Below are 427,837 nucleotides of genomic sequence, written 5' to 3' on the forward strand. Positions count from 1 at the left end.
ATCACCCATCAATAAGGTTGGAATAGGGTGTCTTTGATATTCCTGCTCCATAAATAACCGTAGCATGACGGCTTCCCAACCACGTTGTTGACTTGAGAGCCAGCGACCTAATAGTGGGTGCTCCAAGTCTTTATCTTTGCCCTCTGCTGCTCTTTGTGATTTTAAATGGCAAACATAAACGGCAACTTCTCCGATGTTTGGAACGTCTATAGTTGCCTTAATCGGTTTGCGACTAAAGCCGGGAAAGGTAGTGTGATAGTTCTCGACTAGCGATACGACTTCGGTTGCGGTTTCACATTGTGTGATAGGGTAGCGGGATGCAATAGCGACGACCGGCTTTGAGAAAATATAATCATCCTCGACATGAGGGGTATCAACAGCGGCAAAATGAGCATAACCGATCTCCGCCATCATCGATTTTGCAGCTTCGATACTAAAGACTTCCTGCAACCCTACAATATCGGCATTGAGCTCAGCGAACTTTTCTTTCGTCCAGCGACACTTTTCTGTCCATGCTTCAGCTTCGTATATGTTTTCAAAATCATAAAAAGCGTCGGGTGGAGCAACAAAGTTAAATAGGTTTGCCGTAGCAAAAGTGAGGGTCTGGTTTGTTTGCAAGGTTAATCCCTGGGTAGGCAGCTATGGGTATAAGTGTATCAAAATCACAAAGATATGCTCAGTTTACGAATGTGGGCAAGTGACGAATCTTGTTTATTGCTACGCTATAGCGTTATGAGATCAATCTTTCCACAAACGATCAGGTAAATGCCTTGAACTCATTGATAGCAGCGATTAGTTTACCGTTAGGCATTTTTTAATGATGAGAATTATGATGAGCACAGAAAACAAACGCACTCTTATCGAGAAAACATGGACAGAACCAATGCCACAAAAGCAGTTCGAGTTTATGTCTAAAGTATTATCTGCACCTTCTCCAATCGGATTCGAAGCGGCGATGAGCTATGGTGTGATAAAGCCAGAGATTGAGTCATTTATGCCACAAAGCTGGGCTATGCACCAATTCAAAGGTAATGCGAGTGTGGTTTTTGATTCTCACCCTGGCCGTGATGATCTAACCAGTGTCATGATTGTTGGTCACGCCGATAAGATTCGTATGCAGGTTCGCAAGATCGACAACGATGGCAAGGTATGGATCAATACGGATTCATTCCTACCAACGACACTAATTGGTCACGAAGTTAAGGTCTTCTGCCAAGATCCTAAAAATCCAGGCTCATACAAATCTATCTCTGGCTGTACGGTAGAAGCATTGGGAGCGATTCACTTCTCAACGCCTTCTCAACGTACAGGTGAGCAGGGCATCAAACCAGAAGCACTGTACCTAGAACTGCACATGCACGGTGAAGAGCGCAAACAACAGGTAGAAGCATTAGGTTTACGTGCGGGTGACCCAATCTTGCTTGATCGCCCGATCAAGCGCGGTGTTGCGGAAGATACCTTCTTCGGTGCTTACTTAGACAACGGCCTTGGTTGTTTCTCAGTTGTAGAGATTGCCCGTCAGCTAGCGAAAGAAAACCTAGACAACATCCGTGTACTTTACACCATTGCGACGCACGAAGAAATTGGTCGCTTTGGTTCGACTCAGGTTGTGGGAGAAATGAAACCTGACATTCTTATCGCAACAGATGTAAACCACGACTACGAAGCAGCACCGGGTATTGGTGCCCGTAATATGAATCCACTGAAGATGGGTGAGGGGTTCACAATTGGACGCGGCTCTGTAGCGTCAGAATTTCTAGTTCAAACACTAGAGATGGTATGTCGTGATCAAGAAATACCTTATCAGCTTGATTTCTCCGGTCGTGACATGGGTACAGATGGCATGGCAGCAGCGCTCGCTGGTGTTGATAGTGCCTCTCTAACGATTGGTTACCCGATCCGTAACATGCATACGTCATCTGAATCTGCGCATACTGGCGATCTTCTGGCATCTATCAATGCAATCAGTGAGCTGGTTCGTTACCTAAATAATTACAATGGTGGTAAAGGTCTAACGACTGATGATTTAAAGAACAGTCACATTCGTTTAGATAACCTGTAAGCCATTAAGAATCTCAATGTAACGCTAAAGCGCTCCCATTTTTGGAGCGCTTTTTAGTTCATTTCACTTGTCAGTTCTTAGACAGTTTGTCCTTCTAGATAAGCACTATACTTGTAGTATCTGCGTACAACGAATAATCGTGTTAAAGCAAAGTACACAGAGAAAGGATACAGACTATGCGATTACTAATACTGACAGTGTTGGCGAGCTTGTTGAGTTTGTCGGCTCAAGCCTACCCATCAATGGCTTCTCATTATGAGGCGCATCGGAGTGTTATCTATTTTGCACCGACTAAGGATGAACATGTTCAACAGTTCTTACTAGAAACCTTGATTAATGACTGTGCACTTAAAGAAAGAGATGTGAGCATCATGGTGGTGACTGCCGACGGTTTCACCTCTCCAAATTGGGTGGAGGACGTGTTTGGTCTTAAGTCGATGTTTAATCGTTATAAAGTGCTTGAAGAAGAGCATACAGCTGTGCTGATTGGCAAAGATGGTGGTGAAAAACTGCGTTGGGGTAAAGAAACCGACTGGAAAGAAGTGAAGCAGACCATTGATGATATGCCTATGCGTCAGCAAGAGATGCTGACTCGAACGTCAGCCTGCTCGGCATGAACCGATCTAGATAACTGGGGCGCTCCGCTTTTAGAGAACTAGATACCTAGATCCTGTAACCTACTGCACTAAAAAGGGTTGACGTCATCACGTCAACCCTCAAACTAGCTCTCTAGCTCTCTAGCTCTCTAGCTCTCTAGCTCTCTAGCTCTCTAGCTCTCTAGCTCTCTAGCTTCATCGCAAGCGCAGAAGCAACATTCTCACTTGTCACTCTTAGGTTGTGATCCGCTTCTTCTAACACTTGCTGCAAAGGTTGAGGAGAGCGCACTGTGGCAAATACTGCGCTGAAGTACTCATCCAATCCAGTTAAGTCTTTACCTAATGAACCAGCAATACCAATTGTTGGTATATCGAGCTTTTTAGCTCGACTCGCCACTCCAAATGGCGCTTTGCCAAATAGGGTTTGGAAGTCCATTTGTCCTTCACCAGTGATTACCAAGTCTGCATCTTTTAGACACTGCTCAAGTTGCGCTGCCTCTAGTACGATATCGATGCCTGGTTTAAGCGTTGGTTCACCACAAACAGTCACTCCCAGTGGAGTCCCACCTGCCGCGCCAAACCCTGCAGAATCTTGATGATTGATACCGGTAATATCAGCGACCTTGTCTGCGAAATGGGTGAGTGCTGAATCAAGCATCTGTACTTGTTCTGCAGATGCGCCTTTTTGCGGACCAAATACCGCACTTGCACCTTGGTCACCGCAGAGTGGGTTCGAAACATCACAAGCTATCAGCCATTCAACCTGCTGTGCTTTTGAGTGCAAGTTAGTGGCATCAATGCTCGCCAGTTGAAGAAGCGCTTTACCTCCTCGGGCTAACTCGTTACCTTGATGATCTTTAAGCTGAACGCCTAAAGCTTGAGCAATTCCAGCCCCAGCATCATTGGTCGCACTTCCACCCAGACAGAGAATAATACGTCTAACGTTGTTATCTAATGCCGCTTTTATCAGCTGACCTGTACCAAAAGTAGAAGCACGTTCTATGTCTCTATCGTCTGGATCATTGAGAGCGATGCCTGAAGCCTCGGCAAGCTCTATAATGGCAGTTGATATTCCTTGGTCAGAGAAATGTCCCCAACGAGCGGTGACATCCTGCCCAAGCGGACCTTCTACGATTTGTGAATGAACCTCACCACCTTTGGCCGCAACTAAGGCGTCTAGGGTACCTTCACCACCATCTGCAATTGGCAAGGTGATGTATTCAGCATCGGCAAACTGAGTCTGAAAACCGGCTTTGATAGTGTCAGCCACTTGCTGGGCTGAGAGTGATTCTTTAAATGAATCTGGAGCAATGACAATCTTCATCCTTGTTACTCTTCAGTTATAACGTTCGCGTCTGATTGACGGGCAACTATCTCAGCGTGATACCAGCTTTGAGTTGGGAAGTTCTTTTTCTCTAGCTTATTTAGCATCAGCTTTGCCATTTCTTCGCCGACACCCAGAGTGTCGTAGGCGAGGGACGTGATGGAAGGTTTGCTGTAGCGGCTGTGCTCGTAATCACCATAACCTGCAATGGCAATATCAATACCTGGCTGATAACCGAGCTCTTCACAGGCTGCGATAGTACCCAGTGCCATTGTATCGTCCGCACAAAGGATAGAGGTTGGGCGTTTTGCCAAAGACATGATCTCTTTAGTCATAGAGATAGCTGCATCCTCGTTCAGCTCGCCATTACGTAACCATCGCTCATTCACCTCTAGGTTGGCTTCTTGCATTGCTCGAAGGTACCCTTGTTTACGCGACTGTGACAATGTGAGCTCGATAGGTGCATCTAGGAAGGCTATGCGTTTATGACCAAGCTCAATTTGACGTTTGGTGAGTTGATAAAAGGCATCCTTGTTATCCACGTCGACAAATAATGCGTCTTCAAACCCTTCAATGTAGCCGTGGCAAACGTATGGGAAATTGCGTTCATTAAGCATGGTAATACGTTCATCATTGTGACGTGTTCGAACGATGAAGAGACCATCGACCATACCGCTAGATATGAAATCGGCATACACCTGTTGCTCATTTTGCCACTCAGAAATGGTGGTTACGATGAGCTGATAATCATGCTTGGCAAGAAAAGCCGATGCGCCTGCCAAAACTTTTGAGAATGCAGGAGAGACGAACATGCGAGTGTTTGCTGGCAGAATGATACCGACGTTGCGTGACTTTCCTGACGCCAAGCGCTTTGCGGTCGGATTGGCTTTGTAGCCGATCTCTTGCGCTGCTTGAAGTACCTTTTTACGCGTATCTGGGTTCACATCGGTGTAGCCATTGAGAGCACGTGAAACCGTGGATTTCGATAAGCCAAGATGTTCTGCTAGTTTCTTAATTGACATAGACTACTCCAGAGTGAGCAAGCATTCGTGCAACACAAATTGGGTTGCTTGGTTCAGCTCTGTATTCATTAACAACTGGTAATACTCATCCCAACCTCGTTGGTTTGAATGAACTTCATCTTGTAACGAATTCTGACAGTAATTGAAACACTTAATTAACCTATTTGCGCCACTCTCCGAGTATTCAGCATCTTTAAAGCTGCCTTCGAGTAAAAAACGTACAAGAGCCAGAGTGACTGGTGTTTGTGACACAAACGTACCGGTAAATGGATAAAGCTTATCCTTGAGTGCTTCTAAGCCCAATGGATGATGTTTTGCATAAGTGCTGAACAACAAAACGCGCTCAATATCACCCAAAACTTTTCCTGCCTCGGCCACTTCCATCACACGCCCGGCAAACGCTTCTTTGTCGTGACGCATGATTAAGCCAGGCTGGTGGCTATAAACCAAATATTGGTCGTCAACTGGATTAGCTAATGCAGAAAGGATGAATGCTTGATCTTCGGCGCGATGAATGAACGTTGGCGTGTATGGGCGGAACTTGTAAAGAGAGTCTAATAAGATACCGTTGGTACCACCCGTCACATGAACTCGTTGTAGATCTTTGCGTTTACTGATGATCTCTTCTTCTGTTGACAAAGCTTGAGGCCAACGCGCACAGAAGAGCTGTTCGAATATCGCATAATCTTTGCCATTTGGCGCTTTTACATCAGCCGTAAATAAGCCTTTGTGTGCATCGGTTTCATTGACCAAACCACCGCCGAGCATGCCAAGATGAACCTTGTTGCCGTCCGCATCAATTCCATTTGCCCCCCAGTTGGATTGCATAATGTGCTCGAAGAAAGACTTCCCTGTTTCTTCAATCAACATCGATTGCTCGAATACTTGGTCTAAGTCGATCTTAAAGGTCGCTTTTAGAGATGGCTTGATGCCCTTTTGCCAAAGCGGTGCAATAGCTTTTAAGAAAGTGTAGTGACGACCGTATGAGCCATTCACGCCAAATACACCTTTTAGATCTTTACTTGCTTGAGGAAAACCCTCAGCCAAGATAGCCAAGCATTCGTCTTCACCAAATACAGCTACCTCAATGTGTTTGAGGTTTAGGTGAGTGCGGATCTCATACTCTACATACTCTTTGGCTATGTGAGCAAGAGAGGGGTGGGTGACTGAGCAAGAGAGGGCGACAGTCAGTTTTTGGTCGGCACGGAGGTTACCACGTTCAACCTCTGTGGCGAGTGCTCGGTCTAAGTGTTTAATCCCATAGAGGATCTCATTCTCTTCAGAAGAAATCCCAACAGGGATCGGGTGATCATACCAATACTCTTGATCTTCAGCCTGCGCTTTGGCCAACGTTTGATGGAATTTCTCACTCAACTTGATATGTTCAACGCTGTCACCTTTCAGTGGAATACCCAGGAGAACATTACTCGTAAGAAGCAGTTGGTCCGCCACATTAGTGATCGCTTGTGACGCATTTTCTAGCTGTGTAATCGTGCGCTTAGCTTGAATCTTTTCGCGAACCTGTTTTGGCTCTGTCTCACACTCAATCGCTTCTGGGCTGAACAGTGCCCAAAGTGCGTGCTCACCTTGAGGGAGAGTACGACCTTTTAGTTCTTCTTCAATCGCCGGAAGACAAAGCGCAGCGAACTCAAGTACTGGGTGTGACTGATGACGGTCGATAAGATCGAGTGCTTGCGCGTGCTCTGTATGAGAAGGATCTTGAGAGATAAACCATGCGTGGCAGAGAGCGCTGGATAGATCAGCGGCCTTATGGATTGAAAATTGATTTTGATTGATGAGCTGCTGACTGATTTGATTGAGTAGAGACATCATAATTCCTTGATATACTCTTCATACTTGAATCTGCAGCGTTGTTAACTGCGCAAGTTTCCCCTAATCACATAGAAGAACTATGTTCATAGGGCTGAACTTTCTTGTTGCCTAGCCGCAAATCCAATTATCTTGAGTATAAATACTAAGTTAGAGACTAATTTAAGAATAAAAGTCCCCTGACGAGCAGGGGACTGGATAGAGTGGCTTAGAGGCGTTGCTCTGTGTCTTTGTCGAAGATAAGCACACGTGATAGGTCAACCAAAAGGTCCATCTTATCGCCTCGCTCCATCTCCGAACGAAGGTCAAGGCGCGCTTTCACAGTATCGTTACCTAGGTTGAATAGAACCTCTTTATCAAAACCCATAGGCTCAATTAGATCGATGGTCACTTGGCTAAAGTTGAACGTGTTGTCGCTCTCTGCAAAGTAGTTTTTGTCATTGAAGAAATCAGGACGAATACCAACTTTCACTGCAATACCCTCTGCGCCAATCTCTTCTTGGTATGCAACACTTGTCAGCTTGTTACGTGGCAGTTTGTAGCCATCAATATCAAGGTGATCATTGTGCAAAGTGGCATCGACAATGTTCATTGACGGTGAACCGATGAACTGTGCAACGAAGATATTAACTGGGTTCAGGTAGATCTCCATTGGCGTACCAGCCTGAGCGATATAACCATTGTGCAGTACCACTACTTTATCGGCGAGTGTCATCGCTTCCACTTGGTCGTGGGTTACATAGACACTTGTGCGGCCAAACTTGTTGTGGATCTTACCAATCTCAGTACGCATGTGACCACGAAGCTTAGCATCAAGGTTGGATAGCGGCTCATCGAATAGGAACACGTCTGCTTCACGGATAATAGCGCGGCCCATTGCGACACGTTGACGTTGACCACCAGATAGATCAGCCGGTTTACGATCGAGCAGTTCATCCAGTTGCAGCATTTCTGATACTTCAACTAGGCGACGCTGGATTTCGTCTTCCGCTACCTTTTGGCGGCGAAGTGCAAATACGATGTTCTCGCGTACTGACTTGTGTGGGTAAAGCGCGTAGTTCTGGAACACCATTGCAATGTTACGATCTTGAGGCTCAATATCGTTTACCACGCGGTCTCCGATAACAATCTCACCAGACGTCGCTTGTTCAAGGCCAGCAATCATACGTAGCGTGGTCGATTTACCACAGCCTGATGGGCCAACCAGTACCACAAACTCGCCATCATTGATTTCTAGATCAATTCCTTTCACAACTTTGGTTTCGTCGTAATTCTTAATAATGTTTTTTAGTTGAATAGAAGCCATGATGATTAACCCTTAACGCCGCCGTCAGTCTTACCGCCTTTCATAAAGCGGGATGCAAATAGGAAACAAACTACAATTGGAGCCAGTGTCAGCATTGATGCTGCCATGATGCGATCCCAGATTGCGTTTTTAGAAACAAATAGCTCTTGTAGAGCAAGTGGTAGAGTATGGAACTCTGTGTGTTGTTTTAGGAATACCGACGCAAATAGATATTCGTTCCAACCGATGATGAAGCAGTAGATAAAAACTGTTGCAAGCATTGGTAGAGAGAGTGGTAATACAACCTTGATGATCGCCTCTTTACGAGAGCAACCATCCATCATTGCAGCCTCTTCAAGTGCAAAAGGAATACCACGGAAGTAGTTGCCTAGCATGTACATACCGACAGGCAGAGTTTGTACTATATAGATGAGGAACAGACAGAATACGCTACCCCATACCGTCGACGCTAAACCTAAGTTCATTGCCATCTGGTACAGTGGGACCATAAGCAATACGCCACCCACCATGTACACGAACAGCACAGAGCGCTGAATGATGACCTGTCCTTTAAACCTTAATCGGCTAATGGAGTAGGCGCCCATCACTGCTAGGATAAGAGACACTGCTGCCGCGCCAACAGAGAACATCACACTGTTCAACATGAACTTACCAAATGGGAATAAGTTACTGTTTGAGGTGTATTTCGCTGCGATGGCGTCTTTCTTCGCTTGAGGCAGTTTTGGGTTATCAAGAACCTTTTGGATTGCTGCTGGGATCTCTACTTTCTTTTCTTCAGTTAAGCCCAGTAGTTCTTTATACGCCTCAAGGTTGATTGCTTGAGGAATGAGTGATGGATTACCCCAGTCAAATTGATGCTTCAACGAGGTAGATAAAATTTGTGCAAATGGAAGTAAGCTGAAGCTCACCAATAAAAAGATGGCAAGTGCGAATCCAATGCGGCCTTTAATCGTTTTTTTACCTAACATGTTCAATTACCACTTCATAATTTTCTTGATGTAGAACCAGATGAATACACACAGTACGCCAAGCTGGATTACAGAGGTTGCTGCCGCAAGACCTTGGTCAATAACACCAGTAAATGCTTGGTAGTAGGTGAAGATCGGTAAGGTTTCAACGTTTGGAGCGAGCAGGTATACGTCTTCAAAACGGTTAAGGTTCCAGATAAGACGTAACAAGATTACAGTTGCTAATACAAAATGTAGCTCTGGCAGTGTCACGTGGAAGAAGCGACCGATAGGGCCGTAGCCATCAATTGACGCGGCTTCGTACTGGTCTTTAGAGATAGAAACCAGCTTAGAAAGAATCAGCATGTAAGCGATAGGGGCGTGTTTCCAGATATCGAAGATAACCACAACCCAAAGAGCAGAGTCAGGATCGCCGATTAGGTTAGTACGTTCAGACCAAAGGTGGAACACATCAACCATTAGATAGTTCACAACACCTGAGATCGGGTCAAATAGGAACTGCCATCCGAATACCACCGAGATAACCGGTGCAACATAAGGGAGCATGATAGCTGCGTTAACTAGACCACGTCCTTTAAAAGGTTCGCGCAGTAGCAATGCCATCGCTAGGCCAAGTAGGGTTGTACCAACAACGGTACCAAAAAGGTAAAGGCCAGTCGTTGCTATTGCTGAGTAGTAATCAGGGTTAGTGAGGAGTTTTGCATAGTTACTAAACCCAACGAATGTTTTGTCACCATTAAGCTGAACATCAAAAAAGCTCAGGTAAACGTTGTACATAAGAGGGTATAGAATTAACAAGCTCAGCACGGCGATGGTTGGCGCTACGAGTTTCCAACCAAATCGAGCTTCTGCTCTTTCTAATGGAGTCATGAGTATCCCTTGTGTATCGAGTTAGGGGGTGAGGACCACCCCCTAATAATGATTACTTGCCAGTAACCACTTGTTGCATTTGCTTTTCAGCCCAGTCAAGAGACTCTTGGGTGTCCTTGCCTTCGATTGTTGCGCTGTAGATCATGCGAGGAATGATCTGCTTAGCGAAAATCTCACCTGATTGTGGGAATGTCTTACCTTCAACCACAGAGAAGTTCTTGATGTTGTCGAAACCAGCAACGATCTCTTTGATAGACTCTCTGCCGTATGCGTTAAAGATGCCTTTTGGATCATTTAGGAACTCATCGGTTTCAGCAATATCGCGGAGCATTGGTAGGTGACCACCGACTGCCATGTGAGAGTAGGCAACAACTTGGTCTTTCTCATTCATGTATTCAACGAATGCTTTGGTTGCTTCTAGGTCTTCTTTGTTGCCGTTCTTCATGATAGAAAACGCGACAAGAGTACCGAATGAAGAAGGTGACTCATTGCTGATAGTTGCCGCTAAACGGGTGTTCTTCGCCAGATTTGGATCGAACGTTGCGCCCTCAAGGTCTTTAAAGTTCTCAGAGCTTAGTGAGCCTGCTGCTGCCTCTGCTAGTGCGATGTCATCCATGATGTACGTTGAGTAGAAGAACATTGCTAGCTTGCCTTGCAGGTAGTAGTCACGTGCACGCCAAGTTTGTGGACCCGGTGGGTTGTATTGCGCCAATGTCTTGTAGTAGTCCAGTACTTCTGCTTGAGCGTCTGAGTTGAAGACTAACTTACCGTCTTTACTGAACTGACCTGCATCGTTTGACATTGCAAACTGAGTGTAGCATTGCTCTGCGTAGCTATCTGCCTTCGTACCAACGAGAATACCGTATTGGTTGTTCTCTGGTTGATAGAAGTATTTTGCCGCTTTCTCGATAGCTTCCCACGTTGTTGGTGGCTCAAGACCCGCTTCCTTAAACCAATCTGCACGGTACCATAGACCTTGGATCCAACCACGGTAAGGAACACCCACATACTCTTTCAACTCTGGGTTTTCAACGAGCGTCAGTGCACCCTTGTAGAAACGATCTTGACCGATCTTTTTGATGGTTTCTGAGTTAGACGCACTATCGATGATGCCTTCTTCTGAGAAAGCCAGAGATAGGTTAGAACCGACTTCAATCAGATCAGGTAGGGTATTTGCTGCTGCTGCCGCTGCAATTTGCTTAGGCATGTCATTCTCGTCAACCGCAACCACTTTTACATCGACACCTGGGTTTAACGCTTCAAATACATCTGCCATTACTTCGATGGTTTGAAGGCGGTCAGATTGAGTTTGGGTTGTCCAGTACTCTACTGTTGCTGCATTCGCAAGGCTAGATATCGTTAAGCCTGCAGCTGCAAGACCGAGGGTAAGAGTTTTAAGTTTCATCGTTATATATCCTTATTTTAGGATTAATTGTTTTAGTTCCATCGGATGGATGTGAATAGACATTCCTGCCACGGGGCTCGCGATAGGAAACTCATATTCTTATTTGCTGATCCACATCACCTGATATGGCTTCAACGTAACTGTTTCAGCTACTTCTTCATTGCTAATTAGGTCACGTTTCGCATCAGCCAGTAGAGCAGAGGTGTTCAGTTCCACTTCTTCTGCACTGATGTTGATTGCGACTAGCACCTTCTCACCACGAACAAAGGTGATAAGACGAGAGTCGGTTTTCTCAATGCGTTGTGACGCACTTGGAGAGAATGCTTCTTCGTTAGTGCGAACACTTAATAGTTGTTTAAAGCGGCCAAGTACTTGGCTACGACGAGACTCTGGGTTCGCTAATTCTGACTCAAGCGTTTGACGGTTTAACTTTTCGCGGTTGATTGCACGGTTGTAACCCAAGCGCTCAAGACCTTCGATGTCGTTCTCAGAACCGAACAAACTATGAACATAGATACCTGGTACGCCTGCCATTGAGACAAGAATCGATTGAGCGGCCATGAAGCGGTTAAGGTTGGTTTGATCATCAGCATTGCCGTTGCGAATCGCATCGAAGTAGTTGATGTTCAGCTCGTAAGGGCTTTGCGTACCGTCGCCATTGTCTTTGTAAGAAACGCGGCCACCGTTGTTCTGCACAACGTCAAGTAGATGATTCACTTGCTCTTTGCTTAAGATGCCTTCAACAGGGCGAACACCAATACCGTCGTGTGATGCTAGGAAGTTAAAGAAAGTGGTTTTGTCTGAGCAAGGCTCAAGGCTTGCCATCCAGTCAACGATCTTACTGCTGTCGCCAGTTTGTAGCGTGTGTAGCGTAAGCGGCGGAAGAGGGAACTGATACACAAGGTGTGCTTCGTTCTCACCGTTACCAAAGTAGCTAATATTGTCTTTATGAGGAACGTTGGTCTCAGTGATCAACTTCACGTGAGGGGCTACCGCATCCATTACTGCCCTCATTGCTTGAACAATCGCGTGAGTTTGCGGCTGGTGGATACATGGCGTATCGAGCTCTTTCCACATAAAGCCAATAGCGTCTAGACGGATGAATGACGCCCCTTGTTCTGCGTAGAACATCAGCAGCTCAACAATCTTCTGAAATACTTCTGGACAACGGAAGTTAAGGTCAATCTGATCTTCACTGAAGGTGGTCCAGATATGTTTAGTACCATGTGCCGTTTCAAATGTTGTAAGCAGTGGCAGGGCACGAGGGCGTGTTACTGAGCTGTAATCACGGCTTGGATCCGCTTCGGTAAAGAAGTCGCGGTATTGCTCTTCACCCTTAAGATAGCCTTGGAACCAATCGCTTGATTGAGAAATATGGTTAATAACACCATCAAACATTAGGTTGTAATCTTGAGACAAATCTTGAACGTTGTTCCAGTCACCTAGATCAGGGTTAATCTTCCAATAGTCAACGACAGAGAAGCCGTCATCAGAGGTATATGGGAAGCAAGGTAGAATGTGAACCGCAGATAATACGTCTTTCGCTTGCTGGTTTAAAAATTCATTCAGGGTTTGAAGTGGCGCTTTACCTTCTTCTTGAATGGAGTCACCGTAAGTGATGAGCATGACATCATTCTGGTCTACCCATTGTTTCTTATTTTCAATCGTTTTGAATTTGCTCACAACCTCAATCAAGCTTGGAATAAGCTTGTGTAACTGAGCTGGAGAATATACACCCGCCAAGATCTGCTGTAGATCTTTGCGTACTGATTTTATTTGTAGGGTATCCAGTGCCATTCCGTTATCCATCATTTCAAATTTCTAGCAACCGATTTCAAAACCGGTTTTGAATGTTTTTCTTAAAAAAGCGAGCTACAAAATCTCGCCTTCCAAATCATTGGTGCGAATTATGATAGGAGTTCATTAATTGATTTGTTGTGCGCTATTTCTCATTTTAAAATAACTCAAAACCGGTTTTGATAACTCGTGAAATAGATCACTAAATTAGTTTTCTATCGATAAATTCAGTAACTGAATCAGTCATGAGTACGCTAAATTGTGACGCAATAACGGAAACAATATTAAAAGGTATAACAATATGAACATCCTACTTGCACACTTTCGTGTTGGTGAAACCGATGGTGTTTCGCTAGAGATGGATAAATGGAAATGGGCGCTTGAATCCTTGGGACATAAGGTTTTCTACCTTGCGGGCAGCGCAGGAAGCTGTGATACTGACTTAGTCCCTGAGCTGCATTATTTGGAGCCATTCAACGATAAAATTATTCATAACGCCTACGTTGAAAGAACAGATTACGAATCGGAAACGGTTTTGTTAGAAGCAATCGATGAGCGTGCTGAAATCATCGCAGAAGGCATTACTGAGGTAATAAAGCGCCGCAATATTGATATTGTTGTTCCTAATAATATGTGGTCTCTCGGTTATCACTTACCTGCAGCATCTGGTTTAATAAAGGCCGTGGAGCGCACTCAGACCAAAGTAATTTGCCATCACCATGATTTCCATTGGGAGCGTGTAAAGTATTCGAAACCAACCTCTGAGGGTATCACTGAACTACTGCAAACTATATTCCCGCCTAAGCATCCCCTAGTACAGCATTGTGTGATTAATCGAATAGCACATTCTGAATTGATGCATCGCCGAGATATAAACTCAACCGTTGTACCCAACGTATTTGATTTCCATGGTGCCGATTGGAAGGTCGATGAATATAACCAAGATCTACGCGAGCGATTTGGTATTCGCCCTCATGATGTGATGTTTTTACAAGGGACTCGTATTGTGGCTCGCAAAGGTATTGAACTTGCGATTGACCTAATTAATAGTATCGCTTCAAAGCGTAGCGAGCTGGAAGGTAAAACACTTTATAACGGCAAAACGTTTACCAGTGATAGTCGTTTGATCCTGACTTTTGCGGGTATGTGTGAAGAAGATAGCTACCTTGAACAACTCAAGGCTAAAGCAGAAAAACTGGGCGTTGAACTGCTGTTCATCAGCGATTGGGTAGGACACTCTCGTGGTGAAAAAGAGGGCAGTAAAGTCTACTCACTTTGGGATGTTTACAGTCATGCAGACATCATTACCTACCCAAGCCTGTTAGAAGGGTGGGGCAACCAATTCCTCGAAGGATTGATCGCTCGACTTCCTATGGTTGTATACCGTTACCCGGTTTACGATTTAGATATCGCAGACTACGGTTTTAGTATTATCGATTTGGGTAACACGCATGGGGTTGATGACAATGGACTCGCTGTCATAGAGCTGGATAAATTGGATACGGCGAGTGACTCGACAATTCAATATTTATTGGATAGCGAAATGCGTCAGGCTCACATGGATAAAAACTACCACATTGGTGAGAAAAACCTCTCTTACCCTGCGTTAAAAGAGATCTTGTCTAAAGTATTTGCGGTTTAGCTTTGATTTCACGTAGACAAATAAAGCAAGATAATAGGTAACGAACAAGCAATAAGGGAGGCATTTGGCCTCCTTTTCAGCAAAAGAACATATAGAGTTAAAAATGGAAAAATTGACCTGTTTTAAGGCCTACGACATTCGAGGCAAACTGGGTGAAGAATTGAATGATGATATCGCGTACCGAATTGGTCGTGCCTATGGTCAATATTTGAAGCCAAAGACCATCGTAGTGGGTGGGGACGTTCGCGAAACCTCAGAGCCTCTGAAGTTAGCTCTTACGAATGGTTTAATGGATGCCGGTGTTGATGTGATAGACATTGGCATGACGGGTACAGAAGAAATCTATTATGCGACGAAAGCGTTGGGCGTTGATGGTGGTATTGAAGTAACCGCTAGTCATAACCCAATCAATTACAACGGCATGAAGCTTGTGCGCGAAGAGGCTAAACCTATCAGTGGTGATACTGGGCTTCGTGATGTTCAAGCACTAGCGGAAAGCGACCAGTTTGAAGGCGTTACTTCAAAAGGTAGCTATAAGAAAGTGAGCCATCTCGACGATTATACTGACCATCTTCTTACCTATATCTCTGCTGAAAATATCAAACCTTTGAAGCTGGTGGTGAATTCGGGTAACGGCGCAGCAGGGCATGTGATTGACGCGCTGGAAGAGAAGTTTGCCAAGCTTCGTGTGCCGATTGAGTTTATCAAGCTTCATCATGAGCCTGACTCTTCATTCCCTAATGGCATTCCAAATCCACTACTTCCAGAAAACAGAAAAGACACTTCTGACGCAGTCTTAAAACACAATGCCGATATGGGCATTGCTTGGGATGGTGACTTCGATCGCTGCTTCTTGTTTGACGAAAAAGGCCAGTTCATAGAAGGGTACTACATCGTTGGTCTGCTTGCGGAAGCATTCTTGCAGAAGAATCCAAACGCTAACATTATCCATGACCCTCGTTTAACTTGGAATACAGTGGATATCGTTGAGCAAAATGGTGGTACACCTATCATGTCGAAGACGGGGCATGCCTTTATCAAAGAGCGCATGCGCTTGGAAGATGCTGTGTATGGTGGTGAGATGAGTGCGCATCACTACTTCCGTGACTTTGCCTACTGTGACAGTGGCATGATCCCTTGGTTGCTAGTCAGCGAGCTTCTCTGCGTCAAAGGCCAAACGCTTTCTAGCTTGGTAGAAGAGCGTATCGCTGCTTACCCATCTTCAGGGGAAATAAACTCTAAGCTGAAAGATCCAAAAGCAGCAATTGAACGAGTCATGCGAGCTTTTCAAGCTCAAGCGGCCTCCGTTGATCATACCGATGGTATAAGTATGGAATTTGGAACCTGGCGTTTTAATTTGCGCAGCTCGAATACCGAGCCAGTCGTTCGCTTGAACGTAGAAAGCAAGCATGACATTCCCCTGATGGAACAAAAGACTCAAGAGATTTTAACGCTACTAAAAGCTTAATTGGCTCTTAAAGCCATCCTCCCTTAAAATGAGCTCCTGAGTTAAAGACGGGAGCTCATTTTAGATCCCCGACGCACTCTTCGACTCGTGCTCGAAGAAGACGTCTTTTATTCAATTTACGCATAACCTTAACGTGTCACCCCCTTCAGTGAGCTCACGAACGAAGATAGGGGAGCTCGTTTTTAAATCAGCGTTTGGTCTTGAGCCTAGCGTTCTAAAACCAAGCGTTCGAAAGTCATGATCACTACGGACAGGTAAACCGCCTTATGGATAAAAAATCAGTTTCACTCATCTCTCCCTCTATTGAGTTTGAATCTCAATTTGCTGATTTTTATTTGGATTTCGTTAAGAACGATCCAGAGAACGCAGACTATTACAAGTTGGGTTTTACTGACTTTGAGCTGTATATCCATCGCTTACAAGAGGAGGAAGCGGGGCAGAATCTAAAAGCCGGTTATGTGCCGTGTAGTCATTTTTGGCTGATCAACCAAGACAAGGCAATTCTAGGGGCGCTTCGTGTTCGTCATAACATCGATACTGACTTTTTAGCTCAAGAAGCTGGGCACATTGGCTATGATGTTGCACCTTCCTGGCGTAGGAAAGGGGCAGGGAGCGTGATGCTGTCACTTTCTTTACCCGAAGCGGCTGAATTAGGCATTGAGGAAGCGCTGATTACTGCTGATGTCGATAATCTAGGATCTCGAGGTGTGATTGAAGCGAATGGTGGTGAGTTGGAGAATATTATCTACGGACCGGTATTTGAATCGGACCTTGCTCGTTACTGGGTGTCAACAGCACCAACTAAATAGGCCAAAGGATTATGCTGACGTTTGAGCAATGGGCGATTATTGCTGATATCTATACACCGTTATTGATATTGGCGAGTGCTTCGATTGTCTGGCGCGAAAGGCAAGGAAGTGGTTGTTGGCTATTGCCTAGTGCGAAGCACTTGATACCCATTGTATTAACTCTGGTTGCTTCATTTGCCTCAAGCCTTGTCGACCTCCTTTTGGGGATCTGGCCAAGTTTCGACTCTGATTACTCCACTCACACCGCCGTTGCTCTCGTATTTGTTGTTCACATTTGTCTCTATCGACCTGGTTGGCGATTTGCTGCTATCTTGTCGTTAGCGGCCTACTTACAACTGATGAACCATCAGGACTATCATACTTACCTCGATATGATCACGACCATAGCTTTTCTTCTACCGCTGTTTTGGCTTATCTGGAAAAGCAAAACCTCGCTTTAAAAAGGGTGCTCATCAAGCCCGATGTCTTCAAAGTGTCATTTCACTGTCATATTTAATTAACTTGGTTAATTAATGTGGGTATTTCACGTGCTGCGGATCACAAAAAATGCGCAATAACACACCTTTTAGGGTTATATACCGTCTCTCGTGAGGCATTTCACAAAATAATTAAATTAACTTGGTTAATATAATTGTCATCAAACAGATCTAGAGTACACATCTAGACGACTTATGACAGAAACAAAAGGCAAGTGAATGTCCCGATTAGAATTAAAAAACATCTGCAAAAACTTCGATGATTTCGTAGCGTCGAAAGACATCAGCTTCGTAGCTGAAGAAGGCGAGATGGTGACACTTCTTGGCCCATCGGGCTGTGGCAAGACAACACTACTTAAAATGATTGGTGGTTTCCATACACCTGACTCAGGTGAAATCATTATCGGTGATGAGGTAGTCAATAAAGTCTCTCCTGAAAAACGTAATACATCGATGTGTTTTCAGTCTTACGCACTATTCCCTCATCTAAGTGTTGAGCACAACATCGCGTTTGGTCTGAACCAAAAAGGTGTCGGCAAATCAGAGCAAATTGCTCGTGTAGCAGAAGCGGTAGGTCAGGTGGACCTAGGCGAACATTCACACAAAATGCCAAGTGAGCTTTCAGGTGGTCAGCAACAGCGTGTTGCTCTTGCCCGCGCGATGGTAACTCGCCCATCGGTTATTCTTTTTGATGAGCCACTATCTAACCTAGATGCAAAGTTGCGCGAATCCGTTCGCTTCGAAATTCGTGAACTGCAAAAGCGCTATAACCTAACGGCTATTTACGTTACTCACGACCAAGCAGAAGCGTTAGCAATGTCTGACAAGATCGTTGTGCTTAACAAAGGCCGTATTGAGCAAATCGGCACACCGGAAGATATCTACTATCGTCCTGCAAACCGCTTTGTCGCTGACTTTATCGGTGCTGCAAACATCCTGCCTGCACAAGTGGCAAAAACAGAGACACCAGATCTATATAAGGTGAAAACAGAAATTGGTGAGTTTGATGTTGAGTCAGCTGAAGCACCTATGTCTGACAAAATCTTCGTTTGCTGGCGACCAGAAGATGCAAAGGTTGCAACGGAAGAAGATGGGAACCGCTTCAACGTTCGCGTAAACCAAATGGCGTTTATGGGTAACGTCACTGACCTGATTGTTGAGTCGGTAGAGGGGGCACAAGGTGAAATGCGCATTCAACTGCCTAAGCGTCCTCAGTTTGATAACGACCTTCTGTCGTTGTCGATTCCTAAAAATGGTATCCGCTTCCTAGAAGAGGTGCCGCATGAATAAGTTTCTGTCTCACTGGAAGACATGGCTACTGCTCCTGCCAGGAGTAGGAACCATTCTTCTGTTGATGGGCTCGACCTTCTATATGGTGATCGCGCAAAGTTTTGGTTACCACAACATGATGGGTGAGAGTGGTTTCTCATTGGAGTTTTGGAATGAGGCTCTAGCTGATGCCAAGCTGCATAAGTCACTGCTTTACTCGATTAAAGTATCAGTTATTGGTGCACTAGGTGCTGTGGCAATGGCTTACCCATTAGTACTTTGGTTACGCAAACCATTCCCAGGCTCTTCAACGATCACAGGTTTGCTGCGTGCACCTATGTTTATTCCTGGTCTGGTTGCGGCGTTCTTACTGGTTAACGTGATTTCTTATCACGGCGTACTAAACCAAATGATGATGGCGATTGGCTTAATTGATAAACCGATTCGCATGCAAAATGATGATTTTGGTTGGGGTGTTATCATCCTTCAAGTATGGAAGCAGCTACCGTTTGCGATGATCTTACTTGCTGGCGCAGTGAACTCTATCCGTAATGATGTGCTCGACGCTGCCGCAGATTTAGGTGCAAATACTTGGCGTAAGTTTACCGGCATCATCTTCCCGTTATCAGTTCCGGCTCTCCAAGTTGCTTTGATCCTTATTTTCATTGGTGCGCTGGGTGACTACTCGTTCTACTCGATTGCCGGTCCAAAGAACACTTACTCACTTTCAATGCTGATGCACATTACGTCTACTGAATTTATGGAGTGGAACAAAGGTGCTGTTGTGGCTGTTGTCATCATGGTAACAGCGGTATTAGCGGCAATCGCTATTTCTCTACTCACCGCGCCTCTGGCTCAGAAAAAAGGGAAACTTAAGTAATGACGACTCTAGCTTCTTCTAAACCTTCAACACTAGGGACGAAACCTAAAGTGAGAACAATTAACGGTCGCCTAATTAACAAGATTGCGATTGGCTTGTTCATAGTCGTGAACTTTGTATGGCTAGGTATTCCTTTCATCATGGCTCTGATTTGGTCATTGGTAGACCCAGAACATCCGTGGAGCTACCCGGACGTATTGCCTCCTGTGATGTCATTTGGTCGCTGGACAGATATGTGGGAAAACTCAGGCCTGGTTGAAGCCCTAACGAACAGTTACTCAATCGCGCCAGCTGTTGCCATTCTTACGGTGCTGCTTGCAATGCCGACGGCGTATGCTTTGGGTCGTAAACAGTTCCCTGGTAAGCGCATGGCAGAAGTAGTAACCCTGCTTCCACTGGTAATGCCTGGTATGATCATTGGTGTATTTTTCAGTTCGATGCTGATTAACCTAAATCTAGATAATGCATACCTAGGTATCGTTATCGGCCATACAGTACTGGCATTGCCTTATGCTATTCGCATTATGTCTGCAAGTTTTAAGAGTGTACCCCAGGACCTAATTGATGCGAGCCGTGACCTTGGTGGTAGTCCGTGGACAACCTTTAAGCATGCATACTTGCCGATGCTGAAACCGGGCTTACTCGCGTCGTTGATCTTCTGTCTAGTGATCAGTATTGAGGAGTTTAACGTGGCGTTTGTATTGGGTTCTCCTGATTACGTAACGGTACCAACAATTCTTTACTCGTACCTTGGTTACTCATTTATTAGACCAAACGCGGCAGTAGTGTCATTGATTCTGGTGATTCCAAACGTGATCCTAATGCTTGTAATTGAACGCTTGTTGAAAGGCAACTATTTAGCTGAATCAACAGGTAAAGCATAGAAAATTTTTACCCCTTATTATCCAAAGAGATAAACCATCCAATAACATAGAGAATGGACTTATGAAAAAACTAGTACTTGCAGCTGCTGTATCAGCTCTAGCTGGCTTATCGACAAACGCTTTAGCATACGACCTAAATGAAATGACTTGGGATCAAATCGTAGAGCAAGCAAAGAAAGAGAAAGTCGTTAACGCATACATCTGGTATCTGCAACCTGAGTTCCGCAAGTTCTTCAAGAGCTTTGAAAAAGAGTACGGCATCAAAGTTCGTGTACCAGAAGGTAACGAATCTGGTAATCGTAACAAGCTATTAGCGGAAGCGAAAAAAGAAAAAGGCAGCATCGATGTGATGGCGCTGGATACTGTGAAGCTTCCAATGATGATTCAAAGTAACGTGGTGTATGGCCCACTGACAGACATTATCCCAGGTAGTGAAAAGCTACGTACAAACCTTGTAGGCGTTGATACTCAAGGCTACGCGTACTCTTTCTGGGGTAACCAAACGGGTCTTGCTTACGATCCAACTCGTGTTGATGAAGCAACCCTTCCACAAAGCTTTGATGACCTATCTGGTTGGATTAAGCAACACCCAGAGCAGTTCGGTGTGAACGATCCTAACAAAGGTGGTGCAGGTAACGCATTCATTCAACGCGCTATCTACCATGTATCAGGTAACACAGACACTTACTTCCAAACTGAAATGGATAAGTCTGTAATGCCGACTTGGTCTAAGACTTGGGAGTGGTTTGAAGGCAATAAGGATGAAATCATCATCACAGCATCAAACGCTGATAGCTTGACGCGTATTAACGATGGCGAGATCTCTATGGCTCCAGCATGGGAAGACCATCTAGCGGGTCTGCAGAAGAAAGGGGCTATTACTAAGCGCATCAAGTTCTACATCCCTGAATTTGGTATGCCAGGTGGCGGTAACGTGATCATGATGCCAGCGAATGCGAAGAACAAAGCAGCAGCGGCACTGTTCATTCAATGGATCACATCGGCTGAAGCTCAAACAGGTCTGAATGCGACATTTGGTTCTGCACCTCAACACCCGGATGCAGATGATTCGAATGCACTGGTTGATAATGATCAGCGTCAATACAGCTCTGATTTCTTTACTTCTGACTACGCGACAGAAGCGAAAAAAGCGTTTGTAGAGAACGTGTTAATGTAATTAAATTTGCCCACCTTAACAGGTGGGCATATTTGGTTTATTGACTCGAAACTGGCCGAGTCGATAAATCAAATATGAATGATGAAATTGAAGAGAGTGTTATTTGGCAGTTCGCCTACTCATCTTCGAGAAGTATCTAAGGACATAGAGTTGATAGATTTCGGTACAGATACCCAACGCCAAGTGCTTGCTTTGATTCACCAGCAAGCACCGACAACCCGAGCAGCAATTGCAGAAGCAAGCGGCTTAACGCCTGCTGCTATCACTAAAATCACCAAAAAGATGATAGATGAAGGGTTGATTGAGGTGACGGGAAAGCAGAAAGGCTCTCGCGGTCAACCGGGTATTGAGTTGGGTGTCAATCCAAGAGCAGCTTACAGTCTAGGAGTGAATATTGAGCTAGAGACAATCTCTGTTGAGCTTGTTGACCTGAAAGGTGAGGCGGTATTCTCTAAGGCGATTCAAGGCATCTATAGTGAGCCGATGTTTGCGATCGATGAGTTGTCTAAGTTACTAGATGTGACACGCGTGGCATTTGAAGAAGAGTTCTCCAAGCTAATTGGGGTAGGTGTGACAACCAGTTGTAACTTCAATCCAGAATCAAGCAAAGTGACAATGCCTCCACACTTGTCTGAGTGGGAGAGTATCGATATTCGACGAACCATTGAAGAAAAGCTTAGTTTACCTTGTTGGATAGAAAACGATGGTAATGCCGCTGCACTGGGTGAGTCAGTACGCTCTCGTCGTAGTCTGAATGCTAACTTTTTTTACCTTTATTTAGGTTATGGTGTTGGTGGTGGTCACTATTACAGCGGTAAGACCTACCGTGGTGCGCGTGGCAATGCTGGTCGTATTGGTAAGCTGTTCCCAGATCGTAATAACCGTCCATCTCTATCGTGTCTTTACGACAAGTTGGGGCTGTCAGAGCCTAGCCCACACCGCGCAGATACATTGTCGACTCTACTCTCGAAGAACCCTGAAAAAGTGGCTGAGTGGAAAGCGAACGCACAGATGCAACTGGTCTCCGCGTTACAAGCTATTCGCGCAATTTGTGACCCGAATGAGATCATTATCGGCGGACTTTTACCTCCGCAACTAGTCGATGAATTGCACACCTCGGCTATTTCTTCCCTTGAGCAATATCTAGAGCCTAATGAGGTGATGCCGACCATCATTCCAGCGAAAACCTCTGGCGGGAAAATTGCCGCAACGGGTGCAGCAATGCTGCCCCTATATAACCTGGCTTACTAACAGTTTCGTTTACTAACAACTTGGCTAACTAATATTTGGTTTTCTGAGGCGTAACGCCTCAGCTTATTTAGATACAACCCTAGAATAACAATTATGACAGAACAACGTGTAGACGCTGTGGCTACTCACGCAGCCCCAATGAAATCAGAATGCTTTGAGACAATGACGATTGTGGCGGGTCGTTACTTTAACCCGCAACCCGTAACAGGGTATCAAATGAAGAGTGGACCATTAGGTAATCCCCTTCATGAGAATCTTGATACTGATTTTGAGCAAAAACTCGCAGAGCGCTTTTCAAAAGTCGTGGGCGAGAAGACAACCTTGGGTGTCAAACGTCTACACATGCAGATGCCTCAAATTGATCCGAGCGCTTTGCCATCGAGTTCTGATTATCAGCCGGTAGAAGCTCCAGAGTCATTGGCTACAACATCGATGTCCTTAGTCTGGCTGAAGCAAGAGGATGTGAAGAGTGCGCGCATTGGCTATCACTTTAAAGACAATACGCTAGCGGACTTGAAAGACCGCCTAGCTGAAGAAATACAGCTTAACGGTATCATAGGTAATCTTGGTTATTTCATGACCAAAGAGCTAAACGTCGGCGATCATATTTGGTCACATAAATTGCGTTATCCAAACCCTGACCATCAATTGCCAGAGATTCTGTCGTACTTAGGTTTTTACTACTTTGCCGATGAGAACGGTGAAGTGGAGACAGCAGGCTTCCCTACGGCGCATGATTCAGCGGTAGCGGTTGATTTGGATGGTAAAGTGCATGTTCTTCCTTCGGTAACGTGTAACCGTTTCGATATTGATATCAACAACAGTCCATTTCATGTGGATTGCTTAAACCCGAGTCTAGAAGATGTAGCTCATCGTGATGTCGCACTGTTTAACGTTAACTTTCCAATGACGCATCAAGGACACCTAGTTGAGTTCGCTCCAATGCTTCAATTGGAAAATCGAATTAATGTGTTTGTGGCAAACCGAGGCAATGGCGTTAAACCAGAGGAAGAAGTGGTGAAGATCTGGCAAGGCGAATGCCCACTCCCATCTTTTGGTTCCCTACTTTCTTTTAAGCGTGAAGCGTTCGATCGTTTGTTCCCTCAAGGTCTTCAAGTTGGTGATCGAGTTAACGTGAAACCTTACGCTAACGAAATTGATCTTTCTAAGTTCAAACAGGTATTGGGGGGATTGGTTCCTTCGGTTATCGACGGTCAACCTATTGTTCCGACGGGCAATGAGGTGACTGCAGAGCAAGCTGAGCACGCACTAGACCGTGTGGCAAATACAGATTCTCCACTGGCTCGTTCTGGTAAAGAAACCAATAATTTTGATGCACTCATTCGCGAGCCGTCAGGACTGTTCATTCAAACCGACAACCACATTGGCTACCTGTTGTTTGATGGTCGCCATGAAATGAGCATTGGTGCCAATATTGTTGATGTTGCTAATCTTCTCAAGCGCGTCACCGAGTCAGATATTGATTTGTTCGAAGGCGAAACCCTACACAATGCGATCGCGATTGATGGTGGTTCTGCAATGAAGGTTTATGCGGCTACTGTCGATGGTGTCAACGAACCGAAAATGGATATTCTTAATCGCGTCGCTGCTGGTGGACGTAACTCCCCAGGGGACGACCCGCAAGGTCTTAACCTGTATTCAACTGTTATTCTGGAAGTATAAAAGGTGTAAAGAGCATCATGAGGATATTATTAGCGCACTATAGAGTAGGGGAGACCGATGGCGTCTCTCTCGAAATGGATAAATGGAAATGGGCTCTTGAACAACAAGGCCATGACGTTTTCTATTTAGCAGGTAGTTCAGGTAGTGTCGATGCAACATGTGTTAATGCATTGAAGTACGAAGACGGGCTCAACGCTAAAATCACTCAGGATGCCTTTATTGCACCCGAGTACTTTGCTAACGAGCAAGCGCTAATGGAAGCCATTGAACGTCAGGCGACAGAAATCGAAACTGAAGTGACCAAGGCCATTCAATCTCAAAAGATTGATTTGATTGTGCCAAACAATATCTTTGCGGTCGGACATAGTTTGGCTGCAGCCATTGGTCTTGAGCGAGCAGTACAAACAACGGGCGTGAAAGTGGTGAATCACCACCATGACTTCCACTGGGAACGCGAAAAGTTTGCCAACCCTGTTTACCCAGCGGTAAAACAGATTTTGGAGGCTTACTTCCCTCCACGTCGAGATAGCGACAAGCATTGCGTGATTAATCAACTTGCCTATCAATCGCTCAGAAACAAGACAGGTTTTGAATCCACAGTGGTACCAAACGTGTTTGATTTTGACGGGTGTGATTGGAAGGTTGATGAGTACAACCAAGATTTCCGTGAGTCGGTTGGCCTGCGTGAAGATGATATTGTTTTTCTTCAGGCAACGCGTATCGTTGCTCGTAAAGGTATTGAGTTGGCGGTCGATCTAATTGAAAAACTTGAGCAAATTAAACCTAACTGGTTAGGAAAAACCCTGTATAACGGCAAGTTGGTGACGGAGCACAGTCGCCTAGTTTTAGTGCTTGCTGGCATGAATGAAGAAGACGAGTACTTTGATAAGTTAAAAACTAAGGCTCAACAAGCCGGCGTTGAACTCCTATTTATCAATCCACACATCAGACATAGCCGCGAAGAAATAGAGCAAACGAAGTTCTATTCACTCTGGGATGCCTATGTTCATGCTGACATTGTGACGTACCCTAGTTGGTTGGAAGGTTGGGGCAACCAGTTCTTAGAAGGCTTGGTCGCGAATGTTCCCCAAGTCGTTTATCGTTATCCTGTTTATGGTACCGACATAGAGCAATTTGGTTTTGATATTATCGACCTGGGTGATTCGCTAAGCTGGGATGACAATGGTCTAGCAGTAATTAGTGACGAACAATTAAATCTTGCTGCAAAACAGACTGAGCAATACCTTTTTGATGCAGAGTATAGAGCTCAATCGATGACAAAGAATTTCGATATTGGCCGTAAAAACCTGTCATACAAGGCTTTAGGCAAAATCCTCGAAACCGTCTTTAGTTAGCTGAGAGCATCTTTGTGCAGATACTAAAAAGCGAGAGTGTGAAAACTCTCGCTTTTGCTTTGTGTGCGTTTCTTTAGGTGTTTATTACACTTGAGCTACGACAATGGAAGGTGCTTCACTGCGCGGAACTCAAACATATCTTTAAATTCACAGAACTCAACGGCGCCGTGAGTCAGTTCGCCAAATGACTCATTCATACGTTGCTCGATACGAGCACAAGTATCAAGAAGCTCTCTCTCTTGTTCTTCATCTAGGTGGATTACCTTGTAGCTTAGTGTGATATGGAAGTGGTAACTATCATGCACAGGGTGGCGAATTCCTGTTAGCTCACTTAGGTTTTCACGACATGCCTTAATTGCGTCTAAAGTTTCTTGGTTAGCAGGCTTGATGCGCAGCACGGTGCCACCGTTTCGGCTGTTATATACATGGTCAAACACCATTTTAAACTTAGGTGTTGCTTGAGCCTCATTTAACCAAGTCATGAACTGCTCTGTTGCATCTTCCAATGAAACGTCTGAAGTTAGCTTACTGCTCCAAACGGATTCATCACGAATTTGATCACATAGGCCTTCAAACACTGTCATATGCATGCTTGATTCTGGTAGGAACGCATAGTTCTTTGCACAATCCATCGCTTTCAGTTGTTGTTGAGCCCAGATTACTTGCTTTAGTACTGGGCTTTCTTTGTCAACATGGCAGAGGAAAGTATTACCAGGAAAGTGACGTACTGAGCCGTCTTCATTGAATTTTACACCGACTGATGGAGCGTAGTTCATTTCATCATTCTCATTATAAGTAGGGTTGTTGGTAGCGATTTTACCAATTTAAATTAACTTGGTTAATTTAATTATATAAAGAGAATGAGCTTGATCACTAATTGAGATGGATTCATCAAAAAGTCACTGAAATGCAAAAGGCTTGGCATCGTTTAACGAAGCCAAGCCCTTATGATAATTGGTGCCCTAGATAGTTTGAAGCAAGGGCGGTATGTTTAGAAGCTGTATGTCATTGCAGCAATAACCTGGTACTCGCTTGCATCGTAGAAGTCGATGTTTGAGTCGCTAGACTCATAGCCAGCAACCCCGATAAACGTCCAATCTTCCCAGCCCATGAATTCTTCGTATTGGTACATCGCTTGAAGCGCGTAACCACTGTCTTCACGCGTTTTACCATCAAATTCTGCAATTGGATTTGCTTCATCGAAATCACGGATGTCATACTCGAAACCTAAGATAAATGCGTGGTTACCTGCTTGACGCATGTACTCGATACCAAATCCGTATTCAGAAAAAGACTCAGCGTCACCATCCGCTGAGTAAGAGCCATAGTTCACCGATGGGATAAGCGCTGATTGACCATCTAGGTAATAGGTGTATGAAACCGCACCGTTGAATCCTGAACCACTGCGTTCGAGTTCTTTAATTGATGCTTCATTGTCCACGTCTTTGCTGTAGTAGATACCGTCGAAACCAAAACCTGTTCCCGCTATTTCTTCCGCCTGGAAACGGAAACCGTTTGCAGATAGGTCAGTTGTTTCACGTTTAGAATTCAACTCATAAGGATTTTCCCATACTTCATCCGCCATTAGTGCATGAACATAGGAAACATCGAGCACTGTACCGTTATCCATCTTGTAGCCATAACCTAGCTCGAATGCGAGTTCACCTTGGATAAGCTCTTCGTTGTGAGTACCACCATAAACGTAGTGTTTTTCGTTAAACGCATATTCTAAATTAACAATAGGTTCAACCGTAAACTCGCTCTCTGATGAAGCAGAGCCATACTGGCTGATAGTTTCATCACCGTCGGTACTTAGGTTATCTTCTTGGGTGAAAATACCCATTCCTAGACCAACCTGACCACTAAAACCAAGTTCGTCGTCTTCTGCCATCGCATAGCTAGATGTTGCAAGTAGAATAGCTGCAGTAAGTGCAGAGAATTTCTTATCCATAGTGGACTCCATTAAAAGACAGTGTTCTGTTTTGTATAAGGAGAACTTAACGAAGTCGGTGTCAAACTTATGTCGAGCTGATGTCGAAAAAAAATCAACGAAGGTGATTTAGTAGCAGGTTCATAAAACAAGGCCACTTACTCCGAAATAATAATGGGAATAAGTGACCTGTTTTGAAAGATTTGGGTCAATAGACTCTAATTACTTGGATTTAAGCGGTAAATGTTACCGTTGTCAGTGGATAGAAAAAGATAACCATCAGGGCTAATTGCAATATCTCGTATTCTCTCGTTAAGCTCGTCTAGAATACGTTTTTCCTCAGTGAGTTTAGGCGTTTTACCGCTGTCATCAATGGAGACCACGTTTATATGGGTAAGCTTTAAAGATCCTGCGAGTAGCTTTCCATCGAGGTTGGGATATTTATCCCCTCTATATAAAACTAAACTTGCCGGAGCGATTGAGGGGACGTAGACAAGCTTGGGTGACTCTATCCCCGATTTTTCTTCTGCTTCACCCACATCAAATGGTCCCCAATACTCTTTGCCGTGAGAGGTGACCGGCCAGCCATAATTTAGCGTAGGTTGAATTAGGTTGATCTCATCACCACCTCGAGGGCCATGCTCGATTTCCCACAAGCGCTGAGTTTTTGAATCGAAGAACAAGCCTTGAGGATTTCTGTGTCCATATGACCAGATTTCATCTCGTATCGAATCATCATTGACGAATGGATTGTTGGTTGGTGTTGAGCCATCAAGCTTGAGTCTGAGAATAGAGGCCGCGTGGTTATTAGTATCTTGCCCATTATCACGATTGCCACGGTCACCAACCCCGAAGTAAAGGTACCCTTCATCGTCAAAGCTGATGCGGCTACCGAAATGACGACCGCTGTCTTCGGATGCGTCAGTGATGAGCAAGTCTTGCCAATCAGTCAGCTTATTTCCATTTAAAGTTGCTGCTGCTAATACGACCGTTGAACCTTCAGATGTGTTCTTGCTGTATGTGAAGTAGTACTGCTCTGGTACGATTGGAGAACGAGCAATATCGAGTAACCCTCCTTGGCCACCTTCATACAGTTCAGAGACAGAGTAGAGCGGTTGTTTACTGCCAGAAGAGATATCGATCTTGGATATCGTGCCGTTCTTCTCATTTATGATAAGAGTATTGTTGTCTACAAATTCTATTCCCCAAGGAATATACAATCCGCTGGCGACGGCAGTCACACTGTAGCTTTCATCGACAGGGACTTCATCCGCTAATAGAGTAGGGGAGGTTATTAGCCCTGATAGCGTCAAAATTGTTGAGTAAAACGTCCTGTTCATAATGCTTCCTTAGCTAACTCTATTTTATTTGGCCGTAGCGATATTGACTGAACTCATCACCTCATCGAGTGCAGAAATGCTCAGTTCGAAGTAAGGGTTGTAGGTGAGTCGAGCATGGTTCTTACCTTCCTCAGTATAGCCCCATGCAGAGAACCAGACCTCAGCGCCTTCTATGCAGGCTTTCTCTAACACTTCCCCCTGTCCGTTACTGCAAATCAAGTTGTTACCATCAATCCCGTAATCTGGGTTGTGTGGTGAGAACATCAAACCCATGTGAGAACCATTGGAGATCCTTTGTTCTGGCAAGTCCATCGAAAGCTGGCTGCTACGTGGATCAGCCAATGGTTTCTCTCCTTGCCAAATCAATCTGTTCGCAGGGTTGGTGAACTGTTGATTGAAGGTTTGATGAGCGTAATCAGTACTGATCACACTGTCGGCTTCACTCATCATCATAAAGACCGGCTTATCATAAAACTGACCGTTAAGTGCTTTCTGCACCTCTTCTGAAGTTTGGTAGTAAACCGCTGCGCCATTCATTGGCAAAGAGTTATAACGCAGTGGGTTATCTTCAGGGTCCTGGTCAGCCCAATCAATAAAGTAGCTCGCTAGCTTTGCCCATTTCACCGCTGGCATCGATGGCTCGAAGGCTGGCGAAAATAGTAGAAGGCCGGATATTTCTGAGTCGTTTAGTGCTTCAGTAGTGACTAAGTTAGCACCTGTCGAATACCCCCCTAACCAAACACTATCGACGTCTTGTTTAAGTAGATTAATATGGTGGTGTACAACACCCTGCCAATCGTCATAGCTAGGTAGAATCAAATCACCTGATTTACTCGCGTGCCCTGGCAGTAACACAGTTCGTACAAGATAACCTTTTGTGGCGAGATGATGCGCAATATCAATATAAGAGTAGGGGGTATCCCCCAAACCATGCACCAACAAGACACCTTGACCATTAGGATGATCTGGAGTGTATTGAGCGGGTAATACTTTTGACAGCTCCGTTTCCCGGTCTTCAGTCATAAAAATACGGTTTTCTCTCAACCAGTCTGCAGTTTCAGCTTGATATTGTTCAAATGATGCTTGGCTATAGACTGGGAGTGAATCCGCATGGGAATATGCAGGGTCATCGGGGTTGTCAGTCTCTGAGTTAAGACTACAACCCGTTGTAATTATGACGGCTAAGCTAAGCGCGGAGAGCGGGAAAAGATGTCTGCTATTGATCATTACTGATGTCGTTCCTATTCATCTCGTTAGTTTTATAGTAATTGATACGCAAGTTATCAAAGTTATGATGAATAGGATGTGAATACTAGAATTGGTAGTTCAAACCAAGTGTCACGATGTATTGCGATTCATCATAGAAGGTGATTGCTGAGTTGCTCTGTCCATAACCCGCAAACGAGATTAGGGATACGTTCTCCCAACCATTAAGTTCTTCCATCTCATAAGCCAAGAATGCACTTAATGCATGGTCGTCGCGTTTTTTGCCGAACACGGGGTTCGTTTCATCATAGTCGCGATACTCGTAACCTCCTGTTAATGCAAATTGGTGACGACCTATGCTCTTGAAATAACTGATGTCTGCACCGAATGCGTTATAAGCCATCGCGTCACCGTCTGCGGTTCTACGGTTATATTTCAGTGCTGGAACGATAAAGGTATCTCTATCGATGAAAAGGCGCATATCCCCTTTCAGGTAATAGTGACTTCCGTCTCGGCGCATTGCTTCTTGAGTGTCTGTCGAAAATTTTGAATCCGAAGCCGATAGTTCATCATCGACGTCAATATGGGCATAAGCGAAATCTAACGAAAACAGTGAACCACCAATCGAGCTCAGTTTTAGACGGTAAGCGTTACCAGATTCGTCGGTTGTCTTGCGCTCAGTACCAACCGCATATGGATCTACCCAGGTTTCATTTTCAATAATCGTAGGGAGAATCGAGACATCAACGACGGTTCCAGACGCTAATTTCTGCTTGTAGCCAATTTCAAAAGCCACATCGCCAACAGCGATGTCGGCGCGAGACGTACCGGCATAAAACTGTTTGCTATTGCCTTCACCGAAGGTATAGGCAATGTTACCTAGTGGCGCCGCAAGAAAGCCGTCATCGCTTTCAGCCTTTGCATTTTGGCTTGATAGTGTTTTATCACCATCAGTATTGAAGTTTGATGTTTGAGAAGCGTAACCGGTGTTGATAGAGATTTCGCCGCTCCAACCTGCTTCACCGAGTGGCCTTGCGTGAGTTGTGAATGAAAAACTAGCTATGAGAACAGCGGTAGAAAGAGCAATCTTTTGCATGTAACAGCCTAATTCCATGTGATTATTTGAAGTTCTTATTAAAGCATTGTAATCATATCTTTGACTATTTGTTTTGTAGATTTTAATCATGAATTATTCTAAAAAGCCTCGTCATTCGACGAGGCTTTGAACATTTTGCATTCTACAAGAAGGCTTATCGCCCGAGCATGCGGCTAATCGTACCGTCTTTATCAATCACCTGATGCTTGATAGCACCAAGCACATGCAGAGCAAATACCGCGATGATAATGTTCACAGATGTACCATGAATCGCGCTACCGATTTGCTGTAGTGTCTCGATCTTTTCGCCTTTAGCAATAAGGTCGAAGCCAAATACAGCAATGCCATGTCCACCACCTACGCTCATTGCGATTCCTGAGATCGGCATTGCAATGGTTGCTAATAATAGAATCCCATGAACTGCGTGGGCGATTTTCTCCTGCCATGCTGGTGGTTCACCAATTGTAGGTAAATTCCCTTCCTTGATGCGCCAAAGCAAGCGAATCGAAGCGACTACAAGAATGATGACACCAAAGGATTTGTGGTACGCAAGCAGTTCAAATTTTTCAGGGCTTCGCTCCATACCGGCTACGATATAACCTGCGATAAAGGTGCCGATGAAAAGCAGTCCGGTAACCCAGTGTAATAATATGGTTTGACGTGTTAGAGGCTGATATGACTTCATTGTTATTCACTAATTACTGTTGAAATTATGTTTCATATTACCCAATAAATGTTACCAATTAAAATTGCAGCCAACGTAAAGCTTTGTAAAGATGAGAAAAGCGCCATCCGGTCTTCCGAATAGCGCTTGATTCTAATTTTTTAAGATTACACCAATGTCGCAGCCGTTTGGTTACCCATTGCGATCAATCTATCTAAGATCTTTTCTCCGTCGGCACGTAGTCCGTTGTGTTCATACTCGTTGGTAATCCATGCTTTAGCATTCGGTATTTTCGCTAACGTCTCACGACTCAAGTCCATTTCTACGAACATGTCATCGGCATAGACGGCGCAACTTACAGGCACCTTGTTTTTGCCAAGTTGCTCTGCGTGGTACAAGTCACTCCAGTCAGCGCGGGCTGCGAGCAATTCAGCGGCCTCTTTCAGTGGTTGTAGGTTTGTGTATTGGTCGAACATCCAAGGGAACACCATCTCACCAGTGAAGTAGAAAGATTGACCGGTTTGGTAATTGAACTCAGTGTAGCTCTGGCGGACTCGATGGGCACTCCACTTAGAGGCAAAGTCCTGGCAGTAAATGGATTCGTGTAGCAAAGCGTAGATAGGGTTAGTCTGAAAACCTTGCTCCATCAGCATGTTATTTAGGAACTCATAACGGAGTTGTTTATCACCGTTAATAGTGACAAATGCGTTTTCTAACGCGTAGTAAGTCGGTAGGAAGGTGTCGCTCATGCCAAAGTTAATACCGATTTGCTGGAATTGCTCGACAGTGAAGCGCTGTCCGTTAGGTAAATACTCTTCATTCTGGCTCAAATGGTCGGCAATCTCCTGACACATTGATTGTGCCTGAGGAAACTGGGCGAAAAACGCTTCGTTCTTTTGTTTGGTGCGCTTGAACGTTGCTTGATACACGTCATCAGGGTGGCGAGATATAGATGGAACACCACCGGTAATAAAGCTGCGTGAAAGGCTTTCTGGAAACATAGAAAGGTACGTCAGCGAACAAAAACCGCCAAAGCTTTGACCCAGAATAGCCCATTGTTTTACGCCAAACTGCTCACGAATTAATTCTGCATCACGAACTATGTTGTCGGCTCTAAAGTGCGATAGGTACTCAGCTTGCTCAGCTGGAGATAATCCTGCCAATGTTTGGTGCGAGATGACGCTGCTGTTTCCAGTGCCCCGTTGGTCAAGGAGTAAGACACGGTATTCTTGAGTTGCGCGCTTAATCCAGCCGCTATTACCATTTTGTCTTGGTGAAGGGAAACCAGGACCACCTTGAAAGAAGACTAACCATGGTTTGTTTGAGTCCGTATCACCAGACAATCGAACTTCACGAGCAAAGACTTCAATAGAGCCTTTCCCTGGATTGGAATAGTCGAGTGGGGCGGTAAAATAATGTGGTTGAAAAAAGAGTCCGTTGTCGGTGAAGGAAGTCGCGTTCAAAGTGGTGTCCTTGTGTTGAGCCGTTCGCTTTTACGATTATTGTTATTAAATCATGTCAGTACTTTACGCGGGTTTGAGCATTTCACCAAGTGATGCTTGAACTGCAAAATAAAGTCGTTAATCCTGATTGACCATATGGAACTCAAAGGCGCATTATAAGTCCAACCCATGTTCATTAATCGTTATATAGGATTACGAGTGAAAAAACTCAAAGCATTAGCCGTTGCGTTATCGTTCGCAGCGTTAAGCACTGCGAGCATTAATGTGTATGCAGAGACACAAGAACAGAAGATTGCCGAGATTCAACAGTTACTAAAAAAACACCCAGAAGTTGTTGATAGTCTCCATCAAAGTCTTACATCTTACTCTGCTCAACAACTTGGCGTTAAAGCGACGCTAGATAACTACAACGAGCACATGATAAGTCCTGCTCACAGTTTTCTTGGCCAGGCTGACAACCCTGAGCTCGTTATCTATAACGTGACCGATTACAACTGCCCATTCTGTAAGAAGCTCGATGTTGCACTCGAAGAGCTCGTTGCAGAGTATCCGAATGTGAAAGTGGTGAATATTTATACGCCCCTTAAAGAACGCACAACCTCTTTGGATTACACCACAGCAAGTTTTGCGCTGAATGTGTGGAAGGAAGCTCCAGAGAAGTTTGCTAGTGTGCATGAGATGTTGCTGAAGAAGCGCGGTAAGCACACTAAAGCATCGTTAGAATCTATTGCTTACGAGACAGACACTAATTATCAATTGGTTCAGTCAAATGATGCTGACCGATTGCTGGCAACGAACTACCAAATGTTCATGGATTTAGGCTTACGAGGCACACCGGCGATGATCATGAATGGTGAGATTATTCCAGGTTACCTACCTTACGACGAGCTTGAGCAGGTAGTTGAGAAGCAGCTCGCGAACTAACGTCACTAGGGTCTGTTGACCTTTCGTGGTTAAATTTTGTTCGAGATAAAATCGTTTTAGGCGCGGCAAGGGGGGTGTAGCCTAGTCATTCTAAGTAAATACCCCTTAACAAAGCATAAAACGATTTTAGCCGAACCCTTCGGGCAGCGTTTGTGCTTCATTTCCACTGCGTTATCGGCTTCTCATGTAGGCTAGCTACACATCAAAGCCTCTGCCTTGTGGAAATTTTCCACAAACTGCTGCAAAAACCAGCTCGAAAGGTCAACAGACCCTAGTTGTCTGGTACAAAGCTCAAACCGTCTCTAACACAGATCGCAGAAAAGCCCTTCAGTAATCATTTACCGAAGGGCTTTTTAGTTGGTGCGGATAGCTACATTCTTTCTGTTGTATTGGTATCAAAGATAGAACAGCGCTTGGCGTCGATGTTCACTTTCACCGTCTCACCAACATTTAACTCATGCTCTGAAGTTGTTCGGTGGGAAAGGGTGTGTTGTGCAGTAAATCGTGTCCAAACCAAGGTGTCTGAGCCCATTGGTTCGACGAGTTCGACAAGACCGTCAATGATGTTTGTGTCGTCGTCGCTCTGCGAAATCGTTAGGTGCTCAGGACGAATACCCAACGTCACTTCTGCACCATGAGTTGGAATTTGACTAAATGGATATTCAGTCACATCGATATCAAGCTCTGCAGATTGGAAGCGGACAACACCATCATTCACGTTCAGTGTACCTTCAATACAGTTCATCGCTGGTGAACCAAGGAATGTGGCAACAAACAGATTTTGGGGTTTGTTGTACACATTGTGCGGCGTATCTAGCTGTTGAATGATGCCATCTTTCATTACCGCAATGCGATCTGCTAACGTTAGCGCTTCAATCTGATCGTGCGTTACGTAAATCATGGTTGAGTTCAGCGTTTTATGGAGCTTTTTGATTTCCAATCGCAGCTCTGCTCGCAGCTTGGCATCCAGATTAGAGAGTGGTTCATCAAATAGGTAGATGTCCGCATCACGCACAAGTGCACGGCCAATGGCGACGCGTTGACGTTGACCACCCGATAAAGCCGAAGGTTTACGTTTTAGTAATGGTTCTAGCTGAAGAAGCTTAGCGGCCCACGCGACTTTTTTATCGATGGTAGCCTTGTCGACACCTGCGATTCTCAATCCAAATGACATATTCTTCTCTACTGTCATCGTTGGATAGAGCGCATAGGATTGGAATACCATGCCTATTCCGCGATCTTTCGGGTCAGCCCAAGTTACGTCTTTGCCATCAAAGTGGATAGAGCCACCACTGGTATCAATTAACCCACCGATAGCGTTGAGTAATGTCGATTTACCGCAGCCAGATGGACCAAGCAATACCAAGAACTCACCGTCGTCGATAGCAAGGTCGAGTTGATTCACAATCTTGGTGGTTTCGTAGCTGATGTCGAGTTTGCTGATATTTACGATACCCATAGAATTATCCTTTTACTGCGCCAGATGCGATACCACGAACAAACCAGCGTCCTGATGCGACGTAAATGATCAGCGGTACAAGTGATGTAAGAATGGTAGCGGCCATATTGACGTTGTAGGCACGCTCACCCGTTGTGGTATTAACAATGTTATTCAGTTGAACGGTCATTGGTAGGTTGTCGTTACCGGCAAACACTAAACCAATTAGGAAGTCATTCCAGATGTTAGTCACCTGCATGATCACCGCTACGATGATAATAGGCACCGACATCGGAAGCATGATGGTGAAGAACACCTTAAAGAAGCCGGCACCATCGATACGTGCCGCGTTGAATAGCTCCATTGGCAGCGTGCTATAGTAGTTGCGGAAAAGCAGTGTCATGATCGGCATGCCGAAGATAACGTGAGAAACTACAACCCCTGTTAGCGTGCCGTAGATCCCGATGTCGGCATAAACGCGAATTAATGGGTAGATGAAGACTTGGTATGGAATAAACGCCCCTAGAAGCAGACAAGCAAATAGGATATTCGCACCCTTGATGCGCCAGAAGGAAAGCGCATAGCCATTGATAGCACCAAACAGCACTGAAATAACTACGCTCGGAATCAAGATGCGAACTGAATTCCAGAAACCAACTTGTAGACCATTACATTCCAATCCTGTACAAGCACTGCTCCATGCCACTTTCCATGCATCCCAGGTGAAGTTTTGTGGCAGTGCAAAGATAGATGAAAGTCGGATCTCTTCGAGCTCTTTAAATGATGTCACCAACATCACATAGAGTGGCAGCAAAAAGAACAGTGCTGTTACGATGAGGAAACCGTAAACACCAACCCGTCCCCAACGAGCCTTAACAGAAACCGGGCGTTTAGTCGCAGCAGCTGACATTGTAGGTGATAGTGTCGTAGACATAAGTTACCTACCTTGCTTCTTGATGTAGTTGGAGTAGATGAACGGTGCAATTAAGCACAGTACGGTAGTGAGCATAACAGTTGATGCTGCGGTTGCTAGACCGATGTTGGCGCGTTCGAACAAGTTATCCATGATGAACTTAGCCGGAACTTCACTTGCGACACCAGGACCACCACCTGTCATTGCTACCACAACGTCATACATCTTAATAATACTGATCGAAAGCAGAACCACAGTGGTGATGATCATTGGTCTAAGCATTGGCAAGATGATGCTAATGTAGACACGCCATGTCGGGATGCCATCGATCTTGGTTGCTTTCCAAAGGTCGTCATCAATGCCACGTAAACCCGCCAGTAGCAAAGCCATGACCAGTCCAGCACCTTGCCATACTGCTGCTATGATTACGGTGTAGAGCACCATATTAGGGTCAACAATCCAATCAAAGGTAAAGGACTCCCAACCGAGTGAGTTGACTGCTTTTTGAATGCCCAGTTGAGGGTTGAAAATCCACTGCCAAACAAGGCCGGTTACGATGAACGACATCGCATAAGGGAAAAGAAATACGGTTCTGAAAAAGCTCTCAGCCTTGATTTTCTGGTCGATAAAGACTGAAAGTAGAAAACCTAAGATGAAACAGATAGCGAGAAATAGGAACGCAATGATCAATAGGTTTTCTAATGATGTTATCCAACGCGAAGTGGTAAACAAGCGTTCATATTGTGCAAAGCCAACGAAGTCACTCTTTGGCAGCATTCGAGAGCTAGAAAAGGATAATCGCACTGACCAAAACATGGTGCCCATGTAGGCAATCATCACGGTCAATGCCATTGGTAAAATGGCCATATAGGCAAGTGCGTTTCGCTTGAGGTGTCTTTGCACTGCGGCGACATTCATGGATGCACTCCTTAGTAATTCAGAGAGGGGAGTCATTCATTGAAGAGGCACTATACTATTCATGCTTGAATTGGCTTGTTACTGGCTGCAAATCCAAGTCCTTTAGTAGAGTATTAGTGCCTCCATGAAGTGGGTTAACGCTTAGTCACGAAGCGCTTGAGCAAAGATCGTTACGGCTCTGTCAGTCGACATATCTTGTGCGTTCCAAACTTCGGTTACTGCGTCTTTCAAAGAACCGTACAGGTACTCTTCCATTAGCATTGAACCATCAGGAACCTGACGTTCTGCTACTTTCAGGATCTCGGCACCTTTCTGTGCACAAATGTCCATGCTTGATACGTCGATATCGGTACGTACTGGGATAGAACCTTTCAGGTTGTTGAACTTCACCTGAGTCTCTGGACTTAGCATGGACTCAACAAGTTTTTGCTGAGCGGCAATTTGTTGGCTGTCATCGGTTTTAGGGAATACGAAAACATCGCCACCAACAATATAGAGAGAGTCATCACCTAGACCAGGGAAACAACCGTAATCTTGGCCCGGTACCTTATTAGCTTGGGTAAATTCACCTTTTGCCCAATCTCCCATAATCTGAATACCCGCCTTGTCGTTAATCACGAGGCTCGTTGTATCATTCCAGTTACGACCCGGAGAGCCAGCATCAACGTATGGTTTCAGTTTCAAGAAGGTATCGACGACTTCTCTGAATTCCGCTGAGTTTAGTGTTTCAGTGTCGCGTTTACCTAGAGCATCTAAGTAGAGTTGCTTGCCGCCTACGTTGCTCAGCACTGTTGCGAACAGTAGATTTTCTTGCCAGTTTTGGCCACCTAATGCGAGTGGGGTATAGCCAGCAGCTTTAACTTTATCTAGCGTCGCAAAGAGCTCTTCAGTCGTTTGTGGCTCTTTATCAACACCTGCTTTCTCAAATACTTCTTTTGAGTACCAGAACCACCCCGGCATGTGAATGTTCACAGGTGCTGCATAGAAGTGGCCATCAACTTTGATAGCATTCAGCGTTGGCGCTGGAAGGATCTCTTCCCAGTTGTTTGCTTTTGCTACTGCATCAATGTTGTTCAACATATCTTCTGCAATCATCTCGTGGTATTGCTGAGAAGTGTTAAACAGTGCAGCTGTTGTCGGGGAGCCACCAATCATACGGTTGATTGCCGCACTTCGAGCGTTTGAACCACCCGCTACAGCGCTATCTTTCCATTTACCACCATCTGCTTCATAGGACTCTGCGAGAACCTGAATCGCTGCTGATTCACCACCTGAAGTCCACCAGTGCATAACTTCGGCTTCTTCCTTAGCAATAACAGGAGAGGTGACAAGGGCAATGGCAGCAGCCAGAGTAAGTTTCTTGATCATGTTGGTACCTATTGTGTTCGTTATTGTGCCTTTTGGGTATGAGTTAACTGGAATCATAATTGTTATATATAATTTGGAATCGATTCCAATTGATTAATTTTATAGCGCTGTAATTCGTTTCGATCTAGCGTTTTTTTGAGCAATATTTAAACATGAGCAGTTGATCACGAATCTATGCTTTCACCAAAAATAGTCAAAAAAAGGCTGTGAATCGTTGTTTTATCGCCCTAATATGAAATAAAGAGATGGAAAATGATTAACTTGGTAATGATTAATGGCAACAATTAAAGATGTGGCGAAACTGGCTGGAGTTGGTGTTGGAACTGTTTCCAGATACTTGTCCGGCAATGCGTCGATATCGGCAAAATCAGGTGAGAAAGTCGCTGCGGCGATGGCGGAGCTAAATTACCGCCCAAACAGCATGGCGCGCTCGTTGTCGTCCAAGCGTTCAAACATCGTCGGTCTATGGGTGCCCTCATTTTCTGGTTCATTCCATCGAAAAATGCTGCAAACCATTGAGCGAGAACTTCGTAAGCGTGATAAGCATATTATTCTCGCTAATGCTGAAGATGCCAAAAATGATGCTGAACGCATAGCGTGTCTTGATTACTTGATTGAGCGCGATTGCGACGGGATTTTAATGTCGTGTCCTGAGCTTTCAGTGATCGAGCTTGCCAAGATTGAAGCTCGCTTTCCAAAGGTTGTGTTCATCAACCGTGATATTGAAGACCTATTAGAGAAGACGTTCTGTGCAAACCACTACCAAGGCGGTCGATTGGCTGCAGAACACTTGATTGAACTAGGCCACAAAGAAATTGCTGTCGTAACTGGGCGAATGACTGCGCAAGATGCGTTAAGTCGTCATCAGGGCTTTATTGAGAGGTTGGCTGAAGAGGGTATCACCGTTCATCCAGATCTCATTGAGTCCGGTGGTTATAGCTTTCAGCAAGGTCGAGACGCAACGCTCCGACTTCTCGATAAAGATCCATCCTTCACCGCGATATTTTGCGGAAATGACAACAGTGCGATGGCGGCGATCTCAACGCTAAACGAGCAAGGGTTGCAGGTCGGTAAACAAGTATCAGTGATAGGGTACGATGATATTGATCTGCCCGAGTACACCTCTCCAGCAATGACCAGTGTACACATTCCACTAGAAGAGATTTCTACCAATGCTTGCCATCAGATTTTGAACATGTGTTATGGCGAGTCTTTACCAGTAAGAACACGTTTTGAGCCAACTCTATCTGTGCGCGGCTCAACGCATTCGATTAAGTAATTGATTTTAAAACTGCAGTATTTCAGAGGGCTATTGAATGACGAAGTATATTGAAGACGGGAAGCGATTTTCGCTAGATGATCCAACGTTAGTACCTAACTCGGCAGGTTACTTGTGGAACAGACATATGATGATACATATGAACTGCCAGGGCTATGCTGTTGCTCAATATATGAATCCCGAACCCAAGAAATACGCCCACGTACCGAACATGGCAGCGACAAGTTTCATGCAGCCAGAACAACCCTACTTTGCACATCACCCTGGGCGTTTTTTCTATCTCCGTGATGATGAAACGGGAGATATGTTCTCTGCACCATTCGCGCCAATGAAGTCACCGTTAGACGAATACCAATTTTTACCAGGATTGAGTGACATCAAGTGGCAAATAAAACATCTTGGTGTTGAGTTAGAGATTACTCTGACGCTCAGTGAAGATAATGCGGCTGAGCTTTGGCATGTGTCGGTGCGCAATGCTGAGCGTGTTACAAGAAAACTCTCGCTCGTACCGTATTTCCCCGTTGGTTATATGTCTTGGATGAACATGGCAGCGCATTATGATGAGGCGCTTAACTCAGTCGTTTGTACGTCAATTACGCCATATCAAAAGTTAGAAGACTACGATAAGAATAAACACCTTAAAGACATGACTTATCTTGCTGCGGATGTACAACCCGATCATTTTGAGACTAGCTTGCTGCGTTTTGAAGGGCAGGGAGGTTTGCATAACCCTGACGCATTACAAAATAATAAGGTCTTGGGTGACCAAAATAACCACTACGAGATGCCAGCTTGCGTTATGCAGTTTGAACTTGAGTTAGCACAAGATGAACGTAAAGAGTTCAACTTTGTCTTTGGTCCAGCATTGAACAAGCAAGAAATCACAGAGATCTTAGAGACGACGCTAGGAGGCGGTAAGCCTTCTACTGTTAGTGCCTACGGTGACTATATCCTGTCTGGGCAGGGCGTTCTAAGTATCGATACACCAGACAATGCGCTCGACCAGTTCGTCAATCATTGGTTACCACGACAAGTTTTCTATCATGGTGATACCCATCGTCTGACGACTGATCCGCAAACCCGCAACTTCCTGCAGGATGGAATGGGGATGGCTTACGTCAATAGTGAGGCGACTCGCAACGTCATTCTAACTTCGCTTGCCCAGCAAAAACGCGATGGTGAGATGCCTGACGGCATTTTGTTAACACCAGAGGCGACATTTAAGTACATCAATCAAATTCCACATACGGATCATTCCGTTTGGCTGACCTTGATCTTGGATGCTTACCTTAACGAAACCAACGATTGGGCATTCTTGCATGAGAAAGTCTCATGGGAAGATTCGGACGAGCAAAGCACTATCTTAGAACATATGAACCTCGCAATGGAGCATATGTGTGGAGCGCGCGACGGACGCGGCTTGCCTTACATTGCCCAAGGAGACTGGTGTGACCCAATGAACATGGTGGGTTATAAAGGCAAAGGTGTATCAGGTTGGCTGACTCAAGCGCTGAGTTTTGCTTTACAAACATGGATTCGCCAATCGAGAGAGTTTAACTCGGAAATTCAAATCGCTAAGTTCCAAACCATTGTTGATGAGTTAGCTGTTATTGCCGATGAATACCTGTGGCAAGGTGACTGGTATGCAAGAGGCATTACTGATGATGGCGTGACGTTTGGTATCCCTTCTGATAAAGAAGGACGAATCTTCCTTAATACCCAAAGCTGGGCATTCTTGGCAAATATGCCGAATGAATTGCAGACAGAACGCATGCTTAAAGCCGTTGATGAGCAATTGGATACACCTTATGGGGTGATGCTGTGCGCGCCTGCGTTTACTGCAATGCGTGAAGATGTAGGGCGAGTGACTCAAAAGTGGCCAGGATCTGGCGAGAATGGTTCTATCTACAATCACGCAGCCGCGTTTTATGCCGCGAGTATGTATAACATCAACCAGCCCGACAGAGCATTTGATACTTTGCGTAAGATGCTTGCGGATCCGCAAAGTGAGTCGTTCGCACAGCGTGGTCAATTGCCAGTCTATATCCCGAACTACTACCGCGGTGCTTATTATCAATACCCAGATACCGCTGGCCGTTCAAGTAACCTGTTTAATACGGGTACAGGATCTTGGTTCTATCGTCTTGTGATCGAAGAGATGTTTGGCTTAAAAGGCTGCAAGGACGGCTTGAAGATAGAGCCTCAGCTGCCAACACATTGGGGTTATGCTTCCGCTGTGCGTGAGTTCCGCGGTGCCACAATCAATGTCCAGTACAATCAAGCAAGCGATGAGAGTTTGGTCAGTTTCTCTGTCAATGGTGAAGTTCGTCGTGGCAATCTGATTAACGATATTGAGCCGGGTCAGATCTATGATGTTGTGGTGAACTACATGGCTATACAATCTAATAAGGTGGAGGCGTTATAGATGAGTCAGTTAATCAATAATGTCTTAGTTATGGGCGTTTCTGGCTGCGGTAAAACAACCGTGGGTCAGCTGGTGGCGGAAAAGTTAGGCATTCCCTTTTTTGATGGTGATGATTTTCACCCTCAAGAGAACATCGACAAAATGACACAGGGGATTCCGCTTGATGATGCTGATCGACATGGCTGGCTACTTAAGCTAAATGAGCAGTTTATAACTCACTCTCCTTGTGTGATTGCTTGTTCAGCATTGAAGCCTGCTTATCGTGATTTATTGAAGATCAATAATGAACGATTGGATGTGCTCTATCTAAAAGGCGATTACCAAACGATTTTGCACAGACTTGAAGCACGCTCTGGCCACTACTTTAAGGGCGAAGCAATGCTCAAGAGTCAGTATGATACCTTAGTCGAACCGAGTGACTGCGAAGCTACCATACTCGATATTCGAGAGGATGCTTGGACATTGGCTGAGCAGGTGGTACTAGCAAAGCGTTCTGCCGCTTAGATTTTTATTAGAGTTGGTTTCAATCACACAAATTGAGCCACACCACTAAACTGTTCCCCATCACTAAATATTGCTAAAAAGGTGATGGGGGTTCCAGATTTCTATTTAACCTTACAGTGTGTTACACTCCGCGCCACGTCATTCGTATTGATAGAAAACAAACTTTCGTTTTCCCCTTGTGAGCACACAGTGCTCTGCTCGTGGTGAGCCAACTCGGCAATACCTACAATTCTTAAATGCTCTCTGCCCATAGGCTTGGTCTATTCAACGTGCAGGAAAAGAGCGCCATCTGCGAACGACAATTAGCAAAGCAAAATCGATCAAATGGAACCTGAACCTAGCGTGCTTATGGTGAATAAGCGTGCAGGGTGCCTTTTTGCTTATTTTTTCCCTTAAATCTTCAAAGGCATGCTTTGGAGTCGATTTAAAGAGGAGTCAATATGACAGCAGCGGTTTCTAAATCCGTCCCACAACCGGCAGAAAAAGAGGTTAACCACCCATTCCTGTCACTCGTAATCATGGTGATTGTTGCAGCTATCGCAACTTACTTCGTCCCTGCAGGGGAGTTTGAACGTGTAATGATGAACGGTCGTACTGTCATCGATCCAGAAAGTTATACACTGTTAGATAGTAATCCAACTACGCTTGCCTCTTTTTTCGAATCATTCTTTAAAGGCTTTAAATCAGCCTCAGGCGTAATGGGTGTTGTTGTTTTTGTCGGTGGTGCTTTCGGTATCATCAAACGTATGGGCATTTTAGATGCTTCTGTTGTTGCTCTAACAACAAAGCTTAAGAAGCAAGGTCTGTATGTTATTGCTCCGGTGATCATGACGGCAATATTCTTCAACGTCACCTTCACTGGTATGCGCGAACTCGATGTGATCTTTATTTCACTCATGATTCCAATCTGTATCAAGCTTGGTTACGACGCAATGACGGCGCTTGGTGTGGTTCTTCTTGCTAGCTGCGCAGGCTTTGCAGCGGCGTTGGCGAATCCATTCTTTACCGGTATTGCACACACGATTGCTGAACTGCCAATGTACTCGGGCATGTGGTACCGCTTTATTGTCGGTATGTTCATGCTGCTAACCGGTGCGTGGTTTGTGTTGAGCTATGCAAAAAAGGTCAAAGCAGATCCAACTAAGAGCTTGCTTTACGGCTCGGGTTACAGTTACGAATCAAACGTTGAGGCTAAAGCACTGACATCTCGCGAAAAAGCTGCGGGTGTGGCGTTCCTAGTGATCTTTGGCTACATGATCTACGGTACGCTAACAATGAACTTCGGTTTCACGGAAATTGCGGGTGCATTCGTTGCTATGGCGATCATCCCTGGCTTGGTTGGTGGTCTATCTCCAAACAAAATCTGTGATTACTGGACGAAAGGTGTTGGCGATGTAATGGTCGCGATTTTGATCATCTTCTTCGCTCGCTCTGTATTGACGATCATGGAAGATGCGAAGATTGTTGATTCTATTATCTATTACCTTGCACAAATCATTTCAGGCTCATCTAAGCTAGTGGCGGCTGCCGGCATTTACTTCTCACAAGCCGTTATTAACCTATTTATCCCTTCGGGCAGTGGTCAGGCTGTGATTACTATGCCAATCATCATTCCATTAGCAGATATTGGTGAGGTAACACGTCAGGTAGCAGCGCTGGCGTCTCAGTTAGGAGATGGTATCTCTAACTATATCTACCCAACCAACGGTGGCTTGTTGGCTGTACTAGCGATTGCAAAAGTCCCTTACGGTAAGTGGGTGAAGTTCTTCTTCCCACTATTCTTATTCTGGTCTGTGGCTGCGCTTATCGCGGTTGTGGTTGCTCAAATGATTGAGCTTGGACCCTTCTAAGAGTTTAACTCTATTGTGTGGATTTAGCCCGAATACCCCTAATAAGGGTTATTCGGGCTTTTTGGTTTTAGGCATATTGAATGTCATATCATTCATCGTTTGAACTCGGTCGTGCTCCAAGGAGTATGAAGCGAGTGTGATACTTCAAGATATCTGTCGCAAAGTACTCTGTACATGATTTTGCTTATGTAGCTTGGCGTTAGTTTGGAAGCTGGATTAACAGCGTATATAGGTGATTTTATGTCTTGGAAGACACGAAAGGAAAAAGGGGTTTTGCAATTTGCATGGGTTCTTTTATTGGCTCTGTTCGCCACTGGGTGTGCGAATCAGGAGTTGCTCAATGCACAACCTCAGATGGTAGAAAACAATACCGCTGAACTAAAAGCATCAGAAACAGATAATCCACATTTTTACTACGTCGGATTTGCGGCAGATTCAACCTTGAGTGTGTTTAGCAACGAAATCATGCTGGCGAAAGGTTTGTTTGATGAACGTTTTGGTAGTGAAGGGCGGAGCGTCGTTATGCTCAATAGCAGCCAAACAATGGATAACATACCCATGGCCACCCCTGAAAATTTAAATGCGACTCTAGAGGATGTGGCTCAGAAAATGGACCTAGAGCAAGATGTGTTGGTGCTCTATATTAGCGGGCATGGTGGCTACAATAAGGGTGTGAAAGTCAATTTTTGGCCTCATCACTCCTCCTGGGTGAAACCTGAAAATCTTAGACAAGAACTTGATGCTTTGGGCTTCAAATGGAAAGTGATTGTAGTTTCTGCGTGTTTTTCAGGTCAGTTTGCTAATCAACTAAATGACATAGATACAATGGTCATTACCGCGAGCAGCCCGGATCGACCATCATTTGGCTGTACGTCTTCTGATACCTACACCTACTTTGGTGATGCTTACTTTAATAATCAGCTTCCTCAATCACTCTCTTTTGAAGAAGCCTACTTTGCGGCAAAGGAAGAAATTACTCTTAAGGAAAATCAGATGGGTTACCCCAACTCATTACCGATGTTAGTCGGGGGAAAAGCTATTCGCGACAAACTCGATAGTATGTTTATCCAACCATAATAAAGAGAAACCCTTACGGCTGAGTAGGCGTAAGGGTTTGAAATAAGTTATTGATAACGTTAGAATATGTCTGAAAACCATGCTTCAAGCTGTTCCACTTCTTTTGGCGCTCCATTAATCACGATTAACCCCGCATCATTTGCTTGTTGCCAAGTAACTCGTTTGGTCGACAGCGCGTCTAAAACATCCAATTCAGTGACCACTAACAGGTCCTCTTTCGTCGGTAGAGTTTTACGTCCAGTTACGTTAACCCCTTCTTCAAAGCTAACTTGGCTGTAATGACCCTTGATCGCTTCGAAAATACTAAACTCGACTTTATTGCTGTTCGGTTTTGCTAGAGCTGCCTTAAGTGCGAACAGACGGAAGTGATCGGGCTTGTTTAAGTTTCCAAGCATATCGATCTGACGAACAGCAACGACGTTCCCGAATACTTCCAGTGAGCCTGGCTCTGTCACTAGGTTGAAACCTGTGCTCTGGTGTAAACCACAAGCCATTGAAAGTGATGAGAATAACGTCAAAGAAAGAATAAAGCGTTTTAACATGATACGACCCAAAAGAGACTATGAATGTTAGGAGCAAAAAAGGGACCAAAATGGTCCCTTTTACTATCGTGTTATCTAATCCTGATAACGTCGAACGCGAATTAGCGAACGATTAGCATGATCTCTTCAGGAGTCATCGCTTTATCAAAGTAGCTCATGAACTGACCGAAGCCTTTGATGTCGCCGTTAGCAAACTTAAAGTCGCCAGATTGTAGGTTTTGACCAATCACTTGCTGAGCGTTAGGGCCCGCCATTAGGATTTGGTTCAATACTGCGCGAGTTGTATCGATTTGAACGTCTGCACCTTCAACCGCTACATCGTGAAGCTGAGCGATACCGTTACGGATTTCGATAGTGAACGCTTCGTTAGTATCAGAGAACTTGTATGTTAGCGCCATGTTCACGTTGATAGTGTTCTCAGCGATTAGCGTTGAAGTCATCATATCGAAGATTTGCTTGCTTGGTAGAGCCGTTAGTACGTCTACTGATGCGAAGCTGATCATGTTAGAGAAGTCACGCTTGTTCTCTAGCTCTGCTGCTGCGTTAAGCGCCCAGTTACGCCAATTGATGTTCACTTGGTCTGCCGCCCATGCTTTGTACGCATCCGCTTTCATTTGACGCGCTTCCATATCTTGCTTGTTTACCGTGATTGGGTAAGACAAGATTTCAGCTGCAAATGTGTAGTTTTCTGCTTTGATAGCTTCTTGAGCTGTCTTCAGAATGTTTTCACGACCGCCCATGATCTCTACGAATGCTTTCGCACGTTGCTCGTATGCCATTGGCTCTAGCTGCCATGGGTCCGCTTCGAAGAAACCGTTGTAACCAACGTAAATCTGACGAACTGCGTGTGCAACTGTACCGTAGTGCTCACCTAACCATGGGTGCTCAGCAAGGTGCTTAGGTAGTTTAACGACTTCAACTAGCTCGTCAGGAGTCATACCCTTGTTCATGTAACGGATTGTTTGGTCATGCGTGTATTGAATCGCATCACGGTAAGCCGTTAGAACGTTTGATACTGCTTCTTTACCTTCAACTGGACGACCGTGAGAGTTAATCATGATCTCAGTGTCGAACTTACGCATCACGTCGATACCTTTGAACCACATTGATGGGTCACGGAATTTAGTACCACGGATTGTGTGAAGGTTAGGGAAGTTTTCACCCTGAAGTACTTCAGCAGCGTGCAGGATTTTCTGCTCTGGGAAGTAAACTACTAGCTCATCTTTTGTTTCAGATGGTACGTTTTCGATGTGCATCTTAACGCCAGCGATTTCAATTTCGATGAAATCTTGGCTAGGAACAAGAACGTTAGGCTCGATGAATGAGATAGCGCCTTGCATGAAGCGTGGACCTAGACCATCGTTCACTGTGCCGTGTTCACCTTCTTCTACGTGCTTAGCACCAGTGTAAGAAGTACGGTGACCGAATAGAGTACCTAGGTTAGAAGACCAGTTAGCAACTGCAGCTGTTAGACCTTCTTCAGCGATGATTTTAACTTCGCCAGATGCTACTTCTTCGTCAGTAACCCATGCACGAACGCCTGAGATGTGGTCGATGTGGTTGTGAGAGTAGATGATTGCTTTTACTGGTTTGTCAGTGATTTTGCGGAACTGCTGCTTAACTACTTCTGCCATTTCAACAGACTCACCTGGGTCAACAACGATGATACCGTCGTCACCTTCAATCATTACAGGCGTATCAAGACCGAAACCGTAACCTAGGTAGATGTTGTCATCAACCTGGATGATCGCTTGGTCCATTTTACGACCATGCTTAGTTAGGATTGGGTGAACATGGTCCGACTCAGCTGTGTAAGCTAGAGATTCGCCAGTTTTAGAAAGAACTTTAATACGTTCGCCTTTACCCCAGAAAAGGTTTGATTCGTTTTCGAATAGCACTTCGCTTTTGTAGCGCTCATCCATTTTGATGTTTTGGTATTGAGCAGCGTTTGCTGTTTGTAGTTCTTGACCTACTTTAGAAGTAGCTTCAACAACTGGAGTAGCGGATGCAAAACCAGAAGCAAGTAGGGCACTTGCGATAGCAACTGGTAAAGCCATTTTCTTAAACGTATTAGCCATGATTACGACCTTAATTTGTTTGGGAACAAAGGAATAATTTATGCTGAGGATAGTAGTAGGGTTAATGCAGTGAATAAACGATGAATATCGATTTTGAACAATCGGTTTTACGATGTATTGAACTGCATACGACCGAGCCAAACGCTTGAGAAGGTTTGGCTTTTAGTTTGTGATGAAGTATCTGAAGGTTTAAAACTTGTAATCGAGACCAACGGTTGCGATGTATTGGTTTAAGTCGTAATAGTCGATGTTCGATTGAAGTGTTTTAGCACCAAGCAGTGAGATGAACGCCCAGTCTTTATAGCCAAGAACATCTTCATATTCATACGCGAGAAACGCTCCGAATTCTTTATCTTCACGAGTTTTGTTGAAAACTGGGTTTTCTGCGTCGTAGTCACGTGCCGTTGCACCTAGTGTTAATACAAAGCCATGACGATCGATCTTTTTCGCATAGCTAACTTCACCACCTAGGCTTTTGAATGCCAAAGCATCGCCTTCAGCGTCTGACGAAATAACGTTGATGGATGGAATGACGATGCCGTTTCCATCTTCAAGCACAAAACGGTAGTCCGACTTTAAGTAAAAGTAATCTCTTTCACGAACCATCAATTTCTGTTCTTCTGGATTCAAATCAAAAGCAGAGTGTTCATCATCGACTTCAGATTCGCCTGCCGCGATATCAAGTCCAAAGTTGCTACCAGCAATGTTGGAGAGCTTAAAGCGAACTACATTGCCGCTTAGGTCGGTTTCTTCTCTTGCTACGCCTTCAGCGTGTGGGTCAGCCCAAACTTCACCAGATATAATCGTAGGGAGTGTCGAGAAATCGGCGATCATGCCGCTTTCAAACTTATAACGATACCCAATTTCAAACACTAGTGAACCCGTTGCGATATCTTCACGAGAGGTACCAGCGTAAACCTGATGATTAAGATATTCACCAAATGTATACTTCACTGTACCCAAAATGCCAGCGATGCCTTTCGCCTCAGAGTCCGCCCCTGAGTTTAGGTCAGTTAGTATTGCATCTTGTTCAACACTTAAGTTGTTCGTATCAGAGCTGACACCGGCTAAAAAAGTGACGTTGCCGCTAAATCCACTTTCTGGTGCTAGACCTGCATAGCTTGGTAAAGAAAGAACTAATGTTGATAAGAGAATTGGTGAGAGTTTGTTCATTTTAAATGGCTCGTGAATTACTTATGTTGTTGTATTGATAAGCTAAATACTAAGTGAGCTGAATTTAAAGAACAATGTTCTAAATGGAAACGTACCTATCGATTATGCGATGATTTGCTGGTTTTATTTATTGATAATGTGATTAATATTGCGGGATGGATGTTAGTATGCCAGCTAGCAAGAAAGGCAAGAGACTAGCTGGCATATAGATAAGTGGTTACTTGAATGGATTCAAGGTAACTGGTGCTACAAACACCTTGAAATTCCAGTCTGGAGTATATGGTGTGTAGCCGGCAGTACCGAAACGATGGTCTGGATCAGCATCCGGCTTGATAGCGTAGTATTGTAGTTCTGCACCCCAACGTACAGGCATCGGTCCAATCTTAAACATACCAATGTAACCTAGGCCTACCGGTACTTTGAATCGGTCACTACCTTCACGCTCCCAGTCAATTTGAATGTTTGGTGTCATGCCTATGAGAGAAGTTGCATTCAGTTTGTAGTTTAAGAAGTACTGAATATCAGCCTGGTTGGTAGATTCAACAACTCTATCACCACCACCAACATCCCACCATTGTTGAGCGAGGAAACCGACGTTCCAACTTTCTATCGACGTAATGTCACCTTGTTCAGCACCCAAGCGTGCGACCATTGCCGCTGGCCCTACTTGCCATTTATCTTGAGTAAAACCATCTGAACCGGTTGGCATGATCACTGTTGGACCCACACCCCAAATCCAACCATCATCACGGTTAGGAGCGGCGAGAGATAAGAAAACAGTATCGCCCATACCGGTTGTGTGATCATCAAAGAAAAGCGCATCAGGAGTCATTACGCTAGAGTCGGCATCACCAGGGTTTGTGTAATGGTTGAGAACTAAACGGTTAACCAAGTTCCATTCACCATCCATGATTGGTACTGGCATAACAGGTTGGAAACTGAAACGGTTTTGTACTTCATGATCGCCGTCTTCCTTTTCAAGGAGTGTGAGATCATTCTGAGTAATTAACATCCATACGTCTGAAACGGGATTGGCCGATTTCTTTGCTGCTTCGGCAACAGAGATCTTTCCATCTTCTGCAAGAGCTGGAGAAGAACAAGCCAATACGACACTGCTAAGGGCAACTGCTAATAAATTCTTATTGTTCATAGATACAACCTAATGTTTGTTTTTATGCTGTTTGGTGAAGCAGGCTAATCAATCCTTTAGATATTCGAGCTTCAGTAAGCAATCCGTTGAGCGAAATATTAGGTGCTAAAATATCGCCAATCCATCCAATAAATTGAAGTTATATATCGATATTACGATAGGAGGGTTAATTCTATAAATGTTGGGCGTGAGCAATTATGAACTTAAGTAATTGATTCTATTTGGTATTTATTTGTCGAAAATAAGGCGAAGAATGAGTGGGAAAACACGTAGAAATTTACCTCTAAACACAGTGTCACGAATATTGAGACAATAAGCTGTTGTTTTGCATCAGGAAGGGCGTAATATAGCGCTCATCGGATAGTTGTTGTCGTGGAATGTGTGCAAACAGGCCTTGATGTTGTTTATGGTGTTATGAATAGCATGACAATAATGATTTGATATGGACAACGAAAAACGCTCAGCCAAGGCTGAGCGTTATTTCGAATCAATTGGGTTTAAGGTTTACTTAAACTTGAAGTTTGCTTGGAAGCCAACAAAGTGCGCAGAGTTGTCGTATGAGCCTTTTACGAGACCACCCTGATAGTTGATATCTGGTGAACCAAGGTCAATGTAGTCGTAGTAGCCTTTCAACTGCCACTGTTCATTGAGCTGATATGTGGTACCAAAGCCGATACGCTTAGTTTCGCCAACAGGGAGATCCATATATTGATTTTCCGGGTTATCTTGAGGTGAAGTTTCGTAGCTGATCCCCGTTTCTAAGCGCCATTGATCACTTAGTTGGTAATGTGTACCAATCGCGAAGTTCCAAACGTCATCAAAATCACGAACAACGATTGCAGGTAGATCTAAATCACCAACATCGAGAGTAAGGTCGGTCCATGTAGATAGGTCATACCAAATAACGCTCCACAGCATATCCCATTTTGGCGCAACGGTATGAACACCACTTACTTGAACATGCTGAGGCATGATGAAGTCGAGCCCTACATCTGTTTTTAGATCACTTGCTGTTTGCTCTAGATCACCTTCACCATAATGGCTGAGTTCAGAGCGGTAAATTACACCTAAGCGATGCTTTTCATTAATTTTGTAAAAAGCACTTAACGAGTAACCAACGGTCAAGTCGTTCGCGTCCGCAGATAAAAGTCCTGGTGAAAGATCTGAAAGTAGGTCGAGTTCGCCATTCGCTGTTAAGTATTCAATGTTGGCAGATACGCCTAAAGCCAGTTTTTCATTTACTTTGTAAGAGACCGATGGCATCAGTTGGACCGTCATAAACTCTACGTTTTCTAGTAGAAAACCACCACTGAAGTTATTACCGTAATCCACGCCAGAACCACCTTGAGAGGCTAATGCAATGCCTGCGTGGAACTGGTCATTGATAGGGGTTACGAAGTACATGCTTGCGACTGGTGCCCAGCCTCCAGCATCAATATTGTCATCTCCTGGTAGAGCAGAACCTTTGTCTGTGAAATCAACTGATGTACCAAGCGCTGCAACGTTAACTGTTAAGTTAGCTTCTTCAAGCTGAGACATACCGGCTGGGTTAGTCCACGCAGTCAGTGCGCTTCCAGCTAGTGCTGCAGAACCAGCGCCAGCGGTGCTTGCATTGACAGAGCCAAGTTCTGGTAGAAGGTGGGCAGCAGAAAAAGCGTTAGTGCTGAATGCAGCAACCGCGATAGCGAGCAGTTTCTTGTTCATCGAATAGACCTTTATTGTCATCGTCTCAAGGCTTTGAAGCCTTTACTAGAGAGTGGAAGTTGTAAATGTGTGCAATATGGGCACTTTATCTTTTCGAAATAGTGATAAAAACAAGCTAAATTGAATTTTTAATATCGGTTTTACGATGAATATGTGTTTTAATCATTAACGTCACAAATTCATTTAGGTGCGCTAATGAGAAATGAAATACCCAACTTTAACCTTCTCGCCGTTTTTGCCGCGGTAATGGAGCAGGGAAGTTTAAGTAAAGCGGCTGAGCATTTGAGTACGAACCAATCGACGATCAGTACTGCTCTAGCGCGTTTGAAAAAAGAGATTGGCCAGGAGTTATTTGTTCGTAGTGGGCGTGGCGTCGTGCCTACTGCCTATTCTCATAGCTTGTATGAGCAAATCCAGAACCCAATTCACGAGTTAAATGGTGTATTCCGTTCATTAGGTACGTTTGATCCTAAAACCACAGAACGTAAGTTTGTTATGACCGCCCCAGAGCACCTTCAATGGTTGCTACTTAATGAGTTCAATAAACGTCATCCAGAAGCATTAAGTCTTGAGGTCTATGACCAACCTGATAACGACGAAAAGATGTACGACGGGCTGTTAACGCAGCGTTACGACGTGATGATTGATATTGTTGTTCCTGACCATCCAAGTATACAGAGTACTCAATTGTTTGAAGGCGACTTTGTTGTCGTATGCCGTAATGATCACCCGAGAATTCAAGGTGGGATCACGGAAGAGCAATATATGAAGGAAACACACGCAGTTTTGGAACGTACGCGTAAGCAGTCTCTTAGCTTGGGGCATTATGCGTCGATAGACCTATCACAACGTAAAGTTGCGTATCATGGCCGCTCGCTTTTCAGTAACTTACTGTTATGCAGTCAAACGGATTTCTTAGCTGTTGTACCACTTTCTATGGCTTTGCAGTTCCAAGAGAAATTGCAGATACAAATCTTTAAGCCGCCATTCGCACATAAACGTATGTCAAATCATCTTATTTGGCTCAAGAAGATGAATAACGATCCCGGCCATACATGGTTGAGAAATGAGTTAATAGAAGGGGGCAAGCAAGTCGTCGCCTCAATGAACGAGCAGTGGAAATAATAATGGGAGGCGATATCGCCTCCCATCTTTTGATTCTAGTTCAATTTAGAACTGGTAGTTGAACTCGATACGGTGATCGCCATCGACGTAGTCAACATGTTCGTTCCAGTTAGCAAAGTAACGAACATTTAGACGAGGGTTGATTTGGTAAGACATTGCCGCCTCGTGAAGAAGGATATCGCCTTTACCAGCAAAGCCATAGTCTACGTATTTGTCTGAACCACCAATGGTGCTCATCCAGATAGGGTTGTAGTTGAACCAAAGCTTGTCGGTTGCTTTGATTACCGAGTACATACCAACCGCGCCGAATACGCCAGGAACAGAGATACCATCGCGAACATCCGACTCTCCAGTTTGTAATTCTTCTGGTGTTGCGTATTGGTAGTTATTAGCGATCGATACACCAAGGCCTGCTAGTGGGAATAGTTGTACTGGTCCAAACTTAGGTAGTGCTTGAATGAAATTGTAAGAACCTGAACCTGAATCAGTGTCAAAGTTGTAATCGAGATCGATCATACGACCACGGCCATTGTCGAAGCTTACTTGGAAATCACGGTATCGAATACTATCGATACTGTTATCGCGACCGTTGTTACCACTCCAGCCTACAGCTTCACCACCAATACCTTTAATTTCAACTAATTGCATACCAGCAGTGTTTTCTTTGCCAGTCGCATAAGTTGCGCCATATTTGATGTTGATGCCTTTGTCAGAGAAACCAAAACCTGCTTGAGTAAAGATTGCAAGAGGGTCTGACATGTCCTGAAGCTCTTCTTCCGTTTGAGCTGCTGTATCTACAGCGGTTGTATTTGCTTCTTCCTCGGCAAATGTGGGTGATGAGAGCGTAGCTGCAATGATTGCTGCATACATACCAGTGCGGATAGGATTTATAGTTAGCATAGGACCACCAAATAAGTGTTTGTTTCGATTTATATATGGACGAGCAAATGCTACTAATGCGTAACCCTATTAAAAACAGCATACCAAGATATCCTAATATCGTAATTACGATACATGTGCGCCTTAAGGTTCGATATTGTGATGCTTTGATGTCGAGAATACGATGAGTCAAATGGAATGCGCTTTTGCTATGAGCGAAGAGAATTAAGCTGAGAGTAGTTGATTATTAAGTGGCTAGCTTAGCGTATAATCCGCCTGTATTTACATTTGGGTTGTTAGTTAGATGGGTAAGTTGATATTGATTCGGGGGTTGCCAGGTAGTGGCAAGAGTACGTTGGCGCAGAAGTTTGTGAAAAACGATGGGTTCACCCATCTTGAAGCAGATATGTACTTTGTGAACAAAAATGGTGAGTACTGTTTTGACCCTCAATTACTTTCTGCGGCTCACGATTGGTGTCAGAAGCAAACGGTACGAGCGCTTCGCAACAAGCAAGATGTGGTGGTTAGCAACACCTTTGTGCAACGTTGGGAAATTAAGCCTTATGCGAAGCTTGCCAAGCAATTCAAAGTGACACTTGAGGTGATGGAGTGCCAAGGTGCTTATGGTTCAATCCACGATGTACCTGAGGAAACCATTGCTAAGATGAAACGACGCTGGCAAATCTGGGAATAGGGCGGGTTCTTACGATTAGCTTCGCATCCGATCCTGCGACTAATTTATGCTCAGCAAGTAGTGTACTCCTGAACCACAGTCCATTTGGATATGCGTTACCATCAACCGATATCTCTCCATCAAACAACAGAAGTTCTTCAATGCCTTGTGATTCCATTGGAAGAATCACCTCATCACCTATCGTTAAACTAACTAACCATACGGTTTCGTCGCTGTGGTTATGAAGTAGAGTCCAACCTGGTTCAATGGCGTTAATCTCAACTGCTCTGTTGATCGTTGTCGTATCTTCAATGGAGAACTGATTGAGTTTGACGAATATCTCACACCCTTCGTGACTAAAAGGAGAATGACGACTGTTGGGTGGGTTTCTTAGATAACTGCCTGCAGGGTAATCACCGTGCTCGTCACTGAATACGCCTGAAAGCACCAGTATTTCCTCACCCATCGGATGACGGTGCTCTGAAAAACGAGACCCTGGCTCATACTTAACAATACTTGTGGTATATCCGTGCTCTTTACCTTCTCGTTCTAAAGGCTTTCTCATGACACCTGCTAATGGGCTTGGGAGCCAGTTCATTGCCTGTGTATCTATTAGTAATTCTTTGGAAAAATCGAGATTAAGCATGGGAAAGCATCCTTTTAGTATCCATGATTAAGTGTTGCTCTAAAAGAGTTTGAGATCAACAGGCTAGGGCACGCATAAAAAAGTAAAAACCTAATATATAAGAAATCTATTCATGTGATGCATATCACATTGTATTTCAATTGCTTAGGTAATCTATGCGTTTGATGCATAGTATTGTTCACTAAATGACACTTGTCTCTCTTCATTCTGCTCTCTAAACTTCGCGCTTTCTAGAAACGAACCAAGTTTTCCGAAACAAACCTAGTTGAGAGAACCCTTTTATGTTTTCACAATCTCTATTCGCTCAACTCATGAGAATGGCGCTGTTACTGACGCTATCGCTCGTTGCTGTGCATAATTCACCTTCTTTATTGAAGTTGTTAGCCGAACAAGCCATCGACAGTGGTTGTCACCAAACCATGGAAGAGCATTCCATGCATTCTCATCATAAACATCACCATCATCATTAAGGCGAACTATGAGCATTTTTCGATTTCCACCTATTGTTTGGATTGGTATTTCAATCCTCATCATGTGTTTAGGTGTACGTCAGTCTTTCGGCATTTTTATGATGCCTATCTCTGAGCACTTCCAAACGGGTCGCGAGTTTTTCAGTTTTGCGATTGCTTTACAAAACCTACTATTTGGTGCATTCCAGCCATTTGTTGGAATGGCGGCGGATAAGTGGGGCGCGAAGCGTATTATTATCCTTGGCTCTATCGCCTATGGCCTCGGCTTGTACCTAACCTCAATTGCTGTCGAGCCGAGCATGCTGTACTTATCTCTAGGAGCGCTTGTTGGTCTTGGTTTGAGTTGTACGAGCTACGTTATCGTGCTTGGTGCTGTCGCTAAGGTAGTGCCTGCAGAACACGCAGCAAAAGCGTTTGGTTTAACTACCGCAGCAGGTTCATTTGGTATGTTTGCCATGATCCCTGGTGCACAAATGCTCTTGGCTGATTTTGGTTGGCAGTCTGCGCTACAAGTGTTTGCGATTCTATGTTGCTTGATGATTGTCTTTGCTCTGTTTATGAAAACAGCGAAGGCTAACACTTCTCAAGTTAATCAAGTGGCAGAGCAAGAGCAAACGTTGAAACAAGCGCTAAAAGAAGCGTTCTCTCACAAAGGTTATTGGTTGATCCATGCTGGTTTCTTTGTGTGTGGCTTCCACGTAATGTTCATTGCGACACACCTACCAAGTTACTTAGCGGATAAGAACTTGCCAGCGTCAAGTGCGGCTATGGCGCTTGCGTACGTTGGTATCTTCAATATCTTCGGCTCGTACTTCTGGGGTGTTATGGGTGACCGTTTTAACAAGCGTCATGTGATGTCTGCGCTTTATCTCATTCGTACAATCGTGATTGCTGGCTTCGTTATGTTGCCAATCACTGAGCATACAGCAGCGTTGTTTGGTGGTGCGATTGGTTTCGTATGGTTAGGTACTGTGCCACTGACCTCTGGCCTTGTTCGACAGATCTTCGGCGCTAAGTATCTATCAACGTTATATGGCTTAGTATTCTTTACTCACCAAGTAGGCAGCTTCTTAGGTGCATGGGCGGGCGGTCGTATTTACGATTACTATGGCTCTTATGAACCGATTTGGTGGTCAACCGTCGTATTAGCGTTTGCTGCTTCTTTGATTCACTTACCGATTAACGACAAGCCAGTTGCGCGTTTGCAACAACAGCCTGCTTAATGGCTGAGATGTGTACTGGTAATACTTTGTTCGTAGACAAAGGTGCCGTTAAGCTCTAATTGAAAGATTCAAAAGGTCAGCAATGTTGCTGACCTTTCTCATTTAAGACATTAATAACCAAACCGCTACACCTAGCATTAAAGTACCAGCGATCTTATTCATTCTTTGCACGTTGCCTGCTTGTCCCAATAGTTTTTTAAGACCTTTACCACCTGTAGCATAAAGCGTCATACAGACGAACTCAGAGATCAGAATGATGGAAATCAATACGATCAGTTGTGGAGGCAAGGATCTAGATTGGTCAATAAAAGGTGGAAGAAGCGAAATCATAAACGCCCAGCCTTTGGGGTTTGCGATGGCTGTTATAAATCCTTGTGCGATTAGGTTCCAGTTACTTCCTGCATCTTGTATCTCATTGTCAGCAGATAGTGCCAATTTGCCTTTAGAACGCCACATCTGAATGCCAATATAGGCTAGATAGCTTGCTCCTAGACCTTTGAACACGACAAACAGAGTAGGGTAGTTGAGCATAACCGCAGCGATACCGATAACGGATGCAATAGAGACTAACGCAACACCTATAAGCTCACCCAGCATCATCCATAATGTACGACGGTAACCGACGCTCATGCCTAGGCTAAGCGCAAGTGTCATACACATACCTGGAGTGATAGAAACGAAAAAGAAAGTGGGGATAAAGACTGACAGAAGCGCAAAATTCACAAAGGCCTACTTAAGCGGTGTAATTCTAGTTAGGTATAAAAGTCTACGCGAATGCGTGGTCTGCTGCTAGCAATAAGATAACCCAGATCTATTCGTTGTTTTAATCAAACCGCACATTAGCTTTTATGGAACAATTGTTTATGTATACAAAACATACAGTACGCTATGGTATTAAAATTGCATAAAGTTAATCAGAGATTTGCTTGAGGAAGTGTTATGTCAGCAATACCGATGGAGCAGCTCGAAGATCGCTATGTCATTATGTACTTTGATGGCAAAGCGATTGTCCCTTTTGAAGTTTATGCAAACAGCCGAGAAGAGGCAATTTCACTCTTTAAGGCAGAAGGGCACCTCGCACTAGATATCTATTCGATTAATCCATAGCGGGCGTAGTAGAGCGGCAACATAGCGCCTATAAACAAAAACGGCAACCCTTAGGGTTGCCGCTTTTGTTTTCCATGACATCTCAGTATCAGTGCAGAATCAATTGGGAAACTTGTGGTTGAGAAGTTTCTTGAGTGATCTTGAATGAGACTGAATGTGAATGGTATGCCTCACCATCATTCCAGATAGTTTCGCCAAAGATTTTACAAAGTTGCAGCTCACTAACTGAACCGAACTTTTCTACGTGTTGCAGAACAGAAGATAACTTGTTTCGGATATCTTCTGAACAATGTGAAACGCTTAAGCCTTTGAAAACCATTTCTTTATGCATAATTACTAGCCAATATATTTTATGTTTTTAAGTAATATGAAAACTTATGATATCAGTGTTTAACCAGTATTGGAATAAAAACGTGATGTGAGTCGCACAAATATTGGTGAAAAGTATAAAGAGTGTACTACTCATTTAGAGGTAATAAAAAAGCCACTCAAAAGAGTGGCTTAGGATAGTTTGCAAACCTGGATTAACTCATTGGTTAGTCGATGTTTTTATCTTTGCCTAGAGATAGCAACCATAGCGAAACTGCAGCTACAGTGGCGAAACCAGACAGGATGATAAAGGGCATAGCACTGTAACCAAGGATATGCCAAATGATGCTTTCTAATTGACTCATTCTACAGCTCCTCTGTTACCAACCTTCAACACCGTGCATGTCAGGTAGCTTATGGGCAATACCTTTATGACAATCTACACAAGTTTTTTCACCAGATGCTAGTGCGGTTGAGTGTTGCTTAGCACTACGCGAACTTTGTTCTGAGAAATCCATGAATTCGAACTCATGACAGTTACGACACTCAAGAGAGTCGTTCTTTTTCAATCGAGCCCACTCACGCTCAGCCAAGTGGTGGCGGCGCTCACGGAATTTTTCAGGAGTATCGATAGTCTTGGTCACAAAGTGCGCCCAAAGCTCTTTTGAAGCCTGAACCTTACGAACAATTTTGTCTGTCCATTCATGTGGAACGTGACAGTCAGAACAGATAGCACGTACACCAGAGCGGTTAGAGTAGTGAATAGTCTCTTGAATTTCCGCTACGATAGGAGCGTGACAGCCAGAACAGAACTCTTCTGTGTTGGTCGCTTCCATACCGGTGTTGAACGCGCCCCAGAAAAGCAGACCACCAGCAAAGCCCATAAACAACAGGATACCTGCTGCTGCTTTACTTGGCGTAGACAGCCTTTTCCAAAACGTTTTAAGTAATTTCATATGTCGCCTCTTATCGATTAACGCTTAAGTGAGTCAACAGCTTCAAAGTTGTTTTCGATTAGCGGTTGTGCATCAGCTTGAGGAACGTGACATTGTAGACAGAAGTAACGACGAGGTGACATATCTGCTAGTACAGCATCTTCACGGTTGATGTAGTGCGTTACACTGATCTTAGTCGCGCCCATATCTTTTGCGTTTTTCCAGCTGTGACAAGCAAGACATTTGTTCGCATTCAAAGATACTTCATAACTACGAATGCTATGAGGGATCAACGGTGGTTGGTAAACGTAGCTGTCTTGAACAGTTTGTTCACGAGGGTATTTCTTAAATGAATCAGCAGGACGAGTATCTTCGAGTTGGCTTCCACCACGAAGTGACTCAACGCCGCCAATACCGCCTGGGTTGTCTAGTTCAGCTTGTGCTGCACCAGCAATCAGCGCACCTACAGACATCAGTGCAATTAGGAATTTTTTCATTCTACATTCTCCGCCAAAAAGGCTTAAATTCTCAATGTAGGCTGCCGTTACCGGCAGCCCAAACACTCTGCTTATGCGATCTTAGTGATCTTAACAGGACACTTCTTAAAGTCCGTCTGCTTAGAAAGCGGATCGGTAGCATCTAGAATCAGTTTGTTGATCAGGATGCGAGCATCAAAGAACGGTACGAATACCAAGCCTTGAGGTGGGCGGTTACGGCCACGAGTTTCAACACGAACACGAACTTCACCACGTTTGTTAGAGATAAGAACCTCTTCACCGCGACGTACATTTTTCGCTTTCGCATCTTCTGGGTGCATGTAAACAACAGCATCAGGAACCGCTTTGTAGAGCTCAGGAACACGACGTGTCATTGTACCTGTGTGCCAGTGCTCAAGAACACGGCCTGTACATAGCCACATGTCGAATTCTGAATCAGGCACTTCTGGTGGCGCTTCGTAAGGAGCAGAGATGATCAATGCTTTACCATCTGGTTTACCGTAGAAGTCCCAACCTGAACCTGCTTTCGCATATGGATCTGAGCCTTCTTTGTAACGCCATAGTGTCTCTTTGCCATCAACAACAGGCCAACGTAGGCCACGTACTGTGTGGTAAACATCGTATGGTGCAAGATCGTGACCGTGGTCGCGACCGAACGCAGCGTATTCTTCGAACAGACCTTTCTGAATGTAGAAACCCGCTGCTTTTGCATCATCGTTAAGCTCACGAGCTTCTTCTAGAGGGAATTTGTTCACTTGACCATTTTCGAAAAGCATTTCGTACATGGTCTTGCCGCGCCATTGTGGCGCTGCCGCTAGCTGTTCTTCAGTCCAAACTTCTTCCATCTTGAAGCGCTTGGAGAACTCCATGATTTGCCATAGGTCAGACTTCGCTTCACCTACCGTTTCAACTTGTTGGTACCATGCTTGAGTACGACGCTCAGCGTTACCGTAAGCACCTTCTTTCTCAATCCACATTGCTGTCGGAAGGATAAGGTCGGCTGCTTGCGCTGTTGCAGTTGGGTATGGGTCTGAACATACAACAAAGTTGTCTGGGTTACGGTAACCTGGTAGACGCTCTTGGTTGATGTTTGGACCAGCTTGCATGTTGTTGTTACACATTACCCAGTAAGCATTCAGCTTACTGTCTTTTAACATGCGGTCTTGAAGAACAGCGTGGTAACCTGGTTTTGGTGGGATAACACCATCAGGGATGTTCCAGATGCCTTCTGCGATCTTACGGTGTTTAGGGTTCATTACCACCATGTCTGCAGGTAGACGGTGAGCAAATGTACCTACCTCACGAGCCGTACCACACGCTGAAGGTTGACCAGTTAGCGAGAATGGGCTGTTACCCGGAGTCGCAATCTTACCCGTTAATAGGTGGATGTTGTAAACAAGGCTGTTCATCCATACACCACGAGTATGTTGGTTCATACCCATAGTCCATAGAGACATTACTTTCGTATCTGGATCTGCGTATTGCTTAGCAAGCTCAATCAGTTTCTCTGGTTCAACACCAGAAAGTTCAGATGCTTTCTCTACTGTGTAAGGTGCAACAGATGCCTTGTACTCTTCGAAGTTGATTGACGTCATATCGCCAGAGTTCGGGTTTGCTGCTGCTTTTTGTAGTGGATCATCGTCACGTAGACCGTAACCGATATCAGTTGTTGCTTGCTTGAAGTTCGTATGCTTGTTAACGAAGTCCCAGTTCACTGCATCGTTTTCAATGATGTAGTTTGCGATGAAGTTAGCGATCGCAAGGTCAGACTGAGGTTCGAAGATGTAGCCTTGGTCAGCAAGTTCAAATGAACGATGGTAGTATGTAGACAGTACGTTTACTTTAACGTGTGGGTGGCTTAGACGACGGTCAGTAATACGAGTCCAAAGAACTGGGTGCATTTCTGCCATGTTTGAACCCCAAAGAACGAAAGAGTCTGCGTTCTCGAAGTCATCGTAACAACCCATTGGTTCATCGATACCAAATGTACGCATAAAGCCAACTACAGCAGAAGCCATACAGTGACGTGCGTTAGGGTCAATGTTGTTTGAACGTAGGCCGGCTTTCATCATTTTCGCAGCAGCATAACCTTCCATTACAGTCCATTGGCCCGAGCCAAACATACCGACAGAAGTTGGACCTTTGTCCTTAAGCGCTGTTTTCCACTTATCTGCCATCGTATCGAAAGCAACGTCCCAAGAAACAGGAGTAAACTCGCCGTCTTTATGGTACTTGCCATCTTTCATACGAAGAAGCGGTGTTTCAAGACGGTCTTTACCGTACATGATCTTAGACAGGAAGTAGCCTTTAATACAGTTAAGGCCTTTGTTTACTGGTGCTTCAGGGTCACCTTGAGTCGCAACCACTTTACCGTTTTGAGTACCTACTAGTACTGAACAGCCTGTACCACAAAAACGACAAGGCGCCTTGTCCCACGTGATTTTAGTTTGGTCTGAGCTCGCAATCAGGTTAGCTGCTGAAGCCGGGAGTGTTACCCCTGCTACCGCCGCCGCTGATGCAGCCGCGTTTGCTTTCACAAACGCACGTCTTGTCATTTTCATACTTCACCCTCAAGTTGAGAATTGTTGGTTCCAGTGTCTTCGTCATCTAAATCCGTTTCGATTTGGTGAAAAACCAAAGCCGTATTCAGTACATTCGGAATGTTATTAATCGCGTCAATCGTGTCTGTTACAAAACCTTGGTTTTCTGTTTCAAGCACAACGATGATCTTGCCTTCTGGGCTATCACCGTAGATCTCTGCGTTGTCATACGTTTCGATTTGCGCTTTCACTTCCGCCATGTGCTCTGGTGTTACATGCACGACTAAACTTGAAATATGCACTTCATTTAGTGCCATACGATACTCTCGTTATTATGTTTAATTTGTTTTTGTATGCGGACCGTATTCATATTCTTGCTAGATTTCTCTACAGATACTATATAGCCCAAAAGCGACATATTAGCCTTGCTAATTGTCGCTTAAACATTGCTTACTTGGATTGCATTGGTTGGACAAGGCGCCACGCAAGCACCGCATCCTGTGCAATCATCCAACTCAATTTTGGGCAGGGCACTGCTGCCTACCCGAAGTTGAAACTTTATCGCCATGGTGTCACACATATCACCACAGCTACGACATTCGACGTTATTCTTGGCTAAGCAAGCATCGGTAATGTTTGCTTTTGCTGACCAAGGTGCTGCATCTTGAGGAAGAAAGAGTGCCTCAGGGCACGCTTCTGCACACTGATAACAAAACGTACATTCGTTTTTAGAGAAGTCGACGGTTGGAAAGCCACCGTCACCATTTTTAATAATTTGAGTCTCACACGCTTCGATACACTTCTGACATCGAGTGCACCCGTCGATGAACTCTTGCGTGCCTTTTAGCCAAGGCAGCCTAAGTGCGGATTCATCAACTTTTTTTCTCGAAAATAGACGGCGTTTAGATACATCAAGCATGGTCATCACTTCTCATAGGTTCTTAATTGATACAACTTTTAAACTTTATTCATATTCTGCAATGAACCTATACGCAAATTGTAGTTTTTGACATTTTTGGTTAAATACCCCCAACGGGGTAATTGGGGTGTGAAATTGTTTTGGATCAATAAATTAAGCTATCGAAGTTCACACTTTGTTGCTCAATTGTGTTCAAATATATCAACTCGAAATTTACCTATAACACACGTAAGAAACTACTTATGAATGATATTAATTATTATTGTTAAGTGTTTGTTGTGTTTTTGTTTATTATAGTTGTAAAAAAGTGTGGTGGCGAGTGTAAATATGTTAACGACAGGGTTGAGTGATTGATTTTGAAGCAGAAAACATCGAGTTCAGTGATTCAGACGGTAGCCAAAGCGCTAGGTCTGATACTCCTATTAGCGATTACGACTTTTAGCTTCGCCGTGATTACTCTTTCATCGAGCCTAAGCGACGCTGAAGCGGTCAATGTTTCTGGTTCAATGAGGATGCAAAGCTACCGTTTAGCGCATGACATAAACAGTAACGATGCTGATTTTTCTCTTCACATAGAGCAATTTGAAGAGTCTCTTTACACACCAGCACTGACAACATTGCAACGTTGGTCTGTACCAGATGATATTATTGAAGATTATCAGGGCATCATTAAGCGCTGGGGAGAGCTGAAAAAGGTTCTTCAAAGCGACGACAATTCCCAATACTTGTTGATGGTTGCAGACTTTGTAAGTCAAATAGACGAGTTTGTATTCAAGCTTCAGCAATACTCAGAGAAGAAAACCATCATCCTTTCTTGGGTTGGGGGTCTTGGTCTGGGAGGCATACTGCTGTGTGCAATATACGTTGTACATTTTGTCAGACGTCAAATTATCAAGCCTCTTAACTCTTTGGTTTTAGCAAGTGAGCAAATCCAAAACCACTCTTTTGATGTTGATTTAAACGTTGAAAGTCATAATGAAATGGGTGTTTTAACCAACACCTTCAATCAGATGGCGAAGGACCTTGGCCAACTATACCGAGGACTTGAATCCGCTGTGAATGAGAAGACAGCGAAGTTGCAGCAAGCGAATAAATCGTTGGAAGTACTCTACAAGTCCTCTCAAGAGCTCTCAGCAACAAGAATGAATGTCGAGAACTTCCAAAATATACTGAACCAGATTGCCAGCTTAGAAGGTATCGTTGCGGTTAAACTTGAAGTCAATGAAGAAGATGATTATCCATTGGTGCTTGCTGCGGGTGATCAATGCTTAGGTAATTGTACATCAGAGTGCAATACTAAGCCGCTGCAGTTAGACGGGGTGGTTCTTGGTAACTTCCATTGGAAAGCGGGTTTACCGTGTCCTGATCCCGCGTTGATCGATAACTTCATTCAAATACTCTCAAGAGCTGTTTACTACAATCAAGCACAGCGACAAACTGAGCAACTTATATTGATGGAAGAACGAGCTACAATTGCAAGAGAATTACATGACTCATTGGCTCAGTCGCTTTCTTATCTGAAAATCCAAGTTTCTCTTCTCAAGCGCTTGATCGCAAAAGAGCCTGATGAGAATAATCGTAAAAAATCTGATGCAATAGTTAAAGACATTGAAGAAGGCTTAGTTGGGGCATACACTCAATTGAGAGAGCTGCTAACTACCTTTCGGTTAACGATAAAAGAGGGCAGCTTCGGTAGTGCTCTCACTGAAATGTTAAAGCAGCTGAATGAACGTACTCAAGCGCGCATTGTGCTTAATAACGAACTTTCATCTGTGGATTTGGATGCACACCAGCAAGTCCACATGTTGCAGCTTATTCGTGAAGCAACGATTAACGCGATTAAGCATTCAGATGCGACAAAAATTGAAATCACTTGTTTGACCAAGGACCATGATATTGAAGTAACAATTCGAGATGATGGTGAAGGGTTTAAATCAGAAACGAGTAAATTAAATCATTATGGCATGTCTATCATGCAAGAGCGTGCAGCAAGGCTCAACGGCCAGTTACTCATCGATTCAGAAGTGGGTAAGGGCTGCACGATAAAGCTATCCTTTACGAATATTAAGGAATATTAATTTTGACGAAATGCAATGTAATGCTGGTGGACGATCATCCACTAATGAGACGTGGAATCAGCCAACTGCTAAGTTTCGAAGAAGAATTTGAAGTCGTTGGTGAAGCAAGTAATGGTGCTGATGCTGTCGCGATGGCTCACGAGCTAGAACCGGATTTGATCTTGCTCGATCTTAATATGAAGGGAATGTCAGGTCTAGATACACTCAAAGCATTAAGAGCGGATGATTGCGAAGCTAATATCGTTATCTTGACTGTATCTGATAGCCCAGCAGATATTGAAGCGCTAGTGAAAGCAGAAGCAGATGGTTATCTACTTAAAGATACAGAGCCTGATGAGCTCATTGAGCTTCTAAAGAAAGCGCAAACAGGTGACAAGACATACAGTTCTGTTGTCGCTAAATACCTCAAGAACCGCGAAGAGAACGAAGACGTGTTTGATTTCCTAACGGAACGTGAAACGCAAATCCTGCAAGAAGTAGCGAAAGGGTTCCGCAATAAGCAGATTGCTGACCGTCTGTTTATTTCAGAGTCGACAGTCAAGGTTCATATGAAGAGTCTGCTCAAGAAGCTTCAAGTATCATCACGTACGGCTGCGACGGTGCTTTACTTAGAACGCTATGGTGAGATTAAGTAAAGCATACCCTGACACCTAGTGTTCTAGAACAATAATAAAACCGCTGCTTTTTGAGCAGCGGTTTTTTATTATAATTCTCTAGCTCTCTAGCTCTCTAGCTCTCTAGCTCTCTAGCTCTCTAGCTCTCTAGCTCTCTAGGTATTTCTCTATCTCAACTTCGTCAATTTGTCTTTCAGGTAGATAGGCCTTCGCATAGCGTAAGTAAGTTCCGCTGGTTAGGAACAAGCGGAACAGATCGATATCGAAATGCTCATCTAGCGCCATCTTGTACATGATGTCTATTGCAATGCTGATAGGCTTAGCTTTTTTGTATGGTCTATCAGACGCGGTTAACGCTTCGAATATATCTGAGATAACGAGAATACGTTCAGGGATGGATAGCTCATCACCAGCTAGTTTCCTTGGATAACCCGTACCTTTGAGTGTTTCATGGTGTGTTGATGCATAACGAGGTACGCGTTTCAACTCACTAGGGAAGGGGAGACTTTCCAGCATTTTGATGGTGCTAATAATATGCTCATTGATCTTGAAGCGGTCTTCATTGGTCAAGGTACCACGACGCACTGTAAGGTTATAAACCTCCCCTTGGTTGTATTGATGCTCTGGCACATCCATTTTGATACCAAAGGTAGGGTCGTAATCCGTATTTCTTTGGCGAGGTATAATATGCTCTGGTTTGTCGGTTAGAAGCTGTTCCACCGCGGGTACCGGAGTGGAAGGAGCCGTTATCGCTAAATCTTCCGCTGGCGATAGACCTAAGCGGTCATCAAAGTGGCGAACCCAGGTCGTTTTCGCGAGCGTTTGAATGCGTTCAATCTTGTCGTCGCTCATGAACTCACCACCGACGTTAGCATTAGCGATAAAAGTAAAATCTTCAACAAGTTGGTTGCGAACAGAGTCAAGCTTGGCTTTTAACTCTTGCTCATTGCCTGAGTTGGCTTGTAGCGCCTTGAGCATATCTATTTCTGCATCGCGCCATAGAACCTCAAATCTCATTCGGACTTCGTTAATGCGGTTATAATTGGCTTCAAGCTTACTGCCTTTGTCTATGATGTGTTCAGGAGTAGTGATCTTGCCACAATCATGCAGCCATGCAGCAATCCTGAACTCACGTCTTTCATCTTGGTTAGCAAATTGAAAGTCTTTAAACTTACCTTCGGTTGAAGCTTCAACTGCTTCTGCGAGCATAATGCCTAACTTTGGAACTCGGTGACAGTGCCCCCCTGTATATGGTGATTTTTCGTCGATTGCTTCCGCAATCAACTTGATAATGGCTTCGATGAACTCTTCTTGAGCAACTTCATGTTCTCGAATTTGAGTAGCCATTTGATTGATTGATGTGGAAAGCTCCCAAAGCTCTTTTATTTGTGTATCAACTGGTTGTAATTCGCTATAGCGTCGCTCTTTTATCTTCAATGTTTCTTGGCGAATTAAGCTAATTGGGTTCACAATCGGCGATCCAAAAATCCAAGCAAGTGGTAGTAAGCAAGCCATCATTACCGTTGTAATGACGATCGAAGTAACGAGCTTGTCATGTACTGCACTTGTTATTAAAGACTCAGGAATGATAACGGCAAAGTATTCTTCGATACTTGATTGGTGACCGACTTTAGTCACAAAAAGATATTGAGATTGTCCATCTATCTTTAGATTGTGTAATACATTATGTTGAGTACTGTCACGAGAAAGCTCTAGTACTTCTTTATATGGTACTGTGGTTGAGAAGGCTGCACTTGGACGTCCTGCCTCTGCTTCGAACCACTTACTTTTCAATGCTGCTTTCTGCTCCTCTGAGATATTAGCTAATGCCAAGTTTATGATTTCAATTAGAGGTGCAGCATCTTGCTTCATCACTAAATGGAAGCTAGGAGGGTAGCGAGATGCAAGGTCATTCAAAGGTACATTAAGCTCAAAGCCATCATAGAAGTTCTGCGCAATTTTGTGCCTTAAGATAGCTGCGCTATCGAGAATCCCGTCAACCTCTCCAGAGTGTATTGCGATGAAGGCTTGATATAACGAATCAAAAGTGACGATCTCAAATTGAGGGTATTCTTGCTTGATGGTTTCTAGAATGGACCATCCTTCCAACATTGCTAACTTTTTACCGTTCCAGTCGTCTAATGATTTAACAGCTGGTTGGCCTTTAGGTGTAAGCAACCCGAAAGGGAGCTGATACATTGGCTCTGAGTAAAGCCCTAATGATGCATAGTTTTGATGTTGTTGAAGAGATTGCAACATATCAATTTTGCCAGCTTCATAATCGGCGAATAATTGGTTCCAAGTGCGTCCATTGATGTATTCAAACTTGAGTCCGGTTGATTGAGAGACAATATTTAGTAAGTCGATAGCGTAACCTTTGGGTAACCCTGACTGGGTAAAATCGATGGGATCCCAATCATTTTGGTTGGATACTTTTAAAGGTTGGGTCTCTGCTATCAGTTGTTTTTGCTCATCGTCTAAGGCAAGAGTCGGTCCGTTAGGAATGTCAACAGAAGCTTCAGTCGTCTGATTGGTTGCAATGATTTCGCCGTTTTTGTCGAAGAGGTATGCTTTAGCAATACGAGAACCTTCGTTGACACGCGTATTATCTCCAATCTTAGACGTAATCGACGATAGAACAATATCTACACCTAAAACTCCATTACTATTTGGAATACGTTGTGAGTACGTTTGACCGTTTACTTTGAGGTTTTGGAATAGGTAAGGTTCTGTTTGATAAATCTCACCGACTTTTGCTTTGGCAAACCACGGACGCTGTGTAGGGAAGTAATTACTAGGTTCACTTCTGCTTGCACGTAAGTTGAGTTCCGCATCATAGTATTCGGTCACTTGCTGGCGTTCACCCTCAAGCTCGATGTGTTTAACAACGACCCAACGATCTGAGCGCAGTGCTCCGATGCGTTCTCTAACCAAATTGGAAGAATGAAGATTGATCAGTTGGTAAAAGTCTTCGTTCTCACCACCAATGTACGCACTATAAAGCTGATTATTTGACGAGAGTGCCTGCGTGAAGATTGGCAACAGCTTTTCTTGAGAACGTTCATCGGAAAATTGATGAGCGACTCTTGTGAGTAATGACGTGGTATATGACGCGTCAAAATCGAGTTTATTGATGTAATCTGTGATAGCGGTTGAAGAGACTTTATATCTAGATAGCACATGCTCTTTTACCATCTGTTTGGTAAAATAATACTGCAAACCGATCGCTATAGCTGCAGTCAGTATTGTCGCGACAATAAACATGCCGCCAACGGTGACCCTAATCGAAACTTTCTGTTTCATCCCTGCTCCAACTGAAAGTGTGCCCACAATCAGTGGGCGTTTATCATTGTTATAAGTACTTGTTGATATCAACTGAGTCTATCTGAGACTCAGGCAAGTATTCTTTGGCATACCTTAGGTGTGTTCCACTGGTTAAGAAAAGTCTAAATAGATCCATGTCAAAGTGTTCATCGAGCGCCATTTTGTACATAATGTCGATTGCGACACTTAATGGCTTCGCCTTTTTGTAAGGTCGATCGGCGGCCGTTAGCGCTTCAAAAATATCAGCAATCACAAGGATACGTTCTGGTATCGAAAGGTCATCCCCTGTTAGCTTACGAGGATAGCCTGTTCCTTTTAAAGTTTCATGGTGGGTGGACGCATAACGCGGCACACGACTCAATTCTTTCGGGAAGGGTAGGCTCTCTAACATCTTGATACCACTGATCATGTGCTCATTGATCTTAAATCGGTCTTCGGTGGTAAGCGTACCTCGAGCAATAGTCAAATTGTAAACTTCACCTTGGTTATACATGTGCTCAGGAACGGTCATTTTGATGTTCAGTTTAGGGTCATAATCGGTGCTGTGTGTTCTTGGGATGATGTGTTCTGGGCGATCAGACAGAAGTTGCTCTTGTGCAGGTAAAGGTGCTGAAGGCACCGTGATAGCTAGGTCTTCTGCAGGAGATAGCCCCAAACGGTCATCGAAATGACGAGTCCATGTTTGAGTAGCAAGCTCTTTGATTCGAGCTACCTTGTCATCACTCATAAACTCACCACCAACGTTTGCTGTGGCAATAAACGCAAAATCTTCGTGAAGTTTAGCTTGTTTGTTTTCGAGTTCTGCTTGAATGCGTGCAGGATCTTCGACTTTCGAGGTGAGTTGTTTCAATGCCTCGATCTCTGCATCTCGCCAAAGCACTTCAAAACGCATACGAACTTCATGGATTCTGTTGTAATTAGCTTCTAACTTACTGCCTTTATCGATGATGTGTTCTGGGATGGTGATCTTTCCGCAATCGTGTAACCAAGCAGCGATGCGGAACTCACGACGTTCATCATTGTTGGCAAATTTAAAGTTTTTAAATTTGCCCTCATTTACTGCTTCTACTGCTTCAGCAAGCATGATGCCGATCTCAGGTACGCGGTTACAGTGACCAGCAGTGTAGGGTGATTTGTCATCGATCGCTTCTGCAATCAATTTAATGATGGCCTCAATGAACTCTTCCTGAGCCTTTTCATGGTTCTTAATATCTAAAGACATGCGATAGATAGAAGAAGAGAGCTCCCATATTTCCTTGATAGGTGTATCAACATATTCTACGTCGTCGTATTGACGGTTTTTGATCTTGAGCGTTTCGTCCTGCAGCCGTGTAATTGGTCTCACGATAGGGGTACCGAATAACCAAGCTATAGGTAACAGAAGGAACATCAAACCAGCAGTGATAAATATAGAGGTGACAACTTTTTCTTTAACACCACTTATTACCACTTCTTCGGAAACTACTACAGCAAAGTACTCTTGGATTCCACCCGCTTTACCCACCATAGAGACATACATGTATTGTGGGATGCCACCTAATTGAACGAGATGCAATTGGTTGTGTTGTTCGGGGTTGCGAGCAATCTGTACTAAGTTTTTATATGGGACCGTCGCAGAAAAGGCCGCACTTGGCTTGCCAAACTCTGCTTCTAACCACTTCTGATGTAAGGCTTGCCTTTGTTCAAGTGTGATGTTGTTGAGAGCAAGGTCAATGATAGACACTATATCTGAATCAACCTCATTCATAACTAAGTAAAATGAGCTAGGGAAGACGTTGTTGATATCATCCAAACGAGGTTGAAGCTTAAACTTTTCATGAAATGTTTGAGCGAGCTTATGCTTTAAGATTGCGTCAGTTTCTAGAACTCCCTCAACTTCACCCTTTTCCAAAGCAGTAAAGGCTAAGTGTAGGCTAGGGTAGGTCTTGAGCTCGATGTCTGGATAGAGTTCAAGTAGTTTAGGAATGATTGACCAACCGTCGAGCATACCGAGTGTTTTACCATCCCAATCACGCAGGTTAGATACCACGTCTGTATTGTTCAGTGTTACTAAGCCAAAAGGCAGTTCATAAATAGGGCGGGAAAAAGCACCAAGATCTTGATTGTGTCCATGCTGTTGAATGGAATGCAGGATATCGATAGTCCCTTCTCTGTAATCCGAAACTAGCTCGCTCCAACTGCGACCGTTGATATATTCAAAATTGAGTCCAGAGGACTCTTGAATGATGTTGAGTAAATCGATGGCATAGCCTTTAGGCTCCCCGGCTAAAGTAAAATCTATCGGCGCCCAATCATTCTGGTTTGAAACCTTTAGGCTACGAGCCTTATCAATAATACCCTGCTGCACTTTAGTTAGGTCTAGAGGTGTCCCTTGAGGGATTTCAACAGAGGCTTCTAAAGTCTGGTTTGAAGCCACGATTTCACCACTTGCTGAGAACAAATAGGCTTCTGCTTTTCCATTGCCATTATTGACCTTCACGTTTTCTGCAAAGTTAGAAGATATGGAAGAGAGCACGATATCAACCCCAATCACTGCTTTGTGCTCAGGGATGGACATTGAGTAGGTTTGTCCCGTTATCTTAAGATTGGCGAACAGGTAAGGTTCGGTTTTGCTTACTTGGCCATCTTCATCGATATCGTACCAAGGGCGCTGCGTTGGGTAATAGTTACTTGGTTCTTGCTCTACTTTTCGTACAGCAAAATCATCGCTCAGGTAGTAGGTCGTTTTCGTCCTTTGTTGTTTGATATCTGTATGAGTAACAAGTGCCCATCTGTCTTCGTGAGTCGCTCCAATTCGGTCTCTCAATAAGATTGAGGCATTTAGGTTGATAAGTTGGAAAAAATCATCATTTTCTTTGCCAACGTACATGCCATACAGGTTGTTGTTGGCACGAAGGGCTTCGGCGAACACTTTGGCAAGAGCTTGGTTATCATCAGATTGGCTATAGTGCTGCTGGGCTATTTTCGCAAACAGCTCCGTTGTGTAACTTGCATCATAATCAAGTTTATTGATGTATTCGGTGATCGTTGTGGAAGCGCCAGCATAGCGAGACAGGATATGCTCCTTTGCTAGCTCTTTAGTGAAGTAATATTGAAGGAAAATCGCGATGGTTGCAGTGAGAATCGTTGCTACAACGAACATGCCGCCCACAGTTACTCGGATAGAGAACTTCGTCTTGTTACCTGCCGTTATCACAAGCAACTCCTTAACTAATAAATAATAGGTATATCGTCCTGAATTTAACCATTATTAAACTTATCAATAGCGAATGCAATATCATAAGTTACAGGCGATCATATCTTAGTCATAAAAAAATAACATTAATTTTACGTGGTGTAGAGTTAAAGCTCCACAGATAATATCCATTAATTTTCATTCATTTAGTGTAGGTAAGGAAGTCAATATTAGCGAGAAACTATAAAAAATGCCCTGCATTCGAAAATGTCAGGGCATTTATAATTTTGGTTTTGTTAAAAATTTGATTAGCGCTTGTTACGCAAGTAGCGCTTGCGACGCTCTTCTTTCTTCTTCGCTTTTTCTTCGGCTTTACGGGTAGCTTCTATCTCAACTTCAACCAACTCTTGAGTGATCATCTCTGGCAGTTCAAGCGTGACCTTACCGAGTGTGCCACTACGAAGTTCGTGTAGTAGGATTTCTGAACATTTATGTAGATCGACATGACCACCAGAACGAAGTGCACCACGCTTACGTCCAATTGCTTCCATCAACTCGATATCGTTGTCTGGGAGCTCTTCGATTTGGTAGCGCGCTTTCAGTAAATCTGGGTATTGTTTTGCGAGATACTCAACCGTGTAGAAAGCAACTTCATCGTATTCCATCGCGGTATCTTTTACCGCACCGGTTGCTGCAAGGCGGAAACCGCTGTGTGGGTTCTCTACTTTAGGCCATAAAATTCCAGGAGTGTCGGATAGAACGACACCATTCTGTAGGTTAATGCGTTGCTGACGTCGTGTTACCGCAGGTTGGTTACCTGTTACGGCGATAGTACGGCCTGCTAGTGAGTTGATAATAGTAGATTTCCCAACGTTTGGGATACCCATGATCATGGTACGAATATTTTTGCCAATCGCTTCGCGGTTTGGTGCCAGCGAGCGAACAGTTTCCATGATCTGCTGAACTTCTTGTGGATTAGAAGTAGTAATTGCAATGGCTTTGACACTTTGCTCTTTCTCAAGGTGTTCAATCCAAAGTTGAGTCAGCTCAGGGTCCGCAAGATCTCGCTTGTTCAGCACCTTAACAACCGGCTTATCACCTTTGAGTTGCGAGATCATTGGGTTCTCACTACTGAAAGGAATACGAGCATCAAGTACTTCGATGATGACATCAATTTGAGGGATTGACTCTGCAATCTCCTTCTGTGCCTTGTGCATGTGGCCTGGGAACCATTGAATAGACATAGGAATAACCTTGAAAAATTTATTTGCGCCAATTGTAAGGTTTACAAAAACATAGTAAAGCTCTGAAATAAAAATAGCCCACATTACGTGGGCTATTTGAATCAGGTATGAATTGTGAGAAGCTTACTTCTTGCGGCAGTACTCAGCGATAACGTACATAGATTGGCCGCCGTTTGCCTTACCTGAAACCAGCTTAGGGTCGTCGCCGATGCTGATGCCACGGATAACAGTGCCTTGTTTGATTACTTGGTTAGTACCTTTAACAGGCAGGTCTTTGATTACAGTTACGTCGTCACCTTTTTTCAGTTCAACACCGTTGCAATCGAATGGTTTGTCGTCAGCAGACATCCCTTTCATTGCCCAGTTTAGTGTTTCTTCTTCCATGTACATCATGTCTAGCGCATCTTGAGCCCATGACTCAGAGTTAAGACGAGTAAGTTGACGCCATGCTGTCACCTGAACACCTGGGACTTGGCTCCACATGCTGTCGTTTAGACAACGCCAGTGGTTGATGTCTTTAGGGTCTTCAATCTCACCTAGACACTTGTCACACACCATAATGCCGTTATCTACAGTTACGTGACCGTGTGGAGGAACCGCATAACCGGTTAGAGGTGCGTCAGCAGCACACAGTTCACATTTAGATTCGCAGCGTTCGAGCATAGTAGCTTCAACAGACATAATGGACTCACATTGTTTAGGGTTTATTTACGCGCGCTATTATCCACTTTATGGTCCGAATTAAAAGGAAGTTTTCAATTTTGGCTATAGAGCGACAAGTCTAGGAACGATTTGATACCAGTCGAGAATGTTTAACCTCAAGTGATCTTTTGCCAACGGTTGAGTCGTGAATGTTTAGACCTTTAACTTATTATGTCACCTAGGCATAATCACGCTAATCGTTATAACGTTTTATGGATAGGGTAAGAGTTGGAACTTCTTTCGATCGAGTTTTTGGGCAAGCCTTTGCGCTTGGAAGGTTCACTAGCTGGCTGGCAGCAATTATTTTGGGACAATCAATTGGTATCCCAACTTGATGCGGATAGCGAGCGAGGTTCGAATCATCAACATGTGTTCACTCTAATGGCGGGAGAACAGACTCTCGAATGTAAGTTACATGCTGAACTCGAGTGGCAACCCTTTGAACTCAGGTACGTCGCGTCTGTCAATGATGAAGTGATCAATGAAGGACGCCGTGGTAGCAAAGACATTGAGCAACAAACACCCTACAAAAAACCAGAACCTGAAAAGCGCTTCAGCCTAATAGGGTTGGTATCACTGGGTATGAAGGCGCTAAAGAGTGCCAAAGTTATCAAGGTTGCTTTGGCTTCTGCCAGTGTCGCTGCATACTCATGGCTTTTCTCTATAGAATTCGCCCTCGCTTTGATTCTGTGTCTTGTCGTACATGAGTATGGTCATGTAAAAGCCATGAAGTACTTTGGTATGAAAACCAAAGGTATCTATCTGGTGCCATTTCTTGGTGGATTAGCGTTAAGTGATGAGAAAATAAACACGCGATGGCAAGATGTGGTGATTTCGATTATGGGGCCAATGTTTGGCTTTATTCTCTCACTCATACTGCTTGGGGTATATGTTGCCACCGATGAAGTATTCTTTGCTGGTCTTGCTGTATTTAACGCATTTTTAAACCTATTCAATTTACTCCCTATATTGCCCCTTGACGGCGGACACGTTCTGAAAAGTATCAGTTTCTCGATGAACAGTATCGCCGGGATCGTTATCTGTACTGCTGCGGCTTTGGGAGGGGTGGTACTAAGTTACTCACTTGGTTTAACGCTGTTTGGATTTTTGCTTGTGATGGGCACATTAGAAATCGTCATGGAGTGGCGTGGTAGACATCATAGTCATTTGCTTCCCCTTGATCGCTATGGACAAGTTATCTCAGCCATTTGGTATGTAGGATTAGTGGTTGGGCTTATTGCGATCATTGCCTTTTTCGCATCAAGTGGGGATGCCTTGTTGTCGCTACCGATGCAGATATTAGGGACCTAAATTAAGCTAGGTCAACAAACCTTAACATAAAAGAAAGGCGAACCAACCGGTTCGCCTTTGTCTATTTAGACTCTACAAACATTAATCTTCGTAGTTATCGATGCTCGGACAAGAGCAGATTAGGTTACGGTCACCGTATACGTTGTCTACACGGTTCACCGTTGGCCAGTATTTCCAAATCTTAGTCGCTTTTGATGGGAAGCAGCCAAGCTCGCGAGAGTAAGGGCGGTTCCATTCATCAGCAGATAGATCCACTTGTGTATGTGGTGCATTCACTAGAGGGTTGTTGTCTAGTGGCCATTCACCTTCTTTCACTGCGGTCATCTCATGACGGATAGCGATCATTGCTTCACAGAAACGATCGAGCTCTTCTAAATCTTCTGATTCAGTTGGTTCAATCATCAGTGTACCTGCAACTGGGAACGACATGGTTGGCGCGTGGAAACCGTAGTCCATTAGGCGCTTAGCGATGTCTTCTTCGCTGATGCCTGTTTCTTCTTTCAGTGGACGAATGTCGATAATACATTCGTGTGCCACGCGGCCGTTTGTACCACGGTAAAGAACAGGGTAGTGCGGCAGTAGTTTTTCCATCACATAGTTTGCGTTTAGGATGGCAACTTCTGTTGCGTTGGTTAGACCTGCTTCACCCATCATTGCGATATACGCCCAAGAGATAGGTAAGATAGAAGCACTACCAAGATCAGCAGCTGAAACTGCGTAATCGTTACCTTGTACGCCATTTTCAATATGGCCAGGTAGGAAAGGTGCTAGGTGAGATTTCACACCGATAGGCCCCATACCTGGGCCACCACCACCGTGTGGGATACAGAACGTTTTGTGTAGGTTAAGGTGCGAAACGTCTGAGCCGATAAAGCCTGGAGACGTTAGACCAACCTGAGCGTTCATGTTTGCGCCGTCTAGGTAGACTTGCCCACCTGCTTCATGAACCATTTCGCACACCTCTTTCACCTGCTCTTCGTACACGCCGTGTGTTGAAGGGTAGGTAATCATGATGCTTGAAAGGTTGTCGCGATGTTTTTCAATCTTCGCAGCAAGGTCTGCCATGTCGATGTTGCCATCTTCATCACACTTCACCACAACAACCTTCATGGAAACCATAGATGCAGTTGCAGGGTTTGTACCGTGCGCAGAGCTTGGGATCAAACAAACGTTACGGTGAGCTTCGCCACGGCTTTCGTGGTAGCGCTGAATTGCAATAAGACCTGCGTATTCGCCCGAAGCACCTGAGTTAGGCTGGAGGGAGAAATCATCATAGCCTGTGATTTCACAAAGCTTCGTTTTTAGATCCTCAGCAAGTGCTGTGTAGCCTGCGGCTTGTTCTAGAGGTGCGAATGGGTGAATCGCACCAAATTCGGGCCAAGTCACTGGAATCATCTCAGCAGCTGCGTTCAACTTCATCGTACAGCTGCCCAGTGGGATCATACCGTGTGTCAGCGAGAAGTCTTTGTTCTCAAGCTGCTTTAGGTAACGCATCATTTGCGTTTCGCTGTGATGAGTATTGAATACTGGGTGAGTTAGGAAATCTGACTCACGACGACAAGTTTCTGGGATCGCCGCAAACTCATTTGTTGCGATATCTGAAGACAGCTCAGTCGCACTCTCTTTAATACCGAATACAGAGAAAAGTACATTAATATCTTCAACCGTTGTGGTTTCATCGAAGCTGACGCCTAGCTGGTTGTCGAACTTACGTAGGTTGATATCAACGGCTTGTGCTTTCTCGTACAGAGAGTTCGTGGCATCGCCCGTGTTAATTGTGATTGTGTCGAAGAAGCTGTTATGAGCCAACTCATAACCCGACTTGTTCAAGCCTGCTGCTAGGATTGCCGTCATGTGATGAGTACGGCGAGCAATAGTACGTAGACCTTCAGAGCCATGGAAGACAGCATAGAAAGCAGCCATGTTTGCTAGCAGTGCTTGAGCAGTACAGATGTTTGACGTCGCTTTCTCGCGGCGAATGTGTTGCTCACGAGTCTGCATTGCCATGCGTAGTGCTTGATTGCCATTGGTATCGATAGAAACACCGATAACACGACCAGGCATCGTGCGCTTATGTTTGTCACGTGTTGCCATGAACGCAGCATGTGGACCGCCATAACCAACAGGAACACCGAAGCGTTGTGCTGAGCCAATCACTACGTCTGCACCCATTTCACCCGCAGGCTTAAGTAGAGCAGAAGCCAGCAGATCAGTTGCAACGGTTACCAGTGTTTTGTTTGCTTGCGCTTTCGCAATGACATCAGTCAGATCGCGAACTTCACCGGTAGTGCCAGGGTATTGAATCAGAGCACCAAATACGTCATGAGTTGGTAGTGATTCTAGTGAGTCGACTAACACTTCAAAACCAATGTATTGGGCACGAGTTTTCACTACTTCTAGTGTTTGTGGGTGAACGTCATCGGCAACGAAGAAGACCTTACTCTTGCTCTTACCTGCGCGTTTACATAGCGTCATCGCTTCTGCCGCTGCAGTTGCTTCATCAAGAAGAGAAGCATTAGCGATTTCCATACCCGTTAGGTCCATGACCATTTGTTGGTAGTTGAGCAGAGCTTCAAGGCGACCTTGCGAGATCTCTGGTTGGTAAGGCGTATAAGCTGTGTACCATCCTGGGTTCTCTAGCACGTTACGTAGAATCACATTCGGCGTAAATGTGTTGTAGTAACCTTGACCGATGAACGTGCGTTTCACTTGGTTCTTCGACGCGAACACTTTCATTGCCTCTAGCATGTCCGCTTCACTCTTTGGAGCATCAAGCGTAAGTGGTGCTTCTAAACGAATCTGTTGTGGTACTGTCTGCTCGATAAGCTCACTCAGAGAGGCAACCCCAAGTGTCTTTAGCATTTTGTCTTGATCCGCTAGGTTAGGACCGTTGTGGCGCGCAACAAACTCGTTTTGAGTTCCTAGTTGCTCCAATAAGCTGGTGTTTGACTTGTTCATAATATTATCTGGCTTTACTTTAATTATTGGGGTGAGTACCCAAACAGCTAAGTTTATGAATTATTTGATTATTCTTAACTGACTCTTAAAACGCAAAACTGCCCCGTAGGGCAGTATTTATCAAGCGTGATGATTAATCTTCCTCAACGCTCGCAAGGTAATCTTCAGCAGACTTGAGGTTATCAAGTTCAGATGCGTCGGCAAGTTTCACTTTAGCAATCCAACCACCTTCATAAGGTTCTTCGTTGATAAGCTCTGGGCTGTCTTCTAGCTCTTCGTTGATTTCTACAATTTCACCAGTGATTGGAGCGTAGATGTCTGATGCAGCTTTAACCGATTCTACTAGAGAGAAGCTTTCGCCAGCTTCGATTTCGTCTTCAACTTCTGGTAGGTCAACAAACACAACATCACCTAGCATCTCTTGTGCGTGCTCAGAAATACCAAGAGTTACAGTGCCGTCACCGTTGTCTTTTACCCACTCATGGCTCTCAGTGAATTTTAGTGTCATATCCATCAATTTATCTCCAATGTACCGAAATTACGCCTGACGTAATCGTTTGCTATTTTTGTTTTTTGACCCCGCTTTTAAGCGAGGGCATGAAATCTATAGTGAATTCAATCAATGAGTTAGGGATGAAAATCGCTGCTGATTTTAATGATTATTACTAACTCGTTGTATTCACGTTATTAACTAACATGGCGCTAACATAACGCTTGTGGTATAAACAATCAAACAAAAATTTCCTATAGGAAACTTGAATCACAGATTGGGAAACTTAATTTTGATTTCTCTGTCAATGTGATTGAGTTTGGGCAGAATAGCCTTCCGTTGCTTTTGAATTGGAAGCTAGAGCGGAAATTTGACCGAGAAATGACAGGATGTTGGAGCAGGCACCATGGCTGAAGATATATTTGACGAGTACCCATCTCTGACTCTCCAAAAGGAGTCACGCGAAGAAAATATCGCGCCACTCAAGCTTGGGCAAAGACTCAAAGAAATACGTCTCTCTCTCAACCTTACTTTAGAAGAAGCAAGTCAACGAACTGGTTTAGCACGTTCAACGCTCTCCAAAATCGAGAACGAACAGATCTCCCCTACATTCCAAGCAATGCAGAAACTCGCGACGGGTCTACAAATAGACATGCCGCAACTCTTTGAACCACCTAGAGAAAACGTAGCAACAGGCCGTCGAGACTTAACTCGCAAAGGCGAAGGTCGACCGCACCCAACGCCAACTTATGAGCATGAGCTGCTAGCATCGCAAATGACTAATAAAAAAATGATGCCATTCAAAAGTAAAGTTCGAGCTCGTTGTTTCGAAGACTACTCGGATTGGGTGAGACACGATGGCGAAGAGTTTCTTTTGATTCTTGAAGGCAGCGTTACCTTGTTTACTGAGTTTTACGAGCCGCTCGATTTAACCGAAGGTGACAGTGTTTATTACGACGCGAGTATGGGGCATATGCTTACCTCAACCAGCGATGATGATGCACTTATCCTGTGGGTAACGGCGAAATAAACTCGATAGCTTTACTTTCGTGAACTCACTCAAATTTTTAACAATAATCAGCGATAGATTTGCTGGCTGAACGGAATACAAACGAAAACCATCTGTTTATTGATACGTTTCCAATAAGAAACTTCCAGCAGTTAACAAATGTAACGTTTCAAAGAACAGTTAGTAGAAGTTTTAAGAATAGAAGTTTAAGAACAACTAGAAATCAGGCCTCAGGAATCTGCTTCACTAGCAATTTCTGTAGGTCACGACCTGAGCTCAACGAAGGTCAGTTAAGTATATTTAAGGAGAAAACCAATGACTCAACCGTTGCTCAAGACGCCGTTATTCGATCTGCATGTAGAAGCGGGCGCAAAGATGGTGCCATTTGCTGGCTATGATATGCCAGTACAATACAAGCTGGGCGTAAAAAAAGAGCACTTACACACACGTGAAGCAGCAGGTCTGTTTGATGTATCGCACATGGGGCAACTACGTTTAATTGGTGAAGGTGCAGCTCAGTTCTTAGAGTCATTGGTACCTGTTGATATTATCGACCTTGGTACTGGTAAGCAGCGTTATGCCTTTTTCACCAATGACGAAGGTGGCATTATGGATGACCTTATGGTTGCAAATCTTGATGACCATCTGTTTGTGGTTGTTAATGCGGCTTGTAAAGATCAGGATATTGCTCACCTGAATGCAAACCTTCCAGCAGGCGTTGAGCTTGAAGTGATTGAAGACAGAGCATTACTTGCGCTTCAAGGTCCTAAAGCAGCAGAAGTCCTAGCTCGTTTCCAGCCACAAGTTTCCGAGTTTGTGTTTATGGATGTGGTAAAAACCGAAATCTTAGGTGTTGAATGTATTGTAAGTCGCAGTGGTTACACTGGTGAAGACGGCTACGAAATTTCAGTGCCATCGGACAAAGCGGCAGAATTAGCTCAAGCGCTGACTTCGGAAGACGAAGTGGAATGGATCGGCCTAGGTGCTCGCGATTCTCTACGTTTGGAGTGTGGCTTGTGCTTATATGGCCATGACCTTGATACGACGACGACGCCAGTGGAGGCAAGCTTGCTGTGGGGTATTCAGAAAGTTCGTCGTGCAGATGGTGAACGTGCTGGTGGCTTCCCAGGTGCTGATATCATTCTTAAACAGATTGAAACAAAAGACGTACAACGCAAACGCGTAGGTTTGGTTGGTCAAACCAAAGCTCCAGTACGTGAAGGCGCAGAACTCTTCGATGCTGAAGATAACAAAGTGGGTGTCGTTACCTCTGGTACTGCAGGACCAAATGCGGGTAAGCCTGTTTCTATGGCTTATGTACGAACCGACTTAGCTGCGATTGGTACAGAGCTATTCGCTGAGGTCCGTGGTAAGAAATTACCTATGACTGTTGAGAAAATGCCATTCGTACCTCAGCGCTACTATCGAGGTTAGTTGATAACGCGGATAACTCGTTAAAGACACTCTTCAAAAAGCTAGGTCGATACTTTGACCTAGCTTTTTTCGTGTCTGTGAACGATGATTATTAAAGATCATTTATTGATGAAATACGTAGTAACCTCTAGATTAAATTACGAGCGGACGTAGATAGTGAAAAAGTGGTTAACTCTGTCTCTAGCCTGTGCTGCTTCTTACTCAATGGCAAACAACGACATATCGGTACAGATAGTCAATGGTAATGATGCCAGTGTGACGACATACCCATCGATTGTCAGTTTGATTATTGACCAGATTGAGTTTGATGGCCGTTATAGTGTTGCTCCATATTGTGGCGCAACGCTCCTTGATGCCCAGCACATTCTCACAGCTGCTCATTGCTTTTATAGTGACAGACGCTCCCAGCTTTTTACTGTGGTCGTTCCTCAACTGCAGAATAAATCCGATTTCCCCGATCGAATCGCTGAAAAAATGAGGGTCGTAGAGCTTTATTACCCGTCCACGTACAATGACGATACTTTAAGAGATGATATTGCTATCTTAAAGTTGGAATCGAGCCTTACTTCAGTCCAAGCTACTGACTATTTAACTCTGCCAGTTGCAGGCCAGGATTTTACTTATCGAAGCGATAGTGAAACCTTTATTGCTGTGGGGCACGGTAACGCCAGAAGTGGCGTCAGTAGCTCTGACTCGCTACAGCAAGCTAATCTCTCATATGTTCTTAACAATGAATGTAACTACAGTGTGACGACTGAGCAAAACCTATGTATGGAAGGAGCAATTAGCTTTGTAACCGGATTGGAGAACGCCACCTGTCAAGGAGATTCTGGTGGGCCTTTATATTGGTTCAATGGTGCGACACAAGTCCAAGTTGGCTTAACGAGTTTCGGCCCTAACACTCAGTGTGGAGACCCAGACTTAGGCATTGGGGCAACGTCTGTGTTTACCGAGATACATGACTATCGTAACTGGATTCAAAGAGTGTTGTCCGGCATCGAACAACCCAAAATAGTGGTCGATGACTTTGATAGGGAAGCGTTCTTAAGCGGTGTTTCCATGACGTCTTCTTCGGATAGTGGCGGAGGCGGTGGTTCTCTTGGTACTAGTATTATTGTGTTATCTCTGCTTTGGATACGTCGATCCCTTATGAAAACTTAGTTTGTTCATAACCTATTCATATACATAGCGTCATACTTGGGTATTATGAATAACTTCAACGTTATTTGATTTGAGTAATAGGTTTTTTGAGGTAAGAGATGAGAACACTAGGCAATATTATCTGGTTCCTGTTTGGCGGTGTCGTGATGGGGCTTATGTGGTGGTTCTTCGGCCTACTTGCATTTATCAGTATTATTGGTATTCCGTGGGGGCGTGCTTGCTTTGTTATGGGCAACTTCTCCTTCTTTCCGTTTGGGCAAGAAGCGATATCCCGTGATGAGCTAAAAGGTGAGATGGATATCGGTACCAGTCCATTCGGCCTGATTGGTAACGTAATCTGGTTTGTATTAGCCGGTGTTTGGTTGGCTATCGGTCATATATTGTCGGCAGTTGCATGTTTCGTAACGATCATTGGTATTCCTTTTGCTCTGCAACACTTAAAGTTGGCGGCGATTTCATTGGCACCAATTGGAAAAACGATCGTGTCGAAGGAAGAGGCGGCGAGAGCTCGTTATTCATAAGAACTTGAATAAGCGAATAAAGGCCGTGAGCATTTACCTTCATGAAGGATGTGCTCACGGCTTTTTTGTTGGGTGCTTATCACGAATCTTTAAACGCACCTTTATTTGAAGGACGGCATGCTTTAAATTTGAATGCTAAATGGAATTAATACTCAATTTGAGTCAATTAGAGGTATTCATGGACGTTCTACAAGCCCTTCATTCACATCGCTCTATTCGTCAATATCACTCAGACCCTATCCCACAAGAAGTTCTCGATGAGATCCTTCAAGCCGGTATCCGAGCTTCTTCTTCGGGTAACATGCAGTCTTACTCAATTATAGTGACCAAAGATCAAGCGCTGCGTGAGAAGCTTTTCAAACCTCATATGGAACAATCTATGGTCGTCGATGCACCAGTCCTATTAACCTTCTGCGCTGATTTTCGTCGCATGAGAAAATGGTTAGAGCTAAGTGATGCGCCAATGAACTTCGACAACTTTATGAGTTTCATGATCGCAGCCATCGACGCGACGCTTGTTTCGCAAAATGTTGCACTTGCAGCAGAAGCGAAAGGGTTAGGCCTTTGTTATATGGGTTCAACGCTAGCTAATTGTGATCAGGTTGGTGAAATTTTAAATTTACCTGAAGGCGTGGTACCTGTTGTTGGCTATTCATTGGGTTACCCTTCAGAAAACCCTGAGATTCGTGATCGACTTCCGATAGAGGGGTTGGTTCACCAAGAAACGTATCAAGATCATAGTGATGAGCAGATTAAGGCGATTTACGCAGACCGTGAGGAAGCAGGTTGGAACCGTTATATGGCGTACCCTGAACTTCGCAAAATGATTGAAGAGTCTGACGTGGAGAACTTGGCGCAGATCTACACTAAGTTGAAATACACTCAGTCATCACACCAAGATTTTTCTCAATCAGTACTGGAGTACCTGAATAAACAAGGGTTTATGAATCAATAAGCACTCTCGTTTGAGCTTGTCATTCGATTGTATGGCGAGCTCACACTCTTGTTACGCTCTAGCTTAAGTATTACGCATCAATCCAATTATTACGCACTAATCCTCGCCTTACATTCGTGCACAATTTGCCAAAGCGTCGAATTTCATCGAAATCTGGAACTATTCCTCGCGATAGCGCTGATTCCCAGTATGTGACCTCTGTATCGACCAACTCTAGCAACTTCTTTGGACAACCAATACAGGTGTTGTCTGGCCCACAGACAAATGTGTCTTCCTCATATAAGGGAAGTTCAAGTTTAACTTGCTCGATGATCATTTTCAGAGCGGAGGAACGATCTGGCTTTCTAGACATAATGTCAATTCAAGGATAAAGAGTAGGTGAGTGAGTATATGCCTATGAAAATTAGATACTCTTACCCTTTGGAGGTGTTTATTCATGGTCAGTTTGTTATTGTGATTTAACTAAAGAAATTACAAAGCGAAAGGGAACCTCGTGGCTTGGATACTATTTACTTTGCTAGCAGCGTTTAGTCAATCGTGGCGAAATGCATTTCAGAGTCGTTTGAGCAAAGACCTCAACGTAACAGGCGTGACTCTTGCACGTTTTCTATGGGCAAGTCCGTTTGCTGTTGTTTACCTGGCTGCACTGTATTGGTATCAGCCGGTATCTATGCCAACCTTTACTGTCTATTCTTACTTCTTCCTGATTGGTGCTTCAATCATGCAGATTGTTGCTACAGCCTTGATGGTGGTCCTCTTCAAGCAAAAAAACTTTGCTGTTGGAGCTGGGCTGGCAAAAAGTGAGGCACCTGTTTCGGCTTTTCTCGGTGTGTTGTTTTTTGGGACGACATTGACTTTTATTGGTTGGACTGGGGTCTTTGTCGGGGCTGTAGCGGTATTTCTCTTAAGTTGCCCAAATGGTGTAAGAAGTGTATCTCTGAAAACGGCCGCGATTGGTTTAGCATGCAGTACTGCATTTGCACTGACTTCATTGTGGATTCGTGAAGCAAGTTTAACACTGGACCTACCATTTCCGCATCGAGCGGCATGGGTGCTGTTGATTGTTATTAGCATGCAGACCGCATTGCTAGTGTCCTATTTGGCGGTGAAAGACCGAGCGACCTTGAAACAGATGTTTGCGAAACCCAAATTGGTTTTTATGACCAGTGTTGCGAGTTTTGTTGGCTCTCTTGGTTGGTTTAGCGCCATGTCACTACAAGCAGTTCCGTATGTTAAAACATTAGGGCAGGTTGAAGTCTTCTTTACCATGTTGATTTCAGTGTTCTGGCTCAAAGAGAAGATCAAAACTAAAGATCTTTTGGCATTGGTTTTAATTGCGATTGCTGCTGTACTCGTTATGTGGCAATAGATTAGATCCCCCCTTCATACTTGAAGCTACAACTCCAATTATTAACTTGGGTAATGAAAAAGAAAAAGCCCGCGGTGATGACTCGCGGGCTTTGTACTTTATAGCGTTTGATTATTGAATTTCTAACAATTCGATATCAAAAATAAGTGTTGCAGATGGTGGGATAGGACCTGTACCACCTTTGCCATAAGCCATTGTACTCGGTACGAATAGACGGATTTTGTCGCCCTCAACCATATATTGAACACCTTCTTGCCAGCCTTTGATTACTTGATTTAGGCCAAATGCAATGGGTTCGTTTCGTTCAACTGAGCTATCGAAAACAGTGCCGTCAATCAGTGTACCGTGATAGTGGACTTTTACGCGGCTTGTTGCTGTTGGGTGAAGCGTACCATTACCACGAGTAAGGTATTCATACTGAAGGCCACTTTCTGTTGTGATCACACCATCGCGCTCACCGTTTTCTTGCAAGAATGCTTGCCCTGCTGCGAAGTTTACATCGGCAGCTTTGTGGTTGTTCCATGTGCGGTAGATGAAAAATGCCGCTAGAGCAAAAATAATGAGTGGAAATAGAAACTTAGACACTTAGTCTTCCTTGTATTGATTGAGTTAGGACAAATTTATTTGTTGAGCAAGAACGTCATAGTCTCAGCCATCGAAGCAACGTCTGTATGGCCTGAAGTAATGATTTCGTATTTGCCATTGATGACAAAAGTTGGCACTGCGTTGATTTGCGCTCGAGTTGAGATCTCTTTTGCTTGGTCGACCATTTTAAATAGTTCTTCCTGCATCTCAGTGTCGATTTTGTAAGGGTTCGTAAGGCCTGCTGCATCAAAGACATTGCTGATCATTTCTTGCTGAGTCGTGATAGAAGTATCGTCCTGTTGCATTTGAATAGCAGCAAAAAGCTCTTCCATCATTTCAGGTGTCGGCTTTCCATCTAGCTGCATAACCGCCGTGTAGTAGATCATTGCCGCGATGTGCGCATTCTTGTTAAAGGTAACGTGGAGCTTATCGATGGACTCACCTGTTAAGGTTTCTAGCTCTGGTATCACTTTTTCCATGCTACGGCAGTGGCCGCAAGTTAAAGAAAATACTTCCGTAATTGGCGACATGTTGTACTCAGATAGGTCGACGGGTACTTTCTTATAATGAGTCCCTTCTTTAGGTGTGTTATCCCCACAACCAGCAAGAACAAGGGCAGTTAAAATCGCCATCAAAGGCGCTAAGATTTTTTTGAACATTGATTGATTACACTTTTGTTTTAACTGCCAGTGAGTTTACTCGTTGCACGCACAAAGCTAAATGCTTATTCATGTTAATTGGAAAAAAAGTGTGAATTTTCGACTAAAGAATTTGCGTTGCGGCCGATACAGTTTTCAAGAAGCGTTCACGATTGGATATTGAGCATGAAAAAACTGATCCCACTAGCATTAGCCGCATTAATGACAGGATGTGCAAGCAGCGATGACTATGCAAAGATGTTGACTCTGGATGGTGATTTACTGGATGTTGCTCCTAAGAGCGAACACGAAGTGATGTATCCTGAGTGGGGTTATGGTCCTGCGAAATCTACAGTTCAAACAACAGCGAACGTTCAAGGTTCTCGTGGTCAATATCGAACTCATTCTTATGATTCACTTGAGTCTTTCTTGCTGAATCGTGGTATCGATTATGAAGTACTACCTGGCAATCACATCATGGTACGTCTAAAGCATCGAATTCAATTCGATACGGGCTCAGCGAGAGTAAAACCGTCTTCTCAACAATGGTTAAATCAAATTAGCAGTTTCTTGGCTTACCAACGATATATTGATGTGGTTATTGAAGGTCACACGGACAACACGGGTTCAAATCGATTAAACGATGGACTTTCAGAGAAGCGTGCAGACCAAGTAAAAACGACCTTGGTGAGCAATAATGTCAGTGCAAATACTATTTACACTCGAGGCTATGGAGCGACCTCACCTTCGTGCTCAAACGCTTCTCCATCGGGTAAAGCGTGTAATCGTCGCGTAGAATTGATGTTCATTGTTGCGAACTAATCGGGATAGTAAAGGAATTGAGGAACAGGAGGCATCACGCCTCCTGTTTTAGTTGATTGCTGTTCACGATCTAGTAAATTACATCGCTATTTGCATAAGAAATGGTTGCTTGGTAGGGCGCTGTCCCATCGTAAAACCAGACCTCAGCAAGGAACACTTCGTGCTGGTCGGATGAAACAACATCCACGCTGCCTGTTCCGCTGTCTAGGCTCAATGATGCCACTTTAGAGCTGGTATCCGCTGCATAACTACCATCGTCATATTGTACGAAGTCGGAATAGATTGATAAGAAAGCCCTCCCAGTGCTTAATCCGCTAATATCGATGTTGACGGTCAGTGGTTTAGTCGGGTCGTAACTAAAGTCATCTTGAACTTGTAAATCGTCCATTGAGCGCTGAGGTAGAGCATAAACATCAACTTCGGGGTCACCAGCCTCGGTACTGAACGTGATAGCCTTAGGTGCTGCCGGTTCGGTATCTGAACTTGAATTTACGCTATCGCTGATTGTAGAAGTCGAACTCCCTGTACCAGTGCTAGAGGCACTAGAACCTGTGCTAGATGAGCCAGAGCTGGAACCTGAGCTTGAGTCGCCATCTCCACCGCCACAGGCAGTAAGCATCAATGATAGGAGAGCGGTAATGCTGATGTGTGTTGTAGTATTCATATCGGATTTCCTACTCGTAGATTTTTTCAATTAGCGCTCGGCTACGTTTGTGCCAGTTGGTTTTTTGTTGTCCGCTCGTTTCAGCGTATTCTGCGAACTCAGGATAAGCGTTCACTAGGTCGACTCGTTCTGTTGGCCAGCGCCATTCATCGGTGACAAGCAGTGCCCAAGGTAGGTTGCTAGGTGTTTTGAAGTAACGACCTGTTGTTGGGTCACTGGTATCGACGCCGAGATTAAACATTGCATCGCCGTTAAACTTCTCGGTCGGTGCATAATCGGCTAAATGAACCTCCCAGCTTCTGCCAGGGTGGAGAGGCAGCCCTTCACCATGGTAGTAGCCCGGTGTAGCAAAAATGAATGGGTCATAAGGCATATCAATTAACGAAGAAGTATCAGCGTCATCGTTCAGTGTAATATGAAGTTCAAATGTGAATGACTCATTTTCTTTACAGTGCATTTGGGTACGGTAGAAACGACAATCTTTGCCTTTCTTGTGGCTCAAATCGTTCGAAACAATAAAGATCGCTTCGTTGCTATCGAGCTCTAAACCGCTATCACCTTGTTCTACTTGATCGTGAAGCTGACGGGTAATGCTTGTATCAATCGAATCGCGGTCTAACCCTTTCAAACGAACCGCAAAACCGTTGTGATAGTCAGCACCGTATGCCGCTAATCGACCTTGAACATAAGACTTCTTCACTGAACCTTGTTTCAGGATTTCAGTGACGCGGTAGTGAATAACAACGTCGTTCATGTCATAGTCAGCGGTGTATGGCCAATTGTCTTCGTAAGCGAGGGTCGCGTAGCCTGTCTCACTCGGGAAATGTCGAACAGTAATGCCACCCCCCGTGACGGTGATTTGGTGATCCTCAACCTCACCATTCAGTGCACCGCCATATGGAGAAAGCCCAGTTTGAGTACTAAAGCGGAAGCGACTCCAAGTCATACCGGTTTGTGCGCCATAGTCGACAGTAAATATGACTTGGTTTTGTCCTGCATTGAGGATGGTATCTTGAATCACATGCTCGCCTTCGTCGTCAAAGTCACCATCTTGGTTCCAGTCAAACCATGCGGTTAGATAACCTTGGGTGGAGGCGTTCACAGTAATGATTGAATCTAGACCAGGCTCGATAGCGGTCACGAAACCAATACCGTCTTCGTCGTTGATACCGGTTGTATTATCACTCAAAGGTGCAATCAAACCATCTTGCTCACCATCGGGCACTAGGTCACCGATGTAAGTGACCCCATCTATCGCATGTCGCGGGCCGTTAGCAGCAAGTGTGGTTTTGTAGGTCTCTGGCGCGTCACCAAAATCGATATTTGAATCTTCATCGATAACGGGAGCATTAGCACAGCGAGCACCATCATTTTTAGAAGAGCTTGGGCCTTCTGCGAACTTAACTGCGGCCACGTTGCCTTCATCAATGTTGGTTTGACTCGACAGGTCAACCCGATAAATAAAGCCGTCTTGGTTACGAGATACGTAATAATAGCCATTTACGTCAAAATAACCCGCGCCGAATGTGCCTTTCTCGCCAGTATCACCAATTTGAGTAACGGCTCCAGTATTGGTGTCGAATTGGTATAGGTAACCACTGCCATTATCAATACCATAAAGGTGTTTCGTTTGTGGATGGAAGGCAAAGTCTGTAAGGCTGATGTTTGCAATGTCACTGACTTTTACAACGTCTAAAACAGCTTCTGGATCATCGTCAAGTGGAGTGAGGTTTATCTTGAACAGCCCCTCTCCTTGGCGGTATAAGTAATAGTGCTTCTCAAAAACATCACCGACGAAGAAGGTATAACCGCTAGGTAAGCCAGATGTGTTGATGTCCTCAACCTTAAAATCTTTACCCAAGCGCACAATTTTTTTGGCGTCCGTGTCATAGCCATAGATATAACGGCTATCGAAGTCGAAACCAACGCCGTTAATATTGTTGTCTGTACCTGTATCGCCTTGAAGGAGCGCTGTTTGACCCGTTACTAGGTTTACACCATAGACTTGAACAGGCTTTGATTGGAACAAATAGGCTTTACTAGGGCATGTATCAAAAGGGGTTGCCTGAGCATTATTACTTTGCATTAACAGTCCAATAGCAAGGCAGCTTAAGGCAAGTGTTGGTTTAACGCGTTTATGTTCAGAATCAGAGAAAACCATTTGAATCTTCCTTGTTCATTGTTGAATATCAGAAGTGTTTCAATTCCTGTGCCATTTTTAAGTGCCTGATTTGATGAAGTTTTGTGTCATTTTGCGATTGTAGGAAAAGCGTTTCTCAAATTGAGAAGGGATTCTTGCTTATTTGAGAATGGAATCTTGGAAGTTGTTAAAAATAATAGATGTGGAAAGGGGATAGTAAGTCTTGTCTTGCTATCCCCCTCTCTTTCAGTTCGCGCAAGGTTTATTGCCCTCGACCGTCCACCATTACCACCAGTGTTTTTACGGTGATCATAAGGTCAGTGGTGAACCAAGCAGCGAAAGAGTGGTGAGACAAAGCATAACTATGATCAAACCCAACTTTACGACGCACATCCTCGATAGATGTGTCATAGCCTTGGTTTACCTGAGCGAGTCCTGTAATCCCAGGAAGTACACCATAAGTGCGATCAGCAAAGAATGGGATTTCTTGTTCTAGCTTTTGATAAAAGTAAGGGCGTTCTGGGCGCGGGCCGATGAGGGACATCTCGCCTTTTAGTACATTAATAAGTTGCGGAAGTTCATCCAAGCGAGTTTTTCTAAGGAAACGGCCAACCGGCGTAATACGAGGGTCGTTTTCCGTTGCCCATGTTGCACCAGAACGAGCTTCAGCATCTTGGTACATGGTCCGAAACTTTATAATCTCGAATAGCATCATTTCTTGCGGTGTAGATTTACCCACACGAAGTTGTTTGTAAAAGATGGGGCCAGGAGAGCTGATTAGGATAGCCAAAATAATGAATGGTAAGATTGGCATCAAAATCATTAACCCGACGATGGCACCTGAAACATCGAAGAAACGCTTGCACTGGCAGATTGCATGGTTTGGTTTAGCTAGTGTATACATAGTGGATTCCTTCTCTATATTTTTAAATTGGTTACTTAAAAGCTCTATTAGGCGTGTCTGGTTAGAAGATACTTAAGTCCCCCAATTAGGTTTGCCGTGTGGCCGATAATTAAGTAGTTGAAAAGTTGGACAGGTTTAAAGGCGATGTGTGTCCCAAGGCTGGTGGTTAGAATCGCGAGGCAATATAAAAAAACTTGTCCATACATTGCGATTTCGAACAGCCAAATATCTCTCAGAAGAAAGCTGCTGATAAATGCTGCGATGAGTAGGTAAGGGGTGAATAGGCGCAGGCCTTTACCTGACGCAAAAGCAAATGCGATGGTTTTGAACCTTGGGCTAAACAATGAAATCAAGATGATCACTTGTTGCATATTGCCTGCTGAGATGCGAAGGCGACGTGCGAAGTCAGCTTTGATTGGTGTAGGCTCTAGCTCAGTTGCAATAACCTTGTCGTCGTAGTCAGAAAGATAGCCTTGCTCCACGATTTTCATCGGCAAGATAAAGTCGTCGTTGATGGTGTTCGTATCTAAAGGTTGAAACAGGTGGGTTCTGAAGATATAGAACGCGCCGTGAGAGCCAATTGTGGTTGCAAGGGATGCTTCAGCTTGTTTGATTTTACTTTGATATTGCCAGTAAGCGTCTTCACCTTCTGTTGCTGCCTCTAGTAGAGAGTACTGACCGTTTACCACGCCTACTTTTTCATTCTCAAAATGCACTGCCGCAATTTTTAGTGCATCCATCGATATCAATGCAGAAACATCGGTAAACACGGTTAACTCGTTAGATGCATCATTCATTGCCGCGTTGATGGTTTGCACTTTACCGCGATTCTCTGAGTGCTCAATAACCTCAAACAGCGTGTCTGCACAAATCGCTTCTTGAATTGTCTCGCGAGCAATTTTCGCTGTGTCGTCAGTACAACCATCGCAATGCAGTTGAACACTGAGCTTATTGCGAGGGTAGTCGAGCATCGCACAATTGCGAAGTTTGTCTGCAATCCAACGCGCTTCATTGTAGGCAGGTATTACGATGGTCACAGATGGATAGTGACGTACCTTGTTCAGTGTAGAAGTCGATGCGCGGCTATCGGATTGACCTTGCTTCATAAAGTGTTTTAGTAGCATTGGGTATCCGACATGATGGTAGATCACTAATACACAGCAGACAGCAAAGACCGAGATAAGTGTGATTTGTAAACTCGTCATAACGATACCCCTCTAGGCAAAAATGGCAGGCTGCGAGCACACCAGTTGTTCGTAAGTAGTGACCATGTCACGGATATCATTGTGAGCGCAGACAAACGTGCGTGGCGAAGGCGTATTCTGTTGAATTTGAGTCATCATTCTCTGTAAGCAGATAGCCATGTCTGGAATATTGTTGGCTTTGATAAGCATTCCTGTATGAGGACACAAGGTTTCGTGTGACGAGCCAACGTTGGTGACGGCCGTTGGAATACCACATGCTTGCGCTTCTAATGCAGTTAATGGATAACCTTCATTGCGTGAAGGGAGGCAGAAGATATCGAGCGCTTGATAGAAACGTTCGACTTGGTCGACACGGCCGACAAAATGTACTCGCTCGCTCAGGTTGAGCTTATCAACTTGCTTTCTCAATGTTAGAAATTGGGAGCCATCTCCGGCGATAGCCAGATGTGTGGTTTTAGGTAGTAGCATGAGCGCTGAGATAAGAACGTCGTGGCCTTTGACGTGCTCTAGTCGACCCGCGCTACCTATGATCGTTGCGTGTTGTGGTAAGCCAAAACAAGCTCTCGCATCCGATTTATGACCTTCAACGAATCGTTGAGTATCGATGCCATTGAGAATGGTTTTGACGTTCTGACTTGGGAAGAACCGCTGTACTTCTCGACCAACTTGTTTGGCATCAGCAACCAGATGAGGGCGTACAAGCTTGAGAGCAGCAGATTCCAAGGCGCGACGTTTCAGACTATGTAAATGCCACGCATCGTGCTCAGTGTGGATGCAATGAGCGACACCAGCGGTTTTTGCTGCAAATCCTGCGTAGAGTAATGGCCCAATGTGATGTGTGTGTACTACATCCGGTTGCAGAGTCTTAAACACCTTGTGCAGGGTCACAAGTAAAGGCAGTTGCACACCCGGTTGCTTGTTTAAAAACGATAACTTGTTTTTGTATTGATTAAGTTTAGGCCATTTCGCTAGGGCCTCGTCTTTGGTGCCTTCTAGGCTGACAATCAGAGTGTTGGACTGAGAGAACTGAACTATGTCTAGTACCAGGCTCTCAAGCCCACCTGGAGAAAGGTGCTGCACAACATGGATGACTCTTTGCTTGTTCATATTGATCTCTCCCTATCTAAGACTATCTATGAAGTAGCATGAGTTGTGCCAGTTTTAAGTTATTGTTTATTAGCGTTTTTGTTATTTTTCCTCGAATTTACTTAATTTGAGAATCAATTTGAGTGGACTCTGTTTGAAATCTAGGCAGTGTCGTCAAAATAGGAATATCAGTGATGTTCGCAATATCTTGCGCATTGCGAATTGTAGAATCAAAGAACTCTAAAATAATCGCCAGGCCAATGCCTAAAGCGCATCCACCAAAAATGCCAGCGATGATAAAAATAATGGTAGGTAGGTTTGAAGGGCGAGTTGGCGTATACGGTAGATCAATCACTTTGACACGTTTACTCTCTTCAAATCTGCCAAGTGACCCGGTCAACTGCGCCATCTCATAACGCTGCAGCAGCTCTTCGTAAAGCTGACGTTTCATCTCTACATTGCGCTGCAGGCGAAAGATCTCTTTCACATGATCACCGAAGCTATGTGCTTTGACCTCTAGCTCCGTGATCATTTTGCCAAGGCGATTCGTTTCTTCCTTGAGTGATTCATATCGTCCACGTTCTTGCTGCAGTGAAGCAAGTTGCGTCATCAACAATGGTTGAATCGCATTGTTGGCGCTCAGTTGCTGGCTACTCGCCATATCCCAAAGTTGATCAGCGTTTAGGTTAGGCTGGTTTGATGCCAGCAGCGTTTCTCGTTCGGCTTCTAGTCTTTTTAGCTCACGTTGTTTTGCTTGTACCGCACTATGATTATTGGTGTATTTTGCTTGCAGTAGTGTTAACTCACTGCGAGTTTCAATAATCTGATCTTCAATGCGACCAACAACTGGGTTGGTTTGTGAAAGCTGTTGGTCTAAAGAACCTAAGCTGCGCTCCACACCCGATAGCTCAGCTTGTTTTTCAGCAAGGCTTTGTTTAAGTGTTGCAAGTCGAGCGTAGGTTTGTGATTGCAGCTCTGGTGTTAACGTGGTGTGTTCATTGGTGTACTTCGCTAAGTTCTCTTCAGACTCTTGAAGTGAAATTAGACGCTTTTCAATGTGTTGGTTAAGGAACTCGCTAGAGTCGGTAATCGATGAACGTTCAGGGGCAAGAATTTGCTCGATAAAATGACGACTCACCGATTCTAGCAACTCTTTCATACCATCCGGGTTTGACGAAGAGTATTCGATCTTGAGCAGATCTTTACCGATTTGCTGAACCTTTAATTGAGAAGCAATCGAAGCGATGACTTTTTCTCTCTCACTGTTAGGGTTTTGATCGTCAATTAGGCCTAACTCTTCGGCAACCATCCCCAAGACGTGGCGACTTTTTAATAAAGTTTGGATCGCATTCAAACGATCGTTGAGCATGGTTGAAACCGCAATATCTTGCAAAAATGGGTTCATTTTCGCGGTTTCTTGAATCAACATGCTGGTGTGAGCTTTGTAAGTCGTAGGTGTGACCTTAGACACAAACAGCGCGATAATAGGTAAAAGCAACATTGGTAATGCGATGATCCAGCGGCGTCTCCAAGCAGCCAAAATGATGCTTACAAAACGCTCTTTCAACTGACGATTATTTTGATTATTCATAGTAACTCCAATAGCCAACTCACAAACTGCGCACGCTGCTGCCAACTTTCATCAGCAACGGTTACAGGCTGAGGATGATTCCATTCAGAAGGATGATTCAGTAGCTGGATCATGTCTTCACTGCTATTTACTAGGTTGATTTGATTTAGGTATGGATTAGCCGCATTGAAAGGCGTTGCCGCGATAGGTGTTCCCGCTGCGATGTATTCCATGAGTTTTAATGGGCTACAAGCTCGTATCTGAGCGTTATCTTTGAACGGTAACCAACTCATGTCCCAATGTTGAGAGTAGCGGGGCAGAAGGTGATGAGGTCTAGGGCCTAACAAGTGTACATTGTGTAAGGATTCGAGCTCTGGGACAGGCTTCTCTTGCGGTCCTATGAACACGAAGTTCCAGTTTTGCATTCTCTGAGCGACCGAAGCGATAAGGTCGATATCTAGCCATTCAGATAAACTGCCGTAAAATCCAACAATGGGCTTACCTTGCGGTAGATCTGTCGCGATATCTGCGGGCGTTGAAAATAGGCGATAATCAACGCCGTGTCTTACCATTTGGGTTTTCAATTTAGGAAACTTGTCTTGCATTTTGTCGCTAGCGACCAAGATAAGATCTGACTTTTCTGTGAGTTTTTCTTCATGCTGAAGAACGGTGTCGTGATCGACACCAGCGAGAGCACCAAAGTCGTCCCCACAGTAATACACAACTTTGCTTTCGCTCAGCTCTCCGCATAAATCTGCTGCCGTAGGTAGCGATGTCCACAATATAGGGTCATTAAGTTCTAATGAGTCAATCAACGGACGAAGTTGGTGAGACATTACCGTTTTCGCCAGTTGTCTTTCCCAAGTGTATTTCGGTGCTGGAAAAGTACGGATGTTGGCGACAGTGATTTGTTCTTCCTGTGATAACGACTCTTTATTGCTGTAGTTCGCAGCGGATCTTCCCGATAGCTTGTTTACTACTCGGAGTAGATCTTTTTTGCAAAGCTTAGGTCGGCGCAATCCTATGGAGTTTACCCATAGCACTTTACGGCTATGGCTTAAATATCTGACGATGTGTTGTGTGCTTGATGGCAGACCGCCAAAATCTTCACCAAATACAATAAGATCACGCATGGTAAGCCTCCTTGCTTTGTAACGAATCGTCTTGGTTTGCCTTGATGCTTTTGATGACTTTTGCAGGGTTGCCTGCAGCGATACTGAAGGGTGGAATGTCACGAGTTACAACGCTCCCCGCTGCAATAATGCTTCCTTCTCCAATCGTGACACCCGACTTGACGATGACGTTGGTTCCTAACCAGCAATCGCGTTTTAGGTGAATAGCACCGATTTGCTCCATATCATCAGGTTCACCGTTTGCACGACGCTGTGCATCTATTGGATGACCAGAATAGCCAAATAGGTTGCTACGTCCCGCGATTCGAACGTTGTCTTCGATGTGGACCTCTGTGCCTACTGCTATCGTGGTTTGCCAACCGATCCCAACGTTGTTACCTATTTTTAGCAGCGGGGTGGGAGTATGGTTGCTTGCTGAGAAAGTCGTATGTCCAGATATTCGGCAGCGGTTTCCAACTGAGATATTCAAAGGTCCGGATATGAAGGGTAGGCCACCATAAAGTAATAACTGTTTGCCTGAGTGAATACACCGGCCTCTAAAGGCGGGAGTGATGAACAACACGCGGGACACAAATTCAAAGCTATCACGGAATAGCGTGAGCGTTCGATACAGCAGCACGTTGATTAGACGAGGAAAGCGAATATCACACACTAAAATCGCTTTCAGTAACTTAAAAAGTGTTTTTGCAAACTGAGAGTCACTTTGCTTCAGCCAAATCTTAAATTGGTGAACGTTAAAACGAGAGGTTTTTGATTTATATGAGAGATTACTTTGCATAGCCCCGCTCCTAAAATGAGGATGTCTAACAGGGTTATTACATGGTTTGTGCCAGATTTTATTTTTATTAAAATCAGATGTTTAGGTTTGTTCTGTTTCTATTTCTCATTTTGAGAATCGTTCTGAGTAATTTTTGCTACGCAAATAATTAGCGCTGCCAGGATATAAATAGGCCATACGAACCCTTGTGTTAGGAAGGTGCCAGAAACAACAGTGCCTAGTAAACCTGCAAGAACTGCTTTTGCCATTGAGAGCAAGTAGCCGTGTGTTTCGTACGGAGCGGATTTTTTTGAGTTATTGGGTGAAGTGCTCTTTATTGTTGGATGAATATCGGTTTGAGTTAAAACCTTAATCGAGCGTTGAGCAGTGCGGAGTAACGACACGATCAACGCAAGAAATAGCATGAGCCCTAAGAACCCCGTCTCAGCTAAGACGCCAAACCAAGTGCTGTGTACCGCATGATTTAGTCCATCCCAGTGTGGGCTATAGAAAAAGTAGTTGAAATAAAAGTTGTTCAGTCCTACGCCAAAGAGAGGATTGTCTAGTGCCATCTTGAAGGCTGCTTCCCATGCGTATAGTCGTCCCATTGCGGATGCATCAATACCTGCTTCGGCAGCTCCGCCTGAAGCGCGATCTGAAATCCCCGCTGCGATATAGAGAACCAACAAACCTATTGCACCAGCCAATGCTAACAGTGATTTTGAGCGAACAACTTGAGAGAGGAAGTATCCGCATACTGCCACCATACCTAACAGCCCACCACGGCTCTGTGTTGCAATGATGGCGGCTATAAGCATAAAGGATATTAATCCGGCGAACAGCCTCTTAACGCCATGAAGGTTAGAACTGAAAAGCAAACTAATGCTAAAGCCCATTGGGAATAGAAGCACCAATGCTAAATCATTTGGGTCACCGAGCATTGAACCAATCGCGCGACCGATAGTGACGCGGCTTCCCTCAACAAGCCCTATGCCCATCGCGGAGTTGTAAAGAGCGACAATACTGACTAATGCCCCTGCTAACACGATGGTCCAACATGTCTTAGCTAAGTATTCCTTTCGATTCACAACCCATATTATTGCAAGTGTCATAATCATGATCTTCCAATAAATGCCTTTAAACGAATGGATCGCTACACCACGGTTAGAAGCAAACACAACGCTTAATATAACGACAAGCCAGAATAGCAATAGCCACTTCATTGCAGGGTGCCAAACAAGCTTCAAGGTACGACTGATCATTAAGTGCCAGCATATTGAAGCAAGCGCGCCTAATGAAAAAAGTAAGGGTAACTTGAAGGGCATCAACTGAGGTATGACTTCGTGGATACGAAAGAATGAGAACACAACGAACAGTAAGATTAGCCAAAAAAGCATCCTGATCGTGGCGATAATAGCAATTGGTAGCAGGGCTATAGCTAACCCAACAACAGGGTGAGGAACAAAGTACCAACCAACAAACACCAGAAAACACACAGCAACGATAATGAACAAACTGGATCTGTTCATTCGATGAGTTGCGGTCATGCTTTGTTGGATGGGACTACTCATTCAATCACCTTTTTACTGTATTGCCCTAGCAGCACCTTGAATGTTGATTCTCAAAATGAGAAACCAATTGGTTCTCTTTAAAAAGATGGTAAATAGCCAATAAAAGTAGCGTGAGTGATACGCTGGTAACTCCGATCATTGCTACTGCGCTATTTGTGTGTGCTTCAAGAACAGATGGAGCAAAATACAGACCACTTAGGCAAACTAATGTGATAGAAATTGAAAAGATAAAAGGCTTAGATGATTTAAAGATAGGAATGCATGCTTGGCTGGTGTGATATACCCAGATGGTTTTTCCAAGTTGGGCACAACCAATAGATATCATGACTCCCCAAATTCCATAGGAAATCAATAACGCACAACAGCATAGCCCTACAATTGTTGTAATTAGATTGATTTTAAACAGTTCTTGAGTGCGTTGCTTAACTAAAAGCCCAAGATTAACCAGTTCAGTGACTTCTTTGCCTAGCACCATAAATAGAGCACCCAGAATAAACAAACTCGTCTGTTGATATTGAGCGTCAAGCAGAATAGGTAATGCAAATTGGCTCAAAGACCCAACGACAATAATGAGTGCACAAACATACATGACGCCGAGAGTTGAGATAAATGCCGCATTGCGTTTGTCCTGTTGCAAAATGGCAAACCGCTTGGGCATCCACCACATACCAAAAGGTTGAACCAATATGCAGGTGGCTAATGCAAACTTAGCCGCGATAGCGTACTGACCTAATGTCTCTAGATCAGAGCTTGATAGAACCAACCATCTTTCTGCTCCGTTAAGTCCAAATGCAACGACTGCCGAAGCTGTCATTGGAATCGCGTAGCGCATAGACTTAATTGAAAAACGAGAAGTGGGAACAACGAGTTTTAGATTTGATAACTTGTATACCCATATCCACTGAACGATGTGAGTAACCAGACCCGCAAGAAGCATGCTTGTCACGCCATAGTTGCACTCTAGTAAAGTGATGACCAGAAGCGCTTGGAACAGTGTGGTAAAGATAGATAACTTGGTAAATGCGGTAACGTGGTCTTGCATTCTCATCCAAGCCATTCCTATCGCGAGTGACCCGCTGATAATGAGTGACAAAAGAACAATCGCGATTTGCTGTGACTCAATATGATAGGGAAGTGAGTTCCCCCACATATCCAGGAGACCAAAAGCGATGATTAACAGAGTGATGAGAGCGGTTGACGTCAACAATGATAAGCTAAATAACTGGTTAGCTTTTTGTTTGGCACAAGTTTTTTTATCTTCACCATCGTTGGCAAAACGATAGAGAGCTTCGTGCAGGGAGCATGAAATAATAAGCGATATGAAGGTACTAGAGACGGTAATGAGCTCTAGTTGTCCATAATCCTCAGGGCTTAAATAGCGAGTGATTATAGGTAGCATTAGCAAGGACGTTCCTTTCATTATGCATATCGCAAACCCGTAAGAGGCAATGTCTTTGAGTGCTGAAAGCTTCATGCAGCACCTCGTTCATCGCTGGTTTCTGTACCTATTGCTTTCGTTTCTGATTCTGATTCTGTTGATTCTTCACTGCCTTCGAGAGCTAATTTTATCTGTTGGTAGCAGCGTTTTGCTGTATACGTTTTCGCAAGCTTATACCCATGACGAGCAATGGATTGATATTGATCTCTGTGTTGCGCTATTTCAACTAAAGCTTTGGCTAATGACTCTACGTCGTTTGGTACATACTTAACGCAGTTCTGATGGTCGGTGAGTGTTTTATCCCAATAGGCACCATCTCGTGGAATGACAACCAAAAGACCTGCTGCCATTGATTCTAAGACAGAAAGCCCAAAAGGTTCTGAATGAGAAGTTGAAACAAAAACATCGCAGTTTGCTCGGATCTCATCCAGGTTTTCCGGCTCTTCGAACCATTTAATGTCTCTCACTAACTGAGGTGCTTCTGATTGCTCAACATAACTATTCTGAGGTTTGATATAACAAACAGAAGTGCTTAACAGCGTTTGCTTTGATGTGAGGTGATGCGCTTGTATCAGCAAGTCTAAACCTTTCCATTTCAATAAAGATGCTGCCCAAAAAAGTTTCAGAGTGCTGAAATTATTGGAGTCTGAGTTTCTAACGGAAGGCCAATGTGACTCAGGGATCCCATTAGTGAATGGAACGAAATACTCTGGCAAGTCCTTATCCTTTTGTTTAGACAAAAGTGTGTTGATACTTGATTTTGAAGAGGGAAGGTAAAAAGTTTGATGTCCCTGTTTTAGACACCAACTGACAACGCGACTGCCGAACACTGGCCCATGAATACACTGAATTATTTTGATGGAGAGAATTTTACGGGTGAGTGCAGAAAACAAATAACCAGCAAGGTCGACACCTGGCCCTGAAATTAATAGTAAGGTGTTTAGTGAAACGATACGTTTTGATGTCGAGTTAAATTGGGACCGACTCGAGAGCTTCAACCATAAGCCAACGATATTAAGCATAAGTACTATCTGTTTTACCCAGTAGCCCCAACCTGACGATTGTTTAATCAGAAATTGTGGGCACAACAAGCTGTGAATCAAAACTACACTTCGCTTGGTTGGCGCTCTATCAAGCCATTTATTCCAACTTTTGGTGTCACTTGTCAGAATATGAAATCTTGTCTCACCGGAAACTTCAAGCATATGTCGAGTTGCAACTTTAGAGCCGCCCTCGAAAGGGATAGGATCGAATACAATACATGCGTTTTTATTCATTAGATAGACTCCTTGCGATGGCCAATCGAGGGGGCTAGATGCTTCTCGATGATATGCTTGTTAATAAACGTCTTTAGTGGTCTTAGTGCAGACGAAAAACAGAGCAAGAGCTGGGTATGTCTAGGCTGGTGGACGGTTAGTTTTGAATTGAGTAACTCAAGATACTCATGTTCCATCGAGTTGCTGTTTGCTTTCAAAGTGAAGCAAGCTAAGGCTTTCTTGTGGGCGTAATAAGCCAGTGTTTTGCTAAAATCAGCGTTATCGAGAAGTTGCTGAATGGAGGTTACAAGCTGTTTGTCATTGTCGAATAGCAATCCGGTTTGGTTATGACAGACAACCTCGGGTATACCTCCAACGGAAGGTGCAACGATGGGTAAGTGAGCCATGGCTGCTTCAACGAGTACCAGTCCAAATGCTTCGCTTCTGGCTCCACTTACAAACATAGTTGCACCTCCTTGTAGCCACTCCGAAACTTTGGATTGTTCGCCTACAAGATGTACATATTTCTCAAGTCTTTCTGATGCTATCTGAGCTTCAAGTTGAGGCCGCTCTGTTCCTTCACCAATGATAACAAGATGAGTAGAGGTACCCTTTTTAGCTAAGACATTGACTGCATTGATGAGTCTATCGAAGCCTTTACGATGAATTAGGGAACCTACACTGATCAAGATAGGATGATCATCTTTAATCTCAAGTTTCTCTCTGATTGAGAGTTTTGATTTGTTTTGGGTTGGAATACCGTTGTAGATTGTTGATAGCTGTTTCGTTGGAAAGCCCTCATTGATAAGACTCTGGCTCACTGCGTTGCTGACACCTACGATCTTAGGGCTCAAGTGAAGAAGTAATGACAAACGATCTCGTAGATTGTAGTGACAGTGTAACTGTGTAAAGTAAGGGATACGTTTTGCATGTGCCGCGATAGAGACCCATTGGTTAGGCGCTGCACTATTCACATGAATGAGGTCGATGCTTTCTGAGTCAATGATTTGTTTGGTACGGCGCACCAGGCGTATTGTCGAATAGCAATCAAACTTGGGAGTATTCCAGCCAAATAGGAGGGAGAACGGCTCATAGTAGCTCTTGATGTTTAGCGATTCGGCTTTCTTGTGTAGAGGTTGATTGTTGGTCCACAAGATAGGGTGAAACTGTGCACTGAGAGAGCTCATAAGGTTGATGAGGCAAACCTCGCTTCCTCTGAGCCATTGGTCGCCATAATGAACAAACAAAATGTTCTTCTTTTCTTGAAGAGTATCTTTGTTCTTATCCCTTTCACTTTGTGTCACAGATCTTGGTGTGCTGTTCATAAACCTAACCTTTAAACTGACTTTGATTTCTTTCTTAATAGATAAGAGCAAACCAAGTGCCAGTTATAAGCTATTGATATATTTAGGTTTAATTTCTTTTGGTGTTTAATTCTCAAATTGAGATTCAAATCTAGAGCCTTGAAGCAGAAGAAAATCGGATTTGATTAGCTGTGGTATAACTTGAGAACTTGAGGAATAACGGCTTCCGTAGAGAAGTTTGAAGACACGGTATTTCGAGCTGAGCGTTGAATGATATTTAGCTCATTCTGAGAAAGGGATAGATAGGACTGTAACTTTGTTGAAAGAGAGCTCATATCCGATGCAATCCACCCGTTTTTTTGATCTTCGATTAGGTTAACAATTGCGCCAACGTTCAAAGAGAGAATGGGAATACCTCGCGCCATCGCTTCAATGGCCGTCATTGGTAACCCTTCAAAGCGAGAGGTAATCACTAGTAGGTCAATCTCACCCCAACACTGTGCCATGTTGGTTTGAAAACCTGCAAAGCGGACATTGTCGCTAGCAAGGCTAGTGAGTTCATCACGCATATCCCCATCGCCATATAGTGTGAATGTGACTTCAAGGTGTTCTTGGGCAAGCTTGATGAATCGGTCAGGTCCTTTTTCATGACTTAGACGTCCAACAAAGGCGACGTGCTGACGAGTGGTGCCAGTTTGACTCTCAGAAACTAAATCAGGCATCGTAATAAAGTTATTTAGTACGTGACTTTTGGCGGGGACTTTACTTTGTATCGTTTGGCTAACACTTAAGCGTTGATCAGATAAAAAAGCAGAGTAGCGGTCAAGACGGTCGTACCATTTCACTCGGCCGACAGGGGTTTCACCGGCATGAAAGGTAGTAAGTTGAGAGAAGCTCGAACCTAACATGAGTTTACACAGCTTACTGAAAATACTCGCCTTATAACCGTGAGCATGCACAACTGACGGTTGGAAAGTGCGAATCGAAATCAGCAGTTGCTTGAGAGGGCTAGGTAATGGCTTGTTGGAATGAACGGTCACTGCATTCACAGATTGGGTGTAGAGGTCTTCGACATAACTATACGGAATGTCTAGAGCTTTGAGTTTGTCGATTATTGCTGAAGGTTTGCCGTACCTAGCTAACAATACGACTCGAACCTGTTGGTTAAATTGCTTAAGGCCGTTAGCAAGCTCGACCACATGGGTCTCTATTCCGCCATAGGTGAGACTATCGATTAAGATCCATAGCTCACCTTTTGTTCGACAAGCGTTCTGGGTTTCGGAAGAACCCAAATTTGCAGAAGAGCTTGGGGCCAGAGCATCAGCCTTGCAACTGCTCATCTTCCGCTTCCCACTGCTGTTTTTTACGGTAAACCGTTGATGGGCTGAGATCGAGTAATACCGCGGCATTCAACACATTGCCATCGCATGCCTTTATTGCGTTTTGAATGGTTTCACGCTCTACTTGCCACATAGGTTTTATCTTTACGGTATCAACCATCTCGTTGTTATCTGGAGAATGTTGCTGTGGTTCCTCTACTTGAGCTACGGAATCCACACTTGAGTTTGGATTCATACCTTGGCCGAAAGGTTGAGCAGTCATAGCCTCAGGCTGCAGATACACAGGTTCTGGGTTGAGTACTGGCTTTGGCGGCGGGTTGTCCACTTTAGGCGTGGTTTTGACTATTGGTCGATTGAGAGGGGCAGGTAAGTGGCTGATCTCTACTTTGGCTCCGTCGTTTAAAACAACGATATTCCTGACAATATTTTGTAGCTGGCGAACGTTACCAGGCCAGTTGTAGCTAGAAATCACTTTTTCAGCATCGGCAGTGATGCCCGTGAATTTCTTACCATCTTGTTTGGCGTACACCTTCACAAAGTGCTTAGCGAGTGTCGCTATATCTTTGCCACGCTCGCGAAGTGGTGGCATATCGATTGGAATCACGTGCACACGATAATACAAGTCTTCTCTGAATCGGCCTTCTTCAACCTCTTTCAAAGGATCACGGTTGGTCGCACATATAATACGCACATCGACTTTCATTTCTCGGCTTCCACCAAGCGGTGTAAATGTCCCCGTCTGTAAGAAACGCAGCAGTTTTTTCTGCATTTCGAGTTCCATTTCACACAACTCATCAAGGAACAAAGTTCCGCCATTGGCTTGCATTGCAGCACCTTTGCGGTCAGTAGTTGCGCCTGTAAACGCACCTTTTACATGACCGAAGATCTCACTTTCCATGAGGTCACGTGGAATAGCACCACAGTTGATTGCAACAAATGGTTTGTTGGCTCTGTTACTCTCGCGATGAATAGCTTCTGCACAAACTTCTTTACCTGTACCGCTTTCGCCATTAATGAAGACGCTAGCAGTTGTTGGTGCTGCCGATTCAATGATTTTGTAGACTGCTTGCATAGGCAAACTTGAACCAATAAAACCATGGAAGTTATTCCGGTCGAATTTGGTTTCTAGGTTATTGACGAGGTTTTCTAGCTTGGCGCGTTTCAGGTGAAGCTGAACCGAAGTCTTTAAGCGATCGGCTTGAATGGGCTTTTCGAGGAAGTCATCCGCACCTTTTTGAATTAGGTTTACTGCAACATCGACAGAGCCATGCGCGGTTGCAACGATAACAGAGGTAGGGAATTGATTTTCAACGATCCAATCCAGAATTTCTTCACCCGTGGTATCCGGCAGTTTTAGATCGAGAATGACAAGCTGCGGTTGTTGACGCTCTATAAACTGCTTGGCATCACGACCTGTTTCTACATGGAACAGGTCATAGGGTTCATCTTTGACGTATTGTTGATACAGAATGGCTAATGAATTTGAGTCTTCAACCAGTAATACTTTCGGCCTCATACTACTTCCTTGTTCTTACGTTCTTTTTATTAGTTGTTTTTTAACCTAGCGTGACGTGTTGCCTAGGGTGGTGAAAGGCTAGCCCTGTTGCAATCGTGTTTGTATCGCGAGTAGAGCCTCTCGTGACGTCTTAGCAAGTTCTTCGAGTTCGTTTCGAAATGGTAATGCTTCTTGAGGTGCACCATTTAAGCATGAAGCTTCCATTTTGCGTGCAAGCAGCCCCAGCGCGGTTGCGCCCATGGCAAGCGATGTGCTGCCTAGAGTATGAGTTTCGAATTCTAAGGTTTGATAGTCATCGGCATCAATCGCGTTGACGATGTTTTGAGTGCGCAGCTCAGATTCCTCAAGATAGCTTTCGATCAGCATCGGAAGTACCTCTAAGCTCGTATCTTTAATAATTTGTTCAATCGTTTCTTGATTGATGAGATTGGCTTCTGAATTCCCTGCCATGGTTCTCTCCTTCGGTGGATCGTTCAACGAATCAAGTTCTTGTTCTAACTGTAGATCACTTGTGTCGTTTGAGTTCCAAATCTTTCTTACCCATGTTTTTATCATCTTTTTAACACCTTAGTCACTCAATTCTTGTCGATAATGCGAATGTCGTATGTCAAATCGCGTGATGGAATAAAGAATTTTGTTGCATAGCGCTTTTTAGCTTGTTTTTAATCCGATTTGGTAACCATCTAGGGAGTGAGTTAGAAGTTAAAATGGCTTCTAAGAAACTTTGCTGCCGGAAGTGGTTCAGAGCCACGCCAACAAAAGGACAACCGCATGATGAGAGTTGTTCAAGAGAATATTGAACGTCTTCCGATGAACTCAGCCCCCCAGCAACAACGAGTGTCGTAGCATCACAACAACTGGCGATGACGGGAGTTGGGATATTGGCTTGATTGCACTGGGTTAGCGGGGTGGTATCAAATACGATGCGATCATAATTATCCTGCCATTTTATAATACTTCCGCTTAACGATACTGGGTCTCGATAGGGCATCTGATCTGGTCGGCGTATCGGCGCCGAAATGCCAGAAAAAACTTGATGACTCTCAATGTGCTCGACTAACTCGATGGCATTTGATTGAGCTGGCGATGTGAACGAGTCAATAGATACTAAGGGAAATGGCTTGAAGCTTGGGTTGAACAGGTTGAAATCCACATATAGCGTTCGATAGCCAGCTAATAGGTAGCGTTCAGTCAGCGCCATTGCAAGGGATGTTGTTCCTGAGCTTGCCTTGTCAGAGGTCATGCAAATTGACTTACATCCCTTAAGTTCTAAATGGATGAATAACTGCTCAACCTCGGCATGGGTGCTTAAAATAGTCATTACAGCGCTCCTATTAGTACAATGGTCGTAGCAATCTTAAGGACATCATCTAGGCCGCTTCTTGCTTTCTCCATAAAGCTGTCGCGTTGGTGGGGAACATAGATGGTGTCGCCAGCGCGTAACACTGGTAGTTTGCGGAAGTTCGCAGTTTTGCTGAACTCAACTAGGTCGAAGGTGACGGCTTGGCTTTGACAACATGACATGTTCACTACGCTGATTTTCTCTAGGTAAGCTTGCTCGTGTGGACCGCCAGCTTCAGCGAGTAGGTCTAGGATGGTCATGTTGTCATCAAACACGTAACGACCTGGTTTGTTTACGGCGCCTAGAACACGCACCGTTGATTCTTTTGAGCGATCTAACCAGTTTTTGTCTTTCTCTGGGATGTAAATGGTATCACCTGTGGTTACTGAAGGTAGCAGCGACTCATCACCTGTTTCGAAGTAAAGCGATAGGTTTAGCTTGCTTACCTTTGAGTAAGATTTATCGCGGTGCGTAATGCGGATATTGTGGATATCGGCATCTTTAGTTGGCCCATCCGCTGCAGATAGTATGTCTAGGAAATGCATCTCTTTGGTAAAGCGGTAACGACCAGGTGCATTGACTTGACCAAAGACATAGATAGAAGCATCTGAACTCTGGCGAACCCACTGAGATTTGTTGTCAGAGGGATCTTGTGGCAGGTCATGTACTCGAACAATTGAGCCGGCAGAAATATGAGGCAGTTGTGATTTCAGGGCGCCATTTTTAATGAATGCATCCAAATCAAAGACCACAGTCTTACCACCGCTAGTGACGACCTCAATTGTCGTCGTATCTGCGCGAAGTGTCGGACCACCCACGTGTGCTAGTAGGTCCATCAAGTCCATTTCATTAGACCACTCGATACGACCAGGACGAACCACTTCACCAATTACGCTAACGGCGCGGTTCGGTGCAACCTTCAGCCAAGACTTCTCGTTCATGTCTGTTTTTTCAGGGACAAAGATAGCGTCACCTGGTTCGATTTGTGGAGGGCGAGCTCCGGCTAGGCCTTCGGTAAACGCGGTTAGGTCAAAGTTTTGTACACGACCATTGGCCTTGATTACGCGAATCTGACGAGACTCAGCAAAACGGGTTGGACCACCAGCATTAGCTAGAATGTCCATGAAAGTAGCCCCTTTATTGCCTTGGAAAGCACCCGGAGCGGCCACTTCACCCATTACATATACTGTGTTTGAGCCTGATTTGATCTCTTCTTCCATCTTCGGAATAAAGACAGTCGCACCTTTTGAAAGGGTTGGTAGAAGTGATTGGTCGCCACTGTCTAAGTATTTTTTAAGGTTAAATAGAGTCGGAGTGTTGTTTGAGATAACACGGATTTGCTCGACGCTTGCGTAACGAGTTACACCACCTGAGCGCATGATGATGTCAACAAGGTCCATGTCTTCTTTGTAGCTGAATGAGCCCGGCGCATTGACCTCACCGAATACCTTCACCGCTGAGCGTGAGTCGGCGCTGTCACCGGCGTTTGCAAGTTTAGCGGCATCAAATTCTTGCTCGATATTACCCACCATAGGTGATGCTGGAATGAACAGGCTGTCTAAAGACTTCAGCTTAGGCAACGAGTCAGAATTACCTGTGTCTAAAAACTGTTTGTAGTTAAAGACCGTTTTGTCTTTACCGCGTTTAAGTTGCATTTTGTCAAGTTGTGCACCAGCGCGAAGCCCACCAGCGGCATACAATGCCATTTGTACTGTAGCCGTCTCTGGAAGTGTGTACTCCCCTGGGGACTGGACATAACCTTGAACAGAAATCAGGATTTGGCGTTCTGACACATAGATCTTTGCATTAGATACATCTCGAAACGCCTGTTTCAAGCTAGACCTGATAACCTTGTCCAGTTGGTCTTCTTCATATCCTGCTACGTAAACCTGACCGATTTCAGGTAGGTTGATTCGGCCGTTTTTATCGACTTGGAAACCGCGGTTAAGCGTTGGTTCGCCGGGTAGATTGACTTGAACAAGGTCACCAATTTGAACAGGCTTTGCGTTAGCGATTGAAAGGCTAGCTACCCAAAGTACAACGAGAACAAGAGCCAAAATCGCGCGTTTAATTGAGTCGTTTCGTTTAGTATTCATTTTGGCCTCCCTGCGCGCTAGTCGAAACGATGTCGATGCTTACACGGCGATTAGTCAGTTTTATTGCGGCGGTCTCCCCTTCAAAAAGGGGTAATGACTCACCGACAGAGTGAGTATGGATACGTGATGGTGCTAGTCCAAATATCGTTAGGTAACGCTCTACTTGTTTGGCGCGTCCCATCGCTAGTTGTTGGTTGTATTCAGCACTACCCGCCATGTCGGCATGGCCGGTAACGTTTAGGTTAAGTTGAGGGTGTTCCTTCAGAATATTCGCTGCTTCAGCTAGATGTCCCATGTATTTGGGGTTGATTTCTGTTGAATCGATAGCGAATTGGTTATCGACGTTCAGTAGAGCGACAAGTTGTTCGATAACCGCAATCTCGCTTTGTAGCTTGTTTTGGTTTGGTGGGTCACAACGAGTTTGGCTAGTTACGTAATCGAGTTGTTGTTCCAGCTTAGTTAGGTTCTTTCTCAAAATGACAAGATCATTAGCAGCGTCTAATAACAGGTTTCCTTCAAGCTCTCGGGCAATACGGTTCTCTTTCGTTTTAGCTTGTACAACTGCGGCAGGAAAACACCATTCTGCTCCCTCACGAATCAGACTATCTAGTTGAAGGCGAGCAAGCTGCCAATCGAAGCGCAAGCCATGTTCAGGACCTAATGGTTCGTCAGGCATGACCGGTGAAAAGTCTGCCATCGCTGTGTACTCACCAAGACCACCTTGCCCTTCATCTGGGTAGCTTGTACAGCCACTTCCAAGAAGAGCTAAGGCAATCGCTAATGTAGATAGTTGAGTTTTGTTTTTTATATTTTTCATAAATCTTTACCTAGCCAAACCGAAACATCTAGTGAGCGTTGATTAGTGAGTCAACTCAGCCATATGTGGCTCGCGAGTTTTGCTCTCAGTCGTTTCTGAAACGCTGTTTAGTGGGATTGCTTGGCCGATACGCAGCAGGTTCATCATTTTTAGCGGTTGCCCGTGGGCATGTTCAATACGCATTGCTCGGTCGGTTTCGACGAGACGTTTGTATAGATAAACAATGGCGCCGATGCCTGAAGAATCGAGAAACTCAACGTGCTCTAGGTCAATCTCAATCTCAGGATGGTGGTCGTTACTCAGAACATCATCGATCGTGATTTGAGCTTGTTTGCTTGATGAAGCGTCAAAGTCGCCAATTACGGTAAGAGTGAGTAGCTGTTCATTTGTATCGATTTTGCGCAGTTCCATAATGTTTACTCCGTTTCTTGGATATGGTTACAACGTGTAGTCATAACTTTCTTTCAAGGTATACAGAGCAGGGAATGTGCCAGAAAATAAATCATTAAAATTCAATTGTTTAAGATGTATTCTCAAATTGAGAATTTGCTATTCTTATTATGAGAAAGGTTTCAATAGGTGGTTTTTCGATTTGAGATTTGAGAAGAAAAAGCGAGATTCCCTATCTTCGTTCGTGAACTCACTGGAGATAATAGGTGGGTAATGACAGTGTCCAGTTTATGGTAGTAAGGGGCAGGGAGTGCTAGGCACTCCACTTTAGCAGGACAGATTTTAGGTCATCTGCTGTATAGGGTTTAGTGAGGATGTCATCCATACCACACTCGATACACTTTTCGCGTTCCGAGAGCGTGGTCCCAGCAGTTAAAGCAATGACGGGGTTGGTAAACTGTCGATTACGTAACTCTACAGTTGCTTCAAACCCATCCATTTCTGGCATACGACAATCCATGAATATTAGGTCGTAATCCCTTGCATCAGCGGCTTGCAGTGCTTCAATACCATTAGCCGCGATGTCTGCGCTAATGTTTAACTTATTGAGCATTTCACGAATGATGACTTGATTCATGCGAATATCATCGACTACCAGAATCGCTAAGTCTTCAGAAAGAGAGAGCACTTTGTTTTTAGCGCTTGAATCAGAAATCTTCTCTGATTGTTTGACCGCTTTAAGTGGAATCGTGCCAGAGAACTCTGTCCCAACCCCCTGTTGACTTTGAAGCTTAATTTCGCCACCCATGAGCTGGATAAGTTGTTGGCAGATTGCTAACCCTAAACCAGTACCTTCATAGTTCCTTTTACTCGAGCGATCAGCCTGTGTGAAAGGTTGGAATAGCTTGCTTTGAGACTCTTCATTAATGCCAATACCAGTGTCTTTGACAGAAAAAGTGAGGTACTCACTCTGCCAATCAAGTGACACCATCACCGATCCTTGGTCAGTAAACTTAATCGCGTTACCAATGAGGTTAACGAATACTTGTGTAATCCTTTCAAGGTCACCTTCGAGAGTAGGTGGTACGGATTCAGTCGTAGATATATTAAATAGCAGTGCTTTCTCTTGAGCCTTATGCTCAAAGATACTATTCAATGTGCTTAATAATGATTTGAACTCAAACTCACTTGGGATTAGCTCAAACATACCCGAGTTAATCTTACTGAAATCGAGTAAGTCGTTGATGATGGTACGAAGCAGCTCGCCTGATTGAGACAGATTGCTGACTAACACTTCTTGTTCGTGAGTAAGTGAGGTTTCCCCGAGTAGTTCTGAACTACCGAGTAAACCATTCAGAGGGGTACGCAGCTCATGGTTGATCATGGCTAGGAAATCTCGGGTTGAACGTTCGGATTCCTCAGCAATCTTTCGTGATTCGATATTTCTTAAGATGATATGTTGTCGGTTGATTGCGCCACACAATAGCTCAGCGACTAGCAAAATAGCGCGTTCTACAAATTGAAGGTCGAGGTCGTGATTGCTTACCTCGATTCTTAAATTACCTAACTTTTCACTGTTGATCGTTAAAGGTATATGTAGTGTTCTGTCTTTCCATCCTGGCTGCGGCTCTTGGTTATCCCAGTTTTCATTACCGAAATACTGATTGCTTAAACCGAGAGCCAAGCTTGGGTGGATGTTTAAGTTACAGCGAGAAATTAGACTGTTCTGCGTGAGCTTTTGGGCAAAGTTATCGAGCAAAATATCATCAAGGTTCTTGTTTAAGAACACGCGGCCAAAGTGGATGAGTAAGGCATCAATTTGCTGCTGAAACTCAAGCTTTATGAGGTTCTCTGCAGAGCTCTTTTCAAGCTGAGCAATAGCAAGTTCAAGTTTCTGATTGGCTTCGAAAAGGGCAAGGCTCTTTTGCTCAAGTAGTTCTTCTGCTTGTTTACGTGACGCGACTTCGCGCGCCATCTTACGAAGTAGCGCCTTGTTTGCGGGAGTATCGTTGCTGCTCATAAGCGTTTGCTAAACTAGGTTGACGATAAACTTCACTTCACTACCACTTTCATTGAGTGATTCCATCTCGATGTCGACTTCTTGGTTAAAGTGCTTAGCACAACCTTTGATCAAGCCAAAACACACATGCGACATACAGCGTGCACTTTTGTAGTTCATTACCAGCTTTGACTCTGTTTCTGAAATGAACTCAAAACGAGGAGGCTCTGCATCAGGGTATAGCTTTTTCACCTCTACATGAATGTATTCTTCAACATGACGAATAAACTGAAAACAGCTATCACTTTTCACTAAACTTGCTTTTTGGGGAATCGTACGTAGTAAATTGAGGAAAACTGTTTCACCAAATACCTCTTGCAGTTTCTCGGCCGGGATATCGGTTGTCTTGCTCAGGTTGACGATGAGTTTGACCAAGGCGTGATGGTCGTAACTACCCACCGAGGTATAGATCCCTTCGTCGTTCGAAGCTTCGAGTACCTGGTCCAAAACTTCGAGACCAAAGTTAGATTCAACCAGCTCCATAAATTCTGTAAAAATGATGCCCTTCATATTTAGCGCTCTCCATGCGGTTTATTGCTACAAAGCTTAACTTACATTGTTAACTTTGTCTTTACATCTCAGTATTGAATAACAAGATAGGGATAGCAATGATTAGATTTAAAATAAACACTCGTTTACAGGATAAATTTATTAGTTATTACATGATGTTAGATTTTTCTCTATACTGATTAGAATTACCTTTCAAATGGACTTCTAGGGGAACTTGATGGGAAAACTCAAGACATTGGCCTTCAGTGTAGGCCTAGTATTCACCTCCAGCTTTTCGCTTTCACTTCAAGCGGCAGATGTAGAAGTTGTCGCTGGCACCACATTGGTTGGATTTGGTGAAGCGAAATACGCCGCTGATTTTGCTCATTTCGACTACGTAAATCCGCAAGCACCTAAGGTAGGGAAAGTAACATACGGGCAAATCGGTACTTACGACAATTTCAACCGTTATGCGTCTCGCGGTGCAGCTGCACAAAGGACGGGTGAGTTGTACGATACATTGATGGCATCACCAAGCGACGAGATCGACTCGTACTATCCACTCATTGCTGAAAAGGTTCGTTACGCATCTGATTACTCTTGGTTAGAAGTGGATATTAACCCGAATGCTAAGTTCCATGATGGTGTGTCAATTACCGCTAAAGATGTCGCGTTTACCTTCGACAAGTTTATGACGCAAGGTGTTCCTCAATACCGTGTTTACTATAAAGATGTTAAGGCTGTAACTGCCGTATCAGAGTTAACTGCTCGCATTGAGATGGAAGTACCGAATAGAGAAAAACTCTTCAGTTTAGCGCAAAATATGCGTGTACTACCTGAGCATTACTGGAAGGATCAAAATCTCGCAGAACCATTAGATACGCCACCCGTTGGTAGTGGTCCTTACAAAGTTTCCACCTATAAACCGGGTCAGAGCGTGACCTATGAGCTAGATGAAAACTACTGGGCGAAAGACCTGCCAGTGAATATTGGTCGCAATAATTTCAAGCAGATCCAATACGACTACTACCGTGATGAAACGGTAATGTTAGAAGCTTTCAAGGCAGGTGAGTTTGATATTCGTATCGAAAGCTCTGCTAAATTTTGGGCGACCTCCTACGTAGGCAAAAACTTCGATAATGGTTTCATTGTTAAGGAAGAGATTGGCCATCAAGAACCTCAATCGACTCAAGGGTTTGTATTTAATACCCAAGCCGAGGTGTTCAAAGATATTCGAGTGCGTGAGGCCTTAACCTACGCAATGGATTTTGAGTGGATGAACAAGAACATGTTCTACGACCAATACACCCGTTCACGCAGTTACTTCCAAAATACGGAATACGAAGCGAAAGGTTTGCCAACAGAAGGTGAGCTTAAGATTCTCACCCCTCTTAAAGAGCAAATCCCTCCACGAGTGTTTACCGATGAATACCAACCACCAGTGACGGATGGGTCGGGTCGAATTCGCTCACAAATGCGTACAGCCTTTAAGCTTCTTAAAGAGGCAGGGTGGGAGCTTAAGAATAAAGTCATGACCAATGTTGAAACCGGTCAGCCTCTCGAGTTCGAAATGCTCATCTACAGCCCAACGACAGAACGTATTGCGATTCCAGTGCAAAAGAATCTAAAGTCGATGGGTATTACGATGAAGATTCGTAGCATAGATACGACACAGTATCTTAAGCGCTTGAGAGATCGTGATTTCGATATGGTGTCGTCATCTTATTCTGCGAACGCATACCCGAGTCCGAACCTGATGATTGTTTGGAACAGTAACTTCATTGATAGTACGTATAACACGGCTGGAGTGATGAGCCCTGCAGTTGATGCGCTGACACAACAAATCACCGAGAACCAGCAAGACCCAGAGATGCTTCTTAACCTAGGGCGATCACTGGATCGTGTGTTGCAGTGGAACTTCTACATTATTCCTCAATGGCACCTGAACAAATATCGTGTTGCGATGTGGGATAAATTTGAACGTCCTGCGGTCCAACCGACGTATGACCTAGGGGTTGATACTTGGTGGATCTCAGAAGAGAAAGCCTCCAAGCTACCTGAGAAGCGTCGCTAACCATTAATAATTTAATCAAAGGCTACAATTAGGTAGCCTTTTAACTCGTTTCAACAATCAAATCACAACTCAAAAGGAATTGGATGGCTGCTTATATTTTCCGCCGACTCTTGCTAGTCATTCCCACATTGTGGGCAATCATTACAATCAATTTCTTCATTATCCAAATTGCCCCTGGTGGGCCAGTCGAACAGGCTGTTGCTCAGATGGAGGGGCTAAACTCTGGCATCATGGAGCGTTTTTCTGGTGGCGGCCAGGAAGTGGAATTGAGTTCCAGTGATGAGGGAGCTGTGAGTGGCTATAAAGGCTCTCGTGGTTTAGATCCTGAAGTGGTTGAAGAGATTAAGAAGCAGTTTGGTTTTGACAAGCCACTCCATGAGCGTTATTTCGATATGTTGAAGAACTACGCCATGTTCAATTTTGGTGAGAGCTTGTTCAAAGGTGGGGATGTTATTGATCTGATTGTCGAGCGATTACCCGTCTCTATTTCACTAGGTTTATGGAGTACTTTGATTATTTATCTGGTTTCCATACCTCTGGGGATTATGAAAGCGATTCATCATGGCTCGCGTTTTGATATCTGGACCAGTGCGTTGGTGATCGTTGGCTACGCAATTCCTGGCTTCTTGTTCGCGATTATCCTGATCATCCTATTTGCCAGTGGTAACTACTTCAGTTGGTTCCCGTTACGTGGCTTGGTCTCCTCTAACTTTGATCAACTCGTATGGTATGAGCAAATCATAGATTACTTTTGGCACCTTGCACTGCCCACTTTTGCGATGGTGATTGGTGGCTTTGCAACTTTGAGTATGCTGACGAAAAATTCATTTCTTGATGAGATTAACAAGCAATATGTGGTGACGGCTCGAGCGAAAGGCTTGGATGAAAAGAGCATTCTCTATAAGCACGTTTTCCGCAATGCGATGCTGATTATTATTGCAGGTTTTCCAAGTGCATTTATCAGTATCTTCTTCACAGGTTCAATGCTTATTGAGGTAATGTTTTCCCTTGAAGGCATTGGCTTATTAGGCTTCGAATCAACGATCCAACGTGATTATCCTGTGGTATTCAGTTCACTTTATATCATGACGCTACTGGGCTTGGTGCTTAGTATTATTTCGGATCTTACCTACACCTGGGTTGATCCTCGCATTGATTTTGAGGCGCGTTAATGGTGTTTAACAAAAATAGAAACAGAAACCCAATTGTAGAAGCGCGCTGGTTACGTTTTAGGGCCAACAAGCGTGGCTTTTGGTCGCTATGGATCTTTTCAATACTGTTCGTTTTGAGCTTGTTCGCAGAATTTATTGCCAACGACAAACCTTTGTTGATTCAATATGAACAAGGTTATTACTTTCCAATTTTCAACCAATACACGGAAACGGAGTTTGGTGGCGAGTTCGAAACCGAGGCTGACTATACCGACCCATATGTGACAGAGTTGATTGAAGAAAAAGGCTACATCATTTGGCCGTTAATTCGTTTCAGTTACGACACCATCAACTACAACATTGGCGGCCCTGTACCTTCTGCGCCGAGCAGTGATAACTGGTTAGGTACTGATGATAAGGGTAGAGATGTAATGGCTCGAGTCATCTACGGTTTCAGGATCTCTGTATTATTTGGATTTATCCTGACCATCATATCTAGTGTTATTGGTGTTGCAGTTGGAGCGAGTCAAGGCTACTACGGCGGTTGGTTAGACTTGATGGGGCAACGCTTCATTGAGGTGTGGTCCGGTATGCCGACGCTTTTCTTGCTCATCATCTTGTCGAGTTTTGTTGAGCCAAACTTCTGGTGGCTGCTGGGTATTATGGTCGCTTTCAGTTGGATGAGTTTAGTTGGGATTGTTCGTGCTGAGTTCTTACGTTGCCGCAATTTTGATTATGTTAAAGCAGCTCATGCGCTAGGTGTAGAAGACAGGCGTATTATGCTACGTCACATGTTGCCCAACGCGATGGTCGCCTCTCTCACTATGATGCCATTTATTCTTTCTGGTTCGGTGACAACTTTAACCTCATTAGATTTCTTAGGCTTTGGTTTGCCTGCGGGTTCACCATCACTAGGTGAGTTGCTTGCACAGGGTAAAGCAAATTTACAGGCACCATGGCTAGGTTTCTCAGCCTTTGCTGTCCTTTCTATTATGCTCACTTTACTGGTATTTATTGGTGAAGCAGTGCGTGATGCCTTTGACCCACATCAGCAGGGGTAAACTTCAATATGACACAAGAAAACCTCATGCAGAATGATTCCCAACAAGTACTTTCGATAGATGGTTTATCCATTGGTTTTAGTCGTAAAGATCTGGCTTTGGGTAAAACGGTAGTGGAACCGGTGACTCATGGTGTGGATCTTTCCATCCACAAGGGAGAAACCTTAGCGCTGGTAGGCGAGAGTGGTTCTGGTAAATCAGTTACCGCCAATGCAATCCTAAAACTACTACCCAAAGGCTCTGCGAATTATCTAGCTGGCTCCATTCACTTCGATGGTATTGATATGCTTAAGTGTTCGGAGCGTAAGCTGCGCGGTATTCGTGGTGGGCGCATCGGGATGATCTTCCAAGAGCCGATGGTATCTCTCAATCCACTGCATAAAATTGGTAAGCAACTAGTAGAGACGCTAGCGATTCATCGGGGAATGAGGCAAAGAAAGGCTGAAGAGTACGCGGTAACTTGGTTGGAGAAAGTGGGCATAAGAAATCCGAAGCAAAAGATTAATGCCTATCCTCACGAACTATCAGGTGGTGAAAGGCAGCGTGTGATGATTGCAATGGCACTGATTAATGAGCCAGAACTGTTGATTGCTGATGAGCCGACCACTGCTTTGGATGTGTCTGTTCAAGCGCAGATATTGGATCTACTTAAATCATTGCAAGCCGAGATGGGAATGGCAATGCTGTTCATTACCCACGACCTTAGTATCGTTAAGCGAATTGCCGATACTGTTGCTGTGATGAAGGATGGAAGACTAGTAGAGAAAGGTGAGTGCCAAGCCCTGTTTAACAATCCACAACATGAATACACCCAAACGCTGATTAACTCTGACCCCAAAGGCGAGCCAGTCCCCGTTGCTCAAGACTCCGAAAAGCTACTCTCGGTTGATGAGCTTAAAGTCTGGTTTCCAATTACAGGTGGTTTGTTTAAACGCACTATCGACCATGTAAAAGCGGTCACCGATATGGCATTTGAGCTCAAGAAAGGCCACTCGATTGGTCTTGTAGGTGAAAGTGGTTCAGGAAAATCGACAACGGGTATGGCGATTCTTCAGTTGGTCAACAGTGAAGGCTCAATCAACTATCAAGGCAACGAGTTACAAGGTCTTGACCGTAAGGCTATGCTGCCATATCGACACAAGATGCAAGTCGTTTTTCAAGACCCTTTCTCAGCATTGAATCCAAGAATGTCAGTTGCACAGGTAATTGGAGAAGGTGTTGTTGTTCACAAGAACTTATCAGATCACGAACTTGACGATTCGATTTGTGAGGTGATGAAAGAAGTTGGGTTAGATCCCGATACACGTCATCGTTATCCGAATGAGTTTTCAGGTGGTCAAAGGCAACGTATTGCGATCGCTAGAGCACTTATCCTAAAGCCTGAGTTCATTTTGCTTGATGAGCCAACCTCTTCTCTGGATAGAACTGTACAAGCTCAAGTGCTAGACCTCTTAAAGTCCCTTCAAAGCAAATACGGTTTGACTTATTTGTTTATTAGCCATGATTTACACGTAGTGAAATCTCTGTGCCACTACACCATAGTAATGAAAGGTGGGGAAATAGTGGAGCAAGGGGAAACAGCAATGCTATTCTCGCAACCAAAAGAGAGTTATACACAAACGCTTGTGTCTTTATCTTAGTGCTGCGACTTCACGATCATTGTGATAAAAAGAAACGGCGATGTACGGATTACATCGCTGTTTCATTAAGCATTCTTATTAGAGGGTGTAGCTACTTGCTGAAGCTTTTGAAAGAGGTTTCGAGAACCAATAGCCTTGTAAGAAGTTAGCACCAAGTTCTTCAAAAATGTGGAACATTTCTGCAGTTTCAATGCCTTCAATTACGACATAGACTCCGCGAGCGTTACACATCTTGATTAGAAATTCGATATATTCACGAGGAGTTTCTTGCTTCTCTGCCTTCCATGCCATGCTCTTATCAATCTTGATTTGATTCAATGGCAGTTCGAAGAAGGTATTAAGTGAGCTATGGCCAGCGCCAAAATCATCAAGTGACAGATTAAAACCGAAGCTTGCGAGTTTCTCTAACTGTTTTTTACCGTGTGGATTGTCGTCCAAAATAACGGTTTCAGTTAACTCTATAACGATTTGGGAAGGGGCAAGTTGCTCGGTATCAGCAATCATCTTTATGTTCCCAGGGAAGTTGGGGTTAAGAAGCTGTAATACCGATACATTGACGTTAACCTTCACCTCAGATTGGTGGAGGTCATTGTATTGTTTTATGAACTTACACGCTTCTTCAAAGATGACATATCCCAAATCGATGATTAATCCTTTTTTTTCAGCAACAGGGATGAACTCATCGGGATAAATCTCTCCGTATTGTTCGCTGCGCCACCGCGCTAATGACTCAAAGCTAGATACAGTATTGGTTTTAGCACAAATAATAGGCTGAAACTTGGCGTGAACCTCACCGGTAGTCAGAGCTTGTTTAAGCTGCTGTTCAATGTAGAAAAAACGGTCGATGCTTTGCTGCACATTAGCGTTAAATACTTCTAGGTTGTTGTCATTCTTTTCTTTAGCGTACTCACACGTACGTGACGCGATATGGATGATATCCGTAGCGCTTGTTGTGTCGTTTGAAAACGGGTACACGCCAATGCTCATCTCATTGCCATACATATGGCCTAGCTCAGCAGAGGATTCGCGATAATAGTTAATCAGTTGGTAACAAATAGCAGCAAGCGATTCGTCAGAATATTCTCCTCGCAAGAGAATCGCGAAGTCGTCGGTGCGTACACGATAGAAGGTTCCATTATCTTGTGAAAGGGCATCAAAACTGTGTATTACTTGATAAAGAACATCGTCGAGTATGCTCGAGCCGAATTGGTTGATATACGATCGAAGATTTTCAATCTGAATATAGATCAACGCGTACTGATTTTGGCTATCTTCTAGAGCGGTATTTATATCAACTTGTAGCTTGTGTCGGTTGCTTAGGCCTGTTGCTGAGTCGCGATAAGCCGCCTCGTTGATATAGTTCTCCATCTTTTTGGTTTCAGTGATGTTCTTATGGCTACCAACCATGTAGCGACCTTTGTCTGAATCGACAATAACACCAGTACCTTCAATCCAAATGTACTCACCAAGTCGGTTACGAATACGGTACTGCTTCACTGCTCGACGCTTATCTACATCGATATGATCTTTGACCTCTTGTTTAAAGGTCGCTTGGTCATCTGGGTGAACAAGCGCGATCCAATGATCAAGAGATGTGTTATCCAAGTCCAGATCAAACATCTTGTAGAACTCGGGATTCTGGAAAGACATTCGGTCTTCAGTATCGAGGTAGAAAAGTCCTTGATTAAATACGTCGAAGATATGATGGAAGTGATCATCAAAGATAGCATCGAATTGTTGCTTGTTCATTAGCTACACTCTCCTTTGTTACCTTGAGAGCGCACTAACGCTGTGCTCATATCGAGTACTAAATCTAACATTCCAAAATGTAGGTTGATGTCTAACTGCATGACATTCCTATAAAGTAGCTTTCAACAATCATAAGCAAGCAAGTGTAAGGAACTAGCGTTCTAAGATCCTAATCATACCCCGGTATAAACGCACAACGGTATGTGTATTATGATTCTAATGCCACTTGTTTTAAACATAATAACTTCTTATAAAAGTGGTTATCTCAATCACATAATGCGTAGCTGAGATGAATAATTATTCGATATCGGTCAGTTTTTGTAAACAACGTTGTCAGTTGCATATTGCAAATTATTTTTCGCTTAAACATGGCACTGCGGAATCTGAAGACATACAATACCGACATCAAAAATAATTACAGCATTACTATGAACGAAGAATATGACGATTTCATTGATGAAGGTGATGAAATCGAGATTGAAGCCATTGGTATCGAAGTTTCTTCCCATCCAATCGAACTCTATAAGGTCTTTAAGATTGCCAACCTAGTGGGCGGTGGTGGTGAAGCCAAACACTTTATTTCTGAAGGCTATGTTGCCGTCAATGGTGAACTCGAAACTCGTAAGCGCCGAAAGATGTACGATGGTGACTTCTTCGAATTTAATCAAGAGTACTATGTTGTCGTTTGTGACCAGCCTGTTAGCGAGCCTGAGGCATCGAAGCCTAAGAAAGAAAAAGAGGCAGCATCAAAGAAAACTGCGAAACAAACAACAAATAACAAGAAAGCAGCGAAAAACCCTTCGAACAAGAGCAAATCTAAGAAGGGCAAAGCATTTAAGCAAGAAGCGAAGAAGTCATCACCAGAACGTGATGCGAAAAGCGGCCGCCAATCGATCGATTTTTTCTAACATCTCTCAATAAATGTAAATAAAGTGTGCTAAATTTGTAAGGTACAACAATACCTTATAAGGATATACGATGAAGCGAATTTGGCACGCTCTGTTTACCTTGCTGTTGCTATTCACTGCAACAGCCCACTCCCAAACTGATGTCGACAAACTGTTGGCAACCCAAAACAAACTCACTGAAAACTTCACCACATTAGAATCGAAAGAGGGCATTGAAAAGCTCTTCGCAGAAGATGTGCTACGTCGTAAAAATGATGCGCTACGTATCGAAATCTCTGCGGCAATTGCTGGTGGAGGAGACTCAGAGAAGCTGAACCAAGTTCTTATTCAGCAAACTGAGCTGCTTAGTAATCTATTAAAAATGGGTGGCGAAGATGCATCAAAAATTGCCAAAGCATCTCGTGAGGCAAGTGGTGATGAACAGAAAGAACTCGAGATAAAGGTTCTTGATCGACTGCGCAATATGGACGTGTACTACCAAGAGCTCGCAGAAACGATTCAATGGTCCGAATCTCGTTCTTTAGATGTTTCAATCATCAAGCAAGAGTTTACATCAGCACTAGAAACACGCTCTGAGCAACTATTGAATGTGTATCTATTTACTGATACACAAATACAGAATGCTTCAAGCCGCCTCAAGAACATCAGTGAAGAAGATAAAGCGGCAGTGATGGCGACGATAACACGCCTCGCTGAACAATCTGCTGTGATGTTGGCGAGCTTAGAAACAACGGTAAACATCATGGAAACATTCTCCCTTGATGTGACCGACTACAAACAGCTTCTGTTGACCTCTACTGGTGACATTAATGCCGATGTTTTGGATTATGAGGTTGCATTGGGGTTGCTTGATGAGTGGATGACGGTCTTCTATGACTGGGCGTTTGAGAACACTCCGTCAATTATCGTTAAACTCATCGTATTTGTGGTCATTATTTATATCACTAGAGTATTGGCTCGCTTGGTGTCTAAAGCTGTGAGAAAGAGCGTGTCTCACTCAAAAATGGATTTTAGCGTCTTGATGCAAGACTTCTTTGTTTCCATGGCTTCAAAAGCGGTGTTCTTTATTGGTCTACTGATTGCACTATCACAAATTGGCATTAACCTAGGCCCTCTGCTCACGGGTTTCGGTGTAGCCGGTGTGGTAATTGGCTTCGCATTGAAAGATACCTTATCTAACTTCGCATCAGGTGTGATGATCCTTATCTATCGTCCGTTCGATGTTGAGGATTTGGTGTCTGTATCTGGTATCACTGGTAAAGTGCGAAATATGAATCTGGTGTCGACGACTATTAAAACCTTTGATAACCAGCGTCTTATCATTCCAAACAACAAGATCTGGGGTGATGTGATCAATAACGTGACAGCAGAGAGTGTTCGCCGTGTCGATATGGTGTTTGGCATTAGCTACAGCGATGATATCGATAAAGCAAAAGCGATTCTTAACTCAATTCTCGATGAACACCCATCAGTGCTTAAGCGTCCTGAGACTACGGTGAAGTTGCACACACTGAACTCATCATCAGTAGACTTTGTTGTGCGACCTTGGGTTAAGACCGACGATTACTGGGATGTTTATTGGGATGTGAATGAAACAGTGAAGAAACGCTTTGATGAAGAGGGCGTATCAATCCCATTCCCTCAACGCGATGTACACATATACAATCACAATGAGAACGCAGTAGAAGATAAATCTTAGTTCTATAAAGATTTCAAGAAGACAAAGCCTACAAATTTATTTTGTGGGCTTTTTTATTAGTTACTTACGCAATGAGAGAAAAATTAATCACTTTAATAACAGTGATTTACAAAGATATTAGGGTAGGAGAGGTACGTAATGTTTGGCTTGGTTTAGCTTTAAGCAAACGTTTAAATTGTGAATTTATGCTTGCGAAAACCAAATCACTGCCTATAATGCTGAAAACCGGAGCGTCTGCCAACGCTCCGGTTTTTTTGTGTCCGAAACTCAGTAAAGCGTCTGCCAACGCTTACCGAAAACGCACGACACGTAATATTGATTACAGGACAAATTATCATGCGTATCGAACAAGAACTTAAGTTAGGTTTTAAAGATGTACTATTCCGCCCAAAGCGTTCTACTCTTAAAAGCCGTTCTCAAGTTGAATTAACCCGCGAGTTTACATTCAAGCACAGCGGCCGTCAATGGTCTGGTGTACCTGTAATTGCCGCGAATATGGATTCGGTTGCAAGCTTCGAAATGGCAGCGGCTCTAGCAGAGCATGACGTAATGACTGCAGTACATAAGCACTACACAGTAGAGCAGTGGGCAGATTTCGTTAAAGGTGCTGACAAAAAGACACTAAACAATGTATTCGTTTCTACTGGTACGTCTGAAGCTGAGTTTGAGAAAACTAAGCAGATCATGGCGCTATCAGAAGAACTGATCTTCATCTGTATCGATATCGCAAATGGCTATTCTGAGCACCTTGTTGAGTACGTACAAAAAGTACGTGCTGAATTCCCTAATAAGGTTATCTCTGCAGGTAACGTAGTTACTGGCGATATGGTTGAAGAGCTAATCCTTGCTGGTGCAGATATCGTTAAAGTTGGTATCGGCCCAGGTTCAGTATGTACAACACGTGTTAAAACTGGTGTTGGTTACCCGCAACTTTCTGCAATCATCGAGTGTGGTGATGCTGCACACGGTCTTGGCGGCATGATCATCGGTGACGGTGGTTGTTCTTGTGCGGGCGACGTTTCGAAAGCGTTCGGTGGCGGTGCTGATTTCGTAATGCTTGGCGGTATGCTAGCAGGTCACGAAGAGTCAGGCGGTGAAGTGGTTGAGCAAGACGGCAAACAATTCATGAAGTTCTACGGCATGTCTTCTCAGTCGGCTATGGACAAGCACTCAGGTGGTGTGGCTAAGTACCGCGCAGCTGAAGGTAAAACTGTACTTCTTCCATACCGTGGCTCTGTTCACGGCACTATCTCTGACATCCTTGGTGGTGTGCGTTCAACGTGTACATACGTAGGTGCAGCAAAGCTTAAAGAGCTAACTAAGCGTACTACTTTCATCCGTGTACAAGAGCAAGAGAATAACGTATTCGGTAAAGAATAATCTGATTATTATCCGGAAATTGTTGAAACAACCATAAATTGGTTGATTCTACAGAAAATGATTTCTGTTAAGAGCCGCTTTTTAGCGGCTCTTTTTTTGCCTGAAAATAATCAAGTGGCGACAGAGTGGCGACGAACTATAGATTATTGATTGGGTTGCGCATGATTTTATCCCAGTATTAAAAGGTAGGTTTGTCGCAGGAATTTCTAATCAAGGTAGGAATTCCTGATACTCATTTTTCTATGGGCCTAGAGCTAGGCTGCATTTAATGAAATAGCCTTTAAGATCGGTTCCATAAAACGTTCACTTGCTAGGTATCCACCAAGACCATCAAACACAAATTGAAATGCAATACAGATAAGAATAAAGCCCATGATTCGAGTAAGAGCATCCAAGCCCGTTACACCCAGTGCCTTGGAAATAAAAGGGGCTCCTTTCATCGCTATCCACGCCACAAATACTACCAACAAAATTCCTGTTGAGATTGCGAAGTAACCCGGTAAATCATCTGAGCCAGCTGCCATACTAATAACAACAGATATTGAACCAGGCCCACTTAAAGAGGGCATGGCTAACGGCGTAAAGGCTATATCAGCTTTACTCTTTGATTCTTTTTTTGCCTCAGCGCTAATTTCCTGACTGTTGTCTTTTGGTGACAACATGCTGAAGCCAACGCGCATAATGATGATGCCGCCCGCGACACGAATTGCAGGGATTGAAATACCGAAGAATTCTATGATGACCGCACCAGACCAAAGAAAAACTAATAGTATGCCCGCCATAAAGAAACAAGCTTTCAAGGCTTGTTGATTGGACCATTCTCTGGTGTGCCCACGTGTTAATGATAAGTACAAAGGAACCGTACTAAATGGATTGGATATGGGGAGTAGTGCAAAGAAGGTGAGCACTACTATTTCAAAAAAATTTAACATGGTTTATCTCTACTCCAGTTAGTTATATAAGCAGCATTGGCTGTCTTGTAATGCACAGATCTGACATCACACGCTGCTGTACTCTATGAGACAGCTTGTCCTCGGTCCGAATAAGTAAAGATGCATTACAGAGAGTCTAGTTATGGCGTAAGCAAGCAAAAAATAAGAGCCATCTAGACCTTAATTACGTCTTCCTCATAACGTTGCAAGGCTAGCTGCTTAACCTGATGACTAAGAAGAAAAAGAAAGCTAAGTAACTTATAAATATCATGCAGGCAGGTAAATATTTCATGCTCAATCCTCACGTTGGTGAGAGGATTATGAACAGGGCCGTTAAGTAGGAAAAGGAATTAGAGAAATTCATAATTGAATGATTAATGGGCAAATTTGAATTGCTGTAATTCATCGTCAATTCAATATTTTGAACGAATAATAGTTGTACTTAACCAACAACGGTTTACATGCTCAAATTGGATTTAAAATGAAAAAGAAACTATTAAACACACTCATCCCTACCTTATCTATTGGCTTATCAATTAGCACAGCATTTGCATCTATCACTATAGATGAGCGAACGATTCCAACTCCGGCAGGGGTTTCATCAGAGTTCGCTCAAATTATAGAGAACAGAACGATTCCAGCGCCATTGCCAGTGCCAGCTAACACCGAAGAATGGTTAACGCTGCAAACCCAGTTTGATGCGCCAGGAATCGAAGTTACGCATAAAGCGCTAGAGCGTTCGGGTGTGACTTATGAAACTAAACAAATTGCAGGAGTTGATACATTCTTGGTCACCCCAAAGAACATAGCACCAGAGTACAAAGGTAAATGGTTAGTTCACATTCATGGTGGGGCATTCGTTTTTGGTGGTGGTGAGGTTGCTTTACGTGAAGCGATTTGGGTCGCAGATGGGTTAGGGGCACAAGTGATTTCCATTGACTACCGCCAACCACCTTTACATCCATTCCCTGCTGCAGTTGATGATGCAGTCTCCGTTTGGAAGGAACTGATCAAAACTCAGTCTCCGGATGCAACAGCTATCTTTGGTACATCGGCTGGCGGCAACTTGACCCTTGCGACCACGCTTAAACTCCAAGAGTTAGGGCTTCCAATGCCAGGTGCTTTGTTTGCAGGAACGCCTGCTGTCGATTTGAAAGAGACATCGGATTCTTGGTTAACGCTCCAAGGTCTTGACCCACTTATCCAGAGAGAAGGTACCATTCAAGGTACATTTGACCTTTATGCTGGTGGTGAGCCTTTAGATAACCCGCTTATTTCGCCGATTTATGCCGAGATTGAAGAGTTTCCACCAACGATATTCATCTCGGGTACTCGTGACCTGTTACTCAGCGACACGGTTCGTATGCATCGTCACCTGCGTGGTGCGAATGTAGATACCGATCTTCATATCTATGACGGCCAATCTCATGGCGATTATATGAATAGTCTTTTATTTGATATGCCCGAGTCAGATGATGCACTTAATGAACTAAGGAACTTCTTTAATAAGTACATTAATTATTAATTAAAGGGATCTCAACCAGGAAACTATTCACAGGGAGGTGGCTTCTTACTATAGGGGGCTATGATGACAAAGGTATTCGCTTCTATATTCAGGTGCGTCGCTACGTTATTGCGAGCGAGCTACCATTATTCTCAATATCAATCCATATCTGATCATTCATATTCAATAGCTCCAATGCTGGAGATACCCGAACAGACTAGCAGGAGAAAAAGGTGATCAGAATTCAATACAAAACACTACTTGGATTGTGCTTACTGATATTCAGCTCATTTGCAATATCAAGCGCAACTCTTGAGTTATCAGACACCTCTAGCCCTAGCAAGACGTTAACCAGTTTTATGCGAAACTCAAACATTGTTATTGAACATTGGCAGCAAGAATCGCTACATTTAAAAGAAGCCCAGTACGCCTACTCCCAAGTTCAACGAACGATGGATCTCTCGATGGTGCCAAATCGCAGCAGAACCGTAGTTGTTATGGAAAAAGTGATTTTACTTAGAGAGTTACTTGACCGAATAGATCCAAAGACTCTCAAGCTTGCTCCCCGTCTTGATCAAGTTGTAGAGCAAGGGATTGATCACTGGCGATTTGGAAATACGGAAATCGTAATATCACGCCAATTGGAGGGAGGCCGTAGTGACCAGTTCTTATTCAGCTCGAGTACCATCCAAAGCTTACCTCGTTGGTATCGCACGATGTCAGTGTCTCCGTATTATGAAGAGCACCGTACCGATTATTATCAAGAGTTTCTAATAAGCCCCGGGCCACTATTTTCTAAGCAGTTCATCTTATCTCTACCTCAATCATTTAATCAGCTTCACGGTCCATTACCACTTTGGCAATGGTTAGCTTTTGGTGGAGTCCTCATCTTGTGCCGGCTGTTGATGAAAATCAGTTTTATTTTAGGAGAACGTTGGAATCAGCGCTGGGAGAGTAGAGGAATAAAATGGCGGACAGGAAGATTGTTCTCATTAGTCGGGGTTGTGAATTTATTGTTTCTGTCCAGATGGGTAATTGACGATGGTATTTGGATTACAGGGAGTGTTTATCAACTGTTTACTACTTTATTTTTACTTGCTCAGTTCTTCTTTGTCTCATGGCTTATCATGGCGATTTTTAACTACTTTGCCAACATCTATGCCTTTAAAAAGCATAACGGAAAGCATGTTGATTCATCATTGATCACTGTGCTCGCTCGTATTTTTGGTGGCCTAACAATTGTCATTCTTGGCGTTTACGTCATTGAGTTCATGGGTTTTTCAATCTCACCTATTCTTGCTGGTCTGGGGGTTGGTGGTCTAGCAGTCGCGTTGGCGGTTCGACCAATCTTGGAAAACGTTATCAACGGACTCACACTCTATGCTGACGGTGGAGTAAAACTTGGTGAGTTTTGCCGCTATGGGGATAAGCTTGGGACCATAGAGAGTATAGGCTTACGGTCAACGCGTGTTCGAACCTTAGAACGCTCGTTAATTACCATCCCAAATTCTGAGTTTGCCAATATGGAGATTGATAACTTAGAGCGACGTGATAAACGACGCATGGATCATATTATTAGGCTCCGTTCAGAAACGACACTTGAGCAGCTTCGGGTTCTCATTGTTAATATTCGCCGTTTGTTATTGCAGCACCCTATGATTGAAGAAGAACCGGTTCGGGTTCGATTGATGGGAGTAGGGGAGTACTCCATTAACATCAACATGATGGCATACATATGTTGCCGCGATCATGAAGAGTTTATGGCGGTGCAAGAAGATATACTTTTTTCAATGCTGACTCAGGTCGATGTTGTTGGTGCGAAGATTGCGCATTCTACGCAATACCAGTTATTCGATAAGGTACCTGAGGAAAATCAAGAACAGAAACGAAAAGCGGAACAAGTGGTTGCTCAATGGCATGAAGAACAAGCCTTCCCGTTCCCTGATTTCAGCTACGAATATAAGTTCGAAATTAAAAATACCATCATGTATCCATCAGCAACCTCTGCGGTACGTCTGCCCTCGGCTTAATATGCACTGGACTGTATATTGATAAAAGGGGGCTAAAGCCCCTTCTCAATGATAGACCTTTTTGTTGATAGTAACCCTTGAGTCTGATGAGTTCGGCAGTGTTAGTCAGATTGAACTACGCTATCAAAGAAACTTTGCATGGTTTGATGAAGTAGTTGATGAAGAGGAAAACCTCTTTTGGATTGGAGGTAGCCCCCTTCAATCCCAATTTGTCGTAACTCTTTGGGCAACTTAGGAAGTGGATAACAACTCAGTTCAGGTTGATTTTCGGTCATAATGCGGCTACCAAAAGAGATGGCATCTGTATTTCTAAGTTTGCTGAGTAGAACGGTTAGGCTGTGCGTAGAAAGTGCCATGTTTGCCTTGTAACCCCTAGAAATGTAAACATCTTCCACAGGGGCTCTTTTGGTGTTTATTCCATCAATCATTATTCTAGTGAGCGGTAAATGATGAATGTCTTCCCATTGACTACTTTTTTGCAATACAGGGTGATCTTTGCGCGCGATTAAACACAACTTTACTTCCTGGAGTTTATGCAAGTAGATATCTTGTGGTAAAGGGATACCCGCAAGCTGTAACAAATAGTCCACTTGACCATTTAACATTTCAGCCAGGTTTTTATCTTGCCAATACACCATTTTGAAGCTTGCACGCGGTAAGGCTTTTTGTAGTGCTTCAAAGATACGATCCCCATACAGTTCGAGCAAAAATATGTTCAAGGCAATGGTGATTTCACCAGTAAACTCTTTTGGATCAAAGTTGTGATAGGACTCAACGACTTTAATTAGCGGAGAATACATTTCATCTGCTGCTTCGGCTAGTTTCTCTGCTAGCTCAGATGGCTCAACGCCGTGAGCTTTACGAATAAAAAGTTGATCGCCAAACGTTTCTCTTAACTTAGCCATCCCTCTACTGACGCTGGTTTGTGATATACCAAGCTTGTCTGCTGCGGCATGAGTATTACGAGTTTCAACAACAGCTTTGAGCAACTTGAGCAGATTTAGGTCTAAGTCTTGAAGTTCTTTCATGGGTTACCTTTCGCAATGAGGTTTGAAAGTTTCCTTTAAGAATAAGGGAAATTGGCGTTTGTTCAATAGTTTAGGGGTGACATATGTTAAAGAATGTTTGACCCAATCCGCAGGGTGAGCAGTGAACACAAATTCGCTTTCAAATAAATGAGTGATATCACGAGGGCAAGTAAAAGGAGGGCTAACAACATCCGTGTTACGAAAAGAATATTATAATTCTAAGTGGAGTACGAGACCCGAGTTAGCGTGCATTGGTTTGTTAGGCACGTATAGGTGATTAATGAACCAAGTATATGGTACGCGATAGATAATCGAATCCATAATTCAGTTAAAACGCGTACGTATAGTTCAAACCAAGTTTATTGTCGGCCTTTTCATAGACGCCATAATAGAGTGAAACGTTTTGATTATCTGCGACTCGATAGGAGAAACTACTTTCCCAGTCTAACGTATTGATTTTAAGCGTTTGGTCGCTCAAAGACATCGTATAAATTGGAGCAATCATTATAGAGGCTTGCTTTGCAATGGTCACCACACTGTATAACTGCGCCATGGCAATAGGCACTTCTTTATCGAGGTAGTTACTGGAAATGGCGCCTGCGCCAATGACTGGTGCGACAATGAGACGTTCATGCAGTGGTAGGACTTGCATCGCGTTCAATACGAAAGTGTGTGTATCGTTACGGTCGTCATATAAGTAATCACCCATTATGCCACTACCATAATTGGTGCTTAAAGCTGCTGCTCGGAATCTGTATGTGTCAAAATTGTTCAGAGATTGCGCAAAAATCAATGCTGCCCAGTTGTCATTGATCGTTCTTGCATAACCAAATCCGGTATCAAAGCCTTCACTACTATAACCCAATTGAAGTGAGCTATAGGCAGCGGTCGGGTCGGTGAAATCAACGGGTGCTGTTTCTATGGTCGCTTCTGTAAATTCTTCTACAGCAGAGTCAAAGTTGTTCGTGTTTTCTTCTGCGATTGAATAGGTGCTAAGAACACAACTAAGAAGTAATAGTTTAGTCTTCAAAGGAACTCACTTATTTAAATGTTGGAAATTAGGTATTAAAAAAGAGCTGCCTGTTGCTGGCAGCTCTAATAACTCAGAATGAGTGTTTAAAAGAAAATAATGACAGGTTATTACCATCATCATATTGGTAGCTATACACGAATGCGCTTGTATTATTAAATTGATAACCAAGTTCTGCTGTGTAATCCCAATCTCTTAGTTTTGACTGATTGCCATTATCCTCTCTTATTTTACCGAGACTGTAAGTGTATTCAGGAGTGAATCCCACCCACAGGCTAGGGTTAAGGTTGTAAGTCATATCAAGTGATGCACTGGTGTAGTAAACACTGCTGCTCATGTCTTGATGTTTTAAATTACCTAGTGCAATTTCAGGAATCAGGCTAAGCTTATCCGTGACGTTGCTTGAATGGTATAATGTGAACTGGTAGTCGTTTGCACGTAAATCTCTAGATTGATAGTCAGTATCATAGTGATAATTAAATGCTCCTCCTAGCCCATCAGTACGTTGGAAGTCAAAGCCAAATTCGTGGTTATCAAAATTGTCTCCGCTACTATATGAACTTAGCAAACTCCAATTATTATTTAATGATTTGGCATATTGCAGGCCAAAATCGAAATCGTTGCTGCCGTAACCAATATTAAATCCCGAATAATGTTCTTTAGAATCCGAAAAATCAATATTGGCATTTGCAAGCACTAAGGGTGAAGAAATAAGTGATGCAATTAATAGAGATGTTTTAGTTAGTTTCATAAATATAAATCCTAGTTGTGTTTGTTTATGGTGCTATTTTATTTATCGACTTAGTTTTTGACTATGAATTACAGCGATTCATATTTGCTAAACGTATAAACAAAAAAAAGCCCCAACCAAAACTGGTTGGGGCTCAAAGCTGGGCTGTTTTGTGATGAAAAAGCAAGTTAGATCACAGTAAAAAAGCGTGTGCTAGATACAGAACACTGAAGAACGAAATTGCGTCGGTTAAGGTTGTCAGCATTGGGCTTGACAGCATGGCTGGGTCGAAGTTGAGCCGTTTTAGTAGCAATGGCAATGTACCTCCAATCACGACAGCAAGAGTGGAAGAAAGTGTGTAAGCAATCGCGACAACCAATGGCAATCCAGAGTGCTCCCCGCCAAGCGTGAACAACGTAAGCAGAGCCAAAACACCACCAATGAGCATTCCATTGATCGCGCCGATTGGAATCTCTTTCGCGACGACATACAGCAGATCTTTGGCAGAGATCTGTCCCATTGATAGTTCACGTATTGATACTGCAACGGATTGATTTCCAGCCGCACCAGAAAGGTTTGCGACAAGCGGCAACACGGCTGCTAAGACGGCGATTTGTTCAATGATGGGTTCGTAAATCGCAATGATTGAAATAGCGGCATAACTTAAGGCAACCGAAGGCAGCAAAAAGGTGAGTCGGCGTAGGTTACGTTTAAGTATTGGCATGGCGCGAGACTCATCACCGCCAAATACTCCAGATTGCTCCAGCATTTGCTGCTTCGAACGTTGATATAGAGCTTCATTAAGATGCTTAAAGCCGACGATGCCCATTTGGAAACCTTGTTCATCAACGATGGGAATAACGGGGTGTAAAGTGGTGTCCAGCGTACTTTTAATTGTATTTAGATCCGTGTCAGGGCTGATAACGGGCACGGTGGTATCTATGTATTCCCATAATGACGTGCCACGTGCTAGCAACAGTACGTCACGGATCTTCAGCCCGCCTAAATAACTACCTTCATTGTCATGCAAATAAACGTAACGCCACTCTAGTCGATCTAAGTTATGTTCTTCTGCGCTTAATATTGCGCTCAAACTGTCGATGGTAGCGTCTGCTGCCAGTTTGAGGACTTCGCTCTTGCAAATACCTCCCGCAGAGTCTTGTGGGTATTTCAGGGCAGCACGCTCTTCGTCTTTCCATGTCGAAGGTAGGGCTTGCCTGAGCTGTTTTTGTAGGTCGCTTGGCAGCTCATTGAGTAGCAGCCGGCGGTCTGCGGAATGCAAATATTGAAATAGCACTATGGTGCTGCTTTCAGATAGTTGACTGATCAGCCATAGAAGCTCGGGATCAGATAAGTGATCAAGTAAGTTGGCAGCAAGGCTTGGGTTTACTTCGCTTAAGAGAGTCCAAGTGGCGATACGTTGCTGGTCAGAGAGTTTCCTTAATACTGATGGCAGTTCGACGGGTTCAGCTTCTAGAAGCGTTTGGTTCAGTCGTTTCGCCTTTCTTAGAGTGAGACACTCCAGTATTTTGAGGTACAGCGTTTCCGCCCCTTCTGATGAAAAAGCTAATGTGATTAATGTCATATGTTAGACCTTTGACAATAAGTGAGAATGCGATTGAAGCGATTTCATTCGGATGTTTGTGGTTGTCGCTTCTTGGTTGCAAGCCGAATAAAGAGGGCGATAAATGCGGTGACCATCAGGATTAAACTGCCCATTAAGAACCACTTTGTAATCAGCTCTTGATATTGAGAGACGAATGGGTGGCGCATGATCCACTTTCCGAGCAGCAATAGACTGAAGACCCATGTAATCGAACTAGTGAAACTGACAACAAGCGTTCGAATTACACTTAGCTGTGCAACGCCCATTAGCATTGGGGTCAATACGCGGACAAATGGAACAAACCGCGAAACGAATAAGGATAAAAAACCGTAGCGGTTTAATAGTCTCTTTGCCTTGGGTAATGATTCATCTGGAAGGGTTTGCTCGGCTTTACGCATGAATTGAGTATTGTGCAGCCAACGCCCTTGTAGATAAGCAATGATGCTTCCAAAAAAAGAGGCACTAGTGAGAAGTACTAAAGCACTTGAAAAATCAATCGCGCCCAAACCAATCATTCCCCCGACAAACAGCACTAGGCCATCACCGGGTAGTGGTAAGAAAACAAAACTCGACTCAAGGAAAAGCACGACGCCAAGCAAAAGCAATAAAATGTGCAGTGAATTCAATTCAAGTAAGGCATCAAAGTCTTGCAGCCAAATTGCGGAAATAATCTCTTGCATGGAAACTCCAAGTTAGCGTGGGCTCTGGCTGTTGAGTGCTGGAGCCCACAATGCGTTTTAATCAAACATTAAGATGATGTAGGCAAAGAACAGGATGAGGTGGGTTGCACCATTGAGCGAGTTGGTTCTTCCGCTGCTAAAGCTTACGCTTGTCATTAATAGCGTTGCACCCAATAACACCATTTCAGCAGGGGCGAGTCCGAGTTGGATGGGTTCGTTCATTACCCCAGAAATCAGCAAAACAGCGGGAACGGTTAGTGCAATTGTGGCGAGAACCGAACCAAAGAAGAGGTTCATCGCGCGCTGTAATTGATTGGTCACGGCAGCTTTAACGGCACCAACCGCTTCTGGGGCGAGAATTATCAAGGCAACAATCAAACCACCTAGAGCCGCAGGTGCGCCCATTTCAGTGATGCCATCGTTAATTGGAATCGCGAGGCTTTTCGCTAATAAAATCACGACGACTAAATAGCTCACCAACATAATGGTATGGAAGATGTTGCTATGCAGTGGTCCGTGGTGTTCATGATGATCTTCGTTATCACCATCAATGAAGTAGTCGGTATGGCTGCGTGTTTGAATGAACAGGAATACGGCATACAAAGCGATTGAAGCGAGTACCAATGTCCAAGTTAGACTGGCCGACATGTTACCCAGCGGATCCATACTGGTGAAATTAGGGAGTACCAAACACAGTAATGCAAGTGGGATAATGGCGACTAAGTACGCTTTTATTCCATCAAGGTTGTAGGTTTGAGTATGGTATTTCATACCACCGATCAACAAGGTGATACCAACAAAGCCATTAAGCACTGCCATCACGACAGCAAACATGGTGTCACGTGCTAAGAAGGGGTTCGATTCGCCTGTTAACATAACTGACGAGACCATGATGACTTCGAGTAAGACAACAGATAGCGTCAATATAAGTGTGCCGTATGGGTCGCCAAGCTTTATCGCCAGAGCATCTGAGTGGCGGACAACAGAAAAAATCGCGCTCATCACTGCGTAAAACAGCACAGCAGTAATCATTATGTAGGCGAACTGAGAGAGTTCTCCTGTGAGTAAATTGTCGCCGATCAGCTTAAAAAATAGAACGGCAACAATGCCAAGTGGCAGTTTGTATTCTTGTTTGAGTACGTTGAGCATGTTGAGCCTTTATTGAGTAACCGAAGGCTCGCTAATGTCCTTTAACGAGAGTAAATCGGGTGAATACTGCAATTTCCTGTGCAGCAAACGGTTCGTTTCAAGTTATGTGTTTAAGCTTTTGCATCTAAAACGAAATCTACAAAGCTATGCGTCTAACCATGTTGTTAACTTAAGATGAACAGGTGGTTCAGACCATGAATTAGAGAAATTCTTTGTTGCTATCAGACGAGCGAACGTCACCCGATAGCGTTCTAAGTAATTAACAGCTAAGGCATGCTTTGAAGGGAGTCAGCTTCTTCTTGCTTATAGTGGATTGGTTTTAGACCCACCCAAGTTGGTAGCAACGTACCTATCGAGATAGAAGACCATGTCCCACTGAAAATACCGACGCAAAGTGCAATGGCAAAGCCTTCTAGTGCACTCCCGCCTAATAGCCAAAGTGATGAGACTGTGACTAAGGTGGTGCCTGATGTGACCAGTGTCCGTGACAATGTTGATACGATTGACTGATCGAGAAGGGCATTAGTTTCACCGTTTGGCTTAGAGCGAAATACCTCGCGGATTCGATCTGAAATGATGATCGAGTCATTGAGGGAGTAGCCCATCACAGCCAATAATGCAGCCAACACGGTTAGGTTGAATTCGATTTGGGTCACTGCAAATAGACCTAGCACAATGACAATGTCGTAAACCAATGCCGCAACAGAACCTAGCGCTAATCGCCACTCAAATCGGTAGCTCAAGTACAGCAAGGTAAGTACGAAACAAGCCAAAATCGCCAAGCCGCCTTGTTCGACCATTTCTAGTCCAACCTGAGGGCCAATCACGCTGCTGTTGGCAATGTGAAAATTGCTGTCTATTGGCAACAGTGCTTGGTTCAGTTCTTCTCGCAAATCGTGGTCTGTATGATTGAAACGCAGTTGCCAATTTCCTTCGCTGCCCGCAGCGGTTACTTGTACGTCTTGGCTCAATGCCGAGTCGAGGTGAGATTTGATCACAACCTGAGATACATTTGGCTTAGTTTGAATATCGGCGACGACACCTCCCGTAAAATCGAGCCCCCAATTGAATCCTCTTGAGACGATAGAAGTAATGGAAAGTGTCAATAGAATCAGAGATATCATCGTCATCAATTGACGTATTTTTGTGACGTGAATTGATTTAGTCATTACAGTTTTACCTCATGTGAGGTGTCTCTTCCCCACAGATAGTTGATAAGAATTCGAGACGCAAATACGCCGGTAAACAAGCTGGTCAATAGCCCTAGTCCAAGTGTGATAGCAAAGCCTTGAATCGGACCGTTACCTATTGCATACAAAGCGATGGCGACGATCATGGTAGTGAGGTTGGCATCAAAAATTGAAGAGAAAGCACTATCGAAGCCTCTGTCTATGGCTTGGGCAAAGTTTCGTCCTTCTCGCATCTTGTCTTTGATGCGCTCAAAGATGAGTACGTTGGTGTCGACAGCCATACCTACAGTTAACACAAGCCCTGCAATACCCGGAAGTGTCAGTACTGCCCCCGGAATGAGTGCCAATAGACCAAACAAACATACTAAATTGATAGTCAGTGCCGCATTCGCTACCCAGCCAAGGCGTCGATACCAACAAGCGATAAACACCAAAGTAAAACCCAGACCTAAAGCGAGTGCGGCAAAGCCATTTTTGACGTTTTCAGCACCAAGCGTTGGGCCAATCGTACGTTCTTCAACAATGGTGACAGGGGCGGTGAGAGAACCTGCTCTCAAAAGAAGAGCTAGATTTTGCGCTTCTGACATGGAACCTACGCCTGTGATGCGAAAGCGGTTGCCAAGTGTAGATTGAATCGTTGCGACGCTGATGACTTTACTTTGTTCAATGGATCGCCCAGTTTCAGACTGACTGTATTCGCTATACACAGTTGCCATCGGGCTGCCGATATTGCGACGCGAATGATTAGTCATAAGACGCCCACCCGTACTATCAAGGGTGATGTTTACTTCGGGTGTCCCCATTTCTCCCAAGCTAGCGCGAGCGTCGATAATATGCTCGCCGCCTAAGATACTATTTCTTTGAAGAATGACAGCTCTACCATCTTGGTCATTGATGGATTTTGTTCGCACGCTGGCATTGGGCTCTATATGGTAAAACGCTAATGATGCAGTGGCACCAATGATGTTTTTTGCCGATGTCGGATCTTGTACTCCTGGCAGTTCGATACGAATTCGGTTTTCACCTTGGCGTTGGACGGATGCTTCTGTGATACCTAACTCTTCTATGCGACCTCGCATTGTTTGAAGGTTTTGCGTCACAGTCAGAGTTTGAATCGCACGCCTTTCTTCCTCATCCAATGACACCACTAAGCGCTCACCAGATTGGCTCAGCGTCCAATCTGGGTACTGTGTTCTTAAATAGGATCGAATATCACTCAGTCTCGAATCATTATATTGAGTAATGGTCACTTCACCGTTTTCTACACGACCACGTACTCGAAACTCTCGACGAAGATCGTCTATGGCAGATTGTGCGTGAGCATTGAAAACGGGGACGAGATCCACTTCTAACAGAAACTGAACGCCTCCACGAAGATCTAAGCCAAACTTAATCGGTTGAAAACCCAGCGAGGTTAGCCAAGAAGGAGCCGATGGTTCGAGTGCGAGTGCAACAGTTTCGAATGATTGTTTGAACTCGGATATTAAAGCTTGTGCGGGAGCTTGTTGTCCGCTGGACGCAAACGTCACAACTAACCTGTCGTTACTTTCACTCACGCTATGAACATCAATATCGTTAGCAATTAGATAGTGATACACCTCATCAGAGTGTGCCGAGTGCGATTGTTTTGAAATATGCAAAGCTTCACGTTCACCAAATGCAGAGGGTAGGGCACTGAGTAGCATCAAAGCTACAGTCACCGCGAGAACGATAACTTTCCATTTGGCTGAGTAATTTATGGTTGCGATTGAGCGCTTTAACTTCATGTCGGTTACATCTTATTGATTAATTCATACGTAAATAGCGTCGGGCCATATTATTTTCTTTATTCAATATCACTATGGTTTTGAGAAATTCATATTTGGGTAATAAGACGCTTCATATATGAATTTCTCTAATTCCTATCGGTTAATCAATTTTGTTTTAATAATGGGACCAAGATAAATAATCAGGGCTAATTCAAGTGGAATACACAATGTATTTAAACGACCGCAAATACAGAGTTTGCGATATTGGAGAAGGGAATTGCACTTTATTACTTAGTTACGCTCAAGAAGTTGAGTCATTACATGAGCACTTTAGCCATCAATTTCTTGAGATTGATAGAATGATAGTTATCGATATATCAACATGTTGGAGTGGGGATATTGACCTTTTAGATGAAAGCGAACGCTGCGAGTTAATGAAAGATATTCGGTTGCTAGCGGATATTTACTGGCTTGAAGACTACGAAATTAAAACAGATAAAGGGCTGGAAATTAATCAAGTCATACCTTTATGAAATTGATGGTCTTAATTCAAAAAAGAACATTTGAAAAATATTGAATTACTCAAAATGATTAGGAACAGGTAATGAAAAAATTGACGACAATCATGACGCTAGCCTCTGGCTTGGCTTTTACTGGGCTGGCGTACTCAACCGAACGTGTAGAGCTGACTGATGAACAGATGGATAATCTGGTCATGCGAACCTATCCCTACGTGGCGATGTTTAATGTGAACAACAAGTTTGCGTTAGACGAAAACAACCCTTTGAATACAGGTGGCTACAACCAATACCGAGCGAATACAGAACTGGCTGATCATACATTGAAAGCCATTGCGCGCCCTAATAACGACACGCTCTACGGAGTTGCCTTGGTCGACGTGACTAAAGAACCGGTTGTAATGGAATTTCCTGCGTTCGATTCTAATTACGTTTCGCTGATGGTTACGGCCTATGATCACTACGTCAATGTGCCGATGTCGGTCTCACAGGGCGACTTTAGCCAACCATCCACTATCCTGTTCTATAGCGAACGCACACCAGGCTACGATGGCACGCCAGTAAAAGGCGTGGGTCAGGTCTTTGAGGTGTCCGGTGACTTTGTCAGCGCAGCATTGCGTGTAATGCCACATGTGGCGGAACCTGAGCGCCTAGAAGCAAACCGCGAAGCCATGAATAGCGTCAATCTTGTCACCTTGCCAGAGTTCCTAAACGAGCAGAATTTAGACTCTGAACCATTGCAGGTCAACAATCCTAAAGTAGCCAATAACACTTTGAATTTTGAAGAAGACTTTGCCCGTTTCCCTGAGTTCGGTTCCGATTTTGAGGTATTTGAAGAGCGTTTTGTTGAAGTCATGCAATTTGTGGTTAACCACACCACCTTTGATGTCAATGATCAGGCAGATCAAGCACTTCTCAAGGCTCTGATCCGTTTGGGTATCAAACCGGGTCAAGCCTTTAACCCACAAGACGCAGCTGACATTGACGGTGTTGCACTACGCAAAGCAGCGCAACGTTTTGCTGCAACGAGCTGGGCGAAAATGGGAGAACCAAATTACCTTGCTGAAAATACAGGCAAAGTCTTCATGCCCAAAGGGGAAATCAGCCCTGAACTACTGTCAGTGCTCTCTGTTGTCGGACCCATTGGCTTGCCGGCCAAGGAAGCGCTCTATCCGCAGTTAATCACCACTGACGGTCAAGCCATGAATGCAATGAATGACTATGAAATTGTTATGACTGCTAGTGAATTGCCACCCGCCAAAGCGTTTTGGTCTTTGACCTTGTATGACTTGGGACACGGTTTCTTTATTCCAAACGAGCGTAAGAAATACAGCGTGGGTGAAAATGCCGGCTACAAGCTTGATGAGGATGGTGGCATTCGTATCGTTGTCTCTGCAGAGCGCCCAGAAGGCGTGCCTGCTGAAAACTGGCTACCTATAGAGCGCAGTGACCTTGATTTGAGTTTACAAATGCGTCTTTACAACCCAGACCTTGAAAAATATGAAAACTGGTCAACGCCAACGGTTAAGAAAATAAACTGACCCGCTCCAGTACGTTATTGAGGGTAACTCTCTTTTACTGCCTCATTTCAAAAATTTAAATAAACAATTGTTCAATATCTGCACAAGGACGTGCCCCTAGATTTAATTAAAGGCACATCTAATGAAAATTAATAAAACGCTTCTATGTATCGGCGCTGCCAGTGCTGTCACTCTTTCTACACATTCAATTGCCAATGAAACAGAAGTTCAAGACATGTCGGATCCACTTGCGGTTTATACCGTCGCAGGATTAGGTTACTCAGATAAAGGCTTAAATCTAAAATTTGGCCAAACGTATGATACGGGTAACGAAACAACAATGGGTATGAATGTTTTCGAAGTGAAAGGTATTGCTGGTGAGGCGCTGGGCTGGAATGGCCGTGGTGCAGACGACAGCATCGACTCGATTCGCTTTCGGAACTACAGTGTTGATTTGCTAAAAGGGCGTGGAACCCAAGTAGATGTCGATTTAGCTTTCACTGATATAGGTACACAAGGCACGGCTTCTTATAGTTTTATTCAGGCGCTTCCAACGATGGGCCCGGTTAACCTTTACCCATTAGCGGGGGTTGGTGTGGCGTTTGGAGCTCCACTGGATGGTTCTGGTGAAGGTGCCGCTCAAGCGCAAGACCGTTGGGACCTACATGGCACATTCTATGTTGCGGGTCTGTACAGCAAGTTAGGCATAACAGACAACATTTGGTTTAACTACAACCCGATGTATACCGGAACCATGTCAGGCTCAGATGCGTTTAAAAACTATGGCATGGAAGGCAAAGATAGTGTCTTTTTACACGAAGCCGCGTTGAGCTATCAAATAAACCCACGTACTAATGTTCGCTATTTTGCAAATTGGACAGAGCGCACCAATTATGCAGATGGTGACCACCGCATAGAAGTGAACTACCAGTTCTAAACAAACTGCCATCCCATCGGGCTAACTGAACAGCCTTAAGTACTTACCGAACCTGTGTACAGAGCGTTGTGCTTATATCAACTAATTAAATAGCCAGTAGTGTCTAACAACGACTGGCTATTTGTGAACTGAATTTAGGTTGGCAGTTTGAACAGTACTCCGCTTTAGTCAGGTTATTAATATTTGTAGTTTCAAAAACGCATTTCTGTAATTCATAGAGTTACATATTCGCATCTTATAAAGTACTTATCAGAGCACAACAGGCGGTAATGGAAGACTAACTGTGAGTGAAATACTTGCTTAATCCGATTACTTAATAGGTGTTAAAAATGATGAAATTGAAAAAACTAAATATCGTTGTTCCCGCGTTAATTCTTGCTAGCTTCAGCACAGCGGCAATAGCGAACTTAAAGATGGACGAAAGAGACATTCCGACGCCTGCAGGCATTTCTACTGAGCTCGCGCACATCATTGAAAATCGAGTGATGCCACCTGCTATGCCAGTACCAAACACTACACAAGAATGGCTAGATGCACGCGTAGTTGCTGACCAACCGTCAATTGACATGGCCAGAGATGCGGTCGAACGCTTGGGTGTTAGCTACGAAGAAAAACGGTTCGCTGGTGTCGACACATTTTTTGTCACGCCTAAAAATGTCGCACCGGAATATGCGGACAAATGGTTGATACATATTCATGGCGGTGCGTTTGTTTTAGGTGGAGGTGATGCAGCTTTGCGTGAAGCAATTTGGTTGGCAGATGGCATCGGAGCAAAAGTGATTTCTGTTGATTATCGCCAACCTCCTTTGCACCCATTCCCGGCAGCAATTGACGATGCTGTGGCGGTTTGGAAAGAGTTGACCAAAACACAGTCGCCGGAATCAACGGCAATATTTGGCACTTCTGCAGGTGGTAATATCACTTTAGCCACCGCGCTCAAGATTCAAGAGCTTGGTTTACCTGAACCTGGAGCCTTATTTGTTGGCACCCCAGCAGTTGATCTAAAAGAGACGTCAGACTCATGGCATGTACTAAGAGGGCTTGATCCTCTAGGGCAGCGAGAAGGCGCGATAGATGCGGCTTTTGAAGTCTATGCTGGAGGAGAACCAATGGATAATCCTTTGATTTCGCCTATCTATGCGGAAATCGAAACGTTCCCGCCAACCATTTTTATCTCGGGTACAAGAGATCTGTTGCTGAGTGACACGGTGAGAATGCATCGCAAGCTTCGAGCACTGGATGTTGAAACGCATTTGCACGTCTACGATGGACAAGCGCATGCTGACTACATGACGAGTTTAATTACTGATGTGCCTGAATCTGAGGATGCGCTAAAAGAGATTGGTCAGTTTTTTAATCAGCACATAAACAGGTAGAACCCCAAAAAGCATATCGTTGATACGCAGCCAGAAAGTGGTGATTCTAGCTGCGTTATAAGGGCGTGATATTATCTGAAAGTCACTTTAGTGGGAGGGTAAGCTTTTAGGTTAGAGGTGTGATAGATATCAAAAGCTATTCATCAAATGTAATTTTAGGGAAGTTGCTAGCAAGGTTATGTTCAAACCCTTCGTAGCGCTGGTTTTAGACAAGGATGAAGAGGGGCGAGTTGTTTGCGTGAGAATACTGAAAGTAACTTTCTTACTACAGTAATTTAGCTGAAGTGCACGATTTACGAAAATATCAACTTATGGTTGTTTTTACAGTCTGACGATACGAAAGCCGCTTCATTAGATGATGAAGCGGCTTTTTCTTTTCTATCAGCTTTGCATTAAGTATTCCGCTAAATTCAACCGATGATGCATAGCTTTTTTATTCGGCTATTCCGCTGAACGACCATACCATTCTTGGAAGTGAGCTCGACTATCACTGCATTCTTGGAGCGTCAGAGTCTTAATTTGATGGTCGGATGTACCATTTCGTCCTCTCTTAGTCGTTAACCCAGACGATAAGCAGAGGTCTGAGTTAGCAATTGGACGAATCAAACCTTCGTTAGTCATTTCAATCTGCTGAAGCTCGGATTGATCGCATGTATTTAGGTTTAACTGAGCGCCAACAGAAAGTTCACTCAGCTCAGCACATACATCAAATTGAGTGATGTACAGCTGGTTTTGTGTGAGCTTTTCAGAGTCGAATGCTTGATCAATGCCTAGACTACCTCGGTAGCTATAGCAGGTGTGTGACTGAAGGGGTTTATCTATAGAAGCCTTCTCACCCTGACCAACCATGTCAAGGCAGTAACCGCTTAAAAATCCGTCGAGTTGATGTTTAAGTGCGATCTCAACATTCTTTGCAATTGCTGGATGGAGAGAAGATACGATAATGAGTGTTAAGGTCAAAATAGGACGATTCATCTTATATCCTTGTCGTGAAACTTTGAACTAGTACTTCTAATGTGCCTTAATCAAAATAGTTGAAATATTTGCTATTTGATAGTTATTCGCAATGAGTAAATCTGTTAACCCTTTCTTAACCGCCTGATGGGATACATTCGAGTTTATTGATGGTGATACAGATTTAATAAAGGTGGTCTCTATGTCTAACGTTCTAAAAGTGTCAGCAGTAGCCGTGATTACTTTCTCGCTGCTAAATCCGGCGTATGCTCAGATTGAAACGCCATTACTACCGGATACAGGGCAAAGCATTCAATACGATACGAAGGGGGAGCCGATGGAAATGTCTGAAAGCTCTCTATATCGTGGTCAAGATGCTTCTATTTCGGGTAACCCTCTTCGATACCAGGATAACGATGATGGAACGATCACAGACTTAAATACTGGTTTAATGTGGCAAAAAAGTCATGATACCGAAAAGAGGAACCTTGCAGACTCCAAAGCTGTTGTAGAAGCGATGAGTTTAGGCGGATATGACGATTGGCGACTTCCAACAATTAAAGAGCTTTATTCACTAGCTAATTTTGATGGGGAGCTAATGAAGCCAGAAAGTGGCAAGGAAAGCAGCCCGTACATTGTCACTGATTACTTTGATTTTGAATATGATAAACGTGTGCCTTTTGCCGGGGCATTCTGGTCGAGTACCGTTTATATCAAAGGTGACGTACAAAACTTTTCAGAGCATGGTGGCCTTGAGGGTGGTTTTGGTTTCAACTTTGCAGATGGTCATATTAAATCTTACGAGACGGGTAGGTTTTTTGACGGCACGTTAATTCAAGAAGAAGACAACATGTTTGTTCCTGGGAACTATGTTCGTGCCGTGCGCAGCACCACAACGCTTTATGATATGGAGTATGTAGATAATCAAGATCAAACGGTGACTGATAAGTCTACAGGCTTAATGTGGGCGAAAAACGATAGTGGTGAGCGGATGGATTGGGTTGAAGCACTAGAGTATGCAAATAACTCAACCCTTGCTAACTACGATGACTGGAGACTGCCGAATGCAAAAGAGCTTCAATCGCTAGTGGATTATGAAAAGACCGAGTTACCTGCAATCAATACTGAGTATTTTGAAGTGACGCCGGCTAAGTTCATAACACAAGAAGATTCTTACTATTTCTGGACGAGTACGACTCAAGGTGACTTTAAGCATACGGCTGTTTATGTCGCTTTTGGTCAGGCATGGAGTAAGAAAAACTCCGATGCCAAAGAGTACTTTGATTGGCATGGTGCTGGAGCGCAACGTAGTGATCCTAAGGCCGGCGATCCTTCTGATTATGAACTGGCTTCTGAAATGGCATCGGACTATATCTCAATTGAAAACTGGGTTCGCCTGGTACGCGATGCGAAGTAACCCATGTCTAATTAATTGCTAAAACTCGCTGTGTAAATAGCGGGTTTTAGCGTTTTACAGTAATAGATTTGCACCGCCAATAGTGTGGACATAACACGTTAACGTGAAGTTACTCTCCATAAAGTTCACATTTACGACTAAGAGGATTTTACTTTCTCTCTCACATATACAATATTCAGTCTTAGTAGTTCACGGTGTTCAGCACTGTTTGAAGCTGCCTACGGATAACTTAATTTGGTATTGCATGGATATGAATACACAAGTGAAAAATAAATATGGATGGCGATCAAGCTCTACAGCTTGGTACACCCACGATTACAAGTTATCTATCCTTTCTAAGCTCGACGTTTAATCCCTTCAATTCGTCTGGACCTTGTGTCTGGTATTTATTCTTTTTTCGATTTATTCCGTTTAGCGAAGTGTCGTGAGCGGAACTGATCGTGATATCCAAAAAAGAGTTAGTCGATCACCCCAACTTTTGTACATCAAAGTACATAAGGATCTGCTAATTGAAATTGATAGGAAATTATCATGGAAAATTTTAAGCACTTACCTGAACCATTCCGTATCCGCGTTGTTGAGCCAGTAAAAAGAACAACGACTGAGTACCGAGAGGAAGCGATACTCAAAGCGGGTATGAACCCATTTTTACTCGATAGCGAAGATGTGTTTATTGACCTTCTGACTGACAGTGGCACAGGTGCCGTTACCCAAGATATGCAAGCGGCCATGCTAAGAGGTGATGAAGCGTATAGTGGAAGCCGCAGTTATCATGCACTTGCGGATGCAGTTAAAGATATCTTTGGGTATGAGTATACGATTCCAACTCACCAAGGACGCGGAGCTGAGCAAATTTACATACCGGTGTTGATCAGCAAGCGCGAAAAAGAAAAAGGTTTAGATCGTAAAAAAATGGTCGCGATCTCCAATTATTTCTTTGATACCACACAGGGGCATACACAGGTTAACTGCTGTAAAGCGAAAAACGCTTATCTTGAAGATGCATTTGATACCAGTGTGAGCGCCGACTTTAAAGGTAACTTTGATTTGGATAAGCTGGAATATGCTATTCAAGAAGCTGGGGCGGAGAATGTACCCTATATTGTGAGCACGATTACTTGTAACTCAGCCGGTGGTCAGCCAGTTTCGATTGCTAATCTAAAAGCGGTATATGACGTTGCACAGCGTTACGATATTCCAGTGATTATGGACTCAGCTCGTTTTGCTGAAAATGCTTACTTTATCCAGCAGCGAGAGCCTGGCTATCAAGATTGGTCGATTGAAGAAATCACGCGCGAAACATACAAATACGCTGATGGTCTTGCTATGTCTGCTAAGAAAGATGCCATGGTGCAAATGGGCGGTTTGTTGTGTTTTAAAGACGAAAAGTTTTTAGATGCTTACAACGAATGCCGAACGCTTTGTGTTGTGCAAGAAGGTTTCCCAACTTATGGTGGTCTAGAGGGTGGGGCAATGGAGCGCCTTGCTGTGGGTCTTTATGATGGCATGCGACAAGAATGGTTGGCGTATCGAATTGCTCAGGTTAAGTACTTGGTTGATGGGCTTGAAGATATCGGTGTTGTTTGTCAACAAGCTGGTGGACATGCAGCGTTTGTCGATGCCGGTAAATTGCTACCTCATATTCCAGCGCACCAGTTCCCTGCACATACACTGGCTTGTGAACTCTATAAAGTAGCAGGTATCCGAGCGGTAGAAATTGGGTCATTGCTACAAGGACGAGATCCCGAAACTGGCGAACAGTACCCTTGTCCAGCCGAGCTACTGCGCTTAACTATTCCTCGCGCTACTTATACGCAAAGCCATATGGACTTCATTATTGAGGCATTTGAGAGAGTCAAAGAGCGGGCGGCGAAAGTGAAAGGTCTTGAGTTTATTTATGAACCTCCTGTATTGCGTCATTTCACAGCGAGATTGAAAGAGGTTTAAGATTAAGGCTAGTCTAGAAGGAGCCACGAACTTTGTGGCTCCTTCTACTTGTTAGTTATTGATAAACTATATCCAATACACCGACTAAGTTTTCAGGCTACTTTACTTCGTACCTAAGCAGGACTTCGTTATCCAGCACAACGTTCGTAGACCAGATGAAACTCGCACCAGCCCCACTGAATTTCTCGATGAAGTTCATGTAAGACTTCTTGTTATTCACACCGATCTCATCTTCAGAATATTCTGTCGCTAGAGGCCATGACGTTGCGTTAAAGTCTTGCGCCATCCAGTTGCTTGGTGTTTCCCAGTGGGCAGCATAAGCATTTTCACCATTGTCTGTTCCTTCTGTGGTACAAGTGTCAGATAGTCGCTTGCCATCTACTTCACTCAAGCATGTTAAATCATAAATTGGCGCGATATAGAACGTTTGTGCTTGCCAGTCAGGCCCCGTTACTGTTCCATCACTGAAGCTTGCGATAAAGCCACCATCTCCAGGGTGGTGCGCCTTGCCTCGATTATTCTCTGTACCTAGACCTAGATTCTCTTCCCAATCGATCACTTTAACGGCAATAGTATATGGCTTATTTACTTTGAATTTTACGATACTTGAGTTGAATGGAGTGAAGGGAACCGTGTCTACAGCAATGAGTTGACCATTGATATAGAGCTCGAAATAGTTGTCAGCAAATATGTAACCAGTGATCTCTTCGCCATCTTCATCAATGATGGTTACGGGAACTGAACTTACATCGACATCTCCAATGCCTTGAGGGGTAATATTGGCACACTCTTCATACAAATCGATGGCTTTTGGTGCGGTCGTGAAGTGGTTTTTAGCAGGAACAGTCCAGACTTTACCGTTAGCATCGGTAATCTCACCAATACCAGCAACGCGGCTTCGGCCGTTTTTACACTCAAACAGATTCTCTTCTACGGTTTTTGCCAGCCCTTGAGTAATGCTTGCTGAACCTTCGTAGTCACTGACATTCTCGCTCGCCGTTAGCTCTGTAGATGGAGTACATCCGGCTAACAATAATGCGATAGATGAAAGAGTGAAAATATTCTTATGCTGAGTAATCATTGATGATAATCCAATAATGTGCAGAAGACTTAAGTCTAGTTGTTAATGTTGGTAGATCAATGTTTTAAGTCATTCAATCAACAATGGATATACGAATCTATTCAGTGCAAATGTCCGGAGTCGGGACGAAATTTTAGGTAAGTTCACTTTTACTAAATGGTGTAAGGCTGGATAATGGGAAACTATAAACAGGCATTGTTTGGTAATTGCTCGAGAGTCATATTAGCCATGATTTTGTAGAGAAGCGCTAACAATTATGATGTATGGTAGCTTAATTGTTATAGACAAGGATGTGCCATGAACCTCAAGCTCGATACACTTGCCCCAACTCAAATTTATCACCTTATGACACAAGCTGTTGTTCCTAGACCAATTGCGTGGGTTCTAACCGAATCCGGTGTTCAAGCGTACAACTTAGCGCCTTTTTCTTACTTCACTGCAGTTTCAAGCAATCCACCTTTGCTGATGTTATCGGTTGGGAAGAAGCCTTCGGGAGAAATAAAAGATACCACTCGTAACGTCCTTGAAAGAGGTAAACTGGTTATCCATATCGCGTCATCTGATTCAGCCGAAGTCATGACCGAAACTGCTGCCACACTAGACCATGGTGATTCTGAAGTAACAGCAAATAATATTGAGTTGATTGAATTTGAGGGTTTTACACTACCAAGAGTGAAAGAATGTGCAGTAGCCTTTGGGTGCACATTATTTGAGGTGAAAGAGGTAGGAGAGGTGCCGCAAAGCCTGATCTTTGCAAAAGTTGAACAGGTATACATATCGGAAGAAGTGATCGATGAAAGTAGTGAACGCCTAAAAATTGATGCGCTTGCACTTGATCCCTTGTCTCGGCTCGGTGGTGGGGAATATGCCACGCTGTCCAATGTATTCTCAGTTACACGACCTAAGTAAAATCGCTAAAGTTGTGAGTCAATGATCTTTTCCTCAAAAATAAGCTTTTAAAACAAACGATTAGATATCATCCTTTTCTATTTTTGGAAGAACTATGCCAACGAAGAACCATACTCCGGATAAACCGGATATCGCACAACTGGGTCATCCAATATTGCGTAAACGAGCCAAGATTGTTGAGAATATTCAATCGAATGAGTGTCAGAGTTTAATTTTGGACATGATGCAGAAGGTTGAAAAAGCGAATGGGGTTGGGATCGCGGCTCCACAAGTTTATGAAAGTTTGCGTATCTTCATCATGTGTTCGAAGCCGAACGCTCGTTATCCAGATGCACCTGTTATGCCCATCACTGCGATCATCAACCCTGAGATTATTGACGCTAGCAGTGAGATGGAAAAGGGGTGGGAAGGGTGTTTGAGTGTTCCGAGCATGCGTGGTTTTGTACCTAGGCATGAAACGATTACGGTTCGTTATTATGATCAAGCTGGCGAGTGTTATCAAACGACCTTTTCAGGCTTTATAGCGCGAATCTTTCAGCACGAACTGGATCACCTTGATGGATTAACTTTTGTGGACAGACTAGATTCAACGCAAGACCTTATTAGTGAGAGTGAGTGGTACGCACAATTCGCACCTACACAATCTTAGTGTTATTGGGAAATGGCTTTGAAAGAAACCCGTTGAGTTATCACACATAAGTGACTGAACTAATAGCACAACTTGAAACCGACAGTACTCTGAGCGCGTAAACTTTCATCGCTCCCTTAATACCAAAAGCGCCGCATATTAAATGCGATTGTGTGGCGCTTTTTACTTTTATTGTGCTTCTTGAATTAAACCCTTTCTCCAACAGAATCGCAGATATTCCTTTACTCCATCACAAAAGTGGATGTGATCGAATTGTTCTCTTAAGTAAGTGGTTGAACAATCGTTCATGTTGTGCTTCAATTAATGATGCCTAATAAATGAGCATAGTAAGGAGAGCTGAATGCTTAAGTTTTATTTCCATCACACGCCAAATCCTATGAAAGTGGCGTTATTCCTCGAAGAAACAGGTCTTGAGTTTCAAGTGGTACCGGTTGACACGTTAAAAGGTGAACAGCACAGTGCTGAATACCGCTTAATTAATCCTAATGGTAAGACACCCGCTATTGAGGATGATGGACAGCGAGTATTTGATTCCAATGCCATTCTTCTCTACTTATCAGAGAAAACAGGTAAGTTAGGAGGGCAGCCGGAAGACCGAGCAGAACTGCTGTCTTGGTTAATGTTCATAGCTTCTGGATTAGGGCCATTCTCAGGTCAGTCAGTTCACTTTCGTAATGTTGCACCCAAAGATCAAGAGTATGCAGCGAATCGTTATTTACGAGAAGCACAGCGTCATTACGAAGTATTAGATAAGCATATGCAAGGTCGAGAGTTTATCGTTGGTGATGAATTTACGCTGGTGGATGTGGCTGCTTGGGGGTGGATAGATAAAGCTCCTGTTGTATTAGGGGAGCAAGGTCTCACGCCATTTCCAAACTTAAGCCGTTGGTTCGAATCGATTAACAGTCGTCCTGCTGTCGCACGAGCAAGAGATATTCCCAAGTCGATTGAGTTTAAGAGTGAATTTGATGAAGAAACAAAACGCGCTTTGTTCCCTTCAAATTATCCAAAAGATTGACTTTTACTTAGTTTGTATTAGTACAACTTAATGTAGCCAGATGCTAGCTGGCGTTATTCATCAATAGCAAAGCTGCTTCATTTGAAGCAGCTTTGCCTTATCTACCGGTACTTTGTTGTGTTAGGTTTTAAAAAACGTAGTTAATGCTCAGGTAAATGTGAAGCAGTAGGTGGCTTATATACTCATGGAACATTCAACCGAATGCGATAGTTCCGTTCTTAGAGCAAATTCTCCAAACCGTGAGTTGAACAAACCATGGGTCAACCGTTGGCTAAATCGCACTTGATTATCTATCGCTTAAAGTCACTGGCCGTCATCGAATTTGACAAGCCCTAAAATGGCGAAGAGCTCACTATAAATCTAAGTAAAAAGGCGGTTAATAAACTCAAGCTCTTCATTAGACAGAGGCTTTTTGAGTTGAGAACCCTCGTTTAGCTTTGTTTCGATTTCTTTTTTTAACGTTTCTAATTGCTCAAGAGATAGTTGTTCTACTTGAACTTTGAGTGTGTTTGGTAATTCCATTGAAATCATAAACGTCACCAGATTCGTTTTTATGAAACAATGATTATATCACCTAAGTATGTTATTCGGATAAAAACTGAACGAAAATCATGTTTTATTAGCACTTAATGAGTAATTTTGTGAGTTAGAACCCAACCCGAAAGGATTTGATTGAGTGGAGTGGAAGTTAGGGATTATTGGTCTAGTCACGAGACATCCGTTGAGTTCTATACACAACCTTCAAAGACTGTGAATGATTAACGGTTGAGAGCTTCTCCTAGAGGTCTGAAGTAGGCTTGTAGCGCTTTGTGAATGAGTTGCCGGTGTTGGGAATCAGGGTATATATCTATATTGTCTTTATTCATGGTGCCTGATACTAAATAGGCGTTGTCGATTCCGCTGCAACTTTCAACGACCGCTTCAAAAGCGCGTGCCATCATTTCTGTGGGTAGAGAGAAGTACTGGGTTCCCATAGCCTTGTCCGCAACAACACTTCTGGACACATAATCATGACTATCCTGACCATCTACTGTCAGTAGTGTAGCATCAAATATCTCTAGAAGACGCTCGTTTAACGGGTGAGGAGAATGTTTGATGTTCTTGAGCCAACAGTCGCTCGCGAAGATGGTTTGAGCTTGTGGACCAGAACGATCACCAATGTTGAATGCCTTCTCCGCAATGTAGTGGTCAAAGGCATGCCAGAATTCATGAGCTAGAGCACCAACGCCAGCATTCTTCGCAAGCGCGAGTTCTCTTTGATTCGGTGCGTAATGTGCTTGTACCCCTTTTTGACCACCACTACCAAATGCCAAATTCAAACTGCCTCGCAGGCCAATAGCATGAGGTGGGATTGCCAGTGTGTAGGCTAAATCAGCTAAGGAGTCGAAGATTAGGTTAGCCGCTAGGTCTTTTTCTTCTTGGTTTACCCATTTTCCAACACGAATGTTGCCAATCCCGAAGGTCTCTCTGATATCGATGAATGAGACTTGGTCCCCATGACGATAGTCAGGGCCTCTACGAGTTTTGTACTTAAAGTTAGTTAGACGCAAGGTGTACCCTAGTTTGCGAGTTGCTCTGGGGGGATAGTTTATTCAAATATGGTCTTATTTTTATTCTTAATATAGAACCACACGCTAATTATTAGGAATAAGAAGGTGAAGTAATAAAAGAACGAAGATAATGACGCCAAGAAGTCGATGTTTTGATCGATTTCTTGTTGGGTATAGTCCTGAGACAGCAATTTATAATAGTAAGCGTAAAGCACACCGATTAAGCCGTATCCTAGGTTAAACATCAACCCCTTGAAACTAAGAACCGTCGCTCGATTATGCGATTCGGTTTTCTTGTTTAGGTGATAACTAATAAAAATGTTCATGGTCATGATGATGAAGATAAGAATCAGCGCTGGAATCACACCGTAAATCGACCAACCTAAACTGATCCAATAGTAAGTTGCTATGCTTGCTACTCCCATGATGCCGATGAAGGTTTTGGGCTCGATACTCTCTGCCAGTCGGCGACTTTGTCCAGCCAAGAGTATTTTAAGCACACTGACACCCGCACCAATAAACCCAAAGTAGATAATCGGGATGTTGATGGCGCTGTAGTATTGGCTGTTCATGGTTAAGAACATACGTGATGTATGCTCGAATAGGCTGTAGTACAGCAAGATAAATAACACATAAGGGGTCGAAAGCACCCATCTGCCGGTATTCATCGTTAACTTCATGCTCGCGATAGTGCTTGCAAGCTTGCTTTCACCTTGAGGAATAGGGCGTTTTTTCTCGCGCATGTCAAACGCTGAATAGATTGCTACCAATGCCACAATTAGGGTCGCATAAACTGGTATACGCATAATATCTTGTGTCGTTTCTGGCGTATCCCAGCCTAAATATTGGTATATCGTCGCCATGAAATTGACGTCATACATGGCAGCACCTAATAAGGTGACAAAGATACCAACACTTGAAGCAATTCGCAGCTGTATCTGAAGCACTCTAGGCCATAAATCTTCTTTACCTTGATCTTTCAATGTGTCGTAAGCCAAGGCTTCATCAGCGCCACTGGCAAGCGCCATGGCTAATCCACTGAGGATGCGGTTGATGAGAAAAACAACAAAGACTAGGTTAGGGTTGCCTGTTGGCACAAAGGCGATCATCGAAATTTCAATAAACATCACTAATGATGAGAGCACGACCAACCTTTTTCGTCCTAGGGTGTCAGCAAATGCGCCTGACGGTACTTCTGCAATGACAATGGTTGCAGCCCAAACCACGTTAAGCATCGCGAACTGAGATAGCGTCAGACCATAATCTAAATAAAGTAGTGTGAAGACAGGGTAATAAAAGCGCGCAAAATAGCTGCTTCTAAAGATTAAGAAGTTACGTACATTCCGTATCTGTAGGATTTCTTTGAGCGTCATATATTTCTTATTATTAAGTTTGTGGAATTAACTTTACGAGTTTACTTGATTGAATGTACTAACCCCAAAGCTACTAGAACTTCACAATTCCTTTGGTCACCAACACTGAGCCGACCAACACCGAGCCTCCATACTCTTTTGCTAATCTCATTAAGGTTTTATGGAAACCGTTGTTTGGAAAAGTGGCTTCAACTTCTTTTATCCATTTCTTATCAACCCCTTTTCTGATGCTGCCCATTGAAGCGTCTATCCAATCCGCTTTACGACACGCGTTGATTACCTTTTCATGGTTTCCTTTGTAAGGGGAAATTTTATGGTGCCAATGAATCGCTCCTGTGAGTTCTTCGGGATCGAGTCCCCATTGGTATTTTTCGTTATCAGCAAGCGCAACAGCCTCAGAAGGCTCTAAATAGGCAAGTTCTTTGTCGGTCCAAAGACCGATATCGTGATAGGCAAATGCCGTCTCAACAATTTGTTCTAAGTCAGGATCATTATCGAGAAAGTTCATGGCATAAGTAACAGTGCGGTATACGTGGTTTTTGTATCCAGCAAAATCGACACCAATAATTTCGCGGTAGGGCTCTAAGAGTGTATCGATTCGAGGGCGATCTTTCTTGATGATGAAATCCTGCATAAGTGCTCCTTTGATTTGTACTTTGTAGAGTATAGAACGCATGAATCTGAGTTGATATGATGATTACACGTAGACATCTGGAACATTAGTTATGCATCCTTGGAATGTATCTATTACTCAAACACTAAGGCCGTTAGCAAACATTGAGAACGCAATTTCGATGAGAGCGTATATGCGTAATCAGTTTGAGTTCTTAGGTATTCAATCTACACCTAGACGCGAAGCTCTTAAGCCTTATTTCATAAACCAACAACTCCCGCATATTGAAGATATTGACACGGTAGTAAGAGAGCTTTGGGAGCAGCCAGAAAGAGAGTATCAACTCGTCGCCGTCGATCTCTTAATAAAACTCAAGAAGAAGCTTCCGGCATCGTTTTTATCGTCTTTAGAATACCTAATTACCACCAAGTCGTGGTGGGATACGATAGATTTCCTTTCTTCTCATATCGCTGGCCAGCTATATATTGAGCACCCTAAGAGCACTGCTGCAGCGCTGAGGCGTTGGCGCCAGTCAGATAATATTTGGTTGAGGCGTACCGCAATCTTGTTTCAACTTAAATACAAACAAAGCACTGATCACAAACTGCTATATACGATTATTGGAGAGAACCTTTACAACAATGAGTTCTTCATTCAAAAGGCCATAGGGTGGTCACTCAGAGAATATTCAAAAACGAACCCGAAGTCGGTCATTGAATTCATTGAGACTAAGAACATTCAGGGGTTAGCGCGTAGAGAGGGATTGAAGTGGTTGAACAACCAAGCGAATAAGTAGCTCGGCTATAGAGTACAGGGCTATTGAAGCGTCACCTTGTGAAGTTGTGCTTTCTTTTTACCACCAAACAGACCCTAGTAATGTAAAAAGTATCTGCTTCTCAGTTGCTCATTTGAATTGCGGTGTTGCCTTCGATTCCATGCACTACCATGACCGATTTTGGTATTTAAGGATTTTATGATGTGAAATCGTTGGGCTTGCAGAGCGGTCAGTAAAAGAGGAAGTGAAGAGAGGGGAGGTTATTCCGGTTATCCTTAATTATTGGTCGACTAAGCTTCCAGTGTATTTTTATTTTTCTTCTCGAGAATACATGCCTCAAAACATCAGGGTTTTTGTCGATTACCTAGTAGAGTCTTCCCTTTCATAGAAAACAGGGCAAGATTAAGGCATTTACATGATGCAGAGCAACTTGTTGAGTATTTAAATTCGTAATATTATCAAACAGCATACGTTAAGTGTGTATGACAATATAAATACTATAACAACGATCAGTTGAAGCTATATGACAATTCAAGTACCAGAGAAAGTCCTCTTTGAAAAATTAGAGAGAATTTCAAATGATTTTTCGATTTTGAAAATCAATCCATCACATCCGGACATACAAGAGCTTGAGATGGATTATCCATTCCAAGCTAGTTGTCTAAAACGCTCCTATGCCGGTACATGGGAGCTCCAAGCTGGCCAGCTTTATCTTGTTGATTTAAAGGGCGCAAAATTTAAGAAGGCCGAAAATAAACCCATATTCGCTTCTTGGATCAATGGCTCTATTGATCTTCTCACTAATGAGAAGTGCGTTTTGAACAATCATGAAGAAGTCTATTATCAAGAGCACTATGTGACGCTTACCTTTGAAAGTGGCTATCTTATGGACATTTCCTACAATCGAGGTTTAATGAGCAAAGAAGACTTTCTCGCTCAACAAAATAAGCGAGTTGAGACCGAGAAATCCTGCACCTACAAAGAAGTTAAGCAGTACCTTAAACAGTTGGTCGTTGCTTAAGCACATTGAAAATCTTGTACTAAGGTTGGTTTTTTCGCAAAGAAGACTTTACTAAACCAAGACTTATAGTCCCAACCTAGTGATAGCAAACGCTTAGCGAGGCTTTTGTTTTCTATAATGGCAACCTCCACACCTTTATAGTGGTGTGGATGTTGCTTTATATATTCGATAAATGCCGTTAATACACCTTGGCCTCTTACTGAGGGAGCAAAGTTAACTGCGACAATTGAAAATCGCTGGCTGCCAACTGAGCAGCGAACAAAGCAATATCCGTATTCACATCTAATGGTCTCAGAAAACTCGGGAAATGAGCGCTTGTCGAGATCTACTGATAACTTGTCGTATTCACTACACAGGTGGTTGAGAAGTTGTTTGGCACCGTTATTCATTGTCGGCCTTGCTTTATAGCTGGAGATGAATGTGACTTGCAGCACATTGTAACCAGGACTAAAAAACGAAATACGGTGAAGCTACTGAGTTTTTTCTTCCTCTTTTTGAAAGTGCAGATGCTTCATATGAAGGTGGTGTGTTGTTCAACTTTATTCAGCTTTTCGCTTTCTGAGCAATCGTCGCTTTAATTTTCAGTAATAAGATGATTGAGGCTAAGGCGAGAGTGATGACATTGGCGACAATGATTGGGAGGTCGTTAACCATAATCCCGTATACCAACCACATACTTACCCCGAATACGAAGAAAGAATACATACCCAGAGAGATCGCTTCGGTATCTTTAGTTCTAACGGTATGAATAACCTGAGGAATGAAAGAACAAGTTGTACAAAATGCAGCGATGTAGCCTAGCGTAACAGGTTCGATAAACATGGATGGTCCTTATGGTGGTATCGTTTACACTGCTAAAATACAGTAGGTTAGACCCGAATGCTGCGTACTAGCTCACAACCACATAACAGACACTAGTGATGTGTATTTGTAATGCTGTAGCTCGCGCATTGATTGAAATGTGTAAAGGCAAGAAGCTCTTTGTTTAGAGAGTGTTGGAATTCATCCAACTTAGATAATCTTGGTTCTAGATAAAGGTTTATAACCTCAAGGTGCTCATCTTTTCTGTGCGCTTTGCAATCAACCCTTGCTACTAATCGTCCATCCCACAGAACGGGCAATACAAAGTAACCATATTTTCTTTTAGGGGCGGGCACATAGCATTCGAGTTGATAGTCAAAGTCGAAAATATCGCGTAGTCGGTTGCGTTGAATTATGAAGTTATCGAATGGCGAAAGAATTTTAGCTTGTTTGCGACTCAGTCGTTGATGAACGAGGTCGAGTGATTCAGGTAAGGCGTAATAGCGCTCTGTACCGACAAATACATCCAATACTAATTTCTCTTCGATTAACTCTTCTAAAGCTAATTGAACGTTAGATTTAACCCCCTTCAGCAGGTAAGTCATTTCAGGGAGCCGGGCTAAGCCGTGTGTTCGCAAGGTGTTTAGAACGAGAAATCGAGCGTAATCATCCTCAGATGGTATGGTTGTATCAACGTGGCTAGGCAGCACTCTTTCTGTTAGATCATAAACTTTATGAAAAGCTCGCCGTTCACTGATCATCAGGTCACCCTGCATGTAGAGGCTTTCTAATGCTTGCTTGGTGGGCTTACTTTCCCATCCTGTTTTCTTAATGACGCTAGACTCAAAATCCTTGGCCATGAGTGGGCCTTCAGAAGCGATACGACTGACTACCTCGTTCATCAGTGCTGGGTTCTTTTTAAACCAATGATTCAGCTTACCGCTTTTAAGGGCATGCTTACGAGGAAGTGAAAAGCGAAAGTCTTTCATCGCCAAGTAGGAAGCCGCATGCGACCAATACTCGAAAGCGACTTTCTCTCTTACCATTCTATCTAAATGTTCAGGGACGTACTGATGGTTGCGACTCCAGAGTGTATGGTGATGCGCTCTTTGAACAACTGAAATGGTATCTATCTGCACATATCCGAGCTTACTCATAACTTGGACAGTCTTGTTGTAAGCACTCCCTTGTAAATTCTGGTTAGGTAACCCTTGAGAATGTAATGCGATTTTTTGGGCTTGGGGCTTTGAGATTGATAATGTCATCTTTCTAACTCAGCGATTTGAATACGTGACCCTGTGACATTGGTAGTCTCTCACTTTTATTGGTAACGCTTTCTAAGGCTTCACAGCGACACAGTTTGGCTTGCCAATGGCGTAGTTCGGTAGTGTATTCGCTTTATTGGTGAGATCAGAGATACGTGTGCTGTGCGATGGGTGAGTGGAAAGCAGCTCAGGTGGTTGGTTACCGCCAGATGCTCTAGCCATGTTCTTCCATAAATTGATGCTTTGATAGGGATCGAACCCCGCTTTTGCCATTAGCTCTAGCCCGACGATGTCTGCCTCAGACTCTTGGGTTCGCCCATAAGGGAGGATTACGCCATACTGGAGCCCGAGTCCCAGGGCCGCCATTGTCACCCCTTGGTACTCTTTATATTCAGAGGCGCCAATTGCTACACTGGTGACAGCCAAACCCGTATTAGCTAACTGGTTTTGAGATAGTCGCTCGTTACTGTGATCAGCAAGAACGTGAGCGATTTCATGTCCAATGACCGTTGCGAGTTGATCTTGGTTTTCTGCAACTTTTAAAAGCCCGGTATAAACACCGATCTTCCCTCCTGGGAGAGCGAATGCATTCACTTGATCACTATCAAACACAACCACTTCCCATTCTTTGAAGCTAGGCTGTGGTGGAACTTGCGCAGTTACTGCATCCGCAACACATTGAACGTACTGGTTTACTTTTTGGTTGGTGCTGACTTTTTGCTGTTGCTTCATTTGCTCAAAGGATTGAAAGCCCAATTGAGCCATATCGTTATCTGAAAACAGAAGCAGTTGGTTGCGGCCAGTAGGGGACGAGCTACACCCGATCATCGTTGCCACGCAAAGACAAGAAACTAGAGATCTTAACAGCGTCATCATAAGATTCCTTTCATTAACACTATCTTATAATGATACCATTAATTCATCTAAGTGGATGAATGTATAAGGCCATTAATGAGCATCTGGAAAAAAGAGATAGACCTTGCGAGATTAAATGCGACGTCGAAAAATACCCTAATGGAACATATTGGGATTGAGTATGTTGAGTTCACCGAAAACTCATTATCTGCAACGATGCCTGTGTGTTCGTTTACTCACCAGCCATTAGGTATGTTACATGGGGGTGCGTCTGTTGTACTTGCTGAATCATTAGGCTCATTAGCCGCTAATTTCTGTGTTGATGAGCAACATTACTGTGTTGGATTAGACATAAACGCTAACCATGTACGTTCGATTCGTGAAGGTCACGTGGTGGGTACGGCTACTCCATTGCACTTAGGGGTATCTACGCAAGTTTGGCAAATCGAAATCAAGGACCCAAGAGGCCGATTACTTTGTACTAGTCGATTAACCATTGCAGTTAAAGAATATAAGGCAGTTAAAGAACATAAGGCGGTTAAAAAGCACAAGCCATTTGAGAAACAGATGAGCAAGGGAGAGTAGTGTGGTTTTAAATACATCTTTTGGGAAAATTATCCTCACACCGTATGAAATTGTGATTCGTATCCAAGGTGAGCAGCATGTCACTCTTCAAGCTCAAGCCGATGCAATTGAATTAATTGGTCAAGGTGCCAACGTCGTAATGGTGAACGGTAGTGAGAGTAAGTGGTCTTTGAAACTTGATAACCCTGAGCAACTGACTGTTATATCGGAACAATTAGGTTGTGATATTCGATAGGGTCTGTTGACCTTTGAACAAAAATAGGGAAACTAACATCTATAGATTGAGTTAGGTGATTTCCCCTTTATGAGTAGTCCACGTCTTCGTACACAATTTGAAAAGCTCTTTGAACACTTTAATGGTGAAGACGTAGGCATTCAGCTTGATGACATTACCGAGATTCTTTTCTGTACGCGACGCAACGCACGGATCGTTCTTAACAAGCTTGCTGAAGAGGGATGGATTGAATGGAAACCCGCTGCCGGGCGAGGCAAACTTTCCGAGCTCTCTTTCAAACGCAATCGTAATGATGTCAGTGAAAATCTTGCACGACGCTACCTAGAGCAAGGAAAGATTGAGCAGGCACTGAATGTGCTTGATAGAGACGCAAGTAAGTTAACCCAAGTCATTCAAGGCTACTTGGGTGTTCAGCATCAAGAAGGTAAGCAGGTTGTTCGTTTACCATATTATCGATCCCTTTCAATGCTTAACCCACGTAAGCCTCACCGACGCTCTGAGCAGCACATTATCAGGCAAATTTTTAGTGGTTTGACTCGTCTCAATGAGTCTGAGCAAGTAGAGCCAGATCTTGCTCATCAGTGGGAACAACTTCGCCCTGATTGCTGGCGCTTCTACATTCGACCAGGCGTCCGTTTCCATAACGGTGTGGCGCTCAAGGTCGAGCACATTATCGAAACGTTAGAACTACTCAAAGACATTAACCAGTTCACTCACTTTAATTGTATTAGCTCACCCTCGCCTTGGGTTGTCGATATAGAGCTCACTAGGCCGGATTATCAGTTGCCAATTTCTTTATGTGAATCACCCGCATTGATTACATTGACAGAAAAAGAACAGGCAGAAGATCACGACAGAGCGCCTATAGGAACAGGTCCATTTTGTGTTGAGGTGAACGATGAAAAAAGCCTAATTCTTGAGGCGTTTGATGGCTACTTTGGCTATCGATCGCTTGTAGACCGAGTCGAAGTGTGGGTGATTGATGAAGTTCACTCATCAATTGTTTTTCCCAGCCTATCACATCCTGTGAAGCCGGAACGCAGCAGTATTGAGGATGTAGCACTCGATCCCGGTTCAACTTTGTTGCTGCTTAATCGACGTAGTGGCTTAGCTCGTGAGCCTAATTGGTCTCTGTATCTAAGTCGTAAGCTTTCCTCATTTAATATTTTTCGTTTGTTACCCGAGCAACAAATTGCTGAGTTGGGTTTGATCATCGCCAATGGTATTAAACCGGGTTGGTATCATCACACACCTAAGCCGATGCTAGAGCCGCCACATAAAGACGAAAAGATAAAGATTGCCTATCACTCAAGACATCCGATATTTCCAAGTATCGCCAAAGCGATTGAGACATTGTTGAAAGAAGACGGCTTGAAAGCGGAGTTTGTCCGCTATGAGCACAGTGTAGAGTCAGTCAAGGAAATAGATATTTGGATTAAACCTATGGGCATTGGTACTCGTAGGGATGATGCGCTTGCTGGGTGGCTGCTAAACTATTCTGATATTGAACTTATGGCACCTGACCGAGATTTCAATCAATGGTTTGCGTTCGTTAAGGAGTGGCAAAGCGAGCCAAACAAAGCCTTCCCTGCGAATGCTCTGGGTCGCTCACTTGTCGAGACCGATCAGATTGTGCCACTTTTCCATTGTTGGCTAGGTGTCAGCAAGGATCATTGTGGCTCGTTACAAAACGCGAAATGCAATGCATTGGGATGGTTCGACTTCAGCCATGTTTGGGTGAAGCCAGAGCTGATAGAACAAAGTTAGATAACATCACCAGTATGACTCCTTTTACTACTCTCGTCGCACTTATTGCTTTTGCAGCTAATTCTGTTCTTTGTCGTTTAGCATTAAGTGAACACGAGTTAGATGCTAATGCCTTTTCGTTGATACGCGTACTTAGCGGCGCAGCTACCTTGCTTTTATTACTTGGTATTAAACAACGGAGCTTTGCCGCATTAAAACACGCTGTTGTCGAATCGCCTAAGCTACTAGGTGTTGTTTCGTTGATGGCGTATATCTGCTTCTTCTCTTTGGCTTACGTTCAGTTGCCAACGGGGATAGGCGCTCTGGTGTTATTTTTTGCCGTACAAATGACCATGCTTGGTTTTCAAATATACAGAGGAAAGCAACTGGAGTTCGCCGAGTGGGGTGGCGTGATTTTAGCCTTTGCTGGTGTGATTGTGCTGGTATCTAGTGACATGCCTCAACCGAGCGATGTCGAAAGTACAAGTTGGTTTTATATTTTAATGATGTTAATGGCTGGTATTGCTTGGGGCATATACAGCATTCTTGGTAAGGGAGTGAAAGACCCATTAGGAACAACCACGCAAAACTTCGTTTTGGGAACGCTTATGGCGCTACCTATAATTGGCTGGTGGATCGATTTCTCTGAGTTGACTGTCGAGGGTGTCGCTTATGCAGTTTTGTCGGGCAGCTTAGCATCTGGTGTTGGTTATGCCGTTTGGTATAGCGCCTTGACTAAACTAAAACCCGTGACTGCCGCTATTAGCCAATTAAGCGTTCCACTTATCGCCAGTGTGGGTGGTCTATTAGTTTTGAGTGAACCGATTACAATGTCATTTTTGATTTCGAGTGTAATGGTGCTAGTTGGGATATGCTTGGTAATCTTATCGGAGCGAAAAAGAGATAATGGCTAAGCCAAACAAAAAACTGCCGAGTAAAACGGTGACCATCATCTGTGCAAAGTGTAAAACAAAATTGTTCAAATATGCCAAAGGCGGAAAGGGCTCGCTTGTTAAGTGCTTTAAAGAACGGATTCTGAAAGATTTTACGCAACAAGATGGGCACTGCCCAAATTGTGGCATTCAATTTGGGCGCGATACTCTAGTTCGGGGTACACCAGCATTTACCATTATTGGAGATAAGGCGGTGATGAAGTAAGCAAACTAGCTATTGCAACTTAGTCTTTTTGTCTCTTTATTGCGGTTAATTAGCCTTGCCACAATTGTGTTCTACGTTTGTGCGCCCTTGAAGCAAGAGAATGGTTAACGCGACTATGGCTCCTGTTGTGTCACACAACATATCTTTTTGCGCGTCCCAAATATCGCCTTGTGAACCCAAGAATGCGATACCCTCATCACCACCAGCAATCGCTGCGTACCACCATTCAATTATCTCATAACCTGCCGCAACACTCATGATTACGGTTAATGCTAATAAACAAGCCAGCTTTGGATGACATAGCCTTTTGCGTATTACGAGCTCAGCAATAGGGTAAGCAAATAACCCGATCGAGAAGTGCGCAACACGATCAAAATTATTTCTCTCTGAACCAATCATATGATTGAACCAATCGAAAGGGACTTCAGCAAAGGTATATTTTGCACCTATAGTATGAAGAATAAGCCAGATAAACATCATGGTATAAGCAGTTTTACTAAACATAAAACAGCGAGAAGTGTAGAACGCACCTGCGTAGATAAGTACCGCAGGGAGAATCTCAGCAAACCACACCGCGCGTGATGCCGGTTCAATAGCAGAAAATAGAGTGACTAATGCATACAGTGCAGATCCACCATAAAAGAAGCCTAGGTTGTTTGTCTCTGTATTCATTGTGTCTACGGTTTTTGGTTGGTTCATAAAGTGTGCGAATATTATTATGTACGGTGTTCGATTGCAAACTTACGGTACATTTGATGTGGGTTAGTATAGTTCTTGTGTTAGATTGAGCGCTACTCGAAGGTTTACTAGTTGTTGAATGAGACGTTTAAAACAGGGAGCTAAAGGTAGATTGACTGAATCGAATACTGTGCAATTTAATGAGTTTGAAAACCCATTGTTGTGGCCGATATTATCCATACTTAAGAACTCAAATGAGTCTTGGAAAGTGCATACCCTTGCCGATCATTTAGTAAAAAAAATGATTCTTCTGACGCTTGATGAGGATTCCACCAAGGATCTTTTTAAGCGTAATTTTCTAATTATGAATGCGCTGTTTCAACTACAAGAGCTTGTTTCCAATGAATACTTCCTGCAAGTCGAGTCGATGGATATCAAGCTAATTCCATTAGAACGTTGTGGCAGTGAATCCGTTATTAGCTCGGATGCTTTAAAGGACTATTACACAGACTGGCGTCACTATGAGGCCTCTGCAGGTGAGGTTAAAAAGCTACTCAATGATTTTTGGGATCGTTACCGACGGAATATTGGTACAGGCCAAAGTATCGGTACGTATACAGATGCGTTAAAGGTGCTTGGATTAGATGAACATGCTTCCAAAAACCAAATACGCAAACGTTGGAGAGAATTAGCCCTGAAGTGGCACCCAGACAGAAAGGGTGGGAATAGCGAGACCTTTACGAGAATGTGTGAGGCTTGGAGCGTGTTGAAAGAGAAAGCTCGCTAAACAACCTCAGCTCGGGATAATTTAAGCCATTCAGCACAGCTTCTTAAGCGCCTAACTTCGTTAAAATCAACACAATAGGCAAGCTATTGACTTATGATTTTGCCTTGTTTTGCATCTTAATTAACTGCACTGATTAATGAGTCAAACTATGCTTATGAAAATATTAGCTTTCTAGACTTTCTTATCCCGAGCTGAGGTTAAATAGCGAGCTTGGCTGATATTAATTGTAACTTCGCGTTCGAACTTTAATTATCGTGTCGGTTTAAACTGGGCTAAACGGAAACGGTTTAGCGAAGCCATCACATCAATCACACGAGGTTTTACCAGATCGCCGTGAATTGGCATGGCTTGGTGCCAATTGTCATTCAACATCTGAGATATTTCTTGCGCTGGGTTTGAAGACCATCCAGGCAGTTGACTTAACTGGAACCATACCCAACCAATTGCGTGCACTTCGCCATGACTTTCTAGCTGCTCCAATGCAGTTAAATCAGTAAACTCTTTACCGAATCGCAAAGCGTCTGTGCCTTTAGCCGTTACGCGGAACTTCCCATCTACCAAAATAGATTGGAGTGCAGCTCGGTTTAGTGAACGTGGCTTAAACGATTCAAGCTCAGTCTCACATTCATTATTGCGTTGTGTTGGGTGCTCAAGGATTACTTGTTTAGCTTTCTCAGTGACATCAATTGCTTGGTAATCGTGCATTTGAATTACAGTATCAGCGACGTCAAGGTAGTCACCAGAACCGCCCATAACAATCATTGTTGAAATATCTAATTTATCTCGTAGTTGACCGATACGATCGACAAGCGGCGTAATTGGCTCTTCGCCTTTCGCTACCAAAGATTGCATGCGCTCATCACGAATCATGAAGTTAGTCGCTGATGTATCTTCATCGATAAACAGCGCTTCAACACCTGACTCAATAGATTCTTGTAACCAAGCGGCTTGAGACGTTGAACCTGAAGCATCTTGGGTCGAGAAATTAGAGGTGTCTCGCCCCATCGGTAAGTGGTTGATGTAGTTTGATAGGTTCAAGTTGTGAACTGAACGACCATCCTCAGCCTTGATTTTCATTGAATTAGCATTTGCAACGATATACTCACGGCCATCTTCAGGGATGTGGTCGTAGATAGAGCGTTCGATTGCGTTGAGCAGGGTAGATTTACCATGGAAACCACCACCAACAATCAGGGTGATTCCTTTTGGCACGCCTAAGCCAGTGATGTAGCCCTTGTTTGGCGCATGTAACGTGACTTGCAATGACTCTGGTGCTTTGAATGGTGTTGCGTCCTTCATTGGAACGTCGACGTTACCAGCAATACGCGGTAGAACACTACCATTCGCAACAAATGCGATGAGGTTATTGGATTCTAGTTGTCCACGCAGTGCATCTTGGTCTTCAATTACTTCACAATGTGTTCTGAGTTGTTCAATACGCATTTCACGTTCTAACGTTGCCTTACGAATCATTTTCGGCAAGTAGAAAGTGATAATGTTGATCGCTTTTTTCGCTAGAATACTTCGACCTTCTGCAGGAAGGTTGATACGGAAACGTAGTTCGATTCCATCGTCATCAAATACAACCGCAGTACTATCAAGTACCGTTTGGCCGGTTGTTGCGATAGAGATGTTGTTGTCTTGCTTCGCGTATTCAGCGAAAGTACGCGCAATAAAATCGCGTGCCGCTCGCTGATAAGCCGAGGACTCTTCTTTAAGCCATTCTAAGCCTGTTACTGACCACGGACGACGCGCACGAAAGCGAGAGGAACTTGCATACGGATCAGCTTGGATATGGTCGATGTAAAGATCGAAGTCGGTAAAGTCATACTGACCTTTGATTTGCTGGTATGCACGATAGTTTTGCTTTTCAAGCTTCTTAAGCTTTGCAATGAGCTGATCCATAGAAAATGCCTGATTCGTAAGAGAAAGGCGGCGATTATAGAAACCACCGCCTTTGTAGTAAAGGTTTGGTTGAAAGATTATTGGTAATGGAACTCTTTCGTACCTAAGTAGGCGTGATTAATGAAGCTTCGCTCAAACTCATCACTTGGCATAGGTTTGCCATAGAAGTAGCCTTGACCAAAATCACAGCCTTCCTGAACAATAAAGTTTTCATGTTCTTTTGATTCAACCCCCTCAATAACAACCTTTAGGTCTAGCTTTTTAGCTATAGAGATAATGGAACGGATTATCTCTCTATCTTGTTTGTTCTCTTTTAAGTTTGTAACGAACAAACGGTCTATCTTAATGCAGTCAAAAGGGTACTTTTTCAAATAACTAAACGATGCGTAGCCAGTTCCGAAGTCATCTAGTGACAATGTCACGCCTAGTTTGTGTAATTTTTCTAGCGTATTGCTTGATGTTGACTCGTCTGAAATCAGACCGCTCTCAGTGACTTCTATTTCAAGGAAACGCGCATCTACCTTGTAATGCTCAAGGAGAGAAGCAACTTGCCCAGCGAAATGTTCGTTTTTGAGCTGAACCGCAGAGACGTTGATGGCAATTTTGAAATCATCGATAACCTTAGACCAGGCGGCTGCTTTCTCTATTGCTGAACGAAGTACAAAGGTGCCGACTTCAAAAATCAGGCCATTTTGTTCTGCCATTCTTATTAAGGTTTCATTCGACACTTCACCAAGTAGAGGGTGAGACCAACGAAGTAGGGCTTCGGCGCCAACCCAACGATTTGTTCCTGGCTCAACCTTCGGTTGAAAGTACAGCATTAGCTCGTCTCTTCGAACTGCTTGGAGTAGCGAGTTTTCGATTTGGTTTATTTGGCTTTGGCAGTGGGTATTACTTTCCGCGTAAAAAGCGAATTTATGCCCCGAGTCTTTACATGCCAGCATGGCTTCGTGAGCAAACTGAAGAAGCTCGTTAGGTAGTTGAGTATCTATCGATGTTGAGATACCGATGTAAGCGTTGAGATGTAGTTTGATTGAATCAATGAAAAATTCAGACTGTGCAACTTCTACCATTCTATTGCATAGAGTGTTAAGTGCACTCGACATGTCTAACGCATCAACAATGAGCACGAGATCTGTACTCGAGCGTCTTGCTGTAACGATAGTGAAATCGCCAAAGTTTCCAACACGTTCTCTAAACATGACGAGCAGTTGGTCAAGTGTCTGGTGACCATATTTTGTTTGGATTCTTTGCCCGTTGTTAAATCCTATATGGATAACGGCAACATTAGATTTGTTGACTGAATTGAGCAGCTTCTCATTCAGCTCATTTTCAAGCGCCATTCTATTTAGGAACCCTGTACCGATATCATGAAACTTTTGAAATGTTAACTGATGTTCGGCCGCCTTTCGTCTATCGATCTCTTGAGTAAGAGAGTAGTTGAGGTTAGCAAGATCTTTGGTGCGCGTATTCACGCGGTATTTAAGCTCTCTATTCAAGTTGATAAGTTTAGCGTGTTGATAAAGTGTCGTGAGCTGTGATTCAACAGCTACACGAAAACTACTCAGAAGATTACGGTAAAGTTCTGAGTAGTGATTCTCTTTGTCATCGAGTATACACATGGTGCCAAAGGGCTCGCCATTTGGCCAATTTAGAGGTATGCCACAGTAAGAGATCATTCCTAACTTGATATCTGGATTACTGTCCCAGTCAGGATCTTTCAGTGCATTGGGTACGATGAGCTCTCTTTGCGTGCTGACAACCGTTTCACAATACAACCCTTGACCTAGTGATTCCTTATCACCGATAGAGTAGGGTGTGACCTTATTGTCGTTAGAACTGAAGACTTCAATTTCGTTGGGGTGAATTCGCATAATCAATGCAGAAGGCACGTTCGTAATCTCAGCTAAGAGGTTTACGATTTTACTCCATCCTTCGCTCATTGAGTCAGGAATTTCAATTTGATGGGGGTCTACTTTTGACATTGACTGTTCTGTCCATAGGTAATACTACCGTTGCTTTCCTAGCAAACTTGTTGTGCCTCTATCATAGAGGTCTATTGTTGGTTCTCAAAAACCTTTTCAGTCTACCTACTAAACATACTACATCCTGAGTGTTTGTGTGCTATAGGCTATAGTTGTTAATTATTAGTAAAAAATAAAAAAGGCTCTTTCCAATAATAGAGCCTTTCCCGTATCTTGTATTGTCTTAATTGTGAGAATTTATAAGTTTATAAATTCATTGATGTTTATCGGTTTTTTGTAATCAACTGTCTCAAAGTTGAAACCATTCAGTTTGAGGAAATCTTGCTTAAAGCCTTGGTAATCACCAAGCTGTTTAAAGTTGTTTTGGTTTATATCCAAGAGCAAAGCGGACACTGCTTGTTGAGTCTCTTCATTAAGCTCTAGATCATCGATACGAATTAGGCGTTCACCATCAACGGGTACCTTATTTTGACCGTACAATTTAGTCGTGAACAGGCGCTGCATTTGCTCAATGCAACCTTCGTGTGTGCCTTTCTCTTTCATCACTTGGTAAAGTGCAAGTAGGTATGGAGTTAACCCAGGTATGAATACACTTGCCTTGGTGACCAACGCTTTACACACGGTCGCGTAAGCACCACCGTTGAAGTTTGCTAATTTTAAGTTTAGTGAATGACTCGTTTGGTGGAGATCGATCTTCGCTCTACCAAGCGTGCCGTCAAGGTAAATAGGATGCGTTGATTCTGGACCTACATAAGAGAAGGCAATGGTTTTACAACCCTCAGCTAGGGATTCCGCATTAATGAGAGTATCAATCCAACTTTCCCAGTCACTGCCGCCCATTACTTTAATGGTATCTTCTGCTTCTTGGTCGGTTGCTGGCTCTAAGGTGGTATCTACCCATTCATCAGTTTCGAGTGAGATAAATGCACCGGTAACTGATTGACCAATCGGTTTAATCGCTGAACGCCACATTTCACCGGTATCGGGATTTGGACGAACACCAGTAGCCAAGCTGTAGATGACCAGATCAACTTCGCCTTCGAAGTAGGTCTCAATCGCTTCAACAACTTTTTCTCTTACGTCAGAGGAGAATGCGTCGCCATCAATGTTGATTGCGGTGTAGCCCTCTTTTTCAGCTTCTTCTTTAAAAAATAGATTGTTGTAATAACCCGCACTGCCAACCCCTTTCTCTGAAGGCCCGCGCTCAAAAGAAACACCGATAGTCTTTGCTTCGGCACCGCCAAAAGTCAACGCAATACGCGCGGCTAACCCAAAGCCGGAAGAAGCGCCCAAAATCAAAACGCGTTTCGGGCCATCTACGATAGCAGTTTGGGTTTCTACATAGCGAATTTGTTCTTCAATCGCTGCCTGGCAACCGTATGGGTGAGCAGAGCGTGCAACGACCCCTTTAATAACTGGTTCGATGATCATAGTCGAAGTTCCTTACTCAATGAATTCATCCAGGCTATCGTAAAAAAGAGTAAATTTTATTGAGCTAGGCCATCAAATTCGCGTATTACGTATTGTTATCTATCTAGTTTTAAAGTGGGTAATGAAACTTCCTCAAGCAACTAGATGTGTTCATTGAGGTGTTTGGCAACAAATTCCGCAATCCAAGGTTGAGCATCAGGTTTTGGGTGTAAGCCATCTGACATCATCCATTCCGGCTTGACGATGACTTGCTCAAGAAAGAATGGCATTACAGGAACACTCATTTGCTCCCCAAGTTCAGAGTAAATGGCGTTAAACGCTGAGTTGTATCGCTTACCATAATTAGGTGGGATACGTATCTGCATTAAAATAACGTCAGCGCCAGATTGCAGAGACTGAGTAATAATGGAACGCAAGTTAGATTGGATGGTCTTAGGTGGAAAGCCTCGTAGCCCGTCGTTTGCTCCTAGCTCAACGAGAACGACATCTGGCGTATTCTCTTGAAGGAGAGCAGGTAGTCTCGCAAGACCGTTACCTGTAGTATCACCAGAGATGGAGCCATTGATAACCTCAACTTGGTGACCATATGGAGACATTGCGTTTGGTAATAATGAGGGCCAACTCTTTTCAATAGACATTTGATAGCCTGCACTTAAGCTGTCACCAAGTACAAGAACAGTCTTCGAAGCAGCACTCGCAGTAAACGAAACAACAATAAGAAAAAGTAAGGAAAGTGATCGAATCATGGAATCTTCCGTTATTAAAGCAAATTCAGTATCAAAAGTAGTGTCTACCAAACACGAGCAATTGACAATCCTCAGTGACGTTTCGCTCGAGGTTGAGCAAGGAGAAAGCGTCGCTATAGTTGGTACGTCTGGAGCAGGCAAATCGACTTTAATGTCTTTACTAGCAGGATTAGATACCAGTACGTCTGGTGAAATCATGCTGCTTGGAAAGTCTCTTAACGCTCTAGACGATGAACAACGAGCATCTCTGCGAAGCGAATCTATTGGCTTTGTATTCCAGAGCTTTTTGCTTATTCCAAGCTTGACAGCATTAGAGAATGTGACTCTACCTTGTTTGCTAAAAGGCGAGGCGGAAGACAACGAAAAAGCGACACAACTTCTCGAGGCTGTGGGTTTAGGTCATCGTATCGATCATCTACCCACTCAGTTATCTGGGGGGGAGCAACAACGTGTCGCTCTAGCACGTGCGTTCATGACGAATCCTAAAATCCTTTTTGCTGATGAACCGACAGGTAACCTTGATCAAAAAACAGCTGCAAAAGTTATTGAGCTCCTTTTTGACCTCAATAAGAAACACGGGACCACGTTGGTGCTAATTACTCACGATCATGCACTTGCTGCTCGTTGCGACCGAGTATGCCAGATGAACGCAGGTAAGGTGGAGTCGTTCCAATGAGTGATAAAAGCATAGCACCACTGCCACGCTTGACAGCATGGAGTTGGAAAGAGATACGTCATGGTCAATTATGGCCAATTACTATTGCGCTAACGCTGATCATCGCATCGGTATTCGCACTCTCCGCGTTAGCAAATCGAATGGAACAGGTGATTGTTAAGCAGACAAAAGACGCATTAACGGCCGATAAGGTATTTATCTCGGCAAACCCTATCCCAGATAGTTTAGAGGCACTTCCAGAAAGTGTTGATTCATCACGATTGACACGCTTTGCTACTATGGCATTTAGTGATGAAGCAATGCAGCTCGTCACGGTACGAGCCGTCGATAGCAAGTATCCATTGCTCGGGGAGATGGCACTAAGTAAAGATGCGACTTCCGTTGCAGAGGTTGAAGGGCACGTAAAACCTGGAGAACTTTGGCTGGAAGAACGGGTACTCTCATTACTGGACGTAAACATTGGTGACCTTGTCACAATTGGTGATGCCGATTTGAGAGTCACAGGGCGTGTAGTGAGTGAGCCGGGTTTGAGTTTCAACCCATTTCAGCAAATGCCGTCGGTATACATACATCAGACCGACATCGATAAAACTGGCGCCTTGCAACTTGGAAGCCGCGTACAGTTTCGTTTATTCCTTGTTGGCGACGAAGCGGTTCTAACTCAACTGGAAGACAACGTAGAATTGACAGCAAGCGATCGCTGGCGTTCACGGGATAGCCGTAGCCGTACAAACGAAGTGTTTGAGAAGACTGAGCAGTATCTATCTCTTACGGTCGCAATTGTCATCATCATGGCAGCGACAACCTTGGTATTAACCTGTCAGCACTACGTACAATCACGCCGCAAGACTATAGCCATGCTCAAAAGCCTAGGGGCGACAAAGCGTTGGATTTGGAAATGGTTAACTATCCAGCTTTCATTGTTGTTTGTCAGCGCCGCTGTGGCGGGTTTGCTTATTGGCGTTGGGTTAGAGACACTACTACGAATCCCATTAGCAGACTTGTTACCTAATCCTTTACCGAGCTACGGAATAACGCCTGCTGTTGTTGCTTTGTTGTCTTCATTCCTAATTGCGGTGCCTGCGTTAGGTATCCCACTGATCAACCTCGTTGTGACTCCAGCGCTAAATGTGTTGCAAGCTACGGACGTCGACCAGAAAACCTCAAATCGTTCGTTAATGTTATTGCTCGTTCCGATTATTCCAATGCTTATTGCCTATGGCAGCAACATTTTGGTTTGGATGATATTGGGCGGCATTGTTGTTTTATTCTTTGTCCTTGCCGGACTAAGTATTTTGGTTGCAAAGCTGTTGGCGAAGGTACCATTGTCAGTAGCAATGAAGCTGGCTGTTAGCCGTATTACCCGCTCAAACATTGCGAGTGGTGTTCAATTTGGCGCATTAGCGCTCTCGTTAATGTTACTGGCGATTATCTGGTTAGTGAGAACCGATCTTCTTACGGATTGGCAGCGTACTTTACCAGCAGATGCACCCAATGCTTTCTCCCTTAACATCGCGCCTTACGAAGTTGATGCGTATACCGACTTTCTCGATGAGAGAAATATCCAACGTTCGCCTGCGTTTCCGATCACTCGGGGTCGTTTAACTAAGATCAATGGTGAAGATGCGAAAGCTCGAGATACGGGCGGAGAATCAACAGATGCATTACGTCGTGAAATCAATTTCACCTGGGGAAGCGCTATCCCGGAGTATAACGAGGTTATAGAAGGTGAGTGGACGGATACCAATGGTGTATCTGTTGAACAAGAGGTCGCAACTGCATTAGGGCTAAGTGTAGGGGATGAGCTGACGTTTACTGTTGGTGCCGCAGAGTTTAAAGCGCGAGTTAACTCTACTCGATTTGTTGAGTGGCGCGACATGAAGCCAAACTTCTACTTCATCTTTACACCTGACGTACTCAAAGCGGTCTCTGAAACCTGGTTGGTGAGCTTCAGAATCGAAGACGAGCATAACCAAGCCATCAATGAACTAACCCGAGCATACCCAACGGTGAGCTTGATGGATATTCGAGTCATGGGTGAGAAGATTCAATCTTTGGTAGAGCAGATTGTGTGGGCCATAACTATTCTAGCTGCACTTGGTGTGATAGCGGGTTTATTACTTATCTTCACTTTGTTGCGTTTAAGTCTTTCCCAACGCCAAACGGAGATTCAGTTATATCGGACATTGGGTGCGAGTAGAAAACGTGTCTTGTCGACCTTGTGGTGTGAGTACGGTTTGATGGCAGCCATTGCGGGTTTAGTCGCTGCAATCGCGGCAGAAGGTAGTGTAGCAGCACTGATGAAGTGGGGCTTTGAGTTGAGTCCAAGCCTTCATTTATCTATGTGGGTGACATTGCCACTACTCACCTTTGTGGTGCTAGGTTTAGTGGTTCAGAGTCTAATCAAGAAATTGTTGATACCGGTGAGCAAGGATATGGCTTAGGAAAATAAACGCAAAAAGGGACCACAATGGTCCCTTTTCATATCTATATCTGAAAGCCTATCAACAGCGAGAAGCGTCAGCTGAAACAATCGTAGGACGCCCTGCAGAAGCGTTAGAACGATATATAACTACACAGGTTTCGTCAGTGTCTTCACTTCCCGCGAAGGAATAGACAATAGTCTCGTCTTCCAGTGCTTCACTGTGCTCTCCGATTTCAACCCAATCGCTATTCTCACCGCTTAATCCTTCGACGGCAGCTCCGATACCAGTGACCGATGCTCTTGGGTAGCCGAAATCGAGAGCAATGTCATCTACTTCCGGAGCATCCCCAACTGGAATATTTTCAAGGTTCTTAATAGTCGCTCTACTATATACAACAGAAGCTGCACTTTCCATTGCTGCTCTTAAGCCATCAAGTGCCGCCGCTCTAGCATCAGATTGCAGGTTTAGAAAGCGAGGGGCGGCTGTGACAGCCAATATGCCAAGAATAACGATGACGACAACTAACTCGATGAGGGTAAAACCTGTATTTTTTTTCATATATCCACTGATTGCATCAACTTGATGATTGGTTTCCGTATTGAATATTAATTATAAACATAATCGCCTTTAACGTAATGACCTTGATCATTATTTACAGTATTCAATACTTTGGGTATAAGACTAATGTTCTGCTTTTATCTTAGTTCACCATTTACCTCTTTGAGTAAACGTTACCATGATAGTGATGGATAACGAGAATTAAGTGCATTTGTCATGGCTCCCGAAGCACGTAACTCCCGTCATCACTACGTTGGCGTAAAATTCAACATTACTTACCCACAGTTATCCACAAAATCCGTGGATAACTTTTTGGATAACTGAATCATGAACTTAGAGGCCACCATGTCGAGCCCTTTTCTATTGGGAGCTCATGTTAAATTCATGAGTTAAATAACTCACCGTTTTGTATCCTGTGATTTTCCGTCAAGTATTTTTCTCAAAATTTTTTCGGCTTGGATTGGTTGTCCTTTTACAAAACACTACAAAAAATATGATTTTCATCAATTCGCAGATTCAGTAAAATGTCTACTTCAATTTATAAGCGAATCATTGAGTTAATGGATAATCAGTCAAAGCCGATTTCGGTGGCCGTTGTTGGTGGTGGGATTTCAGGTTCTACTTGTGCGATGTTGTTGGCAGAACAGGGAGCGAATGTATCTCTTATCGAAAAAGGACCAAGTTTAGTTAATGGTCCACCTATTTGTCATTTGCACGCCGGTGGGAATCTATACCGAGAGATTTCTGAGCACCAATGCTTAGAACTGCTAAGACAGTCTATTGATACGGTTAGGCTTTATCCACAATGCTTAAATGTTCGTCCTACCGTTGTCGCGGTACCGAAATCCGACAACGGTGATCCACTTGCATTGTTACCCAGACTAAAGTTAATTCAATCGACTTACCAACAGCTGGTTTCTCAAGATGAACGAAATTCGGTACTTGGAGAGCCTGCTGATTACTATCGTCTGTATAAAAGAGAAGATATCGAAGCGCTAGCCAATTCGACTCAGACTGATTTAAAAGATATTGACCAATGGTTGATTCCGTTCGCGAAGCATGTAGATCTAGAACAGCTGAAGTTTCCTATTGTTGTTGTTCAAGAGTTTGGTCTAAGCGTGTTTCGTATGGCTGCAATGGCAGATCTAGCAGTAAGCACAATTCCAAGCTGTAATGTTAGGTTAAACACTGAATTGCTTGGCGCTTCCGAATCTGAGAATGGCTGGCGACTAGAACTACGAAATGGTGATCAGACCTATTCGCAACACTTTGATTATTTGGTGAATGCTTCTGGTTTTGAAACAGGAAAGATTGACGATTTAGTATCAAAACCAAAGCAGCGCTTTGTAGAGTTTAAGGCGGCCTACGTAACCCGTTGGAGCGATTGCAATGAGCAATGGCCTGAAGTGATATTCCACGGTGAGCGCGGCACACCGAAGGGGATGGCTCAATTAACCCCTTATGCTGGTGGATATTTTCAACTCCATGGTATGACCGAAGAGATCACTTTGTTTAAAGGTGGTTTGGTTGGTTCATCTCACTTGAGCTCTCAACCTAGATTACCGAATGCGTATACTCGCAAAATCAATCAAGGTTGGAGTAATGAGATTCAACAAAGTCGTACGGAAAAAGCCATACACCATCTAGCTTGTTTCATCCCATCATTCGTGACAGCACAAGTTGGTGGTAAGCCTTTATATGGAGCACAGCAAATCCCGGGTAATGATCCTTCATTGCGCGCTGCTGATGTTCATTTTGAAGGTAATAACTATGCGAGAGTAGAAATTGTTAAGGCGTCTTCTGCAATTGATGCTGCAATGAAGTTAATTAAGCACTTGGGATTGAGTGACGGTAATGCTGAGCAAATTATCGAATCTTACTCTCCAAATCTTTCGGGTTTGTCTGCTAACGAAGTGGTATTACGCGCTGAAGAATTAGCTCTTCAGCGAGGTTATCCAGTTGAACTCGCACAAGTATCAGGGCTTAATTGATACGCGTTTTGACCAAAACCAACAATACTAGTAGCCAAAGTATCGAGCCCATTGGCACCAAACTCTTTGAAGTCCCTCTAGGTCGCCTTTTACAAACCGGATTTTCTGTCCTGGTTTAGCTTGAGCGAGCCGAGGAAGATCGATTTTCGCAACGCACCCAAGCTTGGGATAGCCGCCAATGGTTTGTCTATCGTTCAGTAAGACAATAGGCTGGCCATTAGGTGGGACCTGAATAGAGCCAAGCGCAATACCTTCTGAAAGGATGCTTTTACCGCCATTATCAATTGAGCTGCCTGATAATCGATACCCCATACGATCAGCTTGTTGAGTCACTTCGTATTCTGAAGAATAAAGCGTCGCCTTTGCTAGAGCGGAGAAAGCCTCTGCTTGGTAGCTCTCTATGACTCTTAACGTCAGTGGTAGGTTATAGTCTGGTGTATAGCGAAAAGAAACGGTTAACAGTTTCTCGGAATTAGAAGGTTCAAACTCAATCTCATCACCGCTTTGTAACGGTTTACCAAGGCTACTAAGGCCACCAAGTTGATCTCTCACCACTGTACTCACACTGCCCAATACACTATTTGTAAGCTTGAACCCTCCTTTGACTGCAAGGTAGGCCCTTAATCCATTTTTAGGTAATCCAAATCGAATTATCTGGCCTTTTTTCGCATAGAATGAACTCCAATTGTTCAGTGGCTTGTCATCAAGAGTAGCATTTAAATCACCACCAGCAATTGCAAACATCGCATGATCTGAGACTTCATATACCGCTTGACCCAGTGTCAGCTCTATACAAGGGCAAGTACTTACGTTACCCAGTAACTTGTTACACCAACTGAATGCATATTCATCCACAGGGCCGCCATTGGTTACGCCCATGTGCGTATAACCATAGCGCCCAAAATCTTGAATTAAAGCCAAAGCACCGGGCTTAATGATCTTTAGACTAGGCATGTAAATTATCCCTGTTTAGAAGGAAGTTCTCCTCCTAGTTCCATAAATTCTTGTTGTGAAATTGGGCGAAAAGTTACTTGATCACCAAGCTGTAAGTAAGACTCGCCTTGTTCTAACAATGAAACAGGGCAGTTACCAATAATGTTCCATCCTCCAGGCGAAGTGTTTGGGTATACCGCTGTTTGGTGATTAGCGATGCCGACACTTCCTTTTGGTACATGCTGACGAGGTTCGTCCAACCTAGGAAGCTGAATGTGTCGGTCTACATTAGCCATAAATGCAAAGCCAGGGGCAAAACCTAATGCGCAAACCATATAGTTAGTTCGAGTGTGGTATTCGATGAGTTGCTCTAATGTAAGGCCTTGTTCTACATATCTTGAAATATCTAACCCAACACTAGGATGATAAAAGCACGGAAGCTCAATTTCTCTACCTTGGATATAGGAATGCTCAGCTTTAATGCTTGAGTCAACGATGTTGGTAATGACGAGTCTTATTTCTTGTTCAGATATTCTAATGGGAAGGTAATCCACCAAAATCGTAGTGTAAGAGGGGGTGATGTTCATGATGACATCATGCAGTTTCTCTCGCATCGCGCTACAAACTCGAGACAACACCGGGGTTAGATTCAAGTCGATAGACGTTGATGGTGAATGACGATCAAACTCGATCAGTAGGCTACATTCGTTTATAGATTTAACTTGGTAACTAACAGGCATCTAAGATTTAACCTTGTGTGAGTGCTCTACGAATACGTTGAATTAGCGCAATGGACTCTGGATTGTCACCATGAACGCAAAGGGTATCGGCATCGAGGTTAATTCTATTGCCTGAAAGTGTGTGAACAACACCAAACTTTGCTAATTCCATTACTTGATTCACTATATCGTCACTATTTTTCAAGACGGCGTTAGGGTGACTTCTTGGTGCGAGAGAGCCTGAATCTGTATAGCTTCTGTCAGCAAACGCTTCAAACAGTAGAGGAACATCGTATTGATCTGCGATGTCGAGGTAGTTCTGATTGTCTGGTTTGGCAAGTACCATGAGCGGTAAGTTGAAAGAGGATGCTGCCAAGCAAATTGCATGAAAGACACTGGTATCGCGCATCATGTCGTTATACAGCGCACCATGGGGCTTGATATATTCAAGTTGAACCCCTTCAAAATCACAAAGTGCTTTGAGTGCACCTACCTGATAGATAACCAGCTGGGTTATTTCCTCAGAACTATGTGGAATAGATCTTCGACCAAAGCCTTGCAGGTCATGATAGGAAGGGTGAGCTCCTATCTTCACTTTGTGTTCGATCGCAAGTCTAATTGTCGAATGCATGATGCTAGGGTCTGAAGCATGAAATCCGCAAGCAATATTAGCGAGATCTATCCATGGCATTACTTCTTCATCCTCGCCCATCTTCCATGATCCATAGCTTTCGCCTAAATCACAGTTCAACAAGAGAGTCGGCTTTTTAGCTGATTGTTCAGCAGACATGGTGAGTTCCGTTGTTTTTACATGTGTCTTTAAAACCTAGCTTGATTTTAGACTTGTAAACCGTGATGCAGCTCATTTATTTCTAAAAATGTGTCTTATAAACATGTTATACGATATGCTGTCTCGATAAGCATGTGGGATAATTGCCGAAGAAAAAATATAAAAATTCAAATGATGAAGAAAAACAACGTTTTAATTGGCTTGCTGCTGGCTTGGAGCGGAAGTGCAATAGCTAACAATGAACAGCTAGACTCATTGATGACAATGAGCCTTGAAGAGCTTTCAATGCTTGATGTCACGATGGAAACGGCTTCGAAAACTGAGCAAGAGTTGGCAGATATTCCAGCGTCAGTTTATGTCCTTTCTGGCGAGCGTATATTAAGAAGTGGTGCAGCAAACATAACCGAAGCGTTAGCGCTCATACCAGGAATGTACGTTTCTAAATCGGGCGAGAACTTCGCCATGGTGTCCACACGTGGTTTTCACGATGGCCTGTATAACAAAATGCTCGTTATGGTCGACGGCCGCAGCATCTATAGCCCTGTTTATGGTGGCGTGTATTGGACAACACTGGATTACATTCTTGCCGATATTGACCGCATTGAAGTCGTGCGAGGACCAAGCGGTGCTATCTGGGGCGGTAACGCAGCCAATGGCGTGATAAATATCATTACTAAATCAGCGCAAGATACCCAAGGTTCGTATGTCGCAGCGACAGTTGGGCGTTACGATACCTATGAAGTTTCGGTTCGCCAAGGTTTACAGCTGTCTGATGACGTTTATGGTCGTGCTTTCTACAAAACAAAGAATGTTCCCGAATACCTATCGAATGATGCTGAACCATGGCGTACTGACAGCGCTGGCGTGGTGATTGATGGCCGCTCGAATCGCTCCGAGTGGAGTTTTCGCTTTGGTGGGACTAAAACAGCCTACCATCAAACATGGGAAACTTACCAGATTGAACGGGATACATGGGCGACAACAGTCAATGCTAGCAAAAAGGAATTTGAATCTTCTCTTGCTTATGCTCAGTTTGAATACCAAACAGAGCTAGAAGACGGTGATAAGCTGAACTCGTCTATCTATATCGATCGAGGGTTCGACAGCGCGCTTGATGCTCCAGGTGAATATTACACGCTGGATCTAGAAACCAATTATGTTATGCAGCAATTCAATAATCATCGATTGTTGTTTGGTGCAGGGGTGCGCTATCAGTGGATTGATTTCACAACCAGTATAAGTGAATTCGACCCTTACAACGCTTATTCAGAAGGTCGTTTTTACGATCAAGATAAAGCGAATGATATGATTGCCAACATCTATGTCCAGTCTGAGTATCAATGGACGGATACAATTAGTACGACCATAGGTACCAAGGCGGAATATTTTGAGGTGACTGATCGCATCGAACTTTCACCACAAGCTCGAGTGATGTACCGGCCAAATGAGCGCAATAGCTTGTGGGCGGGTGTAGGTAGAGTTGCAATTGCTCCGTCTTATATGGAATCGAACTCTTACTATATGTACAACTACTCAGATCCTCGACTAGAAAATGATCAGTTATGTCCCCTTTGCTTTGTAACGTATGTACCAAATGATGAGCTAGATACAGAGTCTGTTGTAACATACGAAGTTGGGTACCGAACTGAAATTACGTCCAACTCTGCTTTAGGTGTTACAGGCTACTTTAGTACGTACGATAATGTTCGCGGCTCTGACCATCCAGAGTTGATTATTTCCGAGGACGGGATATACAACTGGGCTTATTATACCAGTGATGATTTCGAAGCGAAGGCATCAGGTATTGAGGTAACAGGCTCGTTCGACCTTGCTAAGAACTTTTCTCTTTTTACATCTTATAGTTACTTGACTCTTGATGTTAGAAGAAATGGGTTCGGTAGTGAGGAATACGGTGACATCGATGTTTTTCAAGATATCGAGAATCAGCACTTGTTGTCATTACAAACACTATGGGATGTCACTGACACGTTGCAGCTTGATTTCGTAGTTCAATATCAAGATATCGAATATGGGAATGAGTATTACAACTGGAGAAGTGAATCAGAGAACGAAGGGAACAATACGATCCATGATGTCGAAGCGTTTGTAAGTTTAGACGCTCGTGTGAGTTGGCAAAAACATGACAAGGCCCCAAGGTTTGAGTTTATAGCGCAAAATATTGGGAACTCTGGCTATTTCGATGCTTGGAACTTGTACTCGAATGAAGAACGTCTTTATGTGAGGGTTTCTCATGAATTTTAAAGTTGCGTCTTTGATCGCGTTCATCGTTTCTGGGTTTTCTATTTCAACCAATGCTGCGCAATATTCTCCTGATCAAGTTAAAGCCGTTTACCTATATCGTATTGCTAACTTTGTACGGTGGGATAATGAAACTGAAATGGACCGTATACGTTTTTGCATTCATGGAAACGAGGCGATTCGTTCCACATTGGAGGTGATTACCAAGGGCAAAAGCATTCGTGAAATGCCGATCGAAGTACTTACCAGTGATAAAAATCGCTGTGACGTGGTGTTTGTGTCTGGCGAACAACAGATCGAATTTGAGCAATTGAATGATCATGTGCTGACCATTAGTGATACGCAAGGTTTCACCCTTGATGGTGGTGTTATCGAACTACAAACAATACAAAGCAAGATAAAACCCTTCATTAACCTCGATAACGCTAAAGATGGCGGTTTCTCTATTGGTTCACAACTGCTACGAATTGCAACAGTGGAGGGCAAGCAATGATGTTTGGTTCTCAAAAATCACTGAAGTTCAAACTGCTACTGCCAATAATGCTCTTTGTTGGAGCGATCTTTGTGCTATCGCAGTCAATTAGTTATCACTCCACACTCGATAGAGAAAAGGACAACTTAATCAAACGCGTTAAGGTGTTGGCGAACGGCGTTGCGTACAATCTAGAAGCTGCCATCGTGTTTGATGACTCTATCGCCGCAAGTGAAATTCTTTCCGCATTTTCTGCGGACTCAGAAGTATTAAGAGTGAAGCTTTTTACAACGGATAATAAACTGTTTGCGAGCTATGTGGACTCGAGCTTACCAGGGTCAATCCCGAGCCCGACTTTAGAGCAAAGACAAGAAATCATCAATAAACAGTTTTCGATTTCAGATGACTATATCTTTTTGCTTGTGCCTATCATCATGGAAGAAGAAAGTGTTGGCCATCTACGTGTAACAATCTCTAAAGAACACTTTAATTCTTTACTAGAAGATACGATTAAAAACAGCTCGGCTTTCTTTGCAATTTTGTTGATTGCTGGCTTCAGTTTGTACCTGATGGTAGACCGGTCTGTAGTTCGACCTATATTTGCTTTAAACGATGCCATGCGAGCGTTTATTGAAAGAGTGCCCTCAAAAAACATCAAGTTGAAGCCAAGTAATGATGAGATGGGGGAACTGGTTCGTTGTTTTAATACCATGACGAACAGACTTCAGCAGCGTGACAAACAAGTTAATTACACGCTCGATAAGCTTGAGGAAGAGAAAGCCTTTGCTACAGAAGTACTTGAAATGGTTCAGCATGCGCTTGTGGTTATTGATGATGCTGGGAAAATTGTTCTTTCTAATGTCGCGAGCAACCAAGTATTCCATTGTTCAGGTAATTATTTATTGGGTCGCAAACTCAAAGATATCCTGAGTGACTTTGATGACCCAACATTAAGCCAAGCTTTATCTGCAGATGTTCAATTAAATGATCTCTTGTTTTCATCGAATGATAAAGATTCAGAAGAACAAATATTGCAAATAAGCTCGCGTAACCTATCCAAAGAGGGGATGGTGCTGTTTGCTATTCAAGATGTCACGGAGATCGAACAGTCGGTTAGAAGGCAACGACTTGCGGCGGGTGTATTTGAAAACAGTCAAGATGGTTTAATGGTTTTAAATAAGTCACACGTCATTACGATGGCAAACCCTGCAATGACGACAATTCTTGGTTTCCGTTCTAATGAAATGGTAGACAAGAAACCAGAACAAGTCTTCGACTGGAAGCAGTTTAATGGCTCCATGGATACCATTATTGAATCTGTGCGAAATTTTGGGCAGTGGCAAGGTGAGATCACGGAGCAGCACAGAACGGGTAGAGCTGTCCCCTTGTTTGTTAAGGTAAACAAGATCAATGAGAACATCGAAGAGGGAAGTTTCGATATGGTAATGATGTTCTCCGATCTAACCGATGTGAAAGAGGTAGAACGACTAGAATACCTTGCCCATCATGATTCCCTTACTGGTTTGGCAAACCGTGCACAGGTATATAGAACGCTTGAAGACACTATTCGTGTAAGTCAGGGGAGAAAAGGGCAATACGCCGTGATCTATCTTGATCTTGATGGGTTCAAATCAATCAATGATCGCTATGGTCATGACGCTGGAGACTATGTACTCAAAACTGTCGCCGAACGATTGAATGCTCAAGTGCGTAGTAGTGATCTCGTTGGTCGTTTAGCCGGGGATGAGTTTGTCGTTCTGCTCACGCCATCAAACGTCGACGGAGCTTCGTCAATTTGTAGGCGAATTCTTGATTCTGTTTCACAACCGATGATACACAAAGGTGAAACGCTGTGTGTTGGTGTCAGTTTGGGGGTTTATATGGGGTCGAGTGTCGACCATGATGTGAATTACATGCTGAAAGCGGCCGACAGCGCTATGTATCAAGCTAAGAGTAAAGGTAAGGGAGACTATGTGATTTATAATCAAATGGATAGCGCTCATACCCTCGATAGAGTATGAGTAATAGAGCAGTGTTGAACGCAGCAGTTTAAATAGTTTTTGATGTTGAAACATAAGGGACAAGTTCGGTAAGCTTGTCCCTTATTTATTTCTACTCGGCGGATTTATGAAAGTACTGGTAACAGGTGGTATGGGATACATAGGTAGTCATACCTGTGTGCAGATGATCGAAGCGGGCATGACGCCAATCATTTTCGATAACTTATACAACAGTAAAGCAACTGTATTACCTCGTCTAGAAAACCTAACGGGTGCTGCACCAAAGTTTGTTCAAGGCGATATCCGTGATAAAGCATTGCTTGTGGAAACCATGCGTGAGCACGCTATTGAAGCAGTTATCCATTTTGCAGGCTTAAAAGCCGTTGGTGAGTCAGTACAAAAACCTCTTGAATATTACGATAACAATGTGAACGGAACGCTAGTGTTAGTTGATGCAATGCGTGAAGTTGGTATTAAATCGTTGGTATTCAGTTCATCAGCGACGGTTTATGGTGACCCTGCATCAGTGCCTATTCTTGAGTCTTTCCCAACCAGTGCCACCAACCCATATGGTCGTAGTAAGTTAATGGTTGAAGAGTGTTTAACCGACTTCCAAACAGCGAACCCTGATTGGAGTATAACGCTACTGCGTTACTTTAACCCTGTAGGTTCTCATCCATCTGGCGACCTTGGCGAAGACCCGCAAGGTATTCCAAATAATTTGATGCCGTTTATTTCGCAGGTTGCAGTTGGGCGACGTGAACATCTATCTGTGTTTGGCAGCGATTACCCAACTCATGACGGTACTGGCGTTCGTGACTATATCCATGTGATGGATTTAGCCGATGGTCACATTGCAGCCCTAAACAAAGTTGGAAATAAATCGGGTCTACATATCTATAACCTAGGTACAGGAAACGGTTTGAGCGTGCTAGATATGGTGAAAGCCTTTGAAGCCGCATCAGATAAAGAGATTCCTTATCAACTGGTAGACCGCAGACAAGGTGATATCGCCGAGTGTTGGGCTGACCCATCGAAAGCACGTAAAGAACTTGAATGGAGCGCAGATCGCACAGTTGATGAAATGACGCGTGATACCTGGAACTGGCAGTCTAAGAACCCTCAAGGCTACCCTGATTTATAACGTCTGACTTGAGATTTCTATACCCTGTAAAATCCGATGATATTTTTCACTTGAAAAGTGAACAATCATCGGCTTTTTGTTTCCGATAGGGGCATAGAGTAGAGTGGCTTTCTTTTCGTGTGCTTACAATTACGTGCTGGTGGTTATTTGAACGACTTATTCTTGTCGAGAATAGTCGAGACACTATATTAGTAAAGCACTCGTTAAAAGTTCTGAAACAAAATTGTTAATGCCTTTTATTACTGTTTCTATAGACTAGTCTCGTCAGTCAATATAACTACAAAAGGACATAATTATGCGTAAAGTTGCATTAGCGCTTGCAGTTACGCTGTCGTTTTCAGCGTATGCGTCAAGCATGAAAACGACCATGCAGGAAATGAAGTTGGCATTTAAAAAGAGTGCTGAGGCAGAGAGTGTCGAAGTGATGCAGCAGTCAGTAATTCAGCTTGATGAGTTAGTCGAAAAGCTTCAACAGGGGGCATATCCCCCTGAAAAACAAGACGTCTATTTTGAAGGGTTTGAAAAGTTGTCTTCAGCGCTTGATAAAGTCAACATTCAACTTGAAGACAATAACCTACAAGGAGCGAAAGAGGCGCTTCGTCAGGTAGACATGTTACGGGAAGAATATCACGACAAACGTAACAGCGGCAGCATTTGGAGCAAGCTATTCGGTTAATTCTCCGTTAGATGCTCTGATACAAAATCTATGAAGGTGCGCAACCTCGCAGGAAGATAGCGGGTTTGCGCATATTGCATCGCAATCGCTCCATGGTAATTACTTTCGATTACCCACTCAGGCAGAACCTGAATGACATCACCACTGCTCAAAGCATCCTTCACCACAAAGTCATGGAATATTCCAATCCCCAATCCTGATTTTACGCCACTTAGCCTCATTTGAGAGTGGTTAACCGCGTATTTACCGCTCACCGTTACTGTTAATGATTCTTCCGAGTTAATAAAGGACCATCGATTGTCTGTTTGCGTCTCGCCTAAGTACAAGCAATCATGATGAGTGAGGTCAGAGGGGTGCTCGGGTAAACCACGCTCGTTTAGATAACCTGGGCTGGCACATAAAACTAGATTCGTCCTCGCTATTTCTTTTAACACCAAGTGCTCATCGGGTGTATCGGTTAGTTTAAAGCCGATGTCGATACCTTCTTTAATCAGGTCGAAGTTACCATCTAACGCTCTAAGCTTGAGGGAAATATTAGGGTGCTGTTGGATAAAGGGAACGACCAAGGGCTGTAGCACTGAGTTTAAAAATGCCTCTGGTGCCGCGATGGTCAAATCGCCAGATGCTTCTGTATGATCACTGGCCGCAATTTCAATGGCTTGGTTGGCGGCGTTCACCATAACAAGGCTTTGCTCGTAAATCTTTTGACCTGCTTGAGTGATGATCAACTTACGCGTGGTGCGCTCAAAAAGTTTCACCGACAACGCGCCTTCTAATCGTGTAATCAGTTTACTTAAAGCGGATGGCGTAACCCCTAACTGCTTAGCCGCAGCAGTAAAGCTACCTTCATTAACAACAAGAATGAAAGAAGCAAGGTCTGGAAGTAGGGCAATGAGCTGATTGTTGAGCATTTTGGTTGAGTACTGTGATTGACTTACCAAAGATGATAAATGATTTGTGAACTTGATTCACTAATGTTTTTCCTTCTTACTAGCTAATCTAATCAGGTCACTTAGACTACTATTGATACATAGATTTTACAGTGTAAATGCGGAGCTATTCTTCACTTCAGAAGTCTATCTCCTCGTTTAACCCCTCTGCATTTTATGACTTCAAATAGCATGAAATGAATATAAAAAGGAAAGTGCAATGTCTTCTGCATTCTACAATCAGATTCAACAACAAATTGAAGAAGTAAAGTCTGAAGGTCTTTACAAATCTGAACGTGTAATCACTTCTCAGCAGCAAGCGGCTGTTAAGATCTCGACAGGCGAAGAAGTACTAAACTTCTGTGCAAACAACTACCTAGGTCTAGCTAACCACCCTGCGCTTATCGAAGCGGGTAAAGTAGGTATGGATGAGAACGGCTTTGGTATGGCGTCTGTACGTTTTATCTGTGGTACTCAAGACATTCACAAAGAGCTAGAAACGAAACTTTCTACATTCCTTGGTAAAGAAGACACAATCCTTTACACCTCTTGTTTCGATGCAAACACTGGTCTGTTCGAAACTATCCTAGGCAAAGAAGATGCAATCATCTCTGATGCGCTAAACCACGCTTCAATCATTGATGGTGTTCGCCTATGTAAAGCAATGCGCTTCCGTTACGCGAACAACAACATGGAAGAGCTAGAGCAGCAACTTATCGCTGCTAAAGAAGCTGGCGCTCGTCACACGCTAATCGTTACTGACGGCGTGTTCTCAATGGACGGCGTAGTCGCAAACCTTCCAGCTATCTGTGACCTAGCAGACAAGTACGATGCACTGGTTATGGTTGATGACTCACACGCAGTGGGCTTCATGGGCGCAACTGGCGCGGGTACTCACGAGTTCCACGACGTTGTAGACCGCGTCGACATCATCACTGGTACGCTAGGTAAAGCAATGGGTGGCGCTTCAGGCGGCTACACATCTGGTAAGAAAGAAGTGATCGACTGGCTACGTCAGCGTTCTCGTCCATACCTATTCTCTAACTCTGTTGCTCCTGCAATTGTTAACGCATCTATCCGCGTTCTTGACCTACTTAAAGAGAGCGGCGAGCTTCGTGATCGTCTATGGGAAAACGCAGCTCATTTCCGTACTCGCATGGAAGGCGCAGGCTTCACTATGGGCGGTGCTGACCACGCGATCATCCCAATCATGCTTGGTGATGCAAAAGTAGCTGCAGAATTTGCTGAGCGTGCTCTTGAGAAAGGCATCTACGTTGTTGGCTTCTCATTCCCTGTAGTACCAAAAGGCCAAGCACGTATCCGTACTCAGATGTCAGCAGCACACTCACGTGAGCAGCTAGATCGTGCAATCGACGCGTTTATCGCTGTTGGTAAAGACATGGGCATCATCTAATTCTCGAGCCAATCGAGATTAGATAAATTGTATTTTTGATTCTCGCCCAGATTCAGTGGGGCGAGATGAACTAGGTAACATTATGAAAATCAAAGCACTTTCAAAGCTAAAGCCTGAAGAAGGCATCTGGATGACTGAGGTTGAGAAACCTGAAGTTGGCCATAACGATCTTCTTATTAAGATCAAGAAAACCGCTATCTGTGGTACAGACGTACACATTTACAACTGGGACGAGTGGTCACAAAAGACAATTCCAGTACCTATGGTTGTCGGTCACGAGTACGTGGGTGAAGTTGTTGGCATGGGCCAAGAAGTTCGCGGCTTTGAGATTGGCGATCGGGTATCTGGCGAAGGTCACATCACATGTGGTCACTGTCGTAACTGTCGTGGCGGCCGCACTCACCTATGTCGTAACACAACAGGTGTTGGCGTAAACCGCACTGGTGCGTTCTCTGAGTACCTAGTGATCCCTGCATTTAACGCATTTAAGATCCCTGCGGAAATCTCTGACGATCTAGCATCAATCTTCGACCCGTTTGGTAACGCAGTACACACCGCGCTATCTTTCGACCTAGTGGGCGAAGACGTGCTGATCACAGGCGCAGGCCCAATCGGTATCATGGCGGCTGCAGTTGCTAAACACGTTGGCGCACGTCACGTAGTCATCACAGACGTAAACGAGTACCGTCTAGAGCTTGCTAAGAAGATGGGCGTAACGCGCGCAGTAAACGTGATGGAAGAGAAGCTAGAAGACGTAATGGCGGAACTTGGCATGACAGAAGGCTTCGATGTAGGTCTAGAGATGTCAGGCGTACCATCAGCGTTCAATAGCATGCTAACTAACATGAACCACGGCGGTAAGATCTCTCTACTAGGTATTCCACCATCAGACATGGCAGTAGATTGGAACCAAGTAATCTTCAAAGGCTTGGTTATCAAAGGCATCTACGGCCGTGAAATGTTCGAAACTTGGTACAAGATGGCTTCACTGATTCAATCAGGTCTAGATCTTTCACCTATCATCACTCACAACTTTAAGGTTGATGACTTCCAAAAAGGCTTCGACACCATGCGTGGCGGTATGTCTGGTAAAGTTATCCTAGATTGGGAATAGGGTGCTAACGGTTTAAAGTAACATTATTTTTATAACTAATAATTCCCTATAATTGTCTCCTAGACAGTTAACAAGCCTAAAAGATGCCCCACAGATTTATGGGGCATCTTTGTATTTAAAATCTGCAAAATTGGTCTTGCCGTAACGCTCAATTGCATCAATTCGTTTTTAAGCCTTGGTTAACATCTTACGGAAGTCATCAAGATCCGATTCGGTCTTGATTGATTTAGCCGCTTCACGAGCAAAAGCTTTATCCATACTGTCCATCCTTAGCCTTTAAGGCTTAAGTTTAGACAGTTACACAGAATTCAGGACAGTCTCTCAAATTGTGATTAATGGGCATTTACATTCTCTAGCACATGAATAGTCGACGGGGTTATTCAAATGTTATAGGCTTTTTTCCTCATTGCTGCTAATAGAATTAAAAGTAAGAGGAAGCTCAATCTTTATGACTGAAATGGAAAAGTCAATCGACCACAAACTGATGACTCAAAAGCATCGTTCACTTCAAGAGCGGTTCTATAGACTACGCAACAATAAGGCGTTTGAGTGGTTTGTTATCTCAATTATTATCTGCTCTGCGTTAATGATTGGGGCCAATACTTATGAACTCCCGTCGACGTTTGTCAGCATTTTAAAAGTACTCGATTTCAGTATCACACTCTTTTTTCTAATAGAAATATCAATACGATTCATTGGCGAGCCCAATAAGAGACGATTTTTCCATAACTTTTGGAATCTTTTTGACACACTGATTGTGGTCGTGAGCCTTGTGCCTATTCAAAGTGGTGATATGGCGGTATTGGGTCGTCTGGTTCGAATATTCCGTGTACTACGAATGGTATCGATCATCCCGGAACTACGACTACTGATTAATTCGCTAGTGAAAGCTCTCCCGCAGTTGAGCTACGTGATGTTATTGATGTTTATCATCTTTTATATCTATGCTGCTGTTGGTTCCACCTTCTTCGCATCCGTTAACCCGGTGCTATGGGGAGATATCTCGATAAGTATGCTGACTCTATTCCGAGTTATGACGTTCGAGAGCTGGACGAGTGTGATGTATGAAACGATGCAAGAGTATCCACTGTCTTGGGTTTACTATCTCACATTTATTTTCTTTACCGCGTTTGCGTTCTTGAACATGGTTATCGGTATTGTCGTTAACGTATTAGAACAAGAGCGGCAAGCGATCGCAGATGCTGAAAGTGCAGACTTGGGCGAACCAACGTTAGGTGAATTAAAGCAAGAGTTGGCTGAAATAAAGGCGATGCTTCGAGAGAGAGGATAAATATCAACTTGAAACCTAATCCATGCGGATAATTGCCAATTGGATTAGGTTAATTCCCAGTAAGACTCATTAGCTGTACAGGCAATTGAGATTCAAATATTTTGGAAAAGTATCTCTAACCGTAAGGTTGCTCTTGCTTCTCTTTCTCTTTGTTCGTTCTCTTCGCGAGGCCAATTGTACTCGGGTTTGAGTTCGTAAAATAACCAAGAGCGAAATATGTTTTGTCGATAAGTGACGGATAGGTGTGAGTTCGAGACATAGTCATAAGGCCTATTCGTAGCGGCCACGCTGGCTTGATAGGTGATCGCTTGGGTCTCAGAGAGGTATTGGTAAAGGGATAGACCCGTTCCGTATTCCCAACCTTTGATATCATCTTCATATTTGGCAAAGTTATTCCAACGAAGCAAAAAATCTTGATTGAAGGAGTAATCCATATCGATGTCGGTAGACTCTCCTGTCAGACGTTTTTTTTGGTATACCTTCTGAGTTAGGCGAACAACGAGGTCTTCATTGACTGGGTAGGTGTAACGGAATCGCCCTTCAATTCCGGGCTTTGCGGTGAGTTTAATGTTGAAGCTGGCTCGATCTCGATCAATCCAGTCATACCTAAGGCCAAGTGTACTCTCTACATCGTCGCTAGACTTAGGGAAGAGCTCAAATACATCATCTTCTTCATCTGTTTCGAAGATGAGTTTCAAGCGTTTGTTAACCTTAGGAAGGTGAAGGCGAGCTTTTAATCGAGTCTGAAATTCATAGCCAGTGCCTTCCACATAGGTAAAGTCATTGGTCCATCGAACTATACTCCCAGCACGTGAATCTTGATCGATACGTTCATCAACGAAGAAACTATCGAACCATACGGCAGGTTGGCAAAAGCGAGTGTTAACACGAGAGTAGACAGAATCAATAACCCTATCGCTGACAGGTAAACTGTGGCACTCATCTTGTTGTTCCTGTTCAGATGCGAAAGGAGAGGTGCTGATGAAAGTAGTGAGAAAAAGGGCTAAATACTTCAAAGAGATCGCAACGTAGTAAGTGGGCTATAAGGGCTTTTGTATTTCTTTAATGATGTATCAGAGACACTATCAATAACCCAAGCTAATTGAAAGTTGTAGGTACTTCTGAAATTTCTATTGTTGTGTGAAATTCAGCGACTGGTGTCATAAATTTATCATCTAAACAAAAATTCGACGTAGTATGATGTACTATATTGTTTAAAGTTTACTCTGGATGAAAGATATTCAAATGTTGAAGAAAGCGCTTAGTTTGTTATTACTCTCTTCTTTTTTAGCGGGCTGTTCGGCTCCTCGTATTCATGCGACTAAATTTACGTCCTATGACGATTTTTCTGCCGGCCCTGAGGGTGGGGTAGATCTTGTTTGGGCGCGTCTTGGGCTTAGAAGTGAAGAACGATTTAAAAAGAAGATGAAAGAGTACGACAGCGTCATCATAGATCGCGTGATCGTTGTTGTTAATGAAGAAGATCAACCATTAGACGATGATGATATCAACGAGCTTGTTGAGCACATGCAGGGTGAACTTAAAGAAAAAATTGCACCTTTTAAAGCCATTGTTGAAGAGCCAAGTGAGTCGACTCTGCGTATGAGCATAGCAATCAGCAATGTTGAGACCCCTAATCCAATTCTAGCGGTAACGAGCAGCATACTGCCATTTGGTATTGGTATGTCGACCATTTCAAAACTGACTACTGGTGAGCACACCAATGTTGGTTCTGCTTCGATTGAAATCCTAGTCAGTGAATCGGTGAGTGAAAAACCGTTGTTTGCCGCCATCGATCGAGAGGCCGGAAACAAAGATTTCGGTACCATGATTGATTCCCTTGATGATGCGAAAGACGCGATTGACTTTTGGGTAGATCGTTTAGGTGTTACTCTTCGTGAAGCCCAAGACGAAGAATAATAGAAAACGATGTTAGACAAAGAAAATCTGATTAAGCTAGCCCGCATTCAGATGCCATTTGGCAAATATGCGGGTAGGGTACTGATAGACTTACCAGAAGAATACCTTCTGTGGTTCGACAAGAAAGGCTTCCCGGATGGAGAGCTAGGTAAGCTTCTTCAGCTATGTTTGGCCCTAAAAATCGAGGGGCTGGATAGCGTGGTGAAGCCGCTTAAAAGAATGTAGAAAAGACAAAGCCCGCTGTTCAAAAGCGGGCTTTGTTATGTTTGTAAGCTCAGACCTGAATTAGTACAGATTAATGCTTAGTGGGACCTTTACGCACCATCTCTTGACCATTTTGGAACACTTCTTCAGTTACCCAGCGGCCAATTAGTAGTTGATGGTTTTCATTAAGTACCGCAACAAAACGACGGCCGTCTGCATTGTTGGTTGCCATTGCAATACCTGCAGCACCTTGTAGACCTAGAACACCGCTATCTACTGCGTTGATGAATGCTTCTAGCTCTTCTAGTGTACCAATTATTCTTTCATCTTTGATCATGACAATCTTCACCTTGAATCAATTTGACGCATACTCTAAACATCCTAAAGCAAGATTTCCACTACTTCGGGCTATAGATACAAAAAAGCCCGCAACTGAGTGCGGGCCGGGTGCCAACTGACCGATTATTTCATCGTCTCAACTTGTTTTTGTAGAGCATCAAGTTGTTGCATCTTGCCTTTTAGACCAAGCGATTGGTAGTTAATCGATGCTGGGTTCATTAGCTGACCTTGCTGCATTGGGTAATGAGGCAAAGTTTGGAAGAAGTCACCTAGCACGTCTTGAATCGGTACGAATAACCACATGTTGTCTGCCATCCAGCGTAGGTACATACCAGATTCGTGAGGCGCTCTCTCGAATGGGTCAGCACGCAAATGAATGATTTGTGGCCAGTTCGGTGAAAAACGTACTGCGTCCGAAATGTTACCTTCCAGTACAGCGAAGTTTAGTTTCCAATCGTCCCAACGAACTGCGTTTAGCTCACCATTCGCAGAGAAGTAAAGCAGTGAGTTACGAGGACCTTGTTCTTCTTTACCTTCGAAGTAAGGCTTAAAGTTGTAGCCATCGATGTGTACGCGCCAATCTTTGCCGTTTGCGCGGTAGCCGTCTTCAGATGCTAGCTTTTCTTTCACATCTGGAACGCCCGCAGCAGCAAGTAGTGTTGGTAACCAGTCTTGGTGCGCCATCATTTCATTGATCTTAGTACCACCTTCGATAGTGCCAGGCCAGCGAACGAGTTGAGGAACACGCATACCGCCTTCCCAAGTTGTACCTTTTTCGCCGTGGAATGGCGTAGCACCACCATCAGGCCAAGATACTGTCTCTGCACCGTTATCCGTCGAGTAGATAACAATTGTGTTATCAGCGATATCTAGTTCGTCTAGTTTGTCTAGAAGAATACCGACGTGTTCATCGTGTTCTAGCATACCATCAGCATAGATACTAACGCCTGAAGCACCTTTCCACTTCTCTTGTAGGCGTGTCCAAACGTGCATACGAGTAGTGTTGTGCCAGATGAAGAATGGTTTGTCTTCTTTAACTGCTTTTTCCATGAATGCCAGTGACGACTCTAGGAACTCTTCGTCTGCTGTCTCCATACGCTTACGCGTCATTGGGCCTGTATCTTCGATCTTGCCGTCAGCGTAAGACTTGATAACACCACGTGGACCGTAGTTCTTACGGAACTCAGGATCTTTAGGGTAGTAGTAAGTCTCTGGCTCTTCTTCCGCATTCAAGTGGTAAAGGTTACCAAAAAACTCATCAAAGCCGTGTGCCGTTGGTAAGTGTTGGTCTTGGTCACCAAGGTGGTTTTTACCGAACTGTGCCGTTACGTAACCTTGCTCTTTAAGAAGGTCTGCAGTGGTTGGAGCCCAATCTGGGATACCGTGAGTTGAACCCGGCATACCGATGGTCAGTAGGCCAGTACGGAAAGGTTCTTGACCTGTGATGAATGATGCACGGCCTGCAGTACAAGACTGTTGACCATAGTGATCAGTGAAGATCGCACCTTCGTTTGCAATACGGTCGATATTCGGGGTTTCATATCCCATCATACCTTGGTTGTATGCACTAATGTTCCAGTAACCTACATCGTCACCAAAGATAGCTAAGATGTTTGGTTGCTCTGCTGCTAGCGCAGTACCAGAAGCAATCAAAGCACCCACGCCTACGGCGAGTTTACTTAATTGATTTGCCATAAAGGACTCCAATTCATAACTGAGTTGTTGATTCAAAAATGCGGTAATGCATTGATGTGGCAAGATTAAACGCCGAGGTCAGGTGGTGTCGCTTTATAGAGGTTATAACCATAGGTTATGTGGGTAATTTAAGTGGCTGATATATTGTGATTTTATGAGTATTAGTTAGAGAGCTAGCGGTTTGTTAGTGTGACCGATGTCACTGTGAAATATGCTGATTAGACTAAACGATGAGTGGAAGTTGTTGGAATTTTAACCTATATCTTTGATTGCAGGATAAAGTTGATTTAACAGGAGTTTACATGAGCGAAAGCTACTCATTGAAGCGCGGACTAGCTGTATTCACCGCTGCATATTTGGGGGTTGTCAGTAGTAGCATGGCAGCTGATAAACCCAACATATTAGTAATTTGGGGAGATGACATAGGCCAATCCAATGTCAGCGCATATACATTTGGATTAATGGGGTACAAAACCCCCAACATTGATAGCATCGCCAAAGAAGGCATGATGTTCACCGATTATTACGCCGAACAATCTTGTACCGCAGGTCGCTCTACTTTTATCACGGGTCAGAGTGTGCTCAGAACCGGTCTGAGTAAAGTAGGTCTACCTGGTGCTGAACTGGGCTTACAAGCTGAAGACGCAACCATAGCCGAGCTTCTTAAACCTATGGGTTACATGACAGGTCAGTTTGGTAAAAACCATTTAGGTGATAAAGACGAACATTTGCCAACCAATCATGGTTTTGATGAATTCTTTGGTAACTTATATCACCTAAATGCTGAAGAAGAACCAGAGAATATTGATTATCCAAAGGACCCTGAGTTTAGAAAGAAATTTGGTCCCCGTGGCGTAATCAAATCGTTTGCTGATGGCAAAATTGAGGATACGGGTCCATTGACACGTAAACGGATGGAGACCGTTGACGAAGAAACGTTAGATGCGGCACTTGCATTCATGGATAAAGCGGTGAAAGCAGACAAGCCGTTCTTTGTATGGTGGAACTCGACCCGAATGCACTTCCGTACTCACGTGAAGGATGAACAGTTGGGTACCACGGGTATCAGCTACTATGCGGATGCGATGGTCGAACATGATAACCATGTGGGTATGTTACTCAAGAAAGTGGACGATCTAGGGATCAAAGACAACACGATTGTATTTTATTCTACTGATAATGGCCCTCACATGAATACCTGGCCTGATGCTGGCCTTACCCCGTTCCGCGGAGAGAAAAACACCAACTGGGAAGGGGCTTATCGTGTACCTGCCATGGTTCGTTGGCCTGGCAAGATTGAAGCGGGTTCTGTTTCGAATGAAATCATGCACCATATGGACTGGATGCCAACTTTCGTAGCCGCCGCTGGGGATGACCAAATCAAAGAGAAGCTATTGAAAGGGCATCAAGCAGGTGACAAAACCTTCAAGCTTCATTTGGACGGTTATAACTTCTTACCTTACCTAACTGGCGAAGAAGAGAAAGGTCGAAGGGCCGAAATCTTTTACTTTACTGATGATGGTGACCTAGCAGCGCTTCGTTACAATAATTGGAAAGCGGTTTTCATGGAGCAACGTGCTACCGGCACAATGCAGATCTGGGCAGAACCTTTTGTTACGTTACGCTTACCAAAACTGTATAACCTGAGAATGGATCCATACGAAACTGCAGATCAAACGTCGAACACTTACTACGACTGGTTATTAGACCACGCGTACATGTTCGTTCCTGCTCAAGCGTATGTGGGGCAGTTCCTCGAGACCTTTAAGGAATACCCACCGAGGCAGAAAGCCGCGAGCTTCAGCCTTGACCAAGTCATGGAGAAGTTACAGGAAACGCCAAATAAATAATCACACAGGGCTCTTCGGAGCCCTATCTAATTGCTTGTTAAATAAAGAAAACCTCCTACTATTAATCTATAAGAGTATTACCTTGAGGCTATGGATAGCAATGTTACTAGGTCAGTTGTTTAGGGGACTTGTTTTATCATCAATTTTGTTTGGTTCTGTTTACGCTCAGGCACAAGAGAAGCAATTTGTGGGAAGTGAACAATGTGTAGACTGCCACCAAGCAGAGGTTGAGGCTTGGAAAGGGTCACATCACGAACTGGCGATGCAGCATGCAAGTTCTAACTCAGTATTAGCCGACTTTGATGATCACCGATTTGTGTTTGATGGAAAAGAAAACCGATTTTTCAAAAGGGGTAATGAGTTTTGGGTTTACATCGAAAACCAAACAGGTGAGTTCAAAGAATATAAAATCAGTTATACCTTTGGTGTCGATCCTCTACAGCAATATATGGTCGAGTTCGATGATGGTCGGGTACAGTTGATCCCTTTCGCGTGGGACAGTCGCAGTGCGCAGGAAGGTGGGAAAAGGTGGTTCCATCTTTACCCAGATATGCAGCCGAATGATGAATTTTATTGGACTAATGCGGGTCAAAATTGGAACTTCATGTGTGCCGATTGTCACTCAACAAACCTTCAAAAAAATTACGATACTCAAGCAGACAGCTATAGTACGACGTGGTCAGAAATTAACGTTGGTTGTGAAGCCTGTCATGGTCCAGCTAGTGACCATGTAACGCAAGCTAACTTAAACACGAAGGAACAGCGTATTTCTTGGAAACCTCACTATGGCTTTGACCGAGATCTGAGTCAATCTGTTGCAAACTGGGTATATAAAGAAGGCCACAGCACATTACAACCTAGTGAGATCGTTTCGACCAATCAAGTACAAACTTGTGCCCAATGCCATAGCCGAAGAACTCAATTAAATGAAACCCAGGACCACGTAAAGGGTTCGTTCCTAGGCCGCTATCGATTGAGTTTAATCACACCCGAGCTCTATCATCATGATGGACAAATCTATGATGAGAATTATGTTTATGGCTCTTTCTTACAATCTGCAATGGCAGAAAAGGGCGTAACGTGTACCAACTGTCATGATCCTCATAGTGCAACACTTAAAATACCGGAAGAAGCGGTTTGCTCACAGTGCCACATTGCCAGTGAGTACACTCCAGAAAAGCATACCTTCCATGAAGCTGGAACTGAGGCATCGAAATGTACTACGTGTCACATGCCTGAAACGACCTACATGCAAGTGGATCCAAGAAGAGACCATAGTTGGCATGTGCCACGCCCGGATTTGAGCCAACACATTCAGACTCCAAACGTCTGTACTTCATGCCATGAAGACAAAGACAACCAATGGGCGACCAAACAATTAGAGCAGTGGTTTCCGGAGTCCGGGTATCAAAATCAACAACATTTCTCAGTCGCCTTTTACGCTGATTCTATTGGCCATCGTGGTGCAGCCGATGCTCTTGCCTATACTGCTCAGAATTCGATAGAAAGTGCGATCATTCGAGGTTCAAGTCTGGAGCGTTTATCAGGCTCTACAGGGAAAAATACTTTGGTTTCATTAGCACGCGCAGTTAAACATGAGAATGAGTTAATTCGGCTTGGTGCTATTGCCGGTTCTTCAGGGTACCCGTTTACTGATAGATGGCAGATTCTAGAGCCCTTGTTAAATGACCCAGTACTATCAATCCGTACGGAAACGTCCGCGGCCTTGGTCACCTCCTGGCATGAGATGAACCCATTGCAACGTGAAACTTTGCAGCCAGCGCTAGATGAATACATTGAGGTTCAGATGTTTAACTCTGACCGAGGATTTGGTCGCACTAATCTAGCGAATGTTTATCGCAGCTTAGGAAAATTTGAAGAGGCAAAAGAATGGTACCGAGGAGCGATTGAAATTGAACCTTACTTTGAGGCCAGCTACATCAATTATGCGGACTTGTACCGTGCAATGGGCAAAGAAAAGGATGCACAAGCCGTGCTTTTACAGGGTCAAAAATCCAATCCTGATTCATCCTCACTACCATATAGCTATGGCCTCTCTTTATTTAGAGAAGGTCAGACAGAACAAGCGACCGTGTATCTAAAGCAGGCTGCAGAAACAGCTCAAAACAACGACCAGTATTGGTATGTCTATGGCTTGGCCGCTGAGAAACGAAACGTGCATGAATCTAATAGTGCGTTAGATCAAGCTTATAAAATTAGCCGTAACCCAGAACAACTCTATGCGCGTTGTGAGGTACTAGCGAGAAACAGCGCAGATACGACCCTACAATTTGCCTTTGATTCCTGTTTAAGAGAGTTAGGACAATTTGCGCCTCCCAACGTCATTACTCGTTTACGTACTTTATCTGATCAAAGCCAAAAAAATTCCCAATAGTTATATAGAGGCCGTTTGAGAATAATCTGTATAACCGATAGTTATTTATATCAATTCTATACTTGGGGTAATTAGAGAAGCCTAACAATGGGTGTGAAAATAATGAATCACGTACAGAAAACGATTAACGAACTCATTCAACAAACGGAAAAAAGCGTCATTGGTCAGAGCCATGTGGTACAAGCACTCGTTCTGGGCTTGTTGACTAATGGGCATGTTCTTTTAGAGGGTTTGCCGGGTACCGCGAAAACTCGCTCAGTGAAAGCTCTAGCAAATGCATTGAACACTAGCTTTGGTCGGATTCAATTCACGCCTGATTTACTACCTTCAGATGTTACTGGTACTGAGGTTTATCAAGAAGTTGAAGGCAAGCCTTCTTTACATTTCCAACCTGGTCCAATTTTTAACAGCGTGGTACTTGCCGATGAGGTGAACCGTGCACCAGCTAAAGTTCAAGCTGCACTGCTTGAAGCAATGGCTGAAGGAACCATTACAGTTGGTGACAAAACCCATGTATTACCCGATTTATTTATGGTCCTTGCAACACAAAACCCAGTAGAGCAAGAGGGTACTTATCCACTCCCTGAAGCTCAGATGGACCGTTTTATCATGAAGGTGACAGTCGATTATCCAGAAGGTGACGCCGAGCGAGACATTATTCGTTTGGTGAGAAGCGAAGAGATTGGGAGTGAAGAGCAAGAGGCGTCCAATAGTGCTAGAGAGGATACTGAGCAGAGTATTGAACCGAGTACAGTCTTAGAAGCGCGCAAAGAAATTGCAAACGTAGCGGTGTCTGAATTAGTAGAGAACTATATTGTTTCTCTTATTATGGCTACCCGCATTCCACAAAAATACACCAATTCATCCCTACATAAATGGATTGAAGTCGGTGCCAGTCCACGAGCGTCAATCGCTCTAGATAAATGTGCTCGAGCCTATGCTTGGCTGCAAGGTCGAGATCATGTTCTTCCTGATGATGTTCGCGCTGTTACCCCATCAGTATTAGGGCATCGCTTCTCACTCTCTTACGATGCACTGGCCGACGGTGTTGATGCCCAATCTGTGGTAACTGAAATTTTAGATGTTGTAGAGATTGGCTAGGTAGGTTGCATTATGGCAAAACCCACACAAGCGCCAATGCATGAACAAGTTGATGAACGGCTGTATTGCGATTATGCGCGATTAGTACGATTACAGGCACAAGCAGAGGCTTTCAGCTTACTTCCTCACCTTAAAGCGGGAAGTGTGTTATCAGGTCGTCATAACTCACTTTTCAGAGGGCGTGGCCTTAACTTCGAAGAACTTCGTCACTATCAACTGGGCGATGACATCCGCAATCTTGATTGGAAAGTAACAATGCGTACAGGCAAACCGCATGTACGCAGCTATACCGAAGAGAAAGATCGAAATGTGATCATTTTGGTGGATCAGCGAAGCTCAATGTTCTTTGCGTCAAAAGATACAATGAAATCCGTAGTTGCTGCCGAAGTGGCCTCAATGTGCGGGTGGCGAGTACTAAAAGATGGTGACAGAGTCGGCTATGTGATAGCGACACCAGAACGTGTATTCAGTTCAAAACCTCAACGTTCTCAGAATGATCTTTTGGCTCAACTAAAACGCTTAGTTCATGCCAACCAGTCCTTGAATGTTAGGTCATCTGATTCCAATGACGTCTCTTTCTACCATCAAATCCAGTTACTCAAGCGAATGAAGTTGCGTCAATCAACGATAATCCTGATCAGTGATTGGCATGATTGCCAAGAAGAACAACTAGAGCAGCTTAAGCAGCTTCAAAGACATAACGATTTGTTAGCCGTGCAAGTACGGGATCCGATGGAGCAAGCATTACCCCCTGAGCTCATCGACTCTCAATGGGTTGTCGGTGACGGCCAATTTCAGATGAACTTAAACAATAGTGCGAAATTGGATACAGCGAGTGAACATCTGCAGCAACGCGCTCAACAAAGCAAAGAATCTCTGACTCAGCTTATGGCGATCAAAAAGCTACCGTTTATTGAACTTAGTACACAAGGTAATCATATCGAATCATTTCAACAACGAGTGGGAGGTCGCTAAGTGTCAGTTCAACATACACCTCCTAGTACGTATATCCTACGTAACCTTAATGATGTCACTATACCTGAGAGTGTTAGCTGGTGGCCGCAAACTATTGGTTGGAAGATTGTCGCCTGTCTGCTCGTTCTGGTCTTTGCTTTTACGGCATACCGAGCCATCAAACATTGGTGGATGAACCGTTACCGCAGCGAGGCAATACGTTACATAGAGTCTTTAGATATCAATGATTCTGAAATGCCACGCCTGACCTTACACGCAATCAAGACTGTGTTGACTTACTTAAATTCAAGTTACGCCAGTTTATATGGTGAGGCACTGCTTAATAAAGTGGACGAGCTGCATCAGGATACTGTTTTCTCATCGAAAATTGGTGAGCTTTGGTTAGAAACGTTGGTTAACCCACATGCGTTGATGAAGAGTGAAGAGCGCGTTGAACTCAAACAAATGGCTATAACTTGGCTGCGTAAACATCAAGAGGTGAGGAATGCTTGATTCATCTTTTGATCTTAGTTTTTTACTGAACTTATCTCTGTCGAACATTCAATTCGAACACCTATTGTGGTTCATTATCTTGCCACTACCTTTCGTGGTTTATTTCATTGTACCGGCGTACCGAACCAAACAAACTGCTATTAAGGTACCTTTCTTTAAGATACTTGTTGAAGCAATGGGAGAAACACCGAGAGAGGGAGCAAGTGAATTGACACCTTCTTGGTGGCAAAGAGCAACGTTGGTGCTTTCATGGGTTTTGGTCGTGACCGCATTGGCAAAACCGACCATGCTAGGTGAACCTCAAGTGCGTGAAAAATTGGGTCGTGATGTCATGGTGCTCGTTGATCTATCGGGCTCAATGGCTGAGCAGGACTTTACAAATCAAGCCGGCGATAAGGTGTCTCGTTTAGATGCCGCGAAAGAAGTATTGGAGGAATTTGTTAAGACGAGAAAAGGTGACCGTCTTGGGTTAATTCTCTTTGGCGATGCTGCATTTGTCCAAACTCCCTTTACTGATGATCAAGAAGTATGGTTAGACCTGTTGAACCAAACTGATGTTGCAATGGCGGGTCAAAGTACCCACCTAGGCGATGCTATGGGGCTCGCAATCAAGGTATTTGAGCAGAGCCATTCTCAATATGGGCAAGGTGAAGAACTCAATGAGAGCGAGCAGAGAGAGAAGGTCGCCATTGTTCTAACGGATGGAAACGACACAGGAAGTTTTGTTGAGCCGATTGATGCAGCAAAAGTTGCTAAAGCGAAGGGGGTTCGTATCCACGTGATTGCTATGGGTGACCCACAAACCGTGGGGGAAGTGGCTCTTGATACAGAGACAATCAATCGTATTGCATCAGAATCGGGTGGTAACGCGTTTGAAGCGTTAGATCGTGAATCCTTACAGCAAGCTTATAAACAAATTGGTGAGCTTGAGCCTCAGTTGTTTGAAAGTACAACCTATCGCCCTGAAGTAACACTTCATCATTATTTATTAGCACTTGTTGTTGTTATGTATCTTAGCGCGTTTACCGTAGCCACGTTTAGACGACGCTCCAAACGTATTGCATCCGAAGGCCCTGCGTCTATCCAGTTCGGAGAAAAAGATGTTTAATTTTCTCGGAGATATTGGGCAAGGCCTAGAGCAGTTTTTGTCTCAGTTTCACTTTATTCGCCCTTGGTGGTTGGTCGCTTTTGTACCGATGTTTTTTCTACTGTGGCTACGTTGGAGAGAAGAGGCCAAACCGAAGTGGAAGGACCTATTACCAGAACATTTACGCAAGGCATTAACAATTGGCGATGCTGGTTGGAAGAAGCAGTTACCTTTAAAACTACTAATGGTCATTGTAGCGCTAGCGATTATTGTTTGTGCTGGACCTACATGGCAAAGAGCCTCATCACCATTTGGTGAGGACAAGGCGTCTATGTTGGTGGTGCTTGATAATACTGAGTCTATGCTATCGAAAGACCTACCACCAAGCCGACTTGAACGTTCAAAACAAAAGATCCGTGACCTTCTCTCAATGCGAAATGGTGGTAACACTGGCTTGGTTGTGTATTCCGGAACTGCCCATGTTGCTATGCCCGTGACGCAAGATGTGAAAGTGTTTGATCCATTCTTAGCGGCGATTGAACCGAGCATCATGCCGCAGCAGGGTAAATTTGCAGAACAAGCACTACCTCTCATTGACCTCCAACTTCAAGGACAACCAGGCTCAAGCGTCTTACTGGTGACAGATGGTGTTAACGAAAGAACGATCGAAGAATATCGAGATTTCTTTAATAACAAACCCTATCAACTGCTGATTATGGTTCCGGGTAATTCAGATAGTGGTCGTTCGTCGAAAGATCCTGTGGATTTTGCTTCTCTTAAGCGCTTAGCAAGCGAGACGGGGGGGTACCTTGTTGAAGTCACGGTTGATGACAGCGATATTCGTCAGCTCGATCGTTTCGTAGAGCGTAATATGCAGATGAACGGTGAATCATCAATGCCTTGGAAAGATATGGGCTACGGTCTTTTGTACGCCATTACTGGAATCATGCTGCTATGGTTCCGCAAAGGATGGTTAGTTCAATGGTGTTTAGTTATCGCTGTATCTGGATCTTCGGTTGTTTTTAAACCTGCACAGGCACAACCAGTGTCTAGTGTCGCTGAGCCAGCAACCACAGTAGTTGAAGTGACAAAATGGGATAAGGTTGAACAATGGTGGTGGGATCTTTGGCTAACACCAGACCAGCAAGGTCAAAGGTGGCTTAATAAAAAAGAGTACCTTAAAGCTGCAACCCATTTTTCTGATCCCTTAAGAAAGGGCGTCGCTTACTACTATGCTACCGAATACAAGCTCGCCCATAGTGCTTTCATCCAACTACAGAATAGCGAAGACGAGTATCAGAAAGACCTTGGCTTATATTTTTCTTCAACAGCGTTAGCAAGGCAGAGAGAATACCTAGCAGCGAGGAATATGCTTCAAGACCTTTCTAAAAAAGAGACTCTAGATGCTCAACTACGAGTCGATGTTGAAAATAACCTTCAAGCACTCTCTGATATTGTGGACGAGATCAACCGTGTTAGTGAAAGCCAGGCTGGAACGACGGATGGCCCAGAAGAATCGTTTGAACTCGATGAAGATAAACCGCGCACTGCTGATGGTGCAGATGAAGAAACAGTCGCCGAATTAATGCTAAAGGAAACACTCAATGCCAATGAAATACTCGGCAGCGAAGAGCTTGCAGATAAATGGCTAAAGCGAGTAGAGGCTGATCCAAAGTATTTCTTGCGGGCCAAGTTTCAAATTCAACTAAGGGAATCAGCAACAGAGGTTACTAACAATGACTAAACGTAAAATGAGCGATTTGAGTAAAAATTTGTTCGTACTGTTGGTTCTTTGTCTTGGTTTGCTTTACGTAAAAGCGTCAAGCGCTGGGGATATACATCAACTCTATCGTTCGGGTGATGTGACGATGACTGCTTGGGTAGGTAAGAAACCGCCACAGAACAAACGGGAGACTCCAACGTTTAGTGTTCAAGAGCAGGTTATTCTCACCATAGAAGTGGGTACACCACGTTGGTTTACTGGTGGTACGCGCATTGGTAGCGTTGAAATAACGAATGTTATCGCAAAACAGCGCAATCAATTTGCAACTAACTTTACTGAACGCGTAGATGGTGTGACGTGGTCACGTCAGCGTTGGGAAGTCACGCTTTATCCGCAGGCCTCCGGAGAGTTTGGTATTCCACCAATTGCTGTCGGACTGAATGTATCGGGCCCAGACGGGAAAAAAGTGCAGGGGACGCTGTATACCGAAGCGTTGAAATTTAAGACTCAGTTACCTTCTGGTCTATTGACCAATGATGGAAATTGGTTTTCAGCAACAGATGTGAAAGTTGAACAGTCTTGGTCTGCGTCCAACGAATCGCTTCGTGTGGGTGATGCGATTACACGAACCATCTCAATCACCGCTTCTGATTCCTTGTCTGTATTATTACCTGACTTACTTCGTTCTTCTCAAAACCAGTTTGTCACTGCGTATCCGCAACCTGATAAATTAACGGATACGCAAGAGCGCGGAAATTACCGTTCATCTCGTGTTGAAGAGAGCGTTTATGTTATCCAACAAGGTGGTGAGATCCGCTTCCCTGAATATAAGGTTGAGTGGTGGAACCCTAAAGCAGAGAAGGTTGAATCGTATATCGTAGAAGGACAGTCGTACAAAGCGAGTCATACTTTGGGCTCGTTCGTTTCAGCTTATACATCGCAATTAATCATCGCTGTTGTCTGTATTGTCGCCCTAATAACATTCGCTGTTGGTATAAAGCGTCATTACCGTTCAAAACCTTTACCTGAGGGGTACCAATATTGGAAGCTAGTTCGCGCCAATCGTTTCCCTGAAGCAAAAGCAATGCTCTACAAAAAACTTAGGATTAACCATGGCCTTCTTGAACTAAGTAAATTTAGCCGTGACCCTGATTGGCAAAAGAATCAATCAGATATACAGAAAAGTGTAAATAGTCATAATCTGTTGATTAATCTTTGGCGTCAGCTGAGTAAGCGCGCTAGTGTGTTAGGTAAAGTCCGAATTCCTAAAGCGTTGCCTAGTCTTGAGAAACGCAAAGAACAGTAACTTGGAGTCATATGAAAAGTACTGAACTAAACCTTATCCCTATTTTTGTCGCTATCTATGAAGAACAAAGCCTTTCAAGAGCGGCAAACAGGCTGGAAATTACCCAACCAGCAGTGAGCAAAGCGTTAGCCCGTTTGCGTGATATCTACAATGAACCACTTTTTCATCGCAGTTCTACCGGGGTAGAACCAACCAGTTTTGCATCAGATATTTATCCTGCGATGTCAGCGGCATTAAAAAACTATACCTCAACGCTATCTGCTTCGAGAGAGTTTGACCCAAAAGTCTCTAATCGGATTTTTTCTTTGGCTTGTGTTTCCGTTGCGAGCTATCAGTTAATGCCTAAAGTCATCAAGCACGTCAGAGATATTGCACCAAACATTAGTTTGGAGATTCACCCTCTGTTTACTGAAGATTATGAGAGTGATCTTAGACTCCAGCGTTATGATCTTATTGTCGATATGCCGCCGAGTTCCGATTCTAACCTTAAATACGACTCTTTGTATTCTGAACGCTTAATGGTGGTATGCAGTAATGCCCATCCTCGAATTAAGGATGAGATTACGATTGATGAATTCTTAGCAGAAGAACACGTTGTAGTGTCCCGATGGCACTCTCGAAAGAGTCTGCTTCAGAAGCAACACATCGCTCAGCTTGATAAGAGGGCAGTTGTCTGTCGTGTGGCTGGTGCTATGGAGATGTTGCCGGTTATCAAAGATTCCGAATACATCGGCATCCTGCCGTCATCGACTATTCGAGAGTTCCAAGACATGTATCAAGTAAAGGAGCTGCCTTTACCGTTTGATAACTCTAAACAACACCTTTGTGGGATTTACCACCCGAGCCGCGCTAGTGATAGCGCCCACAAGTGGTTGAGGAATCAGATTCAAACAGTGGCTAAGGACTTTTCGACTTATTTATAGTCAAAGTTAACGTTCTACCGTCGTAAAAAAGGAGCACTGCTGAGTGCTCCTTTTGCTTTTATTGCCAGCGCGAGAAGTCGTTATTTCGTTACCTCTGTGAGCACTTTACCTGTCGCACCACTCGGTAAGGTAATACCTAGTTTGTTGGACAGAGTCGGCGCGACATCGTAGGGCGTTACCTCGCGGTTAATGGTCTGAGGTTTGATGTCCATCCCTGCAAAGATCACCGGTACATGAGTGTCGTAGCGCCAAGGTGAACCATGAGTCGACGCAATGGTTAATCCATCCATATCGGCAATGTAAGATCGAGGTTCAAACACAACATAAACATCACCTGAACGCCTTGGGTGGTAGTTATTTTCAACCAACTCCATAACGTGTGAGTTTTGTACAGTGCCTTTAGCAATATCTTCGCTAGTCACGGCAGTGTTAACGCCTTTTACCTTTGCGACTTCTTCTGCAATCACGCTTTGTACCGCTGCGAGGTCAATGTCTTTGCTTTTTATCAACTCATGATCTAGGTAAATATAGGGTTGAGCATACAAACGGATAGCTTCGTCACCTAGGCCAAACTGATCTTTAAGCTTTGCCATTAAGGTATCTGAAATAAGCGTCTCTTTATTAAAGTACTGAGCATTGCGAAGACCCAGTTTGTTCGCAACAGGCGATGCCTCCGGCACACCATGGTCAGCCGACAGAACTATTAAGGTATTCTCGAGGCCAACGTGTTGGTCTACGTTCTTGAGCAGATCTGCAATCGTTTTGTCTAAACGGATGAGATTATCTTCGGTCTCTAAGCTGTTTGAGCCGTACATGTGTACGACATAATCGTTAGAAGAAAAGCTCACTGCTAGGTAGTCGGTAAAATCACCTTGACCAAGCTTTTCTTGTTGCAACAGAGTATTAGCAAAATCACCAGTTATTTCATCACCCGCAGGGCTTAGTGTCAGCATAGTAGAGAAGTACTTAAAGCTTGCAGGACCATAGGGGTGCGGGAAAGTACGATTAAAGCCTGCAAGATCAACTTTATGATCTTTAGCGACCTCTTTTAACGTGTATTCTTCCCGAGGTAGGGCGAGTTCCCATTTTTTGCCTGAGTACTGACTTGGGATTGCTTTTTCATTCCAGCGAGTAACCCACGCAGGATACTCGTCGTAGTAATAATCACTGGTGACAAATCCCGACTGCGCTTTAGAGAACCAAAAAGCTTTACCCGAGTGACCTGCGAGTGAAATGGCACCACGATCCTTTACCGAGACCGAGAAAATCTTAGATTGACCATTGCTAGAGAAGGCCAACTCATCACTGAATGTTGTAGAGAGGATAGGAGTAGGAGATCGGCCATCTTTCTGCGCGGCTTTTTGTGTTGGGTCAATCTCTGTCGATTTGTCGACACCAGCTCCACGGGTCAGCATCGAGTAATTATCGTCTTCAACGTTATAGACTAAACGTTCTTCTTGTCGGTCGTACCAAACATTACCGACCATGCCATGAACTGCGGGTGGTGCGCCCGTAGCTAAGGATACGTGGCCGACAATAGTCTCTGTATTTCCATGCAGGTAATGAGCATTGGTAAACACAGCACCCTCATTGAGTAGGTAATTGAAGCCACCTTCGCCAAAATTGTGTTGGTAGCGGTTTAATAGATCACCGCGAAGACCATCGACTGTGATCTGTAGTACGAGATCAGGTTTATGCTCAGCTGCCATAAGAGAACCAGACAGCAGGGCGGCCATGACTGAAAACGTTACACGTGAAATTGCCATATTGAGTCCTTGTTAAAGAAGAATTTATTGTGCGTCTTTTGCGAGCCTTAAACCGATATCAGACATAATTATAGATTGACTAGCGAAGTCTCGACGGTAATTCTCTGATTCATCAGCAGAATATGCGAAACTGCCACCACGAACAGACTTATGGGCTAATCCCACATTCGTATCTTCAATGTTGGCTGGGTTATCTGTTTCACCATAGCGATAATAGATGTCGTCATAGGCATCAATAACAAACTCCCCAACGTTGCCCGTCATGTCATAAAGTCCAAGCTCATTCGGCTTTTTCAAGCCTACTGGATGCGCTTGGTTATTTGAGTTTCCATGGTGCCATGCAACTTTGTCGATGTTTTGTGCCCCTGCGTAGCTATAACCCTTACTTTTCGTTCCGCCTTTGGCTGCGAATTCCCATTCTGCTTCTGTAGGTAAACGATAGTTTTCACCCGTGAGCTCATTCAATCGCTCAATGAAGTAATTGGCTTGTTGCCAACTTAAGTTGTTCACTGGGATATTAGGTCCGTTAAAGTAACTATTAGAAGATCCCATTACACTTTCAAAGATTTCTTGCGTCACTTCAAAGCGAGAAATTTTGAAACTATTCACCGTCACCATGCGGGCTGGCGATTCAGCCTTGTCTGCTTCAGGTCGATCTGAACCCATTTCAAACTGACCACCTTCGACTTGAACCATGTTCTGGTTTATCTGCAAAGCAATAGGATGAGGCTGTTTAGTCGCACAGCCTGTTATAAGGCTTCCTAAAGCGACGATAGCGGCAATTTTAGTAACTGATAGCGTTGGCATGGTCATAACTAAGTTTCATGGAAAGGATGATTTCTGCATTCTACCTAGCGTTGATATGAAAATTAGTTATACACACTATAACAGGAGCTTGGGCTGATAGAGGGGTAATATTAGCAACAAGAAATAGATATCGAGGTGATTCATGCTCTTAACACAAGGTCCTCAATTTAATGGCAAACCATCAAAGCGAATGCATGTGATGGCTAAGCCTATTGGTGCAGTATGTAACATTGATTGCGACTACTGCTATTACCTAAGCAAACAGGATTTGTTGGAGTATAAACCAGGCTGCTCTCCGCAGATGGATGATGCGCTACTAGATAACTATATTCGTCAGTATATTGAAGGCCAGAACACCCCAGAAATCATCTTTTCATGGCAGGGTGGTGAACCGACAATGTTAGGTGTGGATTACTTCCGTCGAGTTGTTGAGCTACAAAAGAAATACTGTCCACAAGGCGTTGTGATTGCCAATGACCTACAAACTAACGGTACGTTATTGAATGACGAGTGGTGCGAGTTCTTAAAAGAGAATAACTTCCTTGTCGGGTTGAGTATTGATGGACCAGAGTTGTTACACAATGCTTACCGTACTAACCGCGCAGGGCGTGGCACATTCCGTCAGGTAATGAAAGCTGTAGACCTACTCCACAAGCACCAAGTTAAGTTTGCTACGTTAACGTGCGTCAACAACTTAACGAGTCAAAACCCACTTGAGGTTTATCGCTTCCTCCGTGATGTGGTTAAGTCACCACAAATGCAGTTTATCCCTATCGTCGAGCAAAAGACGTTTAGAGACGTCGCGCCTCAAAAAGATGAGAGGGACCAGCAATTGCGTCAAGGAGACAAACGTCTCATCCCAGGCCACAAAAACTCAATCATGGAGCCATGGTGTGTATCTGATGAAGCGTGGGGCAACTTTTTAATTGCGATATTTGATGAATGGCTTGCCAAAGACCTTGGCAAGGTATTCGTTCAGTATTTTGAGGCCAGTGTGGAAACTTGGATGGGGCGACCAAACCCACTTTGTACGCTCGGTTCGCTTTGTGGTAAGGGCTTAGCGATGGAACCTAATGGGGATGTGTTTAGTTGTGACCATTACGTTTATCCTGACTACAAAATCGGCAATATCAGTGAACAAGCTATTGATGAAATGGCGTACAGCGCTGAGCAACAAAAGTTTGGTTTTGCGAAGAGCAAAACTCTGACTTCACAGTGTGAAAAGTGTGATTACAAGTTTGCTTGTCACGGTGAATGTCCAAAAAATCGATTCATCAAGACAAGAGACGGTGAACCTGGCCTTAACTACTTATGTGCTGGATGGAAAAAGTTCTTCAAGCATGCAGATAAAGGATTTGCACAAATATTGCGAGCGACACGCAACCCAGTTGCGCATGGCTCGTTTAACGATCAGAAACTCAAAGAACTGATCGAACAACGTAAAACCTTTACTCTAAACATGTAGGAGTACTCTATGAAAGCGGCAAAAATTTTACTACTGAGTTTATTTGCGAGTACAGCGATTGCAGCGAGTAATCCTGCTGATCAAGCGAGCATCAACCCGCAAGGTAATACTCAATCGATTGAGACCTTGAAGTCTCAAGATCGAGCCACACAGCTTTCCTATATTGCCCAGGATAAGAGTGCGTCTGCAAAAGAACGTTCAGAAGCTTTGCAAGAGCTTGCCAGTTATCCAAGCCAGAATGCGTTAGTTGCGATAGCTCGTGCATTAAAATCCCCAAATGCGGAAATTCGAGCAGCTGCAGTTGCAGGAGCAATCCCGTATCAAGTTGAGTATCGTTGGCGTTTAGTGTCGCCATTGTTGCTAGACGACAATAAAGAGGTAAGGCATGCAGCAGCACTAAATCTAGCTAAAGACTATCAAGGCTTTAATGCCGAGCAGAAAAAGTTGTTGCTTGCACCTATTTCGGAGCTCAAAGAGGATTTAGGGGAGAAATCTGACTTAGAAAGTCAGTTAACCACCGCTAACTTAGAACGTTGGACCGGTCAGTACGATCAGGCTGCCAAAATGTATCAAGAGTTAACGTCTAAACCACTAGAAGCAACGGAAGAGGTATGGCTTAACTATGCAGACAACTTCAGAGCTCAATCTGATGACCAAAGCGCTCTTGCATTACTTGAAAAAGGCTTAACTCATCATAATGATAGCGCGAACTTGCATTACTCTAAAGCGCTGACATTAGTGCGACTTGAGAATCGCACAGAGGCGGCAAAGTCAATGGAGTCTGCGGCTAACCTGGCTGAATCAAACAGTTACTTCTGGTACCTAAACGGGGTTTTACAAGAAAACGTGAATATAGATGAGTCGGTAAAGTCATTTGAACAAGCTTACTTAATTTCTGGCTCACCTGAACAGCTTTATGCGTTATGCGATATCTACATCAAATCAAACAACGATAAAGCAGAATTGTGTATTCAAGAGTTGAGTAAAATTGCACCTGCTGACGTGATCGAAAGCTTAAAAAAGAGCTAATTTATAAACTTATATAGAAAGGTAGTTTGTAAAAATAAATGTGTGACTTTGCTTGTACTTTAGAAAGTTAGAAATCACAACATAGGTAATCTTAGTGTTTAGTTAATCAGCAATGAGCTCGCTAACCGATAGATGAATCGTATAAAGCATCTAAACCCTGTTCATTTTATAAAATGAGCGGGGTTTTGTTATTCTTGTAACTGGTACGATAAGTTGAATTTTTGTTATTGATGTGTAAATTTAACTAAGTAATTACACTTGATGAGGAAAGCACATGGAAATCGTCGAATATGCTTATGACATGATTGACTACTGGTCTGTGTATAAAAGTGCCGCGATAGGGTGCTTGTTTGTTCTCTCGATTTTAGTTGCGCTTTGTTGTTTACCACCAACTAGAAATTATATGGAATAAAGTATTGTATTCACACTGCCTTATTGGTACTCTGTACGGGTAATGGTTCTTAGTACTGGGATGTACTTTAATAATTCATATTTTTTGATTGATCGGGCACGCAGCCCGATTTTTTTTATCTGTTGCTTAGGGTCAAAGCTTTAGCTTCGCGTATAATTGTTCAAAATGAACAAAACAACTACAAGATGCTGAATTTCAAAACCCTTCTAGCCACCTTACTTGTCACGACTTCCGTACAAGCCGTCCCACTCAGCTTTTCAACAACACATCTGCCAATCACACTTGATGCACTTTTAGAGCATGAGCATGTAAATGAGGTTATTGAGTGTCCTCAGAACTTAAAAGAAGCACTATGCTTGCATTCACTGCAGTACTATTCCATCAGAAGTGACGCTATGTTGGAGCTTAATGAAGAGGGCGATGTTGCAAAGATTATACTTGAGGTCCCAAACAGTGCCTTCGCATTTAATCAGTTACATCTAAATATGCGTAGAGATCGCTGGAGTGTGGTTCGGGTTAATGCAGAGGCAGACGTTTACGATGTTGAACAGGAATTAGGGTCTAAATCTGTTGTCCAAGTAGACAAAGAGCTTGTTGCTTTTATTAATAAGACATCATCGATTTTTGAACGCCGGTTTGATTTTAAGTTAAGTGGCACTCATGAAACGTATACAGCCTCGTTAGTGACAACGCGAGAATCACTGGTTCTGTCAATTAATAATCAACCAATTGATTAATGTGAAATGGATCACCCCATTGGGTTACGGGACGTTTGTCGAATAACCAACGATTCTCTAATATAGCTTGCAGGTAAAATAAGGAGATTCCTGTGGTAGATAACGTAAGCAAAGTTGTAATGGCCTCTCAAGGCCCAGAGTTTTCTGAATTAGTACAGGGTTATTGGCGTTTGGCTGATTGGGGAATGACTCCTCAAGAAAGACTGACGTTTCTTAAAAAACACATCGAACTGGGTGTCACTACAGTAGACCATGCTGACATCTACGGTGGTTACGAGTGTGAACGTCTTTTTGGTGAAGCTCTAGCTCTGGACAAATCAGTACGTGATGACATTGAAATCGTCACTAAGTGCGATATTAATCTCTGCACGGACAAGAATCCAGAACGCAAGATCAATCACTACGATACCAGCAAGACTCACATCTTTAATTCGGTAAATAACTCACTAGAGCGCCTCGGTGTAGATAACATCGACGTTTTGTTGATTCATCGTCTAGATGTACTGATGGATGCTGATGAAGTCGCAGAAGCTTTTGCAGAGCTTCATAAAGTCGGCAAGGTAAAGCACTTCGGTGTCTCTAACTTCACGCCACGCCATTTCGAACTGCTTCAATCTCGTCTAGGCAAATCACTGGTGACGAACCAAGTTGAAATCAATCCTCTCAATTTCGAGGTTGCTCACGATGGTACGTTGGACCTGATGCAAACATTGCGTGTTCGTCCAATGGCATGGTCGTGTCTAGGTGGAGGTAGCATCTTCAATGGTGATACCGAGCAAGCGAAACGTGTTCGCGCAGAACTTGAGCTTATTCGTGAAGAAGTGGGTGCTCAAAGCATTGACCAGGTAATCTATGCTTGGGTACGTAAACTTCCGTCTAAACCACTACCAATTATTGGTTCTGGTAAAATTGAACGTGTGCAATCTGCAGTCGATGCTCTGAAAATTGAGCTGACACGTGAGCAGTGGTACCGAGTTTGGGTTGCATCTAAAGGACACGGTGTGCCATAGAACCAAAAACATAATCGATATACAGTAAAAGGCCGCTACCTATTGAAGGGTAGCGGCCTTTTTAATCCTATGTTACCCACAAGGGTCTAAAAGACTCGGTTAACTCCCTTCTAGTCCAGCCTTGTCGTAAGCTTTACTCAGTAGCGAGCGGCGCTCTGCTTCTAACAGCATTTTGCGCTTTTGTTCCAGATCTGCATCTTCATTAATTGCTTTTGGTACAAACACATAAAATTTATTAGTTGTCATCGTAGTGCCTCTAACAGTAGTGATGAGTTATCAGTTTAGGCAGAGCTTTTGTGATATACCTCATCCTTTTATAAAAAATATGAGGCGGAGTGGCACGGCGTAGAGTGAGGTGGAGTACGGAATAAGCGATATTACCTTTGGTAGGGTTTACAAATTGAAACAACTCATATCTGATTTTTGATACGCCTCGGACATTTCTATTTATCTAATTGTATAACGTGCTTGTGAAATTCTAATTTCGTATATTTACAATTGCTTATGGTTAACTCATGAATAGAAAACTACTTCTCGCTACAACAATTGGTGCGATTCTCATAACTGGATGTTCAGAGCCTTCGGGCCAGAAAGCCCAAGCTCCTTCTCCCAATGTTGTTACACAAGATGTTAGTGTAATCCCTCTGCAGTCCTCTCGCGCTTATATTGGACGTATTGAAGCGGTAGAAGATGCTTCAATCACTGCGCAAGTTTCTGGCTATATTTTGTCTCGAAACTTCACGGAAGGTCAGATTGTGCAAAAGGGTGAATTGTTATACACCATTGATCCAGCCCCTTTTGAAGCACTAGTTGCAAACGCAAAGGCTGCGGTTGCACAAGCAAATGCGGCATTAAAGAAAGCGCAACTTGATTTCGAGCGAGCACAAGACCTATTACCTCGCGGCAGTATTTCAAAATCAGAATATGATGCATTGAATGCTGCATTACTTGGCGCAGAAGCACAGTTAGAAGCAAGTCGTGCTCAATTGAACTCATCTGAAGTTAGCCTATCACATACTAAAATTGTCGCGCCTTTTAAAGGTCGTGTTGGTGAAAGCCAAGCAAGTATTGGTGACCTAGTATCACCAAATAGCGGCATCCTAACTACACTCGTTAGCTTAGATCCAATTCACACCTCGTTTAGCATGAGTGAGCGTGAGCGTCTGAACTTCGGTATGGACAAAATGGAAGGCGACGGAAGTAGTGAATCAAATAGCGTTGAAGTTCACGTCAAGTTAGAGAATGACGAGTACTTTGAGCACCTAGGACAACTTGATTTTATCGATAACCGCATTAACACCAATACCGGTACCATTTCTTTAAGAGCTATTGTTGATAACCCTGACTACCGACTGCTCCCTGGTCAGCATATCAGTGTTGAGCTAAGAGAAAAGCAAGCGAATGACGTTAACGTGATTCCTCGCCGCGCTGTTCAAACCGACTTAGAGGGCCATTTTGTGATGGTTGTTCGCGAGGGGAATATCGCTGAACGTGTCAACGTGACGCTGGGCGCACAAACTGAGCAGGGTATTGTTATCAAAACAGGCTTGCAGCCTGAAGATGTCGTGATCACTCAAGGCCTGCAGCGTGTGCGTAATGGTGTAACAGTTAAGGTGTCCGAACATGTCGATGTCGGTACTTCTGCTGAGCAATAATAGGCTGGAAAAAGTATGTTAAGTCGTTTCTTTATCCAGCGTCCTAAGTTCGCGCTGGTCATATCCATAATTCTCACGTTAGCAGGTGCAATCGCATTAGCTGTTTTGCCTGTCGCTGAGTATCCAAAAATCAGCCCACCATCTGTAAGCGTCACAGCATTTTACACAGGCGCAAGTGCCGAGTCTGTAGAGCAGGCCATTGCTGACCCGATAGAATCTTCGGTCAATGGTGTAGAAGGCATGATCTACATGTCCTCAAAGAGTGCGAATGATGGTTCTTATAACCTTAATGTGACCTTTGAAGTGGGTACCGATCCAGATATGGCTCAGGTAAACGTTCAGAACCGTGTATCCCAGATCGAATCTAAGCTTCCACAAGAAGTAAGAATGGTTGGTGTTACGGTTAAAAAACGCTCTCCTGATTTGTTGATGGTACTGAACTTCTTTTCTCCTGATGGCAAATATGATGACCAGTTCCTGATCAACTACATTAACCTAAATGTGAAAGATCAGTTGGCGCGTATCAAAGGCATCAGTGAGGTCAACGTACTCGGCGGTGGTGAGTTCGCAATGCGTGTGTGGGTTGACCCACTCAAACTTGCTAGCTTGAACATGACCACTTCTGATGTTTATGGCGCACTTGCTGAACAAAATGTCCAAGTGGCAGCAGGTCGTGTTGGTGCTGCGCCTTATAACAACGCTCAAGAAGTTCAGTTTAACCTAGTAACAAAAGGTCGATTAGAAACTGTTGATGAGTTTGAAAACGTTGTATTGCGTGCAAACCCAGATGGCACGACGGTTTATCTTAAAGATGTTGCACGTGTTGAACTAGGTAAGAAATTCTACGATGGCTCTGGTAAGTTCCGTGGTCAAGATGCTTCAATCGTAACGTTGTCACTTCAGTCCGATGCAAACGCACTGGAGAGTGGTAAGTTAGTGATGGATCTACTTGACCGCATGAGTGTTAATTTCCCAGACGGTTTAGCTTATGAAACGAGCTACGACACAACCCTGTTCGTTGCAGAGTCTATTAAAGGGGTGACAAAAACGCTGGTTGAAGCAATTTTGTTGGTTATCGCCGTAACTTACCTATTCTTAGGTAGTGCTCGTGCTACCTTGATTCCAGTTGTTGCTATTCCCGTATCCTTGATTGGTACCTTTGCAGTCATGCAGATGACAGGCTTTACCATTAATACCGTAACCTTGTTCGGCTTGATTCTCGCCATTGGTATCGTGGTGGATGATGCGATCCTCGTTATTGAAAACGTTGACTCGACAATGGCAAAGAACCCATCTATCTCACCTCGTCAAGCAACCTTGCAGGCGATGAAAGAGGTAACAGGCCCGATCGTTACGTCGACTTTGGTTCTTCTTGCGGTATTTTTACCTGTATCTATGCTGCCGGGTATTACAGGCATCATGTATCGTCAGTTTGCGTTGACAATCTGTATCTCTGTTGTGATTTCATCTATCAACGCACTGACACTATCTCCAGCATTGTGTTCATTAGTGCTTAAGCAAGGTGGTGGTAACACTTCAAGTTGGTTCCAAGCGTTCAACCGTGGCCTTGATCGTGTTACTCATCGTTATGGTCAGGTTGCTGGCTTACTAGTGAAGAAAGCGATCATGCTTGTGACCTTCTTCATCATTGCAGTAGGTGCAGTAACTTACTTTGCAAAGACCACTTCGACGGCATTTGTACCCCAAGAAGATAAAGGTATTTTGCTGGTTAACGTTCAACTGCCAGACTCGGCTTCTTTGTCACGTACGGAAGAAACGGCAGATCAATTGGTCGCAATGGTTGAACAGGAACCAGGCGTCGATGGGATTACCTTAGCCAACGGTTACGCATTCATGACCGGTGCTGCTGCATCAAATGGTGCATCGCTGTTTATCAAGCTCAAAGAGTGGGACGAGCGTAACAACTTAGAGGGCGACCATTCCGCACAAGCTATAGCAAACCGTATTAACGGCCGTGCTGCAATGGAGCTACCTCAAGCGATAGTATTTGCAATGGGCCCTCCAGCCGTGCCGGGTATGGGTGCCGCATCTGGTTTTGAGTTCGTACTAGAAGATACGCTAGGCCGTAGCCGTACCGATCTTGCGAATGTAATGAACGAGCTGATTCAGAAGGCGAATCAACAACCAGAGATTCGCCATACCTTCAGTACATTCCGAGCGAACGTACCTCACTACTATGTTGATATCGACCGTGATAAGGCGCAGCAGCTTGGTATTCCATTGTCTTCAATTTTCCAAACGCTACAGGGTAACCTTGGTTCGCTGTATGTGAATGACTTCACTATGTTTGGTAAGAACTTCCGTGTAACGATGCAGGCCGACAGCCAATATCGTAGCGGAATGGAAGATCTAGAATTGTTCCATGTTCGTTCTAATCAAGGTGAGATGGTACCACTAAGTACGTTGGTGTCTTACGAGCAAATCTTTGAACCAGATGTTGCTTGGCGTTACAACATGTACCGTAGTGCCGTTATTCAAGGTCAACCAGCAGATGGTTACTCAAGTGGTGATGCTATTGCAGCGATGGAACGTGTTGCAGCGGAAGTTCTACCACAAGGGTATCAGTACGAATGGACTGGCATGGCATACCAAGAAGTTTTGGCAGGTAACCAAGCGATCTACGCATTTGCTTTGGCATTGATCTTCATTTACTTGTTCATGGTTGCACAGTATGAGAGTTGGACTGTTCCACTTGCGATCATATTGGTAGTACCAATCGCGACATTAGGCTCATTCCTCGCATTGAACTTAGCGGGTATACCATTAAACCTATATGCTCAGATAGGACTCGTACTCTTGATAGCACTCGCCGCAAAGAATGCGATTTTGATTGTAGAGTTTGCTAAGAATGAACGTGAAGAGAATGAACTCGATCTTGATGAAGCAGCAGTGAAGGGCGGTAAACTGCGTTTCCGTGCAGTAAACATGACGTCATGGTCTTTCATCTTAGGTATGTTCCCACTGGTATTTGCTTCAGGTGCGGGTCACGTAAGCCAAAACTCGTTGGGTATTTCCCTAATTGGTGGTCTGCTCTGTGTATTACTTGCAGGTACATTCTTGATTCCTGGTTTCTATGCCATGATTCAACGTCTGAGAGAGAAAGCACATGGTGGCAACACTAAACTTGTTCCACTGGATGATGACGAGAAGTAATTCGTCACATTAACGTACAAACGCCGAACTTTATAAGTTCGGCGTTTTTAGTTCTAGGTTACAAAGGCGGTGCTTTAATCTAGAAGCATAGCATTTTCGATTTTCATTAAGCGTTCCTTAAGCCTTTTAAGGTCGTTGATGAAAATATTACCGCGTTCAAGACTCAGTTCATTTGCTGATTCCAAATTCTTTAACACTTCGTTTAGACGTGGACGAGATATCCCGGTGATAGTGCTAAGTTGCTTTTGTGACAACTCCAAGCGAATAACGCTTCCTTGAATATTTTGTGCATATTCAGCTAGTTCAGTGAGGGTGTAGACAATACGAGTTTCTTTATCGAAAAGCGTAACCAATTGTGATGTTAACCAACTTGATGTCATCGCTTCACGAGAATGATAAAGGAACTTATACACTTCTAAATTCACCTCACAGAGCTTGTTGAGTTTGTCATGTGGGAAAAACACCAGTTGCAACGGAGATACTTCCTCCACGTGGCTATGAACTTGAATACGTTTGTTTTGTTCCGGACTCCCGACCCAGATACCTCGACGAATCACCGCGGAGTTCATGGTATTCACGACGGTTTCTGGAGAGAAATGAACAAACGCAATCCCATGTAACACATAGAATACGCCTTGTTCGTTAGGGTGAGATAGGCTGTCTGTAGTCTGAGCTATATCAATCAGGGCCTGTTTTGTATCCTCGCTTAGAGGACATGGCCATTGAATAGAATCCATTTTAGTCAACGAGATATCGCCTTTTTCTAGGTTCAAATATAACAACGACGACTGATAGAAGTCGCCGCTTAATCACACATTTATAAATCTAACGCTTTTATTCAGTGACTGCGACGGATTTTTCAATCCGTTTTTGAAAATGCTTCTGGCAGTATTCAAAGAAGTTCTGGGCTGACATTGGCTTCGCCAAATAATAACCTTGTAAAACATCACAGCCAAGTTGTGCAAGTCGACGCGCTTGCCCTTGGGTTTCGACACCTTCTGCTACGACCTTTAAATCTAAACTCTTACTCAACGCAATGACGAAACGAATAGCCGCTAAGTGTTTATCATTCTGTAGCATTTCTTTAACGAAGAATTGATCAATTTTAAGCTCAGTGAAAGGGCTCGAAATGAGCTGGGTTAGGGAAGAATGGCCTGTACCGAAATCATCGATCGAGATTGAAACTCCGCGCATACGCAAACGACTCGTGTTTTCAAGTGAACGAGCGAGGTCTGTTGCTAACTCAGTTTCAGTGACTTCAAGTGTTAACTTGTTAGGTGGAAAACGGGCTTCTTCAAGTATCTGAATAACACGATCGGCAAAGTCATCGTGCTCGAGATCAGAAGGAGTGACGTTGACGGATATGCCCATTTGCCATCCTGCTCGATGCCAGCTTGCAGCAATATCTATTGAACGCCGAATCATGATGCACGACAGCTGATAACTCAACCCTAGTTCGACTAGCTGGTCGAGAAAGTGGATAGGAGTAAGAATGCCTAAGCTAGGGTGTTGCCAACGAATTAAAGACTCAGCACCGATTAATCGACCATTTCTGGCATCAAAATGAGCTTGGAAAAACGGTACGAACTCATCGGAGTAAAGCGCACGTTTAATGTCTTGATTGTTAATTGTGGTATCAACATTTGCTTTGGTATGGGTAGGTAAGGTTTCTTGGGCTACCCAATCGAGCATTTCAGAGACTTGTTCACGCTTTAAAGGCTTAATAAGGTTAGTTACCTTCTTAATACCATATGAGCGAGACATCTCTATCACTGCACTTTGTACATCAGAGGCAGCGCTACTTGTGAACACGACAGTTGGCGAGATCCCTTGATCAGCCAGTTGACGAACAAATTCCACACCATCCATCTCTGGCATGTAGAGGTCACAAAAGATGACATCTGGAATCGTTTTCTTCACCCTCTCTAAGGCTTCAATGCCATTTGAAGCGGTATGAATGTGAGCATGATTAATTGTAGAGAGCATGCGCTCTAAAATACGACGTTGAAAAAGATCATCTTCAACAATCAGAATATTACAAATTTCCATATTTATGCCACTGGGTTGGATTGTAAATCTTTGAAGTCGAGTTGTTGTGCAAGAATCTTGCTTTGAGCATAGAACTCTTTTGACTTAATAAAGTCTGTTCCTTTTAGTTGCTCTCGACATCGAAGGACCAGTGACGTTACCTCGCGACGACCCATGTTTGCAGGCCATGCACGAGTAAGAACACCTAGTAATAATTTCGCTATTTCCGGATCGGCAGCTTGAGAGTCGATCGCTTTAGCCAAAATAATACTCGCGCGTTCAAAATTTCGATTTTCAATACAACGAATCGCTTCTTTCTTCATTTTATTTGCGGATTCGCTAAGGCGCTCAGACTTGCTTCGCCATTGAGACATATATGCGAGTACTGCTTTATGTTCACTCGTAAAAGGCTCACGTTTAAGTTTGATGTTAATCGCTTCACTTTGTTTAATGTAGTCTGAGTGATTACCCATAAGTAACGTAACTCTAGAAAGCTCTATTTGTTCGAACAAGCTCGGAGTGTGGTTTTCTAACTGAGCGATTAACTGGTTGTACTCATCAAGACATTCGCGCGCTTTTGTTAGGTTACTTTTAAGTATATTACCGCGAGCATAAAGCAAGAGCTCCATAGGCTTGTACGTAAGTCGGTCAAAATTTGCGCGCCAGCTTTCAACCCACTTAGTAAATGCAGATAAATGAACAAGTCGCGACTTGTGAGAGGAGAACTGAGCTTGATCAAGAAGCAGTAGTGCGCCGAGTTGGTACATTTCAACGCTTTCTCGAAAAGAATGGCGTGATTCAAGGATCATGCTTTTGATGGCTTGAATGGCGATTGGCAGCTCGAACAACGCCATGTGCAAGTACACTTTTAGCCAATGGCGTTGAATCATTTTCGGCGAAATAGTGATCGCATTATCAATCTCTTCAATCGCTTCTCTAAATTGGATTTGAGCGACATTGAGCTCAGACGATAGGTGAGAGGCCGCTGCGGAAAGAAAGGTGTCTTTCTTCAATGGCTTTAACAGGAAAATCCCTTGCTTGTATTGGCGTTGCTTTAGCGCAATTTGACCAAGCGCTAGCATTACACGGCCATTTTCACCGCTGTCTTTCAAATTTATAAGCACATTACGCGCTTCGTCTAAGCGGTCGAGTTTGATGAGTGCATTGGCTTTTATTAACTGAGAGCGAACGATGATATCGTCATCGGTATAAAAGTTCTCATCAATAAGCGTAATCGCTGATTCATATTGTTTTTTGTCATAAGTAACGAGAACGTCTGAGAGTAACTTTTTTTTACGGATAAAGCCTGGTAGACGTTCTTTTAATGTGGAGTAGTTGAGAGGCTTGAGTAAGTAGCCATCTGGTTCTAACTCCATAAATCCACGAACTACATCTGCAGTAGCGTCGCCAGTGACAATGATGGTTACGCAATCGGCTGCTAACAACCCTTTGGTTTGCAGTTCATCAATTAATTGGAAACCATTCGCCTTATCGCCAAGGTTGTAATCGAAGAAAACCAATCCGTAAGAATGCTGTCGACAGCGCAATAGTGCTTCTTTCGCATCTTGTGCAAAGTGAAGCATTTCTCCTTCGTAGCCGAGCTTTTGTAACATTCCTTTCGCAGCTGTGCGATACATCGAGCTATCGTCGATGATGAGTACAGGTCTTGATTTATCTATCGAATTAAATGGCATGAATGACAGTTGTGAGAGTTTATCAACTGTCATATTGTTTACTATTTTTATACAGATGTCTGTTCCCTAAAGAACAGAAGTGCGTGTTAAAACAAAATATACTGTATCAAATACTGATAAATATTCTGAGTTTGATGACTGTGCAATTGAATTATAAATCTATGGTTAAAATAGGGAGTCTCGTTACGACATGGCTATTCCTACTCGTACTTAACACTTCAATTGCCAGTGACTCAATATCTAATGCCGAAAAGTCGAATGGGCAGACTATTGTCATCGGTATGTCTAGTCGTGAAAAGGGAACCAACTATCTTTCTGATAGTGAACGGGATGATTTCATAGGCGGCTTAACAAGTTATTGGAATTACTGGGGAAAGCAGAATAACTTTAATATCGAGTTTCTTGATGACACTCAAGAAAATCTCTTACTTGCATTAGAGCTTGGGGAGGTCGATATCATCGCGCTATCGGCTTTTAAGGAATCAAGACGATTCAAATTTCAATATTCAATCCCTTATATCGAGTTTCAGGGTATTTTGTATAAAAGCCTCAACCCCTCGACAGCTGAACCCCAAATAGCCTTAAATTTACCCCTTGGTGTCTATCCAAATACACTCAATGAACAACTAGATGTTGCCGCTCATAACCCTATTATCAGTAACATCATTACGCGGGCGCACGAAGTTGACTATATCTACAGTTGGAACACCGTAGACTTTGATGAAGCGCTAGTGCGATCCAACCATCACACCAAGTTCGTTAAAGTCGCCAACGATCAGCAGATACTGGTACGTGCCGTCGTTAAAGAAGAAAACTTTGAATTACTAGAGGCTGTTAACCGGGGAATTCGTCATATTGATAAAGAAGTCGTAGACTCATTTTTTACCTCCGAGATTTCAACGCAGAATATATCCTACCGTCACTTGGTTGGCAGTTACTTAACTAACTTAACGCCTGAACAAGAAAGCCTTGTGACACAAACACCAGTGATGACATACGCACACCTAATTCAGGGAGAAGAGCCTTACTTTATAAGCCAAGACTTTTACTATGAAGGCTACATGACGGACATCATGCGTGATCTCCAAAAATCATTGGGGGTTACGTTTAAACCGGTCGCTTTTCATTCATTTCAAGATGCATTAGACGCTGTTAATTCGGGTAAAATCAACGTATTCCCTGGCATCTACCAAACAGACGCACGTGAAAGTACGCTGAGTTTTACTACCCACGTAGATTCTTCAAGTTTAGCTATTGTTAGTGAACAAGATGTGTACTCGCTAGAAGAGCTTGAAGGGAAGCGGATTGCATCTGTTCGTGGCTTTTATGAAAACGAATTAGTAAGCGAAAAGCTTAAAAACAATCCTGTAATCTATGTCGATACTGCTAAAGATGCGATTGTGGCGGTTGCAGAGGGTAACGCTGATGCTTATATCGGTAAACTTCTCAAGAGTGCATATATTATCAACCAAGAAGATCTGCATGTTCTTGACCTGCATAAAGCCAATGACTTTCATAGTCAGTTTCTTCCGCGATTAGCGTTAGCGAAACATGAGTTGAACTGGATAGATCTGCTGAATTTAGGGATCTTCGCGCTTGGCGAAGACTATCAAGAGGATATGCAAGCGTACTGGAAGCGTAACCTATTTCTAGCCGAAGAGTCTGAGAAAGTGAGGAAGCTCTACAAGAACATCCTTGTTGCGACAGCATTTGTGGCGATCTTCATGCTCTTCTTGTTCACTTTCCACCGTTATCAGTTGAATAAAAGAAACAATGTTCAACAATCACTTGAGCGCGCACTTAAGGAAGCTGAACAAGCTAAACGAGAAGCCGAAGACATGACGCTTGCGAAATCCGATTTCTTAGCGCGAATGAGTCACGAAATTCGGACACCAATGAATGGTGTACTTGGTATGGCAGAAGCAATCTCTTTTACCAAACTTGATAAAGAACAAGCGGACTTGCTGCAGACGTTAAACGGGTCCGCTCGAAACCTGATGGCACTACTAAACGATGTTCTCGATTTTTCCAAAATGGATGCGGGTAAGCTGACTTTGGAGTCGATGACATGTGATATCAGCACACTTTTAACGAGTGTTATTGGCAACTTTAAACATAAAGCGAATGCTAAGAACCTTGAAATGACGAGCCGCATGGATAGTCACCTGCAACATGCTTACTTGTGTGATTCCACTCGTTTGATGCAAGTTTTAAATAACCTGGTTTCTAACTCCGTTAAGTTTACCCAAAAAGGCTATATCGAGCTAAGCGCTCAATTGATTACGCAAGAATATAAGGTGACGGAAGATGGTACGCGTGTAGACCTTATTGGATTTCACGTGCGTGACAGTGGAATTGGTGTACCAACAGATAAACTCAACTCACTATTTGACCCGTTTGTACAAGCTGATGGTGACATTACCCGTAAGTTTGGTGGGACTGGTTTGGGTTTAAGTATCTGTAAAGAGATCATTTCCGAAATGGGTGGTGATATTCGAGTGTCATCTGTTGTCGATCATGGTTCATTGTTTAGCATCACGCTTCCTTTGGTTTTGGATAACAGCAACGAGCAGATGGTCGTGACAGATACTCAGCTTGAAGAAAACAACAATGAGGTTAAAGAACTTGGCCAACTTAAGGTTCTATTCGCGGAAGACAACGAAGTAAACCGCAAAGTCATTGGCGGTCAATTGAAGCGTCTTGGCGTTAACTTCGATGAGGCTGAAAACGGTAAAATAGCACACGAAAAATTTCTTGCTGACCCAACTTATGACATTGTGTTATCAGATTGCCATATGCCCGAAATGGATGGTTTTGCGCTTGCTGGGGAACTATCAAAGAATCGCAAGAACAATACTCCTTATTTAATCGCGATTACTGCGGATGCATTAAGTGGTGCGGCGAAACGTTGTAAAGATGCTGGCTTTGATGATTACATCTCTAAACCATGTCCGATGGACATACTGGAGAGTAAGCTTCGTGATGCTGCTGTTACCACACATACTGACATGTCTGATTTCTCACAGAGCCCGAATTCATTGACAGATTGGTTGGATGCGAATAGTTCTGATAATGAAGATGGGCTACGAGAGGAAAACGTTCAAGGAGATCAACAGGTTCCTGTAGATTGGCTAACAGAAGAGTTTAGTGGTGACTACAACGCACTCATCGATGAAGACCTCAGTTGGTTGAGTGATTTTGAAACAGAGTCGGTGCAAGAGGACATCGTCTTAACCGAGTCTGATATCGATGCGAAGTTTCAAGCGAGCCTAAGTCCCAATATGGTTACCTCTGTGTGGGATGACAATGAGGAGGGTGCGTTTGAGCTTCTTTCTCAAGGCGCAAATAAACAAGCAGATCTAATATCCGATGAAGCTCAAACGATTGACGATCCTTATGAAGACATGTTTGAAACTATCGATCAAAACCATGACTCGAACACTGCTTTGAGTGAGCATGATCAAAACCTTCTTGATGACCTAAACAGCTTCCTGGAAGCGACTGACGAAGACTCTACAGAAAACTTCGAAGACGAGTTTGAAGCATTTTTGAATCAAGGTTTTGATGACATACAAAGCGATGGGTTATTCGACGTAGAATCAGAAGCAAGTGACATTGCATTGACCGACCTCCTGACTGAACTCACAAATCATGAAGGCGAACCTTCAAGTCCTATTCCAGAAATAGAACCGTTCGACCCTGTTCATGTTCTAGCAATGAGTGGAGATGACGAAGAGATAGCAGCAGAAATATTAGATAGCTTTATTAGTGCATATCAGAGAGACATTCAAGAACTCCAAACAGTTCTAGCAAGTGCCGATACAAATCACTTGAAAGATACGGCACACAGGATCAAAGGAAGTGCTCTATATCTCGGTAACAGCGCTTTATCAGAAACGGCTAAAGCGTTAGAGCATGAAAGTGCAAAAGGAAGCCTAGAATCAGCCCAAGAGCGCGTGGACTTTATTTGCCAAGCCCTGCAAGTGTTAGGGCAAGAAGTCGAAACTTATCGAGCAGCGCTAGGTGTATCTTAATGACAAATAGACCTATTTCGATAATTAAGGGGCTGCGAGCTCTCCTCGTGCAATACGGAGCATTAGCATTGCTGGTGGTTGGGGTTGGTGCAGGCAGTATGTATTACTTCGAGCGTCAACATTGGATATCGACAGTAGCTGAAATTTATCGAGTTCATGCTTTGAGCCTGATTCGTGCTGAGTTTGATAACTTGCACTCAGCTATATTCGATATTGCAGACAATCAATATATTGATTTCAGTTCGAAAAAAAATGATAGTCAACCGCTCTTACAGTCTTTACAACAGACACATTATTCCAAACCTTCAGCAGTGATAGTTCAAGACCAACACGGAGCGCTGTTGTATGGCGAAGCTGTGTTAGGCGAAGCGATGTTGGATGCCTTGCTTCCATTGCATCAATCTATCGATACCTCTCCATTTAAGGCTCGTAGAGATACAGGTGTAGACTTCATTGAGGGTCGAGTCTTTCTTTATTCAAGTGAATTGATCGTAACTCCTGAAAATCGAGTTGTTCAAGTCACCTTGTTCAAGGAGGCTGGAAATGAATTACTGTTGAATTTAAGCGAGCGGTTGGGGCAGAAGATTGAACTCATTCATAAATCAGCCAGCCTGCGCGTTACTCAGATTAGCTATACCAAGGGCTATAAACTTGTTGCAAGTAATATAAGACATGAACCGAACACTATGGTGGTTGAATACTCAACCATTTTAGATTCAGGACGAGTTCAGCCTGCTGATTTAGCCGTCAGTATTCACCTTGATAGCTATGAACTCTTTAGTCCAATGTTTTTCTTTGGCTTTATTCTAATTAGCCTATTGTTGATCTCGTGGTTTAGTTGGCAATCAATATGGAATCAAATCGTAAAGCCAACATTCAAACATGTGGACACGATCACCGATGTTGAAACGCATACGGGTCAAAAGGAAGATCTAGACAGCGCTTCGCTCCCGAAAGAGCTGAAAAACCTGCATGAAAGTTTTGCTTCAATGTATAGCAGTATGGCAGAGCAAAACAATTTCAGTAATCTGTTGGTTGACGCAATTGGTGATGTAATCATCACAGTTGATAAAGAGGGGGTGATTCGCTATATCAATCCGGCAGCAGAGCACTGGTTGGGATTTGCAGAGGAGAAAATACACGGCCAACCAATAGACTTGTACATCAATAATCTAGATGACCGTTCAAGCAATGTTCAGCAATGGATTTATAAATCGAATGAGAAAAAGCAACGAACCCAGTGTCGCTCGATAATTAGTAGTCTCGCCAAACACCATAAAGCTTATGTGGTGGACGTCATTTGTCAGCCTCTGACCTTAATGACCAATCAAGAATACCAATCCACTTCGGTACTCGTTATTCGTATTAAGGACCGAATTGACATTGATCCCTATAGCGCGAAGTTTTCGGCGTCTATCTACACCAACCATTAAACCGGTGTAGATAGCAGCTTCAACTACTTCATTAACGCCGCGTTTAACCATTGGTCAAATTGACCTTTTGGTAGTGCACCATTAATCATGTCGACCTTTTGGCCGTTTTTAAACACCATTACGGTTGGGATACTACGAATTTGATACTGTGCAGCCAGTTGTTGCTGTGCCTCAGTATCCACTTTCATAAATCTTACTTGACCACTACGTTCATCGGCTGTCTGTTCAAATACTGGAGCAAAACCGACACATGGGTTGCACCATGGTGCCCAGAAGTCGATAACGATCGGCGTGTTACTAGACAACAAAGCGGTAAGGTTTTCTGCAGTACCTTCTATAGGTGCGCCATCTAACAACTTTGATTTACACTTGCCGCAGAGTGGAGACTCATTAGCACGTTCAGACGGGATTCTATTTAGCCCTTTACAAGAAGGACAGCGTGTTTTGAATGAAGACATATTAGTTACTTTCTTAGGATTGTTTATTTATTAGTCGTTGGTTTCATCACGACCTTATAAGATCGAAAAGATGAGCGTATACTGCGAAATAAACAAAGACAATATAAGAGCAACACAATGAATAATGTTTTCGCTGAAATCACCGGCTGGGGTAAATGCTTACCACCTGCAGTACTATCAAATGATGACCTATCTACCTTTTTAGATACATCTGATGAATGGATCCGCCCAAGGACAGGTATCGCTTCTCGCCGAATTAGCCACGTAAATACCTCAGAGCTCGCAACCGTTGCCGCAAAGCGCGCAATCGCGTGTGCAGGTATCGACGAGACTGATATCGATTTAATCATTGTTGCTACGTGTTCACCAGATTCACTTATCCCAAACACAGCATCTAAAGTACAACAGAACCTTGGCTTAAGCAGCTGTGCGGCTTTTGACTTGAATGCAGCGTGTACGGGTTTCGTCTACGGCTTAGAAACCGCGACTCGCTTGATTCAAGCGGGTAACTACCGTCATGCCGTTGTCATTGGCGCTGAGCGTCTTTCTTTCTTCATTGATTGGACTCAACGCGATACGGCGGTTTTATTTGGTGATGGCGCTGGTGCGGTTGTGCTGTCACGCACCGACAAGCAAGTAGGTCTGCAAGAAGCGAAAATTGGCTGTGATTCAGAAGGTCGCGACATTCTATCAGTACCAAAATTTGGTACATCAATGGAACGTTTTGCAGCGGACAACGGTTACTTCGACTTCAATTTTGAAGGTCGTGAGATCTTTAAGCGTGCTGTAAAAGGCATGGGGGCTGCTGCGCAAACTGTACTTGCGAAGAGTCAATTAGACACCTCAAAGATTGATGTTGTGATTCCACACCAAGCCAACATCCGTATTATCCAAACCTTGTGTGACCTGTCCGGTATCCCACAGGAAAAAGCTTTTGTTAACATCCAAAATTACGGCAACACATCAGCAGCAACTGTGCCTATCGCGATCAGTGAAGCGGTAGAGCAGGGCAAAGTTAATCCAAATGATGACATTTTGCTGGCTGCGTTTGGGGCTGGTTTAACCTGGGGTGCTGGTCACCTAAAATGGGGAGAGCGTGTGACACCAGTTAAAGAAAGTGACGCACAGCTACCTGAATGTGATAAATCTGCACTAGAGCTGATTGAACAAGCGATTGCACACTGTAAAAATCGTCCCCAAGCCTAGCTCTTGATGAGACATACCAAGTTAGAGCTTTATTCCTAGATTAGCTCTCACAAAAAAGCCGCTCATATTACTATGAGCGGCTTTTTTATCCTTGTGGCTGTTTAACGTTAGTTAATGGCCATTGATATGAGGTAACCAACAAAGGTGGCTGAAGCAACACTCGTTAAACCAATAATCATGAAGCTGTGGTTGAGTACATATTTGCCGATTCTTGTCGTACCGGTTCGGTCAAACTCGATAGCTGCCAGATCGCTTGGATAGAACGGGAAGAAAAAGTACGCATAACAAGCCGGAATAATACCAACCAGCACTGCAGGGTCGATACCTAGGCTGATTCCGAGTGGTAGTAGAGCGGTTAAACATGCTGCTTGAGATTTGATGAATGCTGAAGCACAGGCGAGCGCAAGCGCAAACATCCACGGGTACAGACTAATTACATCGCCCAGCGACTCAATAATATATTCTTTGTGGTGAGATATGATTGTGTCAGAAAGCCATGCAATACCAAAAATAGTGACCAGCGCACTCATTCCGGCAATGAAGACATTTGAACGCACAATCTTCTTCGTATCTACCTTACAAGACATTAGAATAACTGCACCCACTGTCAACATGAGCATTTGAATAACAACGCCTAAGCTTGTCCCTGCGGGCAACAAGTTCATACCAAATAAAGCGACAGTAACCAATACTGCAATGCCACTGAGGAAAATTGATAATCCTCGCTTAGCAATTTTTTTCTCTTCGGGAGCTTGCTCGGTTGTTGTAGCTTCTGAAACTAGGTTCGCTCTAAATTCAGGGTCTTCACAACGCTTCTTAAACTCATCATCAAACTCAAGCTCTTTCCCTTTTTTCAAAGAGATAGTGGCACCGACAAGAACGCCAACAAACGTTGCAGGGATGGTCACCGCAAGGATTGACCCTAGTCCAATACCCCACGATTCGTTGAAAGAAGCTGTTACCATAACCGCCACCGCAGCACTCAGTGGAGAAGCAGTGATACCCATTTGGCTTGCAACTGTGCTCATTGGCATGACACGTTCAGGTCGAATTCCTTTGGAATACGCTACATCGTAGATGACCGGTAACAATGGATAAACTGAATGACCAGTACCAACTAGGGCAGTTAGGCTCCAAGTCGTAATCGGGGCCAAGTACACGATACGGTCAGGGTTTTTCCTTAGTATCTTTTCAGCCAACTTAACCAATAAGTTAAGACCGCCAGTGACCTCTAGCGTTGCAGACGCTGCAACGACAGCTAGGATTATCAGCATCACTGAAACGGGTGGGGAACCTGCAGGTACGTCAAAAAAGACGCCCATAATAGTGACGCCCATACCACCGAGTAGGCCGAATGCAACACCTCCATACCTAATACCAACAAATATAACGATGAGTAGCAGCGCTAAATGAAGACTAAACATTAGAGACTCCTTACTTACTTAAAAAACATGCTCTATTATCAAAATATCATTTTGTATTAGTTATTAAGTTTTACCGGTTCAAATAATGAAACTTATAATAATATATTTTCTCTAAATTTGGCTTGGATCACTTAGATAAAATATGGTTACTTAATATAAATGGAGTAAATGCAAATTAAATATTAATTACCCGTTGAATTGTATTTTTTAATAATTTGGATGAATGGAACACCTGTATAATAAACCTAACAAAATGTTACATATTGGTTTGATAGTTACATTAGTTCTAAATTCTAAGTTATTCTAGCATGGAGCTGCAGTTTGGCTTTAATATCAATGGTTTATATCACACTGTAGAGATTCAAACACCTAGGGAAACTGGTGTTCTTGATGATAGGTGTAAATAGATAAAAGAAATAATTACCCAAGCTTGAACTCCATCACCTTAATAGTCGTAATTACATGCATAATTAATATCAAACCCTACGGAGAATAATATTATGGCAGTTAAAGAACTCAAATTATTAAGACGTCAATACAACTCTGGAGAGATCCGTACTGAAGAAGAGCTTCATCATAAGATACAAGAATTTTACGCAAATAAAAGAAGTGACCGGTTTGGTATGGCTAAAGTGGTATTCAGCCAGCAGCCGAACATTGTTAAGAAAATTCAAGCGGATGAGTTTGAAAGTGGAGCGATTAAACTCTATGAAGACTTCAAATCTAGAAAATTAAGACCTATCGATTACCGTTATTATTTCGAATGTGCTAAACAAGGCTCGCATATCATTATGAAAGCACAGGAAGTATTTGGAGATGATTTTGAGGTCTTTGAGGCTAAAGCAAAGCTTGAAATTGAGCGTTGGCTCAACGAGAAGGTACTTACCGCGGACAACATCGTTCATTACATTCATAGCCAAAGTGAAGCGTATGCCAATAGCTATTACAAAGCCTTCTTCTTGAAAGTTTTGAACAAATCCTTAGCGAGATTAAGGCCACGTCGAATCTTGGTCACGTCTTAAAACAAACTAGGGCTTTCAATACAAAGTTTGAAAGCCCACTTTTCTGCTTTGATTCCTTAAGCCCGATAGATGCCAAAATCTACGCTTATACAACAGTTATTGTATGCTTCTAAGCACGTGAAAACTTATAAGTTCGATATCCACCGATTAAATTTCTCGCCTTGTAACCATTATTCACTAGTTGACGATAAGCCACGTTACCACGTAACCCAACTTGGCAGTAGATAACAATCTCTTTGTCTTTCGGAAGTTCGTTCATTCGATGACGAAGTTGATCCACAGGAATATTGATTGCACCTTCTATGTAACCAACACTTTCTAGTTCACCTGGATTACGAACATCTAGCAAGACTTGCTCGTCAGTCAGAGAGTCCATTTCATCAAAGTGAATCGCGGTAGAGTCGCCCTTAATGATATTGCTTGCCACAAAGGCCGCTTGGTTGATGACATCTTTCGCTGATCCAAATGGTGGCGCATAAGTAAGTTCAAGATGCTGAAGTTGCTCAACTGTCATGCCAGCACGTTGTGCAACTGCCATTACGTCGATGCGTTTATCGACGCCATCTTTACCAACCGCTTGAGCACCGAGGATTTTGCCTGTTTTCGGGTCAAACATCATTTTGAATGACACTGTTTCAGCGCCTGGGTAGTAGCTTGCGTGGCTAGCTGTATGTATATACACTTTTTCACACGCGATGCCTTCACGTTGAAGTTGTTTCTCGTTTTTACCCGTAGATGCAACAGCAAGGTCGAAAATCTTACAAATTGCTGTGCCTTGGGTTCCTTGGTAGCTTTCATTACGTCCAAGCATGTTATCAGCTGCCATGCGCCCTTGGCGGTTTGCTGGGCCGGCTAGTGGTACTAATGTTTGCTTGCCCGTGACAAAGTCTTTCTCTTCAACTGCGTCACCGACAGCATAGATAGCAGGATCACTGGTTTGCATCGTATCAGTGGTCCAGATACCGCCAAGCTCGCCAACTTTCAACCCTGAATCTTGCGCAAGACTTGTTTCTGGACGAACACCTATCGCCATGATCAAAAGCTCTGTCTCTAAGAATTCGCCGTCACTGAGTTTTAGATCTAGGCTACCGATAAGGTGCTGTTGGTGGGCTTTTTCGCCTGCTTCTTCATTAGCAATAGTTTGGTTAGCTTTAAACTCGACAGCTTCTAGCGCCACACCAAGGCGTAAGTCGATACCTTTGTCGCGGATTTCTTGGTGGGCAAAGCCTGCCATTTCACGATCAACTGGTGTCATCACTTGATCAGAAAGCTCGATAAGCGAAGTATCAATCCCTAGTTGATGCAAAGCTTCCATCATCTCTAGGCCAATAAAACCACCACCGACGACTGTTGCGTGTTTTGGTTTGTTCATTCCAATAGTGTGGATAATCTTATCCATATCAGGAATGTTGCGTAGTGAATGAGTCAGTGGATTGTCAATGCCCGGAATAGACGGCACGATTGGCGCTGCACCTGGGCTTAGGAGTAGAAAATCGTATGATTCAACGTAGTTTGTTCCATCTACTAGATTAGAAACGGTTACCTGTTTGTTTGAACGATCTATTGAAGTAACTTCATTCATGACACGTACATCGACATTAAAACGAGCTAAAAAACTCTCTGGAGTTTGAAGTAATAGTTTACTTCGTTCCTGAATGTCACCTCCAATGTGATAGGGCAAACCACAATTAGCGAACGATACAAAAGGCCCTCGCTCAAACATGATAATTTCAGCATCTTCACTTAAACGACGCGCTCTTGCCGCAGCGGACGCACCACCGGCTACACCGCCAATAATTAGGATCTTAGTCATTTTTACGCTCTGTAATGATTCAAACTGTTTCTATACCACCACATTAAATTAGCATTGTCTAATGTTAATTTACCTAAATATTAAATTACTAATTTAGCATTGACTAATTTATATTTAACTCTAATATAAAATGGAACCATGAGGAGACAAACATGGAAATGACCATTGATGAAATGCAAGACAATGCGATAGAGGCTGCTGATTTACTTAAGTTGATTGCTCACCCAGAGCGATTACTGGTTGTATGCCAACTCGCAAAAGGGGAGTTAGGTGTGGGTGAGTTACAACAGTTATCTAGCTTGAGTCAATCTGCGTTTTCTCAGCATCTCACTGTATTACGTAAACACAATATTATTCGAGCTAGGAAAGAATCTCAGCACGTTTACTATTCATTGAGCGATGAACGGGTCAACATCATTGTTGATAGTTTATACCGCGTATTTTGTAGAAATTAGAGGCTGTTATGTTTGAAGTGATTCCTTGGTCTTCATTGTTTGGTGGGATCTTACTTGGTATCTCTGCGGTACTTTTACTTTTATTCAACGGAAAAGTGGCAGGCATTAGCGGCGTGCTAAACGGATTACTTGCCAACACTTCTGGCGACCGCTCTTGGCGAGCTCTTTTTTTAATCGGTCTATTAGTAGGTGGAGGAGTAGCAATTCCTCTGCTTGATTTAGCTATTCCGCAATTTGAACAAACTTCAATGCTCACTTTTGTGGTGGCTGGTTTATTGGTTGGAATCGGAACTCGTATCGGAAACGGCTGTACCAGTGGGCATGGTATCTGCGGAATGGGAAGACTTTCCAAACGTTCTATTGTAGCGACATTGACCTTTATGGCTGTTGCTGCAGTCACCGTCTTCATTCGACTTCATTTGATCTAGGAGCTAACCATGTATCGATTAATTCCATTGTTGAGTGGCTTACTGTTTGGATTAGGCATGGCGGTTTCTGGCATGACAGATCCAGTTAATGTTATCAACTTCCTTGATTTTTCAGGTAATTGGGACCCGAGTTTAGCTTTTGTAATGGGCGGTGCGATTGCTGTTTTCATGCCAAGTTACTTTTTAGTTATCAAGCAGCGAAAACGCGCGCTAGACGGAGAAGAAGTATGTTTACCAACTAATTCTGTGATTGATAAAAAGCTACTGGCAGGCGCGTCGCTATTTGGATTGGGGTGGGGAGTGAGTGGTATCTGCCCAGGTCCTGCACTAGCAAGTGCTTTTTATGGAAATCTATCTATATATCTCTTTATATTGGCAATGATTTTTGGCTCTCTCATGGCTAAAAAGACACTACAGTAGTCTACTTCTCTTTATTTCCATTAATGTACTTTAGCCTTAACTGGGCAATGGTCACTTAACTTATAGTTCAGCACATGCTCAACAGGAAAAACCTGTTGGGCAACACTGTATGCTTTAATATTCCCACCGATAACGATATGGTCGATAAGACTTCTAAATTGATGTGTTCGATTTGGGTTCTTGTTCGAACGAACTTTACACTTCACATCAGTATTGCGCGTAGCCAAATCTGCCTTTGTCTGCTTAGTCATCACGTTCCAAAACCAGTCATTTGGGTAGCTTAAGTTGTGATTGAAATCACCAAGCACTATATATTGTTGTCTTTTTGCTTCGCGCTGTTTAATCCAATCATTTAACACGCTGCCTTGTTCGCGCAGTATGCTACAGCTTCGATTGGATTTAAAAGCGCCGCTACAGCCTGCTTTTAAGTGAACGGATACCACATGGATAGGTTCTGACGTATTTGCTTCAATTACCATATAGGATGCAAATCGAAGTTTGCTCTGCGAGTCATTGAGCAGTCTGAAATCAGCATGTTGCACATACTCAATGCCATTGCGTATGGCGAAACCAGTGTACTGGTTCAAGTCTTTAAATTGTATATGATGATACTTACTCGTTGAGCGATCAGATAGATAGATTTGATATTCATTTCCCACGATACGCCTCAAAGCGTCAACATCATTCACCTCTTGGAAAGCTAATACATCGGGATTTAGCTTATCAAATTCTTTGGCAAGGACTTGGTAATCTTCGTCGGTTCTATTCGCTTCTTCGATACGGTGGTTGCTACCGGACGCAAGCCATTCGATGTTCCATGTGGCAACAACAGTAGGATCTGCTGCGGTACTAAAACTAAAAAATAGTAGACCTAACCCAAAAGTGAGAGCGTGCAAAATTCTGTGACTCATCAAATAATTCCTACAAAACACCGTTAGCCTATATCCTATCAGGCTTTAAAAAATTGCAACCAAATTTATCTCAATTTCATGATTTTCATTTTTAAATTAAGAAGTGAGAAGCTGGCTAGAAGATCGTGTCGTTCTTGTTCGATGCTCCGACTTTATTGATCTAGATCATTACTTTTCATTGGTGCTTTTCGTTTAATACGGCCACAATATGTAGTGTCAGTAGAACAATAATTCGCCCTATATAGTGTATTTGTGGATAAGTCTGTGAGTATTCTGGGGTAAGGAGAAAAGGTGAAACCAATCGTAATCAAGCGAGACGGCTCAAGAGCTCCGTTTAGCAGGGATCGTATTCAAGCAGCAGTGGAAGCCGCTTCAGAGCAAGCAGATAAAGAAATTGCTATCTACGCGTTAAATGTCGCGTTAGCAGTTGAGCTGCAGCTAAAAGATCACGATGAAGTGCACATCAATGATATCCAGACCCTAGTTGAAAACGAGTTGATGCAAGGTCCTTACAAGTCACTGGCGCGTTCTTACATTGAATACCGTCATGACCGTGATATCGCGCGTGAAAAACAGAGTGCTCTAACTCAAGAAATTGAGGGCCTTATTGAAGAGAGCAACGTTGATCTCATCAACGAAAATGCGAACAAAGATGGCAAGGTAATCCCTACTCAACGCGATTTACTTGCTGGTATCGTTGCAAAACACTATGCGAAAACACACATTTTACCGCGCGATATCGTTCAAGCTCATGAAGAAGGTGATATTCACTACCATGATCTAGACTACGCGCCATTCTTCCCGATGTTTAACTGTATGCTTATCGATCTGAAAGGCATGCTAACGCGCGGTTTTAAAATGGGTAACGCTGAGATTGATACGCCAAAATCAATTTCAACAGCGACAGCAGTAACTGCACAAATTATTGCGCAAGTTGCGAGCCATATCTACGGCGGTACAACCATCAACCGTATCGATGAGGTACTGGAACCTTACGTACTGACGAGCTACAACAAACATTTAGAAATCGCAAAAGAGTGGGACATTCATAACCCTGAAGGTTTCGCAATGGCCCGCACAGAGAAAGAGTGTTACGACGCATTCCAATCTCTTGAGTATGAAGTAAACACACTTCACACAGCAAATGGTCAAACTCCGTTTGTTACTTTTGGTTTTGGTCTTGGTACGAGCTGGGCGTCGAAACTGATTCAAGAGTCTATCTTGAAGAACCGAATCGCAGGTCTAGGTAAAAACCGTAAAACAGCGGTATTCCCTAAGCTTGTTTTCGCTATCAAAGATGGCTTAAATCACAAAGAGCAAGATCCAAACTACGACATCAAAAAACTGGCACTTGAGTGTGCATCTAAGCGCATGTACCCAGATATCCTAAACTACGACAAAGTGGTTGAAGTAACGGGTTCATTTAAGACCCCAATGGGTTGCCGTAGCTTCCTGAACACCTACGAAGAAAACGGTGAGTTGATTCACGAAGGTCGTAACAACTTAGGTGTTGTAAGTCTCAACCTTCCGCGTATCGCGATTAAAGCAAAGGGTAGCGAAGAAAAATTCTACGCTCTACTTGATGAGAAACTGAAACTTGCTCGTCGTGCGCTTGAGACTCGCATTAGTCGCCTAGAAAATGTGAAAGCTCGTGTTGCTCCTATCCTATACATGGAAGGAGCGTGTGGTGTTCGTCTCAATGCTGACGACTCGATTGCTGACATTTTTAAAAACGGCCGTGCTTCTATTTCTCTTGGCTACATTGGTATCCACGAGACAATTACTGCATTGTTCAGCGGTGAAGACCATGTTTACGATGCACCAGAGTTGCGTGAAAAAGCATTGGCAATCGTTGAACACATGAAAGAAGCCGTAAATAGCTGGACTGCAGAAACAGGTTATGCATTTAGCCTATACGGTACACCAAGTGAGAACCTATGTAGCCGATTCTGCCGCATCGACACCAAAGAGTTTGGCGTGATTGAAGGCGTAACGGATCGTGGTTACTACACGAACAGCTTCCACTTAGATGTGCAAAAGAAGGTTAACCCATACGATAAAATCGACTTTGAGATGCCTTATCCTCACATCTCTAGCGGTGGTTTTATCTGTTACGGAGAATTCCCAAACATGCAGAATAACATCGAAGCGCTAGAAAACGTGTGGGATTACAGTTACAGCCGAGTGCCATATTACGGAACCAACACACCCATTGATGAATGTTATGAGTGTGGTTACAACGGTGAGTTTGATTGTACGAGTAAGGGCTTTACCTGCCCGAAATGTGGTAACCACGACTCGACCAAAGTATCAGTAACTCGTCGTGTTTGTGGTTATCTTGGCAGCCCTGATGCACGACCTTTTAACTTCGGTAAACAAGAAGAAGTGAAGCGTCGAGTTAAACACCTATAACTCCATAAACGTTAACTAATAACTTGTTTTCATAATAACCCGGCTCAATGAGTCGGGTTACTTATCTAAGGGCGTAAGCTCACACTTAAGAGTAAAGATATGAACTATCACCAATATCATCCAATTGACGTTGTAAATGGCCCTGGTACGCGTTGCACACTGTTTGTATCTGGCTGTGTACACCAGTGCCGCGGTTGTTATAACCAATCAACCCAACGTCTGGATTCTGGTCATCATTTTACTCAAGAGTTGGAAGATCACATCATTGCGGATTTAAACGACACACGTATTAAAAAACGGGGTTTATCTCTGTCTGGTGGTGACCCATTGCATCCTGCCAATGTGGGAGATGTGCTTAGATTAGTAAAACGAGTTAGAGAAGAGTGCCCAGGAAAAGACATCTGGATGTGGACTGGATACGAGTTATCAGAGCTAAGCAAAGAACAACAAGAAGTCGTTACTTATATCGATACCTTGATTGATGGTCGATTTGAACAAGAGTTTTATGACCCAAGCTTAAAATGGCGTGGGAGTTCGAATCAGGTCATTCATACCTTTAAATGTGACCAAATCGATTAATCTGCAATCAATCAGCATCGAGTTTTTTATCTAACTCAATTATTTCTTCGCTAATAGATAACATAATGGTAACTTGAGGGTCATTACTTGAATTTCAAAGGGTTGTGACTTTCATGTTCTCACAGTTACCAAAACCAGTTTTAGATCCAATCATCTCTCTATCCGTTGCATACCGTAACGATCCTCGCGATAACAAAGTTGACCTAGGCATTGGTGTATACCGAAATAGCCAAGGTGAAACACCAATAATGAAGGCCGTCCAACAAGCTCAAGATGTTGTCGTTGAACACCAAAAATCAAAGGCTTATGTTGGCTTAGCTGGTTGTGAAGAGTTCAACCAAAGCATGATTGATCTTTTGCTAAAGGGCACTTCAGCGGAAAGTCGTGTTTCAGCGGTACAGACACCTGGCGCAAGTGGTGCACTTCGTATGCTTGGGGATCTTATGAAGGTCGCGCAACCTGAGACGACCGTTTGGATTTCGAATCCAAGTTACGTGAACCATAAGCCTGTGATGGAAGCTGCTGGTCTCAAAGTAAAATACTACTCTTACTTCAGCACTGAGACGAAGCAAGTCGATACCGCTCGTATGCTCGAAGATCTGTCGCATGCCGGTCCAAAAGATGTTGTTCTCCTACACGGTTGTTGCCACAACCCAACAGGTGCCGACATTGATTTTTCTGCATGGCAAGAAATAACTAAACTTTCACAACAGAATGGCTTCACTCCATTTGTCGACATTGCGTACCAAGGCTTTGGTGATGGCTTAGAAGAAGACGCTAAAGGCCTACAGTTTATGGCTGATAACGTTGAAGAAATGTTGATTACCACTTCATGCTCAAAGAATTTTGGCTTGTACCGCGAACGTACTGGTGCTGCGATTGTCATCGGTAACAACCAAGATGAAGCGAACAATGCAAAGGGCAAGATCCTAACACTAGCTCGTTCTACTTACACAATGCCACCAGATCATGGCGCTGCACTTGTTAAAACTATCCTACAAGATGAAACGTTAACTCTAACATGGAAGCAAGAGTTGAGTGAGATGCAGCAGCGCTTACTGAGTCTTCGCCAAACGCTTTGTAGTGAACTACGAAATACTCACAATACATCGCAATTTGATTTCATTGAAAATCACAAAGGCATGTTTACTGTGCTAGGCTTTACACAAGAGCAAATGGCGCAACTACGTGAAGAATATGGAATTTATGGCGTAGGGGATGGTCGTATCAACATCGCTGGTTTGTCTGAAAGTCATATTCCTTTCGTCGCGCAAGCAATCAACGCAGTAGCAAAATAATCTGATCACGAGCTCGACTTATGAAGTCTAGCTCGTGAATAAGAAGTCAAATAAGAAGTATGTTGGGGAAGTTATATGAGTAAATGGAAGTTTGTGATTCCAGTTATTTTGAGCGGTGGCTTAATGGCATGTTCAACCACTGGTGAACAACCAGTTGAACCAGAAGAGAAGCCACAAATAGAACAACCAAAGCCAGAAACTCCTGTTGAGCCTGTTGAGCCTGTTGAGCCAGAAGAACCTACCGAGCCAGAAGTAGTACCAGAGCCTGAGCCAGAGGTAAAACCCGAACCTCCAAAACCGAAACCACTTCCAACGAAAACTGCCGACGGCAAACTTATCTTAGGTGAGCAAGAGTGGGTTTATCTTCCAAGCATCAAAAAGACCACCAAAGCGCGAATTGATACAGGCGCAACTACCTCATCACTCAGCGTGAATGAGATGGTTAAATTTGAACGCGATGGTAAAGAATGGGTGAAGTTTGTCATTGAGCATGATGACTTAAAAAGTGAAGAGCTAAGTTATCCTGTCGATCGCTGGGTCAAAATAGTTCAATCAAGCTCTGATGAGTCAGAACGTCGTCCTGTGATTACCGCATGGATAGAAGTCGGCGGAGTGAAAGAGAAAACTCAGTTCACTCTAGCGAATCGTAGCCACTTAACTTTTCCAGTGCTGCTTGGGCGTAGCTTCTTCCGTGACATTGCAGTCGTAGATGTTGGTCGAAAGTACGTTCAACCTAAGAAGTAAATTCTTGAAAAACATAGCCTCGATTTAAAAATGGCCTTCAGAGTGAAGGCCATTTTTGTAACTTTAAGATTCTAAAACAACTCTAAATAATTAAAGTTGGAAGCGTACCGTCATAGAAACTTGTGGACCATATAGGCCATTATTGTATGCCTCTAAAGATAGAGACAGTTGCTCAGTTGAGTGGAAACGAGCACCAGCGGCGAAAATAGAGTGGTCGTTAATGAAACCACCTTTAATCGACCCTTCAATTTGGTTTGTTAACCAAACACGTCCACCAAGGTTTAACTCTGTCTCTACTGAACTGCTTTCTGAAGCGTCATTTGGGTAGTTGACATAGTGAACTAAGATTTGACCTGTAATATCAAAAAATTGACTCATAGGACCGTTAAAACCAACACCGGCAGCTAAGTCTGCATCGTTGTCCATTTGCGTATTTGCTCGTAGAACCATGTGTGCGTTCTGAGTCAATAGTGCGCTGAACTCACCACCAAAAGAAGAGGGACTAGCACCGATTCGAACTTCGCCGTAATTGTAATTAAAGTTATTCGCTTGCGAGAAACCGGAAAAAGCTAGTGCACTAGCGAGCAGTGCTACCTTTGATGCTTTGTTAAGCATGATGACCCCATAAAAAAGTGTGATGTGCCATAAAAACGGCAAAAAGTGACTATACAAAAAAAGCCTGCAAAATGCAGGCCGTTTTGTATAAATCAAAGTTATAATTATCGATTATAGTAGTTGAATATGGTCAACTTCGATTTCTGGTGTGCTGCCACCTTCATATTCGCCGAATATACGTACTTTTGTCTCTGCATTTAAAGGTGCTTTCAAACGTACATCATCTAAGTCGATTTGAATCTCGTTGCTACCGTCGCTAAACACAAACACGTCCTTTGACAGTTGCTTGATGATTTGGCCATCAATTGCCACGTTATCGACTTCAGCAAACATACTTGTGTCTTCAAGTAGTGTAGCTACCGAAGTTGTTTCAATTGGTCCTGTGTATTGAATGGAATGATCTTTATCATGCTTACCTCCAGCAAGAGCAAGAGTCGGAGCAAGGATTAGAGTCGAAGCAATAGCGATAACAGTCTTTTTCATGATGTTGTCCTTTTTTAAGTAATCTAGTGAGGGTTAAGAGTCACACCTCGTGTTCGTTAAGGCTATTAAAGCGCACTCTGTTTGAATTACTGGTGAGCCAGCTATTCATATTCCATTCATTTATTCATTTGTTATTTAATCTATAAAAGTTAAAATTGTTATGGCTTGAAAGATAAAGAGAAATCCGCGACGTGCGATCCCTTAAAAAACTATTTAAACACTCTATTTTGTTCACATCCGTACTATGTGTGAGTCACTTTGTTCATGCAGATACGTTACGTGTTTACGCTGCATCATCAATGACAAACGTCATGGACGAGATAGCAACTGTGTACAAGCAAGAATCCGATGTAGAGATCACGAACGTCTTTGGCTCTTCTTCTTCCTTGGCTCGTCAAATCAGCTTCGGTGCACCAGCCGATATTTATATTTCTGCGAATGAACATTGGATGGATTATCTAGTTGATGAAGAGATTATTGCTCGTGAACGTGTGACGCCCCTTGTTGGGAATGAACTTGTTGTCATTGCCAGTAAATCAGAGCATAAACCTGACTCTATCAACCTATCCTCGGTTCAGGCATGGCAAGATGCACTAAAAGGGAACAGATTGGCCATTGGTGAGCCATCTTCTGTTCCGGCTGGTATGTACGCGAAACAAGCATTATCCAACCTAGGTATTTGGCCGTCTATACAATCTCAGTTAGCCCCAACCAAAAACGTACGTATGGCTTTGGCGCTAGTAGCAAGAGGGGAAGTTCCACTAGGGATAGTTTATGCTACGGATGCAAAACAAGAAGATGGGGTACAGACATACGCTACGTTGTCACAAAATGATTATGATCGCATTGAATACCCGATTGCTGCTGTCACACTAAGTTCAAACACTCAGGATTTTATTGAATTTTTGACCTCAGAGCGCGCGCAATCAATTTTTCAGTCTTACGGGTTTAGTACTATCAACCCAATGAAAAAACTTATCCCAAATAAGACCACCCATTCAGATAAAGCTATCAATTAATGGATATCACGTTAACACCTTACGAGATTGATGCATTACTACTGAGCTTAAAGGTTTCAGCCTATGCAACGCTATGGCTTCTTCCCATCGGCATCTTTTTAGCTTGGCTCCTATCTACTCGCCAATTCTTTGGTAAGCAAATTCTAGACAGCATCATTCATCTACCACTGGTTTTACCGCCAGTGGTGATTGGTTATCTACTTCTCATTTCTACAGGTAGGCGAGGCTGGTTAGGTGATTGGTTGTACGACACCTTTGGGTTGGTATTTAGCTTTAGTTGGAGAGGAGCGGTGTTGGCTTGTATTGTTGTCTCTTTACCTTTAATGGTTCGATCTGTTCGTCTGAGCTTAGACAGCGTTGACTTTAAACTTCAACAAGCAGCTCGTACTCTTGGCGCTTCTTCCATCAGAGTATTCTTCACTATTACACTGCCACTGATTTTGCCCGGCGTTATTACAGGTATTATGCTGTCTTTTGCGAGGAGCCTAGGTGAGTTTGGTGCAACAATTAGCTTTGTATCTAATATCCCTGGTGAAACACAAACCATCCCACTGGCCATGTTCAACTACATCGAAACACCAGGTGCAGAAATGCAGGCGGCGCGCCTTTGTATCATCTCTATTGTTATAGCGCTAACGTCACTCCTTGCCTCAGAATGGATGGCAAGACGAGTCAAACGTAGACTTGGTCAGGAGTTAAACGGATGATTACAATAAAGGTACAAAAACAGTTTGGTGATTGTGGGATGGATTTCAACTTAACAATCCCAAGCAAAGGTATTACAGCTATATTTGGCCGTTCAGGTGCTGGCAAAACTTCGTTAATTAAGCTCTTTAGTGGCTTACATATGCCTGACAGCGGTGTCGTCTCAATTAAAGATCGTCGACTGTTTGTTCAAGAAGGTACACGTAACAAACCAAGCGTTAACGTGCCGATACACAAGCGCAATATTGGATATGTTTTTCAAGAGCCGAGACTGTTTCCTCATTATTCAGTGAAGGGCAATTTGAACTATGGTGTAAAGCAGGCTGACCAATCGTACTTTGAACGTGTAACTAAACTACTGGGTATTGAATCATTACTTGAACGACAACCCAATGCGCTTTCTGGTGGCGAGCAACAACGCGTTGCTATTGCTCGAGCTTTGTTGTCTAAGCCCGATATCTTGATTATGGATGAGCCACTTGCTTCATTGGATTTGCCACGAAAAAAAGAAGTCATGCCGTTTCTAGAGAAACTCACTCAGGAAGTCGAGATCCCCATTCTGTATGTGACACATAGCCTAAGTGAAGTATTACGCCTAGCCGATCATATGGTATTACTAGCAAATGGCAGAGTCGCTGCGTCGGATACGATTGAAAATATATGGGCATCAAAGCTCATGCGCCCATGGCAATCGTTCTCAGAACAAAGCAGTATCTTTGAAGCGGTTGTACAACAACATCATGAAGAATACGCATTAACCCAAGTTGCATTAACAGCTAACTCATCCCTGTGGGTTCAAGGTATAGACGCAGAACAAGGGGCAAAGGTACGTGTCCAAATCCGGGCGAATGATGTATCTGTTACGTTAGATGCACCACAACGAACTTCAATTCGTAATATCCTAAAAGCCACTATTAGCGATATTGAAGCGTCCATCTCGCACGGCAAAAAGAGTGTGTCGGTGACATTGGATGTAGGCGAGAAGAAGCCTCTGTTTGCGAACATAACACCTTGGGCATTAGACGAACTTGAACTCACTATAGGTCAAAAGGTATATGTGCAGATTAAAGGAGTCAGTGTGACCCAAAAAGACATGAGCTTAATGCACGATTTGTAATGGCGTCCTATCCACCTTATTAACGATGATTTATAGTTTATTGAGAACAAAACACCCAGCATATGCTGGGTGTTGGCATTTAGATTTAAGCGTCAATCACATCATCCTTAATGTGGTCAACGTAGTTCTTAGGCGGTGGTGTCCAACCACGCTCCGTAACTGAGTGTTTGTCACCACGATCACGACCCATTGCTTCAGCAATGTGCTCTTCCAAGTGAATAAACAAGTCTCGGTAGTTGTTATCGAAACGCTCACCTTCAGAACCCTCAGCCCAAGCTTCATAGAGTAGATCAGACTTCTTATCTTCCACATTCTTGTACATGGTTTTCTTATGCTCTACTGAGAACGGGTGTACACCAACTTCAACCATCGCTTTACCACCAAGTTCTAGTGCTGAATGGTAGGTTTCAGATTCTATAATGTCAGCACCCGCTTGGCGAAGAAGGTAACCATGTCCGCGGTCGAATGCACGCGCTAGAACTTTCACATGTGGGTAGGTATGTTTTACATACTTAACCATCTCAATGCTTGTTTCTTGGTTATCGATAGCTACGACCAGCAGCTTCGCATGTTCGATGCCCGCAGTGTGTAATAGGTCGGGTTTACTCGCATCACCATAATAAGCTTTCGTGTTAATACGACGCATGTTATCTACCTGATCTGCTTGGTAATCGACGGCTACCGTTGGGATATTGTTCGTAACCAATAGTCGATTTACAATCTGACCAAAGCGACCGATACCCGCAATAATCACTAAGCCTTTGTCTTCGATAGTATCTTCTTCACGATCGTTAGACTTCTGTTCAAAACGAGGAAGAATCACTTTATCGAACAAAATAAACAGACCCGGAGTAAAGAACATCGATAGTGCGACAACGAGGGATAATGTTTGAGCGATATCGATAGGTAGAACATGGTTTTGAACGGTAAAGCTCAGTAGTACGAAACCAAATTCACCCGCCTGGGCAAGACTGAGTGTAAACAACCAGCGGTTACTGTCTTTAATGCGGAAGATCAGAGCTAATACGTAAAGAACGGCTGCCTTAAGAACCATTACACCAATAGTGAGACCGATGATAAGTGCAAAATCATTGAATAAGATACCAAAGTCGATACCAGCGCCTACCGTAATGAAGAAGAGACCAAGCAATAACCCTTTGAATGGGTCGATATTCGACTCTAGCTCATGACGGAACTCACTGTTTGCCAGTACAACACCAGCTAAGAAGGTACCAAGGGCAGGAGATAGGCCAACCAAGCTCATCAATGCTGCAATTCCAACAACCAACATCAATGCCGTTGCTGTGAAAATTTCGCGTAAGCCTGAGCTTGCAACAAAACGGAACAGTGGTCGGCTTAAGAAGTGACCACCAATAACAACAAATGCAATTGAGCCCGCAACAACCAAGCCGTAAGCCCAGCTAGGTAAGTGAGCCACGATTGACAGCTCGGCATGATGATCATTTGCAGTATCCGCTAATGCTTTTGAGGCCTCTACAAGCTCCGGGATAGCCAATAATGGGATAAACGCCAACATTGGAATCACGGCAATATCTTGGAACAGCAAAACAGAGAAGGCGTTTTGACCACCCTCAGTTTTATTCAGACCTTTTTCGTTAAAAGTTTGAAGTACGATAGCTGTAGACGACAGGGCGAAGATCAAACCAATAGTTAGAGCGATATTCCAAGGCTGACCAAATAGCATCGCGATGCCCATTACCGCTGCAGTTGTACCACCAACTTGCAAGCCACCTAGCCCAATGAGGCGATTGCGCATTGCCCATAGCATTTTCGGTTCTAACTCTAAACCAACTAGGAACAGCATCATAACCACGCCAAATTCAGCAAAGTGTTGAATCGTCGTCGTTTCATCACCTACAAGCCCAATAACTGGGCCAATAACCACACCGGCAATTAAGTAACCAAGAACTGAGCCTAAGCCAAGTCGTTTAGCAATTGGCACTGCAATGACAGCAGCGATAAGGTAGATAAATGCTTGTAAGAAATAACCGGTCATAGTTCCTCCGGAAGCTGATCGATATACGTCGCTAGGTTTGAAGTAATCTCTACATCATCAAATGCACTAGGGTCTTGCACGAGGCGTTTTAAGACCTCTTCATAAGACTCAATGTGATGAGACAGCTTATTATCTTCAACAGCAGTACGAGCCCCAAATAGCGCAAATGGGGCTAGATAAGTCATGCCCGTCAAACTTGCCATATTTTCAAGTGGTCGCAATAAATCTTCGATTGGATAGTTGTTACTGCCCTCAGGACGATAAGCGGATTTTGGGCCACCAGCCGATATTGCACAGAGAAACTTCTTGCCGTGTAGCGCTTTTCCATCGTGACCGTAGGCGAATCCATATTCTAGAATGAGATCTTGCCATTCTTTTAAAATGGCAGGGGTCGAATACCAAAAGAGTGGGAATTGAAAAATGACAACATCATGATCAATAAGACGCTGTTGTTCTTTAGCGATATTAATATTGTAAGTTGGGTATTCTCCATAAAGGTCAACGGCTGTGACACCATCCATGTTTTTTGCAACGTTAAATAATGGACGGTTTACTTCGGAGCGAGATTGAGAGGGGTGGGCGAATAGAACAAGTACTTTGTTTTCCATTGCAGTCTCACTTTATGCTTTTTATGATGACATAAATTTAACATATAGCATCAGCTTTAAAAAACAATAATTTAAGACTCCTTAAAAACAAAAAAAGCTGCATGAAATTCATGCAGCTTGGAATTAGGAAAACAAAAAGATTTTATTTCGCAAATACTTCGCGGAAGTCGCGCTTAAGAATTGGGTCACGGCGTGCTTTCTTCATTTGCTTAACCATATCTTTCACACAATTGTGAAGTAGTTGATCAAGAAGCTGTGCGCGGTATTCTTCTTTTTCTTCGTCAGTCATACCTTCAGGAAGGTTAAGAGTTGGGAACTCTTCCATTAGGTTAACACCAGCAAAAGACTGGCTAACAGAGATTAGAGCATGGAACTGTTCGAAGTTATCTAAAACATTCTGGGCACTTGCTGGAAGCGAATCCCACGCTTCGCGCACTGCTTCTTCTGATACTTCGTGAATAGAGGTAACCATTTCGTACATTGCTTCTGGCACGCCATCAAACTCAATAACTTGCTTGAGTTCTGGAGAAACCGTAGAAAGATCGATGGTTTTTTGTTCGTTATTTTGATTTTCGGACATGGACATTATCTCTGACAAAAACGCTATGCTATGAACTTAGAAAAAAAAGTCAATTGCTTTCCACTAAGTGCTTGTATTCACGCTATTCTTATAGTTAATGTTATGAGATAAGTGTGCCTAGAGTCATAAAAAGGATGAATATGGTTGGACACAACACGCCGGTGAAGATCTTATTAGTCGACGATGTACAAATGGATCGAATGCAGCTATCGATACGATTGAAACAGCTTGGTCACCACGTTGAGGTCGCCGCCAATGGTAAAGAGGGCCTCGAAAAATACGCAGCTTTCGATCCTGAATTGGTTTTGCTCGACATTTCGATGCCAGATATGGACGGGTTTGATGTATCCCGACGTATACGCGCTCTCTACCCTGACTGGGTTCCTATCATCTTTTTAAGCGGTCACGATGAACCAGAAGTTATTGCCCAAGCTATTGAAGCGGGTGGGGATGACTACTTAGTGAAGCCCGTTGACCGTCTAGTTTTAAATTCAAAGTTAATTGCTATGCAGCGCATTGCTAACATGAGAAGAGAGCTTAAATTATTGACCTCTAAGCTTGAAGAACTCAATGCTAGCCTAATGGAACAAGCCAATATTGATGGCCTAACCTCGGTTTATAACCGTCGATATATCGATAAGAAACTCGAAGAAATGATCAGTTGGCACGGCCGACACACATTACCCTTAGGCATCCTGCTGTTAGATGTAGATAACTTTAAGGCGTTTAATGACAATTACGGTCATATTGAAGGAGATAAGTGTTTACAGGCGATTGCAAGTACTTTGAAATCAACTTTTACACGTAGCGGTGAGTACGTTGGCCGATACGGCGGTGAAGAGTTCATCATCGTCATTAGCAACTTTAATCCCGATGACTCTATCGCTCAAGCAGAACGTACAAAAGAAGCGATTTTCAATCTCAATTACCCACATGCTTATTCTCAAACCGCTGAATACGTGACCGTATCACAAGGGGGTTACGTGTTCATCCCACAAGGCAACGAAACGAAAGAGGAGATCTACTCGAAAGCCGACTCACGCCTTTATGAAGCCAAGCACAGAGGCAGAAACGGTTACGTTTTCGATTAAACGTTTCTAGGGTCTGTTGACCTTTCGAGCTGGTTTTTGCAGCAGTTTGTGGGAAATTTCCACAAGGCAGAGGCTTTGATGTGTAGCTAGCCTACATGAGAAGCCGATAACACAGTGGGAATGAAGCACAAACGCTGCCCGAAGGGTTCGGCAAAAATCGTTTTATGCTTTGTTAAGGGGTATTTACTTAGAATGACTAGGCTACACACCCCTTGCCGCGCCTATAACGATTTTATCTCGAACAAAATTTAACCACGAAAGGTCAACAGACCCTAGCATTAGAGTAATTAAATGACGCGATATTTAACAGTTATAGCAGCACTAGTATGCAGCGCTACTGTTTATGCGCTTGAAGTAGATCGTAACCTTGTAAAGAAAAGCTTCGAGCAAGACTTTGCTGCCACGGTGATCCTCACAAACAGCGATGTCGTGACTTTTGGTATTGTTGACTTTAACCCCAACGAGTTGCTCCGTACCGATAACGAAGAATTGGGGAGTGAACAAGCACTGGAGTCACGTAAAAATATCGGTGTGACGACTTTACCTTACACCTTCTCATTAGATCCTGATGACGAGGTGCAGAACCATTTCTTAACCCTAAAGCTCGCAGCACTTCGTATCGAACAAGATGTGGATTTACGAGGTTTCGAGGGCTCAGATATACATGTAGAGATCATTGTTGATGGATACGTACGTTATCAGTACAAGAAGTATCTTAATGATAGCTGGGATATTACCTATGGTCTTGGCAGCCACCTTATGTATTACCACAGTGATTATCGCTACCAGTCTTCACCATTAGGTAATTTCAAGCAATTTCTAGACGGTGATGTCGTTAATACATCAGCTTGGTCCAACATTATAGAACCAGAAGCCGTTATTAGTTATACCAAACCGACTGACTGGGGTAGTTGGACATTTAAGTCTGGGTATCATTATATGTATGGTGTGAGTTGGGGTGAGGCCAACAAAGGAGATTTAGGTAACCCTGAGGGATGGTATGTAACCAATGGTATCGAAGGCTTCTACGATGTTGTTCACTGGGGACGTTCAGTACAAACCTTGTTTGGTCGTGTGAATAGGGTCGATATTGGGGGAGATGTCAGTGAGCCATTTGGCACCAATCACTATTATGAAGGGACAATAGGTTGGCTAATGACACCGCCATTCAATTCAGACTGGATTGATAACTTTGGAATCGGAATTAATATAAATTACGGTAGCGCACTTAAAGGGGGAAGTATTATCTTATTGTTCAATCAAGATTAATTTTATTCATAGATGCAAACGCAGTTTCTACCACCTTCTTTCGCCTGATAGAGAGCCTTATCCGCAAACTTAATCACTTCTTGTGGATCTCGAGATTCACGGCTATCTGATACCCCAATACTAATCGTGATCTTCACGCTCTTGGTTGATGACTCTTTTCCGCGGCTTTTCTTACCCAACTTATTATCCTCTGGTCGAGACTCTGAGTTACGAATCACCATCTCATAGTCTTCAACCTCTTGGCGTAGAGTATCCAAAAAATCAATGACTTGTTCTGCGTGTTTGCGCTTGAACAACAAGGTAAATTCTTCACCACCGTAACGATAGATTCGAGCTCTTCCTTGGAGTGAGCGCATCTTACTCGCGACTAACTTCAAAACATCATCACCTGTGTCGTGGCCGTAGGTATCGTTGAACGATTTGAAGTGATCAATATCTAACATTGCTATCGAATATCTGCGTCCAAGCTGTTTAAGTTCACTATCGAGAGCGTATCGTCCTGGTATTCCTGTTAACTGATCCATAAATGCAAGCTCATGGCTTGCCGACAGCACATAAACAATTAAAAGTAGGCCTGCTAACGAAAATAGTACGCTCGAAATATAGGGAATATGGAAACCGATAAAAGTTAGTGAGGTCAGCAAAATAGTGGAGTAGATGACCACATCAATCGCACGGTTGAACTTCAAAACCAAAATGGCAGTCAATCCGATCAATGCAAAAAGATAGGCAACAAGCACGAAAGGGATTCGGGAGAGTTCAGGGATACGAAATAGGACACCTTCTCGCATGGTTTCAATAAAAGGTTCACCAGCGAAGTGATCCACGGTCATCACCGACCACACGGTAAAGAAAGCAAGAACAGCGAAATATTTAATTCCACTTTTAGAGAAGACACGATTGTCGGCAAAAATATGCACACTCAGGCAAGATACAGGCAAAAGAAAAGTCAACAACGTCAACTTAAGAATAGTAGTGTCGTTAGACAATGGGGCCTGTAAGCTCGTTTGTATAATAAAATAACTATAAGCTAACGCGACAGCGACGTAACCAGTTCGCCCTTGATTGAAGCTATGGGAGAGTAGAATAGCAATGCCGGTGAACAGGTACGGTAAATTCAGGACAAGAGATTGATTGAGATCAGCAAGGATCGTTACATTGTCACGCCCAATAAATAATATTGTAACTAGCAGTATCGGAAACAAGCATCGAAAAAGACTAGTTGTGGCAAAATTTGACAACATCGTAACATTTATAAAAATGGGTGAACGACTAGCATACGTTTCTCAACTTATTTTCCAAGTAAATTCATAAATTTGTTGGTGAAAATCAGAGCGTTCGGCTAAATTTTAATCTATATATTCAAACATTTATTTCATCTTGATATATACTTTACTTCATGCTGTATAGGATAGGGTGACTTTATGCATATCAGAGAAGACGTACATAATTACATGGAAACTATTGTAGGAAACCTGCTCTCCCACGAAAGTTATGTCGAAAAATATGACAATGAGCAGCTAGCCGATCTTGCTTGTATCGCTTTGAACCAACTTCGTCCTATTTACATTCGTTACACCATCGACTTTTTATCGTCGCTTCCTGAAGAGAAAATTGTAGCAATAACAGCACAAGCTCAGACTGCTATCGATGCAGGTCTGCCTCTTATTGATGATGACCGTCGTACAAACCGTTTTGAAAATGTGCCGGCGATCACTCGAGATATTAGATTTGACGAAGAAGTGTCGTTAGAATGGTTTGAGACTTCCTATCTCAAATCGCAGCAAAATTAATATATTAAGGGGATACTAGTGGGATTTTTCTCCAAACTATTCGGCGGTAAACAAGAAACCAAAGCGCCAGCGGTAGAGCCAATTGAACACAAAGGCTTTCTTATCTACCCAGAAGCAAAAAGCGAAGGCGGGCAGTATCGGATTAACGGCCGCATAACAAAGGGCGAAGGCGAAGACCTTAAAACTCATCACTTCATTCGTTCTGATGTTTTAGCATCTAAAGACGACGCTAATGAGTTTATGCTCAAAAAAGCAAAAATGTTCATCGATCAAATGGGTGACAACATTTTCGGGTAATCTCACTATTTGATTGATATCCCTCATTATTTAAAGAGCCATAAGTCAGTATGCTTATGGCTCTTTTTTTATTTTCTGTCACTTAAGTGAAGCACCTAGCGGTTGATCTTAAGGGGCAAAAAAATTTAACTCTAAGATAAATTATTACTCTTTTTAGGGATTGAACTTAACATCTGGTTTGACCTCTGTTGTGTTGAGGGTATGTTGTTTTTTTACCGTTAAAACGTAAGAATCACAAAATATCCAACCTGGAACACGGTTAAGCTTTGTAGCTTTACTACAATGTTTAAGTTCTAAGTCACTACAAGTTTTTAAGTTATGCAATAGTCAAGGAATCGCTATGCAAAAAATTGGTGTACCAAGAGAATCTCTCTCAGGAGAGACCAGGGTCGCTGCCTCACCTAAATCGGTGGAGCAGCTACTCAAGTTGGGATTTGAAGTCTCAGTAGAATCGCAAGCGGGTGCGCTTGCAAGTTTTGAAGACGCAGCGTTTGAAGCTGCCGGTGCAAAGGTTGTTTCAAAAGACGAAGTTTGGGCTTCTGATCTTATCTTCAAAGTCAATGCACCTAGCGAAGACGAAATCGCGTTAATCAAAGACGGTGCAAGTCTTATCAGTTTTATCTGGCCAGCTCAAAATCCTGAGCTAATGGAAAAACTCTCTAGTCGTAATATCAACGTTATGGCAATGGACGCCGTTCCTCGTATCTCACGAGCACAAGCTCTTGATGCTCTTTCTTCTATGGCAAACATTGCAGGCTATCGTGCTGTTGTTGAAGCGGCACATGAGTTTGGCCGTTTCTTTACCGGCCAAATTACCGCTGCAGGTAAAGTTCCACCGGCAAAGGTACTGGTTGCAGGTGCAGGTGTTGCTGGTCTTGCTGCCATTGGCGCTGCGGGTAGCCTTGGGGCAATCGTCCGAGCATTCGATGTCCGCCCAGAAGTAAAAGAGCAAGTCCAATCAATGGGCGCAGAGTTCCTAGAGGTCGATTACAAAGAAGACTCAGGCTCTGGTGATGGCTACGCGAAAGAAATGTCTGACGAGTTCAACAAAAAAGCGGCGGAGCTTTACGCTGAACAAGCAAAAGATGTTGATATCATTGTTACTACAGCGCTAATCCCTGGGCGTCCTGCGCCGAAGCTTATCACCAAAGAGATGGTCGATAGCATGAAAGCGGGTAGTGTGATTGTCGATCTTGCAGCCGCCAATGGCGGTAACTGCGAGTACACCGTAGCTGATCAGGTCATTACAACGTCAAACGGTGTAAAAGTTGTCGGTTACACCGATATGGTTGGCCGTTTACCGACTCAATCATCACAGCTTTACGCAACCAATATCGTCAACCTCCTGAAACTATTGTGCAAAGAGAAAGACGGCAATATTGATATTAACTTCGAAGATGTTGTTCTTCGCGGTGTAACTGTCGTTAAAGAAGGCGAAGTAACTTGGCCTGCGCCACCGATTCAGGTTTCTGCTCAGCCAGAACAAAAACCAAAAGAAGCGCCAAAGCCAGTCCAAGAGAAAGTAGAAGAGCCGACGTCACCAGTTAAGAAATTTGCGGCATTAGCCGTGGGTGTGGGTGCATTCGCATGGATTGCGAGCGTTGCTCCCGCTGCATTCCTTTCTCACTTTACTGTGTTCGTTCTGGCTTGTGTGGTTGGGTATTACGTCGTATGGAATGTAACACACGCTCTGCATACTCCACTGATGTCTGTGACCAATGCTATCTCCGGTATTATTGTTGTAGGCGCACTATTGCAAATAGGCCAAGGAAATGGCGTGGTATCGGTGCTTTCCTTCATAGCCGTGCTTATCGCAAGTATCAACATCTTCGGTGGTTTCACCGTAACCAAGCGTATGCTTGAAATGTTCCGTAAAGACTAAGGAGTAGTAGGAATGTCTGCAGGATTAGTACAAGCAGCTTACATTATTGCTGCGTTATTCTTTATTTTGAGCCTAGCGGGTTTATCAAAGCAGGAGTCTGCTCGCTCAGGTAACTACTATGGTATCGCGGGTATGACGATCGCGCTGATCGCGACGATTTTTGGCCCTGAATCAGAAGGGTTAGTTTGGATCATTATCGCGATGGTGATCGGTGGTGGTATCGGTATCCACTATGCTAAAAAAGTAGAAATGACAGAAATGCCTGAACTGGTGGCGATTCTCCACAGTTTTGTCGGTATGGCAGCGGTATTAGTGGGTTATAACAGCCTTCTCGATGCGCCAGAAGCTGCAACCCATGCTGAGCACGTGATCCACTTGGTTGAAGTTTACCTTGGTGTGTTTATCGGTGCCGTTACCTTTACCGGTTCGGTTGTAGCCTTTGGCAAACTCAGTGGCATGATTTCTTCTTCACCGTTGAGTCTGCCACATAAGCACAAACTTAACCTTGCTGCGATTGTAGTATCACTTCTGTTAATGAAATGGTACCTCAGCACCGACGGTGGTGTTTTCCCATTGATTCTGATGACACTGATTGCCTTTGCATTCGGTTATCACTTAGTTGCATCAATTGGTGGTGCAGATATGCCAGTCGTAGTTTCAATGCTTAACTCATACTCAGGTTGGGCAGCGGCTGCAGCGGGCTTTATGCTAGCAAACGATCTTCTCATTGTGACAGGTGCATTAGTAGGTTCTTCAGGTGCGATTCTGTCTTACATCATGTGTAAGGCAATGAACCGTTCATTTATTAGTGTTATTGCCGGTGGTTTTGGTCAAGAAGTCGTGATTTCTGAAGATGTAGAGCAGGGTGAACACCGTGAAACATCTGCTGAAGAAGTCGCTGAAATGTTGAAAAACTCTAAGTCAGTGATCATCACTCCGGGATATGGCATGGCAGTAGCACAAGCACAATACCCAGTTCATGAAATCACAGAGAAACTCCGTGCACAAGGCATCGAAGTTCGCTTTGGTATTCACCCGGTAGCAGGTCGTCTTCCTGGCCACATGAACGTACTGTTAGCTGAAGCTAAAGTACCGTACGATATCGTTTTAGAAATGGACGAAATCAATGACGACTTCACTGAAACGGATACTGTTTTGGTTATTGGTGCAAATGACACGGTTAACCCAGCTGCACTCGAAGATCCAAACAGCCCGATTGCTGGGATGCCAGTACTTGAAGTTTGGGACGCTCAGAATGTTATCGTGTTCAAACGTTCTATGAATACAGGCTACGCTGGTGTTCAGAACCCGCTATTCTTCAAAGAAAACACTCAAATGCTATTTGGTGATGCGAAGGAAAGTGTCGACGCGATTTCTAAAGCGCTTTAACGCTATACTGCGTCAATTTTATGTCAATAAAAAGGCTAGCCTCATCGCTAGCCTTTTATTTTGTCGTTTTGCGTGTAATCTCTGCTTCTTTTGCTGTAACTTTCTTTAATATGTCCTATATTCATAGGGTTAAGTTAAACATCAACTCAGAGGTAATGAGTGAAATTATCGGTTTTAATGACACTGTCACTTTTACTTCTGCCAATTACCGCAACCGCGAACACGTTACCTGAACGTATCGAGAATTTTACAGAGCAGATTGACTACTCTAAAGCGCTTGTATCTTATGATATTCGAATCCTGCATTCGGAATATCCAACCAAACTTATCGCGTCTGAATCTATGTATCCCCAGACGTCTTCATACCCTTTAAAAGATGTTCAGCTTCTTTTTAGTCTTAGTCAATCCTGTACTGGTAAACTGCCAGTCAGTCCATTAATTACCGAGCCTTTAGTTTTTACTCGAGCTATTTGTAAAGGAACACCGCTGTCAGAAAAGTGGTTCGCGCGCTCAAACCTAATTCACCCAGGGGGCGGCACTTACGCGGCACGCTACGTCGATAAGTTTCCGGATCTGTATGAAGAGCTAGAGCACTTTATGCATGTAAAAGAGCGCCCACTTGGTGTGGTAGGTAGTATGCTATCTCGCTTGCAAACCATGACGCCTAGCGAGGTAGACGCTTTAATCTCAGCAGCCTCAATGTTCGTACAGGGTGACGATCTCTGGCTTAGAAGGGGTGATAGCTATTACATCTTTGATCAAGAAACCTGGCTGCCTCTCGTCGACAAAAATGAATTGCAATACAACATTACCTCAGGGAGTGGTACTTGTTTTGTACAGCGCGGAAACATTTGCTGGTCTATAAAAGATCACTCAAAGGTGTGGCGACTTAGCTTAATAGCTCTTATTGCGTTCAACATCGTAGGTTTATTCGTATGGTTTTACTATCGATGGAAAACCAAGCGACAAGAATTACAGAGCCGTATGTTAGTACTTCAAATTCTAACCCATGAACTGAGGACACCGATTGCGAGTCTCTCTATGACTGTGGAAGGCTTTAGACGCGAGTTCGAACATTTACCGGAGTCGGTATATGACGAGTTTAGGCGCTTATGTGAAGATACACGACGACTACGCCAGCTTGCTGAGGCGAGTAAAGATTACCTACAGTCTGATAAACAACAGTTGGCGACAGAATGGGTACCATCTGTCCAGGAGTGGCTCGACTATTTATTAGAAGATTATCATGAGCATGATATTAAGCTGATGATATCAAAAGATTTTTCTATGAAAGCTAATATATACTGGCTCGGTACATGCATCGATAACCTGCTTAGAAATGCGGTGAAGTATGGTGTTAGTCCAATAGAGCTCATCGTCGAGCAGAACACAAATTGCGTGACAATTTCGGTAAAAGATGGCGGTAACCTTACCGCTAAAGATTGGAAAAACTTGAAAAAACCATTTGTTAGTAAAAGTGGTCTTGGTTTAGGTTTAACTATAGTGGAATCAATGGTGGAACGCATGGGCGGCACAATGCGCTTGATTGGTCCACCGACAACATTTATTTTGGAGATCCCTTGTGAAACAGACATTGCTTCTAGTTGAAGATGATAAAAACTTAGCCGACGGACTTTTAGTTAGCTTAGAGCAAGCTGGCTATGAGTGTCTGCACGCAGAAACAATCGCTGATGTTGCACCTCTATGGGAGAAAGCAGACCTAGTGATTCTGGATAGACAACTCCCTGATGGTGACTCTGTAGACCATCTAGCGGACTGGAAAGCCATCAACAACATTCCAGTTATTCTATTAACAGCCCTAGTCACGATTAAAGACAAAGTTGCGGGCCTAGACTCTGGTGCAAATGACTACCTAACAAAACCTTTCGCTGAGGCGGAGCTCTTTGCACGTATCCGCGCTCAGTTACGTCAACCAGAAGCGGAAGAGTCTGAGCAGGACAAAGTTGTCGCTACTAATCTTGTTATTGATAGAGCGACTCGTGAAGTTTTTTATCAAGATGAACTTGTGACGCTTACTCGTACCGAATTTGATTTGCTACTTTTCTTGGCAAGCAATCTTGGCCGTGTATTCACACGTGACGAACTGCTTGACCATGTATGGGGCTACAACCATTTCCCGACAACACGAACGGTAGACACACACGTTCTTCAATTGCGCCAGAAACTACCCGGCTTAGAAATTGAAACGCTACGTGGTGTTGGTTATAAGATGAAGGCGTAACCATGTCTCGAATCGCGGTAATTGGGTTAATTGCATATTCGCCGTTTCTCACGGCGGATTGGTTCAGCACCAATAATGCTTTGAATAAAGCCCATGAAAGTCTACTCACCAACGACTTAGCATCTAGTTTTACCGCTATGGTAGAGGTGTGGCAAAAACCGGCCACACCCGCGATTAAAGACAACCTGAACAATCTGTTAATTCAATCTCTAGATGTTGATTGTGGCCGAACATTGAGTAATAAAGCGTTACCAGTTTGGATTCAATCTCTTTCTATCACTAGACAAACATTAGAAAGCCCAGGACGCAGAACCTTTAGAGCCGTTCTTAATGCGACGGCTACAGAATCCATAAAAACACTCTCATTTAAGTCTTTGTCTGATAAAGCAATTTCTATAGATGCAGAGTCTACCGAACCTAGTGACGGCGTCACAGATAACCACACATTTCAAACTCGATACAACCTTAATTACAACCTGGACATCGGTTTATACGAGGTTGAAATAGAATCTGACAGTGGAAAAAGTTGGAGTCACTGGGTCATCATCAGCGAATCACCAGAAAAATACACAGCTCGTTGGACTGGCAAGGACAGCTGGACAATAGAAAAAACATTTATCCCTAATAGATACTGCTCACTTCCATTACTTCAAGTCGCACTCTACGATTACAAAGACAACGCTTATACTGAAAAGTGGAGTCAACAGTACGAATCGGACTACCCACAAACTATTGATGCCAGTGAGCTAGAACCGCAGCGCTATATTCTTGCCATATCAATGACACACGAACGCTGGCAGGGCGACATAGTTCTGAAAGATCAACGGGTCATCAGCAAGTCTTACGATCTTACAGCCGACAAGGAATGATTCTTGCTTGATTTATAGCAAAGGGGTAATTGTTGCCGCTAAACTATAAATAATACCGAAGAATTCATTATGAAAAATCTATTCAAACTGACTGCAGTGGCGCTGTCTGTTGTTGCAGGGACTGCACAAGCTGCTAGCTACGCGACGGACGCGCGTGGTGAAGCGATGGGTGGCGTTGGCGCAGTATCAGCGACCTACTTAACCGCTCCGTTTTACAACCCAGCTCTCACCGCCATCTACCGAAGAAACGATGACGCAGGTATGCTTCTACCTAGTCTTGGCCTTATGTATGATGATGAATCTCAATTACTTGATAATATCGATACAATCGTAGATTTAGACTTAAGCAACCCAAACAATGAACAAGAAGCAGAACAATTACTCAATGATCTAGCTAATGCTCAATCAAAAGTGGAACTTGGGGGGGCAGTAGCCTTTGGTCTTCCAAATCAATACATATCCGCCACTGTCTTTGGTAAAGCTTACTCTGAATCATTCATAGAAAGTGTTGTTGATACAGATCCAAACTCAACGGTAGGGGAACGTCTTGATAATTCAGGAGTAAAAGCGGTGTCTATCGGTGTAACAGAAGCTGGTATCTCCCTCGCGAAATACTACACACTACTTGGGCAACACGTTTCTTTTGGCGTTTCACCTAAGCTACAACGTATCTACACATACTCTTATGCCGAAACTTTGGATGGTTACGATCTTTCAGACATTCGTGATAATGGCCAGGGTGAGACCATGTTCAACATGGATGCGGGTGCACTTTGGTTCAGTGGTCCTCTACGTATTGGCTTTTCAGCCAAGAACCTAGTCTCTAGAGACATTGAGACGAAAAGAGCGACAAGCGGAAATGTAACTGTACAAGGTGCATACAAGCTTGAACCTCAATATACACTTGGTGCAGGTTTTGTTATGGACTACGCATCACTGTCGGTTGATTACGACCTTCGTGAAGAGAAGAAGTTCGAAGGATTCAACGACAATACGCAAATGCTAAGAGTAGGGGCGGAAGTCGATATTATGCGCCAGCTTTATTTACGCGCAGGATATAAGAAGAATCTAGTGGGTACAGAGCAAGACACTGTGACTGCTGGCGTCGGCTTCGCACCACTAGGATTATTTGAGCTTGATGTAGCAGCGAGTTACACAGACAAAAACGCAATGGGCGCATACGTAAACTTCCTTGCGACTTACTAATATTCTCGTTATATTCGGCTCCTAACAAACGGAGTCGAAAATGTTTTCAGATTTACCAACTCTATCGCACGAAGAGCAGCAACAAGCTGTAGAGCGAATTCAAAAACTGATGGCAGAAGGGGTGAGTACCGCAGAAGCTATCAAGATAATCGCTCAGCAAATTCGAGAAGAACAAGAGTCAAAAAGCGCATCGTAAGATGCGCTTTTTTTATACCCGCATAATACCCCTAAATTCCACCATTCTCGGTAAACGTTTACTCGCGGGCGCTTTCAGCCAAATAGGGCGCTTACTCTAAGTGTTACAGGGCTAAAACGTGACACACTCTCATTTTGATTCAGACAAAGACCGCGATAATAGCATTAACCCCTTGAATACAATGACTTACAATGGAATTATTCACTGGTAATTACAAAAGGGAAATCACTCACAGAAAATTTGTAATTAAATTACAAACCAAGCTACATTTGTATTATTAGGATTCTAATTTTTAACGTAAGATTCTGTATTTATTAGCTTTCAATTATCTAAAATTGTTCCACTTCCAATTTTAAGAGTTATAAAAATACAAATAGAAAAGCTGTTTGTCTCATTTTGGGCTTGTCAAAACGCTAGTCCTACAGACCTAAGTGACAGTGTCACTTAGGTTGTGAATAAGTTACGTTAATAGAAAGAAATGCAGCCAACAGACGTAGCTACAGAGTTTATTGGTGGGCTAATGTTTACTGTTGATTAGAGGAGATACTTCTGAGGAACCTAAGTTGCTGTTTGTATACTGCATTAACATTATCAGCGTATACCAATCCCCACATAGTGCCTTCACGCTGTAGATATTGGCTTTGAAGGTAGGCGATCTTGGCATCTTTGTAAGCTATCCATTTTTTCTGCATATCCGATAGCTGGACATTGTCTGAACCACCTAAATCCTGATAAATACGATTCAACTCTAAATCAACATACTCAAGTTCTAAATTGAGGCAATCCTGCTTGCCAAGCGTAGATGGGTTTAAAGACAAGCAGTTCTTTGAAGCGACTTCTATAGGATCGACACTCAAGTGTGGGTCAATAACTGAGACATTTAAATCTAGCGCTTCAAAATGTGCGTAGGGGCCAAATTGCTTACTGTAGCGTACGAAAACGTGGTCCGATAACTGATTATGTTCAAAAGACTCTCCATATTCATAAAGCTGCTCAAAAAGTTCAGGTGCTATTGAGTAAGTTACGTAAATTTCTTCGGAATTAACGTTCTTGAGCACGATAGCATTGGGATCCGAGATTCTCACAAACTGTGTAGGAATACCTTCCGATGGTAGGTACGAATCTAAAGCAACAGTCGGTGTCGTGTTTGCATATACAGAAGTTGAAAACAGCGTCGCAGTAGCGACAGCTCTCAGTAATGTCATGAGTAGAGCCTTTTGATAGACGAGGTATGTTTAACACAACAGATTAAACCTAATCGGAAAAACGTGTGCTGATTGATAGACAACCAGAAAAGAAAGATGTTCAATTGAGCCGGTTATCCTGACTTAATGCTGATAAAGAAGATATCACACAAGTGCGTATTATCTATCTTATGGTAAATTATATATCATTCTACGTGGGATATTATCGCTTAGACCTCTACTTCTCCTACTTAACGCATTAGCTTTTAACATAAGTGCTATTTACCATAAAATAGCTAATCTACATATTCTTGTTTCACAGAATATTTTGCCTAGCTTTGACTTTATCAAACGTCATAGTTTCTGATTTACTAGGTACGTTTACAAGTTACAAAAAAGCCGCAGAGAAATTAATCCCTACGGCTACGTTCTAGTTGGCTTCGGTAACGCTAGAAATTAACCGCCGGCTAATTTAACTGTGTGACCTTTTTTCTCAAGGATCTGCTTAAGTTTCTCACGAACATCACCCTGAATTTCAATCGTGCCATCTTTTACAGATCCACCACAGCCACACTGCTTTTTAAGCTCTGCTGCGAGTAGCTTTAGCGGTGCGTCATCAAGGTCTAAACCTGTAACAATAGAAACGCCTTTACCTTTGCGTCCCTTGGTTTGTTTAATGATTCGAACAACACCATCGCCTTTTGGGCGTTCTACTTTTTCTTCTTCCGGCTTAATACGACCAGTTTCTGTTGAATAAACTAAACTCATTATCTTTTCGCTTGTTTTGCTTTTGCAACAGCAAGTGCTTTCATATAAGCCTCAATGTGCTTTTGAATCGCTACTTTGCTACCCTTTAGAAGCTTGCCATTAAACATACAGTACCACCCATTTGGTTCACCTGTATCGTTCTTGAGTTGTTGACCCGCAAAAACTTCAGAGGTCGCTTTCCCGGAACCTGGGCGCGCTGCTTTAACGTCACTAAAGCTTTTAGGATCAATAATTTGTGCGGTATCTACCCACCAATCAATGCTCTTTTTAACTGCTGCAAGATTCCCAGATAAGACGTGATTCTTAATCTTTACTTGCCATAAGTCTTGCGAACTGCCAGCACCTTTAAGGTTGAAACCTCTATAATTTGTAATTGCCATAGCTTATGAATGTGTTGCGTTTGATAAATTTGATATTACTTGTATACGGTAACTTAGCAAGAAATATCTCCACCGAACAGCATTTACAGTATATCGCCTTATATGAAGTCAAAGTTACTTCACGTTTTAGGCAGCTAATTACTTGTTGATACTCGTATTTATTGCTGAGTATAGGTAATCACTAAAGCTATGACCATTGTTCTCTAGCATTTTTGGGAACATGGAGATTGGAGTCATACCTGGGAAAGTATTCACCTCATTCAAAAACAGTTCATTTTCTTCCGTTAGGAAGAAGTCGATACGAGAAAGATCTTTAAGTTTCATGTGCTTAAAGACGCGTTCTGAATAATCCGCAATTTGATCTTTCTGTTCTTCTGTTAGATTGTCAGCAACAACTTTCGTCGTAGAGTGACTACCCGAACCATATTTTTCATCGTAAGTATAGAAACCGTCTTCTGGTGCAATAACCTCTCCTGCGCGCGTAATATGAAGCTTGCCATCAAATTCATATGCCGCGACCTCCAACTCTCTTGGTTTCACTGCTTTTTCTATCAGAACTTGATCCGAAAAAGTAAACGCAAGGTCGATGGTTTCGTCCAAAGTCTCTGCGTTTTCTACACAGTAACAGCCAACGGATGAGCCCTGCTTCGCTGCTTTAACAAAAATCTTTCCCCACTGTTCAAGCGCAAGTTTCGCATCGCTTTTGGCTTCTGCACCATTCTCAGTCAGAAATAAGTATGGTGTATTTGGAACTTTGATTGCGTCATACCATAGCTTAGAGGTGATCTTGTTGAAGCTATTACTGCTCGCTTCAGCGCCACAACCAAAGTAAGGAACTCCAGCTAGCTCGAACAATGGTTGAATGTCTCCAGTTTCACCAGGGAAACCATGAATACATGGGACAATGTAGTCAACTTTGAAGGTTTCTTTGCTTGAAACCAAGCTACCAGTCTCAATATCCAAGCGCACTTTATGACCTTCAGAAGAGAACCATGCGCCATCACGTATTTCGACCCGATCTACCAACAAATCGTCATGTAGCTTAAGTTGTTGCTCTACATAGTTTGCAGATACTAGTGATACTTCGTGTTCGCTCGATCCACCACCACAAAGTAAAAGGACTCTAATTTTTGACATGCGTAGTCGTTCCGTGATTTTTCTCTTAATTGATAAAGATTCTAACGAGATATTGATTATCTCGCACAGGTATTTAGCCAATATAACCTTAGGAGAGTGTTACTTGGTTAGTTTTAAGCCAAAAAAAGGGGCTATAAAGCCCCTTTTTGATTATTTAATCTTAACGATATCAGGAAATTCTGAATTCTTAATACTGTCGATACTCTTAATGAAAGGTTTCAGGTCACGGAAACTTTCTGGAAGCTGAGCAATAGCTTTTTCTGCCTCTTTACGTGTACCAAAATCACCGTAAAGCACGCTATACCACTTGGTACCGTTTACGACTTTATAGTGTTCCCATACAGGTTGACCATTATTTGGCAATTGACGAGCGAAGCTAGACACTTTTGCTTGTGTACCGACTGCTGCTACCTGCACTGTGTAGCCATAGCGCGCCGCTTGTGACATCTGCTTCTGACTTGGTGGAATAATTTTAACTTGCTGCTGAGCATCGTTAGCTGGTGCAAGTTTCACAACCGTTCTCTCTTCCTGAGGTACAACCTTCGCAACACTTGTTTGTTGCGTCATGACTGTCTCTTCAGCAACCGCTGTTTGAATTGGTTTTTCAATCGGTGCCGGTTGGAATTCTTCACGATAACTTTCTGATGTTACTTCCGTCTCATAAGTATTTGACACACATGCTGAAAGTAATAGTGAAAGGCTGACAATTGTAATTTTTTTCATATTTGATGTTTAACCAATAAATAGACTACCGGAGATCATGCCGTTTGGGTTGAATTTAATCAAGGGCTTACTGAAATATAACGCGTAGTGATTGTGATGGGTAGCTCAAATTTCTATCCCTGTTTAACAATCGATAAACAAACGCTCCCTATCTACTAACGAGTGCCCTATTATTTTAGCGACAATGACAAGGAGGTTGCTATGTATTCATTAGATAGTCTGTTCAATCCTCGCTCAATCGCGATCATCGGAGCCAGCTCCAACCTACAACGAGCTGGCTACATTGTAACCAATAACATTCTATCCGGTGGCTACAATGGCATCGTTCTTCCTGTTTCTCTAAAGTATCGCTCAGTTTGTGGTGTTCTTGCATATAAAAGTATTGATGAACTTCCTTTATCCCCGGAACTTGCAGTCTTATGCACCAAACGCGAACTTAATACTAAAATTCTGACCCAGTTGGCTGAACGTGGTACAAAATGTGCCATCGTGCTTGAGTCTGATTTATCCGAACAGCTTAAGCAAGACCAGTTCTATACAACGCTTGCTGAACAACTCAACATTAGGATCATCGGTCCAAATAGCCTTGGCATTATTTTGCCTTGGATATCATTAAACGCCTCTTTCTCACCTATCTCTGCTATTCCAGGAAAGATCGCCTTCATTTCACAATCCGCGGCTGTATGTACTTCAGTTCTCGATTGGGCGTGGGAAAAGAACATCGGTTTCTCTAGTTTTATATCTATCGGGCATGCGCAAGATATCGACTTTGCTGAACTGCTAGATCGATTGGCACTCGACAGTAAAACCGAGTCCATTCTTTTATACGTGGATCATATAGAAGATGCGCGTCGATTTATTTCAGCTGCTCGTGCAACGTCGAGAAACAAACGAATATTGGTATTAAAAGGAGGTCAATCAAAGGCAGGGCGAGTTGCCGCTCAATGGCATTCACAAGGCAAAGAGTCACTCGATATAGTGTACGATTCTGCGATTAGAAGGAGTGGCATGCTGCGAGTTCAAAACAACCACGAACTGTTTGCCGCTGTAGAAACCTTAACTCACTCTATACCCCTTCGTGGTGAACGGATCGCAATCGTAACCAATGGCGGCGGTCCTGCCGTATTAGCAACAGATACTCTCTCATTACGTGGTGGTAAACTAGCCGAATTATCAGAGACCACTCTGAATAAATTAACTGAAGCCGTTGGACACAACGTTCCTATTTCTTGTCCAATAGATATCGGCGGAGACGCATGTATTCAGCGTTATTCTCGTTGTATCGATATTCTTTTAGACTCAGAGGAGCTGGACGCCATATTAGTAATGTACAGCCCTTCAGCCATTGCTGCCCCAAAAGCGACTGCGAGCGCTGTCATTGAGAGTTTTAAATCCAACCCTAAACATAGAAAATTTAATCTTCTCACCAATTGGGCTGGTGAAACGTCTGCAAAAGAAGCGCGCCTTCTATTCACGTCTGCCGGCATTCCTACCTATAGAACGCCTGAAAGTGCCGCCATTGCATACATGCACTTAGTGGAATATAGACGTAACCAAAAGCAATTAAGAGAAACTCCTGTTTCAACAGAGAAAGTCGATTCGGCTCAACAAACGCTCGCCAATCAACATATCAACGACTGTCTGTCTGATGATTTACTAGAGCTAGAAAGCTATCAGTCAAACCCTATTTTTCATGCGTATGGTTTGAACGTTTTACCTACGCATATTGCCCATGACGCAGCAGAAGCAGCACATATCGCTAACGAATTAAGTTACCCTGTAGCGCTCAAGCTCTGTAGCCATGATATTGCGCATAAGTCCGACGTTCACGGTGTCATGCTCAATCTCAGAACAGCGAGCGAAGTATCAGACGCTGCACACGCTATCATGGTGCGAGCAAAAACCGCATTTCCAAGCTCTCATTTATTGGGCTTAACTGTCCAGCCAATGGCCGACCTGAGTAATTCTCTAGAGCTTAGAATAAAAGTCAAAAGCGACCCTACATTTGGTCCAGTAATCTTGCTTGGTCAAGGTGGTTCGGAGTGGGATGAAGATACAGACGCCGCGGCAGCACTCCCGCCATTAAATATGACTCTGGCAAGATACCTCATTGTTCGAGCGATTAAAGATAAAAACATAAGAGTTCAAACGCTTCCGGTACCTATCAATATTCAAGCGCTGAGTGAAGTGCTCGTTAGGATATCTCAACTGATCGTTGATCAACCTTTAATCGACGAACTTGATATTCATCCATTGCTGCTTTCAGGTGACAATGTCACCATTATTGACGCGAATATTTCGCTTATTACAGAGTCTGATATTAATCCTAACCGACTGGCAATCAAACCCTACCCAACTGAGTATGAGCAAGAGGTCGAACTTAAGAATGGTGAAACGGTATTACTTCGCCCTATACTTCCAGAGGACGAGCCTCATCATGCAGAGTTTATGCGTAAGGTTTCTAAAGAGGATCTGTATAAACGCTTCTTTAGTGATATCGGTGAGATAAACCATGAAATGTTAGCCAACTTTACTCAAATCGACTTTGACCGCGAGATAGCCTTTGTCGCAGTAAGACACAGTGGTACCTCATCGGAAATCATTGGGGTCTCACGCGGTTTGATTAACCCTCAAAAAACAGATGCAGAGTTTGCTATTCTGATTCGCTCGGACCTGAAGGGAGTTGGGCTAGGTAAGATTTTGATGAATAAGCTAATCCAATATTGTGAGAATAAAGGAACTAAGCAGATTAGTGGCATGACGATGCCAACCAACACAGGGATGTTAACCCTAGCAAAACATCTAGGGTTTAAGATTAATATTGATTTTGAAGATGGTACCGCTGATATGGTACTAGCGCTTAGCTAGCGGAAACTTCTTCTTAAGATATTGTATACACCAAGACTTAGCTTCCCCCATCTGGTTTCGGCGCCAATTCACTGCAATGTCGAAGCCTTGTTCATCAGTACCTTCTATCTGCTTTAACGTTCCATTCTCTATCAGGGGTTGGGCGATCTGTTTTGGCAGCGTACCTATACCGAGCCCATGAACCAGTGAGTCGACCTTTGCAGGGAAGTTGGTGACGGTTAAACGCGGCTGTTTTTCTAATACGTTAATACTAAGCGGTGCTTGCTCTCTTGCAGTATCAGCAATTGCTATAATCCGGTACTTCTGTTGAGCTATTTCGTCAAAAGTTTCGCGGTGAGAACGAGAATGAACGTAGTGGTCTGCTTTGGCAACCCAAACCATAGACAGGGAGCCAATCACTTCACTCTTAATATCTTGAGGGACTTTGCCTATATGAGGGCATATTAATAAATCAGCCCTACCCGCATTCAACGCTTCCCATCCACCAGCTAAAATTTCCTCTTGAAGCTTAACGCGAGTTTTACTCACGACGCCTAGCTCATCAACTAAACCGTACAAGTTATGAACAGGGATAATGCCGTCATAAGCAATAGAAATATCGAGCTCCCAGCCATTGGCTAACAAACTTGCGTCATCGACAAGTTTTTGAGTGGCCGAGAGAATCAAACGACCTCTTTCCAAAATAAGCTTACCCGCATCGGTGAAAGATGCTTTGTGCCCGGAACGATCAAATATATTGATATCGAGATCTTGCTCTAACTTCTGGATCTGATAAGTCAATGAAGATGGGGCCTTATCTAGCTCTTGTGCGGCAGCGGCAAAGCTCCCTCGTCTATCGATTGCATCTAAAATGTACAGCGCTTCTAGTGTTATAGAACTATGCATACGCTTCCTTTTGTGATCTAGATCTCATTAATGAAAACACCCCCAACAATAAGGGAACTCAACTATCTGTATGATAAATAAAGATTATTAACTCTAAATCGAAAGTTTACTTAGCTAAAAAGCATTAATATACAAATAAAAATGATATTAATTATCATTAAGATCCAATATTATCTTTTCCGATTTCAAGCCTATATGGATTTTAAGGTAACTAATTAAAATGTTTAAGAAAAGACTTTTAGCAACTTCCATTGTTGTTGCACTTAGCCCCATTGCTCAAGCAGAAGAAGTATCAGTATTTGATGAGGTTGTTGTTTCAGCAACACGAACAGAACAAAGCAAACAAGACGTTAGTAGCTCTATCGAATCAGTATCATCAGACGATCTAGATGATTCTCTAGCGAGTGATTTAAAAGATGCAGTCCAATACACACCTGGTGTTGAAGCGACGACAGAAGGCCGCTTTGGTGTATCTGGTTTTAATATTCGTGGTATGGAAGGCGATCGAGTAAAAGTTATTGTTGACGGTGTCAACCAAACAACGCCTTTCAACCCAGGTGGTGGTAACGTACAAGCCTTCTACCCTAACGCCATCGAACTTGATACTTTGACCGCTATCGAAGTAAACAAAGGCCCATCTTCAGTACTTTATGGTAGTGATGCTCTAGGTGGATCTGTTGTGATGCGCACTAAAGATCCAGAGGACATATTAGTCACTGATGGTGACGAACACCGTTTTGGTATCAAGTCTAGCTACACCTCTAAAGATAATCAGTTTAAAAACACGCTGACTTGGGCTATGCGTCAAGGTGACCTGGAAACTATTGTTATTGGTACTTATGCAGAAGGTAACGAAACTGAAACCTTTGGTGATGGTGCCGATGTTGAAGGCAGTGATCGCGGATTAGAAAACCCTGCAGATAAAGACTTGAGCAATATCCTAGCTAAGGCTTATTATCAATTAAATACAGCACATCGTGTGGGCGTTGTATTTGAGCGCTATAACTCAACATACGATGAAAACCGTCTAGAGAACAACTACGTCTTAGATATGGGGATGGCTGGAAGCTATACGTATACAGACTCTCGTAGTGATGACACAAACACACGAACTCGCTACGGTATTAACCATGAATGGTTAGCAAACAATGCGGCTTTCGATAAGCTATTTTGGCAACTGAACTATCAAGTATCAGAAACAGAAAACGAAAACTCGTCTGGCTTAGTTATTGATGACCCGTTTGGTATGTTCGGTGGTGATTATGCTGGCGATAGGACTCGTGTACGACAAGCCGAAGATAAAACGATCCAACTGGATGCACAGTTTGACAAGTTCGTTGAGTTTGACACAAGTTTCCATGAGTTCACTTATGGCTTCAACTATTCCTCGACAGATTTCTCTTTAGAAAATAACGATTACTACCATGCAGACCCAAGTAAAAACAAACCAGGTAGTACAACCATTCCAGATGCTCAAGTGACACAATGGGGTATCTTCGCCCAAGATAACATGTTCTTGCTCGATGAAAGACTAGTGCTTAATGCCGGCATTCGCTACGACTCGTTCGAAGCTGACCCATCAACAGACGATGGCTTCACGACTGAGAACAAAAAGAACAGTAACGACGCATTTACAGGTAAGTTAGGCGCGGTTTACCACCTGAACTCGAAGCTAAGTACATTCGCACAAATTAGCCAAGGCTTTAAGGCTCCAACCGTTGAACAGTTATATTACGAATACGACAAAGGGGCAGACTTTACACCTAACTCGGATCTAGAAGCTGAAAAGAGCACATCGTATGAGCTAGGTTTCCGTGGTCAAAACAATTCGGCTCAGTTTGAAATTGTTGGTTTCTTCAATGATTACACCGACTTTATCGCTACAAAAGACCTTGATGAGAAAACACCTGGCAAAGATCACTATACCCTTGAGAACTTAGACTCCGCTGAAATCAAAGGTGTCGAGTTCTCGACAACAATCTTACTGGATGAAGCGTTCGATGCCCCAACAGGTATGTACACCAAATTAAGCGTTGCATACGCAGAAGGCAAGGATAAGCAAAACGATACAAACCTAGACTCAGTTGCACCTTTAACGAGTGTGTTTGGTTTAGGTTACGACAATGCGCAATACCAATTTGGTGGTTTAGCTAATCTAACTATGGTTGCAGCAAAAGATGATTGGTCTGATGAAGATAATGTTAACGCTGCGGGTTACGGTAAACTAGACATCACAGCTTACTACCGTCCAATACGAGATCTAACACTACGAGCTGGTTTATTTAATGCTTTAGACAAAAAATACTGGGCATACACTGATTTTCGTGGTCTAGAGTCTGACGATAACTTAGATTTCTACTCTCAGCCAGGACGCAACTGGGGTGTAAGTTTAGACTACCAATTCTAACTACTCCAAAAACCAAAAAAGCCAGCAATAAGCTGGCTTTTTTCATATCTATCAACAATTAAAAATGATTTAAAAAGGACTGCTGATATTTATTGGTATAGCGCGAATTACTTCTTAGCCATTTCTTTCTTCACCATTACCGCTGAAGCAACGATAAAAGCTATGATAAGACCTAGTTCCATGACAACCTCGACATTTGGACTAAATTTACTTAATTAAATAAGCTAGTGGTTATTGTATCACCAATCACCAAACATGATACCCATTAACCAAATATTTACCTAAATATCGATTTAGATCAAAGAATGTTCATCTGCATAATTAGAAATATCTAGGTGCTAACACCAATCGCTCACCTTATTTTATGGTGCATCTTAATAGTATCTGATCAGAATTTAAGAGATAATCACTAATAGATTAGCTATATACAATACTTTATGAACATAACACGTATAGAAATCAAGGTTTTATAAACTAGCAATATTAACTTTTTCATCAATACTCACACTGCGAATCCTAGCTGTTAAACCGTTAAGTTTACAAATGACCTCACCCTTGGCACTTATCTAATTTCGGTATACCCTTTATTTAATTTGTATAGTCATTAAGTAGCCCATGAGTAGCTCTCCGCGTTATATCCAGATCAAACAACACATACTCAAAAATATACACGCCAAGATTTGGAATACTGGCGATCGTATAACAACAGAACTCGAGTTAACTCGCGAGTTTGATGTGAGCCGGATGACGGTCAATAAAGCGATTCGCGATTTAGTGAATGAAGGGATACTCGTTCGTAAACCGCGCTTAGGGACATTCGTCAGAGAGAAAGAACCCAAAGCGGAATCACCACTAACGGGCGTAAGCAACATTGCTGAAGAAATACGCTCTCGCGGAAAGACCTACTCATGCCGAGTTAACAAACTGCAAATCGTCACACTTGATGAGCATGCAGCGACAAATTTAGGTCTCAAGATCAGTGACGAAGCCTTTTACAGTGAAGTTATTCATTATGAAGACTCAGTGCCTATCCAACTTGAAAAGCGCTGGGTCAATCAAGCTCAAGTGCCCCAATACCTTGAACAAAACTTTGAGACTATCACCCCAAATCAATACTTAACTTCAAGTTGCCCACTTTCCACGATTGAGCATACCGTTGAAGCGGTCATGCCTAACCCTAGTATTCAAAATGACTTGGGAATGCTCGCCCACCAGCCATGTCTACTTCTGAACAGAAGAACCTGGAGCGATACACAACTTGTTAGCTTTGCCATGCTGTATCACCCTGCTGACCGCTATAAGTTAAGCTCTAAGATCAACGTTTAGATCATCACTACAACCCTACTTTCCCATCACAGAAATAACATCTGATTCTTGAGTGTGCGCATAATTTCGACTAATTTAATTGTATATACATTTAATTAAAGAAGCTTTCAGGATGAACACAAGTCTCATCAATGCACGATTAGTTACATGTCAGCCGGGATATGAGGGTTATCAACCTTCTCCTTTGAGCAAAGTCGTCATCAAAGATGGTTTAATCGATGCGGTTGGTCCAATGGAACAATCAATAGAAGACGATGATCAATCTCTTTCTATTGACTGCGAAGGTAAACTATTAACGCCTGGATTCATTGATTGCCATACTCATCTTATCTTCGCGGGCCAAAGATCCAATGAATTTGAGCAGCGTTTAAACGGTCAAAGCTATCAAGACATACTGAATGCTGGTGGCGGTATTCTATCAACGGTGAGAGAAACCAGAAAAGCGTCACATCAGGAGCTTTTAGATCTAGCGCTTCCTAGATTAGACGGGCTCATTTCATCTGGTGTCACCAGCATCGAAGTTAAATCAGGATACGGTTTAACGCTTGAAGATGAACTTAAAATGTTGAGGGTTGCAAAAGATCTCTCACAACATCGCGCGATTAAAGTTTCAACCACCCTACTCGCCGCGCATACCCTACCTCCTGAGTATTCCCATCGTTCAGATGATTACGTAGATTTGATTTGCGAAGAGATAATCCCGCATGCCGCAGAACATAGACTCGCAGATTCAATCGATGTTTTCTGTGAATCGATTGGCTTTAATCTTTCGCAAACAGAGCGAATTTTCAAGTCAGCCCACCAACACGGCTTACCGATAAAAGGTCATACCGAGCAACTCTCAAACCTTGGTGGAAGTGCTCTAGCAGCCAAGTATTCCGCACTCTCTGTTGATCATATTGAATATCTTGATGCTATTGGAGTCGAGGCGATAGCACGTTCAGGTACCGTTGCTACTCTACTCCCTGGTGCCTTTTACTTTTTAAATGAGCAGCAACATCCACCCATTGAACTCTTGCGCGCAGCGAACGTTCCTATGGCTCTGGCTACGGATTTAAACCCTGGGACTTCTCCCTTTGCCAATCTCCTCCTCATGCTGAACATGGGCTGTACACTGTTTGGATTAACTCCTGAAGAAGCACTACGTGGCGTTACTTGCCACGCAGCAAAAGCTCTCGGACTTAGCGAGAGCCGTGGTCAGATTGCAGTGGGATATGAAGCGGACTTTACGCTTTGGGATATCCAATCTCCCGCAGAACTGAGTTATCAATTTGGGGTTCCAATACTCTCTTCCAGAATCGTCGATGGAGTAAGAATTAATGACTGATTTAGATACCAGTTACGTCTGGCAAGGACGTAACGATGCTGAGGATGGTGAGTTAGGGCTTCGAGTACATCATATCGTTTGCCGAGACGAGGAAAATGATTCTAATGTCGCCTTGCTGGGATTTGCCACAGATGAAGGTGTCAAAAGAAACAAAGGGCGAACTGGAGCGATACGAGGGCCTGATGAGATTCGAAACGCCTTATCAAGTATGGCTTGGCATTGCTCAAATAGGCTTACTGATCTAGGCAATATTGTTTGTAACGATGGTAACTTGGAGACCTCACAATCTCAATGCGCACAGGTTATCACTCAAGCGCTTAGCGATAAAAAAATCATGCTATTAGGTGGTGGCCACGAAATAGCCTTCTCTTCCTTCAAAGGCATCGTTGAGCACCTAAAGGAGGTCTCACGGGATGGAGAAAAGCCCAAGCTTGGTATCATCAACTTCGATGCGCATTTTGATCTCCGCGCATTTCAACATCCTACTCAGCCGCTTAAAGCTAGCTCAGGGACACCATTTAATCAAAGCGCCCAATGGTGTAGAGACAATAATTGGTCATTCCTTTATACCTGTATTGGCGTCAGTCGCGCTAGCAATACACAAGCACTCTATGACCGCGCAAACGCACTCAACGTTCTTTATATTGAGGACAATCAGCTCAACATCCAGCAGCAAAGTCATCATTTAGCCTCACTCAATGACTTTATTGGTCAATGTGATTATCTCTATCTCACTATCGATTTGGACGTGTTCTCATCTGCTATCGCACCCGGTGTCAGCGCACCTAACCCTCGCGGCATGAGTTACGAACAGCTATGGCCCTTCATTGAACTTACGTTACAGCATAACAAAAAGATACTCGTTGCAGACATTGCTGAGTACAACCCAACTTACGATATCGATCATTCAACGGCTCGTTTAGCGGCAAGACTTTCATGGGAGATACTTCACGCCCTTTTAAACGAGTAATACCTACATAAAAACCATAATAATGCGCCTACACAAAAGGAACTGACATGAATCATCACAACCCCCAACATGACTCACGTACAGACACAGAAAGAACCATAAGAGCCCCAAGGGGGGCTGAGATATCAGCTAAATCGTGGCTAACAGAAGCACCTCTACGTATGCTGATGAACAACCTCGATCCAGACGTTGCGGAGCATCCTCACTCTCTTGTGGTTTATGGTGGCATTGGCCGCGCAGCTCGTAACTGGCAATGCTTTGATAAGATCGTCGAAGTTCTAAAACGTTTGGAAGATGATGAAACTCTCCTTGTTCAATCAGGTAAACCAGTTGGCGTATTTCCGACTCACAAAAACGCGCCTCGTGTTCTAATCGCAAACTCAAATCTCGTGCCTCACTGGGCGAACTGGGAACATTTCAATGAGCTAGATAAGCAAGGTTTGATGATGTATGGCCAAATGACCGCCGGAAGTTGGATCTACATCGGCTCTCAAGGCATCGTTCAAGGGACTTATGAGACGTTTGTATCCGTTGCAAAAAAGCATTTTAGAGGGAGTACCAATGGTCGATGGATCTTAACAGGAGGGCTTGGTGGTATGGGTGGCGCACAACCACTTGCAGCTACGATGGCCGGTTTTTCTATGCTCGCTGTGGAATGTGACGAGTCAAGAATCGACTACCGTTTACGCACAGGATATGTCGACAAAAAAGCGACTACGCTTGATGAGGCACTGTCTTTAATCCAAGACTCGCAAGAACCCGTTTCTGTTGGCCTTCACGGTAACGCTGCAGATATCTTCCCACAACTGGTTGAGCGTGGTATCACTCCCGATGTCGTTACGGATCAAACCTCAGCACACGATCCTCTAAATGGCTACCTTCCACTAGGGTGGACACTCGAGTACGCAAGCGAGCAGCGAAAAATCGATGAAGCGAAGGTTGTCAATTCGGCGAAGGAGTCGATGGCAGTTCAAGTTAAAGCAATGCTGGAGCTACAAAAACGCGGGGCTGCAACACTCGATTACGGCAACAATATTCGACAAATGGCGCTTGAGAAAGGCGTAGAGAACGCATTTGATTTCCCGGGTTTTGTGCCTGCTTACATTCGCCCGCTATTTTGTGAAGGCATTGGACCATTTCGCTGGGCGGCACTATCTGGTGACCCTGAAGACATCTACAAAACAGATCAAAAAGTAAAAGAATTAATCCCAGATAACCCCCACCTACATAATTGGTTGGATATGGCTCGCGAACGGATTCAGTTCCAAGGGCTGCCAGCACGTATCTGTTGGGTTGGTTTAAAAGACAGAGAGCGCCTAGGGCAAGCTTTTAACGAGATGGTAAAAAATGGCGAACTCAAAGCGCCCGTTGTTATTGGGCGAGATCATTTAGACTCTGGTTCAGTCGCGAGTCCGAATCGTGAAACCGAAGGCATGATCGATGGTTCGGACGCTGTCTCAGATTGGCCACTGTTGAATGCTATGCTCAATACTGCTGGTGGTGCGACATGGGTGTCGTTACATCATGGCGGCGGCGTAGGTATGGGCTTTTCGCAACATTCCGGAATGGTCATTTGTTGTGATGGTAGTGATGATGCCTCTAAACGAATCGCTCGTGTGCTTCACAATGACCCTGCAACGGGTGTGATGCGTCATGCAGACGCCGGCTATGATATTGCCAAGCGGTGTGCACAAGAACAAAAAATAGATTTACCCATGCTCAACAATGATAAGTAAAGGATACGCGGTATGTTGAACTTAGTATTAGATCCTGGCCACCTGAACTTACGCCAGTTGAGGAGTATTAGCCGCAGCCCTATTATGCTATCACTCGACCCCAGCTCTCATGACGCAATTAACGAAAGCACCCAAATCGTCAACCAAGTCATTGAAGAAGGTAGAACCGTTTATGGTATTAATACAGGTTTTGGCCTGTTAGCGAACACAAAAATTGAGCCAGAAGACCTAGAAACGTTACAACGTAGTATTGTGCTTTCTCACGCAGCTGGCATTGGCAAGCTGATGTCTGACGAAACTGTTCGCCTAATGATGGTTCTTAAAATCAATAGCTTATCCCGTGGTTACTCTGGGATTCGTCTCGAAGTCATTCAAGCTTTGATTGAGTTAGTTAACTGTCAAATCTACCCATGCGTACCAGAAAAAGGATCGGTTGGAGCCTCTGGAGATCTCGCTCCACTGGCACACATGAGTACCGTTTTACTTGGTGAAGGGCACGCTCGTCATAACGGCAAAATCATCTCAGGATTAGAAGCATTAAAGGTCGCAGGGCTGTCTCCTATCACACTAGCACCAAAAGAAGGCTTGGCATTACTAAACGGCACTCAAGCATCCACAGCACTGGCGTTAGAAGGGCTATTCTATGCTGAGGATCTATTCGCCTCTGCGATCACCTGCGGTGCAATGTCGGTGGAAGCGGCCCTTGGCAGTCGCAAACCGTTTGACCCACGCGTGCATCGCGTCCGTGGCCATCGAGGACAGATGGACGCCGCACTTGCGTACAGACATTTATTAGGACAACAAAGCGAAATCGGCGACTCGCACTCATGCTGTGAAAAGGTTCAAGACCCCTATTCATTGCGCTGCCAGCCTCAAGTAATGGGAGCATGCTTACAGCAAATCCGAAACGCCGCCGATATCCTACAAATTGAGAGCAACTCGGTCTCGGATAACCCACTGGTCTTTGCTGACGATGGGGACATCATCTCTGGCGGTAACTTCCACGCAGAGCCTGTCGCAATGGCAGCCGACAACCTAGCGCTTGGTATAGCTGAGATAGGCAGCTTGTCAGAAAGGCGTATGGCGTTGCTCATTGACAGCGCTCTCAGTAAGTTGCCCCCATTTTTGGTCGATAATGGAGGTGTTAACTCTGGATTCATGATAGCGCAAGTCACATCGGCTGCACTCGCCAGTGAGAACAAGACCCTAGCTCACCCAGCATCAGTCGACAGCTTACCTACCTCAGCTAACCAAGAAGACCATGTCTCAATGGCGACATTTGCAGGAAGAAGACTGAATGAAATGGCAGCAAACACTCGTGGCATCCTCGCTGTTGAGTATTTATCTGCTGCACAGGGTCTAGATTTCAGAGCACCTAACCTTTCTTCTCCTTCTATCGAGCATGCCAAATCGATACTTCGTGAACAGGTCTCTTTTTATGATAAAGACCGATACTTTGCCCCCGATATTGAGAAAGCCAACAACTTGCTCAAGCTGGCAGTCCACAATGAACTTATGCCAGAAAAGCTATTACCGAGTATCTAGCCGTTATTCATAGTTATAGTTAACACGCCGCCCATAATCTCTATTTGGCGGCTTCTTGGCATCAAAAGAAAGAACCTACAACCTATAACCTATAACCTATAACCTACTTTATTCATAAAAGTGAATAGATAGTCTAAAGTTAGGGATATCACCCCGAGGATTTTCTATCCATCCCGCATAAAAATACACATTCCCAAATAGCCACAACGACTAGATCACAGAATGTAGTCGTCTGAACAAGCTACTATTTAACAGCATAATCAAAAGGAATTAACATGATCAAAATGCTAGTGTGTGACTTCGATGGAACAATTAGTGGCGGTAGTTCGTCAGGTATAGACAAGCTCAACCACTATGTAACGCGTCAATCACCCTTGAATTTCATTGTGGCAACAGGAAGAACCCTTTCATCTATCCGAGACGGACTTTCTGGTGACAACTTTCCCACACCGATAAGCATTGTGAGTGATGTTGGCACACGCATTCATCATGCTGAGAACAACCAATCCGATTCTCATTGGTCGAAACACGTCGAGCGTAACTGGCAACCTGAGCAAGTACAGGAAGCGATTCGGTCACTCCCATTTCTTGGTAAGCAGTCTAATCAGCATCAGAGTCGATACAAGATCACAATCGAAGGACAATTAGACTTTGCAGAATATCAGGAACTAAAAGCTGTACTAGAAACAGCAAAGATCAAGGTTGATCTCACCTATTCACACAACTGGTTTCTGGATATCACTCCAAAAGGGGTTTGTAAGGCTTCCGCAATTCGTTTTCTCATGAACAAGCACAACATAAAAGCAGAAGAAGTATGTGTTGCCGGTGACTCAGCTAACGATTCGACAATGTTGACGATGGAGGGTATTAACGGGATCTTGGTAGCGAATCATTACCCTGAAGTTGCACACCTTTCTGATTCTAAGAGTATATACACCAGTAAAGCGACACACGCCGAAGGTGTGCTTGAAGGGTTAATCCATTGGCAACAATTGAGGGCCTAAACTCCCTCAACGAGGCAGTATTCAAACATTGACGACCTTACTATCATCTTCTGCCTGATAGCGAGCCCATAACTCCATGAGACTTTCTTTACTCAACTCTATCTCTTTTTCCTTTAGGAACTCTTCGTTGTAGAGTTTCGAATACGAACGCTCAGCAAGGTCACAACAGAAAGTAACGATGGTTTTGCCTTTGCCCATTCTGGCAGCGGCATAAAATGCACCCGCGACATTCAATGCAGAGCTACTACCAAGTAAAATACCGTCTTGGTCGGCCACGAGTCTCGATATCGTTACCAAGTCTTGATCGGGCAGTGTTATTGCATGATTGATCTTCGCTTGTCTGAAGTTATCAACGGTTCGCATGATGCCAATGCCTTCAGTAAATGAACTACCCGAGGATTTGTATTCTCCGTTTTTTAAGAACGAGTAGATGCCGGATCCATGAGGATCAATCAACCAAGTCTTAAAATCTGGATTTTTCTCAGATAGATAATGTGAGTTCCCTGCAATTGTCCCGCCAGTCCCAACTGCACAAACCAACGCATCAATTTGGCCTTTGGTTTGTTCCCAGATCTCAGGCCCAGTATTAAGGTAATGTGCGCGATAGTTGCTCAAGTTCTCAAACTGATCTGCCCACCAATAGTCTTCGTGCTCTGCGCCAATACGCTTTGCGGTGTGGTAAAAATGCTCAGGGTTTGCGAAAGGACAAGGGTCAACCAGAAGCAGGTCTGCACCATGAAGCGCGATCATCCGTTCTTTTTCTTTGGCCTGCCCCTTTGGCATAACGACTAACATTTTATAACCTAGCGCTTTAGCCACCAACGCTAGGCCAATGCCTGTGTTCCCTGCTGTTCCTTCAACAATAGTCATTCCTGGTTTGAGTTTTCCCGCCTCTATCGCGTCAGTGACGAGTTGAAGAGCAGCCCTATCTTTGATCGAACCTCCTGGGTTCTGATGCTCGCACTTGAGGAGAATTTCACATCCAGAAATATCGGATAGGCTATTGATCCGCACAAGATCCGTGTTGCCTATCAATTCACTGACATTACTTGCAATCGATGCTATGGGCATAACAACTCCGCTTAATTATTGATTTTATGATAGATAGCCTTAAGCGTAGCTCTGCGTAACCCTGAGTCAAGCTCAGTAAAAGTCGTTATCCCTCTCATATCAGAAATAACAATTATAATTAACAGTGTTCACATCTATTAAGGGCAGGACAAATGTTTTTGAAAGAGAGAAAGAGCGGCGACTTAGTCGACGTGGTTGAAACGACTAGTTTAACAAACCTGTATCACGATTGTGTCGAAGGACGACTCCAAGCCGGTGAAGAGCAGCAAGACCCTCAATTATTCAAGAAGTCTGAATTAGTGTTTATGTCTGGTGAAGAACTACCACGCTGTTGGACAGATCCAGACTATCGGTCGAGAACTAAATAGACTTTGAGAGTGCTTTGATAACAATGACTTCGAAAATGAAAAAAGCGAGCACTAGGCTCGCTTTTCAATTTGGGATTGTTGCTATCTACTATAGCAATTCAACAGATTGTTTTGCGATTACAAACTCTTCGTTTGTTGGGATAACCATAGCAACTGCGTTTAGGATGTCAGACTTAGCAATAATGCCAGAGTTACCGAAGCGTGCATCTTCGTTGCCTTTTTCATCTTCAACAAAACCAAGAAGATTTAGGTTCTTCAGGATTTCACGACGGATTGGTAGAGAGTTCTCACCAATACCACCAGTGAAGATAACTGCGTCTAGGCTGTTTAGTGGAATCATGTAAGAACCAATGTATTTCGCTACGCGGTAGGTAAATACTTCAAATGCTAGCTTCGCACCTTCGTGACCATTTTCCATCGCTTCTAGGATGCCACGTGCGTCAGAAGTTAGGCCAGATACACCTAGGAAACCAGACTTTTTGTTTAGCGTGTCGAAGATCTTTTCTGTTGTCCAACCTTTCTTAATTAGGAACTCGATAACGCCCGGGTCAAGGTCACCAGAACGCGTTCCCATCATTAGACCCGCTAGCGGAGTGAAACCCATTGAAGTATCAACAGATTCGCCGTTGCTGATAGCACATACAGATGCGCCGTTACCTAAGTGAACAGAAATGAAGCTAGATTCTTCAACTGGTTTGTTTAGCATCTTCGCAGCTTCACGGCTTACGAAGTAGTGGCTAGTACCGTGGAAACCGTAACGACGGATGCCGTACTCACTGTATAGCTCGTTTGCGATACCACCGGTGAACGCTTTTTCAGGCATAGTTTGGTGGAAAGCGGTGTCGAATACAGCGAACTGTGGTAGAGATGGGAAAGCTTCAATTGCAGCGCGGATACCAATTGCACCTGCTGGGTTATGAAGAGGTGCAAGGTCAGACAGTTTTTCAATCTCTTCGGTTACTTCATCAGTAATGCGAACTGTCTTAGTAAATTTCTCACCACCGTGAACGATACGGTGACCAACAGCAACTATTTTATCTGCTAGACCAAGTTCGCTTGTCAAGCCAACCAGTTTACCGATTGCGATTTTATGGTGGCTACCCTCACCTTCAATTGCGATCTCTGTTTTTTCGCCATTAAATTTCCAGCTCATGCATGACTCTGGAAGTCCAAAACATTCACCTAAACCAGTGAGAACTGCATCACCAGAGTGAGAGTCGATAACGGCAAACTTAAGAGATGAGCTACCTGAGTTGATAACAAGTACGAACGAGTCAGACATGATAAGTGTTTCCTGCAAAAAGAGTGTTAGCGTAGAGCTTAATTATTGAATATGTTTTAGTTCTGAGGCCATTATTCAATAATTTTTTAAACATTCAACTTTTATTGATACCACTTTAGGGTAAGAGCATCATTTTATTGATCAACCTCAAAAACTGATTTAATTCGATCTTAAAATTAAAAAATAGTTGAATGAAACCAACCCAATTATAGCGTTCAAACGCAAAAAAGCCGAGCAAATCGCTCGGCTTTCAAATTTATTTGAATACAAAGTATTAATGAACGTAAACGTTATTAACCTTCGTTACGGTTACCACGGCCGTGACCGCGTTCACCACGGTAGTTACCACGGTGATCACCACCACGGTTGCGATCGAAACGACGCTCACCACCTTCACGGTTGCCATCGCGGTTACCATCACGGTTGCCACGGTAACCACCGCCATCACGACCACCACGGCCACCTTCACGGTTGCCACGGTAACCACCACCATCACGACCACCACGGCCACCTTCACGGTTGCCACGGTAACCACCGCCATCACGACGACCGCCACCGTTACCACCATTACGAGGAGCACGGAAGTCATCAAAGTCACACACTACTGCACCCACTTCTTTTTGACGGATACGTAGTTTGCTCAGTTTACCAGCAGTTTCAGAGTTCATTGCTTTTGGAAGCTGAACATAAGTCTCGCCGCGGTCTAGTTTGATAGCACCGATAGAACCTTTAGTTAGACCAAGTTCGTTAGCTAGTGCACCAACGATATCTTTAACTTGAACGCCTTGCTCGCGACCAACTTGTAGTTGGTAAGTATCCCAATCTTGGTTGTTGCCGTAACCACGACCGCCATCGCGACCACCTTCACGGCGCTCTTTACGACGTTTCTTATCGCGCTCGATCGCTTCGATCATTGGGTCTGGACCTTTGTAGAACAGAGGACGCTTACCTTGTTGACGCTTAAGAAGCATTGCAGCTAGCGTTGTTGCATCTAGCTCTAGAGTTTCTTGAAGCTTCTCGATTAGCTCTGCGAATGATTCTAGTGCTACGTGCTCTTTCTCTGCCTCTAGCTCAGCGCCAAGCTTAGCTAGACGAGCTTCTGCCACTTTGTCACGTAGAGGAAGTTGGATTTCTTCCATAGAAGACTTAGTAACACGCTCGATAGTGCGAAGCATACGGATTTGGTTAGTGCGAACTAGAAGGATCGCTTTACCTTTACGTCCAGCACGGCCAGTACGACCGATACGGTGGATGTATGACTCAACATCGAATGGGATGTCGTAGTTGAATACGTGTGTAATACGTGGAACATCAAGACCACGAGCAACAACGTCTGTTGCAACTAGGATGTCGATAACACCTTTTTTGATGTGATCAACAGTACGCTCACGTAGAGACTGAGGAATGTCACCGTGAAGTGCCGCAGCTTTAAAACCGCGAGCAGATAGCCAATCAGCTAGGCGCTCAGTATCTTGACGAGTACGTACGAATACGATTGATGCGTCAGTTTCTTCAGTTTCAAGAAGACGAGACATTGCTTCGTCCTTCTCAACACCTTTAACTACCCAAAACTGCTGCTCTACTTTATCAACTGTGTGGTTTTTACCAGCAACGTCGATGTACTCTGGCTCACGCAGGAAGCGTTCAACAATGTTCTTAAGCATTGGAGGCATAGTTGCAGAGAATAGTACACGTTGTGCTGTTTCTGGAGCGTGCTCCATGATTTCCGTTACGTCGTCAACGAAACCCATGTTTAGCATCTCATCCGCTTCATCAAGAACGAATGTATGTACTTCATCTAGGTGTAGACGGTCACGGTTGATAAGGTCTTGAACACGACCAGGAGTACCAACAACGATATGAGCACCTGATTTAAGTGCACGCATTTGATCAACGATAGATGCACCACCGTAGATTTCTAGTACTTTAAGGCCTTGAACGTTTTGACCTAGGTTCTTGATTTCAGCCGCAACTTGAATCGCTAGCTCACGAGTAGGAGCAAGAACGATCGCTTGTGGCTTACGCTGACCAAGGTCAAGTTTGTTTAGTAGAGGTAGAGAAAATGCTGCTGTTTTACCAGTACCTGTTTGCGCTTTACCTAGCGCATCTTTACCTTCTAAAAGGTGAGGGATTGCTGCTGCCTGGATAGGAGTTGGAGATACGAAGCCCATTCCGTCAAGTGCTGAAAGAATTGAGTCGTTAAGTGCTAATTCACTGAATTGAATTACAGAATCTGTCATTGGGATCCCACTAAGATTAATAAACAAAAGGTCCCACGAGCTCTACCAATTCCAATACCAATCCAAGTTAAGAGCTGAATCCATTCAGATGCGGATAAGTGTTAAAACGCATCAAGCCGCTAGGGACGACTAAGGGAGGCGGATTATTCCTTAAATGCATAAAAAAAGCCAGAAAAAATTGAAACACATCACAATTTTTCTCAAATATTAGGAAAACGGACATCAAACAGTCATATTTTGTTCACATCGCCGCCAACAATTTGGGGCAAAGCTAAGTAAACCATCAGTTTCACTAGAAAACCCCTACCGCAATCATTATAGTGTGCGCATCTTAATGACGAAATGTGTGACTATGTTCCAAGACAACCCGCTTCTTGCTCAGCTTAAGCAACAAATTCAAGAAACACTGCCTAAAAAAGAAGGTACGATTAAAGCCACTGAAAAAGGCTTCGGCTTTTTAGAAGTTGACAGCAAAACCAGCTTCTTTATCCCGCCACCATATATGAAGAAATGTATGCATGGTGACAAAGTCATGGCGATCATCCGTACTGAGAAAGAAAAAGAAGTTGCAGAGCCAGAAGAGCTACTTGAGCAAGGTGTGACACGTTTTATCGGACGCGTAAAGCTATTTAAAGGTCGTCTAAACGTAGTACCAGACCATCCGCAACTAAAAAAGCTTCAATTAAAAGCCAAAGCGAAGAAAGGCCTTGATGCTAAATCTTTTAACGAAGGTGACTGGGTTGTTGGTCAGGTTATTCGACACCCATTGAAAGGCGATGATGGCTTCTTCGTAGAGATCACCTCAAAAATCACAGACGCAGATGACAAGATTGCTCCTTGGTGGGTAACGCTCGCGCAAAACGACCTACCAAACAGCGAGCCAGCTGGTATCGATAACTGGCAGATCAATGACGATGCCGATCTCACTCGTGTTGACATGACCGATGTACCTTTCGTGACTATCGATGGTGAATCAACCAAAGATATGGACGATGCATTGTATGCGAAGAAACTCGAGTCTGGTGAATTCGAACTGACTATTGCGATTGCCGACCCAACGGCTTACATCTCACCGGAAGATGAGATGGACCAAGTAGCGCGTGAACGCGGATTCACGATCTACCTGCCTGGTCGTAACATACCTATGCTACCTCGCGATCTTGCCGACGACCTTTGTTCTCTGAAAGAAGACGAAGTGCGCCCTGCTCTTTGCTGTAAAGTGACAGTAGCGGCTGACGGCACTATCGGTGAGAACATCGAGTTCTTCGCTGCAACGATGAAGTCACATGCGCGACTTGCCTATGACAAGGTGTCAGATTGGTTAGAGACCCCAGAAACAGCTGAATGGGAACCGACTGAAGCTATCGCGCCTATCGTAAAAGATCTGTATGACTTTTCTCGTGCTCGCGCAACATGGCGTGAAACAAATGCAGTTGTATTCCCAGACCGCCCTGATTACCGCTTTGAACTGAGCGAAGACAACGATGTTGTCGCAATCCATGCAGATATGCGCCGCACCGCTAACCGACTTGTCGAAGAAGCGATGATCACGGCGAACATCTGTGCTGGCCGTATCCTTAAGTCTTCTGAATCACTTGGTGTCTACAATACACACGCTGGCTTCAAAACAGAGAAGATAAAAGATGTGATCGAGCTAGTTAACCCAGAGGGCGAACTACCATTCACACAAGAAAGCATCGCGACTCTAGAAGGTTTCGCTGAACTCCGTCGTTGGTTAGGCCATCAAGAGACAAGTTACCTAGATAACCGTATTCGTAAGTACCAGACTTACAGTGAAATGGGTAACGAAGCCCTGCCTCACTACGCAATGGGTCTAGACATCTACGCGACTTGGACCTCACCAATTCGTAAATACGGCGACATGATCAATCACCGTCTACTGAAATCACACATTCTTGGTAAAGAAAGTGTCCAAGTAGCCGATGAAGCGGTAGGTGAAGAGCTTGCTTTACATCGTAAGCACCACAAAATTGCAGAGCGCAATGTTGGTGACTGGCTATACGCTCGTACACTTGCTGAAGAGCCGTCTAAAGGTACTATCTTCAATGGTGAGATCTTCGATATCAACCGTGCGGGTATGCGTGTGAGACTGATCGAAAATGGCGCTGCAGCATTCATCCCAGGTTCGCTAATTCTTGATAATAAAGAAAGAATCGAATGTAATAGTGACCTTGGTACTGTTTCTATCGACAAAGAGATGGTATACCAACTAGGTGATACGCTAGAAATCATTCTATCTGACGTGAATGTTGACACTAGAAGCATCGTAGCAAAACCAAAAGAAGTGTTTGCCGACAAACCTAGTGAAAAAACCACTGCAGAATAAGCAATGTTAAGGCGTCCTAGGACGCCTTTTTTGTTCCCCAATTCTTGGAATTTTTATGCCTATAGTAGAAACACATCTCTATACCCACTTTTATGAACGCAAGCGCGACCGCTACCCTGCATCTCGCAACGGCATTTATTACATTGAAAGTGGAGCGATGTCGTTTACTCTGCAAAATGGACAACGCGGATTTCTAAAAGCGGGAGATTTCACACTCTATAGTTCAGGCGCTGTCTTCGATATCAAGACCCATGAAGAATATGGACCGTTTAAAGCCCACGCAGTGGTGCTAGATCTATCCATTTTTCAAGAGTTTCGTAACAGTTTTGATAACTCAGTGCTTCCATACGAACCCGAAGAGTTCTATACCTTTCAACTTGGTAACAACCAACCAAGTCACTTACTAACAACCTTATTAGAATTCACCAAGTCTGTACAAACCAATGAGTTCACACTCAAGCATGTTGCCCTTTCTCTTTTGGGTTGTATGGTTCACGAACACCCTTCTCTGTACAAGATCATTGCTTCAGCTTCTCAACTCACCGTCACTCAGAAGGTCATTCATCTCATTGAAAGGAACATAGAGGATGAGATCACGCTAGAGTCGATGTCTAAGCGTGTTGGCATGTCGACCGCAACGTTAAAACGCAAGTTAGCTTCTGAGGGGCTTTCATTCTCTTCATTACTGAAGATTAAGCGTATTACACACGCAACTAACCAACTGAGATCAACAGAGAAAAGCATTACCCAAATTGCTTACGAGTCTGGCTTTAAGAGCGCCGCACACTTCAGTACAGCGTTTAAGGGCGTACAAGGGATGACGCCGAAAGAGTTCAGATTGAAAATCTCACAAGAATCGAATCGAGTGTAAAGGATACAAACCATATTTAATACCTTCGTTTATGCGCTCCAAAAACTCTCTTGCGGATCTTTTTCGAGCTCATGAAGAACAATAGACAGCTCATCACTGGTAGGTAGGAAAGGATACGTTACCCAAACGACTTTCTCTGAGTTGTCTAAAGACTGAGGCATGTAAATTCGCCATCGGTTTAACTCAGCCACCCAAGTCACTTTGGCTACCGGGCTGACATAATCAACGTGCATCGAGTCACAGAGGTAATGAGCCTTAGAGAACATCACACCATCTGATAGCGTGTCAAATTGCGCCTTTCCTAACTCAGCCGGTAAATTAGCATTTCGACTCTCGCACAATGCTTCAGATTGCCTCGTAAGCCGAATTCGCACTATTTCAGGGAGTAGATCCATAATCGTTTCCTAAAGCTAGTATGCCTTGAGTATAACAGTTATCACGCTTGATACTGTGACTGACTTAGTAGAGGTGATTAAGTAAAGATAAACTATAAACGTGAGTCATAGCTTTCAGTAATCTCTTGTAACACAGGCGTTCACATTTCTGTCATCTTAACGAAATATGATACCAATCGAATTCACTAATAAAACTTGGAGTATCACATGTTTAGAGTTGCACTGGCCTCTCTCCTTTCTGTCTGCTTTCTGAGTCCGGTACATGCCGAACAAGTTACCATTTCTGGTTCTACATCGGTTGCTCGAGTCATGGATGTAATTGCAGAGCGATACAATACCGACCACAAAGATACCTATATCGCGGTACAAAGCATCGGCTCTACTGCTGGTATTACGCTGCTTGAAAAAGGGGTATCTGATATCGCAATGAGTTCACGCTTTTTGACAGATAGAGAGCAGAACGAATCACTGACCGTTACTCCTATTGCTTATGATGGTCTTGCAGTCGTGGTTAACCGTATCAACAACACACAAAACCTATCACGCGAACAACTCTATAAAATCTATAAAGGTGAGATTACGAACTGGAAAGAAGTGGGCGGAGATGATCGCCAAATCGCAGTGGTGACTCGCGAGGCTTCTTCTGGTACTCGCTACAGTTTCGAAAGCTTATTGGGATTAACTAAGATCGTGAACAACCGCGTTGTATCTGATATCAACACAGATAATTTGGTGGTGAACAGCAACAGCATGGTAAAAACCATTGTTAACCATAACCCACATGCCGTCGGTTACATCTCTGTTGGATCAGTAGACAGTTCAGTGAAAGCAGTCAACTTTGAAGGTGTAAGTCCTTCAAACAAAAAAATTGCAGAAGAGAAGTATCAACTGGCTCGTCCTTTTATGATTCTGTATAAAACAGAAGAGATTGAGCAAGATGCAAAAGAGTTTATTGATTACATGAAGAGCGACGAGGCAAAGCTCATCATCGAAGAGTACGGCTACACACCTATCAAGCGCAAATAGTCACTGACCATAATGCAAAAATAAAACAGGGAGCCATCGGCTCCCTGTTTTATTTTAAATCGATTAACTAATTAAAAGTGCAATTGAATCACAGAGACCGCAACACACCCCGGGCGACGAACACCTTCAATCTCAACACGGATCTCTTGCTCAATCTCAATGCCCTTTTTGATTGGGGTTGCTTTAAGCAATGTTGTTTTTGCGCGTACGTTGCTACCCGATTTTACTGGGTATGGAAAACGCACTTGGTTCAGACCAAGATTAACGGTCATTTTTGCCGTTGGGTACTGAGGTTTCTCAGGGTCGACAGAGTCTGTTAGACGTGGCAACAAGGCTAATGTTAAGAAACCATGGGCAATAGTCGTCTTGAATGGCGATTCTTCTCCAGCTCGCTCAGGATTAGTGTGGATCCATTGCATGTCACCTGTTACAGAACCAAATTGATTGATCATCTCTTGGTCTACATGGACAAAGTCACCTGTGTGAATAACTTCACCAACTTGTGTTTCAAGATAGTCATACAGCTCTTGCGCTGCAGGCTTCATAACGATCGGTGCTTCGACTGGTTGCTCTTCATTAACCGCTGGCTTCGCGTGATCACGAACCCAAGTTAAAAGCGGGTTTGAATGTGCTTTATTGACCGCTTCATTCAAATATTCACGTAGCGACGGAGAAACCCACTGCATCACTTCAGTGTTAAGTTTCAAAGACTCGCGATGATGTTTAAATAAGCTAGCAACTTTCATATTTGCCCCTGCAATAACTTCTATAAATTGGTCATTAATCCGCTAATTTTGAACGACTTCACATAAAGGAGCAAATACTTTCGAGCGCACAACTGTAATCTTAAATAAAAATAACCTTAAGAAACATATAGATATAAATAAAACAGTGTATTATTTTTCTTATACAACCCGAACAATAACTCTAATTCTCGGGCTGTATTACTCATGCTACGGCTTCTATGCGGGTTTTAATTTGACTGATCTCGTCAATAACAGGAATATCGAGATCATCCACTTCAGAGCCTAAATTTTGCGTCTTATAAAGTAATGTCTCGACTCCGGCATTAACTCCCGCTAGCGCTCCCTTTGGGGTGTCATCAATATAGAGACATTCATTGACTGAAAAGCCCATATTCATCATCGCAAGATGTATCAAATCGGGTTCAGGCTTCCAGCTATTAGCGTCAAATGCTGAATAGATCTTCCCTTCAAAACGTTCCACCAGATCGGTCAGTTGCAGTGATAAACGAATTTTTTCGGTTGGCGCGTTAGATGCAACACAATATGCGATACCTTGGGTATCAAGGTAGTCCAAAACAGTTTCAATACCTTGAGTTGGTTGCAGATGAAGTTCAAATAAACGTTTGGTTTCAGCTCGATACTTCGGCTCTAGTTCATCAAGAGAAATGTCCAACTCAAGTTGGTCGAGGGTATGAGATAGGATGTCGGCCAGTTTTCCCCCTTGAAAATACTTCATGTACTCTTCAGCGGGTAACTCGCGACCGAACTCGGTAAACACATTGGCAAGTGCCTGACAACAGAGCCTTTCACTGTCAACCAGGGTGCCATCACAATCGAAAATGACGCATTTAATCTTTGACATAGTAAGCTCCTGACTTTCAACTTATAGCTTCGATGCTACTGAAAATCCCAAGAGCTCTGCTATGAGCCAGTTAACAGAATTGTAATCTCTAAAACATTTCGACAATATTTAGGAATAAGGTCACGTTCTGTAGAGACAATATTATGCTTCTACCCAAATATGAGTCACCGGTTCTGCGTATACCTTATTCACCATCGCCACAACATCTTGCTGTAAAAGATCAGATTGAGTGATGATTAAGTCGCCGATCAAAAGCGAATGTTCTATTTTAGTTAGCGTAAACGCGCTCACCAACCCACTTCCATCACCAACGATATATAGCTCAACAACATCATCTAGAATTATCTGCGACAAAAATTCTAGAACGAGTGCTCGTTCTTCACCTTTCCAGCGAGAGGCTTGAAGGTCTGCAAACATCACCGTCAAGCGATGAAAATCCACTTTATGAAGGTCGAAACCGACAATGTCTTCATTAGATACTTCAACTGGTTCTATAGAGCACTGCTTTGAGTATTCTTGATAAAGGGAACGTCCAAGAAGGCTTTCTTTGGTTGGGTAAGGTACATCAACATGAGAAGATAGCCATTGATTTTTAGCTTCAACGAGTTGGTTACTGATAGACATTTTTCGTTCTCTCGTCTTAATTTGATGACAGGGTAACATCGTGGCTTACAACATACAGCGAAATTTTAGCCTTTCATTGCTTTTAGTGATTGTTTTATCGAGATTTACTGACAATAATCAGATTCATTGATTGTTCAAAAGGAAATTATCATGAAAAAGCTGCTTTTAGCGCTCGGTATTTCTAGCTTACTCTTGGGCTGTTCTGATAACGAAGTCGGTGACGTTTCACTCGGCCTATTCACATTAAAAGATATTAAGATCTCTCACCTCGATGATGAAAAAGTGCCAGGTGTAACCTGTCACATTGCATCTATTGAGGCTGATTTCTCCCTAGCAGACCCAAGCGACAGCTCCATTTCATGTCGACAGACTGGCGACATAACACCAGAGATGATCGCTAAAATCGATAAAAGTGCATCGGGTGAAGTTGTATTCAAGCAGTCGAAAAGTATTTTCTTTAAAACCATGAAGGTTCGCCGAATCTACGACTCAGAGAATCAAACTCTTCTTTATCTCTCTTACACCACCAAAGAGACTGAAGGCAGTTTTAAACATAGCTTGTCTACCGTTCCATTATGGGGAACCAAAGCCTACGTCGAACCGACTATGGACACGAAATAATCATTTAAGGGCGTTCATCAGAGCGCCCTTATTTTTGTTTTTTACGCAAACGATACCCTTAGATAAAAAGCACATCTCTGTGTAATTTTTATGAAACTTGGCGTCGAGTTTTGTGATATATTCGACACAATTTTTTCAGTTGACTCAAATCCCTATGAAATTTCCAGGCCAACGTAAATCAAAACACTACTTTCCGATTCATGACCGTGAAACGTTATTGAGTAAAGTACAGCCAACGCCAAAGTTCCACCGCCCTATTATTGTGGGCGTCGGTCAAACGATCGTCGATATCGAAGCGCGTGTGGATGACTCTTTCTTAGAGAAGTATGAGTTGAGCAAAGGACACTCATTGGTTGTCGAAGAATCAGTGGCAGAAGCTCTTTATCAGGAGTTGGTCGATAAACAACTGATAACCCACCAGCACCCTGGTGACACAATCGGCAATACACTCCACAACTACTCCGTGCTTGCGGATAGTAAATCAGTCTTACTAGGCGTAATGTCGAAAAATATTGAGGTTGGTTCGTACGGTTATCGTTACCTTTGCCGCACCTCATCACGAGTTAACTTGAATCATCTTCAAACCGTGGATGGTCCTATTGGTCGCTGTTACACATTGATCACGCCGGATGGTGAACGTACGTTCGCGATCAATGAAGGTCATATGAACCAACTTGAACCAACAAGCATCCCAGAGCAGGTCTTCGAAAAGAGTGCGGCGCTTGTTGTGTCTTCTTACTTAATGCGTGGCAAGCCTGAAGACCCAATGCCAAAAGCGGTTCAACGCGCTATTGAGCTGGCGAAGAAACATGACGTGCCCGTCGTTCTTACACTAGGAACAAAATACGTCATTGAAGGTAATGCAGAGTGGTGGAAAAACTACCTCAAAGAAAACGTCACAGTTGTAGCAATGAACGAGGAAGAAGGTGAGGCGTTAACAGGTGAATCCGATCCACTTACTGCTGCCAACATCGCTCTTGAGTGGGTTGATATGGTGCTATGTACCGCAGGCCCTGAAGGCCTGTACATGGCAGGCTTCTGTGATAATAACGAATTGCGTGAAACCACTCATCCCCTTCTTACCAGCTCAATCGAAGAGTTTAACCGTTTTGAGTTTAGCCGATCGATGAGAAAAGCTGACTGTACTGATCCAGTGAAAGTATACTCTCACATCGGTCCTTATCTTGGTGGTCCACTAGAGATCAAGAACACCAATGGTGCAGGAGATGGCGCACTTTCTGCTGTCCTTCACGATATGGCATCAAACCTGTTCCATAAGAACAACGTACCTAATTCAGACAAACACGCTGCAAGTTGCCTGACGTATTCTTCACTTTCTCAGATTTGTAAGTATGCAAACCGTGTAAGCTACGAGGTGCTCACTCAGCACTCACCACGTTTATCACGTGCTTTACCTGAACGTGAAGACTCGCTGGAAGAAGCATACTGGGATCGTTAATCGAAACTCAAACATAAAAATCGTGCTAGAGGCTGAAGTTTTCAGCCTCTTTTTTGTTTATAGTCAATTAAATCGTCAGATGGGAGTTAAAGTCTCTTCAACACTCTTTACAAAGTAATTTTGGCCAGTATCATGCCGACGCAAACGTTTACGTCACTATCATTCGCTTCTTTTAAGGTGTTTTATGCTCTCTGATATTGAAATTTGTCAATCAGCTTCACTGTCCCCAATTTCAGATATTGCTCGCTCAATGGGTTTGCATGAATCTGAGATTTGCACTTATGGACAATCTAAAGCAAAAGTATCTCTGAACAGCCTAGAACGCCTGAAAGAAAAATCCGCAGGTAAACTCGTACTCGTTACCGCCATTACCCCTACTCCATTTGGTGAAGGCAAAACAGTGACGACAATTGGTCTTGCTCAAGGTTTAAAGAAACTGGAGCAATCTGTCGCCGCTTGTATCCGTCAACCTTCTATGGGACCGGTATTCGGTGTTAAAGGTGGCGCAGCTGGTGGCGGATACAGCCAAGTGGCGCCAATGGATGAACTCAACCTTCACCTTACTGGAGATATCCACTCAGTATCTGCAGCACATAACCTTGCTTCTGCAGCCATCGATGCTCGCATCTTCCATGAACAAAAAAATGGTTATGAAGCGTTCGAAGAAAAGACGGAACTGAAGGCGCTGAAGATCGATCCAAACAATGTGGTTTGGAAGCGAGTGGTAGACCATAACGATCGTGCATTGCGCATGGTAACGGTTGGCATTAACCAACCAGGCAAAACCGTTAATGGCTTCGAGCGTGAAGACGGTTTTGACATATCTGCGGCATCGGAACTTATGGCAATCCTTGCATTAGCCAGCGATCTACAAGACTTGAGAAAACGTATCGGTCGAATCGTCGTAGCGTATAATCTTGATGGGCAGCCAGTAACAACCGAAGATCTGCAAGTCGCAGGTGCGATGGCAGTCTGTCTAAAAGACGCAATTGAACCAACATTAATGCAAACATTAGAAGGCGTTCCGACACTCGTTCATGCTGGCCCATTTGCGAACATCGCTCACGGCAACTCTTCTATCATAGCCGACAATATCGCAACCAAACTGTCCGATTACACAGTCACTGAAGGCGGGTTTGGTTCAGACATGGGTTTTGAAAAAGCCTGTAATATCAAAGCGCAAACTTCAGGGACATCACCGGATTGTGCCGTGATTGTGGCGACAGTCAAAGCTCTGAAAGCGAACGCAGCGTCAGGAGACCGCGCACTATCTGACATAGAGCTTCTAACTCTTGGTTTCGAAAACCTAAAATGGCACATCAATAACGTTAAGAAATATGGCGTACCAGCCGTTGTTGCCATTAACCAGTTCCCACAGGATACCGATGAAGAGTTAGAGCTTCTAAACCAATTGGTAAAAACCGCCTTCCCAGACACCGATATTGCAATCAGCCAAGCATTCGCTAAAGGCGGTGAAGGTACGATCGAGCTTGCAAAGAAAGTGATTCATGCTTGTGAGCGTCCTACCGACTTCCACCCTCTATACAAGCTAGAACAAGGCTTAGAAGAGAAACTGATGGCGGTAACTGAAGTCGGTTATGGTGCTGCAAACATCGAGTTGTCAGAACTTGCGAAACAGCAATTAGAAAAGTTCTCTACTCTAGGATACAACAAACTTGCGGTTTGCCTGGCTAAAACACCGATGTCTATCTCATCGGATCCATCATTAAAAGGAGCGCCAGCCGGGTTTACTGTACCAGTTAGAGAACTAAAGCTTTGTGCGGGTGCGGGTTTCATATACGCGCTTTGTGGCAACGTAATGACAATGCCGGGATTACCAGAAAAACCTGCATTCATGAACTTAGATATTGATGAGAGTGGAAACATCGTTGGTCTAAGCTAGCTGCAAATTTTTGATAACGAAAAACATAAAACCCGACAGTGTTGTATTGTCGGGTTTTCCTATTTAAGAGCCCGTGACAATGTCACGGTAGTGGAGATATTTAATCGTAGTACCGGCGTGCTTGTGTGGTTTACGACTTAACGATTTTACTTTGTTAAAAAGCGCTTTCGCGACATCCTTTGATTTAACCGGCTTTAGCTTAGATAAAGGGCCTAACATCAAAGGATTTAAAACCTTCAGTACCGCTTGTACGGCTTTTTCATCGGATCTAGGCTGCTCTCGTTCCCCCACTAACGGCCCAGGTCTGGCAAATACGATGCTATCAAAACCAATTTCCGATACCGCTTGTTCCATCGTCCCTTTACATCGTAAATAATGACTCACCGACGATGCGTTCGCACCGTAACTAGAAACAATGCCAATGTGCTTTACACCCGCTAGATGCATTTGTTGCGCTAAATGAACCACAAGGTCATGGTCGACGTACCACAAGCCTGCGTTACTGCCCGCTTGTTTTTTGGTTGTCCCTAAACAAATAAAGCCCAACGAAGGTGAATTTGAGGAAGTATTAGAGGCTTGATGTTGTAGATCAACTGAACCTAAATCACCAGTGACAACATGTTCCCAGCTAGGGTTGCTGTTTAATGGGATCTTGCGCCCTATTTGCACAACGTTTTTGTAGGCTTTTAAAGATTTGATTAACGAGGTTCCTACAAGACCGGAACCTCCAGCAACAAAGACTCGACCGTTGTTTTTGTCGTCCATAAGTAAACTCGTTTTAAAGCATCTCTTTTGAGATTAAGTGAAGCAAGAAGGTCTCACGCTCAATACTCATCCCTTTTTTAGGGCTTTCAGCAATGGTTTTCTCATTGTGTGCGATCGCTGCATGGATATTAATCCAAACTGGGCGCATTCCATTCTTCACTTCGTAGTCTTCATATGCGGTTTCACCAAGTTCACGATTAATCTTACAGGTGTAGCAATATGAGATCATATGGACAATATCGGCATCGTCTTTATACCAAGGACGAAACTCTTCGTAGATACCGTAGGGTTTAATGTCATGGATATTTTTAGCGCCCGTTTCTTCTTCAAGCTCACGAACCATACCAGCAAGAATATCTTCACCTTCATCAATACCACCGCCTGGAATTGAGTAGTCATGGTAACGCTCTGTGTAAAGGAGCAAAATATCTTCGCCACTGATGACGATTGCTCTTGCGGCATTGCGCTTAAAGATAATGGAATTGTCTAAATGTTCAATATCAGGATGAACGGTGGTTTTTAGATGTCTCATTACAAACTCGATCTAGAAATACTTTATTGCGAATACTAACACAACCCATCTTTTTCTTGAGAATTTGTGCGTAAAATCAATCAGATTGAGAAACACTTTTCTCTTTTTCTCCTACACTTAAACCAATACTAACAATCTGTTGAGGTAATACATGAAAGCATCTCACCTACTTTGTCTCATTGGTATCTCAATCATTACCGTTGGCTGTAGCAGTGAACCTGATGAGTATGAGGTAAAGGAGTATCAACAAGCAGCAAACCCAGCTGCTGTTTATTGTGTTCAACAAGATGGTGAATTGGAAACAGTGACCGAAGATGGCCGTCGAGTGACCTACTGCTTACTACCGGATGATGAACGAATTGAACAGTGGGAATACTATCGTCAGAACCACAAGAAAGAAGATGACATGTCGTCCTAAGACTAATAGCGCCGGTATCAACAAATCACCCTCCTCCAAGATCAACAAAAGCCTCATTTGAGGCTTTTGTTTGGTTTGCTCATTAATCTTGTGTAGGGATCACACTACACGGTGACTTTGGAAGTCTAGAGTCGATTAATGAAACTTTTTGTTTGCTTCTTTACTCGTTTCTTTCCAGTACTGTACTCGAACACGATGAAGCTGTGCTTTTCTAGTTTTTTTCATAATACACCTACGTTACAACACCCTTTGTATCAGTGAGTTAACAGCTTCTCTGCCACTCCAAAGGTCTTTTTCTTTATTTAATTCACACTATAAAATTAACCATTTAAGCCAAGTCGGTCTATGACTAGGATCACAAATCAGTAACCGTACAAACATCTTATACCACTTAAGTGTGATGGCGATCAGTATGTAAGCTTAAAGCGCAACGAAGAGAATTAACGGTGAACGTGAGTAAAACAGAACAAACTCGATAGATTTACATGTCTGTTCTTCTGATAGCATTTCGAAACTTACCATCGAACAGGTTATTAGGATCAAAAACGCCAGCATCATTGATGCTGGCGCTTTAGAAAGTTTTTTAAAAGACTAGCGCATTAAGCCTAAATCTTTTTGCATGTGACCAGATAGGTCTGATGCGTAATATGTACTTTCTACTTCACCCTTGCCGAAAAGAATATCTAGCAAGTGCATCATCAATCCTTTGAAGTTAACCGAGTAGGTTTTTTTATCCATAGAGTCTGTAGCAGCGATAGTATCGAATTGGATTGCTTGTGCCATAGTAGCCTCTCTATAAATTCTGTTAACTTGTTTTGTTCTGTTGGGCTAATAATAGGGCTTAATTCGCTGCTACAAAAATGAACTAATTTTAAATTTCGAATAAGTTTTTCTAATGAAACAACCAGTTAACACAAACAAAATATGCATACGCAACGAACCTGCATAGATAGTCATAATTTAGTTAATTATATGCATAACTTAAATTAACAGGACTTCATCAATCCTAATTGTTACATTTAATTAACTAAAAATAGTTTTACACTAGACTAAAAAAACAAGATTTTGCGTCATTTGGACAAAAATTTGTTATCCAAATCATTTCCACCGTAGTGAAACTATTATGCTAACCATCGAGATTGGAGGTGTTCTTTTGAACCTAGGTAGTCTATTAACCATCCAATAAGTTTATTGCTGTTATCTTTCTTCCAAACCAAGCAACATTGGCTTGCAGGTTTTATGTCTTCTAACTGTTTAGCCACCAACTCTCCATTATCAAGATATGGCTTAGCCATGTGCATTGGCATGTATCCTACCCCCACACCACTTTTTAAACTCTCTATCGCACAATACCAATTTGGTAAGAGCAACCGCCTTTGATTTTTAAAGTACCCCGTATGACGCTTTGGCAGCACTTGAGAGGTGTCGTCTAAACAGATCGCGGGATATTGACTCACACTCTTCTCATCGAGAAATTCGATTTCAGTGCAAGGGTGATGGGGTGCCATAACAAAAACCCACTCTAAAGCGCCCATATCTTTTAACTCAAACTCTCCGCCAACAGGGATTGCCGAAGTTGCCCCAATCACAACATCTGCTCGATTTTGCGAAATGGCTTCCCAGGATCCATTAAACACCTCCATGTTGATCTGCAACTCGGCAAATTCAAACTCTTGGTAGAAATCGTTAATCAAATCGTTGAGTGTCGAAACATTTACAATATTGTCTAAAGTAATCCTCAACGTAGATTGCCAACCCAGCGCTATTCTTCGTGTTTGAGTCTGAACTTGGTCCATTTGCCTGAGCAGGTGCCGAGCCTGATCGATGAAAACCTCACCAGCCGGTGTCAACTCCACACGTCGAGGCAAACGCTTGAACAACACGACGTCCAACTCCTCCTCAGCTTGCCTCACGCTGTAACTAATTGCCGAAGGGACTTTATGCAATACCTCTGCAGCAGCGGTAAAACTCCCAAGCTGAGCGACTATATCTAACATTTCTAATGAAGAGCGACTGAACATATTTTACCCATCAAAAATTTTGATTCATAACCCACTATTTTAGCGTTTCATTTTTCTTAAGTCGAAAACTACAATCCGAAACCTTGTTATAGCAAGAGCTCTGTGTACACACAGAGAAAAAAAGAATCCCGATTTAATACAAAATTTTTAATCTAATTATGAAAATATCAAATTATCAGCTCTTCTACCTCGCAGTCCTTTCTATGCTTGGCTTTATCGCTACAGACATGTACCTACCCGCATTTAAGGTAATTGAAGCTTCGCTCAACACCGGCCCTGAAAAAGTTGCGCTATCTCTAACTGTCTTTTTAGTTGGTATGGGGCTAGGTCAAATTAGCTGGGGGATTATTTCCGACCGCATTGGTCATCGTGCGTCGTTACTGATTGGCTTAAGCATTTTTGCAATCTCTTCAGCTGGCTTAGCCATAGCTGACCAAGTATGGCAGCTACTATCATTAAGATTTGTACAAGCGATTGGTGTGTGTGCACCAGCAGTGATATGGCAAGCTATTGTCATTCAAAGGTACTCAAGCAATAGCCAGCAGATTTTCGCTACTTTGATGCCTTTGGTTGCACTATCCCCTGCTCTCGCACCGCAATTTGGTGTACTTTTGGTTAACTCATTTGGCTGGCAAAGTATCTTCTGGAGCTTGGGAGTCATTGGCGTGCTCCTAGTTATAGCTACAATCAAGCAAAGCGAATCTCAAAATGTATCGAGTAATAGAAACACAGTAGCGGATATCAAAGGCCTTTTTGGATCTAAGCTGTACGTGGGGAACGTGGTTATCTTCGCAAGTGCAAGTGCTGCTTTCTTTGCCTACCTAACTGGTATGCCAGAATTAATGACTCAACTCGGTTATGATACAGAAGCCATTGGGCTTAGCTTTGTGCCTCAAACCATCGCCTTTATGTTAGGGGGATACCTCGGTAAACGCTCTGTTAAGCGATTCGGTGATGAAAAGGTTTTGCGTAATCTGATTGCCATGTTGACCATCGCAGGGTTACTGCTGTTTATGACCTCGCAATGGACGCTGACTTCTATCTGGCCGATACTCGCACCGTTTTGTCTACTTGCGCTAGCAAATGGTGCGCTTTATCCGATTGTGGTTAACCGTGCGCTTTCAAGTGCGAGCCATTCACCAGCGACAGCAGCAGGTTTACAAAATAGTATTCAAATCTGCATCAGTAGTGTCGCAAGCGGTGCCGTTGCACTTTATGCAAGCCAGGTTCAAACCGCGACAGGTATCGCGATCATACTCTGTATTGCAGGTATTTGGTTGGGTTATATTATCTCTAACCAATCTCTCTCTTCACAGTTCACAACACCTGACAATTCACGCGTTGCAAGAGATGAAGAGTTCTAAGAGCGAGTAGTTATTTAAGCGAACTGTTATTCAAGCAAAGCTAAAAGCTAAGAGAGACAAAAAAGCCAGTGGATCAGCCGATTCACTGGCCTATTTGAACTATGGGTATACGAACGCGATTGCTGACCAGGCTGAAAGCCAAATTGTAATCAACGCGACGTCAGTCCACTTATGTTTCCACATTGTTGTTGCCTTATAGTGCTCAACCAAGCTCTATTAAGCAATTTATACGCCAATCTTACTTACCTTTTCCCGCCAGAACAGTAATTCCTATTTAAGCGTATCTTGTCTGTCTTTACGGTAACTTAAGTTAAGAGGTCACTTGAGTAAAGTGGCGACAAACCTTAGCAAGCTTATTTGGATCATCTTTCAAAAAAGTAACCATACAATCTGCCATTGAGTATTGAGTCGTCCCTACCGTTCCCACTGTATTCAAGATTGCGTTATAACCTTCTTTACCTTTCATTGTGTAAGCCGATGACGTACCGCGATAAATGGTATCTGGCTTTACCGATTGCCACTGCTCATCTTTATAGACCAATAAATTGGCAATCCTTTTACCTTGTGGCTGACTAGCTAGATAATCAAACTTGAGATTGTAGGTGTATGGATAGCTCCCTGATCCGGTTCCTTCAACGCCATTGTTAATTGCATTATCAATTGCCCCCTCCAAAATGGCGGCAATGGTGTGACCGGACACTGAGTAATAACCAATCGGTACGGCAAAAGGTAGCAGCTTGCCGGCAATATCAGCTGTCGAGATCTTGCCTTCGTTTAGCGAGTTTCGGACTCCCCCTGCATTGTGGATTGCAAAGTCGAGCTCTATTCCATCTTGCCCTAGCGTAAATAAGAAAGACTCGGCAACTAATGGAGCGATCTCACTAGCACCTTTCTCATCAGGTAACCGCACATGGCGAAGCTTTCTAGGTGCGTAGCCAATAATATCTCTTTGAAGCTCACGAACCTTTGGCATGTACTTTTCAACCAATATTGCTTGGGTATCGTGATCCTTTTTACACACTGAAACATTTGGGTGATTGTCGATGAGCTGACGCACTCGACGATAGGTATCATCTGTAGCAACCTGATCCATTGAAGCATTGAGAAACAGCTGGCGACCAAGCAAAAGCTCATTCTTGCCTGTAAAGTGTGTGACTTCACCTGACTCAGAAAAATCAATTTCACAGTGACCCATTGTTAGAGAGTGGAAACCCGCTTGCACGATACGCGTGTCATTCACTTTCAAGCCATACTCATCATCTTTGCCAAGCCCTAGCGATGAAAAGTCTCCTTGCAGCTTATGGCTATGCCCTCCGACGATGAGTGAAATACCTTTTACTTGCTCAGCGAGATCCATATCACCCTCATAACCCAGATGGCTAAGTAGAATGATCTTGTTGATGCCCTGCTTGTTGAGTTGCTCCACGGTATTACGCGCAACTTGAATAGCATTCACAAACGGCGTGTCTGTATCGGGCTGGGCAATATCCATCATCTTATCGAGCGACAAGCCAAAGATTGCCACAGGCTCTTCATCAAACTCTTTGACGATGTAAGTTGCCGTATTTGTTTGCGGTTGATATGGCTTGATATTCTCACAGTCATTTAGACGACAAGTTTTGGTCGTTAACTCTTGGCTAATATCCCAGTTGCCCGCTAGAAGAGGAAACCCAATACGTTTAGCAAAGTTCACGACCGGCTCATTGCCCATATCGAGTTCGTGGTTGCCAATAGTCATCGCATCAAGATTCAACGCCGAAAGCATGTCTGCGTTCGCTTTCCCTTTGAATAAGGAAAAATAAAGCGTGCCTTGGAAACAATCTCCAGCGTGTAAAAATAGGAAATGACGACCTTGCTCACTCGCATGCTGTTTTAACTGATTACGGCGCGCAGCAATGCGAGCAAAACCACCGGCGCTCACATAAGGCGTAATAGCGTTGCCATCTAGGTCTACGGTTAATTGGAGAGCGCTTGGCTCAAAGTAGGAATGGGTGTCATTAATATGTGCCAGAGTCACCTTAACTGGCTTAGATGTTCTCTTCATCTTTTTACTCTTCTCTTTTTCATTCCTAACATCTTGATGGCGAATCATGACAGAAACGTGACGAATATCAACTATAGCAGCATCGCGTCACTCAACGAATGATGTTGAAATTTTTCATGAAAAATCACTGTCTTTATTATTGTGCTTGTTGAGCTTTCAACCTTCCCAATAACAATTCTGTGAGCACCTATTCATACGATCCTCGTAAAATTAGTTATGCTTTAGTAAACAGCGATTTAGTAAACAACGATTAAGTTGGAGCGATGTATGCAGTTAGAACGTATCGAGATTTCCGGCTTCAGGGGTATTAAACGTTTAAGTCTTCAGTTCGATCAACTGACAACGCTTATTGGTGAAAATACCTGGGGTAAGTCATCACTGTTAGATGCCTTATCAGTGGTGTTGCCATCAGATGGCGTTCCTTACCAATTTGAGATGCAAGACTTTCACGTCGACTATGCTATTTCACATCCACAATCTCAGCATCTACAAATTATCCTTCAATTTAAATCCACCGACAAAAATGAAATACGCTCCGGTAGATACAGAAAAATCAAGCCTATATGGGTGACAGACGAATCTGGCCAGTCTTATATCTTTTATCGAATCAGTGCCTCGCTCAATGAATTTAAGGTCACGACTCGCTATCACTTCTTAGATCTAGGAGGTGAACCAATCCAACTTCATCAATCTGAAAAACTGGCAATGGAGTTAATGTCGTTACACCCTGTCATTCGATTAAGAGACGCGCGCAGGACGCCGACAGCAAACATTGAGACCAACGGTAAGAATGCTCGCATTGAGAAACGTATCGCTAATACTTGTCGTCGATTGCTTTCAACACCTGGTCACGTAAACAAAGGGGAAATTAAGAGCTCTTTGAGTTCAATGGAAACGCTGATAGAACACTACTTTTCTTTCAAAACACGTGGAACCAGAGATAAAAGAAAACCGAGAGATGGGCTATTCTCAGTTTCCACTAGCAATGAGAACAGTCTTCTTAGGGTATTAGAGCAGGAGAAAAACAAGCAAACACGCTTGTTGTTACTCGGCCTACTCAACACCTATTTACAAGCTAAAGGCCCAAATGAATTGCGTCGATGCTCTCGGCCAATCCTAATTATTGAAGATCCAGAGAGTCGCCTGCACCCAACACACTTAGCTCGCGCTTGGGGTTTATTGCAACTACTACCCATGCAAAAAATCTTAACCACAAATAGTGCAATATTGCTTGGTGCTGTGCCCCTTTTCTCTATTCGTCGTCTTGTCAGACAGTCGGATAAAACCATCGCTACGTCGGTTCCAACTCATATCCTTTCTAATGACGAACTAAGGCGAGTAGGTTTTCACATCAGATTTCACCGGTCTGGTGCGCTGTTTGCACGCTGTTGGTTGCTAGTAGAGGGTGAAACCGAAGTTTGGTTGTTCAATGAAATGGCTAAACTGTGCGGTTATGACCTTGCCGCAGAAGGTATACAGATTATCGAATTTGCTCAGTCAGGACTTAAAGCTCTGATCAAGGTGGCAAAGGCCTATGGTATTGATTGGCACGTTGTGACCGATGGTGATGCTGCAGGTAAAAAATACTCTGCTACCGTTCGAAGCCAATTAGACAATGATCAAGAGCGTCACCGCCTTACGGAGCTGCCTGATAGAGACATCGAGCACTACTTATATACTCATGGCTTTGAGTATTTCTTTAAAGACATGCTGCATATCCCACATGATCACCCTATTCCACCGAAAAAGGTTGTGACACGAGTATTGAAAAAGTACGCCAAACCCGATTTGGCTCTGGCTATTGTAAACTACTGTGAGAGTAAGGACTTAGAATGTATCCCGCTGCTCATTCGCTGGACGCTAAAACGGGTCATTACGATGGCAAACGGAAATACGTAAAAATTAATCAGATGGTTCTAGCGAGTTTTAGAAGCTGAACAAATTGCACTTATGCGGCTTTCACCGCAGTTTTTGCACTTAACCACTCGCCCGACGTTTTCATAAGAAAGCCAAACACGCCACCAAGCATCAGTGATGGTACAACCAACTGCCAGTCACCACCCGCGGCAAACGTAGCACATGAGCCAATAAAGGTACCTGGGATGTAAGCTAGAATCTGTTTCTTCGCTTGAATACACATAAAGAATGCAACGATAGACGTGACAACGTAGCCTGCAACCTCAAGATTAATCAACTGTGATGACTCGATAATCACCATCGCCCAGAAAACACCCGACAAGTTCGTCAGCAAGCTTTCCATTAAACCTTTACTGCCGCTGTTTGGAGATGCGAAAAAGCTCGTACAACCAAGAAACCCTGCCCATGAGAGCAATCCGAAGCTAAATGCCATCCAACCCCAAATTCCTGAAAGAATGCCTGTGGTCAGTGAAATGGCGAATAATACGTTCATCGAGTTTCCTTATATGTGTTATCACATTTTCATTACGCCCAGTGTAACGAGCTAAGGAAACTCAACCACAACACAGATCACACTAATCATGTATGCGACACTCTCGATTTCATAAATATTTGAACGCAATCGTATAACTAGCGAAGTGTCTTAATCAGAATACTGACGGCTTTCCCTTCATCATTCTAAGCCCTTCACGTTTAAAACTCTCGACTAATGGGTTTTCCGCCATATCTGCACGCCAGATGAAAGACAATGTACGCTCCATATCCAATTCAGGTACGTTAAGTGCCACTAAACGCCCTGCTTCGATTGATCGCTCAACATCCAAGTAAGGTAAGCAGGTAAGGTAAGGCCCGTTTTCCACCATAGTACGAAGCACGGGAACGTGTTCGTATTCACGCCATACATCCAAATCCTGAATAAGGTGATCAACCGAGCTTTCAAAAACTTTACGAGTACCAGAACCGTGTTCACGCAATACCCATCGAGCTTGCTCTAACTGTGCCAAGCTAACACGCTCTCTTTTTGCAAAAGGATGATGCGCAGAAGCAACTACAGTTAGGTGGTCTCTACACCAGGTCTCTTGATGAATTCGGCTATCGTCACAGCGCCCCTCAATGATCCCCAAGTCATAGCGATAATCTAAAATCCCTTCAATTACGGTTTGAGTACTCTCGACACCTAAAGAGATACGAAGCTCTGGGAAGTCATTATCAATAATACTGATAAGCTCTGGCACCATATGTTCAGCCGGCGTTTGACTAGCACACAGTCGTAATTCACCACTTAACAAATGCTGCTCTAAGAAACCCATTTCTATTTGTTGAGCATCTTGCAATAGACGCTTAGCTTTGGGTCTTAACCATACCCCCCAATGCGTCAAGCGCATCTGCTTTCCTTGGCGCTCAAACAAAGGTCTACCTAACATCTTCTCGAGTTGAGCGAGTGACATGCTCGTCGCCGATTGGGTTAACGCCAGTTTATCCGCTGCTAGGCTAACGCTTCCTAAGTCAGAAATGGCGTCGAATACTGCTAACTGCTTAAGTGAATACCGCACGTTCTATCTTCCTTTCATATTCAACTTTGTTCATTTTACATCGTAAAAAGACGATATCAATTAATTTGATATCAACTCAAAGAAATATCAATTTTACCGGTAGATATTCGCTGAATATATTGATTAGGCAGTAAGGATTCACAACGACTGTATGGCATTACACATTAACAAAGGAGTTTCTATGTCAACGTTAGGATCTGAGCCGAGACAACTGTTTACTCCAGTAGAGATGATGCGTGAAGCAGAACAATTCGCGCTTAGCAAATCAAAGAAATCTACTGGAATGATATTAAGTCTAGCCATTATGGCTGGAGTGTTTATCGGTTTAGCGTTCTTGTTCTATATCACTGTCACTACGGAAAGTGACTCGGGCTGGGGCACCAACCGTTTCATCGGTGGTTTGGCTTTTAGTATGGGGTTAATACTAATTGTCATCTGCGGTGGTGAGCTATTCACGAGCTCAGTGCTGTCAGCTATCTCGTGGGCTAACAAACAAATAAAGATGAGCACCATGTTCGCGATTTGGGGCAAGGTCTATATCGGCAACTTTTTGGGCGCAACACTGTTATTGCTTTTAGTCACTGGTGCACAGCTTTATCAACTTGACCACGGTCAGTGGGGCTTGAATGCGTTAAACATTGCGCAGCACAAGCTTCATCACACCCCAGTTCAGGCTTTCTCTTTGGGGGTTTTATGTAACTTACTGGTATGTCTCGCTATTTGGTTAACGTTCAGTTCCAACAACGCAATGACCAAAGCCTTCATGGTGATACTTCCAGTTTCAATGTTTGTCAGCAGTGGCTTTGAACACTGCGTAGCGAACATGTTCATGGTTCCTCTGGGCATTGTGATTCAAAACTTCGCCCCAGAAAGCTTTTGGACAGCAGTAAATGCGACACCAGCACAATACGCTGATCTTAATGTCGCAACATTTATTACAGCAAACCTAATCCCTGTCACCTTAGGAAACATTGTTGGAGGGGCTGTGCTTGTTGGCTTATCTAACTGGAACATATACAGCAAGCCTCTTTTAAAAGCAGCAGTTACACCAATTACAACAGCGCAATCACTCACGTCAGTTAAGGATATCGATATGAATACTCAAATTTTTGCAAAAGACATCATGAATACACAACCAGCAGTTCTAAACGCGGATATGCCTATTCCATTAGCTATGGACATCCTAGAGCAAAAAGCGATGAGCTCAGCACCTGTTTGTGATGTGAATGGTCGCTTGGTTGGTTTCCTTTCCGCACACGATGTCATGGTAGAGCTATGGTGCCAAGATTACCTGCCTAACAAAGAGATGAAAGTGGTTGATTTAATGTCTCGTGATATCGTCGCTATCGATGCTAATGAAAGCCTTGTAAATATCGTCGAGTTCCTTGCCATCGACAAAGAGCAAGTCTTCCCAACGACCTCTATGGGCTACGCTACAAGCTTTACGACACTCTCGTTAGAAGAGCGTGCAAAAGCAGCAAAAGTGAAAAAACCACAAGTATTGCCAGTACTAGAACACGGCCAATTTGTAGGTGTGGTATCTCGGGTTGAAGTAATGCACGCATTGCGCCCAATTTATGGGGACAAAATTAATGTTGTAAACCAAGAAACGAAAGTTCTAGAAACCGCTTAATAAATTTCTATACCGACCTATTATAGCCCCGACACCCGTTGGGGCTTTTGTATTTTTACCCTTTGATTATTTCATGAGTTCTTCACAAACTCGGTCTAAAGTTTCAAGACACGCTAAAACAGACATCCAAAAACAAAGAGTTATTGTGAAGCCCTTAAAACGCTATCAATACGAACGCTACGCTGTTCTCTGTAATCTCGCCTACCCTCGCGTTTTCAAACAAACAAAGTACGGCTTTGACCCCAATGGTCAAAGGATCATTAAGAACGCTTCTGGCAAAACAATGATACGAGTCCTTTGGAGTGAAGACGACAATGAGGTGGTGGTAGTCATTAAAGGCTCTCATAGCATTAAGGACTGGCTACTCAATCTTGTACTTTGGACTCGAAGCTGTAAGCCTATAGGACTCAATTACCGAATCCATGCAGGCTTCTATTATCTACTGTTTCAAGAAAGCCAACCTAGTAGAAACGATGACAAACTGGGTCTAAGCGTATTCGAACGATTGGAGTCGACACTTCAACCTTTGCTGGCTAAAGGCAAGCGTATAGCGATTACCGGTCATTCTTCGGGAGGAGCTATCGGGTGCGTATTTGCAGATTATCTTGACCAGAAGTATCCAAGATCAATTAAACGTGTCGTGACCTTTGGGCAGCCTGCTATTGGGGATTGGCGAATCAGAAATTCTTATACCTTATATAAGAAGACATACCGAATCTGTTGCGACCTCGACGTAGTCACCTTCATGCCTCCTATTCCACTGCTCTACTGGCATGTTGGGAAAATGCTTTGGCTCTACAATGGTAAGGTCTATGAAAACACGCCTACGCTGATAAGAATGGGGCGCTCGTTGTTTAGTTGGATGATTCGTCCATTCTCATATCATTTAATGAGTAAGTACATACGGAACAAAGATTACTTTGATAAGCATTAGGGTCTCAAATTAACTTAAAGAAAGGTATTCAAAACGAAAAAAAGCAGCCACGAAAAAGTGACTGCTAGATAGAGACGACTCGATTTAAAAACTAAACTTAGATAGTCATCATTGAGTAAAGAACACCCATTGCACCTAGTGACGCCAGTGTTGCAACACCTTTTCTTGCCATAACGCCACCGTTTTCTGCCGCTTTACCAAACATGCCGAACACTAATGGGTGAACAAGGAATGTCATTGCAAACGTAAAGGTGATCAAGCTTGCAGCCGTTGCACCAAACATACCCTCTTGTACTGCCGCATATAGGCCGAAGTGAGAAAGACCCGATGATGCCGACATAGAAGCGTGCTCAAGAGACATTCCAGCCAGAGATAGCATAGTAAAGCTACCGAATACTGCCATAATCTGCCAACCCAACGAGAACTGCATCAAGCCTTTAACTTCTGTTTGCTCACAACCCGATGCTTTACGTAGGTTTTTAAGTGAAAGCGCCACACATGCTGCACCAGCAAGAATCAGCGGGATAGTGTACTCAACCATCAGTACTCCCTTTTCTGCACTTGCCGCGAGAATCGTGAACACAAAGATATGACCGGCAAACGGTACGTTAATCATAATTGGCGCACGAGAAGCCGCAGTATTACCAAAGTCACCTGCTGTACATGCACCAGTTAAACCAGAGTGAGAAAGACCACCTGCCATACCTGGAGCTAGGTTACGAAGGTAGTTCGCTTTACCTGCAAAGATAAGTAGAGCCAAACCACCAAACATCCAGAATACCTGACCAGCAAAACCGTACACGATAACGCTCTGTAGACCAGGAATACCAAATGCTTCAATCATGTGAGAACCACCAACCAAGAAGCCACCAGAAAGTACTAATGGAATACCAGCAAATAGCAGAGAGTTCATTGTTGGGCCCAGCTTCCATTTAGGCAGCATCATGCCAAGACCCGACGATAGAATCATCGCGAAGAAGATTTGTGGTAAACCAATTACCGTGGAAACCGCTTGAGAGATAATCAGTGACAGCTTAAGAACCACGATAATCGCTAGAATCTCAACCAAACCTTTTCTTAGGTAAAGCGCTTTGTTAGACGATTTAGCATTCTTATCAACGAAGATGAATCCGATAGAAAGACATACGTACGCGAACAGTAAGAAAGAGTCACCGAGCGTTGCGCTTGCCGCACGACCAGAAAGCAACACATCTGCTGCTTGAATACCAACTAATAGAAAGAAGCCACGTACGATGTATGCGAGTTGAGTACTTGTTGTACCCATGAATGCTTCTTTATTCGAAGGAACAAACAAACCACAATCCGCTTGTTGATTGTTTTGCTTTGACAGTAGGCGTTTTATCTCTTGACCACCAACAAAGAAAGAAGCAATCAAAGCGATAACCGTTGTCTGTCCGACAAGAACAATAACTGGGAACTCACCAAGACCTGGCTGCGCCATACCTGTAGAAACGAGTAAGGCACCTAAGCCTAGACCCGCGACCACAATAACAAGTAGTGACGAGTACTTGGTGCCAGCCACAATGGTGCGTGCCACTAGGATCATGATTGTTAGAGCGACTAGCGCAATGATTAAGTGGTTAAATGCATATAAATGGGAAACTTGTTCCATTACAACTCCGAGAATAGATTCATACTGCTCACCAACCTCTTGCGATGATTGAGTGAGTACATAGGTGTTTCAAATGTTAAGCGACGATCGCTTCTTTAATTGGTTCAACGACTTCAACTACCGTCGCTTTCGGTTCTGCAAACTTCGGCTCTGAAAACAACGTGCGCAGTGCTTTTAAGACTTCTAAGCGCGATACAACGCCGACGTACTTACCTTGATCAAGGACAGGAAGCATTTGAGGCTTACTTACTTTGATGGTTCGAGCACGCTCTTCTACAGTGAGTGTGGTAAAGCTTGTTGCGTAACCCATCGCTGTTGTTGGATATAGCTGCTTTTTGTCTAAAGCAAAAAACTCAAGCGTGTCAGTGAGCTGATCGCTAATATCTGCAGTAACAAGATCGGTTTTCATCAGATCCCCTACTTTCACAGATTCGTTAGGTACATAGTCTTGGCACCACATTTCAATCATTAGATCGTGTGTTGAAAAGAAACCAACCAACTGGCCATCAGCATCGCAAACTGGCGCTCCATTAATTTGGCATTCAACAAGTGAATCGATCGCTTTCGATAATGGAGTATCTATTTTTAATGTCGTTATTTCAGAGTTAACAATATTTCCTATAGTTAATTCACGAGTCATAACGCTCTCCTTAGTTAAATATGATATTTGGTGTTATCTGAATTGAAAGGAATAACTCATCAACTCAGTGACTAAGGACAAATTACAGTCGTAGATTAAAAACGTAAAATTGAATTTATTTAATGAAAAAATCAAAATAATTGATACTTGATAAATTGGTTAAAAACCAAGATAACGCTCTAGCACCCAAAATCAATAATTCTGATATCCAATGCAGCGACCTTGTAAGACTAGGCTTCCTTATCCCTAACCGCCTACAGTAGTGGGTTCAACCTTACAAAGACTCAAAGAGAATCTCATTATTAATGAGATAAGTTTAATATATATACCAAAACCGAAATGATAATTCGGAAAAACTTTATACAATAAAAATCAAACCTGAAACATATGAAATAAAAAGTAATCATTCATAGGGTTAATTTACACAAAGGAAACTTACCTTTTGTTACAAATAAGACCAAGTATAAATATCATATGCAAGAGCTATTAATAATTACTTGGTAGTATTATGTATTCCATTTCTTACAGTATTATATATTTAACGATAGGTATATTGGTGCGTTATTCATTAAAACAATTAGCAGTCTATGATGCAGTAGCAGAACTTGGCAGCGTTAGTAATGCTGCTGACAAATTGGCGATCACACAATCAGCGGCAAGTATGTCCCTCAGCCAACTTGAGAAGCTACTAGGACGAGAGCTATTTGTGCGCCAAGGAAAAGAAATGCGTTTAAGTCACTGGGGAAATTGGTTACGCCCCCGTGCTAAAAGGCTCCTACAGGACGCTGAACAGATTGACGCTGGCTTTTACGATCAACACCTTTTTAGTGGCACCATTAATATTGGTGCAAGCCAGACTCCTGCTGAGCACTTAGTGCCTGAGCTCATCAGTACTCTTGATTCAGACTTCCCAGAAGTCCGAACTGGCTTAGAGGTTAAATCAACTCAATGCATCATTGATGGCGTACTTAACTACAAGTACGACATAGGTATCATCGAGGGACGCTGTGATGACAATAGGACACACCAAGAAGAGTGGTGTCGTGACCATCTAGTCATCGTCAGCTCCTCACACCACCCGTTTAGTAAACGAGAGCGTGTTAGCCTTGCTCAGTTAGAGCAAGCCCAGTGGATTCTACGTGAGGGCGGTGCTGGTACACGCTCTATCTTTGAAAGTGCCATGTTCCCTCTCATTCCGGATTTAGATGTATGGCGTGAATACTCACACGTACCGGTGATCAGAACCATGGTTGCCAATGGCCAGTATTTATCATGCCTACCCTACTTAGATGTAAAGCCGCATATAGAATCCGGTAAGCTGGTGGCACTGAACGTGCCTGAACTAAAAATGGAACGTGCGATTTCTTTTATCTGGCGAGCAGAGATGGGGGATCACCCTCTTGTCGAGTGTATCAAGCACGCAGGCCATAGAATGATGAAGAATCGTAGTATCTAAAAAATTGATACTGTTTATGAAGAACTGAGGGTTCAAAAAGTCCGGGCACTAGAACCCCCTCCAACTCCCCCTTCCTAACCTGCATCGGCCAGTTAGAAACAACGAATAGGGTGAGAGCTATCCGAGCTTACTCTGCACTAATGAGCCTACATAGCCATAACACCAAAGAATTCTCTCCCCACATCAACCACTTTTAACGAGACAGATAACCCCATATTGAGTGGGCACTGGAGGATGTGGAAAAACAAACAGTTCAGATAGCAAAAAGCCCCAGCATTTCTGCTAGGGCTTTCCGAAAAGAATGGAGGCGCGTCCCGGAGTCGAACCGAGGTCCACGGATTTGCAATCCGCTGCATAGCCACTCTGCCAACACGCCTCAATTTTTTAAGCAGGTTTGAGAACCTTACTTTTTGTAGATGGTGCCCCGGGCCGGACTTGAACCGGCACAACGCGAACGTCGAGGGATTTTAAATCCCTTGTGTCTACCAATTCCACCACCAGGGCACGCAATTTCTTGCGATGGGTAAACACCATCTTTAATTATCACTAAAGCAATAATTTTTAATTTGGAGCGACTCGGCTGGATTCAGACACGAGGTTCCTCGTGTGACAACCGGCTATTCCGAAATTTGGAGCGACACACGAGGTTCGAACTCGTGACCTCAACCTTGGCAAGGTTGCGCTCTACCAGCTGAGCTAGTGTCGCCTTGTTCTCTCAAAGAAGAAAATGGAGGCGCGTCCCGGAGTCGAACCGAGGTCCACGGATTTGCAATCCGCTGCATAGCCACTCTGCCAACACGCCGATGCTTCTGGGCTTTTGCCCTGAGAACGAGGTGTACTTTACCGAATATATTAATCGATGCAATGTATTTTTTGCCTTTTTTGTTCAAGTGGTTAGACAATGTCTAATCCGGTGAACAATCATGCATTCTGCACCTAAATTATCACCAGCGCTTAAACAGGCGATCCATCATTGAAGGGTGATATTCCCAGGTATGGTCGAACATGCTCATCAATGCAGGATTACCATACTTCGACAAGCTAATGGCATGAAAGCGATTGTGGTTGGCTTTCAGCGCCTCAACTTCTTGCAGCATCTCATCAGATTGCTTCGGTGCTATAAAGTCTGATAACACCAATAGATCGGCATTTTGATAACGATCACTACGCATCAGTTGGATTGACTTAATCATTGCAGATTCGATGTCAGTGCCACCAGCAAAACGGTAAGAGAGAAAATCACTCACCTCTCGCAAACCATCTTGTTTGGTTAGCTCATAAGTAATCAACTCAGTAGAAAACAGCATGACATAACAATCACGATGCTCAGCTAAGGCGATTTGCATCAGCGCATATGCAATGGCCTTTGCAGATTGCTCAGGAAACCCACTCATAGATCCAGAGGCATCCACACATAGAATAAACGGTCCTTTGTCCAAATCAGGCTCACCAGTGTCCGCTTCTGGTAGGTGAACTCGCTTGATTTTTCGCGCTTTACCCTTGGTTCGGTAATTCATCAAACGTTTATCGATAAGGTTCTTGTAGAAAACAACTTCAAGTTCTGGGTGCGTCAAGAAAAGGGTTTCATTTGGTAGTAACTTATTAAGATCGTCACTCTCATGAACACCTACAATGTCATCAACGGCTTCACTGCTTAGCTCTTCTACTGGCTTCGCTTGTTCTTTTGGGGCATTACTCTTATGCGCATCTTGGCAATCACTCGCCATACGACCAAGCTTATCTGCAATCTCCTGAATACCTTTATGTTTGCGAAGAAACTCAGCGTGACCGTGTAACGATGCAACATCGCTTTTGGTTAGCTTTGTTCCTGCCATATCCCATAAACGACCGGCCGCATTTTCATTCCCAGATTCAGTCACCCCGTCCATGTTCTTGATGTTCTCAAGTCTTTGGTAAAGGTCTGTAAGTAATTTCTCTTTGTCATCTTCAAGCTCATGAATCTGAGCCTGATGAATGGATTCCGATAAGCTCTTGTACCACTCGCTACAGAAATGCTGAGCAAACATCGGGTTCAGTTTGGTCTCGTTCTCTTCCACAAGCTGGCGAGCACGAACGTAAAACTGAGACTTCTGTTTTAGGCGTTCCAACAAGGAATCAATATTTAAATAGAAGTGTTCTTCTTCCCAGTGAATCACTTCCTGATAGATAGCAAGCTCTTCCTGAAATTCTTCAGCCTCACTTACTTTGGTTAGACGTTGACGTACATTAGAGCGCCAGCGTTGAAGTTGTCTAGTGACCGACGCTTTAACGCCGTTATTCTCTGCCATGACCATCACCTGACTATTACCCAGTAAATCCGTTACTGCGGTATCAATGATTCCCGACTCTGCGATCATTAGAGCCAGGTTTAAGCTATCTGCACCTAACATGATGATCCCTACTCAAAAAAACGGTCTAAGTTCAAGATTCGAGTAGCGGATTTATCAACCTGCTTACCTACTTGTTCTAGCTTATGGAGAGTATTTTGCAACGACTCTTCAATCTGAATCGGCAAGGCTGGTGAAACAAAAATATGTGGTAGTGCGGAATGGAAACTCGAACGTACGCGTAAAAGGCGAGTCTCGACCTCTTGCAACGTATTCTGAATGGATTCCGCTTTTTCTTTCCATTCTGCGTACAGCGTTTCATCTATACCATTCTCAGTGACTAGCGTCACTAATACAGAACGATTAGCAATATCTTTAACGACTAGACAGTTCGCCGCATCGAGCTCAACGCGAAGACGACACATGGTAGTACTTTGGTTCACATAGCCATAGACATCCCCTGCTCCGTCTTTCACCACGCGCTCGAACTCATCTTTAGTTACATATACCCAGCGCGTATCCCCTTTTTCAGACTCAGATACTGATAGGTTGCTCTGTAATAAAACTAGCTTGATGAGGTTACGAGTTTGCCCAACTTGATAAATCTTAGCTTTACGCAGATCGTAGTGATACACCTCTTTCTTGCGCAGACCTGTCGCGACTTCCATGGACGTTTCCATTGCGAACTGGTCTTCAATACTGTTTTGTAGCGCCTCGATGTCGTTTTCACAAACTTGGAGCGTTTCCGTTACATATTGCTGATCAAAAGCATGATTCAACGCGAACTCGCGAATCACTTGGTTAACCACCGCGTGGGTCTCTGGGCTATTCCACAAACAATCTTGTAATAGTAGGAGATCAAGCGAATTCACTTCATCACGACCATTAAAGAATGCACTCGCTTTCAACAGTTTTACAGCTTTCTTCCAACGACGGTCTGAAACATAAAGGTCGGTATCAGATATATCCACACCTTGCTCTTCCGCTCTCGCTTCAAGCATCGTCTTCAACTGGTAAAGTTTTTCAAACGCTTCATCATTCAAAGGCAATGTATTTAGCGCATCTTGCCAGCGATGGTATTCGTCATCGGTGATAGCCAAGCCTGGTGGTACTTCGGCTTCTTCGTTAGTACCAACCGTTAGCATTGACTTAAAGTTTTGCTTGTTCTGGATACGATTTACATACACACGCACAAGCATACGATCGTATAGCGCTTCTAAACCGCTCTCTTCATCTGGAAGCTCGTTGGAAGCTGATACCAACAAACGCATAGGTACGCGCTCAATTTCATTACCATTTTTAAACGTCTTTTCGTTAACCACAGTAAGCAGTGTGTTAAGAATCGCAGGGCCTGCTTTCCAGATTTCATCAAGGAAAACCACTTGTGCTGTCGGAAGGTAACCTTCAGTAAGGCGTACATAGCGGCCGTTATCTTTAAGCTCTTGGATACTTAGCGGGCCAAACACCTCTTCAGGTGTCGAGAAGCGAGTCATGAGGTATTCAAAATAACTACTATTATCAAATGCTTTGATTAAGCGCTTTGCAATCAGACTCTTAGCGATACCTGGAGGACCAAGTAGGAAGACACTTTCACCTGCTAGCGCCGCTAATAAACAGAGTTTAATCGTACTCTCTCTTTCATAAACACCATCCGATAGTGCATTGACTAAATTTTGGATGCGCTCTGAGAGTAAAGCGCTTTCTGCATGGGAAGGACGTGTGCTGGAGAAAGAAGAGACTGAATTCATAGAGGACCTCAGTTACCGTCAATCGATAGTTTTGACGATTGATGGTTAACGCAAAATATATTATTGATAGTTATAACAAAGCGATAGCTTACATTCGTGATGCAATCTATGTTTGCATAAACATATAGTTTAATTTTCAAAAATGGAAAACATTTCGTTACAAATATTTAGATTTGATCAGGAATCAGCAATAACTCGCACTAACGCGTTGTGTTTAAAAGCGAATAACATTAGGATTTTCTTTTTCCCCTAGCTCGTTAAGGATCTATGAGCAAAATCATTCATCAATGGAAGCGAATCTCTCTAAACGAAGATCAAGTCACGCTTCCTACCGGACAGACAATCACCCACACCACCATACATCACCCTGGGGCGGCGGTTATCCTTCCGATCTTGGAAGATGGTCGACTGGTTTTGGTTCGTCAGTTCCGTCCTTCTCTCAACAAGTGGATCCTTGAACTTCCTGCAGGCACCATTGAAGAAAATGAGCTGCCTTTGGCTTGTGCCAAGCGTGAACTGAAAGAAGAGACAGGCTACGAGTGTGAGAAATTTATCGATTTAGGACAGCTCACTCCCCTCGCTGGCTTCTGCGATGAAATTCAACATCTATTTATCGCGACAGATGTAAAACAAGTGTGTGGCCTCAATTGCGATGACGATGAAATTATAGAGATCCAACTGCTCACCGTTGACGAGCTAGAAAACTTAATAAAAACAAATCAAATTTCAGATACCAAAACCATCGCTTGCTTAAGCAAAGCAAAGCTGTGTGGTTATATTTAGGAGCCTGCCATGGATTTTCGTTCAGATACTGTCACTCAACCTACTCAAGCCATGCGTGAAGCCATGATGAATGCACCTGTCGGTGATGATGTTTATGGTGATGACCCTACCGTCAATGAATTAGAAGCGTTTGCTGCGAAAGAAACAGGATTCGAGGCTGCACTCTTCACTACCTCTGGCACCCAAGCCAACTTGCTTGGCCTAATGGCTCACTGTGAACGCGGCGACGAATACCTATGCGGTCAGCAAGCTCATAACTACAAGTATGAAGCTGGCGGCGCGGCAGTACTTGGATCTATTCAACCACAACCTGTAGAGAACAACCCTGACGGTACATTGCCTTTCGATAAGCTAGAAGCGGTAATCAAACCTGATGATTTTCACTTCGCTCGCACTAAACTGCTAAGCCTTGAAAACACCATCAACGGTAAAGTGCTACCGATGAGTTACCTGGCTGAAGCGCGTGAATTTGTTAACAAACACAAGCTGCAGATGCATCTTGATGGCGCTCGTGTCTACAACGCAGCGGTTGCACTAGATGTAGAAATCCGCGAGATTGCTCAGTACTTTGATTCAATGACAATTTGTCTATCAAAAGGACTTGCCGCTCCAGTAGGTTCGCTACTTTTGGGCTCAAAAGAGTACATAGAAAAAGCACGACGCATCAGAAAAATGCTTGGGGGTGCCATGCGCCAAGCGGGTATCCTAGCCGCTGCGGGTAAACTTGCACTGACTGAACAAGTTGCTCAATTAAAAACTGACCACGTAAACGCGAAGAAACTTGCAACCGGCCTGTCTCAGATTAGTGGTTTTAAAGTTAATCCCGACTTCATCCAAACCAACATCGTCTTTGCAAAACTTGATGCCAGTATCATTAATATAGATGACATCGCTGAAAAACTTGCAGAAGATGGCATCACTATCTCACCGAGCAACCCAGTACGCTTTGTTACTCACAAAGACATTTCGAATAAAGATATTGATCTTCTTCTTGAAAAGCTAAAGCAATACGCATAAAAACAAAAAATAATGCGGATTAGATTGAGCTTCCCCCTAGGGGAAGCTTTATCCTTTTGAACATCCGTTATTTTGTTGAACTGACGTCATGAACAAGATTCTTTTAGTGTGCCTAGTATTCACTACTTTTTCTGCAACACAATCCATCGCGAGCGCAGGGAACCCTGAGCTGGGTAAAGTAAAGGCGCCAAGTTGCATCTACTGTCATAACCCCAATGGTCGCCCTTCACAAACCGACTACCCCAATATTAATGGCCAGGATGCACTGTATCTATTTAATGCGATGAAGGCATATCAACAAGGGCTGCGTTCTGGCGCCTATGCTGACATGATGGCTGCACAACTTCGACACCTAAATGATGAAGATCTTAAAGATATTGCAGCCTTTTATGCACAAAGTGGCCAATAGCTAGCACTGTTTTAAGATAAAAATAAGGCTCCGATTGACGGAGCCTTAGTGGTCTGTAGTCTAATTAGTTTACGAAGTACAAGTCTTTAGCGTAAATATTACCTTTAGGATTATTTTCCGGGAGCCCTTTCAGCGTGCTGCGCACCAATCGAGTATGATTGTAGTGATAAAGTGGAATGATCGGTGCTGCTTCTGCCAAAATAGCTTCCGCTTGGCTATACAGATCATATCGTGCTTCTTCGGTCGGCGCTGACGCTGCTTTTGCCATCAACTCATCGTACTTTTCATTGCAGTACTTGCTCTCGTTCGCCACGTGGTTACAAGTAAAGGCTTCTAGTATTGAAGAGGGTTCTGGGTAGTCACCAAACGCCCACGAGCGCGCGACTTGGTAATCACCATTACTTTTCGCCGCCACGTAAGCTTTCCACTCCATATTCTCTAAATTGACTTTTACCCCGATGGATTTCCACATCGAAGCAATTGCCAGCGCGATTTTCTTATGGTTCTCACTTGTGTTGTATGTCAGCGTAAATTCGAGCGGATTATCTCGGTCGTAGCCCGCTTCTTTAAGTAGTTGGCGAGCTTCACCAATGCGAGCTGGTTGAGTTAGTTTCGCGAAGCTTGGTAACGGTGCTTGATAACCCGGAATGGTCGTTGGTACCGCGCTCAGTGCTTTTGGTTCACCCTGTCCGGTGATCTTTTCCACCAGAATGTTTCTGTCTACGCCCATAGTCAGCGCTTTACGTACACGAACGTCATCAAATGGGGGCTGAGTGGTATTAAACGAATAAATATAAGATCCTAACAGAGCTTGTGCTTTAATCTCGTCAGGGCTTTCTTTCATGAACCTTTGGTACTGCTCAAGTTGAACTCGATTGGTCATGTCGATCTCACCAGCTTGGTAGCGTACTAACTCAGCATTTTGAGAAGACAAACCTAAATAGGTAACACGTTCAATAACCGTTTTATCGTTGTCCCAATACTCAGGATTACGTGTCACCTCAACGTACTCGTTTGGTACCCACTTCTTCAGTTTGTATGCACCGTTGGTGACGATATTTTCAGCTTTTGTCCACTTATCTCCAAACTGTTCAACGGTATCTTGTGGTACTGGGAAAAAGGTTTTAACGCTCATCAAGCTCATTAGGTAAGGCGTTGGTTTCGCAAGTGTGATTTTTACTGTATGAGGACTCACAGCTTGAATGCCAAGTGACTCTGGGGACTTCTCTCCGGCTTGAATCTCCTTAGCATTAAGAATATTAGCCGTAGTGAAGTAGTGTCCTGTGTCATTACCGGTACTGGGATTAACGCCGCGCTGCCAAGCATAAACATAATCACTGGCTGTTACGGGTTTACCGTTCGACCACTTCGCCTCTTTTCGTAAGTTGAAAGTGTAGGTTTTTCCATCTTCAGAAACTTTCCAACTTGTCGCTTGCCCCGGAATAATCGCACCATTTGCATTTTCAATGACAAAGCCTTCAAACATGTCGTTGACGATAATATCCCCTGGCATGCCCGAATTTACAAATGAGGGATCTAAAGTCGCAGGTTCTGCACCATTACCACGAACAAAGTGTTGTTCAGAAGCAAGCGTTACTTCAGACGGAATATTGGCAGCAATAGCAGGAATAGTAAGAGTGGCTGCAATCAACACAGCAAGAGGTGATTTGATCATTATGTATATCCTATACAACGAAGACTATACCATTAGTCTTTAAAGAGGTTAGCCCTCTACTATATACAGTCACTCATCCGCAAAGCAACAGACTATTTACAATCTTAACTTTATTTTTTGATTCAATCTGATCCTAAAAAAGCCCCAGTCCAACAATGAACTAGGGCTAAAGATGCTAAATCAAAAATGATGCGTTAAATCATTTTGCTGGTTTAATGTTGTATAAGATTGCAAACACAACTGGTACAACGATCAGTGTCAGGATGGTAGCAAAGCCCAAACCTGCCATGATAGTTACTGCCATAGAACCAAAGAATGCATCGAACAGCAGTGGAATCATACCCAAAATCGTTGTCAGTGCCGCCATACTTACTGGACGAACACGTGATATTGCACTATCAAATACTGCTTGGTATGGGTCCTTACCAGACGACAGCTCAATATTGATTTGATCAAGCAATACAATACCGTTTTTCAAAATCATGCCACTTAAGCTCAATAGACCAAGTAGTGCGGTGAAACTCATTGGCATATCTGTCAACAACAGTCCGTAAGCAACACCAATGATAGAAAGCGGCACGGTTACCCAAACCACAATTGGTTTACGTACTGAGTTAAACAGCAACATAGTTACGATGAACATGAATAGATAGCCCATCGGCAGAGAAGCAAACAACATGGTTTGTGCGTCTGTCGATGACTCATATTCACCACCCCACTCTATGCTGTAGCCACTTGGCAATGGAATTGCTTCAACATTTGGACGAATACGATTGAATAAGCTCGCTGCGGTCTCTTCACCCAATATGTCGTGGTCCGCTAACACTGTTAGAGTGCGTTTTCTATCTTTACGTAAAATCAGTGGCTCTTGCCAATCCAGCGATACACCATCAATTACTTGCTCAGCTGGAATATAACTTTGAAGCGTTGGACTCCAGATCTTAATGTTGGTCAGTGATTCGAAATCAACACGCTCGTTCTCTGGCAGGCGTGCGATGATTGGTAGCATGTGGGTACCATCGCGCAATAGACCAATCGTTGAACCGCCAAACGCCATCTGTAGAGTATTAGATAGATCTTCTTTTGAGATACCTAAGCGACGTGCTTTTGATTCGTTAAACTGAGGTACTAGAACCTTAGTTCGCTCGCGCCAGTCATGACGAACGTTACGAGCACCAGGATCTTGCAATAAGACATCTTCTACTTGAACAGCAAGGTCACGTAGTACTTGTGGATCAGGGCCCGTAATACGTGCTTCAATTTTAGAAGCTGGTGATGGACCATTTTCTACCACTTTCAACTGGAACATTGGCTCAGTAAACGTCGTCGCCAACTCGCTATCCAACTTATTCAATAGAGTGTACATACTCTCTAAATCAGTGGTACGAACTTGGATCTGACCATACGCTTCATAGCTCTTCTCTGGTTGGTAAGTCAGTGCGTAACGCTGTATGCCTTGCCCGGTTGATGAAGAAACAAACTCAATATTGTCCTGCTCTAATAGGTACTCTTCGATATCTTCAACTTTATCGACAGTTTTACGAATATCTGTGCCTTCCGGCATCCAAACATCAACAAAGAACATCGGCGTGTTTGAAGCCGGGAAAAACGCCTGTTTTACCATGCCAAACGCGACAACCGCTGATACCAATAACGCAACCATCGATACCGCTGTAAACCAACGAAAACGTAGAGCAAACTTGAGTGAGGCACCAAATACCGTGTACAACAAGCCCTTATATGGATCAACCAGTTCCCCGTTTTCTGCGGTCTTCTCTTCTTTAAGAAGAAGGTCAGCTAAGAATGGAGTCAAAGTAAGTGCGGTGATCCAGCTCAAGAATAGTGAGTAACACAGTACCCAGAATAACGAGCCCATGAACTCACCAGTCGCATCTTGCGAAAGACCGATTGGTGCGAATGCCGTAATTGCTATAACCGTTGCACCGAGTAAAGGCCATTGTGTTTGTGTCACAATGTCTTTTGCCGCCTGTACTTTGGTACGTCCACGCTTCTGCCCAACCAGAATACCTTCTACAACTACGATGGCGTTATCCACCAACATACCAAGCGCAATAATCAAAGCACCTAACGATATCCGGTGCAGTTCAATATTGTTGTAGCTCATCATAATGAAGGTACCGAACACCGTCAGCAGAAGAACTAAACCAATAATGATGCCGCTTCGCAGCCCCATGGTGAATAGCAGCACCACAATAACAATGCCAACGGCTTGAGCTAGGCTCACTACGAAGTCAGCAACCGATTTTTCTACTTCCGCAGACTGGTTGTAGAAATAATTGATATCAACGCCGGCTGGCTTAATGCTTTCGAGAACCGAAAGCTCCGCTTCAATCGCTTTACCAACTTCAACAACATTGACACCTGAAGAGAACGAAATCGCTACGTTGATTGCAGGCTTACCATTGAAGTTAAGGACATTCGATGGTTTTTCTTGAATACCGCGAGTAACGGTTGCTACGTCTTTCAGGCGAATTAGGTTACCTGTGTCTCGACCATGAATGATCAGATCTTGAAGTGCTTCTTCAGATGTCAGTGTTCCGTTTGGACGAATCGTGATCGATTGACCGTTCACCATCACTTCACCAGAGGATTGAACATTATTTTGCTGATTTAGCAGGCCAACAACCGTACTCATATCTAGGTTTAATGCGGCTAGACGTTCAAGAGACATCTCAACAAACAGTTGCTCTTGTTGATCCCCTGCGATAGCTACCTTACCGACACCATCAACCAGTTCTAGCTCACGACGCAAGTAATCCGCATAACGCTTTAACTCAACATAGTCGTACCCATCACCGGTTAGCATCAGCATCACACCGTATACATCACCAAAGTCATCAATAACGGAAAGCGAGTTTACGCCAGAAGGCAGTGTCGGCTTGAGATCATTGATCTTTCGACGCATTTCATCCCAAATTTGCGGAAGCTCATCAGGGCCATACTCCATCTTCATGCTCACCATGATCTGAGACTTACCCTCAGATGAGATAGAGGTGATCTTATCGATATACGGCAATTGACGGATCGCCTTCTCAAGCGGGTATGTCAACTCTTCTTCCACTTCTTGCGCTGTTGCACCTGGGTAAGTTGAAAGAACCATTGCATCTTTGATGGTAAACGCTGGGTCTTCTAGTCGACCCAAGTCATTGAACGAGGTTACACCACCAATGGCAAGAATGATGAGAAATAGCCAGCTAATGACCTTGTTCTTTATTGAATACTCAGCGATGTTCATTTAGCTGCCCCTGTCAGTTCCATATCTTGCTTTAGTCTGCGCTGATTTGTCGTGATGATGATATCGCCAGCCTCAATGCCCGACACCACGATAGCACCACGGCTATTGATTTGGTCAACCGCCACTGGATAACGCTTTGCTAGGTTGTTTTCAAGCTTCCATACATAGAACTCTTGAGGCTCACGTCCCGATTCTATTGCTTGCATTGGCACTTGGAACCCACGATAAGTCGCTAGCCCCGCTTCAGCCATATCCACCAATACTCGTGCACTGGTTCCAGGCAGAACTCTAGGCTTCACTTGAGGCATAGCCATCCAGATTTCATAAGTTTGAGTTTCAGGGGACAGTTCACTGGTGTGCTCTAGGTAAGAAAGTTGGAAATCACCTCCATGGCCCGAGAATTCAACATCTGGCTGGTAACCATCCTGAGAGCGATTTTGGGGATTCAACGTCGCAAGTACCGAGTCAGAAACTTCAATCTTTACGTACACTTTGTCATCTTGATAAATTGAAACAACGGTTTCACCAGGAGTTACATTCTCAAACTTTTTCTTGTCTACGGCAGAAATTACACCATCAAACGGAGCTTTTAGGCGCGTGTATTTGAGACGAGCTTTCGCTGATTCTAAGTTTGCCGTTGTTAACTTGTAGTTTGCGCTCAGTTCATCTAACTCAGCAGCAGAAATCATATTATTGCCACGTAACTCTTTACCACGCTTTAACTGTTTGGATGCTAAGCGATAGCGCGCTTCCGCATCAGCCAAAGACTGTTTTAGGCGACTGTCATCAAGTGTCGCTAAAGTTTGGCCTTTGATCACTCGTTCACCTTCTTGAACAGATACTGAAGAAATCTCACCATCTAAACGAAACGCTAAGGGAGTTAGTTCAGCAGCGACCGTTTGTGCATTGAAGGTACGGGATTGCTTTTCGATTGCAGGCGCAACAACAAAGGTTTCAACCTTAATATCTACGACTGGACGATGCTCAGCTTGAGGCTTACATGCCATAAGCGACATAGCAGCCAGAGCAACGGCAGAATATTTGAATAATTTCACGTTAGATACCGCCCTCTTTCTTCCAAGGCTTCACTTCTTGGCCTTCGTATAGTTTACCAACACCCGCTTCGACAATAAGGTCACCGGTATTCAGCCCACCAATCACTTTGCCACTCTCATCAAGGGTCACTTCAATTTTTTGTAGTGAGCTGTTTTTTGGGTCAAAGCGGAACAGCTCGCCTTTACTACCTTCTTTCTCCACCCATGCTGATTCAGAGATTGCAATACCAATATCGTCTTGAGACTTGTAAACACTCACGAGACCAGTCATCCCAGAAAGCAAGTTAACTTGTTCTGGACGCTCAATGGTCAGCGTCGCGCTGTAGCTGTTGGTATCTTGGTTAGGTTGCGTCGAGATTTCTTTGAAAATCGCCGGGATCTTCAGGTCACGGCGGCTATCGGGAGTAACGGTTAGAGCAGTACTATAAAAATGATCGATGCCATTTTTCTCGATGTAAGTCACCGGTACCGTGAACACCACATCCAGTACCTGATTATCAATCACATTTAAGATTGGTTGGCTCGCCCCCACGACTTGATGTTCTTTAGCAAACGCCAACGAGATCACACCATCGTATGGTGCAGAAATGCGAGTGTAGCTCAGATCCGTTTTCGCTTGGTCGAGCGCCGCTCGCGCTGCTTTATAGCTGGTTTCTGTGCGATCAAACTCATCAGTACTGATTAAGCGCTTGATGTAAAGTTGCTCTGAACGTTTAAATGCCGTTTCGGCTAATTCAAACTCAGCTTGTTTTGCATCAAGAGCGAGTTGATAGTCAGTCGGGTCAAGCATAGCAAGCTCTTGTCCTTTACGAACGTGTGCCCCCATATTGACGGTTATACCTGATATCTCACCCGCTACCTGAAATGACAAAGTAGCGCGCTCGGTCGCGTCTACTTTTGCGATGAAGGAATCAACGTGATCTTTAGAAACATCAGGAATTTCAACTAACTTCACTGGCGTGACAACCGCGACTGATTCTTCAGATATCGCGTCATTACAACCGATTAGTGAAAGCCCTAACACCCCTACAGCGAGCCACTTTGCTATTGGCTTCATTCTGAATTGGCTAGACTTCATGAGTTTTGCTCGTTTTATTAGTTTATTACACAGTTGTGCAGTATAAGAGTTTAATGACTTCCGTCAATATATTTTCCACCTGTGCAATATAAATTTGAAAAGTGAAATCCACTAAGGCTAAAATAAGCATCGAGAAAAGACATTTTTGAGAGAAATCGATGGCTGAACGTAAGCAAGGTAAACGAAGCGCACAAGCGGCAGAAGAGACAAAAAGGCTGATCATCATTGCGGCGGCGGAGTTATTTTGCGATTTAGGGTATGAACGAGTCTCGATTCGTAACATCAGTGATAAGGCAGGCGTATCACACAGTTTGATTCGTCACCACTTTGGTAGCAAAGAGAAAATCTGGCATGCGATCAGTGATACTTTGCACGACCACATGCAAGATACGATGAAAAAAATGCTTGAATCGATTCCTACGCAATTACCACTAAACGCACGTCTGTATCAGTTTAGCTGTAAGATGCTCTCTCAAATCATCAGATATCCAATGCCGATGCAACTAATCGCGGATGGTATTCGCCAAGAAGACAAGCTGTTTGACTACTTTCTAACAGGAAAACACAAGGTCGCAGATACGGTTTTCCACCTATACGATGAGCTCAACGAGACTCGAACCAATCCAATTGATTTCTGGGAAGTGAAGTGGCAATTAACTTTATACGCACATGGCGCGATTAGCTTGAAACCATTGCTTCATCAAACCTACTTAGAGTTCGAAGGCGATAAGGACAAATGTTTGCTCAAACATTGGCAACTATTTGAGCAGCAAATGGCACGACTATTTGAAGTGAAAAATATCGAACGACTCAACCCTACTCGTATTGATGAGCTCATAGTGGAACTAGACTGTAACTGGTCAACAAGCTAACTCTCTAGGTTTTCATTCTCGACGTAAAACGATTGCGTTGACACCACATAGATATCACTTAAGCTATACAGGAAAAGCACCTAACTGGTGCATTTCCTAAAACTATAAGTATAAGTAAGTCTATGAACTACCAAGCACTTCCAAAGATCGACCTTCACTGCCACCTAGATGGCAGCGTTCGCCCTCAAACACTTATCGACCTCGCTAAAGAGCAGTCCGTAAAACTTGAATCTTACAAGCTTCCTGATGTCACCGAAGCGATGATTGCTCCTGAAGATTGCCCTAACCTCATTGAGTATCTAAAGCGATTTGATATCGCACTTTCGGTGATGCAAAAAGCTGAAGCAATTGAACGCATCTCATACGAGCTATTCGCCGATGCGGCAGAAGAAAACGTAAAATACATGGAAGTGCGCTTCGGCCCTCTACTCCACCTACAACAAGGTTTGAGTATTGGTGAAGTGATTGAGAGTGCGATTAAGGGTATGAAACGTGCCGAAGATAATCACGATATTCGTGGTAACTACATTCTATCGATTGTTAAAGGGACCCCTGAAGAACAAGTACCTGAGCTAATTGAAATCGGTGCTCAGTACCTAGACAAAGGCGTTGTAGCAATCGATCTAGCGGGAGCTGAACTTCCACACTTTGCTTCTGAATATCAACATTATATCGATTCAGCACGCGCAAAAGGTTACCGCGTAACTATTCATGCAGGCGAACAGGGTGACGGCAACAATGTACTTGAAGCGATTACCCTGCTGGGTGCGGAGCGTATTGGTCACGGAATTGGTATCAAGGACCATCCGCAAGCATACGAAGTGACTAAGAAAGAAGAGGTAGCTCTTGAAACCTGCCCAACCAGTAACATCCAAACGAAAGCGGTTCAATCACTTGAAGAGCACCCTGCTCGAGCTTTCTTTGACGATAAGCTCAATGTCACAATCAACACGGACAACCGAACGGTATCAAATACAACAATGACCGATGAAGTTCGTAAGACGATTGAAGCGTTTAACTTCTCTGAGCAAGAATATTTAGAGGTGTATAAAATCAGCGTTCTAAAATCTTTTGCGACTGATGAAGTGAAGCAAGAGCTACTTAAATACGCTTAAGCCCCCACCCATTACATCCGATACAAACGTAAAAAGTCAGCGAAACGCTGACTTTTTTGTTGACCCATTCTCGAATCGATTACTTTCGGCGCTTACCGCGGTTTTGGTGGATCTTCATCTTCGCTTTCATCTTTCTCTTATCTGCTGAACGACCGCGACGACGAGGTGACTTCTCAGGCTCCACATCTTCAACCAAGCTCGGTTCAAAACCTTGCAACCATTCTTGCGGTAGACGCTGATCTAATAGGTTCTCAATCGCTTCGAGTAAGTATTCTTGGTCACGAGACATAAGAGAAACCGCTAAACCTTCATTTCCGGCGCGACCAGTACGACCAATGCGATGGATGTAATCTTCGGCTTTAAATGGAAGATCATAGTTGATCACCACTTCCAAAGATTGAATATCAATACCACGAGCCGCTACATCGGTTGCGATGAGCGCACGTATCTTGCCTGACTTGAAATCATCCAATGCTTTCTGTCGTGCTCCTTGGCTTTTATCACCATTGATTGACGTAGCCTTGATACCGTCTAGCTTCAGTTCCCCAACTAGAGCGTCACTGCCCTGCTTAGTCTTGGTAAACACCAAAGCTTGCTGCCAGTTACGTGAACCAATCAAGTATGCTAATAGTTCACTCTTACGCTTCTTATCTACCGGGTATAACATCTGTTTGACGGTATCAGCAGTGGTATTCTGAGGCGTTGCTTGAACTTCCACAGGTTGATTAAGAAGGCGCTGAGCTAAGTCACGAATACGCTTATCAAACGTCGCAGAAAACAACATAGTCTGACGTTCGCTATTCATGCGTTTCATAATGCGTTGAATATCAGGCATAAAGCCCATATCGAGCATGCGATCCGCTTCATCAAATACCAGATATTGCGTATGAGATAACGTAATGTTCTTTGAAAACACATGATCTAGCAAACGACCAGGTGTTGCTACCAAGATATCGACACCCTTTTTGATGTTAGCGGTTTGCACATTGATACTGGTCCCGCCATAGGCAACTACCACTTTGATCGCTGTAGCAGAAGCGTAGGCGTTAAGGTTGTCAAAGACTTGTTGTGCGAGCTCACGAGTCGGAGTAAGTACTAGAGCCTTTACAGCTTGAGGGGCGCTAGGCTCTCGTTCGAGTAACTTAAACTCATCTTGGCGAGCAATCAGCTTTTCAATTAAGGGCAAGCCAAACGCCGCTGTTTTACCTGTTCCTGTTTGTGCCCCTGCTAAAATGTCTTTCCCTTCTAAAACAACAGGTATTGCTTGTTGCTGGATCTCTGTTGGTTGTTTCAAACCTAGTTCAGCAATGGAGTCGACCAAGCCTTGAGAGAGACCAAATTGATTGAAGGTATTATCAGACATTTTGTTACCGTATTGTACTTAAGGGGCGCAGATTGTATCAGAGTTCATCCTATGCAATCTATCGAAGTTGCGCGGCCATAAGCCTCGATTCAGCTAAAACTTGCGGATAGAGGTCGAGAAATGCCTCTCGAAGCGTTTGATAGTGGTTCACCAGGCTATCAGCACAATCCGCGAGCGGCCCCATTCTATCGCTTCTCATGGACATTCTTTCTAGCGCGTATGCGATATTCTCCATATCTTTATATGACAGTAGCCATTGCTCTGCCCACATAAAGTGATGAACTCGGCGGTAACGCTGAGGTATCGCTTCAGAATCAAATCGAGAGAGATCTTTATTGAGTTGAGACTCACAGCTTTCTAAAAAACACGTTAGTGGCTGAGTATGGAAGCTTTGCCATTCATTCGCTAAGCAATGATCCCAAAACATATCTAAAGCAATCGGTGAGAAACGCCGCAGCCTGTCTGGAAACAATGGTTTTAATGAGGTAACAAGATTGTGGGTATCAGTATATCGATCAACAAAACGATGTAATTGAATACCTTGTACAATATCTGCTGGATATTTATCGCTCGGATCTCCTTTTACAAAGTCACCCAGTAGATTACCAAGTAGATGACTTTGGCTATGATCCGCGATATGTAGGTGTGCGAGAAAGTTCATGACTATCCATATCAACTTTAGTTACGGATAGTCTAGGTTGTTAAACTTAATTTGTAATCAAAAACTCAGGCATTGAGACTACGAGTCTAACTATTCTTGGTCTATTAATTGTGTTGAATCAGCAAGAGTCTCTTGCTCTTGTGAGTAGTCGCTTGCACAAAATACGATGCCAATCTCCATTGCATCTAGCATTTCTAAGCTTTGTTCGTTTGCATATAACTCACTCATGGCTATCTCCTTCAATGTGTCGCCATTCATATATCTTGCGTTTATATAACTCCTGTACTCCTTATAACTTACGTTATATGACACTTTGATGTCATAGCCGAATATTATTACAGCAAAACATGAACGGCGTCTCAGGCAAACGATTACCTTAGGTGCATTCAACCAAAAAAAAGAGGAACCATTTGGCTCCTCTACTTTACGATTTTGACCTTAAGCTCGCTTCAACTCAGAATTGGCTCGAAACATCAAGCTATACAACACAGGGACAACACCTAGCGTCAGCAGCGTACCCACCGCCATACCAAAGATCATCACAATAGCCATCGAGTACCAGAATTCACCACCAGAGATAGCTAGAGGAATAAGACCAAGTATGGTCGTTAAAGTAGTCATCACAATTGGACGCAAGCGACTCATACACGCCTCAACAATCGCTTCTTTAATCGTCATCCCCTCATCACGAGCTTGTTCAATAGAGTCAATCAGAACAATACCATTATTGATGATGATCCCTGCCAAGCTGAATAACCCAAGCATTGCAGGGAATGTGAAGTACGCATCCATCGCTAACAAGCCACCTACTGCCCCAATCAATGACAAGGGAATCGTCATCAAGATAATTGCGGGGCGTCGAACAGAGTTGAATTGTGCCAATAGCAGCAACACCATCACAGCAAAACACTGAGGTAGATAACCTAGTAGTGCTCCATTCGCTTTACTCGCGCCTTTTAGCTCACCACCCAGGAGGATTTCATAACCCATAGGGACATCAAGTTTGCTTAAGTACGGTTGTACTAACTTATTCAACTCGCTGGCTTGTAAGGATTCATGTTTTACGCTGACAGTGACAGTGCGTTCTAAATTAAATCGACGAATTACCGACGGTTCGCTTACCCCAACTAATTTTGCGAATTGAGACAATGGTACCGTGTCACTACCTGCAACTGAGACGAGCTGAGTATTGAGTAGTTTGTCGATGTGCTTTTCGCTATCTTCTACCGTCGCTACAACGGGAATAACATCTTCACCAGAACGAAAACTCGTGATTTCACTACCACGTAAATAGCCTTCTAAGCTCAGTGCGATGTCTCTGCTTGTCACTCCCGCGCGCGCAGCTAAACCTTGATCAATATTGAGAATCAACTTAGGTACATTGTTTTCCCAATCGTTGACCACACCAACGGTGCCAGGGATCTTACGTAGTGCGGTTTCAATTTCACTCGCTATAGAGGTGATCACTTTGGCATCTTCACCTACCACCTGATATTCAACCAAACCAAGTTCAGTACCACCTAACCACATGCGCTTTGCCTGGCCGGTTGCCTCAGGAAGCTGTGTACGAATGAAATCGTTGGTTTTTTCTACCATATCCAAAGCACTGTCCATATCCTTGGTATTCACTACCATGAAGGATACATTTGGTGCTCGCTCGACTGGAGACAATGCCAAGAAGAATCGTGGACCGCCATCACCCACATAAGCAACCGTGCTGGTTACATCTGGGTTCTGATCTCTATCAAGTAACCAATGATTTAGACGTTGTGTCACCCTATCAGTCTCTGTTGCTAGCGTGCCAGCAGGTAAATTTAAAAACACCAGATACTGGTTACGCTCAGAGCCAGGCATGAACTGAACAGTGATAAACCGGAAACCGTAGATGGCAACAGCAAATATCATCAATACCGTAGCCAAGGTAATAATGCGCTGATTTAGCATTCCCGAAATAATACTTTGGTAGACTGAATAAAATTTACCTTGATAGCGAGGTTTATCACTGTGTGTTTTTGTATTCGGTTTTAAGAACCAGACACACATTACCGGTGTTGCAAACAGACACAAAAACCAAGATGAAAGCAGCGCTAGTGTAATGACTTGCGACAGCGAACGTAGATACTCACCAGTCACATCTTGAGCCAATAACAAGGGCATGAAAGCAAGGATCGTCGTTAGCGAGGAGGTCAAGAGCGGTAGAGCCATCTTCTTTGATGCTTCAATCGCGGCTTCTGTTTTATCCTTACCGTTACTAATTTGCGACTTAATGTATTCAGCGATCACGATACCGTTATCTACCAGCAAGCCCAGAGCAATGATGATAGCGGCAATCGACATACGCTGAAGCTCGACGCCCCAAACAGACATGCCTGCCACAGTCATTAAAATGGTTAACGGAACGATACTTCCCACGATCAGTCCCATTTTTAGCCCTAGAAACAGCATTACAACAGCCAGCACAACCGCAACCGTCTGCATCAGATTTGTCGTTGCGGCACTGACCGAGGCCTCCACTTTTTCAGGTTGGAACGTCGCAATTTCAAGGTTCATCCCAATGGGCAATCTTTCGGTATTTGTTGCTAAGAATTCTTGAATTGATATGCCAAACTCTTCACTTTGCGCGCCTTCCACCATCGACGCGGCAATAACGACAGCTCGCTCTCCGTTGAAGTAAACGGGCGTATTGAAAGGGTCTTCGTATCCTTGCTCTACTCTTGCTAAGTCTTGAACATAAACATCGTTTCCACTTTCACGCTCGAATAGGTTGGTGTTTTGAATATCTTCAACCGATTCGAAATTACCAGTAGGTTCGATCTCTACCTGTAAGGTATCTGTCTCAATTAAGCCACCAGGCAATACTACATTGCGGTTTTGAAGCGCTGCACTAATATGAGCGAAGTGGAATTTATTGTTATCGAGCGTTCCTTTCTTTGCTTTGATCCAAACACGATCCTTATTTACACCATAAAGATCCACTTGTGAGATGGTGCTTAAGCTACTTAGTCGATCTTGCAGCTTTTCTGCTGTTTTGCGTAACTCACGTGGTGAGAAGTCAGCACCGGTTAACGCTAACGTTGCAGAATAAACGCGACCAAAATCATCGTTAACGAATGGTCCTTGCGTCCCTGCTGGTAAGCCAGCGGCTGCAGATTCTACCTTGTTACGCAGGTTGTCCCAAATGGGTTGCAAGTTAGTGTAACGGTCATGAACCGCGACATTAATCTGCATCACTCCGGTGCGTGACCATGATTTAATATCGGTCACTTCTGGGATTTGCTTAATCGCTCGTTCTAGTGGTTTTGTAATGAAGTTTTCAATTCGTTCTGGTGACATACCAGGGAATTGAGCAGTTACAACCGCATTCCGAATTAAGATCTCCGGATCTTCTTTGCTTGGTGCATTCTTGAACGCGCTAAAACCAAGTACAATCAACATAAGCAGAAAGATTTGGGTAAAGCGGTTGAGCTTTAATGCAAGTTCAGTTAAACGATGCATGCTACTCCCTTAGTATCCTTGCCAAAGGTTGACTTTCTGCCCTTCGTATAAATAAGGCACGCCAGCGACAACGACGAGTTCACCTTCTTCTAAATTGTCTAGAACAACAACTTGATGATTGATTTTGCGTAGTAACTTCACGTAACGACGCTCTAAATGGTGAGTGTCTGGATTGACAACGAAGATTGCGGCATTGTTGTTCTCATCACCATGAGACTTATCATCAAAATCAAATGCTTCTAAAGGAAGACGGACGATGTTTTCATTGTGAGTACCAACATTAAGGCGAATGATGGCAGACATACCGTTTCGTAGCCTCGACGTATCACCATTGACACGAACGGTTACGGTATAAGCATTACCCTTACGAACGACAGCACCGATTTCACTGACGTTACCAACAAGTGCTTCTTCAGGGAGTGATGGGAAAGTGATATCCACTTCTTCGCCATACTGAACTTCTTGGATTAGAGATTCAGGCACAAGGAAATCGATGTCAAAACTGTCGTTATTAACCAGTTCAATGATCTTTTGACCTGAGTTTACTTTGGTAAAATCATCAACCAATACATCACTTATCAATCCAGTATATGGCGCATAAAGAACAGTACGAGCAAGATTAAGCTCAGCGTTGTTGAGATCAGACATCGCGAGGTTTTGCTGTTCCAATTTTGCATCGAAGTCAGCTCGAATTGCTGTCAGTTCAGAATCGCTAATAAAGCCACTTTCATTTAGTTTTGCAGCTCGCGTGAACTTATCTTCCGCTTGAATACGTGATGCATTCGCTGCCCCAAGTGAAGCTTTCGCTTTGTTTAAAGCAAGCGTGAATTCTTCAGTGCCAAGCTGGGCCAAGATTTGACCTTTGTTGACACGCTGACCTTTAAGAACCAATACCTGATTAACAGTCCCACCTACTTTGAAGCTGATTGGGGAGGTTTGAGCGCTTTTTACTAACCCCGAAAATTCTCGCACCTGACGGTGAGATTCGTATTTAGTTGTAATGAACTTAACGCTGCGAACTGCCTGTTCTTGAGGTTTTACTTGCGTGTCCTGTCCTTCACACGCAATTAGTGATAATGAAATTAGAGGGATAAGAAATGCTTTCACAATATCGTACTCAAGTTATGGTATGGCATGCATTGTACACCATACTATATCTAAAGTTGAATTAATGATCGTAATATTTCGTACTGTGTCGGATAAATTTACATTTTTTCGATAGAAGTCTTATCTTTACAGCAAGTTACGTAGGCCTATCTATGAATCTCGTTGAGTTAATTGAGTATCTTGCTTTGATTTGTATCGAGGTAAACCTTGTTGTTCACGTTTAGTCCCCCACAGTAAACAAAGTACACGTCCCTTCCTGAATAATTTATCGAGCGCATCCAACCATCAAGTTCGATAAACTCTTCATGTTTACAACGACCGGACTTTATCAAAGCTTCTGTGTGTTGATGCATGATCTCTTTATAAGTTTTGTAGTCATCAGAGCCACCAATTAATCCCTCGATCATCTCGTCTGTCTCTTTACTTGAGATAGTTGGTTTTTCATCCGCAAGCTTGTTTGAGTTAACCCAGTTGGCAATCTCTTCACCGCCCTCTTCAAGGACTATGTAAGGCGTGATACGCGTGAAAGAAGAACTCTCTTCATAGGTATCTACTTCTTCACCTTTGTAAAGGCGATCCTCTACATACTGACCATTCGGCTCGTTAACGACTTCAACACCATTTTCAGTAACATAGCGCTTTCTGACTTGATATTCAGGTTCTTGTTGTTCAGTTTCTGAAAGCTCAGTGTCTGGCTTTTCTTGACCAGCACTCGGCTTTACAATCGGCTCACTAACAGCAGCGTCTCCACTACCCTCATTTTGATATACAAAGAAGTAGTAACCGGCAGCAGCGCCAGCAAGAAGCATCAATGTAACAACAGCAATAATGATTTTTTTCATATTGTTCTTTGAAAAAGTAGAACCCACACGACAGGATAGAATTGACAGTCAAATAAGACTTTACCATATTTATTAATAAGATAGTTAACACAGAGCGAGATGTCACTCGAGATGAGTAGAGTTCGAGTTGTACGCCAATTAATCCTGACCTTCCCCTTTTACTTTGCTGCTGGAGCGTACGCTGAATTCAATGCATGCAATGAAGACTATTGGGTTGAAACACTACAGAAGTATGAAAAATCAGAACGCTCATACAACAAAGCGGCAGAAAACTATAACCAAACCTTAAGTTTTCACACGCAAAAGCCTCTTATTCATCAGAAAATGGCATTTGATGACTTGGTTTATATGTGGAGCCCGAGATATCAAGCTATCCATCCGTCGCTCAATGAACAGGTGAACTTCGCCCGAGCTCAGTCACTCATATTCGAAAAAGTGGCTTTAGAAGCCGAAAAGGAAAAGCGCGATTTAGCATCGTTGCTCAGTCGTTGGTCAATAATCATTGAGCATTGCATTGAACAAAGAAAGTTGACCAATGCTCAACATGGCAAGAATTACAAAGAGCAAACTAGGAGTTTGCTCAGTGATATAAAACAGCTACAAAAGAAACAGTTAACACTCAGTAAGCTATATCAACAAGAGATGTCGCTGATTGAGCGGTCCCGTCTCACTTATGACCAAAATAAGCGACGTCAAAAACTCTCAGAACATCCGGCGTCGAACTAAAGTCAGGTATTCTGAGTTACCAATGCTTCAGCGGTCGCATCCTGAATCGATAAGAACATTGATTTTACCTCGCCCGTTGGGGCTCTCATCGGGTTAAGCGTTACGTTCTGGTACATGAATTCTGCTTGCTGGGTAATTGGCCTCACATTACGACAACGGAATAAGTAAGGTCTCTGTTGCCAGGTTATAAAGCTGCGGCAACCTAGGCCATAAACCGGTTTCGTCTTTAAAATAAACCATTCGCGCGGGATCTCAGGGAACAACTCAAACAGGCTTTTACCGATAGCTTCATGAGATTGTAAGCCACTGTGGTGCGTCATAAAGCCATTCCATACTTGAACCGTATAATCACGATCCAATACGACCAAGCCCATGTCGACATTCTGAACCATGTCAATCATCCAGTGAAACTGCTCAAACTCAGCGGGTAGATTCAACATGCTCAATCCTCCATTAAGTAAGCAAGTTTATTATCGATTAACGGCATTGACTCATCGACAAACATAAACAGAAGATCACAACGAATTGACGTACCTTCAATGTTATAGCTGACTTCAAATGTCATGGTATTTGAGAATGAGCCACTGGTTGACTCAACAACGGAGTCAATAGAGATGTGCTGACCTAGTAGAACAGGGGAACTTTGAAAGAATCTTACTTCCGCTTGCTCTCCTATTCCATTAAGGAATGAGCCAACGAGGATATTAGATACGTCCATAAGTAGCTCAAGCTCTTCGAGATCTTGACTGCCAGCGGGCACTTCCATCAACTTTCGAAGATCATTCACTGAAGAATCGCTAAGCAAAACTAGGGCTTCACCAGCAATGCCTTCACCACTGAACCCCTGACAGACTCCGGATACCTGATCGTTGTTTGCTAAGTCACGCAGAGCCATATGAAGTTCGCTGAGCTCAAGGATGTTAACATTAGGTAGAGGAAGTTCGACAAACACATCAAAGTGCCTGGCAAGTGCATCTGCTGCTCGACCAATAGCAACGTTGGCAACTTCCATATAGATATCTCGTCGGCGTAATACCGGCAGTTCAATCTGTGAAGGAATGATCATTTGAGGCGCAGAAGGCACAACCTCAAGTGATTCCAAAACATCTTTAAGTTCAGATTTGTCTAAAGGCTTTTTAATAAAAGCTTTGGCACCTAAGTCAAAAACACGTTCTTGGGCTTTCGGCTGAATATCGCCAGACACGACAACCACATCTATATCGATACTGAGACGCTTAATCTCTTCCAAAGTCCCAAAGCCATCTAGCTCTGGCATCGTGAGATCGAGGAACATCAATTTGAAGGGGGTATGACCGAGTTTTTCAATTGCATCTCGACCATGAACGGCAAATGTTACATCCGCTTGCAGCGAAGCAGGTAGAGAGCGCGCCATCATCTTCCGAGCTAGTGCGGAATCATCACAAATTAAGACAGGATATGACATCTCACTCACCTATATAGAATTTTAGATGAGTGTATCAGAACTTTAGGGTATTCGGTACGGAAGTTTAACAACTATTAAGCATGTCGTTGACGTTTTATCAAACTAAAAAGAAAGTATAGAGCGCAACCTTCAAAACAACAGCGACCAACACTAACGCCACACCAATACGATACCATTTGTATTCAGCGATATTCATTTGTACACGCTTAAAAAACATCGTCACTAATCCGGACCAATCAGAGCTCCTGCGACCATACATATACATCGAGGTAAGAATACTCAGAATGCCCGCGACTAGTAGAACCTTTTCTAACCAAAAAAGCGTGAAATCCATTTTACCACTCCATGAACTACGTGTGTTACACAAACTAAAACTGGGTTAAGCATAACTTGCTTAACCCAGCTTTTCCGTTCAACTATGGTCGTATAGACGTGGATTTGCGTTAAGCCGGAATCCCTGTCGTTCTTAAAGCTTTAGTCATGCGTTTGTCTCTAATGAGGAACAATACATATGAACTTACTATTAGATAAAACAAGTAAGAAAGTGAGAATGTTAATGGTGAGGTGATTAGATCGTTGGTGATACCCCAACTAACACCTGCCACAGTAACACCAATCTTAGCCATCAACCCACAAATCAACAAAACTAAACCAAGTGCTGGATATTTGAATGAACGAAAAGCAAACCAATAACAAGCAGATACTGCTAATGCTGCGATGAAAAAACCCAGGAGATATGAATGGATATGGTTAGCTGATGCTACACCACCACTTACAGACACCAGTCCAATTAAAAGTAATTTCATAATGACCTCTACAGCTAAACAATCTCAAAAACGCAAACTTATTTTCCACTTTGTACACCATAGATTCAAGAGCAGACTTCCACTCATAATGAAGCCCTTTACTACTTTTAAAGTTAATTTAACATTTTATAAACATTAACCAGTCGTCTAAAATGATTAAAAACTTACTTATCAATTAGTTAATGAATTAAGATTCAACACTAAAGAAAAATAAAACAAAACATTTACAATTAGTTTTATTTGGTAAAATAGTGTTTCTGTGACAAAAACCCCTTCTTCACGGCACAACCACACCAATACCACTTAAGTATTAAGTGCTGGTATGTCGTTCTTTTCTTTGCTAAACCCTCATTCCCATTGACTAAAAAAATTTTTCTTAAAACGAAAAAAGAGATTCCAATCACAATATTATTGTATATAATCCGCGCACCTTATAAGTTCTGTTTAATAAAACAAACTTATTTTGAAGAACCATGTCTATTCACCCGTTCAGATTTTTGAGCAAAACAGAGAAATAAAATGAGCAAGATTGATAAAGCTATGCGCATCCTGATCGCAGGATTTTCTATCAACCTTTGTCTTGGCATCCTTTATGCCTGGAGTGTATTTAACAAAGCACTAGTTTCAGACTGGGGCTGGAGCGCTGCTGACGCATCTTCTCCTTATGCTATCGCTACAATCACATTCTCTATCTGCCTTTTAGTAGCGGGTATCCTTCAAGACCGTATGGGTCCACGTAAGATCCTTATTCTAGGTACGACTCTTACTGGCCTAGGTATGATCGCATCGGGCTTCGCAAGTTCTGTGATGGCGCTTAACGTAACGTTTGGTGTTATCGCTGGTGCAGGTATCGGCTTTGGTTACGCTTGTCTATCACCATCTGCAATGAAGTGGTTCCACACGTCTAAGAAAGGCATGGTTAACGGCATCATTGCTGCTGGTTTCGGCCTTGCTGCTATCTACTTGGCACCTGTTACTTCAGCGCTAATCGGTAGCCTAGGCATCAACACAGCATTCATGATCCTAGGTGCAGGTGTACTCGTTATTGCAGTTCCACTAGCATGTACAATCACTAACCCACCAGCGGATTACACACCAGCAGAACCTAAAGTAAAAGACGGCCAAGCTCCAAAAGCGGTTAAGAAAGCAAGCGACATCAACTGGAAAGTAATGCTGAAAACACCTCAGTTCTACTCTCTATGGGTTATGTACGCATTCGCAGCTTCTGCGGGTCTTATGATCATCGGTAACATCACTAACATTGCAAGTATGCAAGCAAACCTGCCAAACGCAGTGTACCTAGCTTCTATCCTAGCGGTATTTAACTCAGGCGGTCGTGTTGCTGCTGGTATCCTAGCAGACAAAATCGGTGGTGTTCGTACGCTACTAATTGCCTGTACGCTACAAGGTATCAACATGGTGCTGTTCTCAACATTTGATTCAGAGCTAACTCTAATCATCGGTACAGCAATTGCAGCGGTAGGTTACGGTACTCTACTAGCAGTATTCCCTACTCTAACTGCTGAGTTCTACGGCCTGAAAAACTACGGTACTAACTACGGTGTTTTATACACAGCATGGGGTATCGGTGGTGCAATCGGCGCGGCAATCGTTGGTTACTCAATGACTAACGGTGGCAACTACGGTCTGGCTTACACAATCTCTGCAGCAATGATGGGTGTATGTGTAGTATTAGCTATCGTAACTAAGCCAATCTCTGAAGAGAAAGCAGCGGAACTAGAAGCTGCTGCATAATCGCTATGTGATTCAAGAATTTAAATATCAAAAAGCACGCTAATCAGCGTGCTTTTTTGTTTCCTGCTTTCACAAAAATTTCGTGCTATATCCTATATAACGAGCTATTTTTAACAGAGTTGTTACAGGAATAACCTTATGAAATTAAATCGATTATTCACTATTGCGCTTGCAATACTGTTTTCAGGTTGTGCAACCTATGCAGGCCTTAACTATGACCAACTGTTTGGAGAGCCTGAGGTACGAAACCGTGTCGTCGAACACAACTCTACTGCTGGGCAAGACTTTTTGGCAGAAGTTAAACCTATTCTCGATAATCGATGTGTCGTTTGCCACGCCTGTTACGACGCGCCATGTCAACTTAAGCTCTCTTCGGTAGACGGTATTGAACGCGGTTCAAGTAAAGAATTAGTTTACCAAGGTACTCGCCTAACCGCAGCTCAACCAACACGGCTTTTTGAAGATGCCCTGACCACCCAAGAGTGGCGTGAACTCGGCTTTCATCCAGTCCTCAACGAGCGCGACCAAAATGTTACGGCTAACCTAGAAGCTGGTGTTATGGCTAAAATGCTGGCACAGAAAGAACTCTATCCACAACCACAACAAGACCAGCTAGAAGGCTTCGATTTTGCTGTCGATAGAACCCAAGTATGTCCCACTGTCGAGGAGTTTGATAAGTATCAACAACAACACCCTACATGGGGAATGCCTTATGGCTTACCTAATTTAGATCCAGAAGAATACGCTACATTAAAAACGTGGCTTGCTGAGGGAGCTCAAATGAGCCCACCGGTACCATTATCACCAGAAGAAATGGAACAAGTAGAGACCTGGGAGCATTTTTTCAACAAAGGTTCTCGCAAAGTCCAGTTAACCAGTCGCTATGTCTATGAACATATTTATCTGTTTAACCTCTATTTCTCAGACCTCAATTTAAAGCCAGGGCAATCTCCGCGATTTTTCAGCCTTATTCGCTCGTCTACACCACCCGGAGAGCCAGTTCAGCGTATTGTCACTCGCCGTCCTTATGATGATCCTCAAGTTGATCGAGTGTACTATCGCTTAGTATCGGTACCCGGCACGATTGTAGACAAGACACATATGCCTTATACGCTTAACTCGACCAAGCTCATTGAATGGACGGAGTGGTTCTTAGCGGATGACTATGATGTGCCTGAGCTGCCTTCCTATGATGTTGATATAGCGGCTAACCCCATGACAGCCTTTGACGCACTCCCAGTCAATGCACGCTTTAAGTTTTTGCTGCAAGACGCTCAAAATACAATACAAGCATTTATCAAAGGCCCTGTATGTCGTGGGCAATTAGCGCTGAACGTGATTAATGACCGTTTTTGGGTGTTTTTCGTTGACCCTGATAAAGCTGATTTGCCCGAAGTAAATGAGTTTTATGATTCGCAGCGTGATAACTTAAAACTTCCTGGTGAACTCGATAGTAATACATTACCTGTGTTGAATTGGGTAAAGTATTCCAAGCAGCAAGCCCGCTACCTTAAAGCCAAATCTGAATTTACGAACAAATGGTTCAAGGATGGAGAGCATCTGACCACGGATATCATTTGGGATGGAAACGGCAGCAACGATACTGCTGCGCTTACTGTATTCCGACACTTTGATAGTGCCTCCGTTGTAAAAGGTCTGGTTGGTGAACAACCTAAAACAGCTTGGGTTATCGACTACGCACTACTAGAACGCATCCACTACCTGTTGGTGGCTGGGTTTGACGTTTACGGCAATTTTGGTCACCAGTTGATTACACGCCTATACATGGATTTTTTACGTCTAGAGGGTGAAAGTCACTTCCTTACTCTACTCCCTGAAGACATGCGTCATGAGGAGCATCAAAGTTGGTATATTGACAAACCCAAGGAGCTAAACGACTTTCTACAAAGCAATGTACAGCCGTTTAGCCAGCCAACAGGTGAGCAGTATCTTACCGATGACCCCAAAGCCGAACTGTTCACCAAACTGAAAGAGAAATTAGCACCGGTGCTTGATGATCGCTATGAAATCACCAACACCACATTGGCAAACAACAATGAAGAAATGCTTGCTAAGATCGATAAGATTGACAGTGATGGCATCCAGTTCTTCCCTCAATTAATCACCATCGTTGTCGACAGTGAGGAAGGTCAGCCCGAGCTGTTTACTCTCATTCACAACAATGCGCATAAAAACATCTCAAGCCTGTTCTCTGAGGACAACAATCGTATACCGGAGGACGATGATTTAACACTTGTTCGCGGTGTTGTCGGTAGCTACCCAGCCGCTTTACTTCGGTTAAATGAAAATGAAATCGAAAAATTTGTTTCTCTTGTATCAACAGTGTCAAGTGAAGCGGACTACGTTAAGCTTTTGGATCAATTCGCAATTCGCCGCAGCTCGTCAGAGTTTTGGCCAACGAGTGATTTAATTCATCAGGTGTACCAAGTCCAACAACCGATCGAAGCCGGATTATTAGACTATAATCGACTTGAGAATCGCTAGGGTCTGAGGACCTAATAAACGGCACTGTCACTGTCGAAGCAACTCTGACGGTGTCATCGACATCAACAGAAACGGAGATTCACAATGAGCATCCGTGACAATATTGAAATGCTTGAACAGCAGATATATGTCGCCTGCTCTGAAGATGATTATGAGACAGTGCGACAGCTTGAAGACCAACTAGAAATGTTGAGAACCCGCGTGGATTTTCTGCATGAGGGAGACAGGCTAGACGACAATTGGGTGAACTTTGAAGACACGTCCAAGTGATGCCCATCGGAAGAAAAGAGAAGCTCACTACACATAGACTGAACTAATACACATAGTCACATGGGGTGAGCTTCTTTGTATTTCGTGATATCAAAACTGACTAAGCTTGATATGGTTTTAATGCAATCAAAGACTGTTGGTAAATATTCTGTAGATTTTCTCGTTCAGCTAGGTACTTTTCATTAGGATTGGGAGCTGCTTCTATACTATGACAAAGCGTTCTCAGCTGCTCTAATCCAAGACTACCCGCCGAACCTTTTAGCTTGTGCGTTAAGCTTTTCACTTTACTCCCATCACCAGCTTCTGATGACTGCTGTAACTCTTCAAGCAATGGTTCACTCGACTCAATAAATAAGCGAATAATTGTCGCGACGGTTTCTGTTCCCAGTACATTGATGTCTTGTTCGATTACCGATTGTTCTAGAATACTGTCTGTCATATTTTCTTGTTCTTCTCTTTGAGGAGAGTTTGCTATTTTACTATCATCAATAACTTGGTCGAGTATCAACATTCGTCCATTCAACTCTCGATTGACTGTCTTCTCTAATTGCTCTTTGTTAATTGGTTTCGCTAGATAACTATTAAAGCCTGATGCAAGATAAGACTCTACATCCTCACTGAACACATGTGCGGAAACTGCTATCATCGGTATCGGCTCTCGCTGTAAACTCTCATCAATCGTCTTTAATTCTTGAAGTAATTCTACACCGTTGCAATCAGGTAAGTTGATGTCTAGCAGTGCGATATCAAACTCTTCATCCTGATACAAATCTCGTGCTTGTCTACCGTCTTCAGCGATAAGGACTTGGTGCCCGGATTTTTCTAAAAAGCCTTTCGCCACCATGCTGTTTACGGGGTTGTCTTCTACAAGCAATACTTTAGCAATCACTTGAGTATGTGCCGGCTCATGCTGAACCTGTTCTTCATTGTCGCACTCTTCCGCTTCTTCAAGTTTAATCACAAAGCTAAATGTACTGCCTACACCGACTTCTGAATCGAGTTCAATGGTTGACCCAAAAGCCTCAACGATCTTCTGACTAATTGCTAAACCCAAACCGGTTCCTCCTGCTTGAGAGATCCCCTGTTCTGCTTGAGCAAAGGCATTAAATAGTGACGATTGTGCGTCTTCTTCAATTCCAACACCACTATCGCTGACCTCAAAGTACAAGCTGTCTTCACCTTCAACATCAACAAAAATATCGACATGGCCTTGGTGGGTAAACTTGATTGCATTACCCACTAAATTACTAAGAACTTGGCGTAGGCGAAGGTCATCACCTAAGTAGCAGGATTTCACATCAGACCCAATGACCATATTCAAATCAAGCTGCTTCTCCAGTGATCTACTCTGGAAAAGCTCAAAGACATCATTAACAACAGTCTTTAGGTTAAATGGAGCGTTTCGAACGGCGAGCTTTCCGGCTTCGATTTTTGAATAATCGAGTACGTCATTAAGAAGTTCTAGTAACGCCTTTCCGCTGCGGTTAATCACATCTACATAATGTGCTTGAGAGCGACTTAGTCCCTCTTCTTTTAATAAAGCGGCAGTACCTAGTACACCATTCATTGGAGTGCGAATTTCATGGCTCATAGTGGCTAGGAATGCCGATTTAGCACGGTTAGCCTGCTCTGCTTCTTTACGAGCTTCGGCGTGGTTATCGACCTCGACTTCTAAGCGGTCGTTCGCCTCAACAAGCTGATGTGTTCGCTCGGTTACTAGCTCTTCCAAGTGATCTTTATGGTCTTGTAAGGCTTGTTTTGCTTTCTTCTCTGCCTCACCAACCACCACCAACTCTTTTGCAGTATCACGAGCATTGACAATCGCTTTACCCATCCGTGCTAACTCATCACTGCCGCTAGTATCAATTTCGATATCATGTTTCCCTATCGCAATCGATTGAAGCGCTGATGAGTATGCGTCTAACCGCCTCACGACAGAACGATACACAACTCGCCACATGATGATTACTATGATCATCAAACCAATAAATGAGATCCCTAAAAGGCTCATTCTTGCTAAGTTAAGGGTTGTCGTTAGTTCATCTATCGCAGCTGTCGTGGCACTGTTAGATTCATTGATAAGCACTCCGACGGTGGTATTCAGTTGTGCAAAGTGCTCTAAGGTTTGTTGAGTAAGCTGCTCTGATCGGGCTTCTGCTTCTCCGCGTTGAAGCAGAAGATCAAATAGCACAGAACCCATATTAAGCTTAGCAACCAACCCTAACATCAACTCAGAACGGGTTGGGTCCTCAACCGTTATTACTCGGCGCTGTATGATCTTCAAGTTACCGTCAAAGAGTTCTTTCAGTTCTGAGATACGTTTTACATCAGATACTGTTCTAGATTCCTCAATCTCAGTTACTAATTGATAAGCCAATAGATGTAACTCGTGAAGGCGCTCGGACATATCCATATCCACTTCCACAAGCGTGTCTAACGCTTTCAATGCATCATCAATCCTGTTGCTTTCGAGGAGATCGTAGATATGGGTAACGTTCGCAACGGCTACTGTACTAGTATTGAGCACTTGAGTGCGAGTTAGGTCTTCAAGCTCATCGGCCAATAGCCGCATCGCTTCAACACGTTGCTTGATTTCCTGATTGAGCCAAAGTTTCTCTTCTACTGTCGTACCAAGGTTGGCGATAGTATCAATGATGTTCTGTACTGATGTCTCCAGTGCGTACAATACTTGTGCGTCGAATGACTCAACACCAATCGACTTAATGTGCATTAGTAGTGACTCAAGCTGCTCAGATGCTTGCTGACCAGATTCCCGTCTTTGGGATTCAAAACGCGCATTGGCAAGCTCTTGAACCGAGGACGTGATGCGTGCACTCAGTAGAGAAATCTCTCGCGCTTCAATCATCGAAGGAATAGCAGACTCTACTACTTTCTGTTCCGTCTTTTCGACAAAGCGAAATCCAGATACACCGATAAGAGCCGATAATAAGATTAAGCTCGCCAGTGCACTAAACGAAAATAATAATCTGCGGCCGATACTGGCTGGGGCAAGGATCATAACGGAGTAGCCTATACTTCTTAATTCAATACGAATGGTTTATATTGTGCGGTGTTTAACGCTGAGATTCCAATGATATCAATGAATTCAGCGTCATTACTCAATTCATTATCCCTTTGGTTTTCTATGCGCTTATTCTTAACACTACTATCTCTTCTCGGTACCGCTTTTGCCACACACGCAATCGAGGTTAAATCTAAGAACAAGGCATCAGAAACCAAACCTCGTATCTGCGCGATTTACCCACACCTAAAAGATTCCTACTGGTTGTCAGTTAATTACGGAATGGTCGATGAAGCCAAAAAGCTTGGGGCAGAACTCAGAGTCCTTGAGTCTGGCGGCTACCCGAATATCGATAAGCAACGTCAGCAGCTTTCCTTGTGTGTCAACTGGCAAGCCGATGCGATCATTCTGGGTACAGTCTCTCCCGACGCTTATATGGGGAATCTAGAGGACATCATTGGTAACACGCCTGTTTTTGCAACTGTAAACGCTTTAGACATTTCTGAAGACCAAGAAAGCCTACTTAAAGGCAGTGTCGGTGTCGACTGGTATTGGATGGGATACTACACCGGCCAATACTTGAATAGAGCTCACTCTAAAGACTCCAAGGAAACAAGAGTTGCTCTCCTACCCGGCCCAAACTCTAGTGGTGGTACAAAACCTGTAATAAAAGGATTTTATGATGCTATTCAAGATAGTAACGTCATCATCTCCAGCACACATTGGGAAGATAATGACAAGGAGTTACAGCGTAACTTAATCCAGCAAATTATCGATAAAGAAGATGTCGATTACATCGTTGGTAGCGCCGTTGCTATCGAAGCCGCTATCAGTGAATTACGCTCAGCAAATAAAACCGGTGAAATTGGACTGATTTCAACTTATCTCAGCCATGGTGTTTATCGCGGGCTTATCCGTGACCGAGTAGAGTTTGCCCCTACCGATCAAATGGTTGAACAAGGGCGATTATCTATTCAGCAAGTGATGCATTGGTATAACCAAGAACCGTACCAAAATAAGCTATCACCTGACATTGTGCCTTTAACGCAACACAATTTAACGGATGAAGTGATCAAAAACTCGCTGTCCCCCTCAGAATTCAGACCCGTATTTCACGTAGAATAGAAAGATTAGAAGTATATAACTAGGAAACAACATGGAAAAAACAACCCGCACGATGCCCGCACACAAACACATTGCACTTGTCGCTCACGATAATTGTAAGCCTGAACTATTACGCTGGGTAGCGGAAAACAAGGAGTCTCTACAAGGCCACTTTCTTTATGCAACGGGTACAACCGGCTCAATGTTGAGCAAAGAAACTGGCTTAGCGATCAAAAGCATGATCAGTGGCCCAATGGGGGGTGACCAACAACTGGGCGCACTCATCTCTGAAGGTAAAATCGACATGCTAATTTTCTTCTGGGATCCACTTAATGCCGTTCCTCACGATCCAGACGTGAAAGCACTACTTCGTATCGCAAGTGTTTGGAATATCCCTACAGCAACTAACCGTGCAACTGCGAACTTCCTCATCGCTTCACCGCTACTAGGGCAAGAAACCGATATCGAGATTCCAGACTACGAAGCTTACCTAGCCAAGCGTACATAGTTTTATTAATTATCCACAATTCAAACTAAGAGAGAGCCATTAAACGGCTCTCTTTTTATACTGGCTAAGAATATCGAGCCGGGTTACTCTCGATCACTCCATACAGCCAATTCATTGCCGCTTGGCTCTTTAAAATGGAAACGCCTCCCTCCCGGGAATGCAAATATAGGCACATGAACCACGCCACCAGCCTGCTCAATCTTACTTTGCGTCGCTTCCAAGTCTTGGCTATAAATGACAATTAATGCTGCACCTGATTCCGTTGAGCTAGCTTTATCCGAGAGATAAAACCCTCCAGTCAGCCCTTTTGCTTCAAAGGCAGTGTATTCATCACCATAATCCTCAAAACTCCAATTAAAGACCTGGTTAAAAAACTGTTTTGTCGTAGACAAATCTTGGGCAGGAAACTCAACATAGTTTATGGATTCATGTTCCATTGCATCATCCTTTGATTGTTGGATATTGACTAGATTGTAGTTCAGTCACAAACACTGATGGCGCTGCACCAAAGCAGACCCAAACATGTTTTTTGGCTCGAGTCATGGCTACATAGAATAATCGACGCTCTTCAGCATGTTCATACCCTTCACCACTTGAAAGTAATGCATTATCCAAATGCACCTGACGCTCACGAGCTGGAAATTGACCATCATCAACTGATAAAACAAACACAAAGTCTGCTTCTCGACCTTTACTTGCATGACAAGTCATAAACTCGATCTCGATCAGATCGAATGCCGTTTTCCATTCATCAAAACTCTCTGGCTTGTGATAATGGTTTCTACCCAACAACAATACTTTCGCACCACGATTGCGTTCGTTGTTGAGCTTCTCCAACTGAACTTCAAGTTTGTTGTTTGGAAGTAATGTTACCGCTTTTTTCTTTTGCTCTTTGTGTGATTCTAGATTCTTTTTAATCTGAGAGGGGTTTTGCTGCACAAATTGGTTGGCGACTGCCCCAATTTGATTATTAAAACGGTAAGTTGTTTGTAGCGAGTGCGACGACGAGTGAGGGAAACGCGCTGCGAAGCCTGTAGTCAGATCCACATCCGATCCCGCGAACTGATAAATCGATTGCCAATCATCCCCTACAGCAAACAAAGAGGGTTTACCTTCTGCTGTTTCAAGGTTACAAAGCCCTTCAATCAGCTCTAATCGATCCGGTGAAATATCTTGGTACTCATCCACCATGATGAACTTCCAGCCGCTCTTAAACTTACTCTTAGCTACATAGTTACTTGCTTTAGCGATCATTGCAGGAAAATCTAATTGATTGGATTCCTTCAACATTTGTAACCAAGCTTGATAACAAGGCCAGACCAAGGATAGTTCACTATTTAGACGTGGGTAATCCTGATGATCAACAATCTCCTGTTGAACCGATTTCTTATTCATACCGAGGCTATTCAAAATATCCAACTGAGAGGCTAACCAAGCAATCAGCTTCGGGTTTTCGGCATTGCTTCCGAGCTCATCATCACCTGTGATATAAGCAATAGGCCATTGAGACAAGTGTTTTTGCCAACGCTTGAAATTGGTTGGTGTCATCCAGTGCTTTTTAAGCCAATCAATACACCATGCCTTCTTTTGATTTTCATCGGTTGCGATGCGCGAGATTTCAACATTAGCCCCCTCAACCTCACGGATGATCTTCAAACCAAGTTGGTGGAATGTCGCCACTGTCACTCTTTCTGCTGCAAGGCCAAATTTTTCCTTTAAACGCACTCGCATTTCTTCAGCGGCTTTACGACCGAATGCGAGTAACAGAATCTGCTCACCCTGAGCTTGGTGACTTTGAAGCAAATAAGCAACGCGAGCCATCAAGACCGATGTTTTACCTGTCCCTGCCCCAGCTAAAATTAAGTTGTGATCATTGTTGAGCAATACTGCTTCTTGTTGAGAACGGTTGAGAGCTGAAGATTCGACTTGAGAAAAAAGTACAGACCAATTGTGACGCTCTGTCTCTAACCATTTTAAGTTGCGATTAGAAAGTGCCAAATCACAATCAAGTAGCCAATTGCTGATGACTTCCATTCGATTAGGCATCCAATGCGACGCCTCTTCGAGTGAAATACTCATCGTTTCAAAGTCACTAGTCACTTGCTGTACCCACCCACTCACGCTTGAATACGGTAAGAAACTTTGTAGTTGAACCAGTCGATGCAGTTCTCTTTCCCAAGTTGGCAGGTAGGCATTTAGGGTTTCACATTGCCTTTCATGCCAAGCTTGATATTGAGACACAATCTGATGGGCAAATCGCTTGCTTTCACTTTTGGGCAAGCCTTGTACCTTCCATGCCATTTGCTTATCTTGCTTCGGGTGAGCCCAAACAACAAGAGAATCCCATACGAGTCCACGCTCCAATTCCAACTCACCATTCCAGATGGAGAAAGGGATACGCTCCTCACTGCTCTCCGAGCTGACGACTAAGGTGTCATCCTCGACAGAAAGGTCGTGGTAAGCATTTTGGGTAAAGAATCGTGCAGAGCGACTCGCACATACATCCATAATAAATCACTCTCAAATTGGAACGTGTTAACGATGATACTTATATCAGACATTACCACAGAAAAAATATCTTTAGAATCAGAGGCCATTGGCTTGTTTCGTTAATACTAAGGCGTTGATTAATGCTAAAATAGTGTTTTAGCCAAGCTGCTCTCTTGATCTCAACAATAAGTTCCCGTGCAAAAAACTAACTACCTACGTCAATTAGGCGCAAATCGTACGATTAGCTACAGTATCCTTATTTTACTCACCTTTTTAGGTGTTGTTGTACCCGCTTGGCATTTCGAACAAACTCAGCTCATCACACCATTAATACTGGGTGTAATCGCTGCTGCACTGGCGGAAAGTGACGACAGTTTTTTTGGTCGACTAAAAGCACTACTACTGACATTTATCTGCTTCGCCATTGCCGCTTTCTCCATAGAGCTACTGTTCAAAACACCTATTCTGTTTGCTATCGGCCTATTTGTTTCTACCTTCGGATTTATCATGCTTGGCTCCATCGGGCCAAGGTATGCAAGTATCGCGTTTGGTTCATTACTTATCGCCATTTACGCTATGTTGGGAGCCCATGAGAGCACCAATATCTGGTTCCAACCTTTACTACTGCTCGCTGGTGCTGCTTGGTATTATCTATTGTCGATGATTTGGCAAATCATTTGGCCGATGCAACCCGTGCAACAAAGCTTAAGCAACGTTTTCATCACGCTCGCTGATTACCTTGAACTCAAGAGTGATCTGTTCCACCCTAAATCTAATCTCGACCCACAGCCTTTTCGTATTCTCGAAGCGAAATTGAATGCGAATACCGTATCATCACTCAATGGCTGTAAAGCGACATTACTTCATCGCTCAAAACATGGTCACATTGACGGCCCGAGTGACCGATTTCTCAATGTTTACTTCTTAGCGCAAGATATTCACGAACGTGTCAGCTCAAGCCACTATCGATACCAAGATCTTGCCAATCAATTTGAACGCTCAGATATTCTTTTTCGCTTTAAGCATTTACTTCAAGAACAAGCGAAAGCGTGTCGTAAGATCGCTAACTCGATCGCGCTTGGCCAGACATATACCCATAACGATGACTCAATTTTATCGTTAGATGAGCTGCAACAATCTCTTGCTTTTTTAACTGAGCAGAACAACCCTCAATGGCGTCAATCAATTAGTCAATTGAGTTATTTGTTCAACAACTTGGCGATGGTTGAGAAGCAGCTATCTAATGTTTCAAACCCTGATACGCACCATATCGAAGAAGAGCGTCAACTGGATGACACAAGTGTTCACACACCGAAAACTATGTGGAGTCGAATTCGTTCTAACCTAAATCCAAGCTCGATGCTGTTCAGACATGCAATTCGTATGTCAATTGCTCTAACTTTGGGTTACGCCATCATTCAGACCTTTGATATTGAACGCGGATATTGGATATTGCTAACAACGCTATTCGTTTGCCAACCAAACTACAGCGCAACGAAACAAAAACTCAAAGACCGTGTTATCGGCACCGTCGCTGGCTTACTCATTGGGGGCATGCTGTTAACACTCTTCCCGTCGCAAGAGAGCCAACTTGCCTTCATCATATTGTCGGGTGTGATGTTCTTTGCATTTCGTATCAACAATTACAGTTACGCTACCGGATTTATTACCCTATTGGTTCTCTTCTGCTTCAACCAATTAGGTGAAGGTTACGCGGTTATATTACCCCGTTTAGGAGATACTTTAGTTGGCTGTGCATTGGCTGTGTTGGCTGTTACCTACATACTACCCGACTGGCAATCAAGTAAGTTGCACCGTGTGATGGCAAGCTCAATGAGTGCCAATCGCAATTATCTTGCACAGATTATTGGCCAATATCGTGTCGGTAAGAAAGATAGTCTAAGTTATCGTATAGCACGTCGTGAAGCGCATAACCAAGATGCCGCTCTCTCTGTGGCTATAAGTAATATGCTCGTTGAACCAGGGCGTTACCGCTCAGCGACTGATGAGAGCTTTAGATTCCTCACCTTAAATCATGCGCTCTTGAGCTACATTTCTGCACTGGGAGCGCACCGAACTCGCATTGAGGATGAAAGTACTCATAAACTGATCTTCGATGCGCACAATGTTATCCATCAGCATCTACAAATTCTACACGAGCAACTTTTCAATCACTCTGCTGCTTGTGATCTTTCATCGCTATATAATCAAGGTATCGAAGCAAGACTGAAAGAATGGCGCGAAGATGATGATGAGTCTGTGAAAATGGTATTACAGCAGTTACATCTGATTTACATTATGCTGCCAGAGCTACACTCACTTGCGAGCAAATTTGCGGTACGAGTGGACAAAAGTGATAATGAGAAGTGACACTCCATAGATGAGGTCTATCACGCTTTGTAGGCATATTCTGTCACTGCATTAAACTAACTCTGACATTAAGATAACATTACAAAGTGGCGGATATTTAAACTAGACCCTATATTTTAAGAGTACACATGTTTAGGTTTCGCCATGTCACAGCATCAGTTTGAACTACTCCAACAACAACTAGAACAACTGAGTCCGTCACAATTAAAAGCTTTGAGTGACCAAATCAATGCGTCTATTGAAGAAAAAACACCTGAGAAACAAGATATCCTAACAGACGAAGAGCGCGACGCTATCTCTAAACTGTTCCTCTAATCTGCTGGTTATAACCCACGCTCGATTTATCTCCAATATTGTTTGCCCTATCAGCTTCCCACAACCTTATACAACACACCACACGAAATAATGACATTCGCCGTTCTTCATCATATGATGAGATCATCCACACACGGACGGTGAACGATTTCAATGAACAACAACGACCTCAATCGATTCTTAGTACCCGGCGCAGCGGTTAGTATTACCCTCGAAGCTAACGGTTCTGCCAAATATAATTTTTCAGCAATTTATATCGGCAATAAACCCACGAAATACGTGGTATTCGAACTCACGCAACAAGCGATGGATAAAATCACTGAAACAGAATCCGCATCAGTTAACATCATTGTACGAGCGATCAGTGATACCGAGTATGGGCATGTCATAGCATTTAAATGCAACGTAATCCAAGCGATTTCCGCACCCGCTCTTCAGGTATTTATGTCCGCACCAACCAGTATTGCCAGCAAGCCCATCCGTGAACACGAGAGATATAAACTTAACCTCAATGCTGCGGTCCGTCTAAGAGAACACTACTTACAAGGCTATATGATCGACTTTTCTGTATCAGGGTGCGGGTTGTTATTAAATGATACTGGGGTATTAGAGATCGGTAACGAAGTGAGTATAGACTCTGAGTTGAACAGAATGCTGCCGAGTGACTTGGTGAGCAGAGTCGTCAGTATTAGAAAACAAGCTACGGGGTTTATCGTAGGTATTCAATTTGAAAGCCCCATCCTATTAACTCACGATCTTAAGCGAGAGTTACTCGAACAGAGCTTTAAATCTGGAAACCTAGGTTAGAGCGAGATCATTCTTCAACGCAACAAACGCATTATAAAGCGTTATTTCCTGCAGGGGTTTGACAAGTACTAAGTTCGCTCCTGCATTAAAGAACGCTTGGCGAGTTTCGCTTAAGCCATCAGCCGTACATGCATAAATTGGGGTAGTAAGTTTTAGCTGATTGCGGATTTTTTCTGTCGTATCAATACCACTAATTGTCGGCAGTTGATTATCCATCAAGATCAGGTCAAACGGCTGTTCAGCCACTAGCTCTAACGCTTCTTGACCATCTTTCGCCCAAACCACATCCATCTGATACTTCTTGCAAAACGCTTGAGCAATAAATGCGTTAGTGTGATTGTCTTCAACCAACAAAATATTAAGCGGTTTTCCAAAAAGCCCGTAATCAATCGGAAAGGCTTCGTCTTCTTGTGCTTCTTCGAACACTGAAGCGACTTTCACTGGCACTTGTACGCTGAATACTGAGCCTTCCCCTACACTGCTTTTCACATTGATGTCACCACCAAGCATATCAACAAGATTTTTAACGATGGTTAGTCCCAGACCACTACCACCATATTCTCGGGTAATCGTAGGCTCAGCTTGGACAAAGGGTTCAAACATGTTCTTTAGTCGCGACTTCTCAATGCCAATTCCGGTATCAGTGACGTCAATATTGAGCTGCTTACGTTGTCTATCATGCCAATGAATGGCTACAGTTACCTTTCCTTGATGAGTAAACTTTACTGCGTTACTAACGAGATTTAAGATAATCTGCTTAAGACGTGTTTGATCCGATATCAGAAGCAGCTCTTCCTCAACATCGGTCGCGAGCTCAAAATCCACACCTTTGGTCAAACACAGGGTCTGGAATATATTGAATACCGGCTTCACTAGATCCGCATACTTAAACTCTTGTAAGATAATTTCGAACTTACCTTGTTCAATCTTACTGAAGTCAAGCACATCATTGAGCACTTCTAACAAGTGCTCTCCACTGTTATGAAGAACCTCAACCTGCTTTTTCTGTTCGGGCGTTGAAATAGATTCTTTAAGTAGTTGAGAGATACCTAAAATGCCGTTAAGTGGCGTTCTTATCTCATGGCTCATACGCGCAAGAAAATCAGCTCGTGCGTGTGCAGCACTTTCTGCCTCAATTCGAGCCCGCTCACTCTGCTTCTCTGCTTCAATAAGCGAGGTTACATCAGAGCCTTGGGTAATAATGGTGTGAACACCATTTTCTAGTTGAATTGGAGAGATCGTCCAACGGAATACCCGCTCTCCGACAGGTACGTAAACCTCGGTTTGAGGCTTTCCGTCCAATGACGTCGATAAATAGCCTCCAATGTCGAGAAGAAACTGGCTAAACTGGCTTGAAGGGCCTTGATGGTCGAGTACCTCTCGAGCTGCCGGGTTTATCTGCAAAACATGAAGATTGCTGTCCCAAATGATCACAAGCGATGGCGAGAAGTTAAATAGATCTTGGAAAGAGCGCTCTCGCTCCATCAGTTGCTCAAAAGTATTTTCTAGCGTGTATCCAATATGATGAAACTCTTTGATCTTCGAACCTGAATAAACAGGGGCAGTCTCATGATGACCGGCATTCTTCGTAAATTCCATTAAGTTGGTGAGCTCTTTCGCCACCTGACGGTCAAAATACGCTTTGCCGATCAAAGATAAGATGACCAGTAAAACTAACATGGAAGCGAGGTTTCGAAGCTGGCTAGTGCGCAGTTCGTTGATACTCGAGTTATTAAGGACACTGATTACCAATAGTGGAGATGGTTCGCCGTCAATGTTCAAACGGGTATAGGAAGTAATATACTGACCTCCCATCGTCGTCCCCTGAGTGGTCAATAGTAGGTCAGAGACCTGATAGTCGATCTCTCTGCTCAGTGTATCCGCGACTGGAGTCGAGTTGACAGATAACAGTACATCCAATGTATCACTAGCGTTCTGCAAGCTTTCAACCAAACTAAAACTATTGTCTAGGATTTGGATAATATAGAGTTGAGAAAGGACTCGCCCCGTATCTTGCTCGATCATCGGAGCACGGCGCATCAAAACGTGTCGTTTGCCTAATGCTCCATCTACAGAGGAAGAATACCAGTCAGCACTAAATGCCACTTTGACGGCCAAAGCTTCGAGATCTTGACTGCTCAAACCGTAAAACTGCGCGTTGCCGTCATCCCAAAATAATCCATTGTCATCAAATATGAAGCGGATATCAGGAGTATTTTGAGGTGTAGCTTCATCGAGCCCTAGAAAGTAGTAGTCTAAGCCACTGAGATCTCGCTTGTTGTACAAATCCGCTACCGTTGTACTGTTAGCATTACGGTCTTGTTGAATTTGTCGAATATTGAGGTGGTAATCAAACTGATTTTGTATAAGGCTAGACACCCTTTGAAGGTTACTGTTGATCTCTTCATTAATGATGCTCGAGCTAAATCGGTAGTGTTGAAGCATCGCGATGACAAGCGAAAAACCCATAACAAAAACCACTACACGGGTGATGTAGTTAGTTAAAGATTTCTTATTGTGGGTTTTAATCATTTTTACCATTGCGATGCATTTGTCTCTTAGTTATCCGAGTAACGAAAAGCTCGCTGTTTCAACAGTTCAATTCGTTCAGGAGTATCATCTTGTGTTACTAGTTCAAAGTCCCCTGAATAGGTCGTTGGCACAGGCTTACCCTCGATGTCCCACTTGATCGCATCGGCCATAGCAATACCAGTATCATCGTTCATACGCATGACAGTCACATCTAAGCCACCCTCTTTGATCGACTCTAATTCCGCAGAGCCCCCACCCCAGCCGTTAATCAGCACGTCTTCACGGTTCGACTCTTTAAGAGCTTCTATCGCACCCAGTGCTACGTCCGTTGAGCACGCATAGATAAATTCTATCTCTGGGTTTCTCTCCAGAATGTTAAGTGTAGCTGAATAGCTACTCCCCTTGTTTGCTTGGGTATAATATGACGACGCCAACTTGTAGTTATCTTGATGGCTCATCTTTTCAATAAAAGTATCGCCACGAGCATCACTGACATAACCTTGCGACCGATAAAGAACAGAGTAACTCCCCTTTTCTTCTACTCTTTCATCAAAATAGTCCGCCAGCATTCGGCTGCCAGTCGCATGGTCAAAGCCAACGTACATAAACGGTTGGTTGTTATTCCAAGCGCGGACAGGGGTAGTAATGTTTTGCAGGATCAGTTTTGTCTCTGAACTGTTTAGTACATGCTCAATGAACTTGCGGTGGCGAGTAGTATCCAGGGTAAATACGAGGTAATCCGGTGCGTTCTTGACGGCTTCCATCAAAGATAAACTTTGCTGACGAATATCTAGACTTGGCCTTGTAAAGACTTGGTTTATTTCATACTGAATGCCGAGCTTATCTAAACGTTTTTCAAACGCCTTGATGTTACGAACCCAATAATCCGAAATTTGCTGACCAGGATAAACCACCGAAATCTGGATGGGTTTGGTTTGTTCTGCAACCAAAGGAACTGGTGCGCTTTCAACCGAGTCTACCAGCGCTTTGGTTAGTTTTTGTTGAGCCGGATGTGCATTGAGAAATTCATTGTATTCCCAATACCCACTGAGATTTTGTGCCGATTGGGCAAGCGGTGATAAGACCACCGTCACTAGAAGAGTCGTTATTTGTTTTTTCATAATTATACTGCGCTTTACGCTTATATTTTGTGCTCTTGGAGAGCTAGCCAATGACGTTTATTACGTTCTATGAGCAAATTATCGCATATTTCGTGAAGAAGATAATCATTGAAAGGCATATTTTACAAAATAACAAACCATAAAAATCATAAGGGTTCTATTCGGAGCTTAATATGTAACTACTCTGCTCCGCTACTAGGTTTTCTTTCGTCTTCTTTGATAACTTTTTGATTGCGTGTTCGATTTTAAGTGCTTCGCTTTTTGATTCGGCACTCTGATTCCACACCAGTTTTAGAGGACCTTTGCCTCGCAAGGCTTTCGCCCCTTTACCTTCACAGTGTTGCTTAAAACGACGCTCTAGATCATTTGTGATTCCACAGTAAAGGGAGTTAGATTTAGTGCGAACCAAATAAACAAACCAGCTTTCGCTGGTTTGTTGGATCTTTTCTGAAGTCATTGTCTTTATCAGGCTCATTGCCGAAAAGGTTGATCAAGAAAAAGGGGAATTAAGAAATCAACTGATTAACCGTTTCTTTTAGCTCAGCTAGTTCTGCTTTTAGCTCTTGAACTTGTTGCTCGAGCTCATCGATACGAGCATTACCTGCTACAGATGATTGAGAAACAGGAGCTGCAGCTTCTAAAGCGGCTAAATCCACTTCACCGCTAAATAGGTGCTGATAACGGGACTCGCGCTTACCTGGTTCACGAGGTAACTTCACGACCAAAGCACCAGCTTCACGATTTGCCATCGCCTCTAGTGTTGCCTCAACTTCTTTCACATCGGTGAACTGACATAGGCGATTAGTGCGCGTTCTTAACTCACCAGGCGTTTGTGCGCCGCGTACTAGCATTGAACAAACAATACCGCGCTCTTTTTCATTCAGTTGAAGATCACCAAATTCTGTATTGCAGAAACGGTGTTGATACTTTGATACGCGGCTATTAAAACTACTCTCATCACTCACTAAACGACGAGAAATCAGCGCTTCAACAGCATCAAGTACATCTGATTCAGTCAGATCCATCACAGGTTCGCGATTGCTTTTCTGATTACAAGCACTCGTTAAGCTATTCAGCGTTAATGGGTAGTGATCTGGAGTCGTCACTTCTTTTTCTATAAGGCAGCCAATCACGCGTGCTTCAACTGGTGAAAGTTCAATGTTCATTTGCGATTCCTTGTTGTTCTAGTTCTATTATTGAGTCAACTCAGTTTTGTTGATCTAATGTTCTTTTATTAAAGGTAGCTGAACAGGTTTGCCTTCCTGATCTACTATCACGATCTTTGCTCGATTCATCTCAATTTCAACTATCTCTAGTTGTCGCTTTTCTTGTTTATAGGCTTCAGCGAGACGACCTGAGTGTTTTCCTTTATTTAACTCGGCCTCTTGAGGTTCTGAGGCGTGGTGACTTTTGTCTGTCATGTTGTCAGTGCATAATATCTCGGTATAGTCGCATCATAGCCTTTTCTCACGGCTGTAGACAATTGATTGCAACGAGATCGCATGTTTTTTACCCATCAGCCTGTAGGTATTGATCTTAAGACTGTTCTGAGCAGTTTCTATGTGGTTTAATCAAACGCAGGTAAATCAATTAAGTTAGGAAAACTAGCCATGAGCAGCGTATTTGAAATCGTTAACCAAGCGCGTCGTAAAAACAAACTAAAGCGTGAACTTCTAGACAACGAGAAGAAAGTTCGTGACAACCGTAAACGTGTTGATCTTCTTGAGAACCTACTAGACTACATTAAAGCTGACATGTCTCACGACGAAATCGTGGCAATCATCAAAAACATGAAAGCTGACTACGAAGACCGCGTAGATGATCACATCATCAAGAGCGCAGAGATCTCTAAAGCTCGTCGTGACATCAGCCGTCGTATCCGTGAACTAACGGAAGAAGACAAGCAACAGCAACAAGGTAAGTAATCCTTAAGCTTGCTTAGAATTTTCAAAACCCGCTTCGGCGGGTTTTTTATTGTTTCAGTACTGTTACGACAAACGGCTTCAACAAATTTGGTTTCTGAAATCGTTTATTTTTCATAAAAACGTTTGCGTAATCGCTAACCTTCTCTGAACCCATATTTTGGGGTAGTCGTCACATTTTCTCGCTGCTATAGTCTGCCCATCAAAACGCTCATCGAAGAAAATTGAGGCAAAAACGATGGAATTTAACTTTGTAGAAATCTTAGGCTACGCTGCATCAATCATGGTTGCTATCTCACTTACTATGAAAGACATCGTTAAATTACGTATTCTGAACTTCATTGGCTGTGGCCTGTTCAGTGCTTACGGTTTGATGATCGATTCATGGCCTGTTGTGGTAACAAACACGTTTATTGCTTGTGTGAACGTCTACTTCCTACTGAAGATGCAGCAAGAAAAAAAGCAATTGCAAAACGCATAGATAAAGAATCATAAAAAATGGCGAGGACCCTTTTCACTGGGACCTCGCCATTTTTTTTCTATGTAAACTAACCTGCGTTTAATCTCTTAAACGATCTCTAACCAAGGTTATTTACCTTAATTGTCCATAAGCTGAATCGCCTTGCGATACGCACTGGGTGACACACCATGATAGCGCCTAAAACGATGCGTGAAATTATATGGGTCTCGATAACCCAAGCGATTCGCAATCATCGCTATCGACCAATCCTTGTGGTTTAGAAGCTCACACGCTTTCTCCATACGTAAAGTTATCAGCCGACTTCGAGGCGACTGACCGTACAAAGCCTTGCTGATTCGACTTAATTGCTCCTCACTAATAAAGCAACTTTGTGCCATCTCTGATACCTTCCACGGCAAGTGAAGCTGACTTTCGACCTCGTTAAATAGTGCTTGAACTCGCACAGAAGATGTCGTGGCCTTTTCCTCAATCGCATTTAAATATCGAACCAATTCACTCAACAGCAAACGTCTGAATGCCGCACGTCCGTGTATCTCACAATGAATAAGATTGGTTAACGACCAAATCTGTTCGCACTCATGAAATGGGATGACCTTTTTATTGAGGTTGATCAAGTGCTCCCATTTCCCTGTAGGCCGAGGAAGGAACCAGACCATTTTCCACTTTTTGATTTGAGGGTTGATTTCGAATCGAAACGGCGTATGTGCAGGAAGAACCACCATCGTATTTGGTTCAATCAACTTAACCCAGTCTTTGGTGACCAACACACCTCCACCTTCTACTGTGAATAAGATGGTATGGACATCAACCGATTGGCGCTCAACGTAATAACTCTCTTCCAACTGTGCTAAGCCCGCCATAAAGATATCTTGCTCATCAAACTCAGGAATTTGGCTGTGGCTCAAGAAGCGCTCTTTACATAAATCAGATAGATGCACTTCATCTTTCCACTCAAGCTTGGGTGAAAAATCATCAATGACGGATTTGCACAGGTTTTCTCGTTTTTCAAACATGTATTTATAAACCGCTCTTCACTATAGTTGCGCTAAATTGAGAGGGGAAATTAATGACAACAAAAACACAGCCTAAAACAACAGACAATACACTTCCAGACCATATGCTTAGCCGTGTGGTTAAACTCGCGTTTCCGGTAGCAATCCAAAGTGCACTCGTGGCAATTTTGGCGCTTGCTGACGTCTTAATGGTGAGTGACTTTGGTAAGGAAGCGACTGCGGCTGTGGGAATTGCATCAAAATGGCATTTCGTTGCTATCATGATCATGGCTGGTCTTTCATCTGCTAATGGTACCCTTGTCGCACAGTATTGGGGCAAAGGTGACCGAGCAAGCGCAAAAACTGTCACCTCACTAGCCATTCAATTTGGCTTGAAAGTACTGATCCCTGTCACACTGATTATTACGTTGGGTTCTCAGTTCATCATGATGTTACAAACCAGCGATGAACAAGTCATCCACTTGGGAGCGACTTACCTTTGGTATGGCTTCCCTGTATTGATGTTGACTCATGTAGTTATCGCAATTGAATCGAGCATGCGCTCTTCAGGTGACGCTGTCACTCCACTATTAATTGGTGCCATTACAATCTTCATCAATATTGCATTGAACTTCTGGTTAATCAAAGGGGGATTCGGTGTTCCAGCAATGGGGGTTGCTGGTGCAGCTTTGGCCACAACAATTTCGCGCCTGCTCCAAGTCTTGATGATCCTTGGTGTGATGAAGCTAAGAAACCACTGGCTGCTTTCAACTCAAGCATCAATGGAGCGCCCATCACTTTGGCTGGCATACAAGCGCCTCGCTTTCCCATTAACAGTTAACGCCGTGCTTTGGGCAATGGGCACCATGGCATACCAAATGATTTTTGGTCATATGGGCACAACTGAGCTCGCAGTATTTAGCATGCTTGGTCCATTTGAATCACTGTGTTATTCGGTCTTCTTTGGTCTGTCAGTGGCCTGCTCTGTACTGATGGGACAATCATTAGGGCGCGATGAGTTTGGCCAAGCGAAAGAGATGGCGAAATTCTTCATCCGTATGGTGCTGCTGTTTGGCGTGACTGTTGGTGGTGGAATGCTGTTGATCCGTGAACCTATCCTAGAGTGGTTAAACCTAACTCAGCCTGAGTTGTACCCATTGGCACAGCCAGCGATTATCATCCTATGTAGTGCGATCGTTATTCGTATGACCAACATGATTGTCATTAACGGTATTCTTCGTGCGGGTGGTGATAACCATTTCTGCTTAAGAATGGACTTTATTGCGATGTGGGTCATTGGTATCCCAGTTTGTACCCTAGCCGCTTTCGTCATCGGTCTTGAATTCAAGTACGTGTACGCAATGATGTTGGTTGAAGAAGTAGTGAAGCTCACTCTCTGTTTCCGCCGTTACCTACAAGGTGAATGGATGAACAATCTAACCATCATCACCAATGAAAATGATGTTAAAAACACAGCGAAGAAACGCTCAAAATTTCGCATCATTTCAAGATTAAAAAGAAGAGTGAACGCTTAACCAGTGTTGCTATTCATAAAATAACTAAAATGCCGCATGATTCACCAAATTCATTCGGCATTTTTAATTATGAAATCTAGCGTCGCTTCTTTCTCATTGCTCGATTAGAAGCATTTAGTGCCGGTTTATCTGGAACTGGACGCTTCTCATGACGCAAGTGACGAATAGCCAGTAGAGGATGATGAATCAGCATCCTAGGGCCACCAAAGCGCATCACTTGACGCATCTGCTCTTTTTCTTCTGGCTTGTAGCAATGTATCGGACATTTATTGCAAGTTGGCTTGCCTTGCCCATATGGACAGCGATCTAGCCGCATTTCTGCGTAATCCAGTAACGTTCTACATGTAGTGCACAGCCCCTCTTCTTTTTCAGCCTGAGGGTGATGCTTCTTACAATATAGAACGGTCATGTGGTGAACCGTTTTAAATTCGGTCAACAGCTCTCCGGTTAAAATGTCACTGAATACTTTAGACATGCTATACCTTACCGATGTCATTCATAGAACTGCTATAACTCTGCTTGTTAGAAGCTATGTTTATCAAAGCCGAACCTTAATAGAAACTAAGTCAGTTGTAACAAAAGGAAAAACCCTTTATTCTCGCCGGCTACTATTATTTTTGTAGATTAAGCATGATAGCGAGTAAAGAAGATGAATCGTAAGAAGAAGATCAATGAAACACTAAAAAAGAAGCTTAAGAAGAAAAACGCTAAGCTTCATAAGAGTAACAAGCCTCGCTACATCTCAAAAGCAGAACGAGCGAAGCTAGAGGCGGAAGAGCAAGCAAACCAAGGACCTGTGGTTGCCGAAACTGCAGACTCGACAGAGAAAGAATCAGCGGCCGAGTAATAAATCATCTGAGATTGGCGTGTAGCTATCACAAACCTCAATGAGGTTTTGTGCAGTCAACCCTGGCACGCCATAGACTTCTACTCGTTTGCCAAAACGTTGTTGTATACGCTCGACTAACACACCAAAATCTCCATCACCAGATAACAAGATAATCGTATCTACGCTCTCTGCAGCCTCAATAGCATCTAGAGCAATACCAACATCCCAATCCCCTTTCGCACTACCGTCACGTCGTTGAATGAACGGCTTTAATTGAACACTAAAACCAATACCACGCAGTATATGATGGAACTGACGCTGTTTAGGGTCTGTTGAGGCAATCGCATAGGCATTTGCACAAACCACGTCTCTTCCTTCCGTCGCGATATACCAGAAATGGTTGTAATCGAAGTTGGCTCGATACTTATCTTTAGTTGTGTAGTAGATATTTTGGATATCTGCGAAGATGGCGACCTTTTCCATACTGCTCTCTGGACGGGGATTAAAGTCGACCACTCTAACAAATCATACTGATCAGCACATCACTATTAAGGATTAAAGTTGAAAATGGTGGTTGTGAATCTCGTATTCTCAGATGGTGGCTATTTACAGTTTTTACGTAGAAATTAAAACGGGCACCTTAAAAAGATAAGGTGCCCGTTAAACAAACATATTGATTGGCTACAGCTTTATTTGTTAAACCAATCTAATTTCTCATGCAGTTGAGCAACGCTACCTACAACAATTAATGCCGGGCTTTGAGCTTGACTGGCTAAATTAGCTAGGTCTTTTAAGCCGCCACGAAATACTTTCTGCTCTTTGCGTGTGCCATTTTCGATAATAGCTACCGGCATTTCGTCACTCATACCATTATCTTGAAGATTTTTTTGAATATTAGGGCTCTCTTTCAAACCCATATAGAATACAAGCGTGTGATTGTGCTGAGCGAGAGATTGCCAATCAATATCTTCACCGTCCTTCTTCAGGTGGCCAGTGATAAATTGAACGCTTTGCGCATGGTCACGATGTGTAAGCGGGATGCCAGCATAAGCCGTTGCACCTGCTGCTGCAGTAATACCCGGAACGACTTCAAACGCGATATCATTCTCAGCCAGAGTTTCACACTCTTCACCACCACGACCAAAGATGAACGAGTCACCGCCTTTTAAGCGAACAACGAACTTACCCTCTCGTGCTTTATCGACAAGAAGATCATTAATTTGATCTTGAGGAACGCAATGGTGGTCCAGCTTCTTACCAACATACAAGCGTTCTGCATCCTCACTCGCAAGGGCAAGAATATCTTTAGAAACGAGTCGATCGTAGACCAACACCTCTGCCTTTTGAATCGCTTTATAAGCCTTCATAGTAAGTAGTTCAGGGTCTCCTGGACCTGCGCCTACTAATGAAACAAAACCTGATTGTGTCATCTGCTTATCAGTCATTTTTGTGCCTGTACTCAAAACTAATTAGGTTCACTGTATCAAGGTTGAAATTAAACGTCGATCACAGTTTTATATAAATAATAACTTTTTATCCATTGAAATTAATCAAATAACCCTTATGAATTATTACGTTATCCAACCAACGACATATAATATTCGGACAAAGTTGAAGATTGTCTAGCCAAGACATTAATGTGGCAAAAGTTAAAGTGAATATGGCGTAATTGTCCTTATTCAAGAGTTAAAGTTAAAAGTTCCCCTCCGGATTGAATACCCTTTTCCAACTGATTCTCAAATACCAAAAAGCCCCAACCGAAGTTAGGGCTTTTGAATCTTTTCAGTAATCTTAAGATTACTTAGCGTTGAATGCCGCTTCTGCTTTCACTGATTCTTCTGAATCTAGTGCTGGTGCAGTTTTAGCGTGAGTTAGGTATAGAGGGATACAAGTCATTAGTAGACCACCCACGATGTTACCTAGGATTGTAGGAATTAGGTTGAAGTTCAACCAAGTCGCGATACCGAAATCAGCACCAAGAATCATGCCTAGTGGGAATAGGAACATGTTTACAACTGTGTGCTCGAATACTAGTGCGAAGAAGATGAAGATTGGGAACCACATCATTGCAACACGGCCAGCAACAGTACGTGCAGTCATGTTACCGATTACACCTAGGCACACCATTAGGTTACAGAAGATACCGCGAACAAAACACGTGATCCATCCGTCCACACCCATCGCTTCGAAGCCTGCGCTACGTGCTGTAGAAACTGCGATGAACTTCTTAGCAACAGCATTTAGTTCCAGAGAGAAGTTACCTGTTAGAGAAACAGCGACTAGGTAAGCAACGATTAGAGAACCAATTAGGTTACCAAGACCAACAAGGCCCCAGCAACGGAATACGCGGTTCCAAGTGATACCTGGACGACCTTCAAATTTAGCCAATGGTGCTAGACCAAATACACCTGTTACTAGGTCATAACCCATTACAGAAAGAATAACGAAACCTACTGGGAACACGAGTGCGCCAACAACACCAACACCTGTTTGAACGATAGTTGTAATAGCAACAACAACCGCTAGCGACAGGATAATACCCGCCATTGTGCCACGCAGAAGTAGATCACGAGCGCTTGTTTTTGTTTTCGCTTCACCGACGTTGATCATCGTTTGAACGAATTCAGCTGGTTTAAAATCAGTAGACATAAATTGCCCTTATTAAAAAGTTAAAGTTAAAAGTTGAGATTGAATAGTGAAAGGCTCTCACTGAACTCATTAACAAATTCGTCATTAATAAAATTCAGGCAAAAAAAGAGAAGCCTTTAGGCTATTAAATCTCTGCTATGCGTCGGGATTAACCCTTAGGAAGTTGCTCCCTACGCACAGCAGAAAAACTTTATACTCTTCATACTTGAAGCCGCAGCGTCGTTAACTACGTAATTTCACCCTAATCACATAGAGCATCTATGCTCATAGGGCTGAACTTACTTGTTGCCTAGCTGCAACTCCAATTATTTTGAGTATGTACGTAACGCCTTACGCTGCGATTTCTACCGCACCTTTAACAACGCGAGCTTTATAAGATTTCACATTAAACTGCTCATCTTCCATACACACGCCTGTTGCTAGGTTGAAGCGTTGCTTCTTAAGTGGACTTGCTACCCATAGCTCGTCTTTGTGCTCACAGATAAGGCCGCGAGAAAGTACGTTTGCTTGGAAGAATGGGTCCATGTTGTTGATAGCGAACACTTCTTCAGTTGCACGTGGGCGGAAGATAGCTACTTGCTCACCGTTTAGTAGTGCAACAACACCAGTACCTGGGATGATGTCTTCGATTTTACAAACTTTTGTAAATGCCATGATGTCGCTCCCGATTACTCTGCTGCTACGTGAAGGATGTCGCCCTTCGCTTCTGGGTGTTTTTCAGTAAATGTCGCTGGACGGTGTTGCTCACGACCATCAGTAACGAACATTACGTTGTCATCACGCTCGTCAGAGTTAACGAAGTGTGAGAAACGCTTAAGTTGTGATTCGTCGTTGATCGTGTCAGTCCACTCACAGCTAAACTCTTCGATTAGCTTCGCTACATCAGCTTCAAGTTGGTCATTGATACCAAGCTTGTCTTCGATAACTACTTCACGTAGGTAGTCGATGCCGCCTTCTAGGTTCTCGAACCATACAGAAGTACGTTGTAGTGGCGCAGCCGTACGTACGTAGAACATCATGTAACGGTCGATGTACTTGATTAGCGTTTCAGTATCTAGGTCACCTGCAAGTAGCGTTGCGTGACGTGGAGTCATACCGCCGTTACCCGCTACATACATGTTCCAACCTGCGTCAGTTGCGATGATACCAAGGTCTTTACCTTGTGCTTCCGCACACTCACGAGTACAGCCAGATACGCCGAACTTCATCTTATGAGGAGCACGGATACCTTTGTAACGGTTCTCAAGCATTACACCAAGACCTACAGAGTCTTGAACGCCGTAACGACACCAAGTTGAACCTACACAAGTCTTAACCATACGTAGAGACTTACCGTAAGCTTGGCCTGTTTCGTAGCCCGCTGTGATTAGCTTCTTCCAGATTGCTGGAAGGTCATCTTTTTGAGCACCGAATAGACCGATACGCTGTGCACCAGTGATCTTGGTGTAAAGGTTGTACTCTGCCGCTACGTCTGCAAGAACAGATAGAGCTTGAGGAGTCACTTCACCACCCGCCATACGAGGGATTACAGAGTAAGTACCGTCTTTCTGCATGTTACCTAGGAAGTTGTCGTTGGTATCGTGCAGTTTAACTAGAGACGGCTTAAGGATGTGGTCACCCCAGTTTGAAGCAAGGATAGAACCTGCTAGAGGCTTACATACTTCACAACCGTAACCCGTACCGTGCTTCTCAAGTAGCTCTTCAAACGACTTGATTTCACCGATGCGTACTAGGTGGAATAGCTCTTGACGAGAGTATGCAAAGTGCTCACATACGTCGTTCTTCACTTCAACACCCGCTTTTTCAAGCTCAGCGTTTAGAACAGAAGTCACTAGAGGGATACAACCACCACAACCAGTACCTGCACCAGTTACCGCTTTGATATCACCGATAGTGTGGTGACCTTCAGCAACTGCTTCTGCGATCTTGCCTTTTGTTACGTCAAAACAAGAACAGATAACTGCTGATTCTGGTAGTGCGTCTGCGCCTAGAGTTGGCTTCTCTGCGCCTGCGTGTGCAGGTAGGATTAGCGCATCTGGGTGCTCTGGTAGGTCGATTTCATTCAGCATAAGCTGTAGAAGATCGCCGTAGTCAGACGTATCACCAACCATTACTGCACCAAGAAGTTTCTTGTTGTCTTCAGAAACGATTAGACGTTTGTAAACTTCTTGCTCTTCGTTTTGGTATACGTAGCTCTTACAGCCAGGAGTACGACCGTTAGCGTCACCAATAGAGCCTACCTTCACGCCAAGAAGCTTAAGCTTCGCAGACATGTCAGCGCCTTCAAATTGGCTGTCGTTACCTACAACGTGGTCAACAGCAACAGTCGCCATCTTATAGCCAGGAGCCACTAGACCGAAGAATGTTTCATTCCAAGACGCACACTCACCGATTGCGTAGATGTTCTCATCAGAAGTCTGACAGAAGTTGTTGATTGCAATACCACCGCGCGGTGCGATGTCTAGCTTCATTTCGCGAGCCAGTTTATCTTGAGGACGGATACCCGCTGAGAAGACGATGAAGTCAGTCTCTAGCTCTGTACCGTCAGCAAAGCGCATAACGTTACGTGCGTCTTTACCTTCAGGAGCGATTTCAAGCGTGTTCTTACTTGTGTGAACACGAACGCCCATGCTTTCAATTTTTTGACGAAGTTGGTTACCACCAGCTTGGTCTAGCTGTTCTGCCATTAGTTTAGGAGCAAACTCAACCACGTGAGTTTCCATACCTAGAGCTTTAAGTGCACCAGCAGCTTCAAGGCCTAGAAGACCACCACCAATTACCACACCCACTTTGCTCTTCTTCGCACACGCTTCGATCGCTTTTAGATCTTCAATAGTACGGTAAACAAAACAGTCTTTGCTTTCACGACCCTTGATTGGTGGTACGAATGGGAATGAACCTGTTGCCATGATCAGCTTGTCGTATTGGATTTCACGACCAGAGCTTGAGTAAACAGTGTTCTTTTCACGGTTAACGTTGATAGCACGTTCGCCGATTAGCATGTTGATGCCGTGCTTCTCGTAAAAGCCTTCTTTTACAAGAGACAGCTCGTCTGCTGTGTGGTGAGAAAAGTAAGAAGATAGGTGAACACGGTCGTAAGCAACACGTGGTTCTTCACAGAAAACTGTGATCTCGTATTGAGATGCATCAGTCTTTTCAACTAGGTCTTCGATGTAGCGATGGCCAACCATGCCGTTACCGATTACTACCAGTTTCAACTTGCTCATAGATACTTCCTAAGGGTTATCTTTTAATCTTCGCGCATTGTGATTTGTGACACATTATTAATACATGATATAAATCAATTTCGGTAAAAAACTACCCTTTAGGGTTAGATGGCGTAAATCCTCTATTTATTTAGGGGTATGAAATAAATACTTTGATGTTGTAGCGAATGTGCCGCGTTCTTACGTGAAGAGAGTACGTTTCAGCTAACGCTGTTCATAATCTGTCTTAATCTGTCAGAATAAATTGTTTTCTCTTTTTTTCTGGAATAGTTGAGCATCTTCAACTGAGAAGTCGAGATATACAAAAGCCCTTACGATACAAGTATCATAAGGGCTTCGAATCAAGCAGATTACATTAAGAATGAGGGTAAATTACTGACGAATACCTTCTACATGTAGCTCCATGTCTACGTAGCTTGACGTCCCCATTACAGGAATATTGAAATCTTTAAGTTCTAGGCGAGTGTTACCAACAAAACCAACACGGTAACCACCCCATGGGTCCTGCCCTTCACCAACAAATTCAGCTGCAATAGTAATTGGCTTTGTTACACCGTGAAGTGTTAAGTCACCCATGATATCTAACGTGCCATCACCTTTATCCTGTACACCCGTACTCGTGAACGTTGCAGATGTAAACTTCGATGCATTAATAAAGTCATCGCTGCGAATATGCTTATCACGCTCTGCATGGTTTGAATCTAGACTACGAGTATTCACTGTTACGTTAACCGTAGATGCCGCAACGTCATTACTGTCGTAAGAGAAGTTACCACTGAAATCGTTGAAGCGACCTTTGATAAAACTGTAGCCAAGATGGCTCACTTTAAAGTTAACCGATGCGTGCGCGCCATTGGTGTCGATTACATAGTCTGCTGCATTTACAGCAGTTGGTAGAGCCATTAGCGCCGCTAGTCCGGTAGCAATTAAAGTCTTCTTCATTTTGAAACTCCTAACATTTTACGTAATGTGTCATCTTTATCGATAAAGTGATGTTTTAGTGCAGCCAACGCATGTACCCCAGCTAAAACAATCAGTACAAGTGCTGCGTAATAGTGAACCGTACCAGCAAGATCAGGTTGGTTTGCGAACAACTCCCCTAGCCCTGGTACAGTAAACCAAGTAAATACTTCAATACCTCGGCCATCAGCAGTTGAGATCAGGTAACCTGAAACAAAAACCACCGCGAGCAGTAGATACATCATGTGATGTGCTGCCTTAGCCGCTTTAACCTCAAGAGGTTTACCCTCTATTTCTGGTGAGCCTTTCACTTTCTTCCAAATCACACGAAACAGAGTAAGCAAGGCGAGCAAGATACCGACAGATTTATGCCAATGCGGGGCCGTGCGATACCACTCACTATAGTATGAGAGGTCTACCATCCACCAACCCACAGCAAACATACCGATAATAGTAAAAGCAGAAATCCAGTGAACGAGTCGTGAGACTGGGTGATAGTTTCTTGTATCCCTTTGCATATCTATTTCCATTAAGTGAGATTGAAAGTGCGCTTCAACCGTTGATGGTTAAAGTATTCACTATGTTGTAGAAGGCGAACAGAGTATAGACTTGTTCGACTTATTCAAAATATTTGAATGAGAAGACATCGCATTTGTTTTAGTCGAACTTTTCGAGTTGATAAATCTCGTCATTGATATCCATAAACTTTTTATCAATCACTTTTTGCACATCTTCCAGAGCTTGGTTGTATATCACTTTACCCAATGATTGGGCTAGATGATCAACGATAAACTCGGCATCAAATTGACCAACGTCTATATCGAGTTCGTCTTCGCAATATTGCTGAAGCTTTTGAGCCAGTTCAGTTTTTTCCTGACGACTGATCTCGATTTTATCCATCTCTTTCTCTCCTTTTTTGAATCTATTGTTAAATATTGTTACCGAGCTCAGATAATTAATAAGCGAATGATCTTCCTTGCTCGGGATGCTGCCATTATTATTGCATACGGTATTGGATTAGCTAATGTAAGCCAAAGGCATATATAAGGACGTTTAATTGTTACTCGATTTAGTTGTGCAAAGCATCCAAGAGTTTCAAAAGGATTGTTTAAATCTTTTTGAAAGAAACTACCCCGCAGTCCACAACCGTGGAATGACTGAACAACATCTAGGCCAAGCGTTTGCTCGAAGACTGTGCCGTACACTTGATAGCTTCTCACAACCTCACCATTTTGCGACGCTAGAAAGCTGTAATGATAAAGATCAACCACATCGATTCAGAATCAGTACGGAGCATGGAACTGTATGGTTAGTGACTCAACATATGGTGAGTGCAGGTAAACACTGCCGCGAAAACCTACTCAACGACATCCATGAATGGCAATCAGAATACTGCTACGCCATCCAACCCAACGACCTATTACTAGTCATTAGCGATCATTGGTTAAGTCGAAGCAAACAAAGCAGAGAAATACTACATTGGTGGATGGGCGAACTGCCTGATGCTGTAGATGAATATGCAGAACAAGGTATAACGCTTTATCAAAGCGGCTCATTACTATCACAGGAGTTAGATAAGCGCTTTAATCTTTCGCCCTGTTTTCTAAAATTTGGCCATCCTTTAAAGCGATTAAAAGATCAACAGATGGTAAGAAAATATTTGCAACTTTACGCAGTTGTCCAGTGGCAATAACACTTACCACTTTGTGGCTATTTTTTATACAAATAAAAACTAATAACCCTTTAAATGATGTGATTAATGGAATCCTCTTCTAATATTTACTAATTCATTATGTTTGCCTAATACTTTTGTCAGTCAAATAATTGACAAATCTCTTGATTATGACAAAATTATGGCAATTATACTTTAGAGGTCAGACCATGCTGCACGAATATTGTGCGTGGCTCTGTGAGTAATCGAGCTTTTATGACAACAGCACGCTTAAATTACGATATAGCTGGAAATGTGTCTCAAGACGCAGAAGGTCTCTATATTGCTGAATTTGAAGGCTATCTTCTTTCAAGCGTATTCCAACCAATATTTAATAAGAATCTTGACCCTATTGGTGCAGAAGCTCTTCTCAGAATTTCGACTGACAGTGGTGAAGTCATTCCTCCAAGTATATTCTTTAGCCAACACCTGAAAACTGACATTGAACTCGCCTACGCCGAAAGTTTAAGTCGTCATATTCACATCAGAAACTTCTCTCAGTCTGAATACGCCCATTTAAAGCTCTTCCTCAACGTTCTTCCGAACAATAGTCACTCAATGACTTCGAACGAGATTGAAAGTGTGATGATTGGTAATAAGGTTATTGCACCCACTTCCCTTTCGAGTGAGCAGATAGTAATGGAAGTACTAGAACAAGATACGCATTGTGAATCTACCTTGTCACGAACAACAGGAAGATTAGCTCAAGAAGGCTTTATTATAGCGATTGATGACTATGGGACTAAGGCGTCTAACGATTATCGTATCGCAATGCTAAAACCAGATATTGTAAAACTGGATCGCACTATCATCGAAGATTACTGCAAAGGTCAGTCAGATAAGCTTAAAGCGGGTTTAGAAGCAGCGAAAAGTGTAGGAGCTCAGATCATCGCTGAAGGCATCGAAACAGCGGATCAATTTAGACGTATGCGTTTACTCGGAATAGATATGTTTCAAGGGTACTACCTAGCTCACCCCCATATTGCAAAGCCCCTTTAACGCACTTCCAGCTAAGATACAGAACAATTAGGGCGAGATAGTGATTTCACTATCTCGCCCTTTTAGTATTCTAGGCAACTTACTCTTGAGCAAGTACCTTATTTTTTCCTTTCACGATAGAAGCGAATACTGCGCCCGTCATAACCACAAGTAACACAGTGAGCGACAACCATGTTGGTACTTCCCAACTTGTTCCGACCAATATCATCTTGGTACCGATAAATACCATGATGATAGACAATGCAGGTTTGAGGTACACAAACTTGTCCATCATACCTTGTAGTACAAAGTAGAGAGAGCGAAGACCTAACAGAGCGAATACGTTCGCAGCCAACACCAAGAATGGTTCACGTGTCACAGCAAAGATTGCTGGAATCGAGTCCAAAGCAAACATCACGTCCATGAACGCAATAACGGTAATAACAATGAACATAGGTGTTACCAAGCGCTTTCCGTTCTCTTTGGTAAATAGCTTATTACCTTGATAACCTTCACTCACTGAGAAGAAACGACGAATAATTCGCTCTGGTACTGGGTTGACCTCTTCTTCACCTTTGTCACGAGCTAGCTGAATACCCGTCCAAATCAAGAAAGCCGCAAACAAGTATAGTACCCAATGGTATTGCTCTAATAATTGTGCGCCTACCGCAATCATAATCGCACGCAAGACAAGAGCACCGATAACACCCCATAACAAAGCACGTGGTCTTAAGTGTTCAGGAACAGCGTATTGATGAAATATGATTGCAAATACAAACAAGTTATCAACGCTTAAGGATTTTTCTAGTAGGTACCCTGTCACGAACGCTACCGTCGCTTTTTGAGCGCTATAATCACTCAATGGCGCATAGAAATCCCAGTAAACATAGATAGCCGCTGCAAAAACAAATGCAAGAGCGAACCACACCAAGCTCCAGATTGCCGCCTTCTTAATGCTGACAGCCCCACCACGGGTTTGCCAAATATCAAGAGCAACTAGCGCCAGTGTCATCACTGCGAAGCCAAGGTAAATCGTTGAAGTCATATTTCCTCCAGGACGGAGGGATTGAAAAGATATAAAGACAATCCCACCGCATACAAAAGCAAAACCCCACGTCATAGACATGTGATCGTAATGAATGCGTTGGTCTCGTCGAAGTTAAGCGATGCTTGAACTTATACTTACCGGATAGAGGCACAAATCAGTTTGTGCTCTAACGAGATGACGATAAGTAAACCAGAGGCGACTACTCCCCAAACAGCGCGGATTCTATTCCTCTGAATGCGCTACGTCTAGTCATTTTGTTCTGATTTTTGACAAATATTTTCTATCTATACGAATAGATAACGCCGACGTTAATTCGCTCTACTGGCACATAACAGTCGTTTATGATTGATGCATTTGTAGTGCCCTACAAATCAAAGCGTAGTAGGATAAGACGAATCATAAACACGACGTTAAGCAAGCAAAAACATCATGCGCATACCTACTAATATTATCACTGGTTTTCTAGGGACCGGTAAGACAACCACCATTCTTAATCTTCTCAAAAACAAACCAGAACAAGAAAACTGGGCAGTATTAGTTAACGAGTTTGGTGAGATTGGAATCGATGGCGCAATGATGACCGATCAGGGTGCGCTGATTAAAGAAGTCCCTGGCGGATGCATGTGTTGCGCAGCGGGCGTTCCTATGTCGGTTGCAATTACAGCTCTGCTCCGCACCAATCCAGATAGATTAATTGTAGAGCCAACAGGTTTAGGCCATGCTCATAAGGTTCTAGCTACACTATCGTCTTCGCAATTTGCTGACTACATTGACCTTCGTGCAACCATTGGATTAGTTGATCCTCGAAACCTCTCTATTGAAAAATACACCACCAACCAGAACTTCAATGACCAGTTGGCTATCTCTGACATCATAATCGGCAATAAAGCCGACCAGTGTAGCGAGGAAGACAAACAAGCCTTCTCTGAATGGGTCAGTCAACAAGTCCCTGAAAAATCATTTTCGCAATTGGTAGAAAATGGTGACTTTGCATTTGAACTTTTGGATATGCCAAGCAACGCCCAACAAAGTGAGCAAGTAGAAAGCCACCATCACGAACACGCAGAGATGGAGCCTCAGTTCCAACTGCCGCCAAATCAAAGCTTCATTAGAAAAGAAAATAAGGGCCAAGGTTACTTTAGTTGCGGGTGGATTTTCGGCTCAGAAGTTACCTTTAACTTTAATGACCTGTTCTCTGTGTTATCCGATCTCACAGCTGAACGAGTAAAAGGTGTGATGAATACCGGTGACGGTTGCTATACGTTCAATGTTAGCAATGGTGTGGTATCCGTTAATCAGGTGACATTGGAAGGTTTTGAGAGCCGTCTAGAAGTAATAGATAATCAACTGTTGCCGTGGGACCAGCTTGAGCAAGTGTTGCTTTCTATTAGCTCTGAGAATGATAGATAGAAAAAGTACTGTTTATCCCTTTTCGCCAGGATAAAAGCTAAAGATAACTCTTTTAAAATAACAAAAGGCGTACCGTCTAGTGTACGCCTTTCACCTCGTTACTCAATCGTGAGTTCGCGAACCATAACCGGACTATAGATGCCACTTGGTCTTGTACGAGGAATTAGAATTGAATAATGAATCCATCCAAATTGTGAGTAAGACCGATTGTTCCTCCCTGCAGGTCATTTGCCTTACGCTTTAAATATGGACCATATCCGGCGATTCGCAAGTTTTTAGGCATAAAAAAATGACTATTCGGAGATATATTGACGTAAGTCTCGTTTTTTATCCGCTATGCTAAGATTTTATCCATGTCGAAACTACGCAAATCTACCACTTTTTTGTTAGACTAGCGCGCACCAGATACAGCCATCCCCCAAGGAGCCTACTTGTGAACCTCAGACGCTTTACCAATGTTAAGAATGTGCCTCCATCACAGGCATCTCTAGCATTAGGCGTGATAGGTTTAGGGCAAGCGTGGTCACTCTATTTGCCAGGGGTCGGCGATACATTGCGCCCCTACTGTGTGCTCATCGGCGCATTGTTGCTGATTCCCGTTTTACTCAAATACTTCACCAGCTACACAACCTTCATCAATGACATCAAACACCCGCTGAGTGGCAGTTTGATGGCGCCGATGAGTATGGCACTGTTGGTGCTGTGTGATTACCTCGCTATTGTCAGTCCGAAAGTAGCGTATGTTCTGTGGTTTTTCGCCCTATCGCTGCATGTCACCATGATGGTGCTATTTTTCTCTTTCCAACTACAAAACTTTAAGATTTCCAACATCGTACCAAGTTGGTTTCTGTATCCTGTAGGGATAATCAGCAGTTCTCTAGCCGGTTCCGAATTAGGGTTAACGCAGTTTTCTGAAACTATCGCGATGATCTGTATCGCGATCTATTTCTTTATGTTGCCATTGGTTCTCTATCGCCTAGTGTTCGAAGGCAGCCTGCCACGAAGAGCTCGTCCAACTTTGGCGATTATGGCTGCACCCATCAACCTGACGCTGACTGCATACTTGGTTAACTATAAGCAACCCGACCCAGTATTAACTGGCGCACTAGCGGGCATCGCAATTACGATGACGATGTTGATTTACCTATGCTACGTCAGACTCATGCGTTTAAAGTTCCAGCCCTCTATCGCTGCGGTTACCTTCCCGTCGGTCATTAGCTCAATCGCTATGCATCGCCTGACTACTTGGTTTGAAAGCGACCACCCTCACTGGTATTGGCTACACAAGTTCGGCTTCTTAGAGCTTACGATCGCGACTATTTTGGTTATTTGGGTGTCTGGTGCTTATGTGAAGATGTACTGGCCGGAAAAGTTTGCGCCGAAACGATTCAAAGAAAGGCGTGAAGAGTATCTAAAGCATCGCCGAATTCGCTCTAAGAAATCGAAATCCGACCAAGCAAACTAGGGGTTATCCTCTTCTAGATACAAAAATGCCCACCGTTTACGATGGGCATTTTCATTCAATACTCTCAAGTTAGGGGCATAATAAACCTAGTTTGCCGCTTGAACTATCAGGGCACTTGCCTCTTGCTCCAATGAACTCACTAACTTCACCACTTCTTTGATAGAGTTAATACCCGGGTTATTCTTACGGTAACTCATGTAAAGTGGTTTCTGTAGCTGATCACATCCTGCCACTTTAAATAGCTGCTCACTCTCAATGAACGGCTCCACCAGCGCCTTTGGTAAGAATGCGTAACCACCTCGCTCGAGCATGAAGTCCAATGCAATCTTACCTGTCGATGTTCTAAGATAAGGAATAATTGAGTTCGGAATCAACTCTGAGTGTTTGCGAGCAAATTGCGTTCCCCAGTCTACATACACATAACGTAAGTCGCTTTGCGCATGAAGATCACCTGGGTGCGTCGATACCAACACAAGGTCAATAAGATCGATCACTTCACAGTGGAACTCATCTGCTTTCAATGGATCGAGTGAGAATGCCATATCCAGAGTTCGATCTAACAAACTACGATTAAGCTGTTCACGGCTTTGCGATTCAGCAGTAAAACCGTAGCCGGCCAATGAAATTGTCATCTTGCTTAATGCACTCTGAAGATAAGCATCCCAAGTATTTGGTGTTCCACCAATAATCAATTGCATCTGCTTGTGCTGCTCAAGCGTCAATTCAAGCTTTGCTTGTTGTAGTGTACTTACCATCGCTTCCGCATAAGGAATCAAACGCTCCCCTGAAGAAGTCAGCCGAATGTTATTCTTGGTTCTTTCAAACAACTGAGTGTCGAAATAGCCTTCGAGTTGTTTAACCCTCGCACTAACGGCTGCTTGAGTAATAAACAAGTTCTCCGCTGCACGCCCAAAATGGCGCTCTTTTGCCACTTCCAGAAGCGTTTTAAAAACCTTTACGTCCACACTAATACCTCTGCCCATTTAGGGCTATAAGATGCTGTTACCGTGTTGATTTGGCAACAATATTCTCTATCAGTTCGATAATTCTTTTTTGCTGTTGTTTCTCAAGTTTTGGCTTTACCTTTGCGCCGATGAACGTTTGTTGTTGTTCATTCATCACTCTACCAATTAACGAGAAATTAACCATGGATACTGAAATCCGCTTTGGCAAAAAACGTTTTTACGATCACAATAAGTTCCCTCGTGGCTTCGCTAAATCTGGCGACTTCACCCTTCTAGAAGAAGATTTATTGGTCACTTACGGTGAAACTCTTCTTGCATTAGAAAGTGGAGAGTTGTCTCCGGAAAACGCTGAAGAAAAACACTTCGTTAAAGTTGTCGCTCACCCAAATAAAGCAAAATCAAAGATTGAGCATACTTGGTTGAAGTATACGACGTTAGCGCGTGGCCGCCGCCGTTTCCACACCCTCAACAGTAGAGGTAAAGTGCAAGCACCACAAGCGGATGTGTACGAAGCTGATTACGATATCGAACTGGACTAATACAAATGAAAGCGCTCTTCGGAGCGCTTTCTTTTTTCTATTAACTCAACTTAAGCATTTGAACGCTTAGATGTCTCTTTTGCATTCTTCTCGATGAATTCGAAAATCATATCAGCGACGTCTTTGTTTGTTGCGTTTTCAATACCTTGCAGACCCGGCGAAGAGTTTACTTCCATCACTACAGGGCCGTTCTTAGACTGCAGCAAGTCTACGCCACATACGTTTAGACCCATTGCTTTCGCTGCCGCAATCGCCGTTGCACGCTCTTCTTTTGTAAGTTTAACCAGAGTCGCTGTACCACCACGGTGCAGGTTAGAGCGGAACTCACCCTCACCTGCTTGACGTTTCATCGCAGCAATCACTTTGTTGCCAACAACGAAGCAACGAAGGTCTGCGCCTTTTGCCTCTTCAATAAACTCTTGAACCAAGATGTTCGCTTTCATACCCATAAAAGCTTCAATCACGCTTTCAGCTGCTTTGTTGGTTTCTGCCAGTACAACACCAATGCCTTGGGTACCTTCCAGTAGCTTGATAACTAATGGTGCACCACCAACGTTCTTGATCAAGTCCTGGATCTTGTCAGGCTGGCTAGCAAATCCTGTACGTGGTAGTCCAATACCTTTACGAGACAGCAACTGAAGCGAACGTAGCTTGTCTCGAGAACGACTGATTGAGATCGAGTCGTTCACACAGAAGGTACCCATCATTTCAAATTGACGAACCACTGCTGTGCCGTAGAAAGTAATAGAAGCACCAATTCGTGGAATCACCGCATCATACTTAGGCAAATCTTGCCCTTTGTATCGCACCTTAGGTGAGTTACTAGTGATATCCATATAACAATGTAATGTATCGATAACATCAACAATGTGACCACGAGCTTCGCCCGCTTCTTTTAGTCGACGAGTAGAATATAGATTCTCATCTCTAGATAAGATTGCAATACGCATGATGCTTTCCCAAGTTATGGTTTTTAAGTGTTGGCTCGACTGAGCCGTGTTATACGGTCCGGGTGGACCTAGAGAGCATCGCTTCCTTCACTTTTTTTAATCGTTAGCAAAGGTATTTGATGATGGCGCGAAAGGTAACTGTTGAACGGAACAAAGAAAAACAAAAAAAAATTGTCGATACGATAAGCTAAGTAAATCTCAGCTACAAACAACAATAAAACAAAGAGTTAGCCCTTAAATACAGAGCAGTTTCCTGCCTTATTTAGTATAAAAAACACAAAACCCCGCAATTAGCGGGGTTCTATAAGTTCGATTGTTGTAGAGAAGCTATCTTAAACCGTGGAAAAACTCTGCACGAGTTGCTGGGTTTGATTTAAAGATCCCGCCCAGTGCTGTCGTGGTGGTCTCACTGGTTGCGTCCATTACGCCGCGTGATTTTACGCAATAGTGCGTTGCATCAATGGTCACGGCAACGTCTTCTGACTCTAGCAACGTTTGAAGTGCAATGAGGATCTGCTGCGTCATGCGCTCTTGAACTTGTGGGCGTTGAGCGAAGAAACGAACGATACGGTTGATCTTAGATAAACCAATGATTTTTCCGCGTGGGATATAAGCGACAGCCGCTTTGCCATCGATCGTCACGAGGTGATGTTCACACGTACTGGTCACAGTGATGTCTTTCACACGAACCATTTCGCTCACGTTCATCTTATTTTCGATGACCGTAATCTTCGGGAAATTTTGGTAGTTTAAGCCAGAGAAAACCTCATCAACATACATTTTCGCTATTCGGTGTGGGGTTTCCTCCAAGCTATCATCAGAGAGGTCTAGCTCTAAAAGAGAGAGGATTTCACGCATATGGTGTTCAATCTTTTCTTTCTTCTCTTCACGGCTGAATTCGTTTGGCAGCATCGGGGTTTCTAAGCCTCGACTTTCAAGCGCAGACTTCACTAATTGCGCTGATTCGCTCAATGCAGACATTGATTTCCCTCTTTAATGACAATATCAGCGCAAAGGATACTTGGATTTTTTAACAATTACACTTTTTTTTAAGCGCACGTTTTCTTGTTATCTCTTGATCTCAGGCATATTGCATCGCTAGAGGCAAAACACGATATATGCTAAGGTTCTTCGCCTAAAAATGATAATGATAGGAATCACTCATGGGTTGTTGTGACGCACCAGGCTTAATGCCAATTGAACAAGCACTAGAAAAGCTGCTTAACCCTGTTTCTCCAATTTCAGAGACACAAACCCTGCCCCTTGCAGACGCTTTAGGGTTTGTACTTGCGAAAGATATTCTCTCTCCAATTTTTGTTCCGCCATTCGACAATTCAGCAATGGATGGATATGCACTACGTCTCACCGATCTCGAGCAATCAAACGTGATGCCATTGGCAGGAAAATCATTCGCCGGCCAGCCTTTTGAAGGTGAGTGGCCTCAAGGTACCTGTATTCGTATCATGACAGGCGCAAAGATCCCTGACGGTTGCGATGCGGTTATCATGCAAGAGAACACTGAAGTGACAGACTCCGGCATTGTGTTCAATCAAACCGACGTAAAACCACAAAACAACATTCGTCCTACTGGTGATGACATTCGCCAGGGTGATGTTGTACTTGAGAAAGGTGCTCGCCTCTCGCCACGTGATATTCCTATGATTGCGTCTTTGGGTATCAGCCACATTGAAGTTATTCGCAAACCTAAGGTTGCGTTCTTCTCTACGGGCGACGAACTGAAAAAGCTTGGCGAATCACTCGAAGAAGGTCAAATCTACGACAGCAACCGCTACGGCATTAAGCCTCTTATCGAAAACTTTGGCTGTGAAGCGATCGACCTAGGTATTATCCCTGACTGTCCAGCAACCCTAAAAGCGACGTTTGAGAAAGCACAAGAGCTCGCCGATGTGGTGATTACTTCTGGTGGTGTCAGTGTCGGTGAAGCAGATTACACCAAGGATATTCTAGAAGAGTTAGGCCAAATCGGTTTTTGGAAACTGGCTATTAAGCCAGGTAAGCCTTTTGCATTTGGCTCGTTGGATAACGCGTGGTTCTGTGGGCTACCAGGCAACCCAGTGTCTGCAGTCTTGACCATGTATGTTCTAGTACAACCAATGTTAGCTAAGCTTTCTGGTCACACTCAATGGAAAGCACCTGAATCCATCCCAGCAACCACTCGTAGCGCTTTCAAGAAGGGTCCTGGCCGTACCGACTACCAACGTGGCATCTATACTATTGAGAACGGACAATTCTTCGTTGAAACCACAGGCAACCAAAGCTCTGGTGCATTCCGATCTATGAGTTTGGCTAACTGTTTTGTGGTTCTAGAGCGCGACCGTGGCAACGTTCAGGTTGGTGAAACGGTTCAAATTGAACTTTTTAACTCAACCCTTTACTAGGAAAGGTCATGGATATTCTTTCTGATACGGAGATCCTCTCCGATGAAGAAATGCTTAGGTATAACCGCCAGATTATCCTGAGACAGTTTGACTTTGAGGGCCAAGAAGCCCTCAAACAAGCATCTATATTGATTATCGGTGCTGGTGGTCTAGGTTGTGCCGCAAGTCAATATCTTGCAACGGCCGGAGTTGGCTCTATCACTCTTGTTGATGACGATATTGTTGAGCTATCTAATCTACAACGTCAGGTTCTCCACACAGATGAAGACATAAACCGTCCTAAAGTCGAGTCAGCAGCAGAGTCATTGAAAGCGCTGAACCCTCACTTGAGCGTGGATACACTTAAAAAACGACTCAGTGACAATGAACTGCAGCAGCTTGTTGATTCCCACACGCTCGTTTTAGATGCGACAGATAACGTCGATACTCGTAATCAACTGAACAAGCTTTGTTTTACGAGCAAAACGCCAATGGTATCTGGCGCCGCTATTCGTATGGAAGGACAAGTCAGCGTCTTCACCTACCAAGATGAAGAGCCTTGTTATCAATGCCTGAGTGCTTTGTTTGGTGATGGAACACTATCATGCGTAGAAGCCGGCATTATGGCACCTGTTGTTGGCATTATCGGTGCGATGCAAGCCCTTGAAGCAATAAAGGTGATAGCTAACCTAGGTCAACCACTTACAGGTAAGGTACTTATCTTTGATGCGATGACATTAAGTTGGCGCGAAATGAAGCTCATGAAGTTACCTTCTTGCCCTGTATGTAGCCAATAGACTGAGTTGCAGCGATAAGAAAAGGAATCACCATATGAACAATCCGAAGACCCTTATCGCTGCCTTTATTGTTGCCTGTATTCTGCTTTATACCGTACTAAAACTGTTCCAATCAGAGTCAAACGAAACCGTCACCGCCACAGTAGTTTCACAAACCCTAACTCAGTCTTTAGACGGACACCGTCGCTACCTAAACATTAAAACGAGTGATGGCGAAATCGCTTTATTGACGATTCCACCTTCTCAAGATTGCCCTGAAGGCTCACAAGTAAAACTCTCTAAACAATCCTATCAAGCGACAGATAAGCCAACGATGCGATTTATTAGTTGTCACCCACCCGTCAATTAACCTCTCACACTCGAAATCAAACTCGCTTAATACTTCATCTGCTCATCTAGGTTAAGGACTGTTAAGGCATTGCTTACGCTAGTTGCAATCACATCAATCGCCCCCGTTCTTAATGCACCCAATAAAGCGAGAGGTTTTGACGTTTCTGACGCTATCGCAATGACCTCGGCAATCGGTTTAAATTCTTCAATACTCAAGCCAATCACGCGATCATTCATAACCGTTGAAACCACTTCACCATTGACATCAAAGAAGTCATAACCTGCAAAGTCTCCAACTACACCCTGAAGTAAGCGAGATTGCACTACCTCACCGGCCGTGAACCATCCGAGTTGAACCATATGGCTGTTCTCGTTCATATCACCGACACCCACTAGAGCCAAATCAGCTTTGCGAGCAAGGTCTAAGGTTTGTTTCACTGTTGAGTTCTGCATGAACGCATCTTTTTGCGCTTTAGTTTCTGCATAGGCTGGCGCATAAAGCGTTTCAGAGGTACCACCATATTTCTTAGCTAGATGGCGACATATATGGTCGGCGTTGAATTTGCCCCCTCTTGGGTGGATACCACCGATGCCACATACAAACTTACACTCTCGCGGAGCAATTACACCGACATGGTGAGCGACCGACGCCACATTGCGACCTTGACCCACAGCGACCACAGTTCCGTTCTTTAAAGTAGAGGATAGATAGTTAGAAACTAAACCACCGATCATTTGCCGTTGATGCTCATCATCATCCTGATCCAGAGCGATTAATGCGCGCTTTACGCCAAAACGTTCGATTAAGCGCTCTTCGATACGCGCACTAAAAACCGGGTGATACTTAACCGTGATTTCAACGATCCCCTCATCACGAGCTTGCTTTAGTAAACGACCTACTTTTGCTCGTGAGACTGAAAATTTCTTGGATATCTCTTCTTGGGTTGCACCGTTTTGGTAATAGCTGACTGCAATCTCAGTCAATAAATCGGTATGTTCGGATGGGGATTCAACTTGCTGTGACATATTTGGACCTGGTTCAAGGCATTAACAGTAGCAATAATTCTACCTCTAACTTAGAGAAGCGTGCAACATTCGCTCACTACCATTACATATGCTCACACCTTGATTTATCCACTGTATGGTGAGCAAATGTCCACGCAAACGGTAAGCCTATAAGCAACGAACAATTATTAGTGACACTCATCACTTCTGAGCAAGATCACACATTGACTAATAAAGAAAATGGCGCTAATTATGGAATCAACATTTACACAGCAAGTGGGCAGATGTTCAAAGTTTCAATCACAATGAACATCACTCAACAATCACGTTAAACGCCCATTAATTTAACTTGCTTAACAAACGCTAAAACACTAGCCAACTAATGCTGAGTGTTGCCCCCAAGAGATAGGACGATCGAAATGAGCAATAAACTAGAACAACTTCGTAAATTAACGACAGTAGTAGCAGACACTGGTGAGATTGATGCGATTAAGAAATACCAACCAGAAGACGCAACAACGAACCCATCTCTTATCCTAAAAGCAGCTCAAATTGAAGAGTACGCACCGCTAATTGAACAGTCGATTGCTTACGCAAAGTCTCAAAGCTCAGACAAAGCTCAGCAAATCCAAGACACTTGTGATGCGCTTGCAGTAAACATCGGTAAAGAAATCCTTAACGTCATTCCTGGCCGTATCTCTACAGAAGTAGACGCGCGTCTTTCTTACGACACTGAAGGCAGTGTTGCTAAAGCGCGTCAGCTAATCAAGATGTACAACGATGCGGGCATTTCTAACGATCGCATCCTAATCAAACTGGCTTCTACTTGGGAAGGTATCCGCGCTGCTGAAATCCTAGAGAAAGAGGGCATCAACTGTAACCTAACACTTCTATTCTCTTTCGCTCAGGCTCGTGCGTGTGCTGAAGCTGGCGTATTCCTGATCTCACCATTCGTTGGTCGCATCATGGATTGGTACAAAGCGAAAGAAGGTCGTGACTTTGAAGCTCAAGAAGACCCAGGCGTAATCTCTGTATCAAGCATCTACAACTACTACAAAGAGCACGGTTACAACACTGTAGTGATGGGCGCAAGCTTCCGTAACATCGGTGAGATTCTAGAACTTGCTGGTTGTGACCGCCTAACTATCGCTCCTGCGCTTCTTGCTGAACTAGAAGCTGCTGAAGGCGAAGTAGTAGAGAAGCTGGTTGACACTAAGGGCACTAAAGAGCGCCCTGCTCCAATGACTCACGCTGAGTTCCTATGGGAGCACAACCTAGACCCAATGGCTGTAGAGAAAGTTGCTGAAGGTATCCGTAACTTCGCTGTAGACCAAGGCAAACTAGAAGACATGATTGCAGCGAAGCTATAAGAATTTCAGTTCCTAGCCGAGAGTAACCTAGTTCCTAGATGAATCAATTCTAGGAACTAGCAACTAAGAACTTCTCTTCCTACATAAAAAATTCAATCGAGAAACACACATGAATCGTCCATCTATTTCAAAAAAAGATTTAGCAAACGCAATCCGTGCACTAAGCATGGACGGTGTACAACAAGCAAACTCTGGTCACCCAGGCGCGCCTATGGGTATGGCTGATATCGCCGAAGTTCTTTGGCGTGATCACCTAAACCACAACCCACAAAACCCAGAGTGGGCTGACCGCGACCGTTTCGTTCTTTCAAACGGCCACGGTTCAATGCTTATTTACTCTCTGCTTCACCTAAGCGGCTACGAGCTATCAATTGATGATCTGAAAAACTTCCGCCAGCTTCACTCTAAGACTCCTGGTCACCCAGAGTACGGCTACGCACCGGGTATCGAGACAACAACCGGTCCTCTAGGTCAAGGCATTACTAACGCGGTTGGTATGGCGATGGCTGAGAAAGCATTGGCTGCTCAGTTCAACAAAGAAGGTCACGATATCGTAGACCACTTCACTTACGCATTCATGGGTGACGGCTGCCTTATGGAAGGTATCTCGCATGAGGCATGTTCTCTTGCCGGTACTCTTGGTCTAGGCAAACTGATCGCATTCTGGGATGACAACGGTATCTCTATCGATGGTCACGTTGAAGGTTGGTTCTCTGATGATACGCCTAAGCGTTTCGAATCTTACGGCTGGCACGTAATCCCAGCAGTAGACGGTCACGATCCTGAAGCGATCAACACTGCGATTGAAGCGGCGAAGGCAGACCCTCGCCCTACTCTAATCTGTACTAAGACGATCATCGGTTTTGGTTCACCAAACAAATCTGGTTCTCACGACTGTCACGGTGCACCTCTTGGCCATGATGAAATTGCGGCATCAAAAGAAGCATTGGGTTGGGCACACGGTCCATTCGAAGTCCCTGCTGATATCTACGCTGAGTGGGATGCAAAAGAAGCGGGCGCAGTAAAAGAAGCGGCTTGGAACGAGAAGTTTGACGCATATGCAGCGGCTTATCCTGCAGAAGCAGCAGAGTTTAAGCGTCGTATCAATGGCGACCTACCTGCTGAGTGGGAAGAGAAAGCAAACGCAATCATCGCTGATCTTCAAGCAAACCCTGCTGACATCGCATCACGTAAAGCCTCTCAAAATGCATTAGAAGCGTTTGGTCAAATGCTTCCTGAGTTCATGGGTGGCTCTGCTGACCTTGCTCCCTCAAACCTAACCATGTGGTCTGGCTCTAAGTCTCTCACTGGTGAAGACTTCTCTGGTAACTACATCCACTACGGTGTCCGTGAGTTTGGTATGACGGCTATCATGAACGGTATCGCACTGCACGGTGGTTTCGTTCCTTACGGTGCGACTTTCCTAATGTTCATGGAATACGCACGTAACGCGATGCGCATGGCGGCTCTGATGAAAGTTCAGAACATCCAGGTTTACACGCACGACTCTATTGGTCTGGGTGAAGATGGTCCTACGCACCAACCTGTTGAGCAAATGGCTTCTCTACGTCTAACGCCAAACATGAGCACATGGCGTCCATGTGACCAAGTGGAATCTGCAGTAGCTTGGAAACTGGCTATCGAGCGTAAAGATGCACCAACAGCACTTATCTTCTCTCGTCAAAACCTTGCACAGCAAGAGCGTAACGCAGAACAAGTAGCGAACATCGCTAAGGGTGCATACATCCTGAAAGATTGTGAAGGCAAACCAGAGCTTATCCTTATCGCAACAGGTTCTGAGGTTGAGTTAGCAGTTGAAGCTGCAGCGCAGCTAACAGCTGAAGGTAAGCAAGTACGCGTTGTTTCAATGCCTTCTACTGATGCATTCGACAAGCAAGACGCCGCTTACCGTGAAGCAGTTCTACCATCAGACGTAACAGCTCGTATCGCTATCGAAGCGGGTATTGCTGACTTCTGGTACAAGTACGTTGGCTTCGGTGGCAAGATCATCGGTATGACTACGTTCGGTGAATCTGCACCAGCAGGCGAACTGTTCAAGATGTTCGGTTTCACAACTGAAAACGTGGTGAACACAGCGAAGGAGCTTCTAGCTTAATCCTAAAGAAGCCCAAACGAATGAAGCCTCGCAACTGCGAGGCTTCTTTTTATCTACAGCATTTCTGATTAAAACGTTGCGTTGATACCAACGAAGTGGATACGGCCATCGAATGTGCCAACTTGTCCAATATTCGCTCTATTAATATCGACACTACCTAAGTCTGCATACTCATAGAAGAAATCAATCGTGGTGGCATTCCATTTGGTTGATGCACCCACTGAGTAACGCCATTGCTCACCAACGGGAAGATCAGCCCACTGTTTCTTGGCATCATCTTGAGGCGAAGACTCATAAGAAATACCCGTCTTTAGTCTCCAATCAGAATTTAATCGGTAATCAGCTGCTACGGCAAGTTTCCAAACGTCGTCCCAATCACGATTAATTTCGATCGGGGTCCTATTTGGCAATAGACCAAAATCTAAAACTGTGCTGTCCCATTCACTCCAGCGGTGTAATTGAACACTTGTAAGTAAATTTAAGTCTTCTGTAAGACCATATCGCACGCTAATATCAGCGATAGCTGGAACGTTGATGTCAGTTGAAACTTGGTTAAGTAAGTTTAACTCTTCAATATCTGTACGGTTTTTCACATCAGCACTAAACTCGTGCTCTAAGCGTGATCTAAAACTAAAGCCGACATCTAAATTATCTGAATGACGATACATTACACCCATATTGAAGCCATAAGCCCAATCAGCGTCCTGTTGGATAGAGAGAGCTTCCGTATCTTGTTCTAGAGATCCCCAACTAAACTGAGCTCCCATGCCCCATGACCATTGGTCGTTCACCTTAAAAGAAAGCGATGGGTTGATCTGCAATACATTCAGTGTAATGCTGTCGAGCGTGTTTGCTCCCGCCCAGTTAGTTCCATATGTAAGACTAGAACCACCAGCCGCACCAAAAGCCACACCGAAATGAACATCGTCATTTAGTTGACGAGTATGAAATACAGCTACTGATGGAAGATAAGATTGAGCACTGCCATCACCACTTCCAAGCTTATCGTCGAAGTCCATCTTAAGATCAAACGCTAATGCATTCACTGTTGTCATCGACTCGCCCATATGTGACATAGTTGCTGGGTTTGCCCACATCGCAGCAGCAGATTCGGTGTAAACACCATCACCTGCGCCCGTTGTACCAGCATTGGCAACAACAGCTTCTTGCAGGAATAAGCCACTCGCCATACTGGTCGTTGAAAAGGTTGCGGCGATTAGAAATGAAAGAGAACGAATCTTAGGGGTGAAACGGTGTGTGCTATTCGACATAACAATGCTCAATTCAAAAGTGTTCAATAAAAAGTTTAAACGCGCACTGATTGTATGACAGAACAATATAGCTAATAGGAATACTCGTTATTCCTTGAGTTAAAGCGACAAATATACAATCTAAGATTCAAAGATTGATCCTATGTTTACACGACACATCCTCCAAATGGGTGATTAAAGCCAGCACCAATTCAGTTATATTTCCAAATCAGATGACAGAATTATGACAACGCATTAACAACGCTAGGCTTAACCTCGGCGCAACACCATAAAATAATCAAAATTAACCGCGCCTATTCATTCCACTACCCCCATGAAAATCTAAGGATGGATATATGACTCAAACTTCAACTCTTGTTTACAACGCAATTTGTAGTCTTTCTAAACAACCCGCTTCCGAGCATGCTCAAATACGTCAAGAGCTTTACAACACCCTGCAGCTGTCTAATACCAAACAATTTGCACTCTACTCTTATGTATTAGGCCCTGCTAGTGCTGGCAAAATTTTTGATGTGCAAAGTGCCGTAAACTCAGCTTTAGACATTATCGAGCCAACTCACTAGGGTCTGTTGACCTAACATCTTAATATCAAGTCTTAGTCAACTAGCCTCAGTACGAGGCTTTTTGTGTTTCCCTTTAACTACTTTTGAAATCTAGTTACAAGTTAAAGCCCATTCTCTGCAGGCCACTTTAATTCTCATGCCTAAAGTAGAGAATATCGTGATACACATCACACACTAAAAACCCACCACCACAACACCAACAAGATCCCGATCACATAAAATATGTAAAATTTGGTTACCGTCACACTGCGTATGATACATTTCTGCCGATTGCACAATTGCATATACTCCATACGATAAAACATGAGGTCACCATGATATCTCCAGATTCAAAAATCAAAGCACAAAGCGTAGGACGCTTTTTGTCGAATATGGTGATGCCTAACATCGCAGCGTTTATCGCGTGGGGATTGATATCTGCACTATTTATTCCAACAGGTTGGATGCCCAACGCGCAACTAGCGCAAATCGTTGAGCCTATGATCAACTACTTGTTGCCACTGTTAATCGGCTATACCGGTGGTCGCATGCTCCATGGAGAACGCGGAGCTGTAGTAAGTAGCATCATGACAATGGGGCTGATCGTGGGTGCTGATATACCGATGTTAATGGGTGCGATGGTTGTTGGTCCTCTTGGTGGCTTATGCATGAGAGAGTTCGACAAACTCACTAACAACCGTATCAAGAATGGCTTTGAGATGTTGGTAAACAACTTCTCTGCCGGCATTATAGGAATGATTGGCGCTATCGTGGCTTTTTACTTCATTGGCCCAGCGGTGACGGTTGTTTCAGCCATGCTGACCGCAGGTGTTGAGGTAATGGTTGACACAGGTACTCTTGTTATCGTCGCTGTTCTGATCGAGCCAGCTAAGGTGCTTTTCCTTAACAACGCCATTAACCATGGCGTGCTCTCACCAATTGGTGTTCAGCAAGTTCAAGAATTTGGCCACTCAATCTTCTTCTTAATCGAATCTAACCCTGGCCCTGGTCTCGGTATTTTGCTCGCTTACATGATGACGACACAAGGCCAAGTAAAACAGACGGCTGCAGGCGCAACGATCATCCACTTTTTTGGTGGTATCCAAGAAGTGTATTTCCCATATGTAATGATGAAGCCTCGCCTACTAATCGCTTTAATATTGGGTAGCATGACAGGCATTGCGATCCTCAGCGTGTTCAACTCAGGCCTTATTTCTGCCGCTTCTCCTGGCTCTATCGTGTCAATCCTACTAATGACACCAAAATCATCACTGTTAGGTGTTAGCCTATCGGTACTTGTATCGACTGCAGTGTCATTTTTAACCGCTTTAACCTTGATCAAATGGGAAAAACGCAGAGAGCAATCAGAGACTAGACAATACGAGCAAGATTTCGTTATCGAAGAACCGGAACATTTTGAGCATACCGTCGGCAAGCAAACGTTATCGGTATCAGAACAAAACATCTTCTTGGGACTAAAAGCAGAGTCAAAAGAGGAAGCCATTAAATTTGCCGGAGAGCAATTGGTCAAACTAGGCAATGTTCAACAAGAATATGTTGACGGTATGCTTAAACGCGAAGCTTTACTCTCAACGTATCTTGGGGAAGGCATCGCTCTTCCACACGGTATGATTGGTGAAAAACAATATGTTAACCAAACGGGTGTGGTCTTCTGTCAATTCAACGAGGGTGTACTTTGGGGAGTTGATGAGAGCGACACTGCACAGATCGTTGTGGCTATTGCTGCAAAAGGAGACCAACACATACAGGTTATCTCGTCGATCAGCAACGCACTGGATGATAACGAAGCGCTTCAAACTCTAAAACAAACAACCAATGTTGAAGACGTTATTCGCATCCTAAACAAACAATAATAACTACACTTAAAGTCAGTTAAAAAACACGAAAATACAATGATGGTTCAATCACGGCTTAATGAATCCATCCACTTACCTAACGAAAATGAGTTGCTTGAGGTTATCTCGCAAGCTGATAACGCAAGCTCGGTGATTAACGCGGCCTACCATGCGTTAGACGACGCGGTCGGGGCTTTGACTCAGCGGCTGTTCGCTCACAATGATTGTGCCATTCAGTTTGTTGTCGATCCTTTAATGAGCAACGATGGCCCACTGGGCGATATGATCGTCAGAAGCAAGCTTTTGTTAGGTTTGGGGATGATTCCTAAAGAAAATTACGAAGATATCGAGTGCTTTGTCCGCTTGAAGGACTGGCTCGAAAAGCAAGAAAATAAAGTCATCGACTTCACTCAACCGGTACTTCTTACTGAACTAAGGACGGTCCAAGCGATTAAGCGATGTATGCCGATAGAGTATGACCCAAGCATGATTAGTGGTCTATCAGACAGCATGCTAAAAATGTTCATCGAACGCCACAATCAGAAAGTGAAGTCGACGATTGTGATCGCAATTACTGATATCGTGAGTCAATTACGCTCAACCGAGCCCTATAACCCTAGCTAAACTCCAGGTGCAACTTTAGTTTGCACCTCTCTTTCCAAACATTCTATCTACCGTGGCCATTCTAAATAACGGTTTTTTCTATAAAACACCTTCTATCTCGCCTAGCAAATAAACAACTGATATCACCAAGCACTTTATTTCGTGACTTAGGGTTACAATCCCGGCTGTTAATTGTGTATATTTATTGTAAAGCGCAGAACAAGATATTGTTAACAATGCCGTTAATTAAAGTGAGATATCTTAGGTTGTTAAGGAGTAACACATGACTAAGCTAGAAAGCTTGTTGAACATTTATGAGATATCAGAAGAAGATATCAAGATGATTGCTGAGCTTGGTGAACGAGCGATCCCTCTACTCGATGATTACGTAGAGGAGTTTTACACTTGGCTAGCGCCACAACCTGAATTCCGCCAATACTTCTCTGACCCTAATAGGCTTCAACACGTTAAAGCAGCACAAAAGAACTATTGGCATCAAGTATTTATCGCTAATGTTGATGATAACTACCTATCAAGTCGTGAAAACTTAGGTATTGCCCACGCAAAAATTGGCCTTAGTCTCTCTAGCTACTTTTCAGGAATGAGCAAGAGTTTAGCGTTTTTCCAAGAAGCACTCACCGACGATTCCAATCCTGAATATTTCGACAAACAACAAATCGCGTTGGCAAAGCTCGTTCACTTAGAAACAGCGGTAGTTGTGGAAGCGTACTCAAACGTAACGCAACAAAAGATCGAGCAGCAGAGTCGTTCTCTAATCGAAATGTCTACTCCTGTGACCTCCATTTGGGATGGCGTTTTGATGCTACCTATCGTCGGTATTCTCGACTCCAAGCGCGCACAAGACTTAATGCATACCGTACTTGCTAAGATTGGTGAGACGCGATCTAAAGTGATCATTCTGGATATCAGTGGTGTGGCAGTAGTCGACACTGCCGTTGCCAACCACATCATTAAAATTACCAAGGCTTCTAAGCTGATGGGCTGTGGCTGTATTGTTTCTGGCTTATCTCCTGCTATCGCACAAACGATCGTCGAGTTGGGCATCGATGTTGATAGCCTGACGACAACGGCAACATTGAGCGATGCTCTAGAATCCGCATTGACCGCTGTTGGTTTGCGAATCGTAGCTGGGTAATCCTATGTTTAGTGATAGTGCCGTTGTATTGAACAAAGTCGGGAATGCGCTGATCGTTACTCTGCAAACTACCTTGACTGACGAAGTTCTGAACCAGTTCCAAGCGCGTATTCTCAGTAAGATTTCCGAGGTAAAGGTCAGTTATATCGTCTGTGACCTCTCGGGTATGGAACTCATCGATATGGAGGAATATGCCTCTATTACCACCAGCTTGAAAATGGCGGCAGTCATGGGTGTCAAAACCATCATCGTGGGCTTAAACCCTGGGGTTGCAGCCATGATTGTCGATTCAGACCTCGATTGTGATTCGTTTAAATATGCGCTCAATATTGAGCAAGGCCTTTCATTGGCAAAACAGTAGTAATCATCTAGACGTAAATATGGAAGTGAACGATGACAGAGCGTTATGAAGTCAATGATGAAGCGAGTTTTCAAACTGCTCTTATCGAAGTGCGGACCAACCTAGCGCAAACCGGATTCAATGAGATTCAAGCTGCCAAGTTCTTAACCGCGGTGTCTGAGTTGGCACGCAACATTCTTAAGTACGCAGAGCGCGGGTGGTTAGAAGTAACACCTATCCATCATCTTAACCGATCTGGTTTGCAGGTGGATGCCATCGATTTTGGGCAAGGAATTGACGATATAGAGAAAGCCATGTCAGAGCACTACAGTTCAAGTGGGACACTTGGCCAAGGCTTACCCGGTGCAAAACGATTGGTCGATGAGTTCGATATTAATACTTCACCACAGGGAACGACGGTTCGAGTGAGGTCTTGGGTTTGATGACATTTTCTCGCTATGCCATAAAAAACCGAGCTTTTTGGAATGAAAGTGTCAGTGGAGACACCGTCGTTTATCAGGAACGTGATTCACAAGCGCTTATGGCAGTCATAGATGGCGCAGGTCATGGTATCGACGCTCATAACCTCTCTTCTAAGATGGGTGATTTTTTAAATGACAGTCAGGATTGGTCAAACCCATCTCAGCTAATTGAACAATTGCATCAGATATTTTCCCCAAGCATTGGTGCTGCAGTGGGGATCGCGGTAGTAGACAATATCCAGCGTACCATCACCTTTGCCGGTGTAGGAAACATCTCGGCTTATTTACTTGGTTTCAACGATCAAAGTCTAACCTCTACCGATGGCAGTGTGGGTTACAACATGCGCAAGATTTCGGTTTCGACAACAGACCTTTCTGCTGGAGATATTGTTCTGCTCCACAGTGATGGCATTCAGTCTCGTTTCTATACTCAGTATGACCCTGACTGCAAGAAACAAAGCGCCAACGAAATTCTAGACTACGTATTTAAAAATTTTGAAAAACAACATGATGATGCGTCATGCATTGTCTATCGAGTTTAATATGAGTTCTCTTGCCCAATTAACCATTAACAGTCCAGATACGATCTACAGTGTTCGTAAGAAGATCTTCGAAGTCGGTAAGTTATGCGGCTTAGAAAACATCTACATGGTCCGAGCAGTTGGTGCCGTATCCACACTGCTTAAGCGGCTCTACAAAAAGAATGGACCGCAGAACCTTGCAGAGCTGTCGATCACGCACCATGTATCAAGCTCTAAAAACCAATTAGTTATTGAAATATCGACGGTTGAGATGATCCCCCTCTCAGCAGAAAAAGAGCTTTTATTCGAATGTAACTTTGTCGAATTAGCTGATCAAAACCGAACGTTGATTCAGCTCGCGATACCGCTAACAAGTGTTCAATCGAATACACTAGATAATAATACCGCGCAGATACAAGAAACCTTTAATCACAAGTCTCGCCAAGAGCTACTGTCTGAACTCGAACTAAAAAATCTGTCTTTAGAGAACCATTCAAAAGCACTAGAAGAAGAAGTGACTCAACGTACTGAGCAGCTTCAACAAGCAAAACTACAAGCGGACTCAGCAAACAAAGCCAAAAGTGACTTTCTTGCCAATATGAGTCATGAGATACGAACCCCGATGAACGCGATTATCGGTATGTCTCACCTGGTGTTACAGACTCAGTTAGAGCGTAAACAGCGCAACTATATTGAGAAGGTTAACCTCTCAGCAGAATCCCTCTTGGGGATCATCAACGACATCCTCGACTTCTCTAAGATAGAAGCAGGTAAATTGCAGCTTGAGCACATTCCTTTCCGCTTAGAAAGCGTGATGGAAAATCTTGCCAACCTAATTACCTTTAAAGCAGAAGAGAAAGAGCTCGAATTTCTGTTTGATATAGACTCAAATGTGCCTAACGCGCTTATCGGAGATCCACTGCGCCTTGGGCAAGTCCTTATTAATCTTGCTAACAACGCCGTTAAATTTACTGAGTCAGGCCAAGTAGTCGTTAGAGTGACTTCAGAGCGGTCTAGTCATGAAAAACTGACACTCAAGTTTGCAGTGGTTGATTCTGGTATCGGTATGACCCAAGAGCAACAAGGCAAATTGTTCCAGTCATTCTCTCAAGCAGATACTTCAACAACACGTAAATATGGTGGCACAGGGCTTGGCCTCACCATCTCGCAAAAACTGGTTCAACTCATGGGTGGCGAGATAAACGTGCAGAGTGAACGTGGCGAGGGAAGTACCTTTACCTTCACTGCAGAAGTGGACATCGATGCCTCCTACGATGCAAACAAGACAACCAGCCCAAATATTCCACAGTTACAGAACCTTAAAGTTCTCTCTGTTGATGACAACTCAACGGCTAATGAGATCCTCACTCACCTCCTCCGCTCTTTCGGCTACGACGTCGTTACACTGAACTCTGGTCAAAAGGCGATCGACCTTTTAAATCAGCCCGACCATGGCATCGACCTCGCAATTATTGACTGGAAGATGCCAGGATTAGACGGTTACAGCACGGCAAAGATCATCAAAGAATCCATGGATTTACCCATTATCATGGTTTCTGCTGCGAGCTTAAATGAGCTCAAAGCACACGATGAATCCATTCTTGATGGGGTATTGAGTAAGCCTGTATCGGCGTCCTCGTTATACGACACCTTGATGGAAACCTTTGGCTTCCATGACAATAAACAACAGGATCGCAAACAGATCTCCAATGATGCATTGGAGGCCCATATTGCGAAACTCGCCGGTTCGCAGGTACTTTTAGTCGAGGATAACGAGTTAAACCAAGAACTGGCACTCGAATTTCTCACCTCAAAAGGTATTTCCGTCACGGTGGCAGAAAATGGGCTTAAAGCACTGAACCTAGTTAAGAACTCTGAGTTTGATGGTGTTTTGATGGATTGCCAGATGCCAGTGATGGACGGCTTTGAAGCAACCAAAAACATCCGTGGGCTTGGTGGTGAGTATACCAATCTACCGATTATCGCAATGACTGCTAATGTAATGACATCGGATCGCCAGAAAGTGATCGAAGCAGGTATGAACGATCACATTGGTAAACCGATACGCGTAGAAGATATGTTTGCGACCATGGCTCATTGGATAACACCGGCTAATCCTGTCGAAGTAACCATTACTGATACGTCTGAAGCTAGCCGCAATCCCGAACTCCACGTTGCTCTCGCCGAAATCAAGGATTTGGATACAGAGAAAGGCCTTTTCAACACGCAAAACAACGTAAAGCTCTATCACAAGCTTTTGACTCAATTTGTATCAAGTCAATCTTCATTTTCTGAACAGTTCGCATCAAGTTTCTCTAACAAAGACTACGCCACATGTACACGCCTAGCTCACACTCTCAAAGGCTTATCAGCGACCATAGGGCACCAAACGTTGGCAGACCTCGCCGGACAACTGGAACATGCGTGTGAAGCCCAAGACGTAATAGAGATACAGCGACCACTGGAGAGCGTTCAACCACTACTCACTAGCTTCTTAAAAGCACTGAGTGCGATGAATGGTGAAAAAACCACACAATCCTCAGTAGCGAATGAGATGTCTAATGATGAGCTTGTTTCACGCTTGAACAAACTTGCTGAAGCATGTGATGAATTTGACTCAAGCGCTCCGGACCAGCTTGATGAGATCTTTGAATACACAATTGATCCGAGCTTGAGCCTGGAGTTAAAGACAGTTAAAAAATCACTCGAAGAGTATGACTTCGATACTGGCTCCGAGCTCATACAAGCCCTGATTCAGCGAATCGAAAGCTAAATTACATAATACGAGCTCAGGCCAAGGATACGAACTAAGACAAACGGGAAGCCGAGGCTTCCCGTTAAAATTCTAAATTGGCTACGCTAATGACTTTTCAACCGCGGCCTTGGCGTGAATAGCCGTGGTGTCAAATAATGGCACGCTGGTATCTTGCTGCTGAACAAGCATTGCAATCTCAGTACAACCCAAAATTACCGCTTGTGCGCCTTGCTCATGAAGATCTTGAATGATTGTAAGGAAGTCGGTTCGAGAGCGATTATTCACGATGCCTTGTACAAGCTCTTGATAAATAACATCGTGTACCAACTTTCTTTGCACCCCATTGGGTACGATAACGTCAATACCATGCTGCTCTTGTAGACGACCTTTGTAGAAATCCTGCTCCATCGTAAAAGCGGTACCGAGCAAGCCAACTTTATGCACACCCGCTGCTTTAAGCGCTTCAGCGGTTGCATCCGCGATGTGCAATAGTGGGATAGTAATGGCATCTTCAATTTGATTTGCCACTTTGTGCATGGTGTTAGTGCAAATCAACACGAAGTCGGCACCCGCTCGCTCTACTGATTGTGCTGCTTGAGACAACATTTCTGCAGTTTGCCCCCACTCCCCTGCATGTTGGAGTTTTTCTATCTCATCAAAGTTGACACTCACCATGGCGATTTTTGCAGAATGAAACCCACCTAGCTGTTGCTTCGTCAGTTCATTGATTTCTTTGTAGTAGTTTGCTGTCGATTCCCAGCTCATACCACCTAACATGCCTATAGTTTTCATATATATCCTTTATGAAATGCGTTGAGACCAACAAAAGAATAACAATGCACTAAGGGAATACAAGCATGTTTATGAGATTACAAAAACAAGAAAGCGGAGCCCAAAGGCTCCGCTAGTCACTATGAAGTATGTTAACCGTATTAAGCTACGAGATTAGAATTCGTAGAATAGACGTACACGTGCACCGAAGTCATCGTGCTCATCAAATGCGTTTGCATCGTTAGTCTTGTTATCAACAGTTGTGTAGTAAGTACCTAGTAGTACAGAGAAGTCTTGTACAGATAGTACGTCAGCAAACTCGTAAGACGCGTAAACAGTGTTTACATCCACATCACCTTCTGCGTAACCAGAGATTTCTTTGTTTTCGTACTCAGACGTACCGTAGATGTATCCTAGACCAAAGCCTTTGTAAACTGCGTTTAGGCCAGCAGACATGTTAGTCTCATCTACAGCATCCATATATGCAAGGTTTGCATTAACTGTAATGTCTTCTTTAGCCCAAGTACCTGTCAAACCGTAGCCTGTACGATCCATTAGGTCGATTGTTTTACCACCTTGAGTAACTGTTAACGCATCTTTAACTAGTTGCGTCTCAATTGCTGCTGCAAAGCTAAAGTCACCCACTGAGTAACCTACAACCGGACGAAGAGCAAACGAGTCTTTCGCGTCATCATTGATTTGTTGACCGTGGTAAGTACCACCAACACCGTCAGCAAAGAAGTTTGTGCGATCACCAATCATGGCACCTACTTCTACGTATAGGCCACCAAAGTCTTGCGAGTACATGATTTGACCATCAGCACCACGACCACGCGCTTCTTTCATTTGGTAAACATACGAAGTTCCGTCAACGTATAGTTCGTTCGACGTGTCACCTGAGTACTCTAGGAATACATCTAGACCCACAGGGAACATGTCGTATGCTTCAAAACGACCAGCTTTAACACCCCAACCATCTACTTTACCGAACTCAAAGTACGCATCATCCATTGCGACGTTGCCAGTGCTTTCGAAAAGTGGTTGAGCTTTAACACCTACGTAGTGGCCGTTGTCAGAGAACTTCTGGCCAGCAAACTCGATAAGAACACGACCATCCTGGTTGAACTCGCTATCGTCTTTCATATCACGGTCTTGGTAGTTGAAGTTAAGCTCAACGTTACCACCGATAGAGAAGTTACCTTCTTCACTATCTACGATGCTGATGCCTGCGTTCGCAGCCATAGCAGATGAAACAAGTACAGCTGCAAGTGATAATTTAAATGTATTTTTCATGTTAACCCCAAGGTTGCATTATTATGATTTATTTTATTTTTCACTCTCTTGCTTAATCACTAACGCTATTTTTTGGAAACCGTTATGTAAGACCAACAAGAGAATCAAATTTGTTGTCGAAAGAAACTTGTCTGAGCTCTTTCGTTTCGATGGGGAGAATTCTGCACAATAAAACAGTGTTCAACAATTTAAGTTCAGATAAATTGCCTACCTAAATCACGTTTTTAGAAAAATAAAAACAGCCTTTAAAATCAACAACTTAAAATCTAAAGCAGCAAAATATATATTGTTTTTGACGATTTGACACTTTTGAGGGGAACTTTAGATTTATTGACCATACAAATGTGATAAGCGTCAACATTTAAAGGAGTTCCATACCGTTAAAAATATAGAATGGCTCCCCGTATGATATTGATGGATATCACACCCCATGTTTCATTAAACTTTCTGATAATTACACTCTGCCTGCATAGCTTAAGACTATAAATGTCTAGTATTCAGGCAAAAGAAAAGGCGAGCCTATCGCTCACCTTATATTTGATTACATTAATTATGATATTAATTGGCTAAAGTAATCTTATTCAACTTCATATCATCTGCCGTTTTCCACTGATACACGACTTCTTTTATCCCTGTACCATCTGGGCTTTTCCAAATCCCTTCACTCGACTGTACACCACCAATCTGTTCGTAGAACTTCATCGCTTGTTCATTCCCTTGCAAAACCTCTAAATACAAACCCGAGCCTGTAAAATAGTTATCGACCCAATCACATAAGCCCGTCAATAGCTGCTGGCCTACTCCTCGCCCCTGGCATTCTGGCAGAACATGAAGATTGTCGATCAAGGTCCCACGCTCGACATCATGATTGCCGTAAGCACACACGAAGCCACACAGCTTGTCGTTCTCTTCTGCTAACAGCACAAACTCATTAAAAGAGGGATTGATAAGGCGGGTTTGCCATAACACGCTGCGATCATCATCAACCTCGTGCTCTAGGTAATCTTGAGAAAGGATATTGTTGTAGTAACGCTTCCAGCTTTGCGCGTGAAGTTCGGCAATACGCTGATAATCCTTATATTCAGCTAGTCTAAATTCCATTTAATAGTCCTTAAATCCATTAAGGTAGTAAGTTAACACATTTCATACTACATACTGTTAACAAGAAAGCCAATATTGCTACTCACATTTTTACACTTATTGTTTTGACTTACAGGTGTGCGCTGATATTCTAGCGCACAACTGTTAGCCCAAAGGTAAGTTTTCAATGGAAATGCACTCTAAATCTGAAGGAAATGGCAAGCCACCTATCATCTGGCTTAACGTCTTTGTCTTCGTTTCTACTCTTTTAATCGCTCTTATCGCTGTGCCTTGGTACGGCTTCGAACACGGATACAGCAGTGAGCACTGGGTTTGGCTATTGATTACCTTCAGCTTCTGTAACCTGTCTATTACTGCTGGTTATCACCGCCTGTGGTCACACAAAGCATTTGAGGCGAACTCCGTGCTCCGTGCTATCTTTGCCTTAGGCGGCGCATTCGCAATGCAAAACAGTGCTCTGCATTGGTCTTCTGATCACCGTATCCACCACAAGCACGTTGATAATAATGATAAAGACCCGTATTCGGCGAAACGTGGCTTTTGGTTCAGCCATATTGGTTGGATGATTCGCGAATACAGCATGAACCCTTATGAGAACTACAAGAACTGTCGTGATCTTCAACGTGACAAGATCTTGATGTGGCAGCACAAGTATTACTTAGCTTTAATGCTTGCGATGAACTTCGGTATCCCTATCGCGCTTGGCCTCATTTATAACGACCTGTTGGGCATGATTCTGATTGTGGGTGTTTTGCGTCTTGTGCTGAGTCATCACACTACCTTCTTTATTAACTCTCTTGCTCACATCTGGGGTAAGCAAACCTATACCGATAAGAACACAGCACGAGATAACGGTATCTTGGCGATCTTTACTTTTGGCGAGGGTTACCACAACTATCATCATATTTTTGAGCACGACTACCGTAATGGCATCCAATGGTGGCAGTATGACCCAACAAAATGGTTCATTAAGGCATGCTCATGGCTGAAGCTAACAAGTAACCTTAAGGTCGCACCGCCCGCTAAAGTTGAACAAGCTCGCGCACAGATGCAGTTGAAACTAACGAAAGACAAGGTCTCTGCCCTACCCAACGGTCAATACATCGCATCTAAGTTGCAAGATGAGTTTAATACCCTGTCAAAGCAACTCAATGAGTACTATGCACTAAAAAAAGAATTGCTAGAGAAGAAGCGTTGCAAGCTGCAAAAGCAGTACGAGCTCTCTTTATTAAAACTGCAAATTGAACAAATGAAGGTGAAGTTACAACAGCAGCGTAAGGAGTGGTCGCAACTAACGGCACAATACGCTTAATCGATTTTCCTTTTTATCAATAGCAAATAGAGCCTGATCTTATCAGGCTCTATTTTTTGTCCTCTATATAGAGGCTGTAAACATAGAAACTAGAAACAAAAAAGCTTTAGACAAAAAAAAGCCCACTCAGCTTATGTATTAAAGAACATAAAACTGAGTGGGCTGGCTTAAGGTCTGTTTGACTTGGTTAACATCTATTGGAAAGGGGGTGAGCCTCCAGATCTGTCACCTTTATCGGTTCTAAGCCTAAGACTACCAAATAAACAAATCTAGCAACTGATTGCCATTGAACTTCGTTAGGTAAGCTCAACACCAGTCATCAATGGCTAGTTTGTCTCCTTGACATTGGTATTCATGAAAATTGTTTAAGCTAAAGTCATTCCTAGCTTGATGGTGTTTGCTATATTTCTCGCCGAACGTGTTAGGTTAAATTCCGCTTCTTCTAGCACCTGAGCTAAAGGTTGAGGCGAACGTACGGTACCGAACACACTCTCCAATGCATGGTACAAACCATCGACTTCTTTACCTAGCGATCCTGCAATACCAACCACTGGAATACCCTTTGCCTGCGCACGTTTCGCAACGCCGTAAGGGGTTTTACCTTGGAGGGTTTGATTATCCATCTGCCCTTCGCCGGTAATCACCAGCGTGGCGTTTTCTAGAATCTCATCAAAGCAAAGCGTATCTAAAACCATCTCAATACCTGGTTTGATCTGCACATTAAACGCAAGACTCAATCCCATAGGCGTGCCACCCGCGGCGCCAAACCCCGGCGTATTAATCGAATTAATGCCAGTTAGCGCCTCACCTTTTGATGCAAGGTTCGCTAACGCTTTATCTAATAGCTCAACATCTTGTTCGCTCGCCCCTTTTTGGGGGCCAAAGATTGCACTTGCACCGTTGTTACCACAAAGTGGGTTATCAACATCGCACGCAATCACGAACTCAACATCCTTACAACGAGGATGAAGCTCAGAAAACTCAATAGAGGCTAGCTCATTCAGTGCAGCACCACCATTAGCAATAGTATTTCCTTCATTATCTAGTAGCTTTCCACCAAGCGCCTTGAGAATACCTGCGCCACCATCGTTGGTTGCACTGCCACCAAGGCCGATAATGATCTTCTCTACGCCTTTATCCAGTGCTTCACGAATTACAAGGCCAGTACCAAACGTGCTCGCCTCTAACACTCGACGGGTTTCAGGTGCAATCAAATCGATACCCGATGCCGCAGCAACTTCAATTAATGCCGTCTTTCCGTTATCGAGAAGAGCCCACATTGCTTCAACAGACTCACCTAACGCATTCTCTACGTTTGAATATTGCTTCTCGCCTTTCAAGCCTTGCATCAATACTTCAACCGTCCCTTCGCCACCATCAGCCAAAGGCACTTTTACATATTCAGCTTGTGGAAATACTTGAGAAAAACCATTCTCAATAGCTGTAGCGACAGCCATAGCATCAAGGGATTCTTTAAATGAGTCAGGAGCGATTACGATCTTCATGAGAGCTCTCTTTTTATGTGATTTGTCTGGTTTAGAACAGTTAGACGTTTAGCAAAAGACATAAATAGGTCAACGATATCTTTTGATAAATATCTAGAATTGGAAAATCAGCCCCACTTTCATGGGGCTGGTGACTAAGATTGAAAAGCACTGAGGTTTACGAAAACAGATTTTTCTCCATTCTCAGTGCACTAATCCTAGCTTTCTAGCTTTCTAGCTTTCTAGCTTTCTAGCTTTAAAATTTAACTTTAAAGCTCTTAGCTGCACAAGATTTTAGCTGACCGAATGATTCTGAGCTTACTTGAGTGTCTAGCTCACGCTCATCCATACCAACTTCTGTCCAAGAAGTGACTGCTTTAGCGAACTTAACACCGTCTTCGATTGCACCCTGCTCTACTGGGTTGTACACACGAATGATCAGTGCATCATCATCTTCTGCCTTTTTCAGCACACTCAGTACTGCACCTTTCTGCTCTTTCTCTAGCAAGCTATAAGTAAGAGGAAGATTTTGCTCACCAACGTTTAGCTTCATCGCGTTGTAAGGAATCTTGTTGTAAACGCTGATAGGTGTGACATTGTCACGCGCCTCTGCCATTACATTTGCTTCAATGTGGTTGCCGGCGAAGCCAAACAATGCAAACTCACAAACAATCTTGCCGCGTACTTGCGAATCTGGTGTTGGGATCTTGATACCAGACGGACGACCCGGACGAAGAAGCAGTTCTTCTTTACCCAGAACACCGATACCACGGAACAGTGTCAGAGCAAATGTGTCACGCTGCTCACCTTCTTTCGCAATAACTTCAAACTCGCGAAGGCCGTTAGTCATGATCGCCATGCCCGCTTTACCGTTTTCTAGCGCTGCAAAGTTCATTAGCTGGTAAACAGGAACTGGCGCTTCTTTCCACTTCTCTTGTTCCCAAACTTCCATTGCTGCATCGTCAGTGGTACGAGTAATCAAACCGAATTGGTTATCCGCAACAACATGCTCTGTCACTAAGTTGGTAGGAATCAAAGCACGAACGCGGTGGTCGTCTGCTTGGTTATCAAGTTCCATACGTACTTCGATACGACGAGTGCCTTGTTTTAAGATAACTTGGCAATCTACATCCACATAACCCGCTTGGTTTGTACGCTCTTCACGAGATTGTAGGTTCTCTGGTACATCCATACGCAGCTTGATACTTGCTACCGATTGGAAACCTTCGTGCTTGATGTTCGTTTCTGCTTTGAACTCATCAGAGTAGATTAGCCACTCTTTACGAGATGGAGAGTAATCGTACTCATCACCGTCATCAGAGCCATCTTCTAGACGAAGTACTTGGTCGAACGTCTCTTCTGTTTCTTTATCGAAGATCGTTAGTGTGCCGTTGTCGTTAACCTTGATGCTGTAGAACTCATTCTCCATCACACGATCGGTTTCTAACAGTGCATTTTGCTCTGCAACTTTTACTGCACCCTTCTCGTTACCCTGGATGTGTAACGTAGTGAAGCCCATTGCCGGCACTGCATACTTGATTTGGATGTCGTATTCTACAAATGGGTCATAGTTACCGTAGTGAACGATCTGACGGTCAATCTTACCTGGGTCGATAATGCGTTGATCTTGGATGAAGTACTCAACCTTGTTGCCATTGTCATCAAAGATGTTGAACTCATTCGCACGGATAGTGATGGTTGTGTTGATCACTTCTTCACGCTCGTATGGAGACAGGTTGAAGAATGCTAGTTTGTCACAACCTTCACGCGCTGGCATGTGGTCAACGATCTTACGCTTGTAGAAGTTGATGAGGTTTGTCGCCATGTCGTCCGCTAGGATGTAACGGTTTAGGATCTCAGCGTGAACCTTGTCAGAACAGCAGCAACCAATAGAATCGTGAGCGTGGTTCTTCATGCTCTCTTTCCACATTTTCTCGATCAGACCGTGGTGGTATTCAAAACCTAGTGTCCAAGCGATTGATGCTAGAGGCTCAAGGATGTTTACAATCTTGTTTTCAACTTCAGCGTGAATCAGTTTGATGTCCATACGAGTTGAAGAGATCGTACGGTGAACACGCATATATTTACCGTCGTTAAACTCACCTTTGATCGTATCTAGGTTGTCACGCTCTTCACGAATGCGGTCAAACACTTCTTCAAAGCGGCTCATTACGAACTCACGATCTGGGTAGATTTCACGAAGCTTTTCCATCACCTCAAAGATGTTGTTTTGAATTGGCATCTGATCGTGGCCGTTTGGTAGCAAGATGTCTTTAGTTACAGACGGCTTCTCTAATACAGGGAAGTACTTGTCTAGACGAGCACGAAGACCTTCTTCATCTTCTGGAAGGTATTTACCAATCGCGTAACCAAGAGGAAGTACTTGCGCCATCACCTCTGAGCCATCATTTGATTGCCATAGGAATTCAGTTTTGTCTGTGCCGTGACGCTCAGAACAACCACGCCAGAACATTGCTGTATCGATACCAAAACCGTTGTAGATCATTGGTAGTTGCGAGCTCATAGAGAATGAATCTGGTAGGTAACCAATCTTCATTGGCTCACCAAACTGTAGACAGTCACGGATACCATACATCATGTTACGTACGATAGACTCACCAGATACTTGCATAGTGTCTGTTTGAGAATACCAAGGACCGATGATCAGCTTACCAGCCTGAACCAGTGATTTAACACGTTCTAGATTCTCTGGCTTGATTGCGAAGTAGTCTTCTAGTACCGCTGTTTGACCGTCAAGAACATAGTATTTGTACTCTGGATCGTTCTCCAGACGTTGCATGATTTCTTCCATGTTGTTCACAAGAAGAATACGAGACTCTTCTGTTGTGAAATACCATTCACGGTCCCAGTGCATGTGAGGAGTAATGTGAACGCGAGATGTAGTCATAATCGTGTACCTAATGATGATGCCGTTCTCTGCTGGTGATTTATTATGAGTCCAACAAAGAATGTGTTCGAAAAATTTTTTCAATATCAAGGAGTTTTTTATCAGGGCATCTACCTAGATGCCCTGTATATCTATTTATTATTTTGCTTGGGTTTAGTTTTGAGTCGCTACTTGCGCCTCAAATTTGCCCTTTTTTACTGCATGGGCTCTCCATGCTAGTAGTGTGATTGTTGAGATTGCAGTACCAATAATCGCTGCACCGAACCAGATAGCTGCTGCTGTAAACGCACCCAGACCTGAATCGTGTAGTAGGAAGATTGAGAAGATACCCGCACCCGGAGTTGATAGACCGATACCTGCTGCGCCAATCATTGCACCTGTTACTACTGAACCTAGTAGGAATGAGCCGATAACGCGGATTGGGTCTTCAATCGCCATTGGGATTGCACCCTCAGTGATACCCGCTAGACCTAGCAACCAAGTTGATTTACCCGTTTCAATTTCAAAGTCTTTAAATAGACGCGGAGCAATCATAGTAGAAGCGGTTACAGTGAACGCTGATACCATTTTTACTGAACCGAAGATTGCGTAAGGGCCGTAGACACCGTTTGCCATCGCACCTAGACAGAATGCGTAAGCCGCTTTGTTTACTGGACCACCTAAGTCGAAAGATACGAATAGACCGATGACTGCACCGAGTAGAAGTGCGTTAGTACCAGACATACCGTTCAACCAATCTGTTAGGCCTTGGTTCAACCATGCTACTGGCTTACCAATGACAAACAGCATTAGAGAACCTGCTACCAAAGTACCGATTACCGGGTAAAGGTAGAATGTTAGGAAACCATTGAATGCAGGAGAAAGGCGAACGTTCTCTTTAACCCAGCGCATTACGTAACCAGCGATAAGACCGCCAACTACACCACCAAGGAAACCTGAACCGATAAGGTTTGCGGCAATACCCGCTGCAAAACCAGGACCTAACGCCGGTTTATCCGCTAGAGAGTAAGCCGTGTATGCAGCAAGTACTGGCACCATTAGCGTACCCAGTAGACCACCACCTAGCTTACGGTACATCCAAAGCCAAGAACCGTCTGTCGCGTAAAGATCTTGAAGCTCAAAAATTTGTGCAATCAGGACTGCAACTGCGAGTACCGTACCACCTGCAACAATCAACGGAACTGCGTAAGAGATACCAGATAAAAGTGCTTGTTTTAGTTCTGTCTTAAGAGGTAGCTTTTTCGGCTTATCGCTTGTAGCAACCGCTGCGTCTGCACTGCGACCCGCTTTACCCGCTTCGATAGCTTCGTTTAGGATGCGCTCAGAGTGTTTAATCGGCTCTGCTACTGGCACTTCAACACGTGGAATGCCATTGAAACGCTCAAGTTCTTTAATCGCAACTTCTGCTGCAAATACTACTGCTGTTGCGTTGTTCAGCTGTTCAGCAGTCAGGCGATCTTCAATACCATTCGCGCCTTGTTTTTCCACATGAACTTTGTAGCCTAATTTTTTACCTGTTTTTTCAAGGTATTCAGCTGCCATGTAAGTGTGAGCAATACCTGCTGGGCATGCTGTTACAGCAATGATAGTCGGAGCATCTTCAGCAACGGTTTCTTCTGTTGCTTGCGCTTGTTCTTCTTGACCACCAAGCAGTTGCATAATTTGTTCTACATTTGTCGCATTCAGAACTGCTTCACGTACATCATCATCAACCAGTGTGGTTGTTAGTTCTGTAAGCAGGTGCATGTGCGTAGAGCCCGCTTCTGCATTTGGAATCGCAATAAGGAAGATAAGATTTACGTCTTCGTCTTCATCCAGACCTTTCCATTTAAGGTCTTGTTTTAGTGTTGCAACGGCGAATGCTGCTTCTTTTACCGCATCTGTTTTACCGTGAGGTACCGCAAGGCCTTCGCCTAGAGCCGTTGGCCCTTGTTCTTCACGTGCAAATACAGCTTGTAGGTACTCGTCTTTATTGTGTAGCTTGCCTTGTTGATCTAATTGTTCGGCAAGTGCGCGGATTGCTTCATCACGGCTTGCAAACGTTGTTTGCAGGTTGATGAGCGACGCATTAGTGAGCTGTGTTAGTTTCATAACCTTTGTCCCATTGTCACAAAATATGTTCACGAATTGTTGTCATAAACAACTGGCGACAATAATACCTATTAAATACAAATAAAACGTGACAAATATCTCATTAATCCAATTTTATGTATTAAAGTTGTATTGAATTAATTTGTATCCATTTAATTCAATCACTTGTCATATCGCATATAATACGTATCATACAAATACATTCTAAGAAAAATTGCTTAACACTAAGTCTAGCGACTAACTGCCCATTAAGTATTGAGCTAGGCACATAATGATGATTCCGAGGTATCAATGGCTCGTCTACCGATGTACAGACAAATTGCCGACACAATTCGCTATAAGATCAGTGAAGGTGAATATAAAGCAGGTGAAGCCCTGCCAACTGAAGCTCAACTAAGGCAAGAGTTTGATGTAAGCCGTGTGACGGTTCGTCAGGCACTTAAGTTATTGATCGAGAATGGCGAGCTAGAGAGCATTCAAGGCAGTGGCACCTATGTTAAAGAGAACAAGGTTAACTACGATATCTACCGCCAGACGAGCTTCGATGAGAAATGGGCTCACTTAAACGTAGCCACGCACAGTGAGGTTATTGCATTTGAGATCTCTCAAGCCAACCTAACGATGGCAGAGCACCTTGATATTGAAGAGAATGAGCGAATCATCTACGTAAAGCGCGTTCGATTTCTAGAAGATAACCCAATCACGGTTGAAGAAACTTGGTTGCCTTTAAGTTTGTTCCCTGATCTGTCATACAACGTGATGCAAAAATCAAAGTATGACTATATTGAGAACCAGAAAGGTCTCGTTATTGACCGCAGTGAACAAGAGATCATCCCTGTGCATCCACCTGAAGATGTATCAGAGTTGTTAGGTATTGATCCTAACCAACCGATTATCGAAAAGCGGACTCGTGGCTATTTGTCTGATGACACAGTATTTGAATATAGCCGCAACTATTTTAAATCGAGTGACTACAAGTTCACGCTTGTCGCTAAACGTCACTCTTCATAGAGCTTAGTCTTCATAAAGCTTAGTCTTCACAATACCCCCTCTTTATAAGAGCCTCCTTCAAAAAGCCACCTCTGTCATTGAGGTGGTAAATGCACTATGTTGCATTTTAGTCCCTGTTTTTAATGGCCATTAACAACTCAGAACCTTAGCGTCAACATCAGTAGCACATCAATTACACAAAATATTTATCTACCTTTATCATCAAAACTAATTTTTTGTTTTAGATCATCACTCAGTTGAGTAGTTAGTGTGCTGCTTTGGTAAATTTTGTACATTCTCTGACATATTTAGAAACATTTTACAAAATTTCCATTCAAGGGGAGCACCATGTTAGAGCTGTTGATTGGCTTCGTTGTCACAATCGCGGTGGGTTACTTCATCGTCAAAGGTTATCGAGCCGCAGGCGTACTATTAACCGCAGGTATTTTTTTATTATTGTTAACCGGTATTTTGGGTCACACGGTACTGCCGAGCAAAATCGCATCAACGGGTAACTTCGTGACGGATGCGCTTGAGTACGTGAAGTACATGCTCCAGTACCGTGGCGGCGGCTTAGGTATGCAAATCATGCTGCTTTGTGGCTTCGCTTCTTTCATGACCCATATTGGCGCAAATAATGTCGTAGTAAAACAGTTTTCAAAACCTCTTTCCGTCATTAAATCACCATACATTCTTCTCGTGGCGGCATATATTGTGGCGTGTTTGATGTCTCTGGCTGTCAGCTCTGCAACGGGTCTGGGAGTACTATTGATGGCAACCTTATTCCCAATGATGGTTGCGATGGGTATTTCACGCCCAGCAGCCGTTGCGGTTTGTGCATCACCAGCAGCTATCATTCTTTCTCCTACCTCTGGTGATGTGGTTATCGCAGCAGAAAAATCTGGCTTAGCGCTTGATGTCTTTGCAGTGCAAACTGTTCTACCAGTATCAATCAGCGCAATCGCTGTAATGGCAGTGGCGGCTTTCTTCTGGAACAAATACCTAGATAAAAAAGAAAACACACCAATGGAACGCATTGATGTGTCTGAGATTGAAGCAGATGCGCCAGCGTTTTTTGCGGTATTGCCATTCCTGCCGATCATCGGTGTTTTCTTGTTCAACGGCCGCACAATTCCGGGCCTTAGCCTAGACATCTACACCATTGTTGTTGGATCAATCTTCCTTGGTGCGCTAGTGGTGTTATTCACTAACAAGTTTAACGGTAAGAAGGTTCTCGAAGACCTTGAATCTTGCTATGAAGGTATGGCTGACGCATTCAAAGGCGTGGTAATGCTATTAGTAGCGGCAGGCGTTTTTGCTCAAGGCCTAATGTCAATCGGTGCGATTGATAACCTAATTGGTTTGGCGGAAGCTGCAGGCGCTGGTGGTATCGCACTGATGCTAATCCTAACAGGCCTAACCGTTGCTGCTGCAATCGCAACTGGCTCTGGTAATGCGCCATTCTATGCGTTCGTTGAACTGGCTCCTTCATTAGCAGCTAAGATGGGACTAAATCCAGCATTCCTGATTATTCCAATGCTACAAGCTTCGAACCTAGGCCGTACCATTTCTCCGGTATCTGGTGTAATCGTTGCGACTTCAGGTATGGGTAAAATCAGTCCGTTTGAAGTAGTAAAACGTACTTCAGTGCCCGTTATTTGCGGTTTAGTGACTGTGATTGTTGGTACTCTGATTCTTGTTCCAATGGCTGCTTAACCATTACTCTATTGCTATCAAAGCACGATAGATACTTGAAAGGCTCACTTCGGTGAGCCTTTCTTTTAGGTTGAGAATAAAACTAATTAAACTCGTTACCTATGATGAGGTAAAGCGAATCCAGTCCATTCTCAGCACGACCATAAGATAAGAATACAGGACCAATGGGCGTATCTATTCCACTAAAGATGGAACCAGCGCCGATCAAGGGAGCGTCACTTGCATCAGTATCCGCGGTTGACCAAACCCCCCCATACTCAGCGGACGCACCGATATATAGTGGGGTTTTGAACATACCAAAATCATTGTCAAACCAACGGTAACGATAGGTTAAACGACCATAGAGCATATTTGCCCCAACCAGGCTATTTCGCGGTAGACCCGATAAATGATTGAAACCACCGAGTTCGTGAGGGTTAATAGGTAACTCATAGCCATTGGTTTCAGTCAGGCCAATCTCACTATGTGCTATTAAGGTATGCTTCTCGATAGAATAAGCGCCAGTGAGTGTTGAACTAATGGTGTTCACGCGCTCATCAAAGTTCTCATTTTCTCCCATACTTTTCATATCGACATCGTCATAACTCATCTCATATCGCACATCGAACAACACCCCTTTCGTTGGAAGTGCAATATCATCTAATGAATCGTAATTATATTCGGCGAATAGACCCTTGCGTTTATATTCGGTATTGCCGATAGAAGGAATACCCGTCAACTCCAACTTACCAGCAGATAAGAAGCCACCAGCCTCTATACTTTGATAACGACTTGGTTGAAACCCTAGCCCTGCAGCCCAAGAAATATCTTTATAACTTAACGGGAAGTAGTCCATGTCCTTCTCAGGCTCTACTTCTTCTAAGCCATTGCTGGCTATACTTCGTTTGCGGTCACTATAGCCAAGTATAGAACGACCATAGACCTCACTTCTTTCCGAAATCGGGAAATAAAGGTCGGCATCGATCAGTTTATCCGTTCCCAATTCAAAGTTTGTTCTCAACTCTGCACCACTGTCATTCAAGCCTGTAAAATCCGCGGATACCCCAAGACCATATTGGCTCTGAGTATCGAAGTCCTCTTCTAAGAAAAAGCGAAAGTTGAGATAATTTGGCCCCCAACTTTTTTCTTCAAGCTTGAGGTTCAAGATTGACTGACCATTTTTATCTTCTTGGAAGGAATAAGTCACACGTTCAAACTTATCACTAGAGTAAAGGCGACTAATTTTTTCTTCGATCTCTTCGGTACTCAATGCCTCCCCTTCGTCTGATGTCAGTAGTTTTTCAAGTTTCTGATCATTGTAATGACTGATATTGGTTACCGTAATTTCATCAATAACCTTGCCATCAGGGTAGGTAACATTTGGTAATTTCATTGCGATGGTTTGCTTATATCGACGGTAATCAGACTCCGAAATCGACAAGCTACTAAGCGTTTCTTTCTGCTGCATCGCCGTCACATAGCCCTCTTGATAGGCTTGAGGCATCGCACTGAAGTCAGTAGTTTCGATTTGACCAACCGCAGGGTTTAGAAGAATATCGTTGTCGCTCAGGTTGTTGATCTGATCTTGAGTGCTTCGACGGACGAGGTAATTGGACAGTTGAGAGCCTACATCAAACAACGTATTTATCTCGTCTTTCGTTTTGTAGTCCGAACTAATATCAACTGCGATGACCACATCAGCACCCAGTTCTTTAGCAAGATCGACTGGCATATTATTAGTGACACCACCGTCAATCAGGAGTCGCCCTTCGATTTCATACGGGGGTAATGCGGCAGGGACTGACATACTTGCCATCATTGCGTCAACGAGGTAGCCACGGTCAAGCACCACCTGTTCCAACGACACAATATCAGTAGCGACTGATCGGTAACGTATAGGAAAATCATCAAAAGATTGAATCCAAGCTGGATTCCCGGTTGTTTGGCGCAAAATCTTCAGCATGTTATGACCAGGAATCGCGGACTTTGGCACCTCAACGCCCTCTTCACTCAACCCTAACCCCGACGTGATTTGATAGCGATCTTCATATTTTTTATCACGGATAGACTTTTCAACCCTTTCAACACCATCTTGGTATCCGCTATACCAGTCTACAGACGTCAAATACCCTTCTATTTCATCAATGCTCTTACCGCTAGAATAAAGACCACCAACGTATGCCCCCATGCTCGTACCGGTAATAATATCAACAGGAATATTCAGCTCTTCTAAAGCTCTTAACACTCCGATGTGCGCTGCCCCTTTTGCCCCACCGCCCGCAAGAACGACCGCGATCGTCGGCCTGTCGTTTTGTGTCGGCGCTTCGTCTTGGGATTTTGCATACAGGGAAGGGGCAAGAAAGAAGCTTAAAATGAGGAATAGCAACGATGGGATGCGCAACATAAAAGACTCACTCGGGTTGGGTTGAAATCAAGAGGTTATACATTGATTAGCTTAGCATAGGCTCCACAACCTATTGAATTTAAATAGTTCATCAAGATTGAGAAACTGTGTCACGAATTCGCAATGATTCTACCGTCCAAAGGATTCATGTATACTCTGCCGAAATGAAACGACTCCAAAGGTGACAAGATGTCTCTTGATTACACATACGAAAGCTTAAAGTCCTTTTCTAGAGACGAACTAGAACAATTCAGCTTAAGAATGATCCATCGACTTATTCCGGAAGAGACCATGACGGAGCTGTTCACCTTCGAGCAAGAAGAAACGGATAGTGACGAGCGCCTGCAATCAGCACAGTTTGATGCCATGTTACGTATGTCTGCCATTGCATTAAGTGAAATCCCGAACGCATTCTCAGAATCAGAAAGTGCGCAGCAGAACATTGAACGTATGAGCCGTCTACTTTTGTGGCACTTTTATGCGATATCTTTCCAGCTTGAGAAAGCCATTCCGCTAGAGGTCCACTGCAATCATGCAGAAACATTGGTGAAGAAAGGCCAAATAGATGTGTTCCAGTGGGTAAAGTCGTTAACTGAGCTCCTCCATACCTATGCAGAAATCAGCGAAAAGTACAACAAATAGAACCTCAAAGCAGCCCAACCCCTGGGCTGTTTTTCTTTTTACTCTTTCCCATCAAAATGTACCCCTAAAGAACTAAATCTTGCTCTAACACTCCAACAAGCCACTGTACGTCTATACTGATTACACCTTCCATTGATTGGTAATACGTATGTATAAAGTGATGATTCTAACTCTCATTATGAGTACTAATTGCCTCGCCGCCGACATTTCAGCCCTTTATGAAACCGAGCAAGAGTTTACGTACGATGATCTGGTGGTCGATGTTAAAGGCTACAAAGTTCCGACACTCGCCGCGTTTAAAGGCTGGATGTTAATGAACCATGCAGAAGATAAAGTGAGAAAGATAGGTAATCATTTTAAAGAGAGAGGTGTAACCAACCAAAACACCATGCCGCTCCATTTAGTCCTCCTACAAGGAACTAACTGGGTGCTCAATGATACCTCAGTATTCACTCTCCCCAACGCCAAGCATATCGATAATATGGCCAACACTCTTCTGTTTGTTCAGAAGTATATAGAACCAGAAATTGGCGTCGTTGTGCCTGTCTCTGGCGAGAGGAACAAATTCTATAACGACACCTCGGGTGGAGCACCAAGCAGCAAACACTTAGAGTTTTGTGCGTTAGATATGGTACCGCTCGAAGATATTAACCGACCAGATTTACATAAAAAGCTTGATAAGATTTGGTCAACTCACGGCAAAGAACATAATGTAGGTCTTGGATTGTATTCTGGGGTACGTTTCCATATCGATACGTGCGGCTTTCGCCGCTGGTGAGTAGAATGTGACCAAACGGTTACTGCTACCTTGTTTAATTGATTGTTAAGTCAATATCAACATTATATAGTACAGAAAACTGTTACTGTAATGAGATGGTCATATGTTACGCCACGTAATGATGGTGAACTGCAGAACCGAGTGTACTTCTACACATATAACAAAGATCGCAAAAGAATTTATGAAGCTGCCTGATTTTATCCCGGGTTTCGCACATATCGAGTGGGGAATCGATGAAGGCATTCAAGACGGAAGCAAAACTCTTTGCCTGTTATTTATCTTCGGCGAAGAAGAAGATAGACAACACTGTTTAAACCACCCTCGATTTATCGCCCTCAACAAGCATATTGAACCAGCGGCAAACTTTGTTCAAAGCTTTCAATATACTCCCCAGTTTTAGCTCTCGCTAAACTCAAAAAACAAAAGAGAAGCAACAGCTTCTCTTTTTACATCGTTCAAATCACAAGTACGTTAGTCTTTGTAAGCGACGCCCATCACTACCTTTCTCGAGCCACTCTTGGTTTCTATCTCAAAGGCTTCAGACACGGTAACTTCATTAAAGCCTACCGAGTAAAGTGATGAAGAAATGCGTTGTTTGGTCATTCCGTATGCAGAATCACTGCCTTCTTCTGAAAGCCAATCCCACTGAACAAAATAACCACCGTTTTCCAGGATTGAGAAAACAATATCCATCACATCTTGGTAATTAGGTAAGAAACTACATACCGACGAAGCGATAACTAAATCAAACTGCTTTCTGAATGCAGGGTGCTGAGCAGCGAGGCCTCTGGATAATACATCGACAACAGGCTCAACATTGTTGAGAGCTTTCTTGTCTAGCTCTTCAATCATCGATTCAGAAGCGTCGAGCGCTACAATACTTTTCGCTTGATCGTTAAGTAATTGGCTAAGCAGTCCGGTGCCACATCCAAAATCTAGAATGTGCTTACCATCGATCGAAGTTATCTGGGTTAGTTGTTCAAACGCAGAGCGAGCGAAGGTGTGTGTTGCTTCATCTTGCTCCCACTCTTCTGCATATTGGTCCCATTCGTTACTCATTGGGGTCTCCATCCCTACTACATAACTGTTTCATCGCACAGATTAAAACAAATCATCAATGAAATCATCGCTTTTCCATAAATTATGTTAGCCCACTTCACGAAAGATAGATCTGCAAACCTCTACAACCCGTACTATTCTCTCATTGTTAACAGGGTTTGTTGCCCAGATGAAAGGAGAACACAATGAAGCGACCTCTACTGCTAGCATTAAGCGTCATGTCATCTGCAGTCATTGCAGGGGAAGACGTCGTCTACTCAGTTAATGGCGAAAACTACCAAGGGTATTGGAGCGAAGTGAGCGAAGATGCTCCCCTTGTCCTACTGGTTCACGATTGGGACGGATTAACCGACTATGAAGTGAAACGCGCTGAAATGCTTAACCAACAGGGTTATAACGTGTTTGCGGTCGACTTATTTGGCCAAGGAGTGCGGCCGACTGAGGTGAAAGACAAAAAGCAACATACTGGTGAGCTATATAAAGATAGAGCAAAACTGCAAAGTCTGATGTCGGGCAGCTTAGCGCAAGCCGGTGAGCTGGGTGGCAATCTAGATAACGTAGTGGTCATGGGCTATTGCTTTGGTGGTGCAGCAGTACTCGAGTCGGCTCGCGCAGGGATGAATGCCAAGGGCTTTGTCACGTTCCATGGCGGCTTAACCACGCCAGAAGGCCAAGACTACACTAAGACCAAGGCACCGATATTAGTTCTGCATGGTACTGCGGATACCGCAATTACAATGCAACACTTTGCTGACCTAGCAGTAGAGCTTGAGCAAACGGGTGTTCAACATGAAATGATCACATACAGTGGCGCCCCCCATGCTTTCACCGTGTTTGGTTCAAATCGCTACCATAAAGAAGCCGACAGAAAATCGTGGCAATCATTCAACGAGTTCCTTGGCATACAAACAGGTCAAACGATGACCATTCAATAGCACTCGAACATGGAGTCAGGTTCACCCTGACTCCATTTTGTGACATATCGCACAAAGCATCGCCAATCAAGCCATTTTCCGGTATGATTCCGCCCCCATATGAATCTTGACTCGCTCAGCAATAAGCCACAGGCAATTCAATGACCAATACCGCAAAACCGACATCTTCTGAATCCAAGTCTACAAAAGCACCATCCTCCAAGCCATCACTCGCTAAACAACTGTTTAAAATGACATGGCCAATGTTATTTGGTGTGCTGTCATTAATGGGGTTTCAGCTAGTAGATAGTGCATTCATTGGTCAGTTGGGCGTGTTACCGCTTGCGGCTCAAGGCTTTACCCTACCCATTCAAATGGTGATCATTGGTGTTCAAGTTGGTTTAGGTATCGCAACCACTGCCGTTATATCTCGTGCACTAGGTGCAAATGAAAACACCTACGCAAAGCAACTCGGTGGCTTAATCCTATTGCTGGGCAGCCTGAGTGTAGCAATCATTGGTGTCGGTATTTGGTTTTCACGTGAGCTGATATTGCAAATGCTGAGCGCCCCTGAAGCTGTATATGCGGTTGTTGATTCTTACTGGCCATATTGGCTTGTTAGTTCATGGGTAGGTGCCGTTCTCTATTTCCTTTACAGTATCTGCCGCTCAAACGGTAACACCATGCTGCCAGGCACCATGATGATGGTGACCAGTGTATTGAACCTGATCCTCGACCCTATCTTCATCTTTACACTGGAGCTCGGCATTAATGGTGCCGCGATTGCCACCATAACCGCATTCGGTATTGGTTGCTTAGTTGTAGCCCCCAAAGTGATTAAAAAACAATGGATGACTTTCTCATGGGACGGCCTAGACATTGCTCGAAGCCTTAAGAGCATCCTAAATATCATGGGACCTGCGATGATCAGCCAGCTGTTACCACCTCTATCTTCTATGATGGCAACTAAGTTAGTCGCAGGTTTCGGCACTGCCGCAGTTGCTTCATGGGCGCTGGGCTCTCGTTATGAGTTTTTTGCCATCGTCTCAGTTTTAGCGTTAACTATGTCTATGCCTCCGATGGTAGGAAGATTACTGGGCGCTAAAAAGACTGAAGATATTCGTGAGCTCATTGTTATCGCTTGTAAGTTTATTCTCGGTTTCCAACTTGCCATTGCAGCCGTTACCTTCGTTTTTTCTGGTACTTTATCGTCGTTAATGACCAGTGAATCAGAAGTTGAAATGATCCTTAACTGGCATCTAATGTTAGTTCCACTTAGCCTCGGGCCACTTGGCATCTGCATGTTGATGGTTTCAGTTTCCAATGCATTAGGTAAATCTTACACGGCACTCACTATTTCAGGGCTTCGTCTTTTTGCCTTCTTCCTGCCTGCAGTATGGTTAGGTGCAAGCTTGGGTGGTATTCAAGGTATCTTCATTGGCGCGCTTATTGGTAATATCCTCGCGGGTCTGTGTGCATGGTTTATGTACCAAGGGGCTATGAAAAAAGTCGAAGCTCGCATCACTGCATTGGCTTAATTCGTTTCTATGCGAGACAATCAAGAAAACTTACAAAACATCTGAGTTATTCATTTCGCTCTACTATTGCGGTATCAGAATTTTATTCGTTATGATACCAGCAGTTCAGCGTCAATTATTTTATAGAGGGAATCATGGTAACAAAGTGGGCTCAACGCTTTTATCAAATGGCCGAGTTAGTGGCGTCTTGGAGTAAAGATCCATCAACACAAGTTGGTGCAGTGATTACGAAAAACAATCGAATCGTATCTGTAGGCTTTAATGGCTACCCTCACGGTATTTCTGACAGCGCTGCTACTGATGATCGCGATATGAAATACCTCAAGACACTTCACGCAGAAGAAAACGCAATCCTATTTGCAAAGCGTGACCTTGATGGTTGTGACATTTGGGTAACACACTTCCCTTGTCCTAACTGTGCTGCCAAGATCATACAAACCGGTATCGCTGCGGTGCACTGCCCGGAACAAACTGAAGACTTCCTGTCTCGCTGGGGAGATAAGATCAAAGTTAGCCAAGATATGTTCTTGCAAGCTGGTGTTAAGGTGAATTGGTTACCTCTTGAATTACTTGAGAACGCGTCTCCACGAGAATCATAAGCCATTAAGCCGCACTCCTTCAAAAGCACGCTTATCTCAGCGTGCTTTTTCGATTCTTGCCCATACTTGAACTCGTTAATTTTTCTTTCATTAAATTATTTCTTGAATAGCAGAAATATCAGGCGTATATTCATCGTCAAAAGACGATAAAGAACAACTATGACTAACTGTAGCACTGAAAACTGCAATGCGTTCAGCTTAACTGATGAGCAGCTTCAGCAGAGTGAGAAACTTGCAGCGCTTGCGAAAGCGATTGGCCACCCTGCTCGAGTTAAGATCCTCAAAATACTGATTGAGTTAGATAACCGAGGTGGTTGCTTAAACAGCGATTTGGTTTCTGAGTTAGACCTCGCTCAGTCTACGGTGTCAGAACACCTAAGAATTTTAAAAAAGTCGCAGCTAATTACGGCAGAACCTATTCCGCCAAAGATGTGTTACCGCGTGAATCGCGAACAAATAGAGCTAGTTAGTACGCTGTTTAGTGCGCTAACTCAATAATATCATCGAGCCAAGACACATCTTGGCTTTTATTTTTACTTATACATCGTTATTCGACGATAAACGAAATGAAATAAACCATGACGAGTGCAACGGAAACATCTCCAAAACTGGGCTTTTTAGACCGCTACCTAACATTGTGGATTTTTATCGCGATGGGTATTGGTATTCTAATCGGCGTCGCATTCCCTCAAGTGACAGAACTTAATGAAAGCATGTCGGTTGGTAGCACCAATATCCCTCTCGCAATTGGTCTGATCCTGATGATGTATCCACCTCTTGCAAAAGTGAATTACCGACTGCTTGGTACGGTGACAAAAGATAAGCAAGCGATCAAGCTATCGCTAATCATGAACTGGATTGTCGGTCCTATCTTGATGTTTGTGTTGGCACTGACCTTCCTTGCAGATCACCCAGGTTACATGGTTGGTATCATATTAATTGGTCTTGCACGTTGTATTGCAATGGTGTTGGTTTGGAACGATATCGGTGGTGGTAACCGCGAATACGGTGCGGCTTTAGTTGCACTTAATAGCGCATTCCAAATTGTGACTTATAGCTTCATGGCGTGGCTATTCATTACCGTTCTACCACCAATCTTCGGCTATGAAGGTATGGTTGTTGATATTTCAATGGGTGACATTGCGGAAAGCGTGGCGATTTACTTAGGTATTCCGTTCCTTGCAGGTTTCCTATCTCGCGAAATCTTAGTGCGAGCGAAAGGTGAGCAGTGGTATAACGAGGTGTTTATTCCGCGTATTTCTCCAATTACATTGATTGCTCTTCTAGCGACTATTGTTCTTATGTTCAGCCTTAAAGGTGAGATGATCGTAGAGCTACCAATGGATGTGGTCCGCGTCGCGATTCCTTTGGCTATCTACTTCGTCTTGATGTTCTTTGTCAGCTTTGAAGTCGGCAAGCGTATGGGTATCCCTTACGACAAAAATGCTTCTATCGCTTACACCGCAACGGGTAACAACTTTGAGCTAGCGATTGCAGTATCTATCGCAGTATTCGGTATCAACTCAGACCAAGCCTTTGCCGGTGTTATTGGCCCACTGATCGAAGTGCCTGTATTGATCGCTCTGGTGAATGTAGCTTTGAAACTGAAAAAATCTTATCCGGTGGCGCAGCAAGCTTAAATCATACTGGTTCTATAGATACAAGGGCTCTCAATCGGGAGCCCTTTTTACATCGGCTCAGAAAAATACTCTATTCATCATACGTTCAGGTTCGGAGATATAAGATACAAACATACAAAAAGCAGGAGGTTCTATGAAACGCTTATTAATTGGTATTTCAGCAATTGTTGTTGGCTTTTTCTCACTGATAATGACACTCGTATTGGCTCTTCCACTCGCGATTTTTACTGCTATCGTCGGCTCTAAAGCAGTAAAGGCAGCCAAACAGCAACAGGCTCAAGCTGATGGCAACACCTATGAGGGTGAGTTCGAGTACGTAGCAAAATAGTCACTTGAAACTGAATGATATTGGGTGTCAGGGATGTCACCTAACCTTCCCACTACAAATGTAATTTGATGTATTGAGTCGGCGTTATGCCACGTTGTTTTTTAAACATTCGCTCAAAGCTAATTCGATTCTCATAACCCAACAATTTCGACACATCATCAACTGATACTCCATTTCTCAAGTGCTTCGTAGCAACCGAACTCAGTACATAACCCATCATTTGGGTGAAATTGACATTCATTGCTCGAAGTTTTCTCTGCAACTGCTGAGAAGACAAACCCACGATTTGTGCTGTTCGCTCCAATGTAGGGAGACCGTCATGCGAGATGTAGTTGATAACCTCGTACACCACTTTTATATGGTCATCGGCAGAAGGCATGTTGAGGTAGTCATCCAGCTCATGGTAGCTCATTGCAAGATTCGGTCTAGGCGCTCCACTCACTCTTGGGGGAGATTGTCGGACTTTAGAGTCAAACCATACTTCTGTTTGTGAATGGTTCCATTCTACTTTACAACCAAAATACTCTTCATACAGGTGGTCGTCTGATCGCTTTCCCGTACACATCACCCTCGATGGGACAAAATCATCGCCCAGGTATTCTCGTAATATCTTTAGCATGAAAATGGCAACACGAACGCTATCATGTACTCTCGCTGCGACACTAAAGTTTGGGTTGTGATAACACCACTTAATCAATGTTCCAGTCATCGAGGCAGATAAATATCCACCAGACTGCAAACTGCCTAGCGCTACATTCACACGTCGAACCGTACTGACAAGATCACGATTATGAAACAACCAACGTCCCAGAGCACCCAACTGGCTTAGTTGAATAGATCTTGAGTATTCCAAAACAATGTTAGGCTTCTGCGTTTTCTCATCCAATAATGAGTACCAGCGATCAATTTCCTGTACAGGAATCAGCGTCATCGGGTTCACAAACACAGAAGAAGCAATACCAAAATCCTCTGGAGTTAACCCCAACTGAGCTGTCATTTTATCCTGTAGGTTCTTAATACCGATTGAACGCATAAAATAAACATTTTTCACAACTGACTCACAATACAGATCACGTCACATAATCATATAAATTCAATCAATCTGTTGCAATAAATCACTGTTCAAAATAAATAATGAGAATAGCCGCACTGAAATTTATAGAGGCTATCCATGAGTTTATTAAGCGTTCCTTTCGTTGGAACATCTGCAGATACAGTTCTTCATGTTGTTGCTGCAGTTGTACTCGTTGCAACAGTAGGTGCAGTTGCTATTGGATTCTGGAAATTCCACGAATTGCCAATCCACAAAGCACACAGTAGAGACCACCACCAGATTGGGTTAATTACTGCCCTCACCTGGATTGGCTTCATCTGGCACTGGGTATGGGTAGTCGCAGTTATTGTTGCATTTGTTGATATGGAAAAAGCAATCATCAACCTTCGTGATACTTGGCGTCATGCTCCTGAGAGCCAACGAGCTCAGTCAGCTGCGAACTCAGAGTTGGAATCATCAAAAACCAATGAGGAGGCGGCATAATGTTAGAAGGTTTAGCGGTATGGGCTCTATTTATCTATTTACTGCGTCTAGTAGGTATGCCTTGGAATAAATTCACAAAAGGGTTTGCCTACATTGGTGGTGTCAGCTGGTTGATGTTCGTGTGGGTTGGTCTTATTAACTATACACCCATGGACTTGTCTGGTGGTTCTGTTGTGCAATCTCCACATATCCAACTGCGCCCAGACTCATCGAATGTAACGGGCAAAGCTGACGAGATTTACATCAAACCGAACCAAGCTATCACCAAAGGCCAACCAATCTATAAGATTGACGAAACCTCTTATATGATTGCTAAGGAACAAGCTGAGATTGATCTCAAAGCAGCAAATGTTGCACTTGAATCTGCGATCCAAGAAGTGGCGATTGCACAAGCAAATCATCAATCGCTACTAAAAAGCCTAAAGGCAGAGCAAGCAAAAATTGCGTCAGAAGAAGCCGATCTCGTATTGCAAAAGAAAACTCTGAAGCGTTACCGCGATCAGAATACCGTGGTTAAACACACAATTACTGAAAGTGATATAGACAATCAAACCACTAAAGTAGAGCTAGCTCGCTTAGATGTGGAAACACTAAAGTCCCAATACGAGACAAAACTGGTTGATGTTGAAAAGGCAAAACTGTCGATCAACAAAGCGAAATCGGCCGTTGCTTCAAAACAAACACAGGTTGAGAAGTCGCGTAATGCTCTCGAGAAAGCTCAATGGGATCTGGATAGCACATTGGTAACAGCGCCTGCAGATGGCTTTGTAACTAACTTCATCCTACGAGAAGGCCAGCGTGTATCCTTGATGCCACGTATCAACATGTACACCAATGAAAAGTACGTATTAATGCGAGTTAACCATCAAGCAATTCGCAACATCAAAGTAGGTCAGGCGGCTGAGTTTGCCTCTGCGGTATACCCAGGAAAGATTTTCTCAGCGCAAGTAGAAGGTATTGTCGAAGCGACGGGTGAGTCACAAGGTAACCTACTTGGTATGGATGATTCTGTACGTGCAACAACCGGTAAGAACCTGCAGAACAAACATCACTTTGTTCGCTTGAAGATTGAAGAGACTGAAGGCTACGACATTCCTGTAGGCTCCGTAGGTTTAGCATGGGTAAGTGGCGAGAAACCCATTGGCTTCTTGGGCTTTCTGGACGTTATTCGCGGTATCATTATCCGTATGAAGTCTCAGTTGTACTACTTCTATTCAATCTAACGCCACCTAGTCAACTCAATAAACTAAAAAAGCATAGCTTTCAAAAGAGGCTATGCTTTTTCTTTACAACTTTGTTAATAGCAATGTGTTTCATATATGCAATTTGCATTTGCATATTGCAACAAAGTTAAGCTAAACCGGTTGAAATCATCAAAAACGCTTAGTTTTACGTAGCTTTATTTTTGGCACGCTAACTGCATTAATGTAAATGACCCTTATTAAGCCGAGGGTCACCTAGCCAACTGACGTTGTTAGTGAACCTAATTTGTTCACATCTTATACGAGCTATACGCATTTGCGGATAGCTCTTTTTTTTATCCGCTCATTGAGATATGAGCTAAAAGGTATTCGCGATTACTTGTAAAACGCTTCAACTTCACCTTTTAGTTTGATCAGCATAGGCTGACCCCAACGGTCTTTCGCTTTTGGTGAAGGGATTTTTACCCAACCTTCGCTAACACAGTACTCTTCAACATCAGTACGCTCTTTACCGTTTAGGCGAATACCAATTTGGTGCTCAAAACACTCTTCTACAAAGTGCGGGCTGCGTGGGTTGCCTGATAGGTGGTCCGGTAAAGTTGGTTTATCGCTCATTATTATTACCTGAGGTAGTTTAGAAAACGCAATTGTAGTCAATGCTTATGACAGGCTCAAGATAAGAAGATTAACACTCGAAGAAAATTACACGTTAGTCGCAGCGTTTAACGCTATCTATACGAAATTAAGTATCGCCCCAGTGACGATTTTAACGTATTTCTATCCTGAGAGACGCTAAGTAAAATTGATTGACTTTGAGGAAGTCATCATTACGCTCGCTGCCATTTCCGTCGTATGACACGCTTAAGAACTAAGGTTCATTCTTGGAGAGCCAATAAATAAATCCACTCCCATCACGTAGTGATCTTCTTCTGCTTCCGCCTCAACTTCTGACCAACCAAGGCCTTTGTATAATTTTGGCACGTGGGTATAAGCATACAGGGAGAGGTTCTTAAGTGCTTTCACATCAAACATCGCTTGTTGAATCAGTTTGGTAGCTATCCCCTGCCCCCTATACTCACGGCTAATGAATACTGCATTAACCCACAACGCGATTCCCTTTGATTGGGGAGCTTTGAAAAAGGTATAGGCTAAACCACCAACAACTGAGCCATCAATTAACCCGACCAGTGGGCTAGGAAGCGCATCATTGTAGTCAACAAAGGTAAAATCAGACCATTGTGATTGAAATAGTGACTCTAGTTTCTGGGAGTTAGCGTCACCGATTGAGCATTTGATAATCTGTATATTTTGTATTCCGCGCATTAGAAACTAGAGTCCGGCTGTTCAAGAAACTCTAATTCTTCCTGTGTCGACACTCTGCCTAAGACCTGATTTCGGTGTGGATACCGTCCAAATCGCTCAATGATTACTTTGTGCTTTCGCTCAAACTCTAGATTGCTTTGTATTCCGAGCGATTCAAACAGTTTCATAGCCTCATTGTGAATCACAGAGGACTCACTATGCATAAATGGCATGTAGAGAAATACTCTCTGCGAATCAGAAAGTTGAGCATCTAAACCTTTAGATATGGCGAACTGAGATAATGCCAGAGCAAGGGGATCGGCCGAAAATGATTGAGGTTGATCGCGATAGATATTGCGTGAAAATTGATCGAGTACAATCACTTCTGCGAGGCTTCCTAGTGCAGACTCTCGCCACTCAAACAATTCACCAGCAATCGCTTGTTGATGAAGTTTTCCAAAACGCGTTTGAATCATCAGATCAAACGCATCATCTTTTTGCCACCACTGTGCGGGCTCTAGCTCTTCAAACCAAAACTGAATAACGTCCTTATACATTTTTAACAGTTCCCTTTTTGTCTTTTAGTTACGCTGAGTGAGTTGCAATAGGTCCCATTTGTTACCGTAAAGGTCTTCAAATACAACAACCGTACCGTACTCTTCCACTCTTGGCTCTTCGTGGAAAACAACGCCATTCGCTTTCATGAGATCATAATCGCGCCAGAAGTCGTTCGTCTGCAAAAATAAGAATACGCGTCCACCGGCTTGGTTGCCAACCGCCTGTTTCTGCTCATCATTACTTGCTTCAGCGAGAAGTAGATTGGTGCCTGTCGAGTTAGGTGGTGATACCTGAACCCAACGCTTCCCCGCACCCAAGTCGGTATCTTCAATAAGCGTAAATTGCAATTTTTGGGTATAGAACTCGATAGCACCATCATAATTATCGACGACAAGTGCAATGTTACCAATTTGCTGTTGAACGGGTTGAGACATAGTAGGATTCACTTATTAGTTAATTTAATACCGTAGAGTGTATAGCACAGTTCTGATAGGTACGAGATTGGCTATACAAAACAAGGGACAATTGAGCATTACGGCGACAACGATCATAGAGTTACTTTCACAAAAAAGCTTTAACACTTACAAATCGTGTTCTGCTCGCTCATCCTTGCATTCATATGAACCCATTTCAAACTCTCGGCAAATCCATGGTCGATTTTCATAAATCGTACACATATAGCTTTCACGGTCTAAAGCTGAACACCAGCCATCTGAGAGTCGGAGCATAGTTTCACCTCCCCAACTGTCTCGCTTGATATGTTCTTCTGGCACACCGGTATCTGAAATAATCATAACTTCAAGTCTGCAGCAGCAAGCCTTGCAGTTAGAGCATAAAACTTCAGAGGAGGAATAGGATTTGATGGGTATATTCATAAAATTCAGTATAAAGGCTAATCGAATATTATACCTCAATATGCTTGTATAGGCTGCTGTATAACAGGGTTAGTTCTGTTCCGAAGGGATAGCTCGGTTAGCCATGTCTCATAAACACAACTTATTGTCTTAAAACAGCCAATTGCAGAGCCTGATGCGTTAGCCCAAACTCTTCTTGGTTTAATGGTTTAGACCTGAGACAATTGGTTCGACACTTTTACTAAGCGAAATAAAGTAATCCCATGAAAGACTGCAATCAGTGCGGAAAGTGCTGTATCAAATATGGTGGAGAAGACTTGGCTGCTACACAAGAAGAAATAGACTTATGGGAGTTGTTCAACCCTGATATTTTCGAGTATGTGAAAGATGGAAAAATTTGGTTTGATCCTCAAACAAGAGAGCCACTAAGCCACTGCCCCTTCCTAGAACTGGTACCAAAAACTAAAGCGGATGAAAAAGATAAATACACGTGCAGTATTTACCTTGACCGCCCAGAAGACTGCCGTCACTACCCTAGCCTTATTAGTGAAATGGTTCGAGATGAATGTGAGATGATAGAAGTCATCGATTTAGAAAACCCAAAGAAAGCCCAGAAGAAATTAGACGACTTAATGTGTTCAAGCCGACCATCTAGCCATTCCTGATTATAATGTTGTACTCACACATGACGTCCAATCAAGTGACAGCCGGCATTCAAACTTAATGGTTATCAACCTGTACGCAGCGCCAATATAGCCGGAATATCCGTAACATTAGCGTAACGCGATAGATTTTCTTCTCGAGATTCAACAGCTACAATGGACATTCTATCTGCTAGCTCATTGCCTTCGATACCTACATGCCCATTCACATGATGGATTGTAATCTTAGATGCAATTTGCTGATACAAAGCAAAAGTTGGCTTAATGATATCTAAGTTCTTGATTTCACCACCCGGTTTCTTCCAACCTTTTTTCTCCCAGCCTGTTGCCCACTTAGTAATACAATCGATTGAGTATTTAGAATCACAAAAGATTGCAACACGATGACCTAAAGTTAGCTTTTCTTTGGCGAGTAAGAGTGACTGATGTAAGCCATGTAACTCAGCTGTATTATTTGTCCCTAGCGATTGATATAAGCCATACCAAAGCTCACTCAGTTGATTATTTTCATAAACTGCTAGACCAGTACCCGCCTCACCAGGGTTTGGATCACACGCTCCATCGGTATAGATTTTTACGTCGAACTCCATAGCGTCTATTTGTGCTTGGTTCAGAGGTACAGCTTTCCCTTTTGTCGTGCCTTTTGGGCTTGCTTTAGCTTTCGTAGCAGTGCCGGTGGAGTTCCCACCAAATGCAGATTCAGCCTCTTCAAGCGTTGGAAACGATTTATATCGAGCGCCAGCGAAGCCATCAACTAATGACTTGCATTTAGGCCAAGTGGTAAAAATACCGGTTTCACGGCCTTTCCAGACAACATAATATTTTTTAGCCACACGGGTTCCTTCGTTCATTTTGTTCACTACACGCAACGTGGTGCAGAGTGCAGAGTGCAGAGTGCAGAGTGCAGAGTCACGTTAACATCGAACTAATATCATTGCACCATAAAGACAAAAGCAACGATAGAATGAAAATGCCATGTCTTGGGAATCTGTTTTAAATTGTCTGTTAGTTGCCCATTTTACGCGCCAGTGCTAACATTTGTACACACACTACATTTTTAAGAGTCTATCATGGACACCAGAATTCAATTTCGCGTTGATGACGAAACAAAACGCCTAGCTCAACAGATGGCAGAAAGCCAAGGCCGTACACTTAGTGATGCTTGCCGTGAACTCACAGAGCAAATGGCAGAGCAACAACGAAAAGCATTATCTCACGATGCTTGGTTGACGGAACAGGTTAATCTTGCTTTTGATAAGTATGGCTCAGGCAAAGCCGTCTTTGTCGACAATGAATCCGCAAAATCTCGTATGGAAGAGCGAAAAGCTAGAATTCGAAGCAGAGGTAAACAATGATTCTGTGGGAAGAAGAGTCCCTAAATGATCGAGAGAAGATCTTTGAGTTTCTGTATGACTTTAACCCTGATGTTGCAGAAAGAACCGACAACATCATTGAAGCTAAGGTCGAGAGCCTACTTGAGCATCCATTAAAGGGCGTACAACGTGATGGAATCCGAGGAAGATTGCTGATTATTCCTGAAGTTTCGATGAGCGTTTCTTATTGGGTGGAAGGTTCAATCATTCGCATCATGCGTGTTCTGCACCAGAAACAGAAATTTCCTACGGACTAGTGCGGCGTACGGCAACTAACGCCCAATTAAGGGGTGAACCACACTGCCACCACACTCAAATTGGACGCCGTAAACACTGAACTAGAGCCAAACCAAAAATGCCAAGCGCGGGGGAATCACTCTTAAACGCTTTGTTATAAGACAATTATTGCTCAGTTCTATCTAAAGATTTAGGGGTGGGGATCACACCTATAAAACGAGCCAAGCTTAACAAAGTCATAAACAAACCAATCAATGCCTGCCCAATAACTAGTGAGTATGCAACTACACCCAAAGGAATAACGTTGTAAAAACCAAAGCTCGTCATCACTACAAAACTAGTGTAAACAGCACCCAATACACTTTCATGTGAGCCTGCAACATTAAAATCAAACATACTATGGAAGAATATATACTGAGCAGCAAACCAAAAAATTATTTCAAAGTAATTCTGCATTAGCAGTATGACAATACGCCTATACCCATGTAGCGCATACTCACGCCCTGCCTTAATCGCTCGATATTCGTCAAACAAGAGTACATTGGTCTGATAAATTACCACCTCGAACACTCGAAGTAATGCATATAAAGCTATGGCAAAGCCTATCAATCTATTGTCTATATATAGTACTGCTGGAACAGAAGCTATCGACAAAAATACATGCCCTAGAGCCCAAATTTCGGAAAATCGCCCGGTTCTGGCTTTTGGAAATATCTTCCGAACCAGATTAAAAAACGATATTTTCCCTAATAACTCAAAGACCTTAGCCCAGAAATCTACAATAAATGAATCTGATTTTTCCACATAACCTCCTTGTCTTATAACGCCGCATTAAGGTGTGAGCGACGCTTGGCTATACTTGAGCGAAGCGAAACTGCCAAGTGTTGCGAATCACTCTTAAATGCTTTGTTATACGCGTTTCTAGCGACGCACACCGTTTGTCGATGTAAAGCCTTTTTGAGCATACTCTTGCATTACAGCTGCCTTTGCTACCTCAAGCTCTTCACTTTTAGCTTCGCCTGCTTCCTTTGTGATTTCTACATCAAAATCAGCAGCTAAACCGATATCAACAACAGATATTAACCCAGGACGATCCTCAAAATTGGCATTATTACCATCATCTTTACTACCATCTTTGCTTTTAAACATAGCCACTAATTCTGACTTCGATTTATTCATATAGCCTTTATTTGTAGTTACATAACAAGCATTTAGTTGCTTAGAAAAGAATACAATGACATCTCTTTGTGACATAAAAACCTCTCAATCAGTACAAAAGTTACATTATACCACGTGATAGATGGTAAATTTCAACGAAAGCGTATAACGCCGCGTTAAGTTGATGAGATGGTCTCCCCCTACCACTTCACATGACTATCAGCCATGCTTGGAGTGTTCAGGCCCGAAGCAAAAGGAGAAGACCATGACTCAGCATAAAATCATCGGCATCGACTTAGCAAAAAGTATTTTCTTTCTTTTTGAAATCAATCATAAAGGAAAGAACCTTGGCCGTAAAAAGCTTCAACGAAGCAAGCTACTTAACTACGTCGCAAATCAAAGTCCATCCATCATCGCCATGGAGGCTTGTTCTGGAG

Annotated in this window: 379 protein-coding genes, 4 tRNA genes and 3 pseudogenes (1 of these 386 cut by a window edge); 189 read left to right on the forward strand and 197 right to left on the reverse strand. The window is 43.6% G+C overall.

Annotated features, from left to right (window positions below; all coding sequences use genetic code 11):
* Positions 1 to 618, reverse strand: the 5' portion of a protein-coding gene (locus DPF91_RS07775) for an endonuclease/exonuclease/phosphatase family protein (RefSeq protein WP_117233855.1). Its footprint begins 330 nt before the window's first position; only the first 618 of its 948 coding nucleotides appear in the window; it begins with the start codon at positions 616 to 618; its stop codon lies beyond the left edge, outside the window.
* Between the two features lie 211 nt (positions 619 to 829).
* Here DPF91_RS07775 and DPF91_RS07780 point away from each other — a divergent pair, with 211 nt between their 5' ends.
* Together DPF91_RS07780 and DPF91_RS07785 are read left to right on the forward strand one after the other, a co-directional pair.
* Positions 830 to 2,062 carry a M28 family peptidase gene (locus tag DPF91_RS07780; RefSeq protein ID WP_241033781.1) on the forward strand — a complete coding sequence of 411 codons (1,233 nt, stop codon included), beginning with the start codon at positions 830 to 832 and terminating at the stop codon, positions 2,060 to 2,062.
* 176 nt (positions 2,063 to 2,238) lie between these two features.
* On the forward strand, positions 2,239 to 2,679 hold the full coding sequence (locus DPF91_RS07785; protein ID WP_117233856.1) for a DUF4174 domain-containing protein: 441 nt from the start codon (positions 2,239 to 2,241) through the stop codon (positions 2,677 to 2,679).
* Between the two features lie 160 nt (positions 2,680 to 2,839).
* On the opposite strand, the gene DPF91_RS07790 is transcribed toward DPF91_RS07785, so the two are convergent.
* From DPF91_RS07790 to DPF91_RS07825, 8 genes are all read right to left on the reverse strand, one after another.
* Entirely contained in the window at positions 2,840 to 3,982 is a 1,143-nt protein-coding gene (locus DPF91_RS07790; protein WP_117233857.1) for a glycerate kinase, read from the reverse strand.
* Between the two features lie 5 nt (positions 3,983 to 3,987).
* The gene (locus DPF91_RS07795) at positions 3,988 to 5,004 is read right to left on the reverse strand and encodes a LacI family DNA-binding transcriptional regulator (RefSeq protein ID WP_117233858.1); all 1,017 of its coding nucleotides are present in this window, start codon (positions 5,002 to 5,004) and stop codon (positions 3,988 to 3,990) included.
* 3 nt (positions 5,005 to 5,007) lie between these two features.
* Positions 5,008 to 6,837 carry a hypothetical protein gene (locus tag DPF91_RS07800; protein WP_123766756.1) on the reverse strand — a complete coding sequence of 610 codons (1,830 nt, stop codon included), beginning with the start codon at positions 6,835 to 6,837 and terminating at the stop codon, positions 5,008 to 5,010.
* Positions 6,838 to 7,042: 205 nt separating this feature from the next.
* Positions 7,043 to 8,140: an ABC transporter ATP-binding protein gene (locus tag DPF91_RS07805; protein ID WP_117233860.1), complete on the reverse strand. Its 1,098-nt coding sequence runs from the start codon at positions 8,138 to 8,140 to the stop codon at positions 7,043 to 7,045.
* A 5-nt stretch (positions 8,141 to 8,145) separates the two neighbouring features.
* On the reverse strand, positions 8,146 to 9,108 hold the full coding sequence (locus DPF91_RS07810) for a carbohydrate ABC transporter permease (RefSeq protein ID WP_117234206.1): 963 nt from the start codon (positions 9,106 to 9,108) through the stop codon (positions 8,146 to 8,148).
* A 6-nt stretch (positions 9,109 to 9,114) separates the two neighbouring features.
* Positions 9,115 to 9,978, reverse strand: a complete 864-nt coding sequence (locus tag DPF91_RS07815; RefSeq protein WP_117233861.1) for a carbohydrate ABC transporter permease — start codon at positions 9,976 to 9,978, stop codon at positions 9,115 to 9,117.
* Between the two features lie 52 nt (positions 9,979 to 10,030).
* Positions 10,031 to 11,383, reverse strand: coding sequence for an ABC transporter substrate-binding protein (locus DPF91_RS07820; protein WP_117233862.1), 1,353 nt, complete (start codon positions 11,381 to 11,383; stop codon positions 10,031 to 10,033).
* A 99-nt stretch (positions 11,384 to 11,482) separates the two neighbouring features.
* A complete protein-coding gene (locus DPF91_RS07825) occupies positions 11,483 to 13,195 on the reverse strand; it encodes an alpha-amylase family glycosyl hydrolase (RefSeq protein WP_241033782.1) in 1,713 nt (570 codons plus the stop codon).
* A 286-nt stretch (positions 13,196 to 13,481) separates the two neighbouring features.
* On the opposite strand from DPF91_RS07825, the gene DPF91_RS07830 reads away from it, so the two are divergent.
* From DPF91_RS07830 to DPF91_RS07880, 11 genes are all read left to right on the forward strand, one after another.
* A complete protein-coding gene (locus tag DPF91_RS07830; protein ID WP_117233864.1) occupies positions 13,482 to 14,822 on the forward strand; it encodes a glycosyltransferase family 4 protein in 1,341 nt (446 codons plus the stop codon).
* A gap of 103 nt (positions 14,823 to 14,925) precedes the next feature.
* Positions 14,926 to 16,290 (forward strand): phosphomannomutase CpsG, encoded by a 1,365-nt coding sequence (cpsG, locus tag DPF91_RS07835; RefSeq protein ID WP_117233865.1) that lies wholly within the window; start codon positions 14,926 to 14,928, stop codon positions 16,288 to 16,290.
* Positions 16,291 to 16,556: 266 nt separating this feature from the next.
* Positions 16,557 to 17,099: a GNAT family N-acetyltransferase gene (locus DPF91_RS07840; RefSeq protein ID WP_117233866.1), complete on the forward strand. Its 543-nt coding sequence runs from the start codon at positions 16,557 to 16,559 to the stop codon at positions 17,097 to 17,099.
* Positions 17,100 to 17,110: 11 nt separating this feature from the next.
* Complete coding sequence (locus tag DPF91_RS07845; protein ID WP_117233867.1) at positions 17,111 to 17,539, forward strand: hypothetical protein; 429 nt, start codon at positions 17,111 to 17,113, stop codon at positions 17,537 to 17,539.
* A gap of 255 nt (positions 17,540 to 17,794) precedes the next feature.
* The gene (locus DPF91_RS07850) at positions 17,795 to 18,865 is read left to right on the forward strand and encodes an ABC transporter ATP-binding protein (protein WP_117233868.1); all 1,071 of its coding nucleotides are present in this window, start codon (positions 17,795 to 17,797) and stop codon (positions 18,863 to 18,865) included.
* A complete protein-coding gene (locus DPF91_RS07855; RefSeq protein WP_117233869.1) occupies positions 18,858 to 19,724 on the forward strand; it encodes an ABC transporter permease in 867 nt (288 codons plus the stop codon). Before DPF91_RS07850 ends, DPF91_RS07855 begins: the two co-directional genes overlap by 8 nt.
* Positions 19,724 to 20,608, forward strand: a complete 885-nt coding sequence (locus DPF91_RS07860; protein ID WP_117233870.1) for an ABC transporter permease — start codon at positions 19,724 to 19,726, stop codon at positions 20,606 to 20,608. Before DPF91_RS07855 ends, DPF91_RS07860 begins: the two co-directional genes overlap by 1 nt.
* Positions 20,609 to 20,669: 61 nt before the next feature.
* On the forward strand, positions 20,670 to 21,785 hold the full coding sequence (locus tag DPF91_RS07865; RefSeq protein WP_117233871.1) for an extracellular solute-binding protein: 1,116 nt from the start codon (positions 20,670 to 20,672) through the stop codon (positions 21,783 to 21,785).
* A gap of 78 nt (positions 21,786 to 21,863) precedes the next feature.
* Positions 21,864 to 23,036 carry an ROK family transcriptional regulator gene (locus tag DPF91_RS07870; protein WP_241033783.1) on the forward strand — a complete coding sequence of 391 codons (1,173 nt, stop codon included), beginning with the start codon at positions 21,864 to 21,866 and terminating at the stop codon, positions 23,034 to 23,036.
* 93 nt (positions 23,037 to 23,129) lie between these two features.
* Positions 23,130 to 24,719 (forward strand): hypothetical protein, encoded by a 1,590-nt coding sequence (locus DPF91_RS07875; RefSeq protein ID WP_241033784.1) that lies wholly within the window; start codon positions 23,130 to 23,132, stop codon positions 24,717 to 24,719.
* Positions 24,720 to 24,736: 17 nt separating this feature from the next.
* Positions 24,737 to 26,074, forward strand: a complete 1,338-nt coding sequence (locus tag DPF91_RS07880; RefSeq protein WP_117233873.1) for a glycosyltransferase family 4 protein — start codon at positions 24,737 to 24,739, stop codon at positions 26,072 to 26,074.
* 95 nt (positions 26,075 to 26,169) lie between these two features.
* On the opposite strand, the gene DPF91_RS07885 is transcribed toward DPF91_RS07880, so the two are convergent.
* The 7 genes from DPF91_RS07885 to DPF91_RS07915 all read right to left on the reverse strand — a co-directional run bounded on the left by DPF91_RS07885 (position 26,170) and on the right by DPF91_RS07915 (position 33,773).
* Positions 26,170 to 26,850: a DUF1868 domain-containing protein gene (locus DPF91_RS07885; protein ID WP_117233874.1), complete on the reverse strand. Its 681-nt coding sequence runs from the start codon at positions 26,848 to 26,850 to the stop codon at positions 26,170 to 26,172.
* Between the two features lie 215 nt (positions 26,851 to 27,065).
* Positions 27,066 to 28,025 (reverse strand): DUF2860 family protein, encoded by a 960-nt coding sequence (locus DPF91_RS07890; RefSeq protein ID WP_164684077.1) that lies wholly within the window; start codon positions 28,023 to 28,025, stop codon positions 27,066 to 27,068.
* Between the two features lie 197 nt (positions 28,026 to 28,222).
* Positions 28,223 to 29,344, reverse strand: coding sequence for a PQQ-dependent sugar dehydrogenase (locus tag DPF91_RS07895; protein WP_117233876.1), 1,122 nt, complete (start codon positions 29,342 to 29,344; stop codon positions 28,223 to 28,225).
* A 24-nt stretch (positions 29,345 to 29,368) separates the two neighbouring features.
* A complete protein-coding gene (locus tag DPF91_RS07900; protein ID WP_117233877.1) occupies positions 29,369 to 30,571 on the reverse strand; it encodes an alpha/beta fold hydrolase in 1,203 nt (400 codons plus the stop codon).
* Positions 30,572 to 30,656: 85 nt separating this feature from the next.
* Positions 30,657 to 31,646: a DUF2860 domain-containing protein gene (locus tag DPF91_RS07905; protein WP_164684079.1), complete on the reverse strand. Its 990-nt coding sequence runs from the start codon at positions 31,644 to 31,646 to the stop codon at positions 30,657 to 30,659.
* A 154-nt stretch (positions 31,647 to 31,800) separates the two neighbouring features.
* On the reverse strand, positions 31,801 to 32,331 hold the full coding sequence (locus tag DPF91_RS07910; protein ID WP_117233879.1) for a cytochrome b: 531 nt from the start codon (positions 32,329 to 32,331) through the stop codon (positions 31,801 to 31,803).
* A 146-nt stretch (positions 32,332 to 32,477) separates the two neighbouring features.
* Positions 32,478 to 33,773, reverse strand: coding sequence for an alpha/beta fold hydrolase (locus tag DPF91_RS07915; protein WP_117233880.1), 1,296 nt, complete (start codon positions 33,771 to 33,773; stop codon positions 32,478 to 32,480).
* Between the two features lie 198 nt (positions 33,774 to 33,971).
* Between DPF91_RS07915 and DPF91_RS07920 the strand changes: the two genes are divergently transcribed.
* Positions 33,972 to 34,697: a DsbA family protein gene (locus DPF91_RS07920; RefSeq protein WP_164684080.1), complete on the forward strand. Its 726-nt coding sequence runs from the start codon at positions 33,972 to 33,974 to the stop codon at positions 34,695 to 34,697.
* Between the two features lie 370 nt (positions 34,698 to 35,067).
* Here DPF91_RS07920 and DPF91_RS07930 read toward each other — a convergent pair whose 3' ends face one another.
* The 4 genes from DPF91_RS07930 to DPF91_RS07945 all read right to left on the reverse strand — a co-directional run bounded on the left by DPF91_RS07930 (position 35,068) and on the right by DPF91_RS07945 (position 39,334).
* Positions 35,068 to 36,156, reverse strand: coding sequence for an ABC transporter ATP-binding protein (locus DPF91_RS07930; protein WP_117233882.1), 1,089 nt, complete (start codon positions 36,154 to 36,156; stop codon positions 35,068 to 35,070).
* A 4-nt stretch (positions 36,157 to 36,160) separates the two neighbouring features.
* Positions 36,161 to 37,069, reverse strand: coding sequence for a carbohydrate ABC transporter permease (locus DPF91_RS07935; protein ID WP_164684082.1), 909 nt, complete (start codon positions 37,067 to 37,069; stop codon positions 36,161 to 36,163).
* A 3-nt stretch (positions 37,070 to 37,072) separates the two neighbouring features.
* Positions 37,073 to 37,966 (reverse strand): carbohydrate ABC transporter permease, encoded by an 894-nt coding sequence (locus tag DPF91_RS07940; RefSeq protein ID WP_117233883.1) that lies wholly within the window; start codon positions 37,964 to 37,966, stop codon positions 37,073 to 37,075.
* A 141-nt stretch (positions 37,967 to 38,107) separates the two neighbouring features.
* Complete coding sequence (locus tag DPF91_RS07945; RefSeq protein WP_117234209.1) at positions 38,108 to 39,334, reverse strand: ABC transporter substrate-binding protein; 1,227 nt, start codon at positions 39,332 to 39,334, stop codon at positions 38,108 to 38,110.
* A 274-nt stretch (positions 39,335 to 39,608) separates the two neighbouring features.
* Between DPF91_RS07945 and DPF91_RS07950 the strand changes: the two genes are divergently transcribed.
* The 5 genes from DPF91_RS07950 to DPF91_RS07970 all read left to right on the forward strand — a co-directional run bounded on the left by DPF91_RS07950 (position 39,609) and on the right by DPF91_RS07970 (position 46,469).
* Positions 39,609 to 40,613: a LacI family DNA-binding transcriptional regulator gene (locus DPF91_RS07950; protein ID WP_117233884.1), complete on the forward strand. Its 1,005-nt coding sequence runs from the start codon at positions 39,609 to 39,611 to the stop codon at positions 40,611 to 40,613.
* A 37-nt stretch (positions 40,614 to 40,650) separates the two neighbouring features.
* Complete coding sequence (locus tag DPF91_RS07955) at positions 40,651 to 43,038, forward strand: GH36-type glycosyl hydrolase domain-containing protein (RefSeq protein ID WP_117233885.1); 2,388 nt, start codon at positions 40,651 to 40,653, stop codon at positions 43,036 to 43,038.
* Positions 43,039 to 43,542 (forward strand): gluconokinase, encoded by a 504-nt coding sequence (locus DPF91_RS07960; RefSeq protein WP_117233886.1) that lies wholly within the window; start codon positions 43,039 to 43,041, stop codon positions 43,540 to 43,542. It abuts the gene before it with no gap.
* Positions 43,543 to 43,982: 440 nt separating this feature from the next.
* Positions 43,983 to 45,392 (forward strand): YfcC family protein, encoded by a 1,410-nt coding sequence (locus DPF91_RS07965; protein ID WP_117233887.1) that lies wholly within the window; start codon positions 43,983 to 43,985, stop codon positions 45,390 to 45,392.
* Positions 45,393 to 45,596: 204 nt separating this feature from the next.
* On the forward strand, positions 45,597 to 46,469 hold the full coding sequence (locus DPF91_RS07970) for a C13 family peptidase (protein WP_123766757.1): 873 nt from the start codon (positions 45,597 to 45,599) through the stop codon (positions 46,467 to 46,469).
* 59 nt (positions 46,470 to 46,528) lie between these two features.
* On the opposite strand, the gene DPF91_RS07975 is transcribed toward DPF91_RS07970, so the two are convergent.
* From DPF91_RS07975 to DPF91_RS07995, 5 genes are all read right to left on the reverse strand, one after another.
* Positions 46,529 to 47,011, reverse strand: coding sequence for a hypothetical protein (locus DPF91_RS07975; protein ID WP_117233889.1), 483 nt, complete (start codon positions 47,009 to 47,011; stop codon positions 46,529 to 46,531).
* Positions 47,012 to 47,112: 101 nt separating this feature from the next.
* Positions 47,113 to 49,089, reverse strand: coding sequence for an alkyl sulfatase dimerization domain-containing protein (locus tag DPF91_RS07980; protein WP_117233890.1), 1,977 nt, complete (start codon positions 49,087 to 49,089; stop codon positions 47,113 to 47,115).
* A 189-nt stretch (positions 49,090 to 49,278) separates the two neighbouring features.
* Positions 49,279 to 50,262: a DUF2860 domain-containing protein gene (locus DPF91_RS07985; RefSeq protein ID WP_117233891.1), complete on the reverse strand. Its 984-nt coding sequence runs from the start codon at positions 50,260 to 50,262 to the stop codon at positions 49,279 to 49,281.
* 217 nt (positions 50,263 to 50,479) lie between these two features.
* Positions 50,480 to 51,412 (reverse strand): transporter family protein, encoded by a 933-nt coding sequence (locus DPF91_RS07990; RefSeq protein ID WP_117233892.1) that lies wholly within the window; start codon positions 51,410 to 51,412, stop codon positions 50,480 to 50,482.
* Positions 51,413 to 51,916: 504 nt separating this feature from the next.
* Positions 51,917 to 53,116: an OmpP1/FadL family transporter gene (locus DPF91_RS07995; RefSeq protein WP_117233893.1), complete on the reverse strand. Its 1,200-nt coding sequence runs from the start codon at positions 53,114 to 53,116 to the stop codon at positions 51,917 to 51,919.
* A 195-nt stretch (positions 53,117 to 53,311) separates the two neighbouring features.
* Between DPF91_RS07995 and DPF91_RS08000 the strand changes: the two genes are divergently transcribed.
* Positions 53,312 to 54,241, forward strand: coding sequence for a LysR family transcriptional regulator (locus DPF91_RS08000; RefSeq protein WP_117233894.1), 930 nt, complete (start codon positions 53,312 to 53,314; stop codon positions 54,239 to 54,241).
* A 45-nt stretch (positions 54,242 to 54,286) separates the two neighbouring features.
* Here the strand turns inward: DPF91_RS08000 and DPF91_RS08005 are convergent, their stop codons facing one another.
* The gene (locus DPF91_RS08005) at positions 54,287 to 55,141 is read right to left on the reverse strand and encodes a hypothetical protein (RefSeq protein WP_241033785.1); all 855 of its coding nucleotides are present in this window, start codon (positions 55,139 to 55,141) and stop codon (positions 54,287 to 54,289) included.
* A gap of 283 nt (positions 55,142 to 55,424) precedes the next feature.
* On the opposite strand from DPF91_RS08005, the gene DPF91_RS08010 reads away from it, so the two are divergent.
* The gene (locus tag DPF91_RS08010; protein ID WP_117233895.1) at positions 55,425 to 55,814 is read left to right on the forward strand and encodes an ATP-binding protein; all 390 of its coding nucleotides are present in this window, start codon (positions 55,425 to 55,427) and stop codon (positions 55,812 to 55,814) included.
* Here DPF91_RS08010 and DPF91_RS08015 read toward each other — a convergent pair.
* Complete coding sequence (locus tag DPF91_RS08015; RefSeq protein WP_117233896.1) at positions 55,780 to 56,439, reverse strand: cupin domain-containing protein; 660 nt, start codon at positions 56,437 to 56,439, stop codon at positions 55,780 to 55,782. The genes DPF91_RS08010 and DPF91_RS08015 overlap by 35 nt on opposite strands.
* Before the next feature lie 281 nt (positions 56,440 to 56,720).
* Here DPF91_RS08015 and DPF91_RS08020 point away from each other — a divergent pair, with 281 nt between their 5' ends.
* Together DPF91_RS08020 and DPF91_RS08025 are read left to right on the forward strand one after the other, a co-directional pair.
* Positions 56,721 to 56,909: a hypothetical protein gene (locus DPF91_RS08020; RefSeq protein WP_117233897.1), complete on the forward strand. Its 189-nt coding sequence runs from the start codon at positions 56,721 to 56,723 to the stop codon at positions 56,907 to 56,909.
* Positions 56,910 to 56,917: 8 nt separating this feature from the next.
* Positions 56,918 to 58,132, forward strand: coding sequence for an MFS transporter (locus DPF91_RS08025; RefSeq protein WP_117233898.1), 1,215 nt, complete (start codon positions 56,918 to 56,920; stop codon positions 58,130 to 58,132).
* A 102-nt stretch (positions 58,133 to 58,234) separates the two neighbouring features.
* On the opposite strand, the gene DPF91_RS08030 is transcribed toward DPF91_RS08025, so the two are convergent.
* Positions 58,235 to 58,855 carry a LysE family translocator gene (locus DPF91_RS08030; protein WP_117233899.1) on the reverse strand — a complete coding sequence of 207 codons (621 nt, stop codon included), beginning with the start codon at positions 58,853 to 58,855 and terminating at the stop codon, positions 58,235 to 58,237.
* A gap of 216 nt (positions 58,856 to 59,071) precedes the next feature.
* On the opposite strand from DPF91_RS08030, the gene DPF91_RS22040 reads away from it, so the two are divergent.
* Positions 59,072 to 59,239: a hypothetical protein gene (locus tag DPF91_RS22040; RefSeq protein ID WP_164684084.1), complete on the forward strand. Its 168-nt coding sequence runs from the start codon at positions 59,072 to 59,074 to the stop codon at positions 59,237 to 59,239.
* Between the two features lie 88 nt (positions 59,240 to 59,327).
* On the opposite strand, the gene DPF91_RS08035 is transcribed toward DPF91_RS22040, so the two are convergent.
* From DPF91_RS08035 to napF, 7 genes are all read right to left on the reverse strand, one after another.
* Positions 59,328 to 59,570 (reverse strand): hypothetical protein, encoded by a 243-nt coding sequence (locus DPF91_RS08035; RefSeq protein WP_117233900.1) that lies wholly within the window; start codon positions 59,568 to 59,570, stop codon positions 59,328 to 59,330.
* Positions 59,571 to 59,775: 205 nt separating this feature from the next.
* Entirely contained in the window at positions 59,776 to 59,913 is a 138-nt protein-coding gene (locus tag DPF91_RS08040; RefSeq protein WP_117233901.1) for a TIGR02808 family protein, read from the reverse strand.
* A 15-nt stretch (positions 59,914 to 59,928) separates the two neighbouring features.
* Complete coding sequence (locus DPF91_RS08045) at positions 59,929 to 60,504, reverse strand: NapC/NirT family cytochrome c (protein ID WP_117233902.1); 576 nt, start codon at positions 60,502 to 60,504, stop codon at positions 59,929 to 59,931.
* 17 nt (positions 60,505 to 60,521) lie between these two features.
* The gene (locus DPF91_RS08050; protein ID WP_117233903.1) at positions 60,522 to 60,980 is read right to left on the reverse strand and encodes a nitrate reductase cytochrome c-type subunit; all 459 of its coding nucleotides are present in this window, start codon (positions 60,978 to 60,980) and stop codon (positions 60,522 to 60,524) included.
* A 71-nt stretch (positions 60,981 to 61,051) separates the two neighbouring features.
* Complete coding sequence (gene napA / locus DPF91_RS08055; protein ID WP_117233904.1) at positions 61,052 to 63,541, reverse strand: periplasmic nitrate reductase subunit alpha; 2,490 nt, start codon at positions 63,539 to 63,541, stop codon at positions 61,052 to 61,054.
* On the reverse strand, positions 63,538 to 63,837 hold the full coding sequence (locus DPF91_RS08060; protein ID WP_117233905.1) for a chaperone NapD: 300 nt from the start codon (positions 63,835 to 63,837) through the stop codon (positions 63,538 to 63,540). The genes napA and DPF91_RS08060 overlap by 4 nt, the downstream gene beginning before the upstream one ends.
* 122 nt (positions 63,838 to 63,959) lie before the next feature.
* On the reverse strand, positions 63,960 to 64,439 hold the full coding sequence (gene napF, locus DPF91_RS08065; RefSeq protein WP_117234211.1) for a ferredoxin-type protein NapF: 480 nt from the start codon (positions 64,437 to 64,439) through the stop codon (positions 63,960 to 63,962).
* Positions 64,440 to 64,795: 356 nt separating this feature from the next.
* Here napF and narQ point away from each other — a divergent pair, with 356 nt between their 5' ends.
* Both narQ and DPF91_RS08075 read left to right on the forward strand, forming a co-directional pair.
* Positions 64,796 to 66,517 carry a nitrate/nitrite two-component system sensor histidine kinase NarQ gene (gene narQ, locus DPF91_RS08070; protein ID WP_117234212.1) on the forward strand — a complete coding sequence of 574 codons (1,722 nt, stop codon included), beginning with the start codon at positions 64,796 to 64,798 and terminating at the stop codon, positions 66,515 to 66,517.
* Positions 66,518 to 66,519: 2 nt separating this feature from the next.
* A complete protein-coding gene (locus DPF91_RS08075; protein ID WP_164684086.1) occupies positions 66,520 to 67,152 on the forward strand; it encodes a response regulator in 633 nt (210 codons plus the stop codon).
* A gap of 126 nt (positions 67,153 to 67,278) precedes the next feature.
* Here DPF91_RS08075 and DPF91_RS08080 read toward each other — a convergent pair whose 3' ends face one another.
* The 4 genes from DPF91_RS08080 to DPF91_RS08095 form a co-directional block, all read right to left on the reverse strand.
* Entirely contained in the window at positions 67,279 to 70,434 is a 3,156-nt protein-coding gene (locus DPF91_RS08080; protein WP_117233907.1) for an HD domain-containing phosphohydrolase, read from the reverse strand.
* Between the two features lie 49 nt (positions 70,435 to 70,483).
* Positions 70,484 to 73,597 carry an HD domain-containing phosphohydrolase gene (locus DPF91_RS08085; RefSeq protein ID WP_117234213.1) on the reverse strand — a complete coding sequence of 1,038 codons (3,114 nt, stop codon included), beginning with the start codon at positions 73,595 to 73,597 and terminating at the stop codon, positions 70,484 to 70,486.
* A 341-nt stretch (positions 73,598 to 73,938) separates the two neighbouring features.
* Positions 73,939 to 74,874 (reverse strand): ribosome biogenesis GTPase YlqF, encoded by a 936-nt coding sequence (ylqF, locus tag DPF91_RS08090; RefSeq protein ID WP_117233908.1) that lies wholly within the window; start codon positions 74,872 to 74,874, stop codon positions 73,939 to 73,941.
* A 123-nt stretch (positions 74,875 to 74,997) separates the two neighbouring features.
* Complete coding sequence (locus DPF91_RS08095) at positions 74,998 to 75,555, reverse strand: PhnA domain-containing protein (protein ID WP_117233909.1); 558 nt, start codon at positions 75,553 to 75,555, stop codon at positions 74,998 to 75,000.
* 249 nt (positions 75,556 to 75,804) lie between these two features.
* On the opposite strand from DPF91_RS08095, the gene DPF91_RS08100 reads away from it, so the two are divergent.
* Positions 75,805 to 76,887 carry a site-2 protease family protein gene (locus DPF91_RS08100; protein WP_117233910.1) on the forward strand — a complete coding sequence of 361 codons (1,083 nt, stop codon included), beginning with the start codon at positions 75,805 to 75,807 and terminating at the stop codon, positions 76,885 to 76,887.
* Between the two features lie 81 nt (positions 76,888 to 76,968).
* Here DPF91_RS08100 and gcvP read toward each other — a convergent pair whose 3' ends face one another.
* A complete protein-coding gene (gcvP, locus tag DPF91_RS08105; protein ID WP_117233911.1) occupies positions 76,969 to 79,845 on the reverse strand; it encodes an aminomethyl-transferring glycine dehydrogenase in 2,877 nt (958 codons plus the stop codon).
* A gap of 133 nt (positions 79,846 to 79,978) precedes the next feature.
* On the reverse strand, positions 79,979 to 80,359 hold the full coding sequence (gene gcvH, locus DPF91_RS08110) for a glycine cleavage system protein GcvH (RefSeq protein ID WP_117233912.1): 381 nt from the start codon (positions 80,357 to 80,359) through the stop codon (positions 79,979 to 79,981).
* A 382-nt stretch (positions 80,360 to 80,741) separates the two neighbouring features.
* Between gcvH and DPF91_RS08115 the strand changes: the two genes are divergently transcribed.
* The 5 genes from DPF91_RS08115 (at position 80,742) to DPF91_RS08135 (ending at position 85,415) form a co-directional block, all read left to right on the forward strand.
* Positions 80,742 to 81,365 (forward strand): helix-turn-helix domain-containing protein, encoded by a 624-nt coding sequence (locus DPF91_RS08115; protein WP_117233913.1) that lies wholly within the window; start codon positions 80,742 to 80,744, stop codon positions 81,363 to 81,365.
* A gap of 294 nt (positions 81,366 to 81,659) precedes the next feature.
* Entirely contained in the window at positions 81,660 to 82,778 is a 1,119-nt protein-coding gene (gene gcvT, locus DPF91_RS08120; protein WP_117233914.1) for a glycine cleavage system aminomethyltransferase GcvT, read from the forward strand.
* A 153-nt stretch (positions 82,779 to 82,931) separates the two neighbouring features.
* Positions 82,932 to 83,939 (forward strand): S1 family peptidase, encoded by a 1,008-nt coding sequence (locus DPF91_RS08125; protein ID WP_420855588.1) that lies wholly within the window; start codon positions 82,932 to 82,934, stop codon positions 83,937 to 83,939.
* A 98-nt stretch (positions 83,940 to 84,037) separates the two neighbouring features.
* Complete coding sequence (locus DPF91_RS08130) at positions 84,038 to 84,460, forward strand: YccF domain-containing protein (protein ID WP_117233915.1); 423 nt, start codon at positions 84,038 to 84,040, stop codon at positions 84,458 to 84,460.
* A 139-nt stretch (positions 84,461 to 84,599) separates the two neighbouring features.
* Entirely contained in the window at positions 84,600 to 85,415 is an 816-nt protein-coding gene (locus DPF91_RS08135; RefSeq protein WP_241033787.1) for a nitroreductase family protein, read from the forward strand.
* Between the two features lie 70 nt (positions 85,416 to 85,485).
* Here the strand turns inward: DPF91_RS08135 and DPF91_RS08140 are convergent, their stop codons facing one another.
* On the reverse strand, positions 85,486 to 85,767 hold the full coding sequence (locus DPF91_RS08140; RefSeq protein WP_117233917.1) for a hypothetical protein: 282 nt from the start codon (positions 85,765 to 85,767) through the stop codon (positions 85,486 to 85,488).
* Positions 85,768 to 85,908: 141 nt separating this feature from the next.
* Between DPF91_RS08140 and DPF91_RS08145 the strand changes: the two genes are divergently transcribed.
* The gene (locus DPF91_RS08145) at positions 85,909 to 86,784 is read left to right on the forward strand and encodes a DMT family transporter (protein WP_117233918.1); all 876 of its coding nucleotides are present in this window, start codon (positions 85,909 to 85,911) and stop codon (positions 86,782 to 86,784) included.
* A 111-nt stretch (positions 86,785 to 86,895) separates the two neighbouring features.
* On the opposite strand, the gene DPF91_RS08150 is transcribed toward DPF91_RS08145, so the two are convergent.
* Positions 86,896 to 87,369, reverse strand: coding sequence for a BamJ family beta-barrel-assembly machinery protein (locus DPF91_RS08150; RefSeq protein ID WP_117233919.1), 474 nt, complete (start codon positions 87,367 to 87,369; stop codon positions 86,896 to 86,898).
* Between the two features lie 35 nt (positions 87,370 to 87,404).
* On the reverse strand, positions 87,405 to 88,028 hold the full coding sequence (locus DPF91_RS08155) for a thiol:disulfide interchange protein DsbA/DsbL (protein WP_117233920.1): 624 nt from the start codon (positions 88,026 to 88,028) through the stop codon (positions 87,405 to 87,407).
* Between the two features lie 165 nt (positions 88,029 to 88,193).
* Between DPF91_RS08155 and DPF91_RS08160 the strand changes: the two genes are divergently transcribed.
* Positions 88,194 to 88,829, forward strand: a complete 636-nt coding sequence (locus DPF91_RS08160) for an OmpA family protein (RefSeq protein ID WP_117233921.1) — start codon at positions 88,194 to 88,196, stop codon at positions 88,827 to 88,829.
* Positions 88,830 to 88,899: 70 nt separating this feature from the next.
* On the opposite strand, the gene DPF91_RS08165 is transcribed toward DPF91_RS08160, so the two are convergent.
* From DPF91_RS08165 to DPF91_RS08265, 21 genes are all read right to left on the reverse strand, one after another.
* Positions 88,900 to 89,493, reverse strand: coding sequence for a hypothetical protein (locus tag DPF91_RS08165; RefSeq protein WP_117233922.1), 594 nt, complete (start codon positions 89,491 to 89,493; stop codon positions 88,900 to 88,902).
* A 10-nt stretch (positions 89,494 to 89,503) separates the two neighbouring features.
* Positions 89,504 to 91,654: an LruC domain-containing protein gene (locus tag DPF91_RS08170; protein WP_420855583.1), complete on the reverse strand. Its 2,151-nt coding sequence runs from the start codon at positions 91,652 to 91,654 to the stop codon at positions 89,504 to 89,506.
* Between the two features lie 241 nt (positions 91,655 to 91,895).
* Entirely contained in the window at positions 91,896 to 92,537 is a 642-nt protein-coding gene (locus DPF91_RS08175; protein ID WP_117233923.1) for a sugar transferase, read from the reverse strand.
* 47 nt (positions 92,538 to 92,584) lie between these two features.
* Entirely contained in the window at positions 92,585 to 93,742 is a 1,158-nt protein-coding gene (locus DPF91_RS08180) for a glycosyltransferase family 2 protein (protein WP_117233924.1), read from the reverse strand.
* A 12-nt stretch (positions 93,743 to 93,754) separates the two neighbouring features.
* On the reverse strand, positions 93,755 to 94,849 hold the full coding sequence (locus DPF91_RS08185; protein WP_117233925.1) for a glycosyltransferase: 1,095 nt from the start codon (positions 94,847 to 94,849) through the stop codon (positions 93,755 to 93,757).
* A gap of 97 nt (positions 94,850 to 94,946) precedes the next feature.
* Positions 94,947 to 96,419 carry a GumC family protein gene (locus DPF91_RS08190; RefSeq protein ID WP_117233926.1) on the reverse strand — a complete coding sequence of 491 codons (1,473 nt, stop codon included), beginning with the start codon at positions 96,417 to 96,419 and terminating at the stop codon, positions 94,947 to 94,949.
* Positions 96,416 to 97,531 (reverse strand): glycosyltransferase, encoded by a 1,116-nt coding sequence (locus tag DPF91_RS08195; RefSeq protein ID WP_117233927.1) that lies wholly within the window; start codon positions 97,529 to 97,531, stop codon positions 96,416 to 96,418. The genes DPF91_RS08190 and DPF91_RS08195 overlap by 4 nt, the downstream gene beginning before the upstream one ends.
* Positions 97,524 to 98,309, reverse strand: coding sequence for an acyltransferase (locus DPF91_RS08200; protein WP_117233928.1), 786 nt, complete (start codon positions 98,307 to 98,309; stop codon positions 97,524 to 97,526). Before DPF91_RS08200 ends, DPF91_RS08195 begins: the two co-directional genes overlap by 8 nt.
* 98 nt (positions 98,310 to 98,407) lie before the next feature.
* A complete protein-coding gene (locus DPF91_RS08205) occupies positions 98,408 to 99,859 on the reverse strand; it encodes an O-antigen ligase family protein (RefSeq protein WP_420855584.1) in 1,452 nt (483 codons plus the stop codon).
* A gap of 25 nt (positions 99,860 to 99,884) precedes the next feature.
* Positions 99,885 to 101,333, reverse strand: coding sequence for a lipopolysaccharide biosynthesis protein (locus DPF91_RS08210; RefSeq protein WP_117233929.1), 1,449 nt, complete (start codon positions 101,331 to 101,333; stop codon positions 99,885 to 99,887).
* Positions 101,330 to 102,574 (reverse strand): glycosyltransferase family 4 protein, encoded by a 1,245-nt coding sequence (locus DPF91_RS08215; protein WP_117233930.1) that lies wholly within the window; start codon positions 102,572 to 102,574, stop codon positions 101,330 to 101,332. The genes DPF91_RS08210 and DPF91_RS08215 overlap by 4 nt, the downstream gene beginning before the upstream one ends.
* On the reverse strand, positions 102,574 to 103,878 hold the full coding sequence (locus DPF91_RS08220) for a glycosyltransferase (RefSeq protein WP_117233931.1): 1,305 nt from the start codon (positions 103,876 to 103,878) through the stop codon (positions 102,574 to 102,576). Before DPF91_RS08220 ends, DPF91_RS08215 begins: the two co-directional genes overlap by 1 nt.
* A 164-nt stretch (positions 103,879 to 104,042) precedes the next feature.
* Positions 104,043 to 105,197, reverse strand: coding sequence for a glycosyltransferase family 4 protein (locus DPF91_RS08225; protein WP_117233932.1), 1,155 nt, complete (start codon positions 105,195 to 105,197; stop codon positions 104,043 to 104,045).
* Complete coding sequence (locus DPF91_RS08230; RefSeq protein WP_117233933.1) at positions 105,178 to 106,713, reverse strand: sigma-54-dependent transcriptional regulator; 1,536 nt, start codon at positions 106,711 to 106,713, stop codon at positions 105,178 to 105,180. The genes DPF91_RS08225 and DPF91_RS08230 overlap by 20 nt, the downstream gene beginning before the upstream one ends.
* A gap of 78 nt (positions 106,714 to 106,791) precedes the next feature.
* The gene (locus DPF91_RS08235; RefSeq protein WP_164684088.1) at positions 106,792 to 107,163 is read right to left on the reverse strand and encodes an Hpt domain-containing protein; all 372 of its coding nucleotides are present in this window, start codon (positions 107,161 to 107,163) and stop codon (positions 106,792 to 106,794) included.
* Positions 107,164 to 107,320: 157 nt separating this feature from the next.
* The gene (locus DPF91_RS08240) at positions 107,321 to 108,034 is read right to left on the reverse strand and encodes a P-loop NTPase family protein (protein ID WP_117233935.1); all 714 of its coding nucleotides are present in this window, start codon (positions 108,032 to 108,034) and stop codon (positions 107,321 to 107,323) included.
* Complete coding sequence (locus tag DPF91_RS08245) at positions 108,034 to 110,151, reverse strand: SLBB domain-containing protein (protein ID WP_117233936.1); 2,118 nt, start codon at positions 110,149 to 110,151, stop codon at positions 108,034 to 108,036. The genes DPF91_RS08240 and DPF91_RS08245 overlap by 1 nt, the downstream gene beginning before the upstream one ends.
* Positions 110,141 to 110,968, reverse strand: coding sequence for an OmpA family protein (locus DPF91_RS08250; RefSeq protein WP_117233937.1), 828 nt, complete (start codon positions 110,966 to 110,968; stop codon positions 110,141 to 110,143). The genes DPF91_RS08245 and DPF91_RS08250 overlap by 11 nt, the downstream gene beginning before the upstream one ends.
* A 42-nt stretch (positions 110,969 to 111,010) precedes the next feature.
* Positions 111,011 to 111,379: an STAS domain-containing protein gene (locus DPF91_RS08255; protein WP_117233938.1), complete on the reverse strand. Its 369-nt coding sequence runs from the start codon at positions 111,377 to 111,379 to the stop codon at positions 111,011 to 111,013.
* 292 nt (positions 111,380 to 111,671) lie between these two features.
* On the reverse strand, positions 111,672 to 113,378 hold the full coding sequence (locus DPF91_RS08260) for an ATP-binding protein (RefSeq protein WP_117233939.1): 1,707 nt from the start codon (positions 113,376 to 113,378) through the stop codon (positions 111,672 to 111,674).
* 9 nt (positions 113,379 to 113,387) lie between these two features.
* Positions 113,388 to 113,927: a heme NO-binding domain-containing protein gene (locus tag DPF91_RS08265; RefSeq protein ID WP_117233940.1), complete on the reverse strand. Its 540-nt coding sequence runs from the start codon at positions 113,925 to 113,927 to the stop codon at positions 113,388 to 113,390.
* Positions 113,928 to 114,240: 313 nt separating this feature from the next.
* Between DPF91_RS08265 and DPF91_RS08270 the strand changes: the two are divergent.
* The 4 genes and pseudogenes from DPF91_RS08270 to DPF91_RS08285 all read left to right on the forward strand — a co-directional run.
* Positions 114,241 to 115,980, forward strand: a pseudogene (locus tag DPF91_RS08270) (extracellular solute-binding protein); the annotation flags it as partial.
* A gap of 83 nt (positions 115,981 to 116,063) precedes the next feature.
* Complete coding sequence (locus DPF91_RS08275) at positions 116,064 to 117,152, forward strand: microcin C ABC transporter permease YejB (RefSeq protein WP_117233942.1); 1,089 nt, start codon at positions 116,064 to 116,066, stop codon at positions 117,150 to 117,152.
* On the forward strand, positions 117,152 to 118,192 hold the full coding sequence (locus DPF91_RS08280; protein ID WP_117233943.1) for an ABC transporter permease: 1,041 nt from the start codon (positions 117,152 to 117,154) through the stop codon (positions 118,190 to 118,192). Before DPF91_RS08275 ends, DPF91_RS08280 begins: the two co-directional genes overlap by 1 nt.
* 8 nt (positions 118,193 to 118,200) lie before the next feature.
* Positions 118,201 to 119,832 carry an ABC transporter ATP-binding protein gene (locus tag DPF91_RS08285; protein WP_241033789.1) on the forward strand — a complete coding sequence of 544 codons (1,632 nt, stop codon included), beginning with the start codon at positions 118,201 to 118,203 and terminating at the stop codon, positions 119,830 to 119,832.
* Positions 119,833 to 119,910: 78 nt separating this feature from the next.
* On the opposite strand, the gene DPF91_RS08290 is transcribed toward DPF91_RS08285, so the two are convergent.
* Positions 119,911 to 121,581 (reverse strand): sensor domain-containing protein, encoded by a 1,671-nt coding sequence (locus DPF91_RS08290; protein ID WP_117233944.1) that lies wholly within the window; start codon positions 121,579 to 121,581, stop codon positions 119,911 to 119,913.
* Between the two features lie 428 nt (positions 121,582 to 122,009).
* On the opposite strand from DPF91_RS08290, the gene DPF91_RS08295 reads away from it, so the two are divergent.
* The 3 genes from DPF91_RS08295 (at position 122,010) to DPF91_RS08310 (ending at position 125,568) form a co-directional block, all read left to right on the forward strand.
* Entirely contained in the window at positions 122,010 to 122,489 is a 480-nt protein-coding gene (locus tag DPF91_RS08295; protein WP_117233945.1) for an RNA-binding S4 domain-containing protein, read from the forward strand.
* A gap of 70 nt (positions 122,490 to 122,559) precedes the next feature.
* Positions 122,560 to 124,188 (forward strand): mechanosensitive ion channel family protein, encoded by a 1,629-nt coding sequence (locus DPF91_RS08300; protein WP_117233946.1) that lies wholly within the window; start codon positions 122,560 to 122,562, stop codon positions 124,186 to 124,188.
* Positions 124,189 to 124,524: 336 nt separating this feature from the next.
* Positions 124,525 to 125,568 carry a GMP reductase gene (locus DPF91_RS08310; RefSeq protein WP_117233948.1) on the forward strand — a complete coding sequence of 348 codons (1,044 nt, stop codon included), beginning with the start codon at positions 124,525 to 124,527 and terminating at the stop codon, positions 125,566 to 125,568.
* A gap of 254 nt (positions 125,569 to 125,822) precedes the next feature.
* Here DPF91_RS08310 and DPF91_RS08315 read toward each other — a convergent pair whose 3' ends face one another.
* Complete coding sequence (locus tag DPF91_RS08315) at positions 125,823 to 126,500, reverse strand: MarC family NAAT transporter (RefSeq protein ID WP_117233949.1); 678 nt, start codon at positions 126,498 to 126,500, stop codon at positions 125,823 to 125,825.
* Between the two features lie 481 nt (positions 126,501 to 126,981).
* Here DPF91_RS08315 and DPF91_RS08320 point away from each other — a divergent pair, with 481 nt between their 5' ends.
* Complete coding sequence (locus DPF91_RS08320) at positions 126,982 to 128,025, forward strand: alpha/beta hydrolase (RefSeq protein WP_117233950.1); 1,044 nt, start codon at positions 126,982 to 126,984, stop codon at positions 128,023 to 128,025.
* Between the two features lie 212 nt (positions 128,026 to 128,237).
* On the forward strand, positions 128,238 to 130,034 hold the full coding sequence (locus DPF91_RS08325; protein ID WP_241033790.1) for a mechanosensitive ion channel family protein: 1,797 nt from the start codon (positions 128,238 to 128,240) through the stop codon (positions 130,032 to 130,034).
* Between the two features lie 101 nt (positions 130,035 to 130,135).
* Here DPF91_RS08325 and DPF91_RS08330 read toward each other — a convergent pair whose 3' ends face one another.
* The 8 genes from DPF91_RS08330 to secD form a co-directional block, all read right to left on the reverse strand.
* Complete coding sequence (locus tag DPF91_RS08330) at positions 130,136 to 131,062, reverse strand: LysR family transcriptional regulator (protein ID WP_117233951.1); 927 nt, start codon at positions 131,060 to 131,062, stop codon at positions 130,136 to 130,138.
* Between the two features lie 328 nt (positions 131,063 to 131,390).
* Positions 131,391 to 132,092 (reverse strand): hypothetical protein, encoded by a 702-nt coding sequence (locus tag DPF91_RS08335; protein ID WP_117233952.1) that lies wholly within the window; start codon positions 132,090 to 132,092, stop codon positions 131,391 to 131,393.
* 73 nt (positions 132,093 to 132,165) lie between these two features.
* A complete protein-coding gene (locus DPF91_RS08340; RefSeq protein WP_117233953.1) occupies positions 132,166 to 132,843 on the reverse strand; it encodes a hypothetical protein in 678 nt (225 codons plus the stop codon).
* A 172-nt stretch (positions 132,844 to 133,015) separates the two neighbouring features.
* Positions 133,016 to 134,407, reverse strand: coding sequence for a magnesium transporter (locus DPF91_RS08345; RefSeq protein WP_117233954.1), 1,392 nt, complete (start codon positions 134,405 to 134,407; stop codon positions 133,016 to 133,018).
* A 44-nt stretch (positions 134,408 to 134,451) separates the two neighbouring features.
* Positions 134,452 to 135,108 carry a DedA family protein gene (locus DPF91_RS08350; protein ID WP_104029169.1) on the reverse strand — a complete coding sequence of 219 codons (657 nt, stop codon included), beginning with the start codon at positions 135,106 to 135,108 and terminating at the stop codon, positions 134,452 to 134,454.
* A gap of 57 nt (positions 135,109 to 135,165) precedes the next feature.
* Positions 135,166 to 136,257 carry a calcium:cation antiporter gene (locus tag DPF91_RS08355; RefSeq protein ID WP_117233955.1) on the reverse strand — a complete coding sequence of 364 codons (1,092 nt, stop codon included), beginning with the start codon at positions 136,255 to 136,257 and terminating at the stop codon, positions 135,166 to 135,168.
* Between the two features lie 266 nt (positions 136,258 to 136,523).
* Positions 136,524 to 137,426 carry a protein translocase subunit SecF gene (secF, locus tag DPF91_RS08360; protein WP_117233956.1) on the reverse strand — a complete coding sequence of 301 codons (903 nt, stop codon included), beginning with the start codon at positions 137,424 to 137,426 and terminating at the stop codon, positions 136,524 to 136,526.
* On the reverse strand, positions 137,426 to 139,213 hold the full coding sequence (gene secD, locus DPF91_RS08365) for a protein translocase subunit SecD (protein ID WP_117233957.1): 1,788 nt from the start codon (positions 139,211 to 139,213) through the stop codon (positions 137,426 to 137,428). The genes secF and secD overlap by 1 nt, the downstream gene beginning before the upstream one ends.
* A gap of 209 nt (positions 139,214 to 139,422) precedes the next feature.
* Between secD and DPF91_RS08370 the strand changes: the two genes are divergently transcribed.
* From DPF91_RS08370 to DPF91_RS08385, 4 genes are all read left to right on the forward strand, one after another.
* Positions 139,423 to 139,728, forward strand: a complete 306-nt coding sequence (locus DPF91_RS08370; RefSeq protein WP_241033791.1) for a hypothetical protein — start codon at positions 139,423 to 139,425, stop codon at positions 139,726 to 139,728.
* 71 nt (positions 139,729 to 139,799) lie between these two features.
* The gene (locus DPF91_RS08375) at positions 139,800 to 141,254 is read left to right on the forward strand and encodes a DUF1214 domain-containing protein (RefSeq protein WP_206355548.1); all 1,455 of its coding nucleotides are present in this window, start codon (positions 139,800 to 139,802) and stop codon (positions 141,252 to 141,254) included.
* A gap of 121 nt (positions 141,255 to 141,375) precedes the next feature.
* On the forward strand, positions 141,376 to 142,170 hold the full coding sequence (locus DPF91_RS08380) for a hypothetical protein (RefSeq protein WP_117233959.1): 795 nt from the start codon (positions 141,376 to 141,378) through the stop codon (positions 142,168 to 142,170).
* Positions 142,171 to 142,502: 332 nt separating this feature from the next.
* Positions 142,503 to 143,546 carry an alpha/beta hydrolase gene (locus tag DPF91_RS08385; RefSeq protein WP_117234220.1) on the forward strand — a complete coding sequence of 348 codons (1,044 nt, stop codon included), beginning with the start codon at positions 142,503 to 142,505 and terminating at the stop codon, positions 143,544 to 143,546.
* A gap of 441 nt (positions 143,547 to 143,987) precedes the next feature.
* Here DPF91_RS08385 and DPF91_RS08390 read toward each other — a convergent pair whose 3' ends face one another.
* On the reverse strand, positions 143,988 to 144,521 hold the full coding sequence (locus tag DPF91_RS08390) for a hypothetical protein (protein ID WP_117233960.1): 534 nt from the start codon (positions 144,519 to 144,521) through the stop codon (positions 143,988 to 143,990).
* A 181-nt stretch (positions 144,522 to 144,702) separates the two neighbouring features.
* On the opposite strand from DPF91_RS08390, the gene DPF91_RS08395 reads away from it, so the two are divergent.
* Together DPF91_RS08395 and tnaA are read left to right on the forward strand one after the other, a co-directional pair.
* Positions 144,703 to 145,917 carry an Lcl C-terminal domain-containing protein gene (locus DPF91_RS08395; protein ID WP_117233961.1) on the forward strand — a complete coding sequence of 405 codons (1,215 nt, stop codon included), beginning with the start codon at positions 144,703 to 144,705 and terminating at the stop codon, positions 145,915 to 145,917.
* Between the two features lie 531 nt (positions 145,918 to 146,448).
* Entirely contained in the window at positions 146,449 to 147,864 is a 1,416-nt protein-coding gene (gene tnaA, locus DPF91_RS08400; protein ID WP_117233962.1) for a tryptophanase, read from the forward strand.
* Between the two features lie 97 nt (positions 147,865 to 147,961).
* On the opposite strand, the gene DPF91_RS08405 is transcribed toward tnaA, so the two are convergent.
* Entirely contained in the window at positions 147,962 to 148,945 is a 984-nt protein-coding gene (locus tag DPF91_RS08405; protein ID WP_117233963.1) for a hypothetical protein, read from the reverse strand.
* A 297-nt stretch (positions 148,946 to 149,242) separates the two neighbouring features.
* On the opposite strand from DPF91_RS08405, the gene DPF91_RS08410 reads away from it, so the two are divergent.
* From DPF91_RS08410 to DPF91_RS08420, 3 genes are all read left to right on the forward strand, one after another.
* Positions 149,243 to 149,854, forward strand: a complete 612-nt coding sequence (locus DPF91_RS08410) for a flavin reductase family protein (RefSeq protein WP_117233964.1) — start codon at positions 149,243 to 149,245, stop codon at positions 149,852 to 149,854.
* A gap of 94 nt (positions 149,855 to 149,948) precedes the next feature.
* Positions 149,949 to 150,503: a peptide deformylase gene (gene def / locus DPF91_RS08415; RefSeq protein ID WP_117233965.1), complete on the forward strand. Its 555-nt coding sequence runs from the start codon at positions 149,949 to 149,951 to the stop codon at positions 150,501 to 150,503.
* Between the two features lie 340 nt (positions 150,504 to 150,843).
* Positions 150,844 to 151,521: a glutathione S-transferase family protein gene (locus DPF91_RS08420; RefSeq protein WP_117233966.1), complete on the forward strand. Its 678-nt coding sequence runs from the start codon at positions 150,844 to 150,846 to the stop codon at positions 151,519 to 151,521.
* Positions 151,522 to 151,881: 360 nt separating this feature from the next.
* Here the strand turns inward: DPF91_RS08420 and DPF91_RS22045 are convergent, their stop codons facing one another.
* The 4 genes from DPF91_RS22045 to DPF91_RS08435 all read right to left on the reverse strand — a co-directional run bounded on the left by DPF91_RS22045 (position 151,882) and on the right by DPF91_RS08435 (position 155,078).
* Positions 151,882 to 152,052 carry a hypothetical protein gene (locus DPF91_RS22045; RefSeq protein WP_164684090.1) on the reverse strand — a complete coding sequence of 57 codons (171 nt, stop codon included), beginning with the start codon at positions 152,050 to 152,052 and terminating at the stop codon, positions 151,882 to 151,884.
* Between the two features lie 227 nt (positions 152,053 to 152,279).
* Positions 152,280 to 153,071, reverse strand: coding sequence for a CLCA_X family protein (locus DPF91_RS08425; RefSeq protein ID WP_117233967.1), 792 nt, complete (start codon positions 153,069 to 153,071; stop codon positions 152,280 to 152,282).
* Between the two features lie 38 nt (positions 153,072 to 153,109).
* On the reverse strand, positions 153,110 to 154,444 hold the full coding sequence (locus DPF91_RS08430; RefSeq protein ID WP_117233968.1) for an MFS transporter: 1,335 nt from the start codon (positions 154,442 to 154,444) through the stop codon (positions 153,110 to 153,112).
* A gap of 73 nt (positions 154,445 to 154,517) precedes the next feature.
* The gene (locus DPF91_RS08435; protein ID WP_117233969.1) at positions 154,518 to 155,078 is read right to left on the reverse strand and encodes a phosphohydrolase; all 561 of its coding nucleotides are present in this window, start codon (positions 155,076 to 155,078) and stop codon (positions 154,518 to 154,520) included.
* A gap of 91 nt (positions 155,079 to 155,169) precedes the next feature.
* Here DPF91_RS08435 and DPF91_RS08440 point away from each other — a divergent pair, with 91 nt between their 5' ends.
* The gene (locus tag DPF91_RS08440; RefSeq protein WP_117233970.1) at positions 155,170 to 155,853 is read left to right on the forward strand and encodes a DNA alkylation repair protein; all 684 of its coding nucleotides are present in this window, start codon (positions 155,170 to 155,172) and stop codon (positions 155,851 to 155,853) included.
* 502 nt (positions 155,854 to 156,355) lie between these two features.
* Entirely contained in the window at positions 156,356 to 156,853 is a 498-nt protein-coding gene (locus DPF91_RS08445) for a hypothetical protein (protein ID WP_117233971.1), read from the forward strand.
* Here DPF91_RS08445 and DPF91_RS08450 read toward each other — a convergent pair.
* The 4 genes from DPF91_RS08450 to DPF91_RS08465 form a co-directional block, all read right to left on the reverse strand.
* Positions 156,850 to 157,242 (reverse strand): hypothetical protein, encoded by a 393-nt coding sequence (locus DPF91_RS08450; protein ID WP_117233972.1) that lies wholly within the window; start codon positions 157,240 to 157,242, stop codon positions 156,850 to 156,852. The two genes, DPF91_RS08445 and DPF91_RS08450, sit on opposite strands and share 4 nt — an antisense overlap.
* A gap of 154 nt (positions 157,243 to 157,396) precedes the next feature.
* The gene (locus DPF91_RS08455) at positions 157,397 to 157,675 is read right to left on the reverse strand and encodes a SemiSWEET transporter (RefSeq protein WP_117233973.1); all 279 of its coding nucleotides are present in this window, start codon (positions 157,673 to 157,675) and stop codon (positions 157,397 to 157,399) included.
* 92 nt (positions 157,676 to 157,767) lie between these two features.
* Positions 157,768 to 158,919, reverse strand: a complete 1,152-nt coding sequence (locus DPF91_RS08460) for a winged helix-turn-helix domain-containing protein (RefSeq protein ID WP_117233974.1) — start codon at positions 158,917 to 158,919, stop codon at positions 157,768 to 157,770.
* Between the two features lie 72 nt (positions 158,920 to 158,991).
* Positions 158,992 to 159,792 (reverse strand): M48 family metallopeptidase, encoded by an 801-nt coding sequence (locus tag DPF91_RS08465; protein WP_420855589.1) that lies wholly within the window; start codon positions 159,790 to 159,792, stop codon positions 158,992 to 158,994.
* Positions 159,793 to 159,870: 78 nt separating this feature from the next.
* Between DPF91_RS08465 and DPF91_RS08470 the strand changes: the two genes are divergently transcribed.
* The 5 genes from DPF91_RS08470 (at position 159,871) to DPF91_RS08490 (ending at position 163,498) form a co-directional block, all read left to right on the forward strand.
* Positions 159,871 to 160,359 (forward strand): hotdog fold thioesterase, encoded by a 489-nt coding sequence (locus DPF91_RS08470; protein WP_117233976.1) that lies wholly within the window; start codon positions 159,871 to 159,873, stop codon positions 160,357 to 160,359.
* A gap of 1 nt (position 160,360) precedes the next feature.
* Positions 160,361 to 160,594, forward strand: a complete 234-nt coding sequence (locus DPF91_RS08475; protein WP_117233977.1) for a DUF3389 domain-containing protein — start codon at positions 160,361 to 160,363, stop codon at positions 160,592 to 160,594.
* 69 nt (positions 160,595 to 160,663) lie between these two features.
* On the forward strand, positions 160,664 to 162,361 hold the full coding sequence (locus DPF91_RS08480; protein ID WP_117233978.1) for an SgrR family transcriptional regulator: 1,698 nt from the start codon (positions 160,664 to 160,666) through the stop codon (positions 162,359 to 162,361).
* Between the two features lie 14 nt (positions 162,362 to 162,375).
* On the forward strand, positions 162,376 to 163,254 hold the full coding sequence (locus DPF91_RS21975; protein ID WP_164684092.1) for a DMT family transporter: 879 nt from the start codon (positions 162,376 to 162,378) through the stop codon (positions 163,252 to 163,254).
* A complete protein-coding gene (locus DPF91_RS08490; protein WP_117233979.1) occupies positions 163,247 to 163,498 on the forward strand; it encodes a hypothetical protein in 252 nt (83 codons plus the stop codon). Before DPF91_RS21975 ends, DPF91_RS08490 begins: the two co-directional genes overlap by 8 nt.
* A gap of 45 nt (positions 163,499 to 163,543) precedes the next feature.
* Here DPF91_RS08490 and DPF91_RS08495 read toward each other — a convergent pair whose 3' ends face one another.
* Complete coding sequence (locus DPF91_RS08495) at positions 163,544 to 164,170, reverse strand: DUF2238 domain-containing protein (protein WP_117234222.1); 627 nt, start codon at positions 164,168 to 164,170, stop codon at positions 163,544 to 163,546.
* Between the two features lie 178 nt (positions 164,171 to 164,348).
* On the opposite strand from DPF91_RS08495, the gene DPF91_RS08500 reads away from it, so the two are divergent.
* On the forward strand, positions 164,349 to 164,963 hold the full coding sequence (locus DPF91_RS08500) for a DNA-J related domain-containing protein (RefSeq protein WP_241033792.1): 615 nt from the start codon (positions 164,349 to 164,351) through the stop codon (positions 164,961 to 164,963).
* 249 nt (positions 164,964 to 165,212) lie between these two features.
* Here the strand turns inward: DPF91_RS08500 and DPF91_RS08505 are convergent, their stop codons facing one another.
* The 4 genes from DPF91_RS08505 to DPF91_RS08520 all read right to left on the reverse strand — a co-directional run bounded on the left by DPF91_RS08505 (position 165,213) and on the right by DPF91_RS08520 (position 171,030).
* Positions 165,213 to 166,868: an ABC-ATPase domain-containing protein gene (locus tag DPF91_RS08505; RefSeq protein WP_117233981.1), complete on the reverse strand. Its 1,656-nt coding sequence runs from the start codon at positions 166,866 to 166,868 to the stop codon at positions 165,213 to 165,215.
* 77 nt (positions 166,869 to 166,945) lie between these two features.
* Positions 166,946 to 168,853: a sensor domain-containing phosphodiesterase gene (locus DPF91_RS08510; RefSeq protein ID WP_117233982.1), complete on the reverse strand. Its 1,908-nt coding sequence runs from the start codon at positions 168,851 to 168,853 to the stop codon at positions 166,946 to 166,948.
* A gap of 237 nt (positions 168,854 to 169,090) precedes the next feature.
* Complete coding sequence (gene fabV / locus DPF91_RS08515; RefSeq protein ID WP_117233983.1) at positions 169,091 to 170,284, reverse strand: enoyl-ACP reductase FabV; 1,194 nt, start codon at positions 170,282 to 170,284, stop codon at positions 169,091 to 169,093.
* Positions 170,285 to 170,424: 140 nt separating this feature from the next.
* The gene (locus DPF91_RS08520) at positions 170,425 to 171,030 is read right to left on the reverse strand and encodes an arylesterase (RefSeq protein ID WP_117233984.1); all 606 of its coding nucleotides are present in this window, start codon (positions 171,028 to 171,030) and stop codon (positions 170,425 to 170,427) included.
* Here DPF91_RS08520 and DPF91_RS08525 point away from each other — a divergent pair.
* Both DPF91_RS08525 and DPF91_RS08530 read left to right on the forward strand, forming a co-directional pair.
* Positions 171,029 to 171,706 (forward strand): ABC transporter ATP-binding protein, encoded by a 678-nt coding sequence (locus tag DPF91_RS08525; RefSeq protein ID WP_117233985.1) that lies wholly within the window; start codon positions 171,029 to 171,031, stop codon positions 171,704 to 171,706. The two genes, DPF91_RS08520 and DPF91_RS08525, sit on opposite strands and share 2 nt — an antisense overlap.
* Positions 171,703 to 174,150 (forward strand): ABC transporter permease, encoded by a 2,448-nt coding sequence (locus DPF91_RS08530; protein WP_117233986.1) that lies wholly within the window; start codon positions 171,703 to 171,705, stop codon positions 174,148 to 174,150. Before DPF91_RS08525 ends, DPF91_RS08530 begins: the two co-directional genes overlap by 4 nt.
* Positions 174,151 to 174,210: 60 nt before the next feature.
* On the opposite strand, the gene DPF91_RS08535 is transcribed toward DPF91_RS08530, so the two are convergent.
* Positions 174,211 to 174,690 carry a type II secretion system protein gene (locus DPF91_RS08535; protein ID WP_117233987.1) on the reverse strand — a complete coding sequence of 160 codons (480 nt, stop codon included), beginning with the start codon at positions 174,688 to 174,690 and terminating at the stop codon, positions 174,211 to 174,213.
* A gap of 560 nt (positions 174,691 to 175,250) precedes the next feature.
* On the opposite strand from DPF91_RS08535, the gene DPF91_RS08540 reads away from it, so the two are divergent.
* A complete protein-coding gene (locus DPF91_RS08540) occupies positions 175,251 to 176,681 on the forward strand; it encodes an FAD-dependent oxidoreductase (RefSeq protein ID WP_117233988.1) in 1,431 nt (476 codons plus the stop codon).
* Between the two features lie 27 nt (positions 176,682 to 176,708).
* Here the strand turns inward: DPF91_RS08540 and DPF91_RS08545 are convergent, their stop codons facing one another.
* Genes DPF91_RS08545 through DPF91_RS08555 form a run of 3 tightly spaced genes read right to left on the reverse strand, consistent with a single transcriptional unit; the run spans position 176,709 to position 179,123 of the window.
* Positions 176,709 to 177,635: a 5-oxoprolinase subunit C family protein gene (locus tag DPF91_RS08545; protein WP_117233989.1), complete on the reverse strand. Its 927-nt coding sequence runs from the start codon at positions 177,633 to 177,635 to the stop codon at positions 176,709 to 176,711.
* A 5-nt stretch (positions 177,636 to 177,640) separates the two neighbouring features.
* A complete protein-coding gene (locus tag DPF91_RS08550) occupies positions 177,641 to 178,354 on the reverse strand; it encodes a 5-oxoprolinase subunit B family protein (RefSeq protein WP_117233990.1) in 714 nt (237 codons plus the stop codon).
* A gap of 7 nt (positions 178,355 to 178,361) precedes the next feature.
* Positions 178,362 to 179,123: a 5-oxoprolinase subunit PxpA gene (locus tag DPF91_RS08555; RefSeq protein ID WP_117233991.1), complete on the reverse strand. Its 762-nt coding sequence runs from the start codon at positions 179,121 to 179,123 to the stop codon at positions 178,362 to 178,364.
* Positions 179,124 to 179,294: 171 nt separating this feature from the next.
* On the opposite strand from DPF91_RS08555, the gene DPF91_RS08560 reads away from it, so the two are divergent.
* From DPF91_RS08560 to DPF91_RS08580, 5 genes are all read left to right on the forward strand, one after another.
* Complete coding sequence (locus DPF91_RS08560) at positions 179,295 to 181,385, forward strand: TonB-dependent receptor plug domain-containing protein (protein WP_164684094.1); 2,091 nt, start codon at positions 179,295 to 179,297, stop codon at positions 181,383 to 181,385.
* A complete protein-coding gene (locus DPF91_RS08565; protein ID WP_117233993.1) occupies positions 181,375 to 181,875 on the forward strand; it encodes a YfiR family protein in 501 nt (166 codons plus the stop codon). The genes DPF91_RS08560 and DPF91_RS08565 overlap by 11 nt, the downstream gene beginning before the upstream one ends.
* Positions 181,872 to 183,875, forward strand: a complete 2,004-nt coding sequence (locus tag DPF91_RS08570) for a sensor domain-containing diguanylate cyclase (protein WP_117233994.1) — start codon at positions 181,872 to 181,874, stop codon at positions 183,873 to 183,875. Before DPF91_RS08565 ends, DPF91_RS08570 begins: the two co-directional genes overlap by 4 nt.
* A 106-nt stretch (positions 183,876 to 183,981) precedes the next feature.
* Positions 183,982 to 184,998 (forward strand): UDP-glucose 4-epimerase GalE, encoded by a 1,017-nt coding sequence (gene galE / locus DPF91_RS08575; RefSeq protein ID WP_117233995.1) that lies wholly within the window; start codon positions 183,982 to 183,984, stop codon positions 184,996 to 184,998.
* A gap of 295 nt (positions 184,999 to 185,293) precedes the next feature.
* On the forward strand, positions 185,294 to 185,674 hold the full coding sequence (locus tag DPF91_RS08580; protein ID WP_117233996.1) for a cytochrome b562: 381 nt from the start codon (positions 185,294 to 185,296) through the stop codon (positions 185,672 to 185,674).
* Here the strand turns inward: DPF91_RS08580 and DPF91_RS08585 are convergent.
* Positions 185,671 to 186,585, reverse strand: a complete 915-nt coding sequence (locus DPF91_RS08585; protein ID WP_117233997.1) for a LysR family transcriptional regulator — start codon at positions 186,583 to 186,585, stop codon at positions 185,671 to 185,673. The genes DPF91_RS08580 and DPF91_RS08585 overlap by 4 nt on opposite strands.
* 238 nt (positions 186,586 to 186,823) lie before the next feature.
* On the opposite strand from DPF91_RS08585, the gene DPF91_RS08590 reads away from it, so the two are divergent.
* The 3 genes from DPF91_RS08590 to DPF91_RS08600 all read left to right on the forward strand — a co-directional run bounded on the left by DPF91_RS08590 (position 186,824) and on the right by DPF91_RS08600 (position 190,422).
* On the forward strand, positions 186,824 to 188,017 hold the full coding sequence (locus DPF91_RS08590; protein ID WP_117233998.1) for a glycine C-acetyltransferase: 1,194 nt from the start codon (positions 186,824 to 186,826) through the stop codon (positions 188,015 to 188,017).
* A gap of 82 nt (positions 188,018 to 188,099) precedes the next feature.
* Positions 188,100 to 189,131 carry an L-threonine 3-dehydrogenase gene (gene tdh / locus DPF91_RS08595; RefSeq protein WP_117233999.1) on the forward strand — a complete coding sequence of 344 codons (1,032 nt, stop codon included), beginning with the start codon at positions 188,100 to 188,102 and terminating at the stop codon, positions 189,129 to 189,131.
* Between the two features lie 448 nt (positions 189,132 to 189,579).
* Complete coding sequence (locus DPF91_RS08600) at positions 189,580 to 190,422, forward strand: ion transporter (protein ID WP_117234000.1); 843 nt, start codon at positions 189,580 to 189,582, stop codon at positions 190,420 to 190,422.
* Between the two features lie 92 nt (positions 190,423 to 190,514).
* Here the strand turns inward: DPF91_RS08600 and DPF91_RS08605 are convergent, their stop codons facing one another.
* Positions 190,515 to 191,438, reverse strand: a complete 924-nt coding sequence (locus DPF91_RS08605) for a hypothetical protein (RefSeq protein ID WP_117234001.1) — start codon at positions 191,436 to 191,438, stop codon at positions 190,515 to 190,517.
* A 214-nt stretch (positions 191,439 to 191,652) separates the two neighbouring features.
* On the opposite strand from DPF91_RS08605, the gene DPF91_RS08610 reads away from it, so the two are divergent.
* Positions 191,653 to 192,342, forward strand: a complete 690-nt coding sequence (locus DPF91_RS08610) for a DUF3313 domain-containing protein (RefSeq protein WP_117234002.1) — start codon at positions 191,653 to 191,655, stop codon at positions 192,340 to 192,342.
* A gap of 9 nt (positions 192,343 to 192,351) precedes the next feature.
* Entirely contained in the window at positions 192,352 to 192,567 is a 216-nt protein-coding gene (locus DPF91_RS08615) for a DUF3820 family protein (RefSeq protein WP_117234003.1), read from the forward strand.
* A gap of 70 nt (positions 192,568 to 192,637) precedes the next feature.
* On the opposite strand, the gene DPF91_RS08620 is transcribed toward DPF91_RS08615, so the two are convergent.
* Together DPF91_RS08620 and DPF91_RS08625 are read right to left on the reverse strand one after the other, a co-directional pair.
* Positions 192,638 to 192,883 (reverse strand): hypothetical protein, encoded by a 246-nt coding sequence (locus tag DPF91_RS08620; protein WP_117234004.1) that lies wholly within the window; start codon positions 192,881 to 192,883, stop codon positions 192,638 to 192,640.
* A 125-nt stretch (positions 192,884 to 193,008) separates the two neighbouring features.
* The gene (locus tag DPF91_RS08625) at positions 193,009 to 194,580 is read right to left on the reverse strand and encodes an arylsulfatase (protein ID WP_117234005.1); all 1,572 of its coding nucleotides are present in this window, start codon (positions 194,578 to 194,580) and stop codon (positions 193,009 to 193,011) included.
* A gap of 302 nt (positions 194,581 to 194,882) precedes the next feature.
* Here DPF91_RS08625 and DPF91_RS08630 point away from each other — a divergent pair, with 302 nt between their 5' ends.
* The 9 genes from DPF91_RS08630 to DPF91_RS08670 all read left to right on the forward strand — a co-directional run bounded on the left by DPF91_RS08630 (position 194,883) and on the right by DPF91_RS08670 (position 206,432).
* Positions 194,883 to 196,430 carry an arylsulfatase gene (locus DPF91_RS08630; protein WP_117234006.1) on the forward strand — a complete coding sequence of 516 codons (1,548 nt, stop codon included), beginning with the start codon at positions 194,883 to 194,885 and terminating at the stop codon, positions 196,428 to 196,430.
* A gap of 100 nt (positions 196,431 to 196,530) precedes the next feature.
* Positions 196,531 to 198,825 carry a tetratricopeptide repeat protein gene (locus DPF91_RS08635; RefSeq protein WP_117234007.1) on the forward strand — a complete coding sequence of 765 codons (2,295 nt, stop codon included), beginning with the start codon at positions 196,531 to 196,533 and terminating at the stop codon, positions 198,823 to 198,825.
* 102 nt (positions 198,826 to 198,927) lie between these two features.
* On the forward strand, positions 198,928 to 199,926 hold the full coding sequence (locus tag DPF91_RS08640) for an AAA family ATPase (RefSeq protein ID WP_117234223.1): 999 nt from the start codon (positions 198,928 to 198,930) through the stop codon (positions 199,924 to 199,926).
* A gap of 12 nt (positions 199,927 to 199,938) precedes the next feature.
* A complete protein-coding gene (locus DPF91_RS08645; RefSeq protein WP_117234008.1) occupies positions 199,939 to 200,901 on the forward strand; it encodes a DUF58 domain-containing protein in 963 nt (320 codons plus the stop codon).
* Positions 200,902 to 201,393, forward strand: a complete 492-nt coding sequence (locus DPF91_RS08650; RefSeq protein WP_117234009.1) for a DUF4381 domain-containing protein — start codon at positions 200,902 to 200,904, stop codon at positions 201,391 to 201,393.
* Positions 201,386 to 202,501 (forward strand): vWA domain-containing protein, encoded by a 1,116-nt coding sequence (locus tag DPF91_RS08655; RefSeq protein ID WP_117234010.1) that lies wholly within the window; start codon positions 201,386 to 201,388, stop codon positions 202,499 to 202,501. Before DPF91_RS08650 ends, DPF91_RS08655 begins: the two co-directional genes overlap by 8 nt.
* The gene (locus DPF91_RS08660; protein WP_117234011.1) at positions 202,494 to 204,224 is read left to right on the forward strand and encodes a vWA domain-containing protein; all 1,731 of its coding nucleotides are present in this window, start codon (positions 202,494 to 202,496) and stop codon (positions 204,222 to 204,224) included. Before DPF91_RS08655 ends, DPF91_RS08660 begins: the two co-directional genes overlap by 8 nt.
* On the forward strand, positions 204,217 to 205,509 hold the full coding sequence (locus DPF91_RS08665) for a BatD family protein (RefSeq protein WP_117234012.1): 1,293 nt from the start codon (positions 204,217 to 204,219) through the stop codon (positions 205,507 to 205,509). Before DPF91_RS08660 ends, DPF91_RS08665 begins: the two co-directional genes overlap by 8 nt.
* A gap of 11 nt (positions 205,510 to 205,520) precedes the next feature.
* Positions 205,521 to 206,432 carry a LysR family transcriptional regulator gene (locus DPF91_RS08670; RefSeq protein WP_117234013.1) on the forward strand — a complete coding sequence of 304 codons (912 nt, stop codon included), beginning with the start codon at positions 205,521 to 205,523 and terminating at the stop codon, positions 206,430 to 206,432.
* A gap of 80 nt (positions 206,433 to 206,512) precedes the next feature.
* Here DPF91_RS08670 and DPF91_RS08675 read toward each other — a convergent pair whose 3' ends face one another.
* Together DPF91_RS08675 and DPF91_RS08680 are read right to left on the reverse strand one after the other, a co-directional pair.
* Entirely contained in the window at positions 206,513 to 208,168 is a 1,656-nt protein-coding gene (locus tag DPF91_RS08675; RefSeq protein WP_420855590.1) for an alkaline phosphatase family protein, read from the reverse strand.
* Between the two features lie 54 nt (positions 208,169 to 208,222).
* Positions 208,223 to 209,005 (reverse strand): formylglycine-generating enzyme family protein, encoded by a 783-nt coding sequence (locus tag DPF91_RS08680; RefSeq protein WP_117234224.1) that lies wholly within the window; start codon positions 209,003 to 209,005, stop codon positions 208,223 to 208,225.
* Between the two features lie 142 nt (positions 209,006 to 209,147).
* On the opposite strand from DPF91_RS08680, the gene DPF91_RS08685 reads away from it, so the two are divergent.
* The 4 genes from DPF91_RS08685 (at position 209,148) to DPF91_RS08700 (ending at position 213,658) form a co-directional block, all read left to right on the forward strand.
* On the forward strand, positions 209,148 to 210,470 hold the full coding sequence (locus DPF91_RS08685) for an anaerobic sulfatase maturase (protein ID WP_164684096.1): 1,323 nt from the start codon (positions 209,148 to 209,150) through the stop codon (positions 210,468 to 210,470).
* 9 nt (positions 210,471 to 210,479) lie between these two features.
* Positions 210,480 to 211,499, forward strand: a complete 1,020-nt coding sequence (locus DPF91_RS08690; RefSeq protein ID WP_164684097.1) for a tetratricopeptide repeat protein — start codon at positions 210,480 to 210,482, stop codon at positions 211,497 to 211,499.
* A gap of 597 nt (positions 211,500 to 212,096) precedes the next feature.
* Entirely contained in the window at positions 212,097 to 212,648 is a 552-nt protein-coding gene (locus DPF91_RS08695) for a hypothetical protein (RefSeq protein ID WP_117234015.1), read from the forward strand.
* A gap of 119 nt (positions 212,649 to 212,767) precedes the next feature.
* Positions 212,768 to 213,658, forward strand: a complete 891-nt coding sequence (locus DPF91_RS08700; RefSeq protein ID WP_117234225.1) for an aldo/keto reductase — start codon at positions 212,768 to 212,770, stop codon at positions 213,656 to 213,658.
* Positions 213,659 to 213,757: 99 nt separating this feature from the next.
* Here DPF91_RS08700 and DPF91_RS22050 read toward each other — a convergent pair whose 3' ends face one another.
* Positions 213,758 to 213,904, reverse strand: coding sequence for a hypothetical protein (locus DPF91_RS22050; protein WP_164684099.1), 147 nt, complete (start codon positions 213,902 to 213,904; stop codon positions 213,758 to 213,760).
* 269 nt (positions 213,905 to 214,173) lie between these two features.
* Here DPF91_RS22050 and DPF91_RS08705 point away from each other — a divergent pair, with 269 nt between their 5' ends.
* The gene (locus tag DPF91_RS08705; RefSeq protein WP_117234016.1) at positions 214,174 to 215,313 is read left to right on the forward strand and encodes an efflux RND transporter periplasmic adaptor subunit; all 1,140 of its coding nucleotides are present in this window, start codon (positions 214,174 to 214,176) and stop codon (positions 215,311 to 215,313) included.
* 15 nt (positions 215,314 to 215,328) lie between these two features.
* Positions 215,329 to 218,487, forward strand: coding sequence for an efflux RND transporter permease subunit (locus DPF91_RS08710; protein WP_117234017.1), 3,159 nt, complete (start codon positions 215,329 to 215,331; stop codon positions 218,485 to 218,487).
* A 74-nt stretch (positions 218,488 to 218,561) separates the two neighbouring features.
* On the opposite strand, the gene DPF91_RS08715 is transcribed toward DPF91_RS08710, so the two are convergent.
* The 3 genes from DPF91_RS08715 to DPF91_RS08725 all read right to left on the reverse strand — a co-directional run bounded on the left by DPF91_RS08715 (position 218,562) and on the right by DPF91_RS08725 (position 222,242).
* Positions 218,562 to 219,224: a Crp/Fnr family transcriptional regulator gene (locus DPF91_RS08715; RefSeq protein ID WP_117234018.1), complete on the reverse strand. Its 663-nt coding sequence runs from the start codon at positions 219,222 to 219,224 to the stop codon at positions 218,562 to 218,564.
* 97 nt (positions 219,225 to 219,321) lie between these two features.
* Positions 219,322 to 220,536 carry an EAL domain-containing response regulator gene (locus tag DPF91_RS08720; RefSeq protein ID WP_117234019.1) on the reverse strand — a complete coding sequence of 405 codons (1,215 nt, stop codon included), beginning with the start codon at positions 220,534 to 220,536 and terminating at the stop codon, positions 219,322 to 219,324.
* Positions 220,537 to 220,538: 2 nt separating this feature from the next.
* Positions 220,539 to 222,242: a response regulator gene (locus tag DPF91_RS08725; RefSeq protein WP_117234020.1), complete on the reverse strand. Its 1,704-nt coding sequence runs from the start codon at positions 222,240 to 222,242 to the stop codon at positions 220,539 to 220,541.
* A gap of 128 nt (positions 222,243 to 222,370) precedes the next feature.
* Between DPF91_RS08725 and DPF91_RS08730 the strand changes: the two genes are divergently transcribed.
* Together DPF91_RS08730 and DPF91_RS08735 are read left to right on the forward strand one after the other, a co-directional pair.
* Positions 222,371 to 226,243, forward strand: a complete 3,873-nt coding sequence (locus DPF91_RS08730; protein ID WP_164684101.1) for an ATP-binding protein — start codon at positions 222,371 to 222,373, stop codon at positions 226,241 to 226,243.
* 47 nt (positions 226,244 to 226,290) lie between these two features.
* Complete coding sequence (locus DPF91_RS08735) at positions 226,291 to 227,676, forward strand: PAS domain-containing protein (RefSeq protein ID WP_164684103.1); 1,386 nt, start codon at positions 226,291 to 226,293, stop codon at positions 227,674 to 227,676.
* Positions 227,677 to 227,699: 23 nt separating this feature from the next.
* On the opposite strand, the gene trxC is transcribed toward DPF91_RS08735, so the two are convergent.
* Positions 227,700 to 228,134 carry a thioredoxin TrxC gene (gene trxC, locus DPF91_RS08740; protein WP_117234023.1) on the reverse strand — a complete coding sequence of 145 codons (435 nt, stop codon included), beginning with the start codon at positions 228,132 to 228,134 and terminating at the stop codon, positions 227,700 to 227,702.
* Positions 228,135 to 228,251: 117 nt separating this feature from the next.
* On the opposite strand from trxC, the gene DPF91_RS08745 reads away from it, so the two are divergent.
* Positions 228,252 to 229,340: a ketoacyl-ACP synthase III gene (locus tag DPF91_RS08745; protein ID WP_117234024.1), complete on the forward strand. Its 1,089-nt coding sequence runs from the start codon at positions 228,252 to 228,254 to the stop codon at positions 229,338 to 229,340.
* Positions 229,341 to 229,447: 107 nt separating this feature from the next.
* Here DPF91_RS08745 and DPF91_RS08750 read toward each other — a convergent pair whose 3' ends face one another.
* Positions 229,448 to 230,764: an anaerobic C4-dicarboxylate transporter gene (locus tag DPF91_RS08750; RefSeq protein WP_117234025.1), complete on the reverse strand. Its 1,317-nt coding sequence runs from the start codon at positions 230,762 to 230,764 to the stop codon at positions 229,448 to 229,450.
* Between the two features lie 500 nt (positions 230,765 to 231,264).
* Between DPF91_RS08750 and DPF91_RS08755 the strand changes: the two genes are divergently transcribed.
* The gene (locus DPF91_RS08755; protein WP_117234026.1) at positions 231,265 to 231,786 is read left to right on the forward strand and encodes a hypothetical protein; all 522 of its coding nucleotides are present in this window, start codon (positions 231,265 to 231,267) and stop codon (positions 231,784 to 231,786) included.
* 109 nt (positions 231,787 to 231,895) lie between these two features.
* Here the strand turns inward: DPF91_RS08755 and DPF91_RS08760 are convergent, their stop codons facing one another.
* Positions 231,896 to 233,599: an FAD-dependent oxidoreductase gene (locus DPF91_RS08760; RefSeq protein WP_117234027.1), complete on the reverse strand. Its 1,704-nt coding sequence runs from the start codon at positions 233,597 to 233,599 to the stop codon at positions 231,896 to 231,898.
* Between the two features lie 158 nt (positions 233,600 to 233,757).
* Here DPF91_RS08760 and DPF91_RS08765 point away from each other — a divergent pair, with 158 nt between their 5' ends.
* From DPF91_RS08765 to DPF91_RS08775, 3 genes are read left to right on the forward strand one after another with little or no spacing between them, the layout of a single operon-like run.
* The gene (locus DPF91_RS08765) at positions 233,758 to 234,054 is read left to right on the forward strand and encodes an ArsR/SmtB family transcription factor (RefSeq protein WP_420855591.1); all 297 of its coding nucleotides are present in this window, start codon (positions 233,758 to 233,760) and stop codon (positions 234,052 to 234,054) included.
* A gap of 8 nt (positions 234,055 to 234,062) precedes the next feature.
* Positions 234,063 to 234,482: a YeeE/YedE family protein gene (locus DPF91_RS08770; RefSeq protein WP_117234029.1), complete on the forward strand. Its 420-nt coding sequence runs from the start codon at positions 234,063 to 234,065 to the stop codon at positions 234,480 to 234,482.
* Between the two features lie 9 nt (positions 234,483 to 234,491).
* Positions 234,492 to 234,902, forward strand: coding sequence for a YeeE/YedE family protein (locus tag DPF91_RS08775; RefSeq protein WP_117234030.1), 411 nt, complete (start codon positions 234,492 to 234,494; stop codon positions 234,900 to 234,902).
* Between the two features lie 20 nt (positions 234,903 to 234,922).
* Here the strand turns inward: DPF91_RS08775 and DPF91_RS08780 are convergent, their stop codons facing one another.
* Positions 234,923 to 235,813 carry an endonuclease/exonuclease/phosphatase family protein gene (locus tag DPF91_RS08780; RefSeq protein WP_117234031.1) on the reverse strand — a complete coding sequence of 297 codons (891 nt, stop codon included), beginning with the start codon at positions 235,811 to 235,813 and terminating at the stop codon, positions 234,923 to 234,925.
* A 291-nt stretch (positions 235,814 to 236,104) separates the two neighbouring features.
* On the opposite strand from DPF91_RS08780, the gene nrdD reads away from it, so the two are divergent.
* The 4 genes from nrdD to DPF91_RS08800 all read left to right on the forward strand — a co-directional run bounded on the left by nrdD (position 236,105) and on the right by DPF91_RS08800 (position 240,846).
* Positions 236,105 to 238,225 carry an anaerobic ribonucleoside-triphosphate reductase gene (nrdD, locus tag DPF91_RS08785; protein WP_117234032.1) on the forward strand — a complete coding sequence of 707 codons (2,121 nt, stop codon included), beginning with the start codon at positions 236,105 to 236,107 and terminating at the stop codon, positions 238,223 to 238,225.
* Between the two features lie 99 nt (positions 238,226 to 238,324).
* Complete coding sequence (gene nrdG / locus DPF91_RS08790; protein WP_117234033.1) at positions 238,325 to 238,804, forward strand: anaerobic ribonucleoside-triphosphate reductase-activating protein; 480 nt, start codon at positions 238,325 to 238,327, stop codon at positions 238,802 to 238,804.
* A gap of 113 nt (positions 238,805 to 238,917) precedes the next feature.
* Complete coding sequence (locus DPF91_RS08795; RefSeq protein WP_164684105.1) at positions 238,918 to 240,102, forward strand: amino acid aminotransferase; 1,185 nt, start codon at positions 238,918 to 238,920, stop codon at positions 240,100 to 240,102.
* Between the two features lie 75 nt (positions 240,103 to 240,177).
* A complete protein-coding gene (locus tag DPF91_RS08800) occupies positions 240,178 to 240,846 on the forward strand; it encodes an ATP-dependent zinc protease family protein (RefSeq protein WP_117234035.1) in 669 nt (222 codons plus the stop codon).
* A gap of 90 nt (positions 240,847 to 240,936) precedes the next feature.
* On the opposite strand, the gene DPF91_RS08805 is transcribed toward DPF91_RS08800, so the two are convergent.
* A complete protein-coding gene (locus tag DPF91_RS08805; protein WP_117234036.1) occupies positions 240,937 to 241,461 on the reverse strand; it encodes a hypothetical protein in 525 nt (174 codons plus the stop codon).
* Positions 241,462 to 241,572: 111 nt separating this feature from the next.
* On the reverse strand, positions 241,573 to 241,944 hold the full coding sequence (locus tag DPF91_RS08810) for a YgiW/YdeI family stress tolerance OB fold protein (RefSeq protein ID WP_117234037.1): 372 nt from the start codon (positions 241,942 to 241,944) through the stop codon (positions 241,573 to 241,575).
* 191 nt (positions 241,945 to 242,135) lie between these two features.
* Between DPF91_RS08810 and modA the strand changes: the two genes are divergently transcribed.
* The 3 genes from modA to modC are packed head-to-tail and all read left to right on the forward strand — an operon-like array spanning position 242,136 to position 244,785.
* Complete coding sequence (modA, locus tag DPF91_RS08815; RefSeq protein WP_117234038.1) at positions 242,136 to 242,963, forward strand: molybdate ABC transporter substrate-binding protein; 828 nt, start codon at positions 242,136 to 242,138, stop codon at positions 242,961 to 242,963.
* A gap of 5 nt (positions 242,964 to 242,968) precedes the next feature.
* Positions 242,969 to 243,670, forward strand: a complete 702-nt coding sequence (gene modB / locus DPF91_RS08820) for a molybdate ABC transporter permease subunit (protein ID WP_164684118.1) — start codon at positions 242,969 to 242,971, stop codon at positions 243,668 to 243,670.
* The gene (gene modC, locus DPF91_RS08825; protein WP_117234040.1) at positions 243,667 to 244,785 is read left to right on the forward strand and encodes a molybdenum ABC transporter ATP-binding protein ModC; all 1,119 of its coding nucleotides are present in this window, start codon (positions 243,667 to 243,669) and stop codon (positions 244,783 to 244,785) included. The genes modB and modC overlap by 4 nt, the downstream gene beginning before the upstream one ends.
* A gap of 85 nt (positions 244,786 to 244,870) precedes the next feature.
* On the opposite strand, the gene DPF91_RS08830 is transcribed toward modC, so the two are convergent.
* The 3 genes from DPF91_RS08830 to DPF91_RS08840 form a co-directional block, all read right to left on the reverse strand.
* Positions 244,871 to 246,802, reverse strand: coding sequence for a monovalent cation:proton antiporter-2 (CPA2) family protein (locus tag DPF91_RS08830; protein WP_117234041.1), 1,932 nt, complete (start codon positions 246,800 to 246,802; stop codon positions 244,871 to 244,873).
* The gene (locus DPF91_RS08835) at positions 246,799 to 247,410 is read right to left on the reverse strand and encodes an NAD(P)H-dependent oxidoreductase (RefSeq protein WP_117234042.1); all 612 of its coding nucleotides are present in this window, start codon (positions 247,408 to 247,410) and stop codon (positions 246,799 to 246,801) included. The genes DPF91_RS08830 and DPF91_RS08835 overlap by 4 nt, the downstream gene beginning before the upstream one ends.
* 142 nt (positions 247,411 to 247,552) lie before the next feature.
* Complete coding sequence (locus DPF91_RS08840; RefSeq protein WP_117234043.1) at positions 247,553 to 247,990, reverse strand: DUF3069 domain-containing protein; 438 nt, start codon at positions 247,988 to 247,990, stop codon at positions 247,553 to 247,555.
* A gap of 140 nt (positions 247,991 to 248,130) precedes the next feature.
* Here DPF91_RS08840 and DPF91_RS08845 point away from each other — a divergent pair, with 140 nt between their 5' ends.
* A complete protein-coding gene (locus DPF91_RS08845) occupies positions 248,131 to 249,081 on the forward strand; it encodes a diguanylate cyclase (protein WP_117234044.1) in 951 nt (316 codons plus the stop codon).
* Positions 249,082 to 249,372: 291 nt separating this feature from the next.
* Positions 249,373 to 250,350, forward strand: a complete 978-nt coding sequence (locus DPF91_RS08855; RefSeq protein ID WP_117234045.1) for a Solitary outer membrane autotransporter beta-barrel domain — start codon at positions 249,373 to 249,375, stop codon at positions 250,348 to 250,350.
* 2 nt (positions 250,351 to 250,352) lie between these two features.
* Here the strand turns inward: DPF91_RS08855 and DPF91_RS08860 are convergent, their stop codons facing one another.
* Entirely contained in the window at positions 250,353 to 251,594 is a 1,242-nt protein-coding gene (locus DPF91_RS08860; RefSeq protein WP_117234046.1) for a GGDEF domain-containing protein, read from the reverse strand.
* 180 nt (positions 251,595 to 251,774) lie between these two features.
* On the opposite strand from DPF91_RS08860, the gene DPF91_RS08865 reads away from it, so the two are divergent.
* The 9 genes from DPF91_RS08865 to DPF91_RS08905 all read left to right on the forward strand — a co-directional run bounded on the left by DPF91_RS08865 (position 251,775) and on the right by DPF91_RS08905 (position 260,224).
* Positions 251,775 to 252,143, forward strand: coding sequence for a late competence development ComFB family protein (locus tag DPF91_RS08865; protein WP_117234047.1), 369 nt, complete (start codon positions 251,775 to 251,777; stop codon positions 252,141 to 252,143).
* Positions 252,144 to 252,161: 18 nt separating this feature from the next.
* A complete protein-coding gene (locus tag DPF91_RS08870) occupies positions 252,162 to 252,440 on the forward strand; it encodes an HlyU family transcriptional regulator (protein WP_117234048.1) in 279 nt (92 codons plus the stop codon).
* A gap of 340 nt (positions 252,441 to 252,780) precedes the next feature.
* On the forward strand, positions 252,781 to 254,322 hold the full coding sequence (pntA, locus tag DPF91_RS08875; protein ID WP_117234049.1) for a Re/Si-specific NAD(P)(+) transhydrogenase subunit alpha: 1,542 nt from the start codon (positions 252,781 to 252,783) through the stop codon (positions 254,320 to 254,322).
* Between the two features lie 12 nt (positions 254,323 to 254,334).
* Positions 254,335 to 255,711 carry a Re/Si-specific NAD(P)(+) transhydrogenase subunit beta gene (gene pntB / locus DPF91_RS08880; RefSeq protein WP_117234050.1) on the forward strand — a complete coding sequence of 459 codons (1,377 nt, stop codon included), beginning with the start codon at positions 254,335 to 254,337 and terminating at the stop codon, positions 255,709 to 255,711.
* Positions 255,712 to 255,888: 177 nt separating this feature from the next.
* Complete coding sequence (gene vxrA / locus DPF91_RS08885; RefSeq protein WP_117234051.1) at positions 255,889 to 257,319, forward strand: sensor histidine kinase VxrA; 1,431 nt, start codon at positions 255,889 to 255,891, stop codon at positions 257,317 to 257,319.
* Positions 257,294 to 257,953, forward strand: a complete 660-nt coding sequence (vxrB, locus tag DPF91_RS08890; RefSeq protein WP_117234052.1) for a response regulator transcription factor VxrB — start codon at positions 257,294 to 257,296, stop codon at positions 257,951 to 257,953. The genes vxrA and vxrB overlap by 26 nt, the downstream gene beginning before the upstream one ends.
* Positions 257,954 to 257,955: 2 nt before the next feature.
* Complete coding sequence (locus tag DPF91_RS08895) at positions 257,956 to 258,822, forward strand: DUF2861 family protein (RefSeq protein WP_117234053.1); 867 nt, start codon at positions 257,956 to 257,958, stop codon at positions 258,820 to 258,822.
* Between the two features lie 69 nt (positions 258,823 to 258,891).
* Entirely contained in the window at positions 258,892 to 260,028 is a 1,137-nt protein-coding gene (locus tag DPF91_RS08900; RefSeq protein ID WP_117234054.1) for a conjugal transfer protein TraF, read from the forward strand.
* Positions 260,029 to 260,068: 40 nt separating this feature from the next.
* Positions 260,069 to 260,224 carry a YoaH family protein gene (locus DPF91_RS08905; protein WP_117234055.1) on the forward strand — a complete coding sequence of 52 codons (156 nt, stop codon included), beginning with the start codon at positions 260,069 to 260,071 and terminating at the stop codon, positions 260,222 to 260,224.
* Between the two features lie 524 nt (positions 260,225 to 260,748).
* On the opposite strand, the gene DPF91_RS08910 is transcribed toward DPF91_RS08905, so the two are convergent.
* The 5 genes from DPF91_RS08910 to DPF91_RS08930 all read right to left on the reverse strand — a co-directional run bounded on the left by DPF91_RS08910 (position 260,749) and on the right by DPF91_RS08930 (position 264,416).
* Complete coding sequence (locus DPF91_RS08910; RefSeq protein WP_117234056.1) at positions 260,749 to 261,429, reverse strand: lysozyme inhibitor LprI family protein; 681 nt, start codon at positions 261,427 to 261,429, stop codon at positions 260,749 to 260,751.
* A gap of 435 nt (positions 261,430 to 261,864) precedes the next feature.
* Complete coding sequence (gene yciH / locus DPF91_RS08915) at positions 261,865 to 262,176, reverse strand: stress response translation initiation inhibitor YciH (RefSeq protein ID WP_117234057.1); 312 nt, start codon at positions 262,174 to 262,176, stop codon at positions 261,865 to 261,867.
* Positions 262,176 to 262,556, reverse strand: a complete 381-nt coding sequence (locus DPF91_RS08920; protein WP_117234058.1) for a DUF3319 domain-containing protein — start codon at positions 262,554 to 262,556, stop codon at positions 262,176 to 262,178. Before DPF91_RS08920 ends, yciH begins: the two co-directional genes overlap by 1 nt.
* A gap of 138 nt (positions 262,557 to 262,694) precedes the next feature.
* Positions 262,695 to 263,693, reverse strand: coding sequence for a D-alanine--D-alanine ligase (locus tag DPF91_RS08925; RefSeq protein ID WP_117234059.1), 999 nt, complete (start codon positions 263,691 to 263,693; stop codon positions 262,695 to 262,697).
* Between the two features lie 150 nt (positions 263,694 to 263,843).
* Entirely contained in the window at positions 263,844 to 264,416 is a 573-nt protein-coding gene (locus DPF91_RS08930) for an SPOR domain-containing protein (RefSeq protein WP_117234060.1), read from the reverse strand.
* 201 nt (positions 264,417 to 264,617) lie between these two features.
* Between DPF91_RS08930 and DPF91_RS08935 the strand changes: the two genes are divergently transcribed.
* On the forward strand, positions 264,618 to 267,284 hold the full coding sequence (locus DPF91_RS08935; RefSeq protein ID WP_117234061.1) for a bifunctional acetate--CoA ligase family protein/GNAT family N-acetyltransferase: 2,667 nt from the start codon (positions 264,618 to 264,620) through the stop codon (positions 267,282 to 267,284).
* Here DPF91_RS08935 and DPF91_RS08940 read toward each other — a convergent pair.
* A complete protein-coding gene (locus DPF91_RS08940; RefSeq protein ID WP_117234062.1) occupies positions 267,270 to 268,169 on the reverse strand; it encodes a LysR family transcriptional regulator in 900 nt (299 codons plus the stop codon). The genes DPF91_RS08935 and DPF91_RS08940 overlap by 15 nt on opposite strands.
* A 220-nt stretch (positions 268,170 to 268,389) precedes the next feature.
* Here DPF91_RS08940 and DPF91_RS08945 point away from each other — a divergent pair, with 220 nt between their 5' ends.
* From DPF91_RS08945 to DPF91_RS08975, 7 genes are all read left to right on the forward strand, one after another.
* Entirely contained in the window at positions 268,390 to 270,576 is a 2,187-nt protein-coding gene (locus DPF91_RS08945) for a TonB-dependent hemoglobin/transferrin/lactoferrin family receptor (RefSeq protein WP_117234063.1), read from the forward strand.
* Positions 270,577 to 271,191: 615 nt separating this feature from the next.
* Positions 271,192 to 271,902 (forward strand): histidine utilization repressor, encoded by a 711-nt coding sequence (hutC, locus tag DPF91_RS08950; protein WP_117234064.1) that lies wholly within the window; start codon positions 271,192 to 271,194, stop codon positions 271,900 to 271,902.
* 112 nt (positions 271,903 to 272,014) lie between these two features.
* Complete coding sequence (hutI, locus tag DPF91_RS08955) at positions 272,015 to 273,229, forward strand: imidazolonepropionase (RefSeq protein WP_117234065.1); 1,215 nt, start codon at positions 272,015 to 272,017, stop codon at positions 273,227 to 273,229.
* Positions 273,222 to 274,199, forward strand: coding sequence for a formimidoylglutamase (hutG, locus tag DPF91_RS08960; RefSeq protein WP_117234066.1), 978 nt, complete (start codon positions 273,222 to 273,224; stop codon positions 274,197 to 274,199). The genes hutI and hutG overlap by 8 nt, the downstream gene beginning before the upstream one ends.
* Positions 274,200 to 274,246: 47 nt before the next feature.
* Positions 274,247 to 275,935 carry a urocanate hydratase gene (hutU, locus tag DPF91_RS08965; protein ID WP_117234067.1) on the forward strand — a complete coding sequence of 563 codons (1,689 nt, stop codon included), beginning with the start codon at positions 274,247 to 274,249 and terminating at the stop codon, positions 275,933 to 275,935.
* Positions 275,936 to 275,947: 12 nt separating this feature from the next.
* Entirely contained in the window at positions 275,948 to 277,480 is a 1,533-nt protein-coding gene (gene hutH, locus DPF91_RS08970) for a histidine ammonia-lyase (protein WP_117234068.1), read from the forward strand.
* A gap of 275 nt (positions 277,481 to 277,755) precedes the next feature.
* Complete coding sequence (locus DPF91_RS08975; protein ID WP_117234069.1) at positions 277,756 to 278,484, forward strand: HAD-IIB family hydrolase; 729 nt, start codon at positions 277,756 to 277,758, stop codon at positions 278,482 to 278,484.
* Positions 278,485 to 278,505: 21 nt separating this feature from the next.
* Here the strand turns inward: DPF91_RS08975 and DPF91_RS08980 are convergent, their stop codons facing one another.
* Positions 278,506 to 279,555, reverse strand: a complete 1,050-nt coding sequence (locus DPF91_RS08980; RefSeq protein WP_117234070.1) for a cysteine synthase A — start codon at positions 279,553 to 279,555, stop codon at positions 278,506 to 278,508.
* A 152-nt stretch (positions 279,556 to 279,707) separates the two neighbouring features.
* Between DPF91_RS08980 and DPF91_RS08985 the strand changes: the two genes are divergently transcribed.
* Positions 279,708 to 279,923, forward strand: coding sequence for an acetyltransferase (locus tag DPF91_RS08985; RefSeq protein WP_117234071.1), 216 nt, complete (start codon positions 279,708 to 279,710; stop codon positions 279,921 to 279,923).
* A gap of 88 nt (positions 279,924 to 280,011) precedes the next feature.
* On the opposite strand, the gene DPF91_RS08990 is transcribed toward DPF91_RS08985, so the two are convergent.
* Complete coding sequence (locus DPF91_RS08990) at positions 280,012 to 281,205, reverse strand: acetate/propionate family kinase (protein ID WP_117234072.1); 1,194 nt, start codon at positions 281,203 to 281,205, stop codon at positions 280,012 to 280,014.
* A 293-nt stretch (positions 281,206 to 281,498) separates the two neighbouring features.
* Positions 281,499 to 283,445 (reverse strand): DEAD/DEAH box helicase, encoded by a 1,947-nt coding sequence (locus DPF91_RS08995; protein ID WP_117234073.1) that lies wholly within the window; start codon positions 283,443 to 283,445, stop codon positions 281,499 to 281,501.
* Positions 283,446 to 283,797: 352 nt separating this feature from the next.
* Here DPF91_RS08995 and rnb point away from each other — a divergent pair, with 352 nt between their 5' ends.
* A complete protein-coding gene (rnb, locus tag DPF91_RS09000; RefSeq protein WP_117234074.1) occupies positions 283,798 to 285,792 on the forward strand; it encodes an exoribonuclease II in 1,995 nt (664 codons plus the stop codon).
* 55 nt (positions 285,793 to 285,847) lie between these two features.
* On the forward strand, positions 285,848 to 286,663 hold the full coding sequence (locus DPF91_RS09005; protein ID WP_117234075.1) for a helix-turn-helix domain-containing protein: 816 nt from the start codon (positions 285,848 to 285,850) through the stop codon (positions 286,661 to 286,663).
* A 29-nt stretch (positions 286,664 to 286,692) separates the two neighbouring features.
* Here DPF91_RS09005 and DPF91_RS09010 read toward each other — a convergent pair whose 3' ends face one another.
* The gene (locus DPF91_RS09010; RefSeq protein WP_117234076.1) at positions 286,693 to 287,058 is read right to left on the reverse strand and encodes a DUF3024 domain-containing protein; all 366 of its coding nucleotides are present in this window, start codon (positions 287,056 to 287,058) and stop codon (positions 286,693 to 286,695) included.
* A 207-nt stretch (positions 287,059 to 287,265) separates the two neighbouring features.
* On the opposite strand from DPF91_RS09010, the gene DPF91_RS09015 reads away from it, so the two are divergent.
* Positions 287,266 to 288,084 (forward strand): phosphate ABC transporter substrate-binding protein, encoded by an 819-nt coding sequence (locus DPF91_RS09015; protein WP_117234077.1) that lies wholly within the window; start codon positions 287,266 to 287,268, stop codon positions 288,082 to 288,084.
* Positions 288,085 to 288,155: 71 nt separating this feature from the next.
* On the opposite strand, the gene DPF91_RS09020 is transcribed toward DPF91_RS09015, so the two are convergent.
* The 3 genes from DPF91_RS09020 to DPF91_RS09030 all read right to left on the reverse strand — a co-directional run bounded on the left by DPF91_RS09020 (position 288,156) and on the right by DPF91_RS09030 (position 290,316).
* Positions 288,156 to 288,830, reverse strand: a complete 675-nt coding sequence (locus DPF91_RS09020) for a MaoC family dehydratase (protein WP_117234078.1) — start codon at positions 288,828 to 288,830, stop codon at positions 288,156 to 288,158.
* A gap of 202 nt (positions 288,831 to 289,032) precedes the next feature.
* Positions 289,033 to 289,692 carry an HAD-IA family hydrolase gene (locus DPF91_RS09025; RefSeq protein ID WP_117234079.1) on the reverse strand — a complete coding sequence of 220 codons (660 nt, stop codon included), beginning with the start codon at positions 289,690 to 289,692 and terminating at the stop codon, positions 289,033 to 289,035.
* Positions 289,693 to 289,833: 141 nt separating this feature from the next.
* Positions 289,834 to 290,316, reverse strand: a complete 483-nt coding sequence (locus tag DPF91_RS09030; RefSeq protein WP_117234080.1) for a flavodoxin — start codon at positions 290,314 to 290,316, stop codon at positions 289,834 to 289,836.
* A gap of 150 nt (positions 290,317 to 290,466) precedes the next feature.
* Here DPF91_RS09030 and DPF91_RS09035 point away from each other — a divergent pair, with 150 nt between their 5' ends.
* The 3 genes from DPF91_RS09035 (at position 290,467) to DPF91_RS09045 (ending at position 294,299) form a co-directional block, all read left to right on the forward strand.
* Positions 290,467 to 290,937, forward strand: a complete 471-nt coding sequence (locus DPF91_RS09035; protein WP_117234081.1) for a CreA family protein — start codon at positions 290,467 to 290,469, stop codon at positions 290,935 to 290,937.
* 154 nt (positions 290,938 to 291,091) lie between these two features.
* Complete coding sequence (locus DPF91_RS09040; RefSeq protein ID WP_117234082.1) at positions 291,092 to 292,396, forward strand: inosine/guanosine kinase; 1,305 nt, start codon at positions 291,092 to 291,094, stop codon at positions 292,394 to 292,396.
* Between the two features lie 184 nt (positions 292,397 to 292,580).
* Positions 292,581 to 294,299 carry a formate--tetrahydrofolate ligase gene (locus DPF91_RS09045; protein WP_117234083.1) on the forward strand — a complete coding sequence of 573 codons (1,719 nt, stop codon included), beginning with the start codon at positions 292,581 to 292,583 and terminating at the stop codon, positions 294,297 to 294,299.
* Positions 294,300 to 294,362: 63 nt separating this feature from the next.
* Here DPF91_RS09045 and DPF91_RS09050 read toward each other — a convergent pair whose 3' ends face one another.
* Both DPF91_RS09050 and DPF91_RS09055 read right to left on the reverse strand, forming a co-directional pair.
* Positions 294,363 to 295,064 (reverse strand): NAD-dependent epimerase/dehydratase family protein, encoded by a 702-nt coding sequence (locus tag DPF91_RS09050; RefSeq protein WP_117234084.1) that lies wholly within the window; start codon positions 295,062 to 295,064, stop codon positions 294,363 to 294,365.
* A 13-nt stretch (positions 295,065 to 295,077) separates the two neighbouring features.
* Entirely contained in the window at positions 295,078 to 295,596 is a 519-nt protein-coding gene (locus tag DPF91_RS09055; protein ID WP_117234085.1) for an NUDIX hydrolase, read from the reverse strand.
* A gap of 151 nt (positions 295,597 to 295,747) precedes the next feature.
* On the opposite strand from DPF91_RS09055, the gene DPF91_RS09060 reads away from it, so the two are divergent.
* Entirely contained in the window at positions 295,748 to 296,014 is a 267-nt protein-coding gene (locus DPF91_RS09060) for a putative hemolysin (protein ID WP_117234086.1), read from the forward strand.
* A 591-nt stretch (positions 296,015 to 296,605) separates the two neighbouring features.
* Here the strand turns inward: DPF91_RS09060 and DPF91_RS09065 are convergent.
* A complete protein-coding gene (locus DPF91_RS09065) occupies positions 296,606 to 296,797 on the reverse strand; it encodes a hypothetical protein (RefSeq protein WP_117234087.1) in 192 nt (63 codons plus the stop codon).
* 338 nt (positions 296,798 to 297,135) lie between these two features.
* A complete protein-coding gene (punR, locus tag DPF91_RS09070; RefSeq protein ID WP_117234088.1) occupies positions 297,136 to 298,035 on the reverse strand; it encodes a DNA-binding transcriptional activator PunR in 900 nt (299 codons plus the stop codon).
* A 158-nt stretch (positions 298,036 to 298,193) separates the two neighbouring features.
* On the opposite strand from punR, the gene punC reads away from it, so the two are divergent.
* A complete protein-coding gene (punC, locus tag DPF91_RS09075) occupies positions 298,194 to 299,399 on the forward strand; it encodes a purine nucleoside transporter PunC (RefSeq protein WP_117234089.1) in 1,206 nt (401 codons plus the stop codon).
* Positions 299,400 to 299,709: 310 nt separating this feature from the next.
* On the opposite strand, the gene DPF91_RS09080 is transcribed toward punC, so the two are convergent.
* On the reverse strand, positions 299,710 to 301,443 hold the full coding sequence (locus tag DPF91_RS09080) for a bifunctional metallophosphatase/5'-nucleotidase (RefSeq protein WP_117234090.1): 1,734 nt from the start codon (positions 301,441 to 301,443) through the stop codon (positions 299,710 to 299,712).
* A gap of 267 nt (positions 301,444 to 301,710) precedes the next feature.
* On the opposite strand from DPF91_RS09080, the gene DPF91_RS09085 reads away from it, so the two are divergent.
* Positions 301,711 to 303,342, forward strand: a complete 1,632-nt coding sequence (locus DPF91_RS09085) for an ATP-dependent endonuclease (protein WP_117234091.1) — start codon at positions 301,711 to 301,713, stop codon at positions 303,340 to 303,342.
* 49 nt (positions 303,343 to 303,391) lie between these two features.
* On the opposite strand, the gene DPF91_RS09090 is transcribed toward DPF91_RS09085, so the two are convergent.
* On the reverse strand, positions 303,392 to 303,853 hold the full coding sequence (locus tag DPF91_RS09090; RefSeq protein ID WP_117234092.1) for a DUF1097 domain-containing protein: 462 nt from the start codon (positions 303,851 to 303,853) through the stop codon (positions 303,392 to 303,394).
* A 154-nt stretch (positions 303,854 to 304,007) separates the two neighbouring features.
* Positions 304,008 to 304,913: a LysR substrate-binding domain-containing protein gene (locus DPF91_RS09095; RefSeq protein WP_117234093.1), complete on the reverse strand. Its 906-nt coding sequence runs from the start codon at positions 304,911 to 304,913 to the stop codon at positions 304,008 to 304,010.
* Between the two features lie 181 nt (positions 304,914 to 305,094).
* Between DPF91_RS09095 and focA the strand changes: the two genes are divergently transcribed.
* Together focA and DPF91_RS09105 are read left to right on the forward strand one after the other, a co-directional pair.
* Positions 305,095 to 306,546: a formate transporter FocA gene (gene focA / locus DPF91_RS09100; RefSeq protein ID WP_117234094.1), complete on the forward strand. Its 1,452-nt coding sequence runs from the start codon at positions 305,095 to 305,097 to the stop codon at positions 306,544 to 306,546.
* A 145-nt stretch (positions 306,547 to 306,691) separates the two neighbouring features.
* Entirely contained in the window at positions 306,692 to 307,480 is a 789-nt protein-coding gene (locus tag DPF91_RS09105) for a lipase family protein (RefSeq protein ID WP_117234095.1), read from the forward strand.
* 97 nt (positions 307,481 to 307,577) lie between these two features.
* Here DPF91_RS09105 and DPF91_RS09110 read toward each other — a convergent pair whose 3' ends face one another.
* Positions 307,578 to 309,113, reverse strand: coding sequence for a hypothetical protein (locus DPF91_RS09110; RefSeq protein WP_117234096.1), 1,536 nt, complete (start codon positions 309,111 to 309,113; stop codon positions 307,578 to 307,580).
* 76 nt (positions 309,114 to 309,189) lie between these two features.
* Complete coding sequence (locus DPF91_RS09115; RefSeq protein WP_117234097.1) at positions 309,190 to 309,753, reverse strand: CBS domain-containing protein; 564 nt, start codon at positions 309,751 to 309,753, stop codon at positions 309,190 to 309,192.
* A 556-nt stretch (positions 309,754 to 310,309) separates the two neighbouring features.
* Here DPF91_RS09115 and DPF91_RS09120 point away from each other — a divergent pair.
* Positions 310,310 to 311,209, forward strand: coding sequence for a LysR substrate-binding domain-containing protein (locus tag DPF91_RS09120; RefSeq protein ID WP_117234098.1), 900 nt, complete (start codon positions 310,310 to 310,312; stop codon positions 311,207 to 311,209).
* 302 nt (positions 311,210 to 311,511) lie between these two features.
* Here the strand turns inward: DPF91_RS09120 and DPF91_RS09125 are convergent.
* The 6 genes from DPF91_RS09125 to DPF91_RS09150 all read right to left on the reverse strand — a co-directional run bounded on the left by DPF91_RS09125 (position 311,512) and on the right by DPF91_RS09150 (position 315,284).
* Positions 311,512 to 311,585 (reverse strand) — tRNA-Cys (locus DPF91_RS09125).
* Positions 311,586 to 311,626: 41 nt separating this feature from the next.
* Positions 311,627 to 311,713 (reverse strand) — tRNA-Leu (locus DPF91_RS09130).
* 126 nt (positions 311,714 to 311,839) lie between these two features.
* Positions 311,840 to 311,915, reverse strand: a tRNA-Gly gene (locus tag DPF91_RS09135).
* A 22-nt stretch (positions 311,916 to 311,937) separates the two neighbouring features.
* Positions 311,938 to 312,011 (reverse strand) — tRNA-Cys (locus DPF91_RS09140).
* A 142-nt stretch (positions 312,012 to 312,153) separates the two neighbouring features.
* Entirely contained in the window at positions 312,154 to 313,599 is a 1,446-nt protein-coding gene (viaA, locus tag DPF91_RS09145; protein ID WP_117234099.1) for an ATPase RavA stimulator ViaA, read from the reverse strand.
* Between the two features lie 8 nt (positions 313,600 to 313,607).
* Positions 313,608 to 315,284: an ATPase RavA domain-containing protein gene (locus DPF91_RS09150; RefSeq protein ID WP_117234100.1), complete on the reverse strand. Its 1,677-nt coding sequence runs from the start codon at positions 315,282 to 315,284 to the stop codon at positions 313,608 to 313,610.
* Between the two features lie 267 nt (positions 315,285 to 315,551).
* On the opposite strand from DPF91_RS09150, the gene DPF91_RS09155 reads away from it, so the two are divergent.
* The 3 genes from DPF91_RS09155 (at position 315,552) to DPF91_RS09165 (ending at position 317,493) form a co-directional block, all read left to right on the forward strand.
* A complete protein-coding gene (locus DPF91_RS09155; RefSeq protein WP_117234101.1) occupies positions 315,552 to 316,067 on the forward strand; it encodes an NUDIX hydrolase in 516 nt (171 codons plus the stop codon).
* A gap of 9 nt (positions 316,068 to 316,076) precedes the next feature.
* Entirely contained in the window at positions 316,077 to 317,084 is a 1,008-nt protein-coding gene (ltaE, locus tag DPF91_RS09160) for a low-specificity L-threonine aldolase (RefSeq protein ID WP_117234102.1), read from the forward strand.
* Positions 317,085 to 317,181: 97 nt separating this feature from the next.
* On the forward strand, positions 317,182 to 317,493 hold the full coding sequence (locus tag DPF91_RS09165; RefSeq protein WP_420855592.1) for a c-type cytochrome: 312 nt from the start codon (positions 317,182 to 317,184) through the stop codon (positions 317,491 to 317,493).
* A 64-nt stretch (positions 317,494 to 317,557) separates the two neighbouring features.
* Here DPF91_RS09165 and DPF91_RS09170 read toward each other — a convergent pair whose 3' ends face one another.
* The 4 genes from DPF91_RS09170 to DPF91_RS09185 all read right to left on the reverse strand — a co-directional run bounded on the left by DPF91_RS09170 (position 317,558) and on the right by DPF91_RS09185 (position 324,557).
* Entirely contained in the window at positions 317,558 to 319,168 is a 1,611-nt protein-coding gene (locus DPF91_RS09170) for a peptide ABC transporter substrate-binding protein (RefSeq protein ID WP_117234104.1), read from the reverse strand.
* 199 nt (positions 319,169 to 319,367) lie between these two features.
* Positions 319,368 to 322,424: an efflux RND transporter permease subunit gene (locus DPF91_RS09175; RefSeq protein WP_117234105.1), complete on the reverse strand. Its 3,057-nt coding sequence runs from the start codon at positions 322,422 to 322,424 to the stop codon at positions 319,368 to 319,370.
* Positions 322,421 to 323,479 (reverse strand): efflux RND transporter periplasmic adaptor subunit, encoded by a 1,059-nt coding sequence (locus DPF91_RS09180; RefSeq protein ID WP_420855586.1) that lies wholly within the window; start codon positions 323,477 to 323,479, stop codon positions 322,421 to 322,423. Before DPF91_RS09180 ends, DPF91_RS09175 begins: the two co-directional genes overlap by 4 nt.
* A 1-nt stretch (position 323,480) precedes the next feature.
* A complete protein-coding gene (locus DPF91_RS09185; protein ID WP_117234106.1) occupies positions 323,481 to 324,557 on the reverse strand; it encodes an efflux RND transporter periplasmic adaptor subunit in 1,077 nt (358 codons plus the stop codon).
* Between the two features lie 158 nt (positions 324,558 to 324,715).
* On the opposite strand from DPF91_RS09185, the gene DPF91_RS09190 reads away from it, so the two are divergent.
* Both DPF91_RS09190 and add read left to right on the forward strand, forming a co-directional pair.
* Entirely contained in the window at positions 324,716 to 325,429 is a 714-nt protein-coding gene (locus DPF91_RS09190) for a TetR/AcrR family transcriptional regulator (RefSeq protein WP_117234107.1), read from the forward strand.
* Positions 325,430 to 325,551: 122 nt separating this feature from the next.
* The gene (gene add / locus DPF91_RS09195; RefSeq protein WP_117234108.1) at positions 325,552 to 326,544 is read left to right on the forward strand and encodes an adenosine deaminase; all 993 of its coding nucleotides are present in this window, start codon (positions 325,552 to 325,554) and stop codon (positions 326,542 to 326,544) included.
* Between the two features lie 79 nt (positions 326,545 to 326,623).
* On the opposite strand, the gene DPF91_RS09200 is transcribed toward add, so the two are convergent.
* The 6 genes from DPF91_RS09200 to DPF91_RS09220 form a co-directional block, all read right to left on the reverse strand.
* On the reverse strand, positions 326,624 to 327,907 hold the full coding sequence (locus tag DPF91_RS09200) for a DEAD/DEAH box helicase (RefSeq protein WP_117234109.1): 1,284 nt from the start codon (positions 327,905 to 327,907) through the stop codon (positions 326,624 to 326,626).
* 58 nt (positions 327,908 to 327,965) lie between these two features.
* Positions 327,966 to 328,568, reverse strand: a complete 603-nt coding sequence (locus DPF91_RS09205) for an acyl carrier protein phosphodiesterase (RefSeq protein WP_117234110.1) — start codon at positions 328,566 to 328,568, stop codon at positions 327,966 to 327,968.
* 90 nt (positions 328,569 to 328,658) lie between these two features.
* Complete coding sequence (locus tag DPF91_RS22055; RefSeq protein ID WP_164684107.1) at positions 328,659 to 328,796, reverse strand: hypothetical protein; 138 nt, start codon at positions 328,794 to 328,796, stop codon at positions 328,659 to 328,661.
* A 210-nt stretch (positions 328,797 to 329,006) separates the two neighbouring features.
* Positions 329,007 to 332,063, reverse strand: coding sequence for an efflux RND transporter permease subunit (locus DPF91_RS09210; RefSeq protein ID WP_117234111.1), 3,057 nt, complete (start codon positions 332,061 to 332,063; stop codon positions 329,007 to 329,009).
* A 9-nt stretch (positions 332,064 to 332,072) separates the two neighbouring features.
* A complete protein-coding gene (locus DPF91_RS09215; RefSeq protein WP_164684108.1) occupies positions 332,073 to 333,170 on the reverse strand; it encodes an efflux RND transporter periplasmic adaptor subunit in 1,098 nt (365 codons plus the stop codon).
* A 167-nt stretch (positions 333,171 to 333,337) separates the two neighbouring features.
* The gene (locus DPF91_RS09220; protein WP_117234113.1) at positions 333,338 to 334,012 is read right to left on the reverse strand and encodes a flagellar basal body-associated FliL family protein; all 675 of its coding nucleotides are present in this window, start codon (positions 334,010 to 334,012) and stop codon (positions 333,338 to 333,340) included.
* A gap of 111 nt (positions 334,013 to 334,123) precedes the next feature.
* On the opposite strand from DPF91_RS09220, the gene DPF91_RS09225 reads away from it, so the two are divergent.
* On the forward strand, positions 334,124 to 334,738 hold the full coding sequence (locus DPF91_RS09225) for a hypothetical protein (RefSeq protein ID WP_123766760.1): 615 nt from the start codon (positions 334,124 to 334,126) through the stop codon (positions 334,736 to 334,738).
* A 2-nt stretch (positions 334,739 to 334,740) separates the two neighbouring features.
* Here DPF91_RS09225 and DPF91_RS09230 read toward each other — a convergent pair whose 3' ends face one another.
* The 4 genes from DPF91_RS09230 to DPF91_RS09245 form a co-directional block, all read right to left on the reverse strand.
* On the reverse strand, positions 334,741 to 335,178 hold the full coding sequence (locus DPF91_RS09230) for a PAS domain-containing protein (protein WP_117234115.1): 438 nt from the start codon (positions 335,176 to 335,178) through the stop codon (positions 334,741 to 334,743).
* A 2-nt stretch (positions 335,179 to 335,180) separates the two neighbouring features.
* Positions 335,181 to 336,182, reverse strand: a complete 1,002-nt coding sequence (locus DPF91_RS09235; RefSeq protein WP_117234116.1) for a response regulator — start codon at positions 336,180 to 336,182, stop codon at positions 335,181 to 335,183.
* A 97-nt stretch (positions 336,183 to 336,279) separates the two neighbouring features.
* Positions 336,280 to 336,516 (reverse strand): hypothetical protein, encoded by a 237-nt coding sequence (locus tag DPF91_RS09240; RefSeq protein WP_117234117.1) that lies wholly within the window; start codon positions 336,514 to 336,516, stop codon positions 336,280 to 336,282.
* A 109-nt stretch (positions 336,517 to 336,625) separates the two neighbouring features.
* Entirely contained in the window at positions 336,626 to 336,988 is a 363-nt protein-coding gene (locus DPF91_RS09245; protein WP_117234118.1) for an NADH:ubiquinone oxidoreductase, read from the reverse strand.
* A 519-nt stretch (positions 336,989 to 337,507) separates the two neighbouring features.
* Here DPF91_RS09245 and DPF91_RS09250 point away from each other — a divergent pair.
* From DPF91_RS09250 to DPF91_RS09260, 3 genes are all read left to right on the forward strand, one after another.
* Positions 337,508 to 338,743 carry an L-lactate MFS transporter gene (locus DPF91_RS09250; protein WP_117234119.1) on the forward strand — a complete coding sequence of 412 codons (1,236 nt, stop codon included), beginning with the start codon at positions 337,508 to 337,510 and terminating at the stop codon, positions 338,741 to 338,743.
* A gap of 138 nt (positions 338,744 to 338,881) precedes the next feature.
* Positions 338,882 to 341,248 (forward strand): fatty acid cis/trans isomerase, encoded by a 2,367-nt coding sequence (locus DPF91_RS09255; RefSeq protein WP_117234120.1) that lies wholly within the window; start codon positions 338,882 to 338,884, stop codon positions 341,246 to 341,248.
* Between the two features lie 84 nt (positions 341,249 to 341,332).
* Positions 341,333 to 341,518 (forward strand): hypothetical protein, encoded by a 186-nt coding sequence (locus DPF91_RS09260; protein WP_117234121.1) that lies wholly within the window; start codon positions 341,333 to 341,335, stop codon positions 341,516 to 341,518.
* Positions 341,519 to 341,618: 100 nt separating this feature from the next.
* Here DPF91_RS09260 and torS read toward each other — a convergent pair whose 3' ends face one another.
* Positions 341,619 to 344,537: a TMAO reductase system sensor histidine kinase/response regulator TorS gene (gene torS / locus DPF91_RS09265; RefSeq protein WP_117234122.1), complete on the reverse strand. Its 2,919-nt coding sequence runs from the start codon at positions 344,535 to 344,537 to the stop codon at positions 341,619 to 341,621.
* 126 nt (positions 344,538 to 344,663) lie between these two features.
* On the opposite strand from torS, the gene torT reads away from it, so the two are divergent.
* Positions 344,664 to 345,665 (forward strand): TMAO reductase system periplasmic protein TorT, encoded by a 1,002-nt coding sequence (torT, locus tag DPF91_RS09270; protein ID WP_117234123.1) that lies wholly within the window; start codon positions 344,664 to 344,666, stop codon positions 345,663 to 345,665.
* Positions 345,666 to 345,696: 31 nt separating this feature from the next.
* Complete coding sequence (locus DPF91_RS09275) at positions 345,697 to 346,152, forward strand: methylglyoxal synthase (RefSeq protein WP_117234124.1); 456 nt, start codon at positions 345,697 to 345,699, stop codon at positions 346,150 to 346,152.
* Positions 346,153 to 346,235: 83 nt separating this feature from the next.
* Here the strand turns inward: DPF91_RS09275 and DPF91_RS09280 are convergent, their stop codons facing one another.
* Together DPF91_RS09280 and helD are read right to left on the reverse strand one after the other, a co-directional pair.
* The gene (locus DPF91_RS09280) at positions 346,236 to 346,589 is read right to left on the reverse strand and encodes a VOC family protein (RefSeq protein ID WP_117234125.1); all 354 of its coding nucleotides are present in this window, start codon (positions 346,587 to 346,589) and stop codon (positions 346,236 to 346,238) included.
* A 4-nt stretch (positions 346,590 to 346,593) separates the two neighbouring features.
* Positions 346,594 to 348,660: a DNA helicase IV gene (helD, locus tag DPF91_RS09285; protein WP_117234126.1), complete on the reverse strand. Its 2,067-nt coding sequence runs from the start codon at positions 348,658 to 348,660 to the stop codon at positions 346,594 to 346,596.
* Positions 348,661 to 348,837: 177 nt separating this feature from the next.
* Between helD and yccS the strand changes: the two genes are divergently transcribed.
* The 3 genes from yccS to DPF91_RS09295 all read left to right on the forward strand — a co-directional run bounded on the left by yccS (position 348,838) and on the right by DPF91_RS09295 (position 352,134).
* Positions 348,838 to 351,012 carry a YccS family putative transporter gene (yccS, locus tag DPF91_RS09290; RefSeq protein WP_117234127.1) on the forward strand — a complete coding sequence of 725 codons (2,175 nt, stop codon included), beginning with the start codon at positions 348,838 to 348,840 and terminating at the stop codon, positions 351,010 to 351,012.
* Positions 351,013 to 351,156: 144 nt separating this feature from the next.
* Positions 351,157 to 351,327, forward strand: coding sequence for a hypothetical protein (locus tag DPF91_RS22060; RefSeq protein WP_164684110.1), 171 nt, complete (start codon positions 351,157 to 351,159; stop codon positions 351,325 to 351,327).
* A gap of 153 nt (positions 351,328 to 351,480) precedes the next feature.
* Positions 351,481 to 352,134 carry a PilZ domain-containing protein gene (locus DPF91_RS09295; protein ID WP_117234128.1) on the forward strand — a complete coding sequence of 218 codons (654 nt, stop codon included), beginning with the start codon at positions 351,481 to 351,483 and terminating at the stop codon, positions 352,132 to 352,134.
* Here DPF91_RS09295 and DPF91_RS09300 read toward each other — a convergent pair.
* The 5 genes from DPF91_RS09300 to DPF91_RS09320 form a co-directional block, all read right to left on the reverse strand.
* A complete protein-coding gene (locus DPF91_RS09300) occupies positions 352,126 to 354,603 on the reverse strand; it encodes a LuxQ periplasmic sensor domain-containing protein (protein WP_164684111.1) in 2,478 nt (825 codons plus the stop codon). The genes DPF91_RS09295 and DPF91_RS09300 overlap by 9 nt on opposite strands.
* A gap of 89 nt (positions 354,604 to 354,692) precedes the next feature.
* The gene (locus DPF91_RS09305) at positions 354,693 to 355,790 is read right to left on the reverse strand and encodes an autoinducer 2-binding periplasmic protein LuxP (RefSeq protein ID WP_420855593.1); all 1,098 of its coding nucleotides are present in this window, start codon (positions 355,788 to 355,790) and stop codon (positions 354,693 to 354,695) included.
* A gap of 154 nt (positions 355,791 to 355,944) precedes the next feature.
* Positions 355,945 to 356,244, reverse strand: coding sequence for a GIY-YIG nuclease family protein (locus tag DPF91_RS09310; RefSeq protein ID WP_117234131.1), 300 nt, complete (start codon positions 356,242 to 356,244; stop codon positions 355,945 to 355,947).
* Positions 356,245 to 356,293: 49 nt separating this feature from the next.
* Positions 356,294 to 356,953, reverse strand: a complete 660-nt coding sequence (locus DPF91_RS09315) for a YceH family protein (RefSeq protein WP_117234132.1) — start codon at positions 356,951 to 356,953, stop codon at positions 356,294 to 356,296.
* Positions 356,954 to 357,007: 54 nt separating this feature from the next.
* Positions 357,008 to 357,208 (reverse strand): hypothetical protein, encoded by a 201-nt coding sequence (locus DPF91_RS09320; protein ID WP_117234133.1) that lies wholly within the window; start codon positions 357,206 to 357,208, stop codon positions 357,008 to 357,010.
* 189 nt (positions 357,209 to 357,397) lie between these two features.
* Between DPF91_RS09320 and DPF91_RS09325 the strand changes: the two genes are divergently transcribed.
* Positions 357,398 to 357,712: a DUF496 family protein gene (locus DPF91_RS09325; RefSeq protein WP_117234134.1), complete on the forward strand. Its 315-nt coding sequence runs from the start codon at positions 357,398 to 357,400 to the stop codon at positions 357,710 to 357,712.
* Positions 357,713 to 357,947: 235 nt separating this feature from the next.
* The gene (locus DPF91_RS09330; protein ID WP_117234135.1) at positions 357,948 to 358,190 is read left to right on the forward strand and encodes a YgjV family protein; all 243 of its coding nucleotides are present in this window, start codon (positions 357,948 to 357,950) and stop codon (positions 358,188 to 358,190) included.
* Between the two features lie 116 nt (positions 358,191 to 358,306).
* Here DPF91_RS09330 and DPF91_RS09335 read toward each other — a convergent pair whose 3' ends face one another.
* Positions 358,307 to 359,203 carry a helix-turn-helix transcriptional regulator gene (locus DPF91_RS09335; RefSeq protein WP_117234136.1) on the reverse strand — a complete coding sequence of 299 codons (897 nt, stop codon included), beginning with the start codon at positions 359,201 to 359,203 and terminating at the stop codon, positions 358,307 to 358,309.
* Positions 359,204 to 359,256: 53 nt separating this feature from the next.
* Here DPF91_RS09335 and DPF91_RS09340 point away from each other — a divergent pair.
* Positions 359,257 to 360,639 (forward strand): annotated as a pseudogene (locus tag DPF91_RS09340) (MATE family efflux transporter); the annotation flags it as partial.
* A 154-nt stretch (positions 360,640 to 360,793) separates the two neighbouring features.
* Here DPF91_RS09340 and DPF91_RS09345 read toward each other — a convergent pair.
* Positions 360,794 to 361,192, reverse strand: a complete 399-nt coding sequence (locus tag DPF91_RS09345) for a nitrous oxide-stimulated promoter family protein (protein ID WP_117234138.1) — start codon at positions 361,190 to 361,192, stop codon at positions 360,794 to 360,796.
* 174 nt (positions 361,193 to 361,366) lie between these two features.
* Between DPF91_RS09345 and DPF91_RS09350 the strand changes: the two genes are divergently transcribed.
* Positions 361,367 to 361,564 carry a DUF2986 domain-containing protein gene (locus DPF91_RS09350; protein WP_117234139.1) on the forward strand — a complete coding sequence of 66 codons (198 nt, stop codon included), beginning with the start codon at positions 361,367 to 361,369 and terminating at the stop codon, positions 361,562 to 361,564.
* Here DPF91_RS09350 and DPF91_RS09355 read toward each other — a convergent pair.
* The 8 genes from DPF91_RS09355 to DPF91_RS09390 form a co-directional block, all read right to left on the reverse strand.
* Complete coding sequence (locus tag DPF91_RS09355; RefSeq protein ID WP_117234140.1) at positions 361,550 to 362,029, reverse strand: LabA-like NYN domain-containing protein; 480 nt, start codon at positions 362,027 to 362,029, stop codon at positions 361,550 to 361,552. The two genes, DPF91_RS09350 and DPF91_RS09355, sit on opposite strands and share 15 nt — an antisense overlap.
* Positions 362,030 to 362,235: 206 nt before the next feature.
* A complete protein-coding gene (cobA, locus tag DPF91_RS09360; protein ID WP_117234141.1) occupies positions 362,236 to 362,991 on the reverse strand; it encodes a uroporphyrinogen-III C-methyltransferase in 756 nt (251 codons plus the stop codon).
* Between the two features lie 352 nt (positions 362,992 to 363,343).
* On the reverse strand, positions 363,344 to 364,195 hold the full coding sequence (locus DPF91_RS09365) for a formate/nitrite transporter family protein (protein ID WP_117234142.1): 852 nt from the start codon (positions 364,193 to 364,195) through the stop codon (positions 363,344 to 363,346).
* Positions 364,196 to 364,525: 330 nt separating this feature from the next.
* Positions 364,526 to 364,849 carry a nitrite reductase small subunit NirD gene (nirD, locus tag DPF91_RS09370; RefSeq protein ID WP_117234143.1) on the reverse strand — a complete coding sequence of 108 codons (324 nt, stop codon included), beginning with the start codon at positions 364,847 to 364,849 and terminating at the stop codon, positions 364,526 to 364,528.
* Between the two features lie 14 nt (positions 364,850 to 364,863).
* On the reverse strand, positions 364,864 to 367,422 hold the full coding sequence (nirB, locus tag DPF91_RS09375) for a nitrite reductase large subunit NirB (protein ID WP_117234144.1): 2,559 nt from the start codon (positions 367,420 to 367,422) through the stop codon (positions 364,864 to 364,866).
* Positions 367,423 to 367,794: 372 nt separating this feature from the next.
* On the reverse strand, positions 367,795 to 368,364 hold the full coding sequence (locus DPF91_RS09380) for a YceI family protein (RefSeq protein ID WP_117234145.1): 570 nt from the start codon (positions 368,362 to 368,364) through the stop codon (positions 367,795 to 367,797).
* Complete coding sequence (locus tag DPF91_RS09385; RefSeq protein ID WP_117234146.1) at positions 368,361 to 368,900, reverse strand: cytochrome b; 540 nt, start codon at positions 368,898 to 368,900, stop codon at positions 368,361 to 368,363. The genes DPF91_RS09380 and DPF91_RS09385 overlap by 4 nt, the downstream gene beginning before the upstream one ends.
* Before the next feature lie 139 nt (positions 368,901 to 369,039).
* The gene (locus DPF91_RS09390) at positions 369,040 to 369,282 is read right to left on the reverse strand and encodes a DUF2164 domain-containing protein (protein WP_117234147.1); all 243 of its coding nucleotides are present in this window, start codon (positions 369,280 to 369,282) and stop codon (positions 369,040 to 369,042) included.
* Positions 369,283 to 369,439: 157 nt separating this feature from the next.
* On the opposite strand from DPF91_RS09390, the gene DPF91_RS09395 reads away from it, so the two are divergent.
* Complete coding sequence (locus DPF91_RS09395) at positions 369,440 to 370,075, forward strand: hypothetical protein (protein WP_117234148.1); 636 nt, start codon at positions 369,440 to 369,442, stop codon at positions 370,073 to 370,075.
* Positions 370,076 to 370,309: 234 nt separating this feature from the next.
* Complete coding sequence (locus DPF91_RS09400; RefSeq protein ID WP_117234149.1) at positions 370,310 to 371,092, forward strand: EAL domain-containing protein; 783 nt, start codon at positions 370,310 to 370,312, stop codon at positions 371,090 to 371,092.
* 79 nt (positions 371,093 to 371,171) lie between these two features.
* Here DPF91_RS09400 and DPF91_RS09405 read toward each other — a convergent pair whose 3' ends face one another.
* Entirely contained in the window at positions 371,172 to 372,116 is a 945-nt protein-coding gene (locus tag DPF91_RS09405; RefSeq protein ID WP_117234150.1) for a TerC/Alx family metal homeostasis membrane protein, read from the reverse strand.
* Positions 372,117 to 372,548: 432 nt separating this feature from the next.
* On the opposite strand from DPF91_RS09405, the gene DPF91_RS09410 reads away from it, so the two are divergent.
* Together DPF91_RS09410 and DPF91_RS09415 are read left to right on the forward strand one after the other, a co-directional pair.
* Entirely contained in the window at positions 372,549 to 373,529 is a 981-nt protein-coding gene (locus tag DPF91_RS09410) for a CobW family GTP-binding protein (RefSeq protein WP_117234151.1), read from the forward strand.
* Between the two features lie 433 nt (positions 373,530 to 373,962).
* On the forward strand, positions 373,963 to 374,994 hold the full coding sequence (locus DPF91_RS09415) for a TDT family transporter (RefSeq protein WP_117234152.1): 1,032 nt from the start codon (positions 373,963 to 373,965) through the stop codon (positions 374,992 to 374,994).
* A gap of 86 nt (positions 374,995 to 375,080) precedes the next feature.
* On the opposite strand, the gene DPF91_RS09420 is transcribed toward DPF91_RS09415, so the two are convergent.
* Positions 375,081 to 375,959 carry a LysR family transcriptional regulator gene (locus tag DPF91_RS09420; protein ID WP_117234227.1) on the reverse strand — a complete coding sequence of 293 codons (879 nt, stop codon included), beginning with the start codon at positions 375,957 to 375,959 and terminating at the stop codon, positions 375,081 to 375,083.
* Between the two features lie 182 nt (positions 375,960 to 376,141).
* Here DPF91_RS09420 and DPF91_RS09425 point away from each other — a divergent pair, with 182 nt between their 5' ends.
* On the forward strand, positions 376,142 to 376,498 hold the full coding sequence (locus DPF91_RS09425; protein ID WP_117234153.1) for a MaoP family protein: 357 nt from the start codon (positions 376,142 to 376,144) through the stop codon (positions 376,496 to 376,498).
* A gap of 50 nt (positions 376,499 to 376,548) precedes the next feature.
* Here DPF91_RS09425 and rimK read toward each other — a convergent pair whose 3' ends face one another.
* Both rimK and folE read right to left on the reverse strand, forming a co-directional pair.
* Positions 376,549 to 377,448, reverse strand: a complete 900-nt coding sequence (gene rimK, locus DPF91_RS09430; RefSeq protein WP_117234154.1) for a 30S ribosomal protein S6--L-glutamate ligase — start codon at positions 377,446 to 377,448, stop codon at positions 376,549 to 376,551.
* Between the two features lie 327 nt (positions 377,449 to 377,775).
* Entirely contained in the window at positions 377,776 to 378,429 is a 654-nt protein-coding gene (gene folE, locus DPF91_RS09435; RefSeq protein WP_117234155.1) for a GTP cyclohydrolase I FolE, read from the reverse strand.
* Between the two features lie 182 nt (positions 378,430 to 378,611).
* Here folE and moeA point away from each other — a divergent pair, with 182 nt between their 5' ends.
* The 3 genes from moeA to DPF91_RS09450 are packed head-to-tail and all read left to right on the forward strand — an operon-like array spanning position 378,612 to position 380,972.
* On the forward strand, positions 378,612 to 379,847 hold the full coding sequence (gene moeA / locus DPF91_RS09440; RefSeq protein ID WP_117234156.1) for a molybdopterin molybdotransferase MoeA: 1,236 nt from the start codon (positions 378,612 to 378,614) through the stop codon (positions 379,845 to 379,847).
* Positions 379,848 to 379,855: 8 nt separating this feature from the next.
* Positions 379,856 to 380,623 (forward strand): molybdopterin-synthase adenylyltransferase MoeB, encoded by a 768-nt coding sequence (moeB, locus tag DPF91_RS09445; RefSeq protein WP_117234157.1) that lies wholly within the window; start codon positions 379,856 to 379,858, stop codon positions 380,621 to 380,623.
* A gap of 34 nt (positions 380,624 to 380,657) precedes the next feature.
* Positions 380,658 to 380,972 (forward strand): hypothetical protein, encoded by a 315-nt coding sequence (locus DPF91_RS09450; protein ID WP_117234158.1) that lies wholly within the window; start codon positions 380,658 to 380,660, stop codon positions 380,970 to 380,972.
* A gap of 26 nt (positions 380,973 to 380,998) precedes the next feature.
* Here the strand turns inward: DPF91_RS09450 and DPF91_RS09455 are convergent, their stop codons facing one another.
* Positions 380,999 to 381,979 (reverse strand): sugar-binding transcriptional regulator, encoded by a 981-nt coding sequence (locus DPF91_RS09455; RefSeq protein WP_117234159.1) that lies wholly within the window; start codon positions 381,977 to 381,979, stop codon positions 380,999 to 381,001.
* A gap of 170 nt (positions 381,980 to 382,149) precedes the next feature.
* Between DPF91_RS09455 and DPF91_RS22065 the strand changes: the two genes are divergently transcribed.
* The 3 genes from DPF91_RS22065 to tkt all read left to right on the forward strand — a co-directional run bounded on the left by DPF91_RS22065 (position 382,150) and on the right by tkt (position 385,444).
* Positions 382,150 to 382,290 carry a hypothetical protein gene (locus tag DPF91_RS22065; protein WP_164684113.1) on the forward strand — a complete coding sequence of 47 codons (141 nt, stop codon included), beginning with the start codon at positions 382,150 to 382,152 and terminating at the stop codon, positions 382,288 to 382,290.
* Between the two features lie 87 nt (positions 382,291 to 382,377).
* Complete coding sequence (tal, locus tag DPF91_RS09460) at positions 382,378 to 383,328, forward strand: transaldolase (protein ID WP_117234160.1); 951 nt, start codon at positions 382,378 to 382,380, stop codon at positions 383,326 to 383,328.
* Between the two features lie 109 nt (positions 383,329 to 383,437).
* Positions 383,438 to 385,444 (forward strand): transketolase, encoded by a 2,007-nt coding sequence (gene tkt / locus DPF91_RS09465; RefSeq protein ID WP_206355549.1) that lies wholly within the window; start codon positions 383,438 to 383,440, stop codon positions 385,442 to 385,444.
* A 68-nt stretch (positions 385,445 to 385,512) separates the two neighbouring features.
* Here tkt and DPF91_RS09470 read toward each other — a convergent pair whose 3' ends face one another.
* Positions 385,513 to 386,715 (reverse strand): OmpP1/FadL family transporter, encoded by a 1,203-nt coding sequence (locus DPF91_RS09470; RefSeq protein WP_206355550.1) that lies wholly within the window; start codon positions 386,713 to 386,715, stop codon positions 385,513 to 385,515.
* A gap of 335 nt (positions 386,716 to 387,050) precedes the next feature.
* Between DPF91_RS09470 and DPF91_RS09475 the strand changes: the two genes are divergently transcribed.
* The 8 genes from DPF91_RS09475 to DPF91_RS09510 all read left to right on the forward strand — a co-directional run bounded on the left by DPF91_RS09475 (position 387,051) and on the right by DPF91_RS09510 (position 394,988).
* The gene (locus DPF91_RS09475) at positions 387,051 to 387,278 is read left to right on the forward strand and encodes a PAS factor family protein (RefSeq protein WP_117234161.1); all 228 of its coding nucleotides are present in this window, start codon (positions 387,051 to 387,053) and stop codon (positions 387,276 to 387,278) included.
* A gap of 314 nt (positions 387,279 to 387,592) precedes the next feature.
* On the forward strand, positions 387,593 to 389,131 hold the full coding sequence (mtlA, locus tag DPF91_RS09480; RefSeq protein WP_117234162.1) for a mannitol-specific PTS transporter subunit IIC: 1,539 nt from the start codon (positions 387,593 to 387,595) through the stop codon (positions 389,129 to 389,131).
* A 39-nt stretch (positions 389,132 to 389,170) separates the two neighbouring features.
* Positions 389,171 to 389,737, forward strand: a complete 567-nt coding sequence (locus tag DPF91_RS09485; protein ID WP_241033794.1) for an MltR family transcriptional regulator — start codon at positions 389,171 to 389,173, stop codon at positions 389,735 to 389,737.
* A 262-nt stretch (positions 389,738 to 389,999) separates the two neighbouring features.
* Positions 390,000 to 390,872 (forward strand): protoglobin domain-containing protein, encoded by an 873-nt coding sequence (locus tag DPF91_RS09490; protein WP_117234163.1) that lies wholly within the window; start codon positions 390,000 to 390,002, stop codon positions 390,870 to 390,872.
* Between the two features lie 4 nt (positions 390,873 to 390,876).
* The gene (locus tag DPF91_RS09495) at positions 390,877 to 391,233 is read left to right on the forward strand and encodes an STAS domain-containing protein (protein WP_117234164.1); all 357 of its coding nucleotides are present in this window, start codon (positions 390,877 to 390,879) and stop codon (positions 391,231 to 391,233) included.
* Between the two features lie 32 nt (positions 391,234 to 391,265).
* Positions 391,266 to 391,655 carry an anti-sigma regulatory factor gene (locus DPF91_RS09500; RefSeq protein ID WP_117234165.1) on the forward strand — a complete coding sequence of 130 codons (390 nt, stop codon included), beginning with the start codon at positions 391,266 to 391,268 and terminating at the stop codon, positions 391,653 to 391,655.
* The gene (locus tag DPF91_RS09505; RefSeq protein WP_117234166.1) at positions 391,655 to 392,236 is read left to right on the forward strand and encodes a SpoIIE family protein phosphatase; all 582 of its coding nucleotides are present in this window, start codon (positions 391,655 to 391,657) and stop codon (positions 392,234 to 392,236) included. Before DPF91_RS09500 ends, DPF91_RS09505 begins: the two co-directional genes overlap by 1 nt.
* Position 392,237: 1 nt before the next feature.
* Positions 392,238 to 394,988, forward strand: coding sequence for a hybrid sensor histidine kinase/response regulator (locus DPF91_RS09510; RefSeq protein ID WP_164684115.1), 2,751 nt, complete (start codon positions 392,238 to 392,240; stop codon positions 394,986 to 394,988).
* Positions 394,989 to 395,069: 81 nt separating this feature from the next.
* Here DPF91_RS09510 and DPF91_RS09515 read toward each other — a convergent pair whose 3' ends face one another.
* From DPF91_RS09515 to DPF91_RS09525, 3 genes are all read right to left on the reverse strand, one after another.
* On the reverse strand, positions 395,070 to 395,762 hold the full coding sequence (locus tag DPF91_RS09515; protein ID WP_117234168.1) for an aspartate/glutamate racemase family protein: 693 nt from the start codon (positions 395,760 to 395,762) through the stop codon (positions 395,070 to 395,072).
* Between the two features lie 153 nt (positions 395,763 to 395,915).
* Complete coding sequence (locus DPF91_RS09520; RefSeq protein ID WP_117234169.1) at positions 395,916 to 397,034, reverse strand: carbohydrate porin; 1,119 nt, start codon at positions 397,032 to 397,034, stop codon at positions 395,916 to 395,918.
* 558 nt (positions 397,035 to 397,592) lie between these two features.
* Positions 397,593 to 398,135: a GNAT family N-acetyltransferase gene (locus DPF91_RS09525; RefSeq protein ID WP_117234170.1), complete on the reverse strand. Its 543-nt coding sequence runs from the start codon at positions 398,133 to 398,135 to the stop codon at positions 397,593 to 397,595.
* A 172-nt stretch (positions 398,136 to 398,307) separates the two neighbouring features.
* Between DPF91_RS09525 and DPF91_RS09530 the strand changes: the two genes are divergently transcribed.
* The gene (locus tag DPF91_RS09530) at positions 398,308 to 399,447 is read left to right on the forward strand and encodes a fatty acid desaturase (protein WP_117234231.1); all 1,140 of its coding nucleotides are present in this window, start codon (positions 398,308 to 398,310) and stop codon (positions 399,445 to 399,447) included.
* 365 nt (positions 399,448 to 399,812) lie between these two features.
* On the opposite strand, the gene DPF91_RS09535 is transcribed toward DPF91_RS09530, so the two are convergent.
* The 3 genes from DPF91_RS09535 to mngA all read right to left on the reverse strand — a co-directional run bounded on the left by DPF91_RS09535 (position 399,813) and on the right by mngA (position 405,930).
* A complete protein-coding gene (locus DPF91_RS09535) occupies positions 399,813 to 400,952 on the reverse strand; it encodes a glycerate kinase (RefSeq protein ID WP_117234171.1) in 1,140 nt (379 codons plus the stop codon).
* Positions 400,953 to 401,187: 235 nt separating this feature from the next.
* Entirely contained in the window at positions 401,188 to 403,839 is a 2,652-nt protein-coding gene (gene mngB / locus DPF91_RS09540; RefSeq protein ID WP_117234172.1) for a mannosylglycerate hydrolase, read from the reverse strand.
* 153 nt (positions 403,840 to 403,992) lie between these two features.
* Entirely contained in the window at positions 403,993 to 405,930 is a 1,938-nt protein-coding gene (gene mngA, locus DPF91_RS09545; RefSeq protein WP_117234173.1) for a PTS 2-O-a-mannosyl-D-glycerate transporter subunit IIABC, read from the reverse strand.
* Between the two features lie 291 nt (positions 405,931 to 406,221).
* Here mngA and DPF91_RS09550 point away from each other — a divergent pair, with 291 nt between their 5' ends.
* Both DPF91_RS09550 and dcuC read left to right on the forward strand, forming a co-directional pair.
* Positions 406,222 to 406,941 carry a GntR family transcriptional regulator gene (locus DPF91_RS09550; protein WP_117234174.1) on the forward strand — a complete coding sequence of 240 codons (720 nt, stop codon included), beginning with the start codon at positions 406,222 to 406,224 and terminating at the stop codon, positions 406,939 to 406,941.
* Positions 406,942 to 407,268: 327 nt separating this feature from the next.
* Positions 407,269 to 408,636: an anaerobic C4-dicarboxylate transporter DcuC gene (gene dcuC / locus DPF91_RS09555; protein WP_117234175.1), complete on the forward strand. Its 1,368-nt coding sequence runs from the start codon at positions 407,269 to 407,271 to the stop codon at positions 408,634 to 408,636.
* 82 nt (positions 408,637 to 408,718) lie between these two features.
* Here dcuC and DPF91_RS09560 read toward each other — a convergent pair whose 3' ends face one another.
* Positions 408,719 to 411,019: a patatin-like phospholipase family protein gene (locus DPF91_RS09560; RefSeq protein WP_117234176.1), complete on the reverse strand. Its 2,301-nt coding sequence runs from the start codon at positions 411,017 to 411,019 to the stop codon at positions 408,719 to 408,721.
* Positions 411,020 to 411,208: 189 nt separating this feature from the next.
* On the opposite strand from DPF91_RS09560, the gene DPF91_RS09565 reads away from it, so the two are divergent.
* The 3 genes from DPF91_RS09565 (at position 411,209) to DPF91_RS09575 (ending at position 412,839) form a co-directional block, all read left to right on the forward strand.
* A complete protein-coding gene (locus tag DPF91_RS09565; RefSeq protein WP_117234177.1) occupies positions 411,209 to 411,661 on the forward strand; it encodes an exoribonuclease R in 453 nt (150 codons plus the stop codon).
* Positions 411,662 to 411,809: 148 nt separating this feature from the next.
* Positions 411,810 to 412,439, forward strand: coding sequence for a hypothetical protein (locus DPF91_RS09570; protein WP_117234178.1), 630 nt, complete (start codon positions 411,810 to 411,812; stop codon positions 412,437 to 412,439).
* Between the two features lie 103 nt (positions 412,440 to 412,542).
* Positions 412,543 to 412,839, forward strand: a complete 297-nt coding sequence (locus DPF91_RS09575; RefSeq protein ID WP_117234179.1) for a Dabb family protein — start codon at positions 412,543 to 412,545, stop codon at positions 412,837 to 412,839.
* A gap of 71 nt (positions 412,840 to 412,910) precedes the next feature.
* Here the strand turns inward: DPF91_RS09575 and DPF91_RS09580 are convergent, their stop codons facing one another.
* On the reverse strand, positions 412,911 to 413,498 hold the full coding sequence (locus tag DPF91_RS09580) for a class I SAM-dependent DNA methyltransferase (protein ID WP_117234180.1): 588 nt from the start codon (positions 413,496 to 413,498) through the stop codon (positions 412,911 to 412,913).
* Positions 413,499 to 413,683: 185 nt separating this feature from the next.
* Between DPF91_RS09580 and DPF91_RS09585 the strand changes: the two genes are divergently transcribed.
* The 6 genes from DPF91_RS09585 to DPF91_RS09610 all read left to right on the forward strand — a co-directional run bounded on the left by DPF91_RS09585 (position 413,684) and on the right by DPF91_RS09610 (position 418,517).
* Positions 413,684 to 414,433: a dienelactone hydrolase family protein gene (locus tag DPF91_RS09585; protein WP_117234181.1), complete on the forward strand. Its 750-nt coding sequence runs from the start codon at positions 413,684 to 413,686 to the stop codon at positions 414,431 to 414,433.
* A gap of 140 nt (positions 414,434 to 414,573) precedes the next feature.
* On the forward strand, positions 414,574 to 415,950 hold the full coding sequence (locus DPF91_RS09590) for an MATE family efflux transporter (RefSeq protein ID WP_117234182.1): 1,377 nt from the start codon (positions 414,574 to 414,576) through the stop codon (positions 415,948 to 415,950).
* Between the two features lie 134 nt (positions 415,951 to 416,084).
* Positions 416,085 to 416,549, forward strand: coding sequence for a dCMP deaminase family protein (locus tag DPF91_RS09595; RefSeq protein WP_117234183.1), 465 nt, complete (start codon positions 416,085 to 416,087; stop codon positions 416,547 to 416,549).
* Between the two features lie 159 nt (positions 416,550 to 416,708).
* Positions 416,709 to 417,047, forward strand: a complete 339-nt coding sequence (locus DPF91_RS09600; protein WP_117234184.1) for an ArsR/SmtB family transcription factor — start codon at positions 416,709 to 416,711, stop codon at positions 417,045 to 417,047.
* A gap of 80 nt (positions 417,048 to 417,127) precedes the next feature.
* On the forward strand, positions 417,128 to 418,189 hold the full coding sequence (arsB, locus tag DPF91_RS09605) for an ACR3 family arsenite efflux transporter (protein ID WP_117234185.1): 1,062 nt from the start codon (positions 417,128 to 417,130) through the stop codon (positions 418,187 to 418,189).
* Positions 418,190 to 418,322: 133 nt separating this feature from the next.
* Complete coding sequence (locus DPF91_RS09610; protein WP_117234186.1) at positions 418,323 to 418,517, forward strand: hypothetical protein; 195 nt, start codon at positions 418,323 to 418,325, stop codon at positions 418,515 to 418,517.
* A gap of 52 nt (positions 418,518 to 418,569) precedes the next feature.
* On the opposite strand, the gene DPF91_RS09615 is transcribed toward DPF91_RS09610, so the two are convergent.
* Positions 418,570 to 419,550, reverse strand: coding sequence for an AraC family transcriptional regulator (locus DPF91_RS09615; RefSeq protein WP_117234187.1), 981 nt, complete (start codon positions 419,548 to 419,550; stop codon positions 418,570 to 418,572).
* A 138-nt stretch (positions 419,551 to 419,688) separates the two neighbouring features.
* Between DPF91_RS09615 and DPF91_RS09620 the strand changes: the two genes are divergently transcribed.
* Positions 419,689 to 420,054: an MFS transporter gene (locus tag DPF91_RS09620; protein ID WP_241033795.1), complete on the forward strand. Its 366-nt coding sequence runs from the start codon at positions 419,689 to 419,691 to the stop codon at positions 420,052 to 420,054.
* Positions 420,054 to 421,277 carry an HlyD family secretion protein gene (locus DPF91_RS09625; RefSeq protein WP_117234188.1) on the forward strand — a complete coding sequence of 408 codons (1,224 nt, stop codon included), beginning with the start codon at positions 420,054 to 420,056 and terminating at the stop codon, positions 421,275 to 421,277. Before DPF91_RS09620 ends, DPF91_RS09625 begins: the two co-directional genes overlap by 1 nt.
* A gap of 354 nt (positions 421,278 to 421,631) precedes the next feature.
* On the opposite strand, the gene DPF91_RS09630 is transcribed toward DPF91_RS09625, so the two are convergent.
* The 5 genes from DPF91_RS09630 to DPF91_RS09650 all read right to left on the reverse strand — a co-directional run bounded on the left by DPF91_RS09630 (position 421,632) and on the right by DPF91_RS09650 (position 423,991).
* A complete protein-coding gene (locus DPF91_RS09630; protein WP_117234189.1) occupies positions 421,632 to 421,871 on the reverse strand; it encodes a DUF3297 family protein in 240 nt (79 codons plus the stop codon).
* Positions 421,872 to 422,117: 246 nt separating this feature from the next.
* The gene (locus DPF91_RS09635) at positions 422,118 to 422,579 is read right to left on the reverse strand and encodes a GNAT family N-acetyltransferase (RefSeq protein WP_117234190.1); all 462 of its coding nucleotides are present in this window, start codon (positions 422,577 to 422,579) and stop codon (positions 422,118 to 422,120) included.
* A complete protein-coding gene (locus tag DPF91_RS09640) occupies positions 422,579 to 423,124 on the reverse strand; it encodes a DUF924 family protein (RefSeq protein WP_206355555.1) in 546 nt (181 codons plus the stop codon). Before DPF91_RS09640 ends, DPF91_RS09635 begins: the two co-directional genes overlap by 1 nt.
* A 15-nt stretch (positions 423,125 to 423,139) precedes the next feature.
* Positions 423,140 to 423,550, reverse strand: coding sequence for a VOC family protein (locus DPF91_RS09645; RefSeq protein WP_117234192.1), 411 nt, complete (start codon positions 423,548 to 423,550; stop codon positions 423,140 to 423,142).
* A 147-nt stretch (positions 423,551 to 423,697) separates the two neighbouring features.
* Positions 423,698 to 423,991 (reverse strand): YkgJ family cysteine cluster protein, encoded by a 294-nt coding sequence (locus DPF91_RS09650; RefSeq protein ID WP_117234193.1) that lies wholly within the window; start codon positions 423,989 to 423,991, stop codon positions 423,698 to 423,700.
* 242 nt (positions 423,992 to 424,233) lie between these two features.
* On the opposite strand from DPF91_RS09650, the gene DPF91_RS09655 reads away from it, so the two are divergent.
* A complete protein-coding gene (locus DPF91_RS09655; protein WP_117234194.1) occupies positions 424,234 to 424,635 on the forward strand; it encodes a YkgJ family cysteine cluster protein in 402 nt (133 codons plus the stop codon).
* Positions 424,636 to 424,700: 65 nt separating this feature from the next.
* Here the strand turns inward: DPF91_RS09655 and DPF91_RS09660 are convergent, their stop codons facing one another.
* Positions 424,701 to 425,465 (reverse strand): ribonuclease H1 domain-containing protein, encoded by a 765-nt coding sequence (locus DPF91_RS09660; protein ID WP_117234195.1) that lies wholly within the window; start codon positions 425,463 to 425,465, stop codon positions 424,701 to 424,703.
* Positions 425,466 to 425,702: 237 nt separating this feature from the next.
* Here DPF91_RS09660 and DPF91_RS09665 point away from each other — a divergent pair, with 237 nt between their 5' ends.
* Together DPF91_RS09665 and DPF91_RS09670 are read left to right on the forward strand one after the other, a co-directional pair.
* The gene (locus DPF91_RS09665) at positions 425,703 to 425,987 is read left to right on the forward strand and encodes a type II toxin-antitoxin system RelB/DinJ family antitoxin (RefSeq protein ID WP_117234196.1); all 285 of its coding nucleotides are present in this window, start codon (positions 425,703 to 425,705) and stop codon (positions 425,985 to 425,987) included.
* On the forward strand, positions 425,984 to 426,262 hold the full coding sequence (locus DPF91_RS09670) for a type II toxin-antitoxin system RelE/ParE family toxin (protein ID WP_117234197.1): 279 nt from the start codon (positions 425,984 to 425,986) through the stop codon (positions 426,260 to 426,262). Before DPF91_RS09665 ends, DPF91_RS09670 begins: the two co-directional genes overlap by 4 nt.
* Before the next feature lie 145 nt (positions 426,263 to 426,407).
* Here the strand turns inward: DPF91_RS09670 and DPF91_RS09675 are convergent, their stop codons facing one another.
* Entirely contained in the window at positions 426,408 to 427,046 is a 639-nt protein-coding gene (locus DPF91_RS09675) for a hypothetical protein (protein ID WP_117234198.1), read from the reverse strand.
* 117 nt (positions 427,047 to 427,163) lie between these two features.
* Positions 427,164 to 427,496 (reverse strand): hypothetical protein, encoded by a 333-nt coding sequence (locus DPF91_RS09680; RefSeq protein ID WP_117234199.1) that lies wholly within the window; start codon positions 427,494 to 427,496, stop codon positions 427,164 to 427,166.
* Positions 427,497 to 427,665: 169 nt separating this feature from the next.
* Here DPF91_RS09680 and DPF91_RS22440 point away from each other — a divergent pair.
* Positions 427,666 to 427,837, forward strand: a pseudogene (locus tag DPF91_RS22440) (IS110 family transposase); the annotation flags it as partial.

The organism is Vibrio maerlii, assembly GCF_003415655.1.
In the GTDB taxonomy this organism is placed as follows: domain Bacteria; phylum Pseudomonadota; class Gammaproteobacteria; order Enterobacterales; family Vibrionaceae; genus Vibrio; species Vibrio maerlii.

What these genes read in the sequence shown, in the direction of transcription:
- DPF91_RS07780 (WP_241033781.1), top strand. Translation starts at nt 830, where the DNA reads ATGATGAGCACAGAAAACAAACGCACTCTTATCGAGAAAACATGGACA.
- DPF91_RS07785 (WP_117233856.1), top strand. Translation starts at nt 2,239, where the DNA reads ATGCGATTACTAATACTGACAGTGTTGGCGAGCTTGTTGAGTTTGTCG.
- DPF91_RS07790 (WP_117233857.1), bottom strand. Translation starts at nt 3,982, where the DNA reads ATGAAGATTGTCATTGCTCCAGATTCATTTAAAGAATCACTCTCAGCC.
- DPF91_RS07795 (WP_117233858.1), bottom strand. Translation starts at nt 5,004, where the DNA reads ATGTCAATTAAGAAACTAGCAGAACATCTTGGCTTATCGAAATCCACG.
- DPF91_RS07800 (WP_123766756.1), bottom strand. Translation starts at nt 6,837, where the DNA reads ATGATGTCTCTACTCAATCAAATCAGTCAGCAGCTCATCAATCAAAAT.
- DPF91_RS07805 (WP_117233860.1), bottom strand. Translation starts at nt 8,140, where the DNA reads ATGGCTTCTATTCAACTAAAAAACATTATTAAGAATTACGACGAAACC.
- DPF91_RS07810 (WP_117234206.1), bottom strand. Translation starts at nt 9,108, where the DNA reads ATGTTAGGTAAAAAAACGATTAAAGGCCGCATTGGATTCGCACTTGCC.
- DPF91_RS07815 (WP_117233861.1), bottom strand. Translation starts at nt 9,978, where the DNA reads ATGACTCCATTAGAAAGAGCAGAAGCTCGATTTGGTTGGAAACTCGTA.
- DPF91_RS07820 (WP_117233862.1), bottom strand. Translation starts at nt 11,383, where the DNA reads ATGAAACTTAAAACTCTTACCCTCGGTCTTGCAGCTGCAGGCTTAACG.
- DPF91_RS07825 (WP_241033782.1), bottom strand. Translation starts at nt 13,195, where the DNA reads ATGATGGATAACGGAATGGCACTGGATACCCTACAAATAAAATCAGTA.
- DPF91_RS07830 (WP_117233864.1), top strand. Translation starts at nt 13,482, where the DNA reads ATGAACATCCTACTTGCACACTTTCGTGTTGGTGAAACCGATGGTGTT.
- cpsG (WP_117233865.1), top strand. Translation starts at nt 14,926, where the DNA reads ATGGAAAAATTGACCTGTTTTAAGGCCTACGACATTCGAGGCAAACTG.
- DPF91_RS07840 (WP_117233866.1), top strand. Translation starts at nt 16,557, where the DNA reads ATGGATAAAAAATCAGTTTCACTCATCTCTCCCTCTATTGAGTTTGAA.
- DPF91_RS07845 (WP_117233867.1), top strand. Translation starts at nt 17,111, where the DNA reads ATGCTGACGTTTGAGCAATGGGCGATTATTGCTGATATCTATACACCG.
- DPF91_RS07850 (WP_117233868.1), top strand. Translation starts at nt 17,795, where the DNA reads ATGTCCCGATTAGAATTAAAAAACATCTGCAAAAACTTCGATGATTTC.
- DPF91_RS07855 (WP_117233869.1), top strand. Translation starts at nt 18,858, where the DNA reads ATGAATAAGTTTCTGTCTCACTGGAAGACATGGCTACTGCTCCTGCCA.
- DPF91_RS07860 (WP_117233870.1), top strand. Translation starts at nt 19,724, where the DNA reads ATGACGACTCTAGCTTCTTCTAAACCTTCAACACTAGGGACGAAACCT.
- DPF91_RS07865 (WP_117233871.1), top strand. Translation starts at nt 20,670, where the DNA reads ATGAAAAAACTAGTACTTGCAGCTGCTGTATCAGCTCTAGCTGGCTTA.
- DPF91_RS07870 (WP_241033783.1), top strand. Translation starts at nt 21,864, where the DNA reads ATGATGAAATTGAAGAGAGTGTTATTTGGCAGTTCGCCTACTCATCTT.
- DPF91_RS07875 (WP_241033784.1), top strand. Translation starts at nt 23,130, where the DNA reads ATGACAGAACAACGTGTAGACGCTGTGGCTACTCACGCAGCCCCAATG.
- DPF91_RS07880 (WP_117233873.1), top strand. Translation starts at nt 24,737, where the DNA reads ATGAGGATATTATTAGCGCACTATAGAGTAGGGGAGACCGATGGCGTC.
- DPF91_RS07885 (WP_117233874.1), bottom strand. Translation starts at nt 26,850, where the DNA reads ATGAACTACGCTCCATCAGTCGGTGTAAAATTCAATGAAGACGGCTCA.
- DPF91_RS07890 (WP_164684077.1), bottom strand. Translation starts at nt 28,025, where the DNA reads ATGGATAAGAAATTCTCTGCACTTACTGCAGCTATTCTACTTGCAACA.
- DPF91_RS07895 (WP_117233876.1), bottom strand. Translation starts at nt 29,344, where the DNA reads ATGAACAGGACGTTTTACTCAACAATTTTGACGCTATCAGGGCTAATA.
- DPF91_RS07900 (WP_117233877.1), bottom strand. Translation starts at nt 30,571, where the DNA reads ATGATCAATAGCAGACATCTTTTCCCGCTCTCCGCGCTTAGCTTAGCC.
- DPF91_RS07905 (WP_164684079.1), bottom strand. Translation starts at nt 31,646, where the DNA reads ATGCAAAAGATTGCTCTTTCTACCGCTGTTCTCATAGCTAGTTTTTCA.
- DPF91_RS07910 (WP_117233879.1), bottom strand. Translation starts at nt 32,331, where the DNA reads ATGAAGTCATATCAGCCTCTAACACGTCAAACCATATTATTACACTGG.
- DPF91_RS07930 (WP_117233882.1), bottom strand. Translation starts at nt 36,156, where the DNA reads ATGGGTATCGTAAATATCAGCAAACTCGACATCAGCTACGAAACCACC.
- DPF91_RS07935 (WP_164684082.1), bottom strand. Translation starts at nt 37,069, where the DNA reads ATGTCTACGACACTATCACCTACAATGTCAGCTGCTGCGACTAAACGC.
- DPF91_RS07940 (WP_117233883.1), bottom strand. Translation starts at nt 37,966, where the DNA reads ATGAATGTCGCCGCAGTGCAAAGACACCTCAAGCGAAACGCACTTGCC.
- DPF91_RS07945 (WP_117234209.1), bottom strand. Translation starts at nt 39,334, where the DNA reads ATGATCAAGAAACTTACTCTGGCTGCTGCCATTGCCCTTGTCACCTCT.
- DPF91_RS07950 (WP_117233884.1), top strand. Translation starts at nt 39,609, where the DNA reads ATGGCAACAATTAAAGATGTGGCGAAACTGGCTGGAGTTGGTGTTGGA.
- DPF91_RS07955 (WP_117233885.1), top strand. Translation starts at nt 40,651, where the DNA reads ATGACGAAGTATATTGAAGACGGGAAGCGATTTTCGCTAGATGATCCA.
- DPF91_RS07960 (WP_117233886.1), top strand. Translation starts at nt 43,039, where the DNA reads ATGAGTCAGTTAATCAATAATGTCTTAGTTATGGGCGTTTCTGGCTGC.
- DPF91_RS07965 (WP_117233887.1), top strand. Translation starts at nt 43,983, where the DNA reads ATGACAGCAGCGGTTTCTAAATCCGTCCCACAACCGGCAGAAAAAGAG.
- DPF91_RS07975 (WP_117233889.1), bottom strand. Translation starts at nt 47,011, where the DNA reads ATGTTAAAACGCTTTATTCTTTCTTTGACGTTATTCTCATCACTTTCA.
- DPF91_RS07980 (WP_117233890.1), bottom strand. Translation starts at nt 49,089, where the DNA reads ATGGCTAATACGTTTAAGAAAATGGCTTTACCAGTTGCTATCGCAAGT.
- DPF91_RS07985 (WP_117233891.1), bottom strand. Translation starts at nt 50,262, where the DNA reads ATGAACAAACTCTCACCAATTCTCTTATCAACATTAGTTCTTTCTTTA.
- DPF91_RS07990 (WP_117233892.1), bottom strand. Translation starts at nt 51,412, where the DNA reads ATGAACAATAAGAATTTATTAGCAGTTGCCCTTAGCAGTGTCGTATTG.
- DPF91_RS07995 (WP_117233893.1), bottom strand. Translation starts at nt 53,116, where the DNA reads ATGAACAAGAAACTGCTCGCTATCGCGGTTGCTGCATTCAGCACTAAC.
- DPF91_RS08000 (WP_117233894.1), top strand. Translation starts at nt 53,312, where the DNA reads ATGAGAAATGAAATACCCAACTTTAACCTTCTCGCCGTTTTTGCCGCG.
- DPF91_RS08005 (WP_241033785.1), bottom strand. Translation starts at nt 55,141, where the DNA reads ATGCTAACTATAAATCCTATCCGCACTGGTATGTATGCAGCAATCATT.
- DPF91_RS08010 (WP_117233895.1), top strand. Translation starts at nt 55,425, where the DNA reads ATGGGTAAGTTGATATTGATTCGGGGGTTGCCAGGTAGTGGCAAGAGT.
- DPF91_RS08015 (WP_117233896.1), bottom strand. Translation starts at nt 56,439, where the DNA reads ATGCTTAATCTCGATTTTTCCAAAGAATTACTAATAGATACACAGGCA.
- DPF91_RS08020 (WP_117233897.1), top strand. Translation starts at nt 56,721, where the DNA reads ATGTTTTCACAATCTCTATTCGCTCAACTCATGAGAATGGCGCTGTTA.
- DPF91_RS08025 (WP_117233898.1), top strand. Translation starts at nt 56,918, where the DNA reads ATGAGCATTTTTCGATTTCCACCTATTGTTTGGATTGGTATTTCAATC.
- DPF91_RS22040 (WP_164684084.1), top strand. Translation starts at nt 59,072, where the DNA reads ATGTCAGCAATACCGATGGAGCAGCTCGAAGATCGCTATGTCATTATG.
- DPF91_RS08035 (WP_117233900.1), bottom strand. Translation starts at nt 59,570, where the DNA reads ATGCATAAAGAAATGGTTTTCAAAGGCTTAAGCGTTTCACATTGTTCA.
- DPF91_RS08040 (WP_117233901.1), bottom strand. Translation starts at nt 59,913, where the DNA reads ATGAGTCAATTAGAAAGCATCATTTGGCATATCCTTGGTTACAGTGCT.
- DPF91_RS08045 (WP_117233902.1), bottom strand. Translation starts at nt 60,504, where the DNA reads ATGAAATTACTTAAAACGTTTTGGAAAAGGCTGTCTACGCCAAGTAAA.
- DPF91_RS08050 (WP_117233903.1), bottom strand. Translation starts at nt 60,980, where the DNA reads ATGAAAAAATTCCTAATTGCACTGATGTCTGTAGGTGCGCTGATTGCT.
- napA (WP_117233904.1), bottom strand. Translation starts at nt 63,541, where the DNA reads ATGAAAATGACAAGACGTGCGTTTGTGAAAGCAAACGCGGCTGCATCA.
- DPF91_RS08060 (WP_117233905.1), bottom strand. Translation starts at nt 63,837, where the DNA reads ATGGCACTAAATGAAGTGCATATTTCAAGTTTAGTCGTGCATGTAACA.
- napF (WP_117234211.1), bottom strand. Translation starts at nt 64,439, where the DNA reads ATGCTTGATGTATCTAAACGCCGTCTATTTTCGAGAAAAAAAGTTGAT.
- DPF91_RS08080 (WP_117233907.1), bottom strand. Translation starts at nt 70,434, where the DNA reads ATGAAACAGAAAGTTTCGATTAGGGTCACCGTTGGCGGCATGTTTATT.
- DPF91_RS08085 (WP_117234213.1), bottom strand. Translation starts at nt 73,597, where the DNA reads ATGTTCGTTGTAGCAACGATTCTCACTGCAACCATCGCGATTTTCCTT.
- ylqF (WP_117233908.1), bottom strand. Translation starts at nt 74,874, where the DNA reads ATGTCTATTCAATGGTTCCCAGGCCACATGCACAAGGCACAGAAGGAG.
- DPF91_RS08095 (WP_117233909.1), bottom strand. Translation starts at nt 75,555, where the DNA reads ATGTCTGTTGAAGCTACTATGCTCGAACGCTGCGAATCTAAATGTGAA.
- gcvP (WP_117233911.1), bottom strand. Translation starts at nt 79,845, where the DNA reads ATGAACAAGTCAAACACCAGCTTATTGGAGCAACTAGGAACTCAAAAC.
- gcvH (WP_117233912.1), bottom strand. Translation starts at nt 80,359, where the DNA reads ATGGATATGACACTAAAATTCACTGAGAGCCATGAGTGGGTAAAAGAC.
- DPF91_RS08115 (WP_117233913.1), top strand. Translation starts at nt 80,742, where the DNA reads ATGGCTGAAGATATATTTGACGAGTACCCATCTCTGACTCTCCAAAAG.
- gcvT (WP_117233914.1), top strand. Translation starts at nt 81,660, where the DNA reads ATGACTCAACCGTTGCTCAAGACGCCGTTATTCGATCTGCATGTAGAA.
- DPF91_RS08130 (WP_117233915.1), top strand. Translation starts at nt 84,038, where the DNA reads ATGAGAACACTAGGCAATATTATCTGGTTCCTGTTTGGCGGTGTCGTG.
- DPF91_RS08135 (WP_241033787.1), top strand. Translation starts at nt 84,600, where the DNA reads ATGGAATTAATACTCAATTTGAGTCAATTAGAGGTATTCATGGACGTT.
- DPF91_RS08140 (WP_117233917.1), bottom strand. Translation starts at nt 85,767, where the DNA reads ATGTCTAGAAAGCCAGATCGTTCCTCCGCTCTGAAAATGATCATCGAG.
- DPF91_RS08155 (WP_117233920.1), bottom strand. Translation starts at nt 88,028, where the DNA reads ATGTTCAAAAAAATCTTAGCGCCTTTGATGGCGATTTTAACTGCCCTT.
- DPF91_RS08160 (WP_117233921.1), top strand. Translation starts at nt 88,194, where the DNA reads ATGAAAAAACTGATCCCACTAGCATTAGCCGCATTAATGACAGGATGT.
- DPF91_RS08165 (WP_117233922.1), bottom strand. Translation starts at nt 89,493, where the DNA reads ATGAATACTACAACACACATCAGCATTACCGCTCTCCTATCATTGATG.
- DPF91_RS08170 (WP_420855583.1), bottom strand. Translation starts at nt 91,654, where the DNA reads ATGGTTTTCTCTGATTCTGAACATAAACGCGTTAAACCAACACTTGCC.
- DPF91_RS08175 (WP_117233923.1), bottom strand. Translation starts at nt 92,537, where the DNA reads ATGTATACACTAGCTAAACCAAACCATGCAATCTGCCAGTGCAAGCGT.
- DPF91_RS08180 (WP_117233924.1), bottom strand. Translation starts at nt 93,742, where the DNA reads ATGACGAGTTTACAAATCACACTTATCTCGGTCTTTGCTGTCTGCTGT.
- DPF91_RS08185 (WP_117233925.1), bottom strand. Translation starts at nt 94,849, where the DNA reads ATGAACAAGCAAAGAGTCATCCATGTTGTGCAGCACCTTTCTCCAGGT.
- DPF91_RS08190 (WP_117233926.1), bottom strand. Translation starts at nt 96,419, where the DNA reads ATGAATAATCAAAATAATCGTCAGTTGAAAGAGCGTTTTGTAAGCATC.
- DPF91_RS08195 (WP_117233927.1), bottom strand. Translation starts at nt 97,531, where the DNA reads ATGCGTGATCTTATTGTATTTGGTGAAGATTTTGGCGGTCTGCCATCA.
- DPF91_RS08200 (WP_117233928.1), bottom strand. Translation starts at nt 98,309, where the DNA reads ATGCAAAGTAATCTCTCATATAAATCAAAAACCTCTCGTTTTAACGTT.
- DPF91_RS08205 (WP_420855584.1), bottom strand. Translation starts at nt 99,859, where the DNA reads ATGAGTAGTCCCATCCAACAAAGCATGACCGCAACTCATCGAATGAAC.
- DPF91_RS08210 (WP_117233929.1), bottom strand. Translation starts at nt 101,333, where the DNA reads ATGAAGCTTTCAGCACTCAAAGACATTGCCTCTTACGGGTTTGCGATA.
- DPF91_RS08215 (WP_117233930.1), bottom strand. Translation starts at nt 102,574, where the DNA reads ATGAATAAAAACGCATGTATTGTATTCGATCCTATCCCTTTCGAGGGC.
- DPF91_RS08220 (WP_117233931.1), bottom strand. Translation starts at nt 103,878, where the DNA reads ATGAACAGCACACCAAGATCTGTGACACAAAGTGAAAGGGATAAGAAC.
- DPF91_RS08225 (WP_117233932.1), bottom strand. Translation starts at nt 105,197, where the DNA reads ATGAGCAGTTGCAAGGCTGATGCTCTGGCCCCAAGCTCTTCTGCAAAT.
- DPF91_RS08230 (WP_117233933.1), bottom strand. Translation starts at nt 106,713, where the DNA reads ATGAGGCCGAAAGTATTACTGGTTGAAGACTCAAATTCATTAGCCATT.
- DPF91_RS08235 (WP_164684088.1), bottom strand. Translation starts at nt 107,163, where the DNA reads ATGGCAGGGAATTCAGAAGCCAATCTCATCAATCAAGAAACGATTGAA.
- DPF91_RS08240 (WP_117233935.1), bottom strand. Translation starts at nt 108,034, where the DNA reads ATGACTATTTTAAGCACCCATGCCGAGGTTGAGCAGTTATTCATCCAT.
- DPF91_RS08245 (WP_117233936.1), bottom strand. Translation starts at nt 110,151, where the DNA reads ATGAATACTAAACGAAACGACTCAATTAAACGCGCGATTTTGGCTCTT.
- DPF91_RS08250 (WP_117233937.1), bottom strand. Translation starts at nt 110,968, where the DNA reads ATGAAAAATATAAAAAACAAAACTCAACTATCTACATTAGCGATTGCC.
- DPF91_RS08255 (WP_117233938.1), bottom strand. Translation starts at nt 111,379, where the DNA reads ATGGAACTGCGCAAAATCGATACAAATGAACAGCTACTCACTCTTACC.
- DPF91_RS08260 (WP_117233939.1), bottom strand. Translation starts at nt 113,378, where the DNA reads ATGAGCAGCAACGATACTCCCGCAAACAAGGCGCTACTTCGTAAGATG.
- DPF91_RS08265 (WP_117233940.1), bottom strand. Translation starts at nt 113,927, where the DNA reads ATGAAGGGCATCATTTTTACAGAATTTATGGAGCTGGTTGAATCTAAC.
- DPF91_RS08275 (WP_117233942.1), top strand. Translation starts at nt 116,064, where the DNA reads ATGGCTGCTTATATTTTCCGCCGACTCTTGCTAGTCATTCCCACATTG.
- DPF91_RS08280 (WP_117233943.1), top strand. Translation starts at nt 117,152, where the DNA reads ATGGTGTTTAACAAAAATAGAAACAGAAACCCAATTGTAGAAGCGCGC.
- DPF91_RS08285 (WP_241033789.1), top strand. Translation starts at nt 118,201, where the DNA reads ATGACACAAGAAAACCTCATGCAGAATGATTCCCAACAAGTACTTTCG.
- DPF91_RS08290 (WP_117233944.1), bottom strand. Translation starts at nt 121,581, where the DNA reads ATGAACAAGCAACAATTCGATGCTATCTTTGATGATCACTTCCATCAT.
- DPF91_RS08295 (WP_117233945.1), top strand. Translation starts at nt 122,010, where the DNA reads ATGAACGAAGAATATGACGATTTCATTGATGAAGGTGATGAAATCGAG.
- DPF91_RS08300 (WP_117233946.1), top strand. Translation starts at nt 122,560, where the DNA reads ATGAAGCGAATTTGGCACGCTCTGTTTACCTTGCTGTTGCTATTCACT.
- DPF91_RS08310 (WP_117233948.1), top strand. Translation starts at nt 124,525, where the DNA reads ATGCGTATCGAACAAGAACTTAAGTTAGGTTTTAAAGATGTACTATTC.
- DPF91_RS08315 (WP_117233949.1), bottom strand. Translation starts at nt 126,500, where the DNA reads ATGTTAAATTTTTTTGAAATAGTAGTGCTCACCTTCTTTGCACTACTC.
- DPF91_RS08320 (WP_117233950.1), top strand. Translation starts at nt 126,982, where the DNA reads ATGAAAAAGAAACTATTAAACACACTCATCCCTACCTTATCTATTGGC.
- DPF91_RS08330 (WP_117233951.1), bottom strand. Translation starts at nt 131,062, where the DNA reads ATGAAAGAACTTCAAGACTTAGACCTAAATCTGCTCAAGTTGCTCAAA.
- DPF91_RS08340 (WP_117233953.1), bottom strand. Translation starts at nt 132,843, where the DNA reads ATGAAACTAACTAAAACATCTCTATTAATTGCATCACTTATTTCTTCA.
- DPF91_RS08345 (WP_117233954.1), bottom strand. Translation starts at nt 134,407, where the DNA reads ATGACATTAATCACATTAGCTTTTTCATCAGAAGGGGCGGAAACGCTG.
- DPF91_RS08350 (WP_104029169.1), bottom strand. Translation starts at nt 135,108, where the DNA reads ATGCAAGAGATTATTTCCGCAATTTGGCTGCAAGACTTTGATGCCTTA.
- DPF91_RS08355 (WP_117233955.1), bottom strand. Translation starts at nt 136,257, where the DNA reads ATGCTCAACGTACTCAAACAAGAATACAAACTGCCACTTGGCATTGTT.
- secF (WP_117233956.1), bottom strand. Translation starts at nt 137,426, where the DNA reads ATGACTAAATCAATTCACGTCACAAAAATACGTCAATTGATGACGATG.
- secD (WP_117233957.1), bottom strand. Translation starts at nt 139,213, where the DNA reads ATGAAGTTAAAGCGCTCAATCGCAACCATAAATTACTCAGCCAAATGG.
- DPF91_RS08370 (WP_241033791.1), top strand. Translation starts at nt 139,423, where the DNA reads ATGTATTTAAACGACCGCAAATACAGAGTTTGCGATATTGGAGAAGGG.
- DPF91_RS08375 (WP_206355548.1), top strand. Translation starts at nt 139,800, where the DNA reads ATGAAAAAATTGACGACAATCATGACGCTAGCCTCTGGCTTGGCTTTT.
- DPF91_RS08380 (WP_117233959.1), top strand. Translation starts at nt 141,376, where the DNA reads ATGAAAATTAATAAAACGCTTCTATGTATCGGCGCTGCCAGTGCTGTC.
- DPF91_RS08385 (WP_117234220.1), top strand. Translation starts at nt 142,503, where the DNA reads ATGAAATTGAAAAAACTAAATATCGTTGTTCCCGCGTTAATTCTTGCT.
- DPF91_RS08390 (WP_117233960.1), bottom strand. Translation starts at nt 144,521, where the DNA reads ATGAATCGTCCTATTTTGACCTTAACACTCATTATCGTATCTTCTCTC.
- DPF91_RS08395 (WP_117233961.1), top strand. Translation starts at nt 144,703, where the DNA reads ATGTCTAACGTTCTAAAAGTGTCAGCAGTAGCCGTGATTACTTTCTCG.
- tnaA (WP_117233962.1), top strand. Translation starts at nt 146,449, where the DNA reads ATGGAAAATTTTAAGCACTTACCTGAACCATTCCGTATCCGCGTTGTT.
- DPF91_RS08405 (WP_117233963.1), bottom strand. Translation starts at nt 148,945, where the DNA reads ATGATTACTCAGCATAAGAATATTTTCACTCTTTCATCTATCGCATTA.
- DPF91_RS08410 (WP_117233964.1), top strand. Translation starts at nt 149,243, where the DNA reads ATGAACCTCAAGCTCGATACACTTGCCCCAACTCAAATTTATCACCTT.
- def (WP_117233965.1), top strand. Translation starts at nt 149,949, where the DNA reads ATGCCAACGAAGAACCATACTCCGGATAAACCGGATATCGCACAACTG.
- DPF91_RS08420 (WP_117233966.1), top strand. Translation starts at nt 150,844, where the DNA reads ATGCTTAAGTTTTATTTCCATCACACGCCAAATCCTATGAAAGTGGCG.
- DPF91_RS22045 (WP_164684090.1), bottom strand. Translation starts at nt 152,052, where the DNA reads ATGATTTCAATGGAATTACCAAACACACTCAAAGTTCAAGTAGAACAA.
- DPF91_RS08430 (WP_117233968.1), bottom strand. Translation starts at nt 154,444, where the DNA reads ATGACGCTCAAAGAAATCCTACAGATACGGAATGTACGTAACTTCTTA.
- DPF91_RS08435 (WP_117233969.1), bottom strand. Translation starts at nt 155,078, where the DNA reads ATGCAGGATTTCATCATCAAGAAAGATCGCCCTCGAATCGATACACTC.
- DPF91_RS08440 (WP_117233970.1), top strand. Translation starts at nt 155,170, where the DNA reads ATGCATCCTTGGAATGTATCTATTACTCAAACACTAAGGCCGTTAGCA.
- DPF91_RS08445 (WP_117233971.1), top strand. Translation starts at nt 156,356, where the DNA reads ATGACAATTCAAGTACCAGAGAAAGTCCTCTTTGAAAAATTAGAGAGA.
- DPF91_RS08450 (WP_117233972.1), bottom strand. Translation starts at nt 157,242, where the DNA reads ATGAATAACGGTGCCAAACAACTTCTCAACCACCTGTGTAGTGAATAC.
- DPF91_RS08455 (WP_117233973.1), bottom strand. Translation starts at nt 157,675, where the DNA reads ATGTTTATCGAACCTGTTACGCTAGGCTACATCGCTGCATTTTGTACA.
- DPF91_RS08460 (WP_117233974.1), bottom strand. Translation starts at nt 158,919, where the DNA reads ATGACATTATCAATCTCAAAGCCCCAAGCCCAAAAAATCGCATTACAT.
- DPF91_RS08465 (WP_420855589.1), bottom strand. Translation starts at nt 159,792, where the DNA reads ATGACGCTGTTAAGATCTCTAGTTTCTTGTCTTTGCGTGGCAACGATG.
- DPF91_RS08470 (WP_117233976.1), top strand. Translation starts at nt 159,871, where the DNA reads ATGAGCATCTGGAAAAAAGAGATAGACCTTGCGAGATTAAATGCGACG.
- DPF91_RS08480 (WP_117233978.1), top strand. Translation starts at nt 160,664, where the DNA reads ATGAGTAGTCCACGTCTTCGTACACAATTTGAAAAGCTCTTTGAACAC.
- DPF91_RS21975 (WP_164684092.1), top strand. Translation starts at nt 162,376, where the DNA reads ATGACTCCTTTTACTACTCTCGTCGCACTTATTGCTTTTGCAGCTAAT.
- DPF91_RS08490 (WP_117233979.1), top strand. Translation starts at nt 163,247, where the DNA reads ATGGCTAAGCCAAACAAAAAACTGCCGAGTAAAACGGTGACCATCATC.
- DPF91_RS08495 (WP_117234222.1), bottom strand. Translation starts at nt 164,170, where the DNA reads ATGAATACAGAGACAAACAACCTAGGCTTCTTTTATGGTGGATCTGCA.
- DPF91_RS08505 (WP_117233981.1), bottom strand. Translation starts at nt 166,868, where the DNA reads ATGGATCAGCTCATTGCAAAGCTTAAGAAGCTTGAAAAGCAAAACTAT.
- DPF91_RS08510 (WP_117233982.1), bottom strand. Translation starts at nt 168,853, where the DNA reads ATGTCAAAAGTAGACCCCCATCAAATTGAAATTCCTGACTCAATGAGC.
- fabV (WP_117233983.1), bottom strand. Translation starts at nt 170,284, where the DNA reads ATGATCATCGAACCAGTTATTAAAGGGGTCGTTGCACGCTCTGCTCAC.
- DPF91_RS08525 (WP_117233985.1), top strand. Translation starts at nt 171,029, where the DNA reads ATGGAATCTTCCGTTATTAAAGCAAATTCAGTATCAAAAGTAGTGTCT.
- DPF91_RS08520 (WP_117233984.1), bottom strand. Translation starts at nt 171,030, where the DNA reads ATGATTCGATCACTTTCCTTACTTTTTCTTATTGTTGTTTCGTTTACT.
- DPF91_RS08530 (WP_117233986.1), top strand. Translation starts at nt 171,703, where the DNA reads ATGAGTGATAAAAGCATAGCACCACTGCCACGCTTGACAGCATGGAGT.
- DPF91_RS08535 (WP_117233987.1), bottom strand. Translation starts at nt 174,690, where the DNA reads ATGAAAAAAAATACAGGTTTTACCCTCATCGAGTTAGTTGTCGTCATC.
- DPF91_RS08540 (WP_117233988.1), top strand. Translation starts at nt 175,251, where the DNA reads ATGGATAATCAGTCAAAGCCGATTTCGGTGGCCGTTGTTGGTGGTGGG.
- DPF91_RS08545 (WP_117233989.1), bottom strand. Translation starts at nt 177,635, where the DNA reads ATGCCTAGTCTAAAGATCATTAAGCCCGGTGCTTTGGCTTTAATTCAA.
- DPF91_RS08550 (WP_117233990.1), bottom strand. Translation starts at nt 178,354, where the DNA reads ATGCCTGTTAGTTACCAAGTTAAATCTATAAACGAATGTAGCCTACTG.
- DPF91_RS08555 (WP_117233991.1), bottom strand. Translation starts at nt 179,123, where the DNA reads ATGTCTGCTGAACAATCAGCTAAAAAGCCGACTCTCTTGTTGAACTGT.
- DPF91_RS08560 (WP_164684094.1), top strand. Translation starts at nt 179,295, where the DNA reads ATGATGAAGAAAAACAACGTTTTAATTGGCTTGCTGCTGGCTTGGAGC.
- DPF91_RS08565 (WP_117233993.1), top strand. Translation starts at nt 181,375, where the DNA reads ATGAATTTTAAAGTTGCGTCTTTGATCGCGTTCATCGTTTCTGGGTTT.
- DPF91_RS08570 (WP_117233994.1), top strand. Translation starts at nt 181,872, where the DNA reads ATGATGTTTGGTTCTCAAAAATCACTGAAGTTCAAACTGCTACTGCCA.
- galE (WP_117233995.1), top strand. Translation starts at nt 183,982, where the DNA reads ATGAAAGTACTGGTAACAGGTGGTATGGGATACATAGGTAGTCATACC.
- DPF91_RS08580 (WP_117233996.1), top strand. Translation starts at nt 185,294, where the DNA reads ATGCGTAAAGTTGCATTAGCGCTTGCAGTTACGCTGTCGTTTTCAGCG.
- DPF91_RS08585 (WP_117233997.1), bottom strand. Translation starts at nt 186,585, where the DNA reads ATGCTCAACAATCAGCTCATTGCCCTACTTCCAGACCTTGCTTCTTTC.
- DPF91_RS08590 (WP_117233998.1), top strand. Translation starts at nt 186,824, where the DNA reads ATGTCTTCTGCATTCTACAATCAGATTCAACAACAAATTGAAGAAGTA.
- tdh (WP_117233999.1), top strand. Translation starts at nt 188,100, where the DNA reads ATGAAAATCAAAGCACTTTCAAAGCTAAAGCCTGAAGAAGGCATCTGG.
- DPF91_RS08600 (WP_117234000.1), top strand. Translation starts at nt 189,580, where the DNA reads ATGACTGAAATGGAAAAGTCAATCGACCACAAACTGATGACTCAAAAG.
- DPF91_RS08610 (WP_117234002.1), top strand. Translation starts at nt 191,653, where the DNA reads ATGAAAGATATTCAAATGTTGAAGAAAGCGCTTAGTTTGTTATTACTC.
- DPF91_RS08615 (WP_117234003.1), top strand. Translation starts at nt 192,352, where the DNA reads ATGTTAGACAAAGAAAATCTGATTAAGCTAGCCCGCATTCAGATGCCA.
- DPF91_RS08620 (WP_117234004.1), bottom strand. Translation starts at nt 192,883, where the DNA reads ATGATCAAAGATGAAAGAATAATTGGTACACTAGAAGAGCTAGAAGCA.
- DPF91_RS08625 (WP_117234005.1), bottom strand. Translation starts at nt 194,580, where the DNA reads ATGGCAAATCAATTAAGTAAACTCGCCGTAGGCGTGGGTGCTTTGATT.
- DPF91_RS08630 (WP_117234006.1), top strand. Translation starts at nt 194,883, where the DNA reads ATGAGCGAAAGCTACTCATTGAAGCGCGGACTAGCTGTATTCACCGCT.
- DPF91_RS08635 (WP_117234007.1), top strand. Translation starts at nt 196,531, where the DNA reads ATGTTACTAGGTCAGTTGTTTAGGGGACTTGTTTTATCATCAATTTTG.
- DPF91_RS08640 (WP_117234223.1), top strand. Translation starts at nt 198,928, where the DNA reads ATGAATCACGTACAGAAAACGATTAACGAACTCATTCAACAAACGGAA.
- DPF91_RS08645 (WP_117234008.1), top strand. Translation starts at nt 199,939, where the DNA reads ATGGCAAAACCCACACAAGCGCCAATGCATGAACAAGTTGATGAACGG.
- DPF91_RS08655 (WP_117234010.1), top strand. Translation starts at nt 201,386, where the DNA reads ATGCTTGATTCATCTTTTGATCTTAGTTTTTTACTGAACTTATCTCTG.
- DPF91_RS08660 (WP_117234011.1), top strand. Translation starts at nt 202,494, where the DNA reads ATGTTTAATTTTCTCGGAGATATTGGGCAAGGCCTAGAGCAGTTTTTG.
- DPF91_RS08665 (WP_117234012.1), top strand. Translation starts at nt 204,217, where the DNA reads ATGACTAAACGTAAAATGAGCGATTTGAGTAAAAATTTGTTCGTACTG.
- DPF91_RS08670 (WP_117234013.1), top strand. Translation starts at nt 205,521, where the DNA reads ATGAAAAGTACTGAACTAAACCTTATCCCTATTTTTGTCGCTATCTAT.
- DPF91_RS08675 (WP_420855590.1), bottom strand. Translation starts at nt 208,168, where the DNA reads ATGGCCGCCCTGCTGTCTGGTTCTCTTATGGCAGCTGAGCATAAACCT.
- DPF91_RS08680 (WP_117234224.1), bottom strand. Translation starts at nt 209,005, where the DNA reads ATGCCAACGCTATCAGTTACTAAAATTGCCGCTATCGTCGCTTTAGGA.
- DPF91_RS08685 (WP_164684096.1), top strand. Translation starts at nt 209,148, where the DNA reads ATGCTCTTAACACAAGGTCCTCAATTTAATGGCAAACCATCAAAGCGA.
- DPF91_RS08690 (WP_164684097.1), top strand. Translation starts at nt 210,480, where the DNA reads ATGAAAGCGGCAAAAATTTTACTACTGAGTTTATTTGCGAGTACAGCG.
- DPF91_RS08695 (WP_117234015.1), top strand. Translation starts at nt 212,097, where the DNA reads ATGCTGAATTTCAAAACCCTTCTAGCCACCTTACTTGTCACGACTTCC.
- DPF91_RS08700 (WP_117234225.1), top strand. Translation starts at nt 212,768, where the DNA reads ATGGCCTCTCAAGGCCCAGAGTTTTCTGAATTAGTACAGGGTTATTGG.
- DPF91_RS22050 (WP_164684099.1), bottom strand. Translation starts at nt 213,904, where the DNA reads ATGACAACTAATAAATTTTATGTGTTTGTACCAAAAGCAATTAATGAA.
- DPF91_RS08705 (WP_117234016.1), top strand. Translation starts at nt 214,174, where the DNA reads ATGAATAGAAAACTACTTCTCGCTACAACAATTGGTGCGATTCTCATA.
- DPF91_RS08710 (WP_117234017.1), top strand. Translation starts at nt 215,329, where the DNA reads ATGTTAAGTCGTTTCTTTATCCAGCGTCCTAAGTTCGCGCTGGTCATA.
- DPF91_RS08715 (WP_117234018.1), bottom strand. Translation starts at nt 219,224, where the DNA reads ATGGATTCTATTCAATGGCCATGTCCTCTAAGCGAGGATACAAAACAG.
- DPF91_RS08720 (WP_117234019.1), bottom strand. Translation starts at nt 220,536, where the DNA reads ATGGAAATTTGTAATATTCTGATTGTTGAAGATGATCTTTTTCAACGT.
- DPF91_RS08725 (WP_117234020.1), bottom strand. Translation starts at nt 222,242, where the DNA reads ATGACAGTTGATAAACTCTCACAACTGTCATTCATGCCATTTAATTCG.
- DPF91_RS08730 (WP_164684101.1), top strand. Translation starts at nt 222,371, where the DNA reads ATGGTTAAAATAGGGAGTCTCGTTACGACATGGCTATTCCTACTCGTA.
- trxC (WP_117234023.1), bottom strand. Translation starts at nt 228,134, where the DNA reads ATGTCTTCATTCAAAACACGCTGTCCTTCTTGTAAAGGGCTAAATAGA.
- DPF91_RS08745 (WP_117234024.1), top strand. Translation starts at nt 228,252, where the DNA reads ATGAATAATGTTTTCGCTGAAATCACCGGCTGGGGTAAATGCTTACCA.
- DPF91_RS08750 (WP_117234025.1), bottom strand. Translation starts at nt 230,764, where the DNA reads ATGTTTAGTCTTCATTTAGCGCTGCTACTCATCGTTATATTTGTTGGT.
- DPF91_RS08755 (WP_117234026.1), top strand. Translation starts at nt 231,265, where the DNA reads ATGGCAGTTAAAGAACTCAAATTATTAAGACGTCAATACAACTCTGGA.
- DPF91_RS08760 (WP_117234027.1), bottom strand. Translation starts at nt 233,599, where the DNA reads ATGACTAAGATCCTAATTATTGGCGGTGTAGCCGGTGGTGCGTCCGCT.
- DPF91_RS08765 (WP_420855591.1), top strand. Translation starts at nt 233,758, where the DNA reads ATGACCATTGATGAAATGCAAGACAATGCGATAGAGGCTGCTGATTTA.
- DPF91_RS08770 (WP_117234029.1), top strand. Translation starts at nt 234,063, where the DNA reads ATGTTTGAAGTGATTCCTTGGTCTTCATTGTTTGGTGGGATCTTACTT.
- DPF91_RS08775 (WP_117234030.1), top strand. Translation starts at nt 234,492, where the DNA reads ATGTATCGATTAATTCCATTGTTGAGTGGCTTACTGTTTGGATTAGGC.
- DPF91_RS08780 (WP_117234031.1), bottom strand. Translation starts at nt 235,813, where the DNA reads ATGAGTCACAGAATTTTGCACGCTCTCACTTTTGGGTTAGGTCTACTA.
- nrdG (WP_117234033.1), top strand. Translation starts at nt 238,325, where the DNA reads ATGAACTATCACCAATATCATCCAATTGACGTTGTAAATGGCCCTGGT.
- DPF91_RS08795 (WP_164684105.1), top strand. Translation starts at nt 238,918, where the DNA reads ATGTTCTCACAGTTACCAAAACCAGTTTTAGATCCAATCATCTCTCTA.
- DPF91_RS08800 (WP_117234035.1), top strand. Translation starts at nt 240,178, where the DNA reads ATGAGTAAATGGAAGTTTGTGATTCCAGTTATTTTGAGCGGTGGCTTA.
- DPF91_RS08805 (WP_117234036.1), bottom strand. Translation starts at nt 241,461, where the DNA reads ATGCTTAACAAAGCATCAAAGGTAGCACTGCTCGCTAGTGCACTAGCT.
- DPF91_RS08810 (WP_117234037.1), bottom strand. Translation starts at nt 241,944, where the DNA reads ATGAAAAAGACTGTTATCGCTATTGCTTCGACTCTAATCCTTGCTCCG.
- modC (WP_117234040.1), top strand. Translation starts at nt 243,667, where the DNA reads ATGATTACAATAAAGGTACAAAAACAGTTTGGTGATTGTGGGATGGAT.
- DPF91_RS08830 (WP_117234041.1), bottom strand. Translation starts at nt 246,802, where the DNA reads ATGACCGGTTATTTCTTACAAGCATTTATCTACCTTATCGCTGCTGTC.
- DPF91_RS08835 (WP_117234042.1), bottom strand. Translation starts at nt 247,410, where the DNA reads ATGGAAAACAAAGTACTTGTTCTATTCGCCCACCCCTCTCAATCTCGC.
- DPF91_RS08840 (WP_117234043.1), bottom strand. Translation starts at nt 247,990, where the DNA reads ATGTCCGAAAATCAAAATAACGAACAAAAAACCATCGATCTTTCTACG.
- DPF91_RS08845 (WP_117234044.1), top strand. Translation starts at nt 248,131, where the DNA reads ATGGTTGGACACAACACGCCGGTGAAGATCTTATTAGTCGACGATGTA.
- DPF91_RS08855 (WP_117234045.1), top strand. Translation starts at nt 249,373, where the DNA reads ATGACGCGATATTTAACAGTTATAGCAGCACTAGTATGCAGCGCTACT.
- DPF91_RS08860 (WP_117234046.1), bottom strand. Translation starts at nt 251,594, where the DNA reads ATGTTGTCAAATTTTGCCACAACTAGTCTTTTTCGATGCTTGTTTCCG.
- DPF91_RS08865 (WP_117234047.1), top strand. Translation starts at nt 251,775, where the DNA reads ATGCATATCAGAGAAGACGTACATAATTACATGGAAACTATTGTAGGA.
- pntA (WP_117234049.1), top strand. Translation starts at nt 252,781, where the DNA reads ATGCAAAAAATTGGTGTACCAAGAGAATCTCTCTCAGGAGAGACCAGG.
- pntB (WP_117234050.1), top strand. Translation starts at nt 254,335, where the DNA reads ATGTCTGCAGGATTAGTACAAGCAGCTTACATTATTGCTGCGTTATTC.
- vxrA (WP_117234051.1), top strand. Translation starts at nt 255,889, where the DNA reads ATGACACTGTCACTTTTACTTCTGCCAATTACCGCAACCGCGAACACG.
- DPF91_RS08895 (WP_117234053.1), top strand. Translation starts at nt 257,956, where the DNA reads ATGTCTCGAATCGCGGTAATTGGGTTAATTGCATATTCGCCGTTTCTC.
- DPF91_RS08900 (WP_117234054.1), top strand. Translation starts at nt 258,892, where the DNA reads ATGAAAAATCTATTCAAACTGACTGCAGTGGCGCTGTCTGTTGTTGCA.
- DPF91_RS08905 (WP_117234055.1), top strand. Translation starts at nt 260,069, where the DNA reads ATGTTTTCAGATTTACCAACTCTATCGCACGAAGAGCAGCAACAAGCT.
- DPF91_RS08910 (WP_117234056.1), bottom strand. Translation starts at nt 261,429, where the DNA reads ATGACATTACTGAGAGCTGTCGCTACTGCGACGCTGTTTTCAACTTCT.
- yciH (WP_117234057.1), bottom strand. Translation starts at nt 262,176, where the DNA reads ATGAGTTTAGTTTATTCAACAGAAACTGGTCGTATTAAGCCGGAAGAA.
- DPF91_RS08920 (WP_117234058.1), bottom strand. Translation starts at nt 262,556, where the DNA reads ATGGCAATTACAAATTATAGAGGTTTCAACCTTAAAGGTGCTGGCAGT.
- DPF91_RS08925 (WP_117234059.1), bottom strand. Translation starts at nt 263,693, where the DNA reads ATGTCAAAAATTAGAGTCCTTTTACTTTGTGGTGGTGGATCGAGCGAA.
- DPF91_RS08930 (WP_117234060.1), bottom strand. Translation starts at nt 264,416, where the DNA reads ATGAAAAAAATTACAATTGTCAGCCTTTCACTATTACTTTCAGCATGT.
- DPF91_RS08935 (WP_117234061.1), top strand. Translation starts at nt 264,618, where the DNA reads ATGTATTCATTAGATAGTCTGTTCAATCCTCGCTCAATCGCGATCATC.
- DPF91_RS08940 (WP_117234062.1), bottom strand. Translation starts at nt 268,169, where the DNA reads ATGCATAGTTCTATAACACTAGAAGCGCTGTACATTTTAGATGCAATC.
- DPF91_RS08945 (WP_117234063.1), top strand. Translation starts at nt 268,390, where the DNA reads ATGTTTAAGAAAAGACTTTTAGCAACTTCCATTGTTGTTGCACTTAGC.
- hutC (WP_117234064.1), top strand. Translation starts at nt 271,192, where the DNA reads ATGAGTAGCTCTCCGCGTTATATCCAGATCAAACAACACATACTCAAA.
- hutI (WP_117234065.1), top strand. Translation starts at nt 272,015, where the DNA reads ATGAACACAAGTCTCATCAATGCACGATTAGTTACATGTCAGCCGGGA.
- hutG (WP_117234066.1), top strand. Translation starts at nt 273,222, where the DNA reads ATGACTGATTTAGATACCAGTTACGTCTGGCAAGGACGTAACGATGCT.
- hutU (WP_117234067.1), top strand. Translation starts at nt 274,247, where the DNA reads ATGAATCATCACAACCCCCAACATGACTCACGTACAGACACAGAAAGA.
- hutH (WP_117234068.1), top strand. Translation starts at nt 275,948, where the DNA reads ATGTTGAACTTAGTATTAGATCCTGGCCACCTGAACTTACGCCAGTTG.
- DPF91_RS08975 (WP_117234069.1), top strand. Translation starts at nt 277,756, where the DNA reads ATGATCAAAATGCTAGTGTGTGACTTCGATGGAACAATTAGTGGCGGT.
- DPF91_RS08980 (WP_117234070.1), bottom strand. Translation starts at nt 279,555, where the DNA reads ATGCCCATAGCATCGATTGCAAGTAATGTCAGTGAATTGATAGGCAAC.
- DPF91_RS08985 (WP_117234071.1), top strand. Translation starts at nt 279,708, where the DNA reads ATGTTTTTGAAAGAGAGAAAGAGCGGCGACTTAGTCGACGTGGTTGAA.
- DPF91_RS08990 (WP_117234072.1), bottom strand. Translation starts at nt 281,205, where the DNA reads ATGTCTGACTCGTTCGTACTTGTTATCAACTCAGGTAGCTCATCTCTT.
- DPF91_RS08995 (WP_117234073.1), bottom strand. Translation starts at nt 283,445, where the DNA reads ATGACAGATTCTGTAATTCAATTCAGTGAATTAGCACTTAACGACTCA.
- rnb (WP_117234074.1), top strand. Translation starts at nt 283,798, where the DNA reads ATGTTCCAAGACAACCCGCTTCTTGCTCAGCTTAAGCAACAAATTCAA.
- DPF91_RS09005 (WP_117234075.1), top strand. Translation starts at nt 285,848, where the DNA reads ATGCCTATAGTAGAAACACATCTCTATACCCACTTTTATGAACGCAAG.
- DPF91_RS09010 (WP_117234076.1), bottom strand. Translation starts at nt 287,058, where the DNA reads ATGGATCTACTCCCTGAAATAGTGCGAATTCGGCTTACGAGGCAATCT.
- DPF91_RS09015 (WP_117234077.1), top strand. Translation starts at nt 287,266, where the DNA reads ATGTTTAGAGTTGCACTGGCCTCTCTCCTTTCTGTCTGCTTTCTGAGT.
- DPF91_RS09020 (WP_117234078.1), bottom strand. Translation starts at nt 288,830, where the DNA reads ATGAAAGTTGCTAGCTTATTTAAACATCATCGCGAGTCTTTGAAACTT.
- DPF91_RS09025 (WP_117234079.1), bottom strand. Translation starts at nt 289,692, where the DNA reads ATGTCAAAGATTAAATGCGTCATTTTCGATTGTGATGGCACCCTGGTT.
- DPF91_RS09030 (WP_117234080.1), bottom strand. Translation starts at nt 290,316, where the DNA reads ATGTCTATCAGTAACCAACTCGTTGAAGCTAAAAATCAATGGCTATCT.
- DPF91_RS09035 (WP_117234081.1), top strand. Translation starts at nt 290,467, where the DNA reads ATGAAAAAGCTGCTTTTAGCGCTCGGTATTTCTAGCTTACTCTTGGGC.
- DPF91_RS09040 (WP_117234082.1), top strand. Translation starts at nt 291,092, where the DNA reads ATGAAATTTCCAGGCCAACGTAAATCAAAACACTACTTTCCGATTCAT.
- DPF91_RS09045 (WP_117234083.1), top strand. Translation starts at nt 292,581, where the DNA reads ATGCTCTCTGATATTGAAATTTGTCAATCAGCTTCACTGTCCCCAATT.
- DPF91_RS09050 (WP_117234084.1), bottom strand. Translation starts at nt 295,064, where the DNA reads ATGGACGACAAAAACAACGGTCGAGTCTTTGTTGCTGGAGGTTCCGGT.
- DPF91_RS09055 (WP_117234085.1), bottom strand. Translation starts at nt 295,596, where the DNA reads ATGAGACATCTAAAAACCACCGTTCATCCTGATATTGAACATTTAGAC.
- DPF91_RS09060 (WP_117234086.1), top strand. Translation starts at nt 295,748, where the DNA reads ATGAAAGCATCTCACCTACTTTGTCTCATTGGTATCTCAATCATTACC.
- DPF91_RS09065 (WP_117234087.1), bottom strand. Translation starts at nt 296,797, where the DNA reads ATGGCACAAGCAATCCAATTCGATACTATCGCTGCTACAGACTCTATG.
- punR (WP_117234088.1), bottom strand. Translation starts at nt 298,035, where the DNA reads ATGTTCAGTCGCTCTTCATTAGAAATGTTAGATATAGTCGCTCAGCTT.
- punC (WP_117234089.1), top strand. Translation starts at nt 298,194, where the DNA reads ATGAAAATATCAAATTATCAGCTCTTCTACCTCGCAGTCCTTTCTATG.
- DPF91_RS09080 (WP_117234090.1), bottom strand. Translation starts at nt 301,443, where the DNA reads ATGAAGAGAACATCTAAGCCAGTTAAGGTGACTCTGGCACATATTAAT.
- DPF91_RS09085 (WP_117234091.1), top strand. Translation starts at nt 301,711, where the DNA reads ATGCAGTTAGAACGTATCGAGATTTCCGGCTTCAGGGGTATTAAACGT.
- DPF91_RS09090 (WP_117234092.1), bottom strand. Translation starts at nt 303,853, where the DNA reads ATGAACGTATTATTCGCCATTTCACTGACCACAGGCATTCTTTCAGGA.
- focA (WP_117234094.1), top strand. Translation starts at nt 305,095, where the DNA reads ATGTCAACGTTAGGATCTGAGCCGAGACAACTGTTTACTCCAGTAGAG.
- DPF91_RS09110 (WP_117234096.1), bottom strand. Translation starts at nt 309,113, where the DNA reads ATGGAACAAGTTTCCCATTTATATGCATTTAACCACTTAATCATTGCG.
- DPF91_RS09115 (WP_117234097.1), bottom strand. Translation starts at nt 309,753, where the DNA reads ATGACTCGTGAATTAACTATAGGAAATATTGTTAACTCTGAAATAACG.
- viaA (WP_117234099.1), bottom strand. Translation starts at nt 313,599, where the DNA reads ATGTTAGGTGCAGATAGCTTAAACCTGGCTCTAATGATCGCAGAGTCG.
- DPF91_RS09150 (WP_117234100.1), bottom strand. Translation starts at nt 315,284, where the DNA reads ATGAATTCAGTCTCTTCTTTCTCCAGCACACGTCCTTCCCATGCAGAA.
- DPF91_RS09155 (WP_117234101.1), top strand. Translation starts at nt 315,552, where the DNA reads ATGAGCAAAATCATTCATCAATGGAAGCGAATCTCTCTAAACGAAGAT.
- ltaE (WP_117234102.1), top strand. Translation starts at nt 316,077, where the DNA reads ATGGATTTTCGTTCAGATACTGTCACTCAACCTACTCAAGCCATGCGT.
- DPF91_RS09170 (WP_117234104.1), bottom strand. Translation starts at nt 319,168, where the DNA reads ATGATCAAATCACCTCTTGCTGTGTTGATTGCAGCCACTCTTACTATT.
- DPF91_RS09175 (WP_117234105.1), bottom strand. Translation starts at nt 322,424, where the DNA reads ATGAACATCGCTGAGTATTCAATAAAGAACAAGGTCATTAGCTGGCTA.
- DPF91_RS09185 (WP_117234106.1), bottom strand. Translation starts at nt 324,557, where the DNA reads ATGAAGTCTAGCCAATTCAGAATGAAGCCAATAGCAAAGTGGCTCGCT.
- DPF91_RS09190 (WP_117234107.1), top strand. Translation starts at nt 324,716, where the DNA reads ATGGCTGAACGTAAGCAAGGTAAACGAAGCGCACAAGCGGCAGAAGAG.
- add (WP_117234108.1), top strand. Translation starts at nt 325,552, where the DNA reads ATGAACTACCAAGCACTTCCAAAGATCGACCTTCACTGCCACCTAGAT.
- DPF91_RS09200 (WP_117234109.1), bottom strand. Translation starts at nt 327,907, where the DNA reads ATGTCTGATAATACCTTCAATCAATTTGGTCTCTCTCAAGGCTTGGTC.
- DPF91_RS09205 (WP_117234110.1), bottom strand. Translation starts at nt 328,568, where the DNA reads ATGAACTTTCTCGCACACCTACATATCGCGGATCATAGCCAAAGTCAT.
- DPF91_RS22055 (WP_164684107.1), bottom strand. Translation starts at nt 328,796, where the DNA reads ATGAGTGAGTTATATGCAAACGAACAAAGCTTAGAAATGCTAGATGCA.
- DPF91_RS09210 (WP_117234111.1), bottom strand. Translation starts at nt 332,063, where the DNA reads ATGCATCGTTTAACTGAACTTGCATTAAAGCTCAACCGCTTTACCCAA.
- DPF91_RS09220 (WP_117234113.1), bottom strand. Translation starts at nt 334,012, where the DNA reads ATGAAAAAAATCATTATTGCTGTTGTTACATTGATGCTTCTTGCTGGC.
- DPF91_RS09225 (WP_123766760.1), top strand. Translation starts at nt 334,124, where the DNA reads ATGAGTAGAGTTCGAGTTGTACGCCAATTAATCCTGACCTTCCCCTTT.
- DPF91_RS09230 (WP_117234115.1), bottom strand. Translation starts at nt 335,178, where the DNA reads ATGTTGAATCTACCCGCTGAGTTTGAGCAGTTTCACTGGATGATTGAC.
- DPF91_RS09235 (WP_117234116.1), bottom strand. Translation starts at nt 336,182, where the DNA reads ATGTCATATCCTGTCTTAATTTGTGATGATTCCGCACTAGCTCGGAAG.
- DPF91_RS09240 (WP_117234117.1), bottom strand. Translation starts at nt 336,516, where the DNA reads ATGGATTTCACGCTTTTTTGGTTAGAAAAGGTTCTACTAGTCGCGGGC.
- DPF91_RS09245 (WP_117234118.1), bottom strand. Translation starts at nt 336,988, where the DNA reads ATGAAATTACTTTTAATTGGACTGGTGTCTGTAAGTGGTGGTGTAGCA.
- DPF91_RS09250 (WP_117234119.1), top strand. Translation starts at nt 337,508, where the DNA reads ATGAGCAAGATTGATAAAGCTATGCGCATCCTGATCGCAGGATTTTCT.
- DPF91_RS09255 (WP_117234120.1), top strand. Translation starts at nt 338,882, where the DNA reads ATGAAATTAAATCGATTATTCACTATTGCGCTTGCAATACTGTTTTCA.
- DPF91_RS09260 (WP_117234121.1), top strand. Translation starts at nt 341,333, where the DNA reads ATGAGCATCCGTGACAATATTGAAATGCTTGAACAGCAGATATATGTC.
- torS (WP_117234122.1), bottom strand. Translation starts at nt 344,537, where the DNA reads ATGATCCTTGCCCCAGCCAGTATCGGCCGCAGATTATTATTTTCGTTT.
- torT (WP_117234123.1), top strand. Translation starts at nt 344,664, where the DNA reads ATGCGCTTATTCTTAACACTACTATCTCTTCTCGGTACCGCTTTTGCC.
- DPF91_RS09275 (WP_117234124.1), top strand. Translation starts at nt 345,697, where the DNA reads ATGGAAAAAACAACCCGCACGATGCCCGCACACAAACACATTGCACTT.
- DPF91_RS09280 (WP_117234125.1), bottom strand. Translation starts at nt 346,589, where the DNA reads ATGGAACATGAATCCATAAACTATGTTGAGTTTCCTGCCCAAGATTTG.
- helD (WP_117234126.1), bottom strand. Translation starts at nt 348,660, where the DNA reads ATGGATGTATGTGCGAGTCGCTCTGCACGATTCTTTACCCAAAATGCT.
- DPF91_RS22060 (WP_164684110.1), top strand. Translation starts at nt 351,157, where the DNA reads ATGTCACAGCATCAGTTTGAACTACTCCAACAACAACTAGAACAACTG.
- DPF91_RS09295 (WP_117234128.1), top strand. Translation starts at nt 351,481, where the DNA reads ATGAACAACAACGACCTCAATCGATTCTTAGTACCCGGCGCAGCGGTT.
- DPF91_RS09300 (WP_164684111.1), bottom strand. Translation starts at nt 354,603, where the DNA reads ATGGGTTTTTCGCTTGTCATCGCGATGCTTCAACACTACCGATTTAGC.
- DPF91_RS09310 (WP_117234131.1), bottom strand. Translation starts at nt 356,244, where the DNA reads ATGACTTCAGAAAAGATCCAACAAACCAGCGAAAGCTGGTTTGTTTAT.
- DPF91_RS09315 (WP_117234132.1), bottom strand. Translation starts at nt 356,953, where the DNA reads ATGAACATTGAACTTTCACCAGTTGAAGCACGCGTGATTGGCTGCCTT.
- DPF91_RS09320 (WP_117234133.1), bottom strand. Translation starts at nt 357,208, where the DNA reads ATGACAGACAAAAGTCACCACGCCTCAGAACCTCAAGAGGCCGAGTTA.
- DPF91_RS09325 (WP_117234134.1), top strand. Translation starts at nt 357,398, where the DNA reads ATGAGCAGCGTATTTGAAATCGTTAACCAAGCGCGTCGTAAAAACAAA.
- DPF91_RS09330 (WP_117234135.1), top strand. Translation starts at nt 357,948, where the DNA reads ATGGAATTTAACTTTGTAGAAATCTTAGGCTACGCTGCATCAATCATG.
- DPF91_RS09335 (WP_117234136.1), bottom strand. Translation starts at nt 359,203, where the DNA reads ATGTTTGAAAAACGAGAAAACCTGTGCAAATCCGTCATTGATGATTTT.
- DPF91_RS09345 (WP_117234138.1), bottom strand. Translation starts at nt 361,192, where the DNA reads ATGTCTAAAGTATTCAGTGACATTTTAACCGGAGAGCTGTTGACCGAA.
- DPF91_RS09350 (WP_117234139.1), top strand. Translation starts at nt 361,367, where the DNA reads ATGAATCGTAAGAAGAAGATCAATGAAACACTAAAAAAGAAGCTTAAG.
- DPF91_RS09355 (WP_117234140.1), bottom strand. Translation starts at nt 362,029, where the DNA reads ATGGAAAAGGTCGCCATCTTCGCAGATATCCAAAATATCTACTACACA.
- cobA (WP_117234141.1), bottom strand. Translation starts at nt 362,991, where the DNA reads ATGACTGATAAGCAGATGACACAATCAGGTTTTGTTTCATTAGTAGGC.
- DPF91_RS09365 (WP_117234142.1), bottom strand. Translation starts at nt 364,195, where the DNA reads ATGTCTACTGATTTTAAACCAGCTGAATTCGTTCAAACGATGATCAAC.
- nirD (WP_117234143.1), bottom strand. Translation starts at nt 364,849, where the DNA reads ATGGCATTTACAAAAGTTTGTAAAATCGAAGACATCATCCCAGGTACT.
- nirB (WP_117234144.1), bottom strand. Translation starts at nt 367,422, where the DNA reads ATGAGCAAGTTGAAACTGGTAGTAATCGGTAACGGCATGGTTGGCCAT.
- DPF91_RS09380 (WP_117234145.1), bottom strand. Translation starts at nt 368,364, where the DNA reads ATGAAGAAGACTTTAATTGCTACCGGACTAGCGGCGCTAATGGCTCTA.
- DPF91_RS09385 (WP_117234146.1), bottom strand. Translation starts at nt 368,900, where the DNA reads ATGCAAAGGGATACAAGAAACTATCACCCAGTCTCACGACTCGTTCAC.
- DPF91_RS09390 (WP_117234147.1), bottom strand. Translation starts at nt 369,282, where the DNA reads ATGGATAAAATCGAGATCAGTCGTCAGGAAAAAACTGAACTGGCTCAA.
- DPF91_RS09400 (WP_117234149.1), top strand. Translation starts at nt 370,310, where the DNA reads ATGACAACAGCACGCTTAAATTACGATATAGCTGGAAATGTGTCTCAA.
- DPF91_RS09405 (WP_117234150.1), bottom strand. Translation starts at nt 372,116, where the DNA reads ATGACTTCAACGATTTACCTTGGCTTCGCAGTGATGACACTGGCGCTA.
- DPF91_RS09410 (WP_117234151.1), top strand. Translation starts at nt 372,549, where the DNA reads ATGCGCATACCTACTAATATTATCACTGGTTTTCTAGGGACCGGTAAG.
- DPF91_RS09425 (WP_117234153.1), top strand. Translation starts at nt 376,142, where the DNA reads ATGGATACTGAAATCCGCTTTGGCAAAAAACGTTTTTACGATCACAAT.
- rimK (WP_117234154.1), bottom strand. Translation starts at nt 377,448, where the DNA reads ATGCGTATTGCAATCTTATCTAGAGATGAGAATCTATATTCTACTCGT.
- folE (WP_117234155.1), bottom strand. Translation starts at nt 378,429, where the DNA reads ATGTCTGCATTGAGCGAATCAGCGCAATTAGTGAAGTCTGCGCTTGAA.
- moeA (WP_117234156.1), top strand. Translation starts at nt 378,612, where the DNA reads ATGGGTTGTTGTGACGCACCAGGCTTAATGCCAATTGAACAAGCACTA.
- moeB (WP_117234157.1), top strand. Translation starts at nt 379,856, where the DNA reads ATGGATATTCTTTCTGATACGGAGATCCTCTCCGATGAAGAAATGCTT.
- DPF91_RS09450 (WP_117234158.1), top strand. Translation starts at nt 380,658, where the DNA reads ATGAACAATCCGAAGACCCTTATCGCTGCCTTTATTGTTGCCTGTATT.
- DPF91_RS09455 (WP_117234159.1), bottom strand. Translation starts at nt 381,979, where the DNA reads ATGTCACAGCAAGTTGAATCCCCATCCGAACATACCGATTTATTGACT.
- tal (WP_117234160.1), top strand. Translation starts at nt 382,378, where the DNA reads ATGAGCAATAAACTAGAACAACTTCGTAAATTAACGACAGTAGTAGCA.
- tkt (WP_206355549.1), top strand. Translation starts at nt 383,438, where the DNA reads ATGAATCGTCCATCTATTTCAAAAAAAGATTTAGCAAACGCAATCCGT.
- DPF91_RS09470 (WP_206355550.1), bottom strand. Translation starts at nt 386,715, where the DNA reads ATGTCGAATAGCACACACCGTTTCACCCCTAAGATTCGTTCTCTTTCA.
- DPF91_RS09475 (WP_117234161.1), top strand. Translation starts at nt 387,051, where the DNA reads ATGACTCAAACTTCAACTCTTGTTTACAACGCAATTTGTAGTCTTTCT.
- mtlA (WP_117234162.1), top strand. Translation starts at nt 387,593, where the DNA reads ATGATATCTCCAGATTCAAAAATCAAAGCACAAAGCGTAGGACGCTTT.
- DPF91_RS09485 (WP_241033794.1), top strand. Translation starts at nt 389,171, where the DNA reads ATGATGGTTCAATCACGGCTTAATGAATCCATCCACTTACCTAACGAA.
- DPF91_RS09490 (WP_117234163.1), top strand. Translation starts at nt 390,000, where the DNA reads ATGACTAAGCTAGAAAGCTTGTTGAACATTTATGAGATATCAGAAGAA.
- DPF91_RS09495 (WP_117234164.1), top strand. Translation starts at nt 390,877, where the DNA reads ATGTTTAGTGATAGTGCCGTTGTATTGAACAAAGTCGGGAATGCGCTG.
- DPF91_RS09500 (WP_117234165.1), top strand. Translation starts at nt 391,266, where the DNA reads ATGACAGAGCGTTATGAAGTCAATGATGAAGCGAGTTTTCAAACTGCT.
- DPF91_RS09505 (WP_117234166.1), top strand. Translation starts at nt 391,655, where the DNA reads ATGACATTTTCTCGCTATGCCATAAAAAACCGAGCTTTTTGGAATGAA.
- DPF91_RS09510 (WP_164684115.1), top strand. Translation starts at nt 392,238, where the DNA reads ATGAGTTCTCTTGCCCAATTAACCATTAACAGTCCAGATACGATCTAC.
- DPF91_RS09515 (WP_117234168.1), bottom strand. Translation starts at nt 395,762, where the DNA reads ATGAAAACTATAGGCATGTTAGGTGGTATGAGCTGGGAATCGACAGCA.
- DPF91_RS09520 (WP_117234169.1), bottom strand. Translation starts at nt 397,034, where the DNA reads ATGAAAAATACATTTAAATTATCACTTGCAGCTGTACTTGTTTCATCT.
- DPF91_RS09525 (WP_117234170.1), bottom strand. Translation starts at nt 398,135, where the DNA reads ATGGAATTTAGACTAGCTGAATATAAGGATTATCAGCGTATTGCCGAA.
- DPF91_RS09530 (WP_117234231.1), top strand. Translation starts at nt 398,308, where the DNA reads ATGCACTCTAAATCTGAAGGAAATGGCAAGCCACCTATCATCTGGCTT.
- DPF91_RS09535 (WP_117234171.1), bottom strand. Translation starts at nt 400,952, where the DNA reads ATGAAGATCGTAATCGCTCCTGACTCATTTAAAGAATCCCTTGATGCT.
- mngB (WP_117234172.1), bottom strand. Translation starts at nt 403,839, where the DNA reads ATGACTACATCTCGCGTTCACATTACTCCTCACATGCACTGGGACCGT.
- mngA (WP_117234173.1), bottom strand. Translation starts at nt 405,930, where the DNA reads ATGAAACTAACACAGCTCACTAATGCGTCGCTCATCAACCTGCAAACA.
- DPF91_RS09550 (WP_117234174.1), top strand. Translation starts at nt 406,222, where the DNA reads ATGGCTCGTCTACCGATGTACAGACAAATTGCCGACACAATTCGCTAT.
- dcuC (WP_117234175.1), top strand. Translation starts at nt 407,269, where the DNA reads ATGTTAGAGCTGTTGATTGGCTTCGTTGTCACAATCGCGGTGGGTTAC.
- DPF91_RS09560 (WP_117234176.1), bottom strand. Translation starts at nt 411,019, where the DNA reads ATGTTGCGCATCCCATCGTTGCTATTCCTCATTTTAAGCTTCTTTCTT.
- DPF91_RS09565 (WP_117234177.1), top strand. Translation starts at nt 411,209, where the DNA reads ATGTCTCTTGATTACACATACGAAAGCTTAAAGTCCTTTTCTAGAGAC.
- DPF91_RS09570 (WP_117234178.1), top strand. Translation starts at nt 411,810, where the DNA reads ATGTATAAAGTGATGATTCTAACTCTCATTATGAGTACTAATTGCCTC.
- DPF91_RS09575 (WP_117234179.1), top strand. Translation starts at nt 412,543, where the DNA reads ATGTTACGCCACGTAATGATGGTGAACTGCAGAACCGAGTGTACTTCT.
- DPF91_RS09580 (WP_117234180.1), bottom strand. Translation starts at nt 413,498, where the DNA reads ATGAGTAACGAATGGGACCAATATGCAGAAGAGTGGGAGCAAGATGAA.
- DPF91_RS09585 (WP_117234181.1), top strand. Translation starts at nt 413,684, where the DNA reads ATGAAGCGACCTCTACTGCTAGCATTAAGCGTCATGTCATCTGCAGTC.
- DPF91_RS09590 (WP_117234182.1), top strand. Translation starts at nt 414,574, where the DNA reads ATGACCAATACCGCAAAACCGACATCTTCTGAATCCAAGTCTACAAAA.
- DPF91_RS09595 (WP_117234183.1), top strand. Translation starts at nt 416,085, where the DNA reads ATGGTAACAAAGTGGGCTCAACGCTTTTATCAAATGGCCGAGTTAGTG.
- DPF91_RS09600 (WP_117234184.1), top strand. Translation starts at nt 416,709, where the DNA reads ATGACTAACTGTAGCACTGAAAACTGCAATGCGTTCAGCTTAACTGAT.
- arsB (WP_117234185.1), top strand. Translation starts at nt 417,128, where the DNA reads ATGACGAGTGCAACGGAAACATCTCCAAAACTGGGCTTTTTAGACCGC.
- DPF91_RS09610 (WP_117234186.1), top strand. Translation starts at nt 418,323, where the DNA reads ATGAAACGCTTATTAATTGGTATTTCAGCAATTGTTGTTGGCTTTTTC.
- DPF91_RS09615 (WP_117234187.1), bottom strand. Translation starts at nt 419,550, where the DNA reads ATGCGTTCAATCGGTATTAAGAACCTACAGGATAAAATGACAGCTCAG.
- DPF91_RS09620 (WP_241033795.1), top strand. Translation starts at nt 419,689, where the DNA reads ATGAGTTTATTAAGCGTTCCTTTCGTTGGAACATCTGCAGATACAGTT.
- DPF91_RS09625 (WP_117234188.1), top strand. Translation starts at nt 420,054, where the DNA reads ATGTTAGAAGGTTTAGCGGTATGGGCTCTATTTATCTATTTACTGCGT.
- DPF91_RS09630 (WP_117234189.1), bottom strand. Translation starts at nt 421,871, where the DNA reads ATGAGCGATAAACCAACTTTACCGGACCACCTATCAGGCAACCCACGC.
- DPF91_RS09635 (WP_117234190.1), bottom strand. Translation starts at nt 422,579, where the DNA reads ATGCGCGGAATACAAAATATACAGATTATCAAATGCTCAATCGGTGAC.
- DPF91_RS09645 (WP_117234192.1), bottom strand. Translation starts at nt 423,550, where the DNA reads ATGTCTCAACCCGTTCAACAGCAAATTGGTAACATTGCACTTGTCGTC.
- DPF91_RS09650 (WP_117234193.1), bottom strand. Translation starts at nt 423,991, where the DNA reads ATGAATATACCCATCAAATCCTATTCCTCCTCTGAAGTTTTATGCTCT.
- DPF91_RS09655 (WP_117234194.1), top strand. Translation starts at nt 424,234, where the DNA reads ATGAAAGACTGCAATCAGTGCGGAAAGTGCTGTATCAAATATGGTGGA.
- DPF91_RS09665 (WP_117234196.1), top strand. Translation starts at nt 425,703, where the DNA reads ATGGACACCAGAATTCAATTTCGCGTTGATGACGAAACAAAACGCCTA.
- DPF91_RS09670 (WP_117234197.1), top strand. Translation starts at nt 425,984, where the DNA reads ATGATTCTGTGGGAAGAAGAGTCCCTAAATGATCGAGAGAAGATCTTT.
- DPF91_RS09680 (WP_117234199.1), bottom strand. Translation starts at nt 427,496, where the DNA reads ATGTCACAAAGAGATGTCATTGTATTCTTTTCTAAGCAACTAAATGCT.